A 450512-nucleotide genomic window follows, 5' to 3' on the forward strand; every position below is an offset into this window, starting at 1 on the left:
CGAGCGCCACCACCGCCACGACGATCACGAGGGCGCTGACGACCGCCAGGACGATCGTCGACCGACGCGGGCGCGACCACGTGATCCGGCGGGCGCCCGACGAGTCGGCGTCGGACGGCGCCGCGTCGGCGACGTCGTCGGTCGAGGCGCCCCCGCCCACATCGGTCTCGGCAGAGGAAGGGTCGGCGGGTTCGGCGGCGCGCCGCTCCAGCTCCGCGAGCCGCGCGAGCGCCACCGGGTCGGAGGCGATGTCCGCCGTCGGCGAGTACGCGCGGCGGCGCAGGCGGGCGAGTTCGTCGTCTTCATCGGTCGACATGAGCCGATTCAATCAATCCCGGCGTGCAGCGACGCGCTGCGCATCGCGTCCGGCCGAGAAACGCACCGCGGTCACCGGTCCCCCTCACGATGCGTCCCCCAGCGACAGCCCCTCGCACGGTGACCTCGTCGGTCGCCGCCGGATCAGTGGCCGACGAATTCCGGCGCACGCTTCTCTCGGAACGCCGCGAAACCCTCGCGATAATCGTCCGTTCGAGCGAGGGAGGCCTGCGCACGATTCTCGAGCGCCATGGCCTCCCACAGCCCCCGTCGCTCATCGCGGATCGCGGTCACGATCCGCTTGCTGGCGAGGAACGCCGCCGTCGGCCCCCTCGCCGCGCGACGGGCGGCGAGGGCGACGGCCTCCTGGATCTCGGATGCCGGAACCACCCGCGAGAAGAGTCCCGCGCGTACGGCCTCCTCGCCCGTCAGCAGGCGGCCCGTGTAGATGAGGTCGAGCGTGGCGTGGGTGCCGAGACGCTCGACGAAGAGCGCGTGGCCCCCCGAGTCGAGGGTCGCGCCCAGGGCAGCGAAAGGAGAGCCGATCTTGGCGTCGTCGGCGACGAACACGACGTCGGTCGCGATGAGCAGGCCCAGGCCCACGCCCAGGCACGCCCCGTGGGCGGCGGCGAACGTGGGCGCCGGGAAAGACGCCATGCGCTGCAGCAGCGGTGCGAGCGTGTCGTCGAGGTACCCCGCCACGTCGTCGGTCGCCGGGTCGACGCCGGCGATGTCGCGGCCGGCGCAGAACGCGGGGCCCTCCCCGCGCAGCAGCACGGCGCGCGCACCGTCGGCCTCGGCGCGGTCGTAGGCCGCGGCGAGCGCACGCACGTCGTCGATGCCGAGCGCGTTGCGTCGCGACGGAGCGTTCAGGGTGATGGTGGTCACACCATCGGCGAAGACGTCGTCGATCACGGCATCCCTCTCATCCGTCGTAGTCGACGCGCACGGTGTCGGACGTCGGGTGCGACTGGCACGTCAGCACGTACCCGCGCTCGATCTCGTCGGGTTCGAGCGCGTAGTTCTCGGTCATCGACACGGCTCCCTCGACCACCCGCGCGCGGCACGTGCCGCAGACGCCCCCCGCGCAGGCGAAGGGCACGTCGGGGCGTACGCGCAGGGCTGCCGCGAGGATCGTCTCGTTCGCCGAGACCGGACTGTCGACGTGGGCGGACTGCCCGTCGAGCGTGAAATCGATCGAGCGCACCGGCTCGTCGGCGCGGACGCGCACGGGGCGCGCTCCCCCGGTCTGCGCCGGGGCGTCGCCGTCGCCCGCGGTGAACAGCTCGAAGCGCACGCGCTCGCGCGGCACTCCCACCTCGGCGAGGGTCTCGCGGCAGAGTTCCACGAGCGCGAAGGGTCCGCAGAGGAACCACTCGTCGACCGAGACCGGATCGATGAGGCGCGACAGGATGAGGCGCAGACGCTCTTCGTCGATGCGCCCCGAGAAGACCGGAGCGGCACGCTGCTCGCGCGAGAGCACGTGGTGCAGCGTGAGGCGGGCCGGGTAGCGGTCCTTCAGGTCGGCGAGCTCGTCGACGAACATGACGTCGGTCGAGGAGCGGTTGGCGTAGACGATCGTCATGCGGGCGTCGGCGGAGCGCTCGAGCACATCGGCGGCGAGCGCCATGATCGGCGTGATGCCGGAGCCGGCGGCGATCGCGACGACGTGGCCGGTGGCGACGGAGGCCTTCGAGACGAACGTGCCCTGCGGGCTCATCACCTCGACCTCATCTCCCGGGCGCAGCCCCTCGTGCGCCCAGCTCGAGAAGCGGCCGTCGGGGTCGCGCTTGATGCCCACGCTGACCGCGCCCCGGGTCGGCGGACGGCACAGCGAGTACGAGCGGCGGAGTTCCTCTCCCTCGACCGTGGCGCGCAGCGCCACGTACTGCCCGGGCGCGTAGTCGAAGGCGTCGACGAGATCGTCGGGGACGGCGAAGGTCACCTCGATCGCGGTGGGGGTGAGGGGCCGCACATCGGCGACACGCAGCGTGTGGAACCGGGCGCGCGCACGGGGACCCGTTGCCGGCTCGCGCGTCGCGGCCGGGGTCGTGGCATCCGTCATCGTCATCAGAGCGCCTTGAAGTGGTCGAAGGGTTCGAGGCAGGCGCGGCACTCCCAGAGCGCTTTGCACGAGGTGGAGCCGAATCGCGAGAGTTCGCGCGTGTCGAGCGAGCCGCACTGCGGGCACGCCACGCTCAAGCGCAGACGGATGGGACCCGCGGGCGCCCTTCCCGACGGCGGGGCGATGCCGTAGGCGGTGAGCTTGCGTCGGCCCTCGTCGCTCATCCAGTCGGTCGTCCACGCGGGGCTCAGCGTCGTCTTCACGATCGTGCGGTCGAAACCGGCCGAGGTGAGCGCGAGCACGATATCGTCGCGGATCGCGTCGACCGCGGGGCATCCCGAGTAGGTGGGGGTGATCGTCACGGTGACCGTGTCGCCGTCGACCCGCACGTCGCGGAGCACGCCGAGGTCGTCGATGGTGAGCACGGGCACCTCGGGGTCGACGACGGCGGCGGCCACGGCGCGGGCGTGCTCGACGCTCACCACGTCGCTCCCGGGTGCCGACGGGCGAGCACCTGCATCTCGGCGATCAGCGGTCCGAAGGCGGGGTGATGGATGCCACGGCGCCCACCCGCCGACGAACCCGGAACCGCGGGGACGGGCACGTCTTCGTCGTCGAGCACGGTGGCGAGCACCGCGTCGACACGGCCCCGCAGACTCGAGGGACGCACGGCGACACCGGCGAGCCGGTCGTGCAGCGGCTCGTCGCGGAACAGCTCGTCGAGGTACGGCCAGGTGTCGTCGAGCGCGACCAGGAACCGCCGCCGCGACTCCTGGGTTCCGCCGGCGAGCCGCAGCGTCCACTGCACGGCGTGATCGCGGTGGTAGTCGACTTCTTTCTCGGCCTTGGCGGCGACGGCGGCGAGCACCGGATCGGTGGATGCCGTGAGGTCGCGGTACAGCTCGAGAAGGTACGTCGACGCGAGCAGCTGCCGGGCGATCGTGTGCGCGAAGTCGCCGTTCGGCAGCTCGAACAGCCACATCGAGCGGAACTCCGCCTCGTCGCGCCCGTAGGCGAGATCGTCTTCGCTGCGGCCGTCGTAGCTGCCGGCGTAGCGCAGCAGGGAGCGCGCGTGACCGAGCAGGTCGAGGGCGATGTTGCCGAGCGCGACATCTTCTTCGATCTCGGGGGCGCGCGCGATCCAGCCGCAGAGGTTCTGCGCGAGGATCAGGGCGTCGTCGGCGAGACCGAGCGCGTAGGCGGCGACGTCGGGGTCGGTGGCGCGGTCGTCTCCGCCGGCCAGTTCGGCGGCGAGCTCGCGGGCATCGAGCGAGACGTCGCCGTGCGGGTCATCGCCGTGCGGGTCGGCGCCGTGCGGGTCAACGCCGTGCGGGCCGTCGCCGTGTCCCGCGTCGGTGACGTCGATGAACTCATCCGCCGATGCCCGCGACCCATCCGTCGTCGTACTCACAGGTGCGGCACCCCCTCGGACGCGGTGTAGTACACCGCGTGCCGGTAGTTCTTGCCCGCCGGCGACTCGAAGAACGCGCCCTTGGCTCCCGGATCGCTCGTGGTCACGGCATCCGAGGGCACGACCCAGACCGACACGCCCTCACCGCGACGCGTGTAGAGGTCGCGGGCGTTGCGGACGGCGAGTTCGGCGTCAGGCGCATGCAGCGAACCCACGTGCACGTGGCTGAGGCCGCGGTTGGCGCGCACGAAGACCTCCCACAGGGGCCAGGTCTCGGCGGGGCTCCCCCCGGGAGTCGCCATCAGGCGGCCGCCTTCGCGCTCTTCTTCGCGGCGTACGCGGCGGCGGCTTCGCGCACCCACGCACCCTCTTCGTGCGCGTCGCGACGGTGCTGGCGCCGCGTGGTGTTGAGGGGGCCTCGGCCGGCGAGAACCTCGTGGAACTCACTCCAGTCGATCTCACCCATGTCGTACTGGCCCGTCTCGTCGTTGAAGCGCAGGTCGGGGTCGGGCAGGGTCACCCCGAGCACCGCCGCCTGCGGGACGAGCATCGATACGAACCGCTGACGCAGCACGTCGTTGCTGAAGCGCTTGATGTTCCACGCCGTCGACTGCGCCGAGTTGGGCGAGTCGTCGTCGGGGGGACCGAACATCATCAGGCTCGGCCAGTACCAGCGGTTCACGGCATCTTGCGCCATCTCTCGCTGCGCGTCGGTGCCCTGCATGAGCGTGAGGAGGATCTCGAATCCCTGGCGCTGGTGGAACGACTCCTCTTTGCAGATGCGCACCATCGCGCGACCGTAGGGTCCGTACGAGGCGCGGCACAGCGGCACCTGATTGCAGATCGCGGCGCCGTCGACGAGCCAGCCGATGGCGCCCATGTCGGCCCACGTCGGGGTCGGGTAGTTGAAGATCGACGAGTACCGCGCCTTGCCGTCGACGAGCTGCTGCGTCATCTCGTCGCGGGTGATGCCGAGGGTCTGCGCCGCCGAGTAGAGGTAGAGGCCGTGTCCGGCTTCGTCCTGCACCTTGGCCAGCAGGATCGCCTTGCGCTTCAGGCTCGGCGCCCGCGTGATCCACGCTCCCTCGGGCTGCATGCCGATGATCTCGGAGTGCGCGTGCTGCGAGATCTGACGGATCAGCGTGCGGCGGTAACCCTCCGGCATCCAGTCGCGGGGCTCGATGCGTCCGTCGGCCTCGATGAGGGCGTCGAACATCGCCTCGCCGTCGAGTGCGGCGTCCGTCGTGAGTGCTGTCGTCATCGTCGACTCCCTTTACAGACCGATCGTTCAGTAAAAGTGTAACCGGGGGCGGGTCGCCCCGCAACGGGCGTCCTCCTCCGTCTTGACGACGCCGAGGAACGCCCGACCGGCGCGATCCCACGATGGTCCGCGGTCTCGACGTCGGCCCGGCGCCCGGGCGCCCGTCACCGCAGGTCGTACACCCGCTTGTACTTGCCCTCGCTGCGCGGCAAGGCACCCGGCTCCTCGACGTTCACGTCGACGCTCGTGCCGATGAGCACCTTGATCCGCTGCTGCAGCACGACACCGGCGGCCTCGCAGACCTCTCGCTGCAGGGCGGGGTGCCGTTCGATGCGGACGGTCATGGCATCCATTCGTCCTTCTCGACGCAGCTCGAGCACGAAGTGCGGGGTGAGCGTCTCGATCCCCATCACGATCTCCTCGATCTGGGTCGGGAAGAGATTCACCCCGCGCAGGATGATCATGTCGTCGTTGCGCCCGGTGATCTTCTCGATGCGTCGCATCGACGGGAACGCCGTGCCCGGCTTCAAGCGGGTGAGGTCGCGGGTGCGGTAGCGGATGACCGGGAACGCCTCTTTGGTGAGCGAGGTGAACACCAGTTCGCCGAGTTCTCCGTCGGCCACCGGGGCGCCGCTCTCGCCGTCGATCGTCTCGGGCAGGAAGTGGTCCTCCCACACGTGGGGGCCGTCTTTGGTGAGCGCGCTCTCGCTGGCCACCCCCGGGCCCATCACCTCGCTCAGGCCGTAGATGTCGACGGCGACGACGTCGAGGCGCCGCTCGATCTCCCGGCGCATCTCGTTGGTCCAGGGCTCGGCGCCGAGCACGGCGACGCGCAGCGACGTGGACCGCGGATCGACGCCGGCCGACTCCAGCGCGTCGGCGATGGTGAGCAGGTAGCTCGGCGTGCAGAGGATGGCGTCGGGCGCGAAATCCTGGATGAGCTGCGCCTGGCGCGCGGTCTGCCCACCCGACATCGGGATGACGGTCGCCCCGAGCCGCTCGATTCCCGCGTGGGCACCCAGCCCTCCGGTGAACAGGCCGTACCCGTAGGCGTTGTGCACGCGATCGCCCGCGCGGATGCCCGCGGCGCTCAGCGAGCGCGCGACGAGATCGGCCCAGCGATCCAGGTCACCCGCGGTGTAGCCCACCACGGTGGGGCGCCCGGTCGTGCCCGACGAGGCGTGGATGCGACGGACCTCGGCCATCGGCACGGCGAACATGCCGAAGGGGTAGGTCTCGCGCAGGTCGGCCTTGGTCGTGAACGGCAACAGCCGAATGTCGTCGAGGGTACGGATGTCGTCGGGGCGCACGCCCGCGGCGTCGAATTTGCGGCGGTACATCTCGACGTTGTCGTAGGCGTGCCGCACGGTCCACTGCAGGCGCTCGAGCTGCAGCGCGCGCAGGCTCCCGAGCGGGATGCCGGTGGGATCGACGGATGCCAGGAAGTCGGGGCGCGAGGGAACGGTCATGGTCATCGGGACACCTCCGTGGTGGAGAGCGCGGCGTCGCGCTCGGGATCGGGTGCGGCGGCGGGTCGGGAGTCGGCCGGCGGACGCCGATCCGTCGTGATGCTGCGCCCGCGCACCTCGGCGACGAGGTCGCCGGTCTCGTCGGTCACCCGGATGTCGTACAGGCCCGTCCGCCCGCTCCGGGCGCGGCGGGCGGCGGTCGCCGTCAGCGTCTGCCCCGCGGTGGTGGACTTCAGGAACGTGACGTCGGCGCCGCCGGCGACGGTCACGCGCTCGTCTTCGTTGCACGCGATCGCGAACGCCGTGTCGGCGAGGGTGAAGACGAGCCCGCCGTGGGTGATGGCGAAACCGTTGAGCATGTCGTCGCGCACGGTCATCGACACGCGGGACTCCCCCGGCGCGTCGTGCTCGACGACCATGCCGAGCATCGCCGAGGCCTGATCGCGCTGCATCATCGGTCGGAGCGCGCTCACACCAGCACCTCGGCGGGCTGCCACGTCTTCGCCACGAGCGTCAGCACGTCGTACTGCGCGACGATCTCGTCGTCCTGGTTGTGGATGACGGCATCCCACCGCACCTCGCCGTACTCGTCGGTCTCGCGCGGGGTGATCTGCTTCGCCGTCAGAGCGACGCGGATGCGGTCACCGGGTGAGACGGGGGTGACGAAGCGCAGGTTCTCGAGGCCCGAGTTCGCGAGCACCGGCCCCGGTGCGGGATCGACGAACAACCCGGCCGCCCACGACACGAGCAGGTATCCGTGCGCCACGCGTCCCGGGAAGAAGGGGTTCGCCGCGGCGGATTCCTCGTCCATGTGCGCGTAGAACGTGTCGCCGGTGAAGTTGGCGAACACCTCGATGTCGTCGAGGGTGACTTCCCGCTCGGCCGACTCCACGGCATCGCCGATCCGCAGGTCGGAGAGGGGCTTGCGGAACGGATGCCGCCCCGCGGTGTCGGTCTCGGCTCCCGGATGCCACACCCCCGTCAACGCGGTCAGCATGCGCGGCGAGCCCTGGATCGCGGTGCGCTGCATCGAATGCAGGACCGAGCGGATGCCGCCGAGCTCCTCGCCGCCGCCGGCGCGGCCGGGTCCGCCGTGCACGAGGTGCGGCACGGGGGCGCCGTGCCCGGTGGAGGTGCGGGCGTCGTCACGGTCGAGGAAGAGCACGCGGCCGTTCATCGCGCCCATGCGCGTGAGCAGCTCGGTGGCGACACCGGGGTCGTGGGTCGCGACGCTCGTCACGAGCGAGCCGCCGCCCCGGCCGACGATGGTCGCCGCCTCCGCGACGTCGGTGTACTCGACGATGCTCGCGACCGGTCCGAAGGCCTCGATGTCGTTGACGGCCGGGGTCGCGGCATCGGCGAAGGCCAGGAGCATGGGCTCGAGGAAGGCGCCGTCGGCCGGGCTCGCGCCGTCGGCCACGCGCGCGTCGGGGGCCTCCGCCGACCCGACGACGAAACGCCCGCCCGCGTCCTGCAGCACGGCGACCTGCCGCAGCACCTCGTCGCGCTGCTCGCGCGAGACGAGCGGCCCCATGGTCACGCCCTCGACGCGCGGGTCGCCGACGACGACGCGTTCGGTGATCTTCTCGCGCAGCGCCGCGGCCACGGCATCCGTGGTCCCCGCCGGCACGATCGCGCGGCGGATCGCGGTGCACTTCTGCCCCGCCTTGGTGGTGAGCTCGACCAGCAGCTGCTTCACGTACGCGTCGAACTCGGGGGTGCCGGGCACGGCGTCGGGGCCGAGGATCGAGGCGTTGATCGAATCGGTCTCGCTCGTGAAGCGCACGCCGGGCTTCGCCTGGGTGCGCAGGCGTTCGGCGGTGGAGGCGCTGCCGGTGAAACCGACGGTGTCGCCGAGGTCGAGCAGGTCGAAGAGGCCGGGAACGCTGCCACTGACCAGCTGCAGCGAGCCCTCGGGGAGCAGGCCGGTCTCGACGACCATGCGCACCCAGGCCTCGGCGATGTACGCCGTGGGCGTCGCGGGCTTGACGATCGTGGGGAGGCCGGCGAGGAACGCGGGGGCGAACTTCTCGAGCGACCCCCACATCGGGAAGTTGAAGGCGTTGATCTGCACCGCGACGCCGGGGAGGCGCGTGTACACGTGGCGCCCGAGGAACGATCCGTCCTTCGACAACGGTTCGACCGGCCCGTCGAGCACGACCGTTCCGGCGGGCAGCTCACGGCGGGCCTTCGACGAGAAGGTGAACAGCACGCCGATGCCGCCGTCGATGTCGCTCAGCGAGTCGCGGCGGGTCGACCCCGAGCGCATCGACAGCGCGTACAGCTCTTCGCGGCGCTCGTTCAGCGCGATCGCGAGGTTCTTCAGCACCATCGCGCGCTGGTGGAAGGTGAGGGCGCCGAGGCTCCGCTGGCCCTCCCGGCGCGCGAAGGCGACGGCGCCCGCGAGGTCGAGACCCTTCGTGCTGACGCGGACGACCTCGTCGCCCGTCGACGCGTCGCGGACGACCGCGGCGTCGGGATCCTCGACGGGCGTCCACCAGGCGCCCTTCACGTAGCTCGGGAGAAACGTCATCATTCGCTCCATTCGTAGAATCCGCGGCCGGTCTTGCGGCCCAGGTGCCCCGCGTCGACGAGCTTCTTCAGCAGCGCCGGCGGGGTGAAGCGCGCGCCGAAGGCGCGCTCCAGTTCTTCGGCGATGCCGAGGCGCACGTCGAGTCCGACGATGTCGGTCGTGCGCAGGGGGCCCATCGGATGCCGGTACCCCAGCTCCATGGCCGTGTCGATGTCGTGGGCCGAGGCGACGCCCTCCTCGAGCATCCGGATCGCCTCGAGGCCGAGGGCGACGCCGAGGCGGCTCGACGCGAACCCGGGCGTATCGCGGACGACCACCGCGGTCTTGCCGATCGCGGCGATCCACACCCTCGCGGCCTCGACCACCTCGGGGTCGGTCGCAGCCCCCGTCACCACCTCGACGAGCGCCGAGGCGGGCACCGGGTTGAAGAAGTGCAGCCCGACGAAGCGCGCGGGGCGTGCGAGCGACGCGGCGAGCGCGTCGATCGAGATGGACGAGGTGTTGGATGCCACGACCGCACGATCCGACACGACCGCCTCGAGGCGGGTCAGGGCGTCGATCTTCAGCGCGCGGTCCTCGGGGACGGCCTCGACGACGAGGCCGGCGTCGGCGAACGCGGCGGCGTCGGTCCCGGTGGTCAGGGCCGTGGCATCCGGCGTCTCGATGCCCCGCACGGCCGAGCGCTGCAGGGCCGTCTCGACGCGTTCGCGTGCGGCGTCGGCGGCGTCGGCGTCGCGCTCGACGACGTGCACGCGGGAACCGGCGAGCAGGAACGCGTGGGCGATACCGGCGCCCATCCGGCCCCCGCCGAGCACGCCGATGGTCGAGGGCAGCGAGGCCGCGGGGGCCGAATCGGGAAGGGTCATCTCTTCTTCCTCTCGAGGAACGCGGTCATGCGGGCGCGCTTGTCGTCGCTGTCGAACAGCTCGGCCTGCAGTTCTCCGTCGATCGCGGGGTGCTCGGCGCGGGGGGCGAGCAGCGCGCGCTTGGTCAGCACGGTCGCCCGCACGGAGTTCGCGGCGATGCGGTCGACGATCGCGTGGGCGGCGCCCCGCAGGTCGCCGGGCTCGTGGATGCTCGACAGCAGGCCCCACGCGAGCGCCTCGTCGGCGTCGATCACCCGCGCGGTGAGCAGCAGTTCGCTGGCGCGCGCGTGGCCGACGATCTCGGGCAGGCGCCAGGCGGCGCCGGCGGCGGCGATGATGCCGAGGCCGGGCTCGGGGTTGCCGAAGCGCACGCGGGGTGTGCCGATGCGGATGTCGGCCGCGTAGGCGAGCTCCGCTCCCCCGCCGAGGGCGAAGCCGTCGACGGCCGCGACGACGGGCATCGGCAGGTGGCGGATGCGGTCGAACACCGTGGCGTTGATGCCGCGGCGGGCGTCGTCGCCGGTGCGCTCGCGCAACTGCGCGATGTCGGCCCCCGCGGCGAAGATCCCGCCGGCGCCGGTGAGGATCAGCGTGCGCGGTCGCTGCTCGAGCTCGGCGCACAGCGCGTGCAGCTCGTCGACCATGGCCTGATCGATCGCGTTGCGGCGATCGGGGCGGTCGAGGGTCGCGATGACGCGGTCGTCGAAGGCGTCGACGCGCAGACGGGAGGCGTGGCTCTCGGTCCCGTCGACGACCTCGGGGGTCTGGCTCGCGTCGGTGGCGGCCCCGCGCGTCGGCTCAGCCATCGACCCGCTCCACGATCATCGCGGTCCCCTGTCCGACGCCGACGCACATGGTCGCGAGCCCGTACCGGGCGTTCTCGCGCTCCAGGCGTCCGAGCAGCGTCACGAGCAGGCGGCTGCCGCTCGATCCGAGCGGATGACCGAGGGCGATCGCGCCGCCGTCGGCATTGACGATCTCGGGGTCGAGTCCCAGCCGTCGCATGCACGCCAGCGACTGCGACGCGAACGCCTCGTTGAGTTCGACCGCGCCGAGGTCGGATGCCGAGAGCCCCGCCTTCGCGAGGGCCTTCTCGGTCGCGGGCACGGGACCGAGGCCCATGATCTCGGGCGCGAGAGCGGCCGACGCGTGCGAGACGAGGCGCGCGCGGGGTCGCAGTCCGTAGCGTTCGACCGCTCGGGCACTGGCGACGACGACGGCCGAGGCCCCGTCGTTGAGCGAGCTGGAGTTGCCCGCCGTGACGACCTCACCGCCCTGGACCACCGGGCGGAGTCGGGCCAGCGCCTCGAGCGAGGTGTCACGGCGCGGGCCCTCGTCGGCGTCGACCACCCCTCGGCCCGTGTCCACCGCGACGATCTCGCTCGCGAAGCGCCCGGCATCCTGAGCCGCCACGGCCCGCTCGTGGCTCCGCAGGGCGAAGGCGTCGGCGTCGGCGCGGGTGATCGCGTCGACGCGGGCGACCTCCTCGGCCGTCTCGGGCATCGAGAGAGTGGCTTTGTCGCGCGCGGCGAGGCGCGGGTTGGTGAAGCGCCAGCCGATCGAAGTGTCGAAGGAGGCGCCGGGCTTCGCCCACGCGCGCTCGGGCTTCGCCTGAACCCAGGGCGCGCGGGTCATCGACTCGACGCCGCCGGCGACGACGATGTCGGCATCGCCCGAACGCACCGCCTGCGAAGCGAGGGCGACGGCACTCATCCCCGACGCGCAGAGTCGGTTCACGGTGAGGCCGGGGATGGCATCCGGCAGTCCCGCGAGCAGCACGGCCAAGCGGGCGACGTTGCGGTTGTCTTCGCCGGCCTGGTTCGCGGCCCCGAGGATGACCTCGTCGATCGCGTCGACGGGCACGCCCGCGCGCGTCACGGCTTCAGCCACGACGAGGGCGGCCAGATCGTCAGGACGAACGGAGGCCAGAGCCCCGCCGTACCGCCCGACCGGGGTGCGCGCACCGCCGATGAGAAACGCCTCCGACATCGCCATCCTCTCCCCCGCCGACGTTGGCGAGGTCGTTCATCCTCGACTTCGAGGTTTTCCGACCGATCGTTCAGTAATCATGTCACGGTGGGGGTGCGAGTGGCAACGGGCGTGCGCGGGCTCGGGTTTCACGCGGGCGGGATCTCACGCGCGCGGGGCCTCACGCGCGCGGAATCGCGAGCGCGCCAAACACCCACGTCCCCTCGGAGCCTCCGCGTGAACGCGTGAGCCCGTGACGTCTGTGCGCGCGGCGAACACCCGCCGACTGCCGGCCCGGAGCGGGCGCCTCAGCCGGAACGCGCGACCCCGTGGAGCGTGTGCGCGGGGTCGCAGCCGGCCATGCCGACCGTTCGATGTGCCGACGGCCGCGATCAGAAAGTGGTGCCCCCGACAGGATTCGAACCTGCGACGCCCGCGTTAGGAGTGCGGCGCTCTATCCCCTGAGCTACGAAGGCGGGATGGATCCAGCCTACTGCGGCCTCTCGGCGGTCTCGGCGCGCGGGACCATCGCCGAGGGGATGCCGAGGCGCAAGCGCGCGGCGAGTCCGTCGTCCCAGCGGCCGGGCTCCGGCAGTGCGGCTTCGCGCACGTCGACGCCGCCGGGTCCGATGCTGGCGACGCAGACGAGCAGCGACTCGAGCACGTGCCCGTCATGGTCGTCGCGGCGCAGCACCGCCGCGCCCGGGTCGTGGGTGGACTGCTCGACGACGCCGAGCCACGGCATCCACCACTCCTCGCCCGCGGCGAGGCCCACGCGGCGGAATCCCGCCAACCACCGTGCGATACGCGGCGTGCCCTCGTCGTCGACCGCGTGGTGGGCGATCATGTGCGTGCCCGGTGCGAGGCGCGTGCGGCGGGCGACCAGGCCGTCCCACTCCACGAGGTGGGCGCCCGCGGCATCCACCTCGACGAGATTGAAGCCCCGCGTGAGCGGTCGATCCGGGATGCCGTCCCCCACCGCGTCGAGGGGAACACCGCCGCGCGTGACGACCTCGTCGTCGCCGCGGTCGGACAGGTCTTCGCGGTTGAGGAGCACCGCGAGGCGACCCGCGTCGGGGTCGACGGCGAGCCAGGCACCGCCGGCGCGGTCGTCGCGCACACCCAGCACTCCGCCGCGCTCCGGCCACCAGCGGCCCAGACCGCGCCACGGCCGGTGGCGGTCCTCGTCACGCACGGCGAGCAGCCGCACCGGTTCGCCGGGCATCCCCGGAACGTCGATCACGACCGTGCACATCTGCTCCACGCTACCCGGGCGAGGGTTCGGTCGGGGTGCTGTGCGCTTCTTCGGCGCCTGAGCGGCGCCCGCCACCCGCCAACCCAGCCGACCTGGAAGACTGGGGCGATGTTCGTCGTGGTGGGAGTGACCGGGGGCATCGCCGCCTACAAGAGCGTCAGCCTCGTGCGACTGCTGGTCAAAGCGGGACACGACGTGCACGTGGTGCCGACCGACGACGCACTGCGCTTCGTGGGTCTGCCGACGTGGGAGGCCCTGAGCCGCAACCCCGTCGCGACGTCGGTGCACGATGACGTCGCCCGCGTGCGCCATGTCGCGCTCGGACAAGCGGCCGACCTCGTCATCGTCGCCCCCGCGACCGCGAACACCCTGGCCGCGATGACGGCGGGCTTGGCCTCCGACCTGCTCGGGACGACACTGCTCGCCACGACCGCGCCGGTCGTGGTGGCCCCGGCGATGCACACCGAGATGTGGCGGCACCCGGCGACGACGCACAACATGACCGTGCTCCGCGCGCGCGGGGTGCACGTCGTGGGGCCCGCCGACGGAGTCCTCACCGGCGGCGATTCCGGACCCGGACGCATGTCGGAGCCGGAGGAGATCGCGGCGGCGGCCCTCGCTCTCGTCGAACGCCCGCGCGACCTCGACGGTCTGTCGATCGTCGTGAGCGCCGGAGGCACGCGTGAGCCGATCGATCCCGTGCGCTTCCTGGGCAATCGTTCGAGCGGACGCCAGGGTGTCGCGATCGCCCGCGCCGCCGCCGACCGTGGCGCGCGGGTGACCCTCGTGGCCGCGCACCTCGACGCCGACGTGCGCCCCGATCCACGCGTCGAGGTGATCGCTGCGGGTACCGCCGAGCAACTCGGACGGGCGATGGATGCCGCGGCTCCCGACGCCGACGTGATCGTCATGGCCGCGGCGGTCGCCGACTACTCGGTGGCCGCGGTCGCCGAGCACAAGCTCCGCAAGCAGGACTCCCCCGGCGGTCTGACCCTCGAGCTGGTCGAGAATCGCGACATCGTCGCCGGGCTGGTCGAGCGCCGCCGGCCGGGGCAGACGGTCGTCGCCTTCGCCGCCGAGACGGTGGGCAGCGACGAGGAACTGCTCGAACGCGCCCGCGCGAAGGCCGCGCGCAAGGGCGTCGATCTGCTGGCCGCCAACGCGGTCGGGTGGTCGCGAGGGTTCGAGACCGCCGACAACGCCCTCACGATCGTCGGTCGCGACGGTGGGGTCGTGGCCACGGCATCCGGTTCGAAGGACGACACCGCGCACGCCCTGCTCGATGCGATCGTCGCGACGCGGGCATCGACGCTCGACGCCTGACGCCGGTGGACCGTGTCGCACGGGTGCAGGAGGACGAGCGGCCCGCCGCCCGTCCTCCCCGGGTCATTCGCTGCGAGCGCCGTCGACCGCGTCGATGATCCTGCCCGGCTCCGTACGCGTCGTGTAATCGACGTGGACATCGGCGAAGCGCACCACACCGGCGGCGTCGATCAGGTACACCGAGGGGAACGGGACGCGAGCGGTCTCGTCGGCGTTGCTGTCGGCGACGTCGAAGCCGAGTTCCGTGTGCGCCGCGCGCGCGTCGACGCTCGGCTCGGTGACGATGCCGAAGCGTTCGGCGAGCGTGTTCGCGGGGTCCGAGAGCACGGTGAACTCCAACGACCCGTTCGTCGTACTCTGGGCCGATCCGTCGGGCGTCTGCGGCGAGATCGCGATGAGCTGGACTCCGCGTTCCTGCAGCGCGGGCAGTAGTTGCTCCTGATAGGTGCGCAGAGTGATGTTGCAGTACGGGCACCACGCACCGCGGTAGAACACGACGACCGACGCGGCTCCGGCTCGGGCCTCGGAGAACGTCGTCGCCGCCCCCTCCGCGGTGACGAGCTCGGCATCCGGGGCGTCGTCACCCACGTCGAGCGCTCCCGCCGGGACGCCGGCGCTGCGAAGGGCGGCCTGCTCGTCGGAGAAGACCGCCGACAGTCGGTCTCCGATCTGCGCCTCGAACCCGGCGGTGAAGTCGTCGATCTGCTGCGCGATGGACGGTGTGGACATGCGTCGCCTCCCGGCGGAATCGGCGTCACGCGCCGGCTCCAGAAACCTAGGTCCGCCCGCAGGGGTCAGGGCTGTTCTCGTCATCCAACGAGACGCGACGTCACGAGGCGTCACGAAGGGTGCGCCTCATCCCCGCGCCCCCTCTCGGCCACGGGACTTCTCGAACACGGGCCTTCTCCGACGGGCCCCTCGCCGACGTGGCTTCCCAGACAGGGGCCTCTCAAACACGGGGCCTTCCAGACACTGGGCCCTCCAGAAACGGGGCCTCCCAGACGAGGGCTCTCCGGGGCTCGAGGCGGTTCTCAGGTGGGGGCCCGCTCGGGGCCCCCACCTCGTCACTCAATAACCGAAGTTGTACTGGGCTTCTTCGATGAGGGTGAAGACCTGCGTCAGGATGATCACGAACCAGATCGCGGCGATGACGATCGAGACGACCGTCACGACGATCGACGCCCAGACGGGGGCGAGCCCGCTGCCCGTGCGTCGCCGCAGCACCACGCCACGGCCGATGACGTAGACCAAGCCGCTGCCGATGACGAGCACCAGGAAGCTCCACGCCCAGTGGAACGGCTTCTCGACGCCACGGGCTCGGAGTTGGCGCCAGTCGAGGAACGAGAACAAGACGACGAGGGCGCCCAGGACGACGCTCGCCAGAGTGGCGACCGTCGAGACGATGGCGTCGGTGCCCATCGCACCGGGTTCGCCATACAGGCCGGCGTAGAAGGACTCCCGGATGTACGACGACCAGTCGAAGAGGAACAGCGACAGCACGCCCACCAGCGGCAGGAAGACGACCAACCACACCCAGACGGTGTTCGTGGGGATGTCGCGACGCAGCACGGGCTGGGCGCCGACCGACGGCGCGGCGGGATAACCGCCGTACCCGGCGGGGGCGGGCGTTCCGGGGTACGCCGGCGCCGACGAGTACGCGGGAGCGGCCGAGGGCGGGGTGACGGGGTACGCGGCGGGCGGTGCGGACGCGAACGGCGCACTGGGTGCCGGAGGCGCCGGGATCGCACTGGGTGCCGGAGGCGCGGGGCTCGCGCTGGGTGCCGGAGGCGCCGGGATCGCGCTGGGTGCCGGAGGAGCGGGAACCTCGCTGTGCGCTGCCGGTGCGGAGGCTCCGGCCGGGGACGCCGACGGGGCGTCGGTCTGCGCGGCCGTGGCGGCATGGTCGCTCGTCGATGCAGGCGCGGCGGGGTCGTTCGACGCCTCACCGGAGAGGGCAGGCTCCTCCGCGGCTCCGGCTGACGTCGGGGTCGACTCGGGGGCGAACCCCTGCGCGGCGGCAGGCGCCGGAGTCGACTCGTGGGCGGCGGTGTCGGCGTCGTCGGACACCGGAGCCGACTCGGACGCGGAACCCGAGTCCTGCGCGGCCACCTGCGGAACCCCGTCGCCGTGCACGGGGCGCACCTCATCGGTCCAGGCGGTGCCGTCCCACCGGCGCAGGCCGTCGCCGCCTGCGGGGTCGGGATACCAGCCTTCGGGCGGAGTGGGTGTGTCGGTCATGTCGTTTCCCCTGTCGTGGTGCGGAACCGGGCGAGATTGCCCCGAGTCTAGTGAGGGCGCCCGACATCACCGGAAGTCCCGGGACGCGTGCGCGACGCCGACCTGTAGATCGGTGAAGCCGTCGGCGACCACATTGGTCACTCCCTCGACCGATCGTTCGAGCATGCCCCGCACGATGAGGGCGGGTGATTCCCGCGCGACCCGCCGGTATCTGTTCCACACTCCCACCGAACAGATGATGTTCATCAGTCCGTGCTCGTCTTCGAGGTTGAGGAAGGTGATGCCGGATGCCGTGGCCGGGCGCTGCCGATGGGTGACGAGCCCCGCCACCTCGATGCGACGATCGGTCTCGAAGGTGCGGAGCTCCCGCGAGGTGAGCACCCCGCGCGCGTCGAGCGCCGAGCGGAAGTGGGTGAGCGGGTGGTCGTCGGCCGAGAGCCCGGTCGCCCAGAGATCGGCCGCGAGCACCTCGTAACTTGACGGGTCGGTGAACAGCGGCGGCTGCACGGCCACGAGCGAGTCGGGAAGGAACTCGGCGCGATCGAGCGCCGCCGACCCGGCCAGCCAGATCGCCTCGCGCCGGGTATGGCCCAGGCTCTCGAAGGCCCCCGCCGTGGCGAGCGCCTCGAGTTGCGCCGTGACAAGTCCCGTGCGCCGCACGAGGTCGCGTTGATCCCGATAGGGGCCGCCCCTCTCTCGTTCGGCGACGATGCGCTCGGCGACCTTCTTGCCGATCCCGGTCACTCCGGCGAGCCCCAGACGCACGACGAACCCGCCGTCTCGGCGGTGGGTGAGGGTCTCGTCGGGCTCCGACGCATCGAAGTCCCCGGTGGGGGGCTGCTCCGCGTGCGCGCAGGCGTCGAGACCCGTCGGGGCGCGGGCGCCCGTCTCGTCGACCGGCTCGAGGCCCGCTTCGACGCTCGAGCGCAGCAAGTCGGGCCGCCGTACGGTCACCCCGTGCCGGCGGGCATCGGCGGTGAGGGTGGCGGGTGAGTAGAACCCCATGGGCTGGGCGCGCAGCAGGCCGGCGAGGAACGCCGCCGGGTAATGCAGCTTGATCCACGAGCTCGCGTACACCAGCAGCGCGAACGACAGCGAATGCGATTCGGCGAAACCGAAGTTCGCGAACGCCTGGATCTTGGCGTACAGATCATCGGCGACCTGACCGACCAGACCGTTCTGCGCCATGCCCTCGTACAGCTTCTCGCGCAGGGAGTCGATACGCTCGAGCCCCCGCTTGGACCCCATGGCTCGGCGCAGCAGGTCGGCGTCTTCGGCAGAGCAGTTGCCGATGGCGACGGCCATCTGCATGAGCTGCTCCTGGAACACCGGTACCCCCATCGTCCGCTCCAGCACCGGCTCGAGCTTGGGATGCACGTAGGTGACGGGCTCCTGTCCGAGCTTGCGTCGAACGAACGGATGCACGGCACCGCCCTGGATGGGTCCCGGGCGGATGAGGGCGATCTGCACGACCAGGTCGTAGAACTTCCGCGGCTGCAGACGCGGCAGCAATCCCATCTGCGCGCGGGATTCCACCTGGAACACCCCGATCGAGTCGGCGCGGCACAGCATGTCGTAGACGGCCTTCTCTTCTTTGGGCAGCGTGGACAGCTCCCACGCCTCGCCCGTGGCATCGCGGATCAGGTCGAAGCAGTACTGCAGCGCCGCGAGCATGCCGAGCCCCAGCAGATCGAACTTGACCAGCCCCATCCACGCGGCGTCGTCTTTGTCCCACTGGATGACCGTGCGGTTCTCCATGCGCGCATGCTCGATCGGCACGACCTCACCCACCGGTCGATCGGTGAGCACCATGCCTCCGGAGTGGATGCCGAGGTGGCGAGGCGCTTTCAACAGCTCCGACGCGAACTCGATGACCTGGTCGGGGATGTCGTGATCCGCACCGGTTTCGAGGGTCGCTCCCCACCGTTCGACCTGCTTCGACCAGGCGTCTTGCTGGCCCGGCGAGTGCCCGAGCGCACGCGCCATGTCACGGACGGCGTTCTTGGGACGGTACTGGATGACATTCGCCACCTGCGCCGCACGCTCGCGCCCGTACTCCTTGTAGACCCACTGGATGATCTCTTCGCGGCGATCGGAGTCGAAGTCGACGTCGATGTCGGGCTCTTCGTCGCGCAGGCTCGACAGGAAACGCTCGAAGGGCAGCTTGTAGAAGATCGAGTCGACCGCGGTGATGTCGAGCAGGAAGCACACCGCGCTGTTCGCCGCCGACCCGCGCCCCTGACACAGGATGCCGCGCCGCCGGGCCTCGGCGACGATGCCGTAGACGATGAGGAAGTACCCCGGGAAGTCCTTCATCTCGATCACACCGAGTTCTCGTTCGATGCGGTTGCGATCCTCGTCGGAGAGCCGGGGGTACTTGCGCGGTACGGCCTCCCACACCAGATGCCGCAGCCAGGACATGGGGGTATGCCCCTCGGGGACGTCTTGGCGCGGAAGCGCGGGCTTGGCGCGGCGCAACGGGAAGGCGACCTCGTCGGCGAGCGTGACGGTGCGCGCCACCGCTCCGGGATACCGGGCGAACCGCGCCGCCATCTCGACCCCCGAGCGCAGGTGCGCGCCGGCGTGCGCGGGAAGCCACCCGTCGAGTTCGTCGAGACCACGATTGGCGCGCACGGCGGCCACGGCGGCGGCGAGAAGCTCCTTCTGCGGGGCGGCGTAGTGCACGTTGTTCGTCGCGAGGATCGGCAGCCCCCGCTCGGCGGCGAGCGCCGCCAGCACGTCGTTGCGTCTCGAGTCGAGTGGACTGCCGTGATCCATCAGCTCGACGTACACGGCCTCGGGGCCGAACAGGTCGACGAGGGTGTCGAGTTCGCGCGCGGCCCCCGTGGGCCCTTCGAACGCCAGAGCTTGGCGCACCGTGCCCTTGCGGCATCCGGTGAGCACCGCCCAGTGCGGATCGCCGGCTCCGCCCGCGCGTTCGGCCAGGTCGGCGAGGTCGTAGACGGGACGCCCCTTCTCGGCACCGCTGAGCTGCGCGTGGGTGATCGCGGCGGCGAGGCGGTGATAGCCCTCTTCGCGGCGTGCGAGCACGAGCAGATGCGATCCGCCCGGGTCGGCCTCGCCGTTCTGCGGCCCCGTGAGACCCAGCGACAGTTCTGCGCCGAAGACGGTGTTCACCGTGCGCGCCTCGGCGGCCTCGGCGAAGCGCACGATGCCGTAGAACCCGTCGTGGTCGGTGAGGGCGAGGGCGTGCAGGCCCAGTCGTTCGGCTTCTTCGACGAGTTCTTCGGGCGACGAGGCTCCGTCGAGGAACGAGTACGACGAGTGCGCGTGCAACTCGGCGTACGGCACGGTGTCGGCCGGGCGCGCGATCGTCGGCGGCACGTAGGCGCCGCGCTTGTGCGACCAGGCGGGGCTGTCGCCCCCGTCACCGTTCGGCGGGGCACCGGTCGGGCGTCGGGCGTCACTGAGCACGCGCTCGAGTTCCGACCATTTCACCGGCGGATTGTTCCAGCCCATCGGCGCACCTCCGCCCGGGTTCTGTTCATCGATGGGGAGCCGACGGCGGGCGCGAGGCCCGCACCGCCCGAGGGGGCATCGCCGGTGCTGCTGCCGCCGCGGCCCGATGTTCGTCGAGAGGAGCGGTGGAGCCGAACCTCAGTCATAACGCCCCTCCGCCCGCCACTCCCCTTCTTCGACCACCAGCAACCAGGCGCCCCCCTCGGCGTCGATCACTTGGAACCGATGCGCCCTGCGCCGTCGCAGGGGATCCCATCCGCGTTCGCTGATCGGCCAGGGCCCCGCCCATTCGCTGATGCGTCGCCGCTGTCCCGCCGTCTCGAGCACCGCCGGTGGAGCGCTGAGCGCATCGCGCTCCCCCACCGTCACCGGGGCTCCCGCGATGTCGGTGACCCCGACCGGTCGTGGTTCGGGGTAGACGGTGGCCGGCAGCGGATCGGGCAGGCTGCCGGGCCAGGGGCGCGCGCGTTCCTTCGCCGTCACGGCTCGGTCTCCCCAGGGCACGAGCACCTGCCGTTCGGCCAGCCAGCGTCCCCCGCCGATCACGGGAGTGACTACTTCGCGGTGGCCGAGCATGGCCTGCACGCGCGAGAGGGCATGGTGGACGCGTTCGTCGGGCCCCGCCCCGAACAGCCCCTTGGCGTGGTGGGCGGCGGCGTCGACGGCCTCGGGCTCGATGTGCACGCCCGCCACACCGCTGCCGAAGATGCCCTGGGCGTCTTCGGCGAGCTGCCAGCGCACCCGATCGACCACCGCGGCGGCGTCGAACGATCCGGGATGCAGCCACACGCGTTCGCTGCGCTCGGCCCGCTCACCCGTCAGCACGACACGCAGCTCGGTGCACACCAGGTCGTGGGCCCCCAACCGGGCGATGAACTCCTCGGCCGCCACGCGCATGCCGAAGGCGATCTGGTCGGCGAGTTCGAGGGGAGGCTCGAAGGCCACGTCGCGGTGCAGCTCGGGTGGAGGGGTGCGCGGCTGCACGGGTTGCGAGTCGAGTCCTCCCGCCAGCGCATGCAGGCGCACCCCCCGTTCTCCGAAGCGTTCCCGCACCCGTTCGGCCGCGAGAGTGGCCAGATCACCGAGGGTGTGCACGCCCAACCGGGAGAGCAGACTGCCGAACTCCTCGTCGTCGAGGGTGGCGATCGACAGCGGAGAGAGGAACGCCGCAGCGTCACCGGGCGGCACGATGCGCACGGGCTCCTCGACGGTGGCCGAGCGGGCGGCATGCTCGGCGGTGAAGACACCGTCGGCGACGCTCGCCCGCACCTCGCCGAAGCCGTCGAGGAGGCGGATCAGTAGGCGCGCCGCCTCGGCTTCGCCACCGTAGTAGCGCGCCGGACCCCGCGCCCGCAGTGCGCACAATCCCGGCCGCATGATCTGCACCCCGGGGGCGCGTTCTTCGATGCGGGCCACGACGGGCGCGAACACACGCGCATCGCGCACCGGGTCGGCGGGGACCACCTGGAGGGTCGGACACAGGGCCTGAGCGTCACGGCGTTTCTGACCTCGTCGCACCCCCTGCGCGCGGGCGGCCCACGAGCTGGCGACGACGAGGTTGTGGGAGAACACCGCCACCGGGGCCTCGGGGCGAGGAGGCGTGACGGCCTCGGCGACGAACGCCGTGATCGGCCAATCGGGAAACCAGAGCACGAGGCTGCGCGTGGGAGCCTGCATCAGCCGACCGCTCTCGGACGGTACTCGTCGCGCTCGCGCGGCACGAGGCGTTCGGTGGGCGTACCCAGCAGCTCGACCGACCCGTCGGCCGCGGGCAGCAGCATGCGCGCCCGACGGGCGTGGGGCGAGCGTCGACTGCTCACCGAGACGGTGAGTTCACGCCCCGCCAGGTACCCGTGCCCCTGACCGAGGCCCGTCCATCGCGGGTCGGCGACGTCGATCACCGCTTCGGCCTGTGGCCATGCGCCCTGCACCAGCAGCACGGCTCCACGGTCGCGCAGCCGAGCGGCCAGACGTGTGGTCTCGGCACCCCCGCGGGCCGCCGTGGAACCCGACGGCGGGCGGACGGCCACGACCGGCAGCACCTCGGCGATCGTCGCCGTCACCGCCAGCCATCTCGGCCCCGGGTCGGGGATGAAGACCAGACGATCGAGGTCGAGGCCGTATTTCTCGGCGGCCTCGGCTCCCAGCTCGGGCATGCCGATCACGCCGCACCACGAACCGTCTTGCGAGGGCCGGGCCAGCAGGGCGAGCAGCAGCGACGCGGATCGGGCGAGGGCATAGGCCGACCCCGCCCGCAGACCGCCCCCGGGAAGCAGGGACGAGAACGCCGGATGCGTGGGCAGCACCGGTGCGTCCATGCGCCGACCCTGCATGCGCTCCAAGCGATCGCGCAGCGCGTGGATGTCTGGTACGGCCTGTACCTGGTCTCTCACGATCGCCCTCACTCCCACAGGTTAGAACATTTGTTCTAGTGCCTCAATCCCTGTGGGTCGAAGATACGATCGACCTCCGACATTGCCGTCGTCCCCTCGCAAGACGGCACGACGCCGCGAGCCCGACGCCGCGCGCACCGACCGACACCAGCCCCGACGCGAGGTGCCGACGCCCCCGCGACGCCCCGGGGGGGGGGGGGGGGGGGGCCAGGTCGACGGTCGCCGCGATCCGCGCGAATCCGCCCTGCTGCAGCACGACGGCCGTGTTCGCCATCAGCTCGGCAGCCGTCCGGGTCACCGTTCCGAGCCCCGCGACCTCACCGCTCAGATCGAAGGTGCGCGTGGCATCCAGAACGACCGTCACCTCATAACCGAGGTTGCCGGCCATGCGCGCCGTGGTCTCGACGCACATGTTGGTCTGGATGCCGCAGATCACCAGTTCGCGGATGCCGTTCTCGCCCAACCAGGCGTGCAGGTCGGGGTCGCCGTAGAAGGCCGAATTGACGTTCTTCGTCACTCGCAGGTCGGCTGAGACCTTCGCGACCGCATCGACCAGCGCGTTACCGCCTTCGTCCGGGTGCAGGGGCGATCCAGGCGACGCCGAATCGTGCCGCACGACGACGATCGGCTCGCCCTCACGCTGCCACGCCTCGATCAGCGCGGTGACGTTGCGCTCGCAATCGGGGTTGGCGGTCGGCCCCCAGAAGTCGAGGTCGTCGAATCCGCGCTGCATGTCGATGACGATCAGGGCACGAGGCATGCCCCTATCCCATCACCCGGATGCCGGGGACGCCAGCGCCGCAAAGACGGCGACGACGCTCACGCCGCCAGGGCCAGGTACGGCTCCCACCGCGGATCGCTCTTGTCGACGCCGCGCACGGTCCAGGACGATCCGCGCGGGGGCGCCGGCACCAGACGGAGATCCCAGTGCATCTCCTGGGGGGTGCGATCGCCCTTGACGTTGTTGCAGTGCAGACAGCAGGCCACGAGGTTCTCCCAGGTGTCCTTGCCTCCGCGCGAACGCGGCAGCACGTGGTCGATCGTCGACGCCGCCTTGCCGCAGTACCCGCAGCGGTGCGCGTCGCGACGCAGCACCCCGCGCCGCGTGACCGGCACCTGCCGCGCCCCCGGCACCCGCACGTAGCGGGTCAGGATGATGACCGCCGGGCGATCGTAGGTCCCCGCCGCGGCCCAGACCGGATCCTCGTCGATGCGTTCCACGACCGTGGCCTTGTCGTTCATCACGAGCACGAGGGCCCGCTTGAACGACACGACCGCCAGGGGCTCGTATCCCGCGTTCAATACCAGTGTGCGCATTCACGTCTCCTCTCGAATGGCCGAGACGGCTTCTCGGATGTTCGACTTGCGACGACGGCCCGCGCGCAGGGCATGAAAAAAGGCGCTGTCTAGACAGACAGCGCCTCGGAAGTCGCGGCGACACCGCGGCATCCGAACACACGATGCCGAAGAACGAGCAGGCCGAGCGCATCCATGGTGCGGATGCGAGGCCTGATGCTCATCGGGCTTTCCCTTCGGTTGTTCCGACGTCGGAGACAGGCTAACCCACCCCGACACGCCCGGGGGCGGCGGGATCGGGAAACGAGAGACGGCGTGTCGGAGAACATCGTTCTCCGGCACGCCGTCTCTCGTTCGGTCTGATCAGCCGGCGTTCTGCTGCAGCCAGGCGTAGGGATCGACGACCGATCCGTTGATGTGCACCTCGAAGTGCAGGTGGTTCGCGGTCGAGCTTCCGGTCGAGCCGACGAGGCCGATGAGCTGGCCCGCGGCGACCGTCTGACCGGCCTGCACCTGGCGGCTGCCGTACGTCATGTGGCCGTAGGTGGTCGACACCTTCTGGCCGTTGATGACGTGCTCGATCACGATGCCCACGCCGTAGCCGCCGAAGCTCTCGGACGAGGTGCTCACGACGCCGGCGGCGGCGGCGAAGATGGGCTGCCCACCCGGGGCGAGCAGGTCGACGCCCTGGTGGTAGCCGGAGTCCCACAGGCCACGGCCGAGCACGTAGCTCGACAGGGGCCAGCGCACCTCGCCCGAGCCGGGGGCCGTCATGTTCAAGTCGATCGACGAGACCGAGGCGCCGGCATTGGATGCCAGCTGGCGGGCACGCTCCGCAGCTGCGGCGGCAGCGGCTTCGCGGTCCTTCTTCTGCTGGATCTCGTCGGCGGTGGTCGCCGAGTAGCTGCTGCGGTCGAGCGTCTCGGCGGCGGCGTCGGACGCCACGACCAGCGACTGGTTGTCGGGGGCCGACACCTGCTGCAGGGTCATCGTCTCGGCCGCGGGCATGGTCGCCGCGTAGGCCGGGATGGCGACGGTGGCGACGAGACCGGCGACCATCGTCAGGATCACGGCACTGCGCACGGGCTTGCCGTGGCGACGCGGTCCCGAGGGACGTCGTGCGGGGGCGGTGCGAGATGCCGGCGGAGTCGCCGACGTCGAGACCGCCACCGGTCGCTGCGGGGGTCGAGCGACGGCTGCGCGCGCGCTCTTACGGGTGAGACCCGTCGTCGGAACCTCGGGTAGGTCCCCGACGGGATCGGTGGTTTCAGCCAAAAGTCCTCCGGCGCCTCTGCGTCCAGGACGCTAGCTCGTCAGCACTCGATGGGGCACGATGTGCGGGCTTCACCCTCTGCAGACGACGAGCCGATGAGGCAAACCGCGAGGGGTCCGACGGCGGGCTTCTCGCCTGTGGACTCTCGAAGGCTACCCGAAGATAACGAACAAGTCACGCTCCGATCACCGTGTTCAGGCAATGCTCGGTCGCGGAACGCGGGGGTGTCGGCAGGCTCAGTCCTCGGCGACGAGGAAGATGTGCGACGCCACCTCGACCGGCAACTCGAGACCGTCCTCGATGCCCTCCATCTGCACCAGCACGTATCCCTCGTTGAAGCGGTAGTCGCCGCGCGCCCCCGGGAGCACCCCGGCGGCCTTGAGCTGCTGGAGCAGCTCGGGGTCGACCTGCGCGGGTTCGGCCAGGCGGCGTACCGTGCCGGTGATCGGGTGCCCGGCGTCGGTGAGCTTGCGGACGAGTCCGACGACACCGTCGTCGAACGTGGAGCTGGCCGCATCGCCCAGCTGGTCGAGTCCCGGAATCGGGTTGCCGTACGGCGACTCGGTGGGGTGGCCGAGCAGTTCGACGAGGCGGCGTTCCACCTGCTCGCTCATCACGTGCTCCCAGCGGCAGGCCTCGTCGTGCACGTAGGCCCAGTCGAGGCCGATGACGTCGCTGAGCAGGCGCTCGGCGAGACGGTGCTTGCGCATGACGTCGACGGCCTTCTGGCGGCCGGTGCCGGTCAGCTCGAGACGGCGGTCCTCCGAGACGACCACCAAGCCGTCGCGTTCCATGCGTCCGACCGTCTGCGAGACGGTCGGGCCCGAGTGGCCGAGGCGTTCCGAGATGCGGGCCCGCAGGGGCACGATCTTCTCTTCCTCGAGCTCGAGGATCGTGCGCAGGTACATCTCGGTGGTGTCGATGAGATCTGTCATTCGGGTGTCCTCGGCGTCGCGCGGCTGGAACCTCCAGCCTACCGACCCCCTCCGTCATGAGCGCGGGAAGCCCGCGGAGGGGACCATAGAATCGAGCCATGTCGCACGTGGAACTGCCCACAGGTCTCCTGCCCGCCGACGGTCGCTTCGGGTGCGGCCCCTCGAAAGTGCGCGGTGCGCAGCTCGAGTCGCTCGTCACCCGCGGAGCCTCGATCCTGGGTACCTCGCACCGCCAGGCGCCGGTGAAGAACCTCGTCGCGAGCACGCGCGAGCGTCTCGCCCAGCTCTTCCGCCTTCCCGACGGGTACGAGATCATCCTCGGCAACGGTGGATCGACCGCCTTCTGGGATGCCGCCTCCTTCGGCCTCATCGAGAACCGCAGCCAGAACCTGGTCTTCGGCGAGTTCGGCGGCAAGTTCGCCGCCGCTGCCGCCGCGCCCTGGCTGCAGGCGCCCGACGTCCGTCGCGCCGAGCCCGGCACCCGCACGGTGGCCGAGCCGGTCGACGGCGTCGATGTGTACGCCTGGCCGCACAACGAGACCTCCACGGGCGTCGCCGCCCCGGTCGAGCGTGTGCACGGTGATGCCGGCGCCCTCACCGTCATCGACGCGACCAGCGCCGCCGGCGGCATCGACTTCGACGTCACCCAGGCCGACGTGTACTACTTCGCCCCGCAGAAGAACCTCGGTTCCGACGGCGGCCTCTGGTACGCCGCGGTGTCGCCGGCCGCGATCGAGCGCATCGAGCGGATCGCCGCATCCGGTCGGTACATCCCCGAGTTCCTGAGCCTGAAGAACGCGGTCGACAACTCGCGCCTGCAGCAGACGCTCAACACCCCGGCGTTGGCCACCCTGCTGCTCCTCGACGACCAGCTCGGATGGATCCTCGACAACGGCGGACTGAGCTGGGCGGGCGCACGCACGGCCGAGTCCTCGGCCGCCCTGTACGAGTGGGCGTCCGCGAGCGCCGTCGCGACGCCGTTCGTCTCGTCTCCCGCCGACCGCTCCCCCGTCGTGGTCACGATCGACTTCGACGACTCCATCGACGCCGCGGCGATCGCGAAGAGCCTGCGCGCGAACGGGATCGTCGACACCGAGCCCTACCGCAAGCTGGGCCGCAACCAGCTGCGCGTCGCGACGTTCGTCTCGATCGAGCCCGACGACGTGCGCCGCCTGATCGGGGCCATCGACTACACGATCGAGCACCTGCCGACCGCCTGACATCGGGCGGGCCTGCGGGCCCGCACATGACGAAGGCCGTCCCGCTCGCGCGGGACGGCCTTCGTCATGTGTGCCCGTCAGTAACTGCGGTCGTCGCCGCCGTGCACATCGTCTTCGTCGTCGGAGTCGTCGCCCTCGACGCCGCCGTCCGAGTCGTCGTCTTCATCCGAATCGTCGTCATCGTCGGCGTCGTACGAGTCGTCCTGCGCGTCATCGTCACGCGTCGCGTCCGCGCGTTCGTCACCGTCCGCGTCGAGCTCGTCGATGTCGACACCGTCGAGGTCGCCCGCGTGGAAACGTGCTTTCGGCCCGTCGTCGTCGAGCTCGTCCTCGTCGTCTTCGAGGTCGTCTTCGTCGTCGAGGTCATCGTCTTCGGTGTCGTCGACGTCGGAGTCGTCGGCATCCGCGCCGATGCCCGCCGCGGCCGTCGCCGCCTGGGCTGCCTGGTACTCGGCGAGACGGGTCGCCCACGGCACCCAGTCCGGGGCCAGCAGAGCGCCGTCACCGGGCATGAGTTCGGCTTCGAGCACGGTGGGCTCCGCGTCGTCGACGACGGCCACGCTCACAGTCCAGAACCAGCCGGGGTAGCCGGCGAGACGCGTGTGGAACCGCAACGACACCACACCGTCGTCCTCGATCGCGTAGCCCGCGGCCGGACCGATGCCGTCGGCCGGCGTGATCTCGCGCAGGGCGGCGAGAGCCAGGTCGTGAGCGCCGATCAGGCGCTCGTCGACGGGCTGCTCAGGCTTCGAAGTCATCGGCGACCTTGCGCAGCACCGCGGCGATCTTCTGCGCGTGCGGCCCGTTGGGGTAGCGGCCGCGACGCAGGTCGCCACCGATGCCGTCGAGCAGCTTCACGAGGTCTTCGACGATGATCGCCATGTCGTCGGCGGGCTTGCGCGAGCGCTTCGACAGACTCACCGGCGCATCGAGCACGCGCACCGAGAGCGCCTGCAGACCGCGCTTGCCGTCAGCGACACCGAACTCGAGACGGGTGCCGGCCTTGGGCCCGGGTGTCCCGGCGGGCAGGGCGGTGGCGTGCAGGAACACGTCCTGGCCGTCATCGGTGACGATGAAGCCGAAGCCCTTCTCGTCGTCGTAGAACCTGACCTTGCCGGTGGGCATGGACACCTCGCTGGATGAGTGCGCGGAGCGCACGGCGGAACACGGAACCCGATCGGATGCCGGCCTCTCAGCCTACGCCACCGCCGCCAGGCAGTAGGCTGAGCCCGATGAGCACCCGCACCTCCCGCGACAGCACGCCGGGCGACGACGTCCCGGTCCGCCGCATCGACCGCGTCCTGGCGTTCATGTCGCTGGGGCTGCTGGCCCTCGCGATCGTGTGCTTCTTCTCGGTCATCATCGGATCGAGCTCCGGTGCCGACATGCGCTCCGGCGTGTGGCCGACCGTGGGCCTGCTCACCTACTTCGCACCCCCTGTGGCCTTCGCCTGTCTGTTGGCCGTGCTCATCATGAGCTTCGTGCGAAGGGCCCGGGCGAACAAGGCCCGCTGACGTGCCCGAGACCTCCGCACAACGCGCACTGGCGGTCTCGTTGAGCGCGCGCCCCGACGCCGATCTGGCTCGTCTGTTCGCCGATCGCCAGGTCTCCCCCTCGAGCACCTGGCGCGACATGTTCGACGCCGCCGAGGCCCTGCTCGACCCCGCCTCCGTCACGCGCGGGCTCGTCGCACTCCCGCGCTCCGCAGCGCTCGCCCTCCTCGCCGCCGTCGCGGGCGAACCGGCCCCCGAACCGCAACGCTCCGAGCTGGCATCCCGAGCACTCGTCGACGACGACGGCCACCCGTTCCCCAGCGTGGTCGACGCGGTGCGACAGGTCGCGCCCGACGGCATCGCCGACATGAGTGATCCGCGCTCCACCCACGGGGCTGCGGCGGTCGACGCCGAAGCCGCCGCCGAAGCCGCCTTCACCAGCGCCGCCTCGGTGGCCGACATCCTGCTGCTCACCCTCGACGCTCCCCTCGGACGCATCGGGTCGGGCTCGCTCGGCGCGAGCGAGCGTCGACGCCTGGTCGACGCCGGCGCGGTGTCGACCCCGGCCGAAGCCGACCTCCTCGTCGGTCTCGCGTTCGCCGTCGGCCTGCTCGGCACGAACGAGCGCGCCTGGCTGGTGTCGCCGACCGGGCGCGAGTGGTTGCGTCTGCCGACGCTCGAACGCTGGGAACGCACCGCCGCGGCGCTCCGCGACGCCCTTCCCGCCGCCTTCCGTAGCGCGACCGGCGGATGGATCCCGCGGGGGCAGTGGCCCGGCGCCACCCCCTTCGACCCCGACGGCCCCGAGCGCGCCGCGGTCTGGGCGCAGCGGCTCGAGCGCTGGGGACTCCTCGACGCGGCCGGCGGTGTCCCCGCGTGGGCCCGAGACCTCTCCGACGGCGGTGCCGTCGACGTCTCGGCGCTGCGCGACCTGCTTCCCCCCGAGGTCGACCGCGTCTATCTGCAGAACGACCTCACCGCCATCGCCCCCGGCCCCCTGGCACCGCACCTCGATGTGCGTCTTCGCTCCATGGCCGCGCGCGAGTCGCGCGCACAGGCCTCCAGCTACCGCTTCAGCGCGGCCACGATCGGCGCCGCCATCACGGCCGGCGAGACCGCCGACTCCCTGCGCGAGTTCCTCTCGGGACTGTCGCTGACCGGACTGCCGCAGCCGCTCGCCTACGTCATCGAACGCACGGCGGCCGAGCACGGACGAGTGCGCGTCGCCGCCGATCCGACGTCCCTTCTCACGCGCGTCACGACCGAAGACGAGACGCTGCGGCGCTCGATGGACGTCGACCAGTCGCTGCGGTCGGTCGCCCTGACGCGCACCGGCGACGAGCTCGTCTCGCATGTGTCGGCCGACGTCGTGTTCTGGGCGTTGACCGATGCGCACTACCCCGCCGTGGCCGTCGACGCCGAGGGGCGCCCGCGGGCGCTCGAGCGCGCGAAGCTCGCGGCCGAGACGGCGTCCGACCACGATCCCGCCGACACGTACACGCCGCTGGTCTCGCGCTTGCGCACCGGCGCAGACGATTCGGATGCCGCCTGGCTCGAGCGCGAGCTCGATCAAGCCGTGCGGGCCCGCGCCGTGGTCGACGTGACGGTGCGGCTTCCCGACGGCTCGGCCCGCGTGTTCCGCCTCGAAGCCACGGGCCTCGGTGGCGGACGCCTGCGCGGCCGCGATCGCGCCGCCGACGTCGAGCGCACCCTGCCGCTGTCGCACATCGACGCGGTCTCGCTCGTGGGGTGAGGACGGTCGAGCCTCACCCGGTCGAGCCCTGCCCGGTCGACCGACCAGTCCTGGACCCCGGTAGACTCGAACGCTATGGCTGACGGCCCCCTCATCGTGCAGAGCGACCGCACCGTCCTCCTCGAGGTCGCACACCCCGAGGCAGAGACGGCGCGGCATGAGCTCGCAGTTTTCGCCGAGCTCGAGCGCGCACCCGAGCACATCCACACCTACCGCATCACCCGTCTGGGCCTGTGGAACGCCCGCGCGGCCGGACACGACGCCGAGGCGATGCTGCAGACCCTTGACCGCTGGTCGCGCTTCCCGGTGCCCGCATCGGTGAGCACCGACATCCGCGAGACGGTCAACCGGTACGGTCGCCTGGTCATCGAGCGCAACGACGACAAAGAGCTCGTGCTGCGCTCGACCGACCCCGCGGTCCTCAGCGAGGTGTCGCGCAACAAGCGCATCGCTCCGCTCCTGATCGGTCACCCCACCCCCGACAGCTACCTCGTCGATGCGTGGGCGCGCGGGCACATCAAGCAGGAGCTGCTGAAGATCGGGTGGCCGGCCGAGGACCTCGCCGGGTACACCCCCGGAACCCCGCACGCGATCGACCTCGCCGAAGACGGCTGGAGCCTGCGTCCCTACCAGCGCCAGGCCGTCGACTCCTTCTCCGAGGGAGGATCCGGCGTCGTCGTGCTCCCCTGCGGTGCCGGCAAGACGCTCGTGGGCGCCGCGGCCATGGCCGACACGCGCACGACCACCCTCATCCTCGTGACGAACACCGTGAGTGCTCGTCAGTGGCGCGATGAGTTGCTGCGGCGCACGAGCCTCACCGCCGAGGAGATCGGCGAGTACTCCGGTCAGGTGAAAGAGATCAAGCCCGTCACCATCGCGACTTACCAGATCCTGACCGCCAAGCGGAAGGGCGAGTACGCCCACCTCGCACTGCTCGATGCGCTCGACTGGGGTCTCGTGCTGTACGACGAGGTGCACCTGCTGCCCGCTCCGGTGTTCAAGCTCACGGCCGATCTGCAGGCCCGACGTCGACTCGGCCTCACCGCGACGCTCGTGCGCGAAGACGGTCGTGAGGGCGACGTGTTCAGCCTCATCGGCCCGAAGCGCTTCGACGCGCCGTGGAAAGAGATCGAGGCCCAGGGCTTCATCTCCCCCGCCGCCTGCTACGAGGTGCGCATCGACCTCCCCGCCGACGAACGTCTCGAGTACGCGGCCGCCGCCGACGAGGACCGTTACCGGCTGGCGGCGACCGCCCCCGCCAAGATCGACGTCGCGCGGCGCCTGGTCGAGCGGCATCCGGGCGAGCGAGTACTCGTGATCGGGCAGTACCTCGATCAGATCGACGAGCTCGCGCAGGCTCTGGACGCCCCTCAGATCACCGGGGCGACCCCGATCCCGGAGCGTGAGGAGCTCTTCCAGGGCTTCCGCGACGGCAGCATCCCGCTGCTCGTGGTGTCGAAGGTGGCCAACTTCTCGGTCGATCTGCCCGAGGCCTCCGTCGCGATCCAGGTGTCGGGTTCGTTCGGGTCGCGTCAAGAAGAGGCCCAGCGCCTCGGACGACTGCTGCGACCCAAGCAGTCTCAGCACACGGCGAGCTTCTACACGCTCATCGCGCGCGACACCGTCGACCAGGATTTCGCGCAGAACCGGCAGCGTTTCCTCGCCGAACAGGGCTACGCCTACACGATTCTGGATGCCGACGGGATCGACGCCGCAGCCGCCTGACCCATATCAGCGTGCGGCTTTCCGTTCCATATCCAGCGCATTGCTGGGTGCAGTCACGATAATGAGGGAATGACAGCTCCTCGCATCCTCGTCGTGGACGACGAACCGAACATCCGCGACCTGCTCATCACGAGCCTGCGCTTCGCCGGTTTCCAGGTGCGAGCCGTGGCAAACGGCGCGCAGACCATCTCGGCCGTGCTCGAAGAGGAACCCGACCTCATCGTGCTCGATGTGATGCTGCCCGACATGAACGGGTTCAGCGTCACCAAGCGCCTGCGGGGCGCGGGGTACACGGCCCCCATCCTCTTCCTCACCGCCAAGGACGAGACCGAAGACAAGATCATGGGCTTGAACGCCGGCGGCGACGATTACGTCACCAAACCGTTCAGCCTCGACGAGATCGTCGCGCGCATCCAGGCGATCCTGCGCCGCACCATGCAGGCCGACGAGGAGTCGATCATCCGCACCGGTGAGCTGACGATGGATCAGGACACCCACGACGTCAGCGTCGGCGACGTCTCGATCGACCTGAGCCCCACCGAGTTCAAGTTGCTGCGCTACCTGATGCTCAACCCGAACCGCGTGCTGTCGAAGGCGCAGATCCTCGACCACGTGTGGGAGTACGACTTCAACGGCGACGCGGGCATCGTCGAGAGCTACATCTCGTACCTTCGCCGCAAGATCGATCCGCACTCGTCCGAGCCGCTCATCCAGACCAAGCGCGGCTTCGGCTACATGCTGAAGTCGGGTAAGACCGCCTGAGCGGAGGCTCCCCCTGTCGCACTCCGACGACACCCTCACCCGCTGGTGGCGCGGCCTGAGCCTTCGGGCCAAGGTCACCGGCGTCACGGTCGCGCTGCTCGCGATCGGGTTGTTCGCCGCCGGCATCGGCACGATGGTGTTCCTGCGCACGACGCTGGTCAACAACCTCGACGAGCAGCTCGCGCAGCAGGCGGCCGGGAGCATCGCGAACAGCATCTTCACCACGAGCGACACCGACGGCCGCATCACCTTCACCCAGGTCGACAACGCCCCGCAGATCGGGTCGATGGTGGTCGTGTACGGGCCCGACGGGCGGCGCGAGGCGTTCTACAACGGCACGTCGTCGCGCGCCCTGCCCGATCTGCCCGCGACCTTCACCGTCGAGCAGACCTACAGCCAGATCGACCGGCGGATCGAGCTGGAGAACCCCGAATCCGGTCAGCACTTCCTCGCTCGCGTGGGGGTGCTGCAGGCCCCCGGCAATCCCGGGGTCTACACCCAGATGGTGATCCAGCCCCTGGCCCCCACCGATCGCATCGTCGCGGCGTACGTGGGGATCTACGCGTTCGTCGCGTTGCTCATCCTCATCGCCAGCGCCCTGCTGACCCGCTGGCTCGTGACGCTCACGTTCCGCAACCTGCGGCAGGTCGAGACGACCGCGATGGACATCGCCGCCGGCGACTTCAGCCAGCGCCTGACCGACATCGTCCCCGACACCGAGGTGGGACGCCTCAAGACGGCGATCAACGCCATGCTCGCGCGGATCGACGGGGCGCTCGTGCAGCGTGACGCGACCGTGCGCCAGATGCGACGCTTCATCGGCGACGCCAGCCACGAGCTGCGCACCCCGCTCGTCACGATGCGCGGGTACGCCGAGCTCTATCGCATGGGCGCCATCCGTTCCGACGAAGACGTGGCGCAGTCGATGGAACGCATCGAGAAGGAAGCCATCCGCATGGGGGCCCTCGTCGAAGACCTGTTGGCCCTCGCGCGACTCGACGAGCGTCGCGACGTCACGATCACCTCGCTCGATCTGCGCCCGATCGCTCGGGATGCCGCGATGGATCTGCGCGTGACCTCCCCCCAGCGCGAGGTGACCGTCGACGACACCACCGCGCGCACCGAACGCGTCGTCCCGCTGATGACGCTCGACCCGCTCCTCGACGCCGCAGGAGAGCCTGCGTCGACGCCCGGGCGCCGCAGGGGTGCGCCGCCGACGTCGGCGATGGCGATCGCCGGGGCCACCCTGTCGCGCCTGCGTCGCCGCGCCCGAGAGGCGGGCGAGACGCACACCGCCGCGGGTGACGACGCCGCCCCTCCGACCGCGCCCCTGGGCGTCGTACGCACGCCTCCGCGGCTCGCCCCCGTCGTCCTCGGCGACGAGAACAAGGTGCGCCAGGTCGTCGCCAACCTGCTGGGCAATGCGCGACGGTTCACCGCCGACGGCTCCCCCATCGGCCTGCGTGTGGGGGTCGACGCCGACGCCGACATGGGCTGGATCGAGATCATCGATCACGGCGAGGGCGTTCCCGAGCAGATCCGCGACCAGATCTTCCAGCGCTTCTGGCGTGCCGACACCTCGCGCACGCGCGAGACCGGCGGTTCGGGCCTCGGACTGTCGATCGTGGCATCCATCGTCGATCTGCTGCACGGCACGGTGCAGGTCGTCGACACCCCCGGCGGCGGAGCGACGTTCCGCGTCTCGCTCCCCCTGGCCGACCGGCGCGATGCGCAGGAGCACGCGCTCATCGAGACGCAACCGCTCGAGCGCCTGCCCGACGACTACCGTCCCGACGCGTAGACCCGACGCTTCGCTCCGGCCCCCGCCCCGGCAGCCGTCCCGGCCCCGGCTCCCACCCGCCCCGTCGCACCTCGGCGGAGTTCTCGAACCGTGTCCCAAGAGACGCAGACCGCGTCCCACATCAGGGTGCCTGGCGCCGCCGCAGGCAACCCAAAGTGGGACATGGTCGCCAACCGGCCGGCCAGCAGTCACGCAAGCCAGCAGCCCGCAGCCCGCAGCGCGCAGCCATCTGCCCGCAGCCCGCAACCCGCAGCCCGCAATCCGCAGCCCGCAGCCCGCAGCCCGCAGCCCGCAGCCAGCCAACAGCCAACCAACTCACGAGCAGCCAACCGGCGCCGGATCATCGAGCGGTCACCGCCCCGTCAACACAGAACGCCCCCTCCCGAAGGAGGGGGCGTTCTGTCACTGCCTAGGCGTGGATCAGAAGTCCATGCCACCGGTCGGGTCGCCCGCGGGAGCGGCCGACTTCTCAGGCTTGTCGGCGACGACGACCTCGGTCGTGAGGAACAGACCGGCGATCGACGCCGCGTTCTGCAGAGCCGAACGCGTCACCTTGGCGGGGTCGATGATGCCCTGTGCGAACAGGTCACCGTACTCGCCCGTCGCCGCGTTCAGGCCGTGGCCCACGGGGAGCTCCGCGACCTTGTTCGCCACGACACCGGGCTCGAGACCGGCGTTGAGCGCGATCTGCTTGAGCGGGGCCTCGATGGCGACGCGGACGATGTTCGCACCCGTGGCCTCGTCACCGACGAGGTCGAGGGTTGCGAGCGCGGTCTTGCCGGCCTGGATGAGCGCGACGCCACCACCGGCGACGACACCCTCTTCGACGGCGGCCTTGGCGTTGCGCACGGCGTCTTCGATGCGGTGCTTGCGCTCCTTGAGCTCGACCTCGGTGGCCGCGCCCGCCTTGATGACGGCGACGCCACCCGCGAGCTTGGCGAGGCGCTCCTGGAGCTTCTCACGGTCGTAGTCGCTGTCGGTGTTCTCGATCTCGCGACGGATCTGGGTCACGCGACCCTCGATCAGCTCGGACTCGCCCGCACCCTCGACGATCGTGGTCTCATCCTTGGTGATGATGACCTTGCGCGCACGGCCGAGCAGGTCGACCGTGGCGTTCTCGAGCTTGAGGCCCACCTCTTCGGTGATGACCTGTCCGCCGGTGAGGATCGCGATGTCCTGCAGCTGAGCCTTGCGACGGTCGCCGAAACCGGGAGCCTTGACGGCCACCGACTTGAAGATGCCGCGGATCTTGTTGAGCACCAGCGTCGCGAGAGCTTCGCCCTCGACGTCTTCGGCGATGATGAGGAGCTCTTTGCCCTCCTGGATCACCTTGTCGACGATGGGCAGAAGGTCCTTGATGTTGGAGATCTTCTGGTTGGCGATCAGGATGTACGGGTCTTCGAAGACCGCTTCCTGACGCTCGGGGTCGGTGACGAAGTAGGGGTTGATGTACCCCTTGTCGAAGCGCATGCCCTCGGTGAGCTCGAGCTCGGTGCCGAAGGTGTTGCTCTCCTCGACGGTGACGACGCCTTCCTTGCCCACCTTGTCGATGGCTTCGGCGATGAGTGCTCCGATGGCCGGGTCGGCGGCGGAGATCGATGCGGTCGCCGCGATCTGCTCCTTCGACTCGACCTCTTTGGCCGAGGCCAGGAGCTCGTCGGTGACGGCCTTGACGGCCTTCTCGATGCCCTTCTTGAGCGAGATGGGGTCTGCGCCGGCCGCGACGTTGCGCAGGCCCTCGCGCACGAGCGCCTGGGCGAGAACGGTGGCGGTGGTGGTGCCGTCACCCGCGACGTCGTCGGTCTTCTTGGCGACCTCCTTGACCAGCTCGGCGCCGATCTTCTCGTACGGGTCGTCGAGCTCGATCTCCTTGGCGATCGAGACGCCGTCGTTCGTGATCGTGGGGGCGCCCCACTTCTTCTCGAGCACGACGTTGCGACCGCGGGGGCCCAGGGTCACCTTGACGGCGTCGGCCAGCGTGTTGAGGCCACGCTCGAGACCGCGTCGGGCCTCTTCGTCGAAAGCGATGATCTTTGCCATAAGTGTGTCGTCCCTCCCGGACGGGTGACTGCTGATTTTGGCACTCGACGAAAGCGAGTGCTAACTCATTCTGGCACTCGCCCCTGGGGAGTGCAAGCCGCCCACCCGCGCGGAAACGACGACGCCACGGCATCCGGGATCGGATGCCGTGGCGTCGGGAAACGGTGATCAGGCCAGTCGCACCGACTCCGCCTGGGGGCCCTTCTGCCCGGTGCCGACGGTGAACTCGACCGCCTGGCCCTCCTCGAGAACGCGGAAACCCGACATCTCGATGCTCGAGTAGTGGACGAAGACGTCCTGGCCGTCGGCGACGGTGATGAAGCCGAAGCCCTTCTCGGCGTTGAACCATTTGACAGTGCCCTGCGTCATGCGAATCTCCCGTTGCTGAATGACGAGGTCATCGTAAGCACGCGTGATCCCGCCGCACCGGCCGCTCGGCCCATTGTTGACGCGCAGGCCGCGAACTTGTTACGCCGCGGAAACACGCGGCCGTCGAGGGGTCAGGGAGCGGTCGACGGCGACGCCTGACCGGCGGCGCGATCGAGGCCGATGACGACGACGAGCCGCTTCACGGCGCTCTCGTCGTCGGGGGTGCTGGGGTCGTCGGTCGGCTGCAGGAAGTCGCTCTGCGCGATCTGCGCGCCCCCGATGGTCTGGGCCAGGCCCTGGGCTGCCGCCTCGTCGGTGTCGCGGAGATAGTAGATCGTCGTCTCGGCGAAGTCGGTGCTGTCGGAGTCGCCGGTCTCGACGCCCTCACCCGGCCATCCGGCCGCCACGATCTGGTCGCGCACGGCGGCGGCGAGTCCCTCGTCGGCCGTGCCGTTGAGAACGACCACCGAGTACGACGTGTCGACGACGGCGGGCGTCGTGGGTTCCGCCGAGACGGTGGGCACCGGCGCGGGCCCGGAGCCGAACGAGATGCGGCCCGACACCACCAGCGAGCCGAAGATGCCGGCGATGATCAGGACGAGGGTGGCGATGGCCGCCCACAGGAAGATGATCCACCCGCGCAGCCGGGGATTCTCGGCGCGGTGGGCGCCGACGCGACCCGCATCGGCCGGCAGGTCGTCGAAGCGATCCCGCGGGAAGGTCGATCTGGCCATTGGACGATGCTACCGGTCCGGCCCGCGCGCACCCGTCACCGGGTGGCGGTGCGGCCGAGGCGTGCGCGCTGCTGCGCGGCCGCGTCATCGCGGCGTCGGCGCAGGCGACGCACCAGCATGGGGTCGGACGCGAGGGCTTCGGGGGTGTCGATGAGGCGACCGAGCAGCTGGTAGTACCGGGCCGGCGTCAGCGCGAACTCGGCGCGGATCGCCTCCTCTTTCGCACCCCCATGGCGTCGCCATTCACCCTCGAAGGCGAGGAAGGCGCGATCACGGTCCGACAGGGGCACGCTTCGACGCTACTGCGCACCGCCCGTCGATTCCGGATGCCACGCCACCCACGCCCCGAGCGGATCGACCTCGGCGCGCACGTCGCCGTCGAGCGCGAGCGCGAACCCGCCCCGTCGGATGCGAGGGGGGTGCGTCCAGCCGTCGTGCAGCGGCGCGGCATCGAGCGTGATCCACCGCCCCGCGGCCCGCGCGGCCGCGATGACGGGGGCGCGCCCGGCGCGCGGGATGTGGGCGAGCACGCCGGGCGTCGTGACCACCAGCGTCGCTCCGCGGGGAGCCTGCGCCGCGAGAGCGGGAAGGGCCGTCGCCCCCTCGCCCGCGACGAGAAGGGGCGGATCGGCCGCCGCGATGTCGAGCGCGCCGGCGATGCGCTCACGCCTCCCCTCTTCGCCCGGCCACACCAGGCCCGTGAGCCACGCGCGATCGTCGGCGACTCGGGCGTCGAGGGGGTTCAAATCGATGCCGGCCCGCCACACGACGTCCGGCATACGCAGGTCGGGGTGCCCCTCGAGCTCGCACTCCAGCACGACCGGGCTGCGGCCGCCGGCGGGGTCGAGCGCGATGACCTCCTCGCCGCGGCGGTAGCGATAGGAGTACCGGTCGGGGTACAGGCACAGACCCGCGCTCGCCCCCACCTCGAGCAGCGCGATCGGCCCCTCGATGAGCGAGAGCGCCGGCAGCAACGCGGCGCACCGGAGCGGCTCGTTGGTCTGCACGCTCCGACGCCCGCACTCGACGACCACCTGATCGGCGTGGGCGACGACCCACGCGGCCCACGCGTCGACATCGTCCTCTGGTGCGCCCAGCAGCCGCAGCACCGCGAAGACGAGCGGGGGCTGACGCCGCGTCTCCTCGATGCGGGCGAGAGCCTCGGCCACCGCGGTGTCGTCGACGACGCGCCGCGCCCACCCCTCGTACACCGCCGAACGACCCGGCGCCTCGTCGCGGGCGAAGCGCCCATAGCGATCGACGACGGCTTCCACGGCATCCTGCTGCATTCCGCAGATTATGCCGCGCCGACCTGACCGGCCCCCGGCACGAGAGAATAGGGACCGGAGAGAGGAAGATCCCATGACTTACGCCGTCGACAAGACCGACGACCAGTGGCGCGAAGAGCTTTCGCCCGAGCAGTACGCGGTGCTGCGCCAGGCCGGAACCGAACGCGCGTGGACCGGTGAACTGCTCGATGAGAGCCGCTCCGGTTTCTACACCTGCGCCGCGTGCGGCTCCGAGCTGTTCCAGAGCGGAACGAAGTTCGACTCGCACTGCGGGTGGCCGAGCTTCTACGAGTCGGTGCGTCCCGAGGCCGTCGAGCTCATCGACGACAACAGCCACGGCATGCAGCGCACCGAGGTGCGCTGCGCCAACTGCGGTTCGCACCTCGGGCACGTGTTCCCCGATGGTTTCGGCACTCCCACCGGCGACCGGTACTGCATGAACTCGCTGTCGTTGAACTTCACCCCGGAAGAGACGGCGTGAGCGCACTCGAGGCGATGCGCGACCGCCGGTCGTGGTCGAAGGTCACCGACCTCGCCCCCACCGGCCCCGAGCTCGAGGCGTTCGTCGCGGCCGCGGGTCGCGTCGCCGACCACAAGACGCTGCGTCCCTGGCGGATCATCGAGATCCGCGGGAGCGACCGCGACCTGCTCGCCCGCGCCTTGAACAAGGCCGACGGTAAGAAGGGCTACTCCTCGAAGCCCCGCCGCGCTCCCCTGATCATCGCCGTGGTCGCGAACCTCGAGTCGAAGAAGATCCCCGCGTGGGAGCAGGAGGCTGTGGCCTCGGGCGTCGCCCACATGCTGAGCCTCGCACTCGACGAAGCCGGCTTCGGCGTGTTCTGGCGCACCGACGACAACACGCGCAGCAAGGCGCTCGCCAAGGCGCACGGCCTGTCGAAGGGCGAGGTGCTGCTCGGCTGGCTCTACGTCGGGGGCAAGCCGCCGCGCTCGCGCCCGGTGCGTCGCAAGACCGTGGATGCCGCGAAGCACATCTCGCGTCTGCCCGGAAGCAAGAAGCGTCGCGCCGTCGACGACGCGCACCTCTGATCGATCCGTCTTCGTCGTACGCCGCCGGTGGGGCTCGTCCCCCCGGCGGCGTCGTCGTTCACGGGCGGGCGGCGCGCGTCATCCGCTGACCGGGCTCCGGCTCACGGACGGCGGCGGCGCCACGGGACCGCCGCGACGATGACACCGACGATCGCGACCGCGGACGCGAGCAGGGCGACGGGGGTCGATGGGGCGGCGGGGGCCGGCCAGAGGGCGTCGAGCAGCACCGACGTGCTCAGAAGCCCCACGACCGACCCGAGGCCGAGCAGCAGGACACCCGTGCGGCGAACGACCACGGCCGACAAGAAGATGTAGACGACCCCGACGGCTCCACCCACGTACAGCCAGGGCTCGGTGGGGATGACGCGTGGGGCGCCCACCACCCCCACGTGCACCACCGCGGCCACGACGAGCACCGCCGTTCCTCCGACGAAGTTGACCAGCGTCGCGGTCAGCGGGCTCTCGACGCGCACCCGCAGACGCCCGTTCGTCCCCTGCTGCCACGCCACGCCCGCACCGGCGATGGCGGGGACGACCAGCATCCACAGCGGCACTGCCCCCAGCGCGTCGCCCGACAGGCACACGATCACACCGGCGATGGCGAGGACGGCGCCGACGAGGCGGCGCACGGTGACGGGAACGACCCCCGCCGGTCCGTAGCCGACCCGGTCGAGCACGAGTCCGCCCGTGGTCTGCCCGGCGACGAAGCCGACGGTGAACAACGCCACGCCGACGGTGGCGACCGTCAGGCCCTGGCTGGCGACGGTGAACGCCCCGGCCAGACCCCCCAGCAGCATCCAGGGCGGGATCGAGCGGGATCGGATGCCGGAGACCAAACGTCCGAACCCGCGTCGCCCCTCGGGCACCAGCGCCGACAGCGCGACGAGGATGAGCAGTCCCGAGCTGAACGAGATCGCGGCGGCGACGATGCCGTCACCGATCTCGGCGCCGAGCGTGCCGTTGATTCTCGCCTGCAGGGCCGTGAGCGCGCCGATGAGCACCGCTCCCGCCACGGCGACACCGACCGAACCGCGCTCCGACACCGCACTCCCCTCGCGCCCGAGGGTCGGGCCATCGTCGATCGTACGACGGCGTCGGCGCGCCGGACGGCGGCACCGCCCGGCGCAGAACTCACGCCACGGCGAGCGTGCGCCGCTCCCGCTCGGAGCGCACCGCCGCGCCGACGAAGAGCGCGAGCAGCGCCACGACCGAGAGCACGCTCACCGCGTAGAGCGGCAGGCGCCCCGGCGAGAAATCCCCACCGCTGATCAGGTAGGTGTCGGCCAGGCCCATGCCGGGGCCGAAAGAGGCGACGAAGTAACCCGGCATTCCGGCGAAGAGCAGCCCGAGGTACCCGGCGATCGTGGACCAGACGCCCGCTCCCGTGAGGACGAAGAGCAGAGCGAGGACCAGAGCGAAAAGCGGGCCGATGGCGATGACGCCCACGACGAACGCGCCAGGCGGTCCCTGATTCGCCGCGCCGACCTCTGCCCAGACCTGCGCGGCGGTGAGCCCCGGGCGGGCGGCCTCCGGATTCCAGACCAGGATCTGCAGCAGCGCGACCCCTGCGTAGGCGCACACTGCGACGACGCCCGAGAGGGCCGCGATGAGGGTCGGAAGACGGGTCGTCGATGCGGCGGTCATCTGCCCATGCTGTCTCAGACCGCCGCGCGCGGCCAGCACCGGGCACGTCGCTGCCGACCGGAGGGGCGCCGATGCACCAGGCTTTCCCCGTGACCCAGTTGCGCACCGACCACGACGACGTCTCCGAGATCATCGCCGATCTCCTCGGCGACGGCGTCGACCGCGAATTCCTCCCCCACGTGGAGGCCCACCTGCCGCGACTGCACGATCTCTTCGTGCAGTTGTACGGCGAGCGTCCCGACGGCCGCGAGCGATTGGCATCCGTCGTCGATCTCGCCCGACGTTCGTGGGCGTTGCGTCCGACCGAGCTGAAGGCCATCGACCGCGAGCGCGAGAGCGCGCCCGGATGGTTCGAGAGCGAGCGCATGCTCGGTGGCGTCTGCTACGTCGATCGCTACGCGGGAGGACTCAGCGGCATCCGGGATGCCATCCCCTACTTCCAGGAACTGGGCCTGACCTATCTGCACCTCATGCCGCTGTTCGAGAGCCCGGAGGGGAACAGCGACGGCGGGTATGCGGTGTCGAGCTACCGCCGCGTGAACCCGAAGCTCGGCACGATGCAGGAACTCGCCGAGCTCGCCGCCGACCTCCGCCGCGCCGGAATCTCGCTGGTGGTCGACTTCATCTTCAACCACACCAGCAACGAGCACCGGTGGGCGCGGAAGGCCATCGCCGGTGACCCGGCGTACGAGGATTTCTACCTGATCTTCCCCGACCGCGAGATGCCCGACGCGTACGAGCGGACCACGCGCGAGATCTTCCCCGACGACCACCCGGGGTCCTTCGTGCAGCTCGACGACGGGCGCTGGATCTGGTCGACGTTCTACCACTTCCAGTGGGACCTCAACTACGCCAACCCCGCCGTCTTCGAGGCGATGGCCGGCGAGATGCTGTTCCTCGCGAACCAGGGCGTCGAGATCCTGCGGATGGATGCCGTGGCCTTCATCTGGAAGCGGCTCGGCACGACTTGCGAGTCGCTGCCCGAGGCGCATCTGCTGCTCCAGGCCTTCAACGCGGTGCTGCGCATGGCCGCACCCGGCCTGCTGTTCAAGTCGGAGGCGATCGTGCACCCCGACGAGGTGATCTCGTACATCTCGCCCGACGAGTGCCAGATCTCGTACAACCCGCTGCAGATGGCCCTCACGTGGGAGGCGCTCGCCACCCGCGACGGACGCCTGCTGCAGCAGGCGCTCGAGCGTCGCCACGCCCTGCCCGACGGCACCGCGTGGGTCAATTACGTGCGCAGCCACGACGACATCGGGTGGACCTTCGCCGACGAGGATGCCGCCGAGCTCGGGATCGACGGCTACCCGCACCGCCGCTTCCTCAACGATTTCTACGTCGGGCGCGCCGAGGGAACGTTCGCCCGCGGCGTGCCGTTCCAGGAGAACCCGCGCACGGGCGACGCGCGCGTGACGGGGACCACCGCCTCGCTCGCCGGTATCGAGGCGGGCGACTCCGCGGGTGAGGACCGCGTCGTCCTCGCGCACGCGCTCGCCCTGTCGACCGGCGGCATCCCGCTGCTGTACCTCGGCGACGAGGTCGCGCAGCTCAACGACTACGGCTTCGCCGACCGCCCCGAAGAGGCGGGCGACAGCCGCTGGGTGCACCGCCCGTTCCGCCCCGCACAGAACTACGCGGATCGCGCGGATGCCGGGACCCCGGCCGGACGCGTCTTCTCGCGACTGGCGCGCCTGCTCGCCGTTCGTCGGTCGACCCCCGAGCTCGCGGGCAACGAGCTCATCGCCTTCGACGCGCACGTGGCGTCGGTCGTGGCCTTCGTCCGCCCCGGCGACGCGGGCTTCGACGTTCTCGTCATGGCGAACGTCGCCGACAGCCCGGTGACCATCGACGCGCTCACGCTCTCGGGCCTTCGACCCGAGGCACTGGACCTCGTCTCGGGCGCTCCGACCTGGTTGGGCGCGGGCGTTCCGCTCGCCGCGCACGAGGTGCGCTGGTTGCGCGTGCGCTCGCGCTGACGGAAGACAGCGGGCGATGAGCGAGGCACCGGCGCACCAGACGCGTCACCTGGCCGCGCTGGCGGCGGGGGTGATCGCGCTCGCGACCGCGGTCTGGGCCCCGGCGGGCATGGTGGGCGCCCTGCTCATGGTCACCGTGGCCCTGTGCGCCCTGCTGTTCGCGCTGGAGGCGGGCAGGCGACCCGGGCCCCTGCGCTGGGGCGCGATCGTGGGCGCGCTGCTCGCGGGCTTGTCAGCGATCGTGGCAGCAGCGATCCTCGTCGTCGATCTCGCACGACTGTTCTCGTGATCGCCCGGCGACGAACGAGAACCGCAACGCGGCAGGGTGTCAGGTGGCGGGCACCTCGTGCCGCTGCAGGTAAGTGCCGATCGAGCGTTCGCGGCTGCTCCCCCATCCGCTGCGTATCCGCATGAGGGTGAAGCCGGCGGTGCGCAGCTCGCGCGCATAATCGATGGTGAGTCGATGTCGGGCGAGCTTCTCCCACCCGCCGGGCATTCGGTAGGCATGTGTGACAGTGCGCGGTAGAGCCATTGTTCCCACTCCCTTGGGCGAGCGGACCGGTCGCGTGGCTTCGCCATCGGAGCGGTGCGCGTAGGGTGCGCGGGTAGGTAATGGTGAGGATACCCATTCGACTACTGGTTTGTCTGTCCTCTTTTCGGGCGACGCACCGGCGCGTCTCGGTCTCGTGCCGGTGGGCGCGGGGCATGCACCCCTATCCGCCACCGCGGTCGCGGCGTACAGTCCGCACTATGGGCGAAATGGATCACGACGAGGAGATCGCCGCAGATAACTGGGATGACGAGGGCGGCCACCTGGCGACGCTGCGACGCAATGGCGAGTGGGACAGCTGGAATCAGACCGCGGGCGACCACCGGCACGGCTACGGCCTACCCACGACGACGCAAGCGAAACGCGATAAGGACAGCGCACGGGACACAGAGCCCGGCGCCGACGTCATCGCCCTGGAGCACTGGGATGACGACGGCGGAACGGAGCCGATCGCACGCCCGGCGACGACCGGGTCTCGGTCGCGTTCACCTCACCGGATCGCGCATTTTCCACCTCTGTGAGAGGCGCGCGCTCTTCGCGTGAGCGGGGTGCCGGCTACAGGACTTGAACCTGCAACCCCCGTTTGAGTGGCAACGTGTCAGGTAGTAGCCGCGGACGGGGATTCACCTGGCCGTATAGTCCCGCGAGATTCCAGAGAACCCCGAGCGTTGCGACAGCTTTGCAGAACGGTGCGCGGTGATCGAGGCCGCCAACTTCTCTCGTCGACGTCGACTGAACCGCGTGCTCAGGATGGCCGGCGGAGCGACACCATCGAACGCAACCCGTAGAGGGCGGCCAGAACACAGCCCACCCCACCGATCATGCCGCCAACCGCGCCGACAACCGCGCTTATGAGCCATTCGCCGACAACGGCCATGACCACAATTCCCCCGAGGCTGATCGAGAAGGCAAGTAAACCCAGGATCGAGACAGCGATCCAGAGACGCCGCCTACGCTGGATCGCTTTGCTCATCAGCTTCACCGGCCACTTTGGCGGGCGTAGAACCATCCCAGGCCAACAAAGAACAGCCCACCAGCCCAGATCCCAATGATCACGAACCACAGGGGAATCCCCAACCGAGTGGTTTCCGACGGATCCCCGAGAGCTATCGGGAGCGCGAGCAGGCCGAGGGCCAGGAATGCTAACCCGACGATGATCGTTGCCTTGGGGCTCTTCGGGCGCATTTGCGGCATGCCCAGATGGTACGGGCTGACGGCGGCGCACGGCCACTATCCCGTAACCCTCGAGGGAGGTGAGCCGTGCGATCGGCGACGTCGCCGTGCTGGCAGCCTGGCCGATGCTCGCCCGTCGCCTACGGCGACAGACAATGGCGTGGCCGACAAGCGTCGAAGGCGCGGGAAAGCGTCCGGTTTTCGTCTACTTGGAGCCGATACCTGGTCTCAGCCTGGGCTCAGACCACGGAATCACGTGCCGGCTACAGGACTTGAACCTGCAACCCCCGTATTACAAGTACGGTGCGCTACCAATTGCGCCAAGCCGGCGTGAGGCCCCGAGGAGCCCCGGAGCACGAGTCTAGGGCGTCCCTCAGGACGCGCTGGACCTCGCGTGCGTTCCGCTCTCTCGGTCCCATTCGAGCGACTTCCACTGCAGGAACGAGCAGAGGTTGCCCGCCACGACGAGCTCTGCCGCGAGGCTCGCCATGTCGTGCGGCGAGAGCGTCAGGTCTTCGGGACGTCCCGTCAGGGTCGCCTCCCACAGGGGCTGGTCGTAGCCCTTGGGCTGCATGTAGATCGACGCCTTGGCGTTCATGAGGCTCATGACCACGAGACCGGTGTCCTGGCTGTCGGCGTCTTCTTGTTCGACGACCTTCAACCGGCCGGCGAACAGGTGTCCCTGCTCGCGGAACTCCTGCACCCACTCCTCCAGCTGCGCGCCGGAACGGCGTGGCGGGGAATCCTCGATCTGGTCCATGTCACCTGAATCGTACAGCGATGCGTTCACCTGCGGGATAGCGATTCAGCCCGCGGGCGTCGCCGTCACCGACGGGGTCGGCGTGGCGGTCGAGTAGTAGGCGTTGCTGTCGACCGTGAGCACGAACTGCGCGAACTCCTTCGCGTCATCCATGCGTCCCACGTACGGCGTTCCGTTGACCAGCACCGTCGGGGTGGCCGTCAGTGCCTGACCGTTGGTGTTGGGGAGTCCCTTGATCGCACGATCGGTCGCGGCCTTCGCCCACCCGGTGTACGTCTCATCTTCGATGCAGGAACGCACGGCGGCGATGTCGCCCACTCCCGCGCCCTGCGCCATGTCGGCGAGCTGCTGATCGCTGTAGCCGTCGGAGTCGACCGCGGGCTGGTTCGTGAGCAGCTCGTGGTTGTACGCGAAGAAGCGATCCGACGCGTGGGTGGCCACGCACGCGGCCGCGCCGGCGGCACGCAGGCTGTACTTGGTGCCGTTCGACTTCGAGGTGAGCATCGCGACGGGGTAGTACGTCAGCGAGGCAGCGTCGTCACCTACCCACTTCGACAGCTGGTCGGCGTTGGCCGTCTCGAACTCGCGGGCCTCGGTCGACATGTAGTCGACGTACACGCGGATGTCGACGGGGGACGCCGTCCCCGTGGGGGTCGGCGTGGGCTCCGCCGTCGGCTCCGCACCCGCGGCCATCGTGGCCGCATTGCCGTCGATGGTCTGCTGCGCACCCGGGTCGGCGACGCCGGAGGCGCTCGACACCATGAAGCCGTCGTCGGCCGCAGCTCCCGGCAGGGCCTGGGAACGCGGGTCGTGCGAGCTGAGGGCCGAGGTCACCGCGACGGCACCCACGGCAACGACGGCCACCGCACCGACGCCGATCAACGAGCGACGCGCGATTCGCCAGCGCGTCTGCTTCGCCTTGACCTGCTGCGCCTTCTCGCGGACCGCCCCGCGGCGGTCGCGCTCGGCGGGCGAATTCGGTGACTGGTCGTTGGACATGGAACCTCTCGGGCACGGGCTTTCTGCCGCAGGAATTGGGGGGACGCACGGGTGAGCGAACGAGCACCGATGCTAGCTAGGCAGTCTGGGAAATGACCAGACACGTGGCATACTGACCCTTGCGTCCACTGTCGGGCGCACGGGGTCGCCCCCGTTTTCCATTCACTACGGATCGTCCGGCACGTACCTGCCGGTGAAGGAGAAGAAAAAATGGCGTCCGTCACATTCGACAACGCAACCCGTCTGTACCCCGGCGGAACCCGCGCCGCCGTCGACAAGCTCAGCCTCGACGTCGCCGATGGCGAGTTCCTGGTTCTCGTCGGCCCCTCCGGCTGCGGAAAGTCCACCTCGCTGCGCATGCTCGCGGGCCTCGAAGAGGTCAACTCGGGCCGCATCATGATCGGTGACCGCGACGTCACCGACGTGCCCCCGAAGGACCGCGACATCGCGATGGTCTTCCAGAACTACGCGCTGTACCCCCACATGACCGTCGCCGAGAACATGGGCTTCGCGCTCAAGATCGCCGGCATCGGCAAGGAAGAGCGTGCCGCTCGCGTCCTCGAGGCCGCCAAACTCCTCGACCTCGAGCAGTACCTCACGCGCAAGCCGAAGGCCCTCTCGGGTGGCCAGCGTCAGCGCGTCGCCATGGGTCGCGCCATCGTGCGTCAGCCCCAGGTGTTCCTCATGGACGAGCCGCTGTCGAACCTCGACGCCAAGCTCCGCGTGCAGACGCGTACGCAGATCGCGTCGCTGCAGCGCCGCCTCGGCGTCACCACGGTCTACGTCACGCACGACCAGACCGAGGCGCTCACCATGGGCGACCGCATCGCCGTGCTCAAGGACGGCCTGCTCCAGCAGGTCGGTACCCCGCGCGACCTGTACGAGACGCCCAAGAACGTCTTCGTGGCCGGCTTCATCGGCTCGCCCGCGATGAACCTCTTCACCGTCGACCTCGCCGAAGGCGGCGTGCAGTTCGGTGACATGGTCGTTCCCGTCGAGGCCGACACCATCGGCAAGGCGCACGGCTCCGAGGTCACCATCGGTGTGCGTCCCGAGGACATCCAGGTCGCCCCGGCCGACGGCCGCGGCCTCAAGGTCGTCGTCGACCTCGTCGAGGAGCTCGGCGCCGACGGCTACCTCTACGGCCACACCGACATCAACGGCAAGCGCACCGACCTCGTCGCCCGCGTCGACGGCCGCCGTCACCCCAACGCGGGCGAGACGGTCGTGCTGGCGCCGGTCCCCGGCCACATCCACGTGTTCGACCTCGAGTCGGGCGACCGTCTGACCGACCGGGCCATCGCTTCGGCCTGACCTGACGCACCGTCGCGGCGCGTCCCGGTTCCCGATTCATCGGGGGCAGGGGCGCGCCGCACCGCTTTTTCCGGAGGTACCGTGAGCGATTCGCTCAGCATCACCGCCAGCACCGTCGACCCGGGACTGCTTCAGCTGCCGTGGTCGACCGGGCTCGCCGACTGGTCCAGCAACCACATCGTCGCCCTGCCCAAGGGCATCTCCCGCCACCTGGTGCGCTTCGCCAACCTGTCGGGCCGGGTTGTGGCGATCAAAGAGACCACCGAAGAGATGGCGCGTCGCGAGTACGACATGCTCGGCAACCTCGACCGTCTCGCGTCGCCGTGCGTCGAGCGGGTGGCCGTCATCGCCGGGCGCACCGACGCCTCGGGCCGCCCGTTGCCGGCGGCGCTGGTCACCTCGCACCTGCGCTTCTCACTCCCCTACCGCGCCCTCTTCACGCAGGTGCTGCGCCCGCACACCGCCACGCGTCTCGTCGACGCCCTCGCGGTACTGCTCGTGCGGCTGCACAACGTGGGCTTCTACTGGGGTGACGTGTCACTGTCGAACACCCTCTTCCGCCGCGACGCCGGCGAGTTCGCGGCGTACCTCGTCGACGCCGAGACGGGCGAGCTGCACGGCAACCGCCTGAGTCCCGGCCAGCGCGCCCACGATCTCGACATCGCGCGCACCAACATCGCCGGCGAGATCATGGACCTCGAGGCCGGCGGGCGACTCGAGGGCGGTGTGGATGCCGTGGCGATCGCCGACGGACTGGTGGCGTCGTACCACTCGCTGTGGGCGGCCCTCACCGACAAAGAGACCTTCGCCGTCGACGAGTCCTGGCGTATCACCGAGCGCGTGCACAGCCTGAACGCGCTCGGGTTCGACATCGGCGAGATGTCGATCCGCACCGCGAGCGACGGCACGCAGGTGTCCATCCAGCCCAAGGTCGTCGATGCGGGCCACCACCAGCGGCGTCTCCTGCGCCTCACCGGCCTCGATGTCGAAGAGAACCAGGCGCGACGCCTGCTGAACGACCTCGACGAGTTCCGCGCCCGGGTCTCGCGTCTCGGCGCCGACGAAGAGATGGTCGCGCACGAGTGGCTCACGCGCGTGTTCGAGCCGATCGTGATGGCGATCCCGTGGGATCTGCGCGCCAAGCTCGAACCGGCTGAGGTCTTCCACCAGGTGCTCGAGCACCGCTGGTACATGTCGCAGGCGCGGGGGCGCTCCGTGCCCCTGGCCGAGGTGGTCGCCTCATACATCGACGACGTGCTGCGCCACCGGCGCGACGAGGCGACGGTCATGGGACCGCCGACCGACACGATGTCGCTCGCGACGGTGTCCGACGTCGACGCACCCGAGACCGGCGCGGTGCCCACGACCGACACGGACGCCGTCGACTGGCGCGATCTCGTCTGAAACGGCGAGGCCGTGGCATCCGGGACGAATCCGGGATGCCACGGCCTCGAACCGTGGAGGGCCTCAGTAACCGACGGTGAAGCGTCCCCGGGAGTGGCGCGGGTTCTCGATCTCGTCGAGGACGGCGACCGCGAAATCGGCACCGCCGATGAACGAGTCGCCGTTGTCGTCGACGACGAGCACGTCGCCGCCGTCGCGATAGGTTCCCGTGCGCTCCCCCGGTGCCCACGAGCCGAAGCCCCCGGCCGGGTGCACGTAGAACCAGTCGCGGCCGGTGTCGTCGGCCTGCAGATCTTCAAGTATGCCGATGGCCTCGCGGGCCTCGGGCTTGTACTCCTCGGCGAAGCCGTCGGTGTCGATGAGGCGAGGACCACCGTCGGCGACGAGCGAGCCGCCGGCGCCGCCGATGACTCCCAGACGCACCCCGTCGGGCAGCGCGGTGGCCAGCTGGGCGATGGCGGGGCGGAGCTTGCCCTCCATGTCGCCGCGCGGGGCGGCCGCCGACACGACGACCTCGACGCCTTCGAGTTCGGCGACGAGACCGGGCACGTCGAGGACGGTGCCCTCGATGTACGTCGCACCCTCGACGCGCTCGGCCGGGACCGAGCGCGCGACGGAGACGACGGTGTGGCCGCGGCGGACGGCCTCGGTGACGATGTGGCTCCCGGCGTAGCCGGTGCCTCCGATGACAGCGATGCGGGGCATCATGTTCCTCTCGACGGTCAGTGGGCGGCGCGCAGCGACGACACCTGGTACAGCGCGACGGATGCCGCGATGCCGGCGTTGAGCGACTCGGTGGCGGTCGAGATCGGGATCGACACGACCTGGTCGCAGGTCTCGGTGACGAGGCGCGACAGCCCCTTGCCCTCGGAACCCACGACGATCACGACGGGCCGGTCGGCGAGGGCGAGGGCGGGCAGCGACACGTCGCCGTCACCGTCGAGCCCGAGCACGAACACGCCCTGCTTCTTGAACTCCTTGAGCGTCGCGGTGAGGTTCGCCGCGAGCGCCACGGGGATGCGCGCGGCAGCTCCCGCACTCGTCTTCCACGCCGCGGAGTTGACGCTCGCCGACCGGCGCTGCGGGATGATCAGACCCTGCCCGCCGAAGGCACCGGTGGAGCGGATAATCGCGCCGAGGTTGCGAGGATCGGTGATGCCGTCGAGGGCGACGAGCAGAGGCAGCTCGCCGCGGTCGACGATCTGCTCGAGCAGGTCCTGCGGGTGCGCGTAGGCGTACGGGGGGACCTTGAGGGCCACGCCCTGGTGCACGCCGTCGAAGCCGGCCATGCGGTCGAGCTCGGGGCGCGTGACCTCGAGCACCGGGATGCCGCGGTTGGTCGCGATCGACAGCATCTCTTTGACGCGGTCGTCCATCTCGACGCGCTGCGCGATGTACATCGCGGTCGCGGGGATCTTCGCGCGCAGGGCTTCCAGCACCGAGTTGCGGCCGGTGACCGTCTCGGTGTCGTCGTTCGCCTTGGCGCGGCCACCGCGGTTCTGATTCCCCCCGACCGCGCGCACGCCGGGCTTGGACGTGCCCCCGGCGGCGGCGTAGCGCTCTTGGGCGGCCTTGCGCTTGCCGGCGGGGTGCCAGGCGCGGTCCTCGGCCTTGGGGGTCGGTCCGCGACCCTCGAGCGCCTTGCGGGAGTGCCCGCCGGTGCCCTTCAGGGGACCCTTCTTCTTGCCCGTGTTGCGCGCGCCCGGGCGTCCTGGCTTAGGCATTGATACTCCAATGTGTTCCGGCCGGAGTGTCCTCCAGCGTGATTCCTGCGGCAGCGATGGCGTCGCGGATGCGATCGGCCCCTGCCCAGTCCTTGTCGGCTCGCGCCTGCGATCGCTGGGCGATCATCGTCTGCACGAGGGCGTCGAGAGCCATGTCCGTCGACCCGGTCGCGACCGCGGGCTCCGAGGCATCCAGACCCAGGATGCCGAGCATCGCGACGACGGAGCGGTGAGCCGTGATCGCGGCGTCGAGGTCGTGCCCGTCGATCGCCGCGTTGCCCGCACGCACGGTCTCGTGCAGCACGGCGAGAGCCTGGGGCACTCCGAGGTCGTCGTCCATCGCCGAAGCGAATTCTGCGGGGATCTCGCCCGGCACGGTTGCGAGCGGGTCGGCGCCGGCGGCTCGGAGCACGCGCTGCCCGAAGGTCGAGATGCGCTCGAGCGCCGCGGCGGCCTCGTCGAAGGCCCGATCGGAGATGTCGAGGTTCGAGCGGTAATGCGCGGCAGCGAGCGCGTAGCGCACCACCATCGGGTCGCGCGCATCGAGGACATCGCTCGCGAGGGTGAAGTTTCCGAGCGACTTCGACATCTTCTGTCCGTCGACGGTCACGAGTCCGTTGTGCACCCAGTAGCGCGCGAAGGCGTCACCCGCGGCGGTCGACTGGGCGATCTCGTTCTCGTGGTGGGGGAAGCGCAGGTCGAGGCCGCCGCCGTGGATGTCGAACTCGGGCCCGAGGTAGCGCCGCGACATGGCCGAGCATTCGATGTGCCACCCCGGGCGTCCCGCGCCCCAGGGCGACGCCCAGATCGCCGACTCGGGCTCCCCGTCTTTCGCACCCTTCCACAGAGCGAAATCGCGCGGGTCGCGCTTGCCGCGGGGGTCGGCATCTGCCGCCGATTCCATGGCATCCGGGCTCTGGCGGGTGAGCTCGCCGTAGGCGGCCCAGGAGCGCACGTCGAAGTACACGTCGCCGTCGGCGGCGTAGGCGTGCCCCCGCTCGAGGAGCTCGGTGATGAGCTCCTGCATCTGGGTGATCGATGCGGTCGCCCGCGGCTCGTACGTGGGGGCGAGGATGCCGATGGCGGCGTAGGCCCGCGAGAACTCGAGCTCCATGCGATACGCCAGGGCCCACCACGGCTCGGCATCGGTGGCGTTCGCGAGCACCTTGTCGTCGATGTCGGTGACGTTGCGCACGAACGTCACGCGCCCGAACCGGTGGGCGAGCCAGCGGCGCAGCAGGTCGAAGGCGAGCGCCGCGCGCACGTGCCCGATGTGCGGCCCGGACTGCACCGTCGGTCCGCAGACGTAGACCGTGACGTTCGAGGGGTCGAGAGGGACGAAGTCGCGCAGGACCTGCGCCTTCGTGTCGTACAGCCGAACAGTCACCGCCCTAGCCTACCGGCCGCCCCTCACGACGACATGTGAGGGAAACATGCGCTCGATACGGTGCCGACATGCCCCTCATCATCCGTCCCGACGACCTCTCCTCGGGCGAGACCCGCGACCTGGTCGCCGCGCACCTGGCCGGCATGCTCGAGAACACCCCGGTCGAGAGCGTCCACGCGCTCGACATCGACCTGCTCACCGCCGAGGGGGTGACCGTCTGGTCCGCCTGGGTCGACGACGAACTCGTCGGTATCGGCGCGTGCAAAGACCTCACCGCCGACCGCGCAGAGGTGAAGTCGATGCGCGTGGTCGATCGATTCCTCGGTCAGGGCATCGGCCGAGCGCTGCTGCGCCACATCGTCGACGACGCCCGGGAACGCGGCATCCGGAGCCTGTGGCTCGAAACCGGGAGCACCGACGACTTCCTTGCGGCGCGACGCCTGTACGCGAGCGAGGGATTCGTCGAATGCCCGCCCTTCCCGCCCTACGCGGCCGACCCCCTGTCGACCTTCATGACGAGGCAGCTCTAGATCGGAACGACCAGGGCGGTGGCGAAGGCCGCGACGCCCTCGGTGCGGCCGGTGAAGCCGAGACCGTCGGTCGTCGTCGCACTCACCGCGACGGGTGCGCCGCCGAGCGCGGCCGACAGCACCCGCTCCGCCTCTTCGCGTCGCGCGGCGAAGCGCGGACGATTGGCCTGCACCTGCACGGCGACGTTGCCGACCCGCCACCCCGCCGTGTGCAGCAGCCCGAGGGTGTGGGCCAGGAACGCCTCGGCGTGCGCCCCGGCGAACTCCGGGCGATCGGTGCCGAAGTGGGTTCCGATGTCGCCGAGGCCGGAGGCCGCGAGCAGCGCATCGACGATCGCGTGTGCGACGGCGTCACCGTCGGAGTGCCCCGACAGCGCCGGCTCCCCGGGCCATTCGAGGCCGGCGAGCCAGAGCGTGCCCTCTCCACCGAACCCATGCACATCGGTGCCGAGTCCGACGCGGGGCACGTCGTTCGCGGCCTCGGCGGATGCCGACGATGAAACGAGCGCGCGGGCGCGCTTCAGATCGGGGGCGGTGGTGATCTTGAACGACGACGCGTCTCCCGCGACCGTGACCACCGCATGGCCGGCCGCCGCGACCAGTGCGGCGTCGTCGGTGTGATCTGCGTCAGCCGCGGCCACGGCCGCCTCGAGCTCGGCCCGGCGGAAGCCCTGCGGCGTCTGCGCGGCCGCGAGCTCGGAACGGTCGACGCCCTCGACGACGCGGCCGTCGGTGTCGACGCGCTTGATGGTGTCGACGACCGGGACGGTGGGGATGACAGCGGCCGCCCCCGCGGCGACGGCGGCGACCACACGATCGAACACGGCGGGCGGGGTGAGCGCGCGGGCCGCGTCGTGCACGAGGACGATGTCGACCTCGGCGCCGAGCGCCGCGAGACCGGCGGCGACCGACTGCTGACGCGTCTGCGCCCCCGTGACCACCGTCACGCGGTCGTCGCGCCCGCCCGCGGCGCGCGCCGAGGCGAGGGCCTCGGTCTCGTAGCCGACGGGCACGACGACGATGGTCTGCGCGTCGGGCCCCGAGAACACGCCCCGCAACGCGTGGTGCAGGATCGTGTGCTCGTCGAGCGCGACGAACGCCTTCGGGCCGCCGCCGTTCAGGCGTGTACCGGAACCGGCGGCGACGACGATGATCGCGAGACGAGGAGCGGGTGCAGAAGTCACCCGCCCACGCTAGCGCGCGCCCCGTCGACCGGAGCGGAGGGCGTCAGGACGCGAGGACCTCGTCGAGCACGAGGCCCGCACGGTCTTCGTCGGTCTTCTCGGCCAGAGCGAGCTCGGAGACGAGAATCTGCCGCGCCTTGGCGAGCATGCGCTTCTCGCCGGCCGACAGTCCGCGATCCTGGTCGCGGCGCCACAGGTCGCGGACGACCTCGCTGACCTTGATGACATCGCCGGAGGCGAGCTTCTCGAGGTTCGCCTTGTAGCGACGCGACCAGTTGGTCGGCTCCTCGGTGAAGGGTGCACGCAGCACCTCGAAGACGCGGTCGAGACCCTCTTTGCCGATCACGTCGCGAACGCCGACGAGGTCGACGTTGTCGGCCGGGACCTCGATGACGAGGTCTCCCTGCGTGACGTTGAGCTTCAGGTATTTCTTCGTCTCGCCCTTGATGACGCGTTCCTTGACCTCGATGATCGTGGCCGCGCCATGGTGCGGGTAAACGACGGTCTCGCCAACCTCAAAAAGCATGGAGTTATGTCCTTTCGGCAACACCCAGGATACCACAGGCTCAGATGCGCTATTGTTCCGCCCACCTTTGCCGACCTCCCCCTTCCGTGCGTGCGAGGGCGGGCGGACACCGCGAACCCCGTAGGATGATGACGATGTCGTCTGTCGATCTTGGAGGATCCGTGAAAACGCGCCTGATCGCGTCCATCGCCGTGGGTGCCGCCGTCGTGCTGGGCACGACTGGATGCAACATCCTCGCCCCGCAGGCGACCACCATCGACTACTCCGCCTCCGACGGGATCAACGTCCCCGCGGAGTCCGGCCCGCTGTCGGTACGCAACGTCCTGATCGTCGCGAACGGCGACGGAACGGTGGGCAACTTCGTCGCCGCCGTCGTCAACGACACCACCGACCCGCAGACCCTGCGCATCGAGGTCGGCGAGGGCTCGTCGGCCGTACGTTCCTCGGTGAACGTCCCCGCCCAGCGCACGCTGAGCCTGGGCGACCTCGCGAACGACGTCGAGCCCCTGCGCCTCGACGGCATCGACGCCCAGCCCGGATCCACGGTGTCGGTCTACTTCCAGTCCGGTGACGGCGAAGGGGCGCTCATGCAGGTCCCCGTCCTCGACGGTGCCCTGGAGTACCTCGCGCCGCTGGCGCCGACCGCGACCCCGTCGCCCTCGCTGACGCCGATCCCCGTGCTGCCCACGGTGACCCCGACGCCGAGCCCGACCCCCTCGTCCTGAAACACGCCTTCGTCGTTCCTGGGAGGGTCAGCCCTCGAAGCGGTAGCCGAGTCCACGCACGGTGACGAGCATGCTGGGGTCACTGGGGTTCTCTTCGATGCGCGAGCGGATGCGCTTGATGTGCACGTCGAGCGTCTTGGTGTCGCCGAAGTAGTCGGTGCCCCATACCCGGTCGATGAGCTGGCCGCGGGTTAGCACGCGCCCGGCGTTGCGCATGAGCACCTCGAGGAGCTCGAACTCCTTGAGCGGGATGCTGATCTCCGCACCGTTGACGGCGACCGTGTGCCGGTCGATGTCGAGCACGACCCGTCCGCCGGTGAGGATGCGGTCGTCGAGATCGGCCTCCTCCGGGGCGCGTCGGCGCAGGACCGCCCGCATGCGGGCCAGCAGCTCGCGGGTGGAGTAGGGCTTCGTCACGTAGTCGTCGGCGCCGAGTTCGAGACCCACGACGATGTCGACCTCGGAGTCCTTCGCCGTGAGCATGATGATGGGCACCTGCGTCGTCAGCCGGAGCTGGCGGCACACCTCGGTACCGGGCATGCCCGGGAGCATGAGGTCGAGCAGCAGGATGTCGGCTCCCCGCTCGCGGAAGGCGGCGAGCGCGAGCGTGCCGTCTTCGGCGATCTCGACCTCGTATCCCTCTCGACGCAGCAGATAAGCCAGGGGGTCGGCCAGGTCGGGTTCGTCCTCGACGATCAGAACACGAGTCATGCGGTGTCTCCCTTCGCGGGGACGGTCGGCGCGCCGCCGGCCTTGCGGCCCTTGCGACGCGGTTTGGAACGGGAGGGGTCGATGTCGGGCGCCTCCGACAGGGGGAGGCGGATGGTGAAGGTCGATCCTCGGTCGGGCCGCGACCAGAGTCGCACCTCACCGCCGTGGCGCTGCACCGCGTGCTTGACGATCGAGAGGCCGAGCCCGGTTCCGCCGGTGCGGCGAGAGCGTGCCTGATCGGCACGGTAGAAGCGCTCGAAGACGCGGGCCTGATCGGCCTCGGGAATGCCGATGCCGCGGTCGGTCACGGCGATCTCGACGACGCCGTCGTCGAGTTTGACGCCGAGCCCGACCTTGGACCCCTGCGGCGAGTAGGCGATCGCGTTCGCGACGAGGTTCCCGACCGCCTCGGTCAGGATCTGCGGTTCTCCCCGTACCCACAGCCCCTTCGTGCCGCCGCGCACCACGGTCACCTGCGCCTGATCGGCCTGCACGGTGTGGGCTTCGACGGCCGAGGTGACGACTTCGTCGATCGAGACCGCGCGGACGTCGCGCAGCTCATCGGAGGCCTGCAGCCGCGACAGGCTCAGGATGCGGTTGACCAGCGCCCCCAGACGCGTCGCCTCGGCCTGCAGCCGCGACGAGAAGTGACGGACCTGATCGGGGTCGTCGGCGGCTGATTCGATGGCCTCGGCGAGCAGACTGACAGCCCCCACGGGGGTCTTCAGCTCGTGGCTGGTGTTGGCCACGAAGTCACGGCGCATCTCTTCGACGCGCTCGCGCTCGGTGATGTCGCGCAGCACCAGCAGGGTGAGGCGCCCCGAGATGGGCGTGGCGCGGACGGCGACCAGCCGGGGCTCGGCCGGGGCCGCACCGCGGCGGAGCCGGAGGTTCTCACCGATGCCCGCGCCCGTGTCGCGTGCCACCCGCGCCACGCGGCGTAGGTCGTCGCTCGCGATGACTTCGCCGGATCGCAGCCCGAAGACTTCGGCGGCGGGCGAGAGAGCCAGCACGGTCGACGACATGTCGCACACGATCGCGGGGTCGTCCATGGCCCCCAGCATTGCCTCCACGCCCTCGGGCACTTCGACGGAGGTCTGCGCCATGGCGCGGTCACGGGCCCGCAGCGCGACGACCAGCAGGCCGACCACCGAGCCGCCGACGAGGAGTCCGACGAGGAGCGCGAGCAGCGGGAGCTGCGTGTGTTCCATGGCACCAGCGTAGAGCCGCCGATCGAACGTCACCCGCCGTTCACCCCCGCCGGGCAGTCGGGAGAGGCTACTATTCACTGTCACTGCACCGCTCGTTAACCTTCGCTGGGAAGAATCCCCGAAGGTAGCGGGACGTATGTGTGCCGTGCCGCCGACGGAAGGTACCGCGATGCGCGAAGTATTCCACCAGTCCCTCGAGGACGTCCAGAGCCGCTTGGTCGAGATCGCCGAACTCGTCACGGTCGCCATCGACCGCGCCACCCGTGCTTTCGGATCGAGCGACGTCGCCATGGCCGAAGAGGTCATCGAGGCCGACGCCATCATCGACGAGAAGGCCTTCGAGCTCGACGAGCTCGCCATCGAGATCCTCGCCCGCCAGCAGCCGGTCGCGCGCGACCTGCGCATCGTCGTGACGGCGCTGCGGGTCAGCGCGTCGCTCGAGCGCATGGGCGACATGGCCGAGCACATCGCGCAGCTCGCGCGCTCGCGCTTCCCCGAGCGCGCCATCCCGCGCGGCCTCAAGACGACCTTCACCCGCATGGGTGAGTTCGACGTCGAGGTCGCCCGCAAGCTCACCGAGCTGCTGCGGACGCAGGACCTGCGTATCGCCGACGAGATCCGCAACGCCGACGACGCCATCGACGAGCTGCACATCAGCGTCTTCGAGAAGGTGCTCGGCGACACCTGGAAGGGCGAAGCGACGGCCACGGTCGACGCGACGCTCGCGAGCCGCTACCACGAGCGGTTCGCCGACCACGCCGTCTCGGTGGCCAAGAAGGTCGTCTACCTCGCGACCGGCGATTGGGCCGGCGCCGACGACGAGGTCGAGACCAGCCCGGTCATCTGAGCACCGACGACGAAGGGGTGGATGCCGATCGGCATCCACCCCTTCGTCGTTGCGTCAGTGCTTGTTGCCCTGCGCGGCGACCGCTGCGGCGCCCGCGGCGGCGGCCTCGGGGTCGAGGTACTCCCCCGGTCCGAGGGGCTTCAGGTCGGCGTCGAGGCGGTAGACGAGCGGAATACCCGTCGGGATGTTCAGCTCGGCGATGTCGGCGTCGCTGATGCCCTCGAGGTGCTTCACGAGACCGCGCAGCGAGTTGCCGTGCGCCGTGACCAGGACGGTCTTGCCGGCCTGGAGGTCGGGGACGATGTCGCTGTGCCAGTAGGGCAGCATGCGGTCGATGACGATCGACAGCGACTCGGTCGCGGGGACCTCACCGTCGATGCCGACGTAGCGTGGGTCGCCGACCTGGCTGTACTGGTCGTCGGCGGGCAGGGCCGGCGGCGGAACGTCGAACGAACGGCGCCAGAGCATGAACTGCTCGTTGCCGAACTCCTCGAGCGTCTGGGCCTTGTCCTTGCCCTGCAGGGCGCCGTAGTGACGCTCGTTGAGGCGCCACGAGCGCTTCACCGGGATCCACAGACGGTCGGCGGCGTCGAGCGCGATGTTGGCGGTCTGGATGGCGCGACTGAGGACGGAGGTGTGCAGCACGTCGGGCAGCACGCCCGACTCGGCGAGCATCTCGCCGCCGCGCTGCGCCTCGGCCTTGCCCTGGTCGGTGAGTCGCACGTCGACCCAGCCGGTGAACTGGTTGGTCTTGTTCCACTCGCTCTGCCCGTGGCGGAGGAGGATCAGCGTGTGAGGCGCGGTCATGCCTCCATGTTATCGACGCGCGCGGCTGGCATCATGTTCCGGTGACTCCCTCCCCCGTCGGCCGCCCGACCCGCGGGACGACCGGGGTCAATCGGCTTCGCCGGGTGGACCGGTGGATCGCCCGGCATCCGGTGCTGCGCCGCACCGACGACCCCCTCGTGGTCGACCTCGGCTTCGGCGCGAGCGCGGTCACGCCCCTGGAACTCCTCGCCCGGCTGACGAAGCAGAGAGCGGATGCCACGGTCGTCGGGCTCGAGATCGACGCCGATCGCGTCGCCCGCGCCCGCGCGCAAGCGGAGGGCGTCGCGGGCGTCACCTTCGCCCGTGGGGGGTTCGAGGTGCCGCTGCCGGGCCGGCGACGCCCCGCCGTCATCCGCGCGATGAACGTGCTGCGTCAATACGACGAAGACGACGTCGCCGACGCCTGGGGCCGCATGTGCGCGCGGCTTCAACCCGACGGCATCCTGGTCGAGGGCACCTGCGACGAGATCGGGCGCATCGCCACCTGGGCCGAGATCGGGGCGGATGCCATTCCCCGCAGCCTCACCATCTCGCTGCGCCTGGCAGAGCTCGACTCCCCCGCGATCGCGGCCGAGCGCCTGCCCAAGGCCTTGATCCACCGCAACGTGGACGGCGAGCGGGTGCACGCCTTCGTGGCCTCCCTCGAGCGGGAGTGGACGCGGGCGGCCGTGGTCGCGCCCTTCGGCTCCGTCCACCGGTGGCGCGTCGCCATGATCGCCCTCGCCGACGCCGGCTGGCCGCTGCTGAGACGGGAACGGTGGCGGCTGGGCGAGGTCGGCGTCGCGTGGGAGGCCGTCGCGCCGCTCTGAGCCCGACCCGGCGTGGTCGCACCGACGTCGCGCGGCTCGCGCTCAGATGCGCGGGAGAAGCGCCCGCGCCTCGGCCGACGGCATCCCCGCCGCCACGAGCAGGTCAACGGCGAGCGGACGCAGGGCCGCGACGAGGTTGAGTTCTCCGACACCCCCGCCCGGTAGCAGCGCGGCGGGGTCGAGCCGTCGGATCACCGCGACCACCGCCGCGCGGGCGACGGGCTCGAGCGAGATGTCGTCGAGGCTGTCGCGCACCAGCCCCGCCCCGCGGGCGAGCTCGGCGAGCAGATCGGCCGGGACCGGACGCGCCTCACCGTCGACGCAGAGGTACGCCGCGCGGCGGGCGACGACGCGCAGGTTGCGCGTGGCCAGATCGAGCGCCTCGCGCACGCGGGCATGCCGCTGCAGCTCGGTGCGCTGACGGCGCAGGAACGGCGAGATGCGCGCCACTTCGCGGCCCGACTCCAGCGAGCCGCTCCACGCGTCGACGTAAGTCTGCAGAGACCGCGCGCGTTCCAGGCCCCGCTCGGCCCGCGCGCGGTCCCCTCGGCGCAGCGCCCGCACGATCGTCGCCATGGCCACATCGAGCGCGTCGAACAGCTCGTCGGCGTCGCGGAGCTCGGTGCGGCGCAGCGTGCGCGGGATGAGCGCCGTCACGATCAGAGCGGCGACACCGCCGATGGCCCCGTCGACGAGGCGGAGAAAGGGCGCTCCGGTCACCACCACCAGGGCGATGAGCGACTGCACCACCGCCGCGAGGGCGAACCCCGGCTGCGGCGAGAGGAAGCGCGCGACCACCAGGGTGACCGACATGGCCACGGCGATCTGCCACCAGCCGCTTCCGGCGGTCACCAGCACGATCTCGGCGACCAAAATGCCGACGAGCATGCCGACGACGGTCTCACCGACACGCCAGGGTCGCGCGTCACGCACCAGTCCGAGGCTCGACACCGTGACCGTCGCCGCCAGCAGCGGAACCGGGTGGCCCAGGACGAAGTGCGCGAAGGCGTACGCCGAGGTGGCCGCGACCACGATCTGGACGATCGCGGGCAGCGACTCGCGCACCCGCGCGACACGTCGCCCCAGGGTGGAACGCAGACGGGAGGGAGGAACGACGACGCCGACCGTCGTCGACGAGTCGTCGGCGCTCATTCCGCGGCGCGGCGGCGACCCAGGCGCGGCAGACGCGGTACAGACGCGGTGGCGCCCGCGTCGGCGGGCACGACGGTCTCGGCGGCCGCGGCGATGGGGCCGTCGGCCGTGTCGACCACGAGCGGCACGCCCTCGGGGGCCGTGCGCTTGACGAGGGCCAACGCGATGGGCCCGTCTTCGTGGTGGATCGCAACCGAGGTGATCGTGCCGATCACGCTGTCACCCGCGCGCACGGCATCACCGCGCGCGGGAAGCACACTGTCGCTCCCGTCGAGCTGCAGCGCGACGACACGACGCGGCGGGTGGCCCAGGTTGTGCACCTTCGCCACCGTCTCCTGACCGCGATAGCAGCCCTTCGACAGGTGCACGGCGGTGCGCAGCCAGTCCATCTCGTGCGGAAGCAACCGCTCGTCGGCGTCGACGCTCACGCGCGGGCGCCACGCGGCCACGCGCAGCGCTTCGACAGCGTCACGACCCGCGAACGCCATCTCTCCCGCGACAGCGGCATCGATCAGGCGGTCGAGCTCTTCGGCATCCACGATCGCCTCGGCCCAGTCACGGTCGGCTCCCGGATGCGGATCGACACGGGCGTACGCCCATCCGCCGGGGGTGACGTCGGGCCACGGGTCGACCCAGACCGGAGCCGCCGCGGTGAGGGCTTCGACGGCGGCACGCGTGCCCCCGATCACCGACAGTTCGTCGGAACGATCGCGCACGTCCACTCGCAGGCGGAAGCGCATGCGGGTGAGCCAGGTCAGGAGCGCCTCGGCGTCGGACGCGTCCACGATCAACCAGGTCATCTCACCGTCGTCGACGACCGAGGCCGCGTGCTCGACGCGCCCCTGCGGATCGAGGATGAGGAGTTCCGTCGACACTCCCGGGGCCAAGTGCGTCAGCGCCTGTGACGACAGGGAGTCGAGCCAGCTGCGCCGGTCCTCGCCGCCCACCGAGATGACGCGGCGATCGCCCAGAGGGGCAAGGGCGGTTCCGGATGCCAGACGGCGCTGTTCCGCGACGGGAGAACCGACGTGGCGCAGCCCCGCGTCGTCGACGACCGCGCCGGGAACCTGTGACAGCGAAGCCATGGTCATTCCGCCCGGGCCAGGCGCGCCGACGCGTGCGAGCCCAGTTCGCGGCCGAGGGCGGCGATGTCCCAGGCCCACAGCAGATGGTTGTCGACGAGACCGTAGAGGCGCGTGGCCGCGGCGTACGGCTTCGCGCCGGCGGCGCGCACCACGGCGTCGGTCGCCAGATCGATGCGCGGACCCTTGACCTGGCCGACGTACAGCTCGAGCACGCCGTCGGCGTGGGCGAGGCTGACCTCGAGGTCGAAGCCGCCGTCGGCGTTGCGCAGAGCCTCGACGTCGTCGGCGGTGCGGACCGCCGCCGGGGCGGACGGCGGGAGCAACGCGGGACCCGCGTCGGCGTCTGTCGCCGGTCGCGCGAGGCGCCAGTACCCGGTCTCGGCGACCAGGGGACGACGCGCATCGCCGTCGAGCAGCCAGGCGTCGGCGGAGTAGTTGAGGTACCCCCCACCGTCGTGGCTGAAGCTCACGCGATGCGCGAACTCACCCGAGAACGCGTGCCCGTCGACCTCGTAGTCGATGACGCCGGTGCCTTCCCAGACGCCGACCAGCCACGACAGAGGGACGAGGTCGGCCGGAAGATCGGTCGGGATCTCGATCACGGTGCGCTCAGCGCTGGCCGCGATAGAGGTTCCAGACGACCGTGCCGGAGACGAAAGCGATCGCCAGCGATGCGAGGCCGAGAAGTCCCACGAAGAAGAGTTCGAGCGCGAGGAGGTCCATGAGGCGAGTCTATCCGGGAACCGAGTTCGACGGATCGTCGCGACCCGTCATCCGTTGACGATGGATGCCAGACCGAAACCCGCCGTGACGATGCCGAGCACGAGCAGCGCACCGAGGGCGCTCAGCGCCATGCGCTGGATGAACGCCTGCGACCGCCCGTACCAGAGCTGGATGGCGAAGGCGACGATCAGGCAACCACCGAGCGCGACGGTCACCCACTGCGCACGCCAGCCCTCGGGGGCGAACACCCCGATGGCCACTCCGGCGATCAGCGCGAGTACCCACACGGCGACGATGCCGCCGAAAGTCCGGCGCGGCGCGAGGTCGGGAGTCGACATGGATCCATCATCACCCAGGACGGGCCGAGAGCGCGAGCGCGGGCCGATGACGGCGCGCGGCGGCGCGTCACCCTAAGATGGGCGGGTGCGCGGCAGGTCGCGCGGGAGGTCCCTTTGGCACAGCTTCTGGTTCTGAGCTCCGCACCCGGCGGCGGAGCGGCCTTGCCTGCGCTCGAACTGCTGAGCCACCGCGTGCGCCAGATCCCCGCCGAGCCTGCTCAGTTGGTGAACGCGCCCAGCGCAGACGTCGTCTTCATCGACGCGCGCTTCGACCTCGTCGGCGCCAAGTCGCTGTGCAAGATCATCTCGACGACCGGCATGGAAGCCCCGCTCGTGCTGATCGTCACCGAGGGCGGTCTCACCGCCGTCTCGACCGACTGGGGCATCGACGACGTGGTGCTCGTCGGCGCCGGCCCCGCCGAGATCGACGCCCGCATCCGCCTGGCCATGGGGCGCCGTGCCGCCGACCAGGTGTCCACGCGCATCCAGACCTCGGGCATCTCGATCGACGAGTCCTCGTACTCGGCCAAGGTGCACGGCAAACCCCTCGATCTGACCTACAAGGAGTTCCAGCTCCTGCACTTCTTCGCCACGCACCCCTCGCGGGTGTTCACGCGCGAGCAGCTGCTCAGCGAGGTCTGGGGCTACGACTACTTCGGCGGCACCCGCACGGTCGACGTGCACGTGCGACGACTGCGCGCGAAGCTCGGCGATCTCGAACAGCTGATCGGCACCGTCCGCAACGTCGGATACCGCTTCAACGTATACGAAGACGACCCCGCGCCCGCGGCATCCTCCCCCTCCTGACGACGCACGCACCTCGTGTTCACTCGCGTGTCACCGACCCCTGACATGATGTGGGAATGATGGAACACGACGCGCTGGATGCCGGGCTCGGCGACGCCGACGACGACGACTTCGACGAGGCCGTCGAGGCCGCCGACGACCAGCTCCCCGATCACCGCTACCTCGACCGCGAGATCAGCTGGTTGTCGTTCAACCAGCGCGTCCTCGAACTGGCCGAAGACCCGATGGTCCCGGTACTCGAACGAGCCAACTTCCTCGCCATCTTCGCCAGCAACCTCGACGAGTTCTTCATGGTGCGTGTCGCCGGCCTCAAACGCCGCATCGTCACCGGCCTCGCCGTACCCACCAACGTGGGCCGCGCGCCGCTCGACGTGCTCGCCGACATCTCGGCCGAAGCGCACCGCCTGCAGGAGCGCCACGCCGCCGCCTGGACCGAGAAGGTGCGCCCCGCACTGGCCGAGGCCGGCATCGAGGTCGTGTCGTGGGACTCGCTCGACGAAGACACCGCCGCTCGACTGACCGAGTACTTCCAGCGCAACGTCTTCCCGGTGCTCATGCCGCTCGCCGTCGACCCGGCGCACCCGTTCCCCTACATCTCGGGCCTCTCGCTCAACCTCGCGATCCGCATCCGCAACGCGCGCACCGGCCGACAGGAGTTCGCGCGCCTGAAGGTGCCCCCGATGCTCCCCCGTTTCGTCGAGATCAGCGGCGGCCCCGGCGTGCGCTACCTGCCGCTCGAGGAGCTCATCTCGAACCACCTCGGCGATCTGTTCCCCGGGATGGAGGTGCTCGACCACCACGCGTTCCGTCTGACCCGCAACGAAGACATGACGATCGAAGAGGACGAGACCGAGAACCTCATCCAGGCACTCGAGGCCGAGCTGCTGCGTCGTCGGTTCGGGCCGCCCATCCGCCTCGAGATCACCGAGGACATGGATGACGTGACCCGATCGCTGCTGCTGAGCGAACTCGACATCACCGAGCAGGAGGTCTACCGCCTGCCCGGCGCCCTCGACCTGCGCGGCCTGTTCGACCTGTCGCGCATCGATCGCCCCGACCTGCGCTACCCGCCCCACGTGCCCAAGACCGCCCTGGCCTTCCAGCCGGCGGAGCAGAACGGCCGCGCAGACCTGTTCGGCGCGATCCGCAAGGCCGACGTGCTCGTGCACCACCCCTACGAGTCGTTCGCCACGAGCGTGCAGGCCTTCCTCGAGCAGGCCGCCCGTGACCCGCACGTGCTCGCCATCAAGCAGACGCTGTACCGCACCTCGGGCGACAGCCCCATCGTGCAGGCGCTCATCGACGCCGCCGAAGCCGGCAAGCAGGTGCTCGCCCTCGTCGAGGTCAAGGCGCGCTTCGACGAGGCGAACAACATCGTCTGGGCGCGCAAACTCGAGAAGGCCGGCGTGCATGTCGTCTACGGCCTCGTGGGGCTGAAGACCCACTGCAAGCTCGCCCTCGTCATCCGAGAAGAAGAGGGACGCCTGCGCCACTACAGCCACGTGGGCACGGGCAACTACAACCCGAAGACGAGCCGTATCTACGAAGACTTCGGCCTGTTCACCGTCGACGATCAGGTGGGGCGCGACCTCACCCGTCTGTTCAACGAGCTCAGCGGGTACGCGATCGAGAAGAAGTTCAAGCGCCTGCTCGTCGCCCCCCTGCACCTGCGCAAGGGTCTGCTGCGCCACATCGACAAAGAGCGTCGCAACGCCCTCGAGGGCAAGACCTCGGGCGTGCGGATCAAGGTCAACTCGATGGTCGACGAAGAGATCATCGACGCCCTGTACCGCGCCAGCCAGGCCGGGGTACCCGTGGATGTCTGGGTGCGCGGCATCTGCTCGATCAAGCCCGGGGTCGAGGGGATGAGCGAGAACATCACCGTGCGCTCCATCCTCGGTCGCTACCTGGAGCACTCGCGCATCTTCACGTTCGACAACGACGGCGATCCGCAGGTGTTCATCGGCAGCGCCGACATGATGCACCGCAACCTCGACCGCCGCGTCGAGGCCCTGGTGCGCGTGGTCGATCCCGCGCAGGTCCAGGAACTGATGACGCTGTTCAGCCTCGCGATGGACGACGGCACGAGCTCGTGGCACCTCGGTGCCGAGGGCGAGTGGGTGCGTCACAGTGTCGACGCCGACGGCGCACCGCTGGTCGACCTGCAGGAGCACACGATGGCGCTCGTCCAGCGCAAGCGCCGCGCACGGTCGGCGCGGTGACCGAGACCGCGATCTATGCGGCCGGCGGCGTGGTGTGGCGCGTCGTCGACGGAAAGCTGCGCGTGCTGCTCATCCACCGCACCAAGTACCGCGACCTGACGCTGCCCAAGGGCAAGGTCGATCCCGGCGAGACCCTCGCCGAGACGGCCGTGCGCGAGATCCGCGAAGAGACGGGCATCCGCGTGGCGCTGGGCGTGCCGGTCGGAGTGTCGCGGTACCGGATGCCGAGCTCGCGCACCAAGATCGTGCACTACTGGGCCGCCGAGGCCACCGATGCCGCCGTGCGCACCTCGACGTTCGTGCCGAACAAAGAGGTGGCGGCCGTCGAGTGGGTGAGCCTGAAGAAGGCGCGGAAGAACCTCAGCTACCCCGTCGACATCGAGATCCTCGACGAGTTCACGCGGTTGGTCGACGAGCAGGCGCTTCCCACGTTCCCCGTGATCGCCCTGCGCCATGCCAAGGCCCGCTCGCGCGAGGAATGGGAGGGCGAAGACAGCGATCGCCCCCTCACCACGCGGGGACGCCGACAGGCCGAGGCCATCGTCGGACCGCTGCTCGCCTTCGGCGTGCGCCGGATCGTCTCGAGCCCCGCCGAGCGCTGCGTCCGCACGGTCACTCCCCTGTCGCACGCGCTCGGACAACGCATCCAGGTCAGCGGCGAGATCAGCCAGGACGCCTGGGAAGAGGGCCGTTCCGACGCGCGGACCGTCATCGGCGAGCGGGTGCGGGCGCGCAAGCCCGTCGTCCTCGCCAGCCACGGTCCCGTGCTGCCCGACATCCTGAACGAGATGGCACTGGCCACCGGCACCATGCGCGGGTCGTACCTGGGCAGTTCCTCGGCGCTCGAACCCGGCGGGTTCTCGGTCGTGCACATTCCGGTGGCGCACCCCGGTGCGGGCATCGTCGCCATCGAGACGCACGAGCCGCCGGTGTGACCCTGCCCCTCGACGTCCGCGTCGCGTGGCGCGAGGTCCCGCCGGGCACGGTGCGCCGCGAGGTGTCGCGGTCGTTGCTCGCCGAGCAGCTCCCGGGGTCAGACGTCGTGTCACGGTGCTCCGCGTGCGGCGGTGAACACGGGCGCGTGCGGGTCACGGGGGTCGAGGCCACGGCATCCGTCTCGTACGCGGAGGGGTGGGCCGTGGTGGCGACCTCACGTTCAGCGGGGTCGGTGGGAGTCGACGCGGTCCCCGCCGAGGCGACCGGCCTCGACAACGTCCTGCCGGGAGCGGATGCCCGCACCTGGGCGCGGGTGGAGGCGGTGCTCAAGGCCGACGGTCGCGGGCTCACCGTCGACCCGGCGCGCGTGCGGATCGAGCCCCGGGCGGACGACACCTGGGTCGGTCGGGTCGACGACGGCGCTCCGTACGACGGGTACGACGTGGTGGGCCCGCCGGGCGTCGTTGTCGCCGTCGCGGTGTCACCCGGGGCGTGTGCCGCTCGATAGTGGTGGCCGGGGGCGAGGCGGGCGCGACGTGCGATGAGCGGCGGGGCGGGCGCGGCGGCGGGTGCGGGGCGCGGCGCGAGCGCTCGACGCGAGCGCTCGACGCGTGACGAGCGGAGGGCGAGGGACGAGCGGAGGACGCGGAGCGCTCAGGCCCCCTCCCTCCGCCCCTCGCCCTCCGCTTGCCCCGGCGACCGGGGCCGGAACCTCACACCCGCGACGGCAGAGCGGTGCGGTCGACCCACGCCGACAGCACCGCCGCGGCATCCGCTCCCCCGGCCCGAGCCACCGCGGCGCGGAAGTCGTCGGTCGTGACGAGTGCGTGGCGGTGGTCGGCGGTCCAGGCGCGCAGCAGATCGAAGAACGCGACATCGCCCAGGGTCCGCCGCAGCGCGTGCAGCGTCAGCGCGCCGCGTTTGTACACGCGGTCGTCGAACATGTCGTCGGGTCCGGGGTCGATCAGCAGCAGATCGCGCGGCTTGGCGGCCAGTCGGGCGTAGTGGTCGTCGACGCAGGTCTGCACCGAAGGGCCGCCCGAGGCCTCGGACCACAGCCACTCGGCGTAGCAGGCGAAGCCCTCGTTCAGCCAGATGTCGCTCCACCGCGCGAGACCGACGCTGTTGCCGAACCACTGGTGGGCCAGCTCGTGCGCGATGAGGCGCTGTGCCGCGGGGACGAGGTGATTCATGCCGAAGACGGCGAGGCCCTGCGCCTCGAGCGGGATCTCGAGCTCATCGGCGGTGACGACGAGCGTGCACGCCTGCTGCGGGTACGGCCCGAACAGGCGGTCGAAGAGCCGCAGCATCTCGGGCACGGGGGCGAAGGCGCGGTCGACCGCGGCCGTCAGCGCCGGCGGAGCGCTGACGGTCACCGGCGGCACGACATCGACGCCACTGCCCGCCAGGGGACGCGTGCGATACCGGCCCACGTGCACCGCCGCCAGGTACGTGGCGGTGGGCACATCGGAGGTGAACACCCGGGTGGTGCGACCGCCGCGGCGCATGCTCGCTCCCGCGACGCCGGTCGCGGCGACCTCGTAGCCGTCGTCGACCGTGATCTGCATGCGCATCGAGGCACGGTTGTCGGGGCGGTCGTTGCACGGGAACCACGTCGGAGCCCCCGTGGGCTGGCCGGCGACCAGAGCGCCGTCGGTGAGCTCTTCCCACCCGACGGTCCCCCAGCGCGAGCGACGGGGCGCCGGGGTGCCGGCGTACGCGACCTCGACTTCGAACCGATCCCCCGCGGCGAGAGCGCGCGCAGGCGTCACGCGGATCGCGTGCGGCCCGGCCGTCACCCGCGCGGCGGCTCCGTCGACGCGCACACGCGAGGTGCGGAGCCCGACGAGGTCGAGGGCGAACGAGGTCACCGCAGCGCGGGCCACGGCGACGATGGTCGCGGTTCCCTCGAGACGGTTGGTGCGCACGCGATAACCGAGGACGAGGTCGTACGACTGCACGTCGTACGAGGCGTCACCGCTCTGCGGGGCGTAGGAGTCGGTGGCGCTCACGTGGTCGACTGGTAGGCGCGGACCTTCACGGCACGCCACGGACCGATGGGGTTGCCGCTCCAGCGCGAGCCGACCGGAACGGTCTCACCGCGCATGACCAGCGACGCCGGCCCCACGGTCGCGTGCGCACCGAGGGTGGAGGCGGGAAGGACCACGCTGTGCGGACCGAGGGTCGCCCCCGCTTCCAGCTCGACGGTATCCATACTCATGATTCGATCATGGAACAGATGCGTCTGCACCACGCATCCGCGGTTGACGGTTGACGCGGCCCCCAAAGTGACCAGGTCGGGTTCGGGCAGCCAGTAGCTCTCGCACCAGACACCGGCACCGATCGTGGCGCCGAGGCTCCGCAGCCACACGGCGAGCGCGGGGGTTCCCGTCGCCGCGCGCGCGAACCACGGGGCGGCGACCATCTCGGTGAAGGTGTCCGAGACCTCGGTACGCCACACGAAGCTCGACCAGAGGGGCTGTTCCCCCGCGCGGATGACGCCGACGATGGCCCACTTGGCCGCGGTCGAGACCCCGGCGGCGACCGCCCCCGCGGCCAGCCTCACCAGGCCCGACAGCAGCAGCGTCCACACCGGCCCGACGCTCTGCCAGAGCCCGGCGAGGGCGAAGATCACCCCGAGCCCGATGGCGCAGGTGACGACGACGGGAACGAAGCGCCCCAGTTCCCACAGCGTCCGCGCCAAGCGCAGACCCGACGTGGGGCGGTAGGTGCGCGACTCGTCGCCCGCGGCCGACAGGCGGCGCAGACGCACCGCGGGCGAGCCGAGCCACGACGAACCCGCCTTGGCCTTCATCGGCGCCGCCGACAGCACCGCGACCAATCCGTCGCGCGGCACGCGGTGCCCCGGCGCAGCCATGCCCGAGTTGCCGAGGAACGCGCGCTTGCCGATGCGCACCGGGCCGATCCGCAGCCATCCGGCGCGCAGCTCGTAGGACGCCACCATCGTGTCGTCGGCCAAGAACGCGCCGTCTTCGATGCGGGTCATCGACGGGATCAACAGAACGGTCGACGCCTCGACGTCGCGACCCACCTCGGCGCCGAGCAGGCGCAACCACACGGGGGTGAACAACGACGAGTACAGCGGGAAGAGGATCGTGCGGGCGGCATCCAGAAGTCGTTCGATGGTCCATGCCTGCCACGCGACGCGGCTGCGCACGGGGTGGGTCCCCTCGGTCAGCCCGATCGAGAGCAGCCGCACGAGCAGGACGACGGATGCCGCGAACACGAGGCCCGTGACGGCGACAGCCGGGACGAGCCAGACGAAGGCACCCCCTGCGGCCCCGGCGAGCGAATCCGCGCCGCGCATGCCCTGGGCGACCACGAGCGCGCCCACGGTGAAGGCCGCGAGCGGCAGGAGCGCGAGCACGAGCGCCGACGCGGCGTACGCCCACAGCCAGCGGGTGGGCGCGGGCGGGCGCTCGGTCGGCCATCCCTTCGCCGTCCCGCCGACGCGCACGGCGGGCGAACCCGCCCACGACTGGTCGGCCTTGACGCGGCCGAACACCGCGGATCCGGGGGCGATCTCGGCTCGCCGGCCGATGCGGGTGCCCGGCGCGAGCGTGGAGCGCGCTCCCACCGTCGCCTCGGCACCGATGCGCACCTCGCCGATGCGCACGAGGTCGCCGTCGATCCAGTACCCGGTGAGGTCGACCTCGGGCTCGATCGATGCGCCGTCGCCGACGACGAGCATGCCCGTGACCGGCGGCAGCGCGTGCATGTCAACGTTCCGGCCGATCCGCGCGCCCAGAGCGCGGGCGTAGTACGACACCCAGGGGGCGCCGGCCAGACCCACGGCATCCACCTGGTCGGCGATCTGCTCGGCGAGCCACAGGCGGATGTGCACCCAGCCGCCCCGCGGGTGATCCCCGGGGCGTACCCCCGCCAGCAGCAGACGAGCGGATGCCACGGCGATCGCCATGCGTCCGAACGGCGTCGCGAAGATCAGCAGACCGACCACGAGCAGGGGCCAGGGCACCGACGGCAGCACGTCGAAGCCGGGGAGGAGCCGCAGCACGGCCGACGCGGTGAGCAGGTACAGCAGCCACCGCACGCCGGAGAGCACGAACAGCGGCGCGCCCAGCAGCGTCTGAGCCCACTGGGTCGTGCGCGGGGTGGGCTCGGCGCGGTGGAACTCCGCCGCGCCCTCGTCGACCAGCTGCGGACCGAGGGCTTTCGCCATCGCGCCCAGACGGGGAACGTCGTAGATGTCGGCGACCGAGAACTCCGGCACCCGCGTGCGGATGCGCGAGACCAGCTGCGCGGCCGCGAGCGAACCACCGCCGAGGTCGAAGAAGTCGGTCTTGCGCTCGGTGACGGCGACGCCGAGCACCGCCTGCCACTGCTCGGCGAGCCAGGCCTCGTCGGCCGAGAAGTCGGTGGGCGCGGGGGCGTCGACGCCCGGGAGCGGCCAGGGCAGTGCCGCGCGGTCGACCTTGCCCGAGGTGCGCACCGGCAGCGCGTCGACGACGCCGAGCAGCGGGATGGTCGCCGCCGGCAGCCGCTCGGCGAGCGCGGCGCGCGCGGCGCCCCGGTCGAGGTCGACGCCCTCGTCCATGACCAGGTAGCCGACGAGCACGGGCACGCCGGCCTCGGTCGTGCGCACGGCGACCGTGGCGGCGCTCACGCCCGCCAGATCCTGCAGCGCCGACTCGACCTCGCCCAGCTCGATGCGTCGTCCGCCGACCTTGACCTGGTCGTCGGCGCGGCCCTGGAAGACCAGGCCTTCCGACTCGAATCGCACCAGGTCGCCCGAGCGGTAGGCACGATCCCATCCGAGCGTCGGCATGGGCGCGTACTTCTCGGCGTCCTTCGCGGGGTCGAGGTAGCGTGCGAGACCGACTCCGCCGATGATGAGCTCTCCGGTGCCCCCCTCGGGAACGGGGAGTCCTTCGGCGTCGACGACGGCCAACGCCCATCCGTCGAGCGGCAGACCGATGCGCACCGGCAGCGAGCCGTCGAGCGCGGCCGCGCACGCGACCACGGTGGCCTCGGTCGGCCCGTAGGTGTTCCACACCTCGCGACCGTCGGCGACCAGGCGGGCGGCGAGCTCGGGCGGGCAGGCCTCGCCGCCGAAGATCAACAGGCGCACGTTCTCGATCGAGTCGGCGGGCCACATCGCCGCCAGCGTCGGCACGGTCGACACCACGGTGATGCCCTGGCGCAGCAGCCACGGCGCCAGGTCTTCGCCGGAGCGCACGAGCGAGCGCGGGGCGGGAACCAGGCACGCGCCGTGCCCCCACGCGAGCCACATCTCCTCGCACGAGGCGTCGAAGGCGACCGACAGACCGGCCAGCACCCGGTCGCCCGGTCCCAACGGCTCCTGCTGAAGGAACAGGCGTGCCTCGGCTTCGACGAATGCCGCCGCCGAACGGTGCGAGACGGCGACGCCCTTGGGAACGCCCGTCGAACCCGAGGTGAAGATGATCCACGCGTCGTCGTCGACGCCGGGCGGGGCCACCACCGGCACGGCGTTCGTGCTGGGATGCGGCGCGTCGCCGTCGTACAGGCGCACGAGGTCGGCATCCGCGTCGTGGGAGACGAACTCCCCCGCGCCCACGACGATGCCGCGGACCCCGGCTTCGCCGAACACCAAGCGGGCCCGCTCGTCGGGATCGTCGGCGTCCACGGGCACGTAGGCGGCACCGGCGGCCATGACCGCGAGAATCGAGACGTACAGCTCCTTGGAGCCCGACGGCATCCGCACCCCCACGCGGTCGCCGCGGCGCACACCCGCCGCGTGCAGGGCGCCGGCCGTGCGCCAGACGCGCGCGAGCAGCTCCCGGTAGCTCAGGGCGCCCGAGCCGTCGTCGATCGCCGAGGCCTCCGGATGCCGGGCGGCGACGTCCGAGAGCAGATCGATGAGGGTGCGCGCAGGAGCCGCGGCATCCCGTCGGTCGAGCGGAGCCTGTGCGGCGGAGGCAGAGTTCGTCACGGGGGTGAACAGTACAACCCCCAGGAAAACACCCCGGACGGGCCACACCGGTTCACCTCCCGTTCACCCGCGGGGCGCAGTCTCGTAAGAGTCGCTGTTTACCGTTCACGACGAACCCTGCACCGGGTTCCTGTTCCCGACATGCGAAGGATTCACACAGTGAAGCTCTCCCGAATCGCCCAGCTGGGCACCGTGGCCGCCGTGGCCTCTCTGACCCTCGCCGGCTGCGCCGGCCCCTCGAGCTCCGGCGGCGCCGCGGGCTCCTCGGAATCCCCCTCCTCCTCCGACGTGGCGTTCACCATCGACTCCTCGCTCTCGGGCACCATCACCGCCGGTGGCTCGAGCGCCCAGTCCAACGCGCAGGCCGCGTGGACCAGCGCCTACAACGCCCAGGCCAAGGGCGTCACGATCAACTACGACAAGTCGCAGGGCTCCGGCGGTGGCGTCACCAACTTCCTGAGCGGCGCGTACGACTTCGCCGGCTCCGACTCGCCGCTGAACGCCGACCAGACCTCGCAGTCGGTGGCGCTGTGCACCGAGGGCGGCGTGAACATCCCCGTCTACCTCGACGGCGTCGCGATGATCTTCAACATCCCCGGTGTCACCGAGCTGAAGCTCTCGGGCGAGACGATCGCCAAGATCTTCGCGCTGCAGATCACCGACTGGTCCGACCCGGCCATCACCGCCGACAACGGCACCGAGCTCCCCGCCGGCGCCATCACGACCGTCGCGCGTTCGGACGGCTCGGGCACCACGCAGAACTTCACCAACTACCTCGCCGCGACCCAGTCGTCGGTGTGGACCTACCCCGCGGGCAAGGACTGGCCGGTCGAGGGCAACGTGTCGAAGCAGAAGGGCGGCTCCGGCGTCGTCGAGGCCGTCAAGGCGGGCTCGGGCACCATCGGCTACGCCGACCACTCGGCCGTCGGCGACCTCAACTCGGCTGCCGTCATCCAGGACGGCACCGCCGTCGCCTACAGCCCCGAGGCCGTCACCGCGACGTTCGAGGCTGCGGCCGTCGACGCCAGCAACGGCATCGCGGGTGACCTGTCGAAGAAGTTCGACTACTCGAAGCTCACGGCCGAGACGTACCCCATCCCGCTGGTGTCGTACGCCATCACCTGCAGCACGTTCAAGGACGCGAAGCAGTCCGAGCTGGTCAAGTCGTACCTCGGCTTCGTCACGAGCTCGCTCGGCCAGCAGGTCGCGGCCAAGAACGCCGGCTCCGCACCGCTGCCGGACTCGGTCCTCGAGGCTGCCGCCGAGACCCTCTCGGCCATCAAGTAAACATCTGTCGGACTCGGCCCGGCTCGCACCTCTCGTGCGGGTCGGGCCGGGCTGATCGAAGCGATCGATCATCATCGAGCGTTTCGCTGAGCCGAATCCTCACAGAACACCCGACCGAGGAGCACCCCATGACCCGTGCCGAGCGTGAGGTCCCGCGTGACTGACACCGTCGCTGACACCGAGACCGCCCCGTCGTCCCCTCCGCCGCCTCGAGCGAGCATCGTCGGGAAGCGTCGCGTCGGCGACACGGTCTTCCTCGGTCTGTCGACCACGGCTGCCGTGTCGATCATGATCATCCTCGCGGGCGTCGCGATCTTCCTGATCCTGCGTGGGCTTCCGGCCATCACCGCCAACTGGACCCAGGGCGACCTCGCCGGGTACCAGAACGGCACGTGGACCAACTTCTGGGAGTACGTCGGCCCACTGCTGTTCGGCAGCATCTGGGCGGCGCTCATCGCCATGGTCATCGGCACCCCGGTCGCCATCGGCATCGCGCTGTTCATCTCGCACTACGCGCCCCGCAAGATCGCCGGAGCCCTGGGCTACGTCGTCGACCTGCTCGCCGCGGTGCCCTCGATCGTCTTCGGACTGTGGGGCATCATCGTGATGCGCCCGCTGCTGCTGCCGGTGAGCCAGTTCCTCAACGAGTACCTCGGCTGGATCCCGCTGTTCCAGGGCCCCGTGTCGAGCACCGGCTCGACGATGTTCACCGGTGGAGTGGTGCTCGCGGTCATGATCCTCCCGATCGTCACCTCGATCACCCGTGAGATCTTCCTGCAGACCCCGCGCCTGCACGAAGAGGCCGCCCTCGCCCTCGGCGCGACGCGCTGGGAGATGATCCGCCTCGCGGTGTTCCCCTACGCCCGCAGCGGCATGGTCTCGGCCACCCTGCTCGGCCTCGGCCGCGCGCTGGGTGAGACCATGGCCATCGCGCTCATCATCTCGCCGAGCCTCATCTACTCGGTGCTGCTGCTGACCGACGGCTACAACTCGCAGACCATCGCCGCCAACATCGCCCTGAACTTCCCCATCGCGACCGACCTGCAGCGCTCCGCGCTGATCGGCACGGGCCTGATGCTGTTCGTCGTCTCGCTCGCGGTCAACATGTTCGCGCGCTACATCGTCGCCGCGACGGGCCCGGGGGCCAAGGGTCGCAAGAAGGGAAAGCGCTCGTGACCGCCTCCGTCACCCCCGCGGCCTCGACCCCCCTGGCGCTGACCAGCGGCCGGCTCCCGCGTTACATCGAGCCCGCGCTGCTCGCCGGTGTCGCCGTCGTCGTCGCCGCGATGCAGCTGCTCATGGGCGGCTTCAACATCGCGACCTGGCTGATCCTGACCGCCGTGCTGTACCTGATCGCCATCGGCGTCGGCTCCAGCATCGTCGAGAACCGCCGCAAAGCGGTCGACCGGGTCGTGCGCGGCCTCGTCACCGTGGCCTTCCTTCTCGCCGTGGCGCCGCTCATCTCGACCCTCTACACCGTGGTGTCGAAGGGCCTCGCGGTGGTCAACCTGCAGTTCATCACGCAGGTGGGAGGCACCGCCTTCGACCCGAACACCCTCGAGGTCGTCGCGACCCCCGGTGCCTGGCAGGCCGTCACCGGAACGCTGATCATCACGGGGATCGCGGCCCTCATCTCGGTGCCCATCGGCATCCTGGCCGCGGTCTACCTCGTCGAGTACGCACAGCCGAACAACCCGCTCCGCCGCGCGATCACGTTCCTCGTCGACGTGATGACCGGTATCCCCTCGATCGTCGCCGGTCTGTTCGCGTTCTCGCTGTTCAGCCTCGTCGTCGGTCCGAAGGCCTTCAGCGGCTTCTCGGCATCCATCGCCCTCTGCGTGCTGATGATCCCCATCGTCATCCGCTCCACCGAGGAGATGCTGCGTCTGGTGCCGGCCGATCTGCGCGAGGCGTCGCTCGCCCTGGGCGTGCCGCGCTCGGCCACGATCATCAAGGTCGTGCTGCGCACTGCCGCCAGCGGCATCATCACCGGTGTCGTGCTGGCCGTGGCCCGCGTGGTGGGTGAAACGGCGCCGATCTTCATCGCGGCGAGCTTCACCGACAACTTCAACGCCAACCCGTTCGACGGTCCCATGCAGACCCTCCCCGTCATGGCCTACACCGCGTACAGCTTCCCCGGCCAAGACATCGACGCCTCTCAGGCCCAGGCCTGGGGCGCGGCGTTCCTGCTGGTCGTCCTCGTCGTCATCTTCAACCTGATCGCCCGGATCGTCGCGGCCGTGTTCGCGCCGAAGGCGCGCTGAGCTAGGAAAGGCACTCCCGTGTCCAAGAGCATCGAGGTCCAGGACCTCAACGTCTACTACAGCGACTTCCTCGCGGTCGAGGGCGTCTCGATCGACATCGAGCCGCGTTCGGTCACCGCCTTCATCGGCCCCTCGGGCTGCGGCAAGTCCACGTTCCTGCGCACCCTGAACCGCATGCACGAGGTGATCCCCGGCGGCCACGTCAAGGGCCGCGTGCTCATCGACGGCGACGACCTCTACGGTCCCGGTGTCGATCCCGTGCTCGTGCGTCGTCACGTCGGCATGGTGTTCCAGCGCCCCAACCCGTTCCCGACGATGTCGATCCGTGAGAACGTCCTGGCCGGCGCCAAGCTCAACGACAAGCGCATGTCGAAGAGCGACGCCGACGCCCTCGTCGAGAAGTCCCTGCAGGGCGCCAACCTGTGGAACGAGGTCAAGGACCGCCTCGAGAAGCCCGGCGGCGGACTCTCGGGTGGTCAGCAGCAGCGTCTGTGCATCGCCCGCGCGATCGCGGTCTCGCCCGACGTGCTGCTGATGGACGAGCCCTGCTCGGCGCTCGACCCCATCTCGACCTTCGCGATCGAGGAGCTCATCTCGGAGCTCAAGAACGAGTACACGATCGTCATCGTCACGCACAACATGCAGCAGGCGTCGCGCGTGAGCGACAAGACGGCGTTCTTCAACATCGCCGGAACCGGCAAGCCCGGCAAGCTCATCGAGTACAACGACACGTCGGCGATCTTCACCGCGCCGACCGTGCAGGCCACGGAAGACTACGTCTCCGGCCGCTTCGGGTAAGCGCCAGAACGACGAAGGCCCCGCTTCAGCGGGGCCTTCGTCGTTTCCGAGCCGGGGCGGGCCGGTCGCGCGGGCTGGGCGCGTGAGCTCAGTCGCGCGGGCTCAGCAGGTACGCGTTGAGGTCGGCGGTGAGCTCCCGGTCCACCGTCTTCGGACGACCGTCGACGGCCGACACGGGCGCGGCGAGACGCACGCTCGACAGCAGCCACGCGGCATCCGCATCTTCGAGGTCGTCGAGCAGGACGGTCTCGTACGAGGTCGAGAACCCCCGCGACTCCAGGTGGGAGAACAGGCTCAGCTGCGTCGTCCCGTGCAGGATGCCGGCCTGCGGCTCGGGGGTGACGAACCGGTCGCCCACGCGCAACAGGACGGATGCCGTGGGCGCCTCGAGCACGACCCCGTCGTTCGTGACGAAGACGGCGTCGTCGGCCCCGCGGCGCTGGGCCTCGCGGATCGCGGCCATGTTCACCGCGTACGACAGGGTCTTGGCCCCCAGCAGCAACCACGGGGCACGGGCGGGGACGTCGGCCGGGTAGCCCCGGTCGAGGGTGGCGATGCGTACGCCGTCGCGTCGGGCACGGACGTTGTCGGGGGCCGTGGCGAGGGTGATCCACGCGGTCGGCGACGCGCCGGACTCCACGCCGCGGCTGAGGATGAGCTTGATGACGCTCTCGCCGGCGCCGGCCTCGGCGGCGACGCGCTCGATCGCGGCCCGCCACTGCGCCGGATTCGGCGTGGGAAGGTCGCACAGCCCCGCAGACCGGGCCAGGCGTTCGAGGTGGGGCCCCACCTCTTGCGGGTGACCGTCGACGACGCCGAGCGATTCGAAGACCCCGTCGCCCCGTTGCGCGCTGAGCTCACCGAGCGGCAGCACGGGAGCGTTCGGGTCCACCGTGTGCAGCGTGTCGGAGAAATCCTCCCGCTGATCGTCGGATGCCACGGGGTCGATCACGAGAGCGAAACGCCAAGCCATGCAGCGAGCCTAGGGCCGCCGAGGCAACACGCCCGGGGCTTGTCAACGGGTCGCGCGGAGGGAATGTCTTCGGCCGACCCTTGTTACACTCTTCTAGCCGGGCCGCAGTAACCCCGGGCTCCATCTTTTGCCGCTCTGAGCGGCCATGCGCCGAGAGGCGTTCTGCGGTCCGGCACTTATCTTTTCTGCGGCAGACGTCGCGTCGCAGGCTCGAGAGGCATTGCCCTCGTCTGCGCGGCACTCTTCTCGTCGTCCGGCGCCGGCGGAACGCGGGCGGCACCACGATCCACCGCCGCAGGCCCGACGGGTCGCGTCATCCGCTCCGACTCAGGCGAGCGCGTCGCGGCGCCAGAGCGCGGCGGAGGCCGACAGATCGTCGGCGTACGTCGCCAGGCGCAACGCGCGGGTGGTGAGCGCCGTCGCGCGCTCCGACTCGGTGTTCTCGTAGTCATCGGCCAGGTGACTCGACCCCGAGGCCTGCACACGACAGAAGGCCGCCGCGCGATCGAGCGCCACGGCGAAGTCCCCCTCGAAGAGGCCCCGCAGGATCGTGTCGATCAGCTGCACGAGTTCTTCCGGTCCGGCGGGGGCCGGCGCGCCCGCCACGACGGGGTCGACCGTGGCGATCTCGGTGCGTCCGCGCTCGTAGAGAAGAGCCGCGGTCGCGGCGTCGTCGTGGATCATCAACTGCAACAGGTACAGGCGCCAGAGCGCGCCCGGAAGCGACTTCGCCGGGGAACGCGACCACAGCTCCGCGATGTCGTCGATCCCGTTGTCGTCGGTGAAGGCGACCAGTCGCTCGACGACGTCGACGGTGGGGTCTGCCCGCACTCTCGACAGCAGGGCCTGCGCGGTGCTGTGCGCGACGCGCGACACCTCGGCGGGGTCCTCCGCCGCGAACAGGCGGTCGAACAGCTCAGCGGGCCGTCGCACGGGCTTGTGGAACTCGCGTGAGGAATCGCTCATCGTTCCAGGCTAGGGCGTCGACCCTCACCGTGGGCCGAGAGCGAGACCCGGGCTCAGGCCGTCGCGACGGCGACGACGGCGTCGGTGCTGGGCGTTCCGTCGGGCGAACCGCCCGCCGGCTCGATCGTGACGGCGATGACGTCGCCCTCGTGCATCTGGCCCTCGAGAACCGCGGTCGCCGAGCCATCGGCATCCGGCTCGAAGGTTCCGGCGGCGATCGGGGTGCCCTCGCGCACGAACCACAGCTCGTACGTCTTGTCGGACGGAAGCGCGGGCATGCCGTCGGAGACCAGCACGCTGCGTCCGGTCGACGCCGACCAATGGGCGGTCGCGACGGTGCCGTCGGGCATGGTGGCCGTGGCCGAGCGGGCGTCGGGCGATCCTTCGATCTGCTCCAGGGCGACGACGGCGGCCGGGGGTGCCATCAGCTGACCCACGCTCACGGCGCCGAAGCCGAGAGCGAGAACAGCGGCGAACGACGCAGCCAGGGTGAACCACCGGCGACGGCCCCAGCCGGATGCCGAGGCGACGGAACCAGTCGATACGGGCTCACGCTCCGTCACGACAGGGGTGAGGCCCGCTGCGGCGAAGTCCTCGTCGTCGAGCGGGGCGGGGGTCGCCGCAGCGGGGGAATCGTCTTGGGGAAGATCGGAGATGCGGGCGAACAATGACGCACGCACGGAAGCAGGCGGCTCGACGGGCTCGATGGTTTCGCTGATCGCGGCCACGGCATCGGCGGCAGATCGAACGTGGGAGTCCCAGTGCGGATTACCCGCCAGAGCCTCCTGGTACGCGCGCTCATCTGCTGCCGAGAGCGCGTTCAGCGCGTGCCCGGCAGCGAGGTCGGCGAAGTCCCTCTCGTTCACTTGTCCACCCCCATTTCCATCCTCAAGCGTGACAATCCGTCGCGCATCCTCGTCTTGATCGTTCCGAGCGGCGCCCCGACGAGAGTAGCGATCTCACTCTGGCTGTATCCACCGAAGTAGGCCAGGGTGAGGGCTTCTTTCTGCGCTTCGGGAAGCGCCGCCAGTGCATCGACGACGCGTCGCCCCTCGATCTTCATCTCGACTTTTTCAGAGACGTTGTCATAGGCAACGTCCATATCGCGGAACCCCGCGCGTACGTCACGATCGGCACTGGACTGCGACGACCGCACGCGGTCCACCGCTCTCCGATGGGCGATCGTGAGAACCCACGACCTTCCTTGGCCTCTATTCGGAGTGAACCGCGCGGCGGATTGCCAGATCTCGAGGAACACTTCCTGCAACACCTCTTCGCTCTGCGAGCGGTCGACGAGCACGCGCAGGATGAGGCCGAAGGCACGGGCCGACAGGACGTCGTACAGCTCAGCGAAGGCGAGGCGATCGCCCGTCGCGACGCGCTGCAGCAGCGCCCCGACCTGATCGACAGGCTCCGTCCCGTCGTCGGGAAGGTCGAAACCGTCGATCACCATGGCCTCCATCATTCCTTACGCATACAGAGACCCCCGTACGCGCGCGCGCGAGCCGCGCAGCTCGGCGGGGCCGGCCCGCGATCCTCGGGCCGATCGAACTCGGATCAAAAAGATTCTGAAGAATATTTACGAGCCTCTGACCTGGGATTTTCCCGCCACCGGATGCCGAAATCCGACCTAGATCGCAACAATCCGCAATCCGATCCCCCGGGGGTCCCGAAGACCCTGTGTAAGCCGCTCCACGGTGAACCGCCCCTCGCACCGGGGTGTCCCTGACGGGTCGCAGACGCGATCCGAATGATTCTCGGAGGAATGTCATGCTCATCAACAAGAAGCCCGTCGTTGCTGGTCTCGCCCTCGTTCTGGGCTCGGCCTTCGCACTCACCGCCTGCTCCGGCGGCGCCACCACCTCGGGCGGCACCACTGAGGAGAGCATGGCTCCCTCGATGGCCGCCTCGCCCTCCGCTTCGGCGTCGTCGTCGATGATGGACCCGGCCGCCAACCTCGTCGGTGCCGGCTGTGCCGACTACGCCGCCGCCGTTCCCTCGGGCTCCGGCTCGGTCGCCGGCATGGCTGCTGACCCGGTCGCGGTCGCCGCCTCGAACAACCCGCTGCTCACCACGCTCACCGCGGCGGTCAGCGGCCAGCTGAACCCCGACGTGAACCTGGTCGACACGCTCAACGGCAGCGAGTTCACCGTCTTCGCTCCGGTCGACGACGCGTTCGCCAAGATCGACGCCGCCACCATCGACGGCCTCAAGACCGACTCGGCCACGCTGACCAAGATCCTCACGTACCACGTGGTCCCCGGCCAGATCACCCCCGACGAGATCGACGGCACCCACACCACGGTCGAGGGCCAGGATGTCACGGTCGCCGGTTCGGGCGACGCGATCACGGTCAACGGCTCGGCCAACGTCATCTGCGGTGGCGTCCAGACCGCCAACGCCACGGTGTACCTCATCGACTCGGTGCTGATGCCCCCGATGTAATTCTCGACTGCGCGGTCTCCGCGCACTCGATCGGTCGATCACCGACCGAAGTAGACGGCGAGCGCCGGACCCCAGGCGAGGGGGTCCGGCGCTCGCTTTCGTTCGTGGGTCAGTCGTCGATCGCGCGGACGATCTCGTCCTGCACCAGACGCGCCGCGACCGGACCCGCATTCATGAACCAGGGGTCGAAATCAACGGCCACGGTGTGCCCATCGGCGACCGCTTTCAGGGTCGGCCACAGCGGCGCGTCCTCGATGAAGGCCAGCCCCTGGCCGGTTCCCGCGTAGAACAGGCGATCGGCGTCGGCGAGGTCGATCTGTTCGGCGCTGATCTCTTGCGACGTCTCGTCGAACTGCTGCGACGCCGGCCGCCCCAGCCCCAGATCCTCGGCGATGCCACCCGCGAACGACGGCACCCCCATGATGCGGGTGCGGTCGCCCGTCGACTGCAGGAACGACACGGTCGGCTCCCCCTCCGGGTGCGTCTGCGCGAACGCCGCGCTGTCGGCGTGCAGAGAGTCGAGGATGCCCCGCGCCGCGCCCTCGTCGCCGAGGGCGTCGGCGATGAGCAGGAAGTCGCTCTTCCAGTTGACGCCGTTGCCCTTGGTGACGACGGTCGGAGCGATGGCCGCGAGCGCGTCGTACAGCTCTGCGCCGCGCGTGGAGTTGATGAGGATGAGATCGGGGGCCGCCTGTGCGATGGCCTCGAGGTCGGGCTCGGTGCGCTGGCCGATGTCGGTCATGGCGCTGAGGGCCGCGGCATCCTGAGTGAAGGCGTCGACGAGGTACTGCGGCACGAGCCCGCTGTTCTCGGCGCGCGTCGCGACGGTGGGGACCTCGCCGAGGGCGAGGAGTGCGTCGAGCTGACCGGTCGACACGACGGCGATGCGCGTCGGCGCGGCGGGGATCTCGGTCGCCCCCTCAAAGTGCGTCACCGTGCGCGGGAAGACGCCGTCTGGCTCGGTCGAGCCCATACCGGGTTCGAGGTCGCGCGCCACGACCCATTCGCCGGTGGAACCGGCTTCGGCGTCGACGGTCGACGCGGGGGCGGGCGAGCCCGCGCAGCCGGCGAGGGCGAGCACGGCCGTCACGCCGATGACAGCACCGAGGCGACGAGGACGAAAACGGGTGCGGAAGGACGGGGAACGAAAAACAGTCACGGAGTGAGGGTATCCTTACCTTCGTGCCTGACCTCGCCACCGTCACTCCCCCGACGGCGGTCACCCGACTCGTCACCCGTCACCGGGCCGCGCGAATGAGCCTGGTGATTCTGACCGTCGCGATGGTGGTGGCAGTCATCGTGCTCACCGTCGCCAGTCTCGCCGTCGGGTCGCGCGCGCTCGCCCCCGCCGACGTCATCGCCGCCCTGTTCTCGGACCGGCGAGATGCCGCGGGCGTGATCGTGCACGAGCTCCGTGTTCCGCGCACGCTCACCGCCCTGCTGGCCGGTGCGTGCCTCGGGGTGGCGGGTGTGCTCATGCAGGCGGTCACCCGTAATCCCCTCGCCGATCCGGGTTTGTTGGGCGTCAACGCGGGAGCGGCCGTCGGGGTGGTCGTGGCGATCGCGTTCTTCGGCGTGGGGACGGCGAGCGGATACGTCTGGTTCGCCTTCGCGGGAGCCGCGTCGGCGGCCCTGCTGGTGAACGCCGCCGCCCGTCCCGGTCGCCGCGGCGACACCGTCGGACTGATCCTGGCCGGAGTCGCGCTGAGTGCGTGTCTCGGCGCGGTCGTGCGCATCATCACGCTCGCCGACGACGACACGTTCGAGTCGTTCCGGTTCTGGGCCGTCGGCTCGTTCGAGCGGCGCGATGCGGACGTGGCGGCGCAGGTGCTCCCGTTCGCGATCGCGGGCCTGATCCTGACCCTCGTGATCGCGCGGGGACTCGACCAGCTGCGCCTAGGCACCGACCTGGCCCGCTCGCTCGGAACCTCGCCCGCCCTGACGATCGTCGGCGCGGGCGCGGCCATCACCCTGCTCTGTGCCGCCGCGACCTCGGCCGCGGGGCCGCTGGCCTTCATCGGCCTGATCGTCGCCCACATCGTGCGCCGCACCGTCGGCGGCGACGTGCGCTCGACGATCGTCCTCGCCGCCCTGTCGGGTGCGGCGCTCACCCTCGCGAGCGATGTGATCGGACGCGTCATCGCGATACCGGGCGAGGTCGAAGCCGGGATCGTCGCGGCGTTCGTCGGGGCGCCGCTGCTGCTCTGGCTCGTCGTTCGGAGGGCGTCGTGATCGCCGCATCCCACCCGCCGAGCCGCACACTCCCCCGGCGGCGCCGCCGCGCGACGCTCGTGGTCGGCGTGACGATCGCGATCGCCGTCCTCGCGGCGATCGCCGGCCTGACGACGGGTTCCTTCGACACCTCATTGAGCGACGTGGCATCCGCCCTGATGGGGACGGCCGACGGGCGCACCACCGTCGTCGTCATGGGGATGCGCGTGCCGCGCATGCTCGCCGCCCTCGCGATCGGCGCGGCGCTGGGCCTGGCCGGCGCGGTCTTCCAGACCCTGGCACGCAACCCGCTCGCGAGCCCCGACATCATCGGGTTCAGCGCGGGCTCGGCCACCGGCGCCCTCGTCGGGCTCACACTCATTGCGCCCACCGCAGCGCCCGCGGCGGGCGCGTGGATCGGCGGCATTTTGACGGTCGTCGTCGTCATGGCGATCGCGCGCAGCGTCGGCGTCTCGCGCGAGCGGACCATCCTCGCCGGCATCGCGCTGAGCACCCTGCTGGCGGCCGTGAACGACTACCTGCTCACCCGCGCACCGATCGAGATCGCCCGCAACGCCGACCAGTGGCTGCACGGCAGCCTCGTCGCGACCACGCTCACCGACGTGGCCCTGCTCGTCGGGGCCCTCGGGGTCTTGGGCTTCGTCCTCGTCCTGGTGCACCGCGACTTCCGCACACTGGAGCTCGGCGACGACACCGCCCGCTCGTTGGGCGTTCGCATCGGGCGCCTGCGGCTGCTGCTCGTCGTGGTCGCGGCTCTTCTGACCGGAACCGCCACCGCCGTCGCCGGTCCCATCGGCTTCATCGCCCTCGCCGCCCCGCAGCTCGCGCGCCGCACCATGGGCACGAGCGGGATCCCCCTGGGGGGATCGGCGGTCACGGGCGCCACGGTGCTGCTCGTCGCCGACGTCATCGCCCAGCGGGCGCTGGCACCACTGCAGATCCCCGTCGGATTGCTGACGGCCGTCGTCGGAGGCGCCTACCTGTTCTGGATCGTGGCGCGAACGCGTCGGTGAGCACGAGCTCGTCATCGCGCCCGGTAAGCTGGACGACGAGGGCCTCTAGCTCAGTCGGTAGAGCATCGGACTTTTAATCCGCGGGTCGTGGGTTCGAGCCCCACGGGGCCCACCACTTCGTTGTTACTCGAAAAATCGCCCACAGCGATGTTTACGGAACTCGCTGCCTCGGCCGCTGTTGTATCCCCGCCCCTGTCCCCAGGGGCGGTTTTCGTTGGGTTCTCGTACGACTTCCCCGCCGCCATCAGCATGTCGAACGGCTCGTTGAACTCCACGTCCGTGATCTCGTTTGAGTAGACGTAGATGCGTGAGAAGACCGCCTGATTCAGCATCCGCCGCTAACTTCGCCCAGGGCAAGCTGGCCATCCGGGCGCAGAGTGGAGTGCTTGAACTGACGTACCTCTAGGGAGCTAATGGCTTCGCCGGCGGGCCCGTAGAACTCAAGGAGGTCTATTACCTCAGCACCGTCTGGCTCTTCGTCAGTCGGGAGTTATCCCAGTCCTTCGATCGAAACCAGCCGGAGATTGGACGCGGGGCTCAGTAGTTGTAGGGCACGAGATGCTGCCCAGGTGTAATGGAATCTGTCGCCATCGCGTGATGCGCGCACGCGTCCTGTTGAGCTTGAGCTGCTTCGACCGGGAGCCCCTTTCCCGGGAGCCATTTCTCAGTGCTCCACGTCCACCCGAGGGCGCCAGCTCGGCCCTGACGACGAGGGATGACGTCAAGACTTCGGTGACATCACGTGATGTAACCCTCCTACTGTGACTCGGTCACCTACTGTTCTGGCGCTGCCTATTCTGGCTCGTCAGCCCACCAGCATTCTCAGGCGACACCCCTCCTAGGATCGATGGCTCAGACCTACGCTGTCCGACCCCGGCAGGACATGACCGCTGAGGGATCGCGGTCCAGGGCGGCTACGTGATACGAAATCCGGTCGAGGTTACCTCTACGGTCCTTGGACCTCCCGCAGATATGTAGCGGGAGAGCGCCTCCTTGCCGACTCGAATCACACCTGACCGTTCGTTGGCACCTTCAGTTCTTGGGTCCCACGAGACGTCGAAGGTTTCATTGCCGAGTTCAACCTCGATGCGAGTCTTGGCGGTCGGGAAGATCGACTTCGATTCGCGCGGAACACGGATTTGTCCTCGATCGAGGTCGCCCGACGTGATGTTCTGCGTGCGCCGCGTGGCGCCGTCTGGCGTAGGCAGTCGGGAGTCGCGGAGCGCGGGGAGGGTGGGAAGGGTGGCTGACGTAAGTTTGTCGGGTGTGACGGGTACCCGGTCGTGGGCGCCCCGAGTGCGTGCTTCTTTGACGCCGCGCAGGCCGTGCGCTTTACGGCGCCCGGCGGGAAAGATGAAGTTGGCGAATGGCAGCGGTGCCGACGTATCAATGAGCGTTCTTGCCACGTTTGCAGGCACTCCAGAGACGAATCGACGAATCATGGCCTTCTCTGTGGCGTCGGGATCCTGCGTAGCGCCGTAGTGCACCCACAGTGTGGAAGGGTCCAGCATCTTCACCGGCCATCCTCCGGCATGTGGCGCTCGCGCGCCGATCACGGTGCGGTAGTACTGCTCAACCCGATGCTCAGTGCTTGTCCCGGCGAGGCCGACGTAAACAATGGACTCTCCGCTCGGCCACATGCTCCGCAGTCGACCGGCCAAAAGCTCCGGTGTCGCCGTGCGCTTGTCGACGGTTGCTTCGGGCCTAGCCGCGAGCAGCGCATCGATCGCAGCGAGGTTGAGCGGGGGCTTCTCGGGGCCATTCGACACGTCGGGGTCTCTACTCGTGGATACGACGTATACCCCGGGCAGTGCCAGCGACACCGGGTCGCCCCACGCGACGACGCCTGCGTACGGCACTCCGGCGTGCTCGAACAGCTCATGAACCGTTGTCATCGTGATCCCCCAAGTGGCCCTGAGCAGGGAGCATATCCTTGACCGCCGACACGGGTCGCAGACATGTAGGACCGCAGGTGGGGAGCGCAGCGGCTCAGCCTCCCCGCACTCCATATTCAGGTCGATTGCGCGAAGCGCCGACGCATCTCATGGGCCACTCGCACGCAATGCACCTCAACCGCGCAGCGCCCGCATACGGATCGCGGGTGATCGGACGGGGCGATCCTTCAGTTGCTCGCCGGCAGCATGATTTCGGTGGCGACGCGGGTGAAAGTGGTGGTGTCACCTTCCTGCGACGTGATCCGGAAGACACCCAGGAATCGGTAATAGACCGAACCGAACACGGGGTCACGGAACCTGGCGAACACGATTCGCTCGACGTCTTCGTACGTGCCCGTGGCCCAATCGCCCAGTCGCCGCTCAACGATCGTTCGCCCACCGGCGAGGAGGCGGTTGTCCCAGTCTGTGCGTCGGGGCGAACCTTCCTGCGCGAGGTGTGGCATCCATACTTGCCGCCCGTCCTCGAGGCCGAGGGTAGCTCGCTGCCAGTGCTTATGCTGATGCCCGAACAATCGTGTGACGTGGTGCATGCGCTGCATCTGCGCCTCGTCGTCGATCGTCAACCGACCGCGGGCGATCCAGTGCTCGGGATCGTGGCGGGAGCCGTAAGAGAACGGAGCGAACGTGTCCGTCGACACCGCCGTCTGCTTTCGACGCCGAATATCTTCGATGAAGCCGTCTACACTGCGGCGGAACTCGTCCCGCGTGTGCAGTGACCCGATACCGAGCCTGACGAATTCGAGTGATGTGAGGTCGAGGACGCGTTGCTCGCGCGCCTTGTCCCCATCTTTGCCCTGGGCTGAGAAGTGGTGCAGCTCGTCGACTTCGACGGCGATGCCGAACTGTGGCAGGTACAGGTCCAACAGCGCGAGACCTTCGCTGGTGTGAACGGCCTGCTGTGTGACGAGCTCGATTTCGGGGTCGTCAAGTCGGTGCAGGATGCGACTGATCGCATAGACCTCATGTTTCTTCGTTTGGATCTTCTGAAGCATCCGTGCGTAGTAGTCCAGTTCCGATGGGGCGACGTGGGGCGATCGCTTTCGCTTCGGCTTCTGCATCGCACCCAGATCCGTGTTCACTGCTCTCCCTGCTTCGCCGTGTCGGCCGCCCGCCGACTATCGTCCAAACCTACTCACCGAGCTTCCGTTGCTCGGACTCTGACGGTCAGCGCCGCACCCGACAGCGGGCGGGAGACATGGCATCCGCTCCCCTACCCGAGTACCTCCACGCCGAACCCCGCCACCACGTCGCGCACCTCGGCGAGGTACCGCTGCGCCTGCTCGGTGAGGGGGATCGCGGTGCGGCCGATCCAGCCGATCTCGATGTGCTCGTCGACGTCGAGGGGCACGGCGACGATCTCGGGGTCGAGGTCGTCGCTGATGATGCCGGTCGAGATCGTGTAGCCGTCGAGACCGATCATGAGGTTGAAGATCGTGGCGCGGTCCGAGACGCGGATCTCCTGGGCGCTCGACAGCGTCGAGAGGATCTCCTCGGCGAAGTAGAAGGAGTTGTTCGCCCCCTGGTCGAAGGTCAGGCGCGGCAGGGCGACGAGGTCGTCGAGGGTGGCGCGCGTGCGCCGGGCGAGCGGGTTGCGTCGCGAGACGAAGATGTGCGGCTCGGCGACGAACAGCGGGTGGAACGCGAGCCCCGAGTCGCGCAGCAGCTTGTCGAGCACGTTGCGATTGAAGTCGTTGCGGAACAGGATGCCGAGTTCGCTGCGCAGCGTGCGGACGTCTTCGATGATGTCGAAGGTGCGGGTCTCGCGCAGCGAGAACTCGTACTCCGCCGCGTTCGTGCCCTTCACCATGCGCACGAACGCGTCGACCGCGAACGAGTAGTGCTGGGTCGAGACCCCGAGCAGGCGCCGCGAGGGCGGCCGGCCCAGGTACCGCTGCTCGAGCAGCTCCGCCTGCTCGACGACCTGCCGCGCGTAGCCGAGGAACTCCACGCCGTCGACGGTGAGGGTGACCCCGCGCGCGGAACGCGTGAGCAGATCGCGTCCCACCCGGTGCTCGAGGTCTTTCATCGCGGCCGACATGGTCGGCTGCGCGACGAACAGGATGTCGGCCGCGGCGGTGATCGATCCCTCGGCGGCGACCTCGATGAAGTACTGGAGCTGTTGCAGGGTGATGCCGCTCGTGCGCTTGGCCATAGCCCCAGGCTATAGGCGTGCATAGCTGAGCGGAATTACCCGATGACCGCGGCATCCGAGCACGATGGAATCACCGACATCCCCGAGGCCCGTGCCTCTCGGCCCCGATTGGCTTCTTATGGCGAACGACATCACGTTCAGCATCAGCACCACCCGTTTCGACGAGGACTACGCCCCGGCCGACACCTCGCGCGTCACGACGAACTTCGCCAACCTCGCGCGGGGAGAGCACCGGCAGCAGAACCTGCGCAACGCCCTCTCGATGATCGACCGCCGCTTCAACGACCTCGCGAGCGACGACAACCCCACCGGCGACCGGTACCGCGTCGAGCTCGACATCGTCTCGGTGCAGCTGCAGTTCACCGACGGCGCTGACGACGAGCACATCCCCGTGATCGAGGTGCTCGACGTGCACGTCGTCGACACCGTCACCGGCGAGCGCCATCGAGGGATCGTCGGCAACAACTTCTCGTCGTACCTGCGCGACTACGACTTCAGCGTGGTCCTGCCCGCGGCCAATGCGAGCGGCTACGGGTTCACGGTGCCCGACGATTTCGGCATCCTGCACGGAAAGCTCTTCCAGCACTTCCTCGACTCCGACGCCTATCGCGAGCGCTTCCCCCAGTCGCCCGTGATCTGCATCAGCGTGTCGACGAGCCGTACCTACCGCCGTACGGGCGTGGTGCACCCCGTGCTGGGCATCGAGTACGAGCAGGACTCGTTCTCGATGACCGACGAATACTTCGCCAAGATGGGCCTGCAGGCGCGCTACTTCATGCCGCGGGGCAGCGTGGCGCCGTTCGCGTTCTACTTCCACGGCGACCTGCTGGGCGACTACACCGACCTGCAGCTGATCGGCACCATCAGCACGATGGAGACCTTCCAGAAGATCTACCGCCCCGAGGTCTACAACGCCGTCACCCCCGCCGGCGCGGTCTACCGTCCGACGCTCGACCAGCCCGACTTCGTGCGCACCGGCATCGACTACGACCGCGAAGAGCGCAGCCAGCTCGCCGTCACGCAGGGGCGCTACGCCGAGGAGCACTTCGTGAAGCCCCACCGCCTCGTTCTCGACCAGTGGGCCGCCGCCTACGCCGCCCCCGTCCGATGACCCGCGAAGGATCCACCCCCGTGCCCACCCTTCTTCCCACCTCCACCGTCGGCAGCCTTCCCAAGCCTGCGTGGCTCGCGAAGCCCGAGGTGCTGTGGTCGCCGTGGGAGCTCGAGGGCGAGATCCTCGTCGAGGGCAAGCACGATGCCCTGCGCTCCGCGGTGCAGGAGCAGGAGCGACGCGGGATCGACATCATCAGCGACGGCGAGCAGACGCGTCAGCACTTCGTCACGACGTTCATCGAGAACCTCGACGGCGTCGACTTCGAGAACCGCGAGACGGTCCGCATCCGTAACCGGTACGACGCGAGCGTTCCGACCGTGGTCGGCGCCGTGAGCCGCCGGGGCCCCGTGTTCGTCGACGACGCCGCTTTCCTGCGCACGCAGACCGATCAGCCGATCAAGTGGGCACTGCCGGGGCCCATGACGATGATCGACACGCTCTCGGACCGCTACTACGGCAGCCGCGAGAAGCTGGCGTGGGAGTTCGCGACCATCCTCAACCAGGAGGCGCGCGAGCTCGAAGCGGCGGGGGTCGACATCATCCAGTTCGACGAGCCCGCCTTCAACGTCTTCTTCGACGAGATGAAGGACTGGGGAGTCGCCGCGCTCGAACGCGCAGCCGAAGGCCTGCGCGCCGAGACGGCCGTGCACATCTGCTACGGCTACGGCATCAAGGCCAACACCGACTGGAAGGCCACCCTCGGATCGGAGTGGCGGCAGTACGAGGAGTCGTTCCCGCTGTTGCAGCAGTCGTCGATCGACATCGTGTCGCTGGAGAGCCACCGCTCGAACGTGCCGATCGATCTCATCGAGTTGATCCGCGGCAAGAAGATCATGCTCGGGGCGCTGGACGTCGCCAGCGAGCGGATCGAGACCCCCGAAGAGGTCGCCGACACCCTCCGGCGCGCACTGGAGTTCGTCGACGCCGACAAGCTCATCCCGAGCTCCAACTGCGGCATGGCTCCGCTTCCGCGCGGTGTCGCCTTCGACAAGCTCAGCGCGCTGTCGGCCGGGGCGGCCCTGCTGCGCGACGAGCTGTCCGGCACCGCCGCCTGAGTCCCGGACGGCGGATGCCACGCGGGCGGCGTGGGCGTGGCAGAGTCGGATCACACCGCTTTTCGTTCCGAGGAGAACCATGCCCATCGCCGCCGATGACCCCCGCCTGTCCTCCCCGTTCGAGGCGGCACCCACCCGCTACGACGACGTGCCCTTCGCCCGCGCCGGGGCCAGCGGCATCCCCCTTCCCCGCATCTCGCTCGGACTGTGGCAGAACTTCGGCAGCGGACGCACGCTCGACACGCAGCGCGAGATCCTGCGCCACGCGGTCGACCGCGGCGTCGTGCACATCGATCTCGCCAACAACTACGGCCCGCCCTACGGCGCCGCCGAGACCACCTTCGGCACGGTGCTCGACACCGACCTGCGCCGGTACCGCGACGAGCTCTTCGTCTCGACGAAGGCGGGCTACGACATGTGGCCCGGCCCGTACGGTGACGGCGGCTCGCGCAAGTACCTGATCCGCTCGCTCGAGCAGAGCCTCACGCGCATGCGCACCGACTACGTCGACGTCTTCTACTCGCACCGCGTCGACCCCGAGACCCCGATCGAAGAGACCGTCGGAGCGCTCGCCGACATCGTCCGCAGCGGCAAGGCGCTGTACGCGGGCATCTCGAACTACCCCGCCGACCTCACGCGGCGCGCGCACGAGCTGCTCGCCGCCGAGGGCGTGCGCCTGTTCATCCACCAGCCGCGGTACTCGCTGTTCGACCGCACGCCCGAGGCCGAGCTGTTCCCGGTGCTGCGCGAACTCTCGGTCGGCAGCGCCGTCTTCTCGCCCCTCGCCCAAGGACTGCTGACGGCGAAGTACCTCGACGGCACGGTGCCCGCCGACTCGCGCGCCGCCGACAGCCGCTTCCTCGACCAGTCCGCCCTGACCGACGACTACCTCCGCCGTATCCGCGGGATCGACGGCGTCGCGCGCGAGGCCGGCCTGTCGATCCCCCAGCTCGCCGTGGCGTGGGTGCTGCGCGACCCGGTGGTCACGACGGCGATCATCGGCGCCTCGCGCACGAGCCAGATCGACGACGCGGTCGCCGCGAGCAAGGTCACGCTGACCGACGACGTCATCGCCGCCCTCGAGCCGTTCGCCGCGGCGGCGGGCGGATCGCTGCGCTGACCCTCACCCACATCGGCGGGCGTTGCGCAACCGCCGCGGTATCCGGCATCCGTTCGCGTTGAGTGGGAACCCCACGACGCAGAACGAGGAGTGACCATGGGTGTCGGACGTTGGATCGGAACCGGAGCGGTGGGACTCGCGGGCGCTGTGCTCGCGCGGACGGCGATCGGTCGTGCCGCTGCGGCGGGGACCGTCGCCTACCGGGTCTGGAAGGACCCGAAGGTGCAGAAGATCCGCCGCAAGGTGCAGGCGAAGCTGCTCAAGCAGCGCAACGCGCGCTGAGAGCTCAGCGCCCCGGAAAGACCCCGAGCACGAGGCAGGCCACGCCCGCCACCGCGAGCACGGCCGCGTAGACCCACCGGTGATCCATATCGATCAGGTGCGAGTAGATGCGGTTCACCCGTGCCGCGGTGGTGGGGAAGTGGATCCACGCCGTGGCCAGCAGCACGAACGGCGCGGCGAGCGCCAGGAGGAACACCGCGTAGGCCAGCCACCGCAGCAGAGGGTGGTCGCTGACGCCGTCGGCGACCCGCCCGGTCATGTACATGATCGGCAGCGTCGTGAATCCGATGACCGAGCAGCTGACGCCGAGCACGTAGTAGCTCCACGAGTGCGCGCGGGCCTGGAGCGGTCTGCGAGCGGCGGAACGCACCGGAACGCGGAGCTTCCACCACGCCACCGCGACCGCACCGAGCAGGAACAGCGTCCCGGCGATCAGGTCTACCCGCCGGTCGAGCACCGCCTCGGTCGTGCTGCGCTCGGCCGCCGCGACGAACTCGGTGGGGTCGAAGCTCTGCAGCAGCAGGTACAGGATCGTCGCCCCGGTCGCCAGGCCCCCGACCATCCACCCCATCCGCGCCGGGACGCGGGTGTTCTGGGCGAGCATGTCGGCGGTCGCCCCGTACAGAGCCGGGTTGATCCCGAGGGTGAGCCCCAGTCCGACCATCGTCGTCAGAGCCGCGGCCCAGCGGGCGAGGTCGTCCACGTCGCGGGTTCCTTTCGCACGAACGGATCCCGGATGCCGTGACCACGGGTCATCTCATCGTATCGACGCGCGATCCGTCGGCACCGCCCTGCTCGCCGGGCGATCGGTCGCGGCGAGACGCCATGGTCCCCGCACCCGGCGGAACGGGCTCCGCTCACCGGGCGTCGAGCGGCAACGCCGACACGGGCTTGGTGACCCCGAACGCGAACGTCGTGTCGATCGAGGCCAGTGAGGGGATCGCGCGGAGGTGTTCGCGCAGCAGTCGCTCGTACGCGTCGAAGCTCGACGTGACGATGCGCACGAGGTAGTCCCAGTCTCCGGCGAGCAGGTGCGCCTCGACGATGTGCGGAATGGCGCGCAGGCGCTCCTCGACGGCGTCGACCGTCGCTCCTTCGTGCGAGGCGAGGCGCAGGCGCACGAACGCGGTGATGGGGAGGTCGACGGCGCGGGGCGACACGACGGCGCGATAGCCCTCGATGATGCCCGCCTGCTCCAGCTGGCGCACGCGCCGCAGACAGGGCGAGGGCGACAGCCCGACGCGGTCGGCGAGCTCCTGGTTCGTCAGACGGGCGTCCTGCTGGAGCTCGCGCAGAATGAGGTGATCGATGCGGTCGAGCGAGTGCATGCAGCAGATTCTGCCAATCCACGTCACTGTTCGGCAATATTCGCAATCGGCTGCGGCGCGGTGCTCCCTACCGTCGAGGGGTGACGACGTTCGCCCTCCCCCGCCCTTCCGTGCTGTCGCCCCGCGTCGCCGTCGGCACCGCTGCCCTCGCGGCGGTCGTGGCGCTGTGGTCGGCGTTCGCCCTGTCGACGCGCGCCCTCGACGGCGCCGGGCTGACGATGGCCGACGCCGCGGTCGTGCGTTTCGCCGTTCCCGGCCTGCTGCTCACCCCGTGGATCCCGCGGACCCTCCGCATCCTGCGCACCGAACGTCCCGCCGTCGTCGCGCTCGTGCTGCTGGCCGGCCTTCCGCACTTCCTGATCTTCGCGTGGGGCGCGCACCTCACCTCGGCGGCGCTCACCGGGCTGCTCGTGCCCGGTACCGTGCCGCTCTTCGTCGCCGTCCTGCTCTTCCTCCGTCATCGCGCCGCCGTCTCGCGCCGACGCCTGCTCGCGCTCGGGGCGATCGTCGCGGGCATCGCCGCCGCCGCGGCCCTCACCGGCGACAGCGCGAGCGTCGGCGGCGTCGCCGTGCTCGTGGGCGCGGGCTTCGTCTGGGCCGTCTACACGCTCGGTCTCGCCCGGACGCGGCTCGATCCGCTCGGTGTGATCGTCCTCGTCTCACTCAGCTCCACGCTCGCCGCCGTCGTACTCATCGCAACGGGCGCGATGCCCTCGCACCTGCTGGCCGGCACCGCCGACCTCGCGAGCCTGGGTACCTACGCCCTCGTGCAGGGCATCGGTACCGGACTGCTCTCGACCGCGTGCTACGTCGTCGCGGTGAAGAACCTCGGCAGCAGCATCACCGCGACAGCCGGAGCCCTGAGCCCGGTCCTCACCGCCCTCGTCGCGGTCCCGCTGTTGCACGAGCCGCTGACGGTGGGCCTCGCCGTGGCGCTCGCGCTGATCGTCACGGGAGTCGTCGTCTTCACCTCGGCGCCCCGACGCGCCGCTCGGCCGCTCGACGCGGCATCCGTTTCGCCCGCCGCTCCGAACAGAGTGTGAGGCGTAACCGCGCGTGCGTGGGGAGCAGGAACGAGGGATGCCATGTCGACCGACACCGCGGTGAAGAACTCCACCCCGACGAAGGCCCGGAAGCGGCACGCGTGGCCGTGGGCCGCGTTCGCCGGCATCGTGTCGGCGGCGGTCCTACTCGCCGTCGCCGAGCTGCTCGCCGCCCTCTTCGCGCGGTCGGCGAGCCCGATCCTCGCGGTCGGTTCCGTCATCGTCGACATCGTGCCCCGACCGCTCAAGGAGCTCGCGATCACGCTGTTCGGCGAGACCGACAAGATCGCCCTCCTGGCCGGCGTCGGACTCGGTGCCGCTGTCGCCGCGGCCATCGCCGGCATCCTGCAGTACCGCCTGCGCCCCGCCGGCGCCGTGGTGCTCGCCATCGGCGGCGTCCTCGCCACCGTCGCCATCCTCACCCGCACGGGAGCCGGCGCCCTCGCCTGGCTGCCCCCCGTGATCGGTACCGCCGCCGGCGTGTTCGTGCTGATGTTCTCGACCACCAAGCTGCGCCGCTGGATGACCGCTGCCGCGGCCGACGCCGACACGCGCGGCACCGATCGACGCGGCTTCCTGCTGTTCACCGGCCTCACCGCCGTGGGCGCGGTGGTCGTCGGCGTGGGTGCCCGCGTGCTCAACGCGACCAGCTCGTCGGTGGCCGCCGCGCGCGACGCCCTGCGCCTGCCCACGGCCCGCACCACCGTCACCGTCCCCGAGGGCGCGAACTGGGAGCTCCCGGGCCTCAGCCCGATCATCACGCCCAACGCCGACTTCTACCGCGTCGACACCGCCCTGACCGTTCCGAACGTCGACCCGACCACCTGGCGCCTGTCGATCGAGGGGATGGTGGACACACCGATCGAGCTCAGCTTCGACGACCTGGTCAACATGGGTCTCGATGAGTACGGCGTGACCCTGACCTGCGTGTCGAACGAGGTCGGCGGCGGTCTGGTCGGCAATGCCATCTGGACCGGCGTGCCGATCCGCGACATCCTGCGGATGGCGGGGGTGCAGTCCGGGGCCGACATGGTGCTCTCCGAAAGTGTCGACGGGTACACGGCATCCACTCCCCTGGGCTCGCTGACCGACGACAACCTGGATGCCATCTTCGCCGTCGCCATGAACGGAGAACCCCTCCCGTTCGAACACGGCTTCCCCGTGCGCATGGTCGTCCCGGGTCTCTACGGCTACGTGTCGGCGACGAAGTGGGTCACCAAGCTCACCGTCACCCGTTTCGACCAGGTCGAGGCCTACTGGACCCCCCGCGGTTACTCGGCCGAAGCCCCCATCAAGATGTCGTCGCGGGTGGACACCCCGAAGATCGGTACGCCGGTCACCGCCGGTGCGATCACCGTGGCCGGTATGGCGTGGGCGCAGCCGATCGGCGTGGCCACGGTCGAGGTGAGCATCGACAACGGCGAGTGGCAGCCGACCACCCTGTCGACGCCCATCAACGATCAGTCGTGGGTGCAGTGGAAGTACGACTGGACCGCCGAGAAGGGCACGCACTACATCGCCGTGCGGGCGACGGACAAGCAGGGCAACGTGCAGATCGAGGACGCGGCCCCCATCGCGCCGAACGGCTCCAGCGGATGGCAGCGCACCCTCGTCACCGTGTCGTGACGGTTTCGGAGGCGTAATGATCTTGTCAATCTCTGTCGCGGGGTCGCCGCGTCGGGGATGATCGGAGAATGCCTTCAGCAAGCATCCCGAGCCGCTTCTGCGTGCGCCGATGAGCACCGCAGAGAGCGAGCCTCCGATGACAGACGCCCACCTTCCTTCTTCTGCGCAGCCGACTCCTCTGCCCATCCGACGCTCCATGCCGGCGGACTGGGACGGTCAGGTCGACCTCTTCGCCATCGTCAAGCTCGACAGCGGCGGATTCGTGCGGGGGTGGAACCTCGGGGCCGAACTGATCAAGGGGTACAGCGAAGCCGAGATCGTCGGGTCGCACTTCTCGACCTTCTACCGGGAAGAAGACCGGCGTCGTGGCGTTCCCGACCAATTGCTCGCCGCCGCCCAGCGCGACGGGCACGTCGAAGACACCGGCTGGCGCGTGCGGCAGGACGGCAGTGAGTTCTGGGCCCGCGTGACGATCTCGGCGATCCGCAACGATCAGGGCCAGGTGCTCGGTTTCGTGAAGATCGTGCGCGACCTCACCACCGAGAAGCAGGAGGTCGACCATCGCGACGCGCTGCAGCGCACGTTCGCGCACGACCTGCTCTCGCCCGTGACCGCTCTGCGCGGCTATCTCGATCTCATCGGCGAGGAGCTCGAGCCGGATCATCGACTGCTGCGTCTCGCCGGCGAGGCGAGCGACCACCTCATCGCCATGGCCCAGGCGCTGCTCGTCGACTCGACCACGACGGCGGATCGCGGTCGCCGCCGCGCGACGCTCGACCTCATCACCCGCGGTGCGGTCGCTCTCGTTCTTCCCGGACACGCGCCCACCCGGGTGCAGTTCGGGCATGTCGACGCCGTTCCGGTGCTGGGAGACGTCCTGGGGCTCCGTCGCGCCGTCGCCAACGTGCTCGAGAACGCCGCCAAGTACTCCGACGACGTCATCGAGATCGACCTGTTCGAGACCGACGAGGGCGCCGCCGTCCGCGTGCGCGATCACGGCCGGGGCATCCACCCCGACGACCTGGCGACGATCACGACCGAGGGCCAGCGCGGCCGCTACGCCGACGCGAGCGACGGAGGAAGCGGCATCGGCCTCGCCAGCGTCCGCCAGATCGTGTCGGCGCACGGTGGGACGCTGCGCATCGCGAGCGACCCGGGCGAGGGGACGAGCGTGACCATCACGATCCCCCGCGCCGACGACGTCATCGCCGAGAGCGCGTGAGCTCTGCGCCGGCCGCCTCGATCTCGGCCAGCGCCGCGGCGCTCGAGGTCGGGTGCACGCCGGCGATCAAGTCGGTCAGCACGCGCACCGAACGCCCCGCGGCGATCGCGTCGAGAGCCGACGCCCGCACGCAGTAGTCCGTCGCGATGCCGACGAGATCGATGTGCCGGATGCCGTGCGCCTCGAGGATGCCCGCGGCCGTCTGGCCGTCGTCGGATACGCCCTCGAAGAGCGAGTAGGCGGGCTTTCCCTGCCCCTTCTTGAGGTGGTGGGTCACCCGCGCGGTGTCGAACACCTCGTCGTAGTCCGCCCCGTACGTGCCGCCGACGCAGTGCACCGGCCAGGTGTCGACGAAATCGGGGGTGGCCGAGAAGTGCCCCCCGTTGTCGTCGTCGCCGTGGTGCCAGTCGCGCGAGGCGACGACGACCGCGTAGTCGGCCGCGTGGGCCTCGAGGTGGCGCGAGATGCGTTCCGCGACCGCATCGCCGCCCTCGACGCCCAGCGCTCCGCGCTCGGTGAAATCGTTCTGGACATCGACGATGAACAGGGCCCGGGTCATGCGTCGAGCCTACGCGCGTCGACATCGGCCCGGCCGAGTTTCGACGGCCACCAGATGCGGCGCCCCAGGTCGTAGGCCAGCGCGGGAACGAGCAGGGAACGCACGACGAAGGTGTCGAGCAGCACCCCGAACGCGACGATGAACGCGATCTGCGCGAGGAACAGGATCGGGATGACGCCCAGGGCGGCGAAGGTCGCCGCCAGCACCAGGCCGGCCGAGGTGATCACGCCGCCCGTCGCGACCAGCCCCCGCAGGATGCCGGGACGGGTGCCGTGCACGAGGGACTCCTCGCGCACCCGCGACATCAAGAAGATGTTGTAGTCGACGCCGAGGGCGACGAGGAACACGAATCCGTACAGCGGAACCGACGGGTCGGCACCGGGGAACCCGAACACGCCGTCGAAGACGAGGGCGCTCACGCCGAGCGCCGCGCCGAACGACACGATGACGGTCCCGATCAGGATGAGCGGCGCGACGATCGAGCGCAGCAGCGCCATGAGGATGAGCAGGATGACGACGAGCACGATGGGGATGATCAGGGTGCGGTCGCGGATCGAGGTGTCGACCGAGTCGATGTCGGTCGCCGTCACGCCGCCCACCAGCGCCGTCCCCTCGCCGAGCTCGGCGGTCAGCTCGGCGCGCAATGACCTCACCGTGTCGTCGGCGGCCGGGGAGTCGGCGGTATCGGACAGCGTCGCGGCCAACAGCACGTCACCGTCGGAGACGGTGGGCGCGGGCGCGGGCGTTCCCGGTGCACCGAGAGCGGTGGTCTGCAGGACACCGTCGCTCACCGACACGGGGGCCTGACCGCCGGGGGCGTCGGCGGCGAGGACGCCCACGCTGTCGATGCCGGCGGTGCGTTCGAGCACCGTGACGGCGTCGGCCGCCCGGCCCTCGAGCACGAGCACGTAGGCGGGGCTGCCCGATCCGCCCGGGAAGTGCTCGGCCAGGGCCGCCTGCCCGTCGCGCGCCTCGGAGGCGCCGAGCACGAGGTCGCTGGCGGGAACGCCGTCGGCGCGCAGCTGGGTCACCCCCACGCAGGCGGCGAGGAGCACCAGGGTGCACACGATCCACACGGGGCGTGCGCGGCGTGCGACGAACCGCGCCTGTCGCGGCCACACGCCCTTCGCGGGCGCGGTGAGGTCGGCGGGCAGGGCCGCAGCTCCCGGCTTCGGCAGGAAGGGCCAGAACGCGGCGCGGCCGCAGAGGGCGAGCAGCGCCGGCAAGAAGGTCAGAGCAGACAGCACGGCGAACGCGATGCCGATCGAGGCGATGGGCCCGAGCGCTCGGTTGGTGGCGAGGTCGGAGAGCAGCAGGCACAGAAGGCCCGCGATGACCGTTCCGCCCGAGGCCAGGATGGGCTCGACCGCTCCCTTCCAGGCCCGGATCGTGGCATCCCACCTCTTCTCGCCCTCACCGATCGCCTCTCGGAATCGGGCGACGTACAACAGGGCGTAGTCGGTGGCCGCGCCGATGACCAGGATGAAGAGGATCCCCTGCACCTGCCCGTTCAGCACCACGATCCCCGCGAACGCGAGCCACCACACGGTCAGCAACGCCACGCACAGCGCGAACACCGAGGTGAGCAGCACGAGCAGCGGCAGCAGCGGCGAGCGGTAGACCACCACGAGGATGACGAACACCGCGCCGAGCGCGACGATCAGCAGCAGCCCGTCGATGCCGAGGAAGCCCTTCACCAGGTCGGCGGTGAACCCCGCGGGTCCCGTCACCCACGCCTCGACCCCGGCGGGGACGTCGGCCGAGACGCGCTCCCGCACCTGCTCGACGACCTCGCGCACCTCACCGGAGCTGTCGATCGGCACGAAGATCTGCGCGGCCGTGGCGTCGTCGGACACGAGCGGTACAGACGCCTCGCCCGCGACGCCGTCGATCGAGGCCACCTGGGTAGCGAGGGTCTGGAGTGCACTCAGCTGCGCGTCGGTGAGCGCGCTGCCGTCGTCGGTGGCCGCGACCACGAGCGCCGGGATCGTGTCGCCCCCGGTGAAATCGGTGAGTCGCTCGCTGACCTCGGTCGCGTCCGCCGACTGCGGCAGGAACGACGACTGGTCGTTCGTGGCCACCTGGTCGACCTTGCCGAAGAAGGGTCCGCCGATCGAGCCGCCCACCACCCAGAGCAGCACGAGCAGACTCGGGATGCCGATGCGCAGCCACCGTGACACCGTGGGCGCGGAGCGGCGTCGGCGGTCGCCTCGCGACGAGGCGGGGTCGCCGGAAGCGCGGCGTCGAGACGGGGTGGGCGCAGGAGAACCGGACATATCGCTAGCTTATCTAGCAATACGTCCCTCGCGTCAAGTCCTATCCCTGCACGAAGAGCAGCACGATCGAGGCGACGAACGACACCGCTCCGAGCCCCAGCACTCCGGCCGCGAGCAACGAGACGAATCGCACCGACGGCGACGACCGCGTCAACCGCATGCGGTGCGCCGAGCCCCGCCGGTAGAAGATGTCGGCCATGTCCGCGTCGCCGAGGCGGGCGTCGTCGTGCGGCGTCAGGGGGGCTTCGTTGACACCGCCGCCCTCGTCGAACCAGCGCACCACTCGTCCGCCCTCGGCGTGCTCGACCACGGCACGTGTGGGCACCCAGGTGCCGTCGGCGAGTACCAGGACGACCGCGACGAACGCGAGCAGAATGCCCCCACCGAGCCCCACCCACGTGAAGATCTCGATGAGGGCGTCGAGCGCGTTCGACACGGGGGCTCCTGCGGTCAGCGGGCGGATGATCGCCGCCGCACGGCACGGGACGACACGGCTCCCAGCCTATCGGGCGGGCTCCCCCGCCCCCGCAGCTCCGCGCTCGCGACGCCGCGTACCCGACAGCTTCAGCCCGAGAGGCACGGGCACACCGCGGGTCGCTCCGCGGTTCCGTCTCGCGGACGAACCAAAAGACCCCCACCCGATATGCGGGTGAGGGTCTGGTGGAGCCGCCTAAGGGAATCGAACCCTTGACCTATTCATTACGAGTGAATCGCTCTGCCGTCTGAGCTAAGGCGGCATGTGCGCGCTGTCGCGTGCACGATCATCGATTCTACATGCTCCGGCGGGGTCTGAGGTACGCGCGCCGGGGTGGGATCAGTAGTCTCCGGTCGCCGAACGGTCGGCGAGGATGTCGCGGCTCGACGACAGGCCCAGGCGGGTCGCGCCCGCGGCGATCATCTCTTCGGCCGCCGCACGGGTGCGGACGCCTCCGGATGCCTTGACCTCGGCGCGATCGCCGACGGTGCGCTTCATCAGCTCGACGGCGTGCACGCTGGCCCCGCCGGCGGGGTGGAAACCGGTGGAGGTCTTCACGAAGTCGGCGTCGGCGGCGACGGCGACCTCGCACACCGCGACGATGGCCTCGTCGGAAAGTGCGGCCGACTCGATGATGACCTTCAGCACGGTCGGGGCCGGAGCGGCCAGTCGTACCGCGCGGATCTCGGCCTCGACGACGTCGTAGCGCCCCTCGATCGCTGCGCCCACGTCGATGACCATGTCGATCTCGTCGGCGCCCTGCGCCACCGACAGGGCGGCCTCGGCGGCCTTGACCTCGGCGTGGTGCTTGCCGCTGGGGAAACCGCAGACGACGGCGACCTTGAGTCCCGCGGGCACCTCGACGGGCAGGAACGACGGCGACAGGCAGACGCTGTAGGTGCCGAGCTCGGCGGCCTCGGCGATGATGCGCTCGACGTCGGCGCGCGTGGCCTCGGGCTTGAGCAGGGTGTGGTCGATGTACGACGCCAGGTCGGCGGTGGGCGCGGTCATGGGGGTCTCCTCGGGGTGTGACGGATCCAGCCTAGGCGCGGGCGCCGGCGGTGGGTTCGGGGGTCATTCGCAGCGCAGGCCCTCGGCCGGCACCGTGCCGTCGACCAGGTAGTCGTCGACGGCGCCGTTCACGCAATTGTTGCCCTTGTTGTAGGCGAGGTGTCCCTCGCCGACGTAGGTCACCAGCACGCCCTGCGACAGCTGGTCGGCCAGGCTCTGCGCCTCGGCGTACGGGGTCGCGGGATCACCGGTCGTTCCGAGCACCACGATGGGCGGCGAGCCGGGCGCGGTGATGGCCGCACGCGTTCCCGTCGGCGGGGCGGTCCACGCGTCGCAGGGATCGGGTCCGACCCAGTACGGCGCCACGACCGGGGCCTTCTGCTCGAGCTCGGCCAGCAGCGCGTCGCTGTCGGCCTCGCTCTCGGCGGGGTAGTCGACGCAGTTGTACGCGCGCAGCGCCTGCATCGTGTTGTCGGTGTAGACGCCGTCGGTGCGACCGTTGTAGAAGTCGGCGAGCTGGAACGCCACCGACGCGTCGCCGTTCTGCGCCCCGCTCAGAGCGGCACGCAGGTAGGGCCAGTTCTGGTCGCTGTACAGCGCGGCGATGATCGCGGTCATGAGCGAATCCGCTCCGAGCTGACGACCGTCACCCGCCGTGATCGGTCGCGCGTCCACCCGCTCGAGCAGCGATGACAGATCGGCCATCGCGTCGTCGATTGAGCCCGTGAACGGGCAGTCCGACTTCGTCACGCAGTCGGCCATGAACGCCCGCAGCGCGTTCTCGAAACCCACTGCCTGCGCGATCCCGCTCGCGCTGGCCGGGAGGCTCGGGTCGATGCCCCCGTCGAGCACCATGCGCCCGACGCGTTCGGGGAACAGGCCGGCGTACGTCGTGCCCAGCAGCGAGCCGTACGAGAATCCCAGGTAGTTCAGCTTCGCGTCGCCGAGCACGCCACGCAGAAGATCCATGTCGCGCGCGGCGTTCTCGGTCGAGACGTAGGGCAGGATGCCGGCGCTGTTGCTCTCGCACGCCTGGGCGAAGTCGACCTGCCGCTGCTCGAGGGCGGCGTTGCGCTCGTCGCTGCCGCGCGCTCCGGGCGGGATGTCGTACAGGTAGGCGTCCATGCCCGCGGCGTCGTAGCACGTCACCGGCGACGACTGACCCACCCCGCGCGGGTCGAACCCGATGACGTCGTACGCGCTCGTGAGCGTCTCGTCGGCGACGAGCGAGAGCGAGTCACGCACCGTGTCGACGCCGCTGACCCCCGGCCCACCGGGGTTGGTCAACAGGGAGCCCAGGGGCTCGCCCGACGTCGCCCGGTGGCGGATGACGGCCAGCTGCAGGTCACCGGCCGAGGGGTCGGCGTAGTCGCGGGGGGCGGTGACGGTCGTGCAGTCGAACCCGGCGCTTCCGCAGGCTTCCCACGCGAGCGTCTGGCCGTAGTACGGCAGGAGTGCCGCGTCGACGCCCTCGGTCTGCGGAGCGAGCGAGCGCCCCCCGTCGGGCGCCATCGGCGGGATCTGGGCGTAGAGGCACCCGGACAGGGCCAGGGCGACCCCGGCCACGCCGGCGATCACGGCGGCCAGACGACGGCGCGCGCTCACGGGGCGGAACCATTCGCGACGGTGATCATTAGACTCTCCAATGCCAAGAGGGGCGCCGCGTTCTGCTCGAGGTGCGAGCGGGTGTCGGAAATGCGGTCGAGCACGCCGAGCGTACGGGCCGGCGTCCACTCCGCCGCGAGGGAGCGCAGGTCGTCGAGGCGCTCGCTGTTGACCAGGTCGCCCTCGCGGCCGTACTGGATCATCACGACGTCACGGAACAGGGACTGCAGGTCGGTGAGCACGCGGTCGATGCCATCGCGCAGGCTGCGGGTGGCGCGCCGCTTCTGGTCGTCTTCGAGGGCGTTGACCTGGCCGCGGACCGACGGCGGCACCGCGGCCCCCTCGGCGACACCGAAGGTGCGCAGCAGCGCACGCCGTTCTTCTTCGTCGCGGGTGGCGGTGAGGGCCTTCGCGTCGTCGGTGGCCAGGCGCACGATGCGTCCCGCCACCTCGACGGCGTCGCCGATGCCGCGCACCGCGAGGACCGCAGCCAGGGTCTCGGCACGACGGGCGCGGGCGTCGTCGTCGGTGGCGAGGCGCTGGGCCATGCCGATGTGGCGCTGCGCGTGGCGCGCGGACTCCTCGGCGATGTCTGGGGCGACACCCGTGCGTTCGACGATGAGGGCGGCGACGTCGGTGACCGAGGGCTCTCGCAGGCGCAGGAGTCGGACGCGGGAGCGGATGGTCGGCAGAAGGTCGGCATCGCTCGGGGCGCACAGCACCCACACGGTCTTCTCGGGGGGCTCCTCAAGGGCCTTCAGCAGCACGTTGGACGTGCGTTCGGCCATGCGATCGGCGTCTTCGACGACGATCACCCGGTGCCGCCCGAGCGACGGTGCGAACGACGACCGCTCCACCAGACGGCGGGCCTCGTCGATGCGGATGACGACCTGCTCGGTGCGCAGTGCGGTGAGGTCGGGGTGGGTGCGGGCCAGCACCTGCTGCTGCGCCCGCTCGTCGCCCGGCTCGGCGATGAGCGCCGCCGCGAACGCGTACGCGAGGGTCGAGCGCCCCGACCCGGGAGGGCCCGTGATCAACCAGGCGTGGGCCAGCGCGGCGGGGTCGGATGCCGCGGCGCGCAGGGTGTCGACGGCGTCGTCTTGCCCCCACACGGCGTCCCACGGGAACGGCGCCGCCGCGGCGGGCGTGGACGGCGAGTCGAGGGCGACGGACATGGGCTCCAGCCTAACCGTGGGCTCCGACAGCGTTCCCTGGCTCGTACCGGCGAGCTCGAGGACGAGCTCGCCGACGGGCGACGGACGTCGATACCGCCGGGGTACCGCGGTCGAGGACGCGTCAGCGCAGCCGCGTCGTCACGGCGTCGCGCACGCGCGCGGCCAGAACCTCGGGCGCCTCGGTCGCGTCGAGCACGAGGAAACGCTCCGGCTCACGTCGTGCGAGAGCCAGGAAGCCGTCACGCACGCGGGCATGGAACTCGTTCTTCTCGGCTTCGAGGCGGTCGAAGGGCTTGTCGTCGGCGTCGAGGCGCGCTCGCGCGGCGGTCGGGTCGAGGTCGAGCAGCACCGTGAGGTCGGGCAGCAGCCCGTCGGTTGCCCAGAGGGACAGCGCCCGCACGTCGTCGGCGTCGAGGACGCGGCCCGCTCCCTGATACGCCACGGAGGAGTCGAGGTACCGATCCTGGATGACGACGTCGCCGCGTGCGATGGCCGGCTGCACGACCGTCTCGACGTGGTGCGCGCGGTCGGCGGCGTACAGCAGAGCCTCTGCGCGGGCGTTGATGTGCCCCCGGTGGTGCAGCACGATGTCGCGAATTCTCACGCCCACCTCGGTGCCGCCCGGTTCGCGCGTGCGCACCACGTCGCGACCGTCGGAGCGCACCCACTGCTCGAGCAGCGACGCCTGGGTGGTCTTTCCCGCCCCGTCGCCGCCCTCGAAGGTGACGAAGAGGCCGGGGCCCCCGGCCGCCGCCGCGCGCGGGGCGTGCAGCGGCCGGGTGTCCTCGATGGTCACGACTGCGTCGCCGGCGCCTTGCGCGTGGTCGTGGCCTTCGGCGCGGCCGTCTTGCTGGCTGCCGCCGTCTTGCTGGCGGTCGTCTTGCTGGCCGCCGTCTTGGCCGCGGTCGTCTTGGCCGCCGCGGTCTTGGCTGCCGTGGTCTTGGCCGCCGCCGTCTTGGCCGCCGTCGTCTTGGCCGCCGCGGTCTTGGCAGCGGTCGTCTTGCTGGCCGCCGTCTTCGTCGCCGTCGTCTTGCGTGCCGGAGCCTTCTTGGGCGCGGGACCCTTGGCGCGCTTGTCGGCGATGAGCTCGACGGCGCGCTCGAAGGTGACGGCCATGACGTCCTCACCGCGCGGGACCGTGGCGTTGGTCTCGCCATCGGTCACGTACGGTCCGAAGCGGCCGTCCTTGAGCTTGATCGCCTTGCCGCTGACCGGATCGGCGTCGAACTCCTTCAGGGCGCTCGACGCACGGCGTGCGCCGTACTTCGGCTCGGCGTACTTGGCGATCGCCTCGTCGAGCGTGATCTCGAAGATCTGCTTCTCATCGTCGAGCGACCGCGAGTCGGTGCCCTTCTTGAGGTACGGCCCGAACCGCCCGTTCTGCGCGGTGATCTCGGCACCGGTCTCGGGGTCGGCGCCGACGACGCGCGGAAGCGACAGCAGCTGCAGCGCGGTGTCGAGGTCGATCGTGTCGACCGACATCGAGCGGAAGAGCGAGGCCGTGCGGGGCTTGGGCGCGACCTCTTTCTTCACGCCGCGCTTCTTCGGCTGCTCGACGACCTCGCCGGTGGCCTGGTCGACCTCGTCGGGCTCTTCGGCATCCACTTCTTGCACGTACGGACCGAAGCGGCCGTCTTTCACGACGACGAGCTTGCCGTTCTCGGCGTTCTCGCCGAGCACGCGGTCGCCCGCGACGGGGGCGTCGATGAGCTCCTGGGCCTTCTCGGGCGTGAGCTCGTCGGGCGCGAGGTCTTCGGGGATGTTGACGATGCGGGGCTTCTCCTCGGCGTCGGCTCCGGGCTCGGTGATCTCGAGGTACGGACCGTACTTGCCGAAGCGCAGGGTGGCCGTGTCGGTGATGCGGGTCGAGTTGAGCTCGCGGGCATCGATCTCGCCGAGGTTGTCGACGATGTGCCGCAGGCCCACCTGCTTCTCCGAACCGAAGTAGAACGACTTCAGCCACTCCGTGCGACGCTGCTCCCCGCGGGCGATCGCGTCGAGGTCGTCTTCGAGGGCGGCCGTGAAGTCGTAGTCGACGAGATCGGCGAAGTGCTCTTCGAGCAGGCGCACGACGCTGAAGGCCAGCCAGCTGGGCACCAGGGCCTGTCCGCGCTTGGAGACGTAGCCGCGATCGAGGATGACGCCGATGATGCTGGCGAACGTCGACGGGCGGCCGATGCCCTTCTCTTCGAGCGCTTTCACGAGGCTGGCCTCGGTGTAGCGCGGCTTGGGCGAGGTGCTGTGCCCCTTGGGCTCCACGTCGCTGACGGTGAGTTCGTCGCCCGCCGCGACCGCGGGCAGGGACTGGTCCTCGTCGTCGTCGCGCCCGTTGCGCTTCTCGTCGTTGCCCTCTTCATAGGCCTCGAGGAAGCCCTTGAAGGTGTAGACGGTTCCGGATGCCGTGAACTCCGCGACCTGCTCGCCCGCGGCGACGGTGAGGGTGACCGTGGTGGTCTCGTACTTGGCATCGGCCATCTGGCTGGCGACCGTGCGCTTCCAGATGAGGTCGTACAGCTTCTGCTCGTCGCGGTCGAGCGACGACGCGAGCGACGCGGGCGTGCGGAAGGTCTCGCCCGAGGGGCGGACGGCCTCGTGCGCCTCTTGCGCGTTCTTGGACTTGCTCTTGTAGACGCGCGGGTTGGCGGGGACGGCCTTGTCGCCGTACAGCGAGACGGCCTGTGCGCGCGCCGCCGAGATGGCCTGCCCCGAGAGGGCGACCGAGTCGGTGCGCATATAAGTAATGAAGCCCTTCTCGTACAGACGCTGCGCGACCCCCATGGCGTGCTTGGCGCTCATCGAGAGCTTGCGACCGGCCTCCTGCTGCAGGGTGGAGGTCGTGAAGGGGGCGCGGGGGCTGCGCGTGCCGGGCTTGGCCTCGACCTTGGCCACCGTCGCGCGGCCGGCGGCGGTGATGGCCGCGGCGAGTGTGCGGGCCTTCGCCTCGTCGAGCACCACGACGGCCTTCTTGAGATTTCCGTTGTCGTCGTAGTCGCTTCCGCGGGCGATGGGAGCACCGTCGAGACGGGCGAGGCGAGTGGTGAACGAAGAACCGGTCTGCGACGCGAGCGCTTCGACGTCCCAGTACGACGCCGACACGAACGCCATGCGCTCGCGCTCGCGTTCGACGACCATGCGGGTCGCGGCGGACTGCACGCGGCCGGCGCTGAGCGCCGTGCCCTCGCGGCCGGATCCCACCTTGCGCCAGAGCACGGGCGAGACGTCCCAGCCGTACAGGCGGTCGAGCACGCGACGGGTCTCCTGCGCGTCGACCAGCGACACGTCGAGTTCGCGAGTGTTCTCGGCGGCTTCGCGGATGGCGTCCTTCGTGATCTCGTGGAAGATCATGCGACGCACGGGGACCTTGGGCTTGAGAACCTCGAGCAGGTGCCACGCGATGGCTTCGCCTTCGCGGTCACCATCAGTGGCCAGCAGGACTTCGTCGGCCGTCTTCAGCGCGCGCTTGAGCTCGGCCACCGTCTTGGTCTTGCGGTCGTTGACCACGTAGAACGGGTCGAAGTCGTTCTCGACGTCGATGGAGTACTTGCCGTACGCCGCCTTCTTGTCGGCCGGGATCTCTTTCTTCGACGCGAGATCGCGGATGTGACCGACCGAGCTGAGCACCTCGTAGTCGTCGCCGAGGTATCCCTGGATCGACTTCATCTTCGTCGGGGACTCGACGATGACGAGCTTCTTGCCGTTTGCCACTGGGGTCCTTTCGTCGATGCACACCATACACACGCCTGCCTGGCGGGGTTCCGGGAGGACTCATGGGCTCGGGACATCGGGTGGTCCGGCCCGCGCGCGCACATCGAATGGAATCCCACCGTACGCCCCAGCGACGGTGACGGTGGCGACCAGGCCGTCGACATCGCACTCCTGCAGGCTCGCACCCCCCTGCTCGGCGACGACCGTCGCCGCCTCACAGGGCACCCCCGTCACCGCCCCGCTCACCGTGTCGGCCGCGGCGAGGGCGGCGGCATCCGCGATCCCCGACAGCCGTTGCACCTGCACCACGGCGCCGAGAGCGAGTCCGAGAGCGACGGTGGCGCCCGCCACGACCGCGGTGACGCCGACCACCGCGACCGTTCCCGCCATCAGCGCCCTCCGTCGAGGGCGCAGGCCCGTGTGGTCACGGGCGCGAGCGGGAGCGTCGACGCGATCGGGGCGGAAGCCGTGACGCAGACGAGGCCGTCGACGCGTTCGACCGACGCGCTGCCCCCGACGCCGTCGACGACGGCGAGCCCGCCGCCGTCTCCCCGCCCGAGTAGTCGCGCGGCCTCGGTGGCGCTGTGCTGCAGCCGGACGGCCGTGGCGACCGAGCCGAGCGCCCCCACCCCCAGCGCCAGCACGACGATGAGCGCGGGCAGCGCGACGGCGAACTCCGCGGTCACGGCACCGCGCTCGTCGAGCCGCGGCCATCGACGCTCGGCCCGGCGAACCGCGGACATCACTGCACCGTCAGCGCACGACGAACGAGATCGGTGAGGATCCCGCGCACTTCGTCGCTGCGCATGATGACGACGAGCAGCCCGGCGAAGGCGACGGCGGCCATGGTCGCGATGGCGTATTCGGCGGTCGCGGCTCCTCTCTCATCGAGGAAGAGGGCACCCGCGCGCCCCGAGGTCAGCGCGGGGACGCACGTCTCGTGACGAGCGTCGGCGGCGGTGGGAAGGAAGGGAATGGTCATGGCGACTCCTTTTCGGTGAGAGACCCGGGCGAAGAGGCATCTCCGCCCATCGGATCGAGGGGAGGTGAGCGGGTGGGGGCGAGAGTGACCCCTCGCTAGGGGAACCCGCTGGAACGCAGCAGGCCGAGCATCATCGGCACGACGGCGAGCAGGAGGAACGCGGGCAGGGTGCAGGCGCCGAGCGGCACGAGAAGGTGCGTCGACAGGCGCGCGGCCGCCGCGCGCCCCTCGGTGCGGGCGCGATGACGTGCCATCCACGCGTCGCCGCGCAGCAGCTCGCTCGCCGGCACACCGGCGCGCACGGCAAGATCGAGGGTCGCCTCGATGGCCTGGTCCCCCGAGGCCTCGGAGAGCGGCGGCTCGACGCGGCCGGCTGCGGTGGCGAGCTGACGCGCCCGATCGACCGAGATCCCCGCCGAGAGGGCGACCGCCCACAGCTCGGCGTTCAGACCCGGCACACCTCGGGGTGGCCTCGCTCGGCGCACGAGATGGCGGGCCCAGAGGCGTGAGGCCACGACAAGGAGCGCGCCCCCGACGAGACAGGCCGTGCCGAGCGGATCGGTCACCAGGATGCCGACTGTATCGAAGCCCAGGGCGAGCCCCAGCGGAACCCCCAGAACCGGGAGCCACGCGAGCAGCCGCGCGGTCGCCGCGGGTTCGGCGAGTGCCACGCGCACGTCGGCCGAGATCTCGGCGGCGTCCCGCAGGGCTCCCCCGATCGTGCGCAGCGTATCGGCCAACGGCGCACCGGCATCGACGGCGACCGCATAGACCGCGGCGACATCGCTCCAGGTCTCACCCGCCGAGCGCAGGACCTCGGCGACATCGTCGCCGCGCGCCGCCGCCCGTGCCGCGCCCACCGCCGTCGCATCCCCCTGCTCGGCGACGACGGCCCACGCGCGCGCCGGGGTCAGCCCCGCGCCCAGCAGCACGGCGAGACGCATCGTGGTCTCGAGGGCGTCGGCGCGACCGATCGCGGCGCGTCCCGCTTTCACCACGGCTCCGCATCGATGCGCAGACGCCCGTCGCTCAGTACCGGGCGCCCCCATCCCGTGACCCGGCGGCGTCCGTCACGACGTTCGACGTGCACCACGGCACCGATGGCGCTCGCGGCCTGCCGGCCGGTGGTGGTGGCATCCATTCCCGCCAGCGACCCCAGAGCCTCCAGTCGCGTCGCCACGTCGCGCAGGCTGCTCGCATGCAGCGTGCCGGCGCCTCCGTCGTGGCCGGTGTTGAGCGCCATGAGCAGGTCGCGTACCTCTTCGCCGCGGCACTCCCCCAGAACGAGGCGGTCGGGTCGCATGCGCAGCGCCTCGCGTACGAGACGGGCCACGGTGAGAGCCCCGGCGCCCTCGAGGTTCGCCTGGCGGGCCTCGAGCGCGACGTGATGGGGGTGATCCGGCCGGAGCTCGGCCACCTCTTCGACGGTGATGAGACGTTCCCCGGCGGGGACTCGCCCCAGCAGGGCGGCGAGCAACGTCGTCTTGCCGGCCCCGGTGGCGCCGCTGATGAGGATGTTCCACCGCCGATCGACCATGTCTTCCAGACGCGCGCGCTGCGTCGCGGTGAACATGCCCCCGCGTTCGAGCCCGACGAGATCGGGGGCGTCCCACCGCGGCACCCGCACAGAGATGCTCGTTCCGCCCACGGCGACCGGTGCGAGCACGGCATGTACGCGGACCCCGCGTTCGAGCCGCACGTCGACGCAGGGCGACGCGTCGTCGAGGTGGCGACCGCCGAGCGCGATGAGACGCACCGCGAGCCGACGGACCTCGAGCTCGCCCGCGCGCCATGACGCCACGCATTCGATGCCGCGCCCTCGATCGATGAAGAGTCCCCGGTCTCCGTTGACGAAGAGATCGGTCACCGACCCGTCGTCGAGGAACGGCCGCAGGAACGCCAACGCCGGATCGTCCCAGACGGGGGGCGCTTCAGCGGGATCGGGCCGGTGCAGGGGAATGACGGAAGACACGACGACGAACGTAGGGAGGACGCCCCCGCGCGCGTCGAGCGAAAACAGCGATCGGTGGATGCTCCGACGCATCGACACCGTGGGGAGGAACGGTCGTTCTCGCCGCGTCAGCGGGTGTGCGCCCCGGCGAGGGATGGCCCCTCGGGGCCGGCATCGCAGGCCACCGGCCGCGGAAAGAGGAGGGGGCGGCATCCCTACAGTGGGGGGCGAGGGATGCCGCCAGGCGCCGGAGGAAAATTGGGGGGCTCCCCCCGACGCGAGTGCCGAAACAATGTTCCGGCATGACTAGGTTACGCGTGGGAGAACGGCCTGGCCAACTCCCAGACCCATTCACCCCGATATATCACCTGTTTTGATCCCGAGCCGATGCCAACTATCGGAGGTGGCCGGTGTCGGAGGGGGTCGATAGCGTGACCCGGGTGATGACGTCGCGCACCGACGCGGCGTCGCGTGAACGCGAAGGAGCGCCGCGATGAGCAGCCAGATCGACCATCTCCTCAACGAGACCCGCCGGTTCGCCCCGGCGGCGTCGTTCGCAGCGCAAGCCGTCGCGGATCGTAGCCTGTACGAGCGCGCCGCCGCGGATCGCGAGGGCTTCTGGGCGGACCAGGCTCGCGAGCTGCACTGGCACACTCCCTTCACCCGCGTGCTCGACTGGTCGAACCCGCCGTTCGCCGAGTGGTTCGGCGACGGCGAGCTGAACGTGGCCTACAACTGCCTCGACCGCCACGTCGAGGCCGGGCACGGCGACCGCATCGCTCTGCGCTGGGAGGGCGAGCCCGGCGACCAGCGCAACGTCAGCTACGCCGAGCTCACCGACGAGGTCAAACGCCTCGCCAACGTCCTCACCGAGCTCGGCGTGGAGCAGGGTGACCGCGTCGCGCTGTACCTGCCCATGATCCCCGAGGCGATTGCGTCGATGCTCGCCGTCGCCCGCATCGGCGCGGTGCACTCCGTCGTCTTCGGCGGATTCTCGGCCGACAGCCTGCGCGCCCGCATCGACGATGCCGGGGCGAAGGTCGTCATCACCGCCGACGGCGGGTGGCGCAAGGGCAAGGTGTCGCCCCTGAAGCCCGCGGTCGATCAGGCTCTCGCCGACCGCAACGGATCCGGCATCCAAGAGACCGTCGAACACGTGATCGTCGTGAAGCGCGGCGCGAACGAGGTCGATTGGACCGACGACCGCGACCTCTGGTGGCACGATGTCGTGCCGTCGGCATCGGCCGAGCACGAGGCGCAGGCATTCCCGGCAGAGACGCCCCTGTTCATCCTCTACACGTCGGGGACGACCGGTAAGCCGAAGGGCATCCTGCACACCTCCGGCGGGTATCTGACGCAGGCGGCCTTCACGAACCGCGTCGTGCACGACGTGCACCCCGAGACCGACGTGTACTGGTGCACCGCCGACATCGGGTGGATCACCGGCCACACGTACGTCACCTACGGTCCGCTCGCCAACGGCGCCACCCAGCTGCTGTACGAGGGCACCCCCGACACTCCGCACCCGGGCCGCTGGTGGGAGCTCATCGAGAAGCACGGTGTGAGCGTGTTCTACACCGCTCCGACCGCGATCCGTTCGTTCATGAAGATCGGGCGCGACGTCCCGCAGAAGTTCGACCTGTCGTCGATCCGGCTACTCGGCTCGGTGGGCGAGCCCATCAACCCCGAGGCGTGGATCTGGTACCGCGACATCATCGGCGCCGGCGAGGCTCCGATCGTCGACACCTGGTGGCAGACCGAGACGGGCGCCATCATGATCTCGGCCCTGCCCGGCGTCACCGAAACCAAGCCCGGATCGGCCCAGGTGCCGATACCCGGCATCTCGATCGCGGTCGTCGACGAGCAGGGCGAGAAGGTGGGCAATGGCGGCGGCGGTCTGCTCGTGGTCACCGAGCCCTGGCCGAGCATGCTGCGCGGCATCTGGGGCGACCCCGACCGCTACCGCGAGACCTACTGGGACAAGTTCGCCGACAAGGGGTACTACTTCGCGGGCGATGGCGCTCGGCTCGACGACGACGGCGACGTCTGGCTGCTCGGGCGCGTCGACGACGTCATGAACGTCTCGGGCCACCGCCTGTCGACCGCCGAGATCGAGTCGGCCCTGGTCGGCCACGAGGGCGTCGCCGAGGCGGCGGTGGTCGGCGCGTCCGACGAGACGACCGGGCAGGCGGTGGTGGCGTTCGTCATCATCAAGAGCCGCTTCCTCAAGCAGAACCCGGTGGAGGGCCTCGGAGACGAGCTGCGCAGATGGGTGGGCGAGCAGATCGGTCCGATCGCGCGTCCCCGCGACGTGTACATCGTGGGCGAGCTGCCGAAGACGCGCTCGGGCAAGATCATGCGCCGGCTGCTCCGCGACGTCGCCGAGGGGCGCGAGGTGGGCGACACCACGACGCTCGCCGACACCGCCGTCATGAGCGTGATCAGCGCCCAGGTGAAGTGATCACCGGTCGTGGATGCCGTGTTCGACGGCGTCCACGACCGACGGTCTCACTCCGTGCGGGCGCGTGGCGCCATCGCAGAGACCATCGTTCGCGACGCCATCCCCGTCGCGGACGAGAAACGACGAAGGGGACGCGCGGTACGACCGCACGTCCCCTTCGTCTCGCCGGGTGCCCGGCATCCGGAATCGATCCTCACACGACGGTGAAGACCACCTCGACCTCGACGGGGCTGTCGAGCGGCAGCACGGGAACGCCCACGGCGGAGCGGGCGTGCGCGCCGGCCTCGCCGAACACCTCGCCCAAGAACTCGCTCGCCCCGTTGATGACTCCCGGCTGACCGGTGAACTCGGGAACGGATGCCACGAACCCGGTGAGCTTGAGCACACCGGTGAGATTGTCGACACCGCCGGCCACGGCGGCGGCCGCGGCGATCGCGTTCAACGCGCACTGGCGGGCGAAGGAACGAGCGTCGGCGGGGCTCACCAGTCCGGCGGACTCCCCCACCTTGCCGGTCGCCGGCAACGATCCCTGCACCATCGGCAACTGGCCCGAAGTGTAGACGAGGTCGCCGTACCGTTTGGCCGGAATGTAGGACGCCACGGGCGGGACGACGGCGGGCACCTCGACGCCCAGCTCCGCCAGGCGCTGCGAGACGCTCACTGCTGGCCCTCGAACTGGCGGGCCGCCTGTTCGGCCGCGCCGAGACCGGCGTTGGCCGTCCCGCCGCCCGTGGGCCGCTTGAGGTAGGCGACGAGCCCACCCTCGGGACCGGGCACGACCTGCACGAGCTCCCAGCCCTGCTTGCCCCAGTTGTTGAGGATCGCGGCGGTGTTGTGGATCAACAGCGGCGTGGTGACGTACTCCCACGTGATCATTCGGGCTCCCGGCGGTGACTCGGCGCGCGCAGACTCGTGCGCGCGGGATGAACGCGTACGCGTGCGGGCGCACGCCTTCGAGGCATCGCCCAGCAACGTCGCTTAGCATCAACCCTATGCCCGAGAACAAACGTACGGCTAGCGGTGCCCTCGGCGGCATCGTCGGCCTCGTCGGCCTGAGCGCGGTCGCCGGACTCCTGGTCACCGCCGCCGTGACGCCGGCCATCGCCGTGTCCGGCGCCGCCGCCTCCAGCGCCATCACCATCTTCGACAAGATGCCGAGCTACCTGCAGCCCGACGAGCTCATGGAGCCGACGACGCTCATGGCCGGCGACCGGGTGCTGGCGAAGTTCTACGACCAGAACCGCTCCCCCGTCACGTTCGACCAGGTCAACCCGGTGATGTACGACGCGATCCTGTCGTCGGAAGACCCGCGGTACTACCAGCACGGCGGCGTCGACCTCATCGGCACCACCCGCGCGCTGCTGAGCAACGCCTCGGGCGGCGAGACGCAGGGTGGCTCGTCGATCAGCCAGCAGTACGTCAAGAACGTGCTCGTGCAGCGCTGCGAGCTCGAAGCCCGCGCCGTCGAGCCCACCGACAGCGACCCCGGCATGACGCGCGACGAGGCACTTCAGAAGTGCGCCCTCGAGGCCGTGCAGTCCGAGGGCACCGAGGGCTACCAGCGCAAGCTGCAGGAGATGCGCTACGCCATCCAGCTCGAGAAGGAGTACACGAAGGATCAGATCCTTCTGGGCTACCTGAACATCGCGAACTTCGGTGGCACCACGTACGGCATCGACGCCGCCGCGCGGTACTACTTCAACACCCCGGCCTCGCAGCTGAGCGTCAGCCAGTCGGCGATCCTCGCGGGCATGGTGCAGAACCCCAACCGCTTCCGCATCGACCGCGCCGAGGGGTCGATCTTCGACAACGACGGCACGGCGTACAACAAGCAGCCCGACGGCTCGATCGACGACGTCGATCAGGGCACGATCCAGGCGTTGTACACGCTGCGCGACAACGGCGAGATCACGCAGGAGCAGTTGCTCAACGCCGCCGACGGCTACAGCGAGACCAAGGGCCGACAGCTCTACGTGCTCAGCCGCATGGAGGTCGACGGCAAGATCACGCACGAGCAGTACGTGGCGGCCGCCCTCGAGCCGATCAGCCCGGTGATCACGCCCACCAGCCAGGGCTGCGCCTCGTCGGCCGCTCCGTACTTCTGCCAGTACGTCGTCTCGACGATCCTGAGCGACCCGGCCTTCGGCACCGACACCGACGAGCGCGTCCGCGCGCTGCGTCAGGACGGCCTCACGATCCAGACGACGCTCGACTGGCGGGTTCAGGATGCCGCGCAGAACGCGATGAACGCCTACGCGCCGCAGAGCTTCGACGGCATGAAGTTCGGTTCGACGGTCGTGAACACGGAGTCGAAGACCGGTCGCATCCTCGCGATCGCGCAGAACACGAAGTTCACGCAGGACCCGGGTCAGGCCGAGGCCGATCCGTCGTTCAACTCGGTCGTGTTCGCCGGTGACAGCACGAACGGCGGCTCGATCGGCTTCAGCGCGGGGTCGACGTTCAAGCTCTTCACGCTCGTGGACTGGCTCGAGAAGGGCCACTCGCTCAACGAGACGCTGAACGGCCGCATGGGTCCGGTGCCGAACATGACGAACTCCTGCACCGGCAACTACGTCAACATGAACAACGACCGCATCAACAACTTCGCCAACAACGGCGGCTACGTGGGAACCCCCATGATGTTCACGCGCGACTCGCTGAACACCGGCTACCTGCAGATGGCCGCTCAGCTGGATCTCTGCGACATTGCCAAGACCGCGAAGAAGCTGGGCGTCACCCGGGGCGACGGCACCGACATCACGATGCAGTACGCCAACAACGTCATCGGAAACGACAACGTCTCGCCCATCGCCATGGCCGGCGCGTATGCGACCGTGGCGAACGGCGGCACGCTGTGCCAGCCCAAGGTCATCGACAAGATCACCGACAACAAGGGCGCCGACCGCGCGATCCCCGAGCGCACGTGCTCGCCCGCGCTGACCCCCGAGATCGCGGCGACCGCGGCCTACGCCCTGCAGGGCGTCATGGCCGGCGGCGGCACCGGCTCGCAGGGCAACCCGCGCGACGGCACCCCGGTGCTCGGCAAGACGGGTACCCACGAGGGATGGCAGACCTGGATGATCGAGTCGTCGACCAACACGACGACCGCGGCCTGGGTCGGCAACTACGAGGGCAGCGAAGACCTGTTCCGCAAGTACTGGGGCGGGCGCGCACTTTCCGACATCCGCTACCCGCTCGCCGCCGACGTCCAGCGCTCGTCCGACGACTTCTACGGCGGCGACCGGTTCCCCGACCCCGCCTCCAACCTGCTGCGCACCATCCAGCGCGACCTCCCGAACGTCGTCGGTCAGAGCATCGACAGCGCCCGGTCCACCCTCGAAGGCGCCGGTTTCCGCGTCTCGATCGGCGACCCGGTCGACTCCGAGTTCGGCGGCGACCGCGTGGCCGCGATGAACCCCGGCGCGGGTTCGGCGGCCGCGGGTTCGGTCATCACGCTCAGCCCCGGCAACGGGCAGGGCGGCACCGTTCCCGATGTGTCCGGGCAGCCGGTCAGCTCCGCGCGTGCGGCGATGCTGTCGGCCGGGTTCGGAACCGTATCGATCGGGTCCTGTCAGCGGGACGGCAATGCGCCCGCAGAGGGACGCGTCGCCTCGACGAGCCCCTCCGGCGGTACCTCGGCGAACAAGAGCACGCCCATCACGCTGGCCATCGTCGCCAAGGACTGCCCGTGACGCGCCCCCTCGCGACGGCCGCCCTCGCACCCCTCGGGGTCGCGGGGGCGGCCGCTGTCGGGGCAGCGGTGTGGGGAGTGGGCATCGAGCGGTATCTCTTCACCGTGCGCTATCACGCTGTCCGCGTGCTGCCGCCGGGTGCGGAGCCCCTCCGGGTGCTTCATGTGTCCGACGCGCACATGGCTCCCTGGCAGCACCGCAAGCAGGAGTGGATGTCGAGGCTCGTCGAGCTGGCCCCCGACCTCGTCGTCAACACCGGCGACAACATGGGCCACCGCGACGGTCTCGTCGGGGTGCGCACCGCCTTCTCGTCGCTCCGCGGCGTTCCGGGTCTGGTCGTCCACGGATCCAACGACTTCCAGGAGCCCGCGCCCCGCAACCCGCTGCGGTACTTCCTCGGCCCCTCGGGTCACCTTCCCGCGCACAAGCACCTCGACATCGACGCGCTCGATCGCTTCTTCGCCGTGGATCTGGGGTGGAGCATCCTCGACGACACGGCCGTCTCGCTCGAGGTGAAGGGCACGCGCATCACGGCGTTCGGCGTGAACGACGCCCACCGCAACTGGGATCGCCCCGAGCTCATCCCGCCCGTGCTCGACACCTTGGATGCCGCCGACCTCCGGATCGGCGTGATGCACGCGCCCTACCGGCGGACGCTCGACACGTTCACGGGTCTCGGCGCCGACGTCCTGCTCGCGGGCCACACGCACGGTGGTCAGGTGCGCGTGCCATTCAGCCGCAAGGCGCTCGTCTCCAACTGCGACCTGCCGCTCGACCAGGCGCGCGGTCTGAGCGAGTGGACGTACGACGGGCGCACGGTGCCCCTCAACGTCAGCGCCGGCCTGGGGCACTCGATCTACGCCCCGGTGCGTTTCGCGTGCCGGCCCGAGGCGACGCTGCTCACGCTGCTCCCCCGCTGACCCGTTCTCCCCATCCTCGAAAGGGGCCGTTCCTTCCACGGAACGGCCCCTTTCGCCGTCCGGGGCATCCCTTCAGCGAGCACGATCGAGTCTCCTCGACCGAAGGGACTCCGCATGAACCATGCTCCCCCGCCCACCCGCCGTCGCCTCCCGGCCTTCCTGGCCGTCCTGGCCGTGCTGCTCAGCAGCCTGACCATCGCTCCGGTCGCCCACGCGGCCGATCAGGGCACCGGCTTCGGCACCTGGGCTCCCCTCTCGCGCACCGGTTGGCACGGCTCCATGCGAGTGGGCGACGTGCACACCTATTGCATCCACCCGGGTCTGCCCGTCGCCACCGGGCCCACGACGGACCACGGCGTCACCTCCGACGTGAACGGCCTCAGCCCGCAGCAGCTCGTCTCGATCAACCACCTCGTCAGCACGTACGGCCAGACCGACGACGCCGTGCAGGCGGCTAGCGTGGGCTGGGCCGTGAAGGCGATCGTCGACCGCGACACGACGCTCCACTCGTGGGGGTATTCCGGCGACCAGTTGCCGGAGGCCATCGACTTCATCATGCGTCGCGCGAGCCCCGAGAACAGCGCGGCGATCCAGGAACGCACCCTGCAGTACCTCGCCGAAGCGGAGGCGATCCGGGTGCCCCGCACCGGCGGCTCGCTGACGCTCTCGGCGGCGCAGGACCACCCCACGCGCGGCACACTCTCCGTCGACGTCGACCCGGATGCCACGGGCACACTGCATCTGCAGAACGCGGTGTTCGCCGACACGGGGTCCGCCGATCGACACGACGTGCGCGGGGGTGCGACCTACGCGATCATCGCCCCCGCCTCGGCCTCGGACGACGGGCGGCCCTACACGGTGCGCGCAACGGGCTCCTTCTCGGTGCGCGCCGCCGCCATCCGGTACTACTCGACACCCGATCAGCAGGAGTCCGCCGGTCCCGCCGGCCCCCAGACGTTCGAACTCTCGACCCAGGATGCCGCGCCCCGGCCCGTGCAGTTCTCGCCGCGCGTGCAGACGATCGCCCGTCTCGAGGGGCGCCGCTTCGTCGACGACGTCACTGTGTCGACACAGGACGGCGTGTGGCCGCGCCGGGCGGACGGGTCGTTCGTCATCCTCTCGGCCACCGCCGACATCTACCGGACGGGCGCTTTCCCCGCCGAGGCCGACGAGGTCCCGGCGTCGCTGAAGCCCGTGGCCCAGCTCACGCTGCGCACCGATCCGCTCGAGGGGGCGGGAACGTACACCGTGCAGACCGAGGCGGATCTGCCGGGCGCCGGTGTGTACACGGCCGTCTGGCGCATCGAGCGCTCCGCGCAAGATGCGGATGTCGTGCCGCACCTGCCGCCGTCCTTCCTGTGGGTGGAGCGGTTCGCCTCGCCCACGCAGACCGAGCAGCTCGTTCCGACGCCCCCGGCAGACCCGACACCCGCGTTGACACCCGCGGCCACGGTGGTTCCCGTGCCGGCTGCCCTCCCGACGGCGCCACCCGCAGCGCTGCCCGCGGTACCCGTGCTGGCGGCCACGGGGGTCACGACGGCCTCGCTCGGCGCCACTGGCGGCCTCGCGGCGGTGCTGCTCGGTGCGGGGCTGGTCGCGGCCCACGCAGCCCGGCGACGTCGCACTCCGCAGCCCTGAACGGAGGGAGGCCGCCGCGTCACGCGCGCGGCCTCCCTCCTCGGGGTGCGAGTTGACTAACCCGGACGGATGAACCCGCGTAGACGAACGCGCCCGTCCGAGCGCGCCCGAATCCCGCAATGGTTCGAAGCATGCCGCCCGACGGGGTAGACTTTCCTAGTTGCAACGGGGTGTGGCGCAGCTTGGTAGCGCGCGTCGTTCGGGACGACGAGGCCGCAGGTTCAAATCCTGTCACCCCGACCAATTCAAGAATGTTCCAACCTTTGGACGAAGAAGCAGTTTCAAAGGTGCTAGCGAGGAAGCCTTCCGTAGATATGCGGGAGGCTTCCTCGCTTTTTGCTGGGGTGACGTGATTCCCGCAGCGGCCGTTCAATTCTTGGACGGCCGCGTTGATCACCGTGCGTTCTGCAGCAAGGACGACCTCGCCGAGCTCGTCGCGATGGACAGTAAATTTGTTGAAAAGTCCCGCGAGGACATCTCGCCGGACGTGGTGAGGTGAACCGCGGTAGAGCTTGCCGGGGTTGTCGAGAAGATCAAGCTGCGCATCGGCAGTCTCGACGCCGACATTGAGGCTGGCCAGCGTGTGACTGAGCTTGTTGGCGACTGCGCCCTTCTTCAGGGTGATCTGGTTGAGCTTGTCGCGGAGCTTGGGTGTCGAGACTGATCCGTCGGCCGCTAGCTCAATGAGACGTACCTCGTGGTCTTCGAGCTTGCGGAGTTCGGCGGTGAGAGAAGCCTTCATCTGGCGGTCCTTCTCGCCCATGTGGTCACGGGTTAGATGGAGCCGCGAGCGAAGCGCCTCGATGTCGTCGGAGGTGAACCCTTCGCGCGTGACCTCGAGAGCGACCTGCTCCTCAAGGTCTTCCATCCGAAGGGTGCCAAGGGTGCAGTGGTCACGTTGCTTGCCCGAGCGGACCCAGTATTCGTACGTGCCGCCGTTACCAGTGCTCTGTGAATACACAAGACGGCGGGTGCGTCCTTGATCGGCGCACAGACCGCAGTAGAGCATTCCTTTGAGATAGTGGAAGTGGACGAAGTCTCGGTCCCCCTTGCGGTTCCTGCGATCCAGGATGGATTGACACGCGACGAAGGTCTCCTGGGTGATCACCGCAGAGTGCCGACCCGGATATAACTCCCCCTTGAACGGCAACATCCCGGTGTAGTACGGGTCCCGAAGAATCTTCGCTAGAGCGCTCGACGACACTGGCCGCTCGGGACGTTTCGCAGAGGCGCGGGTCGTGAGACCCATGTCGCCCAGGATCGACGCAAGCTGCCAGACGGAGTATTCGTCGGTCGCGTACTGCGCCGCTGTACCGGCGACAGGCCGAAACAGCCGCGGTGGAGTCCACCGACATGTGGATACTGGATGGACGCGAGCGAGCGGTGGAGGATTCTCCGGCTGCATGTCAAGGGCGGGACACGCTCGCGGCGCCCGTGCGCGAGACGGGGATCAGTGTGCGAACCCTGGATCGCCGGCTTTAGCGCTGGAAGAGCGACAGCACTGTCTCGCTGCCCGCATCAGTGGCAAGTGCCACCCGGCCGCCGCCTCCGTCGTCACCGCTGTTGAACGTTTCGCTTCACTCGCCCCAGGCTCGACAGAACGAATGCGCGGGGCGGCCCCGGCTCCGAAAAGGAGCCGGGCGTACGTCGTTCTCGGCCAGGGTCAATTCAGGCGTTCGCCCCAAGAAACGAAGGGTTTCGATGGTCCAGTTGATCGCGCACCGTCGATGTGCACCGACCGCGAGAGTGAATATGTTGCCTCCGTAAAACGAAAGCGATGGGGCCGGCGGTCCATGCAGACCACGGGCCCCATCCGAATATTGGGTCAGACCTTTTCTTCTTTCGCGGTCGCGGCGCGTTCCGCCAGGACGGGGTCCGCGCCGGCGGCCAGATCTTCTCCCCGCCTCTCGTCGGAGTAGACCATCAGGGTGGAGCCAAGAAGGGCGAGGATGATCGCAATAGTGCCGTAGATGGACGGCAGCGTCTGGTAGGCGATGAGCGCGATCACCACGGTCAACACCGGGGCCAGGGCATTGGTGACCGGCGCGACGACGGATGCTTTCCCTCGACTCAAGGCCATCACCAGGAAGAGCGCGCCGATCGCGTTCAGCACCTGGGTGCCTGCGGTCAGCGCTGGCGCCTGCCAGGGCGCGTCCAGCGGTAGCCCCCCCATCATCAAAATCGCGAACGGGATCAGGATGATGCCGCTGATGGTCATCCAGGAAAAGGTGGTCGCGTCGTTCACGCCGACCGTCGCCGCCTTGCGCATGAAGAATGCCTGCACGCCCCACGCGATGCAGACGCCGATGGCGATGAGCAGCCATGGGCCCGAGCTCGTCCCGTCGGCGCTGCCGGACACGCTGAACAGCACCAACGCGGCGAGCACGGCGACCAGGCCGCCGACGGCGAGCTTCGACAGCCGTTCGCGCAGGAACGCGACCGCCATGAGCACTGTGATGGCAGGCGAGATAGACACGATGGGGAAAATCAGGTAAGCGGGTCCGATGACGAGTGCCTGGAACAGGAGCAGCTGCCCCCCGGCGCCGGTCAGGCCGATGATAAGGCCGTAGAAGGCGGCGATTCCGCGTCGGTCAAACTTCCTCTGACGGGCGACGATGAACACCGTTGGGATGATCATCGTGATCGCCCAGATGACGTAGATCATCTCTTGCGGGTACCCGTAGAGGTTGGTGGGCGCTGCGGAAAATGCCCCCCACACTCCCCAAAAGAGGACGAGGAGTCCAGCGTAGACGAGCCATGAGTTGGTCTTTTTCATCATGTCTTCCTTGACTTGTGCCGCCGTGACGGTCACGGCGGGGGGGCGGCCACACGGTCGCCGGGAGAGGGCTAAGCAGTTGCGGGCAGGAGGGGGAGGTTGGCGCCGGAGAGCTTCAGTGCGTAGAGCGCGCTTCCCAGATCCGGGGTGTGGTGAGGTGTCACCAGCTGGTATCCCTGCCCGGTCCGGCTCAGCCCAGCGGCGAACGTGGCGAGGAAGGACGGCGCGGAGAACATCCCGCCGGAATATGACACCTTGGCGATCTCGTCGGGCTGGAATCCCAGAGCGCCGCGCAGCGTCACTACGAGCTCGACCAGTTCTTCGGTTGCCTCGAGGAGGATGCGGGAAGCGTGCGGGTCGCCCAGGTCGGCGGCGGTCATGACCACCTTCGCCAGGTCGGCAATGCTGGTGCGCTTCGCGCCCCACTCGCTGACCACTACGCCGATGAGATCGAGGTCGTGGGTGACTCCGACCCGCTCCCGCATCAGGTCGTAGAGGGGGCCCTTCGTCATCCGACCGTCGGCCATCCGGCTGAAGGCGTTGAGGCCAGCGATGCCGATCCAGTGGGCCGATCCTTCGTCGGCGAATACTTCGCTCCAGCCTCCGACGCGCTGCCCAATGCCGCCGCGCTCCCCGTACGCCATCGACCCGGTACCGGCGATGACGTTGATGCCGTCCTCGCCGCCAAGCGAGCCTGCCCAGCCGCCGATCATGTCGTTCCCGCACTGGTAACGACCGTGTCCCAGCGCCTTGCGGGCGATGTCATCAATGCGTTCCACGTCGCCGCTGGCCTCCCCAAAGCCGGGGACACCGAAGAACGCGAAGTCGATCTCGGCGGGGGTGATGCTGGCCACCTGGGTGACCTCGGCGAGGCCGGCGCGCAGCACCCGTTCGAGCAGCTCGATACCTTCGTCGAAGTAGTAGGAACTGGACTGCTTGGACGAAGCAATCGGGGTTCCAGACCCGTCGATCAGGAGGAACGCGGTTTTTGTTCCGCCCCCGTCCATTCCGAGGTAGTAGCTCACCGTCCCTCCTCCTCAGCGGTGAAGGGGTGGATTCGGACGCCCTGAACAACACGGTTCACCGATCCGTTAGGGAAGGGGTTGTCCGGTGTGCAGCCCAGGTTCATCGAGGTGTCGAGGGCAAGGAGTTGAGCGAATACGATGAGGGACACGGCACGGAGTGCATCGGGTGCGGTCGGTGCTCCCAGCATAAAGTCCTGGTCGATGGGCGCTTCGTGGACACCCACCCGAACCACGTGCGTCGGGTGGGCTGCCCGCAGCTCGGCGACGATGTCGTCGTCGTACTGGGCGGTGTATTCCTCTGCGGACTGGAAGACGACCACGAGGGTTTCGTCGTCGACGAGGGCCTTGGGGCCGTGTCGGAACCCCAGCGGAGAGTCGAAGAAGGCGACCACTTGCCCCGCGGTGAGTTCGAGCATCTTGAGGGCCGACTCTCGTGCGAGACCCGTCAGCGGGCCGCTGCCGAGGTAGACGACGCGGCGAAACGGGAAGTCGAGCAAAGAATTGATGCGTTCTTCTTCCCGGCTGATGAAGCGGGCCACGTCATCGGCCAGCCCGTCCACGTGCTCAAGCAGTTCTTCGATGAAACTGCCCAGTACGGTCAGCAGCATTGAGCTAAAGCTTGAGGTCATCGCGAAACCGGTGTCGTTCGTGGTCGGCGGAAGGACCAGGACCAGCGACTGCGTGCCGATGTGGGCCCGAGCGAGCTCCCCATCCTCATCGCAAGTAATCACCAGGTGGTGTGCGGAGGTGAGCACCCGGGTGGCCAGGTTCGTGGCGGCGACGCTTTCGGGGCTGTTGCCTGATCGTGCGAACGAGACGACCAGGGTGGGCAGGTCCTGGGCGAATACCGCAGCCGGGTTGGACACGATGTCCGTGGTCGCGATGGCCTCGACACGGCGGTCAAGGGCCTTCGACAGGGTGGTGGCGGCAATCTCGCCGACGAAGGCGGAGGTACCGGCCCCGGTGAGTACGATGCGCAGATCACGCTGAGCGAGCAGCGGCGCAAGGAACGCAGTGATCTCGGGGCGCCGGTTGCGCAGCAGGTCGGCGCTCTGCCGCCATGTCTCGGGCTGGCGCACGATCTCTCGATACGTCGCGGTGGGAGTTCTCGTGGTATCGACGCGAGGGTCGGTGATGGTCATCAGTTCGCTCTCTTTCAGATTCCAGTGGGCGTGCATGCGGCCGCGTAGTCACGGAGGACATCGCGCACCTTGTCGATGACGAGTTCTTCCGGGTCGGCCGTCAGGTGACCGGCGCGCACACGCAGGTACTGGGCCGGCAAGTACTGGCTGAGGAGCGGCTCGGGGATTCCCGCCGACCGGAGGTTTTTGATCAGGGTGGTGACGGCTGCGTTGATGATCGGATTGGGCCAGTAATAGCGCAGACGGTCGCTGTAGCTGAAGCCGCGAGCCATGCGCTGCTCGTGCGGGTCGCCTTCGTAGTAGTTGGCCCACCATTTCGGGTCTGCGGCCATCTGCTCTTCGATGACGGCACGCAGCCGGGACGCCGTGTCTGCCGGGACAATCTCTTGCTCGATGGCGGCGAGGGCGAACAGTGCCTCCCGGAGCGCGAAGGTCAGGCCGGGACCAACCTTCAGGATGATCCAGTTGCCCTCGACGAGGGCGCGGAGGTTTTCGGGACGCTGGTAGTCGGTGGAGTGTGCCTCGAATACCAGGGTCGGTTCGTCATCGAGAATCGCGCGCAGCTGCTGCGTCGCCTCGGGGAGATAGTCGACCACTTGTAGGTGGTCAAATTCGACAGCCGGTTGGACGACCAGCGCGATTACTCGCGTCCACGCGTCAGCGAGATCGGCTTTCTGCACTGCTGAGCGGTGCACCTCCAGCGTTTGCCGGGCGCTGTCAGGCGAGGTGGGTCGGAGATGCTCGAGGGTTTCGGTGGCACCACCGGGGGTGGGGACCTCGGTGCCGATGACGTAGACCAGGTTCGAGCGGTCAATCCCGGTCTTGATCGCCTCATCTTCGGCCGCCCACATCAGACGGACGGCGCGGTCGGCGACGGTGTCGTCGGCGAGCGGAACGGTGTCCCCCGCGCAGGCCATGCTGCAGTCGAGGTGGATCTTCTGGTAACCGGCGCGAACGTAGCTGCGCACGAGCTCCTCCGCGAGTTCCATCGCGGCGGCGGGACCCTGATCACGCCACCGGTTCGGACCGAGGTGGTCACCGCCGAGGATGATTTGCTCTCGAGGCACTTGCTCCTCGTCTGCGAGGGTGAACAGGTCGTCGCGGAACTGCTCGGGCGTTCGGCCGGTGTAGCCGCCGAACTGATCGACCTGGTTCGATGTGGCCTCCACCAGTAGAGGGGTACGGTCCTCTCGGACCTGGCGCAGAGACGCTCGCAGAACTGTTGGGTGCGCGGAGCAGACGGCGTAAATTCCCCGGGATGGGCCGGACTTGTGAGCCTGAATCAGGGTCTGGAGGGGGCTGGTCATGAGCGCTCCTAGTGGTGGCAACATTGGCTGAGTTGAGGCGGCAAAGCTCGTGTATGCAGTGTGCGAACGAAATGACCATTCGTGCAAGATGCGTCCCGATATGATCAATAAAACTGCATGTATGAGCACCTGGAGCTAGTCCAATGGAGTACCGACCCACTGAAAACGATGCACCGATTGGAAGCCGACGTCAGGAACGGATGCGAATTATTTTGGAGCTGCTGGTCGGGCGTGATGACATGGAGATCAGCGATTTGGCCCACCGTTTGCAGATCTCTGCCACGTCGTTGCGGCGGGACCTTTCCCTCCTCACTTCACAAGGTCTTGTGGCCCGCACTCATGGACGAGTGCGAGTGGTCACCCAGACGATGGAGATCCCGGTGCGGTTGCGTTCATCGCAGGCGACCGTCGCAAAACGCCGGATCGCTCGCTACGCCACCGGCCTGCTCGAGCTAGGCCCTCAGGCCGTCGCGGTCAGCGGAGGGACGACCACCAGCGAAGTCGTAAGAGCCCTTCGCAACCGGCGTGACACCACAGTCCTGACGAACGCACTCTCCATCGCTGTCGAGGCGGTCACGGCTCCGCGACTAAAAGTGATCGTGACAGGGGGATCGTTGCGCGCGAACTCTCTCGAGGCCGTCGGACCACTGACCGAGGCGGCGTTCCGGGCGTTCAACGTGGGGACCGCATTTCTCGGCGCTGACGGTGTCACAGCCCAGTCGGGGGTCACGACGCACGACGAGACAGAAGCACGCGCCAACCGGGCGATGGTGGAGCACGCGCAGCGGGTGATCGTTGTATGCGACGGATCGAAGATTGGACGGATCACTATGACGACAATGGCGGGCCTGGAGCTCATCCAAGACGTGGTCACCGACGACACCGCACCCTCCGACGAGCTCGCACTGATTCGAGAATCGGGGGTGCAAGTGCATGTGGTCAGCTCCTCGTGATCACTCCCATTGAGCATTTGAGGCGACAAGTGAGGGCTAGACAGCCCTGGACTTTAGAGTCGAAGATCGCGGCCGTCCGTTACACGAAAGCCCGGCAGGCATGACCCAGGGTGCCGCACATCTGTGATCCCGGCTCAACGGAAGAGGCTTCAAGGACATGACGACGTTCCGGTCACTCCTCGACAATGCCCGTGCGCATCAATCGGCAATCGGGTCGTTCAATGTCGTCCTGCTGGAGCACGCCGAGGCGATCGCCGGGGGCGCAGCCGCCGCCGGAACTCCGGTCATTTTTCAGATCAGCGAGAACTGTATTGGGTATCACGGCGGCCTGAAGCCGATCCTCGCAGCCACGCAGGCGATCGGTCGAGATCTTCCCGTGCAAGCTCTCGTGCACTTGGACCACATCACGGACGTCGACATGATTCGGCAAGGTGTGGACCTTGGCGTTGATTCCGTGATGTTTGACGGGGCGCATCTTTCGTTTGTCGACAATGTCTCAACAACCGCTCAGGTGGTCGAAATATGCCATCGCGCCGGTGTCGGGGTGGAAGCAGAGCTAGGGGTGATCGGCGGGAAGAACGGCGTTCACGCCCCGGGGGTGCGCACGAACCCGTTCGAGGCCGCAGCCTTTGTCGGCGACACCGGGGTGGACGCTCTCGCGGTCGCGGTCGGAAGCTCCCATGCGATGCAGCAACGTACGGCCCAGCTGGACATCGACCTAATCAACGACATTGCCCGCGCCGTCCCCGTCCCTCTGGTGCTCCACGGTTCTTCAGGAGTGAGCGACGATGACCTCTCCGCCGCCGTGGCATCGGGGATGGCCAAGATCAACATCTCCACCCACCTCAACGGGCTGTTCACCCGGGCGATCCGTGAGGTTCTGCAGGCTGATTCCGAGCTCACCGACCCGCGAAAATACATAGCCCCCGCCCGAGCCGCCGTTGTCACCGAGACGGCGCGACTGCTAACGATCCTGAGAAGTGGGCCACTGCCCCCAAGAGGGTGACGCAGACACCTGAATCAATTACGCTGATTCGGTCCGGACGCAGTTCAACCAAATCGCGCATGGCGGCGACACGCTGGTGCCATACCACGTCACTTTCACGCAGGCCGCATCGAGCGCGCTCGAGGACCAGTCGGACGTGTCGTTCGACGCGCAGCCAGAATCATTACCGCTGACGAACGTCCACGTACTCACGCGTGTTCACGTGCTGGCTGCAGCGGGGATGTCAGCGGGCCGCGAGACACTCTCCGTATGGATCTCTCTTCCGAGGCACCCGGTAACGAGCAGCACGCTGTCGCGCCTCTCTCGCGCCTCGGTGAGAGATGGAGCGCCGCCAAGTACGCACAGTTGGTCGAAGAGATCCGATCCGGCCTGGCCGTCGACAAGATCGCCCAAGCGCATGGGAGGCCGCCCGGGGCATCACTGCTGCCTGCAACCGCCTCTTGCCAACGGAGCAGCGGCCGTCCAGTCGCCAGCACGCCCCCGCCGCGACAAGACGTTACCTCCATGAACATCCCGACGAGCCCCTCGCGATCCGGCCCACGACACCGACAAGAGCCCGCAAGCGCCACCGGGAGGAGTTAACGCCCCTGCCGGAGCCCATCAGTCACGGCCTGGACTCCGACGCGAAGATCGATCTTGGAGATGTGGCCGCTCTCATGTCCGAAGCAATCGCCTGGATTGGGGGACGACCACGTGAGCAGCAGATTCTGCGCGTGCTCGTCGTCTTCGAGGACGCACCTCATACGCTCGCGGAGATCGCTCAAAAGTTTGATCTGAGCACAGAACGCATTCGCCAGATCGAGTCCAGAGGGCTCGCCATCCTCGTGCGCCAGGCGCGCAAGCCCGACACCCCTGGTGCAGTCCTCGCTGCACTCCTTCATCTGCCCGGCCCAGACGCGCCCGACGAAGCGTTTGCTGACCGCGTCGCCACGATCGCCACCTCTGAGTCCGAAGCCCCAGCCCGCGTCGCGATCCCATTTCTACTATGTGCCGCCGTCGGGTATGCGTTCGGTCTTCTTTATGTCGATGTGCACCATGTGGCCGGGCCTCTTGGTGATAATCTTCTGCGGCTCACGGTTGGTGCCACCGTTCGGGTCGATGAACTTCCGCCGGTTCAAGCCGAGTTGCGCCAGCAGTCGGGTGATCGTGCGGCGGCTAACCGGGGTGCCGTCCTGGTGAAGCTCGAACGCGATTCGGGAAGCCGACCACTTGTGTTCCCGGCGCATCGCCTCGACCCGCGTCACCAGTCGGCCTGGTGTGGCGTTGGGCTGGTGCGCGGGGGGAGGGGGGAGGAGTGATCAACCAGCCCGAGCTTGCCGTATTTCTTGTAGCGATTCACCCACTTTGACGCGGTCGCGCGGGAGACGCCCATCTCAACTGCCACGTGCGCGATCGGGCGGGTTCGGCAACGTTCACCGAGTCTTTTGCGCCCCTCGGGATTCAGCGGCGCGTTCCGGTGAGTCACTCGGCAACAGAGGTATAGGTCACCGGGACGCCACCCGATCGAGCAGTTCCCGAGCCGTGGTCCACTCCCTAACACCACTCGCGGAATTGAGATGTCCAAGTTCGCCGGCCACCTTCAGATCGCTTCCCCAGCTACTCGCGAACTCCTCTGCCACTCGGAGATCGCAGTATGGGTCGTTCGTGCTGGCCACGACGACGCTTGGGCAGGTCAGGGGACGAGCTGCAACGTTTACGAAGGTAGGGGCGGCGTCGACGGGGAATGCCTCACTCGTCGGATCCGGCGGTGCAACGAGGAGCGCTCCTCGCGGGTATCGGGAGTTTGTCTGCTGCAACCACTCCGATGTCGCCCAGCATCCGAGGCTGTGCGCGATCAGCACGACATCGCGATCGCGCGACTCGATGACCTCCGCAGCTCGCGCAATCGCTTCGACCCAATCCTGAAGGTCCGGCTGGGACCACGACCCCGGCTCGATACGGATCGCAGTCTCACTGCCCCATTGCCGCTCCCACAGCGTTTGCCAATGCGCGTCATCCGACCCGCCGATCCCGGGGACGATCACGTAACCGACCACGTTCCACCTCTGCTTTCTCGCTGTCCGGGGCCTCCGGTCGTGCCTCGTGATTGAGCATGATGGGATCATCACGAACGTGCACGCTCAGCAAGCGATTTTTAAGCAGTCCGCTTGCGCACGACGCACGCGCAGCTCGGCCCCGCCCTGCAACTCGCATCGCAGACGAACGAGATCACATCGACGCTCCGCGTGACCGGAGAGGACTGCCTCATCTTCGACGTCCACTGCGCTGACGCGGCTCGACTGGAGAGGATCGTCGACTCACTCGCGCGCTACGGCCCCGTCACCACCGCACTCGTGTTGCGCGAATACCCTCCCAAGCCCCTCGCGCCGGGAGACGTCAACAACCTCATGGCCAGCAACATCTAGGTGCCAACGTGCTGCGCCTCAGCCGGCATGGCCGACCTTCCGTGACGACGCACGGGAACTCCCTGCAACACAATCTGCGTGGTGTGTCCTCGCCGCACCGACGGCTGCCTCTATGGTCGACCGCTCTGCCCGAATGGTTAGCTCGAAAAGTGGAACTCCAGTTGGAACCGGCTGTATAGAGCTACCGCTACGGTTGCCTCATGCTGAGTGATTCGGTGCGGGCTTCGGCATCCATCGCGGCGGAGTCGGGCACCGTGTGGCGGTTCTTGACGGTCAACCGCGCCACATGGTGGCGGGACGAGAGCTTCGAGGCGACTGTCGGTTTGCCCCTCAATGAGACGTGGATGGAGGACGGCCAGGCGAGCCACGCCACCGGAATAGTCAAGCACTGCCTGGAGCTGCAGCTACTCGCCTTCAGTTAAAGCGAGCCGGACTGGGACAACCCGCTCGATGTAGTGATCCGCCTCGCACCCGCAGACGGCGCCACAGAAGTCACTATCACCGAGACCGGTTTCGTCCAGGCTCGAACTCCCAATTCTCTCGCCGAGGAACACGGAGACGGCTGGCGTCACCACCTGACCCGGATGAAGCGAGCCTGCGAGCGGAGCTATGAAGGTGACCTTTCCTAGCACATACCCCAACCTTTCTCCGTAACCGCGTGCTCACGAGTTCTCACAGCGACGTGGACGCCGGCAGCTGCGAAGCCCGCATTCTCGGGTCAGCCGGCGAAGCCGAAGCGCGAGGAATGATCCCCGTGCTCTCGCATTCTTCTGCGCCCCTTCGATCAACCGGAATGAACGTGCCCTCCGGGGGACCTTCGAGGACACGACGTCCGCGCGGCGACGGGAACGGCCCACGCGACAAAAAGCACCCCCGGTACCTCCCGAAACGGGGAGGCACCGGGGGTGCTCTTCAGACGCGCTTAGCGGGTTGCGCGGCGCAGACGACGGTAACCGAAGGCACCGAAGCCACCGAGCAGGAGCGCGACAGCACCCCAGGCCAGCGGAGTCGGGTCACCCATACCGGTCACGGCGAGGCCGCCGCCACCGTTGCCGTTGCCGTTACCGGGGTTGCCACCGGGGGCAGGGGTACCGGAGGGCGAGGGCGCCGGGGCGGGAGCCGCGGCGACCGAGAAGCTGACCGAAGCCGAGCTGGAGACGCTGTTGACCGTCTGGGTGGCGACGACCGCGTAGGCGCCTTCACCGAGAGCGTTCTTCAGCACGATCGACCACTTGCCGTCCTTGACGGTGGTCTCGCCGACCTTCGCGTCGTTGATCGTGACCGAGATCGCCGCACCGTTGACACCGGTGCCCGAGACCGAGGTGGGGATCGCCGCACCCGAGTACGAGGCACCGTCCTGGATGCCCGTGATGGTCGGAGCCGACGGGGCGACCGTGAACGACGAGGTGGCTTCGGCCGAGGTCTGACCGTCGCGCGCCTGCGTGGCGGTGACGGAGTAGGTGCCGATGGCGAGGTCGGTGGTGACCGACCAGGTGCCGTCGGCGGCGACCTTGGCGCTGCCCTTCGCGTCACCCGCGAGGGTCACGGTGGCGCCGGCGAGGCCGGTGCCCGAGATCGAGGTGACCTCGTTCTCGACGGTCGAACCGTTGGCCGGGCTCGTGATGACCGGGGCCTCCGCCTTGACCTCGACCGACGCGTCGACCGAAGCCGACTTGTTGAAGCCGTTGACCGCGCGCAGCGAGAAGGAGAAGGTGCCGAGCTTGTCGGGAGCGGTGAAGCTCCAGTTGCCCGAACCGTCGACGGCCACGTCGAAGGTGTCGCCACCCTCGGGGGTGACCTTCAGGGTGGTGCCCGCGGGGGCGGTGCCCGAGATGGCGCCGCCGACGCCGACCGTGCCGCCATCGGCGGGGGTCGTCAGTGCGGGAGCGTCGACCTTCACGGCGACCGAGTAGCCGTCGGTGCGAGCCAGGCCGGCCTGCAGGTCGGCGGCCCAGAGGAAGGTACCGGTCTCGTTACCACCGGAGACCACGCCGACAGCGGTCGTGCCCTGGAAGACGGCTCCACCGGAGTCGCCACCCTGAACGGTGTCGATGTCGCCTTCGACGGCGAATCCGTAGACCCAACGCACGTCGTTCTCTTCGGCGACGCGCATCCAGCCCTCGACGCCGGTGACGTTACCGGTGGTGAGACCGGTCGTGCGGCCCGACTTGGAAGCCGGCTGGTTGACCTGCGCCGAGCCGATGGCGCGGACGTCGGTCGTCGACGCCGACAGGTCCTCGGACGAGGCCGTGGTCCAGTCGGTGATCTCGGGGAGGAGGTCGAGGTCGGTGTTGGTCACATCGATGGTGGCGATGTCGACCGACGAGGTGTCGCCCTCGGCGCCCGGGGTGTTGCCCGGTCCGCCGAACTGCGAGAACGCCAGGGTGCCGAGCGGCGCCTTGACGGCGATGTCGGCGTTGTTCTTGTCGCCGCCGCCGGCCGGGTCGCCCGAGGGGAGCGAGAGCAGGCTCTCGGTGAGGGAGCCGTCGGCGTTGCAGTGACCGGCGGTGATGACCGCGGGGTCACCCTGCGGCGTCCAGCCGGTGAAACCGACCGAGCAGAGGGCGACGGAGTTGCCACCGGCGGGGGAAAGGTATCCGGCGCCGCCGACGAGGTCGTTGGTCGCGGCAGCCTTGATGGGGTCGATCTTCTTGACGACGACGTTCGACTTCGTGTCGACGAACGACTTGGCCTCACCCTGGAGGTCGGCTTCGTCGGCCGTGGTGTACACCACGACGTTGCCCGAGCCGTCCTTGGCGACGCCCTGCACCTGGTCGCTGCTCGTCATGAGCCGCTGCGCGGTGGCATCGAATTCGGGGCCCGTGGTGGGGGCGGTCGACTGGTCTTCACCGGCGAAGGCCACAGCAGGGGCCAGCAGACCGGACGCGGTGAGCGCGACGGCGGCCGATGCTCCGGCCCACCCCAAACGCTTCATGTTTCGTGTCATCGTCTCATCTCATGTGTTTGATGGAAAAACGCACAACGAGAAGGACGGGGATCGCCATTCGGGTCCCCACCCACCTCTCAGCGTCGCGGCCTACCCTACGACAACCTGATAGTTCTTTATGACTTTTTTTCCGCATTCGTTCGTAAATGAGGAGACTCTCATGTTCCCCCGCATTCTCGCCCTCGCCGCAACTGCATTCGTCGGAATCGGAATGGTGTCCGGCGGCGGGCGGATCAATGGGTCCTCCCCCGCCGAAGAAGAGGGTCGCTGGAACGGGCACGGTTCCGAATTCCTCGAGTTCACCGATGGCGATCTGCGCGGCAGCGACGGCTGCAACGGGGTCGCCGGCTCCTACGTGCGCGACGGCGATGCGCTCGAGTTCCGGCGGGGGATGTCGACGATGAAGGCCTGCCTCGGTGTCGACACCTGGCTGCGGACCGCCGCCCGCGCGCGCGTCGACGGCGACACCATGACGGTGTTCGACCGTGACGACACGCGCATCGGCACCCTGACCCGCGCGGCGTGAGACGCCGCAGCTCACCGGGTCACCCACCTCGGCCGTCTCCGCGGTCGACGGGGCGAGCACACCCTCGCCCGTAGAATCGACGAGGCAGCGCACTCCGCCGGCCCGCGCCCCGCACGTCCGCGTGGCGACGACCACCGACCTCCTCAGGAGAACCGTGTCCGACGCCTCGCCCCGCCTCGTCGCCTTCGACCTCGACGACACCCTCGCCCCGTCGAAGTCCGCGATCGATCCGCGCATCGGCGACCTGCTCCTGGCTCTCGCCGAGCGCGTCGAGGTCGCGATCATCTCGGGTGGGCAGCTGCAGCAGTTCCGCAGCCAGGTCGTCGAGCGTCTGCCGCAGGCCGACCCGGCCCTTCTGGCACACCTGCACCTCATGCCCACGTGCGGCACCCAGTACTACCGCCTGTCGACCGACGGCATCGAGACCGTCTACGCCCACTCGCTCACCGACGACGAGAAGCAGCGCGCCCTGGCCGCCGTGAAGGAAGAGGCCGAGCGCCTGGGGCTGTGGGAGGCCGAGCCCTGGGGCGACATCCTCGAGGACCGGGGCTCGCAGATCACCTTCTCGGCGCTCGGACAGTCGGCTCCCCTCGACGCGAAGATGGCGTGGGACCCGACGGGCGAGAAGAAGAACGCCCTGCGCGAAGCCGTCGCCGCCCGCATCCCCGATCTCGAGGTGCGCTCGGGCGGGTCGACGTCCGTCGACATCACCCACCGCGGCATCGACAAGGCCTACGGCATGAACAAGCTCGCCGAGGCCACCGGCATCCCCCTCGACGACATGCTTTTCGTCGGCGACCGCCTCGACCCCGACGGCAACGACTACCCCGTGCTGGCGATGGGCGTGGAGTGCCAGGCCGTGCACGGGTGGGAGGACACCGCCGCGTTCCTCGAGACGCTCGTGCCCACACTGCCGGAGCGCACCGGCGCCTGACGTCGCGCCCGGCTCGGTGAGCCGGGCCGAGGCCGCGGCGATGCCCGTGTCAGAGGATCTGACCGATCGGCTCGCGCTTCTCGGCCTGGAACCGGTCCTCGGTCCGGCCGTAGGCCCAATAGCCCGACAGCGAGACCTGATCGCGGGCGAGACCCCACCGGGTGAAGACGATGTCGCGCAGGGCTTTCATCGCCTCGCGCTCCCCGTGGGCGAACACCTGGCCCCGCCCCGGAAGCGGATGCCACGAGCCCACCGCGTCGGCCAGCACCGCTGACGCACCCGCCTGCGCTGCGCCGCGGTACACCCAGTGCACCTCGACGCCGGCCGGGGCGACCAGCTCGACCTGCTCGTCGGCGTTCTGCACCTCGAGGAAGGCCATGCCCACGGCATCCGGGGCTAGCGCCTCGAGACCGGCGGCGATCGCGGGGATGGCGGACTCGTCTCCGACGAACAGGTGCCAGGCGGCCGCCGGGTCGGGCGCATAGCCTCCCCCGGGTGACGACACCACCAGGCGGTCGCCGGGACGCGCAGACGCCGCCCAGGGGCCCGCGAGGCCCTCGTCACCGTGCACGACGAAGTCGATGGTGAGCTCGTCACCGTCGACCCGACGCACCGTGTAGGTGCGGGTGACCGGAAGATCCTCGGGACTCAGCGTCTCGCGCAGCGCCGCCAGGTCGTACGGCGGCTCCAATCCCAGTTCCGCCTTGGCGAACGTGATCTTGACGTACTTGTCGGTGTGCGGGCTCTCTCGGAACGCGGCGAGGTCGTCGCCCCGTGCCCGCACGCGCACGAGGTGCGGCGTGAGCCGCTCCGTCGCGACGACGTGCAGAACGTGCTGGGGGCGCGGCGGGCGCGCGGGACGGTCGGTCATGAGGGGTCCTCTCTCGCGGGCATCGAGGCCCGGTCCACGGTCGCGGCGTCTCGCGCCGCACCGGCGACGGCGGCGTCGCCGCGGTCGTCGGGACTCAGCGCGACAGCCACCTGGGCGTAGTAGTCGGCGATGTGCGCTCGCACGCTCTCGCGCGCCTGCGCGGCCTCGCCCGCCGCGACGGCGGCGACGATGCGGCGATGTTCGCCGCGCAACCGGGCGGCGGTGGCGGGCCAGTCGCTCAGTCGCGCGGCCCCCGCCTGCGTGTACGACTCGATGGAGCTCCGGAGCCCCGCCATCATCGCCGACACGACCGCGTTGCCGGACACCTCGGCGAGCGCCTGGTGGAAGCGCGCGTCGAGGGCGAGGAACTCGACGGGGTCGAGGTCGGCGGCATCCATGGCATCCAAGATGCCGGTGACCTCGGTGAGGTCGGCGTCGCCTCGGGCGAGGCGCTCGGCGACGTCGCACTCGAGCACCACGCGGGTGCGCACGACGTCGGCCAGTGGGAAGCCGTTGGCGGCCACCTGCAGGCGCAGGAACGCCCCCAGTCCCCCACGCGGTGTGGTGACGATCATCGCCCCCGCGTTCGGTCCCGAGCCGGTGGCCGTGCGGACGACGCCCAGCACCTCGAGCACGCGGATGGCCTCGCGCACGCTGGAGCGTCCCACCCCGAGCTGGGCGGCGAGTTCGCGCTCGGGCGTCAGCCGATCACCGGCGGTGAGGCGTCCATCGCGCAGGTCGGCCTCGATGCGCTCCAGGACGACCTGCCAGGCGCGCGGTGCGGTGTCCGGCATGGCATCCCCCGTTCGACCGACCGAGGCGGCGTGGCCGGACCACACCACCTTACGTGTGCCCTCTTCAGGAGGCGTCGGCGCTCGCGTAGCCCGCCGGATTGGTCGTCTGCCAGTTCCAGTAGTCGCGGCAGGCGTCGTCGATCGAGAAGCGCGTGCGCCACCCCAGGACGTCGGCGGCCTTCGTCGGGTCGCAGTACGTCGCGGCGACGTCGCCGGGACGACGGTCGAGCATCTTCTTCGGCAGATCGTGGCCGACCGCCTTCTCGAACGACGCGACGAGTTCGAGCACGCTCACGGGGCGACCGGTACCGAGGTTGAACACCTGGTGACCGGGCTGCGCCTGCTCGAGGGCGGCGACGTGCCCCTCGGCCAGGTCGACGACGTGGATGTAGTCGCGCAGGCCCGTGCCGTCGGGGGTGTCGTAGTCGGAGCCGAAGACGCCGATCTCGTCGAGCGTTCCGATCGCGACGCGCGACACGAACGGCATGAGATTGTTCGGGATGCCGGCGGGGTCTTCGCCGATCAGGCCCGACGGGTGCGCCCCCACGGGGTTGAAGTAGCGCAGCACCGTGACGTTGAGCTCGGGGTTCACGCGCGCCACGTCGGCGAGCACGACCTCGTTCATGCGCTTGGACTTGCTGTACGCGTTCGACAGGTCGACGCTCGTGGTGGACTCCTCGGTGAACGGCAGGTCGGCCGGGTCGGAGTACACCGTGCCGGTGCTCGAGAACACGAACGAGCGGATGCCGTGGGCGATACCGGCGCGCAGCAGGGCGAAGGTCGTGTCGAGGTTGTTGGAGTAGTACTCCAGGGGCTTCTGCGTGGATTCCCCCACCGCCTTGAACGCCGCCAGGTGGATGATCGCGTCGATCGGGCCGTGCTCGTCGAAGACGGTCGACACGACGGCGTCGTCGGCGGCGTCGCCCACCACGAGCGGCGCCGGCTTGCCGGTGATGCGCTCGACGCGCTCAGCGGCGACGGCGTGCGTGCCCGACAGATCGTCGAGGAGGACGACGTCGTGCCCGGCTTCGAGAAGGGCTACGGCCGTGTGGGTTCCGATATAACCGGCACCGCCGGCCAGGAGTACGCGCATGACCCCAGGCTATCGCCCGGCGCCCGCGGCCCTCGCAGCGGGGCGCCCGGTCAGCGACCGTCGAGCCGCCCGCCCGACTCGCGCAGGTAGCACACGGCGCACATCGACTCGTAGGTGACCTCGCCCGCGATCTGGCCCTCGTCGATCGCGACCTGATCGCCGTCGAACACGAACCGCCCGCCGACCAGCCGCGCGTTGAAGATCGCCTTGCGCCCGCATCGGCAGATGGTCTTGAGCTCTTCGAGGCTGTGGGCGATCTCCATGAGCCGCGCAGACCCCGGGAACGCCTCGGTGCGGAAGTCGGTGCGGATGCCGTAGGCGAGCACCGGGATGCCGTCGAGCACCGCGATGCGCAACAGGTCGTCGACCTGCGCGGGGGTGAAGAACTGCGCCTCGTCGACCAGCAGGCACGCCACCGGGGCGTGCCCCGCCGCGCTCTGGAACACGGCGCGGAGATCATCGTCGGGAGCGACCAGGAAGTCGACCGGGCGATTCACACCGAGCCGGCTGTCGATCTGGTCGGCACCCTTGGTGTCGATCTCGGGTTTGGCCAGAAGCACGCGCTGGCCGCGCTCCTCGTAGTTGTACGCCGCCTGCAGCAGGGCCGTCGACTTGCCCGAATTCATCGCCCCGTAGCGGAAGTACAGCTTCGCCACGACGACCTCAGGCGTTGATCTTGAGCGCCTGGGCCGTGGCATCCAGCTCTGTGCGGGCGGCCTCGGGACGCGTGTTGAGCGTCTCGCCGTAGCTGGGGATCAGCGTGCGCAGACGCGGCTCCCACTCGGCCATGCGCTCGGGGAAGCACGTCTTGATGAGTCCCAGCATGATCGACACGGCGGTCGAGGCTCCCGGCGAGGCGCCGAGCAGTCCCGCGATCGAGCGGTCTTCGGCGGTGATGACCTCGGTGCCGAACTGCAGCACGCCACCCTTGTCCTTGTCGCGCTTCATGACCTGGGCGCGCTGACCGGCGTCGAGGAGCTCCCAGTCCTCGTCCTTCGCGGTGGGCATGAACTCGCGGAGGCTGTCGACCTTCTTCGCGTGCGTTTTCACCAGCTCGCTCACGAGGTACTTGATGAGACCGGGGTTGTCGACGGCCACCTTGAGCATCGGCAGCAGGTTGTGCGGACGCACCTGCGTGACGATGTCGAGCATCGAGCCGTTCTTGAGGAACTTGGGGCTGAAGGTCGCGAACGGGCCGAACAGCAGAGCCGATTCCCCGTCGACGACGCGGGTGTCGAGGTGGGGCACCGACATGGGCGGCGCGCCGACCGACGCCTGCGAGTAGACCTTGGCCTGGTGCTGGGCGACGATGCCGGGGTCGGAGGTCTTCAGCCACTGTCCGCCGATCGGGAAGACGCCGTAGCCCTTGATCTCGGGGATGCCCGAACGCTGCAACAGCTTGAGCGCCCAGCCACCGGCCCCCACGAAGACGAACTTCGCGTTGATCGATCCGGGCGTACCGCCGATGACGTGGCGGTACGAAACCTGCCACGACCCGTCCTTCTGCTTCTTGAGCTTCTTGACGTCGTGGTTCGTGGCGACGTCGACACCCTTCTCGCGCAGGTTCGTGAACAGCTGGCGCGTGAGCGAGCCGAAGTCGACGTCGGTTCCGGCGGGGACGCGCGTGGCGGCGAAGGGCTCACCCTTGCGACGCTTCTGCATGAGCAACGGAGCCCACTGGTTGATGACGCGGGAGTCCTCGCTGTACTCGATGCCCGCGAACAGGGGCTGCAGCTTGAGCACCTCGTAGCGCTTGCGCAGGAACGCGACGTCTTTCTCGCCGCGGACGAACGTCATGTGCGGGGTGGCGTTGATGAACGTCGACGGCTCGTCGAGCACGCCTTCGGCGACGAGCGAGGCCCACAGCTGGCGGCTCTGCTGGAACTGCTCGTTGATGGCGACGGCCTTGGCCGGGTCCATCGAGCCGTCCTTGCCCTCGGGCATGTAGTTCAGCTCGCAGAGCGCCGCGTGTCCGGTGCCCGCGTTGTTCCAGGCGTTGGAGCTCTCCTGCGCGACGTCGCTCAAGCGCTCCAGCACAGCGATCTTCAGATCGGGCTGGAGGTCTTTCAGCAGCGTGCCGAGAGTGGCGGACATGATGCCGCCACCGATGAGGAGAACATCGACGTTTTCAGTCACCCGACGATTCTAGGTGCGCGCCGAGAGGTGTCTCGACATCGAGAGATCGGTCGGTTCGATGTCGAGACAACCCCGGGTAACGGCATCCGGATGCCGAGGCTCAGACCGTGGCGGAGAGCTTCTGCGCGACGATCTCGGCGATCTGCACCGCGTTCAGCGCCGCGCCCTTGCGCAGGTTGTCGTTGCTGATGAACAGCACGAGCCCCTTGCCCTCGGGGGCGGACTGGTCGGCGCGGATGCGTCCGACGTAGCTGGGGTCGGTGCCGGCGGCCTGCAGCGGCGTGGGGACCTCTTCGAGGCGCACGCCGGGGGCCTCGGCGAGCAGTTCGCGCGCGCGCTCAGGGGTGAGATCGCGGGCGAATTCGACGTTGATGCTGAGCGAGTGACCGGTGAACACGGGAACGCGCACGCACGTGCCGGCGACGCGGAGGTCGGGGAGCTCGAGGATCTTGCGGCTCTCGTTGCGGAGCTTCTTCTCTTCGTCGGTCTCGTTCTGGCCGTCGTCGACGAGGTTGCCGGCGAAGGGGATGACGTCGAAGGCGATGGGCGCGACGTACTTCTCGGGCGCCGGGAAGTCGAGAGCCGAACCGTCGCGGACGAGGCGCTCGACGCCGCCCTGGGCGAGCACGCCCTCGACCTGACCGAGCAGCTCCTGCGCTCCGGCGAGACCGGAGCCGCTGACGGCCTGGTAGGTGCTGACGATGAGACGCTCGAGGCCGGCCTCGGTGTCGAGCACCTTCAGCACGGGCATCGCGGCCATCGTCGTGCAGTTCGGGTTGGCGACGATGCCCTTGACGGCCTGGTCGATGGCGTGGGGGTTGACCTCGCTCACGACGAGGGGCACCTCGGCATCCATGCGCCAGGCGCTGGAGTTGTCGATGACCAGGGCGCCCGCCTCGGCGAAACGCGGGGCGTGCGCGCGGCTGCCGGTGGCACCGGCCGAGAACAGCGCGACCTCGACACCGGCGGGGTCGGCCGTGGCGACGTCTTCGACGATCACGGAGTGACCGGCGAACTCGATGGACGAGCCGGCGGAGCGGGCCGTCGCGAAGAGACGGAGCTCGCGGATCGGGAACGCACGCTCGGCGAGGATCTCGAGCATGACGGTGCCGACCTGGCCGGTGGCGCCGACGACGGCGAGGGAGATTCCGGAATCGGAGATGCGGGTCATGCGAGGTCCTCGGGTGTTCGGGAGTGGATGCCGCGAACGCGGCGTTCGGGTCAGGCTAGCGCGCGGGCCGGGACAGGTCGCTGCCGGAGGCCGAACTCCGGAGAAGTCGACCTGGATGCGCCGGTGGATGGCGGTATTGCGCGGATGCGCGCGAGCGGCGCAGCGGAACTCAGGAGTTTCGCACCCGCGACGCAAGGACGGGAGTGTCAGCGACCGGTGCCGGCGTGGATGGTGGCCTCGGCCTCGCCGTCCAAGCCGTAGGCGGTGTGCACGAGGCGCGCGGCCTCGGCGAGGTCGACGCCGCGCACGACCACCGAGATGCGGATCTCGGAGGTCGAGATCATCTCGATGTTCACGCCCGCGAGGCTGAGCGCCTCGAACAGGGTCGCCGAGACGCCCGAGTGGGTGCGCATGCCGGCGCCCACGACCGAGAGCTTGCCGATCTGGTCGTCGTGCACCAGGCTCTCGAACCCGACCTCGGACTGCTCGCCGGCGAGGGCGCGCAGGGCGGTCGCGGCGTCGGTCTTGGGAAGCGTGAACGAGATGTCGGTGCGAGCGGTCGCGGCGGCCGACACGTTCTGCACGATCATGTCGACGTTGGCGCCGGACTTCGCGACGATCTTGAAGATGTCGGCGGCCTTGCCGGGGACGTCGGGAACACCGATCACGGTGATCTTGGCCTGGCTGAGGTCGGTGGCGACGCCGGCGACGATGGGCTCTTCCATGGTGGCTCCCTCGGGGACGAGCGGGGACTTCTTGGAGGCGTCGAGCACCCAGGTGCCCTCGCCCGCGCTGAACGTGGACCTCGCGTGGATCAGCACGCCGTGACGGCGGGCGTACTCGACGGCGCGGATGTAGAGCACCTTCGCGCCGTTGGCGGCGAGCTCGAGCATCTCTTCGCTGCCCACGCGGTCGAGCTTGCGGGCCAGCGGCACGACGCGCGGGTCGGCGGTGAAGATGCCGTCGACGTCGCTGTAGATCTCGCACACGTCGGCCTTCAGGGCGGCGGCGAGCGCGACGGCGGTCGTGTCGGAGCCGCCACGGCCGAGGGTGGTGATGTCGCGGGTGTCGCGGTTGAAGCCCTGGAAACCGGCGACGATGACGATCGCCCCCTCGTCGAGGGCTTCGCGCAAGCGCACGGGGGTGACGTCGACGATGCGGGCGGCGCCGTGCGTGGCATCCGTGATCATGCCCGCCTGGCTGCCGGTGAAGGAGCGCGCTTCGAAGCCCATCGAGTGGATCGCCATCGCCAGCAGCGCCATCGAGATGCGCTCACCGCTGGAGAGCAGCATGTCGAGCTCGCGGGGGGCGGGGATCGGCGCGACCTGGTTCGCCAGATCGAGCAGTTCGTCGGTCGTGTCGCCCATGGCGCTGACGGCGACGACGACCTCGTGACCGGCGCGACGCGTGTCGACGATGCGTTTCGCGACCCGCTTGATGCTCTCGGCATCGGCGACGGAGGAACCGCCGTACTTCTGGACGATCAGCGCCATAAGAGGAACTCCCGGATGGGTCGGGCGTCGGGATGCCACGACGGGGCGCTCGGATGCCGCGCCCGAGGACCCATCCTAGGGGCGGCCGCATGCCGCCCCCGTCATGCGTGCACCCAGCCCCGCGCGGATAGGATCGAGCCCTCCCGCCCGGTTCGTGTTCCTGGAGGCCCGCGGTTGTCCCCCACCTCGCGTCGACTGCTGTCGTCGCTTCGCCGTCTCGTGCACACCGACGACGAGGCGAGCCCCGACACGCAGCTGCTGCCCGTCATCGACGAGGCGCTGTCGACGCGCATCCTCGACCTCGCGATCCGCATCGGCGAGACCATGCTCGTCGTCGGGGCGCCCGCCAGCGAGGTGACGCTGACGATCGTGCGGGTCTGCGGCGCGTACGGACTCGACCCGGTGCACGTCGACGTCACCTACAACTCGATCACGATCGCGCACAGTCGGCCGGGGGCGAGCCGCCCGACGACGCTGCTGCGCGTGGTGCGCGGATCGGTGCCCGACCACGCCAAGCTCCAGCGCCTGCAGGCACTCATCACCGAGATCACGGGCGGGCTGGCGCTCGATGATGCCATCAGCCGGTGCCGCGCCATCCGGCGTCTGCCGTTCCGGTACCGCCCCGCGATCGTCATCGCCTCGCAGGCGTCGCTCGCGGCCGGCGTCGCCATCATGTTCGGGGCGAACTGGCTCGCCCTCGTGCTGTCGTTCATCGCGGCCGCGCTGGCGGCCACGACCCAGCACCTGATGGCCCGCGCGCGCGTGCCCTACTTCTTCGCGCAGATCGCCGGGGGTTTCGTGCTCACCGTCGTCGCCGCGCTGTCACCGCTGCTGCAGTACACCGGGCTCGACGCCGCCGCGGCGATCCGCCCGTCGGTGATCGTGGCATCCGGGATCGTGCTCATGCTCGCCGGGCTCACCGTGGTCGGCGCGGCCCAGGATGCCATCGACGGATTCGCGCTGACCGCGACCGGGCGCATCCTCGAACTCACCACGCAGACGCTCGGCGTGGTGCTCGGCATCCTCGCGGGCCTCGAGACCGTGCGGGTGATCGGACTCGGGATGTCGCCGCCGTCGAACGCCCTGCCGCTGGGCCCCGTCACCGTGCAGTTCATCGGCGCCGCGGTCATCGCCATCGCCGTGGCCGTCTTCAACGGCGCCGGCGCGCGCATCATCGTCGTCAGCGCAGCTCTCAGCCTGGTGGCCTGGGCCGGGTACGTGGGCGCCTCGACCCTCGGGTTCGAGGTGGCGGCGGCCAGCGGGCTGGGCGCTTTTATCGGAAGCTTCATCGGGATCGTGGTCGCCTATCGCCTGCACGTGCCCTCGGTGGCGATCACGACGGCGGCGATCCTGCCCCTCGTCCCCGGTGCCGCGGTCTTTCGCGGACTGCTCGGCATCGTCGAGTCGGGCGACGACCCGGCCGTGCTCATGACGGGCGTCACCACCCTGGCCGGGGCGGCCACGATCGGTATCGCCCTGGCCGTGGGGGCCTCGCTGGGCATCTACCTGGGGCAGCCGTTGCGGGCGACGTTGTCGAGTGTCGTGCGGGCGCGTTCGCGGACGCGGCGGTAGGCGCCGCCGCGTCGCGCGGGTCGGGCGGCAGCAGTCAGAGCGTGCGGCGGCCCTCGGTCAGAGCGTGCGGCTGGCCGCGGTCAGAGCGTGCGGCGGCCCTCGAAGGCGCGACCGAGGGTGACCTCGTCGGCGTACTCGAGGTCGCCGCCGACGGGCAGGCCGGAGGCGAGACGCGTGACGCGGATTTCGAGGGTGTGCAGCAGCCGACTGAGGTACGTGGCGGTGGCTTCGCCCTCGAGGTTGGGGTTGGTGGCGAGGATGACCTCTTGCACCGTTCCGTCGGCGAGACGCTGCATGAGCTGCGTGACGCGCAGGTCGTCGGGACCGATGCCGGCGATCGGGCTGATCGCGCCCCCGAGCACATGGTACAAACCACGGAACTCACGGGTGCGCTCGATCGCGGAGACGTCCTTGGCGTCTTCGACGACGCAGATCAGCGCCGGGTTGCGCCGCGGGTCGCGACAGATTGAGCAGCGGTCCTGTTCGGAGACGTTGCCGCAGATCTCGCAGAACTTGACCTTGTCACGGATTTCACCGAGCAGCGTCGACAGTCGCGACACGTCGAACGAGGGCGACTGCAGGATGTGGAACGCGATGCGCTGGGCCGACTTGGGCCCGATGCCGGGCAGGCGTCCGAACTCGTCGATCAGGTCTTGAACGATTCCGTCGTACATCAGTTGAACCTCGTCGGGGGCTCGTAGGGCTCGTCGCGCACGTAGGTGGCGCTGAGCATCTGGCGGACGACCGCCTCGCCGTAGCGCTGGACGCCACCACCGAGCGGTGCCATGCGCGGCACGACGACGGGCGGCAGTGGCGCCTCGACCTCGTCGGCGGGCGGGATGACGTCGTCGTCGTCGACCTCGTCGGGGGCCGGAACGGAGGCCACGACATCGCGCGGGGGAAGGACGGCACCCTCGCGAACGACGACCGCCTCAGCCGAGCCCGCCGCGTCGGCCGGTTCGTCGTCGACGGCGAGAGCCGTGGTCGGGGCGATCGGCGCACGCCGCGCCTCGGGGGCGGCACCACCGGACGTGGGGATGGGAGCGACGGCCCACTCGGTGACCGATGACGCGTACGGCGCCGACGACCGCGCGCCCGACGGGCTCGCCGACGGGGGCGGAGGGCTCGCAGGGCCAAGGGAGGGTCCTCCGGGGCGTCCCGGACCCGTACCACCGGCTCCGGGCGCGTCGCCCTCGAGACGGGCGAGGTACTTCACCCGCACGCCCAGCACGGCCTGGATGGCCTGGCGGAGGTCTTCGCTCGGGCCTCCCTCGGGGGTTCGCGTCTTGAAGGCGCCCAGGTCGCTCGCCGTGCGGAACGACAGCGTGAGCACATCGTCGTCGAAGGCGGCGACGGTCGACGTCGAGACCACCAGCCACGACGAGCGGCTCGCCACCTCGAGCTGGCCGAGCACTTCGGGCCACGCGTCACGCACGTGGCCCAGCTCGATCGGCCCGACGGGCGTGGCCGGCAGGGTGGGGGCCGACGGTTCGAGCGGCGATGCCTCGGGGGCCGCCGAGGCGTCCGGGGCGTCCGCCGTGAGGGCATCCGTTGCAGGTTCCGTCTGCGCGGGAGGTTCCGCCGTAGGGGCTTCGGTCGCGGGAGCATCCGTCGCGGGGGCTTCCGTCGCGGGAGCATCCGCCGCAGGAGCATCCGCCGCGAGAGCATCCACCGCGGGAGCATCCGCCGCGTCGGCCGAACCGGTGTCGGTGGGGGCGGCCGGGAACGCGTCGACGTCGGACGCGTCATCGGCGGCAGTCGGCGCCGTGTCGAACGGGTGCGCCTCTTCGGCCGGCGCGGGGCGCGACCCGGCGGACGAAGGTGACATGGTGTCGGACGCCGCCGCGGGCGGCGAGCTGGCGGCCGCCGTCGGACGGGACGTCACCGGCTCCTCGGTTTCGGCCGCGGGGGCCGTGCTCGAAGCCGAAGCCGTCGGGCGACCTGCTCCCGAACGAGCACCGGACCGGAACGACCCGGTGTCGACCGGCGCACCGTCGTCGTCGCCGTAGGGCGGAGGAGCATCGTCGTCGGTGAACGGCGGCGGCGCGTCATCGTCGGACGTGTTCGACGCGGGCGCCGGGGTCGGGGTGGAACGCGGCGGCTGCGCGGCCCCCGGCGACGCGACGGCGGGTGCCGCGGATCCGGGCGCGGCGACCGTCGGCGATGCGACTCCCGACGACGCGACGCTGGGTGAGGCGATGCCCGGCGACGCGATGCCCGGCGACGCGACGTTCGGCGAGGCGATGCCGGGTGACGCGATGCCCGGTGCGGCCACCGGCGCGGTGACGCGCGTGGGAGCTGCGACGGCTCCCGACGAGGCGGTGCCGGGGTTCGCGACCCCCGGCGCGGATGCGCCCGGAGAAGCGACGCGGGGCGACGCCGCACCCGGCGACGCAACGCGCGGAGCGGCAGGCGATTGAGCGGCAGGCGACTGGGAAGCAGCCGGCGCGGCGATCTCGCCCGCCGGCGAGGCGGGACGCCCCGTCGCCGGTGCGGAGGTGCGCGAGGCTTCGACGTCGTGCGCGGTGGCGGGAGACGTCCCCTGCGACACCCCGGCGTGGGTGAGCACGCGCGCGACCAACAGCTCGAGCTGCAGACGCGGTGACGTGGCCCCCGTCATCTCGTCGAGGGCGGCGACGACGAGGTCGGCCGTGCGCGACAGACGCGCGGTACCGAAAGCGGTGGCCTGACGCGACATGCGCTCGAGCTCGTCATCGGGGACGCCGCGCAGGACGGCCGCGGCTCCGGCCCCGGTGGCGGCGACGATGATCAGATCGCGAAGGCGCTCGAGCAGATCGTCGACGAAGCGCCGGGGGTCTTGGCCGGTCTGCACGACGCGGTCGATGGAGGCGAAGGCGCCGGCGCCGTCGTTCGCGGCGAACGCGTCGACGACCTCGTCGAGCAGCTCTGAGTGGGTGTACCCCAGCAGGGCGACGGCGCGTTCGTACCGCACGAGCACTTGTCCGGCCTGCGCGGTCTCGGACCCCGTCGAGGGGTCGGACCCCGCGATGAGCTGATCGAGCAGCGAGAGCGTGTCACGCGGGGATCCCCCGCCGGCTCGGACGACGAGAGGCAGGACTCCGGCCTCGACGGCGACGCCCTCGGTCTCGCAGAGTTCTTGGACGTACTCGAGCATGGCCGCCGGCGGAACGAGCCGGAACGGGTAGTGGTGCGTGCGCGAGCGGATGGTCCCGAGGACCTTCTCGGGCTCGGTGGTGGCGAAGATGAACTTCACGTGCGCGGGGGGTTCTTCGACGAGCTTGAGCAGAGCGTTGAAGCCCTGCTGCGTGACCATGTGGGCCTCGTCGAGGATGAAGATCTTGAAGCGATCGCGGGCCGGCGCGAAGATGGCGCGTTCGCGCAGGTCGCGCGCGTCGTCGACACCGTTGTGGCTGGCCGCGTCGATCTCGACGACGTCGAGCGACCCTCCCCCGCCGCGACCGAGCTCGACGCAGCTGTCGCAGACGCCGCACGGGGTGTCGGTGGGACCGGCCGCGCAGTTGAGGCAGCGGGCGAGAATGCGGGCCGAGGTGGTCTTTCCGCACCCGCGCGGACCCGAGAACAGGTAGGCGTGGCCGACCCGGTCGCTGCGCAGGGCGGTCATGAGCGGGTCGGTCACCTGGGACTGCCCGATCATCTCGCCGAACGCCTGCGGGCGGTATCGGCGGTACAGGGCTGTCGTCACCCGAACAGCCTACGGCGTACCTCCGACATCGCCTCCGCGGCCTCGTCCGTCGGGGTTCGAAACCTCGACAGCGCGCCGCGAGCGCAGGCACAGCGACCGCGCGGGGCGCGAAGGAGCAGCGACGCGGGGCGAGGGGAGGACGAGGGACGAGCGGAGGATGCCACGGGCACCCAGGTCCTCCCCCGGTCCCCGACCCTCCGCCCCTCACGGGCGCGGGCATGTTCCCGCTCATCCGCGGCCACCCGCACCTCGCGGCCCGACCACCCGCCCCTCACGGCCGGAGACCCGGCACGCCGGAAACGCCGCACGCGGCGACCCCCGCATAGGGAGCCGCCGCGTGCGCGCGGGTCAGAAACCTCCGTCGAGGCCGACCGCGATGGGGGCGTCGTCGTCGTTCAGGACCGGGATCGTCGCCGTGACGATCGGCACCGAGGCCGACAGCAGCGTGCCGTCCTCGCGCACCGAACCCTCGAGCTGACGGATCGAGGGGCGTCCCGGGCGCACCGGGCCCTGTCCGTGCAGGGTCACCCGCACGGTGGCGCCGGGCGCGACGGTGTAGTCGACGCCGCGAACGGCGAAGGTGACGGGGTCGCCCTCGTGCCCGGCGCGCAACGTGAGCGCATCGGCGGTGACGGTGACGTTGAGTCGAGTGCCGTGCCAGTGCAGCACGTACGACAGCTCGGGCCAGTCGGCGGGCAGGCGCGGGTCGAACGTCAGCAGTCCGAAGTGGTCGCGCATGCCGCCGAAGCCGCTGACGAGCGCCGTCCACACGCCACCGGCCGACGCCACATGCACACCGTCGGAGGCGTTGTGGTGCAGGTCGCCGAGGTCGACGAACGCGGCCTGACGGAAGTACTCCAGCGCCAGGTCCTGGTACCCCACCTCGGCGGCGAGGATCGACTGCACGACCGCCGACAGCGTGGAGTCACCGGTGGTCAGCGGGTCGTAGTACTCGAAGTCGGCGAGCTTCTCGGCATCCGTGAAGTGATTGCCCTGCAGGAACAGCGCCAGCACCACATCGGCCTGCTTGAGCACCTGGTAGCGGTAGATGACCAGCGGGTGGAAGTGCAGCAGCAGGGGACGCTGGTCGGGCGGGGTGTTCTCGAGGTCCCAGATCTCGCGCTCGAGGAACACGGCGTCTTGCGGATGGATGCCGAGGGCCGGGCTGAAGGGGATGTGCATCGCCTCGGCGGCGCGCTCCCACCGCTCGGGCTCGGAGGGGTCGAGGTTCATGCGGTCGGCCATGTGGGCGTACGCGTCGGGGTTGTTGTCGGCGAGGTCGCGCACCGTCCGCGCGGCGAAGCGCAGGTTGAAGCGGGCCATGACGTTGGTGAAGAGGTTGTCGTTGACGACGGTGGTGTACTCGTCGGGACCCGTCACACCGTGGATGTGGAACGAGTCCTGCTCACCGTCTTCGGCGGAGTCGCTGGAGCGCCAGAAGCCCAGCGTCGACCACAGCCGCGCCGTGTCGACGGCGATGTCCACGCCCTCGCGGGCGAGGAACTCCTCGTCACCCGTCGCGCGCACGTACTTCGCCAGCGCGAAGGCGACGTCGGCGTTGATGTGGTACTGCGCGGTGCCGGCGGCGTAGTACGCCGAGGCCTCCTCGCCGTTGATCGTGCGCCACGGGAACAGCGCCCCGGCCTCGTTCAGCTGGTGCGCGCGCTTGCGCGCAGCCGGAAGCATCAGGTATCGCATGCGCAGGGCGTTGCGGGCCCACTGCGGCGACGTGTACGCCAGGAACGGCAGCACGTAGACCTCGGTGTCCCAGAAGTAGTGGCCGCTGTAGCCCGACCCGGTCACGCCCTTGGCGGGGACTCCCTGGCCGTCGGCGCGCGCCGCCGCCTGGGCGAGCTGGAACAGGCACCAGCGGGTGGCCTGCTGCAGGTCGCCGTGACCGCCGATCCGCACGTCGGAGCGCTCCCAGAAGTCGGCGTACCAGGCGATCTGCTTCTCGATGAGCTTGTCGATGCCGGTCTCTACCGCGCGGTCGAGGGTGCGGCGGCACCGGTCGAGCAGCTCCCCCGTGGGCACGCCGCGTGAGGAGTGGTAGCTCACCAGCTTGGTGATCGTGGTGGGCACCCCCGCGCGCGCGTGCACCCGGAAGACGTTCTTGGCGATGTCGGGCTCGATGAGCTGACGCGCGGTGTAGTCGTTCTCGGTGTCGACCAGGTGGTCGGCGATGACGGCCAGCGTCATGTTCGACTCGGTGACCTCGTAGCTGAGCGCGGAACGGTTGCCGTCCTGCCAGTACTCGCGCGGCTGCAGCACACGGTCGCTGAGCTTCTCGGTCTTACGCGGGTCGAAACCGGACTGCTTGGATGCCATCGGCGAGCCGCCGTAGATGCCCTCGCCGTCCTGACGGTTCAGCAGCTGGCTGCTGACGGTGACGGGTGCGTCGGCGTCGAGCACGGTCACCGTGAGACGCAGCACCGCGAGGTGCTTCTCGTCGAACGACACGAAACGGTCGTCTTCGATGCGCACGTGCTTGCCCGAGGGGGTGACCCAGAGCAGGGTTCGACGCAGGATCCCCTGGCGCATGTCGAGCACGCGCTCGTACTCGCGCACGTCGGCGACGTCGAGCGACAGCGGCTCGTCGTCGACGTAGACGCGCATGACCTTGGCATCCGGCGCGTTGATGATCGTCTGCCCGACCTCGGCGAAGCCGTAGGCCTGCTCGGCGTGACGGATCGGGAACGTCTCGTGGAACCCGTTGATGAAGGTCCCCTGCTCGAGGGCGAAGCGGCCCTCGATGGAGTTGCCGCGCAGGCCCAGGTAGCCGTTGCCGAGGGCGAAGAGGGTCTCGGTGACGCCGACGTCGTCGAGCGAGAACTCGGTTTCGACGAGGCGCCATTCGTCGATGGGGAAGCGATCGCGATCGATCATCGGGGCATGCCTTCCGGTGGCGGGTTCGGGTCTCCGCGTGAGGGCGGCATGCCGTTCGCGCGGGTGGAGCTCGGGTTCGTCGTGGGGACGACGGTGGGGGCGTCGCGGGTGGCGACGGCTCAGTCTACGAACGCGGCGAGGTCGTCGACGACCACCGTGGCGCCTGCTGCGGCGAGGTCCTCGGCTCCGACGCCGCGATCGACGCCCACGACGACGGTGTATCCGGCCGCGACGGCGGAGCGCACGCCGCTGAGCGCGTCTTCGACGGCGACCGACCGGGCCGGGTCGACGCCGAGCATGCGCGCGGCCTCGGCGAACACGTCGGGGGCCGGCTTGGACGCCAGGTGGTCGCGCTCGGCGACCATGCCGTCCATGACGACGGGGAACCTCTCGCGCAGGCCCGCGGCCTCGAGCACCTCGACCGCGTTCTTCGAACTCGACACGACGGCAACGGGGATGCCCGCGGTCTCGAGCACGTCGAGCAGCGCGACCGAGCCGGGGTAGGGAGCAATGCCCTCCGCGCGGAGGATGCGTGAGAACACGGCGTTCTTGCGGTTGCCGACGCCGCACACGGTGTCTTCGGACGGGTCGTCCGACGGATCGCCCCACGGCACCTCGACGTCACGGCTGCGCAGCAGACTGGCGACGCCGTCGTAGCGCTTCTTGCCGTCTACGTACTCGAAGTAGTCGCGATCGGTGTACGCCGGCTCGATCTTCCACACGGCGAACAGCTCGTCGAACATCTCTTTCCACGCGCGCATGTGCACTTCGGCCGTGGGCGTGAGCACTCCGTCGAGGTCGAACAGCACCGCGTCGTAGGCGGTGAGATCGGGCAACGTGGAGGTGTCGGTCATGGCGGGCTCCGAATCGGCGAAGAGGGCGAACGGCCGCCCCTGGCGCCGCGGTGATCAGCGTAGCGGCGAGGGGTGACTCAGGAGGTGACCGACAGGGTCTGGCGGGCGATCTCGAGCTCTTCGTCGGTGGGAACCACGAGCACCTCGACGCGCGAGGCGTCGGAGGAGATTCGACGGATGCCGCGCTCGCGCCGCGCGTTGCGCTCGGGGTCGATCTCGACGCCGGCGAAGCCCAGGGTGGCCATCGCCTCTTCGCGCACGCGGAAGGAGTTCTCGCCCACCCCGGCGGTGAACGAGATGACGTCGACGCCGTCGAGCTGCGCCAGGTAGGCACCGGCGTACGCGCGGAGCCGGTGGATGTAGACGTCGAAGGCCAGCTGGGCGGCCGGGTCACCGGCATCCCGTCGCTCGCCGATGTCGCGCATGTCGCTGACGCCGGCGAGCCCCTTGAGCCCCGACTGCTTGTTGAGCAGGGTGTCGAGATCGGCGATCGACATGTCGGCACGGCGGGCCAGCTGGAACAGCACCGCGGGATCGAGATCGCCCGACCGCGTGCCCATCACCAGACCCTCGAGGGGGGTCAGGCCCATCGAGGTGTCGACCGAGCGACCGCCTTCGATCGCGGCGGCCGACGCACCGTTGCCGAGGTGGAAGACGATCTGCTTGAGCTCACCGAGCGGGCGGCCGAGGAAGGCCGCCGCCGACTCGCTGACGAACTTGTGGCTCGTGCCGTGGAACCCGTAGCGGCGGATGCGGTGGGCCTCGGCGACCTCGCGGTCGATGGCGTAGGTGTACGCCTCGGGCGCCAGCGACTGGTGGAACGCGGTGTCGAAGACGGCGACGTGCGGCACATCGGGGAAGGCCTTCTTGGCCGCCACGATGCCCGCGAGATTGGCGGGGTTGTGCAGGGGCGCGAGCACCGAGAGCTCATCGATGTTGATCTCGACGAGGGGCGTGATGACCGTCGGCTCGAAGAAGCGCGCGCCCCCGTGCACCACCCGGTGGCCGACGGCGACGGGCGGGCGCTGCGTGAGCGAGGGTCCGTGCGCCGCGAACGCCTCGAGCATGACGGCGAAGCCCGCCGTGTGGTCGGGGATCTCGCGCTCGATGGTGAAGGTGGCGTCGGTCACCGCGGGGGCGGGGCCGTCGACGGCGGCCAGGGCCGCCGCCTTCACGGTGTGCTGGGCGACTCCGCCGGTCCCCGGACCCGTCGGAGGCTCGCCGATGCGCTCCACCAGTCCCGAGGCGAGCACCTGCTCGTGCTCCATGTCGAGCAACTGGTACTTGAACGACGACGAACCGCTGTTGACGACCAGTACGACACTCACGCGGGGCTCCCCTGGGCCTGGATCGCGGTGATGGCGATCGTGTTGACGATGTCGTCGACGAGGGCGCCGCGCGACAGGTCGTTGATGGGCTTGTTGAGACCCTGCAGCACGGGGCCGATCGCAACGGCTCCGGCCGAGCGCTGCACGGCCTTGTAGGTGTTGTTGCCGGTGTTCAGATCGGGGAAGACGAACACGGTCGCGCGGCCCGCGACCTCGGATCCGGGCATCTTGGCCTGGGCGACGGCGGCGTCGGCGGCGGCGTCGTACTGGATCGGGCCCTCGACGAGAAGCTCGGGGGCTCGCTCGCGCACGAGGGCCGTGGCGGTGCGCACCTTCTCGACGTCGGCGCCGGTGCCCGACTCGCCGGTCGAGTACGACAGCATCGCCACGCGCGGCTCGATGCCGAACTGCTCGGCGGTCGCGGCCGACGACACGGCGATGTCGGCGAGCTGCTCGCTGGTGGGATCGGGGATGACGGCGCAGTCGCCGTAGACGAGCACGCGGTCGGCGAGCGCCATGAGGAACACGCTCGAGACGACCGAGACGCCGGGGGCGGTCTTGATGATCTCGAACGCGGGGCGGATCGTGTGAGCGGTCGTGTGCGCGGCACCCGAGACCATGCCGTCGGCCAGGCCCAGGTGCACCATCAGCGTGCCGAAGTACGACACGTCGGTGACGGTGTCGGCGGCCTGCGCGTGGGTGACGCCCTTGTGCGCGCGGAGCCGTGCGTACTCGGTGGCGAATTTCTCGACGTGCACCGCGTCGAAGGGGCTGAGCACCTCGGCGTCGCGGATGTCGATGCCGAGCTCGATGGCCCGCCCGCGCACCTCGATGGGTTCACCGAGGATGGTGAGATCGGCGATGCCGCGCGCGAGCACGGTGGCGGCGGCGCGGAGCACGCGATCGTCGGTGCCCTCGGGCAGCACGATGCGGCGGCGGTCGGTGCGCGCGCGGTCGACCAGGCCGTACTCGAACATGAGCGGGGTGACGACGCTCGGGCGCGCGACGCCGAGCTCGCTCGTGAGCAGCTCGGTGTCGACGTGACGCTCGAACAGCGCCAGCGCCGTGTCGTACCGGTGCTGCGAGTCGGCGGCCAGGCGCCCGCGGGTGTTCATGATGCGCACGGCCGTGTCGTACGTACCGAGGTCGGTGGCGATGATCGGCAGCGGCGAGCCGAGACCGTCGATGAGACGAACGATCGCGTCGGGCAGCTCGAACCCGCCGTTGAGCACGATGCCGGCGAGGGAGGGGAAGGTGCCCGACGCGTTGGCGAGCAGGGCGGCGAGCAGCACTTCGGAGCGGTCGGCGGGGATCACGACGACCGCGGACTCTTTCAGCCGGGGCAGCACGTTGACCATCGACATGCCGGCGACGACGACACCCAGCACCTCGCGGGTGAGCAGGGCCGGATCGCCCTTGATCAGCTCGCCCTCGACCGAGCGCAGCACGCCCCGCACCGACGGGGCGATGAGGAAGCGGTCTTCGGGCAGGGCCCAGACCGGCACGCGGCGCCGCTCGGCGGTGTCTGCCACGTGCGCTGCGTCGACGACCTGGCGGACGGATGCCACGACCTCGTCGAGCCGGTCGGCGTCGGCGCGATTCGCGATGACCGCGAACAGGGCGGCGCGCTCGTGCTGCAGTTCGGAGATCGCCAGCGAGGCGATCTGCCCGACCTCTTGAGGGGTGCGCGCGACCGACAGGCCCAGGGTCTCGCTGTGGCCCTGCTGCGCGCGACCGCCGAGAACCAGCAGCACCGGTGCGCCGAGGTTGGCGGCGATACGCGCGTTGTAGGCGAGCTCGGCGGGGCTGCCGACGTCGGTGTAGTCGCTGCCGATGATGACGACGGCGTCGCACTGGGCCTCGACGGCCTTGTAGCGCTCGACGATGCGGGCGAGCGCGGCGTCGGCGTCGTCGCGCACGTCGTCGTAGGTGACGCCGACGCAGTCGTCGTACGCCAGGTCGACGCTGTCGTGGTCGAGCAGCATCTCGAGCACGTAGTCGCGCTCGGCGGTGGATCGCGCGATGGGCCGGAACACCCCCGCGCGCGGAGTGACGCGGCTGAGTGCGTCGAGCACTCCGAGCGCGACGGAGGATTTGCCCGAGTGCCCCTCGGCGGACGTGATGTAGATGCTCTGCGTCACGCAGCCAGCCTATTGCGGCCCGGGGACATCGCACCGGGGTTGCTTCGGCGTCGAGTGATCGGGATTCGCCCGCTCAGGTCTCGCGGCGCGCCCCCGTGCCGATCAGCCGCGCGCCCGCCCGGGTCAGCTCGTCGGCGAGGACCGCGTCGCCATCGAGATCGGCGACCACTCCCGCCACCGCGTCGAGGGGGAGGATGCCGAATCGCGAGGCCGCGCCGAGCTTCTCTTCGCTCGCGAGCACGAACGTCTCGGCGGCCCGCTCGGCGAGCACGCGTTTCATCGCCGCCTCGTCGGCGTCGCCGGTGGTGAATCCCGCCGAGGGGTGGACGCCCGTGACGCCGAGGAAGAACACGTCGGCGCTGATCCCCCGGGCGGACTCCGCGGCCGCAGCCCCGCACGCCACGGCGGAATGTTTGAAGAGGCGCCCGCCGAGCATGACGACCTCGGCGTCGTGGTGCAGCAGCGCCGCCGCGATCGTGGGCGAGTGCGTGATGAGCGTGCCAGCGAACGTGCGGGGCAGCGCGTCGACGAGCGCGAGCGTCGTCGTGCCGCCGTCGAGCAGCACGGTGGCGCCGGGTTCGATCAGGGCCACCGCGGCCTCGGCCACGCGCGTCTTGCTGTCTCGGGCGACACGGGCGCGGGTGTCGTAGTCGGCGACTGCCGGCGAAGCCGGAAGGGCACCGCCGTAGACGCGCACGGCGAGGCCCGCGGCATCCAGTTCGCGGAGGTCGCGACGGATGCTGTCCTCGGAGAGGCCGAGGTCGAGCGCGACGTCTTTCACGACGAGGCGACCGTCCCGGCGCAGGCGGTCGAGCAGGGCGTCTCTGCGAGCGGCGGGGAGCAACACGCTTCGCATTCTTTCACGTTTCTGCATTATCGTTCCGAATCATGGCTGATCTCTCCCCCGCACACCCCGGCACCACCGCCCCCGACCACCGCGGCCGCACGGGCCTGCACCTCACCGGACGCGACCTCGACCGCAACCCCCGCGTGCAGGTCACCGACGTGGAGCTCCTCGCCGCCGGGTGGCACGTGCTGCGCGCGACGACCTTCCGCTACCGCGACGACCGCGGCGAGTGGTCCACCCAGACGCGAGAGACCTACGACCGCGGAAACGGGGCGACGATCCTGCTGTTCGACCCCTCACGGCGCACGGTGCTGCTCACCCGGCAGTTCCGCTACCCCGTGTACGTCAACGACCACCCCGACGGGATGCTGATCGAGACCGCGGCGGGGCTCCTCGACGACGACGACCCCGTCACCGCGATCCGGCGCGAGGCTGAGGAAGAGACCGGGGTGCGGGTCGCCGAGGTGCAGCACGTGTTCGACGTCTACATGAGCCCCGGCTCCGTCACCGAGCGCCTGCACTTCTTCGCCGCCCCCTACGACGGCGCGAGCGGAGTCGGCGCACACGGGGGTCTGATCGAGGAGGGCGAAGAGATCGAGATTTTCGAGTACGACATCGATCACGCCCTGTCGATGATCCGCGACGGTGCGATCCAGGATGCCAAGACCATCCTGCTGCTGCAGTGGGCGGTGCTCGACGGGCCCTTCGCCCGGGCTTGAGACGAGACGTCACGCGGACGTCGGGGCAAAAGAAAAGACCCTCCGCGCACCCGGTAGAGCCTGGTTACCCTTGCTACGTTTCCGTCCTGGGGGAGTTGGCCGGGATACCGCCACGCGGAGAGCCGTGTACAGCTTACCCGACCGGAACGGGCGCTCGTGGTCACCCCCACCGCCCCGGCAGGGCACCCGCGAAACGAACGATGCGGCCGGGGGCATCTCGCACCCCGGCCGCACCGCGTCTCTCTCGCGCCCGACGGCGCCCGTCGTCAGCGCTTCAGCCGCAGCGTCACCAGCTGGAAGGGGCGCAGGTCGAGCTCGACCGCGCCGCCCGCGACGTTCGCCACCGCGACGGCGTCGGTCTCGCGTTCGAGCAGATCGGTCTCGATGACGCCGTCGACCTCGAACCCCGCCTCGAGCCGCGCGTGCGAGCGCTGCCCGAGGGCCTCGTACAGGCGGACGATCACGTCTCCCGAGCCGTCCTGCGCGAGCTTGACCGCCTCGACGACCACGCCGGGCTCGTCGATCGCGACGAGCGGGGCGACCGACTCCTCGGCCGCGTCGGCCACGACGCGGGCCGGCAGGTTGGTGCGGTAGCCCTCGGCCACCGCGTCGACCACGTCGGCGCCGATGACGATACCCACCTCGAGGTGATGCGCGCCCTGGTCCTGACCCGGGTCGGGGAAGACCGCCGAGCGGATGATCGACAGGCGCACCAGCGAGTACGTGCCGCCCGCCGCCCGCTCGTGCCGCGTGATGTCGTGGCCGTACGTGGAGTCGTTCGTCACCGCGACGCCGAAGCCGGGCTCGGCGACACGCACCCAGCGGTGCGCGGCGGTCTCGAAACGCGCGGCATCCCACGACGTGTTCGTGTGGGTCGGGCGCACGATGTGCCCGAACTGGATCTCGGATGCCGCGCGGTCGGTGTGCACGTCGACGGGGACGCCGAGCTTGAGCAGCTTCTGCTGCTCGTGCCAGTCGACGTCGAGCGACAGACGCACGGTGCGCGCCCCCTCGCCGAGCGCGATGCGCGTGACGAGAGTCGATTCGCCGAAGGATCGCTCGACGACGAGGGCGTCGCCCTCGATGCGTACGCTGTCGGCCGCGTCGAGGGGCGTGACGTGTCGGCGGTACGTCTCGTCGATGTCCCACGCGTCCCACTGGGTGGGCGTGTCACGGAACACCTCGAACAGTCCCGCCACCTGCCCCGCCGGGACGACCTCACGGCCGGATGCCAGATCCACGAGCGAGACGATCAGGCCCCGGCCGTCGATCTCGGCGCGCACGATGCCGTTGTCGAGCACGAACGCCTCGCCCGCGGCGCGCGGGGCGACGTCGCCCGCGGGCGTGACGGGGGCGATCGCGAGCGCGGGGGCGCCGGCGCGACGGTGCGGGGCGGCGTTGGCCACGACCGCGCGGTCGCCGGTGCCCACGAGGGCGCGGAGGCTGTCGGCGATGACCTGTTCGAGCTCGGCGGCGATCGCGTCGTAGTTGCGCTCGGCGTCGCGGTGCACCCAGGCGATCGAGGTGCCGGGCAGGATGTCGTGGAACTGCTGCAGCAGCACCAGACGCCACAGCCGCTGGAACGTCTCGGCCGGGTAGGCGGCTCCCGTGCGCACGGTCGCGGTCGCCGCCCACAGCTCCGCCTCGCGCAGCAGGTGCTCGCTGCGACGGTTGCCCTGCTTGGTGCGGAGCTGGCTGGTGTAGGTGCCGCGGTGGAACTCGAGGTACAGCTCCCCCGCCCAGACGGCCGGGTCGGCGTACTCGGCCTCGGCCGTCTCGAAGAACTCCCGCGGGGTGGAGTGCTTCACGATCGGCGCACCCTCGAGCGAGTGCGTGCGGGCGATCGTCGCGGTCATCTCGCGGGTGGGTCCGCCGCCGCCGTCGCCGAAGCCGTAAGGAAGCAGCGAGGTGCGGGCGCGGCCCTTGTCGGCGAAGTTGCGCTCGGCGTGCGCGAGGTCGGCGGCGGTCACCTCGGAGTTGTACTTGTCGACCGGCGGGAAGTGGGTGAAGATGCGCGAGCCGTCGATGCCCTCCCAGCGGAAGGTGTGGTGCGGGATGCGGTTGGTCTCGTTCCACGAGATCTTCTGCGTGAGGAACCAGCGGGCCCCCGCGGCCTTCATGATCTGCGGCAGCGCGCCGCTGTAACCGAACGAGTCGGGGAGCCACACCTCTTCGGTGTCGATGCCGAACTCGTCGAGGAAGAACGTCTTGCCCTCGACGAACTGACGGGCCATGGCCTCGCCACCCACCATGTTGGTGTCGGACTCGACCCACATGCCGCCCACGGGCACGAAGCGCCCCTCGGCGACGCGGGCCTTCAGCCGCTCCCAGAGGGCCGGGTAGTGCTCCTTCATCCAGGCGAACTGCTGAGCCGACGAGCTCGCGAACACGAACTCGGGGTCCTCGTCCATGAGCGAGAGCACGTTGCTGAACGTGCGCGAGACCTTGCGGGCGGTCTCGCGCACCGGCCAGAGCCAGGCCGAGTCGATGTGGGCGTGGCCGACGGCGTGCAGCACGTGCGCACTGGATGCCGCGGGCGCGGCCATCAGCGGAGCGAGCACCTCGCGGGCGGCCGGGGCCGTGCCCGCGACGTCGTCGGGATCGACCGCGTCGATCGCGGCATCCATGCCCTGCAGCAGGGTCGCGCGGCGCGCGGAAGTCGCGTCGAGCTCGGCGAGCAGGCCCTGCAGCAGACGGAAGTCCTGCAGCAGCTCCCACACGGCGAGGTCGCGCAGACCGATCGACATGTCGCGGAGCGTATAGAGAGGAGCGTCGCCCGCGGTGGCGAGGTCGCCCAGGTGCGTGGGCTCGAAGGTGAAGAGGCTCCCCACGTCGGGGTTCGACGCGGCCTCGACGAGCACGTCGACGCGGCCGTCGGCGTCGAGGGCCGCCGGGGTGGCGTTGTTGAACGGCGAGACGCCCTTGATCGGCGCCCCGTCACGGTTCCAGACGAGGGCCTCGCACTGGAAGCCGCTCTGGCCGGCGGTGAAGCCGAGGTCGATGACCAGCTCGGCCACCGTGCCCTCGGGCAGGTCGCCCGCGGCGTCGCGCCAGTCGGTCGGGATCCGACCCGAGACGGCGAACCAGGTGGTCCCCCACGCCCGGCCCCACGGCGTGCCGACGGCGAAGGGACGGTATTCGGCATCCCGGGCCTCGGCGAAGGTCACGGGCTCGCCCGGGGCCTCCCAGGCCGAGACGTCGAGGGGTTCGCGGGTGCGGTAGACGGCGGGGGCGAGCCGCTCGCGGATGAAGCGGTCGATGCGCATCTCGATGAGCGCGGTGCGGTCGTGCATGAAGTGTTCCTTGTCTGGGGGGACGGGTCAGCCCTTGACCGCGCCGGCGAGGGCCGACGGACCACCGAGGCCGCGCTGCACGAGGACGTACAGGCCGAGGACGGGAAGGGAGTAGACGATCGAGTACGCGGCGAGCTGGCCGTACGCCACGGCTCCGAACGACCCGAAGAAGTTGAAGATGCTGACGGCGGCCGGCTGGTAGTCGGGGCTGAGCAGCAGCACGAAGGGCACGAAGAAGTTCCCCCACGCCTGGATGAACGTGAAGATGAACACCACCGCGATGCCGGGGCGCATGAGCGGGAGCACGATCTGCACGAGCGTGCGCATCGAACCCGCGCCGTCCATCCACGCGGCGTGCTCGAGCTCGACGGGCACGCCGTCCATGAAGTTCTTCATCATCCAGATCGCGATGGGCAGCGCGCTGGCGGTGAGGAACAGGATCGTCCCGCCGACCGAGTCGATGAGGTTCAGCTGCACGAACAGGCTGTAGACGGGCACCATGATCGCCGTGATCGGCAGGCACGTGCCGAACAGCACCGCGTAGAGGAAGGGCTTTCCGACGCGCATCTTGTAGCGCGACAGCGGGTACGCCGCCAGCGACGCGAGCACGACCGTCGCGATCGCGGTGCCACCGGCGAGCATCACGCTGTTCCACAGCGGCAGGAACAGCAGGTCGGGCTTCATCACGGCGGCGAAGTTGTCGAGGGTGACGACCTCGGGCATCTTGATCGCCAGCGTCGGCTGCGCGTCGAGCGAGGCGGTGACCAGCCAGATGAGCGGCACCACGAACAGGATGGCGACGACGATCAGCAGCGTGTTCGAGATCCAGCTCAGCACGCGGGTGCGGGGCGACGACAGGGACGCCTTCGTGCGCTTCGGGGCTCGGGCGGCGGCCCGGCTGCGGCCCGACACCTCGGGGAGTGTGGCGGTGGTCATGACGAGACCTCCTCGCGCAGGGCGCGGACGTAGAAGAAGGAGAAGACCGCACCGATGAGCAGCATGATCGTCGCGATCGCCGTGCCGTAGCCCAGCTCGCCGAACTTCAGACCCTGCTGGTAAGCGAGGATCGGCAGCGTCGTGCTCTTGTTGCCCGGACCACCGCCGGTCATGACGAAGATCAGGGTGAAGACCGAGAGGGTCTGCAGGGTGACGATCATCGAGTTGGTGCCGATGGTCGAACGGATCATCGGGATCGTGATGAAGAAGAGGCGCTTGATGCCGCTGGCACCGTCGACCTCGGCGGCCTCGGTGATCTCGGGCGGGACGTCGGCGAGGGCGGCCGAGTAGACCATCATCGAGAACGCCGTACCGCGCCAGATGTTGGCGAAGATGATCATGAGCACCGGCATCGTGAACAGCCAGCTCACCGGCTCCGCACCGAAGATCGCGAGGATGCCGTTGAGCGTGCCGTTGTCACGGAAGAACGCGTACGCGGCGAACGCGGCGACGATCTCGGGCAGCACCCACGCCGTCACGACGATCGTGCCGACCACGGCGGTGACGACCCGGTTCGCCGAGCGCATCATGAGCGCCAGAGCGAGGCCGAGCACGTTCTGACCGATCACGGCGGAGAAGAACACGAACACGATCGTGTTGATCACCGAGACCGGGAAGTCGGGGGCCTGGAAGAGCTGGGTGTAGTTGTCGAATCCGATGAACTGCGAGTCCACCGCCGTCGAGCCCGAGAGGGTGGCGTTGGTGAGGGAGCCCCACAGCGACACCAGGATGGGGCCGAGCAGGAACACCGCGAGCAGCAGGGCTGCCGGCAGAAGGGGGAGCGCCCGGGCCGACGACCGGAGGCCGCGCGTCTTCACGCGCGACCCCCGGCCGGTTCCGGTCGCCCCGGGGGAAGCCAGGGCGGTCACGATCAGCCCTGCTGGGTGTTCTCTTCGCCGACGATGCCGATGACGGCCTGGTCGTAGGCGGCGGCGGCGTCATCGACGCTGGACTGGCCCGTCATGACGGCCTCCATGGCGACCTGGATCTGGTTGGAGATCTTGTCGTAGTCCTCGGTGGCGGGGCGGAAGTGGGTGGTGTCGACGAAGCTCGAGAAGGTCTTGAAGCTCGGGTTCGCGTCGAGGTACTCGCTCGACTCGGCGACGTCGGCACGCACGGCGATCTGGCTGTTGTCGATGCCGTACGCGGTGGCGTTGTCCTTGTTCACCGCGGTCGAGAGGAAGTCCCACGCGGCGTCGGCGTTCTTGGTGTTCTTGCCGATCGCGAGGGTCCAGCCGCCCGACATGCTCGTGGAGCCGGGAGCCTGACCGTCCTGGGTCGGCATGGCGGCGATGCCGAGGGCGTCGCTCCACTCCGGCCACGCGGCCGAGCCGCCCTCGACCCACGCGGCCGACTGCCACGAGCCGTCGAGCGCCATGGCGAGCTTGCCCGACGGCAGCCAATCGGCCGTCACGCTGGTGAAGATGTTGGGGTCGAGCGCCTGCTGCAGCGACGGGCCGAGGCCGCCCTGGTAGACGTCGGAGACGAACTGCAGCGAGTCCTTGAAGCCCTGGCTGCCGACGACCCACTTCTTGGCGTCGGTGTCGTAGAGGGTGTCCTCGGTGCCGTAGAGCAGCATCTCGAGGCCCTGCATGGACGCGGCCTCACCGGCGGTCTTGCCGGAGTAGACGTTGAGGGGGATGACGTCGGGGTTCGACGACTTGACCTTCTCGGCGGCCGAGAGCACGTCGTCCCAGGTCTTCGGCTGCCACGGTACGGGGATACCGGCGGCGGTGAAGACGGCCTTGTTGTACCAGAGGCCGCGGGTGTCGGTGCCGAGCGAGACGCCGTAGGTCTTGCCGTCGGGGCCGAGGCCGGCCTGCTTGGCGCCCTCGGCGAACTGCGACCAGTCCTCCCACTTCGCGAGGTAGTCGTCAAGGGGCAGCAGGTAGCCGGCGGCCGCGTCGGACTGGATCTTGAACGTGTCTTCGTACTGCACGTCGGGGGCGGTGCTGGCCGACTTGTTCATCAGCGCGAGCTTCGTGTAGTAGTCGGCGCCCTCGGCCTGGATCGGAACGAGCTCGACCGTCATGCCCTCGTGCGCGGCCTCGTACTGCGTCTTGGCGTTCTCCATCAACGTCTGCATCGAGTTGAAGGTCGCCGTGGTCTGGTACGCCACGCGGATGGTGTTCGCGTCGCCCGCGTCGCCGCTGCCGCCGGAGCAGCCGGCCAGGGCCACGGTCAGGGCGGTCGCGGTCAGAAGACCGCCCGCCATCGTCAGTTTCTTCATGGAAGCTCCCTTGCTCGGGTGGAGACACCGCGTCGCCAGAACCTTTTATAAATCAAATGGACTAACTCGGCAAGTCGCGCGGCCACCGGCGACGTAACGATCAGGACACGGCGCGCTATGACCCGCCGGATTACGGGTCAGATCGCGATCATCATGCGCGCCGGGCGAGCCGCGAAGGCCCCGTCGAGCATGAGGCAGGCGGCGCCGACGGCCGCGACGTCGAGGCCCACGCTCGAGGCGCGGACGACGATCGCCCGCGTCGACGTCGACACCGGGTCGGTCGCCACGCGGGTCGCGACCGTGTCGTGCAGCACCTCGGCCAGACGCTCCCAGACGGGACCCCCCAGCACCACCTCGTCGACGTCGAGCAGGTTGTTCGTCACGACCAGCGCGCGCGCGATCCGCTCCCCCGTGCGCTGCAGCACCGCGACGGCGGGAGCGTGCCCGTCGCGTGCTTCGCGCACGAGACGGTCGAGATCGGGGCGCGTGTCGTCGGCGGAGACCGCGTCGTAGCCCGCCTCGGCCAACAGCACGCGCGGCTCGATCGACACCCCGAGGCACCCGCGCGACCCGCACGCGCAGGGCGGTCCGTCGGGATCGACGACCACGTGCGCGATGCCGCCGGCGTTGCCGGTGCGTCCGCGCACCGGAGCGCCCGAGATGGCGACTCCCAGGCCGACTCCGGCGCCGTAGTACAGGAACATCGCGTCGCTCAGCACGTCGGAGCGGTCGAACCACATCTCGCCGATCATGGCCGCGGTGACGTCCTTCTCGACGACGACGGGAAGCCCGGTCACCGCCCCGAGATCCTCGCGGACGTGGACGTTGTGCCACTGCGGAAGCAGGGGCGGGTCGAGCAGCCGGCCCCCGCGCGCGTCGAAGGGGCCCGGGGCCGCGACGCCGACGCCGAGCACGCGTTCCCGCGGGATGCCGGCGCGCTCGACGATCGCGTCGACGGCGGCGCCCACGGCCTCCACGAGCTCAGCGGCATCGGCGTGCGGCAGACGCGGGATCTCGTCGTGCGCGATCACCTCGCCGGCCATGTCGACGACCACGATCGTGTCGACGACGGGGTCGAGGTGCACCCCGACCGCGAAACGCGAGCGCGGCTGCAGCTTGAGCAGGGTGCGGGGCTTTCCCGGTCCCGAGATGACCTTGCCGGCCTCGACGATGAGTCCCTCGTCGGCGAGACGGCGCGTCACGTTGCTGAGCGTCTGGGCGCTCAGCCCCGTGCGTGCCGAGAGCTCCACGCGACTGAGCCCCTCGGGCGAGCGGCGGATGAGGTCGAGCACCAGCGTCTGGTTGTACTCGCCCACGGCGGGCAGGTTGGATCCCGTACGCATGGCCCCCGCCTCCGCTCGTCGGTCCGCGGCGCGGGCCCTGCGCCTCAGATTACGCCCGAGCGGGGATCGACCCCACGCGGCGCAGCGACACCGTGGGAGGTCAGGACTGCAGCGCCAGCGCCGCCGCGCCGAGCAGCGGACCGTCACCGTCGAGACCCGAACCCACCACGCGGCACCGGCGGGCGTAGGCGTGCAACGACGCCGCGTGGGCTGCGGCGCGCACCTGATCGACGTAGTCGGGGGCGACCTGGGAGAACCCGCCGGCGATGGCCACCGCCTCGAAGTCGCAGAGCGTCGCCGCCGCCGCGATCGCCTGCCCGACCGCGGTCGCCGAGCGGCTCACGGCCGCGATCGCGATCGCGTCTCCCGCGGCGTGCGAGGCCGCCAGATCGAGACCCGTCTCGCCCGTCCAGCCCTGGGTGCGCGCCCACGCGACGGTGCCGGGCCCGGCGGCGACGGCCTCGAGCGTGGAGGCCACGACCTCATCGCCCTCGATCGTGCGCACGAAGGTCTGACCGAGGTGCCCCGCGTTGCCGCTCGCACCCGTGACGGGGTGGCCTCCCAGCACGAAGCCCCCGCCGACCCCGGTCGACACGACGATGGCCATCGCGTCGTCGCACCCGACCAGGGCGCCGCGCCAGTGCTCGGCGAGCGCGATGCACGTGCCGTCGAGGGCGAGGTGCAGGGGGCCGTCGACGAGGCCCGCCAGGACGTCGTCGATCGGAAGGCCCGCCGCCAGCGGCAGATTCAGCGGCGAGACCGAGCGCGACGGCAGGTCGACGGGACCGGCGCTGCCCACCCCGATCGCCCCGACGGTGGCCCCGGGGACCGCGGCGAGCGCTTCTTCGGCGGCTGCGCGCACGTTGCTCGCGATGGTCGCGCGATCGTTCTCGCGGCCGGTCGGACGGCGGGTCACGCTCTCGCGCACCACCTCGCCCGAGACCGACACGAGGGCCGCATCGACCTTGGTCCCGCCGATGTCGACGGCGAGCACGTGGGTGAAAGCGGGCAGGGACGGGGTGGCATCGGACATGCGCGGCTCCTCGGGTGGATCAACGCTCCCCGATCCTAGGGGCCGGTGCATCGGCCGAGTGACGCCTGGGCACCCGCTGGTTTCGGGCCCCGGTGTCCGCGGCCCGGGTTACGATCAGGTCACGGTGGCCACGACGCGCCTCCGCTCGCGACCCAAGGGATGCCATGGACGAGACGGTCATGCCCGATGCGGCCTCACGGATGCGCCGCTCCGACACCGCCCCCGCACGCCCCGGGATCGACGAGCCGCTCACCGCGGCGACGTTCGCCCGTCTGACCGGGGAGATCGTCGCATCCATCTCGCGCGTCATCGACGGCAAGCCGGATGCCGTGCGGAGTGCCCTGATCGCGCTGCTGGCCGAGGGCCACCTGCTCATCGAAGACGTGCCGGGCGTGGGCAAGACCATGCTCGCGCGGGCGCTGGCCGCGACCGTCGACGCCGACGTCCGTCGCATCCAGTTCACCCCCGACCTGCTGCCCGGCGACATCACGGGCGTGTCGGTGTTCAACCCGGTCCAGCGGCAGTTCGAATTCACCCCCGGCGCGGTGTTCGCCCACATCGTCATCGCCGACGAGATCAACCGCTCCTCCCCCAAGACGCAGTCGTCGCTGCTCGAGGCGATGGAGGAGCGCCAGGTGACCGTCGACGGGCGCACGCACGTGCTCCCCTCGCCGTTCCTGGTCGTCGCGACCCAGAACCCCCTCGAGATGGAGGGCACGTACGCCCTTCCCGAGGCGCAGCGCGACCGCTTCCTGCTGCGCATCTCGATGGGCTACCCCGATGCCGCGGCCGAGGCGCTCATGCTGCGCCAGCGCGACACGGTCAATCCGCTCGACGCCCTGACGCCCGCCGTCACGGCCAAACAGGTGACCGCGATGATCGCGTGGGCACGCGGTGTTCACCTCGCCCCCGCGCTCGAGGAGTACGTCGTGGCGCTCGCGCAGGCCACCCGCAGCCACCCCGACATCCGTCTGGGCGCCAGCCCGCGCGCGACCCTGCAGCTCGTGCGCGCGGCGAAGGTGCGCGCGGCCCTCGACGGGCGCTCGTACGTCATTCCCGACGACCTCACCGCGCTGCTGTCGCCCGTCTTCGCCCACCGCCTCATCGCCAATCGCTCAGCGGCCGGTGGGCGTGCCGGAGCCGCGGTGGTCGCCGAGGCGCTCGATCGGATAGCCGCCAGCGTGCGCGTGCCGCTCGCCCCGCGACCGTGAGCCCCGCGTGAGTCGACTCTGGCCCTTCACCCTGCGAGGCACGGGGGCGCTGGTGCTGGCGGTGACGTCGTTCGTGGTGGCGCGGCAAGCCGGCATCCCCGAACTGATGTACTTCGGCACGCTGCTCGTCGCGCTGCTCGCGGGTTCGGCCGTCGTGCTGCTGCTGACCCGCGGCGCGGGCGAGGTGACCCGCGCGGTCTCACCCGATGTGCCCGAGGTCGGCGCTCGGGCCGAGGTGGTCGTGCGCGCGGGTCTGCGCAGCGCCCTCCCCGCGTCGGCCGGGCGATGGAGCGACGTCGTTCCCGCCGGCCTCGCGGGACGCGCCCGGGGCAGCTTCCCCGCCGCCGCCGCGGTGGAGCTGCGTTACGACGTCGTCGGCGCGGCGCGCGGCATCCATTCGCTCGGACCGCTCGAGGTGACCACGACCGATCCGTTCGGGGTGCTCCGGCGACGCCTGCGCCTGGGCCGACCGACCCCCGTCACCGTCGCCCCGGCCGTGATCGACCTCGCGGCCCTGCCGTCAGCGTCGGGAGAGGCCGGGGGAACACGGCAGACCGCCGCGCTGCAGCTGGGACAGGGGGCCGACAACCTCGTCGCCCGTCCCTACGCGCCCGGCGATTCGATGCGCCGCATCCATTGGCGCGCCACCGCGCACCGCGACATGCTCATGGTGCGCCAGGAGGAGCAGGAGTCCAGCCCCGCGGCGACCGTCGTCCTCGACCGCGCCGTCTCGCGCTGGTCGCCGGCCGCCGCGCTCGCCCCCGCGAGCGACCCCGCGTTCGAGACGGCGGTGAGCGCCTGCGTCTCGGTTCTCGCGCGTCTCGTGCACGAGGGGTACACGGTCGACGTCGTCGACAGCGACGGCACCCTGCTGGTCGACCCCGTCGAGGGCGGCGACGACTTCGAGGCGCGCGCCGCCGCGGCGATGTTCGCCACGCTCACGGCGCGGCCCGACGACGAGTCGCGGCGCGTGCTGCCCGCCTCGGCCGCCGCCCTGCTCGGACCGCTCGTGGTCGTCACGGGCTCGTTGACCCCCGACGACCGCGCGGGCCTCGGATCGACCGCTCCGCGATCGTCTCTCGCGGTGCTGCTCGCGGTGGCCGAGCACACCGAGCTCGACGCCCTATGGCACGCCGGCTGGCGCGCGAGCACCCTGCGACCCCGCGGCGACATCGCCGAGAGCTGGGACGCAGCGATGGAACAGGGGTACGCCCGTGTCGACCGGTGATGTGACGGTGCTGCGCTCCCCGCGGCGCCGACGCGATGCGACACTGCTCAGCATCGGATTGTTCGTCGCCCTCGCCGCGGCGATGCTGCCGGCGTTCTCGGTCATCGCGCCGGGCTCGTGGGTGGCGGGCGCCGCCGGCCTTTCAGCGGCGGTCCTCGCGGCGGGTCTCGGCGTGCGGCTCGCGCGTCTGCCGGCCCTCGCGGCCAGCCTCGTCGAGGTCGTCGTCTGGGTGGTGCTGCTGACGGCGATGTTCGGGCGTCCGACCGCGCTGCTCGGGCTGATCCCGACGCCGGCCACCGTGGCATCCGTTCCCGGACTGCTCGACGCCGCGGCGGAGGAGATCCGCGTCGGCGTGGCCCCGGTGTCGGCCGCCACCGGGCTGAGCTTCCTCTTGGTCGCCGCCTTCGGGGCCCTGGCGATCGTGCTCGATCACGTCGTCCTCACGGCGCGCATGCCCCTGCTCGCGGGCGTGGGACTGGTCGCCGTGTCGCTCATCCCGACGATCGCGATCCCCTCCGACGTCGACGTCTGGAGCTTCGTCGTGCTGGCCGCGGCTCTGCTCTTCCTGCTGCGCATCGACACCCGCGCGCGGGTGCAGGCCGATCCCGTCGCGCGTCGCCCGAGGACTCCGCGCCGTGTCGGCGCGTCGGCGACGGCCCTCGGCGTCGCCGCCGTCGCGGTCATCGTGGCCGTCGTCGCCACCCCCCTGCTGCCCCAGCCCGGCCTGCGCTTCGCCTCGGGCGGCACGGGCGGGGTGGGAACGACCATCAACCCCAACCTCGAACTCGGCAACGACCTGCGTCAGCCGCGCGACGTCGACGTGCTGAGCGTGCGCACGACCGCGCCGTCGGCGCCCTACCTGCGCGCGGTGACCCTGTCGAGCTTCGACGGCTCGGTGTGGCAGCCCGACAGCTCCGACACCGTGCCCGTGCGCGACGACGCACCCGTGTTCGACCCGCTCGTCGTCGACGGCGAGATCGCGGTGGCCGACTGGACCACCGACATCGACGTCGACCAGCTCGACAGCCCCTGGTTGCCGGTGCCCTACCCGGCCTCCACGGTGACGGGCCTGCAGGGCGACTGGCTCGGGATGCCGCAGAACCGCACCGTCGTCTCACGCTCCGGCTCCACACGCGATCAGGTGTACGAGGTGCAGTCGACCGTCGCGCGTCCCACCCTCGAGCAGATCCGCGCGCGGCCGGTCGGCGGCGGCAACCTCGGCGACGCGGTGCGCACGCTCCCGGCGAATGTGCCCGCCATCATCGGCGACACCGCGCGAGAGGTCACGGCGGGCACGCAGAACCCGTACGACGCGCTGATCGCCCTGCAGACCTGGTTCCGCAGCAGCGAGTTCCGCTATTCGCTCGACGCCCCGGTCGACTCGGGCTTCGACGGAGCGGGGCTCGACGCCGTGGCCGATTTCCTGCAGGTGCGCGCGGGGTACTGCGTGCACTACGCCTCGGCGTTCGCCGTGATGGCGCGCACGCTCGACATGCCGTCGCGCATCGTGGTGGGCTACCTCCCGGGTTCGGCGACCGGGACCCCCTCGGACGGACGGACGACCTTCGTCGTCAGCTCCAGCCAGCTGCACGCGTGGCCCGAGGTGTACTTCGAGGGCATCGGATGGGTGCCGTTCGAACCGACGAACAGCCTCGGCGTGCCGACGAACTTCGCCTCGTCGTCGCCCAACGGGGCGTCCAACGCCCCCGCCACGCCGCAGCAGGATGCCGCCACCCCCGGCGCCCAGCCGTCGACCGCGCCCTCGCAGGACGGACGCGTCGACGTCGGCGACCAGGACGGCGTCGGCACCGGCGCCGGCGCGGGCCGGGGTGCCGCCTGGGTGCCGGCGGCGCTCGCCGGTCTGCTGGTCGTGCTGCTCGCGGCCACTCCCGCCGTGGTGCGCCTCGTCGTGCGTCGCCGACGTCTGCACGCCGCGCGCGCGGGCGACGCCGTCGCCGCGTGGACCGCCCTGCGCGAAGACGCCGTCGACCTCGGCATCCCCTCGCCCGCCGCCGAGTCGCCCCGCGCGTTCGCGGCGCGGCTGATCGCCGACCACGGCGCTGATGCCGACGCCCTCGATCTGCTGCGCGCGGCGCTGGAGCAGGTCAGCTACGCCGGAGACGCGATAGACCCCTCCGCCGGAGCGGGCCTCGCCGACGCCGTCGACCGGACGCGCGTCACGCTCGCCGCCGCGGCCTCTCGTCCCCGGCGCCTCGGCGCGCGACTCGCGCCGCGTTCGCTGCTCGTGCGCCCGGGTGCGGCGTCCGCGGAGCGCGAACCCGTCGGACGGTAGGGGGCGGGACCGGTCGCGCGTCGAGTCCGAGCTCTGCTCGGAGTCGGCGTCGCGGTCCGCCGGGGAAAGCGAAGAGCGCCGCCCCGGTGAGGGACGACGCTCTTCGTTCGGCGGAAGTGACAGGATTTGAACCTGCGAGGCGAGTTACCCCGCCTACATGGATTCCAGCCATGCTCCTTAGGCCGCTCGGACACACTTCCAACGGGAAAGCTTACACGGCGAGCGCCGCCGACCCCGCCATCGCTCCGTGAGTGCGCGTCAGATCCAGGTGGCGAAGTCGGCCTTGCGGATCATGCAATGCACGCCCTTCACGGCGTCGACGACCTGGGAGATCTCGAAGTCGGCGGCCGCCGAGAGGTACGCCATGGCGATGGAGCGGGGCACGTCGAATCTGGTGTTCAGGAACGCGATGGCGTTGCGGACCGCCCGCTGCGTCGCCACGTCGAGGTCGGGGTCCATTCCGGTGGGGATCCAGTGCGTCGGCGTCTCGAGGAACGGCACGTCGACGCCGCCGACGGTGCTCGCCCGCAGATTCGCCGGCAGGACGGTGAGCCGGAGAGTGGCGCGCAACGACGCTTCGAGCGCGGTGAGGGCCACCTCGCCGTTGCCCTGGGCGAAGTGCGGATCCCCGGTGTAGAAGCCCGCACCGTCGACCTGCACCGGGAGGTACAGCGTGGTGCCGACGACGGCGTGCTTCACGTCGATGTTCCCGCCGTGCCGTCCGGGTGGGACCGAGGGAACGGGGTCGTCGGTGTCGACGGCCACCCCCATGAGTCCCAGGAAGGGCGCCAGGCCGAAGGGGAGGGTGCGCCCCTTCCCGGCGTCCAGCACGCCCTGGGCGGGTGACCCGTCGGCCCCGCGGACCCGACAGAAGTGCGAGATGGTCCCCGGGGCGGTGATCTTGTCGTCGTCGTGGCGCCACCCGTCGGGTTCGGGGTACTCGTCCACGAGGGATCCGTAGCCGTGTCGACTGCTCACGAAGCCGTAGGGCACGCGCGGTGCCAGATCGAGGATGTCGATCTTCAAGAGATCGCCGGGTCTCGCGCCATCCACGTGGATGGGCCCGGTGACCACATGGGGACCGTCGTCGGGGCCGTTCGCGATGGAGCTGCCGGCGATGGCGACGACGTCGTCGAGAACGGCTGCGCGGTCGACGCCGAACTGAGCGAGATAACGCAGGGGGTCGCGGCCCTGGTCGTCGAGGATCCCCTCGTGGCTGACGGTGTCGATGGTGATCGACTGCCCGGATCCGAGGGAGGCGACCGGTGCGGTGGCCCGATTGGCGAGCCACCCCCAGCTGACCGTGTCGGGGTCGGATGCGAGATAGCGGTCGCCCCGGATCGCGCCGGTGTGCGGCTGCAGGATGTGAGCGTTCATCTGCCCTCCGTGCGGTGTGCGGCATCGTCGGGGAGTCCGACGATGAGGTCGATCTCGACGAGGGCGTCGACGGCGAGTCCGGTGACGCCGACGCAGGTACGGCTCGGCCTGGGGGCGGAGAACCATCGTTCGTACTCTTCGTTCATGGCGGCGAAGTCCCCGAAATCGGTGAGGTAGACCCGCACCATCAGGGCGTCGTCGAGCGAGGCGCCGAAGGGCTGGAGCACCGCCTGCAGGTTGCGCATCACCTGGCGGGTCTGCTCGACGACCCCGCCGGAGATCAGCGCACCGGTGGCGGGATCGGTGGGCATCTGCCCCGTGACGAAGAGCTGGTCGCCCCACCGGGTGGCGTGCGAGAACGGTCCGACGGGCGGCGGTGCGCCGGTGCCGGGGTCGAAGGTGAATCTCTGGAGCTGGGTCATACTTCTGCCTCTGTCATCGTGCGCACGAAGCGCTTGGTGGCCTCTTCTCGAGGCGCGGTCAGGAGGGTGCGGGCGGGGCCTTCTTCCACGACCACTCCCCCGGCCATGAACACGGCGCGATCGGCGACCTCGCGGGCGAAGCCGAGCTGATGGGTGGCGATGATCATGGTCAGCCCGTGGTGGTGTGCGAGGCCACGGATCACCGCGAGCACCTCGATCACCAGTTCCGGATCCAGGGCGCTGGTGGGCTCGTCCAGCAGCAGAACGCGCGGGTCCATCGCGATCGCGCGCGCGATGCCCACGCGCTGCTGCTGTCCTCCCGACAGTCGGCGGGGAAGGTCGTCGGCGCGCCCCAACATCCCCACCCGGCGGAGCAGTTCCTCCGCCCTCTCGGCGGAGTCCGTTTTCGACGTTCCTCGCACCCACTGCAGCGGTCGGGCGATGTTGGCCCGAGCGGTGAGGTGGGCGAAGAGGTTGAACTGCTGGAACACCATTCCGATGCCGACCGTCCGGCGCTGCGCGGCGAGCGCGCGCTCCCCGAGCCGCTTGCCGGCGGCGTCGAAGCCGATCCGCGCGTCGCCGATCTGGATGAGCCCGCCGTCGTACGGTTCCAGAGCGCTGATCGCCCGTAGCAGCGTGCTCTTGCCGGAACCGCTCGGGCCCAGCAGAGCCACGACCTCTCCCTCTCGCACCTCGAGCGAGACCGAGCGCAGCACCGTATTGTCTCCGTACGACTTCTCCACGCCCTCGAGGCGCACGAGCACCTCACCGGCTGAGCGGGGTTCGGTCGTCAACGCATCGGCGACCTCCGCTTGCAGCTCACGGGCCTTCTGCTCGGAGAGCGGCTCGATCGGAGTCGGCGCGGCCTTTCGGCCGCGCCGACCACCGAACATGCGCCCGAGCAGCGACCGACGGTGCGTGCGATCGAGGTCGAGCACGTCTTCCAGCAGCAGCTGCACTCCCGTGAGCACCCCCGTCAACAGCAGGTACATCACGCCGGTGGCGAAGTAGATCGAGAAGTAGTCGAACGTCGCCGAGGCGAGCTGCTGCGTGCGCAACGTCAGCTCCGGCACGGCGATCACCGAGGCCAGGGCCGAGTTCTTCATCGTCGCGACGGCCTCGTTCCCCAGCGCGGGCACCATCGAGCGCACGGCCTGCGGCCAGACGACCGATCGCAGGACCCGGGTCGGGGCGAGCCCCAGGGAGCGACCCGCGGCCGTCTGCCCCGGGTCCACACCACGGATGGCGCTGCGGATGATCTCCGCGATGAACGTGGCCTCGTTCAAAGCCAGTGCGACACCGCCCGCCAGGATCGGCGGGAGCGAGATCCCCGCGTGCGGCAGCGCCGTGAAGACGAACACCAGCTGAAGGATCAGCGGGGTGCCGCGGAAGATCACGACGTAGGCCCGGGCGATGCCGCGGACCGCCCGGAAGGGTGTCAGCTGCATGGCAGCCAAGACCCCTCCGAGCAGCAGACCACCGACGAATCCCAGAGCGGTCAGCTGGGCGGTGAAGGAGATGCCCTGCCAGAGGTACGGCAAGGTCAGATATCGCAGGAACTCGTCCATGGTTCTCGATCTCTGCTCGGGGAAGGCGTCGTGCTCAGTCGGCGCTCAGGATGGTCGGCTCCGCGACCGCGTTGGCATCCAGCTGCCACTTCGTCGCGAACTCCGCCTGCAGACCCGACGTCTGGATCTCGGTCAGCGCTCCCACCACGGCGTCGCGGAAGTCGGTGTTGCCCGCGGGCACACCGATGCCGATGGTGTAGTCGAGCATCAGGGTGTCGGCCGACGCGAGCTCGTCGGGGTGCTCGGCGATGTACCGGTTCACCGTGTTCACGTCGTTCATGTAGGCGTCGGCCCGACCGGCGAGGATCGCCTGGACACAGTCCGCGCTGCTGTCGAACAGGCTCAGGGTCGGGGCGTCCAGCCCCGCGGCCTCGCAGTCGGGACCGACCGCCTCGACCAGCGGCACCTCGACGTAGCCCTTGTTCAAGGCCACGGTCAGGCCGCACAGCGAGGTGTCGATGCCCGTGATGCTCTTGGGGTTGCCCGAGGCCACGAGGACGCCGTCGTACACCTTGGAGTAGTTCACGAAGTCGACACCCCCCGCGGCGCGCTCCTTCGTGGCGTACAGGTTGGAGATGATCCAGTCCGCGCGACCGCTCGCCACCGTCGGGACCAGCTCGGCGAAGCCCACCGGAACGTAATCGACGGTGAAGCCGAGGCACGCGGCGATCGCGTTGCCCAGGTCGATGTCGAAACCCTGGTACTCGTCGGGGTTCTCGGGATTGACGGTCTCGTAGCCGGGCGTGAACGGGTTGATGGCGTTCGTCTGGGTGGTGCCGACCAGATCCGGGTGCGCGTCACGCAGGCTCGCGCATGCCGCCGAATCGGCGACGGCGCTGAAGTCGGTCGCGTTCGCGGGAGCCGCGGAGTCTCCGGAGGAAGAGGAGGCGGCACCGGAACAGCCGGTGAGGGCGAGGAGCGCGACGGCGGTGAACACGAGGGCGGGACGACGCAAGGACATGGCGAGCCTTTCGGGAGGTCGGCGGCAGGATGCAATTGGTTGGATGGTTGGACCACTGACGTTAGGGGCAACCTTGACGCCGTCCCCTCGCCGTAACAGGAACTTCACGAGTGGTGATCGTCCTGAAATATCTCGACGATTACGGCGGGCCCCTAGGATGAATCACCAGGAAAGGCGAAGTGTGGACCCCGTCGTAGTACCCCCCGCTCCGCAACGCGTGGAGTCCGTCGCCGTGAATCTGGCCGCGCACCTCGAGCACCTCATCGTCACCGGTCATCTCGAGGCAGGCTCGCGCCTCCCCGCGGAAAGAGCACTCGCCACCACTTTGTCGGTGTCTCGAACGACACTGCGAGAAGCGATGTACGAGCTCGAGGCAAAGGGCCTCATCGAGCGCACGCGCGGACGCGGCACCATTGTCCTCGACACCGACCACCGCCCCCAGTTCGGTGCATTGATTTCGGCGCGCAGCACCCAGCAATCGCACGCCGCCGAGTTGCGGGCCACCATCGAGCCGCCGATCGCCGCCCTCGCCGCACAACGGGCGACCCGGGCGAACCTGGTACAACTGCGGGACGCCCTGGAGCGAAGCCACAGCGGACTGACGCCTTCGGAATCGTTGAGACTCGACATCGAGTTCCATCAGCTCGTCGCCCACGCCGCCCGCAATCCACTGCTCTCCACGCTGCAAGAGCTGGCCGCAGAATGGGTGTCCGGCGTGCGCCAGCAATCGCACATCACGAGCGAATCACGGCGCACATCGCACGAGGGGCACGAGGCTATTTATGCGGCCATCGCCGCGCGCGATCCCGAACTCGCCAAAGCCGCCATGGAAAAGCACCTGCGAATGGTCGAGCACATGATCGCGACGGCCGATCCGACCGACGTCGCGCAGCCCGGCGACGTGCGGCGCAGCCGCACCGACGCACCGACCCCCACCGACTGACGCCGGTACACTGTCCCCGCGAGGGCATGACCGGTACGGCATCCACCGCTACCGCGGCACGGGCACGACACCCCGGAACTCAGAGCCCGAGGCGCTCATCCAGCCCCGCACGCACCGCCGGCCACTCCGCACGGAGGATCGAGAAGTACAGCGTGTCGCCGACGGAGCCGTCGGGCGCGATGCGGTGGTGACGGAGCAGACCCTCCCGAGTGGCGCCGAGCCTCTCGATCGCTCGCGCGCTGCGTTCATTGCGTGCATCGCAGCGGAGCGCGACACGGTTCACGCCCCACCCGTCGAAGGCGTGCGCGAGCAGCAACCGCTTCGCGGCGGGGTTGGTGGCACCGCCCTGAAACGCCCGGCCGTACCAGGTCGTGCCGATCTCGACCCGGGACTGAGACGGCGCGTAGTCGTAGAGCGTCGTGGAGCCGCGGACCTCGCCGGTCGCTGCATCCCGAACCGTGAAGGCGAAGAGTCCCGGTGCCGCCCGCTGCTCCTCGACGCGCGCGGCATAGGCCGGCACGGACTCGGGCCATGGCGTGGTCATCCGGGCCCAGAGGTCGGCGTCGGTGAGGGGCCAGGCCGCGGCGGCGTCGTCGGGGTGAGCCGGGGTGAGCCGCACGCCGAACCCCGTCAACTCGATGTCGTGGACGGTCATCGCGCGGCCAGTTGGGCGACGAACTCGTCGGCCGCGTCGAGTTGGCGGCGGAGTGTCTCGCGCCTCTCCATGGCCTCGGTCCGGATGGCCTCGAGACGCTCGCCGAGGGCGTCGTCGTCCGGCCGGTCGGCGAGGCCGTCGACCACCGAGAGCAACTCCCCCATTTGCTCGAGCGAATAGCCCAGCGGCTTCATCCGGCGGATCAGCAGCAGGCGCGACTCGTCGTCGGGCGTGTAGAGGCGGAAGCCGCCGTCGCTGCGGGCGGAGGGCACGAGGAGCCCGATCTCGTCGTAGTGGCGCAGCGTGCGGATCGACAGGCCCGTCCGCTCCGCGAGCTCGCCGATCTGCATCGGTCGCGCGTCGCTCATGGCATCCCCGATCCCGCAACCCTCTCGTTACGGTAGAGTGTGTTCGGTCGCGATCGCGACCCCCTCATTCTCCCCGCTCATCGGCGGGATCCCTCCGCCGCGTCCCCCGGGAGCATCTCCATGACCGACGTCTTCGCGCGCCCGCGCCCCGAGCCGACCGTGCTGCAGGCACTCCGCTCGCCCCGCCTGCTCACCCGCGAGGTGCTGGCCGGCCTCGTGGTGGCGATCGCCCTCATCCCCGAGGCGATCGCCTTCTCGATCATCGCCGGGGTCGATCCGCGCCTCGGACTGTTCTCTTCGTTCGTGATGGCCGTGGCCATCGCGTTCCTGGGCGGTCGCCCGGCCATGATCTCGGCCGCGACCGGCGCGATCGCCCTCGTCATCGCCCCCGTCGCCCGCGAGCACGGCGTCGACTACCTGCTCGCCACGGTGATTCTCGGCGGCATCCTGCAGGTGATCCTCGGCCTCCTCGGCGTCGCCAAACTCATGCGCTACATCCCCCGCAGCGTCATGGTGGGCTTCGTCAACGCGCTCGCGATCCTCATCTTCACGGCGCAGGTGCCGCAGCTGATCGGCGTGCCCTGGGCGGTGTATCCGATCGCCGTGGCGGGGCTGCTGATCATGTACCTGCTGCCGCGACTGACCAAGGCCGTGCCCGCGCCGCTCGTGGCCATCGTGCTGCTCACCGGCGCTGCCGTGGTGTTCGGCATCTCGGTGCCGACCGTCGGCGACCAGGGCGCGCTGCCCGACAGCCTGCCGTCGCTGCTGCTGCCGAACGTGCCGCTGAACGGCGAGACGCTCGCGATCATCCTGCCGTTCGCCGTGGCCATGGCGATCGTCGGGCTGCTCGAATCGCTGATGACCGCCGCCCTCGTAGACGACATCACCGACACCCCCTCGTCGAAGACGCGCGAGTCACTCGGTCAGGGCGCGGCCAACGTGCTGTCGGGCCTGTTCGGGGGCATGGGCGGCTGCGCGATGATCGGCCAGACGATGATCAACGTCAAGGCGTCGGGCGCGCGCACGCGCATCTCGACCTTCCTGGCCGGCGTCTTCCTGCTGCTGCTGGTGCTCGTGTTCGGCGACGTCGTCGCGATCATTCCGATGGCGGTGCTCGTGGCCGTGATGATCGTCGTCTCGGTCGCCACGTTCGACTGGCACAGCATCCGCCCCTCGACCCTGCGCCGGATGCCGGTGAGCGAAACGGTCGTGATGGTGTCGACCGTCGCGATCACGGTGTGGACGCACAACCTCGCCATCGGTGTGGGCGTGGGCGTGATCGCCGCGGCCGTGCTCTTCGCCCGCCGGGTCGCGAGCCTGACGACGGTGACCCGCGAGGTCGACGGCGAGGTGGCGCGCTACACCGTCGAGGGTGAGCTGTTCTTCGCCTCGAGCAACGACCTGACGACGAAGTTCGCCTACCACCACGACCCGGCGCACGTGGTCATCGACCTGTCGCGCTCGCACGTGTGGGACGCCTCGACGGTGGCAGCCCTCGACGCCGTTCAGACCAAGTACGCGCACCTGGGCACGACCGTCGAACTCCAGGGCATGAACACCGCCGCCGCCCGATTCCACGGGCGCCTCACCGGTGGGCTCGGCGCCGGGCACTGACACCGGCTGCGCTCCGGGGCGGCGCTACGCGGCCTGCGGCCCGGGCCGCCGACAGCGTGACACGACGCCGGAGCCCGGATCGCCGGCGACCTGCCGCAGGCCGGGGACCGGACCGCCGACGGCGTGCGGAACGGAGGAGATGCAGCGACGGGAGGATGCCAGGACGAGAAACATCCTCCCCTCGTCCCACGCGCTCCGCTGGGCACCGCGACGCGCCGACGCGGGCGCGGCTCAGCTGCGCAGCGTCGTCGACGGCGTCTCGCCGAACTCGCCGCGGTACATCGCCGCGAAACGGCCGAGGTTCGAAAAACCCCATCGGGCGGCGACCGCGGCGACGGTGTCGACCGACGGATCGGCGCTGCGCAGCTCCGCGCGCGCGGCGTCGAGCCGCACGCGACGCAGGTACTGCATGGGCGTACGCCCGGTCGCGGCACGGAAGGCGTACTGCAGACCCCGCGGCGACAGTCGCGCCGCCGTGGCGATGTCGGCCAGCACCACGGGCTCTGCGGCGTGGGCTTCGACGTAGGCCTTCGCCCGGCGGACGGGAGCGGGGAGCGGGCGGGCCGGACGCCCGGCGGCGAGGACCTCGGTCAACGTGGTCGGAAAGGTCAGCAGCGACGCCTCGAGCATGAGCGTGCGCGCCTGCTGCTCGACGAGCGGCGAGCGTTCCTGCGAGCGCAGCAGCACGTCGCGGGCGTACTCCCAGGTGCGCGACCAGTAGCGCAGACGCTGCTCGCTGACGGGGGCGTAGCCGGTCGGACGCACGCGCAGCGTGTCGTCGCCCGACAGGCGGCGGGCTGCCTCGTCGAACTCCGACCGCGCGAACGACACGCCTGCCCCGGCGATGCGCCCGGTGAAGGCAATCTCGAGCGGGCGGTCGACGACCATGAACGGCACCGCGGTGTCGATGCGCTCCCGGCGATACGTTCCCGCCACCCGGGGGCCGGCGATACGGCCGACGACCACGTGATCGAGCGGGTCGGACTCGACCAGCATGGTCGACCCGATCGTGTAGTCGAAGAAACCGAACCCCGGCTCCGTCGCGGCGTGCCAGGACAGACCGGGCTGGATCACCTCGGCGCGCGAAATACGCGCCCCCGGGACGACCGACTGCCACAGCTGCTCCACCGTCTCGGCGTCGCGGGTCTCGATGTTCGTATGCTCCACGAGGTCTTCCTAAATCGTCCCAATTCGTGCGGCAAGACCATTGCGCTCCATGGCAAGGATCGATATGGGACCGCTCTCACGGCGCCGTAAGCGGGCGTCCGTGCACGAACGTGGATGCCCCCCATCCGTCTCCCAGCGTACTGGGGCAATTCATAGCGAGCGGCCACCGCGCCGTCGGCCGCCGCGCGCGCGCCTCCGGCCGGGGAGCGCAACCCGCCTCACGCCGCATTGACCGCCACCGCCGCGCTCGCGAGGATTCCGAGAGCAGCTCCTTCGGGGTGCGGCATCCGGCGTCCTCCGTTCCCCGGCGCGACGGTCGGATCGTCTCGGTGCGGGGCTCGTGACCCCGCACCGAGACGGCCCACCCCGCGCGGGAGCCCCGGCACGGACATAATGGAGGCAGCCGCCGCCGGGTGTGCCGATACCCGAGGGGATGCCGATGCCTTTTCGCACGATGAGCACGCTCCAGGAGTGGGTCGACGACTTCCGGGCGCTCGGGTTCGACGACGCGGAGATCCTGCGCGTCATCCCGCAGGACGGCGAAGACGGCGCCGACGCCGGCCTCGTCGCCGCGCAGCTGCGCAGCGTCTCGACGACCTTCTACGTGGCGCCGAGCAGCGAGGTCGGATCGACCGACTGGGCCGTGACTTTCGAACCGCGCGAAGATGCGGCTCCGCTGCCCGCCGGGCAGGTCATGGCGTTGTCCGGCGAGCTGGCCACCCTGGCGGCTCTGTGCTCGTTCCTGCAGGCCCGGTCCGAGGCGTTCCTCGCGCGAGCCTGACGCTCTCGGCTCCACCGCGGTGTGGAGGTCGGGAGGTCACGCCTCAGCGTGGCGACTCAGTGCTCGGCCGCGCTCGCCACCGTCGCGATGAGGTGCTGCAGCAGCGACGCCGCCGCATCCGCGCGCTCCGCATCGATGCCGGCGATCGCCGCCTCGATGCCGTTGTCGAAGGCGCGCAGCGCGTTCCACGGGGGGCTGTCGAGGTCGACCGTCGCCGTGATGTGGTTGACCCGCCGATCGTCTTCGTCGAGATCGCGGCGCACGGCGCCGCGCTGGACGAGACGGTCGATGAGGGTCGTCACACCGGCCGAGGTGATACCCAGGTGATCGCGCACGTGGGAGGGACGTGCGCCGGGGTTGTCGGCGACGAACACGAGCGCACGCGCGTCGAGCTCGTTGAGCGCGAGTTCGCGGCGGGCTTCGGCGGCGGCGGCGCGCCGAGCCTCGCCGTATGCGAGCAGGGCGCGCCCCAGGTCGGACCCCGCCGAGGGGGACGACGAAGAATCGGAAGACGTCTGCACGACCCCCGATCGTAGCGACTCCATCCCAGAGGCCGTCTCGTCACGAGGCGGAGGAGCCGGATGATGCCCTCGTCTCCTCCGCCTCGAGCCGAGCCCGTCATCTGGACCCGCGGCGTTGCCCCGCATGCGCAGCAGGGCGGTGCTGTCAAGGGCGGGCCCCGCCGCTCGCCGCCGGTCTATGACGGAACAAGGACAGTTCCGTCGGGAGACGGGAGCGAGGAGAAGACCATGATCTACGGACAACACGGCGCACAGGACGACGCCCAGCACGCGGGCTCGGTGTGGAGCATCGCGATGTCGACCGCGATGGGCAACGGCATCGTGCCGAGGGCGGCCGAGGACCGACGGGGGACGCGTGCGGCCCCGCGCTGGCCCTGGTCGCGCACCCGCACGATCGTCGAGCCGATGGTGGTCGCGCCCCGAGCCTGAACCACCGCTCTTCCTACCGACGCGTCGGCTCCCACCCCCGGGAGCCGGCGCGTCGGCCTGTGTCCGGGCGTTCATACGATGGTTTCCACGGCGTAACCCGCCGCACCGGGCCGACCCTTCAGCATGGGACGACCGCATCCGCGGTGATCGGCGACAGCACCCCCACGAGCGGTGCTCCTCCCCCGGAAGGCCCCGCGATGATTCGACCCCTGCGCGTGCTGTCGTTGTACGAGGGCTTCTTCGCCGGGGGCGCACGGATCCTGCATTCCGACGTCATCGCGGGTCTCGCCGCCGGCGGTGCGCAGCAGCACCGGGTGCTCTCGCTCACCTCCGCCGCCCGTCGAGACGCGTCGCTGCAGCTCGCCCGCGACGACACGCGCTATCGCCGTCTGCGCCGCGCCGGGGTGCGCATCGACGCCCTCGACCGCATCGCGGGCGATCACCCGGTGCACCCCGAAGACTTCACCCGGCCCGAACTCGAGCGGGCGGCCCATCTCTTCGCCGACGCCGACGTCGTGCTCTCGCTGAAAGAGCAGCCGCTCAGCCTCGTGGTGGCCCTCGATCGCGCCGGGCTCCTGCCCGCACGGCCGGTGGCGGCGTGCCTGCACCGCTCCGATCCCACGCATTCGGGGCCGGCGCTGGGGTGGTTGCGCGATGCCGGGGCCTCCGGCGCCGTGTCGGCCACGATCGCCTGCGCCTCGTCGACGTCGACCGCCTACGCCCGCGCCGGCGTCATCACCGAGCAGGCGTGGGTCATCGACAACGGCATCGACACCCGTCGTTTCCGCCCAGGCACCCGGGCCGAGCGTCACCGCATCCGCGAGGGTCTCGGCATCCCGGAGTCCGCCCCCGTCGTGCTGCTGGCGGCACGCTTCGACGCCATGAAAGACCCGGGGCTGTTCCTCGCGGCGGTGGCGCGCCATGCGGCGCACTCCCCCGGCGCCCACTACGTCATGTGCGGTTCGGGCATGACCCGCGACAATCCCCTGTTCACCGCCCTGCTCGCCGAGAACGGCATCGACGTCACGGTAGCGCTGCACGCCCTGGGACTGCGCGAAGACATGCCGCAGCTGTATCGCGCGGCCGACATCGTGGCCCTCACCAGCGCCTTCGGCGAAGCCTCGCCCCTCTGCCTGGCCGAGGGAGCGGCATCCGGAGCCGTCCCCGTGACCACCGACGTCGGCGACGCCGCCCGGATGGTCGCGGGCTTCGGCCTGGTCACGCCCCGCGACGCCGCCGCGATCGCCGCCGCCTGGGACGACGCGCTGGGTCGCCGCAGCGAGCTGCGCCGCGCCGCCCTCGCCGCACGGACGCGCATCGACCGCAGGCGCATGGTCGACGATTACCGTGGTGCGATCTCGAGCCTGCTGCTGCCGAGCGTCCTGGCCGCCTGACCCTCGGCGCGCGGTGAGAGCACCGTCCCCCTGTGGCACGGGACCGACGGATTCCGCCCCACGCGCGGGTGGCGAGAAACAGACCGGGCGCGCACGAGATGGACGTCCTCCGCGACACCCGGATACGGTGGCGAGTCATGGGGCGACTGAGCATCGACGATGCTTCGGTGCCGAGGCGACCCCTCGGCGGCGGTTGGGGCGTCGTGGCGGCGCTGATCGTGCAGGCGGTGTGTGTTTCTCTGGCCTTCGCGCTCGGGGCGGTCGGGGGTTGGGCGTGGTCCTGGATGCTTTTTCTCGCCGTCCCCGCCGTCAACGTCGTCGTCTACGGGATGGGAAGTCGGCGCACTCCGTAACGTCTCGGCTCACGCGAGGCCGCGCGTCACCATAGACGCCGCACCGACACCGCGCTATCCCCGCCGCCGGTGCTCCGATCCGTGTCTACAGTGAGGCATGACCGCGCGCATCCTCTCGATCGGCACGGCCCTGCCCGAGACCCGCGTCGAGCAATCGGCCCTGCGCGACCTCTTCGCCGCGCAGCCCGGGTTCGACCGCAAGGGCCAACGCCTGGTGGGTGCGGCCTTCGATGCCGCCGCCATCGACACCCGCCACGTCGTGCTGCCGCAGCTCGCCGGCGGCACCGGGGGCGGGCTCGGCGTCCGCGACGGCGACACGCTGCTCATGCCGTCCACGGGAGCCCGCAACGCGGAGTACCGCCGCACCGCACCCGCCCTGTTCGCCGAGGCGTCGCGCGCCGCGATCGAGGGTTCGGGGCGGACGCCGGATGCCATCACGCACGTCGTGACCGTCTCGTGCACCGGCATGTTCGCGCCGGGTCCCGACTACCACCTCGTGCGCGACCTCGGCCTGCCGACCTCGGCCGAGCGGTACCACCTCGGTTTCATCGGATGCGCGGCCGCGATCCCCGCGCTGCGGCTCGCGGCGCGGATCGTGACCGCCGACCCCGACGCCGTCGTACTCGTGGCGTGCGCCGAGCTGTGCTCGCTGCACTGGCAGACCTCGTCGCACCCCGACCAGATCGTCGCCGCCTCGGTGTTCGCCGACGGCGCGGCGGCCGCGGTCGTGGCATCCGGAGACTCATCGCACCCCGGTCTCGACCTCGACGACTTCGCCACCCACGTCACCGACGAGGGCGAGAAGGACATGGCCTGGACGGTGGGCGACTCCGGATTCGAGATGACCCTCACCCCCGAGGTGCCGCGCATCATCGGGCGCGAGATCGCCGGCATCGCCGCCGACGTGCTGGGCGACCTGAGCGACGTCGACGCGTGGGCCGTGCATCCCGGCGGCCGCAGCATCCTCGACCGCGTCGAGAGCGTTCTCGCCCTGGATGCCGCCGCCCTGGCGCCCTCGCGGGAGGTGCTGCGCGCCCACGGCAACATGTCGAGTGCGACCCTGCTGTTCATCCTGCGCGACCTGCTGGCCGACGTCGCGCACCCCGACGGGGAGCGGATCGCCGCGCTGGCCTTCGGCCCCGGCCTGACGGTCGAGGCGGCGCGTCTGACGCTGCGCCGCCCGTGAGCGCCGCGCGAGGCCCCGCAACCAGCGACGGAGCCACCGGCCTCTGGCGCAGCCTCGCCCGACGCGATGCGGCGCTCACCGAGCTGATGGACGACCCCGACTGCGACCCGCGCGTCCTGGCGGCGACGTATCGGCGGTTCGACGTCTTGAACCGCCTGGTCTCGGCCTGGGGGCACGTGTACCGCACGCGCGTCCGCCCGCAGTTGCAGGCGCTCGGCCGCCCCGCCCGCGCGCTCGACCTGGGGTGCGGCGGCGGCGACGTCGCCGTCCGTCTGGCGGGCCTGGCCGCGCGCGACGGGTTCGACGTCGAGTGGACCGGCGCCGATCCCGACCCCCGCGCCATCGCCTCGGCCCGCGCGCGCGAACGACCGGGCGTGCGGTTCGTGGCCCAGGACTCGGGCGCCCTGCGCGCCGCGGGCGAACGCTACGACCTGGTCGTGTCGAACCACGTGCTGCACCACCTCGACGCCGCGGCCCTGGCGACGTTCGCCGAGGACTCGCTCGCCCTCTCGAGCGGTCGGGTGCTGCACGCCGACATCGCCCGCGGTCGACTGGCCTACGCCCTGTACGCCGCGGGGATCGCTCCGCTGTCGGCCGGCACGTTCCTGCGCGTCGACGGACTGCGCTCGATCCGCCGCAGCTATCGCGCCCCCGAGCTGGCCGCCGCGCTCGGCGGGCCCTGGCGGGTCGAGACGCCGGCGCCCTTCCGTGTTCTCGCCGTGGCCGAGGGGCGGGCGGAGCGTGCCTGAGGTGCTGGTGGTCGGAGCCGGACCCGTCGGCCTCGCCCTGGCGGCCGACCTGCGGGTGCGCGGGGTCGACGTCGAGATCGTCGAGAAGCGCGCCGGCACCGGATCCGGGTCGCGGGCCATCGGCATCCACTCCCCCGCGCTCGCCCTCCTCGAGGCGTCGGGCGCGACCGAGGCCCTGCTGGCGCGGGCGGAGACGATCGTCCGCGGCGAGGCGCGGGCCGACGGCCGACTGCTCGCGGCGATTCGGTTCGACCGCCTGCGTGCGCGTCATCCGTACGTCGCCGCCCTCCCCCAGGCCGACACGATGGAGGTGCTGACCGGCCTCGCGCCGCGCGTGCGTCGGGGGGTCGCGATCACCGCCGTGCACGACGACGGCCGGGGTGTACGCGTGCGCGCCACCGGTCCGCGCGGTGACGAGGAGATCCGCGCCCGCGTCGTCGTCGTGGCCTCGGGATGGGCGGGCCGAGACCTCGTGTACCGCCCCGGCGCCGTTCGGACGCACCACTACCCCGACCGTTACGTCATGGCCGACGTCGTCGCTCCCGGTGGCCCCGTCGCCCGGGTGCACCTGGAACGCCAGGGCGTGCTGGAGTCGTTCCCGCTGCCCGGCGGACGCCGCCGGCTGGTGGCGTGGGCGGGCACCGACGAGGTGGCGGATGCCGTCGGGACCCTCGAGCGGGCCGTCGCCGAGCGCGCCGGGCTCGAGGTCGACATCGCCGAGGCGACGACGTTCCGCGTGCGGCGCGCCGTGGCTCCGGCGCTGCGGCGCGGCCGCGTCGTGGTGATCGGCGACGCCGCCCACGAGGTGAGCCCCATCGGCGGTCAGGGGATGAATCTCGGGCTGCTCGACGCCCTCACGCTGGCCCCGCTGCTGCCCGGGTGGGTGCGGACGGGCGAGGCGGTCGGCCTCGGACGATGGGAGACCGACCGTCTGGCCTCGGCGCGGCACGCGGCGCACCTGGCCTGGCTCAACACGATGCTCGGGCGAGCCACGGGCCCGCTCGCCCACCCCCTGCGCACCGGGGCGCTGCGCACCATGCTGCGGGGGGCGGGGGGCGCGCTGTTCACGCGCGCGTACGCCATGCGGCTGGATCGCGCCGCCCGCGACTGACGAGCCGCCCGGGCGGGAGGAGTCAGGTCACGACGAGTTGAGCGGCGAGCAGCAGAGCCGCCAGCATCGTGAGCTGGAACACCGCGCGTCCGGGCGCGCGCACGAGCACGAGCACCACGGCCGTGGCCGCCACCGCGACGACGGCGGTGAAGAAGATCGCGCCGAGCACCGTGGCATCCGTGCCGATCAGCACCGCCACCGCTCCGGCGACGACGCCGACCGCCGCGAGCACCACCGAGACCCGCGCACCGAGGCGGTGCGGAAGGCCCCGTACGCCCGTGCGCCGATCTTCGTCGAGGTCTCGTACGACATTGGTCAGATGCACGGCCGCGCCGAGGGCGGCTCCCGCGAGCGACGCCCACGGGGCAGCCAGCGCGGGAGAGGCGAGGGACAGCGTCGCGAACGACGGGAAGAGCCCGAAACTCAGCACGAACGGCACGATCGACGCCAGCGTCGACTTCAGCCCGGCGTTGTATGCCCACGCCGAGGCCAGGGCCACCGCGTGCGCGGCGACGAGTCCGGGGCCGAGCGGCACCGACAGGAGCACGGCGAGGAGCGCGGACGCCACGGCCACCCCGAGCGCACGTTCCGGAGTGATCGCTCCCCCGGCGATGGGCTTGTCCGAGCGGCCGACGGCGGCGTCGCGCGCGCCGTCGATCGCGTCGTTCGACAGGCCCACCGACACCTGCCCCGCGAACACGGCGATCACCAGCAGCGCGAGTCGCCCGGGCTCGACCCCGGCGGCGAGGCCGAGGGCCAGCGACAGAACGGTCACGACCAGGGTCGGCCCCGGGTGGGTCGCGCCCCACAGCGCCCGCACGAGGGGCGGCTTCGCCGCGGCATCCATCACCCGATGACGCTACCGCGGCTGCGCACTCGGGCGGCCGACCCGCCCGGGCGCCGCGCCACCACCACGTTGAGTGTCCAGGACACGCCGCCGAGACCGGCCCCGGCACGGCGCGTCTTGGACACTCAACAGCCTTGGCACTCTCCTATCGAGAGTGCTAATCTGCTGCCACGTTGAGCGCACAAGGCTCAACTTCATCGAACTCCGGATGCCGATATCCGGACCGACCGAAAAGGAGAACCGACCATGGCCACTTACGACCCCTTCCGCGACCTCGACCGCCTCGCGTCGACCCTTCTCGACGCCCGTCGCGGGGGCGGACCGCGCCGGATGCCGATGGACCTCTACCGCGACGGCGACCACTACGTGCTCTCGGCCGACCTTCCCGGGGTCGACCCGGGCTCGGTCGACATCGACGTCGACGGTCAGCTGCTGACCATCCGCGCCGAACGCACCCTCGCCACCGGCGACGACGTCAAGTGGATCACCCGCGAGCGCGAGACGGCCACCTTCGTCCGCCAGCTCAACCTCGGCCAGGGCATCGACACCGACGGCATCAGCGCCGCCTACCGCAACGGGGTGCTGTCGGTCACGATCCCGGTGAGCGAGAAGGCGAAGCCGCGCCGCATCGCGGTGTCCACCGACGACCACGACGGCGTCATCCGCGCGCACGAGAGCGAACCGCAGCTCATCGAGCAGTAATCCACCGCGAAGAGAGGGGTCGGCCCGAACGGACCGACCCCTCTCTCGCGCGTCGCTCAGAGGTCTTCGGGCGCCAGGTCTCCCTGGCCCTCTTCGCCGAGCTCGACGACGCCCGGGTCCTGACCCTGCGAGTCGGTGCCGGTGGACCCGGGGTGGATGTCGTCGAACGGGATGTCGGTGTCGTCGGCGGCGATCTCGGCCGGGTCTGCGCCCGTCGCGGTCGCGGGGGCGATGTCCTGCGGGTCGACGCCCTCGTCGAGGGCCGTCGTGGCATCCCACTCCGCCTGGGCGGGGTCGAGCGCGGGGTCGGGCTCGATCGAGGTGTCGCCGTCGCGCAGGGGCTGCACGCCCGCGATGCCGACGTCGGCGGCGGGGGTCGACGAGTCGGCGGGGGACGGGTCGATCGAGGCGTCGCTCATGAGGATCCTTTCGTCGAACGCACCGGGGTGCGTCACCGCTGATCGGCGGTACCTCCATCCAACGATGCCGACGCGGCCGCGCCCCGCCCCTTGACAGGCCCGGCCCGCGCACGGACTACGCGAAGCAACGGGCGCGCTCCCGCTGCAGCGGCACAGCAGAAGGGCGCCTGTCGACCGCGGACCCTCCCCAGCGCCCGAGTCGTCCGCCCGACCGATGCTGTCAACCGGGTGGTGCCCGGATGCCGATGACGACACCGTGAGGGAGACGAGAGGATCCCCCATGAACGACTCGAGCCGCACCGTCGCTCGCGCCGACACCCCCCGCATCGTGATCATCGGCGGGGGCAACGCCGGACTGTCGGTGGCCGGACGCCTCCACCGGGCCCGCGCCGGAGACATCACCGTGATCGAGCCGCGGACGCAGCACGTCTTCGCGCCCCTCCAGTCGCACATCGCGGGAGGCGCGGCACGGGCCAGCGAGGCCGTCCGCGCGCAGGCCGACGTGATCCCCCCGGGCACCCGCTGGCTGCGCGACGAGGTCTTCACGGTGGATGCCGCGGCCCGCCGCGTGCATCTCGTGTCGGGCGGTCATCTCGACTACGACCAGCTCGTGGTGTGCGCCGGCCTGCGCATGGCATGGGAGCAGATCCCGGGCCTGCCCGAGGCCATGGCGGCACCGAACGGCATCTCGAACTACGACTACGACCTCGCCGCGAAAGCCTCACCGGTGCTGCGCGACCTGCGCTCCGGCACGGTCGTGTTCACCCAGCCGCCCGAGCCCGCGTCCTGCGGCGCGGCCGCGCAGAAGCCGATGTACCTCGCGTGCGACTGGTGGCGCGCGATCGGTGTGCGCGACGACCTGCGCGTGGTCTTCGTCGCCCCCGACCCCGTGCCCTTCGGCATCCCGGCCATCGACCGCGAGCTGCAGCGCAAACTCGACGAGTACGGCATCGAGGTGCACTACAGCCGCGAGGTGCGGTCGGTGGATGCCGAGGCGCAGACGATCACGATCGGTCACGGCGAGGCCGAAGAGACCCTGGCGTACGACGTGCTGCACGCGGTCCCTCCGCAGCGGGCGCCGGAGTGGATCGCCGGCAGCGGGCTGGCGGCATCCGACGATCCGCACGGGTTCGTCGACGTCGATCCCGAGACGCTGCAGCACACGCGGTATCCAGAGATCTGGTCGGTCGGCGATGCCGCCGCGGTGGCGACCCGCCGTTCCGGGGGCGCGATCCGGCAGCAGGCGAAAGCCCTCGTGAAGAACATGACGGCGGTGAGAGCCGGGCGCTCCCCCTCCGCGAAGTACGACGGCTACAGCGTCGTGCCGTTCACGGTGTCGCGCGGCACCGTCGTCTTCGCCGAGTTCGATCGTCAGGGGCGCCTGCAGCCCACGATCCCCTTCTGGCGTTCGCTGTATCGAGAGCGCGCCCTGTCGTGGATCGCCGACCGTCGGGTGCTGCCCTGGGTCTACTGGCACCTGATCCTGCGCGGTCGCGCCTAAGCCGCGGGGCGAATCCCCGAACGACCCCGGCGCGCCGCGCACGCCCATAGGGCACGCGAGCCGATCCCTCAACCCCGGGGGCAGCTCGCCCGTGACGAGCGAAGACTGGGACCAGCCCCGGAAACCACACGAAAGAGGACACCATGGCACAGGTCATCGAAACCATCGACGTCAACGTTCCCGTCCGCGTCGCCTACAACCAGTGGACGCAGTTCGAGGAGTTCCCGCACTTCATGAGCTTCGTCGAGTCGATCACGCAGAAGAGCGACACCCTCACGCACTGGAAGGTGAAGATCGCCGGTGCCGAGCGCGAGTTCGACGCCGAGATCACCGAGCAGCACCCCGACGAGCGCGTCGCCTGGAACAGCGTCGGCGGCGACGAGAACCACGCGGGTGTCGTGACGTTCCACCGTCTCTCCGACGACGAGACGCGCGTCACCGTGCAGATCGACTGGGAGCCCACCGGAGTCCTCGAGAAGCTCGGTGCCGTCTTCGGCGCCGACGACCACTCGGTGAAGAAGGACCTCGACAACTTCAAGAAGTACATCGAGTCGCGCGGTGCCGAGTCCGGCGCCTGGCGCGGCGACGTCAGCTGACGTCATAGACAGGAAAGCCGGGTCCACCCTTCGGGGCGGACCCGGCTTTCGCGTGTCAGACGCTCACCACTGCGGGTGGATCTCCGCCCGCAGACGGCGGTCGTAGACGTCACGCACCAACGCGTCGAAGGCGTCGAGGTCGAAGCCCTCGTCGAGGAGCTGTGCGGCCCCGGCGTTCGATGTGGCCTGCGCCACCGAACGGGCGCCCGGGATCACCGAGGTGATGCCCTCGCGCGAGGCGATCCACGCCAGCGTAGCGGCGGGCAGGGTGACTCCCTCGGGAAGCGAGGCCTTGAGCTCGTCGGCCGCGGCCACTCCCTCGGCGAACGGGACGCCCGAGAACGTCTCCCCCTTGTCGAACGCCTCGCCGTTGCGGTTGTACGTGCGGTGGTCGTCCTTGTCGAACGTCGTGTCGGCGGTGTATTTGCCCGAGAGCAGACCGCTCGCCAACGGCACGCGGGCCAACACGGCGACGTTCTTCTCGGCCGCCATCGGCAGCACCTCGTCGAGGGGCTTGAGCCGGAACGGGTTGAAGATGATCTGCAGGTTGCTGAGGTTCGGCCGGCGGAGCGCCGAGAGGGCCTGCTCCATCGTCTCGACCGACGCACCGTAGGCGGCGATGACGCCCTCGGCGACGAGCTGGTCGAGCGCGTCGTAGGTGGCGTCGTCGTCGATCACGGCTGACGGCGGGCAGTGCAACTGCACGAGGTCGAGGGTGTCGGTGCCGAGCAGCCGCCGCGAGCGGTCGATCCACCCACGGAAGTTCTCCATCGTGTAGTTCTCGGGCACCTGGTCTTCGCGACGGCCCATCTTGGTCGCCACGGTGATGCCCGTGGCGGCGGTGTCGTTCAGGAACTTTCCGATGATCTCTTCGGACCGGCCGTCGCCGTACACGTCGGCGGTGTCGAAGAGCGTGACGCCGGCGTCGGCCGAGGCGGCCAGCACGGCGAGGGCCTCGTCTTCGCTGACACCGCCCCAGTCGGGGCCGAGCTGCCAAGTACCGAGGCCGATCACCGAGACGTCACGGCCGGTGCGGGAGAGGGGACGCTGCTGCATTGCGGTTCCTTTCGAAGCTGGTTCCGAGCCTATCCAGCGCGTCCGGCACCGGGGCCGCGGCCCACCGGACGCCCCCTGCGCACCCCGTGGCGGTCGTCAAGCCCGTTCGCCCGGTCGGCGGTCGCCTCTAGCGTGGCGGCACACCCCACGGAAGGAACGCCATGAACACTCCCGCCGACCGGCTCCCCGGAGCCGACGAAGAGAACATCGTCCCCGAGTCCGAGGGCCTGGCCGCCGATGTGCCCGCCGGCGCCGCCGGCGCCGACACCGGTGCCGTCGGAGCGGCGCAGATCGACGCCGACGACGAAGCCCGCATCCAGGGCATCTCGAGCCAGAACGACCTGCCCGGAGTCGGCACCCGCGCCGCCGACGGCCTCACCGAGCGGGGCACCGACGACGCCCGCGGCGAGGGCGGCTCGACCTCGCGGCACACCGAGGACACCGGCGGCGGCTCGGCCACCGCGCACGCGGCTTCGGACGCTCCCGCCGAGGGCGAACCGCACGTCGACGCCGACGACCCCATCGCGAAGTTCCAGCCCGGTGTCGGCCGTGATTCGGCGGCATCCAGCAAGATCGCCCAGAGCCTGCCCGACCCCGACGACGCGTGATCCCGCCGGGGGCGGCCCTCCGGTCGCCCCCGCGCACGGTCCCAGCCCCCTCGACGGGCTCCCGGCCTCCCGCGGCGGCGAGGCTCAGCGTGCGAGGCGCAGGGCGTCCTCGGCGAGGTGGAAGAAGTCGCCCATCGCCGCGGTCACGGCCTGCGCGTCGTCGGCCGAGAGAAGCAGCACCACCGTCGCCTCGCCCTCGTCGTCGCGCACGAACCAGCTGCCGGTCAGCACGCCCAGGCTCGAACCGCCCTTGAAGCCGACGTAGGGCCACGTGCCGACGTCGAGTCCCGCACCGGGGTTCTCGCTCAGGATGGCGAGCACCTCGGCATCCTGGGTCTGCTGCAGCGCCCGATGCACGGCGGCGATGTCGGTGGCCGAGGCGAACCAGTCGAATCCGTCCTGCCATACCGGGGTCGTCACGTCGGTGACGCCGACGGCCAGCGGGGCGGCGTCGATGCGGTCGAGCAGCGCGCGCTTCGCGGCGTCGTCGGCACGCGCCCACTCCTCGCGCAGAGCCGGGTCGCCCCAACCCAGGGTGAACAGCTCCTTGGTCGAGAGGAAGGGCGTCAACGCGGCGGGGTCCGCGTGGCCGCTGCGCGCGACCGCCGCTTCGACGCGCTCACGCCCGAGCCGCTCGATGAGCAGGTCGGTGGCGGTGTTGTCGCTGATGCGGATCATGGCCGAGGCGGCCTCGCGCACCGACACCTCGGTGCCGGTGGGGGCGTTCTGCAGCTCGCCCGAGGGCAGGCTGCGATCGGCGTCGTCGAGCACGAGCGTCTCGTCCCAGGCGAGATCCCCGGATGCCACGGCATCGGCCGCCGCGAGCAGCACGTACAGCTTGAAGATCGAGGCGAGGGGAGCTGCCCGTTCGGTGTCCATCGCCACGACGTCGTCGTCTCCGCGCCGGATCAGCGCGCTGACCTCGCCGGGAAGATCGCCCAGGCGCTGCTCCACCTCGTCGAGCGAGGTGGAGGTCTCCCACGGCTCGGCGACCGGGGCGAACACCATGCCGGTGATGCGGTCGTTGCCGTCGATCGCGAGCGAGAGGTCGAACGGATCGCCGAGCGTGCCGGCGAGGGTCGCGACCGCCTGCGTCTCGGTGCCCTGGTACGCGGTCACGGTGAAGGGCGCCGCCGGGCGGATCTGCCGATTGAGCAGCTCGGCGATGTCATCGGCCGACACCTGCTGCTGGAAGTCCTCGTGCAGCACGCGCGACCAGTCGCCGGCGGTCGTGTCGGCCTCGGCCTCGAGCACGTCGATCACCCAGGTCAGCCGCTCCCCCACGGGGGTGGCCGGCACCTCGACCGAGGCCGCGGGAGTCGCGGGAGTGTCGGGCGCGGAGCTGGTGCACGCGGTGAGGGCGGCGATCGTGGCGATCGAGAGGGCGGCGGCGAGGCGACGGGCGAAAGTCACGGGAGTCCTTCCGAGGGGGGCTTTCCACGCTACGGACCCGCTTCGCACGCCGCCTCCCTCGCGAGACGGAGATACGCGAAGGTGGAGGCATGCACGACCTCCGCCTCGAACCCCTCGCCCCCTCTCTCGACGACTACCTCGAGCTGCGCCGTGCCTCGGGCCTGACCCCCAAGCGTTCCGATCAGGGCGCGCCCGCGCTCGCGAACAGCTGGGCCTGGCGTCGGATCGTGGATGCCACGGGTCGATCGATCGCGATGGGCCGGGTCGTCGGCGACGGCGGGTGGTACTTCCTCATCGCCGACATGGCCACGCTGCCCGAGTACCAGCGACGCGGTCTCGGCCGCCGCATCCTCGAGGACCTTCTCGCGGAGATCCGCGCGAAGGCCCCCGAGGGTGCCTACGTGACCCTGCTGGCCGACCCTCCGGGTCAGGCGCTGTACCGCAGCCTGGGCTTCACCGAGCCGACGACGGGTTCGGTGACGATGCACCTGCTGCTCGAGCACTGAGCGGGCCGCCTCGCGGGGGCCGGGCGCCGCGCCGTCACACCGTGGGCCGTCACGCCGCGGGTCGCCTTGCCCCGGTCCGCCGCCGCGCCCGGAGACCGAGCAGCACGTCGAGCACCACGAACGCCGCGAGCGTGTAGCCGACGAGCGGCAGGAACAGCCCGATCGCCACCGCGACCACGAGCACCGCCCCGATCCCCCACCAGGGCGCCCCGCGCAGCACGCCGCGCGCCGGCGCCGACGCGAGGCCGCGGGTCGGGCGACGGTTCCACCACATCGCGTAGCCCCAGACGACGAGCGCGGCGATGCCGATCGCCAGGGCGAACAGCACGAGCTGGTTGACGAGACCGAACAGGGTGCCCATGTGCAGGTCGACGCCCCAGCGCGACAGCTTGGCGAGCAGCGGATAGTCGGCGAAGTCGACCCGATCGGTCACGCGCAGGGTCGATGCGTCGATGGCCACGGCATCCACTTCGGTCGGGAAGCTGCGGTGCACCTCCTGCACGACCCACGCGTCGCCGACGGCGGCCGGCGGGCGGATCTCGACGTCGCCGGTGTTGACGTTGACGCGCTTCGCGACGGCGAGGACGGCGTCGAACGTGGCCGGGTCCGCCGCCCCCGGGGTGTCGGCGTGCGCCCCGCCGCCGTGTCCGGCGTGCTCGCCGCCGGCCTCCGCCTCCGCACCGAGCGAGGTCGTCAACGCGGGAGTCCCCTCACCGATCGCGGCACGCAGGTCGGAGACGTGCGCGCCCGCCGAGGCCGACCAGGTGATGCCCGTCGCCGCGAGGAAGACCGCGCCCAGCACGACCCAGATCCCGACGGCCGAGTGCCAGCCCGACAGCTTGCGGTACCCCCGGTGCGCGCGGTTCGGCCGCAGCAGGTCGCGGCGCCCGCGGCGGCTGCGCACGAAGCGGCCGATCCACAGCCCGAGGCCCGCGAGCGAGACGATCCCGAGCCAGGATGCCGCGAGCTCGCTGTACAGCCGGCCCGGCTCGCCCAGGTGCAGCGAGCGGTGCAGGTCGCTGATCCAGTGCCGCAGGGGCAGCGCGCCGCTCGTGCCGTACGCGGGCAGGTCGCCGCGGATCTCGGCCGTCGCGGGGTCGACGAAGATCGCCCGCGTCGTGCTTTCGGGTAGCGCCTCGTCGGCGAACAGGACGCGCGTGGTGTCACCGGGCGCGGGGGCGGGCCGTACGGCGACCGGTGAGGCCCCGCCGCCCACGTAGGCCTCGGCCGCCTCGACCTGGTCGGCCAGCGGCATCCCGACCAGAGTGGAGGTGGCGGTCACCTCGTGCGCGTACATGACCCTCTCGAGCGACGGCGTGAGGGCGTACAGCGCGCCGCTCAGCGCCGCGACCAGGATGAACGGCCCCACGAGCAGCCCCGCGAAGAAGTGCAGCCGGCGCAGCAGCGCGGTGAACCAGCCTCGTCGCGGAGCACCCGGCCCGCTCCCCGACCGTCGAGTGTCCGGAACATGCCGCACCGCGTCGTCTTCCGACGGCGTGTTGTGGACACTCGACGGGGTGGATGCCGTCATGACGGCGCCCCGGGCTCGACGGGGCGGCCGGGGGCGGGCGCGGGCGGCGGGGGCGACGGGGAGGGCGGGGCGGACTCGTCGGGAGCGGATGCCGCGACGACCGACGCCGGCAGGGTGAGGGGAGGGGAACGGAACATGGAGGATCTCTTCTCCGGGCACCGGGTGGCGCCCGTCGGTCGGCGCCGCCGCGCGCGTGCACGACGGGCCGGGGTCCCGCGCGCGGTCGACGTCGCCGCGTGGCGGTGCGCCACGGGATACGACATCGCCGCTCGACGATGACCGAGGAAGGGGGGCGTCCCGAGGGGACGTGGAAGGGAGTCGCGCCGGCGCGAGAGCACTCGGCGTGCGCGACCGCCCGCCCGGTCCGTCAGACGGCCGGGACGCACCGCTCACGGCGCGGCGTGACGCGGAGCAGGGTCAGGATGCCGAGGCCGGCGGCCCGCGGCGCCTCGCGCTCGCGGCGAGCAGCACCGAGATCGGGCGCACGACGGCGACCACGACCGCAACGCGATGGCGCGGCGACACGGGCCCGAACGTCGCCGCCATCACGCGCACGCGCGCACGCAGTCCCTTGACCGCGCGGCCCGCGAGCGCACGCAGCACCCCCAGGGTGCGTTCCGCGCGGTGCAACGCCAGCGAGGTGACGGCGGCGGCGAGCGCGTGCCAGAGCCACATCGTGGCATCCGGCGTCAGGGCGGCGCCCACCGGATCCGCGGCGACCGCCGGGAAGACGGCCCCGTGCACGTGGCCGGCCGCGCCGAGGTCGTAGCTGCCGAGCACGAACAGCGCGTGGAACAGCAGCTGGCTGACGACGACGGCCGCGCTCAGACGCCAGGCCGAGAGCCGTCGGCCGGCCAGGACCGTGCAGGCGACGAACGACAGCGCGAGCGGAACGACGATGCCGATCCAGCCGGGCACGGCTCCCCCGCCGGTCACGTGCGACAGCAACGCGACGAAGGTGGCGATCGATGCGGCGACGCCACCGCGCGCGACGCGTGCGCCCCGTGCCCGTCGTCGCATGGCCTCCATTGTGGCAGGGGTTCCCCGCGCGTTCCGCGCACTGCATCGGCGTCGAGCAACAGGAGGGCGATCAGCACGCCTCCGCCCCTAGGCTGAGGCCACCCGACCCAGGAGGATGCCGTGCCCCGACCCCGCGCCGTGATCGCCGGAGCGAGCGGATTCGTCGGCGGAGCGCTGGTCGCCGCGTTCCGAGACGACGGCTACGACGTCGACACGATCGGCCGCACCGGCACCGCGACCTGGGCCGATCCGGCCGCCGTGGCGCGGGTCGTCGACGGCGCCGACGTCCTGGTGAACCTGGCGGGCAAGATCGTGTCGTGCCGGTACACCGACGCGAACCGTGACGAGATCCTGCGCTCTCGCGTCGACACCACCCGTGCCCTGCGCTCCGCCGTCGCGCACGCGGCCCACCCGCCCGCGGTGTGGATGAACGCCTCGACCGCGACGATCTACCGCCACGCCACCGAGCACGGCAACGACGAAGTCGACGGCGAGATCGGCGAGGGGTTCTCGGTCGATGTGGCCACGAGCTGGGAACGCGCGTTCTTCGAGGGAGAGCTGCCCCGCACGCGCCGGGTGGCGTTGCGCATGGCGATCGTGCTCGGAGACGGTCCCGCGACCCGCATGCTGTTCGCCCTCGCCCGACTCGGGCTGGGCGGCCCGCAGATCGATAGCTGGTGGTTCCCCCACCGCCGATACCGCGGGATCGGCGCGCGCCCCACGGGGCGCCCGTGGTCGAGCTGGCACCGCACCTCGGGCCACCAGCGCTTCAGCTGGATCCACATCGATGACGTCGTGGCATCCGTGCGATTCCTGCGCGACCGCGACGACATCGTCGGTCCGGTCAACCTGGCCGCGCCCGCCGTGAGCGACAACCGCACCCTCATGCGAGAGCTCCGGCGCATCGCGCGGGCGCCGATCGGCCTGCCCGCGTTCCGGTGGATGCTCGATCCGGCGATGGCGCTGCTGCGCAACGAGCCCGAACTCGTGCTGAAGAGCCGGTGGGCGGTGCCCCGCGTGCTGACCGAGGCGGGCTACGTCTTCCGCTATCCCGAGCTGGCCCCGGCACTCGAGGCGGTGGCGGCCCTGCGCCCCCCGCGCGGTCGCGACCTGTTCTCGGTCTGAGCCGGCCTCACGCGAAAGGCCGCCCCGGCCGCGTGACGCACGTCGGTGCGGCACACGGGGGACGGCCTCTGATCGCTCCGACCTCGGTCGGATCCGGGGGTGGGGACGAACGGTCAGACCTGGCGACGGATGAACCGCATGAGCGCGGCGATCACACCGATGATCAGGATGATCACGCCGATCCAGAGCAGGAACTTCACGGCCTCGACGAAGATGCCGAGGAAGAGGAGCACGAGACCGACGATGACGAGGATGATGGCGAGAGCGGGCATGGTCCCACTCTGCCGGGTCGACGCCCCCTCGTCTGCGCCCTTGACACCGTGCGGGCGGCACCGCACGGGTGGCGCCGTGCGGGTGGCGCCGTGCGGGTGGCGCCGTGCGGGCTGGGCGGCGGAAGCCGTGTCAAGACCGCTGCGCCCCCGGCATCCGCGGACTAGCGTCGCTGTCATCACGACCCCCAGGAGGCGGACATGACTGAGCGCGACGTCAACGGACACGGCACCGGACCCGAAGAAGGCGAGTACACCGACGTGCAGCTGCCCGGCGGAGACGACGACCGCGGGAGCGCCGATGTGCCCGGCGAGTACGTCGACCGCGAGAACGCCGACGGGAGCGAGTCGCGCCCCCGCACCGACGAGGCCGGCGCCTACACCGACGTCGAGCTGCCGAGCGGCGACGAGGCGCACGAAGACCTCGACAACCCCGGCGAGTACACCGACCGCGACCGCTGAGCGATCAGAGTCCCTCGGTCAGCACCCGGCGATCACCGCTCGAGCGTGCGCTGCGGTGCGACGCGATACACCTCGACGTACGACCGCACGAAGGCGTCCGGATCGGCGAAACCCCATCGGGCGGCGACCTCCGCGACCGACGCATATCCCGCGTCGGCGTCGAGGAGGTCGGCGTGAGCCGCGCTCAGCCGCGCCGCGGACAGGTACTCCTCGGGAGAGGACGCAAGTTGCCCGTTGGCCGCGAATGCGCGACGCAGACCGGTGGCAGACGTGCCGACGGCACGCGCCGCGTCGTCGACCGTCACCGGCAACGACGCGTGATCGTCGATCCACGACGTCGCGGCGGTGTAGATCGTCGCCTGCTCGAGGGCCGACGCCCGCCGCTCGCGTGCGTCGCCCACGAGCGGGAACGCCTCGAGCGTCGCCGCGGCGAGGGCGCGTCGCACGTGCGCCCGCACGAGAGGCTCCGCCAGCAGGGGGACCTGCGTCAGCGACCACCGCAGCGTCGCGAGCCAGTACTCGCCCAGGCGCCGCGACACCGGTCCCGTGCCGGCGAACCGGGCCACGAGCGTCTCGTCGCCGTAGATCGTGCGGGCCGTCTCGCTCAGCCACTCGGCGTCGAAGGCCACGAGCTGCACCGTCGTGTCGATCGGTCGCCCGATGAGTTCGCGACCGGGCTGCACGATGCCGGGCTCCACGCTGTAGTCGCCGGATTCGGAGCCGATGGTCCACGAGAACCCGGGGTTCGAGGTGGCGAAGTAGAACCGATCCGCCTCGTAGACGATCTCGGCCCGGCAGTCCCAGGTCAGGTGTCGCAGAGCGAACGCCGCATCACCGACCGCGTGCTCCGCGATCGAGGCCCTCTCGGCGAGCACGTCGACCCGCCCGTACTGCTCTTGCAGCCAGGCCTGCGTGTCGGCCACGTCATCGGTGCGGACGCGCGAGTCGAAGAAATCGTTCATAGGCGAGGACGGCGAACCGCTGGAAAACGGACCGCTCATGCCCATGATAGTTAACCCCCCTCACCCCGACTCACCAGGAGAGACACCCGTGGCCGACTCGCCCGCCGTGCGCCCCATCCATCCCGACGACGCCGGAGAGGTGCTCACGATCCAGCGCGCCGCCTTCGCGAGCGAAGCGCTCATCTACGGCGATCCCGACATGCCTCCGCTCACGCAGACCCTGCCCGAGCTCGAAGCCGAGCTGGTCGAGAACCTCGGCTGCGTCGCCGTCGACGGACACCGGATCGTCGGCGCCGTCCGCGCGCGCCGCGACGGGGAACTGCTGCTCATCGGGCGCCTCGCGATCGCCCCCGATCAGCAGGGCGCCGGTCTCGGAACGTTGCTGCTGGCAGCGGTCGAGCAGCGCGGACGCGAAGCCGGCGCCACCGAGGCGGAGCTCTTCACCGGCGGCCTGAGCGAAGCCAACCAGCGTCTGTACGAGCGCGAGGGGTATCACCGCACCGAGACCACCGCCGACGGCGAGATCTTCTACCGCAAGCCGCTCACCGCCTGAGCAGGACGCCACCCCACTGTTGAGTGTCCACGACACGCCGCAGTGCCGCCCCCGGGCACGGCGTGTATCGGACACTCAACAAGGGGGGCGGCGCACCGCAGACGAAGGGGCCGCCGCCCGGTCCCGGACGACGGCCCCTTCTGCGCGTCACGCTTACGGCGTCGGCATACCGCCGTTGACGTTGAGCGTCTCGCCGATGACGTAGCTCGACTCCGCCGAGGCGAGGTACACGTACGCGGGGGCGAGCTCGGCGGGCTGGCCCATGCGCCCGAGCGGGGTCTCCTCGCCGAACTCGTCGACCTTCTCGTTCGGCTGACCGTCGGTCACCTGCAGCGGCGTCCAGATCGGGCCGGGCGCCACGGCGTTCACGCGGATGCCCTTGGGGGCGAGCTGCTGACCGAGGGCCTTGGTGAAGGTGTTGATGGTCGACTTGGTCGAGGCGTAGTCGACGAGGATCGGCGCGGGCGAGTACGCCTGGATCGACGTGGTGTTGATGATGGCCGAACCCGCGGGCAGGTGCGGGATGGCCTCCTTGCAGATCCAGAACATCGCGTAGACGTTGGTCTTGAACGTGTCGTCGAACTGCTCGTCGTCCAGCGTCGTCAGGTCTTCGTTGAAGATCTGCTTGCCGCCGTTGTTGACGACGATGTCGAGGCCGCCGAGGCCCTCGACCGCTTCCTTCACCAGCGTGCGGGCGTACTCGCGCTCGCGCAGGTCGCCGGGGATCTGAACGACGGTCGCGCCGGCCTCACGAAGGATCCCGGCGATGCGGTCGGCATCCACCTTCTCCTCCGGCAGGTACGACATCGCCACCGAGGCGCCCTCGCGGGCGAACGCGATCGCGGTGGCCGCGCCGATCCCCGAGTCGGCTCCGGTGATCAGCGCCTTGCGGCCCTTCAGCCGCTCGCTGCCGACGTAGGTGTCCTCGCCGAGCGCGGCCTTCGGGGTCAGCTCGGCGTCGAGGCCGGGCTCGGGCTGGTCCTGCGCCTGGGGCTCGATGTCGGCGTAGAGCTTGGTGGGATCGGTGAACGTGTACTGCGTGCTCATGGCGAGTCCTTTCATGGGGGATGGATGCCGAGACGAGACGTCGCGGCAGAGGATCAGCGGCCGGAGAGCTCGGCGGCATCCACGAGTTCGCGGATGACGAGCGCGGCGTTGATGAGGGCCAGGTGACTGAGCGCCTGCGGGAGGTTGCCCCAGAACGCCCCGTCCGATTCGGCGATCATCTCGGAGTAGATGCCGACGTCGTTCGCCTGGGCGACGAGAGCGTCCATCGCCTCGACCGCCTCGTCGTGGCGGCCGACGCAGGCGAGCGCCGTGGCCCGCCAGAAGGCGCAGGCGACGAACGTCTGCTCCTCCTGGTCCATGCCGGTGTACCGGTAGACGAGGTGGTTCTCCGTCGTGAGACGTTCGGTGATGGCATCCAGGGTCTTCGACATGCGCTCGCCCCGGTCGAAGCCGGTGGGGGCGTGCAGCAGCACCGACGCGTCGAGGTCGGAGCTTCCGGGGGCGAGCGTGTAGGCCTCGAGCTCGTCCGACCAGCAGTGCTCTTCGACCCAGCGATGGATGCGGTCGCGCTCCGCGCGCCACCGATCGGCGTTGTCGGGGATGTGTCCGCCGGCCGCGAGCCACTGGGCGTCGTCGAGGGCCTTCCAGCAGCCCATCTTCGACGAGGTGTAGTGACGCAGCTCCGGGAGCTCCCACATGCCCGAGTCCTCGCGGCGCCACAGGTCGCACGTGCGGTCGGCGACGTCGGCGAGCAGGCGTCCGGTCTGGATGTCGAGACGGTTCCCCGCCTCGACGTAGGTGCGGCACAGGGCGATCAGGTCGCCGTAGACGCCGAGCTGCAGCTGCCCCTGCGCGGGGTTCCCGGTCACGACCGGTTGGTTGCCGTTCCAGCCCGGCACGTCGTGCTTCTCGAGCCCGATCTCGGCCTCGCCGTCGAGCGTGTACATCACCTGCACCTCGGGACCGTTCTTGCGGATCGTACGCAGCAGCCACGAGATGGCCGCGTGCGTCTCCTCGCGCAGGCCGAAACCCACCCACGCGTGCGCCGTGTAGGCGAGATCGCGCACCCAGGCGTAGCGGTAGTCCCAGTTCTTGCCCCCGCGGGGGTTCTCGGGGAGCGACGTCGTCGCCGCCGCCGCGATCGCCCCGGTGGGGCTGAACAACAGCAGCTTCAGCGCGAGGGCGCTGCGCTGGACGTCTTCGGCCCAGGGGCCCTCGTACGAGAACTCGTCGGACCACATCGTCCACCCGTCGACGGTGCGGTCGATGCCGCGGTCGACGTTCTTCGCGTCGGGAATGCGCAGCGGCTCCCCCTCGGTCGCGGCGATCACGAGCAGATGGCGCGAGCCCTTCGACGTCGTGAACGCGCCGTCGATGCTCTCGTTGCCGGCATCCGGATCGCCGTGCAGACCGTGCTCATGGCCGACCACGGCGAGCGAGACGTGCCCGATGCGCATGATCGAGAAGCCGTCGATGCGTTCGGTCCACGGGGCGGCGGAGCGCAACATGGTCCCGGGCTGTACGCACCAGGCGAACTCGACCTCACCCTTCACCCCGTCGACGCGCCGCGCGAGCTCGGCCCACGGGAGGCGTCCGGCGATGCCCGTGACCATGGCGTCGGTCACGGTGGCCACCCCCGACGCGGTCGTGAAGGTCGTCTCGAGCACGTTCGTGTGCGGCAGGTAACGCCGGGTGACCTCGTACTCCTCCATCGGAGCGAGTTCGATGCACCCGCCGGCCGATTCGTCGACGAGTCGCGCGAACACGGGGCGCGAGTGGATGTTCGGAAGCGGCAGCCAGTCCACCGATCCGTCGAGACCGATCAGAGCGACCGTCCGACCGTCACCGATCGCGGCGTAGTCGCGGAGGGGGCGAGACGGAGCAGGGGGTGTGTGGGGCACGTCTCCACGCTAAGAACGGCGCGGTGAGGCGAGGCCGGGGTTGTCCATTCCGAGGGGAGCGGCTACGGCGCCGACCCACGCGTCGGCGGCTACCCCGCTGTGCGAAGGCTCGCAACCCCCGCCGCGCCCGCCGACGAAGCGCCTAACGTCGCTACCGACCGCGAGTGAAAGGAAGGCGCATGTCCGCCACCCAGGAGACCACCAAGAACCGCCGTCGCCCCGCCCGCGGCGGCAACGGCCCCGAAACCACCGAAGAGCAGAACGCCGAGAGCGGCTTCCAGGCCTCGGAGAAGCTCACCGACAACCTCCAGCGCGTGCTCATCGACCTGATCGAGCTGTCTATCCAGGGCAAGCAGGCTCACTGGAACGTCGTCGGCAAGAACTTCCGCGACACCCACCTGCAGCTCGACGAGATCATCGACGCGGCACGCGAGTTCAGCGACACCGTCGCCGAGCGCATGCGTGCCCTGCACGCTCTTCCCGACGGCCGCAGCGACACCATCGCCGAGACCACGACCCTCCCCGAGTTCCCCCAGGGCGAGGTCGACACCTCGGAGGTCGTCGACCTGATCACGGAGCGCCTCGACGCCACCGTCGGCACCGTCCGCGAGGTGCACGACGACGTCGACGACGAAGACCCCACGAGCGCCGACATCCTGCACTCGATCCTCGAGCGCCTCGAGCAGCTGTCGTGGATGGTCAGCGCGGAGAACCGCGTCGCCCGGAGCTGAACGACGACGTACACACCGGATGCCGAGGCCTCGTCGGGGCCTCGGCATCCGGCGTTTTCGCGTGCGGGCGTTCAGCCGCGGGCGATCAGGAACGGCGAGTGCGGCCCCTCGAGACGCGACACGGAGGCCTTGATCTCGGCGATGTTGCCGTCGATCGTGAGCAGACGCGCGTCGATCCGGCGTTCTCGCGCGTCGATCTGCACCATGCGTTCGTCGAAGCGGGCGTCAGCCCTCTCCATCCGTGTCTCGGCGCGCTCCATGCGCGATTCGATGCGGCCCAAGCGCTGGTCCACCTGAGCGAAATTCTGTTCGGTGCGCCGCTCGACGCGGTCCAGCATCCACTTCATCCCGCTGAGGATCGCGGCGGCGAAGGTCAGGAAGAAGGCCCCGAGGGCGATGAGGGCTTGAGCCGCGTCGAGGTTCACGGTGGTCCTTCCGGGGTGTGCGTGTCGACAGGGTACCCGCGTGCGCGCGACCGTCGGCAGCCTCGATTGGTGATCGGTGGAGAAGTTCACCCGCCCCTGGCCGGGGGAGAAGCCGTGGGAGCTGCAACGACTCGATGACGCGCCCGACAGAGGTCCCCGCCCCCTCTCCGATAGCGTCGGAGCGTCCGGCGGATCGCCGGGGGACGGGGACCCTGATGACGACCGATCCGATGCTCGACGTTCCCCCGCGACGGAGGGTCGCGTGGTTCCTGCTCTTCGGGGCGCTCGGCGCGGTCGTGGGGCTGCTCCCCTGGCTGACGAGCGGACCGTTCCTGCCGCTGCAGAACCTGGAGGACACCGACGACGTGTCGCGGCTGGGGCCGTTCGTGCTGCTCCCGTACAGCCAGTACGAGATCACGACGATCATCGTGCTGCTGGTGGTCGGCGGAGCCGCTGCCGGCATCATCGCCCGCGCGCAACGCTCGCGTCCGGGGATTCTGCGCGGGCTCGCGACGGTCGGTGGACTCGCGCTCGTCCAGCTCGTCGCGATCGTCCAGACCGCGCTCGCGACGTGGAATGTGCTCCAGGAGCGCTTCGAATCGATCGTGTACCTGGTGCTGCTCACCGCGGTGGCCGTACTCGCGTTCGTGGTCTCGCTGTTCGTGGCGTCATCGGTGTCGACGGCTCCCCGCGCGGGTGCGGGGGTCGCCCTCTCGATCGGCGCGCTGGCGACGGGCATGTGGGTCGGCGCGTGGATGACGTTGCCCTTCGGCGCCGAGGCGCCCTTCTCGGCCGTCCTGCCCCTGACCTTCTTCCTCGGCCCGGTGCTCGTGGGGGCGGCGATCGCGTGGACGGGCGTCGACACGGTGGGGCGGGTGGTGGCCGGGGTGGTCGGGCTCGCGCTCGTCTGGGTGGTCCCACCCCTCGCGACGGCTCTCGCCTCCGCCGCCGGCACCCGGGTGCTCGCCTCCGACCTCCCCGAAATGGCCGACTACGGCGTGAACGTCTTCGTCTCGGCCCTCACCCAACCCGAACTGGGCCTGCGCGCGATCGGGGTGACGATCGCCGTCGCGGTCGTCGGCCTCGTCCTGCGCCGGATGATGGCGCGCCGACGCACCGCCGCTACAGCCTGAGAACCTCGGTGACCCGCACGATCGCCGTGCCCTCTTCCTCCGAGGCCGCGAGGTCGACCTCGGCACGGATGCGCCAGTCGTGGTCGCCCGCGGGGTCGTCGATCGTCTGCTCGACGCGCCACACGCCGTCGGCGGCCGCCGACTCGTCGATCTCGACGAGCGCCGAGGAGCGCGCCGCTCCCCCGGTGCCGATCGTGTCGTGCTCGTCGAAGTAGCGGTCGAGCACGGTGGGCCAGTCGATGTCGGGGTCGAGTTCGACGAGCTCGTCGTCGCGTTGGAGCGCGGCGAGCTGCACGCGACGGAACATCTCGTTGCGCACCAGCACGACGAACGCCCGCCGGTTGGTGAGGATCGACGGCGGCGCCGGCGGCACGACCGGCGCATCGGGGTCGTCGGCGGGGTTGATGAGCTGCTCCCACTCGTCGACCAGGCTCGAGTCGACCTGACGTACGAGCTCGCCGAGCCAGGCGATCAGATCGAGCAGGTCCGGCGTCTGCGCGTCGACCGGCACGGTCTGACGGATCGCTCGATAGGCGTCGCTGAGGTAGCGCAGCACCAGCCCCTCGCTGCGGGCCAGCTGGTACAGCGAGACGTACTCGCCGAACGAGCACGCCCGCTCGAACATGTCGCGCACGACCGACTTCGGCGACAGCTCGAAGTCACGGATCCAGGGCTGGCTCGACGCGAACACCTCGTACGCCTGCGCGAGCAGCTCGTCGAGCGGCTTGGGCCAGGTGATCTCCTCGAGCAGCTCCATGCGCTCGTCGTACTCGATGCCCTCGCGCTTCATCGCGGCCACCGCTTCGCCGCGCGCGCGGAACTGCTGCTGCGACAGGATCGGACGCGGGTCGTCGAGGGTCGCCTCGATGACGCTGACGACGTCGAGCGCGTAGTGGCCGGTGCCCACGCTGTCGCTGGCAGCCGTGGCATCCGGTCCCCGTCCGAGCTCGACCTCGGGGTCGAGCATCTCGATCGCGGCGAGCGCGAAGGGCGACAGAGGCTGGTTGAGCGCGAAGTTCGCCTGCAGCTCGACCGTGAGCCGGATGCGCGAGTCGCCGAGAATCGTCGCTTCGGAGCCGTCTGAAGCGACGAAATCCGGCGACTCGCGCGGGATGACCTCGGCCACACCCGCTTGCACCAGCGTGCGGAAGATCGCCAGGGCCCGGCGGGCGAGCTCGTACTGGCGGGCGCGGGGCTCGTGGTTGTCGAACACCAGCGAGCGCACGTTGGCGAACACGTCGCCGCCGCGCGCGATGACGTTGATGAGCATCGCGGCGCTCAGCTTCATCTGCGGCTGAAGCGGCTCGGGCTCGGCGACCACCAGGCGGTCGTAGCTCTGCTCGGTCCAGTTCACGAAGCCCTGCGGCGCCTTCTTGCGCACGATCTTCTTCTGCTTCTTCAGGTCGTCGCCGGCCTTGAGGATCTGCGCGGCGTTCTCGATCTCGTGGTCGGGCGCCATGATCACGACCGTGCCCGCGGTGTCGTACCCGGCGCGGCCCGCGCGGCCCGAGATCTGGTGGAACTCCCGCGCGGTCAGCTGGCGCATGCGCTGACCGTCGTACTTGGTGAGCGCCGTCATCATGACGGTGCGGATCGGCACGTTGATGCCGACGCCGAGGGTGTCGGTGCCGCAGATGACGCGCAGCAGCCCCCGCTGCGCGAGCGTCTCGACCAGGCGGCGATAGCGCGGCAGCATGCCGGCGTGGTGCACGCCGATGCCGGCGCGGACGTAGCGCGACAGGGTCTTGCCGAAGCCGGTCGTGAAGCGGAACCCGCCGATCGCCTCGGCGATCTCGTCGCGCTGCTCGCGCCCGATGATGCGGATCGACGACAGCGCCTGCGCCCGCTCCATCGCGGCCGCCTGCGAGAAGTGCACGATGTAGATGGGCGCCCGCTTCGTGTCGAGCAGCTCCTGCACCGTCTCGTGCACGGGTGTGCGCGCGTACTCGAAGTGCAGCGGCACCGGACGCTCGACGCCGGTCACCCGGGCGGTGGGCCGGCCGGTACGTCGTGAGAGGTCTTCGGCGATCTCGGTGACGTCGCCGAGGGTCGCCGACATGAGGATGAACTGCGCACGCGGAAGCAGCAGCAGCGGCACCTGCCAGGCCCAGCCGCGATCGGCCTCGCCGTAGTAGTGGAACTCGTCCATCACGACCTGGTCGACGTTTGCGTCGGCGCCCTGGCGCAGCGCCAGGTTCGCGAGGATCTCGGCCGTGCAGCAGATGATCGGCGCATCGGCATTGACCGACGAGTCGCCCGTGACCATGCCGACGTTCTCGGCCCCGAAGATGTCGACCAGCGCGAAGAACTTCTCGCTCACGAGCGCCTTGATCGGCGCCGTGTAATAGGTGCGGCCGCCCCGGGCGAGGGATGCCGCGTGGGCGGCGACCGCGACCAGGGATTTGCCCGTGCCGGTCGGGGTCGACAGGATCACGTTCGCCCCCGACACGATCTCCATGACCGCTTCGTCTTGCGCGGGGTACAGCGTCAGGCCGCGCGCGACCGCCCAGTCGACGAAGCCCAGGTAGACGGCATCCGGGTCGGCACCGACGGGCACGAGTTCGAGGAGGGGGGTCACTCCCCCACCCTCTCATCCGTGGGGCGTCAGCCCGCGTCGGAGAAGACTCCGACGTCGTCGCCGTCGAGCACGAACTGCACCGCCGTGCCCACCGGATAACGGGCGCGGAACTGCTCGGGGAACGTGGAGTTCACGATGAACTCCGCCGTCGCCGGGAAGAGCCCCGCCGCACAGCCCCCGAATCGCACGCCCGCGTTCGAGCGGAGAGCGCCGCCGGAGTCTGCCACATCGGCGGTGTCGGAGATGAGCAGACAGTCGGCCCGATTGCCCTCGGAGTCGATCTGCGTCGGCCCCGCGAACGCCGTCAGCCCGTAGTAGTCCTCGAAGCCCCGCGACTGCTCGGGATCGAACCCGAGGTAGCCGACCGCCGCGGGATCGAGGTCGGGGGCGGGCGTCAGCGCGTCGGTCTGCGCGATGCCCGGCGTGCGCTCGACGGTCGTGAACGACATGCCGACGGCGGTGAGCGCGCTGGCCGCCACCACGACGGCCGCGACGCCGACGGCGGCCACCCACACCCGCCGCCGCGTACGAAGGAGCGGGGGCCGAGGTGTCTGGTCGATGTCGGCAGAGTCGAGGTCGTCGAGCCCTGCGGATGCCGCGACGCCCGTCCGTTCCGCCTCGGCGCCGCCGTCGACGAAGGCGTCGGACGGGAGCGCCGTGTGCTGTCGCGTCCGGTCGAGCTCCTCGAGTTCGCGCAGACGCGCGACGGCCACGGGATCGTCGGCGATGTCGGCCTCCGGACCGTACGCCCGCGCCCGCAGACGTCGCAGCTCGTCCTGCACCTCGTCGTCCATGCCTGAATGCTTCCACACCCTCAGCGCACCGAGGCCACCCCTTGATACATGCGAGGGAATAGATCAGGCGCCGGTGCGTTCTCTCACGCATGCGTTCTTTCGGCACCCTCTCCTTCGGCCATTACGGCCCCCTCGGCGGCGGGCAGCACCTGTCGGCGGGCGACTCGATGCTCCAGGCGATCGACCTCGCCCAGGGCATGGACGACCTCGGCGTCAACGGCATCTCGTTCCGCGTGCACCATTTCGCCCGTCAGCAGGCGGCCCCCATGCCCCTGCTCGCCGCGATCGCCGCCCGCACCTCACGGATCGAGGTGGGTACCGGCGTCATCGACATGCGCTACGAGAACCCGCTCATGCTCGCCGAGGAGGCGGCATCCGTCGACCTGATCAGCGCGAACCGGCTCGCGCTGGGTGTGAGCCGCGGCTCACCCGAGACGGTCGTGCGCGGCTACGAGGCCTTCGGCTACACGGGGTCGGACGACCCCCGTGGCGGCGACATCGCCCGCGAGCACTTCGACCTGTTCCTGCGCGCGATCGACGGCGAGGGTCTCGCCGAGCGCGACCCGCACAGCCCCTTCGGTGGCGGCACGGGCCTGCAGCGGATCGAGCCGCACTCCCCCGGGCTGCGCAAGCGCATCTGGTGGGGTGCCGGCACGACGGCGACGGCCGAGTGGGCCGGGCGCATCGGGGTGAACCTGATGTCGTCGACCCTGCTCACCGAGGCCGACGGCACGCCCTTCGACATCCTGCAGGCTCAGCAGCTCGACGCGTTCCGCGCCGCCTGGCGCGAGGCCGGCCACGCCGGTGAGCCCCGCACCTCGGTCAGCCGCAGCATCTTCCCGATCGTCACCGCCGAAGACGAGATGTACTTCGGCGGCTCGGCGGGCTCCGATCAGATCGGCGTCATCGACGGCATGCGCTCGACCTTCGGCAAGACCTACGCCGCGCCTCCCGAGAAGCTCATCGAGCAGCTGCAGAACGACGCCGCCGTCATGAGCGCCGACACCCTCATGCTGACGATCCCGTCGCAGTTGGGGGTTGCTTTTTGTATACGCATTATCGAGTCGTTCGCGAAGTATGTAGCGCCCTCGCTCGGCTGGAAGCCGAACACGGAGGGCCCGGTCGAGGGATACGCGATCTGAGCGCGTCTCCTCGTCGACACGCACACACTGTCGAGGATTGGCTAGGACAGGCTGAGATCGCAGTCCAGGCGCGCTGGGGGCACGGCGAAGGCCGGGGGCATATGCCCCCAGCCTTCGCCGTTGGATCGAACCTTCAACAGCAGATCAGATGATCCGCCTGAGTGCTCGTATCAATCAGACGAAGAGCCCCGCTACCCACTCGACCGCGTAGAGGATCGCCACGAGCACCGCAACGGGAACCAGGATCTTCCCGTACCAGGGCAGCTTCCGGTAGAACCATCCGCCGACCTTCTTGGGCTGTGCTTTCGGGTTGCCTGCCATTGCCATCAGCCCCTCAGAAGAGCGCACTAGCGACGACCGCGAGGCCGATGCCGATGGAGAGCCAGACCCACCAGCGAGCCGGAAGCACGATGTGCCGCACCGGTCGCTGGCTGGGATCGTAGGTTGGACAATGGTTTTGAGGCTGAGCCTCGGGGAGAGTCCCGCTGTAGCGAGGGATCTCCCGGCTTGGGCACTTGCCTGGAGTGGTGTCACGCATCAGCGGCCTCCCTGGACTTACGCTCAGCACCGATCCAGCGGGCAACGGTGGGAATACTCACCTCCATAGCGCGAGCGATCTCGGCGTAGGTCTCGCCACCCCTCTGGCGCAGCCACGCTTCCTCCTGCGATGCAAGGGTCGTGGGCCGTGTGCCTCTGAAGACAGGTGTGCGGTATTGATACCGGACACCCGTTCCCCGTAGCCACCTGTAGATCGTGGCCTTGTCCACGCCGAGCTGTCTCGCGAGTCCTGTGACGCTTGCCCTCTCTATGGTGATCCGCGCCGACAGCTCCTGGATGATCAGCTCATCCCGGATCGCCTTAAGCCCTCCAAACTCATCTCCGAAGGCAAACTCATACAGAGCCGCCAGATCAAGCTCTTCCCGGAGATTCGCGAGCAAGACTGCTTCCAGCAGCTGCTCCAGTTCCTCTCGTGTGATCTCTGGTGTCGTTGTCTCAGTCATCGGTGTGCTCCTCTCTCTTGAGCTGGTTGACCCGGCGCACGGCGTCGGCTGTCTTGTACATCTCTTCGCGAGCGCGGTCGTTGGTGGCTTGCCACTCTTCGACCGTCATGCCGTACTCGCCGCTGAGCACCTTCGCAACGGTGGTCGGGCTGATGGGCATCTCCTTGCCGTGCTTCTTGCTGTAGACCTTCACAGCGCCAGCGATGTACTGCAGTCCGTGGCCCTCCTCGCGGAGGGTATGGATGTATGCGATGTGGCTCCGGGAGAGCTTCTTCTTCTGCCCGAGCTTGAACCCGGCCTTAGTCCGAGTCTTGAGTCCGGTCTTGGTTCGACTGGAGATCTCCACCCGCTCCTTGTCGCCGAAGGCGCTGTTCATATTCAGGTTGAGGATCTGCTCGAAGTTGTCGAGATCGTCATAGACCTTGTTGGCCTTAAGATCCCAGACGCTGATTCCCCGCTCGATGAGATTGCCAACCGCGTAGATGATCTCGTGGTTCTTGCGACCGAGCCGAGTGTGGGAGTGGACTACGAGCCGATCTCCCTTCTGGAGCTTGCCTTGCAGTTCCTCCCAGGCGGTGCCGTGCTTAGTCATGTTCGTCTTGCCCGTGGTCGCGTCATCCACAAGGATGTGCTCTGGCTTCACACCGGCCGCGAGCATGGCATCTCGCTGGCTGATCAGCGTGCTCTTCTGCTTCTCTGTCGAGCCTCGGACATAGCCCCAGTCGATGGGATCTCGTTCTACTTTGTCTCTCATTTCTTCGCTCCTTCGGCGGTACTAAATGGCGACCGTTAAGTGGCACCGGACGGACATATCAACTAACGGTTCACAACTAACGCTCGTTAGTTGACGCGAGGACGAGAGCCCGCCCCGCCCCTGATGCCGTCGACGCTCAGAGATAGGGTCTGCGGTCTGTGGGATCATCGATCCATGAGCATGAGCCCGGAAGCCTCCGAGGAAACTGTCAGCATCGGGGAGGCCGAGCGGCAGCCGCGAGTCCACAAGACTCCCCATGGCGATAAGCTCCGGGAGCTCCTGACGAACGCAAAGCTTCCCTCCGAGGACCGCCCGCGAGTAGAGCGGCAGATCGCGGTGTACGAGAGCTGGATCAACGCGATGATCCAGCTCTCAAGCACAGGCGAGTCAAAGGTTGAGGATCTCGTCAGACTGCTGAACGAGTACAAGCGCTCAGTGGAGCTGGATCTCATCTGGGACAGTGCTGGTGAGTTCCTGTACAGGCAGAAGGGTCAGCTCAAGCTCGACAACTCAATCCTCGAGGAGTGGTTCCCCTGGCTGATCGACCCCGACATCATGCCGGAGCTGCAGGACACCGCGCTTTCCGTGGGCCCGGCCAAGGCGTATGCCGCGACCCACTTCCAGTCGGTGCTTTTCGATGAGTCTGGCCGCCCTGGTCTCGCCATCCGAAGTAAGGACCAAGACTTCGCGATTGGGCGTCCGGCCTACCTCCGAGCTTCTTTCACTGAGACCTTCACGCCAGACAGTACGGACATCAAAGACACCTTCATCGCCTACATCGCTGCTGAGCTCAAGACGAACCTGGACAAGACGATGTTCCAGGAAGCATCCGCCACGAGCCACGATTTGACGATCGCTGTCCCCGGTAGCCACTACTTTCTGATCTGCGAGTTCCTCGACATGACACCGATCAGTTCAGCCGGCACCGACATAACCGAGGTTCTCGTGCTGCGTGGTAAGCGAACCGGTTCACAGGTGCGGAAGAGTTACAGCAACCCGGCATTTCGTCAGTCCAATCGAGCAGCTTACGAAGCGCAACTCGACGCGAGCCCTGTCAGGCTCAAGGTTGTCCAGAGATTCGTCGAACGAGTCAGGCAGATCCTCCAGAATCAGGTAGCCGATCTCTCGAACGCGGTCGAGCGGGGCTTTTTCTAGTGCCTGCCTCCTTCGCATGGTCTGACTACCATCTGCACGCTTTCGATAGGAAGGAGATCTCGCAGCGTCGCCTCGACATCGCCGGGTCACGCCGAGTGAGTTCTCTGCCGTGGCGTGGTCAGTTCAGCCCTGAACTCGCCGAGTACCTGATCAGCGAGTTCCTTCCGGCAGGTGCAGTGCTAGATCCCTTCTGCGGGAGCGGCACGACCTTGATCGAAGCATCGAGGCTGGGCCGGTCAAGCCTTGGCAGCGAGATCAATCCCGCGGCCTATCTGCTTTCGCGGGTCTATGAGCTGATCGGTATGGATCGGCTCGAGCGCCAAAGGTTGATGTTCGCGCTGAAGCGCGAGACCGTCGCTCTCGAAGAGGCTGAGGCGGCGTTCGATCGCGTTGCCGATTGGGCTCGTCACGCGAGTTCGTTCGAAGAGCAGCACCTTCGGAACGCCACCTTCCTCCTCGCCGCGGGAAATGATTCCTCGGTCAAGCCAGGACGGCTTCGGAAGGCTGTAAGACAGGTTAGCGAGCTGATCGCCAGCCTTCCAGACAGTGATGTGAGCGTCTCTGTCGCTCTCGGGGACGCCCGAAGGATCGAGGCGGCTGACCAATCCATGTCCGGATTGCTCACTTCCCCGCCCTACATCAATGTCTTCAACTACCACCAGAACTACAGGAATGCTGTCGAAGCACTGGGCTGGGGTGTGCTGTCGTCAGCGCGAGCTGAGTTCGGTTCCAACCGAAAGCACCGCCAGAACCGCTTCTTGACAGTGATTCAATACGCGCAAGACATCGCCGAAGCGGCGCGTGAGTCCGCCAGGCTGCTGAAGCCTGGTGCAACTGCTGTGTGGGTCGTTGGGCGGGAATCGCGCGTAAGGGGGGTGGCCATGCCCAACCCGCTCATTGTCTTTGAGGTGGCGACCAGAGGTAGTGGCTTGAAGCTGGTCTCCAAGCACGAGCGGAGCTTCACAAGCCGCTATGGTCAGCGTGTCTTCGAGGACATCATGGTTTTCCGTCACCCAGACGATCCCCGCTCTGACCAGCACGGCAATCTCGCTTCTCTTGGGCGCGAGGTCGGTGTCAAGGTGCTCACTTCGGTCTTGGAGGACTCAGGGGAGGCGACCTCAGAGGTGGAGGCAGCCATCGAAGACGCTGAGCGCGTTTGGCCCTCGGTTAGACCGGAGTTCTCGGGTCCAGACACACACTCCGTGCGCGATTCCCCTCTAGCGCTTGTGCCTTAGTTCAGATCGAGCCGGCTACATAGTTTTCGGGTTCGACGAGAGCCGCGATCCGAACCGATCGCGGCCCTCAGCCGTTGCGTCACTCGCAGGCTCTAGCGGCTTCCTAGCTCAAGACTCATCAGCCCTGAAGGCGTCGCAGCATGTTGGCGAGAAGAATGACAGCGTCTGCCGCTATCCCGGCCTCGGTTCGAGTTGCCGTTTCGCGCCGATGCTTGACGGCTTGTGCCAGTTCAACTGAAGCCCGAGCAACCTTCCGCAGGTGTGCATTCTCCGGCCCCACCAGCTCCACCTCGATGTAGCGGTCAAACCGGGCCTTGGTGCTCGCCACAGGGGGCTCCTCTGTTCCTGCGCTCCCATGTCTGGCATGGTCGTAGACGACTGCCGACAGCGCCTCCAGCACAGCGATGCAGTCGTTGCCAATGTTGGAATAGTCCTGCTGCGTCGACGCCATGTTGAAGTGCCGCCGCATCTCAGAGATCTCCTCGTCGACCCGAGGCCAACCTACGACCGGATGAGGAGATATCCCTGATGCGAGAGTCCACTCGAGGGTGGCTGCTTCCCGGCGTTCGAGCTGCTCATGGAGCGGGTTGAAGAGGTCGTTGAGGATGTCGCGCCTGGCCTGCCAGCTACCGTGGCCGTCGTTTCTGAGCCAGTAGCTGCGGAAGCCGTCGAAGTCTCGGAATGGCAAGGAGAAATCTGCAATGCCGAGTCGCTGAAGCACCCGCGTCAGAGCCGTGGCCATGAGAGCCGAGTTGTCCCGCGTCAGTGACGAACCTGAAGTTCCGTATAGCTCGAACTCGCTGTGAACGAAGTGCGCCAACGCCGCCGCAAGCTCGATGTCCGGCGTCTCGCCGAGGGGGCCGGTCGCCACCTGTCGAAGGAGCGCCTCGTTGAGCTCTGGTGCCCCAACAAAATCCCACGCGTCAGTTGCAGAACTACGGTCGTAAAAGTCATCTGCCCTCACACCAGTCGAGCGTATCGATACAGACCGACATCCGAGCCGCCACTCCGATGGAAGCCACATAAAGACTGTGCCTCGAAGCGTAGGAAGCACACGCAAAAGGGCCGCGATCCGAAAGAACAGATCGCGGCTCTCAGCCGTGGTGTCACACACCCAGTCAGCAACTGCCTCCATCGAGCCAGGCTTGCCACTCGAAGAACTCATCCGGCGTGAGCGTGAGCCGGGGCACAAGACTTCTGTCCACAGCTCCCCGGTACTTGTTCCATATGGCGTAGGTCACCCGGTACTGATCCGGCAGCGCAGTCAGCTCGAAGCGAAGGCGGTAGCCGGGGACAAAGCACCTGAGCCACCAGGGCAAGACCTTCCGAGCCTTCATGATCGCGGCGGGCTCTGAGCGAGGCTGGGCGAACATGGCAAGCCGTGGTGTCGCACACTCATCGGGGAGCCGGAAGGCTGTAGCGCGTAGTCCAGCCACCACCGAGCTTGCGAATGAGCCCTGCCTCAAGGAGGGCATCGAGAGCACTCCACTCGGCGGTCGAAGGCTTGGTGTCAGCCGAGCCAGAGATTGCCTCAAGGATCTTCGCGAAGCTCAGCGGCCCGCTTGCGCTCAACTGATTGAGAATCTGAGCAGCGGTAGTGATCGAGGAGCGCTGCCGCGGAGAGAGTCCACCATGCTCGATCAGGGCTCGGTACTGCTCTCGGGTTAGCTCCGTCGCGCCTCCCTGGAGTGTTGGGAGAACGAACTTCGAGGTTTCTAGCATTGTCTTGCTCCTTCCTAGGGTCAGCCGTCCATCGGCTCGGGAGCTATATCAAAACGGTGAAGATGAACCTCGGGACACAGGGAGGGGCCGCGATCCAGTACGGATCGCGGCCCCTCGCCGTTGTGTCGCGTCACCGGTAGCCGAGTACCAGCGTCCACTCATCGAGATCTTCGTAGTAGTAGCGGATGAGCTTCCTGAACTTCGAGCCGTCGGGATCGGGGATGTTATGCCTGATGATCAGCTCCTCGGCGTAGCGCTCGAACGCGGCTTGGAAGCCCGCCATCTGATCAGGTGTGTAGCGGACCACGGTCACCGCCCCCTTCTCGGTGCTCGGAGCCCGGCACCCTCATAGAGCCGCCGCAGGTTCCACAGCATCTCTAGGTCATAGAACAGTTGCTCGTGGTGCTCCTTGAACCGGGGATCGCGAAGCAGGTTCTTCGCGAGCCGCTTCTTGCTCAGGAACTGGCGGAGGGACTTACCCCTGGCCTTGCCGTCCAGGTACTCGCTCGTTTCGGGGACCGTCCGGTCCAGGATCTCTCTCATTTTTCATGGTTTCCTTTCCGGGGCGCAGTGCCCGGGGTTGGGGGTAGTGGTAGGTCTTAGTCCTCATCGAAGAAGAAGTCGTCATCCTCGAAATCGTCGGGATCATCAGCAGCTTCCGCCTCGCTGACAACAGATCCACGGGCTAAAGCCGGCGCCTGAGCCGGAAGCACGATCTCCACAGGCTTGCCCGTCAGGTAATGGTCGAGCTGAGGAGGCGTGCCCTTGTGAACTCGGAGCTTGCCGCGAGCATCATCGCCCTCGCCCTCGATGACCAGCTCAGAGACGGAGGTCAACCGAGCCCCGAGAGCTGCCCATTGCTTCGGGTGCTCATGCTGGATCGTCTGATGCTGCTCGGACAGCTCCAGGTTGGAGACGATGAAGACCGTCGTGAACTTCGCAATCTTGTCGGAGTACCGCGCGGAGACTTCGAGCGGATAACCCTCGAGGAGCTTCAGCAGGTCCACCATCGGAACGCTCGTGTTGTACTCGTCCAGCAGAAGGATGTCCTGGCCCCGGTAGCCGTCGAAAGGATTCTTCCAGTTGGGAACACGGTAGATCGCCTCATAGCCGTAGGTCTCGAAGAGCGCCGAAGTCTTACCGGTCCGAGTGCCACCGTGGATGTAGTGAACCTCGAGCTCCCGGAACTTCTTGCCCCAGGTTTCCCGATCACGGATCAGCTCAAGCTGCCACAGGTGGCTGGCATAGATCACGGCGCGGGGATCATCGTGGATAACCTCGTCGGCGGATTTTCCCTCCAGCATGATCTGCTCGCTGTAGGAATCAAGATCCGTGCGCTTGCCCTGCTTCAGTGTGAGATCGAGCTGCCCCAAGTTGATGACAGCGCCCGATGCAGCCCGCTTGTCCTCGCGAGTGCAGTAGCGAACGCACTGGATACGCGTGTCACGGGCGGGCTTGTAGTGACCTTTGGGGAAGAGCTTCCGCAGGGTAGAGAATCGGAGTGCCGATTTCGTCTCAAGATAGAGCTGCCAGTGCAGATAGCCCGTCGTCGGAGCCGCTTCGAGCTGGCCCACGACAGCCTTGTACTTGCCGAGCCGCTTCTCAATCTCTGCCTGGTCATACTCACTCTCGGGGAGCGTCAGCATCCAGCGACGAGCCTCTGGATCCTTCGGATTCTTCGAGGGAACAGAGAACGGAGCGGAACTGGAGCCCTCCTCGGGCTCCCTGGCCTTCTCGATGCTCCCAGGGTTCCCCGCAGCCGGGGCGGCGGACGCGGCGGCTTCTTCCTGCCGCAGCTTCTCCATCTCGTCTTTCATCCACAGAGCAACATCCATAGCTCGTGCCTCCAATGATTTGAATGTCACCCGCTGGTAACGGGATGAGAGCTATATCAAAACGACGAGAATCGAAGGCAACGGCCGAAAATGAAGAACGGCCCGGATGTGAGAGAGGTCACTCGGGCCATTGGAGGAGCCCAACTCAATCTCACACCCGAGCCGTAAGCTTTTGGGTACCACTCCGAAAGCCCCACCCGCAAGGTGCAGAACTGTTATATCAAAACAGTGAAGATCCGCAGCCCGACAGACTTCCGACACAAGTGGGATTCTGCCACACAAGTGGAGAGGGCCGGAGGGCGTAAAAGCGGCACTCTGGGCTGACTTTGCGAAACATGAAAGCAGAAAAGTGTCGCAACATCAGCCTAGAGGCCCGAAACTATCGGGTTTGCGACAACTGCGACATAAGTCTCTTGAAGGGTAATACTAGGGAGCCGCTGTCACAGAGGTGAGCCAGCTTTCGCGCTTTCCGCTCTTTTCGCGCTCGCCACACAGCGCTGCCCGCCTAAGCGTCGATGGTGCTCAGGCGGGCAGGTTGTGTGATCACGGGCTGAAAGCGTCTCAGATCACAGGCTCTGACGAGTGGACGGTGCTCAACAGTCCGCCCCAGGAGGATTCATGATCTCCTCGAAGGCCGCGAGCTGTAGCTTCCACTCATCCCCGAACTCTGCCGCCAGGGCTTCCACTTCCTCAGCGAAGCCCTCAGCCGTAGCCTCCAGGGCCCGAGCAATCCCTATGAGCATCGCGGAGGAGCTATCCTGCACCGCCCACTTTGCCCGGAGCTTCGCTCGCGTCATGGTGCGCTTGAGTTGTCGCTTCGCCGCCCGCTTCGATGCTCCACCCGCTGCCCGGAGTAGCCGCCTGATTCGGCTCTTCCGCTGTCGCGCTTCCTGGGGCGAGAGCTTCGACCCATCCTCCCGGTAGAACTGAGTTCGCTTGCCCGTGCCGACGCTGTAGACACCGGCGAGCAGAGGCGAGACAGTCTGGTTCTGCCCGTGGCCGCTGGGCTCGATCTCCGCGCCGCCAGCTCGGGCGAGATCGGGGACGGCCCTGTGCTCTCCGTAGGGACAGGAGCGGACAGCGACACAGCGCTGCCAGCGCCCGGTTCGTGCCGATTGGTGCAGGGTACTCATGGGGATGCCTCCTTTGACTGAAGGCCATATCGGCGCACTTGCGACGAGGCGCTGCGGTGTCACACCCGAGCCGGAATGCGGATTTGAGCGGCTGGTAGAATAGGAGCTCAACACCCCACAAATGGCCGAGCACGCTATTCGTGGGGCTCACTTCCCGAGCAAGGAGATGAACATGACATCAGGCGACCGCACCGAACTGATCCGAACTGCTTTCGAGGCGATGGTGCCGGAGTTTGGAACTCCCAAGCGAAGCAGCGTCCGCTACCGCGACGAGTTGGACAGCACCGTCGTAGTCCCGCTCGACGATGATGATGAGAACACTGAGATCCATCCCGTCTTCCGGCTCTCGCATCACTTCCGCAGCCGCGATGACTATGAGAAGGGTTACACCTCGAACCCGTACCGGGGCGATCACATCAGCGTCCCGGCCTACATCGGGATTGATGAGGAAGTCGTAGTCTTCGAGACTTCATTCCATAAGGGCTTCACCTTCGTCGAGGTTGTCACCTTCCCCGAGGCAGATAAGGACTCGAGCCTTTACCAGGCCGCGCTCAGTCTGCTCCGGGCAGAGGAAACTCGATAACCGCCGATGCCCGTGGCTGAGTGTGAGCCACGGGCATCCGGCCTGTCGGACGCTCCCAGTAGCATGAGCCCATGACCGAACCCCAACAGATCGAGAACCCTGGCTCGAAGTTCTCACAGGTGCTGGATGCAGCGGCGAAGCTGCCCGGGGTGAGGATCAACCGGGCGTCCTACCTACGCACTGCACTCAAGCGCCACTGCACCGAAGAGCAGATCAAACGGGCAGTCGCGGAGAGCCCAGCAGCGGCCGGCATTCCGCTGAAGCTCCTCAACGAGATCGCCAACACTTCGATCAGCTACGAGACGAGCAAGGTCACCGGCCTCTCCGCGCTCGCAGGGATTCCCGGCGGTTTCGCCATGATCGGCACGGTGCCCGCTGACCTCGCTCAGTACATGGGCCACATGCTGCGGATCTCCCAGAAGCTTGCCTATATCTACGGCTGGCCGGACCTCTTCGCAGAGGACGGCGACGAGCTGGACGAAGCCACAGAGAGCATGCTCATTCTCTTCGTGGGCGTCATGTTCGGCGTGCAGATCGCGCAGAGCGGTGTGACGAAGGTGGCCGCCATGATCGCCGCCAATGTCGCGAAGAAGCTGCCTCAGCAGGCTCTCACCAAGGGCGTGCTCTATCCGGTGGTCAAGAAGGTCGCGGGTTATCTCGGGGTCAACATGACCAAGAAGCTCTTCGCTGGCGGACTCGCGAAGGCGATTCCGGTGCTCGGTGCGGTGCTCTCGGGTGGTCTCACTCTCGGCACTTTCCTCCCCATGTCGAAGCGGCTGCAGAAGCACCTGGCGAGCCTTGACCTCACGAAGCCGGGACACCGTGCTGCGGAGGACGAGGATGTCGTCGACCTCGTAGTGATCGACGACGAGCCAGCCGAGAAGGTCGAAGCCGCGGAGCGTTGATCAGCACCCTCGCTTCGAGGCAGGTGTCCATGTATCGTCGTGCGCGCCGACGAGAAACAGCCCGAGGTCGCAGGCTAAGGGCTGAGATGCAGGCCACAGCGTCGAGGGGATCGATGCTCCAGGCTGCGCGCTGAGACTGCGATCCCACGCACTTACGACCAGTCAGGGTTGCGTCACACCACGGGGCGTTGGATCAGCCGTTGATGTCGAGAACGGCCTCGACTACCTCGCTCGCCCACTGCTTCGCGGTGTGCTGGGTGGCCGCGTTCACTGCTCGATCCCAGTCGCCGCCGGCCTGCGGAAGGATTCCCTCAGCCGTCTCGCGGATGTAGTCCTCGTGGCCCTCGATTTTGAACTGAGTCTGAGCCCACTCGTAGACCCAGTTCCAGCGGAAGAAAGCTCCGCCATCTTTCTCCAGCGGGTTCCCGTAGACGGAGAGCGATTCGATGACCTGCTGCTCGGGCTGCTGAACTGCCTGACTGATCGCGAGTGCCGGAAGCCACCCCGACGCTCGGCGCTCAGCGAGGAGCTGCTGTCGATCGATGGTCCTGACTCCGTCTTCGGTGCTCATGGGCTCAACCCTACCGATGCCGTGATGCGACACCACTGCTGCTGATGGTCCCTCTGCTGTGGTGCGACGCCACCACCGCTGCTGCCGATGCTGCTGACTGAGCCGAAGCCGCTGGCTGAGGCTGGCTGCTGACTACTGCTGATCTGCTGGGGCTGAGTTCTGCTGCTGGGGCTGAGGAGGAGGAGTGCCGAGACTGAGGCTGGCTAGAGGTGGCGACAACCTGTTGGAACTGTTGGAAGCCTGGGGTCTAACGCTGCGCGCACTAATCCACTTGGTAGAAGGAGGAGTGTTTCTCTCTAGTGAAGAGAGTAAACATCGGGATAAGACGAAGATCGCGGCTCAACACGAATGAAGTGCGGGGCTGAGGTCACGGCTCCTGAGAATCGCACCCCAGCACGCACCCGAGCGCAAGATCATGCCTCGACCGACTTCCTGCGGCTCAAATTCTCACCGCTTTGATATGGCGCTGCGGCTCAGCACTGGTGTTGAGCATCGGAGTTCAGCACGCAGCTGGGCGCGCAGATCAAAGGAGTCCAGATCATGGATACAGTTCCCAACTTCCTCGAAGATGAAGAGTTCGACGAGGTTCCCACCCGCTCGGCTCAGTCATCCGCAGACACAGCTCCCGTCTTCGGTGAGCCGGGTTTCGGAAAGGGCAGAAGCAACCCCCGGAAGGGTAGCCCGAGAGCACGAGTGACCGAGCGAGACATTCCCATTGTCTACTTCCTCGGTCATTTCGTGGGCGCTGATGTGGAGGCTTGCTCGCTGCTCAACACAGCCAAGACCACCAGCTTCGGCAACACCCAGATCGGTGGCGGGCTGACATCGATCTCCACCACTCAGAACAGGCTCGACAAGCTTCGAACGCTCGCAGTCGTTGACCGCTACCGGCACCCCGTGAGCGGCACATACTCCTATGGCCTCACCGCTGCCGGCTTCGCCGCCGCCCGGGAGTATGGCCTTGACATGGAGCACGGTCGCAGCCTCAACGGCATCGCTGTCTCCCGGCTACCTCACTACCGGGCAATCGCATTGGTCGCTGCCAAGTTCGCATCACCCGCTGGCTACTTCCGCAAGGCGGGCATCGAACCAGTGCCCCTCGAGAAGCTGGTCAGTGAGAACCGGATGCGAGCCGCGTACGAGCCGGTGCGCGAGGAGATGAAGCAGCGCAAGACAGAGGGTAAGACCCACAGCTTCGGGGAGTGGCGTGACACCACGCTCACCAAGGCTCTCGATGAGGTCAGGGCCGGGACGCTCCCAGCCTCCGAGCTGATCGATGCGTATCCATCGCTGCTCACTCTCGGAGTCAAGCAGGGCGACGGAGTCAGGGCCAAGCCCGTCCACCAGCCCGACCTTGTGGTCAACCTTGACGCTGCGAGACAAAGCCAGGGGGACAAGATCGGGTGGGCCAACAGCGTGCTCGTGGAGGTCGAGCGGTCGATCAAGGATCGCGCCGAATACACCCGCATCCTCGCCACATTCGCCTACGAGCTGAAGCAGCCCAATGTAGTCCGTCGAGTGTTCTACTTCACCACGAGCAGCCAGGTAGAGAAGATCCTGCGGGACATCGACGCCGCCGAAGGTTTCGGCCTCTTCGAGAAGGGAAAGCTCACCATCATCCGGCTTACCGGGCGGGATAACCAGCCGGTCGCTAACAAGCGGCGCGTCATCACAGGAGGCAACTAATCATGGGCGAGCTACTTACCCCCATCATCGAGTTGATCCAGCCAGTCATCGATACTTTCATCGAGCACTGGGCCCTGATCGCTCTCGCCTTCCTAACCTTCTGGCTTCTCGGCTGGTACGGATGGAGCGCTCTTCTCAATCGGGCCGAGCGCTGGCGGAACTACGACGGGCGGCGTCGATTCCTGCAGCCAGCTACCTGGTTCAAGATTCAGCCCAAGTCCCACCACAAGATCAAGGAGGACATCCTTGCCAATGAGAACATCCGCGGAGTATATGCTCCTGCTTCTCGCTTTACGCGTGATCTGAGGGAGCGAGAGCAGGGGTGGAAGCTCGCGTGGCTCTCGCCCTATCCCAAGGCAGTGAAGGCGTCAGTCAAGGATGCCCCGAAGGCCAAGGGGAAGAAGCTCGACGCTCGCAAGCAGATCAGACAGGCAGCGCGATCGATCGAGATAGCTCATCTCCCCGAGGATCGAGCTGTCGCCAACGGACTACGCAAGAAGGATGCCCCGGAGGGTGGGGAGACGGAGAAGCAGAAGCGGCGCAGACTGAGGAGACAGGCTCTCATCAACGAGGCCAACCACTTCAGGATCAATCTCGCCACGATGGGAAAGGATCCCGCCGTCATCGAGCGGATCGAGAACAACCTACGGACCCAGCTCAGTCTCAAGGGTGGCCTGGTCAAGCTCGACATCGATGATCCGACGATCCTGGGCTACCTCGCCTACAAGGTCGCTCCCGTCGATCCGCTCACCGAGGGGATTACTGCGGAGTATCTGGACGAGCACCGGGCCACCATCGTGTACAAGCTCGTACTCGGCATCGACCAGGCTGGCCGACCGCTCGTCTACGAGGTCCACCACACACTGATCCTCGGAACCAGTGGCTCTGGCAAGGGTTCGCCGATCCAGGCCACGATCTACCAGCTCGCTCCCTTCGTCAAGCAGGGACTTGCCCAGATTTACGCCGTCGATCCGAAGCGGGCGGAGTTCGCGCTCTACAACCGCTTCCCGTCAAGCCTCATCAAGCGCGTGACTCTCGGCTCGAAGGATGATGACATGCGCGCCCACGCTGACACCATCTCCGAGCTGCTGGACATCATCGATCAGCGGACGCTAAACGCGGAGCTGAGCATCACCGAAGGCGAGGTCGAGGACGGTCGAGACTATGCGATCACGAAGAATAACCCGCTCATCATGTTGATCATTGACGAGTTCCCGAGCCTCTTCCAGGGGTTCAAGAAGCTCGGCAAGGATGGGGCGAAGCCGCTGGCCGAGCTGGAGCAGGTTATCTCAATGGGCCGCTTTGTCGGCGTCTATGTGATGCTCGCCACCCAGCGGAGTGAGAAGGACATCATCGATGCGGTGGCGCCCAACATCACGCGATACTTCCTGCTTCGGCAGCCAAGCCCATACTTCAATCAGAAGTTCCTCGGTGATGATGCTGCGGCAAACGGCTTCGACTCCACGAGGATCCCAGCGAGTAGCGCGCCGAGCTACGAGACCGCAGGAATGGGGTTCACCCTGGACAAGCTAGGCCGACCCTTCAAGTACCGCTTCGCCTACATGAGCAAGGACGACATGGCCCGGATGATCCGAGAGTTCCGCGCCATCGATGAGGGCGAGCTTGAGGAGTTCAAGCGCGAGGATGAAGAGCGCAGGAGAGCAGCGGGTGAGTTCGATGAGATCGAGGAGGATGACGGCGGCTTCGGTTTCTCGGCCAACGACGAGGAAGAAGTTCCCGAGCTGGAAGTTCTCAGCATCGATGACTTCGACGAGCCACTGCCCGGCATGACCTGACAGTGGTGACACGCCACCCCAAGAGCGGCGATCTGACTTCTGTCGGGTCGCCGCTCTCTTATTGGTCATGTTTGCCAGGAATCGATGCCTCTCGCGTCATCATCCAGGAATGCACTATCTCGAACGAGGTTGCGCCTGGGACGCAGAAGTACAGCTCAGAGGCTCGGTCCCATCGCGGCTCTAGCCTGCGCGCTCAGAACAGCCTCTCTGCATCCTCGGAACACTGAGGAAAACCGACCTCCCGACCCTAGAAAAACCCAGTTCAGAACTATTTTCGCCTAGCGGTTGCGGCCTACTAGTTTCTCAATATTGTTGGCCATGTTCAACACTCCGAAAACCCAGATCAGAAGAAAGAATCATCATGGCAAACGCAACCGCTCCCCAGGCCACCGCTCCCCAGTCCGAGAGCTTCGACCGGAAGGATCTCAGCCGCGTCTTCTCCCGGCTTCGTCACGAGGTCGGCGGCCTCGTGGATGACGCCAACCGCTCGCGTCCCTTCTACGCCAAGAGCAAGGAAGAGGCCGTGGCCAAGCGCGATGCCGCACTCAAGGTCATCAGCGAGCTGGCCGACCGGATCGACGCTCTCAAGAAGCAGGACTGATCGAACTAGACAGGGCCGGGGATGATCCCCGGCCCTTCTTCATTTCTCCAGCGAAAGGAACCGCCCGTGGCTACCTACTATGCGGCTGAAGCCCACACCCACATCAAGGCCGAGCTACTGCCCGAGTTCAAGAAGGCCCTGGCCGATGCTGAGGCCGAGGGCAAGGAGGTCTACTCGGTCATCGTCGGCAACGGCGTGCCGTTGCTCTACTCAATCCGGGACAAGGGCTGATGACTTCCTTCGAGTTAATGGAGCTGCTTCGCCATGCGGTCGACATCATGCTCCAGGCGATTCAGGACGGCTGGGACATCAGCCGGCCATGGCTCCACGATGGAGCGCAGTGGATCGCTGACCGCCTCGAATAACAGCCCGCACCAACGCAAAGAGCCCCGGCCATTGGCCGGGGCTCTTTCTTGTTCCTCTTAGATTGCATGCTTGGTCAGGCGTAGATCTTGGATCAGCCCGTCGAGCTTGCCCGTATCCTCGATTTTCGCTCGGGCGGGTATCGCTCCGTTAACCTGCCACTCCTCGATTGGGGCAAAGACGGTCATCCAGCGCTGTCCTTTGCTGCGAGGATCGGAGCACAATGCCAGGGCATCCTCCTCGGACATGCCGAAGAGCGCTCTGGGGCGGCTGAGCTTGCGAGCAAGCACGATCATCTTCATGCGGCGGCTCGATCTACGCGACCCGCCAGGTAGTAGAACCCCTCGAGCAAACCCATCTCCTGAACCCGATAGAGCGCGGCGTACCGCAGAATCGCGCCCCGGGCGCTGAACAGTAACGCCCGCTCCTCGGCGTCAGCCAACGAAAGATCCGTCAGGTACGGCATGATCTGTTTCGCTGCATCCTCACGGGATACCGGGCCCGCCAGAGCGAAACCGGGTGAAACCTTGCTCGACACCAGGATTTCGTCCGCGACAAGCAGTGAGACATGCGCGAAGACCCACGCTCCGAGATCATCTGAGGAGATCTTTCGCGACCACTCAACCGCCTCGGGGAAGTCCCGCGCAAAGGCGAGCACTCGTTCTCTTCCACGGTCGTGCTGGCTCATCCAAAGAGCGAATCCGCTAGCGACGGCATCGAGCTGTGTGTTCGTCATGCGGCCAGCCCCTGAGCGATCTGCCAAGAGCGGTAATCGACGGCCACGCAGTCCAGAGACTCGACATGTTCGACGGCCATATCTGAGATCTTCTTGAGGTCTTCCTCGTCGAGGCCGAAGAGGGACGCGTAGAGATGAACCTTGTGGAGCATCGGCACATCGACTGGGCATTCCAGGGCGTGCGCTCGATCCCAGAATCCATCCGCATAGTCCCGCATTAGGTCGTACTCGACCCCATCTTCGGAGTAGCGCATGCCGAGGTGAGCGTACTCATGGAGGGTGTGTGCCGCGAGCATCCAGAGGAGAACCAGCGGCTGAGCTTCCGGCGGGCATTCGTACAGATCCCAGATGGTGCGCATCAGTTTCTTTGGCGCAAGGAAACGCAGACCGTCATCATCGGGGAAGTCGGGGTCATTCACGAGGAGCTGGATCTTCTCAGCCAGCGGCCGATCGATCGCTGCGTTCATCTGCTTTTTGTTCATGGTCATTCCAATCTCTTGTGTTTGCAGGGGCCGCTACCCAGAGCGGGTAGCGGCCCCGATTACTGCTCGGGGTTAGGCGGCTGCCTGGTCGGACATTTCCAGCTCGGCGAGTTCCCTCGCCTCACGCTTCGCACGCTTCTTGGCCTCCTTGGCCCGGCGCTTACGCTCCAGCTCGACGGCCTTCACATCCTCGACAGCATCCATGTAGCGGGCGAAGACCTTGCCCTTGTAGGAGTAACTGGGGATGCCGCTCGGAGTGTTCCGGTTCTCCTTGCGATCTTCGAGAACGAAGTGCAGCTCCAGGCGGGGATCGATCTTGGCTGCCTGGCCCTCCAGCGTGCCGAAGTAGGCCTTATCCATCAGGTGGCCGTCTCCGAGCAGGATGAACTTGCCAGGGCTCTTCTTGGCCTTCTTGACGGAGGCATCGTTGAGGTAGGTCCGGCCCTTCTCCTTGAGGGTGTAGCCGGGGGTAGGGAGAGTGTCGAAAACGATCTCGGACATGGTGAACTACTTTCTGCCCTTGTGGGCGGGTTTGATTGTTGGCTCTCTTGAGCCGGTTTTCTATGGGTCGGACGGATCGCGCGCTCCGCCGATGATTGGGGCCTACCTGCAAAACTTTCCGTTGATCAAAAGCTCTTTTCCGGCTGTTTATTTCTCCGGGGCGGCTTGTGTTTACAACCATATGAGCCCTAAAAATGGCGCACAAGCGACCCGCTCCCCACCCCTAATGAGGACTGGAAAATGCCCCATATAAGCCCGGAATCACGGAGGCACTTTCGCGAATCCGCAAAAACTTTGAAAAAGTCGTGCATCTCCCAAATGCATCCCGGGCGTGTCGCGCTCGGACCAGGCCATAGAAGGGGATCTCAGCGCCCGAGCACGGCAGGTCGGTGTGCTCGCTCGCACTCAGCGCGGTGGGCGCAGGAGCGGGCAGCCACGACAAAGCCCGGAGCATCATTGCCCCGGGCTCATGTTTTCAGTGTGCTCGCTGTCAGGCCCGCCAGTGGAAGGTGGTGCGGTCCTCCATGGTGCGGTAGCCCGCTGCCGCCTTCGCTATCTCAATGCGGTCAATGACCAGCTTGAAGAGCTGATTGAGCGAGTCAATAGTCCCCTGGCTGAGGGGTATGGGCTGTTCCATGCCATCGCCACTCTCGGGATTTGCTGGAGGGCGTGCATAGTCCGCCTGGTGTTCGGCGATGCGCTCCTCAAGCGGCATCTCTGTGCTCAAGGAGATCCGCGCTGGGGGCGGCGTTGCGCTGGCGGCTTCGAGCCGCTCCTGTAGCTCGTCCCTTTCGGCATAGAGCCGATCGACCTCCGCGAAGGCTACGGCGGCGGGCAGGGTCTTAGTCCGGTAGCCCTCCATGAGCTCTGCGATCTGCTCGCTGATCTCGTCCACGCGTTGAAGGTCTTCGGGGTTGGGCTCGGAGATCGTGGGCTGAATGTAGCTCCCGTGCTCTTCTCTCCAGTAGAGGTACTCGAAAAAGCGTCCGATGGTGTACTCCTCTAGGAGCCCTGCGGAGATACTCAGGTGGCCGGCCTTGCAGCCGTAGGTTGCGCGGCCTCGGGTGCCGCTGGGAGTGGCGCCATAGAGAGGCTTCGAGCAGATCCCACAGCGAAGGATCCCAGCCAGGGGCCAGGTGCCCTGGCGGACCTTGATCCGGGAGTGCGCCTGGAGCGCTCGCAGCGCTTCCCGTCGCTCCTTGAGGGTGATGATGGGTTCCCAGGTACCCATGATGGGTTCGCCGGTCTCGTCGTAGAGCGGTTCCCGGTGATAAGTGCGAACTCCAGCGGTGCGCCAGCCGAGGAGGACTTTCTTGAGCACCGAGTGCTCCCACTTCTCTCCTCCAGCCGCGGTAAGCACTCCCTCTTCTTCCCACCGCCGGGCTATTGAGGTAATGCTCGCGCCTGCCAGGATCTCCTCGACCGCTCTACGGATACGCTCGGCCTCCGCGGGCTCGATGGTGACGCCGTCCCCCTTCCAGCCGAAGGGCCGTTGCCGCTGGAGCTTGGGCTTTCCCTGGAGAGCCCTGTGATGGAAGGAGGCGGTTTGGCGCTCGGAGATTCGATCCGCTTCGGCGGCGTCCCAGGCTGCAACTGTGAGGGCAACCGCTCTGCCGTCTGCCGTGGTGAGGTCATGGCTGCCCGAGACTACGGTCTTGATCTCCAGGGCGCCCGACTCTGCGAGGCCGATGAGCTCGATCCATTCGAGGGGGCGTCTAGTGAGCCGACTGTTGCTGTAGGCAATGATCGTGCCGATGAGTCCTTCTCGGACCGCCTCGAGGAGAGCCTGGTACTCGGGCCGGGGCTTGTTCCCGGTTCTATTGCTCGCTCCGATGTCGTTGTCGGTGTAGACGGCGACGACTGGAAGGCCGAGACGGTCCGCGAGTTCCCGGCAGTCTTTCTCCTGGCGCGTTACGCCGATCTTGTCGCCTTCGAGATCTCGGCTGATCCTTGTGTAGATCGCTGAGCCCGGGGCTCGTGCCTTGCGTTTCGCGGCCATGAACTTCTACAATACACCATAAGCAATCCCGAACCAGATGGGCGTCGAGTTCAACCTGCGCCTGGTCGAGAACTTCGCGAAGTACGTCGCGCCCTCGCTCGGCTGGGTACCGAACTGGGAAGGGCCCATTGCTGAGCACGCGAACGTAATCAGCTGAGCTCAGAGGGCCCCCGCGACAGGACCGTCGGCTAACCAGTCCCGGACTGGGTGGGCGTCTAGAATCAGACAACGGTTCCGAGCGGGGGGTGTTTCGCGTGGGCACATCTGCCACTGGTGAGCTCGCCGCTCTCTCGCGACTATTCTCCCCCGCCGCCATACGCGAACTCAGCCAGAGCGGTTGTTCGCCCCTTGTCGCTCGGTTACTACGAGACACTTCGATCCCGGCAGACCTTCCCGAAGGAGCAACGCTTCGGGATGCACTTGATCTCAGCTACTCCAAGCTGACGAAGTCCGGCAACAGGGACGACTACGTCTATCGGAGTTCGGTTGTTGAGAAGATTGCTCTTGGCCGACACAACCTTCGCACTGCGACTGTCTTGAGCGAGGTGCGTGCGCGCGGGTCCAAGGCAGACCTCGTAGTTCTTAACGGCACCGCCACGGCCTACGAGATCAAGTCAGAACGAGACTCGCTCAGTCGCCTACCTTCCCAGCTCAGCGACTACAGGTCTGTTTTCGCAAGCGTCACGGTGGTAACGAGCCTTCGTCAGATGGATGCTGTCCTTCGGCTAGCTCCGGATGACGTCGGCGTACTTGTGCTCTCTTCTCGTCTGCGACTGCAGGTCGTGCGCGAGACTCAGGACCTCCCCGGACGCATCGACCCAACGGCGCTCCTGGAGACTCTCCGCGCTAGCGAGGCAACACAAGTACTTGAACGCATCGGAATCAAAACGCCGGACGTTCCCAACACCCGCCTTTGGGCGGAGCTGAGGAACCTGTACGCGACGCTCGACCCAGTAGAGGTGCATAGGCACGCTGTGCAGGTGCTGAAGCAGAGCCGATCTCGCGCAGCCCAGGAAACGCACATGCGGACGCTTCCGCCTTCCATCAGGACTGCGGCACTCTTCGGCGACCTGAACGAAAGCGCGCGCGCGAACCTTTCCTCTGCTACCGGTACGTTGATGACGTCAGTGATGACCTGGAGTTAGGAACGACGATGTACTTTCCGTACTTTCGCGGCAAGCAGTTCGAGTTGATTGCGATCCGCGAGTGCGCGGCGGTCATCGCAGACGCCGGGTTCAATCCGATCATTGAGCCAGTTCGGGAGACCTTCAAGGGACTCCAGCGCACACTTGACGAGCTAATGCTCAAGGGTGCTAGCGCTGCGGTGATCGTGAACCCTCGACATGGCGATCACAGAGACAGCAGCGAGATTCTGGCGCAGTACATGGCCGACAGCCACGGGGACAACGATGCAATCTCCCCGGCACTGCTCCTCACGAGCGACATGACTGTGAACGATGTGCTCAGACTCGTCGAACCCTACGCTGAACGGCCACTCACCCTTGTGCATGGCGGATTCACCGACGGTAAAGCTCTCGCAAGCAATCTCCCGTCGGGTTCTGTGACACATGTCTTCCTCGATGCGCGCAACACCCTTTACCGCCGTCCATTCAAGGGCGCACAGCGCATCCTGATCGAAGACGGCTTCGAACGCAAGAAGAACGCCGACTACGACTTCATCAACCGGTTCTCAGATCTCCACGTTACCTACGAAGAACTTGGCGGTGACGGTTACGGTGATTTCCTGACTGTGGGTGATCACTACAGCGAGGGCGGCGGACCTGCGTACGCTGTCGCCATCCATTTGACATTCATCGACCCATCAAACGACGACGCAATGTTCGTTTATCACTTCAAATCCGACTCGAACGACACCCCCGTCGACCCGGCCGGCAAGTTCGCACAGGCGCTTGCCAAACTCATTTCGGCGGTCGACGACCCAGCCTCAAAGATTCTCGCAACAACCGCTGTCGAAGAGTTCCGTGACCTGCACGAGCGCAAACACTTCCCAGGTCTCGGATACGTCAAAAAGTTGTCCATCAAGCATCACATCGAGACCCTTGCCGACTACCACGCGAATGCCTGAGCGACGCTGCTGCGCAACATGCTTCAGTGATCGGCACATCCGTGCTCAGCTGATCGATCAATGCGAACCGCTTACGCAGGACTGCGACTACTGCGGCTCGGCAGGCGTGCTATGCGTTATCCCATCCAGACTGAGTCAATGGTTTGCCCCGCTCATCGCAACCTACAGCGAAGACCCTGACGGAGATTTCCTGGTCCGACACCTCATCGACGAGTGGCGGATGTTCTCAAACGGACGACTAAGTGAAGCACAGGCGAAGGAGCTCCTCGCCGATGTGCTGGACGATGGGGAGATAGTCCGCAAAAAGTTCACGCCCATCGCTCACCCGAGTGGTGGCAATCTTCGCCGCTGGGAAGAGTTGCGCGACGAACTCATGCACAGCAACCGGTGGTTCCTCGAGGAACCCATGGACATGGATCGCTTAGCGGTCCTACTGGACCAACTCATCACTACACCTACCGCGCTTGAATTCAGCAACTGGTATCGCGCCCGCTTGATGACGGGCGATGACGCCTTCCCGCTGACGGACATGGGGGCACCTCCTCGTCACAAAGCGGGTCACGGTCGAGCCAACCCCGCAGGCATCCCCTACCTTTACCTGGGATCAACTCAGGCAACCGCTGTCGCGGAGCTTCGCCCCCATACAGGCGAAAGGGCGTGCGTCGCTCAGTTCGACCTCTCAGACGCAGACAACCTCAAGCTGGCTGATCTTCGAGACCTACGATCCCTCATCTCGCCGCTGAGCGATGGCGATGAGACCCTGATAATCGAACTTCGAGCTGACTTGCCGCTTCTGGAGCGCTTAGGTGAAGAGCTAACGCGCCCCGTCCAGCCGAGTGGCGTCGCTTACGAGTACGTACCAACGCAATACCTATGCGAATACATCAAGAAGAAGGGATTCGACGGGGTGTTGTACAAGAGTTCGGTCAGCAGCGATGACGGTGTGAACATCGCGCTCTTCCATCCAACCATCGCAACCGCGATCAAGCTGGACGTAGTGTCCGTTACACAGGTGACGGTCTCCATCGCAACCTAATTGACCGATTTTCAGCCGTGTGTGAGTGACTTCGTACAACAGCGGATATATGTAAAGCCCATACGTATCCGTGTACCAGATCAGCTCGTCGGCAGCGTGCCTTATGGCGGTGCCCACGAACTGCGCGACCCTCCCCCTCAGAGCAGAAACCGCCGTTACCCGCTTTCCCCAGGCCGGGAGCACGCCGCTCGGGGCGAACCTATGCCATGCGGTTGGTCACTGATGCCGCCTAGACGGTCGTCTCGGCACCTTGGTCGTCGAGGAGGATATGCAGCGCGAGGTGCGCTGCCTCGGCTAGGTTGCTCCAGCTATCCGCGATGGACCTCAGCACTTCAATGGAGTATGGATGGCTCGTGAGCTGCTTTCCGCCTCGTCGTAGATGCCATGCGACGATGTGGTCCTCAAACACCTGGTAAGTCCCATGGATTAGGTGGTTGCGGTCCGGCAGCATGCGCTCGTAACCATCGACCACGTCTGCGACCGCGGGGTGGTGGATTTTCCGTGCTGCTTCGACGAGCCGCACTCCACTCTCGCCAGTCGCTCCTCCCGGAAGCATTCGCCCGATCAGAAACTCAACTTGCCCCGCACCGTAGACGATACGGCCGATGCTCTGTGAGAACTGCTCAGGCATCTGGGTCGTTCCTGCGTGGTTCTGGATCACCTGGCTAAAGCCTCACGTCGTGGGTGCGCGGGGGCCGTCCCGCCTTGAGGTGGTCAGCGATGTCGTGGGCGACCTCGCGAGAGGCGTCTCGCACCTGCGCAAATGACGCTTGCCAACCTTTGTTGTCGTCGTCAAAGAGATAAACGACTTGAAAGTTTGGCCCCTCGATCACCACCTCACCCTCACCTCGGGGAATCGTGACGACGGGGGCGACCTTCGGGAACCCCACGGCTGAGAACTGCTCGAAGGTCGGATCAATGAGGACGAACGGGCGCTCAAGGGTTGCTACGAGATGACCAGCCCGCTGGAGCTCCGACCCATCGGGTGTCGCCCCCGCGTACCCGGCCACCCCGGAGAGGCCGCCATGTTCGCGTATGAAGTCGCGAGCCATAGACCCAGTCGCGACGGTTTTCCCAGTCGCCATTGACTGCCCAGGGAGCGATACCGCACGGGGCGTGAGCAGGTACCCGCAGTGCTGAGCGACCTCGCATAAGAGTGCCACTCCCATGATGCATTGAGCCTGCCCGTCAATTGCTACCGCCACGGCGTCGGCGATTTGCTGCAGCCGCTCCTCGGCACTCAAGCCGAATGCTCCCACCATGCCCATCATCTTGCCGGACGCTCCTAGCCAGCCACGCCGCCACGCGCCGGCAACTATGCACTCCCCCAGGCACCTGCCCTCACCTGTTGCTGGCCGTTACTATCCCGAGGCAGATGGGCGTCGAGTTCAACCTGCGCCTGGTCGAGAACTTCGCTCGTCACGTCGCTCCGGCCCTGGGCTGGCAGCCGACGCTGGTGAGCGCCGCAATCCCGGCGCAATAGGCGCCACTCGACATGCCGTGCACTCTTCACCCCCGCAGCGTGAGGCTGCAGCCTGCAGCGGTGGGCGACGCCAACCGTGCGGCGCTTCCCTCCGCAGAATGAAAAAGACGCGCGACTCGAAGGCGCGCCCCTTTTCGGCGGGGAGTCGAGCAGAGGGGGTGTGGTTAACGCAGTATTCACTTCTCCTAGAACAACACGGACGAGACGAACATCCGGCTTGTCACGGAATCGCTCGGACGTCGACCCCGCGCGTGAGCCATGATGCCGCGAGACGGCTGCCCGCGGTGCGAGTCCATACGAAAGCCCCGCCTCGGGTGGTCAAGACGGGGACAAGTGCACATCGGTAGATGTCTCGAATCTGACTGTGCGCAGACGGTGACGCGAGTTGGTGTTAGCTCTGTTAGCCAGAGGCTCCGGTCTACTCACTGCCACGAGGTCGCGTGTCACACTCCGGCTTTGGCCCGGAACTCGCCGGTATCGTGCCCGTCCGGAACTTCGGCCTCCGGATTCTATAGGACAAGCATCGCGGTTCCGGTGGAGTACACGTCTTCGATCGTCCAATCTTGATCCCACGTAATCGTTATGGGGATATCAAGGTACTCATGGGAAAGGTCGACTTCAAACTGTGAGGCCCCCAGGGCTCCGGACGGGTCTTGATCCAGAATGGTGCCCTGCATCTTCCCGAGCAGCCTCAGCTGCCCCACCCCCATCCGTTTGCCATCACCTTCTTCGATCTCAAGCCTTAGGACATCAGCTTCTGTCACGTGTGACACATCGATGGACGACAGTATGGCGCTTGGGTGCCAGTGGGAGCGACCGGTTCCGAAATGGACACCCACTCCGCACTCCTCCGACACCAAGGATGCAAGATGTTGATTGAGAAAGCTCACGAGATGACCGTCGATTTGGCTTAGCAACTCGTCAGTGGCGGGTACACCCGGTCTGCACCCACCTGGGCTTGATGCGCCACGAAATCGCCACGCTTGGTGAGCGTTTTCGTGAAGCTGATCTGCTTCTCAGTGACTTGAGGTTCAGCGACACTTTCAGAGGCGTCGAAAAGCGCCGCGCGCCTTCTTCCCACTGTCGAAGTGCTCTGCATCGCTACCGAGCGGGCATCCGAAGACTTCGGCTTTGCAGACACTTGCGTCGCCTTTCGCCGCTAGATGAAGACGAGCCACGTTTACCTTTCAAATCTCCATCGGGTATCTTGTGGCTCCTGTTTGTGGGTCGCAACCAACATCACAATGGATGGCAAGCAACGGGGTGGCAGTGAAGACCCATCTTTGGGCCGTCGCCTCCTTGAAAGAACCGCGGGAATACCGCTTCTCGGCCGCCCTACCAGATGAGGGGTCGAACACGGCAACCGGCGCGCAGACTGTCGCGGTGCGCAGAGGAGGGGGCTTCGATACAGTTGAGGTCAATTTGGGGGTCAACGATGAACACGAAGCCGCGTGATAGAGCACAACTAGCGAACGACTACACAGACACCGTCTGGAGGCGGAAGCTCCTCGAGCTGCTTGCCCTTGTCGATGCCCTTGGGCACTGCGTCATAGACGCTGACTTCAAGGTCACAGATGACCTCAACCGGGCTATCGCGCTCACCACGGTGGGCAAGAAGGTGCGGGATCAACTCATCACCAAAGAGGAAGTCGATCCCAAGGTTGCGAACCTGCTTTGCCTACTCGGTTTGGTGCACACCGAACCACTGGTGGACATCGAGAAAATTGACGTTGACCGACTCATCGAACCCTTGTCGGAGTACGTCAAGTCCGGGAAGCTCAAGTTCCCTCTTGTCTTCGGCAGACACCTTTACGACGCAGCCTCCGATCTAATCCCCGAAGAACGAGGCGTTCTCAAGCACGAAGACACCCTGCGACTACTCGCCGACAAGCCTCAGGGCGTGTACCACACTGGACCCTTCCTAATCGGCCCCTACGGCATAGTCCGCACGGAGCACGCACGAAACATCACCCCGCGCCTTTCGGTGCCAATACAGCACTGTTCCGACCTTTCGTGCCCGTCAGTACACAACGTGCGTCTCACCTCCAGCCTTGAGGCGAACGTAAACAAGCAGCGATCGCTGCTTTATAAGGTACTGGCGACTATATCGGAAGATCCCGCCGACTGGAACGGCTTTGTCCTTGACATTACCGAGGATGACTGGAACCCCTATGAGGTGGATGACGGCTCAACCTTGCCGTACTTGCTTGGCGACGCTTTCGATGACGATGAACTTCGCAAACTCGTCGAGCTTGCTGTCCCCTCAACTGCGGGTCGAATAGCTCGCGTAACCGAAGGCTTCGGGCTCCGGGGAAACCCAGTTGACTGGTCACAGAAGCTTGATAGAGCGCAGCTATTGCAGATACTCCTAACGGAGACGGATGATGCTCTAACAGACCTAATTGACGGCGCCATCCTTAGCAAGGATGTTCACATCCCGGAAGGCGAGGTTCGCAGGCCCGTAGTCAATCACCGAATGCGTTCCGGAGCATGGCGGTTACGGCCGGAGGCCAGCCGTTTGGGAGCGCGGTACAACCCTGGCGAAGTCACTACTACACTGCTTCGCCTGTTCTCTTTGGCTCGCAGCATGTTCGATAAGGACTCCGCCACGGACATGGATGAGCTTGCTTGGATTCTTCGCGACGTGCCGGGGGCGACTCCCACCGAGCGCCTCGAGACCTTCTTCAAGCTACGCACGCCGCGCGAGATTGTGGAGAAGCTGCTCCTGGGAAGACGGTCCAACGCTGAGCGGGCGACCAAGCTATTGGGGTTAGATCTCGCGGACGCGGAGACGCCCCTCCTCGATGCAATCATGTGGAAGTTGGGCTTTCCGTTGGAGCGCCGCCTGGACGTGCGCGACAACTACTGGCGGCATCATCAGCTGCTAGAAACTTTTGCGACGACCGCGTCCGCTAGTGCTGACTCGACCGAGGAGGATTTGCGCTCGATCGCTTCGAACTATTTTGTGGCACTTGAAGCATTTCTTTTCGACTCACTCACCTTCGCCACGTGGGCCCTGCTTGAAGATCACGTCAAAGCGAACAGACCGTACGAGTACCGGGTCCATGCGGCCCGCGCATTTACCATCGAAACCCTCAATGCATCTGTCGCGCGTAAGCCCGGCGTTGAAGCAAACGATCTACGCGACGACCCAGATCTCAGCAGCGTCCTTCAGGGCTTTCAGCGTCTAGCAGATCATCTGGAGACGCTCATCGAACAGGCGGGACAGCACGTACGCGAACCCGGAGATGTCCCCCGCTTCGCTGAGCAGACCGATCTGCAGCAATTTCCCTTCCGTCATACGGTTCCGTTCCTAGATCTATTGCCACCCTCACAGCACGCTCTGCCGAGAGCGATCAAAGAGGCAGCCTCGAAGCTGAATGACAGCGGGATCATGACGGCGAGGAACGGCCTTCTTCACGCAAAATCGAAACGCACACCAACGATCGCAGAGGTGAACGCAGCGCTGAATCAGGCCCGCAGCGCATTGCGCTTGCTGGAGGAGATTGGCTGCGTTCGCAACACCTTCGAGGCCGTCTCCGTTGCTATCGACACCTGGGGGCGCTCAACAACACTGCTCCGCTCGAACGGAGCAGACATCAAGTTCGCCGGCCCGAGCAGCTATGCAATGCTCGGACTCCCCTCGCTCAGCGCTCCCGTTTACCTCATGCAGGGTGCCGTGTTCGCTGAGCCGAACGAGATGCTTCGGTTCAAAGAGGGTTTCGACTCTGCTTACGCTGATTACTGGTCGAACTTCCCGCATCGACCCGAAAGGGGGAGCGGGACTTCCCCGGGGCAGCCCGATCAGACCGTCGGCGAGCTGGCTTCACCAGCCTCGGTCGATTAATGTCTCGCACCGCCGTGCGTGACGGCTCGGGGGAACGCGCGGCACTTCGGGGTGCGCTGTGACACTATTGCACTCCCACTCTTGGCCCGTCACCATGCCGCCATGAGAGCCTGTTGGGACCTTCACGACCGCGCGTTGAGGCGCGTTGCGGACGAGAAGCCGCAACCAGTTCATCGCATCAGAGGGATCTTGGATGACTTTGAGCTGCCGAGCGGTGACATCGCATTCTTCCCCGGCGGTACTGAAGAACCGCTCGCAGAGGCCATGTACGCAGCCTAATGGAGCGTGGACTATCGCTGACCTCCTTGGTCGTGAGGAGTCCTTGACGACGGCGGTCGTGTCTTTCATCGGAGTGCCTTTCGCGGTGCGTGCGGGTTAGACGGCAACACAATGAAGGGTTGCTAGAGCTTGTCCGATGGCTTCTTGCGACTGTCCCCTCTCACTGTGGAAGCGCGGTTGCCGCAGCCCCCTTAGAGTGAGCCGAGCCGGAAGGAACGATGTCCAAATTCGTGGTCGCAGAGGCCAACATCGAGGGCGACTATCGTTATTCACTTACCCGTGTATGGGAGAGCGCTCTTTCCACGGTGACCTTCGTACTGCTGAACCCGAGCACTGCGGATGCGATGCAGCTGGACCCAACCTCGCGCCGCTGCGTCGCCTTTGCGCAACGCGAAAGGTTCGGCGGCATGGTCATCAAGAATCTTTATGCCTACCGGTCTACTAGCCCTGCCGTCGTGCGGGCCACCTCCGCCCCGGCCGGTCCTCAGAACGACCGTGCCCTCGCACAGATCACCGGTCCGGTCATCGCGGGCTGGGGAACGAATGCTGAGCCAGCACGTGTCGCTCGAGCGGTGACCCTGCTTCCACCGCTACGAGCACTGAGCATCACAAAGGCAGGCCGCCAGGAGCACCCGCTGTACGTTCCTGCAACCTCCCCGTTAGGCGTTTGGCCCAGCACCGCGACCTGATGACTGTGAAGAGGCGGTGCCGTGATGACACCGCCCCCATTGTCTGAACGCGCCTGCGACCACGCGGGCGCACAGGACAGCGCACCAGCGGCAGTGCACGTTGGGCTGCGGCACCCATCGGATACCGCACGCCACGGGAAAGGCGCCGTCGATCGCAGCGCTTCGCCCGACTAATCGCGTTGGGAGCGCACCTAATCGGGCGCGACTCAGAAGCGAGCCTCCATGCGGCGGCGGCCGCATCTTGTACAGCCTTCGCACGGGCTTCTGCGGGTGTAAATGATCGCGCGTAAGTGTGGTTGCCCATGGGTCCATTACGCGATATGTAATCCCCAGTCGGATGGGCGTCGAGTTCAACCTGCGCCTGGTCGAGAACTTCGCTCGTCACGTCGCTCCGGCCCTGGGCTGGCAGCCGACCACTGCCGCAGCCCGCGTCTGACCTCAGCGACGCCGAAGGGCCCGGTTGCCACGATCACGGCATCCGGGCCCTTCGACGTTTCTGCGCACGCGGGACGGGCCGCTCAGCGTGCGGTCACGCCGCGGGAGCGCGCGATGGTCTGCGACACGAGGTACTCGCCCCAGGCGACGGCGTAGGCGCCGAGCGCCGCCCACATCCACGCCGACGGCAGCGCACCGGTGAGCGCGAGCAGGCCCGCCGCGGTCAGGGCGACGACGACGATGAGCACGGGCACGACGGCTCGCGATCCCACCAGGGCGCCGTCGGTGCGCCAGATCACCAGCAGCGCCCCGGCGGTGGCGATGAGCAGGATCACCGGTGTCCACCACGATCCGAGCGATCCCATCGAGATCGACGCCCCGATGCCGGCGATCGCCAGCGACGCGGTGCGGAGGGAACGGACGGTCGTGGTGCGGGAAGACATCGGAGCTCTTTCTGCCGCACCGTTGTCGGCGCGGGTCGCCCCAGCGTATCCACCGGGCCGGTGCGAGCCGAACTCCTGATGATCGCGACGGCGGCGCAGCGCGCGGCGCGTCGATTCGCGGCGGAGTCGGCCTCGGCCTCCCATTCTCAGGAGTTCGGCCCGCCGCGGCCGGGGTGGGTGCGTCTTCGACGCGGAGTCCTCCCCGCAGAATCCACGTGAGTCGGCCCGGAACTCGTCGAGGGGAGGGGGTCGCGACCGCGCGGCCCCGTACCCTGGAAGCCGGGGAGTCGCGCGAGCCGAACCGCGCGCACGCACCACCCCTTCATCGGTCGACGACGCCATCGCATCGAGAGGGGAGCCCGCGTGGAGCTGACACGACGCAGCGTGCTCTTCGGGGCGCTCGGCATCATCGGACTCGGCGCCGGATCGGTCGCCGCGGCGAAGGTGATGACGCACGGGGCACCCGATGCCCCGACGCCCTCCGCCTCGGGCGCCACGCACTCCCCGAGCCCGACGGCGAACGCGACGACCCCGTCGACGAAGGACCTCGAACTTCACGTCTGGGATACGGTGCGACGCTCGCTGTCGCCCGCCGACGACGCGACGATCACGGTGACCCGGGGCGTTCTGCCGGTTGGTCTCGCCATCGCGGGATCGAGCCTGGCGGGCATGCTCACCGACACCGGACCGTACGCCTTCGAGGTCGAGGTGCGCCACGGCGACAACCGCCGCCGACAGGCATTCGCGGGCGCGGTCGGCGAGATCAAGCGCGATCTGAGCATCTCGCTCAGCCTCGATGCGACGACACCGCTCAGGGTCACCGCGCGGGAACTCGACCGCATCGCCGCGCTCGGCGCCAACGCGACGCTCGTCATCCTCTGCTACATCTCCGACCCCGACTCGACCACCTTCACCCGCGTCTCCGACGACCGCATCGACGCCGTCTTCGCGCTGGCCAAGGACCGCGGTGTGCGCATCACCCTCGTCAAGCCGCACATCGCCACGGTGAAGGACGGCGACAGCTTCTACCGAGCGAACTACACCCCGGCCTCGGTCGACGCCTTCTTCGACAGCTGGGCCGACCAGCTGTCGCACTTCGCGCAGCTGTGCACCGACAACGACGTGGAGTACCTGTCGGTGGCGTGCGAACAGCCGGCGCAGACCACCGCCGAAGAGTACGGGCGGTGGGTGCCGATGCTGGCGAAGGTGCGCGCCGCTCACCCCGCCATCAAGCTCACCGCGGCGTTCACGACCCTCGAGCTGTTCCTTCTGTACACCTACTGGCTGCCCCAGAAGACCCCGCACATGGCGCAGCTGCTCGACGTGTTCGGCATCAACTCGTGGATCCGCCTGACCGATAAGGTCTACACCCCCGACGCCCCCAACATCACCGTCGACGAGCTCGTCGCCGGGTGGCGCGGAGCGGGCGGACGAACCGACGACCATCTCGGCAAGCTCGAAGCCGTCTGCGACCAGCTGCGCATGCCCTTCCTCATCACCGAGGTCGGGGTGCAGCCCAGGGTCGACGGGCTCGCGCAGCAAGAGGGCAGCACCCCTCCCACGGGGGCCGCGAACCACGACGTCCAAGCTCTGCTGTACGCCTCGGTGCTGCGGGCACCGCTGCGATCACGGTGGTGCACGGGTGCCTCGATCTGGCACATGCGCGCGCCCTTCGCCTTCGGCGACCTGTCCGGCGACACCCTCTTCGCGGGCGAGAAGGTGCTCAAGACCCAGATCGCCAAGGATCCGTCGCTGGCCGCGAAGTCGTTCTGACGGCAGCCCGCCCGGGCACGCCCGTGCCCTGACCCGCGCCCCGGCGCCGCGCCCGGCGGGAGTGCGGCGTCAGCGCCCGTTGCGATCGGCCGCCGAGCGGGGCGGGGCCGATGAGACTTCGAGGCGGTCGAGGCCGCGCAACGACGTCCAGACGAGCTCCTCGCCCTTCGCGGCGTGCTGCGACGCGCGCACCGCGCGCTCGTCGGCCCAGGAGTTGAGCACGTGCCCGCTGTGACCGCGGACGTGCTCGAGGACGACGTCGGGCATGCCCGCCTCGCGTCGGGCGTCACGCGCGACGATGAGGGCCTCGAGGATCGAGCGGTTGGCCACCGGCTTCTTCGCGCTCGTGACCCAGCCGCGTCGCCGGTGGCCGTCCATCCACGACGAGTACGTGTCGATCGCGTACTTCGAGTCGGCCTGCACGACGAGCTCCCGCACGTCGGTGTGGTCGGTGATCGCGTGCAGCAGGCCCAGCAGCTCGCCGATGTTGTTGGTCCCCTCGGGGATGGATCCGGCCGCCCAATGGCCGTCTTCGCCGACCCACGCCCAGCCGGCCGGGCCGGGATTGCCCTTGCACGCGCCGTCGGTGGCGACGACGTAACGGTCGGAGGACGAGGACGACGCGGAACTGCTCATCCCTCTAGTCTCCCCCGCGCCGGCGACGCGTCTGTCCCTCGCCCGGTGAACGGATGAACCGGCAGGTGAACCCGCGGGCGATACCGCGCGCGATGGCGCATCCGTCGCGAGGGTCGATCGTGCCCGCGTGGCAACCTACACCGGTCGTTCCTCCCCCGCTCGGCGCTGCGGCGTCCCTCGAGAAAGTCCGCTCCATGTCGACGCCCACGAAGTCCCCTGCCCGCCTTCACCCCGCTGCCGTCACCGCGCTGGCCGTCGGAGGAGTCCTCGTCGTCGGCGCACTCGCCTTTCTGGCGTGGTTCCTGTCGGCGCAGCAGTCCGATCCGAACGCCGAGGCCACGGGGCGCCTCGTGCAGTGGCAGGAGGTCTTCGAGAAGTACCGCACCGAGAACGGCTCCCTCCCCGACATGCCGGTCGGCGGCTACTGCCTCGGCACGGGGTTCCCCGTCGGCGCCGACGACACGGCCAACTGCCGCGACTACGACGCGGCGTCGCACTACACCGAGACCGCGAGCGTGCCGCTCATGGACGCCCTCGCGACGACCGGGACGCTCCCCTCGGGGATCTCCACCCCGGTCCGCGGAACCGTGGGTCCGTACGCGCTGTACGAAGAGGGCGCGGTGCAGTTGCTCACCGCCGAGAGCGGGCCGTGCGTCGCCCCCGCCGTCGAGGTCTGGACCGACGGCGAGGGCCTGCACATCTGTCAGATCACGCTGACCCGCTGACCCGGCGGAGCGGGTCAGTTCGTTCCGCTCTCGGCCTTCTTCTGGCCCGCCTCGAGCACGTCACCGGCGGGGAGCTCCTGGTGCCCGCCGAACTGCAGACGCATCGCCGAGAGCACCTGGTTGGCGAAGTGGTCCTCGCCCCGCGAGGCGAAACGCTCGAACAACGACGCGGCGAGCACCGGCACGGGAACGCCGGTGTCGACGGCCGCCTTGACCGTCCAGCGACCCTCACCCGAATCCGAGACGCGACCGGCCAGGCCGTCGAGCGTGGGGTTCTGCGTGAGAGCGGCCGAGGTGAGGTCAAGCAACCACGACGAGATGACCGAGCCTCGACGCCACAGCTCGGTGACGCGGGCGGTGTCGATGTCGAACTGGTAGAACTCGGGCTCCTCCAGCGGCGCCACCTCGGCGGAGTGCTCCCCCTGGTGCAACCCGGCGTCGGCGTTGTTCAGCACGTTCAGGCCCTCGGCGAGCGCGGCCATGATGCCGTACTCGATGCCGTTGTGGACCATCTTCACGAAGTGCCCGGCGCCCGAGGGCCCGCAGTGGAGGTAGCCGCGCTCCTCGGTCGAGAAATCGCCGGTGCGGCCGGGCGTGCGCTCGACCTCGCCCGGTCCCGGGGCGATGGTGCGCAGCACCGGCTCGAGGTGCGCGACGGCCTCGTCGTGGCCGCCCACCATGAGGCAATAGCCGCGCTCGAGCCCGAAGACGCCGCCGCTGGTGCCGACGTCGACGTAGTGGATGCCGGAGTCGTTCAGCTTGGCGGCGCGACGCACGTCGTCGCGGTAGTTCGAGTTGCCGCCGTCGATGATGATGTCGCCGGGTTCGAAGACCTCGGCGACCTGGTCGACGACCGAGCCGGTGAGGCCGGCGGGGATCATCAGCCAGACGGCACGGGGCTTGGTCAGCTTCGAGGCGAGGTCGGCGATGCTGGTGGCGCCGGTCGCCCCCTCGGCCACGAGGGCGGCCACGGCATCCTGATTCACGTCGAACACGACGCAGTCGTGACCGTCTTTCATGAGCCTGCGGACGATGTTGGCGCCCATTCGTCCGAGCCCGACCATGGCGAGTTGCATTGGTTCCCCGTTCCTCGTGGATCACGGCCGCGCGGGCGGCCCCTCCGCGAGTCTAGGAGCGCCCGGCGCCGCTCGGTCGATGTGTCAGCCCTGGAAATCGTCGGGGTCGACGTCGTCGAGGAATCGGCGGAACTCCTCCACCCGGTCGTCCTCGGCGGACGGCTCGATCTCGACCGCGTCGTCGGGCACGCCGGCCTCGGCGAGCACGTCGGCGGCCACCCAGATCGACCCGCCGGAACGGGCGGCGAGCGCGATGGCATCCGACGGGCGGGCGTCGAAGGTGCGCGGTCCCGCGGGCGTGGTCAGCAGCACGCGGGCGTGGAACGTGCCCGCGTCGAGATGCGTGACCTCGACGCGCTCGACCGAGGCCGACAGCTCGCCGAGCATGGCCGTGGTCAGGTCGTGCGCGAGGGGGCGGGGACTCCCGGTGCCCTCGATCGCGACGAGGATCGACATCGCCTCCTGCGCGCCGATCCACACCGGCAGCACCAGGTCGCCGTCGGTGGCGGTGTCGACCGGCTTCAACAGGATGACGTGCTGCTGGGCCGGGTCGAGGGCCACACCGACCACGCGCACCCGGATCATGTCGCCCATCGTACGTGCCGCGACGCGGCGAACCCGGTCAGCGCACGATGCCGAGGGCCCGCGCGCTCGACACCGCGGCGGTGCGCGACGAGACGCCCAGCTTCGAGAACACGTGCGCGAGGTGGGACTTCACCGTGGCGTCGGTGATGTGCAGGTGCGCGGCCACGTCGGCGTTGGAGGCACCGCGCGCGACGAGGCGGAGCACCTCGATCTCACGCACCGACAGCGTCACGCGGGGTTCGCGCAGCCGCGCCAGCAGGCGCCCGGCGATCGCGGGGGCCACGGCGCTCTGGCCGGCGGCCGCGGCTCGCACTCCGGCGAGCAGTTCGTGGGGAGGGGCGTCTTTGAGCAGGTAACCGCTAGCGCCCGCTTCGACGGCGCCGAGGATGTCGCCGTCGGTGTCGTAGTTGGTCAGCACGAGCACGTACGGGGGTGCGGCGAGCGCGCGGATCCGGCGTGTGGCGTCGGCACCGGCCGCGCGGTCTCCGAACTGCAGGTCCATCAGCACGAGTTCGGGAGCGAGCGTGTCGGCCAGGGCGACGGACTCGTCGGCGGTGGCGGCCTCGCCCACCACGGCGATGTCGCTCTCGGCATCGAGCAGCGCCCGCACGCCCGCCCGCACCACGGGGTGGTCGTCGGCGATGAGCACGCGGATCACGGCGTCGCCCCCGGCAGCGTCACGGTGATCGTCGTTCCGGAGCCCGCCACGCTGTCGACGTCGAGGCGCCCGTCGAGCTGGTCGACCCGCTCCCCCATGGCGCGCAGGCCGAAGGAGTCGGTACTGGATGCCGCGTCCTCGGCGCCGCGCGGATCGAACCCCTCCCCGTCGTCGGTGATCGTCAGACGCGCGGTCCCCCGGTCGCCGCTCAGCCGGATGCCGACCCGGTGGGCGCGGGCGTGCTGGGCGACGTTGGCGAGAGCGCCCTGGGCGATGCGCAGGAGCGCCGTCTGCGCATCCATCGGCAGGGACACCGCGGCATCCACATCGACATCGACGGAGATGTCCTCGCGGGCGCCCCAGCCGGCGGCGAGACGCTCGAGGGCGGAGCCGAGTCCCCGGTCGAGGCTCGGCGGCGCGAGCTCGCGGATGAAACGCCGCGTCTCGGCCAGGCCGTCGGCCGCGGTCTGGCGCGCGAGGCGCACGTGCGCGATGCCCGGGCCCTCGGCATCGGCTCGCTCGGCGGCGTGCAGCAGCATCTGGATGCTCGAGAGCCCCTGGGCGACCGTGTCGTGCAGTTCGCGCGCCAGGCGGGCGCGCTCGGCGAGGGTGCCCTGCTCGCGCTCGGCGGCAGCGAGCCGGTCGCGGGTCGCCAGCAGCTCGGCCATGAGGGCCTCGCGCTCGGCCGCGCGCCGCTCGAGTGCCGAGTAGCCGAGGCCGATCAGCAGAGCGACTCCGGCTCCCACGACGGGTCCGACCACGCCGCCGACGGTGAGGCCGCCGTGCACGGCGAAGGCCGCGATCGTCAGCGCCGTGGTGCCGATGACGGAGAGGGGTCCCACGACACCCGGCAGAAGGTGCAGGTAGAGGAAGAACAGCGGGAAGACGAGGTAGGCCGCCTCGGGGACGAGCCAGACCAGCGCCGCCCAGACGACGGTGAGGGCCGCCAGCCACACGACGGCGGCGCGGGAGCGCCCACCCCGTGCGAGCCAGAGCCCCGAGAGGTACACCGCGCCGAGCAGCCCGGCCAGGACCAGGGCGAGCACCGGCCCGTTCGTCAGCAGCACGCGCACGACGACCAGCGCCAGCAGGCCGCCGAAGAGGGCGTGGAGTCCGGCGCGCAGGCCCGCGAAGACGGGAGCGAGGGTGCGGTGGGGCATGTCGGTCTCCAGGCTACGGATGCCGCGCCGCGGGCGGATCATCCGAAAGGTGGAGAGGGAGTTCGCCCGGGCCGCCGATGACCCGCCGCCGCGCCACGGCGACAGTGGAAGAAGCCGGGGAGATCCGCCGGCGGAAGGAGGCGACGTGTACGTCGCATGGCGCGATCTTCGGTTCGCCCGCGGGCGATTCGCCCTCATCGGGGCGGTCGTCGCCCTCATCACCCTGCTCGTGGGATTCCTCTCGGGGCTCACCGGCGGCCTCGCCGCGCAGAACGTCTCGGCGGTGCTGGCCCTGCCGGGCGACCGGCTCGTGCTGCAGCCGGTCGGAGGCGCCGCGGCGACCTTCGCCGACTCGAGCCTCGGCGACGCCACCGTCGCCGCGTGGACCGCGACGCCGGGCGTGCGGGCGGTCACGCCCGTCGGCATCGTGCAGACCCGCGCCGCGGGGCCGGGTGGCAGCGGCGGCGTCGCCCTGTTCGGGCTCGACGCGGCCCGGATCTCGCCGACCGCCGACGGCGACGTCGTGCTGTCGGCGGGGGCGGCGAAAGCGCTCGGCGCCACCGCGGGCGACGACGTGACGATCTCGGGCTCCGCGTACCGCGTCGACGGGGTCACCGGCGATTCCTGGTACAGCCACTCCCCCGTCGTCGCGATGACCCCCGCCGCGTGGGCCGACATCGACCGCCGGCTGGGCGGGCAGGGCGACGCGACCGTGCTCGCGGTGTCGGGGACGCTCGACTGGGCGGCCGCCTCGGCCGCCACCGGCACCATGGCATCCACTCCCCTCGCCAGCCTCACCGCGCTGCCGACCTTCCGCTCCGAGATCGGCTCGCTCGCCCTCATGATCGCCATGCTGTTCGCGGTCTCGGCGCTGGTGGTCGGCGCGTTCTTCACCGTCTGGACGATGCAGCGGGCCGCCGACGTCGCCGTGCTGAAGGCGCTGGGGGCGAGCACCCCGATGCTCCTCCGCGATGCGCTCGGACAGGCGCTGATCGTGCTGGTCGCGGGCGTCGGAGTCGGCATCGGCCTCACCGCGGCACTCGGTGCGCTCGCGGGCGGTGCGCTGCCCTTCGTCCTCAATCCGCTGACCACCCTCGCCCCGGCGCTCGTCATGATCGCGCTCGGCGTGCTCGGCGCAGCCGTGTCGCTGCGCATCGTCACGGCATCCGACCCCCTCACCGCTCTCGGGAGCACTCGATGATCCTTCTCGACGACGTCACCCTCACCTACCCCGACGGCGACTCCCGCGTCACCGCGATCGACCACGTCTCGCTCGAGGGGCGCCCCGGGCTCGTGACCGGGATCACCGGCCCCTCGGGGTCGGGCAAATCGAGCCTGCTCGCCCTCGCCGCGACCCTCGCGCGCCCCGACACCGGACGCGTGGTCGTCGACGGGGTGGATGCCACCGGGCTCAGCGCCGCGGGCCGCACGGCGCTGCGACGCGAGCGCATCGGCATCGTGTTCCAGCAGCCGCAACTGCTCCCCGCCCTCACCGCGCGCGAGCAGCTCTGCGTGATGGCCGAGCTCGGCGGGCGAGGGCGGCGCGCGCGGCGGGCCGCCGTGCGCGGCCGCGTCGATGAGCTGCTCGATGCCGTCGGCCTCGGCGACCACGCCGATCGCCGCCCCGCGCAGCTCTCGGGTGGCCAGCGTCAGCGCGTCGCGATCGCGCGTGCCCTCGTGCACGAGCCGCGGGTGCTGCTCGTCGACGAGCCGACGAGCGCCCTCGACAGCACTCGAGGCGCCGAGATCATGGCGCTCCTCTCGCGTCTCACCCGCGAACGCGACACGGCCACGCTGCTCGTCACGCACGACCTCGTGCACGCGGGTGCGCTGGATGCGACGGTCGAGGTGGTCGACGGGCGCGCGTCGCTCGTGGCGTCGCCGGTGTGAGCGTGGGCGCACGACGCCGGGGATGAGGAGGCACGGGGGTCACCACCCGACGGTGTTGAACCACTCCCGCCGCCGGTCGGCCTCGCCGCGGCTCTCGTCTCCGCGCCAGGAATCGTGCGGGGCGAGGCGCCCGTCCTCGAGATCGACGAACGCCCAGCACACCGGGCAGAGCGCCCGACCGCCGGGGTAGCCGTCGGGCAACGGAGGGGCGGCCTCGGCCGGGGTTCCCGCGCCCGCGCACTCGGGCGGATCGGCCTGCAGGTCGCTCCACAGCAGGCGCCCACCACGGCGGTGGTGGAGGCCTCGGTGGTCGGCCTCACGGGTGCAGATCTCGCCGTTTCTTCGGCTGAGACACAGCTTCCGTGCCGCGCCGGGGAGCGCCGCCAGGGTTCTCGTCATCTTCCGATTCTCGCCGCTGCGAGCGCAACGGGGGCAGGTGCGGGATGCGCACGGGACGGTGGGGGCCGGTGGGGAAGGGATCGGCGGTCATCGCTGACCACCACCGGTGCGACGAGAGAACATGTCGACCTCCTGGACTTTCCACGATCCGTCACCCCTGCCTCGCTGCCGAGGGGGTTGACAGTGGGGGACGCCGTGCTAGGCATACCCCACGGGGGTATCATCGACACATGCACGGATACGAGGGGCACAAAGACGATCTCCTGAAGCGCCTGCGCCGCGCGGAGGGACAGGTGCGCGGCATCGCCCGCATGGTCGACGACGACCAGTACTGCATCGACATCCTCACGCAGGTGTCGGCGGTCACCAAGGCCCTCGAGAACGTCGCCCTCTCGTTGCTCGACGACCACCTGTCGCACTGCGTCGCCGAGGCGGCCCAACAGGGCGGCCCCGTCGCCGAAGAGAAGCTCAAAGAGGCGAACCAGGCCATCGCGCGTCTGGTCCGCTCGTGAGCGACGCGGGCGGAGCGCACCTCTCCGATCGTGCCGAGCGCCGACTCCGCGGCCCCGTCGGCGCGACCGCGACCGCGATCGCGACCACGACCTCTGCCCCGTCCTCCGCAACGACCCTCGCGCCGTGAGCGCCCCATCGAAGGAGACCCCCATGACCGAACGACGCCTCGACCTCGGCCTGTCCTCGACGAACGTGGGCGGCTGCGGCTCGGGCTGCGGCTGCGGACACGCGTCGGCGCCCGCCGCCTCCGCTGCTTCCGTGGCGGCCGCCGACACCCTGCGCGTCGAGGGGATGACGTGCGACCACTGCGTGCGCGCGGTCACCGAGGAGCTCTCCGCCCTCGACGGCGTCGAGGTGGTCGACGTCGAACTGCACGTCGGAGGGGAATCGCTCGTGCGCATCGCCTCGACCGGTGCCACCGACGAAGCTCAGCTCGCCGCGGCGATCGACGAGGCGGGTTACACGCTCGCCCGCTGAGACCGCTCTCTCGAGGGCGAGGTCAGAGCACGCGCCGCAGCAGCGCGTCGACGGCGGCATGGAACGTGACGTTCTGCGACACCTCGACCGCGCGGTCGTAGCGCGTGCCGCCCAGGGCCACGAAGACCGCTCCGACGACCTCGACGTAGCCGACGATGTACCCGTCGCGAGCGACCTCGTACAGGTCGAGGTCGATGCGCGTCCACGGGATCTCGGTGAAGGCGGGGGACGTGACGGGCGAGGAGGCGTTCGCGGCGACCTTCTTCGTCGACCCTCGGCTGGTGAGAGGTGCTTCCATGACCATGCGAGTGCTCCTTGGGTCGTCCGCGTCCCTCCAGACTGCGACGCGACCCGGTGACGCACCGCGGGCTTGACGAAAGGCCCGGACGGGGATACTCGCGGGTCAGAGCGCGGAGCGCGCGGGCCGACCGCGTCGCGGCCGATCGGCCGACAGCGCGAACGGGGCGCTCCCGCGCGTGAGCTCTTCGACGTCGTCGAGCCAGCGCAGGTCGGCGTCGAGCCGGGCGCGTCGTGCGGCGCGCACGATGGCCGCCGAGACGGCATCCGTCGTCTCGCTCGGCGCTTCGGGGTCGGCGAGCGCCTGCCGCACAGCCGCGCGCTGAGCCGAGAGGATGCCGTCGACGTCGGCGCCGGGAAGAGTGACGGCCAGCGCGATCTTGAGGGCGACCTCGTCGCGCTTCTCGATCTGCGACGCGGTGGACAGCCAGGTACGCGCTTCGAGGCGTCCGGCCTCGGTGGGCTCCCACAGCATGCGCCCCTCGTCGTCGAGGCCGCGGCCGACCACGAGACCGTCGCGTTCGAGGCGTTCGAGGGTCGTGTAGACCTGCCCGACGTTGACCGTGGCGCCCGTGCGCCGGTGGTATTCCGCGCGCAGCTGCGAGCCGTAGCAGGCACCGCGATCGAGGATCGCGAGCAGGCTCTGACGTACCGACACGGCGGCCTCCCGGCGGACTCGAAAATGACTTGCTCAGTATATGGTTCGACGCCGAGGCAACCCCGAACGGCGCTCCGAAGCCCGGCGTAGCATGTGGTCTGACCACACAATCCGGTTCGATCGGAGGCTCCTGATGGAGTGGCTCGACCCCCTGGCTCTCGCCCGCTGGCAGTTCGGGTTGACGACCCTGTACCACTTCCTCTTCGTGCCGCTCACGCTCGGGATGTCGCTGGTCGTGGCCATCTTCCAAACGGTCTGGTACCGCACCGGAGACGTGCGCTGGCTGCACATCACGCGCTTCTTCGGCAAGATCTTCCTCATCAACTTCGCCATGGGCGTCGTCACGGGGATCGTGCAGGAGTTCCAGTTCGGCATGAACTGGTCGGCGTACTCACGCTTCGTCGGCGACGTGTTCGGCGCCCCCCTCGCGTTCGAGGGGCTGCTCGCCTTCTTCCTCGAGGCGACGTTCATCGGCCTCTGGATCTTCGGGTGGGACAAGCTCCCCCGCCTCGCCCACCTCGCCAGCATCTGGATGGCGACGATCGGCGCCACCCTCTCGGCGTACTTCATCATCGCCGCCAATGCCTTCATGCAGAACCCGGTCGGGTATCAGATGTCCGCCGAGGGGCATCGCGCCGAACTCGTGGACTTCTGGGCCCTGCTGACCAACCCCGTCGCCCTCGCCGCCTTCCCGCACACGATCTTCGCGGGCTGGATGTTCGCCGCCATGATCGTCGTCGCCATCTCGGCCTGGCACATGGCCCGCGGCCAGAACACCGACATGATGCGCAAGACCCTGCGTTTCGGCCTGTGGTCGACGCTCGTGTCGTTCGTCCTCGTCGCCGTCGTCGGCGACCAGCTCAGCCTGGTCATGGTCGCGACGCAGCCGATGAAGATGGCCGCCGCCGAGGCGACGTTCCACACCGTCTGCGGTCAGGATGCCTCGTTCTCGATCTTCACGCTCGGCACCCCCGACGGCACGAGCGAGCTGTTCTCGATCCGGGTGCCGTTCCTGCTCAGCATCCTGTCGACGCACTCGCTCGACGGCTGCGTCGAGGGCATCAACGACTTGAACACGCTGTACAGCCAGCAGATGTTCCCGCAGTTCGCCGACCAGGTCGACGGCAACTTCGCGCCCGTGCTGTGGGTCACCTACTGGGCGTTCCGCTGGATGATCGCCCTCGGCGGTATCGCCGCGCTGGTCAGCGTCGTGGGCCTCTGGGTCACGCGCAAGAAGGCCACCCGCCCGGTCGCACCCTGGATGTGGCGCGTCGCGATCTGGGCCGCTCCCCTGCCGATGCTCGCGAGCCTCGTCGGGTGGGTGTTCACCGAGATGGGCCGTCAGCCCTGGATCGTGTTCGGTCTCATGCTCACGCAGGACGGCGTCTCGCCCAGCGTGCCGGGCTGGAGCGTGCTCATCTCGCTCGTCGCCTTCACCCTCGTGTACGCCAGCCTCGCCGTCGTCGAGTTCGGACTCATCAAGAAGTACGCGCAGAAGGGTCCCGACCCCCTGCCCGACCCGGACGCCGTGCACGACGACTCCGTCGAGAACACCCCGACCACGGTCTACTAGGAGCCCCTCATGGACCTCGCATACCTCTGGTTCTGGATCGTCGCCTTCCTCTTCGTCGGCTACTTCGTGCTCGACGGTTTCGACTTCGGCGTGGGCATGTCGATCCCCTTCCTCGGCAAGGACGACATCGCCCGCCGGCAGATCATCAACACGATCGGTCCCGTATGGGACCTCAACGAGACGTGGGTCATCGTCGCCGGCGCCGCCCTGTTCGCGTCGTTCCCCGAGTGGTACGCGACGCTGTTCAGCGGCTTCTACTTGCCTCTCCTGGCGATCCTGCTCGCCCTCATCGCCCGGGGCGTCTCGTTCGAGTACCGCCACCAGCGCGACTCCCTGCGGTGGAAGCGCTCGTTCGACCGCATGATCGTGATCGGCTCGGCGCTACCCGCCTTCCTCTGGGGCGTGGCGTTCGCGAACATCGTGCAGGGCGTGCCCCTCGACGCCGACCACGAGTACGTCGGCACCGTGCTGACCCTGCTGAACCCCTACGGCATCCTGGGCGGACTCACGACGCTGAGCCTGTTCTTCCTGCACGGGTTGTTCTTCGTCGCGCTGAAGACCGACGGGCAGGTGCGCGCCGACGCCCGGTCGCTCGCGAAGAAGGCGGGGCTCGCGACCATCGCCCTCGCCGCGCTGTTCCTCGGGTGGACGATCGTGAACGCCGCGAACGCCCAGGCACCCCTGCTGCTCGGGGTCGTCGCCCTCGCGGGCATCGCCGCTCTGACGCTCATCGGCGCGTGGGTCGCGAACCTCCGCGACCGCGAGGGGACGGCGTTCACCCTCGGCGCGGTCACGATCGTCGCCGCGGTCGCGGCCCTGTTCTTCGCGCTCTTCCCCAACGTGATGCCCTCGACCCTGGGGGCCGGATCGAGCCTCACGATCGACAACGCCTCGAGCACCGACTACACCCTGACGATCATGAGCTGGGCGGCACTGATCTTCCTGCCGCTGATCCTCGCCTACCAGGGCTGGACGTATTGGGTGTTCCGCAAGCGCGTGACCCGCGCGCGCATCGAGAAGGCCGCGCTGGTGGCGCATTGAAACCCGTCGATCCCCGGCTGCTGCGCCACGCCACCGCCTCGCGCCGCTTCTTCGCGGTCACGGCGGCGATCGTCCTCGCCCAGACGGGGGTGATCGTCGGTTTCGCGGGGGCGCTCACCGCCGCCCTCGTCGGCGCGATCGAGGGCCGACCGCTCGCGGAGCTCTGGGGCTACGTGGGGATCGCCGCCTCGCTCGCCCTGCTGCGCGGGCTCTTGATCGCCGCCTCCGAGCGGGTGTCGGCGCGCGGAGCCGCGGCGGCCTCGTTGCAGCTGCGGCGAGCGCTGGTCACGGCGGTCGCGCGCCTCGGCCCGGCATGGCTCTCGCAGCGCAACTCGGCGAGCCTCGCCCTGACGGCGGGGCACGGCCTGGAGGCCCTCGACGCGTACTTCGGGCGCTACCTGCCCCAGCTGGTCGCGACGGTGATCACCCTGCCGATCCTCATCGGCGCGATGACCCTGGCCGACCCGCTGTCGGGCCTCACGGTCGTGCTGACCATTCCCCTGATCCCGCTGTTCATGGTGCTCATCGGCCTCGCGACCCGCGGTGTGCAGCAGAAGCAGTACCGCACTCTCGGTCGCCTCGCCGCGCGCTTCGCCGACACCGTCGAGGGGCTCGGCACCCTGAAGGTGTTCGGCCGCCAGCACCGGGCCGCCGACACGATCGAGACGGTCACGCGCGACTACAAGCGCGAGACGATGACGGTGCTGCGCGTGTCGTTCCTCTCGGGCTTCGCGTTGGAGTTCCTGGCATCCATCTCGGTCGCCATCATCGCCGTCACCATCGGCTTCCGCCTGCTCGCGGGCGACCTCAGCCTGCTCGTCGGGCTCTTCGTGCTGCTGCTGGCCCCCGAGGCGTACCTGCCGCTGCGGCAGGTGGGCGTGCAGTTCCACGCCGCGAGCGAGGGGGTCGCGGCGACCGAGCAGATCTTCGACGCCCTCGACGCCGCGCACGCCGCCGTTGTTCCGGATGCCGTCACCCCGGCGCGCGGGACGACGCTCGCGCTCGTGGGGGTGCGCGTGCACCGCGAGGGGCACCGCTCGCCGCGGGTGTCGCTGTCGGTGGGGCCGCGCGAGGTGGTGGTCGTGTCAGGGCCGAGCGGTGTCGGCAAGTCCAGCCTGGTCGCGGCCCTGCTCGGTTTCGCCGAGCACGACGGTGAGGTGCGCCTGGACGGGACCGCCGTACCGCACGCCCGCGACAGCGTCTCGTGGGCCGGGCAGCAGCCGGGGCTCGTGACGGGCACCGTCGGCGAGAACGTGGCCCTGGGCTCGACCCCCGATGCCGCGGCGATCCGTCTCGCCCTCGACGACGCGGGGGCCACCGACATCGACCCGGCCACCCCGCTCGGCGCGAACGGCGCGGGACTCTCGGGCGGGCAGGCGCAGCGCGTCGCCGTCGCCCGGGCGCTGTACCGGGCACGGGTCGTGGGGACGCCGTTCATCGTGCTCGACGAGCCCTCGAGCGCCCTGGACGCCACGACCGAGGCGCACCTGTGGGCGACGCTGCGCCGCGAGGCCGACGCCGGCCGCGGGGTGCTGCTCGTCTCGCACCGCCGGTCGGCGCGCGCGATCGCCGACCGCGTGGTCGAGGTGGACCCCCCGCGTGAGTGGCCAGGATTCGTCGCTCCCGCGCTCGTCGCGGCGACGAATTCTGGCAACTCACGCGCCAGTCGGGCGGTGCAGTCGTGAACGACCGGGTGCAGAAGGTCCTGCGATCCGCCCTGCCGTCGCCGAGGCGCTTCGCTCCGGCCGTGCTGTCGGGCTTCGGGTCGGCGGCGAGCGCGATCGCGCTGCTGGCGGCGAGCGCGTGGCTGATCGCGCGGGCGGCCGAGCAGCCCCTCGTGATGTACCTGTCGCTGGCGGTCGTGGGCGTGCGGGCCTTCGCGCTGTCGCGCGGGGTGTTCCGCTACCTCGAACGGCTGAGCGGGCACGACGCCGCTCTTCACCAGCTGGCCGGGGTGCGCGCCGAGCTCGTGCGCGACCTCGTGCCCCTCGCTCCCGACGGCCTCGGTCGCGCCCGCCGCGGCGGACTGCTCTCCAGCGTCGTCGACGACGTCGAGGAGCTGCAGAACCTGCCGCTGCGCGTCGTGCTGCCGCTGGCGACCGCGGTGCTGACGGCCCTGGCCGCCGTGGTGTTCGTGGCTCTCGTGTCGTGGCCGGCCGCCCTGGTGCTGCTCACGTGCCTCGTCGCGGCGTTCGTCGTGGCCGTCGCCGTGGGGTGGGCCGCGGGAGCCCGCGCCGAGCGGTCGATCGCGCCGCTCCGCGCCGATGTGGCCGACGCCCTGCACGACCTGCTGACGAACCTCGACGTGCTGACGGCCTACGGGGCAGCGGATGCCGCCCGCGAGCGCATCAGCCGGGCAGACCGGGCACTGCGCCGTGCCGTCGTACGCCGGGGCGGGGCGCAGGGACTCACCGCGGGGGCCGTCTCGGTGCTCGCGGGACTCGCCTCGGTGGCTGCCCTGCTGGTGGCTGCCCCCGCGGTAACCGGCGGCACCCTGTCAGGACCGGGCCTCGCCGTGGTCGTCCTGCTGCCGATGGCGGTGTTCGAAGTGTTCGGTCCCGTGCCGCTGGCACTGGCCTCGTGGCGGCAGGTCCGGCGCGCCGCGGAGCGCATCGCCGAGGCCGTCCCCGACGGCGTGCCCGAGGGCCTTCCCCGCGACGAGCCGGCCGCCACCGGCTCCGCGCCGGCGCTGGGTTCGGGCCTCTCCCTCGTCGGCGTCTCGGCGCACTGGCCCGCCCGGGGCGACACCGATGCCGAAGCCGGGCGGCTGCACGACGTCTCGCTGCACGTCGCCCCGGGCGAGCGCGTGCTCGTGAGCGGGCCGAGCGGCGCCGGCAAGACGACGCTCGCGCACGTGCTCGTCCGCTTCCTCGACGTCGCGGGGACATACGAGATCGGCGGAGTCGACGTGCGCACCCTGTCGGGCGACGACCTGCGCCGCACGGTGGGTCTCGTCGAGCAGTCCCCCCATCTGTTCGACGAATCCGTCCGCCAGAACCTGCTCTTCGCCCGCGACACCGCCACCGACGACGACCTCCGGGCCACCCTGGCCCGCGTCGGCCTCGACGACTGGGTCGCCGAGCGGGGCGGGCTCGACGCGCGTGTCGGCGATCGCGGGGCGCTGGTCTCGGGCGGGCAGGCGCAGCGCCTGGCGCTGGCGCGGGCGCTGCTGCGCGGCTTCCCCGTGCTCGTGCTCGACGAGCCGACCGCGGGCGTGGACCCCGCGGCATCCGATGCCCTGCTGCACGATCTGCTCGGCGCGGTGGGACGCGACCGCGCCGTGGTGCTCGTGTCGCACGTCGAAGTGCCCGCCGGGCTGGTCGACCGCGAGGTGCGCCTGGAGGGCGGGCGGGTGGTCGCGGGTGTCAGGGAGCGCGCACTTCAGCGACCGCCCCGGTTCTCGTGAGCGCCCTCTGACGCAGCCGGTACGAACCGCACCCGCTCGGAGGCGACACTCATCGACACCACGTCGCCCGGGCCCAGCCGGCCCGCGGCCTCCGGCGTGACCTCGACGGCTCCCGCATCGGTGACGACCCGCACGCCCGTCGGCGTCGCCTCCAGGTAGGCGACGGTCGCCCGGAACCCCTCACCGAGACGCGCGTCGACCGCGCGGAAGACCGCCGCAAGAGGGGTGCCGTCGACGCCCGCGAGCGCGCGAGACGCGGCATCCGATGCGGTCAATCGCACCCCGCCTCGCACGAACGCTCCCCCCTGGGCCACCCCGACGAGCCGTTCCAGGCCCGCGATCCGTGCCGCGACGTCGGTCGCCGGAGCCGTCAGCACCTCGCGCACGGGCCCGGCCTGCGTCACGCGTCCGCGCTCGACGATCACGAGCCGGTCGGCCAGGGCCGCGGCATCGACGGCGTCGTGGGTCACCGCGACGGCCGTCACTCCGGCGAGGTGCTCACGCAGCATCGCGCGGATCTCCGAGGCCGTCACCGCGTCGAGCGCCACGAGCGGCTCATCGAGCAGCACGACCCGCGGTTCGGCGGCGAGCGCCCGAGCCACCGCGACGCGCTGCTGTTCACCGCCCGACAATTCCACCGGGCGCCGGTCCCCCGCCCCCGGGAGCCCCACGCGAGCCAACCATTCGTCGGCGCCGGAGCGGGCGACGGATGCCGAGACCCCGGCCGCGCGCGGGCCGAAGGCGACGTTCTCGCGCGCGGTCAGATGCGGGAACAGCCGCGCGTCCTGCCCCAGCAGCACGATGCCTCGGTGCATCGGCGCCGTGCGGAGCCCCGGGGCTCGGTCGAGCACGCGCCCGTCCACCGCGATCTCGCCGCCGTCGAGCGGGGTGAGACCCGCGAGCGCACCCAGCAGCGTCGACTTGCCCGCGCCGCTCCGGCCCATCACGGCCACCGTCTCACCCGCGGCGACGTCGAGCGCGATGTCGACGTCGAAATCACGGCGGCGCACGCGTACCTCGGCGCGGATCACCGCGGCATCCCGAGCCGTCATCGTCCCACCCCCGGCCGCCACCCGCGCACGAGCAGCAGCACCGCGACCGCCGTGATCAGCAGCAGGAGCGACAGCGCGACCGCGGTGCCCTGCGAGACGCCCGCACCGTTGAACGCCGTGTAGATCGCCAACGGCATCGTCTGCGTGACCCCGGGGCGGTTCCCGGCGAACAACGCGGTCGCACCGAACTCGCCGATCGCGCGAGCGAAGCACAGCACGATCCCCGCGACGATGCCGGGGGCGGCCAGCGGCAGCGTGATCCGGCGCAGGATCGTCGCGCGGCTCGCCCCGAGAGACGCCGCCGCCCGCTCGAACTCGACACCGGTGCTGCGCAGAGACCCCTCGACCGCGAGCACGAGGAACGGCAGGGCCACGAACACCTGAGCGAGCACGACGGCGGGGGTGGTGAACGGCAGTCCGAGCGCGCCGAACCACCCGTTCCGCCCGAACAGGTACAGCAGGGCGACGCCGCCGACCATGGGCGGCAGCACGAGCGGAACGGTGACCAGCGCTCGCAGCAGCGCCGCCGTGCGCGCGGGGCTCCGCGCGATCACGAGCGCCAGGGGGATGCCGACGATCGCGCACAGGATGGTGGCCACCGCCCCCGTGCCCAGCGACAGACCGAGCGCCGAGAGCGCGGCCTCCGAGGTCACGTCGCTCCAGAGCGTCGCCCACTGCACCCGGGCGATGAGCGCGGTCAGGGGCACGAGCAGGAACAGCAGCCCGACGACCGCCGGAACGATCAGCCAGCGCGGAACGTAGCCCGCCGCTCTCACGGGGCGCGGAACCCGGCGTCGGCGAGGATCCGCTGACCGTCGTTCGAGAGCACGAAGGCGACGAACGCCGCGGCCGCGTCGGGGTTCGGGGCGTCGGCGAGGGCGGCGATCGGGTAGCGGTTCACCACGGCGTCGGCGCCCTCGGGCACGATGGCCTCGACGTCATCCCGGCCGACCACGTCGGTGGCGTAGACGAGTCCGGCATCGGCTTCGCCGGCGGCGATCTTGGTGAGCACGGCGGTGACGTTCTGCTCGGCGCTGGCGGGCGTCACCGTGACGCCGGCGTTCGTCAGCAGCGTCGCCGACGCCGCGCCGCACGGCACCTCGGGGGCGCACAGCACCATGGTCACGCGCGCGAGGTCGGCGAGGGTCGACACCGCGCCGGGGTTGCCGGTGGGCACCGCGATGACGAGCGTGTTGCCCGCGAACAGCCGCGGGTCGGGAGCCTGGTCCGCCACCTTCGCCATGTTCTTCTCGTCGGCCGAGGCGAAGACGTCGGCGGGCGCACCCTCGCCGATCTGCGTGGCGAGTGTGCTCGAGCCGTCGTAGACGGCGCTCACGGCGACCCCGGGGTGGGCGGCCTCGAAGGCCGTGGCGATCTCGTCGAACGACCGCTGCAGCGAGGCGGCGGCGTACACCTCGACGGTTCCATCGAGCGTGGCTGCGGACGCGGCGGACCCGGATGCCGCGGGGGCGGGGGATGCCGTCGGGCTCGCGCAGCCGGCGAGCAGGGCGGCAGCGGCGAGGACGACGAGAAGACGGAGGGGGCGGCGCACGGTGTTCCTTTCGGCGGCGCCGGCGGCCCGCGACCTCCATTGTGCCCTCATCTGCGGACAATATGGCCGCAATTCTCCGCACTCGCCCTTCCGGCGCTCCACGTCACCACCGTCGTACCGAGCCGAACTCCTGAGAAATACGGCGTCCAGGCCACCCTCGGGCAGCATCCGGCGCGCCGCGCCCCGAAACTCAGGAGTTCGGCCCGCGTCGACCGCCCGTCGAGGCCGGCGAGTCACGCCCGCTCGGCCGCCCGTCGACCCCGGCCAGCCACGCCCGCGTCGGGCACTCAGCGAGGCCGCCGCCTCACGCCCGCGGAGCCTCCACGGTCACGACCGTCGCCTTCACCGAAGCCACCGCGAGCGACCCCGGGGCGAGCGCCAGCTCTTCCGCCGCCTCGGCCGACATCAGCGACACCACGCGGTGCGGCCCGCACTGCAGGTCGACCTGCGCCATGACGCCGTCGATCCGCACGCGCGTGACGATGCCGACGAAGCGGTTGCGCGCGCTCGAGGCGACCCCGGTCGGGTCGTCGGGCTCGTCGGCGAGCGCCACGGCCCGCTCCGCGAGGGCCGCCCCCGGGATCTCGACGGGCGAGGCACCCGTCGTCGGCAGCACGCCCTGGTCGATCCAGCGGCGGACGGTGTCGTCGCTGACGCCGAGCAGGCGCGCGGCCGTGGCGATGCGGAAGGTGTTCGGCATGCGACGACCGTATCGCCCGCGCGGTTCGCGGAGCTGTCACACCAGGAGATTCCCCGTAGCTCCCCACCGCCCTCCCCCGCCCCCGCGCGCTTAGGCTCGACTCATGGATGCCGAGCACACCACCACGAGGCCGGGCCCGGTCGTCGTACCGCTCGGCGCCACCGTGACCGCGGGCGCCCCGGCGGGCCAGCTGGGCGCGATCCGCGCCACCGGCGCACCGCGCACGGGCGAACCGCGCACGGGATCATCGCGCACGGCAGAACCGCAACGCGAACCCGGCGCCGTCCGCGCGACCGGCGCCCCGCAAGAGGGCGGACTGCTCGACCGCTTCGGTCGCACCGCCCGCGACCTGCGCGTCTCGGTCATCGACAAGTGCAACCTTCGCTGCACGTACTGCATGCCCGCCGACGGACTGCCCTGGCTCCCCCAGTCGCAGCTCATGACGACCGACGAGATCCGCCGGATCGTCCGCGTGGCCGTGCAGTCGCTGGGCGCCGAAGAGCTGCGCATCACCGGCGGCGAGCCGCTGGTGCGCAAGGATCTCGAGTTCATCATCGCGGGCATCCGCGAAGACAATCCCGACCTGCCGATCGCGCTGACCACGAACGCGGTCGGTCTCGATCGCCGCGCCCAGGCGTTGAAAGACGCGGGCCTCACCCGCCTGAACGTGTCGCTCGACACCCTGCACGCCGAGACCTTCGCCTCTCTCACCCGCCGCCCCCACCTCGACAAGGTGCTCGCGGGCCTGCAGGCCGCCCGCGCCGCGGGCCTCGGCCCGATCAAGATCAACGCCGTGCTGCTGCGCGGCATCAACGACACCGAGGTCGTGCCGCTGGTCGAGTGGGCGGTGTCGAACGGCTTCGAGATGCGTTTCATCGAGGACATGCCCCTCGACGGCGACCGCTCGTGGACCGCGACGAACGTCATTCCCGCCCGCGACATCCGGGCCGCGATCGGCGAGGCCTTCGAGCTGTCGGCCGATCCCCGCGGCCGCGGTGCCGCGCCCGCCGAGCGCTGGGAGGTGCGCCGCCACGGTGAGACCGCCCTGGCCGGTCACGTCGGCATCATCTCGTCGGTCACCGAGCCGTTCTGCAACGCCTGCTCGCGCACGCGCGTCACCGCCGACGGCCGCATCCGCTCGTGCCTGTTCTCGCACGAAGAGACCGACCTGCTGAGCGTGCTGCGCGACGGCGCCGACGACGAGGGCCTCGCGCAGGTGTGGCGCGACGCGATGTGGGCCAAGCCCCGCGCCCACGGTTCCGACACGGTCGGTCTGGCACGAGCCGACTTCGTGCAGCCCGAGCGCACGATGAGCGCGATCGGCGGATGAAGCCGCTCGTCGAGCCGGTGGCATCCCTCGCCCCCGAAGAGCTGATCCGCACCGCCCGCCACGCCGTGCTGCTCGGCATCGGCGAGGAGGGACAGCGGCGTCTGGCGGCCGCCCGCATCGCCGTCGTCGGCGCCGGCGGTCTCGGCTCTCCCGTGCTGCTGTCGCTCGCGGCCGCCGGTGTCGGCGAACTCATCGTCATCGACGACGACGTCGTGGAGCGCACCAACCTGCAGCGTCAGCTGATGCACCGCGTCGAGGACATCGGCACCGCCAAGACGGCATCCGCCGCCCGCGCCGTTCGCGACCTCTCCCCCCTCACCGTCGTGCGCGAGCACACCGTACGACTGACCCCCGACAATGCCCGCGAGCTGTTCGAGGGCGCCGATCTCGTCATCGACGGCAGCGACACCTTCGACACGCGCGAGGCCGTCGCCGCCGCGACCGAATCCCTCGGCATCCCGCTCGTGTGGGGAGCCGTGCAGGAGTGGGCGGCGCAGGTGACCGTGTTCTGGTCGGCCCCGCCCGAGGGCCACGCGCCCGTGGTGCTCGGCGATCTGTTCCCTCCCGGCTCGGCCGGAGAACCGCCCACGTGCGCGCAGGTCGGCGTGCTCGGCTCCCTCTGCGTACAGGTCGGCGGGCTGCTCGCGACCGAGGCGATCAAGCTGATCACCGGCGCCGGAGAACCGCTCCTCGGCCGACTCGTCGTGATCGACGCGCTCCGCGCGCGTCACGACGTCCTCCCGCTCGTGCCCGCGCGGCACCCGTGACCCGTCTCACCCAGATCCCGGAGGCCCCGATGACCCCGCTGCTCACCGTCGAACAGCACCGCGACCGCGTGCTCGCCGCCGTCGCGCCGCTTCCCGCCGAAGAGGTGACGCTGGCTGCCGCGGCCGGACGCACCCTCGCCGAGCCCGTGCTCGCCGCCCACGACCTGCCCGGTTTCGACAATTCGTCGATGGACGGCTTCGCCGTGCGCTTCGCCGACGTCGAGGGGGCGGATGCCGAGACCCCGGTGACCCTGAGGGTCGTGGCCGATCTGCCGGCCGGCACCGCCGACGACCCGACGCTCGCGACGGGTGAGGCCGCGCGCATCATGACGGGCGCGGCCGTTCCCGCCGACGCCGACGCCATCGTGCCGTTCGAGGACACGGCCGGGGGCCTCGCCGACTCGCTCGGCTCGGTCGAGGTGCGCCGGGGTCCCGCCGCTGCGGGAGCCTTCATCCGTCGCCGCGGTGGCGACACGCGCGCGGGTGACATCGTGCTCTCGCCCGGCGAGCGCCTCGGCGCCTTCGCCCTGGCCGCGGCGGCCGCCGCCGGCGTCGACACCGTGTCGGTCACGCGCCGCCCCCGCGTGGCGATCGTGTCGACCGGCAGCGAACTCGTCGCGCCCGGTGCAGCGCCAGAACGCGGCCAGACCCCCGATTCCAATGCGACGCTGCTGACCGCGCTCGTCACCGAGGCCGACGCCGAGATCGACCTCGTCGACCGCATCGGCGACGACCCCGCCGGCATCGACGCCGTGCTCGCCCGCGCGGCGCGCGCCGACGTCGTCGTGTTCACCGGCGGAGTGAGCGCGGGCGCCTACGAGCCCGTACGGCTGGCACTCGCCGACCGCATCGCCTTCGACAGGATCGCCATGCAGCCCGGCAAGCCGCAGGCCTTCGGCGTCCTCCCCGACGGTCGACTCGTCTTCGGTCTGCCCGGCAATCCCGTCAGCGTCGCGGTGTCGTTCGAGGTGTTCGTGCGCCCCGCCCTGCTGGCGCTGCAGGGGCGCGTCGAGGTCGACCGACGCCTCGCCCGCCTCACGGCATCCGAGAGCTGGACGACTCCGCCCGGACGCCGCCAGTACCTCCCCGCCGCGGTCGATCTGGTCGCCGGAACCGTGCGCCCGGCCACGGCCGGAGGGTCGGGTTCGCACCTCGCGGCCTCGCTCGCACGCGCCGAGGCCTTCGCGATCGTCCCCGCCGACGTGTCGACCGTCGCCGTGGGCAACCCGCTCGATGTCATGCTGATTCCATGACCTTCACCCACCTGGATGCCACGGGCCACGCCCGCATGGTCGACGTCACGCTCAAGCAGCCCACCGTGCGCTCGGCGACCGCGCGGGGCTTCGTGCGGTGCGCGCCCGAGGTGGTCGCGGCCCTCCGCGACGGCACCACCCCCAAGGGCGATGTGCTGGCCGTGGCGCGGATCTCCGGCATCCAGGCCGCCAAGTCGACTCCGGCTCTGCTGCCGCTGGCCCACGTCATCGGCGTGCACCGCGCCTCGGTGGAGCTCGAGATCACCGACGACGGCGTCGAGATCGAGGCCACCGTCGGCACCGCCGACCGCACCGGCGTCGAGATGGAGGCGCTCACGAGCGTCTCGGTCGCCGCCCTCGCCATCGTCGACATGGTGAAGGGCATGGACAAGGGCACCTTCATCGAGAACGTGCGCATCGTGTCGAAGACCGGCGGCAAGTCGGGCGACTGGCGGCGTCCGGGCGAGTCGGATGCCGCGGACGGGACGCCCGCATGAGCGTCCGCGTCCGCTACTTCGCCGCCGCCGCCGAGGCGGCCGGCACGGATGCCGAGGACCGCGCCGAGACGACCCTCGTCGCGCTGCGCACGGCGATCGCCGCCGCCCACCCCGCCCTCGTCGGCATCCTGGATCGCTGCGCCGTGCTCGTCGACGGGACGCGCCACGACGATGACGTGGCGCTCACCGGCGCGACCCACGTCGACGTGCTGCCGCCCTTCGCGGGCGGCTGAGCGCGCCTCACGAAGCGACGCGCGGCGACGTCCAGGTAGTCGCGCATCTGACTGCGCTTGACGATCAGGAAACCCTTGATGCGGGCGATCTCGGCGACGGTCGGGACCGTGACCCCTCCCCCGGAGGGGAGCGTCACTCGCTGCACCTCCAACGGCCGACGCCCGGAGGGCATCAGATCTGATACCTACCCGCCCAGGCCCTTCCACTCCGTGGTGCCGTCGGCCTCGACCTGACGCTTCCACACGGGGAGGTCGGTCTTGATCGTCTCGATCACCGTGCGGCACACCTCGAACGCCGCGGCGCGGTGACCGGATGCCACGGCGATGATCACGGCCGCATCGCCCACGCCCAGTCGCCCGACGCGGTGACTGACGGCGACGATCGCGTCGGTGCCGGCAGCGGCGTCCTCGGCGATGCGGTGAAGCGCCTGCTCGGCGTCGGGGTGCGCGCTGTACTCCAGGGCGACCACCGCGTCGGAGGCATCGGGGTCGGTGTCGCGGACGCGCCCGACGAAGGTGGTCACGGCCCCCGACGAAGGGTCCTCGACGGCATCGAGGTGCACGTCGAGGTCGAGCGGCTGCTCCGACAGGCGGGCGATGCGGACGGCACTCATGCGTGGTCTCCTCCGGCGAGCTGGTCAAGCACGTGCGGGGCGATCTCGGCGATCACCGTGATTCCGGATGCCACGGCGCGCGTGGATCCGGGAAGGTTGACGACGAGCACCCCGGGGTCGACGATCCCCGCCAGCCCGCGCGAGATGACCGACAGGGGGGTGTCGGCGAGGCCCCGGCGACGAAGCTCTTCGGCGATGCCGGGCAGCTCACGATCGAGCACCCGGGCGGTGCCCTCGGGCGTGCGGTCGCGGGGGGCGATGCCCGTGCCGCCCGTGGTGACGATGAGTCCCGGCCCCTCGGCGACGGCGGCGCGCAGCGCGGCCTCGACCCTGTCGGCCCCGTCGGGCACGACGACCGCGTCGGCGCAGGTGAACCCGGCCTCGCGCAGCAGCGACACGGCGAGCGGGCCGCCGCGGTCTTCGCGCAGGCCCGCGGCGGAGCGGTCGGAAACGGTGATCACCCGGGCGACGTGCGGCACGGGATCAGCCTAGGTCAGACGCCCGAGGGGCGGACCCCGACGAGCGCGACGAGACGCGAGGCGCGCACGAGAGCATCGTCAGACCGTCTCGACCTCGGGGACCTCGGGCGCGAGGCGACCCGCCTCGGCCTTCGGCTCCGGATTGTCGCGCTGCACGTGCTCGGCAGCAGCGGTGATGCGCTGGGCCATACCGCTGAAGATGAGGCCGTGGAAGGGCAGCACGGCCAGCCAGTACAGGCGCCCGGCGAGACCGGTGGGAAAGAAGAGCGCGCGCTGGTCGAAGCGTGCTCCGTCGCCCTCGGGGGTCGCGCGCAGTTCGAGCCAGGCTCCCCCGGGCACCTTCATCTCGGCGCGCAGGCGCAGCAGGTGGCCGGGCTCGATGGCCTCGACGCGCCAGAAGTCGAGCGCGTCGCCGACGGTCACGACCGAGCGGCTGCGGCGACCGCGGGCGAGGCCCACCCCACCGACCAGGCGGTCCATCCACCCGCGGATCGCCCACAGCAGGGGCGAGGAGTACCAGCCGTTCTCGCCGCCGATGCCCTCGATGACCGACCACAGCTGCGCGGAGTTCGCCGTCGTCGTCATGGTGCGCTCGTCGGTGTACACCAGGCGTCCGGCCCAGTCGGGGTCGCTCGGCAGCGGGTCGCTCGGAACGCCCGAGACCTCGGCATCCTGCCAGCTGGTCTCGATGGCATCGTCGTTCACGCGTCCGAGAGCACGGCGGACGGCGTCGCGGTACGGCAGCAGACCCCCCTCGGGACGCGGCACCAGGTCGTCGATCGCCCGGTCCTTCACCACGCAGTCGTTCTGCAACGACTCGACCAGGGGCCGTGCGATCGCCTTCGGGATGGGGGTGACGAGATTGACCCAGTGCGACGCGAGTCGAGGGGTGAGAACGGGCAACGAGGCGATCGCGCGCTGGTGCAAGCCGGCCTCGAGCGCGTAGCCGTTCATCATCTGGCCGTATCGCAGCACGTCGGGGCCGCCGATGTCGACGGCGCGGTTGACGTTCGGCGCGACCCGAGCGGCTCCGAGAAGATAGTGCAGCACGTCGCGCACGGCGATCGGCTGGATGTGGTTGCGCACCCACTTGGGTGCCGGCATGTACGGCAGCACGTCGGTGAGGTGGCGCACCATCTCGAACGAGGCGGAGCCCGAGCCGATGACGACGCCCGCCTGCAGCACGAGCGTGGGCACACCGCTGGCCAGCAGGATGTCGCCCACCTCGACGCGCGAGCGCAGATGCGCCGACAGCGTGGCGTCGTCGGGGTGCAGTCCGCCGAGGTAGACGATGCGCGACACCGAGGCCGCCGCCGCCGCGTCGGCGACCGTCTGCGACGCGCGCCGGTCGGTGGCCTCGAAGTCGCGGCCGCTGCCCATCGAATGGATCAGGTAGTAGAGCACGTCGACGCCCTCGACGGCGCTGCGGACCGCATCGGCGTCGGTCGCGTCGCCGGCGACCGTCTCGACCTCGTCACCCCAGGGGAACGCCTCGACGCGGCGCGGATCGCGCGCCATCACGCGCACGCGGTAGCCGGCCGAGAGCAGTCGGGGAACGAGTCGACCGCCCAGATATCCGGTGGCACCCAACACCAGGGCGCGAGGGGCCGAGCCGTCGGGCCGGGGCTGGGCGACGAGCGCGGTTTCGCGGCCGGTGGGGGCGGAGAGCTCGGTCATGCCCGCCACGGTACGCGCGGCATCCGACATCGCCGGGGGCTTGACGGACGCGAGGGTGAGCGCGTGCCGCCGGTTCGTTGCGGTCCGCTCGACGCACGCCCCGCCGCGGGTGGGGCGATCGGGTGCTGACCTTCCGCTAACACACGCTCTCGCGCAGCGCCCGGACTGGAAACGAAAGCCGATCCGAGTGAAGCTGGACCGATGAACGAGAAACCCCCCTCGGCATCCGGAGCCGCACGGCTCGAGGTCGACGACGTGATCGTCATCGACAAGAAGCGCGTCCGCACCGCCATCGGCGGCACCGTCGTCGGCAACTTCATGGAGTGGTTCGACTTCGGTATCTACGGCTACCTCGCCGTCACGCTCACCGTCGTCTTCGCCTCCGACGTCCCCGCCCCCTGGAACCTGCTGGTCACGCTCCTCGGCTTCGCCATCTCCTTCCTCGTCCGCCCCTTCGGCGGTTTCGTGCTCGGCCCGCTGGGCGATCGCATCGGCCGCCAGAAGGTGCTGTTCCTCACGATGGCGATGATGGCCGCGGCCACCGCGCTCATCGGCATCCTCCCCACCTCCGCGCAGATCGGGCTGTGGGCGATCGTCCCCCTGTACCTGCTCAAGATGGTGCAGGGCTTCTCGACCGGCGGCGAGTACGCCGGGGCGACCACCTATGTCTCCGAGTTCTCGCCCGACCGCCGGCGCGGATTCTGGTCGTCGTGGCTCGATGTCGGGTCGTACGTCGGCTTCGCCGCCGGCGCCTCGGCCGTGGCGATCACCACCGCGATCACCACCTCGATCTCGGGTGAGAACGCCATGGTCGACTACGGGTGGCGCATCCCGTTCCTGTTGGCGATCCCGCTCGGGATCGTCGCGATCTACTTCCGTCTGCGCATTCCCGAGACGCCCGCCTTCGAGCACACCGGCTCGGCCGAGATCGATGCGGACGACCCGATGGCCCGCCAGGGTCTGATCGGCATCGTGCGGCACCACTGGAGGGCGCTCCTGATCGGTATCGCCCTCGTCGCCGCCACCAACACCGCCGGATACGCCCTCACCAGCTACATGCCGACCTACCTCGAGAAAGAGGTGGGTGTATCCAACCTGTCGGCCGCGGTGGCGACCGTACCGGTTCTGCTGGTCATGTCGGCAGCCCTCCCCTTGATCGGTCGCCTCAGTGATCGGATCGGCCGCAAGCCCGTGTACGCCATCGCCGCGGTGTCCGCCCTGGTGCTGCTGGTTCCGGCGTTCCTCATCATGCAGATCGGTGAGCTGTGGGCGGTGATGATCGCCCTGTGCATGGCGGCGGTGCCGGTGGCGTTCTACGTCGCCATCTCGGCATCCGCTCTGCCGGCCCTGTTCCCCACCGCGTCGCGGTTCGGGGCGATGGCCGTCGCCTACAACATCGCCGTGTCGCTGTTCGGCGGCACCACCCCGCTGTTCAGTCAGGCGCTCATCGACCTGACCGGCAACACCCTCATGCCGGCGTTCTACATCATGTTCTTCGCCGCTCTGGGGCTGGTCGCCCTTCTCTCCATGCGCGAGACGGCCCGCCGACCGCTGCTCGGATCGATGCCCACCGTCGAGACCACGGCCGAGGCCGAGGCCCTCGTCGAGCGTCAGGACGACGACCCGCTCATCGACACCTCGACCATGCCGCTGCAGATCCGCCGCTCGTAGCCGCACCGGAACGGGGAGGGATGCCGGAGGTCACGGCATCCCTCCCCGTTCCGCTCTTCCCGGGTCGGTGGCACGACGCCGCTCGACCGGGCACACGCTCAGCGCCGACGCCCGTTGCCGAACAGTCCGCGGATGACCCCCGACACGATGCTCTTCGTCGCCCCGCGCCCCAGCAGATCGTCGAGAGGCGCCGTCGGTGTGCTCGCCCGACGGCGCGGGGCCGCGGTGGTCTTGAGGATCCGGTCGTACTCGCGCTGCGCCTTCTTCTGCGCGTCGGCGCGGGCCTTGTCGATAGCTGCCTTCTGTTTCTCGAACTCGGCCTCGTCGGCGGCGGCCTTCTTCGCCCGCTCGATGGCCTCCTGCGCGTCGGTCGCGGCCTGCAGGCGCGCGCCGAGGATCTCGCGCGCCGACTCGGGGTCGACGGGAGTGCCGTAGGTCGGGAAGAGGGGCGATGCCGAGACCGCTGCGGCCATCGCGTCGGCGCTGATCGGCGCCATCGACGCCCTCGGGGCGAACAGGCGTGTCCAGGCGACCGGGGTGGGAGCCCCGCGCTCGCTCATGACGGTGACGATCGCTTCGCCCGTGCCGAGCTCCTGCAGCACCCGTTCGAGGTCGTAGCCCGAGTCGGGGTACGTGCGCACCGAGGCCCGCAGCGCCGTCGCGTCGTCGGGGGTGAAGGCCCGCAGGGCGTGCTGCACGCGCGAGCCGAGCTGGGCGAGCACGTCACCGGGAACGTCCTTCGGCGTCTGGGTCACGAAGAAGACCCCGACGCCCTTCGAGCGGATCAGCCGCACCGTCTGGGTGATCGCGGCGAGGAACGCCTTCGACGCGTCGCGGAACAGCAGGTGCGCCTCGTCGAAGAAGAACACGAGTTTGGGCTTGTCGAGATCGCCGACCTCGGGGAGCGTCTCGTACAGCTCCGCGAGCAGGTACATGAGGAACGTCGAGTACAGCTCGGGTCGCGCGGCCACGTTGGGCACTTCGAGCAGGCTCACGATGCCGGCACCCGTGGCATCGGTGCGCAGGAACACGCTCACGTCGAGCTCGGGCTCGCCGAAGAAGGTCTCGGCGCCCGCCGCGGCGAACGCGATGAGCTCGCGCAGGATCACTCCCGCCGTCGCGGCCGACAACCCGCCGATGCCCTTCAGCTCGGCCTTGCCCTCGTCTGCGGTCAGATGGAGCAGCACCGCCCGCAGATCGGACAGGTCGACGAGGGCGAGCCCCTTCTCGTCGGCGTAGTGGAACACCAGTCCCAGGCTCGACTCCTGCGTCGCGTTCAGGCCCAGCACCCGGCTGAGCAGCAACGGTCCGAAGCCCGAGACCGTCGCCCGCACGGGGATGCCCGCGCCCACGTCGTCGCCGAGCGCGAAGAACTCGGTCGGAAACGCCCGCGCCGTCCAGTCCTGGCCGAGGGCGGCGGTCCGCGCGGCGAGCTTCTCGCTCGGCGTCCCGGGGGCGGCCAGACCCGAGAGGTCGCCCTTGATGTCGGCGGCGAACACGGGCACCCCGTTCTCGGACAGCTGCTCGGCGAGCACCTGCAGGGTGCGCGTCTTACCCGTGCCGGTGGCGCCGGCGACCAGGCCGTGGCGGTTCGTCATCGCCAGCGGAATGCGCACGGGAACGGATGCCACCGGCCCGCCGTTGATCAGCACGCCGAGGTCGAGGGTCGCGCCGTCGGCGGTGTAGCCCGCGGCGACGGCGGCGACCTGGGCATCGGACAGCGGCCCCGACGCGGCGGACGCGACCGAGGTGTTTACGGGCGGGGCGGCGTGGGGCGACGCGGAGGGGTCGGACCGCCCGGGCGCCGCAGCCCCGGCCGGAGCGGGTGCCGTCGTCGTCGGCACGACCTCGGGCGCCGCCGCGGGCTCCCCCACCGGCCGCGCCGCCGCCGCGCGCGCACGGGCAGCCGTCGCCTCGGCCGCGGCCAGGTCGGCGCGCGCACGGGCGAGTCGCAGCTCGGCCTCGGCGGCATCGGCCTCGGCCCGCAGGCGGGCGACCTCGGCGTCGGCGTCGGCGTCGGAGATAGCAGGGGTCTCGTCAGCGGCGGCGCTCATGCGCGTCAGCCTACGACGCGCCCCGGGTCCCGGCATCCGCCCGGCGCGCGCGTCTCATCACGAGCCGGTCGGCGTCGCGGTACCGCAACCGCGAGAACGCGGCGGCCAGGATGAGCGCCGCCCCCGCTCCCACCAGCGCGCCGCCCAGGGTGTCCGACAGCCAGTGCGCGTGCAGGTAGGTGCGGCTGAACGCCATCAGCACGATCCAGGCCACGCCCACCACGCGCACCCACGCGTGGGGGAAGATCACCGCGGCGACGACCGCGATCGTCGCGGCGTTCGCAGTATGACCCGAGGGGAAGGAGCCGTAGTCGCTGAGGATGAGGATGTCTTCGGGACGGGCGCGACCGAAGGTCTGTTTGAGCACCTGGACGAACAAGGCGCTGCCCGCGGACGCGGTCAGGAAGTACAGCGCCGACCATCGCCGCCGCGACAGGAAGAGCGCGAGCGCCCCTCCGAGCGGAATGATCAGCACCGCGGTGAGGTGACCGCCCACCTGGTCCATCGCGAGCGCGAAGACGAACAGCGGCTGCGACGGCGCCGCCGCGAACAACTGGTTCCACCAGACGTCCACCGCGAACGGGCTCGGGCCGCGGAAGTACACCCACGCCCCCAGGCCGCACGCCACAGCCACCAGCACCACTCCGACGACGGCGCGGAACCGCTGCGGGCGCGCATCGAGAACGGGGTCGTCGGTCGCAGCGGCATCCATTGACCCATGATGCCGCTCGCCGAGGCCCCGCGGAACACCGACGCCCGCTCTGCTACTGTTCGCGGCCGCCGGTGTCGGCGGGATGTCGCCGGGAGGTCAGGGGGCGAGGCGCTCGACCGTGCGCGGGCGCACGAGCACCCAGAGCGAGATCACGCCGATGACCGCGCACCCGAGCATCACGGATGCCATGGTCGTGGCGGTGATGCCCGATCCGGTGGCCAGCAGCCCGACGAGGGGCGAGATGATGCCGGCGATGCCGAAGTTGGCCGCGCCGATGATCGACTGCGCCGTCCCCGCGGCCTTGCCGTGCCGGTCGAGGGCGAGCACCTGCGCGCACGGGAAGGTGAAGCCGCACGCGGTCATGAAGAAGAACAGGGGCACGATGGTCCCCCACAGTCCCAGTCCCAACTGGTCGGTCACCACGATGGCACCCCCGGCGAGCACGAGCACCGCGGTCGAGAAGGCCATCACCCACTGGGGGCCGAAGCGGGCCGCGAGACGTGACGCGACCTGCACGCCGACGACCACGCCGACCGAGTTGGCCGCGAACAGCACGCCGTACAGCTGGGCGTTGAAGCCGTAGGTCACCTGGAACAGGAACGACGACGCCGAGAGGTACGAGAACAGACCGCTGAAGGTCATCGCCCCGATGATCAGCACGCCGATGAAGACGCGGTCGCGGAAGACGCTCGCGTACCGCTGCCACACCGTGGTGGCTCCCGGGCCGCCGCGACGGGCCGCCGGAAGGGTCTCGGGCACGAACAGGATGGCCGACACGAGCATGACCGCGCCGTACACGGCGAGCACGACGAAGATGCCCCGCCAGTTCATCACCAGCAGCAGCGCGGAACCCGCGAGCGGAGCCAGCACGGGTGCGACGCCCGACACCATCGCCATGCGCGAGAGCATGACCACCAGGCGGCGCCCCCCGAAGAGGTCGCGGATGATCGCCGCGGCGACGACACCGCCGGCGGCGGCTCCCGCGCCCATCAGCACGCGCGCGATCGAGAGCGTCTCGAGCGTCGGCGCGAGGGCGGCGAAGATGCTCGCGGCCACGTGCAGGGCGGTCACCGACAGCAGGGGAAGACGGCGCCCGACCTTGTCGCTGAGGGGCCCGACGATCAGCTGGCCGAGGGCGAAGCCGATCATCGTGCCCGTGAGGGTCAGCTGGATCGCCGCCGCCGAGGTCTGGAAGTCGGCCTCGAGAACCGGGAACGCCGGCAGGTAGAGGTCGATGGTGAACGGGCCGAGGGCCGTCAGTGCGCCGAGCACGATGATGTACAGCACGCGGCGCGACGCGGGGATCGCGTCGCCCGGGTGCAGCACGATCGGTGCGGTGGCGGGGTTCTTGCCCAGCGCGCGGATGGCGCCGGTGGGGGTCTGCGCGGCGGCAGCCGCTGCGGGGATCACGGGGTGGGAAGCAGTATCGAGCACGCGTCAGTTTCGTTTCGCAACACGGACAGCCCGAACGAGTCGGGCTGAGAAAAAAAGGGGGGATCGTCGAACCTCGAATCGATTCGACGTCGTTAATACTAGCGTCCCACCCCGTGCGCCACCATCCCGGCTCGCGGGTTCCTCCCAGGCCACCGGCCCATTCACCCGAATAGGCTGGGATCGTCGGCGCATGCCGATGTGTCCCGCCCCGAAGAGAGACAGAACACAGCGCATGACTTCCCCCTCCGACAAGCGCGCGAGCGGCAACCCCGCGAAGCAGGCCGACATCGACCTCACCGTCAAGCAGCAGCGCGAGCAGAAACGGCAGCAGAAGCTCGCCGAATACCAGAAGCAGATGGCGCGCCGAAAGCGCGGAAAGCTGGTCTGGTGGGTCGTCGGTTCCACGGCGGCCCTCGCGGTGATCGGCCTGGTCGTGGCATCCTTCGCCTTCGCCCCCGAGCCCCCCACGAGCTACCAGGCCGGCAACAGCACCGGGCGCGAGATCGACGGGGTGCAGACCTTCGAGAACCGCTCCGATCACGTGCAAGATGCGGTCACCTACGACCAGACCCCTCCCGCCGGCGGCCCGCACAACCCGATCTGGCTCAACTGCGGCGTCTACACCGAGCCCCAGCAGAACGAGAACGCCGTGCACTCCATGGAGCACGGCGCCATCTGGGTGACCTACGACCCCGCCCGCGTAGACGAGGCCGGCATCGACGCCCTGAAGGCGGTTCTGCCCTCGAGCTACGCGATCCTCTCGCCGTACCCCGACATGGACACCCCCGTCGCCGTCAGCGCCTGGAACCACCAGCTGAAGCTCGACGATCCGAGCGACCCGCGCATCGGGGAGTTCTTCACCGAGTTCTGGCGCAGCCAGAACGCCCCCGAGCCGAACGCCGCGTGCTCGGGTGGCGTGGAAGGTCCGGGCAAGGCCTGATGACCGACGACGCCCCGGTCGCACGCCCCGCGGTCCGGTGGGCCGTCGTCGCCCTCATCGCCGTGGCGGTCGTCGCCGTGGCCTTCGCGATCGGACGCTTCACGGCGTTCGGCGCGACGGCCGCGCCGGCGCACCCCTCGACGACCTCCGCCGACGCCGGCTTCGCCCGCGACATGCAGGTGCACCACACCCAGGCGGTCCTCATGGCCATGGAGATCTACCGCAAGACCGCCGACGACGAGTTGCGCGCCCTCTCGTACGACATCGCGACCACGCAGTCCGGTCAGCGGGGCGAGATGTACGGCTGGCTCGTCGAGTGGGGTCTGCCCCAAGCCTCGGATCAGCCGCTGATGACGTGGATGGAGAAGTCGGGCGAGCACAGCCACGGCGACACCTCCGCCCTCACGCAGGAGCAGCTGCTCGGCGAGATGGGCATGGCCACCGACGCGCAGCTCGACCGACTCCGCACCCTCGACGGGCAACCCGCCGACTGCCTGTTCCTCGAGCTGATGATCCGCCACCACCAGGGCGCGATCCCCATGGCCGAGGCCATCATCGAGCTCGGCGACGAGGCCCGCGTGGCCGAGGTCGCCGGCACGATCGTGAGCGGTCAGTCCGCCGAGATCGACGCGATGCGCGACATCCAGTCACGCCTCGGCTGCGGCGCCTGACGCACGGCCGTCCGTCGGCCTGAGCCGCGCCGCGATCGGCTGCGGACACGGGGTGCGCTCGGTGTTCCCGCCGCTTCCGGTCGGCGCCGTTTGCGTCCGCCGCCGCGCCGCCGCGCCGGGCGACTGCCCCGCGCAGCCGCGCCGGGCAGCCGCGCCTCGGGCGTACCCGGCCCATCGCCATAAACGCTGTTCCTGCGCGGAAACGCTCCGTCGCCGCGTTTATGCGCAGGAACAGCGTTTATGCGGCGGGTGGCGGACGGCGCACGGCGGGCGGCGGGCGGCGGGCGGCGGGCGGCGGACGGCACGGCATCCGCTCGAAATGCCGAAGGGGCGCGACACCCGAGTGGATGCCGCGCCCCTTCGCTGGAGTCGGGCTCAGCCCTTCGTCGCACCCGCCAGCAGGCCGCGCACGAAGAAGCGCTGCAGCAGGAAGAACACCAGCAGCGGCACGAGGATCGAGATGAACGTTCCGGCCGACTGCAGGAACCACTGGTCGCCCCAGGTGCCCGACAACGAGTTCAGCGATTGCGTCAGAGGTAGAGAGGACGATGGCGCGAAGATCGTCGCCACCAGCAGGTCGTTCCACACCCAGATGAACTCGAGCACCGCGAACGACGCCAGCGCGGGAGCAGCCAGCGGCAGGATCAGGCGGAAGAAGATCTGCCCGTGTCCGGCACCGTCGACGCGAGCCGCCTCGATGACCTCACCCGGGATCTCGGCGATGAAGTTGTGCAGCAGGAAGATCGCCAGGGGCATCGCGAAGATCACGTGCGCGATCCACACGGTGGCGAAGCTGTGCTCCACCCCGCGAAGGTCGAAGCCCGGGAAGATCGTGACCTCGTTGATCGTCAGTCCGCGCGAGAACAGTGTCAGCAGCGGCACGAGAGCCATCTGCAGCGGCACGATCTGCAACGCGAAGATGAAGATGAAGAAGAAGTTGCGGCCCTTGAAGTCGATCCACGCGAAGGCGTACGCGATGAGCGAGGCGATCGCGAGGGCGAACAGCACCACCGGGATCGTGATCGCCAGCGAGTTGAGGAACGACGACGCCAGCGTCAGGGCGGTACCGCCCGAGGTCAGCGCGAGCCGGTAGTTCTCGAGCGTGAAGCTGGGGTCGGTGAACACCGTCCACCAACCGGTCGACTGCGTGTCGGAGCCGGGGCGGAACGACGTGACGAACAGGCCGAACGTCGGGATCGTCCAGAAGAACGCGATGACGACGGCCGCGATCGTCGCGCCCTTGGACGTGAGGCGCTTCTGCGCCGTCTTCTCGTGCCGGCGCGTGTCGCGCTCGACCTGGCGGGCCGAACGTGAATCGACGATCGGCTCGACGACATCTACTCCGATGGTCATCGCACTTCCCTCTGCTTCCGGATCTGGCGCACGTTGAAGATGATCAGCGGCAGCACGAAGAGGAACAGCACCACGGCCAGCGCCGCGGAGTGGCCGTAGCTCTGGAACCGCTGCTGCTGGTTGACCATCTCGAAGGCGAGGACGGTCGAGTCGTTGCGTCCACCGGTCATGACCGCGACGATGTCGTAGATCTTGAGCGCACCGATGGCGATCGTGGTCAGCACCACGATCAGCGACGAACGGATGCCGGGGACGGTGACGTTGATGAACCGCTCCCAGGCGCTCGCGCCGTCGAGCTCTGCCGCTTCCATCTGCTCCGTCGGCACGGCCTTGATGGCCGCCGAGAGGATGACCATGGCCAGGCCCGTCTGGCTCCAGATGAAGACCACGACCAGGAGCAGGGTGTTGATCAGCGGCGCCGCCGACAGCCACGACACCGGCTGCCCGCCGAACGCCGTGACGATGGCGTTCAAGATGCCGATCTGGTTGTCCTGGCGGAAGTCGTAGACGAACTTCCAGATGATGCCGGCGCCGACGAACGAGATGGCGAACGGCATGAAGATGAGGACCTTGAGGTACTTCTCACCGGCCGCTCGGTCGATGAAGACCGCGTATGCGAGGCCGATGGCCGTCGCGATGGTCGGCGCCAGCAGCACCCAGATGAGGGTGTTGATGACCGACCAGAAGCCCTCGGGGTTCGTGAAGGTCCAGATGTAGTTCTCGAACCCGACGAAGTTGTCACCGGTCTTGTCGAAGAACGACTGGAAGAACGTGGTGATCGCGGGGTAGACGAGCCCCAGCAGCAGCAGGATCGACGCCGGGGCGGCGAACAGGATGAGCTGGAACAGGTACCCGGCCCCCTGACGCGACCGGTAGTCCGCGTAGAAGAGCACGGCGCCGAGGAGCACCGCGATGCCGAGCACGTAGATCACGGCGTTCTGGTACGGACGCAGCAGCATGAAGGCGATCACCGGGATGGCGAAGCACGCCACCAGGCGGAGCCAGAAGTAACCCTTGCCCGCGCGTGGCGCGTACTCGATGAGCAGCAGCAGCAGTCCGACGACGACGCCGAAGGCGAGGAGGACCAGCGGGATCTGCGCGAGCGGGTTGAGTCCGCCCAGCCAGGTGAAGAAGCTGTTGAGCGAGAAGCCCAGGGTGGTGGGTCGCGTCTCTGCCGCGGGCCGCGTCACCATGAAGAGGAAGAGCGCCACCGCCAGGATGAGGGCGACGGAGACCACGATGACCGTGGTCCGGTGATTGTGCGCGGAGCCGCGCGACGGTGTCGCTTTCGTCCGGCCCGCCGGCGAGGCCGCCGGCGCCTTCTCCGCGTTTTTGATATCGGTCATGACTTCCCTCCCGAACACGCCTTCGTGCTCATCGATTGACGCCCGAGCGAGAGGGCGATGATGAAGGACGGGACCGGATGGGCCGCCCGCATCGCGGACGGCCCATCGGTCTCGTCAGGAACGGCTAGTTGTCGTAGCCGGCCTGGATGTTGCTGAGCACCTCGTCGGTGGGCGTGCCGTCGATCCAGCTGACCATGCCCTTCCAGAACGAACCCGAACCGACGGTGGCCGGCATGAGGTCGGACGCGTCGAAACGCAGCGTGGTGTTCGGGTCCTGCAGCGTCTTCATCGCCTCGGTGAGGAACTCGCTGGAGGCGAGCGACGGGTCGGCGCCCTTGTTGGCCGAGATGACGCCGCCGAGCTTGACGCGGGCATCCGCGAACTCGGGGGTCGACATGAACTCGGCGACCTTCTGAACGCTCTCGTCGTCGGAGAAGGCCGCGACGAACTCGCCGCCACCCTCGACGGCCAGCTCGCCTTCCTTCACGCCCGGAAGCAGGAACGCGTACACGTCGCCGTCGGGGGCGATCGTGGGGGTCTCGCCCGCCGCGTTCGTGACCGTGAGGAAGTTCGCCGAGAGGAACGACGCCTGGTGGGTCATCGCGCAGCTGCCGTCGGCCACCTTGGCGGCGACGTCGGCGAACGCGGTCGAGTTGATGCTCTTGACGTCACCGAAACCGGCGTTGACGTACGACGGGTTGAGCAGGATCGAGCCGACGGCGTCGAAGGCGTCCTTGATCTGCGGGTCGGTGAACTTGACCTCGTTCGCCACCCACTGGTCGTACACGTCGGGGCCGGACTGACGCAGGACCATGTCCTCGATCCAGTCCGTTCCGGGCCAGCCCGATGCGGCGTCCGAGGCGAAGCCCGCGCACCAGGGTGCGGAGCCCGACTTCTGCTGGATGGTCTGCGTGAGCGTGAGAAGCTCGTCGAACGTCTTGGGAACCTCGACGCCCCACTCCTTGAACTTCGCCGGCGAGTACCAGACGTAGCCCTTGAGGTTGGCGAGCATGGGAGCGGCGTAGAACGTGCCGTCCTCGGTGCCGTAGGACTTCCAGTCCTCGCCCCAGTACTCGTCGACGTTGCTCGAGACGGCGTCGGACGCCTTCTGGACCTCGCCGGTGCCGATCAGGGTCTTGAGCAGACCCGGCTGCGGAACGATCGCGATGTCGGGGGCGTCGCCACCCGAGACCTTGGTCACGACGTTGCCTTCGAAGCTCTTGTCGCCGGTGTAGACGACCTTGATGCCCGTGTCCGCGGTGAACTGGTCGAAGCTCTGGTTCAGCGCGTCGGCCTCGGTGCCGGTGATGCCGCCGGAGATGCGGACGGTCGTCTCGCCCCCGGATCCGCTCCCGCCGCCGCTGCTGTCGCCTTCGGCGCAGCCCGCGAGAGCAATCGCACCGACCGCCAGCAGCCCGACGGGCGCCAGCAGGCGATACCGCTGTGACATACCCATGTGGTCTCTCCTCTTCGAGTTCAAATGGTGCATCGGAACCTGTCAGGAACCGATTCCAGATCACCGTAGGCGAGAACCCGACGAGACGCAACGCCGAAAGATCACGAACGCATAACTGGCGGAAAAACGCGAAGAACCGGGGGGAAGCATCGCGGGGAACCGGTTCCACAAAAGCGCGTTGTCGGATACTCTTCTTCGACGTCGACACCGATGTCGATCGGACCCCGAGGAACACACGATGAGCGGAATCGCCGATGTGGCACGCCTGGCCGGCGTGTCCAAGTCGACCGCCAGCCGAGCACTGACCGGCGGCGGCTACGTCTCCGACGACACGCGTCGGCGCGTCGCCGACGCCGCGGAGTCGCTCGGCTACGTCCCTTCCACGAGCGCCGTGAGTCTGGCGACCGGCCGCACGAGCACCATCGCCCTGATCGTGCCGAAGGTCAACCGCTGGTACTTCGGCGCGATCGTCGAGGGCGTCGAGCGCACCCTCATCCCCCGCGGGTACGACGTGACCCTGTACGTCGCCGAACCCGGATCGAACGACCGCGAGAGCCTGTACTCCACCTACCTCGCCCGAAAGCGCTTCGACGGCATCATCGCCGTCGCCCTCGAACCCGACGACGCCGATCTGGAACGCCTCGCGAACATCGGCAAACCCGTCGTGAGCATCGGCAACGCCCTCGCCGGGGTTCCCACCCTCGGCCTCGACAACATCGCCATCACGCGCATCATCACGCAGCACCTCATCGCCCTGGGACACACCGACATCGCGTTCGTCGGCAGCACGCCGCCCAGCGATGCCCCCGCAAAAGACGTCGACGAGCGTTCCATCGGCTACCGCAAGGCCATGAACGACCACGGACTCGCCGTTCGCATCCGCAACGTCCCGTCCACGCTGACCATCACCGATGCGTACGCGGCCGCCGCCTCGTTCCTCGCCGACGCCGCCTCCCGCCCCACGGGCGTCGTCGCCGCGTGCGACGAGGTCGCCATCGGCGTCATCATCGCCGCGCGTCGCATGGGCATCTCCGTTCCGACGCAGCTCAGTGTCGTCGGCATCGACGGCCACGACTACGCCGAGATGTTCGCCCTCACCACCGTCGAGCAGTTCCCGCTCGACCAGGGCGTCGAGGCGACGCGCATGCTGCTGGCGATGATCGAGGGCACCAGCGAGCCCCCGCGACGCACCGAGGCGGCGACCCGCCTGGTGGTGCGCTCCTCCACCGCTCCCCCGCGCCCCGCCTGACAGCACGAGACCCCGGATGCCGTGGCATCCGGGGTCCCGTGCTTCTTCGGCTCAGTCGGCCCGGCGCACTCCGCGACGACGCAGCACCACACCGATGCCCAGGAGCGCGAGGGCCGCCAGCACGCCGCCGCCCATCCACGCCGTGTCCGCACCGGTGCGCGGAAGCGATCCGGGAGCGCCGGGGCCGGCCTCGCCGCCGCCGGAGTCCCCCGGACCCGACGGCGCGTCATCGGCGCCGTCCACGACCCGCACGGGCACCGTGGCCGTCGAGCCCGAGGCCGTGACGAGGCGGATGCCGATCTCGGCGGGGGCGTCCACGGGCACCGTGAGGGTGACCTCAGCGACGCCGTCGCGGACGGGCACCGTCTGGGGTTCTCCCGCACCGACCGTCACCGTGGCCTCGGTGGCGGCGGGGCTGCCGAGCGAGGTCAGGTCGAGCCCCGAGACCGTGAACGACGTCTCGGCGCCGCGGACGACCTCGGTCGGCGCACCCGTCACCTCGACCGCGCGGGCACCGAAGTCGGGCGCGAGGCCCGGATGGGCCGACAGGTACGAGATCCAGCCGTCGCGGTCGATGAGACCCGAGTCGCGCGGCTCCGTGCCCTCGTCGAACACGGTGAACGCGTCACCGCCCTGCAGCAGGAAGCTGAACGAGCCGACGCGATACGACGCCGCGGGATCCACCGCGACATCGTCGACCCAGAGGCCCGAGATGCGCTGCCCCGGCGCCCGAGTGGCGTCGTAGGTGTAGCGCAGGTTCTCGGACACGCTCAGCGCCAGCGTCGCGGCACGGCCCGCTTCGTCGCCCCACTGCTGCTCGAGCAGGCGGCGCAGCTGGTCGCCGGTGAGGGTGGTCGTGCCCAGGTTGTTCACGAACGGGAGCACCGCGTTCGCCTCGGCGAACGTGATCACGCCGTCGTCGCCGCGCAGCAACTCGGCGCGCAGGCCGCCCGGGTTGACCACGGTGATGTCGGCCCCGCCGCGGGCGGGGTCGTCGAGCGTGTCGAGCAGCGCGTCGGCGACGAGGTTGCCGAGCGTGGACTGCTTCGACCGGTCGTCGCGCTGGCCGCCCGTGTACACGCCGTCGACGTACGCCCCGCCGAGGAAGGCGGTGGTGATGTCGGCCGTGACCGATCCCACCGGGCGCGAACCGACGAGGTCGGCCTCGGCCAGGGCGCGGTCGACGATGTCGTCCACCTCGGCCACCCGCGGGTACGTCGCGATGAGGTCGGCGTCGAGCGCGGCGCTGTTCTCGGCGGTCTGCTCGGGGTCGTCCTCGACGATCTCGGCCGCCAGGCGCGGAACGTTGCGAGCCTCGTGGTCGACCACGTCGCCGCTCTCGCGATCGATCGTCAGCACGACCTGGCCGATGTTCTCGCCGTAGTTGCCGGTCTGCAGCACGGGACGCGTCCCGTCACCGCCGGGAACCGGGGCCTCCCACGCGTACTCCTCGTGCGTGTGGCCGGTGAAGATGGCATCCACGTCGGCATCGGTCTCGGTCACGATGCGGGCGAACGCCCCGCCCGCGGCGATCGCGTCGTCGAGGGTGGTGCCCGCCGCGTCGCCCTGGGCCGCGCCCTCGTGGAACTCGGCGACGAGCACGTCGACCTGATCGCGGATCTCGGCGACCACGCGGTTCACCTCGGCCACGGGCTCGCGGAACTCCAGGCCCTCGATCCCTCCGGGGCTGACGAGCGAGGCCGTCTCCTCGGTCACCGCGCCGACGACGCCGACGCGCAGTCCGTTCACCTCGACGATCTCGTAGCCGGGCAGCAGCGGTCGACCGTCCCGGTAGACGTTCGCCCCCAGGTACGGGAACGCGGAACGCTCGGTGACCCGGCCGGTCAGGTCGTCGATGCCCTTGTCGAACTCGTGGTTGCCGACGGCGGATGCCGCGAGCCCGAGCGCGTTGAGCACGTCGATCGTGGGCGCGTCGTCGGCGTTGGCCGAGGCGAACAGCGACGCGCCGATGTTGTCACCGTTGGAGAGGAACAGCGACCGCTGCTCGCCCTTCTCGGCCCGCAGCTGCTCGATCGTGCCGGCGAACTTCACGGTGTTGGTGTCGATGCGCCCGTGGAAGTCGTTGATGTTGAGCAGGTTCAGCTCGGTCGTCCCCGACAGGTCGAGCCCGACGACCACGGGATCGTGGTCGCTGGAGCGGTAGGGGGACGCGTCGTAGAAGTTGCGCACATTGGCGTTGTACCGGCTGTACTCCAGCGCGAGAGCCTCACCGGCGTTGATGTTCCAGACGTCGGTGCCCGTGACGAGCTCCTGCGCGGCCGGAGACGCCAGCACGTGGTCGAGCGAGCCGGACTGACCGCTGAACGAGTACGTGTACTCACCGGTCGTGGACCCCAGATCGGCGTACCCCGCGTCGCGGAGCACCTGCATCGGGTCCTCCTGCGTGTACGCGTTGAAGTCGCCGAGCAGGAACACCTCGTCGACGCCGGTGTCGGCGGTGCGCGCGGCGGCGAAGTCGACGAGCGCCTGCGCCTGACGCACGCGGTCGCCGTTGAAGGCGCCCTGGTCGCCGTCGGCGTTGTCGCCCGAGGCTGCGGGATCGCTGTCGCTCTTCGACTTGAAGTGGTTCACGATTGCGAGGAACGACGCGTCGTCATCGCCGGCGGCCGCGAAGGCCTGGGCCAGCGGCTGTCGCGCGTTGGCGAACGCGGGGTCGTCGAGGATGACGCTGTCGCCGACCGGCGCGACCGCCGCACGCTTGTAGATGAAGGCGGTGCGGATGACGTCCTCCGACGCCGGCAGCGCGGTCGGCGACGCGACGAACGCCCAGGCGTCCTCGCCCAGGTCGGCGTTGAGCGCCCCGACGAGGGTCGAGAGCGCCTCGTCACGGTCCTTCCCGAGAGCGGCGGAGTTCTCGATCTCTTCGAGCGAGACCACCTCCGCGTCGAGGGCGTTCAGGGCGGCGACGATCTTCGCCTGCTGGCGCTGGAGGTTCTCGTCGTTGGCCGCTCCGCGCGGGCCCGGCTCGGCGCAGCGGTTGGCCGTGATGGGGTTGCCCTCGCGGTCGGTGTAGACCGAGTCGCAGCCGACGTCCTCGGCGGTGGTGGTGAAGTAGTTCAGAACGTTGAAGCTGGCCACCTGTACGGTGCCGCCGACGTCGGCGGGCCGTGCGGTGCGCGTGTTCTCGAAGGTCGCCGGCTGCACGTCGGCGGCGTTGTCGACCGTGAGCTGCCCGGTGGGCTGGAACTTCCACGCGTCGTTACGGAAGTCGAGCACGACCGGCCGGGTGAACGACGCCGGAGCGCCGACGCGCACCGGGTCGGTGAGCGACAGGTACGGCAGCGGCACATCGGTGGCCGAGCGCTGGAAGTTCAGCGACGCTCCGTCGTCGAGGACCACGGCGCGGGCGGCGTTGTCGGCCACGACGTCGTCGAACTCCGCGGTGCCCGGGCGCGCGACCTCGGTGGGGGCGAGGAGCGGAGTGGTGCCCGCGGCCAGGCCCACTTCGGCGTACTGGCCCGTGCTGTAGGTGTTGGTGACGGTGAAGTCGCCTTGGGGTGCCAACAGCATCCCCTCGAGGCGCTCGCGCTCCTCGTCGGTCCGCGGCCACGCGACGGTTGCCGGGGTGACGGGCTCGGCCGCGTCGGTCAGCACCGTGACGAGGTCGGAGTCCGAGACGATCTGGGTGAGGCCGTTGTACTCGCTCGCGGTTCCGCTGACCTCGACGTGGTCGCCGACCTCGACCTCGGCCACCGCGCGGGAGCCGTAGACGAAGATCGCATCGGATGCCGTGTGATCGGCGCCCAGGTCGCCACCGGTGCCCGCGGTCTGCAGGAAGAACCCGTCGTACCCGCCGGTCGGGTACGCGGCGGTCACGACGCCGCGCGTGGTGACGGACTGCCCGCCCCGCGGGGTGGTGTCGCCCTCGCCCTGGATGTCGCGGATGGCGGTGACCTCCGCCGCCGCGGCCGCTTCGGCGGCGGGGGTCTCGGCGGCGGGGGTCTCGGCAGCGGGGGGCTCGGCCGCGGCCGTCTCTTGCGTCGTCGGATCCGCCTGCGTGGGGGCGGGTGAGGCGGTCTGCGCGGTGTCGGGCTGCGGCATGACGTCGCCGGGGGCGGCGGTGTCCGGTGCGTCGGGGGCCGACGTCTCGACGACCGGCAGCGAAGGTGCCCCGGAGTCGATGGGGGCCGCCGAAGCAGCCGGGGCGACCAGGGCGGAACCCAGGAGGGCGGCGGCCACCGCCGCGCTCAGCGCGGTCGAGGTGCGGCCCGAGGGGCGCCGAGAAGGCATGGGGGACATGGGTCTCCTGCGAATCCGACGGTCATCGTCGGGTGGGGGGATCGACGGGGGGTCTCTTCGACCGTAGACGACCTCATCAGGAATTCCCAGGCTTCATTCGTTGCCATCGTGTGAACGGTGAAGCCGTCGGCGCGGCGCGTTTCCGACCGATCGCGACTCCCCCGCCGAGACGACGCGCGGGTGAGACGACGAGAGCCCGGATGCCATGGCATCCGGGCTCTCGTGTGGTCGCGTTGCCGCGACAGTGAAGCGTTATTACTTGAGGGTCACCGAAGCGCCGGCAGCCTCGAGGGCCTCCTTGGCCTTCTCGGCGGTCTCCTTGTTCGCGCCCTCGAGCACGGCCTTGGGAGCACCATCGACGACGGCCTTGGCCTCGCCGAGGCCGAGCGAGGTGAGCTCGCGGACGACCTTGATGACCTGGATCTTCTTGTCGCCGGCGGCCTCGAGAACGACGTCGAACGAGTCCTTCTCCTCGACCTCTTCGGCGGGGGCAGCGCCACCGGCGGCGGGGCCGGCAGCCGCGACGGGGGCGGCAGCGGTGACGTCGAAGGTCTCCTCGAACGCCTTGACGAACTCGGACAGCTCGATGAGCGTGAGCTCCTTGAACGCCGCGAGAAGCTCTTCGGTGCTGAGCTTAGCCATGTTGTATCTCCTTGATCGGGTTAATCAGCCGGGCCGGGTCAGGCCGCGGTGTCCTGCTTCTCGCGCAGCGCGTCGACCGTGCGAACGGCCTTCGACGGAAGCGCCTGGAAGACGTATGCCGCCTTGGTCATCGTCGCCTTCATCGCACCGGCGAGCTTCGCCAGCAGGACTTCACGGCTTTCGAGATCGGCGAGCTTGTTGACCTCATCCGCGGTCAGAGCGGCGCCATCGAAGTAGCCGCCCTTCACCACGAGCTGAGGGTTAGCCTTGGCGAAGGCACGCAGGCCCTTCGCGACGGCGACGGGGTCGCCGTGCACGAACGCGATGGCAGACGGGCCCTTGAGCTCGTCATCCAGTCCCGTGACCCCCGCGTTTGCCGCGGCGATCTTGGTCAGCGTGTTCTTCACCACGGCGTAATCCGCGTCCTGACGGATGTCGTTGCGCAGCTGCTTGAGCTGGGCAACCGTCAGACCGCGGTACTCGGTCAGCAGAACGGCGGTCGAGTTCTCGAAATGCTTCGTGAGCTCGGCGACCGATGCATCCTTCTGCGCCATGGCCACTCCTTGTGTATACGAGGCGCTCCGCGATGACGGGGCGCCGGCCGAAGACACCGGGTCTGGGCAAAAAAGAAGAGCTCCGGCGCAGGCGCACGGAGCTCGGATTCCCGATCGGGAGGAGTTCAAGTGACCTGCGTAGGTTCTCTGCTTTTCAGCAGACGCTTCGATCAGAATGCGAGCACTCCGATAACCGACGGTCTTTGGCTTGCCTCCACTGTACCCGACGCCTGCTCCCTTCGCCAATCCGCCCGCCCGCCGCCCGCCCCGCCGCGCCTGCCCGCCTCCGCGATACCCGAGCGCCGAGGACGCATTGCTTCGTCGAGGACGCCTCCGATCGATGCCGAACCGATGCGTCCTCGACGAGCGAGTACGCCCTCGCCGATCATCGCGGCGGCCTCACCCCGAAAGCCGCCAGGCGGGCGGCGAGCGCCTCCGGCGAGGCGATGTCGGCGAAGCCGCCGCGACACAATCGCCATTGCGTGACACCGCGGATCCAGTCTTCGCGTCGCTTCTCGTCCAGGACGACGTCTTCGACGGAACGACCTCTGCGGAGGGAGGGGTCCCGATACTTCACCTCACCGTCGAACTCCCAGAACGTCCGCACGTCACGCAGCGCGATGTCGACGAAATACGCGGACCCCCGCGGGCCCCCCACCGCCACCTGCAGGTCGATGTCGCGGAAACCGAGCCGGTGCAGCTGCAGTCGGCTCACGCTCTCACCCGGCAACTCCGCCCTTCCATCCGCGAACTCGATGACCCAGGCGGCCTCGCGCACCCCGCGTCGACCCCGAGCGCTCACGACGCGCTCGCGCATGGCGTCACGCCAGAGGGTCTGCGCGTCGGAGTCGAACCGCCGGCCGTGCACAGCGACGCGACGAAGAGCCCCGTCGGCGCAGCTCAACGCCACCTCCCGCGGCTCGGTGCAGGCGATGTCGAAGACCGTCCGCCCGAGCGAGGTGCAGCGGACCCCGTCGACGACGACGACATCCTGGGGGTCGAGGGCGCCTGTGTGCCGGCGCAGTGCGCGACCACTCGGTGGATGGGCGGAGCGCGGAACCATCGCGTGCACGGGTCCGCCGCGGAAGCGGTAGAGCGGCAGACCGTGCAGAACGGCCGCCGAGAGGTGGGAGACCACACCGCCGGCATCGCGCGCCCTGCGGACGGCGGCGAGGATCGCGAAGCGGTGGCGGTCGACCGGCCGCGCCGCCGCCCATTCGTCGCGGGCGATGTACACCCCGGGCTCGATTCGCGACCACGCGCCGCCGGCGCCGGCCTTCCTCAGCTCCGATTCGGAAACACCGCGCTCGCGCAAGTCCGATCTGGAGAAGAGCGACCGTCGAGCGAGTTCGATCGGTGATTCCGCCTGCATGCGTCCACACTGCCGACTCCGGCATCCGGGCGTCGGCGTCTTTCCACAGGCGCGCGCGGGAGGAGGCCCACCGACCTCACGAGGACGCACTCGATCGACGATGACGCATCGCATGAGCAACGATCGAGTGCGTCCTCGGCGATCGTGTGCGTCCCCACCGAACCACCACCCGCGCGCCCGTTCCCCCGCGGCCGCGGCAGGCCGGACTCCCCCGCGTCAGGACACGCGCGGTTCGGGCAGCAGGGCCCGGGTCATGCGCACGATGCGCGCGGGCGTGCGGGCGCCGAGCCAGACCGTGCACACCGGGTCGTCTCCGCACGCCCACTCGGCGCACCAGGCGTGGATCGCCTGCGCGAGACGCTCGCCGCGCGGCCGCAGCCCACCCTCGAGCGAGCGGTCGAGCCAACTCACCCGCCCGTCGCGGGCGTCGATGACGCCCACCTGATCCGACCCGCACACCTCGACCAGCACCGTCAGGTGCGCGGCGGGAGAGAGGGCGGCGGCGATACGCCGCATCTCGGGGAGGTTCCGCGCGTCACCGCCGAGCAGCACAGCACCCTCGAGATCACACCAGCGGCCCCCGTCGGGGCGGCGCAGCGAAACGGCATCCGAGCTCATGACGATCAACTTAGGTCACCCTTACTTCGAGGACAAGACCCCGGATGCCGACGCGCCGGGGTTCGCATCCGATCCACGGGCGCACGGGGTTAGGGTCGAACGCATGTCCCCCGAGCTCGTCGCCTCTCGCAGCGCCGACCTCGACGCCCGCATCGTCGCCGATTCGCGGGATCGGGTCGCCTGGATCCGGGCCCGCTCGCGCGGGATCACAGCCACCGACGTCGCCACGTTGACGAGCCACAACGCCATCTCGCGTGCCGCGGATGCCAAGCTCATGGGCTCGAACTTCTCGGGCAACGCCTTCACCGCGCACGGCCGTCGGCGCGAACCCGAGATCGCCGCGTGGGTCGCGGCGACCCACGGCATCCGCCCCTCGTCGGCGCTGTATCACGCGGTCGTCGAGAAGCGTCACCTGGCCACCCCCGACGGCGTCGTCGTCGACGGCGAGGGACGCATCGTGCTCGCCGAGATCAAGACGACGAACAAGGCGTGGCGCTCGATCCCCCGCACGTACATGCGTCAGATCTGGTGGCAGCAGCACGTGCTCGGCGCGGAACGCACGCTCGTCGCCTGGGAGCAGCACGACGCCTTCGTCCCCGTCGGCGACGAACCGCGCTGCCAGTGGATCGACCGTGACGAACGCGAGATCGCGAAGCTCGTGGGCCTGGCGACCTCGCTCATCGACGAGCTCTACCACCGCACCATGCAGACGCGTCAGCCGCGCCCCGAACCCGTGCGGACGGAACCGACCGAGAGGTACCGCGCCCTGGCGCTCCTCGATTAATAGTTGACGCAAGTCAAGCATCAGGCGTATCGTTGACGTTAGTCAACTAACGCGCCATCGTCGTCGCGGCATCCGTCCCCTCCGTGGAGTTCCGCATGACCACCTCCCCCACCACAGACACGCCCGCCCAGCGGCGCGTGCTCCCCGCCCTCATCGGGCTGCTGCTCGGCACCTTCGTGTCGATGCTCGCCTCGACCGTCGTCTCGACGTCGCTGCCGGTCATCGTGCACGACCTGTCGGGCGACCAGAACGCCTACACCTGGGTCATCACCGCGACCCTGCTCACCACCGCGATCTCGACCCCCATCTGGGGCAAGCTCGCCGACCTGTTCAACCGCAAACTGCTCATCCAGATCGCCATCGCGATCTTCGTGCTCGCCACGGCCGCCGCCGGCTTCGCGCAGGACACGAACATGCTGATCGCCTTCCGCGCCGTGCAGGGCCTGGGTGCCGGCGGTCTCGCCGCCCTCAGCCAGGTCATCATGGCCGACATCATCAGCCCGCGCGAGCGCGGCCGGTACATGGGCCTGTTCGGGGCGGTCATGGCCGTGGCCACGGTCGGCGGGCCGCTGCTCGGCGGCGTCATCACCGACGCCTTCGGCTGGCGCTGGAACTTCTTCGTCGCCCTGCCCTTCGCCGTCGTGGCCCTGCTCATCCAGCAGCGCACCCTGCACCTGCCGGCTCGAGCGAAGCGCAAGGTGAAGATCGACTACCTGGGCATCGTGCTGCTGTCGACCGCGGTCTCGCTCATCCTCATCTGGGTGACCAACGCCGGAAAGACCTTCGACTGGGCCAGCGTCGAGACCGCCGTCATGGTCGGTGGAGCCGTGCTCGCCGCCGTTCTGTTCGTCGTCGTCGAGCTGCGTTCCTCCGAGCCCCTCGTGCCGCTCACCCTGTTCCGCGACGCCACCTTCACCCTGGCGACGATCGCGTCGATCGCGACGGGACTGGCGATGTTCGGCACCTCCGTCTTCCTGAGCCAGTACATGCAGATGGCGCGGGGAGCCACGCCCACCGAGGCCGGCGTCATGACCATCCCGATGATCGCGGGCCTGCTGATCTCGTCGATCGTCGTGGGCGCGCTCATCTCGCGTCACGGGCACTGGAAGCCGTTCCTCATCGCCGGTGGTGTGCTGCTGATCGCCGGGTCGTTCCTGCTGTCGACGATCCACTACGACACGAACTTCGCGCTGGTCTCGGTCTACATGGCCCTGCTCGGCGCCGGTGTCGGCATGACGATGCAGAACCTCGTGCTCATCGTGCAGAACACGGCCAACCCCACCCAGATGGGCGCGGCGAGCTCGGGCGTGACGTTCTTCCGCAGCCTCGGCGGCACTATCGGTGTGTCGGTCATGGGAGCCGCCCTCGCGAGCATGGCGGCGAGCCTGTTCACCGACCGAGCCGACGAGCTGAAGACCGCGATCATGGGTCTCGGCGCCGACGGCGCCGCGGTGGCCCAGTCCCTGCAGTCGGGCACCATCCCGCAGGTGTCGGCCCTCCCCGACACCGTCCGCGTCATCGTCGAGGACATCTACGCGCAGTCGATCGCGCACTCGTTCCTCATCGCCGTTCCGGTGGCGGTGGTCAGCCTCATCGCCATCCTGTTCCTCCCCAACCGCCCCCTCACCCGCATGACGACGACCGAGCGCGTCGCCGCGAGCGAGGCCGACTTCGCCACCGTCTCGGTTCCCGCCGGCATGGCGACGCTCGCCGCGACGGGATCCATCACGACCCCGGATGCCGCTGCCTCGCGCCGCGCACGCCGTGGCGCCGAGATGGGAGAGGATGACTGACGTGATGAGCGAATCGAACGATGACCGCCGCGAGGCCGTCCAGGCCCTGGAGTCGTCGTTCTCGGAGCTCATGACCGTGTTCCGCCGCTTCGTCTCCGAAGCGGCGGAACGCGTGAGTCCCGGGATGCTCCCGGCCACCTTCAAGGCCCTCTCGGTGGTCAGCCGGTTCGGCCCGCTCACGCTCTCGGCTCTCGCCGAGCGTCTCTCGGCCGACAAGGGCTTCCTCAGCCGCTCGATCAGCGAGCTGGAGGAGCTGGGCCTGGTGACCCGCACGCCCGATCCGAACGATCGCCGCTCGCGCCTCATCGCGGTGACCGAGGTCGGGCACACGCGGCTCGCCGACGCCCGCGCTCCGCACGAGAGTCGCCTGTTCGAGGCGATGGCCGATTGGTCGGTGGCCGACATCCGCCACCTGTCGACGCTTCTGCACGCGCTCGCGGTCGGCGAATCCCCCGCACAGGATCGCTAGCCTTCGCGACACGGTGACCCGGGTGTAACACCGCGGAGACAATGGCGCGCTTGACTGGTCGCGTCACGGCGGAGTCGCCGTGCATGCGACCGCACGCGAGAGAGAGCGCCCGATGAGATCCCGATCGACGCGTCCCGAGACCGCCATCGAACCCGCGCCGGCGGTCCCCGAGACGATGCGGGCGGCGGTGTTCGACGCTCCGGGCCCGGCAGACGTGCTGCACCTCGCCGACGTCGCCGTGCCCTCTCCCGTGCTGAGCGAGGTGCTGGTGCGGGTCGTGGCCGCCGGCATCAACCCGATCGACGCCAAGACCCGCGCCGGACGCGGCCTGTCGGGCGCGATCGACTCCTGGCCGGCCGTGCTGGGTCTCGACGTCAGCGGGGTGGTGGTACGCGCGCCGTTCGACGCGCACCCGTTCCCCGTCGGCACCGAGGTCTACGGCATGGCCGCCGCCCCCCGCACCCCGGGGGCGTACGCCGAGTACGTCGTCGTGCCCACCCTGTCGCTGGCGCGCAAGCCCGCCGACCTCTCGCACGTCGAGGCCGCGGGCGTGCCCGTCGCCGCCCTGACCGCGTGGGGCCTGGTCGTCGAGACCGCGCTCGCCCACCAGGGCCAGCGCATCCTCGTGCACGCCGGCAGCGGAGGGGTGGGGCACTTCGCGGTGCAGTTCGCCGCGTACTTCGGCGCGCACGTCATCGCGACGGGCTCCGGCCGCAACCTCGAGTGGCTCCGCGAGCTCGGCGCCGCCGAGGTGGTCGATTACACCTCGACCCGCTTCGAAGACGTCGTCTCGCCGGTCGATGTCGTGATCGACCTCATCGGCAACGTCGCCGACGACACCGGCACGCGCTCACTCGAGGTGCTGCGCCCCGGTGGACTGCTGATCGAGGTGCCCACCGGAGCCTGGCCGGGCTTCCGCGAGGCGGCCTCGGCCCGCGGCATCCGATCGACCGACTACAAGACCATCCCCGACGGCGCCGCCCTCGCCACCATCGGCCGCCTGCTCGACTCGGGCGCCGTCCGCGTGTTCATCGACCGGGTCTTCGACCTCGACGATGTCGCCGCCGCGCACACGGAGCTCGAACGCGGGCACACCCGCGGCAAGATCGTGCTGCACGTCAGCGACGACTGAGCTCACCCCGCCGCCAGCACGCGCCGTCCCTCGGCCACGACCTCGTCGGCCACGTCGTCGAGCAGGTCGGAGGTGAGGTTCCACTGCTGCCAGTACAGCGGCACGTCGAGGGGGTCGTCGCCGAGGGGCACGAGCGATCCGTCGGCCAGCCCCGCCGCCGACTGGAAGCTCGGCAGCAACCCCCACCCGAGCCCCAGCTCGACCGCGGTGGCGAAGTCCTGCGATGCCGGAACCCGATGCCGCGGGGGCGCTGCCGCCGCCACGCCCCGGCGCGCCAGCCACTGCGTCTGCAGGTCGTCGCGACGGTCGAAGTCGACGACGGGCGCCGCGGCGAGAGCCCCGGCATCCACACCCTCGGGGAACCAGCGGCGCGAGAACCCCGCCGTCGCCACCGCCTCGTACCGCAGCACACCGAGAGGTCGTACCCGACACCCGGCGAGCGGGGTCTCACGCGACGTGACCGCCGCCATGACCGTGCCCGACTCGAGCAGGCCCACCGTGAAGTCCTGGTCGTCGCGGTGCAGGTCGAACACCACCGCGCGTCGCTCGGCCACCCGGGCCAGCGGCGGCAGGAACCACGTGCCCATCGAGTCGGCGTTCACCGCCAGGGGAAGGGATGCCACGACACCGCCCTCCGCGCCGATCGCCGCCAGAGCGTCGTGCTCGAGCAGCGCGAGTTGGCGTGCGAGGCGCACGACGGCGTCGCCCGCCTCGGTCGTGCGCACCGGCTTGGATCGCACCAGGACGACGCGTCCGAGCTGGTCTTCGAGGGCCCGCACGCGCTGACTCACCGCGGAGGGGGTCACGTGCAGACGCCGTGCCGCGGCATCGAGGGTCCCCTCCTCGACGACGACGGCGAGGGTGCGAGCGAGATCGAGTGGAATTGACATGAAGCGATGCTAATGGTCCAACAGAATCTTGAGCTGGTCTTCTCGAGAACGTCGCCTTAGCGTCGAGACGTGCTCACCCCCCTCCTCGCCGGCCTCGGCCTCGGCTTCTCACTCATCGTCGCCATCGGCGCGCAGAACCTCTTCGTGCTGCGCCAGGGCGTCCGGCGCGAACATCTGCTCGCGGTGGTCGCGGTGTGCGCGGTATCGGATGCCGTGCTGATCCTGCTCGGCGTCTCCGGCGTCGGCCTCGTGCTGCAGGCGGTTCCCTGGCTCATCGTCGTGGTGCGGTGGGCGGGCGCGGCGTTCCTCGTCGGATACGGCCTGCTGGCAGCCCGACGGGCGCTGCGTCCGAGCGGCGAGACCCTGCGCGTCGACGCCGCCCCTGCGGCATCCGCCTCGCCCGCCGAGACCGGGCGCACGGCCGTGAAGGCCCGTCCCGCACGCACGACGCTCGCCGCGACCGTGCTCACCTGCCTCGCCCTCACCTGGCTCAATCCGCACGTCTACCTCGACACGGTGTTCTTGCTCGGCTCGGTCGCGACCACGCACGGCGACGGGCGGTGGGCGTTCGCGATCGGCGCGTGCCTCGCCAGCCTCGCGTGGTTCTCGCTCCTCGGCTTCGGGGCGCGGTACCTCGGCCGGTGGCTCGACACGCCCCGCGCCTGGCGCATCCTCGACGCGATCATCGCGGTCGTGATGTTCGCCATCGCGGTCTCGCTCGTGCTGCCGCACTGAGCCGGCGCGCGCGGACCGACGGGCACCGCGTGCACGAGAATGGCCCGATGCGAACGGTGACGATCAGGGTGCACGGCCGCGTGCAGGGTGTCGGCTTCCGCTATGCGCTCCAGGCCGAGGCCGAGCGGCTCGGTGCCCGCGGGTGGGTGCGCAACCGCCGCGACGGCTCGGTCGAAGCCCTCGTCGAGGGTGACGACGCGACGGTCGACGCCGTCCTCGCGTGGGCCCAGGCGGGTCCCCCGTCGGCCCGGGTCGACCGGGTCGACGTGCACGAGGGCGGCGGCGCGGCTCCGCGCGGGTTCGAGATCCGCGCGACGGCTTAGACCGGCACGCCCGCCCGCAGCTCCGCCAGCACGTCGGCGGCGTCGTCGAGACGCGCGAGGCCCGCGGCCTGTCCCGCCCACAGCGACACCAGGTCGGCGTCTCCCGACGCCGTGGCCGCCGCGCGGAACGCACCGGTGAGCCAGTTCTGCGCGGGGAACGGGGCGATCATGCCGCCGGCCTCGAGCTCGCGCATCGCCCGGTTCGGGATGCCGCGCGCCAGTCGCCCGCTCATCGCCCGCGTCAGCACCGTGTCGGTGTCGGCCGCGGCGGCGATCGCCGCGCGGTGCCCCGCGGTCGCGGCGGACTGCCTCGTGCGCAGGAACGCCGTGCCGACCTGCACGCCGTCGGCCCCCAGCGCGAACGCCGCGGCGACTCCGCGGCGATCGGCCACACCGCCGGCCGCGATGACGGGGACACTCACCGCGTCGACGACCTGCGGCACCAGCGCGAACGTGCCCACGAGCGAGTGGGCCGGGTCGGCGAGGAACGACACACGGTGCCCCGCGGCCTCGGCCCCCGTCGCGACGACGGCATCGACCCCCGCATCCCCGAGCGCCACCGCCTCGGCGACCGAGGTGGCGGTGCCGATCACGCGGATGCCGAGAGCTCGCGCGCGGGCGAGGGTCTCGGCATCCGGGACCCCGTACACGACGCTCAGCACATCGGGGCGCGCATCGAAGACGGCCTCGAGCTGGTCGGCGATCGGCGTGAGGTACGCGGCGGGAACGACGGGCGGGGCGATGCCCGCGGCGGCGAAGAGCTGCTCGGCGGCCCGCAGGAACGGTGCGACGTCGACGTCGGTCGGAGTCACCTCGTCGCCGCGCGGCAGCCACAGGTTCACCGCCACGGGACGCGGCGTGGCAGCCCGAAGGGCGGCGATCGTGTCGCGGATACGTTCCGGCGTGTAGCCGTAGAGGCCGAACGAGCCGAGGCCTCCCCCATCGCTGACCGCCGCCGTCAACGCGATCGACGACAGCCCGCCGAAGGGGCCGAGAACGACGGGCGAATCGATGCCGAGCAGGTTCTCGAGGCGGCGCATGGATCCACGCTACTCCGGGAGTTCCGACGTCCCAGTCGGATCGGGGCCGTCGAGGGGGTGCAGCAGGCGGTTCAGGAAGCGACGCGTGCGCTCCTTCTTCGGCGCGCGGAGCAGATCCGCGGGGGCGCCCCGCTCCACGATCACGCCCTCGTCGAAGAACAGGACCTCGTCGGCGACCTCGCGGGCGAAACCGAGCTCGTGCGTGACGATGACCATCGTCCAGCCCTCGTTCGCGAGTTCCCGCAGCACCGTCAGCACCTCGCCGACGAGTTCGGGGTCGAGAGCGCTCGTCGGCTCGTCGAAGAGCAGCAGCTGCGGTTGCAGCGCCAGGGCTCGGACGATGCCGACGCGCTGCTGCTGGCCGCCCGAGAGTTCCGACGGGTAGGCGTCGCGCTTCTCGGCGAGGCCGACACGGGCCAAGAGCGTCTCGGCGCGGGCGATCGCGTCGGCCTTCGGCACGCCGTGCGCCTGGATGGGCCCCTCGGTGACGTTCTGCAGCACCGTGAGGTGCGGAAAGAGGTTGTGGTGTTGGAACACCATCGCCGATCGGTCGCGCAGAGCCGTGCGATCGGCCTTCGACACCTTGGGCGCCGAGAAATCGACGACCGGACCGCCGTCGAACGCCACCACTCCGGCATCCGGGGTCTCGAGACCGTTCAGGCAGCGCAGTACCGTCGTCTTGCCCGACCCCGAGGGACCGATCAGCACCAGCACGTCACCGCGCCGCACCGACAGGTCGACGCCTTCGAGAACGCGGTTGTCGCCGAAGCTCTTCTCGAGACCCGTGACCTGCAACAACGGGGCGTCAGTGGGCGACATGGCGGTCCAATCTCTTCTCGAGAGCGTTCTGCCCGAACGACAGCACCAGGCAGAACAGCCAGTAGATGAGCGCGGCCTCGAGGTACACCGCCATGAACTCGTACGAGAACGCGGCGATGTTCTGGGCCTGGCGGAACAGCTCCGACACGAGGATGAGCGACGCCAGCGAGCTGTCCTTCACGAGCGAGATGAACGTGTTCGACAGCGGAGGGACCGACACCCGCGCGGCCTGCGGGAGGATGATGCGGGTCAGCGTCTTTCGGTGCGAGAGGCCGACGGTGTGCGCCGCCTCCCACTGCCCGCGCGGGACCGACAGGATCGCGGCGCGGATCACCTCGGCCGCGTAGCCGCCGACGTTCAGCGAGAAGGCGATGACGGCCGCGGGGAACGGATCGATGACGACACCGATCGCGGGAAGGCCGTAGAAGATCACGAACAGCTGCACCAGCAGCGGCGTGCCGCGGATGACCGAGATGTAGAACCGCGCGAAGCCCGAGAACACGACGTTGCGCGACAGACGCAGCAACGCCATCGCGAGCGCCAGAGCGAGCCCGATCGCGAACGAGGCCAGGGACAGGGGGATGGTGCCCGTGAGGCCCGCCAGCAGCATGGGCCAGAACGAGTCGAGCATCAGCGTCCAGATGTCGTTCATGGGCCTCCTTTCTCCGGTGGGCTCGGGGCCCGACTCCTCGTGCGCGCGTTCGCACACGCCGACGCGGACCGTCCGCCTCCCACGCTAGAGGGGGAAGTCGGACGATCCGCGGGGGTTTACAGCCGGGTGTTACTGGGTGACGTCGGCGCCGAAGTACTTCTGGCTGATCTCGGCGAGCGTGCCGTCGGCGCGCAGCTCCTCGAGGGCGCCGTCGACGGCCTCGGCGAGCTTGTCCTGACCCTTCTTGAACGCGAAGGCGCTCTCGGAGGTGTCGTCGGTCTCGGCGGCGATCTTCAGGCCCGTCGGGCTGTTGGTCTTCTCGTAGTCGAGGTAGGTCAGCTGGTCGTTGATCGTGGCCTCGACGCGACCCTGCTTCAGCAGCGCGACGGCCTGCGCCCAACCCTCGACGGCCTCGACCTGCGCGCCGCTGTCGGTGGCGAGCTCGTACCAGTTGCTCGTGAGCGACTGGGCGGTGGTCTTGCCCGAGAGGTCGGCGAAGCTCGAGATCGCGCTGTCGTCCTCGTTCGTGACGATCACGCCACGCGACACCGTATACGGCGCGCTGAAGGTGTACTTCTCCTGGCGCTCGGGGTTGATCGACACCTGGTTGGCGATGACGTCGAAACGACCGGCATCCAGGCCCGCGAAGATCGCGTCCCACTGGGTCTCTTGGAACTTGACCTGCAGACCCAGCTTGTCGGCGACGGCCTTCGCGATCTCGACGTCGAAACCGGTCAGATCGCCCGCGCCCTCGTGGAACGAGAACGGGCGGTAGGTGCCCTCGGTGGCGACGGTGAGGGTGCCGTCCGAGATGAGGCCGAGATCGGCTCCCGCTCCGGGCGTCGCCTCGGACGACGCACCGCCGCTGCAGGCGGTCAGCGCGAGGGCGCTGAGGCCCAGGGTGGCGGCGAGGACGGTCAAACGACGACGGGGCATAGCTGTTCCTGACATGGGTGATGTGGGGACAAGTGATGGGGGGAGGGCGCACGGAGCGCCCCTCAGCGCAACACGTTCACCCGCCGGACTCTTCCCGGATGACGCCGTGTTGCACGTCCGTGCACGCGAAAGCCCCGCCGGCACGAGGCGCAGCGGGGCTTTCGGTGACGGATGTCAGGCGAGGACGTTGACGTCCAGCGGGATGCCGGGGCCGAACGTGGTCGACACCGCACCCTTCTGGATGTAACGGCCCTTCGAGCTCGACGGCTTGAGGCGGACGATCTCCTCGAGCGCGGCGGCGATGTTCTCGTCGAGCTGCTCGGCCGAGAACGACGCCTTGCCGACGACGAAGTGCACGTTGGCGTGCTTGTCGACGCGGAACTCGATCTTTCCGCCCTTGATCTCCTCGACGGCCTTGGCCGGGTTGGGGGTCACGGTGCCGGTCTTGGGGTTCGGCATGAGGCCGCGGGGTCCGAGGACCTTACCGAGGCGTCCGACCTGGCCCATGAGCTCGGGCGTGGCGACGGCCGCGTCGAACGACGTGTAGCCGGCGGCGACCTTCTCGATGAGCTCGGTGCCACCGACCTCGTCGGCACCGGCGGCGAGAGCCGCTTCGGCCGCGGGGCCGTTGGCGAAGACGATGACGCGCGCGGTCTTACCCGTGCCGTGGGGCAGGATGACCGTGCCGCGGACCATCTGGTCTGCCTTACGGGGGTCGACCGAGAGCTTCAGCGCGACCTCGACGGTCGAGTCGAACTTCTTCGAGCCGGTCTCCTTCGCGAGGGCGACGGCCTCGGTCGGGGTGTAGAACGTGTCGGCCGCGATCTTCTCAGCAGCGGCGCGGAATGCCTTGGACTTGGTAGCCATTGTTATCTCCCTCAGTCCTCGACCGTGATGCCCATGGAACGGGCGGTGCCGGCGATGATCTTCGAGGCGGCCTCGATGTCGTTCGCGTTCAGGTCGGGCTGCTTCGTGGTGGCGATCTCGCGAACCTGGTCCTTGGTGAGCTTGCCCACCTTGACCGTGTGAGGCGTCGACGAGCCCTTGGCCAGGCCGGCCGCCTTCTTGATGAGCTCCGCCGCGGGCGGGGTCTTCAGGACGAACGTGAAGCTGCGGTCTTCGTAGACCGTGATCTCAACGGGGATGACGTTGCCGCGCTGGGCTTCGGTCGCCGCGTTGTAGGCCTTGCAGAACTCCATGATGTTGACGCCGTGCTGACCGAGCGCCGGACCGATGGGCGGCGCGGGGTTGGCCGCGCCCGCCTTGATCTGGAGCTTGATCAGGCCGGTCACCTTTTTCTTGGGTGCCATATCCTTTTCCTCTCTCGAGCGGGGGCCTCGCGGCTCCCTCTCTCCCGCGCATCCGGCGGTTCCGGACAGCGGTCATCGTCGTGCTGACGCACGAGCAACCTCCTCATCATACGCCATGGCGCCGGCATCCTGCGTCTTCTCCTCGCCCGCGCGGTCGCCCGCGCGGTCGCCCTCCAGCGGCGTCTCGCGGGTCGCCGCTCGCCGCGGTTTCGGTCGCCCCGCCGGCGCGATTGCGCCGTCCGCTCGGCGCCCCGCCCCGCCTCGCCTCGCCCCGCCCCGCCCCACCGCACCGCACCGCACCGCACCGCACCGCACCGCATAAACGCTCATCCTGCGCATAAACGCGAAGGCAGCGTGTTTACGCGCAGGATCGGCGTTTATGCATCGGGAGGGGCGGCAGTTGTCCACAGGCCGCACACGACCTGCCGGCCGACCTGCCACCCTCGCCGAATGGATGCCATCCCCCGATCGCTGCGTGAATCGCCGGTGCACCTCTTCCGTGCGTCGAGCCTGCTGGGCACCGCCCCGTATCCGTGGCGTGGTGCGAGCCTCTACAAAGTACGGCCCGGCGTCTACGCCGCCCGGGACGCGTGGAACGCGCTCGAACCCTGGGACCGCTACCTCGCCCGCGTGCACGCCTTCGCGCTGGTTCGCGCCGATGCCGTGTTCTCGCACGAGTCGGCCGCATCGCTGCTCGGGCTGCCGACGTTCGGCCACCCTCGCAACATCCACATCTTCGACACGCGGCGTTCACGCTCGGTGGCGTACGGCGATGTCACGGCGCACACGAGCGCCGACGCGCGATCGGTGCAGCGGGTCGGCGGCATCCATCTCACGACCGCCGAAGACCTGGTCGTCGATCTCGCGCGCGTTCTGCCGCCGGCGTTCGGCCTCGCCGTCGCGGATGCGGCCCTCCGCGACTCCTCCCTCTCGCGCGAAGAGTTGATCGATCACGCCGCGGCGCAACGGAACACGTTCCGGGTGAGGCGCCTGGAATGGGTGCTGACTCGGGCCACCCCGCTCGCGGAGTCGGCGGGAGAATCCCTCAGCCGAGCGGTCATCGAGTGGTGCGGATTCCCCGCGCCGACGCTCCAGATGACGCATCGTCTCGAGGGGCGGGCGTATCGCTCGGACTTCAGTTGGCCGGAGCAGAAGGTCATCGGCGAATCAGATGGGTGGCTCAAGTACGGCGGCGATGATCCCGTCGCGGCCGCCGAGGCCGTTCGCGCCGAGAAGCGCCGCGAAGACAGCTTTCGGCGTGCCGGTTGGCGTGTCGCCCGGTGGGATTACGCGGGGGCGCTCGGCGCAGACGGACTACGCGCGGCTCTCGCCGCTGCCGGGCTCGCGCCGTCGCGCCGCGCCGACCCCGCTGCCCTGGCGTCGGTGGGGCGAAACCCGCGCTCGCGGTGATCCTCCGCCGGGCATAAACGCCGATCCTGCGCACAAACGGTCGGGCAGCGCGTTTAGGCGCAGGATCAGCGTTTATGCAAGAGGTGCGACGGTGCGCGGAACGACGAACGCCCCGCCGGCCGGAGCCGAGCGGGGCGTTCGTGCGACGCCGGAGGCGTCAGAGCATCTTGGTGACCTGGTCGAACGACAGCTCGACCGGGGTCTCGCGCTCGAAGAGCGACACGAGCACGGTGAGCTTGCCGCTCTCGGGCTTGATCTCGCTGATCGTACCGGGCAGACCCGCGAACGAGCCTTCCTTGATCGTGATGGTCTCGCCGGTCTCGAAGTCGACCTCGGCGGGGATGACGCGCGCCGTGGTGGGCGAACCCTTGGCGGCACCCGACTTCGAGGGAGCGGCTTCCTTGACCTCGACGAGGCTCTTCAGCATGTTGAAGGCCTCTTCGAAACGCAGCGGGGTCGGGTTGTGGGCGTTGCCCACGAAGCCGGTGACACCGGGCGTGTGACGCACGACCGACCAGGTGTCTTCGTTGAGGTCCATGCGCACCAGCACGTAGCCGGGGATGCGCACGCGCGTGACCATCTTGCGCTGGCCGTTCTTGATCTCGACGACGTCCTCCATGGGGACCTCGACCTGGTAGATGTCGTCCTCGACCTCGAGCGTCGACTTGCGCTGCTCGATGTTGGCCTTCACCTTGCGCTCGAACCCGGCGTAGGAGTGGATGACGAACCACTTGCCGGGGAGCGAGCGGAGCTCGGCGCGGAAGGCGTCGTAGGGGTCGACATCGTCGTCTTCGGCATCGGCGTCATCGAGATCGATGGGGGCCTCGGCGGCGTCGGCGGGCGACTCGGAGGCCTCGACCTCGTCGACCACACCGGCGGCGGTGGCGACCTCGTCGACGAAGTCCTCGTCGAGCACGGGGGCGTCGGGCTCGCCGTTGACGTCGGGACCGTCGTAGGGGGTGACCTCGTCGGCCGCCTCGGCGGCCTCTTCGGCCTGCTCCTCGGCGAGAGCGTCGTTGAGCACCTCGGCGGCGGCCTCGGCCTCGCTGGTCTCGTCGATCTCGAGAGCGTCGTTCACGATCGCGTCCGCCTCCGGGTCGGTGATGTCGATGTCGCCGAGGTCGGCGTCATCGGTGTCGGTCTCGTCGTCGACGATGTGGATGGCAGCGTGCTCGGCCGAGTCGGAGGCGTGCTCCTGCGAGGCCAGCACGTTGCCCTCCTGGGCTTCGTCATCCTCGCTCGACTGCTCGGCCGCGGTGGCCCAATCGGCGTCGTCGACATATCTTTCAGACACTGTGATCTCTTCCGTTCAGAGGCGGCCGCTCTTGGCGCCGCGCGTCCGCCCAGACGCCGGTCAGGCGCCGGCGGTACCGGGGACGCCGAAGACGGCGGTGGTGATCCACACGAACAGCACGTCGAGGCCGTAGACGATCGCCATCATGACGACGACGAACCCGAGGACGACGGCGGTGAACTTGAGCAGTTCCTGCCGCGTCGGGGTGACGACCTTGCGGAGTTCCGCGAAGACCTGACGGATGAAGAGAGCGATCCGCGCGAAGAAGTTGAGCTTCTTCTCGCGGGGCGCGCCGCGATCAGCGACGACTTCGCCCTTCGTCTCGTCCTGCGTCATCGAACCACCTAGGTCTCTGTCTGTGCCAGCGTGCGCTGTGCGCAGGGCGGACAGGAATCGAACCTGCAACCTGCGGTTTTGGAGACCGCTGCTCTGCCAATTGAGCTACCGCCCTAAGATCCCGAGGGATCCAGGATTCGAAACCGACATGCGAACGCCTGGAATCTCTCGGGGAGGATGCCGAGTGCCCGGGGGCACGGCGAAAGAATGCAGATTTCGACTGCACTCCCCAGTCTATGTCATGTCCCCCGACGAGGCGAACCGGGCCGGGGGACGCGACATCGGTCAGGCCGTGCGGATCAGCTTCTTGTTCACGAACTCGTCGGCCGCGAGAAGGCCCATCTCGCGGGAGGTGCCGCTGCGCTTCACGCCGCCGAACGGCAGCTCCGGCGAGTCGGCGAGCACGACGTTGACGTAGACCATTCCGGCCTCGATCTGATCGGCGATGCGCTGGGCCTGCTCGGCATCCGTGGTGAACACGTACGAGCCCAGGCCGTATCCGGTGTCGTTGGCGATCGCCACGGCCTCGTCTTCGCCCGAGACCCGGTAGACGGTGCCGACGGGTCCGAAGAACTCCTCGCCGTAGGCGTCCATCTCGGGCGTCACACCGGTGAGGACGGTGCCCGGGTAGAAGGCACCGTCGCGGGTGCCGCCGACCTCGACGGTCGCGCCCTGGGCGATCGCTCGCTGCACCTGCTCGTCGAGGCGTTCCGCCGCGGCCAGCGACGACAGCGGACCGAGCACGGTGTCGTCGGCGAACGGGTCGCCGACCTTGGCCTCGCCGAGCGCGGCCGAGAACTTCTCGACGAACGCGTCGTACAGGTCGTCGACGACGAGGAACCGCTTCGCTCCGTTGCACGACTGCCCGTTGTTGTCGAGGCGCGCGTCGACCGCGGCCTGCACGGCGGCGTCGAGGTCGTCGGTGGAGAGCAGGATGAACGGGTCGGAGCCACCGAGCTCGAGCGCGACCTTCTTGAGGTGGCGGCCGGCCAGCTCGGCCACGGCCGAGCCCGCGCGCTCGGAGCCCGTCACCGACACTCCCTGCACGCGACGGTCGGCGATGATCGTCGCCGCCTGGTCGTTGGTCGCGCGGATGTTGACGTAGGCGCCCTCGGGGAAGCCCGCGTCGCTGTAGATCGACTGCAGGGATTCGGCCGACTCGGGGCACTGGGGAGCGTGCTTGAGCAGGATGGTGTTCCCGACCGCGAGGTTCGGGGCGGCGAAACGGGCGACCTGGTAGTACGGGAAGTTCCACGGCATGATGCCTAGCAGCACGCCGAGACCGGAGCGCCGGATGACCGCGGAGCCCTCGCCGAGGATGTCGATGGGGGTGTCGCCGGTGATCTTGTCGATGTTGTCGGCGTAGTACTCGGTGATGTCGGCCGCGAAGTCGACCTCGCCGAGCGCCGCCTCGAGGGGCTTGCCCATCTCGCGCACGATGATCGCGGCGAGGTCGTCGCGGCGGTCGCGGTGCAGCTGCGCCGCGCGGCGGAGGGCCTCGGCGCGCTGGGCCGGGGCCGTGCGCGACCACGCGCGGTAGCCGTCGTGAGCGGAGGCGATCGCGCTCTGCACTCCTTCGTCGGACAGCGTGTCGTACTCGGCGAGGGTCTCACCGGTGGCGGGATTGACGACGGCGTAGTCGCTCATGGTGCTCCTTTTCGTTTCGTTGTCAGGACGTGCGGCGACGGCGGGCGCTGGCGGGCGCCTCGCGTCCCAGGGTCTCACCGCGGAAGAAGGCGGGGCTGGCGATGCGCTGGGCGATCATCAGAACCACGCCGACCACGATGATCACGACGGTGATGACGAAGACCAGTCCGACGCCGGCGATCTGCGAGCCCGAGCCGTAGTCGGGGCTCGCACTGTCGATGAGGGTGGTGACGAACAGCACCGCGAGGATTCCCCCGCCGACGAGCGGGGCCAGCAGCGTCAGCAGGACGTTGCGCACCGAGTCGAACCACTGCTTGCGGAAGTACCAGACGCACGCGAAGGCGGTGAGCCCGTAATAGAAGCAGATCATCGCGCCGAGGGCCGTGATGGTGTCGGTCAGCACGTTCTCGCTGAGCACGCGCATGATCGCGTAGAACGCCGAGGCGACGACCGCCGAGACGATCGTGGCGTAGCCCGGGGTGAAGAACCGCGGGCTCACCTTCGCGAACTTCTTCGGCAGGGCGTCGTAGTGCGCCATGGCCAGCAGGGTCCGCGCGGGCCCCACGAAGGTGGCCTGGAGCGAGGATGCCGAGCTGGTGAGGACCGCGAGGGACACGAGGAACGCGAGGGGCCCGAGGATGGGTCCCGACAGGTGGAAGAAGACGTTCTCCTGGATGTCGGGGTTGCCCAGGCCCAACTCCCCCGTGCCGTTTCCCGCGAACATCAGCAGGGCGACGGCGATGACCAGGTACAGCGCCACGATGAGGAAGACCGTGACGGTGGCGGCGCGGCCCGGGGTCCGGTCGGGGTCCTTCGTCTCTTCGTTCATGGTGAGGATGACGTCCCATCCCCAGAAGATGAAGATCGACAGCGACAGACCGGCAGCGAAGGCGCTGAACGAGGGAACCTCGAAGGGGTTGAACCACGACAGCTGCACGGGGCTGGGGTCGACGGCGTTGCCGTTCATCGTCTCCACGACCGCCGCACCCGCGAAGACGAGCAGCACGAGGATCTGGAAGCCGACGAGGCCGTACTGCAGGCGCTGGGTGGTCTGCAGGTCGCGGTACGACACCACCGTGGCCAGGAACATGAACACCAGGCACACCGCGATGTTGATCGGGACGACGCGGGTGAGCTCCGCGATCTCGGCGTTGCCGCTGAGCTGGGCGATCAGCAGGAAGAGGAAGTCCACCGCGATGCCGGCGAGGTTGGAGAGCACGATGACGGTGGCGGCCACCAGACCCCACCCGGCCATCCAGCCCACCCAGGGGCCGAAGGCCCGCGCCGCCCAGGTGAACGAGGTGCCGGCATCCGGCATCCGGGAGTTCAGTTCGCGGTAGCCGAGGGCCACCAGCAGCATCGGGATGAAGCCGACGAGGATGATCGCGGGAACCTGGAACCCGACCGCCGAGACCGTCGGACCGAGTGCCCCGGTGAGCGTGTACGCCGGGGCGATGGTGGAGATGCCGATGACGACGGCGCCGATCATCCCGATCGAGCCGACGCGCAGGCCCTTGTTGGAGATGCCGGTGGTGACGGGGCTGTCGGGTGCAGGGCTCGCGCCGTTGCGAGAGGTGGTCATGAGGCCTCCGAGGTGCGGGGCACCACGATCATGGGAACGGGAAGGGCCCGCAGGATGCGTCCTGCGGTGGAGCCGAGGAACAGGCGCCGGGGCTGGGCGAGCCGGCTGGAACCGACCAGGGCGATCTCGCCCGGCATCCACTCGATGCGCCCGACGGCGTCTTCGATGTCGGAGCCGGCGCCCACCACCGCGTGGGCCTCGATCTCGGGCGGGAGCGCGGCGCGGACGGTCTCGAGCACCTCCTCGGCGTGGGCCTGTCCGGTCAGACGGGTCAGCCCGGCGTCGACGCGGGCGGGGAGGTCGACGCCCGCGAGCGAGAGCAGCCGGAGCGGTGCCTGCGCGCGGGCCGACAGGGATGCCGAGGACTCGAGCAGCACGTCGGCACCCGGCCGCGTGCCGATCGCCGCGGTGATGCGCGGAAGACCCGCGTCGACGGCGATGTCGCGCGCGCCCTCGGGGGCCAGTGCCACCGGGACGGGAGCGGCGTGCACGAGCTCTTCGGCGGTGGTGCCGAGGCGGTGCCGACCGCGTGGTCCCCCACCTCCGGTGCCGACGACGATGAGGCCCGCGTCGAACTCCTCGGCGGCGGCGACGAGTCCGGCTGCCACCCCGTGCGCGGGACGCACGTGGCCCCGGATGCCGGATCCCCCGACCCGCGCGAGACCGTCGCGCAGCCAGCCGCGTGCCGTGTCGGCGACGAGCCGGTCGTAACCGGCGTCGGCGGGGATCGAGACGTTGTTCTCGGCCGCGGGCAGCACGATCACCGCGTGGACGGGCGCGTCGAGGGCGTTCCCGAGCCGCGCCGCGAGGGCGAGGGCGTCGGCACCCGCCTCGGTGGCGGTGTAGCCGACGACGATCGCGGAACTCATCCGCGCGTCCGCTCGAGGATCTCCTGCGCCGCGCGGTGACCCTGGCGGATCGCGCCGTCGACGTGCTGGTAGCCCGCGCCGGCCATGTCGCTGCACGCGACGTGGATCGCGCCGACGGGCTCCCGCAGGTCGGCGCCGTAGCGGTGGAGACCGCCGAGGTCGAAGCTCGCGGCGTAGGCGCCGCGCGTCCACTCCTCGGTGCCCCAGTCGCTCTCGTAGTAGACGACCGTGTTCTTCGCCTCGGGCCCGTAGTAGTGCGAGAGCGACTCGAGGATGCGCTCCTTGCGCTCCTCGGCGCTCAGACGGAACAGGTCGTCGGCGTTCTGGTCGGACACGAAGCCCACCAGCGTGCCGCGCTCGTCACCGTGGTTGGTGTTGTCGTAGGCCTCGTGCACCAGCTCGTAGGGGCTGAACGCGGTGCCCGACTGACCCTGCGCGCGCCAGAACGGCGTCTCGTAGACGGCGTGCACCTTGATGACGAAGCCCATCGAGATGTGCTGGTGCATCTGGTGCTGGAGCCGGGGCAGGGGCGGCTCGAACGAGATGCGGGGGTAGAGCACGGGCGCGAGCGCCAGGATGGCGAAGCGGGCGCGCACGGTCAGGCCGTCGGCGATGACGGTGACTCCCGCGGCGGAGGCTTTCGCGGCCTCGACGCGAGCGGTCAGAGCGCGCAGCTCGTCGACCCGCTGCCCCGTCGCCGAGTCCGCAGCGCGGTCGGGCGCGGCCGAATCGGCACCCCAGATGATGCGGCGCACCGGCTGGTTGAGGAAGACGTCGTCGCCGAGACGCTCGGCGAGCAGTTCGGGCACCGCCTGCAGGCCACCGGCGACGCGCTTGTCGAGGATGAAGTCGGCGTCGACGAGGTTCGAGTACGAGCCCGCCGATGCCGCCATGAGCAGCGACTGCAGCAGCGAGAAGGTGTGCGTCGGCTTGGTGAGCATCGCCGAGCCGGTGGCGAAGGCGAGGTTGCGGACGGCCTCGTCGTCGTCGGTCTGCTGACGAAGCCAGGCGTCCCACGAGACCGTGTCCCACTCGGCGGCGTTCGGGTGCTCCCAGGGACGGTCGGGGTCGATCTCGGCGACCATGGCGTCCAGGCGCGCGCTGATCTCGTCGATGATCTTCTCGGTCGAGGCGGCCACCGGGAACATCTCGCCGGTGAAGCGCTTCGCTTCGCCGTCGGCTCCGACGTACACGCTGTCGCCCTCGCGGTAGCGGCTGTAGGTCGTGAGTCCCAGCTCCTCGACGGTGTCGATGAGCGCCTGCTGGTCGGGCGAGACCCACTGACCGCCGAGCTCGAGCATCGCGCCCTCGACCACGTCGGTCCACAGTCGCCCGCCCACGCGGTCGCGCGCCTCGAGGACGGCGACCGAGAGGCCGGCCTTGCGCAGGTCGTTGGCGGCGGTGAGACCGGCGGCGCCGGCTCCGATGACGACGACGTCTCGGGTGATCTCGTCCATGGAAGCTTCCTTACTTGTCGTTCGCTCGGGAATGTCGTGGGTGGTCCCGACGGCGGCGGGTGTGCGCATGCTCCTCCGCCACCGCCGGGACGAGTGTCAGTTGCGCGACAGGGCGGCCGCGACGACGTCGAGACCTTCGTGCAGCAGCTCGTCGCCGATCGACAGCGGCGGCAGGAACCGGATGACGTTGCCGTAGGTGCCGCACGTGAGCACGATCACTCCCTCGGCGATCGCGGCCTTCGCCACGGCCGAGGTGAGGGCGGCGTCGGGCGCTCCGGTGGTGGGGTCGACGAACTCGGCCGCGATCATCGCACCGTGACCGCGCACGTCGCCGACGCGCGGGTCGTTCGCCTGCAGCTCGTGCAGACGGCGCGTGAGCAGCTCGCCGATCTGCTGCGCGCGCTCGAGGAACCCCTCGTTCTCGAAGGCGTCGATGGAGGCCAGGGCCGCGGCGCAGGCGATCGGGTTGCCGCCGTAGGTGCCTCCGAGACCGCCCGTGTGGGTGGCATCCATGATCTCGGCGCGACCGGTGACGGCCGCCAGCGGCAGCCCGCCGGCGATGCCCTTGGCGGTGGTGACGAGGTCGGGGACGATGCCGAACAGCTCGCTCGCGAACATCGCGCCGGTGCGGGCGAAGCCCGACTGCACCTCGTCGGCGATGAAGACGACGCCGTTGTCGCGGCACCAGTCGACGATCGCGTTGAGGAATCCGTCGGCGGGGACGATGAAGCCGCCCTCGCCCTGGATGGGCTCGATGATGACGGCGGCGAGATTCTCGGCGCCGACCTGCTTCTCGATGAGCGAGATGGCCTTGGCCGCGGCCTCGGGGCCCGTCAGTCCGTCGCGGAAGGGGTACGACAGGGGCGCGCGGTAGACCTCGGCGGCGAAGGGGCCGAAGCCGCTCTTGTACGGCAGGTTCTTGGCCGTGAGCGCCATCGTGAGGTTGGTGCGGCCGTGGTACGCGTGGTCGAAGGCGACGACGGCCTGGCGGCCGGTGTGCTTGCGCGCGATCTTGACCGCGTTCTCGACGGCCTCGGCGCCGGAGTTGAACAGCGCGCTCTTCTTCTCGTGGTCGCCGGGGGTGAGACGGTTGAGCGCCTCGGCGACGGCGACGTACGAGTCGTACGGCGACACCATGAAGCACGTGTGGGTGAAGGCGGCGACCTGGTCCTGGACGGCCTTGACGACGGCGGGGTGGGCGTTGCCGACGCTGGTGACCGCGATGCCCGCACCGAGGTCGATCAGCGAGTTGCCGTCGGCGTCGACGACGACTCCGCCGCCCGCGGCGACCGCGTGGATGGGGACGGTGTGGCCGACACCGGAGGCCACGGCCGCGGCCTTGCGGTCGAGGAGCTCCTGCGAGCGGGGGCCGGGGATGGCGGTGACGAGGCGGCGCTCCTGGACGAGGGACGGACCGCCGACGGTGGGGAGGGTGTCGAGGCTCATGGCGGCGATGCTACGGACGCGGCGTCTCGGCCCGCACTCTCCCCCCTGTACAGTCGCAGGCACTGTCGTATACGTCTTGTACAGGAGGACTCATGGTCGACACCGCCGTCGCCCCACCGAGCCTGCGCGCCCTCTTGGCTCGAGCCGACCTCGGCCTGGGCCTGATCGTCGAGGAGGCCGCCCTTCCCGCCGGCAGCGTGGACCGCCCCGTGCGATGGGTGCACTCCAGCGACCTCGCCGATCCCACTCCGTTCCTCAGCGAGGGGCTGGTGCTGCTGACCACCGGCACCCAGTTCGCCGACGCGACCCCCGCCGACTACGAGGCCTACGTCGGGCGGCTGCTCGCCCGCGGGGTGCGGGCGCTGGGATTCGGCACCGAGGTCGTGCGCGACGGCATCCCCGCGGGGCTGACCGCCGCGTGCCTGGCCGCGGGGATGCCCCTGTTCGAGGTGCCCTACCGCACGCCGTTCATCGCCGTGGCCCGCGCCGGAGCCGAGGCGATCGCCGCCGACGCCTACGCCCGCCGCAGCTGGTCGCTCGCCGCCCAGCGGGCCGTCTCGCTGGCGGCGCTGCGCCCCGACGGTCTGGCCGCCACCCTCGCCGAGCTCTCGCGACAGCTCGACTGCTGGGTCGGCCTCTTCGACGCGGCCGGGGCCGTGCGCACCGAGTACCCCGTCGACGCCCTCGCCCCTGCGGCGCTCGACGCCGTGACGGCGGAGGTGACGACGATGCTGCACCGCGGCACGCGCGCCGCGTCGACCCTGCGGATCGACGGGACCGCGGTGAGCCTGCAGACCCTCGGCCGGGGCGGGCATCTGCGCGGCGCTCTCGCGATCGCCGCCGACGACCTCGACCACGAGGCCCGCAGCGTGGTGACGGCCGTGGTGGCGATGGCCGCCCTCGTCCTCGAGCAGCAGGATGGGCTGGGACGCGCGATCGGCACCTTCCGCGCGGGACTCGTGCAGTCGCTGTGCACCGACGACCCCGCTCTCGCCCGCCGCGCGTCGCGGGATCTGTTCGGCCCCCTTCCCGCGGCCCCCGTGGTGGTGGCGCTCACCCCCGCCACGGCCGCGCGCTCCGGTGCGCTGGCCGAGTGGCTCGAGATGCGTGCGTCGGAACGTCGGGGGGAGCTGTTCTTCGGCCGGGGCGACGACGGGTTCGTCGTGGTCGTGCCCGCCGCGGTTCGAGGACTACTCGACGAGATCGCGGACCGCTTCGAGATCGTCGTCGGATGCTCCGCCCCGACCGGGTACGAGGCGTTCTCGAGCGCTCTCGCGCAGGCTCGGACCGCGCGCGAGCGGCTCTCGACCCCCGGGGTCGCCGACTTCGCCGACACGGCGCGGGCGGGACTTCTCGCCGCGCTCGGCTCCGAAGCCGCCCGGAGCGTCGCCGCGGGGGTGCTGACGCCCCTGCGTGCGCACGACGAGGCGCAGGGCTCGGCGCTGCTCGAGACCGTCGACGCCTGGCTCACCCACGACTGCTCGCACGAGGCGACCGCCCAGGCTCTCGGCATCCATCGCCACACCGTGCGCGCGCGCATCGCTCAGGCCGAACGGGTGCTCGGGCGCAACCTGTCGTCGTTCGCGGCGCGGGCGGAGACCTGGACGGCGTTGCGTCTGGCCGAGTAGCGGCGCCGACGGCCGGTACACCGGCGCCCGGATCGCGGGGTCACGTCGGCCGGACGAATGCCCCGCACCGGCGGTCAGCCGGCGTCGCCGAGGTTGTCGGAGAGGATCTCGAGCACGCGCTCGCGCGAGAGATCGGCCTCCCCCGCCCGCGCGCGCGCCACGGCGTCGACGAAGGCCTCGGCGAAGACCGCGTGCGCGATGCGCGAGGTGTGTTCGAGCTCGTCGCGGAAGGTTCCGCCCGAGGCGAGCACCAGCGAGAGATCGGCGCGCTCCGTGAGGGGCGACGCCATGAACGAGGTCACCGCGATCACTCGAGCGCCCGCGGCGCGCGCCGCCTGCGCCGCGCGGAGGCTCGCCTCGTTTGCCCCCGACCCGCTGATCACGACGCACACGTCGTCGGCCGAGAGGTGCCGCGCGGCGATCTGCTGACCGATCGGGTCGCCGAGGGTCTCGGCCGGGCGACCCACCGCGGTCAGGCGCATCGCGAGATCGGTCGCGACCGGAGCCGACAGGCCGCTCGCCACCACGAGCAGCCGTCGCGCACCCACGACCGCCTCGACGGCGGCGTCGACCCCGTCGGCATCCAGCAGGCTCGTGGCCGCGCGCAGATCGTCGGCGATGCGATCGATGGCCGAGCGGATGCCGCCCAGGGCGCCGTCGCCCGCGTCGGACGTCGGCGCCGGTCGACGCCCGCGCTCGGCGGCGAGGGCCACGCGCAGCTGCGGATACCCGCGGTACCCGAACGTCTGGCAGGCGCGCACGACCGTGGACCGTCCCACCCCGACGCGGTCGGCGAGCTGCTGCGCGGTCAGCTCGATCACGGCATCCGGGTCGTCGACGATGAGGTCGGCGACGCGGCGTTCGCTGGGCTGCAGGGAGTTGCGCACCGCGGCGATCCGCGCGGTCGTGGGCACCTCAGCTGCGGACACGAGGACCCTCCATGATGCGGCGGCGGATGCGGGCCGAGACCGCGTCGATCGCGACGGTGACGATGACCACGACGACCAGGAGCATGCCGACCGTCGACCACTCACGGTACTGGGTGTAGGAGGTGAGCATGTCGCCGATGCCGCCCACGCCGATGAGCCCGAGCACGGCCGAGGCGCGCACGTTGATCTCGAAGCGGTAGAGCCAGAAGGACAGGAAGGTGGGAGCCGCCTGCGGCCACACACCCCACCGCAGCACCTGCGCGGTGGATCCCCCCGCCGCGCGGGCGGCCTCGATCGGCCCCGGGGCGACGTTCTCGACGGCTTCGTAGCCCCACTTGCCCAGGGTTCCGACCCCGCCGATCGCGAGGGCGAGAGCGCCGGTGAGAGGGGTGAGACCCGTGACCGAGAGGATGATGATCGCGAAGACGAGCTCGGGGACGGCCCGCACGAGCGAGAAGACGAAGCGCAGCACGGCGCGCACCGGCGCCGGACCGAAACCGCGCGCCGAGATCAGCGACAGGGGCGTCGCGATCAGGATGCCGAGGACGGTGCCGATCCACGCCATCTCGACGCTGCGCCAGGTCTGCCAGAGGGCCTCGGGGAGCTTGGCCCAGTTCGGCGAGACGAACATGAGGCCGAGGTAGCGCGCGATCTCGGCGGGCAGTTCACCGAGCCGCGACCAGGTGATGTCGGCGGACCAGAACGCGGCGACGACGATGACGCCGACCACCAGCCACGACAGGGTGCGCAGGGGCCGCTGACGGCGGGGCGGCAGGGCGAGGGCCGCGGGGCGGGCGGGGGCGAGGGCGGTCATACGAGTCTCCGGCGGATCGCGTCACTGACGGCGTCGAGCACGACGACGATCACGAGGATCTCCACGATGACGAGCGACAGCTGGTCGTAGCGGTAGAAGGTGCGCACGGCGTCGATGAGCAGGCCGATGCCGCCCGCGCCGACCAGGCCCAGCACGGTGGAGGCGCGGACGTTGAGCTCGAAGACGTAGAGCGTCTGCGACACGAACGCGGGCCAGGTGTCGGCCAGGGCGATCGCGCGGTTGATCTGCGTCTGCGTCGCCCCCGCGGCCCGTCCCGCCTCGAGCGGGCCGATGTCGCTCGCGTCGATCGACTCCGACACGAGCTTGACGATGATGCCGACGTTGAACAGCACCAGCGCCAGGATGCCGGGAAGAGCCCCGACCCCGACCATCGCGACCAGCACGGCGGCGTACACGAGCTCCGGCACGGCGCGGATGACGTTCAGGATGCCGCGCACCAGCGACCGCGTCCACCCCGTGGGGTTGGTGGGTCGAGCGGCCCAGAAGCTCAGGGGCAGCGACACCGCGGCCCCGACCGCCGTGCCGATGACGGCCATCTGCAGCGTCTCGAGGATGGGGCCGACCGTCCGCGGGAAGAACGACCAGTCGGGCGTGAGCAGTTCGCCCACCCGCAGAGCACCCTGTTGCCAGTTGCGGGCGATGGCCCCGACGTCGAGGCCCACCCCGACCACCGGCAGGCACATGAAGACGGTCACCGCGACGACGACGCCCGCGGCGGTCCACGGCATCCATCGGCCCTTCGGGCGGGTGGGGACGCTCAACGCCGTCATCGCTCGAGCCTGTCGGCGGCGGTCACCGAGCGACCGTAGATCTGGGCGAAATCGGCGTCGGTGGCGGATGCCGCCGGCCCGTCGTAGACGATCTCCCCGGCGCGCATGCCGATCATGCGCGTGCCGTACTCGCGGGCGAGGTCGAGCAGGTGCAGGTTGACCAGCACCGTGATGCCGAGGTCGACGTTGATGCGACGCAGGTCGTCCATGACGCCGCGGGCCGTGGGCGGGTCGAGGCTCGCGACCGGTTCGTCGGCGAGCACGATGCGGGGCTGCTGGGTGAGCGCGCGGGCGATAGCGACGCGCTGCTGCTGGCCGCCCGACAGTGCCGAGGCGCGGTCCCACACCTTGGGCAGCAGGCCGACCCGGTCGAGGGCCTCGAAGGCGAGGCGTCGGTCGTCCTCGCGGTACGCGCCGAGGAGCGTGCGCCACAGCGGGGTGTGCGCGAGGCGCCCGACCAGCACGTTGTTGAGCACGCTCGTGCGCCCGGCGAGGTTGAAGCTCTGGAACACCATGCCGATGTGCCCACGGAGTTCGCGCAGGCGCCGACCGGAGGCCCCGTCGACGCGGCGACCGCCGACCTCGACGACGCCGGAGGTCGCGGGCACCAGACCGTTGATCGTGCGGATGAGCGTGGACTTGCCCGAGCCCGAGAGACCCACGACGGCGATGAGCTCACCGGGCGCGATGTCGACGCTCACGTCGCGCAGTCCCATGGTGCCGTTGGGGTAGCGCACCGAGACGCCGTCGAGACGGATGCCCCAGGGCGCCGAGGCCTGCGCCTCGACGCCCGGGGTGAGCGAACCGGTCGTCACTGGAGTCCGAGCTGCTGAGCGGCGCGGGCGACGACGTCGAGCGAGGCGGGGTCTGCCGGAGCGAGCTTGGTGATCGAGTAGACGGCCTTCAGGGCCGCCGAGCCCTCGTCGGTGGTGGAGTACTCGGCGAGCGCCGACGAGATCTTCTGCTGCAGCTCGGGCGACAGGTCCTTCGAGACGGCGACGCCGTCGTTGGGGATCTCGGCGGTGAGGCCGAAGACGACGACCTTCTGGCCCACGTCGGGCTTGTCCTTCTTCACCAGGGTGCGGGCGTCCCAGAAGCTGAACCCGACCTCGGCGTCGCCGTTGTAGACCGCGAGCACCGAGGCGTCGTTGGCCGTGACGGGCACCTGCTGGAAGCCGCTGTCGATGTCGACGCCGGCCTCTTTCAGCGCGAGCATCGGGTAGATGTAGCCGGCGGGTGATCCCGGGCCGAGGACGGCGACCTTGGCTCCGGCGATCTTGGTGATGCTGTCGAGACCGGCGGGTCCCTTCAGCGCGTCGGCGCCGTTGCAGAACGACATGCCGTCGCGCTCGACCACGGGGGTGTCGCAGTACTTGTCGGGGTCGTTCGTCATGAACTGGCCCGGGTAGGTGATGTTGCCGTTGCGCTCGGTCTGCAGCACGACCGAGGCGCCGTATCGGTCGTTCGCCTGCCACAGCTGCAGCGAGGGCAGGAAGCCGATCTGGGCCTGACCCGCTCCCATCGCCTCGACGGCGGCCTGGTAGTCCTTCGACACGACGCCGCTGACCGGGATGCCGAGCTTCTCGGTGAGCATGTCGGTGAGGGGCTTCGCGGTGTCGACGAGGTTGGCCTGGTCCTGAGAGGGGACGAGGGCGAGCACCAACGAGCTGGGGTCGGCGGCGGGTTCGGAGGCGGCGCCCGCGGTACCGGAGCAGCCGGCCAGGGCGATCGAGGCGAGAGCGGCGGTGGCGAAGGCCGCGGCGAGACGGATGCGACGAGTGTTCATGATTCCTCTGCGATTCGGGTGGGGTTCAGGCGTGGGAGGGGAGGTGATCGGCGGGGGGAGCGTCGACGTGGGCGGCGCCGACCCACTCGGCGAGCGCGGGCAGCAGCTCATCGAGGGTGTCGGCACGGAAGGTGGGGTCCGCGGCCGGATCGGCGTAGCCGCCGACCAGGGCGGTGGCGAGACCGCGGGCGTGGGCGGGGGCGAGGTCGTTGCGCCAGACGTCACCGATGGCGAGGACTGGGGTGCCGGCGGCGAGCTGATCGAGAAGCAGTTCGAGACCGGCGGGCTTCGCGGCGTCCGTGACGACGCGGTCGAACAGGCCGTTCAGGCCCATGACGGCCAGCGCCTCATCGAGTCGCGTCGCCGGGGCGTTCGTGACGAGCAGGCGCTCGGCATCCACCTCGGCGAGGAACCCGGCCAGATCGGCGGCGGTCGACACGGGCGCGTCGGGGCCCGCCAGCTGCGCGCGGCTCGTCGAGTACGCGGAGGCCAGCGCGGCGTCGTCGACCCCGGCGTCGAGTGCGAGGCGTCGGACCGCGTCGTATCCGTCGATGACGTCGGCCGAGGGCGCGGCGAGGTGGGCCGAGACGGTGGAGACGAATTCGGCGGCGGATGCCGTGTGCACGGCGACCGCGCGGGCGTAGGCCAACAGGGGGCCGTCGCCGAGGGCGACGGTACCGTCGAAGTCGAAGATGAGGACGGGGCGGGGCACGGGGGAACTCCTGTCGTGGACGTTGCGTCCATGGTGCACGTCAAATGTGGACGCTATGTCCACGTCGTGTAAACGCTGGATGAACGGCGCCTGTGCGCCCCGGCTCACGGCTTAGCGTGAAGCGGTGACCTCCTCCCCCGCTCTCGACACCGCCGCGGCGCTCGGCGCCCTCGACCCCTCGTCGGCGATCTCGTCTCTGCCGTGGCTCGCGGCATCCCTCGCCGAGGACGCCGCCGCGGGCAGGTTCGCCGCGTGGGGCCGCTCGACGGTGGTCGACGAGAACGTCGGGGAGGCGGTGCTCTCCCGGGCGCTGTTCGACGAGCTGCACGGGCGGGCAGGGCTCGAGGCCTCGTGGCCCGTCGGTAACGCCGGCCTGCTGCACGTCTACGGCTACCTGCTGTCGACCACGCCCACCCCCTACGGCCTCAAGCGCGAACGGTGGCTCACCGACGACCTGGCTCTCGCCTGCGGCCTCGAGGGCGGGGCGTTCTCGCCCTGGGACCCGTCGGGCACGTTGCTCTCACGCGTCACCGCCGCCGCGGCATCCCTTCTCTCCCGCGCCGACGCGATCGACGAGGCCGTCGAGGGCCGCTCGACCCGCATCGCCCTCGGCGACCCGCTCCCCGACGGCGCCGCCGCCCTGGCCTACGCGGTCGACGGTCTCATCGTCACGATGTTCCCCGTCGCCGACCCCGCCGCCCTGCGGTCGGGACTCGGCGCCCCGCGGCTGCGGTGGAACGCTGCCTGAGGGGCGCGGCCGGGCACAACGGCGGGGGGATCTTCGACACGCCGGGGTTCCGCCATCCGTCGACGGCGCGTCGAGAAGGCGCCCCGCCGTTGTGCACGGGATGCCGGTGCACAGCCGTCCGGATGTCGGCCGACCGGCGCCCGGACCGAGCCCACGGCCGCGGGGGCACAACGGCGGGGGAAATTCCGACACGCCGGGGACTCGGCATCCGTCGACGGCGCGTCGCGGAGACGACCCGCCGTTGTGCACGGGATGTCGAGGGGCGATGCCCCGGTGACGGCGGGGTGGCGGCTCCTCCCCAAGAGAGGACTGTCCACAGGTTCCGGATTCGGGGCGGGCCCGGGTGCACGCCGGCGGCATCCTGTCGTGATGTGCGCACCGGGTCAGGGAATCGAGACGTTCTCCGGCCTGCGCGCACGGGGACGATCACGCCGAAGCATCGCCTCGGCCGTCGAGGCGGGAGAACTACGGCATCTGCGCCGCGGGGTCTATGCGGAGCGCGGGGCCTGCGCGCCCGTCGTGACCGCGGCACTCCACGGAGGGCGAGCGGCGTGCGTCACCGCGGCGAGGCACCTCGGGCTGTGGACTCTCGCCGCGGAACAACCGATCCACGTCTGGATGCGCGGAGGAGGCCACGCGTACGCCCACGACGAGTGCACCTGTCGTCTGCACTGGGACGATGCCGCCCCCGGACACGCCTTCGCTCTGCCGTCGGTCCCGCGCATCCTGCGCCAGATCCTGCGGTGCCGGGGAGTCGAGGAGTTCTTCGTCTCCGTGGAGTCCGCCCTCCGCCTCGGCATGCTGACGTCGTCGGGGAAGACGTGGCTGCGGAGCCATACGAGCGACCTCGCGCGCGACGCGCTCGACTTCGCGCGGTCCGACGCCGACAGCGGCCTCGAGTCGATCGTCCGGTGGCGACTGAGGCACAGAAACCTCCCGGTGCGAACCCAGATGCACATCATCTCGGTCGGCCGCGTCGACCTGCTCATCGGCGACGCCCTCATCGTCGAGATCGACGGAGCGGGCAACCACGAGGGCACCGCGAACAGGCACCGCGACCTGCGGCGCGACGCTCATGCGGCCGCGTGGGGCTTCGTCTCCCTGCGGTTCGACTACGCCCTCGTGGTCCACGACTGGCCCACGGTGGAACGGGCGATCATGGCCTACGTGGAACGCGGCCTCCACCTGGCCCGCTGACGTCCCGGTCCTTCCGGGCACTGGGCTTGTCCGCGCCCCGGCGCCCCGACCCCGAGCACAACGGCGGGACAATCACCGACACGCCGACCCACCGGCATCCCACCCTGGCGTCTCACCGAGAAGCCCCGCCGTTGCGCACACGGCACACGGCACACGGCACACGGCACCGAGCACAACGGCGGGACAATCACCGACACGCCGACCCACCGGCATCCCACCCCGGCGTGACACCGAGAAGCCCCGCCGTTGCGCACACGGGCACACGGCACGGGCACACCGCACCAGCGCCGCGAACCCCACCTCACCCCCGCGGCGCGTGCGCCTCCAGGAACTCGTACAACTCCGTCGTGTCGACGCCGGGGAACGCTCCGATCGGCAGGGTCGCCAGCAGCGTCCGCGGGGTGCGCACGTTCGGCCAGGCCTTGTCGCGCCACGCAGCCTCGAGGTCGGCCGGGGCGCGGCGGCAGCACGTCTCGACCGCGTGCCGCGAGACCCCGCGGTTGGGGGTGTCTCGTCCGCGGAACCATTTCGTGTCGTCGAAGCGCACGCCCACGCTGACCGAGTGCGCCCCCTCGCTCGACTGCTCCACGCGCGCGGTGCACCAGTACGTGCCGTTGCCGGTGTCGGTGTACTGGTAGTACGGATTGAAGAGGTCGTCTTCGTCGAAAACCACGCGGCTCGTCCAGCGTCGGCAGCACATCTGCCCCTCGATCGAGCCCAGCCGGTCGGTGGGGAAGTTCACGTCGTCGTTCTCGTACGCCTTCGTGATGGTGCCCGACTCGTGCACCTTGAGGAAGTGCACCCGGATGCCGAGGTGCACCGTCGCGAGGTTGGTGAAGCGATGCGCGGCGGTCTCGTATGACACCGAGTAGGCGTCGCGCAGGTCTTCGATGCTGATCGTGCGCCGCTCCTTCGCTTCGCGCAGCGCCGGCACGACGTGCGCCTCGGGCATGAGCAGCGCCCCGGTCAGGTAGTTCGTCTCTACCCGCTGGCGGAGGAACTCGTCGTAGCTCGTCGGCTCGCCGTGGCCGAGCATGCGGCTCGACAGAGCCTGCAGCACCGCCGCGCGCGGGTCGCCCTTCGCGACCGTGGTCGAGAGGTAGAGCCGCCCGTTCTTGGCATCCGCGATGCTCCGCGTCGACGAGGGCAGGTCGGGCACGTAGTGCAGCGAGAAGCCGAGGTGCGCGGCGATGTCGCTTGCGCCGCGCTGCGTGAGGGGACCGCCGGGGTGCTCGATCGCCTCGAGCATCTCGGATGCCACCCGCTCCAGCTCGGGGAAATGGTTGTCCTGCGTGCGCATGAGACGACGAAGAGCGACGTTCGCCCGACGCGCCTCCTCGGGCGTCGCCGACCGCTCCTCGCGGAGGCGTTCGATCTCGCCCTGAAGCGTCAGCATCGCCGCGAGCACCTCGTCGGGGACCGCGCGTGCGACGCGGAAGGGGGCGATGCCCAGCGCCTGGAAGGTGGGCCCGCGCATCGCGCGCTCCACCGACAGCTCCAGCGTCGCGCGCGGGTCGAGCGGCTCGGCATCCAGGATCTGGTCGAGCGTGCATCCCACCGCCCGGGCGATCGCCTGCAGCAGGGTGAGCTTGGCCTCGCGGCGGCCGTTCTCGATCATCGACATCTGGCTCGGCGCGCGACCGACCGCGGCGGCCAGGTCGTCGAGCGTCATGCCGCGAGCGGTGCGCAGCTGGCGGATGCGTCGGCCGATGGTGAGGGTGTCCACCTCGTCATCGTCGAACGGGAGGGGTGTTGAAGAAGCGGAGACGCCGGTGTCCATGCGCCATGTTCTCACTGGAACAGAAGATCGCGCGATCTTCACACGAGAAACTTCGATTGGCGGGGTTGTTCTTCGCGGACAGTGGTCTCCACGGGGCACCGCAGCCCCGGCATCCGAAGGAGAACGCTCATGACGATCCAGGCCACCCCCGCCCCGCAGCCCCTGCGCCCCGGCGACCAGACCGAGACCGCCGACGAGATCCGCACCGCGTGGGAGAACGATCCCCGCTGGGACGGCATCGAGCGCACGTTCTCGGCGGACGACGTCGTCCGCCTCCGCGGAAGCGTCCGCGAGGAGTCCACCCTCGCCCGCCGCGGAGCCGAGAACCTCTGGAACCTCATCCACACCGAGGAGTACGTTCGCGCCCTCGGCGCCTACACCGGCGGGCAGGCCGTGCAGCAGGTGCGCGCCGGCCTCAAGGCCATCTACCTGTCGGGCTGGCAGGTCGCCGCCGATGGCAACCTCGCGGGCCAGACCTACCCCGACCAGAGCCTCTACCCCGCCAACAGCGTGCCCGCGGTCGTGCGGCGCATCAACAACGCGCTGCTGCGACAGGACCAGATCGAGCGCGCCGAGGGGCAGATCACCCGGGACTGGCTCGCGCCGATCGTCGCCGACGCCGAGGCCGGCTTCGGCGGCCCGCTGAACGCCTACGAGCTCGCGCAGTCGCTGATCCAGGCGGGGGCCGCCGGCATCCACTGGGAGGACCAGCTCGCCAGCGAGAAGAAGTGCGGCCACCTCGGCGGCAAGGTGCTCGTGCCGATCCAGCAGCACATCCGCACCCTGAACGCCGCGCGTCTCGCCGCCGACGTCGCGGGCGTGCCGACCGTGATCATCGCACGCACCGACGCGTTGGCCGCCGACCTGCTCACCAGCGACGTCGACCCGCGCGACGCGGATTTCCTCACCGGCGAACGCACGAGCGAGGGCTTCTACCAGGTGCGACCGGGGCTCGAGTCGGTCATCGCGCGCGGCCTCGCCTTCGCGCCCTACGCCGACCTGCTCTGGGTCGAAACGGGCGAGCCCGACATCGAGCTCGCGCGTCGCTTCGCCGAGGCGATCCACGCCCGCTACCCGGGCAAGAAGCTCGCCTACAACTGCTCGCCGAGCTTCAACTGGAAGCGCCACCTCGACGACGAGCAGATCGCCACGTTCCAGGCCGACCTGGCCGCTCTCGGCTACGCCTTCCAGTTCATCACGCTGGCCGGCTTCCACGCCGTGAACCACTCGATGTTCGACCTCGCCCGCGGCTACGCCGAACGCGCCATGAGCGCGTACGTCGAGCTGCAGGAGGCCGAGTTCGCCGCCGAAGCCCACGGGTACACGGCCACGCGCCACCAGCGCGAGGCCGGGACCGGCTACTTCGACGTCGTCTCCACCGCGCTCAACCCCGACAGCGCCACCCTCGCCCTCGCGGGCTCCACCGAGACCGCCCAGTTCCACTGACCCCCACCCCTTCGCCTCCCGTCCCCATCCCCGTCCCCGCATCCCCGTTGAGTGTCCAAGACCCGCCGTAACGGCCGCGTCCTTTGCGGCGTGTTCTGGACACTCAACGGCTTCACCGACCCGAGAGGGACGGTGGAGAAGGACAGCGGAGAGGGACGACGGGGGAACGCACAGAAAGCCAGGACCATGACCCTCCTCACCTCTCCCCCGCCGACCACGCACACCGAGGGATCCCGGATGCCGGCACCTCCGGCATCCGCCCCGCACCTGCGCCTCGAGCGGCCCCTCGACGGACGCGACGGCGAGATCCTCACCCCCGCCGCTCTCGCTTTCCTCACCGAGCTGCACGACCGCTTCGCCCGCCGTCGTCACGACCGGCTCGCCGCGCGCCTGCGTCGCCGCTTCGAGATCGGCACGGGCGACGACCCCCACTTCCGCGCCGACACCGCGCACATCCGCGACGACCCGTCGTGGCGCGTGGCCGGGGCGGGACCGGGGCTCGAAGACCGCCGCGTCGAGATCACCGGACCCACCGACCCGAAGATGACGATCAACGCGTTGAACTCCGGCGCCCGCGTCTGGCTCGCCGACCAGGAGGACGCCACGAGCCCCACCTGGCGGAACGTCCTCGGCGGGCAGCTTTCGCTGTTCGACGCGATCCGCGGACAGCTGTCGTTCACCAGTGCCGAGGGCAAGCGCTACGAGGTCACCGCCGCGCGCACGCCGACGATCGTGATGCGCCCGCGCGGGTGGCACCTGCCCGAGAAGCACGTGACGTTCATCGACCGCTCCGGCCGCGAGCTGCCGGCATCCGGTTCTCTCGTCGATTACGGCCTGTACGTGTTCCACAACGCCCACGCGCTGATCGCCGCGGGCCGGGGACCGTACTTCTACCTGCCGAAGATCGAGTCGGCCGAGGAGGCCCGGCTCTGGGACGACGTGTTCACGTTCACCGAGCAGCGACTGGGCCTCGCGCACGGCACCATCCGCGCCACGGTGCTCATCGAGACCCTGCCCGCGGCGTTCGAGATGGAGGAGATCCTGTTCGCGCTCCGCGACCACTGCGCGGGCCTGAACGCCGGGCGATGGGACTACATCTTCTCGATCATCAAGACCTACCGCGGCCGCGGGGCGCGCTTCGTGCTCCCGGGGCGGAGCGACGTGACCATGACGGTGCCGTTCATGCGCGCCTACACCGAGCTGCTCGTGCAGACCTGCCACAAGCGAGGCGCGTATGCGATCGGCGGCATGAGCGCGTTCATCCCCAACCGGCGTCGCCCCGAGGTGACCGAGGCCGCGTTCGAGAAGGTCGCCGCCGACAAGCGTCGCGAAGCCGCAGACGGCTTCGACGGCACCTGGGTGGCGCACCCCGACCTCATCCCGGTGGCGCGCGCCGAGTTCGACGCCGCGTTCGGCGACGGATCGAATCAGCTCCACCGCCTGCGCGAAGAGGTGCAGGTCGAGCCCGCCGACCTGCTGGATCTGCGCATCGGCCTGCCGATCACCACGGCGGGGGTGCGGGGCAACGTCTCGGTGGCCATCCGCTACATCGAGGCGTGGCTGCGGGGCCTCGGGGCCGTCGCGATCGACGACCTCATGGAAGACGCCGCCACCGCCGAGATCTCGCGCTCGCAGATCTGGCAGTGGATCCACCAGGACCGCGTGACCGACGACGGCACGGCGATCACCCGGTCGTTCGTCGAGCAGTTGGTGACCGAGGTGCTCGACGACGCGCACCGCGTCGACGGCGACCGCTTCGACGACGCCGCCGAGGTGTTCCGCGAGGTGGCGCTGCGCGCGGAGTTCCCGGCGTTCCTCACCCTGCCGGCGTACGCGAAGTACCTCGACTGACGCCCGGGTTCATGCGCCCCTTCCGCCCACGCGGGAGGGGCGCATCGCCGTACACCGGTGGAGACGGACGCGGCGCGACGCGCGGGTTCAGGGACGCGCCGGGTCGATCGGCGCGAAGCGGCGCAGCCCCGCACGCGACGACAGGCGCGACGCGGCGAGCGACCCCGCGACCGCGAGGAAGATCGGCAGCAGCAGGGTGAAACCGGTGTCGGTGAACTCGATGACCAGCGCGATCGCGGTGAAGGGGGCACGCATGTTGGATGCCAGGAACGCCGCCGCCGCGACGATCGCCAGCGCCGTGCCGTCGGCTCCGGGCCAGACGAATGCCCACCCGGCCGCGGCCGCGGCCCCCAGCGCCGCCCCGATCGCCACGGAGGGCTGAAGGGTGCCGCCGATCGCGCCCGAGCCGAGCGACACGGTCGTGGCGACGTACTTGAGCAGGGCGAGCAGCAACAGGATCAGCGCGGGCTGCGACAGGTCGAACCCCGCCGTGGCGAGCGCTCGACCGTTGCCGAGGATCAACGGGAAGAACGCCCCCACCGCGCCGACCGCGGCGAAGGTCAGGGGCAGGACGACCAGCAGCTTCCAGCCGGTGGGACGGAAGCGCGCGAGCTTCTTCGTGACCGTCGCGAAGCTCGTCGCCCCCCACCCCATCAGCGGACCGATGAGCAGGGCCGCGACCACGAGCGAGGGGTTCACCTCGACGGATGCCACGTGGTACAGCGACGCGTCGCCCACGAGCGGACGAGCCACGAAGGTCGCGATCGCGCTCACCGAGAGGGCGACGACCGCCGCCCCGACGCTGAACTGCGCGAGCAGGATCTCGAGCGTGAACAGCGCCCCCGCCAGCGGCACGTTGTAGACGGCAGCGAGGCCCGCACCGGCGGCGGCGGCGATGAGGATGCGGGCCCACCGGGCATCGAGACCGAACCAGCGGACCACCTTCGAGCCCGCCATCGCCGAGAGCTCGCGGGGGGCGACTTCTTTGCCGATCGAGGCGCCCAGGGCCACCGAGGTCACCTGGATGACCGTGTCGGCGAGTGTCTCCCACCACGGCATGTGCGCGCCGTCGACGCCCTGCTCGACGGTGGCGAGCTTGCGTCCGAAGCGACGGAGCAGGTACCACCCGAGCGCCGCCACGACCCCGGCCCCGCCGACCGTGACGATCGGCAGCCACCACACGGCGGGCATCGCCAGACCGTCGAGGAACGGTCCCTCTCCGTGGCCCCAGACGAGGTGCTCGATCGTGTGCACGATCCACACGAGAAGGAGCACGGCGAGACCGGTGGCGACACCGACGATGAGGCTGGCCAGGCCCAGCTTCAGCAGGGCCCCGATCGCGCGACGGTGGATACGCGGGGGCGCCAGGGGTTCTGCTGTCACGCCCGCCACGCTAGCCCACGCGCGCGCCCGCGCCTGACCGCGCGCGGGTGTGGTCTGTGCGCGGGCGTCGGGGGCTCGGCATCCGGAGTCCGACGAGGCGGCCCCGCTCCCGGCGGAGGCGACCATCGCGGGCCGTCACACCTCTCGTCGGGCGCGGGCGCGAACAGTAGGCTCGGACCGTGACTTCCCGCGCCCCGCTCTCCCGCAAGCTGTCCGCCATCGCCGAGTCCGCGACCCTCAAGGTCGACGCGAAGGCCAAGGCCCTCCAGGCCGCCGGCCGACCGGTCATCTCGTATGCCGCGGGCGAGCCCGACTTCGCCACCCCCTCGTTCATCGTCGATGCCGCGGCCGAGGCGCTCCAGAACCCCGCGAACTACCGCTACACCCCCGCCGCCGGACTCCCGGTGCTGCGCGAGGCCATCGCGGCCAAGACCCTGCGCGACTCGGGGCTGCAGGTCGCCCCCACGCAGGTCGTCGTGACCAACGGCGGCAAGCAGGCCGTGTACCAGGCGTTCCAGACCGTGGTGAACCCCGGCGACGAGGTGCTGCTGCCCGCGCCGTACTGGACCACGTACCCCGAGGCGATCGCGCTGGCCGACGGCACGCCCGTCGAGGTGTTCGCCGGCGCCGACCAGGACTACAAGGTCACGGTCGCCCAGCTCGAGGCCGCCCGCACCGACAAGACCACGGTGCTGGTGTTCGTGTCGCCGTCGAACCCGACCGGTTCGGTCTACACGCCCGAAGAGACCGCCGAGATCGGCCGCTGGGCTCTCGAGCACGGCATCTGGGTGATCACCGACGAGATCTACCAGAACCTCACGTACGAGGGCGTCCGCGCGGTCTCGATCGTCGAGGCCGTGCCCGAGCTCGCCGAGCAGACGATCCTGCTCAACGGTGTCGCCAAGACCTACGCCATGACCGGGTGGCGCGTGGGCTGGATGGTCGGACCGGCCGATGCCATCAAGCTCGCCGCCAACCTGCAGTCGCACCTCTCGAGCAACGTCAACAACGTCGCCCAGCGCGCGGCCGCCGCGGCCCTCAACGGTCCGCAGGACGAGGTCGAGCAGTTCCGCGCGGCGTTCGACCGTCGTCGTCGGCTGATCGTGTCGGAGCTGTCGAAGATCGACGGCGTCGAGGTGCCCAACCCGCTCGGCGCGTTCTACGTCTACCCCGACGTGCAGGGGCTGCTGAACCGCGAGTGGGGCGGGGTCACTCCGACCACCTCGCTCGAGCTCGCCGACCTCATCCTCGAGCAGGCCGAGGTGGCCGTGGTGCCCGGCGAGGCCTTCGGCCCCAGCGGCTACCTGCGCCTGTCGTATGCGCTCGGCGACGAGCAGCTTCTCGAGGGCGTCCAGCGCCTCCAGCGCCTGTTCTCCTGACGTCGGGGCGCCGTCGGGCGTGACGAGCGGAGGAGCAGGGACCGGCGGAGGATCGCAATGCGCGATCCGTCCTCCCCTTGTCCCCGCTCCTCCCTCCGTCACGCGCCCCGGGGGCCGGCCGATACCGACCTCGCGCCGCCGAGCCGGCTACAGCTCGACGTTGACCAGCACCGGCTCGGGCTGCAGCAGCAGTCCGAACTCGGACTGCACGCGGCCCTGCACGAAACGGGCGAGCTCCGCGATCTCGGCGGCCGTCGCCTCGCCGCGGTTCGTGAGCGCCAGGGTGTGCTTGGTCGACAGGCCGGCCCGCGAGCGGGGGAAACGGAACCCGCGGCCGAGACCTGCGTTCTCGATCAGCCACGCGGCGCTCACCTTGACCTCGTGCCGCTCCACGGGCGGCGGGGGCAGGATGCCGTCGAACGCGGCGAGCGGGATCACGGTCACCGGGTCGAGCACCGGGGTCATCGGCCACCGGGGACACCCCGCGGGGAGGGTCCGCGCGAAGGACTGCGACACGATCGCGTTCTGGAAGAACGAGCCCGCGCTCCAGGTGTCGGGGTCTTCGGCGTCGAGCACCATGCCCTTGCGGGCACGGGTCGCGAGCACGTGATCGCGGATCCAGCGCAACGACACCGCGTCGCGCTCCTCGAGCCCCAGGGCGTTGCGCAGCTGCTCACCGGTGATCGGTCGCTCGCCGTCGCCGACGCGCTCGAGTTCGAGGGTGACCGACAGGATCACCGCGGAACGATCCGGCACCGAGCCGTAGTGCTGCTTCAGCACCGAGGTGCGAAATCCGAGCCCCAGCTCGGACGCGGGAACGACCGACACCTCACCGGTGGACTCGTCGATCAGCTCGACCTCGACGAGGGTCTGCACGATCTCCTGACCGTAGGCCCCGATGTTCTGCACGGGGGCGGCACCGACCGTGCCGGGGATGCCCGACATGGCCTCGATGCCCGCGAGGCCCCGCTCGACGGTCTCGGCGACCAGGGCGTCCCAGTCATGGCCCGCCTGCACGCGCACGCGCACCGTGTCGGGGCCCGAACCGGGGAGCTCCTCGACGCCGGTGGTGCGCACGCGGATGACGGTGCCTTCGAACGCGTCGTCGCCGACGAACAGGTTCGACCCGCCGCCGATCACGAACCACGCCTCACGGTCGGCCCACACCGCGCGCAGGCTGGCGATCAGCTCTTCTGCGGTGGTCGCCTCGATCATGCGGGCGGGGGCACCGCCGGTCCGCAGCGTCGTGAGCTGCGACAGGGGGATCGGAACGACGTCGGGCATCAGGACACCCGCACCCGCACCTGCGCCTTGCCGAGCACGGTGGTCTCGGCGAACGTCACAGTGAGGTCGATGCGGGCGATCTCGTCGTCGACGGCGCCCACCTTGGCGCTGATGTGCAGGTCGGCGCCGGTCTCGGGGTCGACGACGACGGGACGCGTGAAGCGCACGCCGTACTCGGCGATGCGTCCGCTGTCGCCGAGAGCCTCGGCGAGCGTGCCGACGGCGATCCCCATCGTGAGCATGCCGTGCGCGAGCACGCCCGGGAGCCCGACGGCGGTGGCGATGTCGTCGCGGTAGTGGATGGGGTTGAAGTCGCCCGACGCTCCCGCGTACCGCACGAGCGACTCGCGCGTGAGGTGGACCGAGCGTTCGGCGATGACCTCGCCGACGGTGAAGCCGCTCATGCTCCGGCCTCCCCGGCGAGAAGGATGCTGGTCGTGGTCACCACGTGAGCGCCTGCGGCATCCACGATCTCGGCCTCGCTGGTGATCATGGCGTTGCCCCCCATCGAACGGATGCCGGTGACCGACAGCGTCGCGACGAGCTCGTCGCCCGCCACGATCGGGCGCGTGTAGCGGAATCGCTGTTCCGCGTGCACGAGGCGCGACAGCTCGATGCCGGAGTCGGGGTCGCCGAGCAGCTGCTGGAGAGTGAGGTCCTGCACGACCATCGCGAACGTCGGCGGCGCGACCACGTCGGCGTAGCCGAGCGCGCGCGCGGCGTCGGGGTCGGAATGCTGCGGGGCGTCGGCGAAAACGGCACGCGCGAACTCGCGCACCTTTTCACGGCCGACCAGATAGGGAGCGGTCGGCGCGAAGGCTCGACCGACGAGTTCGGGGTTCACGGGCACGGGGCAAGTCTACGGCGGGGCGTCGGCCGCGCTCGGCGAACGTCCCGCTCGGAGCGGTCGATCGAGCTCAGCGCTGGTGACGCCCGCGCACGGCCTTGACCGCGATCTGCGAGGCGATGAAGACGAGGAAGATCGAGAACAGCACGTTGGCGACGAAGGGGTCGACGGCCTTCGCGATCTGCGCCCCCACGGCGGTCGTCGCGCACGCGGCGGCACCGACGCACACGGCGGCGACGAGATCGACGTTGCGACGGCGCAGGTTGCCGACGGTGCCCGAGATCGCGGTCGGGATCATCATGAGCAGCGAGGTGCCCTTCGCGATCAGGTCGCTCGTGCCGAACAGCAGCAACAGCGCGGGGACGACGATGATGCCGCCCCCCACCCCGAGCAGTCCGGCCAGGATGCCGGTGACCACACCCAGGACGACGAGCCCGGGCCCGGTGACCCAGGTGAGCACCAGCTCGGCGTCGCGCGAGGGGATGACGAAGTACAGGCTGACGATCACGGCGAGGAGGAACACCACGAACGACCATCGCAGAGCCGTCTGCGACAGCTTCGGCAGGAGCCACGTGCCGATCTGCGCACCGACCACGGCGCCCGCGGCGAGGATCAGCGCCGGCAGCCACGCGACGTGCCCGTCGACCGCGTAGGTGATCACGCCGACCGAGGCGGTCGGCACGATGGCCGCGAGAGAAGTGCCGGCGGCGAGGCGTTGGTCGAAGCCGAGCAGCAGCACGAGCAGGGGCACGATGACCGTGCCGCCGCCGACACCGAACAGGCCCGACATGAGGCCCGCGAGAAGACCGACCCCGATGCACACGGCGAAGAAACGGGCGGTGTGCGGTGGGCGCGTGGCGGTGGTCACGGATGCGGCTCCTCGAACGGGACGGGAGGGAGGGGACCCTCGCCGACGCACCAGTCTTCCACCTCGTGGTCAGGACTCCGACGACCGTCACCGGGAAAGAAAGCGGCCCCCGGTGGTCCGAAGCCGCGTCCACCGGGGGCCGTCGCCCTCGCAGGTCCAGCAGGACGGTGACCCGAACACCGGCCGGCGACCTCATTCGCGAGGGTGCGACAAGAAGGACGTTATTGGGCCTGATGTCGGCACGCGGACCCGTTGACACGGATATCTAGAGCTGCTAATTATTTAGTCCGCTGATGGTCAGGCGACCCCCGCCCGGGAATGCGTGCGGCGCTCGAGCAGTTGCCGGTCAGCATGACAACAGTAGGAATCATCGGAGCAGGACACATCGGCTCGGCCCTCGCGAAGGGGTTCGCGAAGAACGGCTACGACGTCGTCATCGCCAACTCACGCGGTCCCGAGACCCTCACCGACCTCGTCGCCGCCGTCGGCGACCGCGCGCGCGCCGCGACCGCCCAGGAAGCGGCCGAAGCCGGCGACATCGTCGTGGTGACCGTTCCCCTGAAGGCGTACACCGACGTGCCCGTCGCACCCCTGGCCGGCAAGACCGTGCTCGACACCAACAACTACTACTTCGAGCGCGACGGCCACATCGCGGCTCTCGACGAGAAGCAGACGACGACCTCGCAGATGCTTCAGGAGCACCTTCCCCAGTCGACCGTCGTGAAGGCGTTCAACCACATTCCCGCGGCCGACATCCTCACCGACGGCTCCCCCGCCGGCACCGAGGGGCGCCGCGCCCTCGCCACCTCGGGTGACTCCGACGAGGCGGTCGCGCTCGTGACCCGCATCTACGACGAGTTCGGCTTCGACACCGTCAACGTCGGACCGCTCAGCGAGAGCTGGCGCGTCGAGCGCGACCAGCCGGCGTACGTCGTGCGCCAGACCGCCGAGAAGCTGACGCAGAACCTCGCCCGCGCCGAGCGCTGACCCCGCCACCCACGCGCGTGAGGTGCCCATGTTCGTCGCTTCGACGATGCACATGGGCACCTCACGCACCGCACGGGGGTCAGAGCGCGGCGAGCGCCCGATCCACGTCGGCCACGAGGTCCTCGACCGACTCGATGCCGACCGACAACCGCACGATCGTGTCGGGCACGGCGAGTTCGGTTCCGCGCACCGAGGCGTGGGTCATGGCATCCGGGTAGTTCACCAGCGACTCGACCCCGCCCAGCGACTCCGCGAGCGTGAACAGACGCGTGGACTCGGCGAAGCGGCGAGCAGCCGCACCGTCGGCCAGGGCCAGTGACACGATGCCCCCGAAGCCGCTCATCTGCCGCGCCGCGAGCTCGTGCCCGGGGTGCGACGGGAGTCCGGGGTAGTACACCTTCGCGACGCGGTCGTGGCCGGCGAGGTGCTCGGCCACCGCCTGCGCGTTGGAGCTGTGACGCTGCATGCGCACGGCGAGGGTCTTGATGCCGCGGGTGGTCAGGTACGCGTCGAACGGGCCCGAGACCGCGCCGGCGGCGAACTGCAGGAACTGCACCTTCTCGGCCAGGGCGGCATCGGCGAAGGCGAGGGCCCCGCCCACGACGTCGCTGTGCCCGCCGAGGTACTTGGTCGCGGAGTGCACCACGACGTCGGCGCCCAGCGAGAGCGGGCGCTGCAGCGCGGGCGAGGCGAAGGTGTTGTCGACGACGACGATCGCGCCGGCCGCGTGGCCGAGGCGGGCGAGACCCGCGATGTCGGTGATGCGCAGCATCGGGTTGCTGGGAGTCTCGACCCAGACCATGCGGGGCGCGCGTTCCTCGATCGCCGCCGCCACGGCATCCAGGTCGCTCATGTCGACCACGCGCAGCTTCACGCCCCACGGCCCGAGCACGCGGGCGAGCAGACGGTACGTGCCGCCGTAGACGTCGTTGCCGAGCAGCACCTCGTCGCCGGGCACGAGGGCCGCGCGCAGCAGGGCGTCTTCGCCGGCGAGGCCCGAAGCGAACGACAGCGCGCGGGTCGCGCCCTCGAGGGCGGCGATCTGCGTCTCGAGCGCCGTTCGCGTGGGGTTGCCGCTGCGGCCGTACTCGTAGCCGCCGCGGAGTCCGCCGATGCCGTCCTGGGCGAAGGTGGTCGAGACGTGAAGGGGCGGGATGACCGCTCCCGTGGTCTCGTCGGGCGCCTGGCCCGCGTGGACGGCGAGACTGTCGAAGCCGCGGGCGGCGTCGTGGGTGCTCATGCGGAGTGCTCCTCGGTGGGGGTCGGAAGAAGGGATGCCACGGGTGCAACGTCGTAGCCGCGCTGGATCATCCAGTCGTCGTCGAAGATCTTGCTGAGATACCCGCGTCCGTGGTCGGGGAGGATCACGACGACAACGGCATCGGCGGGGAGATCGCGCGCGACGCGGAGGGCGCCGACCACGGCCATGCCGCTGGAGCCGCCCACGAGGAGGCCTTCTTCTCGGGCGAGGCGCCGCGTCATGGCGAACGACTCGGCGTCGGAGACGCGCTCGTACGCGTCGACCACGGTGGGGTCGAAGGCCGTCGGCCAGAAATCTTCGCCGACCCCCTCGACGTCGTAGCCGTGGATGTCGCCGCCCGAGTAGATCGAGCCCACCGGGTCGACCCCGACGATCCGCACGCCGTCGCCGGCGACCTCGCGCAGGTACCGACCCGACCCGCTGATCGTGCCGCCGGTGCCGACTCCGGCGACGAAGTGGGTCAGCTGCCCGTCGGTGTCGCGCCAGATCTCGGGACCGGTGGTCTCGTAGTGGCTGCGCGGGCCGTTCGGGTTGCCGTACTGGTTGGGCTTGAAGGCGCCCGGGATCTCGCGGACCAGACGGTCGGAGACGCTGTAGTACGAGCGGGGGTCCTCCGGCTCGACGTTCGTGGGAGTGACCACGACCTCGGCGCCGTACGCCCGCAGCACGGCGCGCTTGTCTTCGGCGACCTTGTCGGGAACCACGAACACGCAGCGATACCCGCGCTGCTGGGCGACCAGTGCCAGGCCGACGCCGGTGTTGCCGCTGGTCGGTTCGACGATCACCCCGCCCGGGCGGAGCGAGCCGTCGCGCTCGGCGGCGTCGACGATGTTCGCGGCGATGCGGTCTTTCGCCGAACCGCCGGGATTGAAGTACTCGATCTTCGCCAGCACGGTGGCGGCGATGCCGCCGGTGACGCGGGTCAGACGGACGAGGGGGGTGTTGCCGACGAGGTCGGCGACGCTCTGGGCGTAACGCACGGTGGGATCCTGGTGGGTCGATGCGCCCGGGGGCGCGGCTGACGGGGTCGTCGAAAAGAGAACGCGAGGGCGTTCAGCGACAACAGCGACAGGTCAGCACGCGGCCAGCATAGCCGACCCGCACGTCGTCAGGAGACGGCGCCGAGGAACTCCTCGAAACTCTGCGCCGGCCGGCCGGTGACCCGCTCGACGTCGCCGGACACCCCGGCCTGGTCGCCGCCGGCGATCGAGGTGTACGTGCTCACCCAGGCATCGACCTGCCATCGGGGCGCGCCGAACGCGGCTCGCGAGGCGTACGCCTCGTCGATCGTCTCGTCGACGAAGCGCACCGGGTGCCCGCGGACCGCCGAGATCTTCTCGGCCACCTCGGCCATCGTCAGCGACTCGGGGCCGGTCAGGTCGTACGAGACATCAGCGTGGGCGGCGGGATCGAGCAGCACCGACACCGCGGTGGCCGCGACGTCGGCGCGCGAGACGAGCGAGCATCGCCCCTCGCCCGCGGGACCCCGGATGACCCCGTCGTCGCCGGCGAAGAGCTCCATCATGTCCATGTAGAAGTTGTCGCGCAGGAACGTCCACCGCATGCCGGAGGCGCGGATGATCTCCTCGGTCGCCGCGTGGTCCCGCCCGAGGGTGAACACGGCGTCGGGAGCGGCGGCGAAGAACGAGGTGTAGACGATCGAGCCGACCCCCGCGGCCGTGGCGGCCTCGACGAAGGTGCGGTGGTGCTCGACCCGGTCGGCGGTCTCGGAGGCCGAGACCATGAAGAGCGTGTCGACGCCCTGCAGCGCCGCGAGGGCGGCATCCGCATCGGAATACCGGGCCACGTGCACCTCGGCGCCCGCCAGGGCGGGGGCGCGCGACGCGTCGCGCACCAGCAGACGTTGCGGGATGCCGCGGGCGGCGAGGTCGCGGGCGACGCGACCTCCCACGGCTCCGGTGGATCCGGTGACGGCGATGAGGGGCGGCGTGGACATACGGCCTCCGGGAGGTGTGAGCGGTCCCCCCAGCGTAGGCCGCTCCGCCGACACGCGGCCGCGAACGTCCTACGAAGCGGGCGCCACGAGTCGCGCGACGCGCACGCGGACGGTCGAGGGCACCTCGTCGCGCGCGGCCCCCCGCGCCGCGATCGCGACGGCGGATGCCACGGCTCCGGCGTCGTCGTCGGCGGAGACGCCGACGCAGACGGTGATGGCCCGGGCCCCACCGGCCTGTTCGACCTCGGCGAGAGACCCCTCGACGTCGGCGACGTGTTCGTAGGCCCGCGTCACCACGGGACGTGCGGAATAGCTCTCTCGCACGCCCTCGACGGCCGTGACGGCGAGGTCGATGCGCGGCGCGAGTTCCGCGGCGGAGATCCCGGTCATTCGTCTTCTCCCTCGTCGAGGTGCACGTCGCCGACGGTGACGTCCACACGACCGACCCGCAGGTCGCCGTGCCGTTCGATGGCCGAGCGGATGCCGTCGCGCATCTCGTCGACGGCCTCGGTCATCGCGCGTCCGAACCGCACGCTGACGGTGACCCGCACGTCGAGAGGCGCCCCGGGCTCGACGTGCTCGAGACGGACGCGGCCCACCAGGAGCCCCTCGATGCCGTCGCCCACCGAGCGGATGAGCTCGTAGATCGCGCCCTCGGTGACGACCAGCTCGACGCCCTCGTCGGACTGCGCCAGGGGGATGTCGCGGCCAGCGCGGAACTCCCGCATCACCTCGCGCATGATGCCGTCGTACCAGGACTCCGCGAGCGGTTCCGCGGCCTGCTCGTCGACGATCGCGCGCGAGAGCTGCCCCATGCGCTGCATGGAGGCCAGGATGGCCTGGCACTCCGCGTTCCGTTCGATGGCGTTGATCCGCGGCACTCGGCCGCGATCCAGATACGCGGAGAGGTCCTCGAGCGAATAGCCCGAACCCCCGATGTCGTCGCTGTGCTCGTTCATCCGGTCACCTCCACTCCTGCATGCGGTCCAACACGGTCTTGCGCGCCCGGGCGAGTCGGCCGCGTACGGTTGCCGCGGGCTCCCCCACCTCGATGGCGATCTCGTCGTAACTGTGGCCGCCGATCTCGCGCAGCACCCACACGACGCGCAGTTCTTCGGGTAGATCCGCCAGCACCTTCTTCAGCGCGTCCATCTGCGACGATGCCACAACTGCGCGCTCCGGGTCGTCTGCCGCCGACACCATCTCTTCGTCGATCTGCTCTGAGATCTTGCGCGACCGCATGCGGTCGGTCACCTTGCGCGACACGATCGTGGTCAGCCAGCTGCGCACCTTCTCGGGCTCGGTGAGGTCGGGCAGGCGCCGCCATGCGGTGATCAGCGCTTCCTGCACGCAATCGTCGGCGTCGGCCCTGGAGCGCGTCAGGCGCGTCGCGAACGCGACGAGGAAGGGCGCATGGCGACGCACGAGAACCCCGAAGGCGAGCTGGTCGCCGTCGGCCGCGCGTGACGCGAGGAACGCGTCGGAGGCGGAAGACAAAGAGGGCATCGCGGTTCCTGTCAGCAGACTTTCAGCCTCGTGTTCGTGACGTTTCACGAACCGAGCGCGTCCCCATAGCGAAACACCCCGGACCCGATTCGGTCCGTGATCTTGACGAAAGGATGTTCCTCATGGCAAGCACCGACACCCCCACGCCCGCCACCCGCACCGACGCCCGCCGCGACGGCGGTACCACCGTCATCGTCGACCCCGTCGTCGCCAAAGTCGCCGGCATCGCCGCGGCGCAGGTTCCGGGCGTCCACGCCCTCGGCGGTGGCGCTGCCCGTGTCATCGGCAACATCCGCCAGGCCGTCGGCGCGAAGGACTACGCGCAGGGCGTGAGCGTCGAGGTGGGCGAGACCGAGGTCGCCGCCGACATCTCCATCCAGGTCGACTACCCCGAGCGCATCCAGCGCGTGGCCGCGAACGTGCGTTCTGCCGTGCAGCAGGCCATCACCGAGATCGTCGGCATGAAGGCGGTCGAGGTCAACGTGACCGTCGTCGACGTGTTCATCCCCGGCGACGACGAGGACGAGCAGGAAGAGGCGCGCGTCAACTGACGCCATCACGGGCCCGCGAGCGCATCGCTCGCGGGCCCTACGCATCCTCGCGCGTCACGGCCACCCCCGTGTCGATGTCGGCGGATGCCGTTACCTTGGGCGACACCGTCTCCCGATACGAAGGATCCCCATGCGCATCGCCCTCACCGGTTCGTCCGGAAAACTCGGTACCGTCGTCGCCCGTGAACTGCGTGCCGCCGGCCACGAGGTCATCGGTCTCGACGTGCGCGGCGAGCGCGGTCCCGGTTTCGTGCAGGTCGAGCTGACCGACTACGGCCAGGTCATCGACGCCCTCGCGGGGGTGAACGACCAGCACGACGGCTTCGATGCGCTCGTGCACCTCGGCGCGATCCCCGCCCCCGGCATCCGCTCCGACATCGCGACGTTCCACAACAACATGACGAGCACGTTCAACGTGTTCTGGGCGGCCGTGCGGCTCGGCATCCAGAGGATCGTCTACGCCTCCAGCGAGACCGTGCTGGGACTCCCCTTCGATGTTCCGCCGCCCTACATCCCCGTCGACGAGCAGTACCCGGCCCGTCCCGAATCGGTGTACTCGCTGGTCAAGACGCTCGAAGAGCACCTGGCGACCGAGCTCGTGCGGTGGCACCCCGAGCTCTCGATCACCGCGCTGCGTTTCTCGAACGTCATGGTCCCCGACGACTACGCCGAGTTCCCCTTCGACGCCGACGCCCGCACCCGCAAGTGGAATCTGTGGGGATACATCGACGCCCGCGACGGCGCACAGGCCGTGCAGCGCGCGCTCGAGAACGCGCCCGCCGGCTTCGACACGTTCATCATCGCCGCGGCCGACACCGTCATGACCCGCCCCAACGGCGAACTCGTCGACGAGGTCTTCCCCGGCGTCGAGATGCGCGGCGACCTGGGCGAGAACACGACGCTGCTGTCGATCGACAAGGCCCGCCGGCTGCTCGGCTACGACCCGCAGCACTCCTGGCGCGACCACCGCTGAGGCGGGTCGCCCGCCGCGCGGCGCCTCGAGCGGGCGTCGCCGGCGGCGGCTCAGCGCCCCGGAGGGCCGGACGCCGCCGCCCGACATCGGCCACGTGAGCACGACGGCGTGCGAGTGCGCGAGTCTGGCCCCCGCCCGGCGGGCGCGTGTCAGACTCGCACCATGGACGCCGACGAGCCGATCATCCCCCTTCCGACGGCGCACGAGAAAGAAGTGAGCTTCCTCGCCCGGAGCGGCGCGGTGGTCACCCTGCGGCTCATGGACACCGGTCGTTTCGAGGTCAAGCTCGACACCCGTGGCGACTACACCGCGGTCCTGCTGCACGACGGTGAGACGTTCGAACTGCACCCGGCCCCGGGCGTGCGCGCGATCGGCGGAACGGGTCTGACCGCCACCGATCTGTACGAAAGGTTCTGAGCCCGCGCGCAACCCCCACCGTCGTCCGGGTCGATCGCACTTGACTGGTGCTCTCACTCACCGACGGGGGATGCCGTGGACCACGAGCCCGACTCTTACGACATCGCCGTGATCGGCGCCGGCCCCGCGGGAACCGCGGCGGCGCTGCGTGCGGCCGAACTGGGCGCCTCGGTCGTCGTTCTCGAGGCCGGGCGCGTGGGCGGCACGTGCGTCAACACCGGGTGCGTCCCCACCCGCGTGCTCGCCAAGGCCGCGCGGCTCATGCGCGAGACGCGCGCGGCCGACGACTACGGCATCGTCATCGACGAGCCGCGCGTGGATTGGCCCGCCGTGGTGGCGCGCGTGCACGAGCGGGTGGATGCCGTGCGCTCCATCAAACGCGAGGCCGAACGCTTCGCCGCCGCCGGTGTCGACCTCGTGCACGAGGGGCGCGCGCGCTTCGCCGACGAGCACACGCTCGTGCTCGACAGCGGTCGCCGCATCCGCGCCGAGAACATCCTCGTGTGCGTCGGCGGGCACTCCCGTCGACTGCCGATCCCCGGGGCGGAGCTGGCTACGGTGCCGGAGGACGTGCTCTCGCTCGCCGAGCTCCCCCGTCGGGTCGCCGTCATCGGCGCCGGCAACACAGGGGCGCAGCTGGTGACGGTGTTCCGATCCTTCGGCTCGGACGTCACGCTGCTCGACGTCGCTCCGCGCGTGCTGGTCGCCTCGGATGCGCGCATCTCCGAGGCCATCGCCGCTTCTCTCACCGACCACGGGGTCGACGTGCGCACGGGGATCGACACGGTCGAGCGGATCGACCGCACCGACGAGGGGTCCCTCGCGCTCACCTGGCGCGAAGGCGACGGATCGCACTCGCTGGAGGTCGACGTCGTCATCATGGCCACCGGGTGGCCGGCCGACGTGGAAGACCTCGGGCTCGAGAACGCCGGCGTCGACATCGAGCGCTCGGCGATCCCGGTGGACCGGTACTTCCGCACGATCGTGCCGCACATCCTCGCCGTCGGCGACGCCAACGGCCGCGACATGCTCGTGCAGGCGGCGCAGTTCGAGGGCGAGGCCGCGGCCGAGAACGCCGTGCTCGGCGCCAACCGGCGTACCCCCCACCACCTCTTGCCCGCGGGCGGGTTCACCGACCCCGACTACGCCGGCGTCGGCCTCACCGAGGAGCAGGCGCGCGACCGCGACCCCTCGTGCGTCGTGGCGACGGTGGACTTCGCCGACCTCGACCGAGCGGTGATCGACGACCGCGAGCGCGGCTTCCTCATGCTGATCGCCGACCGTCGTCGCGAGCTGATCCTGGGGGCGCACGCGGTCGGCGAGAACGCCGTCGAGGTCATCCAGTCGGTCACGACCGCGATGGCGGCGGGGATCGACGTCGCCACCCTCGCGGGCGTGCGTTTCGCCTACCCCACCTATAGCGCCGTGATCGGAAACGCCGCTCGCGCCCTGTTGCACGCGGACTCCCCCGCCCTGCTGGAGTGACACACTGAAACCGTGACCGCGCCCGAGCCCGTGACGACCCCCGCGTCCACCGACGCCCCCGCGCGTCGCGGCCGCCCGGGTTACGACCGTGAGGGTCTTCTCGCCGTCGCGGTGCAGCTGTTCAACGAGCAGGGGTATGACGCCACGAGCGTCGCCGACATCGCGCGCCGCCTCGGCCTGACGAAATCGGCGCTGTACCACCACTTCTCGTCGAAGCAGGAGCTTCTGGCGGTCGCCCTCGACGCCGCTCTCGGTGCGTTGGAGGCCGTGCTCGAGCAGCCCGGCGCCCGCGAGGGCGCGGCATCCGATCGCCTGCGCTTCGTTCTGACGGGGGCCACCGACGTGCTGGTCGCGCAGTTGCCCGCGGTCACCCTGCTGCTGCGGGTGCGCGGCAACGGCGACGTCGAGCGGGCCGCCCTCGAGCGCCGCCGCGTCTTCGACCACCGCGTCACCGATCTCGTCGCCGCCGCGCAAGCCGAAGGCGGGGTGCGCGACGACGTCGATGCCGCGGTCGCCGCCCGACTGCTGTTCGGCATGATCAACTCGGTCGTCGAGTGGTACCGACCCGGCGGGAGCGTCGACGGCGACCGTCTCGGCGCCGACATCGTGCGCATCGCGCTCGACGGCCTGCGCACGGACTGAACCCGCACGCCGAAGGGGCCCCGCGCCGCGCGCGAGGCCCCTCTGTCGGCATCCGGGGTCAGGCCCGCAGGTCGACGCCCTTGGTCTCTTTGATGAGCGAGACCGCGGCGAGCGAGACGAGGGCCGCCACCGCGATGTAGAGGCCGATGGTCCACGATGCTCCGGTGGAGCGCAACAGCGCCTCGGCGATCATCGGGGCGAAGGCACCGCCCATGATCGCCCCCAGGGCGTACCCGATCGAGACGCCCGAGTACCGCACGTTCGCGGGGAACATCTCGGCGTACAGCGCCGCCTGGGGACCGTACGACAGGCCGAGGCCGAGCGTCATGACGAACAGGGCGACGAAGTACCAGACGATGTTCCCGGTGTCGATGAGGAACCACATCGGCACGGCCCAGACCGCCAGGATCAGGTAGCCGAGCTGGAAGGTGCGCACGCGCCCGAGTCGGTCCGACAGCCGACCGCCCCACAGGGTGAAGACGAGCCAGCCGAAGGATGCCAGGGTCGTCGCCAGCAGGACGGTGGGACGTTCGAGTCCGAGCGCCGTGACCGCGTACGTCGCGAAGAAGGCGATCAGCAGGTAGCCGGCGGCGTTGTTGCCGATGAAGACGAAAGCGGTCAGGGCTACCTCGCGCCAGTTCTTGCGGAACAGCTGGCCGAGCGGGGCCGACGATTCCTTGCGGCGGCGCACGAGGTCTTCGAAGACGGGGCTTTCTTCGACCGAGCGGCGGATGACGTAGCCCACGACGATCAGCACGATCGAGAAGAGGAACGGCACGCGCCAGCCCCAGGCGAGGAAGGCTTCGGCCGACATCGACGAGGTGAGGATCCACAGGGTGGCCGTGGCGAGGATCATGCCGATCGGGACGCCGATCTGCGGATAGGCGCCGAAGTAGCCGCGACGGTTCACCGGCGCGTGCTCGACCGAGAGCAGAGCCGCACCGCCCCACTCGCCACCGGCCGAGAAGCCCTGCAGCACACGCAGCAGGATGAGCAGGATGGGGGCGCCGATGCCGATGGCCGCATATGTGGGCAGCACGCCGATGAGGGCCGTCGACACACCCATCATGATGAGGGTCAGCACGAGCATCTTCTTGCGCCCCAGGCGGTCGCCGAGGTAGCCCGCGACGACGGCGCCGAGGGGGCGGAAGAGGAACGAGATGCCGATCGTCGCCCACGACAGCACCTGCGCGAGTCCGGGATCGGACTGCGCGAGGGGCGCCAGGAACAGGGGCGCGAGCACGAGGCCCGCCGCCTGGGCGTAGATGAAGAAGTCGTACCACTCGATCGAGGTGCCCACGAGGGTGCCGGCGAGGACGCGCCGTTCCTCGCGTTTCAACCCGGTGGCGGGGACGGTTGCGGCGGTCTGCGAGGCCATGAGAACTCCATCGTTCTGTGGGGCAGGGGCGGGAAGACTCGATCGACACTATTACCAACCGAGCGTTCAGTAATAGTGTCAGAGGTGCGCGACCCGAGCAAGGGCGACGCGGAAGGAGACAACGATGACCCCCTGGACCATCGTCCCCGGCGCGCTCGACGAGCGCCTCGGCATCACGGTCACCGCGCAGTCGGCGGAACGGGTGGCGGCCGACATGCCCGTCCACGGCAACACCCAATCACTCGGACGCCTGCACGGGGGCGCCACCGCCGCCCTGGCCGAGGCCGTCGGCTCGTGGGCCGCGATGATCCACGCGAGCACCCTGGGCAAGGTGTGCGTCGGCGTCGACCTGAACATCACGCATCACCGCGGGGTGCGGTCCGGTTCCCTCCACGCGGTCGCCACGCCCGCGCACCGGGGTCGTCGGGTCGCGACGTACGACATCCGCGTGACCGACGACGACGATCGGCTCGTCGCCACGGCCCGCATCACCAACCTGATCGCCGACGCCGACTGAGCCCGGCTCTCCGCCGCGCACGACCCGCGCGGTGTGCCCTTCGCCGCCAGATATCCCGGGGAGCAAACGGGACGCACGGTGATCAGCGCCAGGGGCGCTCCGATCGGCGTCGCCAGTACTCGTCGGGCTCGACCGCCCATCGTCGGCGCGTGGCCTCGTCGATCACGACCGGGCGCGCGTCGACTCCGCGGCGGAGCTGCTCCGGCGTGCTCGCCCCGCTCAGCACGATGTCGGCCCACGGCTGTGCCCGTGCCACGCCGAGCGCGAAGGCATCGGGAGAGACTCCGGATGCCGCCGCCACGCGGTCGGGGTCGGCGGGAGTCGCCGCGAGCTCGCCGTTGGCCAGGGCCTCCTTCACCACCACGGTCCATCCCGCATCGTGGGCGCGCGCGAGGCCGGGAGCCGCCGACGGCTCGAACAGGTTCCACGTGGCCTGCACGGCCGAGAACGGCGAATCGGGCAGATCCCTGGCCGCATCGACGACGCGTGACTGATGCGGACCGCTCGTCGACAGCCCCACGCGCACGCCGCTGCCCGCCAGTCCGCGCAGTCGGCCGAGCAGGAGGGCGTCGCTCAGCGCCGGGCTCTCGGGCGTCACGGAGTGGACGAGGTACAGATCGGGGGCCGAGCCCAGCGCCTCGAGGGTCTCGGGCCACTGCCGGTCGAACATCGCGACCGAGTGCTCTTTGCGCTCGTGCACGGCGGCATCCATTCGCCACCCGCCGACGTAGGCGTAGCCCCACTTCGATCCGAGGGTGAGCTCGGCACGCCGCTCGGGATGCCGCGCGAGCCACGCGCCGAGGAACCGCTCGGCGTAGCCGTACGACCGCGCCGCATCGACGACGCGGATGCCGAGGGACCACGCCTCGTCGAGCAGCGCGTGCGCGCGCTGCTGCAGGGCCTCGACGGAGCGGTCGGCCGGGTCGCCCAGGTCGTCGTCGCGCCCGGTGGTGATGTAGGCCGGGCGGCCGACGGCGGCGAGACCGAGGCCGAGTCGCGCGGCGGGGAGGTCGTCCATGAGACGACCGTAGCGGCGACCACCGACACCCCGGTGGACGAGGAACAAGCCGAGGGGCAACGGGGTTGCGATCCTCAATGCCGGGCGATGCCCGCGACCCACGGTGACGAGCGGAATGGTCATGACCTACAGAGACCACTACGACGAGGGCGCGCAGCCGATCTGCCCCTCGTGCGGCGTGACGATGCATCCGCTGCTCGAAGAGGGCGGCGGGGCCGACGAATGCCGGGAGTGCGGTTTTCAGCTGGAGTGGTCCGAGCCCGGTTCCCCGCGCGGTGACGACGACGATCGCCCGCGGGATCGCTGGGCCGACGAGTCGTGACGGACTGAACCGCCCTCGACCCCGCGCGAGGCGCGGAGCCCTACCGCTCCAGTACCACCGCGAGCCCCTGACCCACGCCGATGCAGATCGCCGTCACCGCGACACCGCCGCCGCGGCGCTTCAGCTCGTGCGCGGCGCGGGCGATGAGGCGTCCGCCCGAGGCGCCGAGCGGGTGCCCGATGGCGATCGCGCCGCCGGTCTCGTTCAGCAGCTCCGGGTCGAGCTCGGTCCAGAGCTTCGCGCACGCGAGCGACTGCGACGCGAACGCCTCGTTCAACTCGACGAAGGTCACGTCGGCCCACGTGCGGCCCGCGCGGGCGAGCGCGCGGTTGGCCGCTTCGACGGGCGCGATGCCGAACACGTCGGGATCGTTGCCGAACGCGGCGCGGCCCGCGATGCGCGCCAGGGGCTCGGCATCCAGTGCCCCTTCCGCGCCCAACAGCACGGCCGAGGCACCGTCGTTGATGGGCGAGGAGTTGCCCGCCGTCACCGTGCCGTCCTTCTGGAACGCCGGACGGAGCCCGGCGAGCACGTCGGCGGTGGAGTCGTCGCGAATGCCCTCGTCGCGGGCGAGCGCGTGACCCTCGACCTGCACGATCTCGTCGTCGAAGCGCCCCTCGGCCCACGCTGCCGCCGCGAGGCGGTGGCTGCGGGCGGCGAAGGCGTCTTGCTGCTGGCGCGAGATGTCGTAGATCTCGGCGAGCTTCTCGGCGCTCTCGCCGTTCGAGATCGTCCACTCCGCGCGCAGGCGCGGGTTGGTCATGCGCCAGCCGATCGAGGTGTTCCACATCGTCTGATTCGCGGCGGGGAAGGGGCGCGGGCTCTTCTCGACCACGAAGGGCGCGCGGGTCATCGACTCGACGCCGCCCGCGAGGATCACCTCGGCATCACCGGCCTCGATCGCTCGTGAGCCCTGGATCACGGCATCCAGAGACGAACCGCACAGCCGGTTGATGGTCGTGCCGGGCACCGACGAGGGGAAGCCCGCGAGCAGCGCGCCGAAGCGCGCCACGTTGCGGTTGTCTTCGCCCGCTTGATTCGCGTCGCCGAAGACGATGTCTTCGATGCGGGCCGGGTCGATCCCCGTGCGCTCGACGACGGATGCCATGACGGTCGCCGCGAGATCGTCGGGGCGCACGTCGGCGAAGGCCTTGCCGTGGCGCGCGAAGGGGGTGCGGACGGCGTCGTAGACGAACGAAGCGGGCATGTCAGGCGTCCTGTTCGATGAGGGTGAGACCGAGCAGGGTCTCGATCTCGGCGTGCGTGTTGTCGCCGAAGAGCTCGCGTACGCGCAAGCCCTCGGCGGTGACGTCGAAGACGCCGTGGTCGGTGTAGACGCGCGAGACGCAGCCCACGCCGGTGAGCGGGTAGGTGCACGCGGCGACGAGCTTGGGCTCGCCGGCCTTCGTGAGCAGGTCGGTCATGACGTACACGTCCTTCGCGCCGATGGCGAGGTCCATCGCACCGCCGACCGCGGGGATCGCCCCGGGCTCACCCGTCGACCAGTTGGCGAGGTCTCCCCCCGCCGACACCTGGAAGGCACCGAGCACGCAGACGTCGAGGTGGCCGCCGCGCATCATCGCGAACGAGTCGGCGTGGTGGAAGTACGCCGCCCCCGCGAGGGCGGTCACGGGCTGCTTGCCCGCGTTGATGAGGTCGGGGTCGATGCGTCCACGCTCGGGCGCGGGGCCCATTCCGAGCATGCCGTTCTCGGTGTGCAGCACGATCTCGAGACCCGCGGGCAGGTAGTCGGCCACGAGGGTGGGCGCCCCGATGCCGAGGTTCACCACGGCGCCTTCGGGGATGTCGGATGCCACGCGCGCGGCGAGATCCGTGCGGGAGATGCGGGTGGTCACTGTGCTGCCCCTTCTTCGGCCAGAGCCCGGCCCTCGATGTCGACGCCGCCGACGAAAGCTCCCTCGCGGAGCCACCGACGCTCACCCACCGAGACCACGCGGTCGACGTAGAGGCCCGGGGTGACGACGGTCTCGGGGTCGAGGGTGCCGAGTTCGACGACCTCGTCGACCTGGACGATGGTCGTGGTGGCGGCCGCCGCCATGATCGGTCCGAAGTTGCGCGCCGTCTCGCGGTAGACGAGGTTGCCCCACCGGTCTGCGGCGCGGGCGCTGATCAGCGCGGCATCCGCGTGGATGGGGTACTCGAGCACGTAATCGCGGTCGCCGATGCGCCGCGTCTCTTTGCCCTCGGCCAGCTGCGTGCCGAAGCCGGTGGGGGTGAAGAATCCGCCGATGCCGGCGCCCGCGGCGCGGATGCGCTCGGCGAGGTTGCCCTGCGGCACGAGCTCCAGCTCGACCTCGCCCTCACGGTAGAGCCGGTCGAACACCCACGAATCGCTCTGGCGGGGGAACGAGCAGATCAGCTTGCGCACCTGCCCCGCGGCGAGCAGAGCGGCCAGGCCCGTGTCGCCGTTGCCGGCGTTGTTGTTGACGACGGTGAGGTCGCTCGCGCCGTGCGCGATGAGCGCGTCGATCAGTTCGACGGGTTGACCTGCGCGACCGAAGCCGCCGATCATCACGGTCGCACCGTCGGAGATGCCGGCCACGGCGGTTGCGAGGTCGGGAACGGTCTTGTCGATCATGCGGAGAACCTTCCGGTTGTTCGCCTGGCGCACACTCGTACGTCTTGCGAACACTGTACTCCCGACGTGCGCGGGCGACAAGGGTCGATCGAGCGCACCGTCTCGCACGAGTCCCTGGCATCCCGATCCGGCATCCGTCGCCGCCACGGGACAGCGGGGTACCGGTCAGACGAGCCGGATGTCGGCGTCGATCTCGGCGGCGGCGACGCGCAAGGCTGGGAGGCAGGCGTCGCGCCACGCGTCGGCGTCGCCGCGGGCGCTCGCAGAGATGTTCACCGCCGCCACCACCGCTCCCGAGCGGTCGTGCAGCGGAGCGGCCAGCGACCGCAAGCCCTCCTCGAGCTCGCCGTCGACGAGCGCCCACCCCTGGGTGCGCACCGCGTCGAGTTCGGCGACGATCGCGTCGACGTCGGTGCGGGTGCGCGGGGTGAGGCGCTCGGGATGCGACGCCGCGACGACCTCGCGCGCACGCTCGGCGGGGATCGCCGCCAGCAGCACGCGCCCCATGCTGGTGGCGTACGCGGGGAACCGCGTGCCGATCGTGATGCCGACGCTCATGATCCGACGGGTGGGGACGCGGGCGACATAGACGATCTCGGCGCCGTCGAGCACGGCCGCCGAGACGCTCTCACCGACCTCGCGAGACAGGTGTTCCAGGTGGGGCTGGGCGAGAGCGGGCAGCGACAGGGCCGAGAGGTAGCTGAAACCCAGCTCCAGCACGCGCGGGGTGAGCGAGAAGACGCGACCGTCGGCGCGCACGTACCCGAGGGTCTCGAGCGTCTGCAGGAAACGTCGGGCCGCCGCACGGGTGAGCTCCGCCCGACGGGCCACCTCGCTGAGGGTCAGGGCCGGGTGCTCGGCATCGAAGGTGCGGATCACCTCGAGGCCGCGGGCCAGCGACTGGACGAACTCGCCCGTCGCACCCTCGCCGTCGCCCGTCGCGCTCACGCGGCTCACTTTATCGGGGCGCCGGCCTCGCGCCCGCCGGACGCACGCGCGAGGGGCGGTTGCGTTCGCCCGTTCAGGGGGCCGTCGCCTCCGACGACCCGAGGCGCACCGCCAGTTCCATGCAGCGGAGGCGGGCCGGAGAGAAGTCGTAGGGCATCGCCCAGATGATGTCGGCCGCGTTCCGCGCGCGCGCCTGCCTCGCGGGGTGAGGGCCGGGCACCGTGTCGACGCCCTCGGATGGGTGCGACTCGTCCCAGGCATCGAAGATCGCGTCGTCTTCCTCGAGCTGGCCGGACTCCTCGACGACGCGCATCAGCGCGGTCTCGAAAGCGTGCCGCTCGGCGGCGATCTGCGCCACCCGGGGGTCATCGACGGCGACCAGGTCGTCGAGCGCCTCCTCGGCGGCAGAGACGCGGTCGGACTCGGCGCGCAGATCGGGGTGCGAGGCCAGGGCGACGAAGCGGCCCGCCTGGACGGCGGCACCGAGCGGACCGAAGATCCGCTCGGTGACCAGCAGCGCGTCGAGGTCGTCTTGGCGCAGCGAGCCCTCGGGAGCGACCTCGAGGCGGCGCGAGACGATGTCGTCGAGCAGTCCACGCCGGCTGCCGTGCGTGCGCATCCGCTGCACCGCAGCGCGCTTGCGCCGCAACTCGGCTTCTTGCGCGGCAAGGGCATCGTCCAGGCGCGCGAGGACGCTCTCGACCGCCTCGGCACCGCCGTCACCGCCCGGCGCCGCGTCGGCGAAGGCCTCGCGGATGTCGTCGAGGGCGATTCCGGCGTCGGTCATCCGCCGGATCCAGAGCAGACGGATGACGTCTTCGTACCCGTAGCGGCGGCGACCGTCGGCGCCCCGCTCACGCTCCGGCAGCAGATCGACCTGGTGGTAATGCCGGATCGCCCGGGGAGTGATGCCGACGAACGCCGCGGCGTCGCCGATCAGGACCTCACGGGGCGGGGCGGGGAACGGGCGCATGGCGGACCTCTCGGAGTGAGCTGCGATGGACATGCTTCGAGCAGATCACATGACGTTGCGAGAGGTGCAAACGGACCACAGGGCGGATCCCGACCCCGCCCGCACGCGGCGCGCCGTCTTGCCGGAACGTCTCCCGTCGGCGGATGCCGGGGTCGAAGTGCGTCGACAGGGTCGGCCTGCGGCGTTAGATGAGGTCCACGTAGCCGCTGGCGTACGGATCGATGTCGCCCACGTGCGCAGTCGGACGGGTCGCGTCGATGATGTCGGCATCCACCCGCACCGTCTTCGCCGAGATCGTCACCGGGGTCGTGGAGCTGAAAAAGATGCTGAGCCGCTGGCCTCCGTCGACGGACACGTCGACGAACCCTCCCCCGGCTCGAACGACTTCGGTGATATCCCGTTTCAGGTTGCCGACCGTCTCGAGGGGCGCAAGCGCGTGCGTGACACCCTCAACGCTGATGTGCAGCCGTTCGATGGTGTGGGACATACCCCGAAACCTAGGCCCGCCGTCGGTGTTCGGGACCGGGGTTGCGCTATCGCGAAACGGCGCGGCTCGCGCGAGCGCGCTGCCCTCCGGGCGGATTCACTGAGCACAGAACGTCATCGCAGGAAGACCATGCCGGTGAGGGCGAGAAGCACCAGCAGAGACGAACCCCCGACGGCGAAGAGATTGCGGGAGAACGTCGCCGGGGAGCTGCGACGTGCGCCGCTCGCCTCGACCGTGCGCGCCTGGGCGCCGGCGAGCGTGTGTCGCACGTTCACCACATCGATATGGATGCCGCCTTCCACCAGCTGCGTGAACGCGCTCGAAGCAGTCAACTTTCCTCACCCTGCACCTCGATCGACCGGGCGAGACGGGGATTCGCGCTTTCGCGCGCGGCGGCGGTTACTGCCACCGGCTCATCGCTGCGCTTCTTCCTGAGAAGAAGCCTTGTCCCCCATTTGGGGGACAAAGACGTGTAGCGTCTGCACTGTCCCCGCCGTCAGGCACACAACCGCCCCCCTTACTGGCGGCGGGGAATGACCTTCCGAGACAGCTCGATCTCGTCGCCGAGAATGACCTCCGCGTCGCGGGGTGACCGCACCTGCGAACACGACGAAGCCCCCGAGAATCGCACGATTCCGGGGGCTGACGTAGCGGGAGCGGGGCTTGAACCCGCGACCTCACGATTATGAGTCGTGCGCTCTCACCAACTGAGCTACCCCGCCGCACAGCATTCCGATGACGATGAGAATGCCTTGAGCCCCGAGTCAGGATTGAACTGACGACCCCTTCCTTACCATGGAAGTGCTCTGCCACTGAGCTATCGGGGCGTACCCGGATCACTCCGGGCAACTAGAAGAGAATATCAGACCGCGACACTCTCACACGAATCGATTGATCACCCTCCGGCGTGCTGACGCAGCCAGACGATCGGGTCGATCGGCGTGGTGCCGTTCTGCAGGATCTCGACGTGGGTGTGCGCACCGAACGACCGACCCGTGTTGCCGGTGCGTCCGAGGAACTGGCCGACCTTCACGTGCTGACCCTGCGTGACCTGGAGCGAGCCGTACTGCATGTGTCCGTAGCGGCTCGAGACCAGTTGTCCGTCGATCTCGTGATCGATGAGCACGGTGACGCCGAAGGCGCCGCCCTGCTCGGTCGCGATGCGCACGGTGCCGTCGGCGATCGCCTGCACGGGCGAGCCCTCACCGGGAACGAAGTCGGCGCCCTCGTGCATGGTCCCGTCGCGCATGCCGAAGCCGTACGTGATCGGCACACCGACGGCGAAGGGCCACTGGATGGGCGCCGTCGGGTCGTTGACGTAGAAGTTCGAGGGGTTCGTGATGCCCGAGTCGGCCGCCATCTTGGCGTACGTCGTCGCGCTGTATCCATCGGCACGGTCGACCACGGCGGCCTGCGCCTGCGCGGGAGCGACGTACGCCTGGATCGCGTCCGTGGCGTCGCCGCCCTGCACGTCGCCACCGAGCGCGAGGCGCGTCGTGGCGGTCGCGGGGGCGGTGACACTGTCGGTGCCGTTCGCCGAGGCGAGCGCGCTGACCGGCATGGTCATGCCCACGGTCAGCAGGCCAACGACGCCCATGACGCCCACCGAGAACGATGCGGTCGCGATGCGGCGCACGTTCCGACGCGTGCGGGGAGCGGCGGCCGCGGCGGGCAGCCCCTCGACGACGGGCTCGGATGCCGTGGCGACGGGCGCGGGCCGCTGAACGGCGGTCTCACCGGTGAACGCGAAGAGACGGGCGGCCGAGGCGAACTCGTCGGCGGAGTCGTCATCGGTGGCCGTCGGGGTCGCGGGCACGCCATGGCCCTCGGGCGACGCGGCATCCGGGATCTCGACGGCGGGCGATGCGTCATCGGCCTGCGTGCTGTCGATGATGACCGCGGCCTGCGGACGACGCCGCGCGCGGCGCGTCACGGGCAGGGTGATCGGAGAGGTGGGCAGTGCCACCGGGGTGGTGGCGACGTCGGTGTCGGCGCTCTGCAGGATGACGGCGACATCGGCGTCGGCGGTGCGGCGCTCGTCGACGACGGTGACCTCGAGGGCGTCGGCGTCGGCAGCGGAAGCGGCACCGGGCGCCGAGACCTCGGGGAGCGTGGGCTCGATCGTCGCGGCGATGACCGTCTCGATGACGGCGGCGGCGACGGTCTCGAGCATCTCGGACTGCGCGGCGACCTCGGCGTCGACCGGGGCGGGCTCCGACGACATCTGTGCGGCGAGGGCCGCGTCGTCGATCGCCGTCGCGGCGGCGAGCTCGCTGCGCGAGTCGTCGCTCTGAGCGGTGTCGCTCTGCGCGGTGTCACCCACCGCGAGGCGGCGCATCTCGGCGCGGGTCAGCCGGGGAGCGGCTTCGGAGGCGGGAACAGCGAGGGGGCGACGAGACCGCCGAGTATGGGCAGGCTCAGTCGAAAAGGCTTCTGACGGCAACGCGCGGTGGCTCTCGTGTCGTGTCGCAAGCGCGACGGCTTCGGGCTGTGGGGCTTGGCCGTTTCCGCGGGTTCGGGTCGCGGAAAGTAACGAACAGGTAACCACACTACCTCGGGCGGTCTGGGAAAGCCATGAGCGCCCCCGGGCCTCACCCCTCGATGTCGAGCAGCGGTTCGAGGCGCGCGTAGAACGCCGCGCCCGCGGCGATGACCATTCCGTTCCCCGGACGACCACCCGGCGCGCCACCCACGACCCCGCCTGCTTCCTCGACGAGGAGGGCTCCCGCCGCGTGATCCCAGGGCTGCGTCCCGCGCTCGTAGTAGGCGTCCATGCGGCCCGCGGCGACCGAGGCCAGGTCGAGCGAGGCCGCGCCGATACGGCGCACATCGCGCGCGATGGGCATGACGCGCGACAGCTGCGCCAGCGCCGGACCGTGCGTCGCGGGGTTGTATCCGAAGCCGGTCGCCACCAGACCGCCCGCCTCTCCCACGTGGGCCGAGACCGAGAGGCGCTGATCGCCGAGCCAGGCTCCCCCGCCGCGCGAGGCGCGGAAAAGCTCACCCGTCACCGGGTTGAAGACGACGCCGGCGATCGCCGTCCACGTCGCGGTGTCGGCGGTACCCTCGACCGCGGCGATGCTCACGGCCCAGGCGGGAATGCCGTAGGCGTAGTTGACGGTGCCGTCGATCGGATCGACCACCCAGGTGATGCCGCTCGTCCCCACGTCGGCGCCGGACTCCTCGCCGAAGAAGCCGTCATCGGGACGCACCCGCGCGAGCTCGGCGCGGATGAAGGCTTCGACCTCGCGATCGGCGGCGGTGACGATGTCGGCGGCGGCCGACTTGGTGGCGGCCACCGTCACCCCCTCGATGCGGCGACGGTGCGCGAGTTCGCCCGCCTCCCGAACGATCCGCGTGGCGATGTCGAGCAGTTCCGCAGCGAGAGTCATGGCATCCACGCTACTGCGCCACCCCCTCCGCAGAAGTCGTCGCCGTCGTTAGCGTGGAGGCATGACCGCTTCGGATACTCGCCGGTACGACGTCGTCATCGTGGGAGGAGGGCACAACGCCCTCGTCGCCGCGGCCTATCTCGCCCGCGCCGGGCGCCGCGTGGTGGTGATCGAGCGATCGGATGCCGTGGGCGGTGCCGCCGTGTCGGAGCGCCCGTGGGCCGGGGTCGATGCCCGCCTCTCGCGCTACTCGTACCTCGTGAGCCTGCTGCCGCAGAAGATCATCGACGATCTGGGGCTGCGCATCGACCTGCGTCGGCGTCGCTACTCGTCGTACACACCCGACCCGCACGACCCGACCCGTGGCATCCTCGTCGACACCCAGGATGCCGCGGCGACCGCCGCCTCGTTCGCGCGGACCCTCGGCGAGACCGGGGAGGCCGAGCGGTTCGCCGCGTTCGGCGAGCGCCTGGCCCCGCTGGGTCGCGCGATCTTCCCCACCATGACCGGTCCCCTGCCGACGGCCGACGAGGTGCGCGAGAGCGTGGGCGACGATGAGCTGTGGACGGCGCTGACCGAGCGTCCGCTCGGCGACCTGCTGCGCGGTTCGCTCGACAGCGATCTCGCCCGCGGCATCGCCCTCACCGACGGCCTCATCGGAACCTTCGCCTCGTCGGACGACCCCTCGCTGGCGCAGAACCGCTGCTTCCTGTACCACGTCATCGGCGGCGAGACCGGGCACTGGGACGTGCCGGTGGGCGGCATGGGCGCCGTCGCCGCCGAGCTCGAACGCGCGGCGCTCGAGGCCGGCGCCGAGATCGTCACGGGCACCGACGTCATCTCGATCTCGCCCGACGGCGACGTGCACACGATGACCGACCGCTCCGAGGTGTACCACGGCACGCTCGTGCTGAGCGGAGTCGGTCGCGCCGTGCTCGACGACCTGCTCACCGCGGGGGGATCCCCGGCCAGCGCAACCGAGGCGCCCGAGGGCGCGCAGGTCAAGGTCAACATGCTCCTGTCGCGGCTGCCGCGGCTGCGCGACTCCTCGGTGACCCCCGAGGCCGCGTTCTCGGGCACCTTCCACGTCAACGAGACGATGACCCAGCTGGATGCCGCGTACGTCGCGGCATCCGGGGGGCTCATCCCCGAGCCGCTTCCCGTCGAGATCTACTGCCACTCGCTGACCGACCCGTCGATCCTCGGCGACGACCTGCGGGCCAGCGGGGCACAGACCCTGACGATGTTCGGCCTGCAGGTGCCGCACCGCCTGATCGACGACACCGATCCCGTCGCCGCGGGAGCGCGCCTGTTGGCTGCGGCGCAGCAGTCGCTCGACTCGGTGCTGGCCGAACCGCTGCGCGACTGCATCTTTCGGGCGCCCGACGGGCGGCTCTGCATCGAGGCGCGCACCACGAGCGACCTCGAGCGGTCGCTGAACATGGTGGGCGGCGACATCTTCCACGGCGGGCTGTCGTGGCCCTGGCTCGCGGCGCCGGCCACGACGCCGGCGGCGCGGTGGGGCGTGTCGACCCCGCACTCTCGCGTGCTGCTGTGCGGCTCGAGTGCGCAGCGCGGCGGCGCCGTCAGCGGGATCGCCGGGCAGAACGCGGCCATGGCGGCGCTTGAGATCCTCGAGCGGTGAGGAACACGGGGGCGCTCGGCGACGGTTTGCCCCTCCGGTCGACGACGCGCCGCGGTGAGCGCCCTAGGGTGTGGAGCCCTCAGCTCGGCTGAGGCCGGGCGTCCGGGTCGGCGCCTCGCCCCCGCGCGCGTGTGTCCGTAGAACGGTGAGCATCACGCCGACCGCCTCGACGAGGGCGACCGTCGAGGGCTCGGCGTATCCGAAGACGATCCCCGCCGGCGCCTCGGAGCGCGCGGGGACGACGGCGGGATCGCTCGCCGCTGAACCGGCGGACCCGGCGGAGTCATGGCCCACCGCGTAGCCCGCGAGCGGCGCCACGCGGATGCCGCGCGCGCTCAGCTCCGAGACGACGTCGTTCTCGGCGCCTTCGCCGCCGCCCGTCAGCAGCGCCACGGCGTGCAGTCCGCCGTCGGTGGCGGCCAGCTCGACGCCGGGCACACCCGCGAAGGCCTCGAGCAGCAGGCGGCGCCGATGGCGGTACTCGCGCCGCCGCCGCGCGGTGTGGCGGGCGAGGGCTCCTTCGGCCAGGTACAGCGCGAGCGCGTGCTGTTGCACGAGCGAAACGGGAGAGTCGAGGTCGTCGCGCGCCGCGCGGATGCGTTCCCCCACCGCGCCGGTCGCGACGATCCAGCCGCACCGCACGGCCGGGGTGAGCACCTTCGACAGGCTTCCGATCAGCACGACCCGCGCCGGATCGAGCAGGTGCAGCGGCGGGAGCGGTGCGCGCCCGTGGGGGAACTCGCTGTCGTAGTCGTCTTCGACGACGACCACGTCGTCCCGCGCGGCCCAGGCGAGCAGGCGGGCGCGGTCCTCGGCATCCAGACGACTCCCGAGGGGGTAGTGGTGGTTCGGGGTCACGATGACGGCGTCGAGATCGCGCTGCCGCTCGAGCGCGTCGAGGTCGAGCCCCGAGCCGAGACGGACAGGCACGGGGACGGCCTCGATCCCCAGACGGCGCAGGATCATGCGCACGCGGGGGTACCCCGGGTCTTCGATACCGACGCGCAGGCGCTGCCGGTCACCGCGCGGCGCGAGCGCGAGCAGCGTCAGCAGCATCGCGTCGCTGGTGCCCGCCGTGATCAGCACGTCGCCGGCCGAGACGTCGACGCCGCGCGTGCGCCCGAGGTGCCGCGCGATCTCGGCCCGCAGCGCCATGGCGCCCGCGGGGTCGGCGACGTCGGCGTCGGGATCGGTGGTGCTCGCCCGCCGCCAGGCGGAGCGCCACGCGGCATCGGCGAGACCGGTCGTGCCCGGGCGCCCGGGCCGCAGGTCGAGTACCGCGGGCTCCACGACGGGGCGGTCCGGCGCATCGGCGACCGCGACGGGCGTGCGCACGGCGATGTCGGCGACGACCGTTCCGCCCCCGGGCCGCGTGAGCAGGTACCCCTCGCCGGCGAGGATCTCGTAGGCCGCGACCACCGTCCCCCGCGCGACCCCCAGATCGGCCGACAGCGCCCGCGTCGAGGGGACCGCCTCGCCCCCGTCGACGCGCCCCGCGAGCACCGCCGCGCGCAGGCCGTGCGCGAGTTGCTCGTGCAGGGGCACGGCGGAGGATCGATCGAGGATGCCGAGGGAGATCACGGCGACAGTCTCGCACTGGTCCAGACGAAAGTGCGAGAAGCGGACTATGTGATGGACCACGCGAGCGAATGGAATCGGACCATGACCGATCTTCCCCTCACCGCGCGCACGCGGGTGCGCCGCCTTCCGCACCACCAGGTCACCGACCGCACCGCGCTCTACGACGTGATCGACGGCGCCCTGGCCGCCACCATCGCCCTCGTGCGCGACGACCGCCCGGTCGCGCTGCCGATCGGCATCGCCCGAGACGGCGACGACCTCCTGCTGCATGGATCCACCGGCAGCGACTTCTTCCGACGCATCGCCGCCGGCACCCCGGTCTGCATCACCGTGACCCACCTGATGGGCCTGAAGTACGCGCGGTCGCTCTTCGACAGCTCGATGCGGTACCGGTGCGCGGTCGTGCACGGGGTCGCATCCGTCGTGCCGCCCGAAGAGAAAGAGGCGGCGCTGCTCGTACTGTCGGAGCACCTCATGCCCGGCCGGAGCGAAGACGTCCGCCCCATGACGGCCCGTGAGCTCGCTGCCACGATGGTGCTGCGCATCCCCCTCGTCGAGGCCAGCGTCAAGGACAACGCGGGCTCGGTCGTCGAGGAGGACGACGACGGAGAGGACCGCGCCGTCTGGGCCGGTACCCTCCCCCTGCGCTGGGTCGCCGACGAGCCGAGGACGTCTGCGCAGACGCACCCCGGAACGCGCGTTCCGGACTCGGTGCGCCGCGCCGCCGCGCGGGTGGCCACCACCGGAACCGCGTGATGAGCACCCACGCGGGCCCCGCGACAGCCGCGGGGCCCGCGTGCGCTCAGCGCGTGACGAGCGGCGGCAAGACGTACCGGCGCGGCGTTCCGAAGCGGTGCGCCGTGATCGACACGGCCTGCTCCCGCAGGAACGGCAGCAGCTCGACGCGCCCGGCGCGGGTGACCTCGCCCGCGTAGACGGCGACCGACGGCGACCCGCCCACGGCGTCGGCCATCGCGACGGTCGAGCCGCCGAGCAGGCGCACCCGCCCGCCGGTGCGCGCCAGACGCGCGGCGCGGCGCTGCCACTCGGCGGGGTCCTCGACGCTTGCGCGCACTCCCACGCCCTCGAGCCACGCGCGCACGGCGGGCGACAGCGCGCGGGCCGTGCTCACCGTCACCGGGGCGCCGGCGCGCACGCCGGCGGCGACGACACGGACCAGCGCCGTCTCGGTCGCGTCGTCGAGCCGCACGGTGACCGGCACCGTGCCGTAGCGCAGCACGTTCTGCTCCGACTCCAGGCCGGTCACGTCGCGGGCCAGCGAGAACTCGGCGGCCCAGGCGGCGGCGTCGCTCGCGAGAGCGGATGCCAGCCAGTCGCGGTCGGCAGCGGGAACCGCCGCGAGCGCCGGGGCGGTCAGCGCATCGCCCGAGCGGGACGCCGAGGTCTCGGCATCCGCCCACGAACCGAATCCGAACAGGTACGACGGCCCACCGGCCTTGGTGCCCGCGCCGACGGCCGACTTCTTCCATCCGCCGAACGGCTGGCGCTGCACGATCGCGCCGGTGGTGCCGCGGTTGACGTAGACGTTGCCGGCCTCGATGCGCGAGAGCCACCGCTGGATCTCGGCCTCGTCCAGCGCGTGCAGGCCCGAGGTGAGCCCGTACTCGATGGCGTTGACGATCTCGATGGCCTCATCGAGGGTCTCGGCGGTCATGATGCCCAGCACCGGTCCGAAGTACTCGGTGCGGTGGAACTCGCTGCCCGCCTGCACGCCCTCGCGAATGCCGGGGCGCCACAGCGACCCCTCGTCGTCGAGACGTTGCGGTTCGACGACCCAGCGTTGGCCGGGCTCGAGCGTGGTGAGTGCCCGCAGCAGCTTGCCGTTGGCCGGCTCGATGAGCGGTCCCACGCGCGAGGCCTCATCCCACGGCATCCCGACCTCGAGCGAGGTCACCGCGTCGACGAGCTGGTCGCGGAAGCGCCGCGAGCGGGCGACCGACCCGACGAGCACGACGAGCGAGGCCGCCGAGCACTTCTGCCCCGCGTGGCCGAAGGCCGACATCGCGACGTCTTTCGCGGCGAGGTCGAGGTCGGCGCTGGGCGTCACGATCACGGCGTTCTTGCCGCTCGTCTCGGCGAGGAGCGCAAGGTCGGGACGGAACGAGCGGAACAGCTCGGCCGTCTCGTACGCGCCGGTCAGCACGACCCGCTCGACGGCGGAGTGCGTGAGCAGCTGCGTGCCGAGATCGCGTTCCGACAGCTGCACGAGCTTGAGCACCTCGCGGGGCACGCCGGCCTCCCACAGCGCCTCGACCATCACCGCGCCGGAGCGCTGGGCGAGGGCAGCGGGTTTGATGACCACGGCGGACCCTGCGGCGAGCGCGGCGAGGGTCGATCCCGCGGGGATCGCGACGGGGAAATTCCACGGAGGGGTGACGACGGTGACGCCCACGGGCGTGAAGCGGGCGCCGTCGACGTCGTCGAGGGTGCGGGCCTGCTCGGCGTAGTAGTGCGCGAAGTCGATGGCCTCCGACACCTCGGGGTCGCTCTGCTCCAACACCTTGCCGCACTCCACGCCCATGACCTCGAGCAGGTCGGCGCGACGCTTCTCGAGCGCGTCGCCCGCCCGGTGCAGGATCGCGGCGCGCGCCCCCGCGCCGAGCTCGCGCCACGCGGTGGCGGCGATCGCGGCCTCGCGGATCAGGGCGTCGAGGGCGTCGGCGTCGGTGACGGTGTGCGCGGCGATCGTGTCGCTGCCCAGGGTCGAGTCCTGCATCCGCGCGACGATCCCGGCGCCCCAGCCGCGGTTGGCCTCGATCGCGGGGTCGGAGTCGGGGGTGTTGTGGAAGCCCGTGGCGGGAGCCGCGGGCGCCGGCGCGGTGCGGTCCTGCACGCGGTTCGACGCCGGTACGCCCTCGGGCATGTCGGCGAGCGAGGCCAGGAAGCGGTCGCGCTCGCGATCGAACAGCGCCGCGTGGGTGTCGAGGTCGAAGACGGCCGACATGAAATTCTCGCTCGACGCGCCCTCTTCGAGGCGGCGGATCAGGTATGCGATCGCGACGTCGAACTCCTGCGGGTGCACGACGGGCGTGTAGAGCAGGATCGAGCCGACCGTGCGGCGCACGACGGCCTGCTGCGCGGTGGCCATGCCGAGCAGCATCTCGACGTCGATCCCGCCGGTGACCCCGCGCCGCTCCGCGAGCAGCCAGGCGAGGGCGACGTCGAAGAGGTTGTGTCCGGCCACGCCGATGCGCACGTGCTGCGCGTGCTCGGGACGCAGCGCGTAGTCGAGCACCGCCTTATAAGAGGCATCCGTCGCCTGCTTCGACGGCCAGGTGGCCAGCGGCCAGTCGTGCACGTCGGCGTCGACGCGTTCCATGGGGAGGTTCGCGCCCTTCACGACGCGCACCTTGATCGTCGCACCCCCGGATGCCACGCGCCGGGCGGTCCATTCCTGCAGGCGGATCATCGCGGCGAGGGCATCGGGCAGGTACGCCTGCAGCACGATGCCGGCCTCGACGTCGTGGAACTCGGGCTCGGCGAGCAGGGTCTCGAAGACCGCGAGGGTGAGGTCGAGGTCTTTGAACTCCTCCATGTCGAGGTTGACGAACGTGCCGGTCTCTTTCGCGACCCGGTAGAGGGGGCGAAGCGCCGCCACCGCGTCGGCGACGGCGGCGTCGAACGCCCACGGCGTGTGCGGGGCGACGGTCGACGACACCTTGATCGAGACGTAGTCGACGTCGTCACGGGCGAGGAGCTTGCGCGTGCCGGCCAGGCGGCGCGCGGCCTCTTTCTTGCCGAGGATGGCCTCGCCGAGCAGATTCACGTTGAGACGGATGCCGTCGCCCCGGCCGCGGATCGAGGTGATGGCGTCGCCGAGCTTGCGGTCGCTGGCATCGACGATGAGGTGACGCACCATCGAGCGGAGCGCCGTGCGCGCCGCCGGCACGACGACGCGGGGAAGGATCGGCGCGGTCAACGCGCCGAGCCGGATCGCGGCCTTGAGGTGCAGGGGGAGGAACCCGGGGATCAGCGGGGTCAGGGCGGCGAGGTTGCGCGCCGCGACGCTCAGGTCTTCGGGGCGCACGACTCCGTCGACGAAGCCGACCGTGAAGTCGAGTCCGTGCGGATCGCGCAGCACGCCGGCCAGGCGCTCGGCGGCGGCGTCGACGGGCTCGTCGCGACTCTCGGCGAGCCAGCGGCGCACGAGGGCGATCGCGTCGTCGGCGAGCTCGGCGGGTGAGACGAGACTCTGGGGCGTGGTGCCGGACGTGGTGCGGGGGGCATCGGTGAGCGACATGGCGGTCCTTCCTCGGATGTGATCAGCATGGGACTCGCATCCATTCGAGAAAAGCGATGATTAACGATGAGTTATGTTCGATGTCATCGAAGGGATGCCATGTTCGATCTCCGCCGTCTGCGCCTGCTGCACGAGCTGTCACTCCGGGGCACGCTCGCGGCCGTCGCCGAGGCCCTGTCGTACAGTCCGTCGACGATCTCGCAGCAACTGGCTCTGCTCGAACGCGAGGCCGGCGTCGCCCTGCTCGAACCCGACGGTCGACGCCTGCGCCTCACCGCGCAGGGTGCGGCCCTCGCCGCACACGCGGCCCGCATGCTCGCCGCCGACGAAGCGGCCCGCGCCGAGCTCGAACACCTGCGCCCCTCGCTCGCTCCCGTGCGCGTGGCCGTCATGCAGTCCGCCGCCCACGGACTCCTCCCCCGCGCTCTCGACGCCCTGGCCGAGGCCGAACCGCAGCTGCGCGTCGAAGTCGCCGAGCTCGCCCCCGAAGAAGGGTTGTTCGAGGTGGCCGCCCGCGGCTTCGACCTCGCCGTCGCCGAGCAGTACCCGGGGCACACGCGTGAGCACCGCGACGGCATCGAGCGGAGCCTGCTGGGACGGGATGCCATCCGCCTCGCCGTGGCGCGCACCGATCCCACCGAGCGGCTCGACGACCTCCGCGACCGCGCCTGGGTGATGGAGCCCGAGGGCACGGCCGCGCGTCAATGGGCGACGCAGCAGTGCCGCGCGGCGGGGTTCGAGCCCGACGTGCGCTTCGAGATGGCCGATCTGACCGCGCACGCGCGGCTCGTGGCATCCGGTCACGCGGTGGGGATGATCCCCGACCTCGTCTTCGCCGGCGAGGATCCGCCCGTGCGCCTGGTCGGCCTACCCGGCGAACCCCGGCGCGAGGTGTTCACCGCCGTCCGCCGCGGAACGGCCGACCGCCCCGGCGTACGCGCGGTGCGGGGAGCACTGCAGGTGGCGTACGACCGGAGCGGCCGGTGATGCTCAGCGCGTGAGCGCCATCTCGTTGGGCGTGACGTCGAGGGTCGCGGTGGCGGTGATCTCACCGGTGGTGAGGTCGACCGCGTGCACGGCGTTCTTCGCCGGCTCGGTGACGTAGGCGATGTCGCCCGACACCTTGATGGCGGGGTGGGCGTCCTGCCACTCGGCCGGCCCCTCCCACGCGTCGATCACGGGGAAGGCCTCGGTGAAGGCCCCCTTCTCGAGGTCGAGGACGTGGATCGCGCCGTCCGACGCCAGGATGTAGCCCCGATCCTCGGGGCCGCGGGCCAGGTCGCGGAACGTGTACTCGGCGCCGGCGGGCATGTCGACGACGCTCTGCGTCTTGGCGGCGGTGTCGATCAGCGAGACGCGCTGCAGCAGGTAGCCCTCGGCGTCGCGGTCGTCCTTGTAGTCACCGAGCACCAGCGGGCTGGTCTCGCTGACGAAGAGGTTGCCCGTGCGACCGTAGGGCTGGTCGGGGGCGTCGACCTTCGTGATCTCGCCGTCGTCGTAGATCAGGGCGCCGTTCTCGCAGCCGAAGACGACGACCTCGTCCTTCGCGGTGCCCTCGCCGTGCACGCCGGGGCAGGTCGCATCCTGGGCGATCGTCGCACCCGATGCGTCGGTCACGGCGATGCCCGTGCGGCCGTTCGCGTTGCCGACCGTGGTGACGAACGACCCGTCTTCGAGCATGATCGACACCCCGTGGTGCGCCTCGACGCCCGGGACGGTCTCGACGGCGGGGAGCGCATCGGTCGAGGCGAGCAGGGCATCGGTGTCGAAGATCGTCGAGTCGCTCGTGCCGTCGGCGTAGAGCACGGTCTTGCCGCCGTGCGTCACGACGTGACCGGGCTTGGACGCCGGGAACACGAGGTCGGTGAGCTCCGGCTGCTCCGACGCGGTGCCGGCATCGAGCACCTGGAAGCCCTCGCTCGTGGTCACCATGACGTGACGGCCGTCACCGGCGGAGTTGAGCCGCGTGAACTCCTCGGACGAGAAGTCGCCGATCGTCTCGAGGCTCTCGCCGTCGAGCACGACGATGCCGCCGGGGTACGACAGGGCGACGCGGGTGCCCGTGTCGCTCGTCGACGACGGGGCCGAGCTCGTGGCGGGGGCAGCCGAACCGGTGCCGGCGCCGCCGGCGCACGCCGACAGGGCGACGGTCGCGCCGACCGCGAGCGTGAGCAGGCCCGCACGACGGAGGGCGTCCCCGCGGCGGTGGGAAGAGGTGCGCATGTGATTCTCTTTCTGGGTGGGTGGCCGGTCGCTCACGGCGACAGGCCGGTGGCGATGCGCTCCGTGTTGACGCGCATCATGGTCAGGTAGTCGGGGGCGCCGCCGTCGGCGTCGGTGAGCGATTCGGTGAACAGCTCGGTCACCTCGACGTGGCGGTCGGCCTCGTCGGCGAGCGCGCGGACGAGACGGTCGGGCGACGACGACTCGGCGAAGATCGTGGGCACCCCGGCCTCGTCGATCGCCGACACCAGGTCGGCGAGGTCGCTCGTGCTCGGCGCCGCCAGCGTGGTGCCACCGGGGATCACGGCCCCCACCAGGCGGAACCCGAAGCGCTCGGCGAGGTAGCCGAAGACGTGGTGGTTGGTCACGAGCGCCCGACGCTCGGCGGGGATCGCGGCGAACGCGGCCGTCATCTCGGCATCCAGGGCCTCGATCTCGGCGCGGTACGCCGTCGAACGCTCGGCGACCGCGGCGGCGTCGATCCCGTCGATACGCGAGAGCACCGGGGTCAGCGCGTCGACGACCGCGGCCATCTGGGCGGGATCGGTCCAGAAGTGCGGATCGTCGGCACCACCCGCATCGGTCGAGGTGTACGGCAGCACGGTGACCGCGTCGCCGGCGACGAAAGTGGTCACCCCGTCGGCGGAGGCCGCGTCGAGATGCTGCTGCAGCCCCTCTTCGAGGCCGATGCCGTTGGCCACCAGCAGGTCGGCCGAGCGCAGGCGCGCGGCTTCCGCCGCCGAGATCTCGAACGAGTGCGGATCGGCGCCCGGCCGCATCAGGGTGAGCACCTCGACGTCGTGGCCGACCAGATGCGACACGACGTCGCCGAGGATGTTCGTCGTCACCACCACGAGCGGGCGATCGGATGCCGCTCCCCCGGCGCACCCGGTGAGGGCGAGCAGAGCGGCGGTCAGGGCGACGGCCAGAGCTCTCTTCATGTCAGCGTCCCGTCTCGGCGAAGAACAGCGGCGCGCGCTCAGGCGTGAACTCCCGGGCGACGCGGGCGGCGTCGGCGAAGTCGATCTCCCACATGCGGCTCTCGGTGGGGCCGTTCAGATACGCCCGCTGCTGGTCGGCGACCAGGCTGACGGTCTGCCCCGCGGCGAGGCTCGCTCCCACCAGGGCGGGGGATGCCGCGCGCTGCGCGCCCGTCTCACCATCGAGCACGAGCACCCGCCCGTCCGGGGTGAGGGCGAGGAGGTTCGCGTCTTTGTCGTCGACCGCCGTGACCTGCACGACCGGCTCGGGGGTGGGCAGCAGGGTCCACGTGCGCTCGCGGGTGTCGAGGATCCACACCCCGGCGTCCCCGGCGACCGCGGCGACCTTCGGGCGTCCCTCGCGGTTGGCGAAGGCCGTCGCCCGCGGCGCGGTCGTTCCCGCGGGGTAGGCGATGCGTTCGACGACGGGTGCGTCGTCGTCGACGCTGATGAGGAGGGCGCCGTCCTGGCATCCGATCACCGCTCCGACGCGGGTGGTGATCGTCCCCGCGGGTTGGATGCACACGGCCGGTTCGCCGACCTCGGCGCCGTCGGCGTCGTGCAGGGTCACCTCATCGCCCGCGGCCACCGCGGCGAACGATCCGGCGGGCACGACGAGGCCGCCACCGGGAGACGTCGACAGGCGGAACCGCTCGACGACCTCGCCTCTCGACAACGCCTCGGTGTCGACCAGCACCGCCTCACCCGATCCGGGGAAGAACAGGCCCGTCCCGCCCGTGGTCGACGAGTTCGAGGTCGCCACGACAGCGGTTCCCTCACCCTCGACGTCGCCCAGCAGGCGGGCGTCGGCGCGGTAGTAGTGGAAGTGATCGACGTGGTCCCAGGTCCACACGCCGCTGTCGACGATCGAGACGCCCGTGTCGTCGGCGGCGAAGAGGTACCGGCCGTCCGAGTGCACCGCCGAGGGCGGGCGCACGGTGCCGAGCGTGGTCGTGGTCTCGTCGAGCAGGTCGAGGTGCGAGACGCGGCCGTCGCCGTCGATCGAGGTGAGACCCACCGCGGGTTCGGCGAGTTCGGCGGCACCCGCGATCTCGCCGTGCGTGTCGGTCGAGGGTGCGGTGTCGGGGGCGGCGGTGGGCGCGGCGCAGCTGGCGAGCGAGAGGAGCAGCACCACGCTGAGGGGCGCGAGGCGACGGGGGAAGTCGGGGTGGGGCATGGGGGCCTTCCGGTCAGGCGGGAACGAGAACAGGCGATGCCACGCGACGGCGCGCGGCGTCACGGCAGGCGCGCAGGGCCCACGAGACGCCGGCCGCGGCGATGGCGGTGGCGGCGATGGTCGCGCCGGCGGCGGTCGCGGCGTGCCACGACACGAGCAGGCCGACGGCGACGGCGACCGCCCCGATCACGGCGGCGAGCGCCATGGTCGTGGCGATGCGGTGGGTCCACTGGCGCGCGGCGACCGCGGGCGCGATGAGCAGGCCCACCACCAGCAGCGAGCCGACGGCCTGGTACGACGCGACGACGGCGAGGGTGACGAGCCCGACGAGAACGGTCTGCGCGACGCGCGGGCCGAGGCCGAGCACCCGGGCGACCCGCTCGTCGATGGCGAGGGCGACGAGGCCACGATGGGCGACCGCGGCCGCCGCGATGCCCAGGCCTGCCGCCACCGCGAGCACGACGAGGTCACCGGCGCCGATGGCGAGGATGTCGCCGAACAGGATCGCCGTGGCATCGGTGGCGAAGCTGCCAGCGTGCGAGATGACGATGACGCCGAGGGCGAGCATTCCGACGAAGAGCAGGCCGATGCTCGTGTCGTACGAGAGCCGGGCGCGCCGCTGCAGCACACCGATGCCGAGGCTCATCACGACGGCGCTGGCGGCCGCCCCCAGCAGAACCGGAAGGCCGAGCACGGTGGCGAGAGCGACGCCGGGCAGCATGCCGTGGGCGAGTGCCTCGCCCAGGAATGCCATGCCACGCACAATGACCCACGTACCGGCGACGCCGCACAGCACGGCGACGAGCACTCCCCCGAGCAGCGCGCGCTGCACGAATTCGAGAGAGAAGGGATCGAGGAGCCAGGTCACGATGCCCGACCGTATCGAGAATGAGAACGATTCTCAAACTCATACAATGGATGCCATGCCCCTCACCGCCGTCCTCGCACGCGCCCTGCGCGTGGACTACTCCGGCACCCTCGCCCTCGACGGCGTCGACGTCGATCTGCACGCCGGAGCGCTCACCGTCATCGTGGGCCCGAACGGTGCGGGCAAGTCGACGCTGCTCGAGGTGCTCGCCGGCGCACGGGAGCCGTCAACCGGCACGGTCGAGGTCGCGCAGCGCACGCGCGCCTTCGTGCCGCAGCGCGCAGCCGTCTCGCCCCACCTCCCGCTCACCGTCCGTGACGTCGTGTCGGTCGGGGCGTGGGGACGCACGGGGCCGCTCCGGCGACTCACCGCCGCGCACCGGGCCGCCATCGACGGCGCGATGCAGCGACTCGATATCGCGCCGCTGGCACGGCATCCGTTCTCGTCACTCTCGGGGGGACAACGACAGCGGGCGCTGCTCGCCCAGGGCCTCGCCCGCGAAGCCGACATCCTGCTGCTCGACGAACCGACCACCGGACTCGACGCGGCGAGCGCGCAACTCAACCGTGCTGCCATCGCGCACGAGGTCGGCCGTGGGGCGACGGTCGTGTGCGTGAGCCACGACGACCGGCTCATCGCCGACGCCGATCACCTCATCCGGCTCGAAGGAGGCCGCGTGAGGCCCGACGGCGCAGAGTCCGCGATGACGGCGCCGAGGCACCCGCTCAGCTGAAGGTGCGCACGCGATCCGTGATGCGACGCAGCAGCTCGGCGGCCACCTCGACGACATCGCGCGACTCGGCGCGCACGGCGGCGTCCACCTCGACGGGGAAACGCCGGAGCGCCGCCCAGGGCTCCTGCTCCATGTCGATCTCCAGGTGGATGTGGTTGACCCGACGGTCTTCGGCATCGAGCTCGCGGCGCACGAGGCCTCGTCCGATCAGACGATCGACCATCGTGGTGACCCCGGCTGCGGTCACACCCAGATGCGAGCGCAGGATCGAGGGGCGGATGCCGGGCTCGTCGGCAATGCAGCACAGAGCCGTCGCCTCGAGTTCGCTGACCGACAGATCCGCTCTCGCCTTCGCGACGGCATCATCACGTGCGGACACGTAGTCATCGAGCGCTGCGGTCAACACCGAGGGATTCGTCAACGCCGCACCTCCTCAGTCCTGGGCAATCCGGCCGACTGCAAGGCCTACCTTACTCAAGGTCGTGAACATTTTAGATAATTAATTAAGTTTGTGAAATACGTGCTACTTTAGTGATTAGCCCGCCGACCCCGACTCTAGGAGATCGCAATGGCCACTCTTTACTACGGTTCCGACACCGCCCCCATTTTTCTTCCCGATCGCCTGATGGGTTACATCAAGGTCATCGCCTCGACGAAGCTGCGCCGCGGCGAGTCGTTCACGTTCACCTGGACCGGCACGGAGCAGGATCCCGGACGCTCCACCATCTGGCTGCAGCCTTCGATCCCCCTGCGGTTCGTGTTCGAATCCGTCGAGCCCGAGCAGCTGGTGGGCGAGTACCTGCGCACGCTGGCCGACCAGTCCAACGCCGCATCGGGTCTCGTCATCGACGTGCGCGAGTGGGAGGTCGCCGAGAAGGCGACCCGCACCCCCGCCCGCACGCCCGTGCGATCGATGCGCGCCGCCTGAACGCACGAAGCCGAACCTCTCCGCACCCGACATAATGTGGTGACGCGCGATCTCGCGCGAAGAAATCGGAGAGAGCCGTGCCGGTACGCCGCCTGCTGAACAAGGACCTGCTCGAGGAGTGGCTCGCGGAATTCCGCGCCCTCGGCTACCTGACGGGAAGCGACATCCGCCTCCTGGAGCAGGATGACGAAACCGATCCCGACTCGGGTCTGATCGTCGTCGACCTCAGCGAGGCGAAGACCGTGACCTACCTGCAGCCCGTGACCGGCGGTGACGGGATCTGGACGGCGACGATGGAAGCGCGAGACGCCACCATCGAGCTGGACGCCGTCGCGCTGGTCAACCTCGGCAACGAGGTGAACGTGCTCGGCGCGCTCGTCAACTTCTTGAACGGCAAGTCCAAGACCCTGCTCGCCGCCTCGGTCTGACGCGCGCCGAGCTCCCGGCATCACAAGTCTGGGAACTGTGCCCGCAGATCGGCGAACGCTTCGCGGTACCCGTCGCGCCCGTGCACGTAGGCCAGGCAGACGACGATGTTCCGCACCGCCAGTACTCTTTCGGCATGCCTACAGTCGATGTGCTGGTGCGCACGGCGGTGGCGATTGTGGTTCTCGCCGGCATCGCGGTGAGCATCCTACTCGCTTCGGGAGTGCCGCGGTGGCACGGTCCGGCCTTTGCTCTCGTGCGGGCGACCGTGCAGCTCACCCTTCTCAGCGTCATCTTGACGGGGGTCATCCAGGATGCCGTCTGGGTGGGCGTCGCGCTCGTGGTGATGTTCCTGGTGGCGGTGTCGGTGTCGACGAGTCGCATCGGAGATCCGCCCTCTCAGGCATGGCGGACGGCGCTTGCTCTCTTCGCCGGGGTGGGTGTGGCCGGAAGCGTGGTGTTCCTCACCGGCGCCGTCGAATACTCCCCTCGGTTCGTGCTCGCGGTCGGGGCGATGGTGATCGGCAACGCCATGACCGTCGCCTCGGTGACCGGTCGCACCTACGCGCAGCTGCGCGCTGACCGCTGGCCCGAAGTGGAAGCCTGGTTGGCGCTGGGAGCGACACCTCGCCGCGCCACCCGCGACCTCGGGCGGCGCGCGGTACACGACGCCCTCCTCCCCGGGATCGACCAGGTCAAGACGACCGGCGTGGTCGTTCTGCCCGGAGCGTTCGTGGGAGCGATCTTCGGCGGACTCTCACCCGTCGAGGCAGGACGCTTTCAGCTGGTCGTCCTCGCGGCGGTCCTGGCCGCGGGCGCCATCACGTCGGTCACCGCGATTCGGCTCACGGGCGGGGCAATCAACCGCATACCGAGGGTGCCGGTGTGACGACTGGGAGAGTGGGGCCGAGCGCTGCGAGAGCGAGCGCACACCGCTGAGGGGCGCTCCGGACGCAGTCTCCTGAAACAGGAAACGTCCGTCTCGAGAGACGGACGTTTTGTGGCGAGTGAGGGATTCGAACCCCCGAATGCAATGCAGTCTGATTTACAGTCAGATCCCTTTGGCCGCTTGGGTAACTCGCCATGCGCGCCCGCCCGGCTTGTTCAGTCGACCAGAGGCGCGAGAAACCACTCTACTATCTCGCAGAGGGTGCCTCCAACCACGGTGGGGTCACTCCGGCGTGCGCAGCAGGGCGCCCTCGTGGCGGCAAGTGGCGGCCGCGACATCCATGGCGCGGGTGAGCACGGCATCCCACTCCTCGGCGTCGACCGGAAGGCGGTCGCGCACGAGCGCGACGGTGGTCGCCAGCACGGCGTCGCCGCCACCCATCGTGTCGACGATGCGGCCGGGAAGCTCCGAGATCCCCCGCGCGACCGAGGTTCCGGCGGCGTCGATCGCGGCGCCGCCCGCGCCGTAGGTCGCCAGCACGGCACGCACGCCGAGGCCGACGAGCCGCACGCGCAGGTCGTCGAGCGAGCCACCGTAGAGAAGCTGCGCGTCGTCGTCGCCCACCTTCACTAAGAGGGCTCCGGATGCCGCCCGCTCGAAGCCCTGCACGAACGCGGCGCGGTCGTGCAGCATGCCGCTGCGCGGGTTCGGGTCGATGGCCAGGGGCGTCGACGGTGAGGCCGTGGCATCCATCAGCAGGCGGGTCTGCTCCGCGTCGTCGAAGGGGAAGCAGCTGACCACGACCATGGGGGCGTCGGCGATCGCCGCGCGCTCCGCGTCGCCGTAGCGCACCCGCCGGTTCTGGGCCGCGTCGTTGAAGACGTACTCGGGCTCTCCGCCCGTCGAGCGGGTGCTCACGGCGCGCGACGAACCGTGCTCCGACGGGCTCGCCAGCAGCTCGACGCCGTGCTCGGCGAGGAAATCGCGGATCTGCTCGCCCGCCGCATCGTCGCCCACCATCGCGATGAGCGATGCCGGAACGCCCAGGCGCGAGAGCCCCACCGCGACGTTGAGGCCCGCGCCGCCGACGAACTCGCGCACACCCGTCTCGTCGCGCAGCTCGTCGATGAGGGCGTCACCGATGACGACGACCCGCCCGCTCATCGCGTCACCTCGGCGGTCTCGAGCACGCGCGCGACGAACTCCTCGGTGCGGCGCCGCGTGCCGTCGATCTTTCGGTCGACGCTCGCGCGGATCTCGCTCGGGGCGAGGGGTGCCGCCAGGCGCACCGTCTCGTGGCACGACAGGTCGGCGCACATGTAGGTGCCCACCGTGTCGCCGTGCTCACCGGCCGCGCCGGCCTTGCGTGCGGTGAACAACGTCACCTGATCTCCGGGCTGCATCGTGTGGCAGAGGTTGCACATCGACGACCGGGCGCGCGACTGCCCGTCGGCGGCGCGCAGCAGCACTCCGATCGGCTCCGCGTCGCGCTCGATCACGAGGTATCCGCGGCCCCGCGTGCTCGGATCGCGCCAGGCGAGGAAGTCGAGGTGATCCCAGTCGGTCAGCACGAAGTCGTGAGGAAGCGCCAGAACGCGCACCTCGTCCGGGGCGGCGTTGACGAACGCGGCGCGGAGCTCGTTCTCGGTGAGTGCTCGCATGGCATCCGAGTCTACGAGCGCGCATACCGAGACGGGGCGGGCGATGTCGAGGGGGTGTGGATCGGGGGCCCGCGAATAGAATCGGACCATGGCTGATTCTTCCTTCGACATCGTTTCCAAGATCGACCGACAGGAAGCCGACAACGCGCTGAACCAGGCTCACAAAGAGGTCGAGCAGCGTTACGACTTCAAGGGCACCGACGCGTCGATCGCGTGGAGCGGCGACTCCATCGTCATCAAGGCGAACTCCGAGGAGCGCGCCAACGCCGTTCTCGACGTCTTCCAGACGAAGCTCATCAAGCGCGGCATCTCGCTCAAGAGCCTGGATGCCGGTGAGCCCGTCGCCAGCGGCAAGGAGTACCGCATCACCTCCACGCTGAAGGAGGGCATCTCGCAGGACGACGCGAAGAAGGTCAACAAGATCATCCGCGACGAGGGTCCCAAGGGCGTCAAGTCGCAGATCCAGGGCGACGAACTGCGCGTGCAGTCGAAGTCGCGCGACGACCTGCAGGAAGTGCAGCGCCTGCTCAAGGCCGCCGACCTCGATGTCGACCTGCAGTTCACCAACTACCGCTGACCCTCCCCCGAGCACCTCGTGGCCGTCCGCGTCGAGCCGAGCTTCTCGCTCGCCGGCGCGGCAATTCCGCTCGTCGGGGTCTGACATGACCTCCGTGCGATGACCAGCCGGCCGAGCCCGCTCCCCTGCCCCACCTGCGGCGACCCGCTCTCGTTCGAGATCCTCGACGACGAGCGGTTTCTCGTGGCGTGGTCGTGTGTGAGCTGCGGCCTCATCCGCACGACCGAACCGGTGTGACGCGCGGCGCTCCCGGCTCGCGCGCGGCTCAGTAGGTGAGGGCCTTCAGCACACCGTCGGCGATCGCGCGATGCCCGGTGTCGTTCGGGTGGAAGTAGTCGCCGGTGCCGGCGAACGAGTCTCGCCCTTCGGGACCGTGGTACGCGGAAGTCGAGAAGGCGTCGGCGAGCCCGACGTACACCCCGCCCCGCGCGGCGCAGGTGCGGGCGATCGCTTCGTCGTACGCGGCGCCGTCGCTCGTCCAGGTACCGAGGCAGACGAGCGCGGCCTTCGGCGACGAGGCGCGGATGCGATCGAGCAGTCCGACGTACTGCTGCTCGAAGTCGGCCACCGGAGTGGGCAGGCCGACGTCGTTCGTCCCGAGCTCGATCACCGCGAGATCGAGGTCGTCGGGCACGTCGGTGATGGCGGCGACGGTGGTGAGCGTCTGGTGCGCCTGGGCCGCGGTGGTCATCTCGACCGGGCCGACGGCATCCGCCACGAGAGAGGTGAAGCCCCGAACCTTCTGCGACGCGAAGAAGCCCGCGGCCAGTGAGTCGCCGGCGACGAGCATGCGCACCGTGCCGCCCTCGCCGCGCGTCACGAGAGCCGTTCCCGGCCGCGCCGTGGGGGTCGGCGTGGCTGTCGGGGTGGGGGTTCGCGTGGGAGTCGCCGACCGCGTGGGGGTGGCAGATCGCGTGGGGGTGACGGATGCCGAGGGCGTCGCCGTCGCCGGAGAGCTCGGCTCCGCGCGCGAACCGGCGGTCATGACCAGCAGCACGGCGACACCGATCGCGACGAGCACGATGCCCGCGCCGATCAGCCACGCCACTCGCTGTCGCACGGCGGACTCAGCCCCGCCCGCCGCGCGCGCCGCACCGCAGGACGGCGTGTCTGGTCACCGCGGCAGGGGTCGCCGCGACAGAGTGCGCGGTCGGCCGGTCGTCGAGCAGGTGCATGAGTCGATGTTCACACGCCGACGAGGCCGGCGCGAACCGTTGCGGCGCGCGGATCAGCCCCGCAGGGTGGCATCCGTCCATTCCACGCACACGACCTCACCGCGCGCGGCGGCCTCTTCGCGCTGGCGAAGCTCGACGCGGCGGATCTTGCCCGAGATCGTCTTCGGCAGGTCGTGGAACTCGATGCGGCGCACGCGCTGGTACGGAGCGAGCTTCTCGCGGGCGTAGCGCAGGATGTCGAGGGCCACCTCGTCGCCGGGCTCGTATCCCGCGGCCAGCACCACGTACGCCTTCGGCACCGCGAGGCGCACCGCATCGGGAGCGGGGACCACGGCCGCCTCGACGACCGCCGGATGCTCGATGAGCACGCTCTCGAGCTCGAACGGACTGATCTTGTAGTCCGAGGCCTTGAACACGTCGTCGGTGCGCCCGATGTACGTGATGCTGCCGGTCTCGTCGCGCCGGGCCACGTCGCCGGTGTGGAAGAGGCCACCGGCGAAGGCTTCGGCGTTGCGCTCGGCGTCGCCCACGTATCCCGTCATCAGGTTGAGCGGACGCTCGGTCAGATCGAGGCAGATCTCGCCCTCGTCGGCGTGCGCGCCGGTGAGCGGATCGACGAGCACCACCGGGCACCCGGGCAGCGGGCGCCCCATCGATCCCGGTACGAGCGGCGCCCCGGGAGTGTTGGCGACGACGGCCGTCATCTCGGTCTGCCCGTACCCGTCGCGGATGTCGAGGCCCCAGGCGCGTTGCACCGCGGCGATGACCTCGGGGTTCAGCGGCTCGCCCGCCGAGACGACCTCGCGTAGTCTCCCGCGACGCCCCGACAGGTCGGTCTGGATGAGCATGCGCCAGACCGTCGGCGGCGCACAGAAGGTGGTGACCGCCTCGCTCTCCAGCTCCTCCAGCAACCGCTCGGCCGAGAATCGCGCGAAGTTCAGCGCCAGCACCGTCGCCCCGGCGATCCACGGCGCGAAGAAGCAACTCCACGCGTGCTTCGCCCACCCCGGCGAGCTGATGGCGAGGTGCACGTCGCCGGGTTCGAGCCCGAGCCAGTACATCGTCGTCAGGTGTCCCACCGGGTACGAGGCGTGCGTGTGCTCGACGAGCTTCGGCTTCGAGGTGGTACCCGAGGTGAAGTAGAGCAGCAGGCGGTCGTCGGCGGTGGTTCCCGGATGCCGGGTCGGCGGGGCCCCCGTGAGGAACGCGTCGTCGTACGCGGCCCAGCCCGCGTGGGTGCCGCCCACGACGATGCGGCCGAGTCCCTCGGGCAGGTCGTCGAACTTCGCGGCGTCCGCCGCCCCGACGACCACGTGCCGGATCTCGGCGCGCTCGATGCGGTCGGCGAGATCGGCGGTGCCGAGCGCGGTCGTGGTGGGAGCGATCACCCCGCCGAGCTTCATGAGGGCGAGCATCGCCTCCCACAGTTCCACCTGGTTGCCGAGCATGAGCAGCACGGCGTCGCCGCGGGCCACCCCGCGCGACGCCAGCCAGGCGGCGACCTGGTCGGACCGCCGCGCGAGTTCGTCGAACGTGCGCTGGTGCCGCGTGCCGTCGTCGTCGACGACGATCAGCGCGGGTGCCTCGTTGCCCCGCGCCATCGGGTCGAACCAGTCGATCGCCCAGTTGAAGGCACCGTCGAGCACCGGCCAGGTGAACCCCGCCGCCCGGGCCGGATCGGTGCGCGCGGCCAGAAGCTCGTCTCGTGCGGCACGGTAGCGCTCGGTTGCGGACGCGGCAGTGGGGATCATGGGGCTCCTTCGATCGCGTTCTACGCTAGCTGCGTCATCCAGGTCTCGAGCGCGGTGAACGCGGCGTCCTTCGCCTCGGGCGCCGACAGGAACACGTCGTGCAGCGCCCCGTCGATGCGCGCGATCGTCACCGTGCGGGCGATACGGGTGGCCGCGCGCGCGATGTCGTCGACGACGAGCACCGAGTCGCTCGAGAGCATCGTGTCGTTCCAGCCGAGCGCCGAGGTCGAGCGCTGCGACAACAGCACGAGGGTGGGGCATCCCACGTCGACGCCGGATGCCACCCGCGCGTGCCCCGCGATGACGGCGGCCAACCAGCCCGGGTGGGTGGGGAACCCCTGCGCCGGGCGCCAGCCCTCGGGACTGTCGGGCAGGGTCCCCAGCTCACGCTGCGCGCGCGTGTAGAAGCCGAGGTCGACGACCGGGTGCGTGCCGAGCGGGTCGAATCGCGCGCGGGCGTTCACCAGCGGGGCGAGCGCTTGGCGTCCGAGCGGGCCGAGCTGCAGCTCCAGCCACGGACTGTTGAGAACGAGGGCGTCGGCGACCCCCGGATGCCGCGCCGCCCAGAGCGTCAGGGTGAGTCCTCCCGTGCTGTGTCCGAGCAGCACGAGCCGTCGCCCCTCGCGCGCGGTGCCCAGTGCTTCCAGGGCCGCCGCGATGTCGGCGTCGTACACGTCGAGGGACGCGACGTAGCCCGGCGCCTGCCCGGGCCGCAGACTCCGGCCGTAGTTGCGCAGGTCGAGCGCCGAGAATCGGGCACCGCGATCGGTGAAGAACCGGGCGAGCTCGACCTGGAAGAAGTAGTCCGACCACCCGTGCACGTACAGCACGTCGATGTCGCGGAACTCACCGAACAGACGGGCGCCGGCGCGCGGCTGCGCGCGCACGAGCGTCGCGACGACCTCCCCCTCGGCATCGTCGCCGAGCGGCAGGGTCTGCTGTTCGAAGCCGTCGCCGAGGACGTCCGGATGCCACTCCCCCATCGCCCCAGCCTAGGCATGCGGGGCGGGGGCCGGCATACCCCCACGGCGGGCCGAACTCCTGAGAAGTCGGGCCGTGCGGGCTCGCCGGCGCGCCGAGGGGGCTGTGGCGCGCGATGACTCAGGAGTTCGGCCCGGCCCGTCGGCGCCTCAAAGACAGCGAGCCGCCCACGTCCGTGCGGACGGGGCGGCTCGCTGTGCAAACGTGAGGGTTACTCGCCGCGCGAGATCGAGATCATCTCGTCGCGGGGCACGACCTTGACGCGGGCGCGCTCGTGCGGGGCGCCGAGGGCGACTTCGTGCTCGTCGAGGCGGTGCCAGCCGTCGAGGTCGGTCCAGCGCACGCCGCGCTCCTCGAGAAGGGCCGGAATGGCCTCTTCTTCGGGGTGGGCCGGCTGCCACCATTCGCCCTGGTCGTTGATGACGTGGCGCACCGTCTCCATGGCATCCGACTTGGTGTGTCCGATGAGGCCGACGGGGCCGCGCTTGATCCACCCGGTGGCGTACACGCCCGGCAGGCGGTCGTTCGAGTCGGCGGCGAGCACCTGGCCCTCGTGGTTGGGGATGACGCCGTGACGCTCGTCGAAGGGCACGCCGGTCAGCGGCGAGCCGAAGTAGCCGACCGCGCGGTAGATGGCCTGGATCGGCACCTCGCGGATCTCGCCCGTTCCGACGACGCCACCCTCGGCGTCGGGCTTCGTGCGCTCGTACCGGAACGCGGCCACCCGGCCCTCGGCGTCTTTCACGACCTCGACGGGCTTGGCCCAGAAGTGCAGGTGCAGGCGTCGCGACGCTTCTCCGCCGGAGTTGTTCACGCCCGGGCGGGTGCGCCATTGCTGCAGGACGCGGTCGATGACCTTGACCTGCTTGTTGGTCTGGATGGCGGCCAGCGACGCGTCGTCGTAGTCGAAGTCCTCGTCGTAGACGACCATGTCGACGTCGCGCAGCTCGCCCAGCTCGCGCAGTTCGAGAGGCGTGAACTTCACCTGCGCGGGACCGCGGCGGCCGAAGACGTGCACGTCGGTGACGGGCGAGGCCTTGAGCCCCTGGTACACGTTGTCGGGAACTTCGGTGGGCAGCAGGTCGTCGGCATGCTTGGCGAGCATGCGCGTGACGTCGAGCGCCACGTTGCCGTTGCCGATGACCGCGAGCGACTCCGCCTCGAGCGGCCACTCGCGCGGCACGTCGGGGTGGCCGTCGAACCAGCTCACGAAGTCGGCGGCGCCGTACGAGCCCTCGGCGTCGATGCCGGGGATGTCGAGGTCGGCGTCGCGGATCGCGCCGGTCGAGAAGATCACCGCGTTGTAGTGCTGCTTGAGGTCGTCGAGGGTGATGTCCTCGCCGAAGCGCACGTTGCCGAACAGGCGGATGTCGCCGCGGTCGAGCACCTCGCGCAGCGCCGTGACGACACCCTTGATGCGCGGGTGGTCGGGGGCGACGCCGTAGCGCACGAGACCGTAGGGTGCGGGCAGTTGCTCGAACAGGTCGATCGACACGTCGAACTGCCGCTCGGATTTCAGCAGGATGTCGGCCGCGTAGATGCCGGCGGGGCCGGCTCCGACGATGGCGAGGCGCAGCTTCGTCATGGGGTCCTCTCGATCGGGATCGGGGGGGGGTGGGAAAAGTTCAGGCCGAGCGGTCGGCGACCGCGCGGGCGAAGCGCGTCAGCGCCTCACGCACGGCGCCGTCGGGCAGCGGTGCGAGGGCGTCGATGGCCTCTTGCGACCACTGGTGCGCGAGCTTCAGCGTCTCGTGCGTGGTCTCGTGATCGCGCAGCTCCGCGAGTGCGGCGTCGAGGATCGAGGGGTCTGCCCCGGCGGCGATGCGCTCCTGGCCCTCGTCGATGCGCGAACGCAGGTCGGCCGAGGCCGCGTCGGAGCGGTGACCGAGCAGCAGGTACGGCATGGTCGGCACGCCCGCGCGCAGGTCGGTGCCGGGCACCTTGCCGGTCTCGGAGGGATCCGGAGACAGATCGATCACGTCGTCGAGCAGCTGGAAGGCCACACCGGCCTTCTCGCCGAACACGACCATGGGCTTCTCGAACTCCTCGGGGGCGCCCGAGTAGATGACGCCGGACTGGGCGGCCGCGGCGATCAGCGAACCGGTCTTGTCGGCGAGCACTCTGAGGTAGAAGTCGACGGGCTCGTCGCCCTCTTGCGGGCCGACGGTCTCGTGCATCTGGCCCAGCACGAGACGCTCGAACGTGTCGGCCTGCAGCTGGATCGCGCGCTCACCGCGACGCGCCATGAGCTGGCTGGCGCGGGCGAACAGCAGGTCACCGGTGAGGATCGCGATGTTGTTGCCGAACACCGTCTGGGCGCTGGGCACCCCGCGGCGCTTGTCGGCGCCGTCCATGACGTCGTCGTGGTAGAGCGAGCCCAGGTGCGTCAGTTCGAGCGCCGTGGCGACCTCGATGACCTCGGGCGTCGTTCCGCGACCGAGCTGAGCGGTGAGGATGGCGAGCATCGGGCGAACGCGCTTGCCGCCGGCCTCGTACAGGTACCGGGCGGTGACGTCGGCCAGACGGTCGGCGCTTCGGACTTCGCCCTCGAGGGTGCCCTCGACCTGGGCGAGACCGGCCTCGACGGTGGAGAGCAGGGTGCGCGAACGCAGGCCTGCGAAGATGCGGTCACTCAGGCCCAGCTTGCCCGACAGGCGGGTGCCGGCCGCGGGCGGTCTCGGGGTCACGCTTTCACCCTATCCTGGCGCCGTTGCGCCCCGCCGCGAGTATCTCGACGGGGTGACACCCCGGGCCGGGGCCTCCGGCGCGTCACGCGCTCTGCGCGACGACGCCGCGGTGCAGCGCCACGATGCCGAACGTCAGGTTGCGGTAGGCCACGTCGTCCCAGCCGGAGTCGCGCATCCACCGCGCGAGCGTCGGCTGATCGGGCCAGTCGCGGATCGATTCGTTGAGGTAGTCGTAGGCCTCGGCGTTCGAGCTGACCGAGCGCGCGACGATCGGCAGCACCCGGTCGTTGTAGAAGCGGTAGAGCCCGTTGAAGACGGGGGACGGCGGATGCGAGAACTCGCACACCACGATGCGTCCTCCGGGACGCGTGACCCGGCGCAGTTCCCGCAGCGCCCGGCGCGGGTCGTTGACGTTGCGCAGACCGAACGACATCGTCACCGCGTCGAACTCCGCGTCGGCGAAGGGGAGGTCGGTGGCGTCGGCCTGCACGAATTCGAGGTTGGGCACGTCGCCGTGGCGGCGGCGCCCCTCGGCGATCATGCCGCGCGAGAAGTCGGCGGCGACGACGTGCGCACCGCTCGGGACGAACGCCATCGACGAGGTGCCGGTGCCGGCGGCCAGATCGAGGATGCGCTCCCCCCGCTGCGGGGCCACGGCGCGCAGCGTCGCGGCGCGCCACAGACGGTCGTTGCCGAGACTCAGCACGGTGTTGGTGCGGTCGTAGGCCGCTGCCACCTGGTCGAACATGCCGCTGACGCGCTGCGGGTCTTTACCGAGGTCGGCGCGGTTGGGGTCGCTGCTCACCCGTCGAGTCTAGGCCGGGTCACCCTGGCGGTCGCCGGGGGTTGCCAGCGCCGCGAGCCGATCGAGCCAGGGCCGGGTGACGGCATCCGAGAACGGGGCGACCCCCTCGCGCACGCGGTGCTCGAGATCGAGCGCCGTCGCCTCGAGGTGCGTCACGATCTCGGCCGGGTAGCCGTAGCGCACGCGGTGCTCGTCCCACTCGTCGCGATCGTCGACCCAGGTGCCGCGGCCGTCGGTACGGCGCACGACGTCGAGGTCCATGTCGATGCCGCGCGGCACGCCGTCGTCGCCCCAGCGCACATCCCACGCCAGGTCGATGTACACCGCGACCGGATGCGGTGCGGCGTTGTGGGTGAAGGCCCAGTCGGCGCTCGCCGGCACCAGGGTCACGTTGGGCTCGCGGCAGACGAAGGCCGCGCCCGGCCGTTCGCTGCGCCACCCCACCTGCTGGCCGAACCACTCGCCCCACTCGTCGGAACCGAGGTAGACGCTGTCCTGCACCCAGTGCGGCGAGCCGTCCCACTTGCGCCACTCGAACAGCAGGCGGGTGCCGGGAGCGGGGCGATTATCCATGCTCGGAGTCTAAAACGCCGTCCGGCGTCGGTCTCCGCGCCCGGCGTCCGCGGCCTCGGCCGGCGCCGCGGGTCTACGCTGAAAGACGTGCTGGAACCCGCGGATGACGTCGTGCCGCGCCTGCGCGTGGTCACGCGCGAGCTGCCCCCCATGGACGACGTGCTCGCCTATACGACCCCCTACGATCCCCTGTTCTGGACGCGGCGGGGAGAATCGCTGGCGGCCTTCGGCGACCTGCTGACGCTGCGCTACACGGGGCACCAGCCGGGCGATGCCACGATCTCGGCGCGCTGGCGGGCGATCGCCGCCGCCGCCGAGGTCGACGACCCCGTGCAGCTGCCGGGCACCGGACTCGTCGCCTTCGGTTCGTTCGTGTTCGACCCCCGCTCGGAGCGCGAGAACGTTCTGCGCGTTCCCGGCATGATCGTCGGGCGCCACGGCGGACGCGCCTGGGTCACCCGCCTCGCCTTCGACGACACCCCCGACGAACCCGAACCCGAGCTGCCCCCGCGCTCGCCCTTCGGCCCCCACTGGTCGGCGACCCTGGGTCCCGGTCGCCAGAGTGCCGAGGGGTATCAGGATGCCGTCCGCACGGCCATCGAGGCCATCGGCGCCCGCGAGGTGGGCAAGGTCGTGCTCGCACGCGACATCGTGGGCACCGTTCCGGCCGGGTCAGACCTGCGCCGGCTCGTCCGGTCGCTGCTCGAGGGGTATCCGGATTGCTGGGTGTTCGCGGTCGACGGTCTGATCGGCGCGAGCCCCGAGACACTCGTCACCGTGTCGAAGGGCACGGTGACCGCCCGCGTTCTGGCGGGCACCACCGCGCGCGGCGGCGACGCCGACGCCGACGTCGCGGCATCCCTTGCCCTCACGCGCAGCTCGAAAGATCAAGAGGAGCACCGTTTCGCGGTGCAGAGCGTGCTCACCTCGCTGCGCCCGCACACCTCGGCGCTCGCGGCGGCCGAGCAGCCCTTCACCCTCAAGTTGCCCAACGTCTGGCATCTCGCGACCGATGTCGAGGGCACCCTCAGCGAAGACGCGTCGTCGTTGGACCTGATCTCGGTGCTGCACCCCACCGCCGCCGTCGCCGGCACCCCCACCGCCGCGGCGATGGATGTCATCCGCCGCCTCGAGCCCTTCGATCGCGGCCGCTACGCCGGCGCCGTCGGGTGGACGGGAGCGTCGGGCGACGGCGAGTGGGCCATCGCCCTGCGGTGCGCGCAGGTCGACCGCGCGGCGCCGTCCTCTCCCACCGCCCCGATCACGGCCTATGCCGGTGCGGGGATCGTCGCCGACAGCGTTCCCGAGTCGGAGCTGCTCGAGACCCGCGTCAAGTTCCGCCCCATCGTCGAGGCCCTCGCCTGATCCGACTGAGCGTCACGATGCCGCGAGTCGTGCCTTCTCGGCCTCGACGTCGTAGTCGGCCGCGGGCCACCGCGGGTCGATGTCGGTGAGCGCGTCGATGAGCAGCTGCTGCACGGCCAGGCGGGCGTACCACTTGCGGTCGGCCGGAATCACGTGCCACGGGGCGACGGGTGTCGAGGTGCGATCGATCGCCACCTGGTAGGCCTGCATGTAGTCGTCCCACAGCGCCCGCTCGTCGACGTCGGACGGGTTGTACTTCCAGTGCTTGTCGGGGCGGTCGAGGCGCTCGGCGAGACGCGCGCGCTGTTCGTCCTTCGAGATGTGCAGCATGACCTTGACCACTCGGATGCCGAGGTCGGCCGCCTCCGCCTCGAAGTTCACGATCGCGCCGTAGCGTCGTTCGATCTCGTCGGCGGGGGCGAGTTCGCGCACCCGACCGATCAGCACGTCTTCGTAGTGCGAGCGGTCGAAGACACCGAGGTGGCCCGCGTCGGGCAGGCGCTTCTCGATGCGCCACAGGAAATCGTGCGCGAGCTCCTCGGCGGTGGGCTTCTTGAACGACGCGAGCTCCACGCCCTGGGGGTCGACCGTGCCGACGACGTGGCGCACGATCCCGCCCTTGCCCGCGGTGTCCATGGCCTGCAGCACCAGCAGCACCGAGCCGGTCGCGGTGCCCGCCACGCTCTGAGCAAAGAGGCGTTCCTGCAGGGCTTCGAGGGGTTCGCGGCCCGCGTCGAGGTCGGCTTTGCCGTCGGTCTTGTCGCCGTCGTAGCCGGGCGTCGATCGCGGGTCGATGTCGGTGAGGCGGAATCCGGGCTCGACGCGCAGCGCGTCGGAGGCGGGCGTGGACCATCTGCGGCGTGTGCTCATGTCCCCATCGTGTGGGGCGTCGGCGGCACGCGCCAGTGGTTGACGCGTCGACGTCCCGCCCGTCAACGCGGCAGCGGAACCTCGATCAGCTGGCGACCGCCGGTCGGCGAGGTCAGCACCTGGTCGAGTGCGACGCGGGTGGTGCAGCGGTGGTACTCCCAGCCGAAGGCGAGGGCCAGCTGCTCGAGGCGCGCGGTGTGCGGGGTGTACTGCACGCGCGCCATCGCGTCGGAGCCGGCGATGCCGGCCACCTCGAGGCCGTCGAAGATCGTGCCGCCGCCGTCGTTGCCGACCACGACCTGCAGGCGCGGTTCGTCTTCGCCCGGGGGCAGCAGCAACGCGCCCACGTCGTGCAGGAAGGCCAGGTCGCCCAGCAGCACGCGGGTCACGCCCGGGCGCTCCTCGATCTGGCTGGCGAGGGCGACGCCGGTCGCCGTGGCGATGGTGCCGTCGATGCCGGCGAGGCCGCGGTTGGAGTGCACGGCCACCTTCTTGCCGCCGAGCACCTGGTCGGCCACGCGCACCAGACGCGAGGAACCGAACATGAGGCGATCGTGGGGCCAGGTGGCCCGCCAGACCGCGTCGACGAGGGTCGCCCGGTCGAGGGGGGCACGGATGACCTGCACCTCGGCGTTCAGGGCGCCCAGCCGCTCGTGCGGAACGGCCGAGGCCAGGCCGTCGGCGTCGGGAGCGGGGGGCGACAGGTCGACGGCAGCGTCGCGCGAGGCGCGCATCCACTCCCCCAGCCAGACGCGGTCCCCCGACGAGGGGTGAGGGCGGACCAGGTCGACGGCGATCGTGGCGCCGTTGAGGTTGACGGGTTCTCCGGGGCCGCGGGCGGCGATCACCTCGACGTCGTCTCGCGACAGCAGGCGCGTCACCTCGCGGCTCAGGGTGGGACGCCCGAAGACGACCACGCGCTCGATGCGTCCCCCGAGGGCCGGGTCGTTCAGCAGCGCCCGGTAGCCGTGCACGATCTGCCGGCCGAAACGAGCCCCGCTGACGATCTCGGCCACCAGCGGAAAGCCCCCGTCGTGCGCGAACTGCTCGGCCGCCGCTCCGGCATCCGCTCCGGCGACGACCACGGTGCGCGGTCCCGGCGCGAGCGTGTGGGCGTCCTCGATCTCGGGGGCCACGTCGGCGACACCGATGCCGCCGCCGCCCTGGTACAGCGCTCCCGACGCCTCCGCATCACCGAGCGCGTCGCTCTGCGCGTCGGACGAGGGGGCGATCCCGGATGCCGCTCGCGCGGCGAGCCACGCGGGAACGGCGCCGGCGAGGGGCTCCCGGAACGGCACGTTCAGGTGCACGGGTCCGGGCACCCGGGCGCCTTCACCGAGTGCGGCCGCGAGCGTCGCAGCCGCCAGGGCGTCGGCGTCAGCGGTCTGGGCGGACGACCCGTCGTCGTCGACGGTCTCGGGAACGGGGAGGTCTGCTTCGAACCGCACCGCCGAGCGGAACAGCCCCGGCTGGCGCGTGGTCTGGTTGGCGCCGACGCCGCGCAGCTCGGGCGGCCGGTCGGCGGTGAGCAGCACCAGCGGCACCCCGGCGTGATGGGCTTCGAGGGCGGCGGGCAGCAGGTTGGCGACGGCGGTACCCGAGGTGCAGACGAGGACCGCCGGCATCCCGGTCTCACGTCCGATCCCGAGGGCGGTGAAGCCGGCGACGCGCTCGTCGATGCGCACGTGCAGGTGCACCAGACCCGCGCGTTCCAGGTCGGCGGCCACGAGCGCGAGCGCCTGCGAGCGCGACCCCGGGCTGACGACGATGTGCCGCACCCCGCGCGACACGAGGCCCGCGAGCAGAGCGGCGGCGGCGTCGGTCGCGGGCGCGGCGGAGCGGTTGTTCGACGAGGTCATGGCTCAGCCGACGGAGCCGCGCTGGCCGAGCGTGTCGTCGTCGCCCTTGCCCGGGATGTCGCCCGGGTCTTCGGTGGGCTTCGGGGCGCGAGGGTCGTCGGCTTCGGAGTCGAGCTGCGCCAACTCTTCTTCGAGCCGCCGGATGCGCTCGTCTTGATCGGCGCGAGCGGTGTCGGACATGCGGCCCAGGAACTCGGGGTCGTCGTCGGGAGCGCGTCTCACCACGGGCTGACTCGCACGACCGCGACCGATGACGAACCACAGGATGCCGCCGAGCACCGGCAGCAGGATGACGATGGCCATCCATGCGCCCTTGTTGACGCCGCGGTGACGTCCCGCCGGCTGCACGGCGCAGTCCACGATCGTGTACACCCAGAAGACGGTCGCCACGAGCGCGAGGATGAGGAGCAACCGTGCCATGACCTGAGTCTACGTGTGCCCGCTGGACGCGGGCCGGGCGCCGGCGGTTTCCGAGGCCGCCGTAGGATGGGTGCATGCGTGCTCGCTCGGCCCTCGTCTACACCGTGCTGCGACTGCTCGCGTTCCTCGTACCGCTGGTCGTGCTGCTGTTCTTCCCCGTGTTCCAGGAGTTGCCCTGGCTCGCGGCGATCTTCGCGGCCCTCATCGGCCTGAGCCTGTCGCTGTTGTTCCTGCGTCGCCCGCTCGACAGCGTCACCGGCGGTCTGGCCGAGCGTCGCGCGCAGCGCACCGCCACCGGGCGCCGTACGGGCGCCGAGACCGACGCCGACACCGAAGACGCGGTGGTCGATGCCACGCGGCACGATGACGCCCCCGCGACCGGCACCCCCGAGGGCGACGCTCCGCTTCGCTGACCGCCGGCGCGTACTTTGAATCCGCCGGGGCTCAGAACGCGAAGGCCCAGAAGAGCAGGGCGCCGTAGGCGACCGACGTGAAACTCGTCACCTGCAGCGCCGTGATGAGCTCGCGCGGGGTGCGGTAGGTCCAGACGATGAGGATCGCCGCGAGTCCGCCGAGCAGGGCGACCAGGGTCAGCCACGCCACCGGGTACACGAACGCGAGGAACACCGCGATCCCGAACGGCGCGAGGACGAACAGGGTGAACAGCACCTGCGTCGCGCGGCGGCCGATGAGCACCGACAGGGTGCGCTTTCCCGCGAGGCGGTCCTGCTCGATGTCGCGCAGGTTGTTGGCCAGCAGCACCGCGCAGGCGAGCAGGCCCGCGGCGACCGCGCCCAGCCAGGCCTCCTGCGGCAACGACTGCACCTGCAGCCACGTCGTGCCCAGGGTCGCGACGAGACCGAAGAAGACGAAGACGAACAGCTCGCCCATCGCGTTGTAGCCGTACGGGCGCTTGCCGCCGGTGTAGAACCACGCGGCGACGATGCAGACGGCGCCGACCAGCAGCAACCACCACTGCCCCGTGCGGATGATCAGGGCCAGCCCGATCACCGCGGCGAGCGCGAAGAACGCCAGGGCGACGATCAGCACCGTCCGCGGCTTCGCCTTCTTGCCGCCGGTGAGACGGCCGGGCCCGACGCGCACGTCGTCGGTGCCGCGAATGCCGTCGCTGTAGTCGTTGGCGTAGTTCACGCCGATCTGCAGAGCGAACGCCACGGCGAGACAGGCCAGGGCGATAACCCCGTGCAGCCGGTCGTCGACGAGGGTGGCCGCACCGGTGCCGATGAGCACCGGGGTGATGGCCAGCGGCAGCGTGCGAATGCGGGCCGCCGCGATCCAGTCGCGGGCCGTGGCCGGCGCGACGGCCTGCGGTGCACCGCCCTTCGGCTTCTGGGGGTTGCCGCCGGGGCGACGCTTCGAGGACGACGTCGAACGCTTACGAGACTGTGCTGCCACGGTGGCTCATCCTAAGCCCGTGGTCACCGTCCCCCTTCGCGGACCGGTCGACCCGCGAGCCGGGCGACGCCACCGCTCCCGGGTGTCAGCCCCGCGGATCCTGCGCGAGGCGCGCGCGCACGGCGGCCCGGTCGGGCTTGCCCGACGACAGCGTCGGCAGCTCGTCGACGACGACGAGACGCGACGGACGCGCGGGCGCCCCGACCGCGTCGGCGACCACCGCGCGCACCCGTTCGAGTAGCTCGGCGTCGGCGGCGGGCGTCGGCCGCGGCACGACCACCGCCGACCCCTGGCCCCAGGTGGCATCCGCGACGGGCACCACGACGGCGCTCTCGAGTCCCGCGATGCCGCGCACCGCGGCTTCCACGCGATCGAGCGAGACGTTCACCCCGCCCGAGACGATGACGTTGTCGAGGCGTCCGGTCACGCTCAGCACGCCGTCCACGACCTCTCCCCCGTCGCCCGTGCGGTACCAGCGGGTGCCGGCGTCGTCGGAGGGGAAGACGGATGCCGTCCGCGCGGGGTCGCCGAGATATCCGTCGGCGAGCATCGACCCCGTCAGGCGCACCTCGCCGTCGACGAGGGCCACCTCGACGCCGTCGAGCGGAACCCCGTCGTACACGCAGCCGCCGCTGGTCTCGGTCGAACCGTAGGTGCGCACGATCCGCACCCCCGCGGTCTCGGCGCGCTCGCGCACCGTGGGCGCCAGGGCCTGACCGCCGATGAGGACGGCCTCGAACGAGCGCAGCGCCTTCGCCACCGTCGGATCGGTGTCGGCGGCATCCAGCAGTCGTTGCAACTGGGCCGGGACCAGCGAGGTGTACGTCGGCACCCGGGCGCCGTTCTCGTGCGACGCCATGCCGAGCGCCGCGGCGGCGAACGGTTCGGGGCGGAAGGGACCCGCGACGACCGCCGGCTCGCGATCGGCGAGCAGAGCCCGCACGAGCACCTGCGCCCCCGCGACGTAGGTGGCGGGAACGGCCAGCAGCCAGGCGCCCTCACCGATGCGCGCCGCCGTCGCATACGCACTGCTGATCAGGGCGTTGCGGCTGAGCAGCACCGACTTCGGCACGCCGGTCGATCCCGACGTGGTGACCACGGCGGCCGTTCCCGGGGGGACGTCCGCGGGCAGGTCCGCCCCCGCCCCCAGCGACACCGCGGGACCGGCGCCGAGCACCGCGGTACGCAGGGCGCGCAGCACGTCGCGGGGATCGCCGGATGCCGGAGCCTCGAGCCTCATGAGCGCTCGGCTCGACGGCATCCGGGGCTCAGTAGTGCCACGGGACGTCGGACCAGTCGGGGTCGCGCTTCTCGAGGAAGGAGTCACGGCCTTCGGCGGCCTCGTCGGTGCCGTACGCGAGACGCGTGGCCTCACCGGCGAAGACCTGCTGGCCGACGAGCCCGTCGTCGACCGCGTTGAAGGCGAACTTGAGCATGCGGATGGCCGTCGGCGACTTGGTGAGGATCGTGCGGGCCATGGCGAGAGCTTCGCGCTCGAGTTCGGCGTGCGCGACGACGCGGTTGACCGCGCCCATCTCGTACGCGCGCTGGGCGGAGTACTCCTCGGCCAGGAAGAAGACCTCGCGGGCCAGCTTCTGCCCGATCTGGCGGGCGAAGTACGCGGACCCGTACCCGGCGTCGAACGACCCGACGTCGGCATCGGTCTGCTTGAAACGGCCGTGCTCGGCGCTGGCGATCGACAGGTCGCACACCACGTTGAGCGAGTGGCCGCCGCCCGCCGCCCACCCGGGAACGACCGCGATGACGACCTTCGGCATGAAGCGGATCAGCCGCTGCACCTCGAGGATGTGCAGACGCCCCGCGCGACCCGGGTCGTGCACGGTGTGCTCCTCGTGCGAGTACTTGTACCCGTCGCGACCGCGGATGCGCTGATCGCCGCCGGAGCAGAACGCCCAGCCGCCGTCCTTCGCGCTCGGACCGTTGCCGGTGAGCAGCACCACGCCGATGCGGTGATCCTGTCGCGCGATGTCGAGCGCCGAGTACAGCTCGTCGACCGTGTGCGGCCGGAAGGCGTTGCGCACCTCGGGCCGGTCGAACGCGATGCGCGCCACCCGCCCGTCGTGGGTGACGTGCGCGGTGATGTCGGTGTATCGCTCGGCGCCCGGCGCCAGCGTCCACTCGGCGGGGTCGAACAGCTCGGAGACGGTCACCGTTCCACCCTACGACCCGACGCGGCGGGCGGATCCGGCGGTCGTCGCCCGGAACCCCCGCCTCGCCGCGCAGGTGCCCGACCGGAATCAGGCGTTCTTGCCGTCGCGCCAGGTGAGCCACCGCTCGATGAGCGAGTAGTCCCACTCGGGCCCCGAGAAGCCGAGGGTGAACAGTCGCGTGCCCGCCTCGAACAGGGCGTCGGCGTCGGACTCGTCGCGATCCTTCAGCTCGTTCGAGACGACGAGGGTCGACAGGTCGCGTCCCTCGGTCTCGGCCCACTTCTCGATGACCCCGAGCTTGTGGGGCAGTTCGTCGGGGGTGACGAAGCTGTGCCAGATGTCGGCGTGACGCGCGACGATGCGCAGGGTCTTCTGCTCGCCCTTGCCGCCGATCATGACGGGGACCTTGCGGGTGGGGGCGGGGTTGAGCTTGCCCCAGCGGTCGACGATGCGGTCGAGGTCGGTGGCGAGCGCGTTCAGCCGCGAACCCGCGGTTCCGAACTCGTAGCCGTACTCGTCGTAGTCGCGCTCGAACCAGCCCGAGCCGGTTCCGAAGATGAAGCGGCCGGTGTCGCCGCCCTTCTTGCTGATGTGGTCGATGGTGCGGGCCATGTCGGCCTGCAGGTCGGCGTTGCGGTAGCTGTTGCAGTTGACCAGCGCGCCGAACTCGACCCGTTCGGTCTGCTCGGCCCACGCCGCGAGCATCGTCCACGCTTCGAAGTGCTCGCCGTCGGGGTCGCCGTACAGCGGGAAGAAGTGGTCCCAGTTGAAGAGGACGTCGACGCCCATCTCCTCGAGACGCAGGACGGCGTCGCGGATGTCGGAGTACTGCACGTGCTGCGGCTGGATCTGGACGCCGAGCCGGACCGGGGTATCGAAGAGCATGCGGTCAGCCTATTCCCGGGCACCGGCCCCGAGGCCAGGATGGGGGGATGAGCTCCACGTCTCTTCCCCCCCTCGCCGACGTCCTCTCCACCGCGCGGGTGGTCGCCCTCCCCCTGGCAGCCCGGTTCCGCGGCATCGAGACGCGCGAGGCCGTCGTGTTCGAGGGCCCCGAGGGATGGACGGAGTTCTCGCCGTTCCCCGAATACGACGACGCCGAGGCGGCGACCTGGTTGGCCGGTGCCCTCGACTTCGGCTGGCGCGCCGCCCCGGTCGCGGTGCGGGACGCCATCCCCGTCAACGCCACGATGCCCGCCGTCGCAGCCTCCGAGGTGGCGCGGATCCTCGCCCGGTACGACGGATGCCGGACGGTCAAGGTGAAGGTCGCCGAGGCGGGGCAGGTGCTCGCCGACGACGTCGCGCGCGTCGGGGCCGTGCGCGAGGCGATGGGTCCGGAGGGACGCGTGCGGATCGACGCGAACGGCGCGTGGAACGTCGACGAAGCCGAGCGGGCCGTGCACGCCCTGGCCGAGTTCGACCTCGAGTACGTCGAACAGCCGTGCGCCGCCGTCGAGGAGCTCGCCGAACTGCGCGAGCGCATCGCCTACCTCGACATTCCGATCGCGGCCGACGAGAGCGTGCGGAAGGCCGCCGATCCCCTTCTGGTCGCACGTGCCGGGGCCGCCGACCTGCTCGTCGTCAAGGCACAGCCGCTGGGCGGGGTGCACGCGGCGCTCGACATCGTGGCGCAGGCGGGCCTGCCGGCGGTGGTGTCCAGCGCGCTCGACACCTCGATCGGCCTGGCGATGGGCGCCGCCCTCGCCGCGGCTCTTCCGCAGCTGGACTACGACTGCGGGCTCGGCACCGCCGCCCTCTTCACCGCCGACGTCGTGGCATCCCCGCTGGTACCCCGGGCGGGCATGCTGCGCGTCGAGCGTCCCCGCCCCTCGGCCGTCGATCTCGATCGCGTGGCCGCTCCCGACGAGCGACGCGACTGGTGGCTCGCGCGACTGCGGCGCTGCTATCGCACCCTCGAACTCACTCGAGGATGAGGCGCACGATCTGCGCGAGGCGCTCGCCGAGCTGAGCGTGCGACGCCGCGGGCGAGACCCGCATCATGAGGGCGGTCTCGGCGGTCGACACCCACGCCGACAGCAGCAGCTCGGTCGCCGCTTCCGCCGGCACCCGCAGCACCAGTCCTCGCGCCTCGGCGATGTCGCGCACGAGCTGGGTGACGCTCTCGCCCAGGGCCTGGTTCGACGAGAGGTAGGCCGCGGCGAACTCGGCGTTGCGCAGCGCCTGCAGACGGATCTCGGCGCCGAGCAGTACGTCGAGGCGATCGTCGCCGGTGACTTCGAGCACTCCCTGCACCAGCTGCAGCACCTCGCCCGTGGCATCCAGTCCCCGGTCCTCGATCGAGGTGACGCGCTCGCGGACGGCCGAGATCGTCTGCTCCGCCGAGCGGGCGCACAGAGCGAGGAACAGCTCCTCCTTCGAGGCGAAGTTCGAGTAGAAGGCGCCGCGGGTGAAGCCGGCGCGCTCGCAGACGGCTTCGACCGAGGCGGAGTCGATGCCGACCTCGGCGAACATCTCGGCGGCGGCGTCCATCAGGCGGGTGCGGGTGTTCTCGCGCCGGCGCGACGGTGCGGGGGCGGTGTCGGTCATCCGCATCCTCCTGTTCACGGGGGAGATCCAGGTACGACCACCCCCTCGGCGACTACGATACATTGATGTATCCGATACGGTGATGTATCGACTCGTTCACCGATCGTGGGAGCCACCGTGTCGACATTCCTGTACACCCTGGGCCGTTGGTCGTTCCGCCACCCGTGGCGCGTTCTGACCGCCTGGCTCCTGGTGCTCGTGCTGGCCGGCGGCGGGGTGGCACTGCTCGCCAAGGGCACCGACAACACCTTCACCATCCCGGGCACCGAGTCGCAGGCCGGTCTCGAGATGCTCGAGCGCACCTTCCCCCAGGTGAGCGGGGCGAGCGCCGAGATCATCGTGGTGGCTGCCGACGGCGCGAGCGTGCGTGACCAGGCGTACCAGGATGCCATCACCACCACCACCGGCGACATCGGCAAGCTCGACTTCGTCGAGGCCGTCACCGACCCCTACGACGCCCGCATCTCGGGCGGCATCGCCGACGACGACCGCGCGGCGATCGTGCGCATCCAATTCGCCGGAGAAGCCACCGCCGTCCCCGCCTCCACCGAAGACGGGCTGCGCGAGGCGGCCACGGCCCTGGGCTCCGCCCTGCCGAGCGGATCGCAGGCCGTGCTCGGCGGCCAGCTGTTCGCCAGCGAGGTCCCCGGCGCCACCCTCACCGAGGCCCTCGGCGTGCTCATCGCCGCCCTCGTGCTGATGGTGACGTTCCGCTCATTCCTCGTGGCCGGTATGCCGCTGGCCACCGCCATCCTCGGCGTCGCCCTGTCGGTGGCCCTGATCTTCATCGCCACCGGCTTCGCGACCGTCTCGTCGACCACGCCGCTGCTGGCGGTGATGCTGGGTCTCGCGGTCGGCATCGACTACGCCCTCTTCATCGTCTCGCGACATCAAGACCAGACGAGAGCGGGAATGGACCCCGAGGAGTCCACCGCTCGCGCCGTCGGCACCGCCGGTTCCGCCGTCGTCTTCGCCGGCATCACCGTGCTCATCGCCCTCATCGGCCTGAGCTTCGCCGGCATCCCGTTCCTCACCACCATGGGGATCGCCGCATCGGTCGCCGTCGCGATCGCGGTGTGCGTCGGACTCACCCTGACCCCGGCCTTCCTCGGCTTCGCCGGGCACCGCGTGGTCGGGTGGGGGTACAAGCGGCCCGAGAAGCGTTCCCGCCGCGCCCGCGGCACCTCGGACGACGATGCCGCGGCGGCCGCCGAGGCCGCCGTCGAGCGCGACGAGAAGATCGCGGCCGCAGCCTCGCGCGCCGAACGCAACGGCCCGGCCAAGCGCTGGGTGGGGCTGGTCACCCGGCATCCCGTCGTCACCACCGTCGCGATCGTCGGCCTGCTGGGGGTCACCGCGATCCCCGCCGCCAGCCTCGCGCTCACCCTGCCCAACGCCGGCCAGCTCCCCGAGGGCGACGAAGCCCGCGTCGCGTACGAGCTCACCGACGAGTACTTCGGCCCCGGCGCCAACGGCCCGCTCATCATGACCGGCACGATCGTCACCTCGGACGACCCCCTGACGCTCATGACCGACATCGGCGACGAGATCGCGAAGATCCCCGGGGTCGCCGAGGTCGCTCTGGCGACCCCGAACGAGACCGCCGACACCGGCATCGTGCAGATCGTGCCCGAGACCGCCCCCGACGACCCCCGCACCGCCGACCTCGTGCGGGAGCTCCGCGCGCAAGAGGACCGCCTGTACGACCAGTTCGGCGTCCATCTGCTCGTCACCGGCTACACCGCCGTGACCATCGACATCTCCGACCAGCTGGGAGCGGCCCTGCTGCCCTTCGGCCTCTTCGTCGTCGGCCTGTCGCTCGTGCTGCTGATGATCGTGTTCCGCTCGATCTGGGTGCCGCTGACCGCCGCCGGCGGCTACCTGCTGTCGGTGGCCGCCTCGTTCGGGGTCGTGGCCGCGGTGTTCGAGTGGGGCTGGTTCGCCGACGCCCTGCACGTGGCCAAGGTCGGCCCCATCATCAGCTTCATGCCCATCGTCGTGATGGGCGTGCTGTTCGGCCTCGCGATGGACTACCAGGTCTTCCTGGTCTCGCGGATGCGCGAGGACTACGTGCACGCGGATCGCGAGGGGCGCACGCCCCGCGAGGTGGCGCTCGGCGCCGTGCGCAGCGGCTTCGCGGCCTCGGCCCGCGTCGTAGTCGCGGCCGCCGTCATCATGTTCGCTGTCTTCGTGGCATTCGTGCCCGAGGGCGACTCGAGCCTCAAGCCCATCGCCCTGGGCCTGGCCGTCGGCGTGGCCGTCGACGCCTTCCTCGTGCGCATGACCCTCGTGCCCGCGGTCCTCGCCCTGCTGGGCGACAAGGCCTGGTGGATGCCGCGCTGGCTCGACCGCCTGCTGCCGAAGCTCGACGTCGAGGGCGAAGCCGTCGAGCGCGAGGTGCGCCTCGCCGACTGGCCGGCGGAGCCCGCCATGGCCGTCGCCGCCGACGACCTTCGCACGGTCGGAGCTTCGGATGCCGAGGAGCCCGTGTTCCGCGACGTCTCGCTGCGTCTCGGATTCGGCGGCACCCTGCTGGTCACCGGTGAGAGCCGCACCACCCGCACGCTGCTCCTCGCCCTGTCGGGGCGCCTCGCCGGCATCGACGGGCGTCTGCGCGTCGATGGACTGCTCGTTCCCGAGCGCGCGGGAGCCGTGCGCTCCCGCGTCGGCGTCGCCCTGCTCGACGACCCCGCCGAGGCCGCGCGCACCGTCGCCGACGCGGTCGCGGGTCGCGCGCGCATCATCGTCGTGTCCGACGTCGACCGCCTCGACGACGACACCCGCGACGACGTCGCCCACGTGCTCCGCCGCGCCGCCACCGAGGCGCGCGAACGTTCGGGAGAGGACTCCTCCCCGTTCACGCTCATCGTGTCGGCCCGCGACGAACGCCGGGCCCTCGCCCTGCTGGCCGAGGCGCACCGCCCGGACGTGGCCTCGCTCGCCCTTCCGACACCGCGGCGCCACCGCGCGCCGGATTCCCCGCAGCCCGAAACCTACGCCGATCTCTCCGAGGTGTTCGCATGACTCTCCCCGTCGAGCGCTCCCGTTCGCGCCGCCCCGTGACCTGGCTCACCCTCGTCGGCGTGCTGCTGCTGCCGGCCGTCATCGGCGGCATCCTCGTGGGCGCGCTGTACAACCCCACCGACCGGCTCGAGAACATCACCGCCGCCATCGTCAACGACGACAAGGCCGTCGAGCTGAACGGTCAGCTCGTGCCGCTCGGTCGTCAGCTCACCGGCGGTCTGGTCAAGGGCGCCGACGACCAGTCGAGCAACATCGACTGGGTCATCTCGAACGACGCGGATGCCGCGGCGGGCCTCGCCGACGGCACCTACACCGCCGTCGTGACCATCCCCGAGAACTTCACGGCCGCCTCGCTGTCGACCCGCCCCGGAGAGAGCCCCGAGAAGGCCACGATCGGCGTCGCCACGGCCCCCAACGCCCGGGTCGTCGACGGTGCGATCACCACGACCCTGGCCTCCACCGCCTCGAGCGTCTACGGCAGTGAGCTGTCGTCGCAGTACCTCAAGAACGTCTTCCTCGGCTTCACGACCCTCGGCGACCAGCTGGGCACCGCCGCCAGCGGGGCGCACCAGCTCGCCGACGGTGCCGGGCAGGCCGCCTCCGGCGCGACCGGACTGCGCGACGGTCTGGGTCAGCTCGCCGACGGTGCCTCGCAGTTGTCGAGCGGAGCGGGACAGCTCGCGAGCGGCGCGGGACCCCTGGCCGACGGCGCCACCCAGCTCTCGAGCGGCGCGGGCGCCCTCGCGCAGGGAACGCGCGATGCCGCCACCGGCGTCGGCAAGCTGGCCAGTGGAGCCGACGGCATCGCCGCCGGAAATCAGCAGCTCGCCACGCAGATCAACGGTCTCGCAGACCAGATCCCGCCCGGCTTCGAAGACGCCGCCACCCGCCTGGCGCAGGCCGCCCCGCAGGTGAACACCGCCCTGGTCGATGCGGCCGCCGCCCTGCAGAAGGCGGCCGACGAGTGCACCGGCACCCCCGAGCAGTGCACGGCGTTGCGCAACGCCTCCGACGAAGCCAACAAGGCGCTCCCGGAGGCCACCGAGACGGTGGCCAAGATCGGCGAGCTGGCCGGGCAGGCCTCGCAGCTCCCCGCCGGGATCCGCACCATCGCCGACGCCAACCAGCAGCTCGCCGACGGCGCAGCCGGCCTCGCCGGCGGGGCGCGCGAGGCCGAGACGGGGATCAACACGATCGCCGGCGGCATCGACGCCCTCTCCGGCGGCGCGAACCAGCTCGCCGACGGCGCGCGGCAGTTCGGCACCGGCGCGTCGGCCCTCAGCTCCGGCGCCGCACAACTGGCATCCGGCACCCTGGGCGCCCAGGACGGCGCCGGTCAACTCGCCGACGGCGTGAGCCAGGTGGCATCCGGCACCACGTCTCTCGCCGACGGCCTCGACACCGCCGTGTCGCAGCTGCCGAAGTACTCCGACGCCCAGGCGACCACCCTCGCCGACGTCGTCGCCGACCCGGTGTCGGCCACCGGCGCGAGCGACTCGCTCTTCGGCCTGGCCGCCGTTCCGCTGCTCGCCATGGCCGTGCTGTGGTTCGGCGGGCTCGCCTCGTTCGTGGCCTTCCAGGCGGTGTCGGCGCGCGCGCTGACGAGCCGACGCCCCTCGGCGCTCGTCGCCCTGCGCGGCTTCGCCCCCGCAGCTGCCGTCGGCGCCGTGCAGGGTCTGCTGGTCGCGGGCGTGGTGCAGGTGGCATCCCAGTACGACTGGGACGACTGGGCCCTGTTCGCCGTCATCTGCATCGCCGCGGGCGTGGCCTTCGCCGCCGTGCACCAGGCCCTCGTCGCCGTGTTCGGCGGAGCGGGACGCTGGGTCGCCGCGGTGATCGGCGCCCTCGCCCTGGGGGCGACGATCGTCTCGACGGTGCCACCGGCCCTCGCCGCCGCCGCATCGCTCATGCCCACCGCCCCGGTGTACGACGCGATGCTCGGCGCCCTGTCGTCGTCGAGCGGGGTCGCCGCCGGCATCGCCGGGCTGGTGGTGTGGGCCGTGCTGTCGCTGGTGGTGACGACGCTGATCGTGACGCGTCGCCGTACGACGTCGGCGCGCGCCGCAGCGGTCTCCGTCGCCTAGCCCGCTCCCCCTCCCCCCCTGTTGAGTGTCCAAGACACGCCGCTGAGCCGCCCCCGGCCGCGGCGTGTTCTGGACACTCAACGGAGGGCGGGCCGCGCGTGAGGGTCCTCCACAGGGAGGGTTGTCCACACGCGGGGCGGGGGCGCGCAGCGCGGGGCACCGTGCCCGGTGTCTGCTGTCGGGCATGCGCCCTCGACCTCTCCCCGCCGAGCTCGGCACCGCGTTCCACGTTCGCGACGCGGACCGTCTCGGCATCCCGCCCAGAAGGCTCCGCGCTCGCGACCTGCGGTCGCCGTTCCACGGCGTCCGGTACGCCGGCGACGACCCCGGACTCGGATCCGTCGCGGAGCGATGCCACGCGTACCTCCCGCGGATGTCGGGTGGCCAGTTCTTCAGCCACGTCACGGCCGCCTCACTGTGGGGGATGCCGCTGCCTTTTCCGCACGGCGAAGAGCTGCACGTCTCGGCGGTACCGCCCGCTCGAGAGCCCCGCACTCCGAGGGTCACCGGACACCGCCTGGTGATGCCGCCCGACGGAATCACCCTCCTCGACGATCTGCCCGTCACCGCTCGAACGGAGACGTGGGCGCAACTCGGCGCCGTGCTGCGCGTGGACGACCTCGTCGCGGTCGGCGACTGGCTCGTGGCCCAGGGCGATCCGGTGCCGGGCCTCGAGGAGGTGGCGATGCGCGCCCGACGGCGCGGAGCGGTGGCGCTCCGTGAGGCGGCCGGTCTCGTTCGCCCGGGTGCGGAATCACCGCGCGAAAGCGCCGTGCGTCTCGTCCTCGTGGATGCCGGTCTGCCCGAGCCCCAGCTCAACTGGACGCTCCGGACAGCCTCGGGGCTCTTCGTCGCCAGGCTCGACATGGCCTACCCCGAGCAGCGCGTCGCCGTGGAATACGACGGGCGCCATCACGCTGAAGCCGCGCAGTTCCGCCGCGACGCCGACCGGTGGCGGGCGATCAGCGACGCGGGATGGACCCTGGTCCGCGTCCTCGCGCATCATCTCGACGCGCCGAACCAGCTCATCGTCGCGCCGGTCCGCAGTGCCCTGCTGGCCGCAGATTCCCGTTGAGTGTCCACAACACGCCGCCACGCACAGCGAGGACGCGGCGTGTCTCGGACAGTCAACGGGCAAGCCCCGGCCGCGGCGCGAGTCACGGCAGAGGCCCCGCAAGAGCGCCCGCCCGCGTTCGGCGCGTGCGCGACGGAGCCCCGCCCGCGCTCGGCGCGCGCCCCTCAGCGGCCACAACACGGTTGAGTGTCCAAGACACGCCGCCAGGCACGACGGGCACGCGGCGCGTCCTGGACACTCAACGGGCAAGCCCCGGCCGCGGCGCGAGCCACGGCAGAGGCCCGGCAAGAGCGCCCGCCCGCGTTCGGCGCGTGCGCGACCGACCGTCCGCCCGCTCTCTGCGTGTTCGCGACGGAGCCCCGCCCGCGCTCGGCGCGCGCCCCTCAGCGGCCACAACACGGTTGAGTGTCCAAGACACGCCGCCACGCACAGCGGGCACGCGGCGTGTCCTGGACACTCAACGGGCAGACCGACGCCCGCGTCAGGTCGTCAGACCGCTGTACGCGTGCAGGCCCTTGAAGAACACGTTCACGATCGTGAAGTTGAACAGCACGGCGGTGAAGCCGATGATCGACAGCCACGCCGAGCGGGTGCCGCGCCAGCCGCGGGTCGCGCGGGCGTGGATGTATCCGGCGTAGAGCACCCAGATCACGAAGGTCCAGACTTCCTTGGTGTCGAAGCCCCAGAAGCGGCCCCACGCGTCGTTCGCCCAGATGGACCCGGCGATGAGGGTGAACGTCCAGAAGATGAAGCCGACGATCGCGAAGCGGTAGGCGAGCGACTCCAGCGCGTCGGCCTTGGGGACCGTCCGCAGGAAGCTGCGCTTGGGCGCGTCGTCCGACGGCGCCGCCTCGGCGAGCTTGCGTTCGCGGCGCGTCTGGATGAGCTGCACCACCGACAGCCCGAACGCCAGGGCGAACAGGGCCGTGGCCAGGCTGGCGACGAACACGTGGACCACGAGCCACACCGACTTCAGCGGGTCGGCCAGCGGCACGACGTCGACGTGGAACGCGAGCGTCGCCCCGCCGAGCAGCAGCACGGTGAGGCCCGTCATCAGCGCGCCCAGGAAGCGCAGGTCGTAGCGGGTGAGCACGGCGAGGTACACCGCGATGATGAGCAGCAGACCGGTCATCGCGAACTCGTACATGTTCGACCACGGCACGCGCTCGGCGGCGATGCCGCGCAGCACGGTCGCGGTGAGGTGGAACACGAACCCGAGGGCCGTCAACACCGTTCCCAGCCGCGCCCAGAGGTAGCGGGGCTTTGCTGCGGCAGGGGATGCCGACGACCCGGTGGATCCGCCGATCACTCCCCCGCCCCCCGCGGTGACGAGCTCGCGGGCGACGACGTCGTCCTTCGCCTTCAGCGCGAGGTCGGAGCGTCGTGCGAGGTCGATCGCGTAGGCGATGAACGCCAGCACGTAGATGGTGACCGCCGTCCACACCAGGAGGAGGGAGATCTCGTCGAGGAGAAGCGGGTCGGTTCCGGGCATGGTGTCAGTCTACTTTTCCGGTGTCGGGGTGGCGCGGGGACGGAAGGGACGAGGCGTGCTTCTCGGCGAGCTGGGCGACGGCGGCGCCGAGGGTGGGGTCTTCACCGCGAGCCAGGCCCGCGTACTCGACGATCACGGCGTCGCCCTGCGGCGTCGCCTTGACCCACATGCGCCGACGCGGGACGAACAGCGCGGTCATGAGCCCGAACAGCGCGAGCAGCGCGAAGGCGAGCACCCAGGGACCGGCGAGGTCACGGTGGATCGACAGCGAGGCGAAGCGCTTCACCGAACCGTCGTACCCGGAGGCGCCGGCGGGGGCCTCGTTCTCGAACGTGATGGTGCCGAGACCGTTCGGCAGGTCCTGGGTCTCGCCCGGCATGAGCTGCAGGGCGGGGGTGCCGCTGTCACCGCCGGCGATCTGCGTCATCCCCGAGGGGTCGAGCGTGTAGACCGATCGGGGCGTGCCGTCGTCGATGCCGAGGTCGCCCTCGTAGACGCGCAGCGTGAGCACGGGGTACTCCAGCGCGCCGTAGGTCGAGGTGAGCGCGCCCGAAGGCAGCACGTCCATCGTCGGGTAGAAGAAGCCGAGCAGGCCGAGCTGCTGCGGCAGTCCGTCGGCGACCTTGATGACGCCGAGCGAGGTCATGTTGGCATCCTGGGGAAGGAAGGCCACGGAGTCGTGGAAGACCTCCCGCCCCTCGGCGTCGCGGATCGTGACGGTGGGCGCGTAGCCGTTGCCCAGCAGGTAGACACGGTCGCCCTGCACGTCGAGCGGGTGATTGACGCGCACCTCGCCGTCCTCGGGCTCGCCGCCCGGGGCTCGCGTGGTCATGTGCGCCACGAAGTCGCCCGCCTGACCCGAGCCGGGCTGGCCGGGTGGCACGTAGGCGACGTCGAAGGCGTCGAGCGTCATGGAGTACGGCGTGAGCGTGTCGCCGCCGACGAAGCGGCCGGGGTTGAACGAGGAGTAGTCGAGCAGGCTGTTCGCGAACGCCTGGCCCTCCACGAGCACCCGTTGCCCCGTGTAGGTGAAGCCGCCTCCGACGCCGACGGCGATGAGCACGCCCACCAGGGCTGCGTGGAAGACCAGGTTGCCCGTCTCGCGCAGGTAGCCGCGCTCGGCCGACACCGAGTACGTGCCGCGCCCGTCGTACCGGGCGACGCGGTATCCGCTCTTGCGCAGCTGAGCGGAGGCGCTGTCGACGGCGGCCGCGGCGACGGCATCCGCGTCTCCGGCGACCGTGAGGCGGCGGGTGCGGTGGTCGTCCAAACGCGACAGCCGCGCGGGCGTGCGCGGGGGCTGCGAGCGCAGGGCCTTCCAGTGGTGTTTGGTGCGCGGCAGCACGCAGCCGATCAGCGAGATGAACAGCAGCAGGTAGATCGCCGAGAACCACGGCGAGCTGTACACGTCGAACAGGCTGAGCTTGTCGAGCACCGGCGCCAGGTCGGGGTTGTCGGTGAAGTACTGGGTGACGCCGTTGGGGTCGGCGGTGCGCTGCGGCACGAGCGAGCCGGGAACGGCGGCGATCGCGAGCAGGAGCAGCAGCACGAGGGCGGTGCGCATGCTGGTGAGCTGACGCCACCCCCAGCGCGCCCATCCCACGACGCCGAGGCGCGGCTGCACGATGTCGTCGCCGGAGCCGTCCGCGACGACGGAGTCGGCGTGGTCGGACGGGCGCAGCACGCCGTCGGCGGGTTCGGTCACTGTCTTTCCTCGATCAGAGCGGGAGTTGGACATTGCCGATCACTCCCTGCAGGGTCGACATCCACTGGCCCCAGACGCCCGTGACCATGAGCAGGCCGAGCGCGATGAGAAGGCCGCCGCCGATGAGGTTGACGACGCGGATGTGCTTGCGCACGAACGACACCGAGCGCGTCGCCCATCCGAAGCCGAGGGCGAGCAGTACGAACGGGATGCCGAGCCCCAGCGAGTACGCCAGTCCCAGCAGTGCCGCCCGGCCCGGGTCGCCGAGGTTGTACGACACCGAGAGGATCGCCGCCAGCGTCGGGCCGATGCAGGGGGTCCAGCCGATGCCCAGCGCGATGCCGAGCAGGGGGGCACCGATCAGGCCCAGGTTGCCGCGCGACTGCAGCCGCACCGAGCGCTGCGCCACCCCGAAGAGGCCGATGAACACGAGTCCCATGAGGATGATGACGACACCCATGACGCGCGTGATGACGTCGCCGTAGCGGGTGAAGAACATGCCGGCGGCTCCGCCGAGCACGTTGATCGCCATGAACACCACGGTGAATCCCGCGATGAACAGGAGGGTCCCACCGAGCAGGCGCCCCCGGCCGGCTCCGGATGCCGAGCCCCCGCGCGGGGCGACGGCACCGCCGATGTACCCCAGGTACCCCGGCACGAGCGGCAGCACGCACGGCGACAGGAACGAGATGAGACCGGCGGCGAGCGCGAGGGGAAGAGCCACCCAGAGTGCGCCGTCGAAGACGAGAGCGCCCGGGTTCACGCGGGCTCCGCGACCAGCGTGCGCACCATGGACTCGAGGATCGAGGCCTCGGGGAGCTCGCCGATGACGCGGGCGGCGACGCGGCCCTGCTTGTCGAGCACGAGGGTGGTGGGCGTCGCGTTGATGGGGGTCTTGTCGGCGAAGGCGAGCTTGAGCTCGCCGTCGTTGACGGCCATCGCGCTCGAGTACGACACCCCGTGATCGCGGGCGAACGACAGCGCCGTGGCGGGCTGGTCGTAGGTGTTGATGCCGAGGAAGGCCACGTCCTGGCCCTGGAAGCTCTGATAGGCCTGCTCGAGGCGCGGGGCCTCGATGATGCACGGGCCGCACGTGGCGTACCAGAAGTTCACGACGAGCACCTTGCCGGCGTAGTCGGCGCTCGACACCGGTGAGCCGTTGTCGAGGCTGCCCGAGAACTCCACGGCCTCGCCGCGGTCGGATTCGGGGATCTCCTGCCACTGCAGCCCGTTGGCGGCGATGTAGCCCTTGTTGTCACCCGCCCGGTACTGCTCGGCGAGGGGGTCGGGCGTGCAGGCCGCGAGGCCCATCACGAGGGCCGCGGCGGCGGCCATCGCTCCGGCGGCGGTGAGGATTCGGCGCATCAGACGGCTCCTACGTCGACGGCTCCGGCGGTGGTGGCCGGCTCGGCGTACGCCACCTCGACCCAGCGCGTCGAGCCGTCGGCGCCGTCTCGCCGTTCGAAGCTCGTCACGCTCGACAGCGCGCAGCGGCGCTTGCGGGGGTCGTGGCGGGTGGGTTGGTGGGAGAGGGCGAGGTGGGTCACCCAGATCGGCAGCTGGTGCGAGACGACGACGACGTCGCCCGAGGGGACGCGTTCCCACGCGTCGCCCATGGCCTCGGTCACCCGCGCCACGACGCGGTCGTAGGGCTCACCCCAGCTGGGAACGGCGGGCTGACGCAGGTGCCGCCAGTTCAGCGGGTTGGCGAGCGCCCGCTTCATCCGCCGTCCCTCGAAGACGTTGGTCGGCTCGATCACCCGCTCATCGATCACGGGCTCGATGCCGAACAGCGTCACGAACGGCTCCGCCGACTCGCGGGTGCGCTGCAGCGGTGAGGCGATGAGGGCCGAGACGGGCCGCTCGAGGCCGTGGACGTACTCGGCGGCCTGGCGCGCCATCTGCCGCCCGTCGACGCTGAGGCCGAATCCGGGGAGCCGACCGTAGAGCACGCGACGGGGGTTGTGGACCTCTCCGTGGCGCACGAGATGAAGGCGATCGGCGGGCACGACGCCAGTCTACGGGCGGGTTCTGTGGTCTGACTGAGCGAGGGGGCGGGTTGCTTCGACGTGGAGATACCCGCGGATACCGGGCCCGCAGGAGGTGTGCGCGCGCGTCGACGGGGACTCGACCCGGCGATGTCCTCCGACGCTCAGGCGTCGGTGCGCGACGCCGGGGCGTCGTTGCGGGAAGCCAGAAGCGAACGGATGCGCGCGTACAGGAACCACGCGACTCCGATCACGACCGCGGCGATCACGACGTACTGCAGGATCGAGGCGTACTCCTCGACGATGTGCCAGTTCTCGCCCAGCAGGAAGCCCGACAGCACGAAGATCGTGTTCCAGATCAGGCTGCCGGCGCCCGTGAGCAGACCGAACCGCCACATCGGCATCTTGGCGACGCCGGCGGGGATCGAGATGAGACTGCGGAAGATCGGGATCATGCGCCCGAAGAACACGGCCTTGCCGCCGTGGCGCTCGAACCACGCGACCGTGCGGTCGACGTCTTCGGGGTGCAGCAGCGGCATCTTCGCGGCGAACGAGCGCAGACGCGCGGCTCCGAGCCACCGCCCGAGGCCGTAGAGCATGAAGGCGCCGACGATCGAGCCGACGGTCGTCCACAGCAGCGCCTCGAACAGCGTGAACGAGCCGCGGCTGGCGGTGAGGCCCGCCATCGGCAGGACGACCTCGCTCGGCAGCGGCGGGAAGAGGTTCTCGAGGGCGATGGCGACGCCCGCGCCCACCGGTCCGATGATCTCCATGAGCGACACGGTCCAGTCGGCCAGCGACGTGAGCCACGACTGCCCGTCCTCGGAGCCGGAGCTCGCGCGCAGGGGGGAGAGAGTGAGGGTGGTGTCGGTCATCGGGTGCCTTCGCGCTCGGTGATCGGCCGCCCGACCGGACGCCCGTTCCAGGCTACGGTCCGGTCATGCGCGGTTCCTGGGGGTTGCCCCCGAGCGGTTCAGGATGCCGAGACCCCGGCGCCGACGAACGCGGCCGCGATGAACCACACCGCCGCCATCCCGACGATGGTGGCCAGCGGCACCCAGAACGCCAGGCGATGGCGCACGAGGCGCACGATCGCGGCGACCACGCCGATCAGCAGGATGACCCAGGGCGAGATGACGGCCGTCCAGAAGCCGATGTTCATCAGCCCCGTGTCGCAGTTCGACGGCCCGCACTGGTCGGCGGCGAACGCCAGCAGCACTCCCGCGTACGAGGCCCCCAGCGCCAGCAGGGGAAGGAGCACGAGCAGGATGATCGTGAGCGCGACGTCCCAGCCACGCGCCTTGCGCACTGTCGGTTCGGGACGCATCGTCCGGAAAGATTCCGGCGGCAACGAGTAGGTCACGCCCCCATCGTAGATTCGCGCCCGGGTGCGCGCGCACGGCGCACGTAGACTGGTCGATCGTGAGCGAACGCGTCCTGGTCAACCAGCTGAAATCCCTTCCCGCCGGCCCCGTCGAGGTGTCGGGATGGGTCGAAACCGTCCGCGACCAGAAGAAGGTGCAGTTCGTCGTCCTCCGCGACGAGACCGGCGCGGTGCAGCTGGTGAACCCGGCGACGCGTCCCTCCGAAGAGGCGACGGATCAGGATGCCGCCGCCCTCGCCCTCACCGAGACGATCGGCGCCCTGTCGACCGGCACCTTCCTGACCGTGCGCGGCGAGCTCAAGCACGACGAGCGCGTCAAGCTCGGCGGCGTCGAGATCAAGGTCGGCGAGCTCGTCATCGCGGCGGCAGCCAACCCCGAGACCCCGATCGCGGCCGACAGCAGCCCCGACAAGCGCATGGACTGGCGCTTCATCGACCTGCGCCAGCGCCGCAACAACCTCATCTTCCGCGTGCAGACCACTCTCGAGCACGCGATGCGTACCTACTGGGTCGAGCGCGACTACATCGAGGTGCACTCCCCCAAGCTCATGGCGTCGCCCTCGGAGTCCAACGCCGAACTGTTCGAGGTGCCCTACTTCGAAGACAAGACGGCCTACCTCGCGCAGAGCCCCCAGTTCTTCAAGCAGATGGCCCAGGTCGCCGGCTTCGGCAAGATCTTCGAGATCGCCCCCGCGTTCCGCGCCGACCCCTCGTTCACGAGCCGTCACGCGACCGAGTTCACCTCGATCGACGCCGAGATCAGCTGGATCGACTCGCACGAAGACGTCGCCCGTATGCAGGAGGAACTGCTGCAGAGCGCTTTCCAGGCCGTCGCCGACAAGCACGGTGCCGAGATCCAGGAGCTCTTCGGCATCGAGGTGCAGGTTCCGACGCTCCCCTTCCCGCGCATCCCCCTCGCCGAGGCGCGTGAAATCGTCGCCGCGCGCGGGTACGACATCCCGCGCACCGATGGCGACCTCGACCCCGAGGGCGAGCGTCAGATCGCGGCGCACGTGGCCGAGACGTTCGGTCACCAGTTCGTCTTCATCACCGACTACCACCCCGAGATCCGCGCTTTCTACCACATGCGCGACGAAGAGACCGGGCTGACGAAGTCGTACGACCTGCTCTTCAACGGCGTCGAGATCACGACCGGCGCGCAGCGCGAGCACCGCGTCGACGTGCTGATCGAGCAGGCGAAAGAGAAGGGTCTCGACCCCGAGCACCTCGACTTCTACCTCGACTTCTTCCGCTTCGGCGCCCCGCCGCACGGTGGTTTCGGCATGGGCCTGGCGCGCGTCCTGATGCTCATGCTGGGCGAGTCGTCGATCCGCGAGGTGACGTACCTCTTCCGCGGCCCGACCCGCCTCGCTCCGTAAGGTTCGAGCGACCGACGCCCGGGGTTCACTCCCCGGGCGTCGTCGCGTTCATCGGCCGCCCTACCGTGGGGCCATGAACGCCCTCACCTCGGCCGCCCCGTCTCCGGCGGGACGATCGCGCACGGGGTGGGCGATCGCGCTCCGCGATGTCGGCCGCGCGCGCGCCGGAGTCCCGGTGCTCGAGAACATCGACCTCGAGATCGAGCCGGGCGGCATCGTCGCCGTCGTCGGGCCGTCGGGCTGCGGCGCGTCGACCCTGCTGCGCGTGATCACGGGAGCCGAGCGGCCGGATGCCGGCACCGTGACGATCGACGGGCGCACCGGGGCCGCCGCGCCCCGCGTCGTCGAGGTGCGCGACCGCACCCCGGTCGCCCGTTTCGGGCGGGTGCGCGCCGCGATCGTGGCCGCCGCCCGTCGCGCGGGCACCGCCGACCCCGACGCCGAAGCCGAACGCCTGGGCGCGCTCGTCGGGCTCGGCGCCGGTGACCGGCTGGTGCACCGCCTCTCGCACGGCGACCGGCAGCGGTGGGCCGTCGCCCGGGCTCTCGCGTCGCGGCCGCGGGCCCTCGTGCTCGATGACGCGCTGGCCGCGCTGCACACCTCGGCGCGCGCCGAGACCCGCGATCGCGTCGTGCGGGAACTGCGTGCGACCGGGGTCACCACCCTGTGGGTCACGCGCGACACCGCCGAGGCCGCCGCCGTCGCCGACCATCTCGTCGTGATGGACCAGGGCCGTATCGCCGCGCAGGGGCGACCCGACGAGGTCTTCGCGCGCGTCGGCGACCTCGCGGTGGCCGACCTGCTGGGTCCGGTCAGCGCGGTGCCGGGAATCGTGGAGGGAGCCGTCGTCGAGGTGTGGGGGCAGGAACTCCCTCTCGCCGCCGCGGCGAGCGACGGTCACTGCGAGGTCGTCGTACGCCCGGAACAGGTCGTGCTCGTGGGCGACGGCGCCCCGGGAGTCGACGCGGTGGTCGAGGAGACCATCTTCCTCGGCAGCGTGCGTCGCTCGACCGTTCTCACCGCCGACGGCGATCGCGTCGTCGTCGAGCACACGCCCGACCAGCGCCTCGACGATCGGGCGCACGTCCGGATCGCTCTCGCATCCGGGCCGATGAGCGTTCGCCCCATCGGCTGAACGGGCGTCAGAACGGGTAGTCGACCGACGACCGCTCGGCGACGACCGAGCGCACGAAGGCCGCGGCCTCTTGGTGGGCGGGGTGCACCTGGTAGCGCTCCAACGCCTCGACGTCGGCGAACTCGCTCACCAGGGCGACGTCCCAGTTGTTCTGCGGGTACGCGACGTTGCGACCGATCTCGAGATGCACGATCTCGTCGATCACGCCCCGAAGAGCCAGCAGGCGCTCCGCGATCTGCTCGGCGTGCAGAGCCCGGGTGTCGGCGTCGTCGGCCGCGAGCTTCCACAGGACGATGTGTCGGATGCTCACGCGGAGGCTCCTTCGGGCTCGGACGCCAGCAACGCGGCGCGGAGGCGGTCGGCCGACACGCGCCAGTGCGCGTGCAGCTCGCCGTCGATCAGGATGACGGGGATCTTCTCCCACCACTTCTCGTACAACGCCGTGTCATCGGCGATCGAGGCGTGCGCGATGTCGACACGGTCGGCGACGTCGGCGGGAAGATCGGCCACGACGGCCTCGACGATCTGCTCGGCCACATCGCAGAGATGGCAGCCGGGCTTTCCGATCAGCGTGAGGGTCGTCACGCCTTCATCCTAGGAGGGCCGTGGATCGCGGCGCTCGGGACGCGCGGGATGACGCGGGTCCGGGCACCGGATCAGGATGCGACGTCGTACCCCGCGGCGATCCAGTCGCCCGTGCCGCCCTCGACGTTCGTGGCGTCGTGACCGCGCGCGGAGAGCGCCTCGACCACACGCGCCGAGCGGCCGCCGGCCTGGCAGATCACGTCGAACGGCTCGGCGGGGAGCTCGTCGAGATGTTCGCCCAGGGTCGACATGGGAAGGTTCACGGCCCCGGGAACGTGCCCGGCGGCGAACTCGTGTTCCTCGCGCACGTCGATGAGCGGACGCTCGCGTCCCGCGTGCAGGTCGTGGATCGAGATGGACTGCATGCTTACCTCCGAGAGGGCGAACGGCGCGGGCGGATACACGAAGCGCCCGTCGCAGAGGACAGGCGCTCGGTGTCGTGCCGCGTTACTTCTTGTTGCGGCGCTGGTGACGAGTCTTGCGAAGCAGCTTGCGGTGCTTCTTCTTCGCCATGCGCTTACGGCGCTTCTTGATGACAGAACCCACGGAAAACCTCACTAAGTCGGGGTCTGGGTGCCGTGGTCGGCCCCCGGGAACAGCAGGCGATGAAAAAATGCCTCGGATCAGTCTAGCCGACGTCGGACACCGGCCGCTGCACGACCTCGGCGACGGCCGATTCGGGCACGCGGTAGCTGCGTCCGAAACGCACCGCGGGGAGTTCGCCGGCGTGCACGAGACGATAGACGGTCATCTTCGACACGCGCATGAGCTCGGCGACCTCGGCGACGGTCAGGAATCGCACGTCGGGCAGCTCGGCCATGGTTCACCCCTCGTTACGGGTGAACTCACCCTCTGATGCTGTGCACACTCTAGGGTCTGGCTGTGAAGGCTGTAAACCTCTGGGCGTGCTGTGACGAATGTGTTTCCCGGATGCCGCTCTTCCGCGGCATCCGTGCACCTCACCGTCCCGGAAGCTTGCGGAAGGCCGTCGAGAAGGAATGCTTGACCGACGCCGCGGCACGACCCACCACTTCGGCGGCGTGGACGGCGGACTCGGGAAGTGCGGGCTCGTTCTCTTCGTCGACCGAGAAGAACGGCACGAGCCAGTCGTCGACCTCGTCGAGAGGCGCGACCGCGAGGCTGTAATAGCGGTGCTGACCCTCTTCGCGCACCGACACCAGCTCGGCCTCGCGCAGCACCTTCAGGTGCTTGGAGACGGTCGGTTGACTCACCCCCAGAGACGCCACGATCTGCGACACGCTCGTTCCGCGTTCGCCACCGGTGGCCCGGTCCAGAAGGAGCTGAAGGATGTCGCGACGCGTTCCGTCAGCGATCACGTCGAAGATGTCCGCCATGGCATCAGATTAGCGGCGCCCCGGCCCGAGTACCATGATTCGGGTTCGGGCACCGAAGGGAGCGGCGCATGGCGGCGACGCCGAACGAGGTGCGATTGGCCGTGCGCGTGAGACGCATCGCGTTCACGGCATGGGATCGACTGCGCAATCTGACCACCGCATCACCCGCGCGTTTCGCGGTGCTGGTGTTCGTGACGCTCATCCTTCTCTTCACCGCGCTGTTCTCGCTGCCCGCGGCGTCGGCCGACGGGCGAGCGACGCCCCTGGCCGACGCGCTGTTCACAGCGGTGTCGACCATCTGCGTGACCGGTCTGTCGACGGTCAACATGTACACGCACTGGTCGCCGCTCGGGCACGTGATCACCTACGTCGGCGTGAACGTGGGTGCGCTCGGCGTGCTCACCCTCGCCTCGATCCTGGGCCTGGTCATCTCGAAGCGCCTGGGGCTCCGCGCGAAGCTCATCGCCGCCGGAGACAGCAACCCCCTGCGGGCGCACGGCGGACCGGTGAACGAGGGGCAGACCGTCCGTCTGGGCGAGGTCGGCCAGCTGCTGCGCACGGTCGCGCTGTCGACGCTGGTGATCGAGGCCGGGCTCACCGTGCTCATCTACCCCTCGCTCATCATCGGGGGCATCGACCCGATCGTCGCCTTGTGGGAGGCCCCGTACTACGCCGCCATGGCCTTCACCAACACCGGGTTCGTCCCCAACGCCGACGGGCTGACGCCCTTCGCCCAGGACTACTTCCTGCTGTCGGTGCTGATGATCGGCGTCTTCCTCGGCTCGATCGGCTTCCCGGTGATCTTCACCCTGTGGCGGCACCACTGGCGATTCCGTCTGTGGTCGCTCCACACGAAGCTCACCCTGATCACCACGGTCATCCTGTTCTTCTTCGGCGCGGGCGTCATTCTGCTGCTGGAATACGACAACCCCCTCACATTCGGAAGCATGGATGCGTGGGACACGACCTTCCAGGCGTTCTTCCTCTCCGCCATGACCAGGTCGGGCGGATTCTCGGTCATCGACATCGGCGATCTCAACGGCGCGACCCTCATCGTGGGCTCGATGCTGATGTTCGTGGGTGGCGGCTCGGCATCCACCGCCGGCGGCATCAAGGTGACGACCCTCGCCGTGCTCGCCCTCGCGGTCTTCTCCGAGGCCAAGGGGCGGCCGTCGGTACAGGCGTTCGGGCGCCGGATCCCCAGCGACGTGCAGCGCGTGGCCCTCTCGGTCGTCGCGTGGGGCGCCACGATCGTCGCGATCTCGACCGTGACGATCAGCCGCATCACCGACGCCCCCATCGAGCACGTCCTGTTCGACGTGATCTCGGGATTCGCGACGGTCGGCCTGTCGACCGGTCTCACGGCGGAGCTTCCCGACCCCGCCGTCTACGTCATGGCCGCCACGATGTTCATGGGCCGCATTGGTACAGTGACACTCGCCGCGGCCGTGGCTGCGTCGTCTCGATCGCAGTTGTACGCGCTGCCCGTCGAAAGGCCCATCGTTGGTTGAACGCATCCGCAGCGACGCGCCCGTGCTGGTCATCGGCCTCGGGCGCTTCGGCGCGGCGTGCGCCGGCGAACTCGACCGCCTCGACCGCGAGGTCCTGGCCGTCGACGGCAACCTCGAACTCGTGCAGAAGTGGTCGGAGCGTGTCACGCACGCCGTTCAGGCCGACGCGCGCAACATCGACGCCCTGCGCCAGATCGGCGCGCAGGACTTCCAGGTGGCCGTCGTCGCCGTCGGCTCGCTCATCGAGGCGTCGGTGCTCATCACCGCCAACCTCGTCGACCTGAAGGTCCCGCAGATCTGGGCCAAGGCCGTCTCGCAGTCGCACGGCAAGATCCTGGCCCGAGTCGGCGCCAACCACGTGATCTACCCCGAGGCCGAAGCCGGCGAGCGCGTCGCGCACCTCGTGAGCGGACGCATGCTCGACTTCATCCGCTTCGACGACGATTTCGTGCTCGCCAAGATGTACCCGCCGAAGCTCGTACGCGGCGTGGGCCTGAACGAGTCGGGTGTCCGCTCGAAGTACAACGTGACCGTGGTCGGGGTGAAGAGCCCCGGGCGGGCGTTCCGCTACGCCGAAGCCAACACCGTGGTCACGAACCACGACCTCATCATCGTGTCGGGGACGAACTCCGACATCGAACGCTTCGCGTCGCTCGACCGCTGAGCAGTGGCTCGGAGTCTCTCGCCCTGGAGCCTTCGCCCGTAACGGGCCCCGTGCTCGGCCGGCACGTCACCGCCCCTCGGCGAGCTCTTTCGCGCGCGCGAGTGCGGCCTCGGCGGCCTCGGTGAAGGTGTCGTCGAATCGGGCCTCCTGCAGCACCGCGACGGCCCGCTCGGTCGTGCCCTTGGGGCTGGTGACGCGGCGACGCAGCTCCGCCGGGTCGACGTCGGAGGCGGCCAGGAGCGTCGTGGCCCCGATGAAGGTCTGCTCGGCGAGCAGACGCGCCTGCGCGTCGTCGAAGCCCATGCGGACGGCCGATTTGGTGAACTCCTCGACCAGCAGGAAGACGTAGGCCGGGCCCGATCCCGAGATCGTCGAGAGCGCGTCGATCTGTTCCTCGGGCACCTCGAGCACCGCACCCACGGTCTCGAACAGAGCGCGGACGACGGCCACATCGTCGGCCGAAGCAGCCGGCCCCGCGGCCAGACCGGTCACCCCCTTGCCGACGAGCGACGGCGTGTTCGGCATGGAGCGCAGCGTTGCGACACCCTCGCCGAGGTGACGGGCGAAGGTGTCGAGGGTGACCCCCGCGGCCAGGCTGACCACGACCGCGCCGTCGCGCAGGTGCGGAGCGATCTCGTCGAGCAGGTCGGGCACCATCGCGGGTTTGACGCCGATCAACACCACCTCGGCGGATGCCGCGGCCTCGATGTTGCCGTTCGGGTTGACCTCGAGCGCGACACTCGTCACTCCCTCGAGATCGGCGAGCTCGGCGGCCTTCGCGATCGAGCGGTTGGTCGCGGTGACGCCGCCCGCGCTCAGGCCCGCGGCGACGAGGCCGTGCAGGATGGCCCCTCCCATCGAGCCGGCTCCGAGGATCGCGATCGGGGGCAGCGAGGTGATGGCATCCGTCATGCCTCCAGTCTACGAAGCGCCCCGACGCCGCGACAGGCAACCCTGAGTGCGACCGATAAGGGCGGGCGTTAGAGTCGGACGACGGTGTACCGGGGCACCCGCGATCGACACGGAGGACCTTCCATGACTCTCTTCGACGGCATCACCGCGCGCCTGCTCGAGACCGACCGGCTGGGTGTCAATGTGCTCGAGCGCTCCGGCGACGACCCTTCGACGCCCCCGGAGCACACGGTCGTGCTGGTGCACGGGAACGTCGCGTCGTCGCTGTTCTGGCAAGAGATCATGCAGGACCTCCCCAGCGATCTGCGCGTCGTCGCGGTCGACCTCCGCGGCTTCGGTCGCACCGAGCACACCCCCATCGACGCCACCCGCGGCGTGCGCGACTTCAGCGACGACCTGCACGCGACCCTCGAAGCCCTCGGCATCGCCTCCGCCCACCTCGTGGGATGGTCGCTCGGCGGAGGTGTCGTGCTGCAGTACGCCCTCGATCACCCGGTGCTCTCGCTGACCCTCCAGTCGCCGGTCTCGCCCTACGGGTTCGGCGGCACCCGACGCGACGGCTCGCGGCTCGACGACGAGGGTGCGGGCACCGGCGCCGGCGCCGCCAACCCCGACTTCGTCCAGCGACTCACCGACGGCGACACCAGCGCCGACGCCCCCACGTCGCCGCGCTCGGTCTTCCGCTCGACCTACGTCGCGCCCGGGTACACGAGCGAGCACGAGGACGTCTGGGTCGAGGCGATGCTCTCGACGTCGACGGCCGTGGGCAACTACCCGGGCGAGTCGGTCACGACCGCCACCTGGCCCGGCTTCGCCCCCGGACGCACGGGGGCGCTCAACACGCTGTCGCCCCTCTTCTTCGACGTCTCGGGCATCGTCGACCTGGCCGACAAGCCCCCGGTGCTGTGGATCTACGGAACGGCGGATGCCATCGTCTCCGACGCCTCGTTCTCGGACGTGAACCACCTGGGCGCCCTGGGCGTCGTTCCCGGGTGGCCCGGCGACGAGATCGCCCCCGCGCAGCCCATGGTGTCGCAGACGCGCGACGTGCTCTCCGCCTACGCCGCCCGTGGCGGAGAGGTCACCGAGGTGCCCGTCGAGGGAGCAGGCCACTCGGTTCATCTCGAGCGTCCCTCCGCGTTCCGCCGGGCCCTGCTCACGCACATCGGCTACGTCGGCCGTCCGGCCGATCCCGCCCCGCCCACCGAGGCGATCATCCTGCGCTCCGCCGACTGAGCGCGGCCTCGACGCGGCCCATCCCGCACTCTCCGTCCCGCACTCTCCGTCTCGCACCGCCCGACCATCCCGGAGGCTCCCGTGGAGTACTGCCTGTTCACCGAGCCCCAGCAGGGCTTCTCGTACGACGACCAGCTCGCCTTCGCGCAGTCGGCCGAGCGGCACGGCCTCGACGGGTTCTTCCGCTCCGACCACTACCTGCGGATGGGCGAGGGCGACCCGCTGCCCGGGCCGACCGACGCGTGGACCACGCTCGCCGGTCTCGCCCGCGAGACGTCGCGCATCCGCCTCGGGACCCTGGTGTCGTCGGTGACCTACCGCGTGCCCGCGATCCTGGCCATCCAGGTCGCGCAGATCGACGCGATGTCGGGCGGGCGTGTCGAGCTCGGCCTCGGAACCGGCTGGTTCGAGCGCGAACATGCCGCTTACGGAATCCCCTTCCCCGCCAAGCGCTTCGACCTGCTCGAAGAGCAGTTGCAGGTGGTGACGGGCCTGTGGCAGACCCCGGATGCCGAGACCTTCTCGTTCGACGGTGAGCACTACCGTCTCGACGCCGCCCCCGCCCTCCCCCGTCCCGTGCAGTCACCGGTGCCCGTGATCGTGGGCGGCGGCGGGCCGAAGCGCACGCCGGCGCTGGCCGCGCGGTACGCGACCGAGTTCAACATCGGCTTCGTCGCCGAGGAGCAGATCTCGGCTGCCTTCGCGCGCGTGCGCGCCGCGTGCGAGACCGCCGAGCGCGACCCGGCGACGCTGAAGCTCTCGGTCGCTCTGCCGACCATCGTGGGCACGGACGACGCCGAGATCGAGCGACGGGTCGCCGCGATCGGGCAGACCCGTGCGCAGTTCGACAACGGCGCCAACCTCATCGGCACTCCGGCGCAGATCGCCGACAAGGTCGAGCGCCTGCGGGCGCTGGGCGCCGAGCGGGTGTACTTCCAGCTGTTGGATCTGCGCGACGTCGCACACGCCGATCTCGTCGGCGCCGAGCTGCTCCCCCTGCTGCCCCGCTGACGCACGCTGGCCGCGGGGCGGAGGGCGGGTGCCCGATCACGCGTCGTAATCGTGCGGGTGTTCGCGCCGAACCTCGAAGAACGCCGTCAACTGCGCGGCGGCTTCGTCCTCGTCCACCCCGCCGACGACCTCGACGCGGTGCGGCAGGCGCCGATCGCGCAGAAGGTCGTACATCGAACCCGCGGCGCCGGCTTTGGCATCCCACGCCCCGAACACCACCCGCGGCACGCGCGCCTGCAGGATCGCACCGGCGCACATGACGCACGGCTCGAGGGTCACCACGAGCGTGCAGTCGGCGAGATGCCACGAGCCGAGGGTCTCGGCCGCGGCACGCAACGCCAGCACCTCGGCGTGCGCCGTGGGGTCCGCCGTGACCTCGCGCAGATTGCGGCCCTCGCCGAGGATCCGCCCCTCGGCGTCGACGACGACGGCGCCGACGGGCACATCACCGTCGACGGCGGCCTCGGCGGCCAGCGCGAACGCGCGACGCATCGCGGAGCGGTCGGCGGCGGTGGGGGTCACGGGGGCTCCGAAAAAACGGACGAGGGAGATCAGGGGAAGCGGCTAGCCTTGAGCCTATGCGTGTCCACGTCGCCGACCACCCGCTCATCACCCACAAGCTCACGGTGCTGCGTGACGTGCAGACATCCTCGCCGGTGTTCCGCCAGCTCACCGAGGAGCTGGTGACCCTTCTGGCCTACGAGGCGACCCGCAACGTGCGTGTCGAGCCGATCGAGATCCAGACCCCGGTGACCCTCACCCAGGGCGTCAAGATCAGCGAGCCCCGCCCCATCGTCGTGCCGATCCTGCGCGCCGGTCTGGGCATGCTCGAGGGCATGGTGAAGCTTCTGCCCACCGCCGAGGTCGGCTTCCTCGGCATGGTGCGCGACGAAGAGACCTTCGAGCCCACGACGTACGCCGAACGCCTGCCCGACGACCTGAGCGACCGCCAGTGCTTCGTGCTCGACCCCATGCTCGCCACCGGCGGCTCGCTGGGTGCGGCCATCAACTTCCTCTTCGCCCGCGGCGCGCAGGACGTCACCGCGATCTGCCTGCTCGGCGCCCCCGAGGGCGTCGCCGCCATCGAGAAGCAGGTCGAGGGACACGACGTCACCCTCGTGCTCGGCGCCGTCGATGAGCGACTCAACGAGAAGGGCTACATCGTGCCCGGTCTCGGTGACGCCGGCGACCGGTTGTACGGCACGGCCTGACGCGTTCGTTCGGCCCGATTCGGTGCGGCGAGCGGCGGGGCGTGAGAACCGAACCCCGGCCGCACGATCCCGCCCCGCACCCGGTTTCCGGCGTGCGGCGAGCGGGCCGGGCTCGGCGCCATGGTCGACGGCGATCGGGCAGCCCGGCCCCTCACTCGACTCCGTCGACCAACCGCGCGAAGGCGCTGAGGCGTGCCACCCCCTCGGGAGTACGCGGAAGGTCGTCTAGCAGCGCGGGTGAATACACGACGTACGCCGCCTGCATCGCACGCGAGATCGCGACGTTGATGCGGTTGCGCAGCAGGAGGAACTCCAAGCCCCGCGGTGCCTCGCGCCCCGAGGACGCCGCGAGGGTGAGGATGGCGACCGCCGCCTCTTTGCCCTGGAAGCGGTCGACGGTGCCCACGGGGACGTCCGAGAAGCCCGCCGCGGCCAGGGCCTCTTCGACGGCCACCTGCTGAGCGTTGTAGGGCGTGATCACGATGATGTCGTCGGCGCGCAGGGGCCGCGGCTCGTGCACGACGGCCGAATCACCGGCCCCTCCTTCGGCCCCCGTCCACTCGCGGCCGACGAGGTCGGACACGAGGCGTGTGACCTCGGCCGCTTCTTCGGCCGACCAGGTCGAGTTGCCCTGGTGGCGCACGGGAACGATGTGCACCCCGGGTTCGACGCCGTCGAGTCGGCGCAGGGCCGTCGACGGGTGGGCGGCGAGGCGGCCCTCGTACGACAGCCGCGACACGGGACCCGCGACCGCGGGGTGCAGACGCCGGGTGCGCGCGAGGAAGTAGCCGAGCTCGGCGGGCACCACCTCGGCGCCGTCGATGATCCACCCCAGCGCCGACGTGTCGACGGGTTCGGGGTGCGTGCCCTGGCTCACCTGCGGCAACTGCTGCGGGTCTCCGAGCAGCAGCAGTCGCTGCGCGGCCAGCGAGACGGCGATCGTCGAGGCCAGCGAGAATTGTCCGGCTTCGTCGATGACGAGCAGGTCGAGGCTGCCGCGGGGGATGCGCGTCTCGTGGCTGAAGTCCCACGCGGTGCCGCCCACGACGAAACCCTGCGCCGCGTTCTCGGCGGTGAAGGCGGCGACGCCGTTCTTCGGGAGCACCGTGAAGGCATGCGGGGCGCTCGGGTCTTTCGGCGCCTTGCCGACCCGGGATGCCGGGACCCCGGCCGCGATGACCTGATCGAGCATGTGCTCGATCGTCGCGTGCGATTGCGCGACGACGCCGATGCGATACCCCCGCTCGGCGACCAGGCGGGCGATGACGTGCGACCCGACGTAGGTCTTGCCGGTGCCGGGCGGGCCCTGCACGGCGAGATAGCTGTGGTCGAGATCGGCCACGCTGCGGGCGATGGCGGTGACCTCGTCGTCGCCCGGGGCGCCGTCGACGGCGGTGACAGGTGCCAAGGCGCCGGAACGGGTGCGCGGCGGCACTCGACGCAGGACATCGGCAGCGGCGCCGTCGGGCATCGCCGGGGCGACCGTCAGCACCGCGTCGGCCCACGCGTCGATCGCCTTCTGCTGGTTGCCCGCGCGCGGCGGGGCCGGCGGGGTCAGGGCGAGCGGCAGGTCGTCCCAGGTGACGCCGTCGGCGGCGATCTCTTCGACGATCGCGCCGTCATCGAGCACCTCGCGCACCGTCACCCGGCGGGCACCGTGGATCCAACGCGGGCGGGTGTCGAGCGGGAACGGCGCCGGCAGGTCGTAGACGGCGAAGGGCTCGGCATCCGGGCTCAGGCGCGTTCCGGGGGCGAGTTCTCCGCGCAGCTCCACCAGGCGGCGCTCGGAGCCCCGCCCCGACTCGGCGATGTGCCAGTCCGTGACGACCCGCGAGCGGGCGGCGTCGACGACCACGACGTCGCGCGTCTCTTCCCAGACCGAGATCGGCTCGCGCAACCGCAGGAAGTGCGTCGCCCAGTAGCTCTTCTCTTCGCGGGGGTAGTAGTCGATCGCGGCGGCGGCGAGGCGCAGCGCCGTCGCATCGCGTGAATCGGCGCCGGACTCGACGGCGGCGGCCCACCGCTGCAGGGCGGTCGCCCGGGGCGAAGGCTCGTAGGCCTGCTCGTCGGGATCGGCGCCGTGGGCCGGCACCGCACCGGCCTCGCGCGCCCGGTCGACGAGCCAGTCGCGCAGGCGGCGGGTCGACACGCAGTCGTAGCGGTTGTAGTCGGCGAGGTCGTCGAGCACGCGCTGCGCACCCACCGCGTCGCCGTCGGCCGCGAGCGCCCGGGCCTCGACGTACTTCACGATCGAGTCGTCGCCGCGCTGCACATCGCTCGTGCGCACCTCGTCGCCCATGTAGAGAGGTTCGAGCTTCTTGATCGAGTACGAGCGGGATCCCACGCGCAGGGCGCGACGGACCACGGGATAGAGGTCGACGAAGATCCCGTCGCGCAGCAGTCGATCGACGTCGGCTTCGCGCACCCCGTAGGTGGCCGCCATCGTGAGCAGATGGGTGGGCTCGTAGGGGGCGTAGTGGTAGATGTGCATTCCGGGGTACTGCTGACGACGCAGCGCCACCATGTCGAGGAAGCGCTCGAGCGCGACGCGCTCTTCGTCGAATGTGTGGGCCCAGAGCGACCCGTAGGTCTCGCGCGTGTCGACCCAACCGAACAGGTAGTCGATGCCCCAGTGCGCGCCGACGCCCTCGGTGTAGAGCGGATCGCCCTCGAAGTCGAAGAACAGGTCACCGTGGTCGGGGCGCGGCAGCACTCCCAGCGACTTGGGTGCGACGACCTCGTAGGTGGGCACGGCGTGCGCCGGCGTCGCCTCGGTGGGGACGCCCGCCGGGCTGTCGAGCTGCAGTCGCGCCTGGGTGCGAAGCGAGACGAAGGTGTCGGATCCCATGGCGGCCGGGGGCTCGGTCGCGCTGGCGAGCGCGTCGATGGTGGGGATGCCGCCCGCGCGCAGCCGATCGCGCTGCACCGGACGCATGCCGGCGACCAGCAGCAGATCACGGTGCGCGACGACCTCGAGCTCGCAGGTGGCGCAGCGGCCGCAGGCCACGACGCCCAGGTCACCTCGTGCGTCGCCCCATTCGATGACCGGGCCGGCGACACCGAGCCCGACACGGCGGTCGGCGATGAGAGCGCGCAGACGCGTTCGCCGCAGCCCGAAGACCGGCAGCAGGTCGTCGACACGGTGCGTGCTCGTCGAGCCGTCGCCCAGCAGCAGCTCCACGCGGTCGGAGCGCGCGACGCCCAGGCGATCGAGCTGGTCGACGTAGGCGGCGAGCTGCATGAGGGCGGTGACGCGGGCGCGGCGGGCGAGCTTCGTGTCTTGCACGACCCAGGGCCGCGTGCCGTCGGGGCGGGGGTGGGTCTCGCGCACGAGGAAGTCGGCGAAGCCGACGAACTCGTCGGTGGCGAAGGCGGCCTGGTAGACGACCTCGGCGGTGGGGTCGGCGAGGGCCGCGTCGGTGAGGCGCACGGCCTCGGCGAGCGCGACCGCGTCGGAGGAACGGGCGGCGGGGATCTCGCGGACCGCGCCGCCGAGACGGGCCCGGTAGTCGTCGAGCACCCGCAGTTCGTGCGCGGTGCCCAGCTGTGCGGCGCGTTCGAGCGTGGCGTCTGCGGGGTCGTCGACGGGGGCGATGCGGCCGATCTTGGCGTCGATGGCGCGCAGCCACGCGAATTCGCACTCGGCCGCCGCCTTGAGATCGCTGGCGCTCCAGACGATCCGCCCGTCTTGTTCGATGTACCGCATGGGAACCCACGCTAACGGGGACCACCGACATCACGATCCGTGCCTCCACAGGCCGGACCGGGCCGCGAAGGGACTGCCACCGTGTCGGAGGCACCTGACAGACTGGACGGGTGATCACCGACCTGCCGTTCGAGAGCGTCTACCGGCACGGCTTCGCTCGGGTCGCCGCGTGCACGATCCCCGTCGCCCTGGCCGACCCAGCGACGAACGCCGACGCCGTGCTCGACTCCGCCCGCGCGTGCGACGCCGAGGGCGTGGCCGTCGCGGTGTTCCCCGAGCTGTGCCTCACGGGCTACTCGATCGACGACCTCGTCATGCAGGACCCCCTGCTCGACGCGGTCGCGGCGGCGCTCGGGCGTCTCGTCGTGGCATCCGCAGACCTGCTCCCGGTGCTGATGGTAGGCGCTCCCCTGCGGCACGGCAATCGGCTGTTCAACTGCGCCGTGGTCATCCACCGCGGCCGGCTGCTCGGCGTCGTCCCCAAGGCCTACCTGCCCACCTATCGCGAGTTCTACGAGCAGCGCTGGTACGCCCGCGGCGACGACCAGGCGGGCCAGCACATCACCGTCGCCGGCGCCACCGTGCCGTTCGGCCCCGATCTGCTGTTCGACGCCGTCGACGTGCCGGGGCTGACGCTGCACGCCGAGGTGTGCGAAGACGTCTGGGTTCCGATCCCGCCGTCGTCGGGTGCGGCTCTGGCCGGAGCCACGGTGCTCGCGAACCTCTCGGGCAGTCCCATCACGATCGGCCGTGCCGACGACCGCACCCTGCTGTCGCAGTCGCAGTCGCTGCGGTGCCTCGCGGCGTACGTCTACGCCGCCGCGGGCCAGGGCGAGTCGACCAACGACGTCTCGTGGGACGGCCAGACGATGATCTACGAGGGCGGACAGCTGCTCGCGACGACCGAGCGCTTCCCCGATGGTCCACGCCGGAGCGTCGCCGACGTCGATCTCGATCGACTGCGTCAGGACCGCCTGCGTCAGGGCACCTTCGACGACAACCGTCGCACGGTCGGCCCGCAGTTCCGCACCGTGTCGTTCGAGCTCGCGCCGCCCGCGACCGACATCGGCCTGCGCCGCACCCTCGACCGCTTCCCGTTCGTGCCCGACGACCCCGCTCGTCTCGCTCAGGACTGCTATGAGGCCTTCAACATCCAGGTGTCGGGGCTGGTGCAGCGTCTGCGGGCGATCGGGGATCCCAAGCCCGTGCTCGGTGTGAGCGGTGGCCTCGACTCCACCCACGCCCTGCTCGTCATCGCTCAGGCGATGGATCGCATGGGGCGTCCCCGCAGCGACATCCTCACGTACACGCTCCCGGGCTTCGCGACGAGCGAGAAGACCAAGCGCAATGCCATCGCCCTCGCCGAAGCCGTCGGCGCCTCGATCGAAGAGATCGACATCCGACCCGCGGCATCCGAGATGCTCGCCCGCATGGGGCATCCCTTCGCCTCGGGTCAGCCGGTGCACGACGTCACCTTCGAGAACGTGCAGGCGGGGCTCCGCACCGACTACCTCTTCCGTCTGGCCAATCAGAACGGCGGCATCGTCGTGGGCACGGGCGACCTGTCCGAGATCGCCCTCGGCTGGTCGACCTACGGCGTGGGCGACCAGATGAGCCACTACTCGGTCAATCCCGGCATACCGAAGACCCTCATCCAGCACGTCATCCGCTGGGTGATCTCGGCCGGCGAGCTGAGCGCGGACACCGTCGAGGTGTTGCAGGCCGTGCTCGACACCGAGATCAGCCCCGAGCTCGTCCCGGCCGGTCAGGACGGGCGCATGCAGTCCACCGAAGACCGCATCGGTCCGTACAACCTCCACGACTTCACGCTGTACCACGTGCTGCGATTCGGGTTCCGTCCGTCGAAGGTCGCGTTCCTCGCCGCGCACGCCTGGAACGATCCGGATGCCGGGACCTGGCCCGCGGGTTATCCCGAGGGCGAGCGGCCGGCGTACGACCTGGTGACGGTCGCGCGGTGGCTCGAGGTGTTCCTGCAACGGTTCTTCGGATTCGCGCAGTTCAAGCGCACGGCCATCCCGAACGGCCCCAAGGTCTCTCCCGCCGGTTCACTGTCACCGCGCGGCGATTGGAGGGCGCCGTCCGACGGCAACGCGCGGGCCTGGCTCGCCGACCTGCACACCGCCGTTCCGCAGGCGTTCGACAGTTGACGCGGTCTCTCCGCTCAACGAAGCCGGTCACTCCGTCATCGGTATAGCGGAACGCGGGCGAGGGCGACCCCGGGTCACCAGCCCATCGACCCCGGAACACCCTTGAACGGGCCCGCGAGGTCCTTCGTCACCCACCCGCCGTAGAAGCCTCCGGGTTGCGGCTGCACCGTCTCTCCGCCCAGCACCACGCGGTCCAGCGGGCCGGCGTAGACGGCCACGCGGTCAGCCAGCATCTCGTACCCCGGCATGGGGTTCGGATAGTTCCACGCCGCGCGCGCGGCCACCGCTCCCCCACCGCCGTGCACGTCGAAGTAGCGCGCTCCGCCCTTGTACTCGCAGAACGACGCGCCCTCGCCCAGCGTCAATGCCTCACCGAACGCGGCGATCGGCAGATAGTAGACGGGCGGGTGGCTCGTCTCGAGCACGCGGACGACGTCATCGGTGTCGACGATGCGCACCCCGCCGAAGTCGATCTGCACGCGCTTTCGCACGGTCTCGACGCGAGGCGGGCGGGGGTAGTCCCACACGGACTCCTGGCCGGGGCGGACGGGATCGGGAACGGGGCGCGCCATATCGCTACGCTACGCCTCGGGGCGGGATGCGGATCGAGATCTGATCGTGCGTTCGCCGTCACGGGAGACATCCGGCTTTTCGATAGCCTGGGAGCAGGGGGTCGACGTGAGCGAACAGAAAGTCACAGACGGCGGGGGCAGGTTCCGCGTCTACCAGGTGAGCGGCATCGTGCTCGCCGTCCTCTTCCTCGCGCTCGGCGTCGCCGCGTTCCTCGCCGGCGGCGGCCCCATCATCGCCGCCATCGCCGTCATCGGAGGTCTCACCGTGCTTGTCGTATCGATCGTGACGATGGTGCGCTCGTGAGCGTCCCCGACGGCTCCGACCGCCCCGACGGCAAGAAGAAGTACCCGACCGGCACGGTCGTCATCTGGATCGCCGGTGCGGGTATCGGCCTCTGGCTGCTCATCAGCGGCCTCATCGGCATCCTGTCGGGCGGTTCGTGAGTCGGCGGGGCTGAGCCCGCTCCGCTGAGCCCCGGGCCGGCCGCCCCTGCCGCGCGGCGGGTCACGGCGCGTCGAGGGAATGCCCGCTGCCGAGCATCGTTGTCCCTGAGGTCAACGAACCTCGACAGGAAGGGCATCATGACGCGCCTTGGACGCAGCGACCTCGACATCCTCCCCCTCTCGCTCGGCGGGAACGTCTTCGGTTGGACCGCCGACCACGACACCTCGTTCGCCGTACTGGACGCCTTCCATGCCGGGGGCGGGAACTTCATCGACACGGCCGACGGCTACAGCGCGTGGGTACCGGGCAACTCCGGCGGAGAGAGCGAGACGTTGATCGGCGAGTGGCTCGCGTCACGCAAGCCGTCGAACGTCGTCGTCGCGACGAAGGTGAGCACCCACCCCGACTTCCGCGGCCTGTCGGCGGCGAACGTGCGCGCGGCGGCCGAAGCCTCGCTGCAGCGCCTGGGTGTCGACACCATCGATCTGTACTACGCCCACTTCGACGACGCCGAGACCCCGCTCGAAGAGACCGTGGCCGCCTTCGGCGACCTCGTGTCCGACGGTCTCGTGCGCCACGTGGCCGTGTCGAACTACACCGCCGAGCGCATCCGCGAATGGGTCTCGCTGGCCGAGGCCTCGGGCGTCGCCCTGCCCGTCGCCATCCAGCCGCACTACAATCTCGTGCACCGCACCGACGTCGAGCGCGACATCGTGCCCGTCGCCGAGCGGTACGGCATGTCACTCGTGCCGTATTTCGCCCTGGCCAGTGGCTTCCTGACCGGCAAGTACCGGACGGCGGATGCCACGGGCGACTCGCCCCGTGCCGAGGGCGCCGCGAAACTCGCCACCCCCGCCGGCCTCGCGCTGATCGACGCGCTCGAGGAAGTCGGACACGCCCACGGCGCTTCCATCGCGACGACCGCGCTGGCGTGGCTGCGCGCGCAGCCCGCGGTGGCCGCCCCGATCGCCAGCGCGTCGAAGGTCGAGCAGGTCGCCGATCTGCTCGCGAGCGCGCGCCTCGAGCTCAGCGCCGACGAGCTCGCCCACCTGTCGCGGGCGTCGGACGCCGCGCAGGACTGACGTCGATCGCAGTGAGGCCCCGGCACACACCGTGTCGGGGCCTCGCCGCGTCTTCGGGCCCCGGCGGTCGGGCGACGCCCGAGCGCGTCATCCTCGTGACGTCATCGACGACAATGGAGGGGTGAAGCTCCTCGTCGCCGCCCATGTGTCCGAACTCGTCGCCTTCGAGGAGGACATCCCCGGCTTCACCCGTCTGCTGACGGGCGTGGGGAAGATCCCCGCGGCCTACGCCCTCACACGCGCCCTTTGCGAGGGCGACTACGACGAGATCGTCGTCGTCGGCACGGCGGGGGCGATCGACGACGACGTCGAGGGAGGCATCTACGAGATCGCCGGAGCCATCCAGCACGACGTGAAGGGACTCGACGGCACGTTCGGCGAGCACGTGTCACTGCCGACGCGGGTGGACACCGGCGCCGACGGGCTCGTCATCGCCACCGGCGACCACTTCGTCGACGACGCCGAGGCGGTTCGGCTCATCCGGAGCCTCGGAGCGCGGCTGGTCGACATGGAGTCGTACGCCCTCATCTGGGTCGCGCAGCAGTTCGACGTGCCGATCCGCATCCTGCGGGCCGTCTCGGACCGCGCGCAAGACGGCGCGACCGAACTGTGGGACGTCGTCGTCGAGCGCTGCAGCCACGAGCTGCGCGCGAAGATCGGCGAGCTCTACGGGGTCTGAGACCCCGAGCGAGCCCGACCCGCCAGGTCGCCGACGCCCACGATCAGCGCGATACCCAGGAAGACGCCCACGGTGATCATGCCGGACGCGTAGGCGTCGTGGTAGACCACCGTCATGTCGGCGGTGTCCTGCTCGCGATAGACCGTCGCGTAGAAAAGTGCGAGCGCGATGGCCGTGCCCACGGCGGTGCCGATGCGTTGTCCCAACTGACCCACCGAGCCCGCGACACCCCCGCTGGTGACGGGAATGTCGGCGAGCGTGAGGGTCTGATTGGGCGAGATCACCAGACCGCCGGCGAACCCGCCGACGACCATCACCCCGGCCATCGCCCACGGCGTCCACTCGGGTGCGGTGAACAACGCGACCAGCACGAGACCGGCGGCCGTGGCGACCATGCCCAGGATGCCCCACACCACCAGCGGGCGCCCCAGACGCGTGACCAGATTGCCGCCGATCCACGAGCTCCACGCCGATGCGACCGCGAACCCGATCGTCACCATGCCCGCGAACACGGGTTCGAGTCCCAGCCCGCCCTGCAGGAAAAGGGTGCCGAGCAGGAACATCGCGGGGATCGCAGCGAAGTACGCGGTCGAGATCAGCACACCGTTCCGATACGACGACAGACCGAAGATCGAGAACGGCATGAGCGGCATCCCGCCCCGATCCGCGTACCGGCGCTCCCAGAACACGAAGCCGGCGGCGAAGACGACCGACACCACGAGCAGCCACCAGCGGCGGGGATCGTCGCCGGGCGCACCCGTGGTGAAGAGGAACGGCCACATGAGGGCCAGGATCGTGAGAGCGAAGAGCAGCACGCCGACGGGGTCGAGGTCGAGCTTGCGACGCGACTTGGTGCGGGTGTCGGGCAGCAGCCACGCGGCCAGGGCGATGACGATCGCGACCAGCGGGATGTTGATCCAGAAGATCAGACGCCAGCCGTCGGTCTCGCCTCCCAGGGCGATGAGCAGACCACCGAGCGTGGGACCGAACGCGGTGGCGATGCCGATCGTGGCACCGAACAGCCCGAAGGCGCGACCGCGTTCTTTGCCCTGGAACAGCTGCTGCACCAGCCCGAGGACCTGCGGCATCTGGATGCCGGCGGCCACACCCTGCAGAAGACGCGCGACCAGCAGCACTCCGGTGTTGGGTGCGAGGGCGCACGCCAGGCTCGTGACGAGGAACAGCGACAGACCGACGAGGAACAGCACGCGCCGGGAGCGCAGGTCTCCGAGACGACCGGCGGGCACCAGCACGAGACCGAAGGTGAGGATGTAGCCCGACACCACGAGCTGCAACTCGGTCGGCCCGGCGTTCAACGCCGCCTCGATCGAGGGCAGGGCGACGTTCACCTTGGTGAGGTCGAGGATCGTGAGCGCGGCGACCGCCACGGCGACCCAATAGGCACGCCAGCGATGCTTCGACGACAGGACGATATCGCGCGTGGGGGGATGGGCGGAGCCCGAGGGGGCAGGCGGCTGATCAGACATCGCGTGCCACGCTACTCCGGGGGTCGGACACGACGGTCGGGCTTGCGTGGACCGTCCCGCCGGCACCGTGATCGCGGACGATCTCGCTCGGCGGGCCGCCGGCGCCCGAGGACCGGGGCTCCGAGCGTTCCGCGCGCTCAGTCGATGTCGCGACGAGCGAAGACCGCGCGCAGGATGAAGAACACGATCACCGCGACGATCGCCACGGCGACCACCCGGAACGCGAACGCGAGGATCGACAGGAGGATGTTCACGACGACCCAGGCGATGACCACGGCGACGATGACGCCGAGGATGGTCCAGAGGGTGCTCTTGCGCATGCGACCAGCCTAGGCGGGGAGCAGGGCGGCATCCTGGGAGATGACGCTCGGTCCCCTCGGTGTCGCGGTCACCTGCAGCTGCGCGGGCAGCTGGTCTCTCATCGACGCCACGTGACTGATGACGCCCACGGTGCGGCCGCCTTGCCGCAGCTCGTCGAGGGTGCGCATGGCGAGATCGAGGGTGTCGTCGTCGAGCGAGCCGAAGCCTTCGTCGATGAAGAGGGTGTCGAGCCGGATGCCCCCCGCCCGGGCCGTGACCACCTCCGCGAGTCCGAGGGCCAGGGCGAGCGACGTCAGGAAGGTCTCACCGCCCGAGAGCGAGTGCGGCGGACGGCACTGGCCGGTGAAGGCGTCCATGATCTCGAGCCCGAGCCCGCTGGCGGCCCCGCGGGCCGCGAGCGCGTCGGTGTGCTGGAGTCGGTAGCGGCCCGACGACATCTGCTCGAGACGCAGGTTGGCGGCCACGACGATCTCTTCGAGCTCGGCGGCCAGCACGAAGGTCTCGAGCGTCATGCGGCGGGTGTTGGGCGCGCGTCCGGCGAGGGTGTCCGCCAGACGGGCGACGACCGCGTGCTCTTCGGCCAGCTCCGCGATGGCGGAGTGGCCGGCATCGGCCCGCTGGGCGAGGCCTCGCAGACGGTCAGCGAGAGTCCGCGCCTCGGCGTGCGCGGCGGCGGCCTGCTGCACGGTCTCGCGCGCCTGCCGCACGGCGGCCGTGAACGGCGCGAGATCGAGCGGCTCGTCGCTCGCGTCGACGAGCGCCAGCTCCAGGTCGAGCAGGCGCTGCCGGGCGGAGGCGATCGCCGTCGCGTGCTCCGTGACGATCGCGTCGAGACGTCGGCGCTCGGCCGCCGGCCGCAGGGCGACGACGACCGCGTCGACGTCGTCGAACGAGGTGTCGGCCACGAGGTCGTCGAGGGTCGTCCGGGCGTCGAGGTGCGCGGCCCGCGCGGCGGCCACGTCGGCGCGCGTGGTCAGCAGGTCGCGCACCGCCGTCCGATGCGACTGCAGGTCGTTCTGTCGCGCGGTGACGGTCGCGAAGTCGCCGCGCGCCCGACGCACGTCGTCGCGCAGCGCGTCGCCCCGCTGCTGCGCGAGGGCGGCATCCTGCCGCGCCGTGGCGAGGTCGGCCGTCAGGCTCTCGATCCGCGCCGCGATGGCGACGTCGATCTCGACGGCACGCGCACGCTCCGCTTGAAGCTGCTCGAGGTCGGCGACGTCGGCGAGAGCGCTCGCGAGCGCGGTCTCGGCCGCGGCGAGGCGGTCGGTCAGGGTCGCGACGCTGTCTCCTCCCGCCCGAGCGGCAGCGAGAGCGTGGTCGTCGCGGGCGATCCGGGCGGCGTCGGAGGCGAGCCGGTCGGCGTCGACCGCGGCGTTCTTGCGATCTTCGGCGGCGGCGATCTGCTCGTCGGTCACCGAGGCGTCGCCACCCACGGCGGGGGCCGGGTGCTCTCGGGAGCCGCAGACGGAGCACGGTTCTCCGTCGACGAGCTCGTGGGCGAGTTCTGCGGCGGCGCCCGCCAGGCGACGCCGCAGCAGCGTCGTCCACGCGTCGACCGCACGCTGCAGATCGTCGGCGCGGACGAGAGAGGAGAGGTCGGCCTGGTCGCGCTGCTCGAGCAGTCGCGCCGCCTGGTGGGCGGCATCCAGCCGACGTCGAGCCTCGTCGCGAGCTGCCAGCGCGGCCTGTCGCCGGTCGGGGGCGCCCTGGAGGGCGGTGAGGCGCTCGTCGAGCGTCTGGAGCAGATCGGGCACCTCGCGGCGACCGTCGACGAGGGCGTCGCGCTCCCGCTCGAGCGTCTGCACGCGCGCGGTGGCCTGCGCGACCGCGGCGTCGGCGTCGACCAGTTGCTGCTCGGCGACACGCGCGGCCTCGGCCTGGGCGAGCAGTGCGGTCAGCTCATCGTCTCGTGCGGCGAGGGCGTCGTCGGTTCCGGCGTCGCCTTCCCCCACGGCGCGCGCACGGTCGAGGGCTGTCCCGTGACGCTTCTCTGCGGCGGTCACCGCGGTCGCGGCCCGCTCCGCAGCGTCGACCGTCGCCCGGAGCGCCTCGGCCGCGGCCGCCGCGGCCGCTTCGTCGCGCGCGCGCTCGACCGCGTCATTCTGCGCCTCGAGGGTGGCGAGCTCCCGGCGCACGCGCACGCGGTCGCGCTGACGCTCGTGCAGCGTCGCGGCCTCGCGTTCCGCCGTGAGAGCCGCATCGAAACCCGCATCGGCCGACTCTCGATCTCGGGCGAGGGTATCGACGAGGTAGGCGGCCCTCTCGACGGCGCGGACGACGAACGCCAGCCTGTCGGCGACGGCGCGGGGGGCGTCGTCGGACGCCGGGGAATCGCCGGACGACGACGTGACCTCGGAGTCGGGGGCACCGCCGTCGAGTTCCGCCGTCAGACGCTCGGCCTCGTCGAGGAGGGTCGAGACCTCGATCCCCTCGGCGGCGAGGCGCACCTGGGCGCGCTTGCGACGTTCGTCGAGATCTGCGGTGTATTGCTCGAACGAACGCGTACCGAACAGGGTGCGTAGCAGCGTCAGTCGCTCGTCGTTCTTGGCCAGGAGGAACCGCGCGAAGCGGTTCTGCGCCAGCAGGATGACCTGGAGGAACTGCTGCTGACTCAGCCCCACGATCTCGTCGAGGCGGGTCGCCACGTCGACGGGGCGCGCCGCGACCCCGGTCCACCCCTGCGGGGTCTGCACCTCGAGGAGGGCGCGGTGCGGCTCTTTCGTGGTGCCGCCGCCACGGCGCTTGGGCCGCTCGAACTCGGGCGAGCGGGTGATGCGCCATCTCCCGCCGTCGGCGCTGAACTCGAGCGTGACGCGGGTCGGGTCGTCGGGGGTGCAGTGGTCGCTGCGCAGGCGCCGTTCCGCTCCGTCGTAGCGGGGCACTCCCCCGTACAGGGCGTAGCAGACGCCGTCGAGCACGCTCGACTTGCCCGCCCCCGTGCGCCCCGTGATGAGGAAGATGCCGTCGTCGGCGAAGGCGTCGAAGTCGACCGCCTGCGTGTCGAGGAACGGGCCGAAACCCTCGAGTTCGAGCCGGTGGAGCTTCATGCGCGTGCCTCGGAGACCGCCCGGGTGTCGAGGACCTCGCGGATGAGGGATCGCTCGGCCTCGGTGGCGCCCTCGCCCTCGCGCACGTGAGCGAGGAACGCGTCGATGACCTCGGCGTCGTCGCGGGCCGCCCGCACGCGTCTCGCGTAACCGACGCCGTCGTCGGCCCGGGTCTCGGCCGGAACGTGCGCGACGGTGGCGCACCACGGGAATCGTGCCTGCAGCCGTCGCATGGGATCGGGCTGAGGAGTCGCGTCGGTGTACTCGGCGCGCACCCAGTGCTCGTCGTGGCCGTTGAAACGTTCGTCGGAGAGGAGGTCGTCGAGGGAGGCACGCAGGGTGACGAGGGGGCGCGGAACGGGCAGGTCGAGCCACCGCACGTCGGCGAGACCGTCGCCGTCGAGCTCGACCAGCCACGAACCACGCGGTTTGCCCGCCTCGCCGAAGCTGTAGTGCACCGGTGCTCCCGCGTACCGCACGCGATCGGAAAGCTGCTGCCGGCCGTGGATGTGCCCGAGCGCGACATAGTCGGGCCCGTCGAAGGCCGAGAGGGGAACGACGTCGAGGCCGCCCTGACGGATCTCGCGCTCGACGCCGGGGGTGGCCTCCACTCCCGCGGCGAAGCAGTGCGCCGCGACGACGGAGCGGCCGCCGCGTTCGGCCAGATCGTCGCGCACGAGGTCGAGGGCGTGCGCCATCGTCTGCGCCTGGCTTCGCAGCTCGACGCCCTCCCACAGGTGACGCACGATGGCGGGTTCGAGGTAGGGGATGCCGTAGATGTGGACCGGCCCGTGCTCGTCGTGCACGGTGACCGGCGTTCCCACCGACAGCGGATCGGTGACGACGGTGATGTCGTCGCGCAACAGCGCCGATTGGAAGCCGAGACGGGCGGCGGAATCGTGGTTGCCGCTGGTGACCACGACGCGGGCACCCGCGTCGACCACCGCCGCCAGGGTGTGGGACAGGAGCGGGTAGCACGCGGCTGCGGGCGTGGCCGAGTCGAACACGTCGCCGGCGACGATGACCACGTCGACGTCGTTCTCGCGGACCTGGACGACGAGGGCATCGAGCACGCCGCGCAGGGCGTCGAGCGTCGAGTGCCCGTGGAACGATCGCCCGATGTGCCAGTCCGAGGTGTGCAGGATGCGCATGCAGACACGGTACGTCGCACCTCCGACATCGGCTCGCAGCAAACGCCTGCCTGCGGTGACGACTCACCAGAACCAGGACGCCGCGAAGACGGCGCCCCACCCCGGGGTCACCGGGGCGGGGCGCCGTCGATCGGTTCTCAGGCCCCGTTGACCTCGGCGACGAGGGCGCGGATGCGGTCGTCTCCGAGATCGAGACCGATGTCGGAGAAACGCTGACGAAGGACGTCGGCGACGCGCTCGTCGCTCTTCCCGCCGACGTCGGCGCGGGTCTGGACCACGACACCGGCGATGCGGGCCTCGTCGTCGGTGGGGTGGGTGTCCATCATCGGCTCCGACTGCTCGTCGGGGCGCGCGGGACGCTTGCTCTCCTCGTGCACGGCACCGCCCACGGAGTCGGCGGGCGACGCGCCACCGTCGGGACCGGCGGAAGGTTGCGGGGCTCGGGTCTCGTCCGACATGTCAGTCCTCCGTGCTCAAGTCGGGGTCGATGCCCTGGCTGGCGGCATCCCCCTCGATCGGGTCCGAGGGCTCGGCGTCGTTGAGGCGCGGCGAACCCTTCGCGTTCTCGTTCTGCTGAGCGGTCTCGCCGTCGGCGACGGCACCACTCTCCCAGCCACCGGGCGGGTCGGCGTTGATGACACCCTCGGGCAGGTCGCGGTCGTCTGTCATGACTTCCCCTTTCGACCCCTCCAGCATCGTGGCGCCACCATCCCCCGCAGCGGGGGTTGACGGCATTGCGGCTCCTGCGTAGGCGTCGCCTCAGGCGGACGGCCGGGTATGCAGGAGGCCGGCGCGTTCCGGATGGGCCTCGAACCACTCCCCCACGTACCAGCACACCGGCAGGATCCGGCGGCCACCGGCCGCCTCGATCGCGTCGACGGCGCGTTCGGTCACCACACCGGCGTACCCATGCCCCCGGAAGGTGGGAATGGTGAACGCGCGCGTGAGGGCGATGGTGCGCCCGTCGTCGCGATAGTCGAGCACCGACACGAGGTCGTCGCCGTCGTGAAGGGTGAATCGCGAGGCGGTCTTGTCGTCGGCGAAGTGCAGGTCGGCCATTCCGTGAGGGTACGCCGCTTCGCGACTCCGGGCGCCGATGCAGCAGAATGCTCGAATTGCGCGCGCGTGGGCGACGAACACCGCGCATGATGCGCAACGGGACACGCGATCGCTCGATTTGACGCGATCCGACTCGGTGCGTCATAATCCCCCCATGACTGTCAACGCGCGTTCTCTGTCCGCCCGGGAGGCGAACAGGACTGCCGGCATGATGATGCCCGGCCGCGTTGTCATGTGTTGTCGAATGTGCCGCTAACCGCGACCCCTCGTACGGACGACCTCGGTTTCTGAACGCCGACCTCGTCCCCCGGTCGTCTGGCATCCGCGTCGATCACGCGTACCCCGACACCGCACCCCGGCCCTCTCGGCCCTCACCTCCCGCTGAACCCCGCATCGTGACGCACGGGTTCACCACCCAAGGACTTCATCGCTCATGTCGATCTCCGCCGTTCTCGACCGCACCCAGCCTTCCGCCGTCCGTACGCAGGCTTCCGTCCCCGCCGAAGCACCCGCCGCCCCGCGCCCCGTCGCCGGGACCGCCCCCCGCGGCTTCGCCCTCTACGTCGGCATCGACGAAGAGAAGGCCGCCGCCGCCGGTGTCAGCCTCGGCACCCTCGTCGAGGCCCTCCGCCGCACGCTGAGCGAGCTCGCCCCCGCCGCCGAGACCTACGCCACGGTGGCCCTCGCCCCGGCCGGCGCCGGTGGCCGCGACGTCGACGTCGTCCGTCTCGCGCTGCACGAGCCGTCGGCCGTCGCCCGCACCAAGGACGAACCCGTCGACGAGGACCGCGCCCCCGGCGGCGTGGTCGTCGACATCTCGCGCAAGCGCGTGCTCATCGACGGCGAGTCGGCCGCCTTCACCTTCAAGGAGTTCGAGCTGCTGCAGTACCTCGTGCTGCGCGAGGGGCGCACGATCGAACGCACCGAACTGGTGGCTTCGCTGTGGGAGGGCTCGACCGACGACGACGCCCCGGGCGAACGCACCATCGACGTGCACGTGCGGCGCCTGCGTGCGAAGCTCGGCGCCTACGAAGACATCGTGCGCACGGTCCGCGGCGTCGGGTACCGCTTCGACCGGCACGCCGACGTCTCGATCCGTTACGGCCACGGCACCCCCTCGCCCGACCGCTTCTGATCGCTCGCCGCCGCATCCGGTGTTCTGTGCGCACTGGTCGCGGTCAGTCTGCATGATCGGTGGGGCTGGAGTGCACGGGAGGGAGTGTAAGGACGCGAGCGGATGGATCGGTCATGCAGATGAGCCGAACACCAGCCGCGACCGGCGCCGCGAACCCCACGGCCCCGCACAGCCCGGATGCCGCGATGTCGGAGGGCCGACGTAGGGTGTCGGCATGAGATCGACCGGGGTGCGCGCGCGGCAGTCACCGCGTGAATCGCCGGTCGTCGCGGATCGCCCGATCGAGTCGGAGTACCGTCCCGCGCGCCCCGTCGACATCGGTCGCGCGGTCTCGGCGCAGCGGCACGGTCGTAACGACCCCACGTTCTTCGCCACGGCGCCCTTGCGCGACGGAGGCATCGTGTGGAGGGCCAGCCGCACCCCCCTCGGTGTCGCGACCCTCGCTCTGCGACAGAGTGTCGGCGGTTCCGTGCGTGCCGCAGCCTGGGGACCGGGCGCAGAATGGGCGATCGACCAGCTGCCGGCGCTGTGCGGAAAGCTCGACGAAGCCGACGGGTTCGACGCCTCCCGGCATCCCCTGGTCGCCGAATGGCACCGACGGCACCCCGACCTGCGCATCGGCCGCACCGACCTGGTGTTCGACGCCCTGGTCAGCGCCATCATGGAGCAGAAGGTCACGAGCATGCAGGCCTTCTCGGCCTGGCGCAGCATCGTCACCTGGTACGGCGAGCGCGCACCGGGTCCCCCTCCGCGGCCCCTGTTCGCTCCCCCCGACATCGAGGGATGGCGCCACGTTCCGTCGTGGGCCTGGCACCGGGCCGGCCTCGAGCCGCCGCAATCGCGGACCATCGTCGAGACCGCGCGTCGAGGCCCGACGATCGTGCGCGCGGCGAGCGCCGCGGTCGACGGCGAGGCCCGCGACCGCGTCTTCATCAGCCTGCGCGGCGTCGGCATCTGGACGAGCGCCGAAACGCGCATCCGCGCGTTCGGAGATCCGGATGCCGTGAGCGTGGGCGACTACCATCTCGCCCACCAGGTGGGTTTCGCCCTGACCGGCCATCGCACCGACGACGACGGCATGCTCGAGTTGCTCGAACCGTTCGCCGGTCACCGTCAGCGTGTCATCCGGTTGATCTACGCCGGGTCGGGCCTCGAACCGCGTCGCGGCCCGCGGCTGCACCCCGAGGATCACCGCGATCGCTGAGGGCGCACCCGCGGCGTCCGCCCGCGCGCGGCGCAGGGAGGTGGCGGTCGCCGTCGATCCCCCGGGTCAGTGTCCGCGCGGAGCACGCCAGTAGCCGGTGAACGAGATCGCCCGTTTGTCGACGCCCGCCCGCACCCAGTGCCGACGCATCGCGCTGACCAGCGACTGCTCGCCCGCCACCCACGCGTAGGCCGGGAGTCCATCACCCGGCGCCGCCTCGGTCGCCGCGTCGCGCGCGGCCGCTCCCGGCGTCGCGTGCGGATCGGCGCGCACGACCCACCGCACGTCGACGCCGTCCGGGGCGGCGAGTGTTCGCACATCGCCGGCATCCGGAACCTCCACGACGGCCGTCCCCGTCGCGGCGGGATCGAGCGACGCCAGAATGCCGGCGAGCGCCGGCAGCGCGGTCTCGTCGCCGACGAGGGCGATCGGGCCGGCGAGATCGGCGGGCGGGGTGAACAGCACCCCCTCGTCGAGGATGGCGACGGCGTCTCCCGGGGCGCACGTCTCGGCCCACGTTGCTGCCGGACCCGCCGTCCCCTCGGCGGCGGATCCGTGCAGGACGAAGTCGACGTCGAGCTGCGCCGGCTGCTCCCCCGCCGGGCGGAAGTCGGCGACGGTGTAGTTGCGCAGAACCGGGCGTTCCGTTTTCGCGATCGCGAGGTACCGCAGGTACGCGAACGAGTCGAGGCGCTGCGGGAGGCGGGTCAGGGTGCCTTCGGCGACCGGGAGGAAGAGGCGGAACCACTGGTCGCGACCGAGGGGCACGAAGCGCGCGAGATCGTCGCCGCCCAGGGTGACGCGGGCGAACGACGGCGACAGCCGCTGCCGGCGCAGGACGTGCAGGGTGAGCAGCTCGCTCTTCTCGGGCTTCACGCGTGTGGTCATCGGGCTTCCTCGTTCTCTCGGGGACGGGTGGGCGACGACCGGCGCGGACGCGCGCGGCCGCCTAGGCTGGGCGCATGATGCAGACAGGGACCGGCTGGCCGCGCGGACGCACGTACTGGATCCTCGGCACCCTGCTGCTGCTGGGTCTCGGCATCCTGTTCGGACTCGTGTGGCAGAACGTGTGGCTCGGTGTCGTCATCGCCGCGGCGGTGTCGGTGGGGTGGCTCATCGCCTACGAATCCAGCCGAGGGCGCAACGTCGGCGTCAACGATCCCGACAACGGCATCCAGCTGTAAGACGCCCCCGCGCGGGGATTCCCGTCTCCGCATGCCGGAGCGGCGGCGGTGCGTGCAGGTCATCGGTAGTAGACCGCCAGCGGATAGGGTCCGTCTCGGCGCACGTCGACGGGGGTGCCGAACACCTGCTCGAGCGTCGTCGGGGTCATGAGTTCGTCGGGGGTCCCGACGTGCACGACCTGCCCGTCGGCGAGCGCGACGATGCGATCGGCGTAGGCCGCGGCGAAGTTGATGTCGTGGACGACGATGACGATGGTCTTGCCCAGTTCGTCGACCGCGCGGCGGAGCTGACCCATCATCGCCACGGCGTGCTTCATGTCGAGGTTGTTGAGCGGCTCGTCGAGCAGGATGTAGTCGGTGTCCTGGGCGAGCACCATCGCGACGTAGGCGCGTTGCCGTTGCCCGCCCGAGAGCTGGTCGAGGTAGCGGCCCGACAGCTCGGTGAGATCGAGGAACGCGATGGCCTCGTCGATCTTCACGTGGTCCTCGGCGGTGAGGCGCCCCTGCGAGTGCGGGAAGCGGCCGAAACCCACGAGCTCGCGCACGGTCAGGCGGGTGACGAAGTGATTCTCCTGCCGCAGGATCGACACGATCTTCGCCAGGGCACGACCCGGCGTGGTGGTGACGTCGTTGCCCGCGATGGTGGCGCGGCCGCTCGTGGCGGTCGCCAGGCGCCCCACGATCGTCAGCAGGGTCGATTTGCCCGCACCGTTCGGGCCGACGAGGGCCGTGATTCCCCCGGCGGGGATGTCGAGGGTCACCGGACCCAGGACGGTCAGGTCGCCGTAGGTCATGGTGACGTCGGTGAGGGAGATCACGAGACGTACCGCCCCGGTGAGCAGGAGAGCATCAGAGACTGCCCTTTCGCAGCAGGTAGACCAGGAAGAACACGCCACCGACGAACTCGATGATGATCGAGAGCATGCCCGCGGCGTAGAACACGTGGCGCAGCACGAAGTACCCGCCGAGCAGCGCCGCCATGCCGAGGAGCACGGCGAAGGGCAGCACGACCCGGTGCTGCGAGCTGCCGGCGAGTTGGTACGCCAGGGTGGCGACGATGAAGCCGAAGAACGTCATGGGTCCCACCATCGTCGTCGAGACCGAGATGAGCACCGCGACCAGGACCAGCATCCCGATCACCTCGCGACGGTAGGCCAGTCCGAGATTGAGCGAGGTGTCGCGTCCCAGCGCCAGCACATCGAGTCGGTGACGGGCCCGCCAGACGAGAGCGAGCACCACGGCGACGACCAGGGCTCCCCACGGGAGGTACTCGGCATCCGAGTTCGAGAGGTTGCCGAAGAGTCGGGCCGAGAGGATGTCGAAATCGCTGGGGGTGAGCAGTCGTTGCATGACGGTCGAGAGCGAGCCGAAGCCGACCCCCAGCACGACGCCGACGAGCAGCATGATGTGCAGGTTGCCGCGGCGCCCCGCGAACAACCAGCCGTACAGGAGCGTCGCGAAGCCCACCATGAGCACGCTCTGCACGACGACCTTGAGCAGCCCGTCGGTCGCCGACAGGGCGGCACTGCCGAAGAAGAACACCAACGCCGTCTGCATCACGACGTACAGGGCGTCGAAACCCATGATCGACGGCGTCAGGATGCGGTTGGCGGTGGCGGTGTGGAACAGCACGGTCGCCACCGCCTGGCAACAGGCGACGAGGGCGATCGTGGCGACGCTCACCACGCGCAGGTTCACCGCGATCCAGAACCCCCGCGAGCCGGGCACGCCCGGCACGTTCCACGTGAGCACGCCGACGGCGGCCACGATCACGATGAGGGCCAGGATGCCGAAACGCAGGCCGATCCGCCGACGGCGGGCCGCACGGGCGGGCGCGGGGCGGGTCAGGATCTCAGCCACGGGCACGCATCCTCAACAGCAGGGTGATGAACACCGCAGAGCCGACCACGCCGAGGATCATCGAGACGGGCACCTCGAACGGCATCCGTACGACGCGGCCGACGATGTCGCAGACGACGACGACCGCGACTCCCCCGAGGCACACCCAGGGAAGGTTCGCGCGGGCGTTGTCGCCGCGCCACATCGACACGAGGTTGGGAACGACGAGCCCGAGGAAGGGGAGGAAGCCCACGACCACGGTCGTCACTCCCGTGGCGACGGCGACGAGGGCGGTGCCGACGAGCAGGACGCGGGTGTGGTCGAGGCCCACCGAGGTCGCGAGGTCGCGGCCGAGACCGGCGACGGTGATGCGGTCGGCGTAGAGAAACACGAGCACGACGATGAGCGCGACGATCCACAGCACTTCGTAGCGTCCGCGGACGATCGAGGTGAAGCTGCCCATGAACCACGTGCCGAGCATCTGCAGCGAGTTCGTCGAGACGGCGAGGTAGGTGGTGAACGCCGAGACGACGGCGCCGAGCATGATCCCGATGAGCGGCACCACGAGCGAGGAGCGCAGCGAGATGCGCTGCAGGATGCCGATGAAGACCATCGTCCCGACGAAGGCGGCGAGGGATGCCACGACCATGCGCACCGGAAGGGGCGCGGCCGGGGCGACGAGCACCGTGACCAGCAGCCCCAGCGCGGCCCACTCGGAGGTGCCCGTGGTCGACGGTTCGACGAAGCGGTTCTGCGTGAGCAGCTGCATGATGAGGCCGGACACGGCCATCGCGCAGCCGGCGAGCACGAGCGCGAGGGTGCGGGGCACGCGCGAGATGAGGAACATCTCGGCGCCGAAGCCGTCGCCGGCGATGTCGTAGACGCCGACGAACAGCGAGAGCACGACGAGGGCGGCGACGCCTGCGAAAGCGGCGGGCAACGCGAGCCGCGTACGAGGGCGGAGGGCGGTGGCGGTCATGGCATCCCTCCCTCCCCACTCGCGCGAGGGGTCGGATTCTCGACCCGTCGCGCGAGCGGGGGTGGGGTCGGGCTTCAGGAGGCGAAGGCCTCGGCGGCCGAACGGTAGAGCTTCGTGTACGCCTGGATGCCCTCGTCGAGGTAGAAGCTGCCGTCGAGGTAGACGACCTGGTCCTTCTGGACGGCGGGGACGTTCTTCAGCGCTTCGGCGTTCTCGATGAGGTCCTTCGCCGAGACGTAGCCGTCTTCGCCGAACATCGCGTCGCGGTCGAGCACGAAGAGCCACTCCGGGTTCGCCGCGGCGATGGCCTCGACGCTGATGTCGTCGCCGTGCGACGCATCCTCGGCGGAGCGCTCGAGCGCGGGGGTCAGGCCGAGCGTCGGGAACAGCGTGCCGACGCCCCGACCCTCGCCGGGCGCGGCGTAGGCGATCTTGCCGCCCGAGGTGATGAGGCCCATGACGCTCTGCGACGGGTCGTAGGCCGCACGGGCGTCGGCGATCGCGGCATCCAGATCGGCGGAGAGCCGGGTGGCCTCGTCGTTCTTGTCGAACACCTGGCCGAGGATGGCCGTCTGACGCTTCAGCTCGGTCATGTGATCCTGACCGTCGCGCGGGCTCGTCTCGATCGTCGCGGGCTGGATGTCCTTCAGCTGCGCGTAGATCTCACGGAAGCGGTAGCCCCCGACGATGAGGTCGGGCTCGGCCGACAGGACGGCTTCGATGTCGGGCTCGCGGTGCAGACCCACATCGAGCACCTCGTCGCCGCCCGACAGCGAGGGCCACAGGTCGTACATGAGCGGCTTGGGCGCAGCGACGAGCGTGACACCCCAGTCGCTGAGCGTCTGGAACGTCGTGTTGTCGAGCGCGACCACGCGCTCGGGAGCGACGGGCACCTCGATCGAGCCGTGGTTGTCCTCGACCGTGACGGTGGTCGCGGCGGCCGGGGTGTCGCCGGGGGCGGCAGCACCCGCGGCGCAGCCGGTGAGCGCGAGGGTGGCCACCAGGGAGGCGGCGGCGAGGGGACGGAACAGGCGGGTACTCATGCGAATCTCTCCAGTGCTGTGTCGGTTCGAGCCGCGACGGGAATGCCGAGACGGGTCGAGAAGTTAGGTTAGCCTTAGCTTTGTGAAGATGTCGAACCCGACCCTTGGAGCCCGTCTGGAGCCCCGCCGTCACGAGCTGGTTTTCCGCAGGGCGACCCTCGCGCGCCGCACCTTCCTGACCCCGGCGTACGTGCGCCTGCGCCTGGAAGGCGCCGAGCTGCGCGGATTCGACTCCCCGGGGGCCGACGATCACATCCGCGTGTTCTTCCCGGCCACGCCCACCGACGACCTGCGCGACTCCCCCAACCGCGAGTACACGCCGGTGAGCTGGGATGCCGCGGCGGGCTGGCTCGACATCGACGTCGCCCTGCACGCGAACGGCGTCGGCAGCCGGTGGGCCGAGCACGCTCCCCTCGGCGCCCCGGCGGGCGTCGGCGGACCCCGCGGATCCCTGGTGCTGGTCGGGCGACCGGATGCGTGGTTGCTCGCCGGCGACGAGACGGCCGTTCCGGCGATCCGTCGCTTCGCGGCGGCGATGGACGACGACGCCGTGGGCCGTATCGCGATCGAGGTGCCCGACGCCGCGCACGACCTCCCGGTCGCCGCTCCCGCGGGAGTGGAGGTCGTGCAGGTGCACCGCGGCGATCGCGCACCCGGCGCGGAGCTCGCCGACTGGCTCGACGCGCTCGACATCGAGGAGCAGCCCGACGGGTGCGTGTTCGGCTTCGTCGCGGCGGAGCAGGCGATCGTCCGCGCGGGGCGCGCCCTGCTTCTCGACCGGTGGTCGGGCGACCCCGCCGCCACCGTCGTGAAGGGCTACTGGAAGCGCGGCACCGCCGAGTACCACGCTCCGCACTGACGTGGGACTCGGCCGATCACGCGGCCGGTCATCGACTCAGTCGCGCTCCACCCCGGCGGCGAACGCCAGCACGCGGGCCCGCAGGAACGGGGTGGCGTAGACCGTCGAGGCGCCCGGCGTGGGCGACGCGACGGCGGTGGCGGTCGCGTCCGCGAGCGCTCCACGCACGAGAGGCACCGCGGCGCCGGCGTCGGCGAGCGCCTCGACCGCGCGCACGGCGTACTCGTCGCCCACCGCGATCCGCTGCTGCACGGCGACGGCCGGGTCGACCCCGTCGGGGACGCGGACGCGGGATTGCGCCAGCAGCGGTGGGGTACTGCGCGCGAACGACGTCGTCGCGATCGCCACGGCGAGCCAGCTGCCGTCGTCGCCGGCGAGCGCCGCGAGGTCGTCGCGCGACGCCGCGAGCGCTCGGGAACGGAGGGCGGCCAGATCATCGGCGGCGACGGGACCGTCTCCGGCTCGCGCGTCGTAGGCGTCGGAGGCCGCGATCGCCGCGCGACGCAGGAGCGACGCGAGACCGTCGAGGTCGGCGTCACGGTCGAGCGCTCCCGCACCGTCGTCGGCGACGTCGCGACGGTCGATGTTCGCCTGCGCCGTCGCCAGCGACGACAATGCCAGCGCCGAGGCGGTGCGTCCCCCCTCGAGGCCGCCGGCGTCGGTGTCGTCGGACGCAGGCTGCTCCGCCAGGGCGCTGCCGGCGTACCCGGCCAGCGCGTACGCCTCGGCCGCGGCGCCGATGCCCTCGAGGGCGAGGTCGGCCGCGTCGAGGGTGTCGGGCGGGTTCTGGGCCCACGTCGCGAGGAGCTCGACGGCCGCCGCGCGCGTCGCCGCGGCGGATGCCATCGCGTCCTCGACCGAGACCGCGGAGGCCGCCGCGACCGCGGCGAGGTCGGCCGCCGCCACCGCGGCCGACAGCGCGCCGGCCTCGTCGCCCGCCTCGCGCAGAGTCTGCGCGCGGGCGAGGGCCGCTCGCGCGGGTACCGCCCGGGCGTCGTCGACCGTTGCAGCGAGGGCGGTGTCGGCCCGCGCTCGCGCGTCGTCGACGGCGGCGGCGATGGCCTCCGACCCGGGTGCGTCGGCGAGCGACTCGGAGCCCTCCGTCGCGCTGGGCAGCGGCGTCGGCGAGGCAGCCGGGGTGGGGAACGCCGCCTCGGGAAGGTCTTCGCCGGTCATGACCGCGTAGGCGCTCGCGACGTCGGCGACCTCGGCGATCGTCATTCCGCCCGTCGCCGCGAGCTGGTCGAGGTCGACGGCCGCCCCGTCGGCGTCGACCGCGATGCGCTGCCCCGCGGGCACGAGGATCGTGTCGATTCCGCCGGCCTCGATCGCCGCCGACACCTGCTCCGGCAGTCCGGCGACGGGGCTCACCGTTCCGAAGGGGGTGACCCCACCGGCGAGCGCGACCCCGGGCTGCACCTCGGTGCCGTAGTACAGCGCCAGCACCCCGACCGCGGTGACGGCGCCGGCCCCGGGAGTGTCGATGCGCGCGTCGAGGCCGAAGGTGTAGGCGGTGTCGGGACGGGCGCCCGTGAGCAGCGTCGCCGCGGCGACGGCGGTCCAGGTCGCGGACTGGGTGACGGGGGCGACCCCCGAGACGTCGTTCTCGGTGATGTCGATGCTCAAATCGCCGCCGTCGGCCGAGGCCGCGGTGATGCGCTGGGAGGTGACGCCGCCCTTTGCGCCGTGGGCGTGCAGCACCGGGACCGTCAGCTCGTCCCCATCGAACGAGCCGTCGGATCCCGTACCGAAACCGAGCGAGAACCGCAGGTCGCACCCCGCGAGCACGACCACGCAGACGAGGGCGAGTGCGGTGGTGACGAGCGGACGGAACCTCACGCGTCGCCGCCGAGCCCGACGTACAGGGCGCAGGCGGCGTTGTAGTAGTCGCGCGTCTCGCCCGCCGGGCGCAGGCCGATGCGTTCGGCGACCGCACCCGACGCGGTGTTCGCCGGGTTCGTCACCGCGACGAGACCACGGATCCCCTGGCGTTCGGCGAGCGCGCGCACGGCCGAGGCCGCTTCGGTGGCGTAGCCGGCCCCCCACGCGTCGGGGTGGAAGTGCCAACCGATCTCGATGTCTTCGGGCCGACCGTCGCCCGCCCCGGACGACCACGGGATGCGCTTCAGCAGCACCGAGCCGAGGCGTCGACCGTCGGTCGTCTCGACGGCACGCACCCCCAGGATGCCGTCGGCCAGACCGACCCAACGATCGAGCAGGGCGTCGACCTCGGCAGTGTCGGTCATCACGTCTCCGGTGCCGAGGTACCGCCGCACCTCGGGCCGGCGGTACATGTCGAACAGGAACGCGCGGTCCTCGTCGGAGCGGGTCCAGTCGCGCAGCACCAGGCGATCGGTGGCGAGGCGGGTGCGCCGCATGGGCAGGTGCGGAATACCGTCTTCGGCGAACGGCGGCCCCGACACGACGAAGCCGAAGCGGGCGTACCAGGGGGCGAGGTGCGCCTGCGCGTCGAGCAGGATCGGGATGCCGGGAGCCTCGGCGTCGAGCACGTCGACGGCGGCGCGCATGAGGTCGGCCGCGATACCGCGTCCGCGCGCGGCGTTCGCGGTGGCGACGCGACCGATGCGCGTGTTGGCGGGCTCACGGAGCAGGCGGAGGGTCGCCAGGACGTCGTCGCCCTCGGTCGCCCAGAGCAGCTCCGCCCCCTCTTCGATGTCTCGGCCGTCGATCTCGGGGTACGCGGCCTCTTGCTCGACGACGAACACCGCCACGCGCAGCCAGAGGATGCGGTAGAGGGTGCGGGGGTCGATCTCGGCGACGGGCGCCCGGTGCAGGATGACGGCCATCGTCCGACCGTATCGCGGGCGCCCGACATCGTCGCGCCGGGCCCCCGGGGCGGGCGCACCGCGGCGTCGTCCCGGGGCGGCTCGACGGGCCTGGACCGATGTCGGAGGCGGACGCTAACCTCCGGTCATGTCCTTCCAGTCGTACCTCGACAACATCGAGACCAAGACGGGCCTCACCCCGCGACAGTTCGTCGCCCTCGCCGAGCAACGAGGCTTCGGCGCCGGCACGAAGGCGACGCCCATCCTGCAGTGGCTCAAAGACGATTACGACCTCGGTCGCGGTCACGGGATGGCGCTCGTGCACGTCATCACGAAGGGGCCGAGAATCTCCGACGCCCACGTCGGTCGGGCCGGCGCCCACGGCGATGCGAGCGACACGCTCTGGCTCGACGGCGCGGCGACGAATCCGAACGGCTGACGCGCGGGCGCGACGACCCGGCCGCCGCACGCGCGGTACGAGTCAGCCGGTGCCGAACCGTCGCGAGGCGGCGATCTGCTCCGCCACCCGCCGAAGGGCCAGCACGAGCGGTTCGACCAGCGCCGTTCCCAGCACGACATAGCGCACCGCGTCCTCGATGGAGGCGTCGGGCGTCGCGGCGAGCTCGGCCTCGCCGATCGCCGACAGATGTTCGACGTACGCCGACATCACCGATTCCGGCACCGTGAACCCGGCGCGATCCAGAGCGGCCAAGGCATGGGCCACGGCCGCGATCTGGTCGGGGAAGCATTTCTCAGGGCTTCCTCCCATGCGCACGAGCAGCGCGGTGGCCTCGGTGAGGTCGACATCCGCGGTGATCTCGGGGGTCACCGCGGCGTTGGCGGCGCCGAGCAGGTCGTAAGGGTTCTGCGGCGGATCCTCGAGCACCGTGACGACGCGGCGCACGCCCGCGATCCCGACTCCCGCGTCGACGAGGGCACGGATCACCCCGAGGCGCTGCAGGTGGGCCTCGCCGTACGAGGCCTGCGTGGGCGAGGTGCGCTCCCCCTCGGGCAGGAGCTTCTCGCGGAGGTAGTACTTGATCGTCGGGACGGAGACCCCACTCGTCATCGCCAATTCCGAGATGCGCATCACTTCCCCCTTGACTCGATAGCAAGACTATCCAACACTAGATAGCACCACTATCCAGTAAGGACGAGCCATGGCATCCCTTCTCCGCGGTCGCATGACCCACCACCACGAGGGCGAACTCGTCGTCTTCCACATCGGCATGACGATCAACCGCTGGTACCGCCCCGACAAATGGATGCCGATCCTCGGCGAGATGGGCCCGATGCTGCGCGAGCTGAGCACCGACCCCGAATCGGGACTGAAGGGCTTCACCGTCCTGCTGGGTGCGCGGGGCCCGTACCTCGTGCAGTACTGGTCGTCGCTCGAGAAGCTCTACTCGTACGCGTCGGCGCCGGGGCAGGCCCACCGCGCCGCGTGGTCGCGGTTCAACAAGCGGGCACGCACGGCCGAGGGCGCCGTGGGCATCTGGCACGAGACGTACGTGGTCGAACGGGCGGAGTCGATCTACGTCGACACCCCCGCGATGGGGTTGCCCCGGGCGACCTCGATCATCCCCGTCGGCGCGCGACACGACGGCGCCCGCGCGCGCGTCGCCGATGGCGCCACCCCGCGTACGGCGGGGACCGAATGACACGGGCCCGGCACTCGCATACTGGAGGAATGAGCCGCATCCTCGTCACCGCGTCCGACCTGCAGGCCGCCCTCTCGGCCGGCGCGTTCCCCGACGGCGGTCCCGTGCGCGTCCTCGACGTACGCTGGCGCCTCGATCGTCCGGACGGACGGCCGGATTACCGCGCCGGCCACATCCCGGGGGCGCAGTACGTCGACCTCGACCACGATCTCGCCGCGCACGGAGCGGCGACCGAGGGCCGGCATCCGCTCCCTCCCGTCGAGGCGTTGCAGAACGCCGCCCGACGGTGGGGCATCGACGCCGGCGACACGGTCGTCGTCTACGACGACCTGAAGAACATGTCCAGTGCCCGCGCGTGGTGGCTGCTGCGGTTCGCGGGCGTCGCCGACGTGCGCCTGCTCGACGGGGCGTGGCGGGCCTGGACCGAGGCCGGATTCGACCGCGAGACCGGGGATGCCGTCATCCCGACGCCGGGCGACATCGACCTCGCCTACGGCGCGCTGCCGTCGCTCGAGCTGGGCGAGGTGGGCGCGTTCGCCGACGATTCCCTGCTGCTCGACGCGCGCGCCGCGGAGCGCTACCGCGGCGAGGTGGAGCCGATCGACCCGCGGGCGGGACACATTCCCGGGGCGATCAGTGCGCCGACGACCGAGAACGTCGACGCCGACGGGCGTTTCCACACTCCCGACGCGTTGCGGTCGCGGTTCCGCATGCTCGGCGCCGAGGACGGCATGTCGGTGGGCGTGTACTGCGGCTCCGGCGTGACGGCGGCCCACCAGGCGGTGGCGCTGACCCTGGCCGGGTTCGAGTCGCGCGTGTTCCCGGGGTCGTGGAGCCAGTGGTCGAACCACCCGGAGCTGCCGGTGCAGACGGGACCCGCACCGCGCTGAGACCGGCGCCGCCGACGGGCTAAGCCCAGAGATCACTCACCGGGATGTCGTGACCGAGCACGTTCTGCGCGGCGCGATGGCCCGACAGCATCGCGCCGGGGACGGTGGCCGGATCGTCGCCCCAGGTCGCCTCCCCCGCGAGGTGCAGCACCCCGCCGACGGGCTCGGCGAGATCGTCGTGGTCGGCACCGACCGATCCCGGCAGCATGTACGCGTAGGAACCCCGCGAGAACGGGTCGTCCTGCCAGCGCGTCACGATGGCGCTGGTCGGTTCCGCGACGACATCGCCGTACAGGCGCCGCAGCTGCGCCACGGTCGAGGCGACGATCTCGGCATCGGTCCACTCCCGCGTCGCGACGGCGGCCGGGCCCGCCGCGAAGGTGAGCAGCGCGTGCTCGTCGTGGAGTCGCCCGATGTCGTACCAGGAGTGCCACCACTCCCCCTCGTCGCCGAGTTGACGGATGCCGTAGACCCCGGCATCCCAGAATCTTTCGTCGAAACGCAGCACGACCTTCTCGAAGGCGTTCATGCGCACGAGGTCCAGGGCGCGGCGATGAGGAGCGGGAAGCTCGGGCTCGAACACGACGTCGCCGGCGTGCAGCACCCCGACCGGAACGGTGACGACGGCCCGGGCGGCGGCGAAGGTGCCGTGGTCGGTGTCGACCCGCACGCCCTCGGGCGACCAATGCACCCGCGAGACGAGGTGTCCGAGGCGCACGTCGAGGCCGTCGGCGAAGTTCCGGGCGAGTTCGTCGTACCCGTGCGGGAACACGACCTCGTCACCGTTGACGGTGTCGTCGTCGAGGCCGTGGGCGCCGAGGGCGTCCATGCCGATGCCGTACTGCTCCTGGGCGCGGCGGTCGTTGTACTCGCGCACGCGTTCCGTCCGTTCGGCATCCCAATCCTGTGCGGCGAGCGCCGTCTCGACGACGTCGGCGTAGGTGGCATCCGGATCGGCGTCGGCGATGATCTCGACGAGGGCGGCGTTCAGCGTGCGGATGTCGTCGGCGTACCGCCGCACCGCGTCGTCGTCGAGTCGCTCGCCGTCGGCGTCGAAGTAGGCCAGCGGGCGGCTGTCGGGCTGGTATCCCCCGACGGTGAACTCCCTCATCGGCATGCCGAACGCGCGGGCGGCCTCGGCGACCGGGCTGTCGTCGATGCCGTGGATCCACGAGGCCCCGCGGTCGGTGACGTGCCCGTGCGAGCGGTCCGAGAAGACGCGCCCACCGATCCGATCGCGTGCCTCGAGCACGACGACCCGGCGGCCGGCGCGGGCCAGCAGACGCGCCGCGGCGAGGCCCGAGATCCCCGCGCCGACGACGATCGTGTCGACAGTGTCCATGCGTCCTCCCCCGTTCCAGGCCGATCGCTCGACCCGACTTCCCGCGACCGTACTGCGGGCGGAGAGCCGCTGGCATCCGCCTCGCCGGAGCGTACCTGGCATGCGGGTGGACACCGTGTACAGGAGTGCGCGTCCGCGCGAAGCACGACGACCCCTCCACCGAGCAGAGGGCGCCCGCACGCCGTCACGGGCCGCCGAGCGGGGTCAGGACGCGGGCGCCTCTTCGTCGAGCGCCGCGGGCTTGACGCCCCGACGACCGTAACGCCACCAGAAGAACAGGTAGCAGAGCCCCACGAACGGGAGGCCGAAGTACAGCGCCGCGACCTGCTGCGGGTCGAAGGCGATCGCCACGATCGACGCGGTGAGCAGCACGAAGGCGAGGATCGGCACCAGCGGATACAGCGGTGTGCGGTAGGCCAGGCTCGACAGGTCTCCGCCCGCGCGCAGGAACGCCCGGCGGTGGAAGAACTGCGCGGCCACGATCGACATCCACACCGCGACCGCCGCGAAACCGGCGATCGACACGAGCACGAGGTACACCGTCTCGGCGGCGATCACGCTGGAGATCAGCGAGACCAGGCCGATGGCCAAGCTCACGATCAGCGCGACCAACGGGATGCCGCGGCGGGTGAGGCGCGTGAACGAGCGGGGCGCGTAGCCCTCTTCGGCGAGCGAGAACAGCATGCGCGCACATGAATACAGACCGCTGTTGCCCACCGAGAGCAGCGCGGTGATGACGACGAAGTTCATGATGTCGGCTGCGTAGGGCACACCGACGTACTCGAAGACGTCGACGAACGGACTCGAACTGAGCCCGGCCTTCTCGGAGGGCAGCAGGGCCGCGATGACGGTGATCGAGCAGACGAACAGCACGAGCAGGCGCAGCACGGTCGAGCGGAGCGCCCGGGGGATGTTGCGACCCGGGTCTTTGGTCTCGCCCGCGGCGACGCCGACGAGCTCGGCACCGCTGAAGGCGTAGAACACCGCGAGAGAGGTGATGAGCACGCCGCCGAGACCCGCGGGGAGCAGCCCCTCGGGGGTCACGAAGTTGCTCAGGAGCACGGCCTCGTGAGGGGTGGTCGACAGGGGCGTGAAGCCGAAGATCGCCATCGTGCCGAGCACGATCAGCGCCAGGATCGCGACCACCTTGATGAGTGCGAACCAGAACTCGGTCTCACCGAACACGCGCGCCGAGATCGCGTTGAGCGTGAACAGGATGCCGGCGAACACCAGGCACCACACCCAGACGTCGACCGTGGGGAACCAGCGCTGCATGAGGATTCCGGATGCCGTGAACTCCGACCCGAGGGCGACCACCCAGCACAGCCAGTACAGCCACGCCGTCACGAAGCCGGTCGCCGGCCCCATGGTGCGTGCCGCGTAGATGTGGATGGACCCCGAGACGGGATAGACGACCGCGAGCTCGCCCAGGCACACCATGACCAGCCAGACGACGAAGGCACCGAGCAGGTACGCGAGCACGGCGCCCAGCGGACCGGCCTGGTGGATCGTGTAGCCCGAGCTGAGGAAGAGTCCCGACCCGATGACGCCGCCGAGGGCGATCATCACCAGGTGGCGCGCATCCATCGCCCGCCGCAGGTGGCGTTCGGGCGTGCCCGCACCGGACCGCTCGAGGGGCTGACCCGTGGGTCGGTTCATGGGTGTTCTCGCATTCGTGCTCGAGCCGGTGGCAGACGGGACTCGCGGGCGCCGCAGGTCAGAGTAATGGATGCCGCCGACACGACCGCGCTCACTACGCTGAGGCGGTGCCGCTCCCTCGTCGGCGCGGACGGGAAGGACTCCGAGATGACCACGCGCCCCGATCGCACCGACGCCCACTCACTGGGAGAGGCGAGCCTGGCCGTCCACGGCGGGAAGATGCTCGACAGCACTCGCGCGCTGAGGACGCCGCTGGTCATGTCGAACTCGTTCGCCCTGCCCGACGATCCGAGCGAGATCAGCTGGTCGGCGTACGAGCCGGGCCTGTACACCCGCAACACCGGGGTGAACCAGGCCGCGCTCGAGGCGAAGCTCGCCGCTCTCGACGGGGGCGAGGCGGCGGTGGTCCTCGCTTCGGGCGTCGCCGCTCTGCACGCCGTGTTCTTCACCCACGTGAGGGTGGGCAATCACGTCGTCGTCAGCGACGTCGTCTACGAGGCGACCTGGCGACTCTGGACCGAACTGCTTCCCGAGCGGTACGGCATCCACGCGACCTTCGTCGATGTGACGGATCCGGATGCCGTTCGCGCCGCCCTGCGCCCCGAGACGCGTCTCGTGTGCGTCGAGGCCATCGCCAACCCGACCACGAAGGTCGCCGACATCGCGATGCTCGCCGAGATCACGCACGCGGCCGGGGCGATCCTGATGGTCGATTCGACCTTCACGCCGCCGCCGTTCTACCGCCCGCTGGCCGACGGCGCCGATCTGGTCGTGCACTCGTTGACGAAGTACATCAACGGACACGGCGATGCCATGGGCGGGGCCGTGATCGGACGCACCGATCTCATCGACCCGATCAAGGGCGACGCGATGGTCGACGTGGGCGGCGTCATCTCACCCTTCAACGCCTGGATGATCCAACGCGGGTCGGTGACGCTGCCGCTTCGACTGCGTCAGCACTTCGCGTCGGCGCAGCGGGTGGCCGAGATGCTCGAGGCCGATCCGCGGGTGGCGTTCGTCGCGTACCCCGGGTTGGCGTCGCATCCGCAGCACGAGGTGGCCGCTCGGCAGTTCGGCGGTCGAGAGTTCGGCGGCATGATGGCGTTCGCCGTCGAGGGCGACCCCGCCGCGCAGAACCGGTTCGTGTCGCACCTGCGTCTGATCACGTCGGGATTCTCGCTCGGACACGAGGACAGCCTGATCGTGCACACCGCGGCCGGGGGACCCCGGACCGCGACCTACCCCGAGGAGTTCCGGCGTTACGGTCACCTGCGCCTGTCGGTCGGCCTGGAAGACGCCGACGACCTGATGGCGGATCTCTCCGCCGCGCTGGACGCGACCGCGCGCTGAGTCGATCAGCCCCGTCGATCAGCCGGCGAGCAGATCCTCGATCGTCGTGATCACGCCGTGGTCGACGTTCGACGGAGCCCGGTGACGCGCGCGGGCGACGACGTCGGGGTGGGCGTTGTGCATGGCGAACGACCAGTCGGCGGCATCCAGCATCTCGAGGTCGTTGAGGTAGTCGCCGAACGCGACGGTCTGCGCGGGGGTGACGTCGAGGGCCGCCTGCAGACGGCGCAGGGCGACGCCCTTGTCGACGCCGGGATTCATGATGTCGACCCAGTGCTGTCCCGATACGACGACGCGATGGGTCTCGGCGATCTCGTCGAGCGCGCGTCCGACGCTGTCCTCGGCGAGCGCGAAGTCGTACACGGCGATCTTCAGGACGTCGTCGTCGATCGCCAGCACGTCGTCGACGATCTCGAGGGCGGCGTAATAGATCGCGGCCTGGGAGCGGAACGCCTCGTCGGTGCGCTCGATGTAGGCGGAGCGCTTGCCGCACACCACGACGCCGAGATCGTATCCCTCGGCGGAGAGGCGGCGCAGGCGCTGGACGGCCCGCGCCACGACGGCGGGTTCCAGGGCGTCGGATGCCACTTCCACCCCGGCTCGTACGACGTAGGCGCCGTTCTCGGCGATGAAGGTCATGGCATCCGCCGCGTCGCCGAAGGTGGCGCGCAGGGTGGCGAGTTGGCGTCCCGACGCGGGCACGAACGTCACGTCACGTTCTTCGAGCCTGGGGAGCAGACCCCAGAGGGTCTCGGGCACGTTCCCGGACGCGTCGAGAAGGGTGCCGTCCATGTCGACGGCGATGAGGCGGATGTCGTGGGGCACGCGGCCATCTTCGCAGGCTCCGGAGCGGGGCACGCGGCGGCCGACCCGGCATCCCGAACCTGGGAAAACTATGAATAACAGAATCATCACGGCCGACTCTTCCGTTCCGTTACCCCACCGTTATAGAGTGCTCGCACGGTAGTTGTTTTGCTGTGGCAGCTACCGACATGTGATTGCAGGACACTCTGGTGCAGGAAAGGGCCGGTCGGGTTTTCTCGACCGGCCCTTCGTCCTTTCCCGGGTCGTGGCGTTCCCGCGACCGCTCCGCACGCGCGAGGATGGTTCCGTGAAGGACGACGACCTGACCGAACCCGACGGACGCCTCGTTCTGGTGCGCCACGGCGAGACCGAGTGGAGCCGCACCGGTCGCCACACCGGGCTCACCGACATCCCGCTCACCGAGACCGGCGCATACAAGGCCGAGCTCGCGGGCACCCTGCTGGCGACCCGCCGGTACGACCTCGTGCTGACGAGCCCCCTCGAGCGCGCCGTCGAAACCGCGCGGCGGGCGGGCTTCCCGCGGGCGCAGCACGAACCCCGCCTGGTCGAGTGGGATTACGGCGCTTACGAGGGCCTCACCACGCCCGAGATCATCGAGCAGCTCGGCCGTCCCTGGACCATCTGGCAGTCGGGGGCGCCGGCCGGCGCGACCCCCGGCGAGAGCATCGAGCAGGTGACCGCACGCGCGGCGTCGCTTCTCGACGAGCTCCGCCCCCGCGTGCGCGCCGGCGAACAGGTTCTCCTCTTCTCGCACTCGCACTTCCTGCGCGCGCTGGCCGGCGTCTGGCTCGGGCTCACCGCCGCCGGCGGTCGCTACTTCGTGCTCGGCACCTCCGCGGTCAGCGAACTCGGCTTCGAGCACGGCTCCGAGGTCATCACGCAGTGGAACCACGTGCGCGGACGCTGACCCCGGCCTCCCGGCATCCGGTCTCGACGATGCCGCGCATCTCAGCGATCCGACGAGTGCAACCGGAGTCCTCGGTCCGGCGTGGTTCCGGATGCCGAAGCCTCGGCGTCGCGCGACCGCGCACCCCGGACGGAGCGACCGCGGACGCGTGAGCAGTCGCCCGCCCGTTCGCTAGTCGCGGGTCGGTCCGGCGCGCAGGACGACGCCGGGTGCGCGCGAGCCCGCCCACGCAAGGGCACCCGCAACGACGAGCGCGAGGAGGATCCCGATCGAATACCCGGCGAGAGACACGACGCCCCGCTCCGGCAGCAGGAACCCATACGGCACCCAGCCGTCCGTGACTCCGCGGATGAGGACGACAGTCAGCCAGGCAAGCGGGTAGGGGAGCACGATCCACAACGTGCCCCACGGCACAGGGCGACGGTCTCCGACGATCAGCCAGTCGACCAGGACGAAGAGAGGGAAGAACACGTGCAGGATCGCGCTCACCCAGGCGGGCGCCGATCCCGTCCCCGGCACGAGCACGTTGTACACCGCGGCGACCACGATGAGGCACGCCACGGCGACGGCTCGTGCGCTCGTCAGCCAGCGCGGCGCGGGACGGCCGGAAACCATGAGAGCCCCCGTCGCGATGAGCACGCCGCTCGTGAGCAGGCTGGTCTGGTTCGTGAAGTAGCCGAAGTAGTCGAAGGGATTGTCGTCTCCGACGGCGACGCGTCCCGCGAAGGTGAGGAGGAGGACTCCCACGACCGCGACGGCAACCAGGATGCGCGTCCACCCGATGACGAGCATCACGCGACGATCGGCAACGGACGAAGACACGTCGACCAGCCTAGGGAGGCTCCGGTCGAACGACGAAAAGCAGCCGATGCGGATCCGGCTGCGACCCGGAGTCCCCCCGGCGAACGCGATCACGAAAAGATAACGGCGAACTCTTCCCTTCCGTTATCTCGTCGTTATAGAGTGCTCGCACGGTAGTTGTTTTGCTGTGGCAGCTACCGACATGTGATTGCAGGACACTCTTGGTGCAGGGACAAGGGCCGGTCGGAAGCCTCTCCGACCGGCCCTTACTCTTTGTCCACAGGACGGACCCGAGAGCGCGTCCTCCCGAGGCGTCCTCCCTCTACGCTGAATGCATGACCGATCGACGTCTCGCCGTGCAGGCGTGGGAGAGCCTCTTCCGCGCACAGCACGAGGTGTTCGAAGACATCCGGTCCGACTTCGACAGCACCGAGCTGACGCAGGCCGAGTACGACGTGCTCCTCACCGTCACGCGGTCGCCGCACATGACGGCACGCCTGCGCGACGTCACGGGCAACATGCTCATCAGCCAGCCGAGCGTGTCGCGCCTGGTCGAGCGCATGGTCACGCGGGGTCTGCTCACCAAGTGCGCCGACCCCGAAGACGGTCGAGGCTCGCTCGTGACCGCCACCGAAGCCGGCGCCGTCACGTTCCGGGGCATCGCCGCCGCGCACGGCCGCTCGATCGCCGCGCGCATGGCGCGCCTCGACAACGACGAGCTCGCCCAGCTGCAGGCACTCACCGCGAAACTGCGCGCCCCCGCCTGACGGCGGCCTCCTGGCCGGTCCGTGGGCGCGCTGCGACCAGCCGAGCCACGGGCGTCAGCACTCGATGACGTTGACCGCCAGGCCGCCCTCGCTGGTCTCTTTGTACTTCGTCGACATGTCGATGCCGGTCTGGCGCATGGTCTCGACCACGGCGTCGAGCGAGACGTAGTGCGAGCCGTCGCCGCGCAGGGCGAGCCGCGCCGCGGTGACCGCCGTCGACGCGGCGATGGCGTTGCGCTCGATGCAGGGGATCTGCACGAGCCCACCCACCGGATCGCACGTCAGGCCCAGATGGTGCTCCATCGCGATCTCGGCCGCGTTCTCGATCTGCCGGTTCGTCCCACCCATGACGGCGGTGAGACCACCCGCGGCCATCGCGCACGCGGAGCCGACCTCGGCCTGGCATCCGCCCTCGGCGCCCGAGATCGACGCGTTGGCTTTGAAGAGCGAGCCGAGGGCCGTCGCGGTGAGCAGGAAGCGGCGGATGCCACGACGACGGTTCGCCTCGGCCACGTCACCGTCGTCCCACGCGGCGACCTCGCCGCGGGTGACGGCGTGGCCGTCGTACCCGAGAAGAGCGCTGCCCACCAGCTCGCCGTAGGGGGTCACGGCGTTGCCCGCCCCCAGTCCCGAGTCGGCGAGGAAACGCCACCAGTACATCGCCACCGCCGGAAGGATTCCAGCCGCGCCGTTCGTGGGCGCCGTCACGACTCGACCACCGGCCGCGTTCTCTTCGTTCACGGCGAGCGCGAACGCCCCGAGCCACTCCCCCGGCAACTCTCGATGGCCCTCGGCCTCGATGGCATCCAACTGTCCTCGGATGACGGCGGCTCGGCGCTTGACCTTCAGGATGCCGGGGAGCACCCCGTCGTTGCGCAGGCCGGCGTCGACGCAGGTGGCCATGGCGTCCCAGATGCGGTCGAGGCCCGCGGCGATCTCGTCGTCGGAGCGCAGGGCCGCTTCGTTGAGGCGCGCGGCTTCGGCGATGGTGATGCCGCGCTCGTCGCACAGCTCGATCAGGGTGGCCGCGTCGTCGAAGGCGAGCGGCATGGGCGCAGCCGCGACACCCGACAGTTCTCCCTCGCGGCGGATGAAGCCCCCGCCGATCGAGTAGAACGTCTCCTCAACGAGGACGACCCCGTCGGCGTCGCGCGCGACGAGGGTGAGGGCGTTGGGATGCCCGGGAAGGCGCGTCCGGGGCACGAGGGCGACATCGCTCTTCGCGAACGGGATCTCGTGCTCGCCGGCGAGGCGGAGGGAACGCCCGTCGGGCCAGTCCGACCACGCGCGGCGAACGGCATCCGGGTCCACGGTCTCGGGCTCGAGGCCCTGCAGGCCCGCCACGACGGCGTCGGGGGTGCCGTGGCCGATGCCGGTCGCACCGAGCGATCCGTAAAGCGCGCACGAGACGGATGCCACCCGCTCGAGGATGCCGTGAGCGCGCAGCCGGGCGGCAAAATCGACGGCCGCGCGCATGGGGCCGACGGTGTGGGAGCTCGAGGGTCCGATCCCGATGGAGAACAGCTCGAACGCGGAGACGTAGGCGCTCATGTCGCCAGCGTACGTGTCCCGTCCGACACCGTGTGGTCACCGGTGCGCCACGCCCGGGATGCACGCCGTTCGGGGCCGATTAGACGTGCCCCGGGGTCGCGGCTATGCTTGACCACGGCCTGCGCGCCGTTTCGCGCGGAGGCCCTGCGCCCGTAGCTCAATGGATAGAGCATCTGACTACGGATCAGAAGGTTAGGGGTTCGAGTCCCTTCGGGCGCACACTGTGTTGAGACAGTAGAGGTCCGGTCCGGAAGAAATTCCGACCGGGCCTTGTCTCGTTTTCGGGCGGAGACGATCCGCCGCCGCGATTCGGTGCTGCTCTCCCTGCCTCGCGGAGAGAGCAGCACCGGATCTCAGCTCGTCGTCCGACGCCTCCGCGCGGCCAGCAGAACGCCGGCGGCGATGATCGCTCCCGCGACGGGAAGAAGCCCGAGCCACACCACGGTGCCACTCTGGGCGAGCCCGCTCGGACGGCCGGGGGCGGCCGACGCGGTCGGGTCCGCGGAGGCCGTCGGCTCAGGCGAGACGCTCGGCTCCGGCGACGCGGTCGGATCCGGCGACGCGGTCGGCTGCGGAGACACCGTCGGCCGCGGCGCGGGGTCGTTCATCGCGGCGGTCATCATCGCGAACCACTGCCACGGTGCCGACGCACCGCCCGGAAGGGCCCCCGCGTATTCGTCCCCCCGGACTCCGCCGAACCGCGGCTCGGCAGCGACGATGTCCTGGAGCGATCGAGCGAGCTCGTCGGGCGAGGTGAACGCGCTTCCCGCGGGGCAGAGAGCGGGCGAGGTGCTGGCCGACAGGACGACCTTCTCGGGCGGCATCTCCAGTTGGGCGACCAGCCGGCGGTAGTCGTCGCCGGTCACCACGGCGTCGCAGGCGAGGCGAAGGGCGAACCACGCCACGTCGTCGCCGCGCGCCGCCGCGACGGCGGGATAGTCGGGAGCCGAGTCGCTTGCTCCCGCGAACGCCGCCTCGTCACCGACGAGCGACACTGTGGACAGCGGGCCGAGATCACGGCGCAGAGCGTCGACCAATCGCACGATCATGCCCGTGTCGAGGTCCGTGCGGATGTCGAGCTCCACGGCGTCGAACGAGTTCATCTGCAGATACCCGCGGAGGTTCCCGTAGTAGCGGTCGAAGTCCTGGCTCAGCACCGACCAGATCGACGCGGACTCGCCGCCGAGGGTCACGACGACGGGGATCCCGGCAGCACGGACCTCGGCGAGCTCGGCCCGTGCGTCCGGGTCGGTGTCGGCGAAGAAGGGCTCTCCATTCCTGAGGAACGCGCCGTCGTCTCTCAGATCGAACGCGCCGAAGGCGACGGCATCCACTCCCGTGTCGCGGGTGACGAGGTCATGGAGCGGGATGATCTTCGCGCCGTCGTTCGTGGTCCGGTACGTGGCGATCGTCTTCGTGGCGGTCACGGGCCGCGGAGTGATCGACGATGCGTCCACCCGCACGACATCGACGTCTGCGCCCGTGCCGTCCAGGTGGATCGAGACGCCCGTCGCGGCATCCGTGTACGTCTCGCCGACGCGCAGCGGGGCGTCCAGCAGCGTCGCCTCATTCCGGACGTCGGGATGCCGGCCATCGGCGAACTCGACCTGGATCGGGCCGTCGCCCGTCGTGCGAGACACGTCGACGGTGGACACGAGGACGCCCTCGTGGGGAATGCCGATGTCCCACTTCTCGGCGCGCCGGGACTCGACGGTCAGCACGCGCGAGGCGTCGAGACGCACCGCGGCGAGCAGGGTCGGGCCGTCGGACTGCACCGGCGAGAGAGACACGGTGCGCGTCTCACCGGGCAGCACGCAGGCGACCTGTGCGTCGCTCGCCCAGCCGAGCATCCATCGGTGCCAGGCGAAGTACGCATGCCCCGGACCGATTGTCGAGCCCATCAGGTCCCATGGCCCGGTCCATCGCGTGGACGGTGCCCCGTCATTGGACGTGTCGTACAGGTCGGGCAGACCGAGGACGTGACCCATCTCGTGCGTGGGCACCCAATGGCCGCCCCCGTTGAGATCGACCTGCCGCAGCAGCGCCCCGTGCGTCAGAGTGCGTCCGTCGGCCACGACCTGGTAGTCGTTGCCCGCGTGAGAGCGGAAGGCATCGCGCGGGGTCTTCGTCGTCCAGACCACCCAGACCACGTCGACGTTCGAGAAGTCGACGACGTCGTCGGTGGCGGCGACGGCACTCGCGAGATCCTGCTGACCCTCTTCCCACTCGGCAGAGGATCCGGCCAGGCGCGTCCACACGGGATGCGACCGTCGCTGAAGGGTCAACGCGCCGCGCGAAGCATCGTCGAGCGCCGTCACCGAGACGTCGAGGGTCTCCTCGATCCCGGGGATCTCCCGAGGGTCTCCGGGCGCATCGTCGAAGTCGACGTACAGCGTCGCGACCACCGGGGAACCCGAGGGGGGAAGCGCGTTCGCCGGCAGGGGGAATCCCTCCCGAAGCGGGCTGTCCCCCGCCGGCGCACGGCACGCGGCGGCCCCGGGTGCCGGCGGCGCATCGACCGCCGACGCGGCCGTGGCCACGCCGCTGGGCACGAGGGCGCTCGCCGTGAACGCGAGCGTCGCGAGGATGGTCAGGAATCGAGAGGGGCGACGCGGATGTCCCAGCGGTTTCACGGGCGAAGCTTATCGACTCGAGAAAGCGCGTTCTTCGAGCGAGATCGCGTCTCAGGAGAGCGGGCCGGACTCGTCGCCGGGCGCGGCATCGTCCCGCGCTGATGTGCGCTGCAGGACCGCGATGGCCTCGCGCAGGGAATCGAGCGATGCCTCGATGTCGTCGTAGTGGTGCACGAAGCCGTTCGCGTCGCGCGCGCTCACCGACACCATCGCGTACCCCGGCCGGGCGACCCGTGCCGCGCGTCCGGACCGTCGCTTCGCCATGGCATCCGCCTTCCGTGTGCCATCGACC

Annotated in this window: 434 protein-coding genes, 11 tRNA genes, 1 other RNA gene and 5 pseudogenes (1 of these 451 only partly in view); 166 read left to right on the plus strand and 285 right to left on the minus strand. The window is 70.1% G+C overall.

Annotated elements, in window-relative coordinates; translation table 11 throughout:
- The 15 genes from ASG45_RS12540 to ASG45_RS12610 form a co-directional block, all read right to left on the minus strand.
- Positions 1-316 carry the start of a hypothetical protein gene (locus ASG45_RS12540; protein WP_055838143.1) on the minus strand. It extends 428 nt beyond the left edge of the window, so 316 of the gene's 744 nt are visible here — the first part of the coding sequence; its start codon is at positions 314-316; its stop codon lies beyond the left edge, outside the window.
- Between the two features lie 143 nt (positions 317-459).
- The gene (locus ASG45_RS12545; RefSeq protein WP_055838146.1) at positions 460-1230 is read right to left on the minus strand and encodes an enoyl-CoA hydratase/isomerase family protein; all 771 of its coding nucleotides are present in this window, start codon (positions 1228-1230) and stop codon (positions 460-462) included.
- A gap of 10 nt (positions 1231-1240) precedes the next feature.
- Positions 1241-2386: a 1,2-phenylacetyl-CoA epoxidase subunit PaaE gene (gene paaE / locus ASG45_RS12550; protein WP_055838150.1), complete on the minus strand. Its 1146-nt coding sequence runs from the start codon at positions 2384-2386 to the stop codon at positions 1241-1243.
- Positions 2386-2865: a 1,2-phenylacetyl-CoA epoxidase subunit PaaD gene (gene paaD / locus ASG45_RS12555; RefSeq protein ID WP_055838153.1), complete on the minus strand. Its 480-nt coding sequence runs from the start codon at positions 2863-2865 to the stop codon at positions 2386-2388. The genes paaE and paaD overlap by 1 nt, the downstream gene beginning before the upstream one ends.
- Positions 2859-3791, minus strand: coding sequence for a 1,2-phenylacetyl-CoA epoxidase subunit PaaC (gene paaC, locus ASG45_RS12560; protein WP_442922822.1), 933 nt, complete (start codon positions 3789-3791; stop codon positions 2859-2861). Before paaC ends, paaD begins: the two co-directional genes overlap by 7 nt.
- Positions 3788-4093, minus strand: a complete 306-nt coding sequence (gene paaB, locus ASG45_RS12565; protein WP_055838158.1) for a 1,2-phenylacetyl-CoA epoxidase subunit PaaB — start codon at positions 4091-4093, stop codon at positions 3788-3790. The genes paaC and paaB overlap by 4 nt, the downstream gene beginning before the upstream one ends.
- Positions 4093-5052, minus strand: coding sequence for a 1,2-phenylacetyl-CoA epoxidase subunit PaaA (gene paaA / locus ASG45_RS12570; RefSeq protein ID WP_055838161.1), 960 nt, complete (start codon positions 5050-5052; stop codon positions 4093-4095). Before paaA ends, paaB begins: the two co-directional genes overlap by 1 nt.
- Before the next feature lie 164 nt (positions 5053-5216).
- On the minus strand, positions 5217-6527 hold the full coding sequence (gene paaK, locus ASG45_RS12575) for a phenylacetate--CoA ligase PaaK (protein WP_055838164.1): 1311 nt from the start codon (positions 6525-6527) through the stop codon (positions 5217-5219).
- A complete protein-coding gene (gene paaI, locus ASG45_RS12580; RefSeq protein ID WP_235561616.1) occupies positions 6524-6994 on the minus strand; it encodes a hydroxyphenylacetyl-CoA thioesterase PaaI in 471 nt (156 codons plus the stop codon). Before paaI ends, paaK begins: the two co-directional genes overlap by 4 nt.
- Positions 6991-9057: a phenylacetic acid degradation bifunctional protein PaaZ gene (gene paaZ / locus ASG45_RS12585; protein ID WP_055838170.1), complete on the minus strand. Its 2067-nt coding sequence runs from the start codon at positions 9055-9057 to the stop codon at positions 6991-6993. Before paaZ ends, paaI begins: the two co-directional genes overlap by 4 nt.
- A complete protein-coding gene (locus ASG45_RS12590) occupies positions 9054-9920 on the minus strand; it encodes a 3-hydroxyacyl-CoA dehydrogenase family protein (protein WP_055838173.1) in 867 nt (288 codons plus the stop codon). Before ASG45_RS12590 ends, paaZ begins: the two co-directional genes overlap by 4 nt.
- Positions 9917-10726 carry an enoyl-CoA hydratase/isomerase family protein gene (locus tag ASG45_RS12595; protein WP_082516598.1) on the minus strand — a complete coding sequence of 270 codons (810 nt, stop codon included), beginning with the start codon at positions 10724-10726 and terminating at the stop codon, positions 9917-9919. Before ASG45_RS12595 ends, ASG45_RS12590 begins: the two co-directional genes overlap by 4 nt.
- Entirely contained in the window at positions 10719-11909 is a 1191-nt protein-coding gene (locus ASG45_RS12600) for a thiolase family protein (protein ID WP_055839448.1), read from the minus strand. Before ASG45_RS12600 ends, ASG45_RS12595 begins: the two co-directional genes overlap by 8 nt.
- Before the next feature lie 379 nt (positions 11910-12288).
- Positions 12289-12364, minus strand: a tRNA-Arg gene (locus ASG45_RS12605).
- Between the two features lie 14 nt (positions 12365-12378).
- Positions 12379-13143 (minus strand): NRDE family protein, encoded by a 765-nt coding sequence (locus tag ASG45_RS12610; RefSeq protein ID WP_082516633.1) that lies wholly within the window; start codon positions 13141-13143, stop codon positions 12379-12381.
- A 108-nt stretch (positions 13144-13251) separates the two neighbouring features.
- Here ASG45_RS12610 and coaBC point away from each other — a divergent pair, with 108 nt between their 5' ends.
- Positions 13252-14466: a bifunctional phosphopantothenoylcysteine decarboxylase/phosphopantothenate--cysteine ligase CoaBC gene (gene coaBC / locus ASG45_RS12615; RefSeq protein ID WP_055838179.1), complete on the plus strand. Its 1215-nt coding sequence runs from the start codon at positions 13252-13254 to the stop codon at positions 14464-14466.
- Between the two features lie 63 nt (positions 14467-14529).
- On the opposite strand, the gene ASG45_RS12620 is transcribed toward coaBC, so the two are convergent.
- The 9 genes from ASG45_RS12620 to ASG45_RS12660 form a co-directional block, all read right to left on the minus strand.
- A complete protein-coding gene (locus tag ASG45_RS12620; protein ID WP_055838182.1) occupies positions 14530-15195 on the minus strand; it encodes a peroxiredoxin-like family protein in 666 nt (221 codons plus the stop codon).
- Positions 15196-15534: 339 nt separating this feature from the next.
- A complete protein-coding gene (locus ASG45_RS16500; RefSeq protein WP_055838185.1) occupies positions 15535-16704 on the minus strand; it encodes a DUF2510 domain-containing protein in 1170 nt (389 codons plus the stop codon).
- 66 nt (positions 16705-16770) lie between these two features.
- Positions 16771-20184 carry an error-prone DNA polymerase gene (locus ASG45_RS12630; RefSeq protein ID WP_055838188.1) on the minus strand — a complete coding sequence of 1138 codons (3414 nt, stop codon included), beginning with the start codon at positions 20182-20184 and terminating at the stop codon, positions 16771-16773.
- A 138-nt stretch (positions 20185-20322) separates the two neighbouring features.
- The gene (locus tag ASG45_RS12635; RefSeq protein ID WP_055838191.1) at positions 20323-21861 is read right to left on the minus strand and encodes a DNA polymerase Y family protein; all 1539 of its coding nucleotides are present in this window, start codon (positions 21859-21861) and stop codon (positions 20323-20325) included.
- On the minus strand, positions 21861-22589 hold the full coding sequence (locus ASG45_RS12640) for a hypothetical protein (RefSeq protein ID WP_441004774.1): 729 nt from the start codon (positions 22587-22589) through the stop codon (positions 21861-21863). The genes ASG45_RS12635 and ASG45_RS12640 overlap by 1 nt, the downstream gene beginning before the upstream one ends.
- A 31-nt stretch (positions 22590-22620) precedes the next feature.
- Complete coding sequence (locus tag ASG45_RS12645; RefSeq protein WP_082516599.1) at positions 22621-23337, minus strand: cysteine hydrolase family protein; 717 nt, start codon at positions 23335-23337, stop codon at positions 22621-22623.
- 59 nt (positions 23338-23396) lie between these two features.
- A complete protein-coding gene (locus ASG45_RS12650; RefSeq protein ID WP_055838194.1) occupies positions 23397-23894 on the minus strand; it encodes an HNH endonuclease in 498 nt (165 codons plus the stop codon).
- A gap of 342 nt (positions 23895-24236) precedes the next feature.
- Entirely contained in the window at positions 24237-24956 is a 720-nt protein-coding gene (locus tag ASG45_RS12655; RefSeq protein WP_235560563.1) for a M23 family metallopeptidase, read from the minus strand.
- A 426-nt stretch (positions 24957-25382) separates the two neighbouring features.
- Positions 25383-26081, minus strand: a complete 699-nt coding sequence (locus ASG45_RS12660) for a metal-dependent transcriptional regulator (protein WP_055838197.1) — start codon at positions 26079-26081, stop codon at positions 25383-25385.
- Between the two features lie 98 nt (positions 26082-26179).
- Here ASG45_RS12660 and serC point away from each other — a divergent pair, with 98 nt between their 5' ends.
- A complete protein-coding gene (gene serC, locus ASG45_RS12665) occupies positions 26180-27301 on the plus strand; it encodes a phosphoserine transaminase (RefSeq protein ID WP_055838200.1) in 1122 nt (373 codons plus the stop codon).
- A 77-nt stretch (positions 27302-27378) separates the two neighbouring features.
- Here the strand turns inward: serC and ASG45_RS12670 are convergent, their stop codons facing one another.
- The gene (locus ASG45_RS12670; RefSeq protein ID WP_055838203.1) at positions 27379-28059 is read right to left on the minus strand and encodes a DUF3027 domain-containing protein; all 681 of its coding nucleotides are present in this window, start codon (positions 28057-28059) and stop codon (positions 27379-27381) included.
- The gene (locus ASG45_RS12675) at positions 28043-28426 is read right to left on the minus strand and encodes a cold-shock protein (protein ID WP_055838206.1); all 384 of its coding nucleotides are present in this window, start codon (positions 28424-28426) and stop codon (positions 28043-28045) included. Before ASG45_RS12675 ends, ASG45_RS12670 begins: the two co-directional genes overlap by 17 nt.
- Before the next feature lie 107 nt (positions 28427-28533).
- On the opposite strand from ASG45_RS12675, the gene ASG45_RS12680 reads away from it, so the two are divergent.
- The 5 genes from ASG45_RS12680 (at position 28534) to ASG45_RS12700 (ending at position 34835) form a co-directional block, all read left to right on the plus strand.
- The gene (locus tag ASG45_RS12680; RefSeq protein ID WP_055838209.1) at positions 28534-28815 is read left to right on the plus strand and encodes a hypothetical protein; all 282 of its coding nucleotides are present in this window, start codon (positions 28534-28536) and stop codon (positions 28813-28815) included.
- Between the two features lies 1 nt (position 28816).
- The gene (locus tag ASG45_RS12685) at positions 28817-30547 is read left to right on the plus strand and encodes a helicase-associated domain-containing protein (RefSeq protein ID WP_055838212.1); all 1731 of its coding nucleotides are present in this window, start codon (positions 28817-28819) and stop codon (positions 30545-30547) included.
- 75 nt (positions 30548-30622) lie between these two features.
- Complete coding sequence (locus tag ASG45_RS12690) at positions 30623-32272, plus strand: DNA repair helicase XPB (RefSeq protein WP_055838215.1); 1650 nt, start codon at positions 30623-30625, stop codon at positions 32270-32272.
- 69 nt (positions 32273-32341) lie between these two features.
- Positions 32342-33034 carry a response regulator transcription factor gene (locus ASG45_RS12695; RefSeq protein WP_055838218.1) on the plus strand — a complete coding sequence of 231 codons (693 nt, stop codon included), beginning with the start codon at positions 32342-32344 and terminating at the stop codon, positions 33032-33034.
- A gap of 133 nt (positions 33035-33167) precedes the next feature.
- The gene (locus ASG45_RS12700) at positions 33168-34835 is read left to right on the plus strand and encodes a sensor histidine kinase (protein ID WP_055839456.1); all 1668 of its coding nucleotides are present in this window, start codon (positions 33168-33170) and stop codon (positions 34833-34835) included.
- Positions 34836-35255: 420 nt separating this feature from the next.
- On the opposite strand, the gene groL is transcribed toward ASG45_RS12700, so the two are convergent.
- The 5 genes from groL to ASG45_RS12725 all read right to left on the minus strand — a co-directional run bounded on the left by groL (position 35256) and on the right by ASG45_RS12725 (position 39267).
- Positions 35256-36875, minus strand: coding sequence for a chaperonin GroEL (groL, locus tag ASG45_RS12705; protein ID WP_055838221.1), 1620 nt, complete (start codon positions 36873-36875; stop codon positions 35256-35258).
- Between the two features lie 168 nt (positions 36876-37043).
- The gene (locus tag ASG45_RS12710) at positions 37044-37244 is read right to left on the minus strand and encodes a cold-shock protein (protein WP_055838224.1); all 201 of its coding nucleotides are present in this window, start codon (positions 37242-37244) and stop codon (positions 37044-37046) included.
- 131 nt (positions 37245-37375) lie between these two features.
- A complete protein-coding gene (locus ASG45_RS12715; RefSeq protein WP_055838227.1) occupies positions 37376-37978 on the minus strand; it encodes a LytR C-terminal domain-containing protein in 603 nt (200 codons plus the stop codon).
- A gap of 35 nt (positions 37979-38013) precedes the next feature.
- A complete protein-coding gene (locus ASG45_RS12720; RefSeq protein WP_055838229.1) occupies positions 38014-38268 on the minus strand; it encodes a DUF3263 domain-containing protein in 255 nt (84 codons plus the stop codon).
- Between the two features lie 9 nt (positions 38269-38277).
- Complete coding sequence (locus ASG45_RS12725; protein ID WP_055838231.1) at positions 38278-39267, minus strand: DUF2332 domain-containing protein; 990 nt, start codon at positions 39265-39267, stop codon at positions 38278-38280.
- A 73-nt stretch (positions 39268-39340) separates the two neighbouring features.
- Here ASG45_RS12725 and msrB point away from each other — a divergent pair, with 73 nt between their 5' ends.
- Together msrB and ASG45_RS12735 are read left to right on the plus strand one after the other, a co-directional pair.
- A complete protein-coding gene (gene msrB, locus ASG45_RS12730; RefSeq protein ID WP_055838235.1) occupies positions 39341-39748 on the plus strand; it encodes a peptide-methionine (R)-S-oxide reductase MsrB in 408 nt (135 codons plus the stop codon).
- Positions 39749-39762: 14 nt separating this feature from the next.
- Positions 39763-40314, plus strand: coding sequence for a nitroreductase family protein (locus ASG45_RS12735; protein WP_055839459.1), 552 nt, complete (start codon positions 39763-39765; stop codon positions 40312-40314).
- A 101-nt stretch (positions 40315-40415) separates the two neighbouring features.
- On the opposite strand, the gene ASG45_RS12740 is transcribed toward ASG45_RS12735, so the two are convergent.
- Entirely contained in the window at positions 40416-41357 is a 942-nt protein-coding gene (locus tag ASG45_RS12740) for a DMT family transporter (RefSeq protein WP_055838238.1), read from the minus strand.
- A gap of 88 nt (positions 41358-41445) precedes the next feature.
- On the minus strand, positions 41446-41958 hold the full coding sequence (locus ASG45_RS12745) for a hypothetical protein (protein ID WP_055838241.1): 513 nt from the start codon (positions 41956-41958) through the stop codon (positions 41446-41448).
- Between the two features lie 89 nt (positions 41959-42047).
- Here ASG45_RS12745 and ASG45_RS12750 point away from each other — a divergent pair, with 89 nt between their 5' ends.
- Both ASG45_RS12750 and ASG45_RS12755 read left to right on the plus strand, forming a co-directional pair.
- Positions 42048-43937 carry an amylosucrase gene (locus ASG45_RS12750; protein ID WP_055839462.1) on the plus strand — a complete coding sequence of 630 codons (1890 nt, stop codon included), beginning with the start codon at positions 42048-42050 and terminating at the stop codon, positions 43935-43937.
- Between the two features lie 16 nt (positions 43938-43953).
- The gene (locus tag ASG45_RS12755; RefSeq protein WP_055838245.1) at positions 43954-44226 is read left to right on the plus strand and encodes a hypothetical protein; all 273 of its coding nucleotides are present in this window, start codon (positions 43954-43956) and stop codon (positions 44224-44226) included.
- A 39-nt stretch (positions 44227-44265) separates the two neighbouring features.
- Here ASG45_RS12755 and ASG45_RS15960 read toward each other — a convergent pair whose 3' ends face one another.
- Positions 44266-44433, minus strand: a complete 168-nt coding sequence (locus ASG45_RS15960) for an alternative tryptophan synthase beta-subunit (RefSeq protein WP_235561617.1) — start codon at positions 44431-44433, stop codon at positions 44266-44268.
- 254 nt (positions 44434-44687) lie between these two features.
- Between ASG45_RS15960 and ASG45_RS16245 the strand changes: the two genes are divergently transcribed.
- Positions 44688-45008: a hypothetical protein gene (locus ASG45_RS16245; protein WP_156459444.1), complete on the plus strand. Its 321-nt coding sequence runs from the start codon at positions 44688-44690 to the stop codon at positions 45006-45008.
- A gap of 224 nt (positions 45009-45232) precedes the next feature.
- Here ASG45_RS16245 and ASG45_RS12760 read toward each other — a convergent pair whose 3' ends face one another.
- The 5 genes from ASG45_RS12760 to ASG45_RS12780 form a co-directional block, all read right to left on the minus strand.
- Positions 45233-45469, minus strand: a complete 237-nt coding sequence (locus ASG45_RS12760; protein WP_055838248.1) for a hypothetical protein — start codon at positions 45467-45469, stop codon at positions 45233-45235.
- On the minus strand, positions 45466-45681 hold the full coding sequence (locus ASG45_RS12765) for a hypothetical protein (protein ID WP_055838251.1): 216 nt from the start codon (positions 45679-45681) through the stop codon (positions 45466-45468). The genes ASG45_RS12760 and ASG45_RS12765 overlap by 4 nt, the downstream gene beginning before the upstream one ends.
- Positions 45682-45917: 236 nt before the next feature.
- Positions 45918-45990, minus strand: a tRNA-Thr gene (locus tag ASG45_RS12770).
- A 43-nt stretch (positions 45991-46033) separates the two neighbouring features.
- On the minus strand, positions 46034-46420 hold the full coding sequence (locus ASG45_RS12775) for a hypothetical protein (RefSeq protein ID WP_055838253.1): 387 nt from the start codon (positions 46418-46420) through the stop codon (positions 46034-46036).
- 45 nt (positions 46421-46465) lie between these two features.
- Complete coding sequence (locus ASG45_RS12780) at positions 46466-47419, minus strand: DsbA family protein (RefSeq protein ID WP_055838256.1); 954 nt, start codon at positions 47417-47419, stop codon at positions 46466-46468.
- A 210-nt stretch (positions 47420-47629) separates the two neighbouring features.
- On the opposite strand from ASG45_RS12780, the gene ASG45_RS12785 reads away from it, so the two are divergent.
- The gene (locus tag ASG45_RS12785; RefSeq protein WP_055838259.1) at positions 47630-48733 is read left to right on the plus strand and encodes an ABC transporter ATP-binding protein; all 1104 of its coding nucleotides are present in this window, start codon (positions 47630-47632) and stop codon (positions 48731-48733) included.
- A gap of 81 nt (positions 48734-48814) precedes the next feature.
- Positions 48815-50137 carry a DUF4032 domain-containing protein gene (locus ASG45_RS12790; RefSeq protein ID WP_055838263.1) on the plus strand — a complete coding sequence of 441 codons (1323 nt, stop codon included), beginning with the start codon at positions 48815-48817 and terminating at the stop codon, positions 50135-50137.
- 63 nt (positions 50138-50200) lie between these two features.
- Here the strand turns inward: ASG45_RS12790 and ASG45_RS12795 are convergent, their stop codons facing one another.
- Genes ASG45_RS12795 through cysS form a run of 3 tightly spaced genes read right to left on the minus strand, consistent with a single transcriptional unit; the run spans position 50201 to position 53248 of the window.
- Entirely contained in the window at positions 50201-50842 is a 642-nt protein-coding gene (locus ASG45_RS12795) for an NAD(P)-dependent oxidoreductase (RefSeq protein WP_055839465.1), read from the minus strand.
- A gap of 17 nt (positions 50843-50859) precedes the next feature.
- Entirely contained in the window at positions 50860-51861 is a 1002-nt protein-coding gene (gene rlmB / locus ASG45_RS12800) for a 23S rRNA (guanosine(2251)-2'-O)-methyltransferase RlmB (protein WP_055838266.1), read from the minus strand.
- A complete protein-coding gene (gene cysS / locus ASG45_RS12805) occupies positions 51854-53248 on the minus strand; it encodes a cysteine--tRNA ligase (RefSeq protein ID WP_055838269.1) in 1395 nt (464 codons plus the stop codon). Before cysS ends, rlmB begins: the two co-directional genes overlap by 8 nt.
- 68 nt (positions 53249-53316) lie before the next feature.
- Here cysS and ASG45_RS12810 point away from each other — a divergent pair, with 68 nt between their 5' ends.
- A complete protein-coding gene (locus tag ASG45_RS12810) occupies positions 53317-53778 on the plus strand; it encodes a GNAT family N-acetyltransferase (protein ID WP_055838273.1) in 462 nt (153 codons plus the stop codon).
- On the opposite strand, the gene ASG45_RS12815 is transcribed toward ASG45_RS12810, so the two are convergent.
- Positions 53775-54962 (minus strand): bifunctional 2-C-methyl-D-erythritol 4-phosphate cytidylyltransferase/2-C-methyl-D-erythritol 2,4-cyclodiphosphate synthase, encoded by a 1188-nt coding sequence (locus tag ASG45_RS12815; RefSeq protein WP_055838276.1) that lies wholly within the window; start codon positions 54960-54962, stop codon positions 53775-53777. The genes ASG45_RS12810 and ASG45_RS12815 overlap by 4 nt on opposite strands.
- 43 nt (positions 54963-55005) lie before the next feature.
- Entirely contained in the window at positions 55006-55488 is a 483-nt protein-coding gene (locus ASG45_RS12820) for a CarD family transcriptional regulator (RefSeq protein WP_055838280.1), read from the minus strand.
- A gap of 134 nt (positions 55489-55622) precedes the next feature.
- On the opposite strand from ASG45_RS12820, the gene ASG45_RS12825 reads away from it, so the two are divergent.
- Positions 55623-56213 carry a DNA modification methylase gene (locus tag ASG45_RS12825; RefSeq protein ID WP_197978914.1) on the plus strand — a complete coding sequence of 197 codons (591 nt, stop codon included), beginning with the start codon at positions 55623-55625 and terminating at the stop codon, positions 56211-56213.
- Between the two features lie 27 nt (positions 56214-56240).
- On the opposite strand, the gene ASG45_RS12830 is transcribed toward ASG45_RS12825, so the two are convergent.
- Positions 56241-56924 carry a response regulator transcription factor gene (locus ASG45_RS12830; RefSeq protein WP_055838286.1) on the minus strand — a complete coding sequence of 228 codons (684 nt, stop codon included), beginning with the start codon at positions 56922-56924 and terminating at the stop codon, positions 56241-56243.
- A complete protein-coding gene (locus tag ASG45_RS12835) occupies positions 56921-58135 on the minus strand; it encodes a sensor histidine kinase (protein ID WP_055838290.1) in 1215 nt (404 codons plus the stop codon). The genes ASG45_RS12830 and ASG45_RS12835 overlap by 4 nt, the downstream gene beginning before the upstream one ends.
- Before the next feature lie 169 nt (positions 58136-58304).
- Here ASG45_RS12835 and phoU point away from each other — a divergent pair, with 169 nt between their 5' ends.
- The gene (phoU, locus tag ASG45_RS12840; RefSeq protein ID WP_055838293.1) at positions 58305-58982 is read left to right on the plus strand and encodes a phosphate signaling complex protein PhoU; all 678 of its coding nucleotides are present in this window, start codon (positions 58305-58307) and stop codon (positions 58980-58982) included.
- Positions 58983-59036: 54 nt separating this feature from the next.
- Here the strand turns inward: phoU and ASG45_RS12845 are convergent, their stop codons facing one another.
- Positions 59037-59789 (minus strand): phosphoglyceromutase, encoded by a 753-nt coding sequence (locus ASG45_RS12845; RefSeq protein WP_055838296.1) that lies wholly within the window; start codon positions 59787-59789, stop codon positions 59037-59039.
- A gap of 41 nt (positions 59790-59830) precedes the next feature.
- On the opposite strand from ASG45_RS12845, the gene ASG45_RS12850 reads away from it, so the two are divergent.
- Complete coding sequence (locus tag ASG45_RS12850; protein WP_055838299.1) at positions 59831-60619, plus strand: class I SAM-dependent methyltransferase; 789 nt, start codon at positions 59831-59833, stop codon at positions 60617-60619.
- 42 nt (positions 60620-60661) lie between these two features.
- Here ASG45_RS12850 and ASG45_RS12855 read toward each other — a convergent pair whose 3' ends face one another.
- From ASG45_RS12855 to ASG45_RS12870, 4 genes are all read right to left on the minus strand, one after another.
- Entirely contained in the window at positions 60662-61771 is a 1110-nt protein-coding gene (locus ASG45_RS12855) for an FUSC family protein (protein ID WP_162242848.1), read from the minus strand.
- Complete coding sequence (gene ygfZ / locus ASG45_RS12860) at positions 61768-62856, minus strand: CAF17-like 4Fe-4S cluster assembly/insertion protein YgfZ (protein WP_082516602.1); 1089 nt, start codon at positions 62854-62856, stop codon at positions 61768-61770. The genes ASG45_RS12855 and ygfZ overlap by 4 nt, the downstream gene beginning before the upstream one ends.
- 2 nt (positions 62857-62858) lie before the next feature.
- Positions 62859-63458: an FABP family protein gene (locus tag ASG45_RS12865; protein ID WP_055838305.1), complete on the minus strand. Its 600-nt coding sequence runs from the start codon at positions 63456-63458 to the stop codon at positions 62859-62861.
- 168 nt (positions 63459-63626) lie between these two features.
- Positions 63627-63917, minus strand: coding sequence for a hypothetical protein (locus ASG45_RS12870; RefSeq protein ID WP_055838308.1), 291 nt, complete (start codon positions 63915-63917; stop codon positions 63627-63629).
- 114 nt (positions 63918-64031) lie between these two features.
- Here ASG45_RS12870 and ASG45_RS12875 point away from each other — a divergent pair, with 114 nt between their 5' ends.
- The 4 genes from ASG45_RS12875 to ASG45_RS12890 are packed head-to-tail and all read left to right on the plus strand — an operon-like array spanning position 64032 to position 68390.
- Entirely contained in the window at positions 64032-64724 is a 693-nt protein-coding gene (locus ASG45_RS12875; protein WP_055838310.1) for a winged helix-turn-helix domain-containing protein, read from the plus strand.
- 56 nt (positions 64725-64780) lie between these two features.
- Positions 64781-66946: an RNA degradosome polyphosphate kinase gene (locus ASG45_RS12880; protein ID WP_055838313.1), complete on the plus strand. Its 2166-nt coding sequence runs from the start codon at positions 64781-64783 to the stop codon at positions 66944-66946.
- Complete coding sequence (locus tag ASG45_RS12885; RefSeq protein WP_055838315.1) at positions 66943-67881, plus strand: NUDIX hydrolase; 939 nt, start codon at positions 66943-66945, stop codon at positions 67879-67881. The genes ASG45_RS12880 and ASG45_RS12885 overlap by 4 nt, the downstream gene beginning before the upstream one ends.
- Positions 67878-68390, plus strand: coding sequence for a hypothetical protein (locus tag ASG45_RS12890; RefSeq protein WP_055838318.1), 513 nt, complete (start codon positions 67878-67880; stop codon positions 68388-68390). The genes ASG45_RS12885 and ASG45_RS12890 overlap by 4 nt, the downstream gene beginning before the upstream one ends.
- A gap of 205 nt (positions 68391-68595) precedes the next feature.
- Here ASG45_RS12890 and ASG45_RS12895 read toward each other — a convergent pair whose 3' ends face one another.
- On the minus strand, positions 68596-69894 hold the full coding sequence (locus ASG45_RS12895; RefSeq protein ID WP_055838322.1) for a M1 family metallopeptidase: 1299 nt from the start codon (positions 69892-69894) through the stop codon (positions 68596-68598).
- Positions 69891-73835, minus strand: a complete 3945-nt coding sequence (locus ASG45_RS12900; protein WP_055838326.1) for a Pls/PosA family non-ribosomal peptide synthetase — start codon at positions 73833-73835, stop codon at positions 69891-69893. The genes ASG45_RS12895 and ASG45_RS12900 overlap by 4 nt, the downstream gene beginning before the upstream one ends.
- A gap of 159 nt (positions 73836-73994) precedes the next feature.
- Here ASG45_RS12900 and ASG45_RS12905 point away from each other — a divergent pair, with 159 nt between their 5' ends.
- The 4 genes from ASG45_RS12905 (at position 73995) to pstB (ending at position 78184) form a co-directional block, all read left to right on the plus strand.
- Complete coding sequence (locus tag ASG45_RS12905; RefSeq protein ID WP_055838330.1) at positions 73995-75122, plus strand: phosphate ABC transporter substrate-binding protein PstS; 1128 nt, start codon at positions 73995-73997, stop codon at positions 75120-75122.
- 156 nt (positions 75123-75278) lie between these two features.
- On the plus strand, positions 75279-76298 hold the full coding sequence (pstC, locus tag ASG45_RS12910; protein ID WP_055838334.1) for a phosphate ABC transporter permease subunit PstC: 1020 nt from the start codon (positions 75279-75281) through the stop codon (positions 76296-76298).
- The gene (gene pstA / locus ASG45_RS12915) at positions 76295-77386 is read left to right on the plus strand and encodes a phosphate ABC transporter permease PstA (RefSeq protein WP_055838335.1); all 1092 of its coding nucleotides are present in this window, start codon (positions 76295-76297) and stop codon (positions 77384-77386) included. The genes pstC and pstA overlap by 4 nt, the downstream gene beginning before the upstream one ends.
- An 18-nt stretch (positions 77387-77404) precedes the next feature.
- The gene (gene pstB, locus ASG45_RS12920; protein WP_055838337.1) at positions 77405-78184 is read left to right on the plus strand and encodes a phosphate ABC transporter ATP-binding protein PstB; all 780 of its coding nucleotides are present in this window, start codon (positions 77405-77407) and stop codon (positions 78182-78184) included.
- Positions 78185-78272: 88 nt separating this feature from the next.
- Here the strand turns inward: pstB and ASG45_RS12925 are convergent, their stop codons facing one another.
- The 4 genes from ASG45_RS12925 to sigK form a co-directional block, all read right to left on the minus strand.
- On the minus strand, positions 78273-79157 hold the full coding sequence (locus tag ASG45_RS12925) for an aminodeoxychorismate lyase (protein ID WP_055838340.1): 885 nt from the start codon (positions 79155-79157) through the stop codon (positions 78273-78275).
- Between the two features lie 327 nt (positions 79158-79484).
- Positions 79485-80123 carry a hypothetical protein gene (locus ASG45_RS12930; protein WP_055838342.1) on the minus strand — a complete coding sequence of 213 codons (639 nt, stop codon included), beginning with the start codon at positions 80121-80123 and terminating at the stop codon, positions 79485-79487.
- Positions 80124-80176: 53 nt separating this feature from the next.
- Positions 80177-80989 carry an anti-sigma factor gene (locus ASG45_RS12935; RefSeq protein WP_055838345.1) on the minus strand — a complete coding sequence of 271 codons (813 nt, stop codon included), beginning with the start codon at positions 80987-80989 and terminating at the stop codon, positions 80177-80179.
- Positions 80986-81576 carry an ECF RNA polymerase sigma factor SigK gene (gene sigK / locus ASG45_RS12940; protein WP_055839471.1) on the minus strand — a complete coding sequence of 197 codons (591 nt, stop codon included), beginning with the start codon at positions 81574-81576 and terminating at the stop codon, positions 80986-80988. The genes ASG45_RS12935 and sigK overlap by 4 nt, the downstream gene beginning before the upstream one ends.
- Positions 81577-81893: 317 nt before the next feature.
- Between sigK and ASG45_RS12945 the strand changes: the two genes are divergently transcribed.
- Positions 81894-82568: a fasciclin domain-containing protein gene (locus tag ASG45_RS12945; protein WP_055838347.1), complete on the plus strand. Its 675-nt coding sequence runs from the start codon at positions 81894-81896 to the stop codon at positions 82566-82568.
- 109 nt (positions 82569-82677) lie between these two features.
- Here ASG45_RS12945 and ASG45_RS12950 read toward each other — a convergent pair whose 3' ends face one another.
- Positions 82678-83727, minus strand: coding sequence for an ABC transporter substrate-binding protein (locus ASG45_RS12950; RefSeq protein ID WP_235561618.1), 1050 nt, complete (start codon positions 83725-83727; stop codon positions 82678-82680).
- Between the two features lie 23 nt (positions 83728-83750).
- On the opposite strand from ASG45_RS12950, the gene ASG45_RS12955 reads away from it, so the two are divergent.
- The 3 genes from ASG45_RS12955 to ASG45_RS12965 all read left to right on the plus strand — a co-directional run bounded on the left by ASG45_RS12955 (position 83751) and on the right by ASG45_RS12965 (position 85928).
- Positions 83751-84800 (plus strand): FecCD family ABC transporter permease, encoded by a 1050-nt coding sequence (locus ASG45_RS12955; RefSeq protein WP_200943418.1) that lies wholly within the window; start codon positions 83751-83753, stop codon positions 84798-84800.
- A complete protein-coding gene (locus ASG45_RS12960; protein ID WP_162242849.1) occupies positions 84797-85813 on the plus strand; it encodes a FecCD family ABC transporter permease in 1017 nt (338 codons plus the stop codon). Before ASG45_RS12955 ends, ASG45_RS12960 begins: the two co-directional genes overlap by 4 nt.
- Positions 85814-85852: 39 nt before the next feature.
- Positions 85853-85928 (plus strand) — tRNA-Lys (locus tag ASG45_RS12965).
- 799 nt (positions 85929-86727) lie between these two features.
- Here the strand turns inward: ASG45_RS12965 and ASG45_RS16250 are convergent.
- From ASG45_RS16250 to ASG45_RS12975, 3 genes are all read right to left on the minus strand, one after another.
- Positions 86728-87582, minus strand: coding sequence for a hypothetical protein (locus ASG45_RS16250; RefSeq protein ID WP_156459446.1), 855 nt, complete (start codon positions 87580-87582; stop codon positions 86728-86730).
- Between the two features lie 353 nt (positions 87583-87935).
- On the minus strand, positions 87936-88847 hold the full coding sequence (locus tag ASG45_RS12970) for an AbaSI family restriction endonuclease (RefSeq protein WP_156459447.1): 912 nt from the start codon (positions 88845-88847) through the stop codon (positions 87936-87938).
- Positions 88848-88978: 131 nt separating this feature from the next.
- Positions 88979-89920, minus strand: a complete 942-nt coding sequence (locus ASG45_RS12975) for a LysR family transcriptional regulator (protein ID WP_055838351.1) — start codon at positions 89918-89920, stop codon at positions 88979-88981.
- Positions 89921-90038: 118 nt separating this feature from the next.
- Here ASG45_RS12975 and ASG45_RS12980 point away from each other — a divergent pair, with 118 nt between their 5' ends.
- The 4 genes from ASG45_RS12980 (at position 90039) to ASG45_RS12995 (ending at position 93491) form a co-directional block, all read left to right on the plus strand.
- A complete protein-coding gene (locus ASG45_RS12980) occupies positions 90039-91031 on the plus strand; it encodes a putative oxygenase MesX (protein ID WP_055838354.1) in 993 nt (330 codons plus the stop codon).
- Between the two features lie 20 nt (positions 91032-91051).
- Positions 91052-92089 carry a methionine synthase gene (locus ASG45_RS12985; RefSeq protein ID WP_055838357.1) on the plus strand — a complete coding sequence of 346 codons (1038 nt, stop codon included), beginning with the start codon at positions 91052-91054 and terminating at the stop codon, positions 92087-92089.
- A 79-nt stretch (positions 92090-92168) separates the two neighbouring features.
- Complete coding sequence (locus ASG45_RS12990) at positions 92169-93209, plus strand: aldo/keto reductase (protein WP_055838360.1); 1041 nt, start codon at positions 92169-92171, stop codon at positions 93207-93209.
- Between the two features lie 96 nt (positions 93210-93305).
- Positions 93306-93491 (plus strand): hypothetical protein, encoded by a 186-nt coding sequence (locus ASG45_RS12995; RefSeq protein ID WP_070409513.1) that lies wholly within the window; start codon positions 93306-93308, stop codon positions 93489-93491.
- Positions 93492-93495: 4 nt separating this feature from the next.
- Here ASG45_RS12995 and ASG45_RS13000 read toward each other — a convergent pair whose 3' ends face one another.
- Both ASG45_RS13000 and ASG45_RS13005 read right to left on the minus strand, forming a co-directional pair.
- On the minus strand, positions 93496-94194 hold the full coding sequence (locus ASG45_RS13000) for a hypothetical protein (protein WP_055838367.1): 699 nt from the start codon (positions 94192-94194) through the stop codon (positions 93496-93498).
- 154 nt (positions 94195-94348) lie between these two features.
- On the minus strand, positions 94349-94819 hold the full coding sequence (locus tag ASG45_RS13005) for an Lrp/AsnC family transcriptional regulator (RefSeq protein ID WP_055838369.1): 471 nt from the start codon (positions 94817-94819) through the stop codon (positions 94349-94351).
- A gap of 80 nt (positions 94820-94899) precedes the next feature.
- On the opposite strand from ASG45_RS13005, the gene ASG45_RS13010 reads away from it, so the two are divergent.
- The 3 genes from ASG45_RS13010 to ASG45_RS13020 all read left to right on the plus strand — a co-directional run bounded on the left by ASG45_RS13010 (position 94900) and on the right by ASG45_RS13020 (position 98710).
- Positions 94900-95862 (plus strand): DMT family transporter, encoded by a 963-nt coding sequence (locus ASG45_RS13010; RefSeq protein ID WP_055838372.1) that lies wholly within the window; start codon positions 94900-94902, stop codon positions 95860-95862.
- A gap of 42 nt (positions 95863-95904) precedes the next feature.
- Complete coding sequence (locus tag ASG45_RS13015; RefSeq protein WP_055838375.1) at positions 95905-97488, plus strand: molybdopterin-dependent oxidoreductase; 1584 nt, start codon at positions 95905-95907, stop codon at positions 97486-97488.
- A 136-nt stretch (positions 97489-97624) separates the two neighbouring features.
- Positions 97625-98710 (plus strand): PAS domain-containing sensor histidine kinase, encoded by a 1086-nt coding sequence (locus ASG45_RS13020; protein ID WP_191926622.1) that lies wholly within the window; start codon positions 97625-97627, stop codon positions 98708-98710.
- Here the strand turns inward: ASG45_RS13020 and ASG45_RS13025 are convergent.
- The 14 genes from ASG45_RS13025 to ASG45_RS13090 all read right to left on the minus strand — a co-directional run bounded on the left by ASG45_RS13025 (position 98691) and on the right by ASG45_RS13090 (position 112470).
- Positions 98691-99269, minus strand: a complete 579-nt coding sequence (locus ASG45_RS13025) for an isochorismatase family protein (RefSeq protein ID WP_055838382.1) — start codon at positions 99267-99269, stop codon at positions 98691-98693. The genes ASG45_RS13020 and ASG45_RS13025 overlap by 20 nt on opposite strands.
- Positions 99266-101545 carry an MMPL family transporter gene (locus ASG45_RS13030; RefSeq protein WP_082516604.1) on the minus strand — a complete coding sequence of 760 codons (2280 nt, stop codon included), beginning with the start codon at positions 101543-101545 and terminating at the stop codon, positions 99266-99268. The genes ASG45_RS13025 and ASG45_RS13030 overlap by 4 nt, the downstream gene beginning before the upstream one ends.
- 40 nt (positions 101546-101585) lie before the next feature.
- A complete protein-coding gene (locus tag ASG45_RS13035) occupies positions 101586-101981 on the minus strand; it encodes a hypothetical protein (RefSeq protein ID WP_055838389.1) in 396 nt (131 codons plus the stop codon).
- A gap of 225 nt (positions 101982-102206) precedes the next feature.
- Positions 102207-102282, minus strand: a tRNA-Thr gene (locus ASG45_RS13040).
- Positions 102283-102359: 77 nt separating this feature from the next.
- The gene (deoC, locus tag ASG45_RS13045) at positions 102360-103031 is read right to left on the minus strand and encodes a deoxyribose-phosphate aldolase (protein WP_055838391.1); all 672 of its coding nucleotides are present in this window, start codon (positions 103029-103031) and stop codon (positions 102360-102362) included.
- A gap of 63 nt (positions 103032-103094) precedes the next feature.
- Positions 103095-104636, minus strand: coding sequence for an alpha/beta hydrolase (locus tag ASG45_RS13050; RefSeq protein WP_055838394.1), 1542 nt, complete (start codon positions 104634-104636; stop codon positions 103095-103097).
- Positions 104633-105811: a DNA polymerase III subunit delta' gene (locus ASG45_RS13055; protein WP_055838397.1), complete on the minus strand. Its 1179-nt coding sequence runs from the start codon at positions 105809-105811 to the stop codon at positions 104633-104635. The genes ASG45_RS13050 and ASG45_RS13055 overlap by 4 nt, the downstream gene beginning before the upstream one ends.
- Positions 105812-105932: 121 nt before the next feature.
- On the minus strand, positions 105933-106607 hold the full coding sequence (gene tmk, locus ASG45_RS13060) for a dTMP kinase (RefSeq protein ID WP_082516605.1): 675 nt from the start codon (positions 106605-106607) through the stop codon (positions 105933-105935).
- The gene (gene topA / locus ASG45_RS13065) at positions 106604-109516 is read right to left on the minus strand and encodes a type I DNA topoisomerase (protein ID WP_055838401.1); all 2913 of its coding nucleotides are present in this window, start codon (positions 109514-109516) and stop codon (positions 106604-106606) included. The genes tmk and topA overlap by 4 nt, the downstream gene beginning before the upstream one ends.
- Positions 109517-109576: 60 nt before the next feature.
- Entirely contained in the window at positions 109577-109906 is a 330-nt protein-coding gene (locus tag ASG45_RS13070; RefSeq protein WP_055838404.1) for an Rv3654c family TadE-like protein, read from the minus strand.
- Positions 109906-110259: a TadE family type IV pilus minor pilin gene (locus ASG45_RS13075; protein ID WP_055838407.1), complete on the minus strand. Its 354-nt coding sequence runs from the start codon at positions 110257-110259 to the stop codon at positions 109906-109908. The genes ASG45_RS13070 and ASG45_RS13075 overlap by 1 nt, the downstream gene beginning before the upstream one ends.
- Positions 110259-110498: a DUF4244 domain-containing protein gene (locus tag ASG45_RS13080; protein WP_055838410.1), complete on the minus strand. Its 240-nt coding sequence runs from the start codon at positions 110496-110498 to the stop codon at positions 110259-110261. Before ASG45_RS13080 ends, ASG45_RS13075 begins: the two co-directional genes overlap by 1 nt.
- Before the next feature lie 95 nt (positions 110499-110593).
- Positions 110594-111496: a type II secretion system F family protein gene (locus ASG45_RS13085; RefSeq protein WP_235561619.1), complete on the minus strand. Its 903-nt coding sequence runs from the start codon at positions 111494-111496 to the stop codon at positions 110594-110596.
- Positions 111490-112470, minus strand: a complete 981-nt coding sequence (locus ASG45_RS13090) for a TadA family conjugal transfer-associated ATPase (RefSeq protein ID WP_442922823.1) — start codon at positions 112468-112470, stop codon at positions 111490-111492. Before ASG45_RS13090 ends, ASG45_RS13085 begins: the two co-directional genes overlap by 7 nt.
- 472 nt (positions 112471-112942) lie before the next feature.
- On the opposite strand from ASG45_RS13090, the gene acs reads away from it, so the two are divergent.
- On the plus strand, positions 112943-114910 hold the full coding sequence (acs, locus tag ASG45_RS13095; RefSeq protein WP_055838412.1) for an acetate--CoA ligase: 1968 nt from the start codon (positions 112943-112945) through the stop codon (positions 114908-114910).
- A gap of 193 nt (positions 114911-115103) precedes the next feature.
- Here the strand turns inward: acs and ASG45_RS13105 are convergent, their stop codons facing one another.
- Together ASG45_RS13105 and ASG45_RS13110 are read right to left on the minus strand one after the other, a co-directional pair.
- Positions 115104-115571: a RidA family protein gene (locus ASG45_RS13105; protein WP_055838418.1), complete on the minus strand. Its 468-nt coding sequence runs from the start codon at positions 115569-115571 to the stop codon at positions 115104-115106.
- Positions 115568-115786 (minus strand): DUF4177 domain-containing protein, encoded by a 219-nt coding sequence (locus tag ASG45_RS13110; protein ID WP_055838421.1) that lies wholly within the window; start codon positions 115784-115786, stop codon positions 115568-115570. Before ASG45_RS13110 ends, ASG45_RS13105 begins: the two co-directional genes overlap by 4 nt.
- A 116-nt stretch (positions 115787-115902) precedes the next feature.
- Here ASG45_RS13110 and ASG45_RS13115 point away from each other — a divergent pair, with 116 nt between their 5' ends.
- The 4 genes from ASG45_RS13115 (at position 115903) to ASG45_RS13130 (ending at position 121403) form a co-directional block, all read left to right on the plus strand.
- Positions 115903-118602 carry a transglycosylase domain-containing protein gene (locus ASG45_RS13115; protein WP_055838423.1) on the plus strand — a complete coding sequence of 900 codons (2700 nt, stop codon included), beginning with the start codon at positions 115903-115905 and terminating at the stop codon, positions 118600-118602.
- The gene (locus tag ASG45_RS13120) at positions 118599-119522 is read left to right on the plus strand and encodes a metallophosphoesterase (RefSeq protein WP_055838427.1); all 924 of its coding nucleotides are present in this window, start codon (positions 118599-118601) and stop codon (positions 119520-119522) included. The genes ASG45_RS13115 and ASG45_RS13120 overlap by 4 nt, the downstream gene beginning before the upstream one ends.
- Positions 119523-119636: 114 nt before the next feature.
- On the plus strand, positions 119637-121160 hold the full coding sequence (locus tag ASG45_RS13125) for a hypothetical protein (RefSeq protein WP_055838430.1): 1524 nt from the start codon (positions 119637-119639) through the stop codon (positions 121158-121160).
- 166 nt (positions 121161-121326) lie between these two features.
- Positions 121327-121403, plus strand: a tRNA-Pro gene (locus ASG45_RS13130).
- Between the two features lie 610 nt (positions 121404-122013).
- Here ASG45_RS13130 and ASG45_RS16775 read toward each other — a convergent pair.
- The 5 genes and pseudogenes from ASG45_RS16775 to ASG45_RS13150 all read right to left on the minus strand — a co-directional run.
- A pseudogene (locus ASG45_RS16775) lies at positions 122014-122565 on the minus strand (recombinase family protein); the annotation flags it as partial.
- Positions 122566-122985: 420 nt separating this feature from the next.
- Complete coding sequence (locus ASG45_RS13135; RefSeq protein ID WP_055838434.1) at positions 122986-123939, minus strand: DMT family transporter; 954 nt, start codon at positions 123937-123939, stop codon at positions 122986-122988.
- Positions 123940-124007: 68 nt separating this feature from the next.
- A complete protein-coding gene (locus ASG45_RS13140) occupies positions 124008-124961 on the minus strand; it encodes an N-acetylglucosamine kinase (protein WP_156459448.1) in 954 nt (317 codons plus the stop codon).
- Entirely contained in the window at positions 124958-126103 is a 1146-nt protein-coding gene (locus ASG45_RS13145) for an SIS domain-containing protein (protein WP_055838437.1), read from the minus strand. The genes ASG45_RS13140 and ASG45_RS13145 overlap by 4 nt, the downstream gene beginning before the upstream one ends.
- 14 nt (positions 126104-126117) lie before the next feature.
- Complete coding sequence (locus ASG45_RS13150; RefSeq protein ID WP_055838440.1) at positions 126118-127410, minus strand: D-tagatose-bisphosphate aldolase, class II, non-catalytic subunit; 1293 nt, start codon at positions 127408-127410, stop codon at positions 126118-126120.
- Between the two features lie 143 nt (positions 127411-127553).
- Between ASG45_RS13150 and ASG45_RS13155 the strand changes: the two genes are divergently transcribed.
- From ASG45_RS13155 to ASG45_RS16625, 3 genes and pseudogenes are all read left to right on the plus strand, one after another.
- Positions 127554-128363: a DeoR/GlpR family DNA-binding transcription regulator gene (locus ASG45_RS13155; RefSeq protein WP_055838443.1), complete on the plus strand. Its 810-nt coding sequence runs from the start codon at positions 127554-127556 to the stop codon at positions 128361-128363.
- A 157-nt stretch (positions 128364-128520) separates the two neighbouring features.
- The gene (locus tag ASG45_RS13160) at positions 128521-129369 is read left to right on the plus strand and encodes a class II fructose-bisphosphate aldolase (RefSeq protein ID WP_055838448.1); all 849 of its coding nucleotides are present in this window, start codon (positions 128521-128523) and stop codon (positions 129367-129369) included.
- Positions 129370-130025: 656 nt separating this feature from the next.
- Positions 130026-130175 (plus strand): annotated as a pseudogene (locus ASG45_RS16625) (sigma factor-like helix-turn-helix DNA-binding protein); the annotation flags it as partial.
- Positions 130176-130358: 183 nt separating this feature from the next.
- Here the strand turns inward: ASG45_RS16625 and ASG45_RS16630 are convergent.
- Positions 130359-130834 (minus strand): annotated as a pseudogene (locus tag ASG45_RS16630) (helix-turn-helix domain-containing protein); the annotation flags it as partial.
- A 19-nt stretch (positions 130835-130853) separates the two neighbouring features.
- Positions 130854-131474, minus strand: a complete 621-nt coding sequence (locus tag ASG45_RS15980; protein WP_082516608.1) for an RBBP9/YdeN family alpha/beta hydrolase — start codon at positions 131472-131474, stop codon at positions 130854-130856.
- A gap of 42 nt (positions 131475-131516) precedes the next feature.
- Between ASG45_RS15980 and ASG45_RS13175 the strand changes: the two genes are divergently transcribed.
- The 3 genes and pseudogenes from ASG45_RS13175 to ASG45_RS16640 all read left to right on the plus strand — a co-directional run.
- Positions 131517-131774 (plus strand): Lrp/AsnC ligand binding domain-containing protein, encoded by a 258-nt coding sequence (locus ASG45_RS13175; protein ID WP_200943420.1) that lies wholly within the window; start codon positions 131517-131519, stop codon positions 131772-131774.
- 200 nt (positions 131775-131974) lie between these two features.
- Positions 131975-132196 carry a hypothetical protein gene (locus tag ASG45_RS16635; protein ID WP_235561620.1) on the plus strand — a complete coding sequence of 74 codons (222 nt, stop codon included), beginning with the start codon at positions 131975-131977 and terminating at the stop codon, positions 132194-132196.
- Positions 132197-132217: 21 nt separating this feature from the next.
- Positions 132218-132403, plus strand: a pseudogene (locus tag ASG45_RS16640) (SRPBCC domain-containing protein); the annotation flags it as partial.
- A 293-nt stretch (positions 132404-132696) separates the two neighbouring features.
- Here ASG45_RS16640 and ASG45_RS13185 read toward each other — a convergent pair.
- Positions 132697-134709, minus strand: a complete 2013-nt coding sequence (locus ASG45_RS13185; RefSeq protein WP_055838454.1) for a S1 family peptidase — start codon at positions 134707-134709, stop codon at positions 132697-132699.
- Positions 134710-134881: 172 nt separating this feature from the next.
- On the opposite strand from ASG45_RS13185, the gene ASG45_RS13190 reads away from it, so the two are divergent.
- Together ASG45_RS13190 and ASG45_RS13195 are read left to right on the plus strand one after the other, a co-directional pair.
- Entirely contained in the window at positions 134882-135247 is a 366-nt protein-coding gene (locus tag ASG45_RS13190) for an META domain-containing protein (RefSeq protein WP_055838457.1), read from the plus strand.
- A 154-nt stretch (positions 135248-135401) separates the two neighbouring features.
- Positions 135402-136181, plus strand: coding sequence for an HAD-IIB family hydrolase (locus tag ASG45_RS13195; protein ID WP_055838461.1), 780 nt, complete (start codon positions 135402-135404; stop codon positions 136179-136181).
- Positions 136182-136230: 49 nt separating this feature from the next.
- Here the strand turns inward: ASG45_RS13195 and ASG45_RS13200 are convergent, their stop codons facing one another.
- The 7 genes from ASG45_RS13200 to ASG45_RS13230 form a co-directional block, all read right to left on the minus strand.
- Positions 136231-137052, minus strand: coding sequence for a siderophore-interacting protein (locus ASG45_RS13200; protein ID WP_055838464.1), 822 nt, complete (start codon positions 137050-137052; stop codon positions 136231-136233).
- Positions 137049-137846: a FadR/GntR family transcriptional regulator gene (locus ASG45_RS13205; RefSeq protein WP_082516610.1), complete on the minus strand. Its 798-nt coding sequence runs from the start codon at positions 137844-137846 to the stop codon at positions 137049-137051. The genes ASG45_RS13200 and ASG45_RS13205 overlap by 4 nt, the downstream gene beginning before the upstream one ends.
- Before the next feature lie 64 nt (positions 137847-137910).
- On the minus strand, positions 137911-138939 hold the full coding sequence (gene galE / locus ASG45_RS13210) for a UDP-glucose 4-epimerase GalE (RefSeq protein ID WP_055838467.1): 1029 nt from the start codon (positions 138937-138939) through the stop codon (positions 137911-137913).
- Positions 138940-138989: 50 nt separating this feature from the next.
- Entirely contained in the window at positions 138990-139595 is a 606-nt protein-coding gene (locus tag ASG45_RS13215; RefSeq protein WP_055838470.1) for a thymidine kinase, read from the minus strand.
- A 7-nt stretch (positions 139596-139602) separates the two neighbouring features.
- Positions 139603-141075: a malate:quinone oxidoreductase gene (locus tag ASG45_RS13220; protein WP_055838473.1), complete on the minus strand. Its 1473-nt coding sequence runs from the start codon at positions 141073-141075 to the stop codon at positions 139603-139605.
- A gap of 100 nt (positions 141076-141175) precedes the next feature.
- On the minus strand, positions 141176-142246 hold the full coding sequence (locus tag ASG45_RS13225; protein WP_055838477.1) for an aspartate-semialdehyde dehydrogenase: 1071 nt from the start codon (positions 142244-142246) through the stop codon (positions 141176-141178).
- A 206-nt stretch (positions 142247-142452) separates the two neighbouring features.
- Complete coding sequence (locus tag ASG45_RS13230) at positions 142453-143739, minus strand: aspartate kinase (RefSeq protein WP_055838480.1); 1287 nt, start codon at positions 143737-143739, stop codon at positions 142453-142455.
- A gap of 174 nt (positions 143740-143913) precedes the next feature.
- Between ASG45_RS13230 and ASG45_RS13235 the strand changes: the two genes are divergently transcribed.
- A complete protein-coding gene (locus tag ASG45_RS13235) occupies positions 143914-145311 on the plus strand; it encodes a threonine/serine ThrE exporter family protein (RefSeq protein WP_055838483.1) in 1398 nt (465 codons plus the stop codon).
- 80 nt (positions 145312-145391) lie between these two features.
- Here ASG45_RS13235 and recR read toward each other — a convergent pair whose 3' ends face one another.
- The 7 genes from recR to ASG45_RS13270 form a co-directional block, all read right to left on the minus strand.
- Entirely contained in the window at positions 145392-145985 is a 594-nt protein-coding gene (gene recR, locus ASG45_RS13240) for a recombination mediator RecR (protein ID WP_055838486.1), read from the minus strand.
- Positions 145985-148996: a DNA polymerase III subunit gamma and tau gene (locus tag ASG45_RS16750; protein WP_055838489.1), complete on the minus strand. Its 3012-nt coding sequence runs from the start codon at positions 148994-148996 to the stop codon at positions 145985-145987. The genes recR and ASG45_RS16750 overlap by 1 nt, the downstream gene beginning before the upstream one ends.
- Positions 148997-149344: 348 nt before the next feature.
- Positions 149345-151882, minus strand: a complete 2538-nt coding sequence (locus ASG45_RS13250; RefSeq protein WP_055838492.1) for a glycoside hydrolase family 65 protein — start codon at positions 151880-151882, stop codon at positions 149345-149347.
- A 119-nt stretch (positions 151883-152001) separates the two neighbouring features.
- Entirely contained in the window at positions 152002-152736 is a 735-nt protein-coding gene (locus ASG45_RS13255; RefSeq protein ID WP_055838494.1) for an HAD family hydrolase, read from the minus strand.
- Between the two features lie 77 nt (positions 152737-152813).
- Positions 152814-154064, minus strand: a complete 1251-nt coding sequence (locus ASG45_RS13260) for an acetate/propionate family kinase (protein WP_055838497.1) — start codon at positions 154062-154064, stop codon at positions 152814-152816.
- Positions 154061-156205: a phosphate acetyltransferase gene (gene pta / locus ASG45_RS13265; RefSeq protein ID WP_055838501.1), complete on the minus strand. Its 2145-nt coding sequence runs from the start codon at positions 156203-156205 to the stop codon at positions 154061-154063. The genes ASG45_RS13260 and pta overlap by 4 nt, the downstream gene beginning before the upstream one ends.
- Before the next feature lie 73 nt (positions 156206-156278).
- On the minus strand, positions 156279-157052 hold the full coding sequence (locus tag ASG45_RS13270; RefSeq protein ID WP_235561622.1) for a DeoR/GlpR family DNA-binding transcription regulator: 774 nt from the start codon (positions 157050-157052) through the stop codon (positions 156279-156281).
- Positions 157053-157093: 41 nt separating this feature from the next.
- On the opposite strand from ASG45_RS13270, the gene ASG45_RS13275 reads away from it, so the two are divergent.
- Entirely contained in the window at positions 157094-157771 is a 678-nt protein-coding gene (locus ASG45_RS13275) for an NUDIX domain-containing protein (protein WP_055838504.1), read from the plus strand.
- A gap of 30 nt (positions 157772-157801) precedes the next feature.
- Here ASG45_RS13275 and ffs read toward each other — a convergent pair.
- The 7 genes from ffs to ASG45_RS13305 form a co-directional block, all read right to left on the minus strand.
- Positions 157802-157898: signal recognition particle sRNA small type (gene ffs / locus ASG45_RS15985), an RNA gene on the minus strand.
- A gap of 139 nt (positions 157899-158037) precedes the next feature.
- Positions 158038-161064 carry an alpha-mannosidase gene (locus ASG45_RS13280; protein ID WP_055838509.1) on the minus strand — a complete coding sequence of 1009 codons (3027 nt, stop codon included), beginning with the start codon at positions 161062-161064 and terminating at the stop codon, positions 158038-158040.
- A 27-nt stretch (positions 161065-161091) separates the two neighbouring features.
- Positions 161092-162000, minus strand: a complete 909-nt coding sequence (locus ASG45_RS13285) for a carbohydrate ABC transporter permease (RefSeq protein WP_235561623.1) — start codon at positions 161998-162000, stop codon at positions 161092-161094.
- On the minus strand, positions 161997-162929 hold the full coding sequence (locus ASG45_RS13290; protein WP_055838512.1) for a carbohydrate ABC transporter permease: 933 nt from the start codon (positions 162927-162929) through the stop codon (positions 161997-161999). The genes ASG45_RS13285 and ASG45_RS13290 overlap by 4 nt, the downstream gene beginning before the upstream one ends.
- A 2-nt stretch (positions 162930-162931) precedes the next feature.
- Positions 162932-164290, minus strand: a complete 1359-nt coding sequence (locus ASG45_RS13295; RefSeq protein ID WP_055838514.1) for an extracellular solute-binding protein — start codon at positions 164288-164290, stop codon at positions 162932-162934.
- 137 nt (positions 164291-164427) lie between these two features.
- Positions 164428-165633 (minus strand): ROK family transcriptional regulator, encoded by a 1206-nt coding sequence (locus tag ASG45_RS13300; RefSeq protein WP_055838518.1) that lies wholly within the window; start codon positions 165631-165633, stop codon positions 164428-164430.
- A 100-nt stretch (positions 165634-165733) separates the two neighbouring features.
- On the minus strand, positions 165734-166666 hold the full coding sequence (locus ASG45_RS13305) for an ROK family protein (RefSeq protein ID WP_055838521.1): 933 nt from the start codon (positions 166664-166666) through the stop codon (positions 165734-165736).
- A 200-nt stretch (positions 166667-166866) separates the two neighbouring features.
- Here ASG45_RS13305 and ASG45_RS13310 point away from each other — a divergent pair, with 200 nt between their 5' ends.
- The 3 genes from ASG45_RS13310 to ASG45_RS13320 are packed head-to-tail and all read left to right on the plus strand — an operon-like array spanning position 166867 to position 171398.
- A complete protein-coding gene (locus ASG45_RS13310; RefSeq protein ID WP_055839498.1) occupies positions 166867-167877 on the plus strand; it encodes an AAA family ATPase in 1011 nt (336 codons plus the stop codon).
- A 7-nt stretch (positions 167878-167884) separates the two neighbouring features.
- Positions 167885-169105 carry a DUF58 domain-containing protein gene (locus tag ASG45_RS13315; protein WP_055838525.1) on the plus strand — a complete coding sequence of 407 codons (1221 nt, stop codon included), beginning with the start codon at positions 167885-167887 and terminating at the stop codon, positions 169103-169105.
- Positions 169092-171398, plus strand: coding sequence for a transglutaminase TgpA family protein (locus tag ASG45_RS13320; protein WP_235561624.1), 2307 nt, complete (start codon positions 169092-169094; stop codon positions 171396-171398). Before ASG45_RS13315 ends, ASG45_RS13320 begins: the two co-directional genes overlap by 14 nt.
- Positions 171399-171509: 111 nt before the next feature.
- On the opposite strand, the gene ASG45_RS13325 is transcribed toward ASG45_RS13320, so the two are convergent.
- From ASG45_RS13325 to ASG45_RS13345, 5 genes are all read right to left on the minus strand, one after another.
- Positions 171510-171598, minus strand: a tRNA-Ser gene (locus tag ASG45_RS13325).
- A gap of 58 nt (positions 171599-171656) precedes the next feature.
- Positions 171657-172775, minus strand: a complete 1119-nt coding sequence (locus ASG45_RS13330; protein WP_055838528.1) for an acetamidase/formamidase family protein — start codon at positions 172773-172775, stop codon at positions 171657-171659.
- Positions 172772-173197 carry a RidA family protein gene (locus tag ASG45_RS13335; RefSeq protein WP_055838530.1) on the minus strand — a complete coding sequence of 142 codons (426 nt, stop codon included), beginning with the start codon at positions 173195-173197 and terminating at the stop codon, positions 172772-172774. Before ASG45_RS13335 ends, ASG45_RS13330 begins: the two co-directional genes overlap by 4 nt.
- Positions 173194-174765 carry an amino acid ABC transporter permease/ATP-binding protein gene (locus ASG45_RS13340; protein WP_055838533.1) on the minus strand — a complete coding sequence of 524 codons (1572 nt, stop codon included), beginning with the start codon at positions 174763-174765 and terminating at the stop codon, positions 173194-173196. Before ASG45_RS13340 ends, ASG45_RS13335 begins: the two co-directional genes overlap by 4 nt.
- Before the next feature lie 34 nt (positions 174766-174799).
- Positions 174800-175726 (minus strand): ABC transporter substrate-binding protein, encoded by a 927-nt coding sequence (locus ASG45_RS13345; RefSeq protein WP_055838536.1) that lies wholly within the window; start codon positions 175724-175726, stop codon positions 174800-174802.
- A gap of 217 nt (positions 175727-175943) precedes the next feature.
- On the opposite strand from ASG45_RS13345, the gene ASG45_RS13350 reads away from it, so the two are divergent.
- Positions 175944-176669 carry a FadR/GntR family transcriptional regulator gene (locus ASG45_RS13350; protein ID WP_235561625.1) on the plus strand — a complete coding sequence of 242 codons (726 nt, stop codon included), beginning with the start codon at positions 175944-175946 and terminating at the stop codon, positions 176667-176669.
- Positions 176670-176748: 79 nt separating this feature from the next.
- On the opposite strand, the gene ASG45_RS13355 is transcribed toward ASG45_RS13350, so the two are convergent.
- Both ASG45_RS13355 and ASG45_RS13360 read right to left on the minus strand, forming a co-directional pair.
- Positions 176749-177324: a GNAT family N-acetyltransferase gene (locus ASG45_RS13355; protein ID WP_055838540.1), complete on the minus strand. Its 576-nt coding sequence runs from the start codon at positions 177322-177324 to the stop codon at positions 176749-176751.
- Entirely contained in the window at positions 177321-177692 is a 372-nt protein-coding gene (locus ASG45_RS13360; RefSeq protein WP_055838543.1) for a MerR family transcriptional regulator, read from the minus strand. The genes ASG45_RS13355 and ASG45_RS13360 overlap by 4 nt, the downstream gene beginning before the upstream one ends.
- Positions 177693-177812: 120 nt before the next feature.
- Between ASG45_RS13360 and ASG45_RS13365 the strand changes: the two genes are divergently transcribed.
- Positions 177813-179306, plus strand: coding sequence for a SulP family inorganic anion transporter (locus tag ASG45_RS13365; RefSeq protein ID WP_055838546.1), 1494 nt, complete (start codon positions 177813-177815; stop codon positions 179304-179306).
- A 231-nt stretch (positions 179307-179537) separates the two neighbouring features.
- Here ASG45_RS13365 and ASG45_RS13370 read toward each other — a convergent pair whose 3' ends face one another.
- The gene (locus tag ASG45_RS13370) at positions 179538-180473 is read right to left on the minus strand and encodes an AraC family transcriptional regulator (protein ID WP_055838548.1); all 936 of its coding nucleotides are present in this window, start codon (positions 180471-180473) and stop codon (positions 179538-179540) included.
- 439 nt (positions 180474-180912) lie between these two features.
- Here ASG45_RS13370 and ASG45_RS13375 point away from each other — a divergent pair, with 439 nt between their 5' ends.
- The gene (locus ASG45_RS13375) at positions 180913-181254 is read left to right on the plus strand and encodes a hypothetical protein (protein ID WP_156459450.1); all 342 of its coding nucleotides are present in this window, start codon (positions 180913-180915) and stop codon (positions 181252-181254) included.
- A 56-nt stretch (positions 181255-181310) separates the two neighbouring features.
- On the opposite strand, the gene ASG45_RS13380 is transcribed toward ASG45_RS13375, so the two are convergent.
- Positions 181311-181775: a MarR family transcriptional regulator gene (locus ASG45_RS13380; protein WP_055839504.1), complete on the minus strand. Its 465-nt coding sequence runs from the start codon at positions 181773-181775 to the stop codon at positions 181311-181313.
- Between the two features lie 228 nt (positions 181776-182003).
- On the opposite strand from ASG45_RS13380, the gene ASG45_RS13385 reads away from it, so the two are divergent.
- From ASG45_RS13385 to ASG45_RS13410, 5 genes are all read left to right on the plus strand, one after another.
- Positions 182004-182204, plus strand: coding sequence for a hypothetical protein (locus ASG45_RS13385; RefSeq protein WP_055838552.1), 201 nt, complete (start codon positions 182004-182006; stop codon positions 182202-182204).
- Positions 182205-182401: 197 nt separating this feature from the next.
- Positions 182402-183598 (plus strand): glycosyltransferase, encoded by a 1197-nt coding sequence (locus tag ASG45_RS13390; protein ID WP_055838555.1) that lies wholly within the window; start codon positions 182402-182404, stop codon positions 183596-183598.
- 450 nt (positions 183599-184048) lie between these two features.
- Complete coding sequence (locus ASG45_RS13400) at positions 184049-185137, plus strand: type III polyketide synthase (RefSeq protein WP_055838561.1); 1089 nt, start codon at positions 184049-184051, stop codon at positions 185135-185137.
- Between the two features lie 86 nt (positions 185138-185223).
- Positions 185224-185886, plus strand: a complete 663-nt coding sequence (locus ASG45_RS13405) for a methyltransferase domain-containing protein (RefSeq protein WP_055839508.1) — start codon at positions 185224-185226, stop codon at positions 185884-185886.
- A complete protein-coding gene (locus tag ASG45_RS13410) occupies positions 185879-186997 on the plus strand; it encodes an FAD-dependent oxidoreductase (protein ID WP_055838565.1) in 1119 nt (372 codons plus the stop codon). The genes ASG45_RS13405 and ASG45_RS13410 overlap by 8 nt, the downstream gene beginning before the upstream one ends.
- Before the next feature lie 22 nt (positions 186998-187019).
- Here the strand turns inward: ASG45_RS13410 and ASG45_RS13415 are convergent, their stop codons facing one another.
- On the minus strand, positions 187020-187844 hold the full coding sequence (locus tag ASG45_RS13415) for a UbiA family prenyltransferase (protein WP_055838568.1): 825 nt from the start codon (positions 187842-187844) through the stop codon (positions 187020-187022).
- A gap of 246 nt (positions 187845-188090) precedes the next feature.
- Between ASG45_RS13415 and ASG45_RS13420 the strand changes: the two genes are divergently transcribed.
- On the plus strand, positions 188091-188546 hold the full coding sequence (locus tag ASG45_RS13420; protein WP_055838571.1) for an Hsp20/alpha crystallin family protein: 456 nt from the start codon (positions 188091-188093) through the stop codon (positions 188544-188546).
- 56 nt (positions 188547-188602) lie between these two features.
- On the opposite strand, the gene ASG45_RS13425 is transcribed toward ASG45_RS13420, so the two are convergent.
- The gene (locus ASG45_RS13425) at positions 188603-188965 is read right to left on the minus strand and encodes a hypothetical protein (RefSeq protein WP_055838574.1); all 363 of its coding nucleotides are present in this window, start codon (positions 188963-188965) and stop codon (positions 188603-188605) included.
- Positions 188966-189245: 280 nt separating this feature from the next.
- Here ASG45_RS13425 and ASG45_RS13430 point away from each other — a divergent pair, with 280 nt between their 5' ends.
- Both ASG45_RS13430 and ASG45_RS13435 read left to right on the plus strand, forming a co-directional pair.
- A complete protein-coding gene (locus ASG45_RS13430) occupies positions 189246-190466 on the plus strand; it encodes an NAD(P)/FAD-dependent oxidoreductase (protein ID WP_055838577.1) in 1221 nt (406 codons plus the stop codon).
- A gap of 143 nt (positions 190467-190609) precedes the next feature.
- Entirely contained in the window at positions 190610-191062 is a 453-nt protein-coding gene (locus ASG45_RS13435; RefSeq protein ID WP_055838580.1) for an SRPBCC family protein, read from the plus strand.
- A gap of 63 nt (positions 191063-191125) precedes the next feature.
- On the opposite strand, the gene ASG45_RS13440 is transcribed toward ASG45_RS13435, so the two are convergent.
- Positions 191126-192118 carry an aldo/keto reductase gene (locus ASG45_RS13440; protein ID WP_055838582.1) on the minus strand — a complete coding sequence of 331 codons (993 nt, stop codon included), beginning with the start codon at positions 192116-192118 and terminating at the stop codon, positions 191126-191128.
- Between the two features lie 161 nt (positions 192119-192279).
- Here ASG45_RS13440 and ASG45_RS13445 point away from each other — a divergent pair, with 161 nt between their 5' ends.
- Positions 192280-192726, plus strand: a complete 447-nt coding sequence (locus ASG45_RS13445) for a hypothetical protein (RefSeq protein WP_055838585.1) — start codon at positions 192280-192282, stop codon at positions 192724-192726.
- Between the two features lie 84 nt (positions 192727-192810).
- On the opposite strand, the gene ASG45_RS13450 is transcribed toward ASG45_RS13445, so the two are convergent.
- On the minus strand, positions 192811-194139 hold the full coding sequence (locus ASG45_RS13450; protein WP_055838588.1) for a Cpe/LpqF family protein: 1329 nt from the start codon (positions 194137-194139) through the stop codon (positions 192811-192813).
- 89 nt (positions 194140-194228) lie between these two features.
- Here ASG45_RS13450 and ASG45_RS13455 point away from each other — a divergent pair, with 89 nt between their 5' ends.
- Entirely contained in the window at positions 194229-194645 is a 417-nt protein-coding gene (locus tag ASG45_RS13455; protein WP_055838592.1) for a GNAT family N-acetyltransferase, read from the plus strand.
- Between the two features lie 49 nt (positions 194646-194694).
- Here ASG45_RS13455 and ASG45_RS13460 read toward each other — a convergent pair whose 3' ends face one another.
- From ASG45_RS13460 to ASG45_RS13465, 3 genes are all read right to left on the minus strand, one after another.
- Positions 194695-196176 (minus strand): PepSY-associated TM helix domain-containing protein, encoded by a 1482-nt coding sequence (locus tag ASG45_RS13460; protein ID WP_082516612.1) that lies wholly within the window; start codon positions 196174-196176, stop codon positions 194695-194697.
- Positions 196173-196313, minus strand: coding sequence for a hypothetical protein (locus tag ASG45_RS16255; RefSeq protein ID WP_156459452.1), 141 nt, complete (start codon positions 196311-196313; stop codon positions 196173-196175). Before ASG45_RS16255 ends, ASG45_RS13460 begins: the two co-directional genes overlap by 4 nt.
- A gap of 280 nt (positions 196314-196593) precedes the next feature.
- The gene (locus ASG45_RS13465; RefSeq protein ID WP_055839514.1) at positions 196594-197196 is read right to left on the minus strand and encodes a hypothetical protein; all 603 of its coding nucleotides are present in this window, start codon (positions 197194-197196) and stop codon (positions 196594-196596) included.
- 120 nt (positions 197197-197316) lie between these two features.
- On the opposite strand from ASG45_RS13465, the gene ASG45_RS13470 reads away from it, so the two are divergent.
- Positions 197317-198321 carry an epimerase gene (locus ASG45_RS13470; RefSeq protein ID WP_055838595.1) on the plus strand — a complete coding sequence of 335 codons (1005 nt, stop codon included), beginning with the start codon at positions 197317-197319 and terminating at the stop codon, positions 198319-198321.
- A 113-nt stretch (positions 198322-198434) separates the two neighbouring features.
- On the opposite strand, the gene ASG45_RS16505 is transcribed toward ASG45_RS13470, so the two are convergent.
- Entirely contained in the window at positions 198435-198593 is a 159-nt protein-coding gene (locus ASG45_RS16505; RefSeq protein ID WP_181015936.1) for a hypothetical protein, read from the minus strand.
- Between the two features lie 198 nt (positions 198594-198791).
- Here ASG45_RS16505 and ASG45_RS13475 point away from each other — a divergent pair, with 198 nt between their 5' ends.
- A complete protein-coding gene (locus ASG45_RS13475) occupies positions 198792-199052 on the plus strand; it encodes a hypothetical protein (RefSeq protein WP_055838597.1) in 261 nt (86 codons plus the stop codon).
- Positions 199053-199084: 32 nt separating this feature from the next.
- On the opposite strand, the gene ASG45_RS13480 is transcribed toward ASG45_RS13475, so the two are convergent.
- Positions 199085-200014 carry a helix-turn-helix transcriptional regulator gene (locus ASG45_RS13480; RefSeq protein WP_055838600.1) on the minus strand — a complete coding sequence of 310 codons (930 nt, stop codon included), beginning with the start codon at positions 200012-200014 and terminating at the stop codon, positions 199085-199087.
- Between the two features lie 43 nt (positions 200015-200057).
- On the opposite strand from ASG45_RS13480, the gene ASG45_RS13485 reads away from it, so the two are divergent.
- Complete coding sequence (locus ASG45_RS13485; RefSeq protein WP_055839517.1) at positions 200058-200567, plus strand: GNAT family N-acetyltransferase; 510 nt, start codon at positions 200058-200060, stop codon at positions 200565-200567.
- 153 nt (positions 200568-200720) lie between these two features.
- Here ASG45_RS13485 and ASG45_RS13490 read toward each other — a convergent pair whose 3' ends face one another.
- A complete protein-coding gene (locus ASG45_RS13490; protein WP_055838603.1) occupies positions 200721-201614 on the minus strand; it encodes an SDR family oxidoreductase in 894 nt (297 codons plus the stop codon).
- Positions 201615-201667: 53 nt separating this feature from the next.
- On the minus strand, positions 201668-203476 hold the full coding sequence (locus tag ASG45_RS13495) for a glycoside hydrolase family 15 protein (RefSeq protein ID WP_055838606.1): 1809 nt from the start codon (positions 203474-203476) through the stop codon (positions 201668-201670).
- A gap of 179 nt (positions 203477-203655) precedes the next feature.
- Here ASG45_RS13495 and ASG45_RS13500 point away from each other — a divergent pair, with 179 nt between their 5' ends.
- Positions 203656-204207: a Dps family protein gene (locus ASG45_RS13500; protein ID WP_055838609.1), complete on the plus strand. Its 552-nt coding sequence runs from the start codon at positions 203656-203658 to the stop codon at positions 204205-204207.
- 71 nt (positions 204208-204278) lie between these two features.
- On the opposite strand, the gene ASG45_RS13505 is transcribed toward ASG45_RS13500, so the two are convergent.
- Positions 204279-204632, minus strand: coding sequence for a hypothetical protein (locus ASG45_RS13505; protein ID WP_055838612.1), 354 nt, complete (start codon positions 204630-204632; stop codon positions 204279-204281).
- 215 nt (positions 204633-204847) lie between these two features.
- Here ASG45_RS13505 and ASG45_RS13510 point away from each other — a divergent pair, with 215 nt between their 5' ends.
- Positions 204848-205765: a hypothetical protein gene (locus ASG45_RS13510; protein ID WP_055838615.1), complete on the plus strand. Its 918-nt coding sequence runs from the start codon at positions 204848-204850 to the stop codon at positions 205763-205765.
- Here ASG45_RS13510 and ASG45_RS13515 read toward each other — a convergent pair.
- Together ASG45_RS13515 and ASG45_RS13520 are read right to left on the minus strand one after the other, a co-directional pair.
- Positions 205755-208343, minus strand: a complete 2589-nt coding sequence (locus ASG45_RS13515) for a DEAD/DEAH box helicase (RefSeq protein ID WP_055838618.1) — start codon at positions 208341-208343, stop codon at positions 205755-205757. The genes ASG45_RS13510 and ASG45_RS13515 overlap by 11 nt on opposite strands.
- 26 nt (positions 208344-208369) lie before the next feature.
- Complete coding sequence (locus ASG45_RS13520) at positions 208370-209137, minus strand: hypothetical protein (RefSeq protein WP_055838621.1); 768 nt, start codon at positions 209135-209137, stop codon at positions 208370-208372.
- 89 nt (positions 209138-209226) lie between these two features.
- Between ASG45_RS13520 and ASG45_RS13525 the strand changes: the two genes are divergently transcribed.
- Positions 209227-210279 (plus strand): LLM class flavin-dependent oxidoreductase, encoded by a 1053-nt coding sequence (locus ASG45_RS13525; protein ID WP_055838624.1) that lies wholly within the window; start codon positions 209227-209229, stop codon positions 210277-210279.
- Positions 210280-210453: 174 nt separating this feature from the next.
- Here ASG45_RS13525 and ASG45_RS16260 read toward each other — a convergent pair whose 3' ends face one another.
- The 3 genes from ASG45_RS16260 to ASG45_RS13535 all read right to left on the minus strand — a co-directional run bounded on the left by ASG45_RS16260 (position 210454) and on the right by ASG45_RS13535 (position 212034).
- Positions 210454-210606 carry a hypothetical protein gene (locus ASG45_RS16260; protein WP_235561626.1) on the minus strand — a complete coding sequence of 51 codons (153 nt, stop codon included), beginning with the start codon at positions 210604-210606 and terminating at the stop codon, positions 210454-210456.
- Between the two features lie 203 nt (positions 210607-210809).
- Positions 210810-211280, minus strand: coding sequence for a hypothetical protein (locus ASG45_RS13530; RefSeq protein ID WP_055838627.1), 471 nt, complete (start codon positions 211278-211280; stop codon positions 210810-210812).
- Entirely contained in the window at positions 211273-212034 is a 762-nt protein-coding gene (locus ASG45_RS13535; RefSeq protein WP_055838629.1) for a recombinase family protein, read from the minus strand. The genes ASG45_RS13530 and ASG45_RS13535 overlap by 8 nt, the downstream gene beginning before the upstream one ends.
- A gap of 174 nt (positions 212035-212208) precedes the next feature.
- On the opposite strand from ASG45_RS13535, the gene ASG45_RS13540 reads away from it, so the two are divergent.
- Together ASG45_RS13540 and ASG45_RS13545 are read left to right on the plus strand one after the other, a co-directional pair.
- Positions 212209-213189, plus strand: coding sequence for a Bpu10I family restriction endonuclease (locus ASG45_RS13540; protein WP_055838632.1), 981 nt, complete (start codon positions 212209-212211; stop codon positions 213187-213189).
- Positions 213189-214424, plus strand: a complete 1236-nt coding sequence (locus ASG45_RS13545; protein WP_055838635.1) for a DNA methyltransferase — start codon at positions 213189-213191, stop codon at positions 214422-214424. Before ASG45_RS13540 ends, ASG45_RS13545 begins: the two co-directional genes overlap by 1 nt.
- Positions 214425-214542: 118 nt before the next feature.
- On the opposite strand, the gene ASG45_RS13550 is transcribed toward ASG45_RS13545, so the two are convergent.
- The 5 genes from ASG45_RS13550 to ASG45_RS16265 form a co-directional block, all read right to left on the minus strand.
- A complete protein-coding gene (locus ASG45_RS13550; protein WP_156459454.1) occupies positions 214543-215388 on the minus strand; it encodes a hypothetical protein in 846 nt (281 codons plus the stop codon).
- Positions 215389-216276: 888 nt separating this feature from the next.
- Entirely contained in the window at positions 216277-216459 is a 183-nt protein-coding gene (locus ASG45_RS13560) for a hypothetical protein (RefSeq protein WP_055838644.1), read from the minus strand.
- Entirely contained in the window at positions 216456-216689 is a 234-nt protein-coding gene (locus ASG45_RS13565; RefSeq protein WP_055838647.1) for a hypothetical protein, read from the minus strand. Before ASG45_RS13565 ends, ASG45_RS13560 begins: the two co-directional genes overlap by 4 nt.
- A gap of 56 nt (positions 216690-216745) precedes the next feature.
- The gene (locus ASG45_RS13570; RefSeq protein ID WP_055838650.1) at positions 216746-217981 is read right to left on the minus strand and encodes a hypothetical protein; all 1236 of its coding nucleotides are present in this window, start codon (positions 217979-217981) and stop codon (positions 216746-216748) included.
- Between the two features lie 593 nt (positions 217982-218574).
- Positions 218575-219114 (minus strand): hypothetical protein, encoded by a 540-nt coding sequence (locus tag ASG45_RS16265; protein ID WP_156459455.1) that lies wholly within the window; start codon positions 219112-219114, stop codon positions 218575-218577.
- A gap of 172 nt (positions 219115-219286) precedes the next feature.
- Here ASG45_RS16265 and ASG45_RS13580 point away from each other — a divergent pair, with 172 nt between their 5' ends.
- On the plus strand, positions 219287-219697 hold the full coding sequence (locus ASG45_RS13580) for a hypothetical protein (RefSeq protein ID WP_235561627.1): 411 nt from the start codon (positions 219287-219289) through the stop codon (positions 219695-219697).
- A gap of 71 nt (positions 219698-219768) precedes the next feature.
- Complete coding sequence (locus ASG45_RS13585; protein ID WP_055838659.1) at positions 219769-220602, plus strand: hypothetical protein; 834 nt, start codon at positions 219769-219771, stop codon at positions 220600-220602.
- Positions 220603-220795: 193 nt separating this feature from the next.
- On the opposite strand, the gene ASG45_RS13590 is transcribed toward ASG45_RS13585, so the two are convergent.
- Positions 220796-221173, minus strand: a complete 378-nt coding sequence (locus ASG45_RS13590) for a hypothetical protein (protein ID WP_055838662.1) — start codon at positions 221171-221173, stop codon at positions 220796-220798.
- Between the two features lie 540 nt (positions 221174-221713).
- Between ASG45_RS13590 and ASG45_RS13595 the strand changes: the two genes are divergently transcribed.
- From ASG45_RS13595 to ASG45_RS16730, 5 genes are all read left to right on the plus strand, one after another.
- Positions 221714-222859 carry a hypothetical protein gene (locus ASG45_RS13595; RefSeq protein ID WP_156459456.1) on the plus strand — a complete coding sequence of 382 codons (1146 nt, stop codon included), beginning with the start codon at positions 221714-221716 and terminating at the stop codon, positions 222857-222859.
- A gap of 2 nt (positions 222860-222861) precedes the next feature.
- Positions 222862-224655, plus strand: coding sequence for an FtsK/SpoIIIE domain-containing protein (locus ASG45_RS13600; protein ID WP_055838668.1), 1794 nt, complete (start codon positions 222862-222864; stop codon positions 224653-224655).
- 361 nt (positions 224656-225016) lie between these two features.
- Positions 225017-225256 (plus strand): hypothetical protein, encoded by a 240-nt coding sequence (locus tag ASG45_RS13605; protein ID WP_055838672.1) that lies wholly within the window; start codon positions 225017-225019, stop codon positions 225254-225256.
- A gap of 66 nt (positions 225257-225322) precedes the next feature.
- Complete coding sequence (locus ASG45_RS16270; protein ID WP_156459457.1) at positions 225323-225487, plus strand: hypothetical protein; 165 nt, start codon at positions 225323-225325, stop codon at positions 225485-225487.
- Positions 225487-225621, plus strand: a complete 135-nt coding sequence (locus ASG45_RS16730; RefSeq protein WP_268773527.1) for a hypothetical protein — start codon at positions 225487-225489, stop codon at positions 225619-225621. Before ASG45_RS16270 ends, ASG45_RS16730 begins: the two co-directional genes overlap by 1 nt.
- 57 nt (positions 225622-225678) lie before the next feature.
- Here ASG45_RS16730 and ASG45_RS13610 read toward each other — a convergent pair whose 3' ends face one another.
- The 5 genes from ASG45_RS13610 to ASG45_RS13630 all read right to left on the minus strand — a co-directional run bounded on the left by ASG45_RS13610 (position 225679) and on the right by ASG45_RS13630 (position 229337).
- The gene (locus tag ASG45_RS13610; RefSeq protein WP_055838675.1) at positions 225679-225921 is read right to left on the minus strand and encodes a hypothetical protein; all 243 of its coding nucleotides are present in this window, start codon (positions 225919-225921) and stop codon (positions 225679-225681) included.
- Positions 225918-226355 (minus strand): hypothetical protein, encoded by a 438-nt coding sequence (locus ASG45_RS13615; protein WP_156459458.1) that lies wholly within the window; start codon positions 226353-226355, stop codon positions 225918-225920. The genes ASG45_RS13610 and ASG45_RS13615 overlap by 4 nt, the downstream gene beginning before the upstream one ends.
- A complete protein-coding gene (locus ASG45_RS13620) occupies positions 226352-226843 on the minus strand; it encodes a hypothetical protein (protein WP_055838681.1) in 492 nt (163 codons plus the stop codon). The genes ASG45_RS13615 and ASG45_RS13620 overlap by 4 nt, the downstream gene beginning before the upstream one ends.
- Before the next feature lie 66 nt (positions 226844-226909).
- Positions 226910-227338 carry a hypothetical protein gene (locus tag ASG45_RS13625; RefSeq protein ID WP_055838684.1) on the minus strand — a complete coding sequence of 143 codons (429 nt, stop codon included), beginning with the start codon at positions 227336-227338 and terminating at the stop codon, positions 226910-226912.
- A gap of 490 nt (positions 227339-227828) precedes the next feature.
- Positions 227829-229337, minus strand: a complete 1509-nt coding sequence (locus ASG45_RS13630; protein WP_055838687.1) for a recombinase family protein — start codon at positions 229335-229337, stop codon at positions 227829-227831.
- A gap of 254 nt (positions 229338-229591) precedes the next feature.
- On the opposite strand from ASG45_RS13630, the gene ASG45_RS16780 reads away from it, so the two are divergent.
- The 3 genes from ASG45_RS16780 to ASG45_RS13645 are packed head-to-tail and all read left to right on the plus strand — an operon-like array spanning position 229592 to position 232459.
- Positions 229592-230482 carry a sce7726 family protein gene (locus tag ASG45_RS16780; protein WP_162242853.1) on the plus strand — a complete coding sequence of 297 codons (891 nt, stop codon included), beginning with the start codon at positions 229592-229594 and terminating at the stop codon, positions 230480-230482.
- Positions 230483-230490: 8 nt separating this feature from the next.
- A complete protein-coding gene (locus tag ASG45_RS13640; RefSeq protein WP_055838693.1) occupies positions 230491-231423 on the plus strand; it encodes a sce7725 family protein in 933 nt (310 codons plus the stop codon).
- The gene (locus tag ASG45_RS13645; protein WP_055838696.1) at positions 231416-232459 is read left to right on the plus strand and encodes an RES family NAD+ phosphorylase; all 1044 of its coding nucleotides are present in this window, start codon (positions 231416-231418) and stop codon (positions 232457-232459) included. Before ASG45_RS13640 ends, ASG45_RS13645 begins: the two co-directional genes overlap by 8 nt.
- 229 nt (positions 232460-232688) lie before the next feature.
- Here the strand turns inward: ASG45_RS13645 and ASG45_RS13650 are convergent, their stop codons facing one another.
- Both ASG45_RS13650 and ASG45_RS13655 read right to left on the minus strand, forming a co-directional pair.
- Positions 232689-233090: a hypothetical protein gene (locus tag ASG45_RS13650; protein WP_055838699.1), complete on the minus strand. Its 402-nt coding sequence runs from the start codon at positions 233088-233090 to the stop codon at positions 232689-232691.
- A 34-nt stretch (positions 233091-233124) separates the two neighbouring features.
- Positions 233125-233721, minus strand: a complete 597-nt coding sequence (locus ASG45_RS13655) for a hypothetical protein (RefSeq protein WP_156459459.1) — start codon at positions 233719-233721, stop codon at positions 233125-233127.
- A gap of 89 nt (positions 233722-233810) precedes the next feature.
- On the opposite strand from ASG45_RS13655, the pseudogene ASG45_RS16785 reads away from it, so the two are divergent.
- Positions 233811-233942, plus strand: a pseudogene (locus ASG45_RS16785) (LLM class flavin-dependent oxidoreductase); the annotation flags it as partial.
- Positions 233943-234451: 509 nt separating this feature from the next.
- On the opposite strand, the gene ASG45_RS16290 reads toward ASG45_RS16785, so the two are convergent.
- Positions 234452-234832, minus strand: coding sequence for a hypothetical protein (locus ASG45_RS16290; protein ID WP_156459460.1), 381 nt, complete (start codon positions 234830-234832; stop codon positions 234452-234454).
- Between the two features lie 545 nt (positions 234833-235377).
- On the opposite strand from ASG45_RS16290, the gene ASG45_RS16295 reads away from it, so the two are divergent.
- The gene (locus ASG45_RS16295; RefSeq protein WP_156459461.1) at positions 235378-237789 is read left to right on the plus strand and encodes a hypothetical protein; all 2412 of its coding nucleotides are present in this window, start codon (positions 235378-235380) and stop codon (positions 237787-237789) included.
- A 497-nt stretch (positions 237790-238286) separates the two neighbouring features.
- Positions 238287-238757: a DUF1643 domain-containing protein gene (locus tag ASG45_RS15990; RefSeq protein ID WP_082516618.1), complete on the plus strand. Its 471-nt coding sequence runs from the start codon at positions 238287-238289 to the stop codon at positions 238755-238757.
- A gap of 518 nt (positions 238758-239275) precedes the next feature.
- On the opposite strand, the gene ASG45_RS13670 is transcribed toward ASG45_RS15990, so the two are convergent.
- On the minus strand, positions 239276-239635 hold the full coding sequence (locus ASG45_RS13670) for a hypothetical protein (protein WP_055838711.1): 360 nt from the start codon (positions 239633-239635) through the stop codon (positions 239276-239278).
- A gap of 363 nt (positions 239636-239998) precedes the next feature.
- On the opposite strand from ASG45_RS13670, the gene ASG45_RS13675 reads away from it, so the two are divergent.
- Positions 239999-241408: a hypothetical protein gene (locus tag ASG45_RS13675; protein ID WP_055838714.1), complete on the plus strand. Its 1410-nt coding sequence runs from the start codon at positions 239999-240001 to the stop codon at positions 241406-241408.
- Between the two features lie 69 nt (positions 241409-241477).
- Here ASG45_RS13675 and ASG45_RS13680 read toward each other — a convergent pair whose 3' ends face one another.
- Positions 241478-242044: a ribonuclease H family protein gene (locus tag ASG45_RS13680; RefSeq protein ID WP_055838717.1), complete on the minus strand. Its 567-nt coding sequence runs from the start codon at positions 242042-242044 to the stop codon at positions 241478-241480.
- Between the two features lie 194 nt (positions 242045-242238).
- Between ASG45_RS13680 and ASG45_RS13685 the strand changes: the two genes are divergently transcribed.
- Positions 242239-242769, plus strand: a complete 531-nt coding sequence (locus ASG45_RS13685) for a hypothetical protein (protein WP_055838720.1) — start codon at positions 242239-242241, stop codon at positions 242767-242769.
- A 14-nt stretch (positions 242770-242783) separates the two neighbouring features.
- Here ASG45_RS13685 and gnd read toward each other — a convergent pair whose 3' ends face one another.
- The 4 genes from gnd to ASG45_RS13705 form a co-directional block, all read right to left on the minus strand.
- Complete coding sequence (gene gnd / locus ASG45_RS13690; RefSeq protein ID WP_055838724.1) at positions 242784-243845, minus strand: phosphogluconate dehydrogenase (NAD(+)-dependent, decarboxylating); 1062 nt, start codon at positions 243843-243845, stop codon at positions 242784-242786.
- An 84-nt stretch (positions 243846-243929) separates the two neighbouring features.
- On the minus strand, positions 243930-244430 hold the full coding sequence (locus ASG45_RS13695) for a bifunctional nuclease family protein (protein WP_055838728.1): 501 nt from the start codon (positions 244428-244430) through the stop codon (positions 243930-243932).
- A 37-nt stretch (positions 244431-244467) separates the two neighbouring features.
- The gene (locus ASG45_RS13700; protein WP_055838730.1) at positions 244468-245088 is read right to left on the minus strand and encodes a response regulator; all 621 of its coding nucleotides are present in this window, start codon (positions 245086-245088) and stop codon (positions 244468-244470) included.
- Positions 245085-246248 (minus strand): sensor histidine kinase, encoded by a 1164-nt coding sequence (locus ASG45_RS13705; protein ID WP_055838734.1) that lies wholly within the window; start codon positions 246246-246248, stop codon positions 245085-245087. Before ASG45_RS13705 ends, ASG45_RS13700 begins: the two co-directional genes overlap by 4 nt.
- Positions 246249-246393: 145 nt before the next feature.
- On the opposite strand from ASG45_RS13705, the gene ASG45_RS13710 reads away from it, so the two are divergent.
- Positions 246394-247449, plus strand: coding sequence for an ABC transporter permease (locus ASG45_RS13710; RefSeq protein WP_055838737.1), 1056 nt, complete (start codon positions 246394-246396; stop codon positions 247447-247449).
- Positions 247446-248138, plus strand: a complete 693-nt coding sequence (locus ASG45_RS13715; protein ID WP_055838740.1) for an ABC transporter ATP-binding protein — start codon at positions 247446-247448, stop codon at positions 248136-248138. Before ASG45_RS13710 ends, ASG45_RS13715 begins: the two co-directional genes overlap by 4 nt.
- Before the next feature lie 39 nt (positions 248139-248177).
- Here ASG45_RS13715 and ASG45_RS13720 read toward each other — a convergent pair whose 3' ends face one another.
- Positions 248178-248537 (minus strand): hypothetical protein, encoded by a 360-nt coding sequence (locus tag ASG45_RS13720; RefSeq protein ID WP_235561628.1) that lies wholly within the window; start codon positions 248535-248537, stop codon positions 248178-248180.
- A 230-nt stretch (positions 248538-248767) separates the two neighbouring features.
- Here ASG45_RS13720 and ASG45_RS13725 point away from each other — a divergent pair, with 230 nt between their 5' ends.
- Positions 248768-249049: a metal-sensitive transcriptional regulator gene (locus tag ASG45_RS13725; protein WP_055838744.1), complete on the plus strand. Its 282-nt coding sequence runs from the start codon at positions 248768-248770 to the stop codon at positions 249047-249049.
- 151 nt (positions 249050-249200) lie between these two features.
- Complete coding sequence (locus ASG45_RS15995; protein ID WP_082516619.1) at positions 249201-249527, plus strand: heavy-metal-associated domain-containing protein; 327 nt, start codon at positions 249201-249203, stop codon at positions 249525-249527.
- 22 nt (positions 249528-249549) lie between these two features.
- Here ASG45_RS15995 and ASG45_RS13735 read toward each other — a convergent pair whose 3' ends face one another.
- Positions 249550-249831 (minus strand): hypothetical protein, encoded by a 282-nt coding sequence (locus ASG45_RS13735; protein ID WP_055838747.1) that lies wholly within the window; start codon positions 249829-249831, stop codon positions 249550-249552.
- A 99-nt stretch (positions 249832-249930) separates the two neighbouring features.
- On the minus strand, positions 249931-250482 hold the full coding sequence (locus ASG45_RS13740; RefSeq protein WP_055838750.1) for a PadR family transcriptional regulator: 552 nt from the start codon (positions 250480-250482) through the stop codon (positions 249931-249933).
- Positions 250483-250615: 133 nt separating this feature from the next.
- Here ASG45_RS13740 and ASG45_RS13745 point away from each other — a divergent pair, with 133 nt between their 5' ends.
- The 4 genes from ASG45_RS13745 to cydC are packed head-to-tail and all read left to right on the plus strand — an operon-like array spanning position 250616 to position 256502.
- Entirely contained in the window at positions 250616-252055 is a 1440-nt protein-coding gene (locus ASG45_RS13745; RefSeq protein ID WP_055838752.1) for a cytochrome ubiquinol oxidase subunit I, read from the plus strand.
- 9 nt (positions 252056-252064) lie between these two features.
- Positions 252065-253096, plus strand: coding sequence for a cytochrome d ubiquinol oxidase subunit II (gene cydB / locus ASG45_RS13750; RefSeq protein ID WP_055838764.1), 1032 nt, complete (start codon positions 252065-252067; stop codon positions 253094-253096).
- Positions 253093-254781, plus strand: a complete 1689-nt coding sequence (cydD, locus tag ASG45_RS13755; protein WP_082516620.1) for a thiol reductant ABC exporter subunit CydD — start codon at positions 253093-253095, stop codon at positions 254779-254781. The genes cydB and cydD overlap by 4 nt, the downstream gene beginning before the upstream one ends.
- A complete protein-coding gene (gene cydC, locus ASG45_RS13760) occupies positions 254778-256502 on the plus strand; it encodes a thiol reductant ABC exporter subunit CydC (RefSeq protein ID WP_082516621.1) in 1725 nt (574 codons plus the stop codon). The genes cydD and cydC overlap by 4 nt, the downstream gene beginning before the upstream one ends.
- Here the strand turns inward: cydC and ASG45_RS13765 are convergent.
- The 4 genes from ASG45_RS13765 to ASG45_RS13780 all read right to left on the minus strand — a co-directional run bounded on the left by ASG45_RS13765 (position 256478) and on the right by ASG45_RS13780 (position 259806).
- Entirely contained in the window at positions 256478-257554 is a 1077-nt protein-coding gene (locus ASG45_RS13765; protein ID WP_055839525.1) for a sulfate/molybdate ABC transporter ATP-binding protein, read from the minus strand. The genes cydC and ASG45_RS13765 overlap by 25 nt on opposite strands.
- On the minus strand, positions 257551-258330 hold the full coding sequence (gene modB / locus ASG45_RS13770; protein WP_055838767.1) for a molybdate ABC transporter permease subunit: 780 nt from the start codon (positions 258328-258330) through the stop codon (positions 257551-257553). Before modB ends, ASG45_RS13765 begins: the two co-directional genes overlap by 4 nt.
- Positions 258327-259106, minus strand: a complete 780-nt coding sequence (modA, locus tag ASG45_RS13775; RefSeq protein WP_055838768.1) for a molybdate ABC transporter substrate-binding protein — start codon at positions 259104-259106, stop codon at positions 258327-258329. Before modA ends, modB begins: the two co-directional genes overlap by 4 nt.
- Before the next feature lie 304 nt (positions 259107-259410).
- Entirely contained in the window at positions 259411-259806 is a 396-nt protein-coding gene (locus tag ASG45_RS13780) for a TOBE domain-containing protein (protein WP_055838769.1), read from the minus strand.
- A 103-nt stretch (positions 259807-259909) separates the two neighbouring features.
- Here ASG45_RS13780 and moaA point away from each other — a divergent pair, with 103 nt between their 5' ends.
- The 5 genes from moaA to ASG45_RS13805 are packed head-to-tail and all read left to right on the plus strand — an operon-like array spanning position 259910 to position 263886.
- Positions 259910-261136, plus strand: a complete 1227-nt coding sequence (gene moaA, locus ASG45_RS13785) for a GTP 3',8-cyclase MoaA (RefSeq protein WP_082509537.1) — start codon at positions 259910-259912, stop codon at positions 261134-261136.
- On the plus strand, positions 261133-261903 hold the full coding sequence (locus ASG45_RS13790) for a HesA/MoeB/ThiF family protein (protein ID WP_055838770.1): 771 nt from the start codon (positions 261133-261135) through the stop codon (positions 261901-261903). The genes moaA and ASG45_RS13790 overlap by 4 nt, the downstream gene beginning before the upstream one ends.
- A 29-nt stretch (positions 261904-261932) precedes the next feature.
- Complete coding sequence (locus ASG45_RS13795) at positions 261933-263156, plus strand: molybdopterin molybdotransferase MoeA (protein WP_055839531.1); 1224 nt, start codon at positions 261933-261935, stop codon at positions 263154-263156.
- The gene (moaC, locus tag ASG45_RS13800; RefSeq protein WP_055838771.1) at positions 263153-263653 is read left to right on the plus strand and encodes a cyclic pyranopterin monophosphate synthase MoaC; all 501 of its coding nucleotides are present in this window, start codon (positions 263153-263155) and stop codon (positions 263651-263653) included. The genes ASG45_RS13795 and moaC overlap by 4 nt, the downstream gene beginning before the upstream one ends.
- Positions 263650-263886: a MoaD/ThiS family protein gene (locus ASG45_RS13805; protein ID WP_055838773.1), complete on the plus strand. Its 237-nt coding sequence runs from the start codon at positions 263650-263652 to the stop codon at positions 263884-263886. Before moaC ends, ASG45_RS13805 begins: the two co-directional genes overlap by 4 nt.
- Before the next feature lie 185 nt (positions 263887-264071).
- Here ASG45_RS13805 and ASG45_RS13810 read toward each other — a convergent pair whose 3' ends face one another.
- The 3 genes from ASG45_RS13810 to ASG45_RS13820 all read right to left on the minus strand — a co-directional run bounded on the left by ASG45_RS13810 (position 264072) and on the right by ASG45_RS13820 (position 266656).
- The gene (locus ASG45_RS13810) at positions 264072-264500 is read right to left on the minus strand and encodes a molybdenum cofactor biosynthesis protein MoaE (RefSeq protein WP_055838775.1); all 429 of its coding nucleotides are present in this window, start codon (positions 264498-264500) and stop codon (positions 264072-264074) included.
- Positions 264497-264979, minus strand: a complete 483-nt coding sequence (locus ASG45_RS13815; RefSeq protein ID WP_055838778.1) for a MogA/MoaB family molybdenum cofactor biosynthesis protein — start codon at positions 264977-264979, stop codon at positions 264497-264499. The genes ASG45_RS13810 and ASG45_RS13815 overlap by 4 nt, the downstream gene beginning before the upstream one ends.
- Before the next feature lie 78 nt (positions 264980-265057).
- Entirely contained in the window at positions 265058-266656 is a 1599-nt protein-coding gene (locus ASG45_RS13820; RefSeq protein ID WP_055838780.1) for an SDR family oxidoreductase, read from the minus strand.
- 201 nt (positions 266657-266857) lie between these two features.
- Between ASG45_RS13820 and ASG45_RS13825 the strand changes: the two genes are divergently transcribed.
- On the plus strand, positions 266858-268327 hold the full coding sequence (locus ASG45_RS13825) for an MFS transporter (RefSeq protein WP_055838784.1): 1470 nt from the start codon (positions 266858-266860) through the stop codon (positions 268325-268327).
- Between the two features lie 98 nt (positions 268328-268425).
- Here the strand turns inward: ASG45_RS13825 and ASG45_RS13830 are convergent, their stop codons facing one another.
- From ASG45_RS13830 to ASG45_RS13840, 3 genes are all read right to left on the minus strand, one after another.
- Positions 268426-270381 (minus strand): helicase HerA-like domain-containing protein, encoded by a 1956-nt coding sequence (locus ASG45_RS13830; RefSeq protein WP_200943422.1) that lies wholly within the window; start codon positions 270379-270381, stop codon positions 268426-268428.
- Between the two features lie 10 nt (positions 270382-270391).
- Positions 270392-271093: a phosphatase PAP2 family protein gene (locus ASG45_RS13835; RefSeq protein WP_055838786.1), complete on the minus strand. Its 702-nt coding sequence runs from the start codon at positions 271091-271093 to the stop codon at positions 270392-270394.
- Positions 271094-271189: 96 nt separating this feature from the next.
- Entirely contained in the window at positions 271190-272527 is a 1338-nt protein-coding gene (locus ASG45_RS13840; RefSeq protein ID WP_191915955.1) for a multidrug effflux MFS transporter, read from the minus strand.
- 232 nt (positions 272528-272759) lie between these two features.
- On the opposite strand from ASG45_RS13840, the gene ASG45_RS13845 reads away from it, so the two are divergent.
- Both ASG45_RS13845 and ASG45_RS13850 read left to right on the plus strand, forming a co-directional pair.
- Positions 272760-273467, plus strand: coding sequence for a DUF3105 domain-containing protein (locus ASG45_RS13845; protein WP_055838789.1), 708 nt, complete (start codon positions 272760-272762; stop codon positions 273465-273467).
- Complete coding sequence (locus ASG45_RS13850) at positions 273467-274138, plus strand: DUF305 domain-containing protein (RefSeq protein ID WP_055838792.1); 672 nt, start codon at positions 273467-273469, stop codon at positions 274136-274138. The genes ASG45_RS13845 and ASG45_RS13850 overlap by 1 nt, the downstream gene beginning before the upstream one ends.
- 375 nt (positions 274139-274513) lie before the next feature.
- On the opposite strand, the gene ASG45_RS13855 is transcribed toward ASG45_RS13850, so the two are convergent.
- The 3 genes from ASG45_RS13855 to ASG45_RS13865 form a co-directional block, all read right to left on the minus strand.
- On the minus strand, positions 274514-275491 hold the full coding sequence (locus tag ASG45_RS13855) for a carbohydrate ABC transporter permease (RefSeq protein WP_055838795.1): 978 nt from the start codon (positions 275489-275491) through the stop codon (positions 274514-274516).
- Positions 275488-276684 (minus strand): carbohydrate ABC transporter permease, encoded by a 1197-nt coding sequence (locus ASG45_RS13860; RefSeq protein ID WP_055839543.1) that lies wholly within the window; start codon positions 276682-276684, stop codon positions 275488-275490. The genes ASG45_RS13855 and ASG45_RS13860 overlap by 4 nt, the downstream gene beginning before the upstream one ends.
- 277 nt (positions 276685-276961) lie before the next feature.
- Positions 276962-278293, minus strand: a complete 1332-nt coding sequence (locus ASG45_RS13865; protein ID WP_055838797.1) for an ABC transporter substrate-binding protein — start codon at positions 278291-278293, stop codon at positions 276962-276964.
- A gap of 238 nt (positions 278294-278531) precedes the next feature.
- Between ASG45_RS13865 and ASG45_RS13870 the strand changes: the two genes are divergently transcribed.
- Positions 278532-279542: a LacI family DNA-binding transcriptional regulator gene (locus ASG45_RS13870; protein ID WP_055838800.1), complete on the plus strand. Its 1011-nt coding sequence runs from the start codon at positions 278532-278534 to the stop codon at positions 279540-279542.
- 51 nt (positions 279543-279593) lie between these two features.
- Here ASG45_RS13870 and ASG45_RS13875 read toward each other — a convergent pair whose 3' ends face one another.
- The 5 genes from ASG45_RS13875 to ASG45_RS13895 all read right to left on the minus strand — a co-directional run bounded on the left by ASG45_RS13875 (position 279594) and on the right by ASG45_RS13895 (position 286988).
- Positions 279594-283802: an ExeM/NucH family extracellular endonuclease gene (locus tag ASG45_RS13875; RefSeq protein WP_235561629.1), complete on the minus strand. Its 4209-nt coding sequence runs from the start codon at positions 283800-283802 to the stop codon at positions 279594-279596.
- A gap of 255 nt (positions 283803-284057) precedes the next feature.
- Positions 284058-284444 carry a 50S ribosomal protein L7/L12 gene (gene rplL / locus ASG45_RS13880; protein ID WP_055838803.1) on the minus strand — a complete coding sequence of 129 codons (387 nt, stop codon included), beginning with the start codon at positions 284442-284444 and terminating at the stop codon, positions 284058-284060.
- A 38-nt stretch (positions 284445-284482) separates the two neighbouring features.
- Positions 284483-284998 (minus strand): 50S ribosomal protein L10, encoded by a 516-nt coding sequence (gene rplJ, locus ASG45_RS13885; RefSeq protein ID WP_055838805.1) that lies wholly within the window; start codon positions 284996-284998, stop codon positions 284483-284485.
- A 385-nt stretch (positions 284999-285383) separates the two neighbouring features.
- On the minus strand, positions 285384-286235 hold the full coding sequence (locus tag ASG45_RS13890) for a hypothetical protein (protein ID WP_156459463.1): 852 nt from the start codon (positions 286233-286235) through the stop codon (positions 285384-285386).
- A gap of 351 nt (positions 286236-286586) precedes the next feature.
- The gene (locus ASG45_RS13895; protein ID WP_055838811.1) at positions 286587-286988 is read right to left on the minus strand and encodes a hypothetical protein; all 402 of its coding nucleotides are present in this window, start codon (positions 286986-286988) and stop codon (positions 286587-286589) included.
- 103 nt (positions 286989-287091) lie between these two features.
- Between ASG45_RS13895 and ASG45_RS13900 the strand changes: the two genes are divergently transcribed.
- The 4 genes from ASG45_RS13900 (at position 287092) to ASG45_RS13915 (ending at position 291166) form a co-directional block, all read left to right on the plus strand.
- Complete coding sequence (locus ASG45_RS13900) at positions 287092-287772, plus strand: YqaJ viral recombinase family protein (RefSeq protein WP_055838814.1); 681 nt, start codon at positions 287092-287094, stop codon at positions 287770-287772.
- A 95-nt stretch (positions 287773-287867) separates the two neighbouring features.
- A complete protein-coding gene (locus tag ASG45_RS13905) occupies positions 287868-289565 on the plus strand; it encodes an MDR family MFS transporter (protein ID WP_055838817.1) in 1698 nt (565 codons plus the stop codon).
- Positions 289566-289569: 4 nt separating this feature from the next.
- Positions 289570-290034, plus strand: a complete 465-nt coding sequence (locus ASG45_RS13910) for a MarR family winged helix-turn-helix transcriptional regulator (protein ID WP_055839550.1) — start codon at positions 289570-289572, stop codon at positions 290032-290034.
- Between the two features lie 112 nt (positions 290035-290146).
- Positions 290147-291166, plus strand: coding sequence for an NADP-dependent oxidoreductase (locus ASG45_RS13915; RefSeq protein ID WP_055838820.1), 1020 nt, complete (start codon positions 290147-290149; stop codon positions 291164-291166).
- A gap of 2 nt (positions 291167-291168) precedes the next feature.
- On the opposite strand, the gene ASG45_RS13920 is transcribed toward ASG45_RS13915, so the two are convergent.
- Entirely contained in the window at positions 291169-292056 is an 888-nt protein-coding gene (locus tag ASG45_RS13920) for a LysR family transcriptional regulator ArgP (protein WP_055838823.1), read from the minus strand.
- A 69-nt stretch (positions 292057-292125) separates the two neighbouring features.
- On the opposite strand from ASG45_RS13920, the gene ASG45_RS13925 reads away from it, so the two are divergent.
- Both ASG45_RS13925 and ASG45_RS13930 read left to right on the plus strand, forming a co-directional pair.
- On the plus strand, positions 292126-292791 hold the full coding sequence (locus ASG45_RS13925) for a LysE/ArgO family amino acid transporter (protein ID WP_055838826.1): 666 nt from the start codon (positions 292126-292128) through the stop codon (positions 292789-292791).
- A 47-nt stretch (positions 292792-292838) separates the two neighbouring features.
- Positions 292839-293114, plus strand: coding sequence for an acylphosphatase (locus tag ASG45_RS13930; protein ID WP_055838829.1), 276 nt, complete (start codon positions 292839-292841; stop codon positions 293112-293114).
- Here ASG45_RS13930 and ASG45_RS13935 read toward each other — a convergent pair.
- From ASG45_RS13935 to rplK, 6 genes are all read right to left on the minus strand, one after another.
- Positions 293111-294154: an NAD(P)H-dependent flavin oxidoreductase gene (locus tag ASG45_RS13935; protein WP_055838831.1), complete on the minus strand. Its 1044-nt coding sequence runs from the start codon at positions 294152-294154 to the stop codon at positions 293111-293113. The two genes, ASG45_RS13930 and ASG45_RS13935, sit on opposite strands and share 4 nt — an antisense overlap.
- Positions 294155-294163: 9 nt before the next feature.
- Positions 294164-294973 carry an amino acid ABC transporter ATP-binding protein gene (locus ASG45_RS13940; protein ID WP_055838834.1) on the minus strand — a complete coding sequence of 270 codons (810 nt, stop codon included), beginning with the start codon at positions 294971-294973 and terminating at the stop codon, positions 294164-294166.
- Positions 294960-295625 carry an amino acid ABC transporter permease gene (locus ASG45_RS13945; protein ID WP_055838837.1) on the minus strand — a complete coding sequence of 222 codons (666 nt, stop codon included), beginning with the start codon at positions 295623-295625 and terminating at the stop codon, positions 294960-294962. Before ASG45_RS13945 ends, ASG45_RS13940 begins: the two co-directional genes overlap by 14 nt.
- Before the next feature lie 129 nt (positions 295626-295754).
- Entirely contained in the window at positions 295755-296561 is an 807-nt protein-coding gene (locus ASG45_RS13950) for an amino acid ABC transporter substrate-binding protein (protein WP_055838840.1), read from the minus strand.
- 174 nt (positions 296562-296735) lie between these two features.
- Positions 296736-297428: a 50S ribosomal protein L1 gene (gene rplA, locus ASG45_RS13955; RefSeq protein ID WP_055838843.1), complete on the minus strand. Its 693-nt coding sequence runs from the start codon at positions 297426-297428 to the stop codon at positions 296736-296738.
- An 11-nt stretch (positions 297429-297439) separates the two neighbouring features.
- Complete coding sequence (gene rplK / locus ASG45_RS13960; RefSeq protein WP_055838847.1) at positions 297440-297871, minus strand: 50S ribosomal protein L11; 432 nt, start codon at positions 297869-297871, stop codon at positions 297440-297442.
- A gap of 450 nt (positions 297872-298321) precedes the next feature.
- On the opposite strand from rplK, the gene ASG45_RS13965 reads away from it, so the two are divergent.
- Entirely contained in the window at positions 298322-299281 is a 960-nt protein-coding gene (locus ASG45_RS13965) for a type IV toxin-antitoxin system AbiEi family antitoxin domain-containing protein (RefSeq protein ID WP_055838850.1), read from the plus strand.
- A gap of 157 nt (positions 299282-299438) precedes the next feature.
- Here ASG45_RS13965 and nusG read toward each other — a convergent pair whose 3' ends face one another.
- The 8 genes from nusG to gabT all read right to left on the minus strand — a co-directional run bounded on the left by nusG (position 299439) and on the right by gabT (position 307912).
- Positions 299439-300575, minus strand: a complete 1137-nt coding sequence (nusG, locus tag ASG45_RS13970; protein WP_055838853.1) for a transcription termination/antitermination protein NusG — start codon at positions 300573-300575, stop codon at positions 299439-299441.
- A gap of 60 nt (positions 300576-300635) precedes the next feature.
- A complete protein-coding gene (gene secE, locus ASG45_RS13975) occupies positions 300636-300911 on the minus strand; it encodes a preprotein translocase subunit SecE (RefSeq protein WP_055838856.1) in 276 nt (91 codons plus the stop codon).
- A gap of 42 nt (positions 300912-300953) precedes the next feature.
- Positions 300954-301026: transfer RNA gene (locus tag ASG45_RS13980), tRNA-Trp, on the minus strand.
- 170 nt (positions 301027-301196) lie between these two features.
- The gene (locus ASG45_RS13985; protein WP_055838859.1) at positions 301197-302558 is read right to left on the minus strand and encodes an NAD-dependent succinate-semialdehyde dehydrogenase; all 1362 of its coding nucleotides are present in this window, start codon (positions 302556-302558) and stop codon (positions 301197-301199) included.
- Between the two features lie 22 nt (positions 302559-302580).
- On the minus strand, positions 302581-304140 hold the full coding sequence (locus ASG45_RS13990; protein WP_055838862.1) for an APC family permease: 1560 nt from the start codon (positions 304138-304140) through the stop codon (positions 302581-302583).
- On the minus strand, positions 304137-305009 hold the full coding sequence (locus ASG45_RS13995) for a universal stress protein (RefSeq protein WP_055838865.1): 873 nt from the start codon (positions 305007-305009) through the stop codon (positions 304137-304139). The genes ASG45_RS13990 and ASG45_RS13995 overlap by 4 nt, the downstream gene beginning before the upstream one ends.
- Positions 305006-306466 (minus strand): flavin monoamine oxidase family protein, encoded by a 1461-nt coding sequence (locus ASG45_RS14000; RefSeq protein ID WP_055838868.1) that lies wholly within the window; start codon positions 306464-306466, stop codon positions 305006-305008. Before ASG45_RS14000 ends, ASG45_RS13995 begins: the two co-directional genes overlap by 4 nt.
- Positions 306467-306562: 96 nt before the next feature.
- A complete protein-coding gene (gene gabT, locus ASG45_RS14005; RefSeq protein ID WP_156459465.1) occupies positions 306563-307912 on the minus strand; it encodes a 4-aminobutyrate--2-oxoglutarate transaminase in 1350 nt (449 codons plus the stop codon).
- A 92-nt stretch (positions 307913-308004) separates the two neighbouring features.
- Here gabT and ASG45_RS14010 point away from each other — a divergent pair, with 92 nt between their 5' ends.
- Positions 308005-309540, plus strand: coding sequence for a PucR family transcriptional regulator (locus tag ASG45_RS14010; RefSeq protein WP_055838872.1), 1536 nt, complete (start codon positions 308005-308007; stop codon positions 309538-309540).
- Between the two features lie 74 nt (positions 309541-309614).
- Here the strand turns inward: ASG45_RS14010 and ASG45_RS14015 are convergent, their stop codons facing one another.
- The 6 genes from ASG45_RS14015 to ASG45_RS14040 are packed head-to-tail and all read right to left on the minus strand — an operon-like array spanning position 309615 to position 314572.
- Positions 309615-310469, minus strand: a complete 855-nt coding sequence (locus ASG45_RS14015) for a MurR/RpiR family transcriptional regulator (protein WP_055838875.1) — start codon at positions 310467-310469, stop codon at positions 309615-309617.
- Positions 310456-311283 carry a phosphonate ABC transporter, permease protein PhnE gene (gene phnE, locus ASG45_RS14020; protein WP_055838878.1) on the minus strand — a complete coding sequence of 276 codons (828 nt, stop codon included), beginning with the start codon at positions 311281-311283 and terminating at the stop codon, positions 310456-310458. The genes ASG45_RS14015 and phnE (ASG45_RS14020) overlap by 14 nt, the downstream gene beginning before the upstream one ends.
- Positions 311280-312074, minus strand: coding sequence for a phosphonate ABC transporter, permease protein PhnE (gene phnE, locus ASG45_RS14025; RefSeq protein ID WP_055838880.1), 795 nt, complete (start codon positions 312072-312074; stop codon positions 311280-311282). The genes phnE (ASG45_RS14020) and phnE (ASG45_RS14025) overlap by 4 nt, the downstream gene beginning before the upstream one ends.
- Positions 312071-312889, minus strand: a complete 819-nt coding sequence (gene phnC, locus ASG45_RS14030; protein ID WP_055838883.1) for a phosphonate ABC transporter ATP-binding protein — start codon at positions 312887-312889, stop codon at positions 312071-312073. The genes phnE (ASG45_RS14025) and phnC overlap by 4 nt, the downstream gene beginning before the upstream one ends.
- Positions 312886-313860: a phosphate/phosphite/phosphonate ABC transporter substrate-binding protein gene (gene phnD, locus ASG45_RS14035; RefSeq protein ID WP_055838885.1), complete on the minus strand. Its 975-nt coding sequence runs from the start codon at positions 313858-313860 to the stop codon at positions 312886-312888. Before phnD ends, phnC begins: the two co-directional genes overlap by 4 nt.
- A gap of 25 nt (positions 313861-313885) precedes the next feature.
- On the minus strand, positions 313886-314572 hold the full coding sequence (locus tag ASG45_RS14040) for an HAD family hydrolase (RefSeq protein ID WP_055838888.1): 687 nt from the start codon (positions 314570-314572) through the stop codon (positions 313886-313888).
- A 124-nt stretch (positions 314573-314696) separates the two neighbouring features.
- Between ASG45_RS14040 and ASG45_RS14045 the strand changes: the two genes are divergently transcribed.
- Both ASG45_RS14045 and ASG45_RS14050 read left to right on the plus strand, forming a co-directional pair.
- Positions 314697-315320: a hypothetical protein gene (locus tag ASG45_RS14045; protein WP_055838891.1), complete on the plus strand. Its 624-nt coding sequence runs from the start codon at positions 314697-314699 to the stop codon at positions 315318-315320.
- A 618-nt stretch (positions 315321-315938) separates the two neighbouring features.
- On the plus strand, positions 315939-316517 hold the full coding sequence (locus ASG45_RS14050; RefSeq protein ID WP_235561630.1) for an endonuclease domain-containing protein: 579 nt from the start codon (positions 315939-315941) through the stop codon (positions 316515-316517).
- A 301-nt stretch (positions 316518-316818) separates the two neighbouring features.
- On the opposite strand, the gene ASG45_RS14055 is transcribed toward ASG45_RS14050, so the two are convergent.
- Positions 316819-318297 carry a helix-turn-helix transcriptional regulator gene (locus ASG45_RS14055; RefSeq protein WP_055838897.1) on the minus strand — a complete coding sequence of 493 codons (1479 nt, stop codon included), beginning with the start codon at positions 318295-318297 and terminating at the stop codon, positions 316819-316821.
- A 129-nt stretch (positions 318298-318426) separates the two neighbouring features.
- On the opposite strand from ASG45_RS14055, the gene aceA reads away from it, so the two are divergent.
- Positions 318427-319743 (plus strand): isocitrate lyase, encoded by a 1317-nt coding sequence (gene aceA / locus ASG45_RS14060; RefSeq protein ID WP_055838899.1) that lies wholly within the window; start codon positions 318427-318429, stop codon positions 319741-319743.
- A 237-nt stretch (positions 319744-319980) separates the two neighbouring features.
- A complete protein-coding gene (gene aceB / locus ASG45_RS14065) occupies positions 319981-321594 on the plus strand; it encodes a malate synthase A (RefSeq protein ID WP_055838903.1) in 1614 nt (537 codons plus the stop codon).
- Positions 321595-321681: 87 nt separating this feature from the next.
- On the opposite strand, the gene ASG45_RS14070 is transcribed toward aceB, so the two are convergent.
- Positions 321682-322977: a chloride channel protein gene (locus tag ASG45_RS14070; RefSeq protein WP_055838907.1), complete on the minus strand. Its 1296-nt coding sequence runs from the start codon at positions 322975-322977 to the stop codon at positions 321682-321684.
- Between the two features lie 179 nt (positions 322978-323156).
- Between ASG45_RS14070 and ASG45_RS14075 the strand changes: the two genes are divergently transcribed.
- Positions 323157-324356 carry a pyridoxal phosphate-dependent aminotransferase gene (locus ASG45_RS14075; protein ID WP_055838909.1) on the plus strand — a complete coding sequence of 400 codons (1200 nt, stop codon included), beginning with the start codon at positions 323157-323159 and terminating at the stop codon, positions 324354-324356.
- 147 nt (positions 324357-324503) lie between these two features.
- On the opposite strand, the gene ASG45_RS14080 is transcribed toward ASG45_RS14075, so the two are convergent.
- The 4 genes from ASG45_RS14080 to ASG45_RS14095 form a co-directional block, all read right to left on the minus strand.
- Complete coding sequence (locus tag ASG45_RS14080) at positions 324504-325640, minus strand: UDP-N-acetylmuramate dehydrogenase (RefSeq protein ID WP_055838913.1); 1137 nt, start codon at positions 325638-325640, stop codon at positions 324504-324506.
- Positions 325640-326044, minus strand: a complete 405-nt coding sequence (locus tag ASG45_RS14085) for a MaoC/PaaZ C-terminal domain-containing protein (RefSeq protein WP_055838916.1) — start codon at positions 326042-326044, stop codon at positions 325640-325642. The genes ASG45_RS14080 and ASG45_RS14085 overlap by 1 nt, the downstream gene beginning before the upstream one ends.
- The gene (locus tag ASG45_RS14090; RefSeq protein WP_055838919.1) at positions 326041-326490 is read right to left on the minus strand and encodes an FAS1-like dehydratase domain-containing protein; all 450 of its coding nucleotides are present in this window, start codon (positions 326488-326490) and stop codon (positions 326041-326043) included. The genes ASG45_RS14085 and ASG45_RS14090 overlap by 4 nt, the downstream gene beginning before the upstream one ends.
- A 67-nt stretch (positions 326491-326557) precedes the next feature.
- Positions 326558-327355 (minus strand): sulfite exporter TauE/SafE family protein, encoded by a 798-nt coding sequence (locus ASG45_RS14095; RefSeq protein ID WP_055838922.1) that lies wholly within the window; start codon positions 327353-327355, stop codon positions 326558-326560.
- Between the two features lie 318 nt (positions 327356-327673).
- Here ASG45_RS14095 and ASG45_RS14100 point away from each other — a divergent pair, with 318 nt between their 5' ends.
- The gene (locus tag ASG45_RS14100; protein ID WP_268773564.1) at positions 327674-328342 is read left to right on the plus strand and encodes an NADPH-dependent F420 reductase; all 669 of its coding nucleotides are present in this window, start codon (positions 327674-327676) and stop codon (positions 328340-328342) included.
- A 79-nt stretch (positions 328343-328421) separates the two neighbouring features.
- On the opposite strand, the gene ASG45_RS14105 is transcribed toward ASG45_RS14100, so the two are convergent.
- The 6 genes from ASG45_RS14105 to ASG45_RS14130 form a co-directional block, all read right to left on the minus strand.
- On the minus strand, positions 328422-329582 hold the full coding sequence (locus ASG45_RS14105; RefSeq protein WP_055838927.1) for a cystathionine gamma-synthase: 1161 nt from the start codon (positions 329580-329582) through the stop codon (positions 328422-328424).
- On the minus strand, positions 329579-330583 hold the full coding sequence (locus ASG45_RS14110) for a pyridoxal-phosphate dependent enzyme (protein WP_055838931.1): 1005 nt from the start codon (positions 330581-330583) through the stop codon (positions 329579-329581). Before ASG45_RS14110 ends, ASG45_RS14105 begins: the two co-directional genes overlap by 4 nt.
- A 128-nt stretch (positions 330584-330711) precedes the next feature.
- On the minus strand, positions 330712-331560 hold the full coding sequence (locus ASG45_RS14115; protein ID WP_055838933.1) for an SDR family oxidoreductase: 849 nt from the start codon (positions 331558-331560) through the stop codon (positions 330712-330714).
- 69 nt (positions 331561-331629) lie between these two features.
- Positions 331630-331950, minus strand: coding sequence for a hypothetical protein (locus ASG45_RS14120; protein ID WP_055838936.1), 321 nt, complete (start codon positions 331948-331950; stop codon positions 331630-331632).
- A complete protein-coding gene (locus tag ASG45_RS14125) occupies positions 331947-332519 on the minus strand; it encodes a hypothetical protein (RefSeq protein ID WP_055838940.1) in 573 nt (190 codons plus the stop codon). The genes ASG45_RS14120 and ASG45_RS14125 overlap by 4 nt, the downstream gene beginning before the upstream one ends.
- Positions 332520-332523: 4 nt before the next feature.
- Positions 332524-333066 carry an RNA polymerase sigma factor gene (locus ASG45_RS14130; RefSeq protein ID WP_055838943.1) on the minus strand — a complete coding sequence of 181 codons (543 nt, stop codon included), beginning with the start codon at positions 333064-333066 and terminating at the stop codon, positions 332524-332526.
- 122 nt (positions 333067-333188) lie between these two features.
- On the opposite strand from ASG45_RS14130, the gene ASG45_RS14135 reads away from it, so the two are divergent.
- The 5 genes from ASG45_RS14135 to ASG45_RS14155 all read left to right on the plus strand — a co-directional run bounded on the left by ASG45_RS14135 (position 333189) and on the right by ASG45_RS14155 (position 337134).
- Positions 333189-333617: an Asp23/Gls24 family envelope stress response protein gene (locus ASG45_RS14135; protein ID WP_055838946.1), complete on the plus strand. Its 429-nt coding sequence runs from the start codon at positions 333189-333191 to the stop codon at positions 333615-333617.
- A gap of 130 nt (positions 333618-333747) precedes the next feature.
- Positions 333748-334590 carry an NAD-dependent epimerase/dehydratase family protein gene (locus ASG45_RS14140; RefSeq protein WP_055838949.1) on the plus strand — a complete coding sequence of 281 codons (843 nt, stop codon included), beginning with the start codon at positions 333748-333750 and terminating at the stop codon, positions 334588-334590.
- Positions 334591-334752: 162 nt separating this feature from the next.
- Positions 334753-335007 carry a hypothetical protein gene (locus ASG45_RS14145; RefSeq protein ID WP_055838952.1) on the plus strand — a complete coding sequence of 85 codons (255 nt, stop codon included), beginning with the start codon at positions 334753-334755 and terminating at the stop codon, positions 335005-335007.
- Between the two features lie 75 nt (positions 335008-335082).
- On the plus strand, positions 335083-336492 hold the full coding sequence (locus ASG45_RS14150; protein ID WP_235561631.1) for a dihydrolipoyl dehydrogenase family protein: 1410 nt from the start codon (positions 335083-335085) through the stop codon (positions 336490-336492).
- Between the two features lie 12 nt (positions 336493-336504).
- Positions 336505-337134, plus strand: coding sequence for a TetR/AcrR family transcriptional regulator (locus tag ASG45_RS14155; RefSeq protein WP_055838958.1), 630 nt, complete (start codon positions 336505-336507; stop codon positions 337132-337134).
- 58 nt (positions 337135-337192) lie between these two features.
- Here ASG45_RS14155 and ASG45_RS14160 read toward each other — a convergent pair whose 3' ends face one another.
- On the minus strand, positions 337193-338512 hold the full coding sequence (locus ASG45_RS14160) for an MFS transporter (RefSeq protein ID WP_055838960.1): 1320 nt from the start codon (positions 338510-338512) through the stop codon (positions 337193-337195).
- A 124-nt stretch (positions 338513-338636) separates the two neighbouring features.
- On the opposite strand from ASG45_RS14160, the gene ASG45_RS14165 reads away from it, so the two are divergent.
- Positions 338637-339029: a PaaI family thioesterase gene (locus tag ASG45_RS14165; RefSeq protein WP_055838963.1), complete on the plus strand. Its 393-nt coding sequence runs from the start codon at positions 338637-338639 to the stop codon at positions 339027-339029.
- Positions 339030-339111: 82 nt separating this feature from the next.
- On the opposite strand, the gene ASG45_RS14170 is transcribed toward ASG45_RS14165, so the two are convergent.
- Entirely contained in the window at positions 339112-340047 is a 936-nt protein-coding gene (locus ASG45_RS14170; protein WP_055839561.1) for an aldo/keto reductase, read from the minus strand.
- A gap of 121 nt (positions 340048-340168) precedes the next feature.
- Here ASG45_RS14170 and ASG45_RS14175 point away from each other — a divergent pair, with 121 nt between their 5' ends.
- Entirely contained in the window at positions 340169-340369 is a 201-nt protein-coding gene (locus ASG45_RS14175; protein ID WP_156459467.1) for a zf-TFIIB domain-containing protein, read from the plus strand.
- 40 nt (positions 340370-340409) lie between these two features.
- Here the strand turns inward: ASG45_RS14175 and ASG45_RS14180 are convergent, their stop codons facing one another.
- From ASG45_RS14180 to ASG45_RS14230, 11 genes are all read right to left on the minus strand, one after another.
- Positions 340410-341576, minus strand: a complete 1167-nt coding sequence (locus ASG45_RS14180; protein ID WP_055838970.1) for a thiolase family protein — start codon at positions 341574-341576, stop codon at positions 340410-340412.
- Position 341577: 1 nt separating this feature from the next.
- Positions 341578-342225: a 3-oxoacid CoA-transferase subunit B gene (locus ASG45_RS14185; protein WP_055838973.1), complete on the minus strand. Its 648-nt coding sequence runs from the start codon at positions 342223-342225 to the stop codon at positions 341578-341580.
- Positions 342222-342968 carry a 3-oxoacid CoA-transferase subunit A gene (locus tag ASG45_RS14190; RefSeq protein ID WP_055839563.1) on the minus strand — a complete coding sequence of 249 codons (747 nt, stop codon included), beginning with the start codon at positions 342966-342968 and terminating at the stop codon, positions 342222-342224. The genes ASG45_RS14185 and ASG45_RS14190 overlap by 4 nt, the downstream gene beginning before the upstream one ends.
- A gap of 165 nt (positions 342969-343133) precedes the next feature.
- Complete coding sequence (locus ASG45_RS14195; RefSeq protein WP_055839566.1) at positions 343134-343916, minus strand: IclR family transcriptional regulator domain-containing protein; 783 nt, start codon at positions 343914-343916, stop codon at positions 343134-343136.
- Between the two features lie 73 nt (positions 343917-343989).
- Positions 343990-344922 carry a helix-turn-helix domain-containing protein gene (locus tag ASG45_RS14200; protein WP_235561632.1) on the minus strand — a complete coding sequence of 311 codons (933 nt, stop codon included), beginning with the start codon at positions 344920-344922 and terminating at the stop codon, positions 343990-343992.
- Positions 344923-345073: 151 nt separating this feature from the next.
- A complete protein-coding gene (locus ASG45_RS14205) occupies positions 345074-345376 on the minus strand; it encodes a hypothetical protein (RefSeq protein ID WP_055838980.1) in 303 nt (100 codons plus the stop codon).
- Positions 345377-345489: 113 nt separating this feature from the next.
- On the minus strand, positions 345490-345708 hold the full coding sequence (locus ASG45_RS14210) for a hypothetical protein (protein ID WP_156459468.1): 219 nt from the start codon (positions 345706-345708) through the stop codon (positions 345490-345492).
- Between the two features lie 316 nt (positions 345709-346024).
- Positions 346025-346098, minus strand: a tRNA-Met gene (locus tag ASG45_RS14215).
- A gap of 33 nt (positions 346099-346131) precedes the next feature.
- Positions 346132-346203, minus strand: a tRNA-Thr gene (locus tag ASG45_RS14220).
- 68 nt (positions 346204-346271) lie between these two features.
- Positions 346272-347714: a M23 family metallopeptidase gene (locus tag ASG45_RS14225; RefSeq protein WP_055838985.1), complete on the minus strand. Its 1443-nt coding sequence runs from the start codon at positions 347712-347714 to the stop codon at positions 346272-346274.
- A 253-nt stretch (positions 347715-347967) separates the two neighbouring features.
- Positions 347968-348768, minus strand: coding sequence for an inositol monophosphatase family protein (locus tag ASG45_RS14230; RefSeq protein WP_055838988.1), 801 nt, complete (start codon positions 348766-348768; stop codon positions 347968-347970).
- A 61-nt stretch (positions 348769-348829) separates the two neighbouring features.
- Here ASG45_RS14230 and ASG45_RS14235 point away from each other — a divergent pair, with 61 nt between their 5' ends.
- A complete protein-coding gene (locus ASG45_RS14235) occupies positions 348830-350413 on the plus strand; it encodes a phytoene desaturase family protein (RefSeq protein WP_055838991.1) in 1584 nt (527 codons plus the stop codon).
- A gap of 63 nt (positions 350414-350476) precedes the next feature.
- Here ASG45_RS14235 and pdxR read toward each other — a convergent pair whose 3' ends face one another.
- Positions 350477-351994, minus strand: coding sequence for a MocR-like pyridoxine biosynthesis transcription factor PdxR (gene pdxR / locus ASG45_RS14240; protein WP_162242854.1), 1518 nt, complete (start codon positions 351992-351994; stop codon positions 350477-350479).
- Positions 351995-352075: 81 nt separating this feature from the next.
- On the opposite strand from pdxR, the gene ASG45_RS14245 reads away from it, so the two are divergent.
- Positions 352076-352750: a pyridoxamine 5'-phosphate oxidase family protein gene (locus ASG45_RS14245; protein ID WP_055839569.1), complete on the plus strand. Its 675-nt coding sequence runs from the start codon at positions 352076-352078 to the stop codon at positions 352748-352750.
- Positions 352751-352796: 46 nt separating this feature from the next.
- Here ASG45_RS14245 and ASG45_RS14250 read toward each other — a convergent pair whose 3' ends face one another.
- Positions 352797-356255 carry a bifunctional proline dehydrogenase/L-glutamate gamma-semialdehyde dehydrogenase gene (locus ASG45_RS14250; protein ID WP_055838997.1) on the minus strand — a complete coding sequence of 1153 codons (3459 nt, stop codon included), beginning with the start codon at positions 356253-356255 and terminating at the stop codon, positions 352797-352799.
- Between the two features lie 99 nt (positions 356256-356354).
- On the opposite strand from ASG45_RS14250, the gene ASG45_RS14255 reads away from it, so the two are divergent.
- Positions 356355-357242 (plus strand): LysR family transcriptional regulator, encoded by an 888-nt coding sequence (locus tag ASG45_RS14255; RefSeq protein WP_055838999.1) that lies wholly within the window; start codon positions 356355-356357, stop codon positions 357240-357242.
- A gap of 3 nt (positions 357243-357245) precedes the next feature.
- On the opposite strand, the gene aztD is transcribed toward ASG45_RS14255, so the two are convergent.
- Genes aztD through aztB form a run of 4 tightly spaced genes read right to left on the minus strand, consistent with a single transcriptional unit; the run spans position 357246 to position 361503 of the window.
- Positions 357246-358478: a zinc metallochaperone AztD gene (gene aztD, locus ASG45_RS14260; RefSeq protein WP_055839002.1), complete on the minus strand. Its 1233-nt coding sequence runs from the start codon at positions 358476-358478 to the stop codon at positions 357246-357248.
- A 32-nt stretch (positions 358479-358510) separates the two neighbouring features.
- Entirely contained in the window at positions 358511-359419 is a 909-nt protein-coding gene (gene aztC / locus ASG45_RS14265) for a zinc ABC transporter substrate-binding protein AztC (RefSeq protein WP_055839005.1), read from the minus strand.
- 1 nt (position 359420) lies between these two features.
- A complete protein-coding gene (locus ASG45_RS14270) occupies positions 359421-360635 on the minus strand; it encodes a hypothetical protein (protein ID WP_055839007.1) in 1215 nt (404 codons plus the stop codon).
- A 13-nt stretch (positions 360636-360648) separates the two neighbouring features.
- The gene (aztB, locus tag ASG45_RS14275; RefSeq protein WP_055839010.1) at positions 360649-361503 is read right to left on the minus strand and encodes a zinc ABC transporter permease AztB; all 855 of its coding nucleotides are present in this window, start codon (positions 361501-361503) and stop codon (positions 360649-360651) included.
- Between the two features lie 55 nt (positions 361504-361558).
- Here aztB and aztA point away from each other — a divergent pair, with 55 nt between their 5' ends.
- Positions 361559-362236: a zinc ABC transporter ATP-binding protein AztA gene (aztA, locus tag ASG45_RS14280; RefSeq protein ID WP_082516640.1), complete on the plus strand. Its 678-nt coding sequence runs from the start codon at positions 361559-361561 to the stop codon at positions 362234-362236.
- Here aztA and ASG45_RS14285 read toward each other — a convergent pair.
- The gene (locus ASG45_RS14285; protein ID WP_235561633.1) at positions 362229-362615 is read right to left on the minus strand and encodes a MarR family winged helix-turn-helix transcriptional regulator; all 387 of its coding nucleotides are present in this window, start codon (positions 362613-362615) and stop codon (positions 362229-362231) included. The two genes, aztA and ASG45_RS14285, sit on opposite strands and share 8 nt — an antisense overlap.
- Positions 362616-362804: 189 nt before the next feature.
- Here ASG45_RS14285 and ASG45_RS14290 point away from each other — a divergent pair, with 189 nt between their 5' ends.
- The 3 genes from ASG45_RS14290 (at position 362805) to ASG45_RS14300 (ending at position 364479) form a co-directional block, all read left to right on the plus strand.
- Complete coding sequence (locus ASG45_RS14290; RefSeq protein WP_055839018.1) at positions 362805-363164, plus strand: DUF7882 family protein; 360 nt, start codon at positions 362805-362807, stop codon at positions 363162-363164.
- A 77-nt stretch (positions 363165-363241) separates the two neighbouring features.
- The gene (locus ASG45_RS14295; protein WP_055839021.1) at positions 363242-363592 is read left to right on the plus strand and encodes a hypothetical protein; all 351 of its coding nucleotides are present in this window, start codon (positions 363242-363244) and stop codon (positions 363590-363592) included.
- A 134-nt stretch (positions 363593-363726) separates the two neighbouring features.
- Positions 363727-364479 carry an ABC transporter permease gene (locus tag ASG45_RS14300; protein ID WP_055839024.1) on the plus strand — a complete coding sequence of 251 codons (753 nt, stop codon included), beginning with the start codon at positions 363727-363729 and terminating at the stop codon, positions 364477-364479.
- 112 nt (positions 364480-364591) lie between these two features.
- Here ASG45_RS14300 and ASG45_RS14305 read toward each other — a convergent pair.
- The 3 genes from ASG45_RS14305 to ASG45_RS14315 all read right to left on the minus strand — a co-directional run bounded on the left by ASG45_RS14305 (position 364592) and on the right by ASG45_RS14315 (position 366140).
- Positions 364592-364673: transfer RNA gene (locus ASG45_RS14305), tRNA-Tyr, on the minus strand.
- An 88-nt stretch (positions 364674-364761) separates the two neighbouring features.
- Entirely contained in the window at positions 364762-365643 is an 882-nt protein-coding gene (locus ASG45_RS14310) for a PfkB family carbohydrate kinase (RefSeq protein WP_055839027.1), read from the minus strand.
- Positions 365640-366140: an FBP domain-containing protein gene (locus ASG45_RS14315; protein WP_055839572.1), complete on the minus strand. Its 501-nt coding sequence runs from the start codon at positions 366138-366140 to the stop codon at positions 365640-365642. Before ASG45_RS14315 ends, ASG45_RS14310 begins: the two co-directional genes overlap by 4 nt.
- 88 nt (positions 366141-366228) lie before the next feature.
- Between ASG45_RS14315 and ASG45_RS14320 the strand changes: the two genes are divergently transcribed.
- The gene (locus tag ASG45_RS14320; RefSeq protein ID WP_055839030.1) at positions 366229-366717 is read left to right on the plus strand and encodes a YajQ family cyclic di-GMP-binding protein; all 489 of its coding nucleotides are present in this window, start codon (positions 366229-366231) and stop codon (positions 366715-366717) included.
- A gap of 265 nt (positions 366718-366982) precedes the next feature.
- Here ASG45_RS14320 and ASG45_RS14325 read toward each other — a convergent pair whose 3' ends face one another.
- The 7 genes from ASG45_RS14325 to ASG45_RS14355 form a co-directional block, all read right to left on the minus strand.
- Entirely contained in the window at positions 366983-367777 is a 795-nt protein-coding gene (locus ASG45_RS14325; protein WP_235561634.1) for an SGNH/GDSL hydrolase family protein, read from the minus strand.
- Positions 367778-367945: 168 nt separating this feature from the next.
- Complete coding sequence (locus tag ASG45_RS14330) at positions 367946-369643, minus strand: AMP-binding protein (protein WP_055839036.1); 1698 nt, start codon at positions 369641-369643, stop codon at positions 367946-367948.
- Between the two features lie 20 nt (positions 369644-369663).
- Positions 369664-370626, minus strand: a complete 963-nt coding sequence (locus tag ASG45_RS14335; protein WP_055839039.1) for an alpha/beta hydrolase — start codon at positions 370624-370626, stop codon at positions 369664-369666.
- Positions 370627-370835: 209 nt separating this feature from the next.
- Positions 370836-372209 carry an FAD-dependent oxidoreductase gene (locus ASG45_RS14340; RefSeq protein ID WP_055839042.1) on the minus strand — a complete coding sequence of 458 codons (1374 nt, stop codon included), beginning with the start codon at positions 372207-372209 and terminating at the stop codon, positions 370836-370838.
- Positions 372210-372249: 40 nt separating this feature from the next.
- Positions 372250-373311, minus strand: coding sequence for a polyprenyl synthetase family protein (locus tag ASG45_RS14345; RefSeq protein WP_055839045.1), 1062 nt, complete (start codon positions 373309-373311; stop codon positions 372250-372252).
- Positions 373312-373393: 82 nt separating this feature from the next.
- Positions 373394-374116 (minus strand): demethylmenaquinone methyltransferase, encoded by a 723-nt coding sequence (locus ASG45_RS14350; protein WP_055839048.1) that lies wholly within the window; start codon positions 374114-374116, stop codon positions 373394-373396.
- 9 nt (positions 374117-374125) lie between these two features.
- Positions 374126-374689: a DUF402 domain-containing protein gene (locus ASG45_RS14355; RefSeq protein WP_055839051.1), complete on the minus strand. Its 564-nt coding sequence runs from the start codon at positions 374687-374689 to the stop codon at positions 374126-374128.
- Positions 374690-374839: 150 nt separating this feature from the next.
- On the opposite strand from ASG45_RS14355, the gene ASG45_RS14360 reads away from it, so the two are divergent.
- Positions 374840-376054 carry an isochorismate synthase gene (locus tag ASG45_RS14360; protein ID WP_055839576.1) on the plus strand — a complete coding sequence of 405 codons (1215 nt, stop codon included), beginning with the start codon at positions 374840-374842 and terminating at the stop codon, positions 376052-376054.
- A gap of 12 nt (positions 376055-376066) precedes the next feature.
- On the opposite strand, the gene ASG45_RS14365 is transcribed toward ASG45_RS14360, so the two are convergent.
- From ASG45_RS14365 to ASG45_RS14375, 3 genes are all read right to left on the minus strand, one after another.
- Positions 376067-376924 carry a polyphosphate kinase 2 family protein gene (locus tag ASG45_RS14365; RefSeq protein WP_055839054.1) on the minus strand — a complete coding sequence of 286 codons (858 nt, stop codon included), beginning with the start codon at positions 376922-376924 and terminating at the stop codon, positions 376067-376069.
- Between the two features lie 62 nt (positions 376925-376986).
- Positions 376987-378783, minus strand: coding sequence for a 2-succinyl-5-enolpyruvyl-6-hydroxy-3-cyclohexene-1-carboxylic-acid synthase (gene menD, locus ASG45_RS14370; protein ID WP_055839057.1), 1797 nt, complete (start codon positions 378781-378783; stop codon positions 376987-376989).
- Between the two features lie 3 nt (positions 378784-378786).
- Positions 378787-379203, minus strand: a complete 417-nt coding sequence (locus tag ASG45_RS14375) for a PLDc N-terminal domain-containing protein (RefSeq protein WP_055839060.1) — start codon at positions 379201-379203, stop codon at positions 378787-378789.
- Between the two features lie 74 nt (positions 379204-379277).
- Between ASG45_RS14375 and ASG45_RS14380 the strand changes: the two genes are divergently transcribed.
- The gene (locus ASG45_RS14380) at positions 379278-379616 is read left to right on the plus strand and encodes a DUF4229 domain-containing protein (RefSeq protein WP_055839063.1); all 339 of its coding nucleotides are present in this window, start codon (positions 379278-379280) and stop codon (positions 379614-379616) included.
- A 31-nt stretch (positions 379617-379647) separates the two neighbouring features.
- Here ASG45_RS14380 and ASG45_RS14385 read toward each other — a convergent pair whose 3' ends face one another.
- From ASG45_RS14385 to ASG45_RS14400, 4 genes are all read right to left on the minus strand, one after another.
- Positions 379648-380619 (minus strand): 1,4-dihydroxy-2-naphthoate polyprenyltransferase, encoded by a 972-nt coding sequence (locus ASG45_RS14385; RefSeq protein ID WP_055839066.1) that lies wholly within the window; start codon positions 380617-380619, stop codon positions 379648-379650.
- Between the two features lie 85 nt (positions 380620-380704).
- Positions 380705-381859, minus strand: coding sequence for an AMP-binding protein (locus ASG45_RS14390; protein ID WP_055839070.1), 1155 nt, complete (start codon positions 381857-381859; stop codon positions 380705-380707).
- A 28-nt stretch (positions 381860-381887) separates the two neighbouring features.
- The gene (locus ASG45_RS14395) at positions 381888-382790 is read right to left on the minus strand and encodes a 1,4-dihydroxy-2-naphthoyl-CoA synthase (protein ID WP_055839072.1); all 903 of its coding nucleotides are present in this window, start codon (positions 382788-382790) and stop codon (positions 381888-381890) included.
- An 87-nt stretch (positions 382791-382877) separates the two neighbouring features.
- Positions 382878-383675 carry an LLM class F420-dependent oxidoreductase gene (locus ASG45_RS14400; RefSeq protein ID WP_055839076.1) on the minus strand — a complete coding sequence of 266 codons (798 nt, stop codon included), beginning with the start codon at positions 383673-383675 and terminating at the stop codon, positions 382878-382880.
- Between the two features lie 47 nt (positions 383676-383722).
- Here ASG45_RS14400 and ASG45_RS14405 point away from each other — a divergent pair, with 47 nt between their 5' ends.
- On the plus strand, positions 383723-384724 hold the full coding sequence (locus ASG45_RS14405) for an o-succinylbenzoate synthase (protein ID WP_055839078.1): 1002 nt from the start codon (positions 383723-383725) through the stop codon (positions 384722-384724).
- On the opposite strand, the gene ASG45_RS14410 is transcribed toward ASG45_RS14405, so the two are convergent.
- On the minus strand, positions 384711-385337 hold the full coding sequence (locus ASG45_RS14410; protein WP_055839081.1) for a TetR/AcrR family transcriptional regulator: 627 nt from the start codon (positions 385335-385337) through the stop codon (positions 384711-384713). The two genes, ASG45_RS14405 and ASG45_RS14410, sit on opposite strands and share 14 nt — an antisense overlap.
- Positions 385338-385454: 117 nt before the next feature.
- Here ASG45_RS14410 and ASG45_RS14415 point away from each other — a divergent pair, with 117 nt between their 5' ends.
- The 3 genes from ASG45_RS14415 to ASG45_RS14425 all read left to right on the plus strand — a co-directional run bounded on the left by ASG45_RS14415 (position 385455) and on the right by ASG45_RS14425 (position 391520).
- Positions 385455-388361, plus strand: a complete 2907-nt coding sequence (locus ASG45_RS14415; protein ID WP_055839579.1) for an MMPL family transporter — start codon at positions 385455-385457, stop codon at positions 388359-388361.
- Positions 388358-390445 (plus strand): YhgE/Pip domain-containing protein, encoded by a 2088-nt coding sequence (locus ASG45_RS14420; protein ID WP_055839084.1) that lies wholly within the window; start codon positions 388358-388360, stop codon positions 390443-390445. The genes ASG45_RS14415 and ASG45_RS14420 overlap by 4 nt, the downstream gene beginning before the upstream one ends.
- Positions 390446-390629: 184 nt before the next feature.
- Positions 390630-391520 carry an endonuclease domain-containing protein gene (locus tag ASG45_RS14425; protein WP_055839087.1) on the plus strand — a complete coding sequence of 297 codons (891 nt, stop codon included), beginning with the start codon at positions 390630-390632 and terminating at the stop codon, positions 391518-391520.
- Positions 391521-392001: 481 nt separating this feature from the next.
- Here ASG45_RS14425 and ccsB read toward each other — a convergent pair whose 3' ends face one another.
- From ccsB to ASG45_RS14460, 7 genes are all read right to left on the minus strand, one after another.
- Positions 392002-393012 carry a c-type cytochrome biogenesis protein CcsB gene (ccsB, locus tag ASG45_RS14430; RefSeq protein WP_055839090.1) on the minus strand — a complete coding sequence of 337 codons (1011 nt, stop codon included), beginning with the start codon at positions 393010-393012 and terminating at the stop codon, positions 392002-392004.
- 4 nt (positions 393013-393016) lie between these two features.
- Positions 393017-394750, minus strand: a complete 1734-nt coding sequence (gene resB / locus ASG45_RS14435; protein WP_055839092.1) for a cytochrome c biogenesis protein ResB — start codon at positions 394748-394750, stop codon at positions 393017-393019.
- The gene (locus ASG45_RS14440; RefSeq protein WP_055839095.1) at positions 394731-395480 is read right to left on the minus strand and encodes a cytochrome c biogenesis CcdA family protein; all 750 of its coding nucleotides are present in this window, start codon (positions 395478-395480) and stop codon (positions 394731-394733) included. The genes resB and ASG45_RS14440 overlap by 20 nt, the downstream gene beginning before the upstream one ends.
- Positions 395477-396082 (minus strand): TlpA family protein disulfide reductase, encoded by a 606-nt coding sequence (locus tag ASG45_RS14445; protein WP_055839098.1) that lies wholly within the window; start codon positions 396080-396082, stop codon positions 395477-395479. The genes ASG45_RS14440 and ASG45_RS14445 overlap by 4 nt, the downstream gene beginning before the upstream one ends.
- Entirely contained in the window at positions 396082-396726 is a 645-nt protein-coding gene (locus ASG45_RS14450; protein ID WP_055839100.1) for a histidine phosphatase family protein, read from the minus strand. Before ASG45_RS14450 ends, ASG45_RS14445 begins: the two co-directional genes overlap by 1 nt.
- A 143-nt stretch (positions 396727-396869) precedes the next feature.
- Entirely contained in the window at positions 396870-397580 is a 711-nt protein-coding gene (locus ASG45_RS14455) for a DedA family protein (protein ID WP_055839102.1), read from the minus strand.
- Between the two features lie 98 nt (positions 397581-397678).
- Positions 397679-398068: a hypothetical protein gene (locus tag ASG45_RS14460; protein WP_156458825.1), complete on the minus strand. Its 390-nt coding sequence runs from the start codon at positions 398066-398068 to the stop codon at positions 397679-397681.
- Between the two features lie 59 nt (positions 398069-398127).
- Here ASG45_RS14460 and aspS point away from each other — a divergent pair, with 59 nt between their 5' ends.
- Both aspS and ASG45_RS14470 read left to right on the plus strand, forming a co-directional pair.
- Complete coding sequence (aspS, locus tag ASG45_RS14465) at positions 398128-399468, plus strand: aspartate--tRNA(Asn) ligase (RefSeq protein WP_055839110.1); 1341 nt, start codon at positions 398128-398130, stop codon at positions 399466-399468.
- A gap of 73 nt (positions 399469-399541) precedes the next feature.
- Positions 399542-400603, plus strand: coding sequence for an ABC transporter ATP-binding protein (locus ASG45_RS14470; protein ID WP_055839112.1), 1062 nt, complete (start codon positions 399542-399544; stop codon positions 400601-400603).
- Between the two features lie 7 nt (positions 400604-400610).
- On the opposite strand, the gene ASG45_RS14475 is transcribed toward ASG45_RS14470, so the two are convergent.
- The 6 genes from ASG45_RS14475 to ASG45_RS14495 form a co-directional block, all read right to left on the minus strand.
- Positions 400611-400913, minus strand: coding sequence for a Dabb family protein (locus tag ASG45_RS14475; RefSeq protein WP_055839115.1), 303 nt, complete (start codon positions 400911-400913; stop codon positions 400611-400613).
- Positions 400910-401188, minus strand: coding sequence for a glutaredoxin family protein (locus tag ASG45_RS14480; RefSeq protein ID WP_055839118.1), 279 nt, complete (start codon positions 401186-401188; stop codon positions 400910-400912). The genes ASG45_RS14475 and ASG45_RS14480 overlap by 4 nt, the downstream gene beginning before the upstream one ends.
- Positions 401189-401259: 71 nt before the next feature.
- Positions 401260-401553 carry a rhodanese-like domain-containing protein gene (locus ASG45_RS14485; protein ID WP_055839123.1) on the minus strand — a complete coding sequence of 98 codons (294 nt, stop codon included), beginning with the start codon at positions 401551-401553 and terminating at the stop codon, positions 401260-401262.
- A gap of 82 nt (positions 401554-401635) precedes the next feature.
- Positions 401636-401734, minus strand: a complete 99-nt coding sequence (locus ASG45_RS16000; RefSeq protein ID WP_003792170.1) for a 30S ribosomal protein bS22 — start codon at positions 401732-401734, stop codon at positions 401636-401638.
- Positions 401735-401816: 82 nt separating this feature from the next.
- The gene (locus ASG45_RS14490; RefSeq protein ID WP_055839125.1) at positions 401817-402008 is read right to left on the minus strand and encodes a helix-turn-helix domain-containing protein; all 192 of its coding nucleotides are present in this window, start codon (positions 402006-402008) and stop codon (positions 401817-401819) included.
- 139 nt (positions 402009-402147) lie between these two features.
- Positions 402148-402543 (minus strand): ArsR/SmtB family transcription factor, encoded by a 396-nt coding sequence (locus ASG45_RS14495; RefSeq protein WP_055839127.1) that lies wholly within the window; start codon positions 402541-402543, stop codon positions 402148-402150.
- 68 nt (positions 402544-402611) lie between these two features.
- Between ASG45_RS14495 and ASG45_RS14500 the strand changes: the two genes are divergently transcribed.
- On the plus strand, positions 402612-404054 hold the full coding sequence (locus tag ASG45_RS14500; RefSeq protein WP_156459471.1) for a TrkH family potassium uptake protein: 1443 nt from the start codon (positions 402612-402614) through the stop codon (positions 404052-404054).
- Complete coding sequence (locus tag ASG45_RS14505; protein ID WP_055839130.1) at positions 404047-404718, plus strand: potassium channel family protein; 672 nt, start codon at positions 404047-404049, stop codon at positions 404716-404718. The genes ASG45_RS14500 and ASG45_RS14505 overlap by 8 nt, the downstream gene beginning before the upstream one ends.
- 66 nt (positions 404719-404784) lie before the next feature.
- Here the strand turns inward: ASG45_RS14505 and proC are convergent, their stop codons facing one another.
- Positions 404785-405630, minus strand: coding sequence for a pyrroline-5-carboxylate reductase (gene proC / locus ASG45_RS14510; protein WP_055839133.1), 846 nt, complete (start codon positions 405628-405630; stop codon positions 404785-404787).
- A gap of 123 nt (positions 405631-405753) precedes the next feature.
- Between proC and ASG45_RS14515 the strand changes: the two genes are divergently transcribed.
- On the plus strand, positions 405754-406866 hold the full coding sequence (locus ASG45_RS14515) for an alpha/beta hydrolase (protein WP_055839137.1): 1113 nt from the start codon (positions 405754-405756) through the stop codon (positions 406864-406866).
- 81 nt (positions 406867-406947) lie between these two features.
- Positions 406948-407877 (plus strand): LLM class F420-dependent oxidoreductase, encoded by a 930-nt coding sequence (locus ASG45_RS14520; protein WP_055839140.1) that lies wholly within the window; start codon positions 406948-406950, stop codon positions 407875-407877.
- 36 nt (positions 407878-407913) lie between these two features.
- Here ASG45_RS14520 and tadA read toward each other — a convergent pair whose 3' ends face one another.
- On the minus strand, positions 407914-408369 hold the full coding sequence (tadA, locus tag ASG45_RS14525; protein WP_055839587.1) for a tRNA adenosine(34) deaminase TadA: 456 nt from the start codon (positions 408367-408369) through the stop codon (positions 407914-407916).
- An 86-nt stretch (positions 408370-408455) separates the two neighbouring features.
- Between tadA and upp the strand changes: the two genes are divergently transcribed.
- Positions 408456-409088 carry a uracil phosphoribosyltransferase gene (gene upp, locus ASG45_RS14530; RefSeq protein ID WP_055839143.1) on the plus strand — a complete coding sequence of 211 codons (633 nt, stop codon included), beginning with the start codon at positions 408456-408458 and terminating at the stop codon, positions 409086-409088.
- Positions 409089-409239: 151 nt separating this feature from the next.
- Here upp and ASG45_RS14535 read toward each other — a convergent pair whose 3' ends face one another.
- Complete coding sequence (locus ASG45_RS14535) at positions 409240-412794, minus strand: TM0106 family RecB-like putative nuclease (protein ID WP_055839147.1); 3555 nt, start codon at positions 412792-412794, stop codon at positions 409240-409242.
- A gap of 110 nt (positions 412795-412904) precedes the next feature.
- On the opposite strand from ASG45_RS14535, the gene ASG45_RS14540 reads away from it, so the two are divergent.
- Positions 412905-414962, plus strand: coding sequence for an NAD(+) synthase (locus ASG45_RS14540; RefSeq protein WP_055839149.1), 2058 nt, complete (start codon positions 412905-412907; stop codon positions 414960-414962).
- Positions 414963-415036: 74 nt separating this feature from the next.
- On the opposite strand, the gene ASG45_RS14545 is transcribed toward ASG45_RS14540, so the two are convergent.
- Positions 415037-415534, minus strand: coding sequence for a DUF427 domain-containing protein (locus tag ASG45_RS14545; protein WP_055839151.1), 498 nt, complete (start codon positions 415532-415534; stop codon positions 415037-415039).
- A 106-nt stretch (positions 415535-415640) separates the two neighbouring features.
- On the opposite strand from ASG45_RS14545, the gene ASG45_RS14550 reads away from it, so the two are divergent.
- The 4 genes from ASG45_RS14550 to ASG45_RS14560 all read left to right on the plus strand — a co-directional run bounded on the left by ASG45_RS14550 (position 415641) and on the right by ASG45_RS14560 (position 417740).
- Positions 415641-415838: a hypothetical protein gene (locus tag ASG45_RS14550; protein ID WP_055839154.1), complete on the plus strand. Its 198-nt coding sequence runs from the start codon at positions 415641-415643 to the stop codon at positions 415836-415838.
- Positions 415835-415978, plus strand: coding sequence for a hypothetical protein (locus ASG45_RS16305; RefSeq protein WP_156458827.1), 144 nt, complete (start codon positions 415835-415837; stop codon positions 415976-415978). The genes ASG45_RS14550 and ASG45_RS16305 overlap by 4 nt, the downstream gene beginning before the upstream one ends.
- 138 nt (positions 415979-416116) lie before the next feature.
- The gene (locus tag ASG45_RS14555; protein WP_055839157.1) at positions 416117-417061 is read left to right on the plus strand and encodes an aldo/keto reductase; all 945 of its coding nucleotides are present in this window, start codon (positions 416117-416119) and stop codon (positions 417059-417061) included.
- 121 nt (positions 417062-417182) lie between these two features.
- Positions 417183-417740, plus strand: a complete 558-nt coding sequence (locus tag ASG45_RS14560; protein ID WP_055839160.1) for a phosphorylase family protein — start codon at positions 417183-417185, stop codon at positions 417738-417740.
- Here the strand turns inward: ASG45_RS14560 and ASG45_RS14565 are convergent.
- The 7 genes from ASG45_RS14565 to ASG45_RS14595 form a co-directional block, all read right to left on the minus strand.
- Positions 417728-419227, minus strand: coding sequence for an MFS transporter (locus ASG45_RS14565; RefSeq protein WP_235561635.1), 1500 nt, complete (start codon positions 419225-419227; stop codon positions 417728-417730). The genes ASG45_RS14560 and ASG45_RS14565 overlap by 13 nt on opposite strands.
- A gap of 137 nt (positions 419228-419364) precedes the next feature.
- Positions 419365-419547 carry a hypothetical protein gene (locus tag ASG45_RS14570; RefSeq protein ID WP_055839166.1) on the minus strand — a complete coding sequence of 61 codons (183 nt, stop codon included), beginning with the start codon at positions 419545-419547 and terminating at the stop codon, positions 419365-419367.
- A gap of 9 nt (positions 419548-419556) precedes the next feature.
- Positions 419557-422595: an AAA family ATPase gene (locus ASG45_RS14575; RefSeq protein ID WP_055839169.1), complete on the minus strand. Its 3039-nt coding sequence runs from the start codon at positions 422593-422595 to the stop codon at positions 419557-419559.
- Positions 422592-423746 (minus strand): exonuclease SbcCD subunit D, encoded by a 1155-nt coding sequence (locus ASG45_RS14580; protein WP_055839171.1) that lies wholly within the window; start codon positions 423744-423746, stop codon positions 422592-422594. Before ASG45_RS14580 ends, ASG45_RS14575 begins: the two co-directional genes overlap by 4 nt.
- A 137-nt stretch (positions 423747-423883) precedes the next feature.
- Positions 423884-424204 carry a hypothetical protein gene (locus ASG45_RS14585; protein ID WP_055839174.1) on the minus strand — a complete coding sequence of 107 codons (321 nt, stop codon included), beginning with the start codon at positions 424202-424204 and terminating at the stop codon, positions 423884-423886.
- Position 424205: 1 nt separating this feature from the next.
- On the minus strand, positions 424206-424415 hold the full coding sequence (locus ASG45_RS14590) for a hypothetical protein (RefSeq protein WP_055839177.1): 210 nt from the start codon (positions 424413-424415) through the stop codon (positions 424206-424208).
- A gap of 90 nt (positions 424416-424505) precedes the next feature.
- Positions 424506-424805, minus strand: coding sequence for a GNAT family N-acetyltransferase (locus tag ASG45_RS14595; protein WP_055839180.1), 300 nt, complete (start codon positions 424803-424805; stop codon positions 424506-424508).
- 433 nt (positions 424806-425238) lie between these two features.
- Here ASG45_RS14595 and ASG45_RS14600 point away from each other — a divergent pair, with 433 nt between their 5' ends.
- Both ASG45_RS14600 and ASG45_RS14605 read left to right on the plus strand, forming a co-directional pair.
- Entirely contained in the window at positions 425239-425940 is a 702-nt protein-coding gene (locus ASG45_RS14600) for a winged helix-turn-helix domain-containing protein (protein WP_055839183.1), read from the plus strand.
- Positions 425941-426154: 214 nt separating this feature from the next.
- Entirely contained in the window at positions 426155-427144 is a 990-nt protein-coding gene (locus tag ASG45_RS14605) for a DNA-3-methyladenine glycosylase family protein (RefSeq protein WP_055839185.1), read from the plus strand.
- A gap of 66 nt (positions 427145-427210) precedes the next feature.
- Here the strand turns inward: ASG45_RS14605 and ASG45_RS14610 are convergent, their stop codons facing one another.
- Complete coding sequence (locus tag ASG45_RS14610; RefSeq protein ID WP_055839187.1) at positions 427211-428032, minus strand: siderophore-interacting protein; 822 nt, start codon at positions 428030-428032, stop codon at positions 427211-427213.
- Between the two features lie 74 nt (positions 428033-428106).
- Between ASG45_RS14610 and ASG45_RS14615 the strand changes: the two genes are divergently transcribed.
- On the plus strand, positions 428107-428328 hold the full coding sequence (locus tag ASG45_RS14615) for a hypothetical protein (protein ID WP_055839190.1): 222 nt from the start codon (positions 428107-428109) through the stop codon (positions 428326-428328).
- A gap of 59 nt (positions 428329-428387) precedes the next feature.
- Here ASG45_RS14615 and ASG45_RS14620 read toward each other — a convergent pair whose 3' ends face one another.
- The 4 genes from ASG45_RS14620 to ASG45_RS14635 form a co-directional block, all read right to left on the minus strand.
- Complete coding sequence (locus ASG45_RS14620) at positions 428388-429146, minus strand: iron ABC transporter ATP-binding protein (RefSeq protein ID WP_055839192.1); 759 nt, start codon at positions 429144-429146, stop codon at positions 428388-428390.
- A gap of 31 nt (positions 429147-429177) precedes the next feature.
- Complete coding sequence (locus tag ASG45_RS14625) at positions 429178-430188, minus strand: iron chelate uptake ABC transporter family permease subunit (protein WP_055839591.1); 1011 nt, start codon at positions 430186-430188, stop codon at positions 429178-429180.
- Positions 430181-431146, minus strand: a complete 966-nt coding sequence (locus ASG45_RS14630) for an ABC transporter permease (RefSeq protein WP_055839195.1) — start codon at positions 431144-431146, stop codon at positions 430181-430183. The genes ASG45_RS14625 and ASG45_RS14630 overlap by 8 nt, the downstream gene beginning before the upstream one ends.
- Before the next feature lie 74 nt (positions 431147-431220).
- Positions 431221-432189 (minus strand): siderophore ABC transporter substrate-binding protein, encoded by a 969-nt coding sequence (locus ASG45_RS14635; protein WP_055839198.1) that lies wholly within the window; start codon positions 432187-432189, stop codon positions 431221-431223.
- Positions 432190-432277: 88 nt separating this feature from the next.
- Between ASG45_RS14635 and ASG45_RS14640 the strand changes: the two genes are divergently transcribed.
- A complete protein-coding gene (locus ASG45_RS14640; RefSeq protein WP_055839594.1) occupies positions 432278-433048 on the plus strand; it encodes a siderophore-interacting protein in 771 nt (256 codons plus the stop codon).
- A 36-nt stretch (positions 433049-433084) separates the two neighbouring features.
- Here the strand turns inward: ASG45_RS14640 and ASG45_RS14645 are convergent, their stop codons facing one another.
- Together ASG45_RS14645 and ASG45_RS16755 are read right to left on the minus strand one after the other, a co-directional pair.
- A complete protein-coding gene (locus ASG45_RS14645) occupies positions 433085-434887 on the minus strand; it encodes a S16 family serine protease (RefSeq protein ID WP_055839202.1) in 1803 nt (600 codons plus the stop codon).
- Positions 434884-435855, minus strand: coding sequence for a GNAT family N-acetyltransferase (locus ASG45_RS16755; RefSeq protein ID WP_156459473.1), 972 nt, complete (start codon positions 435853-435855; stop codon positions 434884-434886). Before ASG45_RS16755 ends, ASG45_RS14645 begins: the two co-directional genes overlap by 4 nt.
- Before the next feature lie 127 nt (positions 435856-435982).
- On the opposite strand from ASG45_RS16755, the gene ASG45_RS14655 reads away from it, so the two are divergent.
- Complete coding sequence (locus ASG45_RS14655) at positions 435983-436273, plus strand: DUF4287 domain-containing protein (RefSeq protein ID WP_055839205.1); 291 nt, start codon at positions 435983-435985, stop codon at positions 436271-436273.
- Positions 436274-436315: 42 nt separating this feature from the next.
- Here ASG45_RS14655 and ASG45_RS14660 read toward each other — a convergent pair whose 3' ends face one another.
- Complete coding sequence (locus ASG45_RS14660; protein ID WP_055839598.1) at positions 436316-436924, minus strand: MerR family transcriptional regulator; 609 nt, start codon at positions 436922-436924, stop codon at positions 436316-436318.
- Positions 436925-436994: 70 nt separating this feature from the next.
- Between ASG45_RS14660 and ASG45_RS14665 the strand changes: the two genes are divergently transcribed.
- Both ASG45_RS14665 and ASG45_RS14670 read left to right on the plus strand, forming a co-directional pair.
- The gene (locus tag ASG45_RS14665) at positions 436995-437495 is read left to right on the plus strand and encodes a DUF4188 domain-containing protein (protein WP_055839208.1); all 501 of its coding nucleotides are present in this window, start codon (positions 436995-436997) and stop codon (positions 437493-437495) included.
- Positions 437496-437524: 29 nt separating this feature from the next.
- A complete protein-coding gene (locus tag ASG45_RS14670) occupies positions 437525-438385 on the plus strand; it encodes a sulfurtransferase (protein ID WP_055839210.1) in 861 nt (286 codons plus the stop codon).
- Positions 438386-438404: 19 nt separating this feature from the next.
- On the opposite strand, the gene ASG45_RS14675 is transcribed toward ASG45_RS14670, so the two are convergent.
- On the minus strand, positions 438405-439727 hold the full coding sequence (locus tag ASG45_RS14675) for a flavin monoamine oxidase family protein (RefSeq protein ID WP_055839213.1): 1323 nt from the start codon (positions 439725-439727) through the stop codon (positions 438405-438407).
- Between the two features lie 204 nt (positions 439728-439931).
- On the minus strand, positions 439932-441386 hold the full coding sequence (locus tag ASG45_RS14680; protein WP_055839216.1) for an amino acid permease: 1455 nt from the start codon (positions 441384-441386) through the stop codon (positions 439932-439934).
- Between the two features lie 147 nt (positions 441387-441533).
- Here ASG45_RS14680 and ASG45_RS14685 point away from each other — a divergent pair, with 147 nt between their 5' ends.
- Positions 441534-442736, plus strand: coding sequence for a trans-sulfuration enzyme family protein (locus ASG45_RS14685; protein ID WP_055839219.1), 1203 nt, complete (start codon positions 441534-441536; stop codon positions 442734-442736).
- Positions 442737-442754: 18 nt separating this feature from the next.
- Here the strand turns inward: ASG45_RS14685 and ASG45_RS14690 are convergent, their stop codons facing one another.
- Positions 442755-443561 carry a Cof-type HAD-IIB family hydrolase gene (locus ASG45_RS14690; RefSeq protein ID WP_268773581.1) on the minus strand — a complete coding sequence of 269 codons (807 nt, stop codon included), beginning with the start codon at positions 443559-443561 and terminating at the stop codon, positions 442755-442757.
- Positions 443562-443847: 286 nt separating this feature from the next.
- Here ASG45_RS14690 and ASG45_RS14695 point away from each other — a divergent pair, with 286 nt between their 5' ends.
- Positions 443848-444468 (plus strand): histidine phosphatase family protein, encoded by a 621-nt coding sequence (locus tag ASG45_RS14695; RefSeq protein ID WP_055839222.1) that lies wholly within the window; start codon positions 443848-443850, stop codon positions 444466-444468.
- Positions 444469-444639: 171 nt separating this feature from the next.
- On the opposite strand, the gene ASG45_RS14700 is transcribed toward ASG45_RS14695, so the two are convergent.
- The gene (locus ASG45_RS14700; RefSeq protein WP_235561636.1) at positions 444640-445290 is read right to left on the minus strand and encodes a Pr6Pr family membrane protein; all 651 of its coding nucleotides are present in this window, start codon (positions 445288-445290) and stop codon (positions 444640-444642) included.
- A 314-nt stretch (positions 445291-445604) separates the two neighbouring features.
- Between ASG45_RS14700 and ASG45_RS14705 the strand changes: the two genes are divergently transcribed.
- On the plus strand, positions 445605-446036 hold the full coding sequence (locus tag ASG45_RS14705) for a MarR family winged helix-turn-helix transcriptional regulator (protein ID WP_055839225.1): 432 nt from the start codon (positions 445605-445607) through the stop codon (positions 446034-446036).
- A gap of 54 nt (positions 446037-446090) precedes the next feature.
- Here the strand turns inward: ASG45_RS14705 and ASG45_RS14710 are convergent, their stop codons facing one another.
- Positions 446091-447587: an L-serine ammonia-lyase, iron-sulfur-dependent, subunit alpha gene (locus ASG45_RS14710; protein WP_055839228.1), complete on the minus strand. Its 1497-nt coding sequence runs from the start codon at positions 447585-447587 to the stop codon at positions 446091-446093.
- Positions 447588-447733: 146 nt separating this feature from the next.
- Here ASG45_RS14710 and ASG45_RS14715 point away from each other — a divergent pair.
- Positions 447734-447806, plus strand: a tRNA-Arg gene (locus ASG45_RS14715).
- A gap of 134 nt (positions 447807-447940) precedes the next feature.
- Here the strand turns inward: ASG45_RS14715 and ASG45_RS14720 are convergent.
- Positions 447941-450220 (minus strand): hypothetical protein, encoded by a 2280-nt coding sequence (locus ASG45_RS14720; protein ID WP_055839231.1) that lies wholly within the window; start codon positions 450218-450220, stop codon positions 447941-447943.
- 51 nt (positions 450221-450271) lie between these two features.
- A complete protein-coding gene (locus ASG45_RS14725) occupies positions 450272-450484 on the minus strand; it encodes a hypothetical protein (RefSeq protein ID WP_055839234.1) in 213 nt (70 codons plus the stop codon).
- Between the last annotated feature and the right edge of the window lie 28 nt (positions 450485-450512).

Origin of the sequence: Microbacterium sp. Leaf436 (genome assembly GCF_001424715.1) — a bacterium.
Lineage (GTDB): Bacteria > Actinomycetota > Actinomycetes > Actinomycetales > Microbacteriaceae > Microbacterium.

What these genes read in the sequence shown, in the direction of transcription:
- paaE (WP_055838150.1), bottom strand. Translation starts at nt 2,386, where the DNA reads ATGACGATGACGGATGCCACGACCCCGGCCGCGACGCGCGAGCCGGCA.
- paaB (WP_055838158.1), bottom strand. Translation starts at nt 4,093, where the DNA reads ATGGCGACTCCCGGGGGGAGCCCCGCCGAGACCTGGCCCCTGTGGGAG.
- paaA (WP_055838161.1), bottom strand. Translation starts at nt 5,052, where the DNA reads ATGACGACAGCACTCACGACGGACGCCGCACTCGACGGCGAGGCGATG.
- paaK (WP_055838164.1), bottom strand. Translation starts at nt 6,527, where the DNA reads ATGACCATGACCGTTCCCTCGCGCCCCGACTTCCTGGCATCCGTCGAT.
- paaZ (WP_055838170.1), bottom strand. Translation starts at nt 9,057, where the DNA reads ATGATGACGTTTCTCCCGAGCTACGTGAAGGGCGCCTGGTGGACGCCC.
- ASG45_RS12590 (WP_055838173.1), bottom strand. Translation starts at nt 9,920, where the DNA reads ATGACCCTTCCCGATTCGGCCCCCGCGGCCTCGCTGCCCTCGACCATC.
- ASG45_RS12595 (WP_082516598.1), bottom strand. Translation starts at nt 10,726, where the DNA reads ATGGCTGAGCCGACGCGCGGGGCCGCCACCGACGCGAGCCAGACCCCC.
- ASG45_RS12600 (WP_055839448.1), bottom strand. Translation starts at nt 11,909, where the DNA reads ATGTCGGAGGCGTTTCTCATCGGCGGTGCGCGCACCCCGGTCGGGCGG.
- ASG45_RS12610 (WP_082516633.1), bottom strand. Translation starts at nt 13,143, where the DNA reads ATGTGCACGGTCGTGATCGACGTTCCGGGGATGCCCGGCGAACCGGTG.
- coaBC (WP_055838179.1), top strand. Translation starts at nt 13,252, where the DNA reads ATGTTCGTCGTGGTGGGAGTGACCGGGGGCATCGCCGCCTACAAGAGC.
- ASG45_RS12620 (WP_055838182.1), bottom strand. Translation starts at nt 15,195, where the DNA reads ATGTCCACACCGTCCATCGCGCAGCAGATCGACGACTTCACCGCCGGG.
- ASG45_RS16500 (WP_055838185.1), bottom strand. Translation starts at nt 16,704, where the DNA reads ATGACCGACACACCCACTCCGCCCGAAGGCTGGTATCCCGACCCCGCA.
- ASG45_RS12630 (WP_055838188.1), bottom strand. Translation starts at nt 20,184, where the DNA reads ATGGGCTGGAACAATCCGCCGGTGAAATGGTCGGAACTCGAGCGCGTG.
- ASG45_RS12635 (WP_055838191.1), bottom strand. Translation starts at nt 21,861, where the DNA reads ATGCAGGCTCCCACGCGCAGCCTCGTGCTCTGGTTTCCCGATTGGCCG.
- ASG45_RS12645 (WP_082516599.1), bottom strand. Translation starts at nt 23,337, where the DNA reads ATGCCTCGTGCCCTGATCGTCATCGACATGCAGCGCGGATTCGACGAC.
- ASG45_RS12650 (WP_055838194.1), bottom strand. Translation starts at nt 23,894, where the DNA reads ATGCGCACACTGGTATTGAACGCGGGATACGAGCCCCTGGCGGTCGTG.
- ASG45_RS12660 (WP_055838197.1), bottom strand. Translation starts at nt 26,081, where the DNA reads ATGACAGATCTCATCGACACCACCGAGATGTACCTGCGCACGATCCTC.
- serC (WP_055838200.1), top strand. Translation starts at nt 26,180, where the DNA reads ATGTCGCACGTGGAACTGCCCACAGGTCTCCTGCCCGCCGACGGTCGC.
- ASG45_RS12670 (WP_055838203.1), bottom strand. Translation starts at nt 28,059, where the DNA reads ATGACTTCGAAGCCTGAGCAGCCCGTCGACGAGCGCCTGATCGGCGCT.
- ASG45_RS12675 (WP_055838206.1), bottom strand. Translation starts at nt 28,426, where the DNA reads ATGCCCACCGGCAAGGTCAGGTTCTACGACGACGAGAAGGGCTTCGGC.
- ASG45_RS12680 (WP_055838209.1), top strand. Translation starts at nt 28,534, where the DNA reads ATGAGCACCCGCACCTCCCGCGACAGCACGCCGGGCGACGACGTCCCG.
- ASG45_RS12690 (WP_055838215.1), top strand. Translation starts at nt 30,623, where the DNA reads ATGGCTGACGGCCCCCTCATCGTGCAGAGCGACCGCACCGTCCTCCTC.
- ASG45_RS12695 (WP_055838218.1), top strand. Translation starts at nt 32,342, where the DNA reads ATGACAGCTCCTCGCATCCTCGTCGTGGACGACGAACCGAACATCCGC.
- ASG45_RS12700 (WP_055839456.1), top strand. Translation starts at nt 33,168, where the DNA reads ATGGTGTTCCTGCGCACGACGCTGGTCAACAACCTCGACGAGCAGCTC.
- groL (WP_055838221.1), bottom strand. Translation starts at nt 36,875, where the DNA reads ATGGCAAAGATCATCGCTTTCGACGAAGAGGCCCGACGCGGTCTCGAG.
- ASG45_RS12710 (WP_055838224.1), bottom strand. Translation starts at nt 37,244, where the DNA reads ATGACGCAGGGCACTGTCAAATGGTTCAACGCCGAGAAGGGCTTCGGC.
- ASG45_RS12715 (WP_055838227.1), bottom strand. Translation starts at nt 37,978, where the DNA reads ATGGCCAGATCGACCTTCCCGCGGGATCGCTTCGACGACCTGCCGGCC.
- ASG45_RS12725 (WP_055838231.1), bottom strand. Translation starts at nt 39,267, where the DNA reads ATGCAGCAGGATGCCGTGGAAGCCGTCGTCGATCGCTATGGGCGCTTC.
- msrB (WP_055838235.1), top strand. Translation starts at nt 39,341, where the DNA reads ATGACTTACGCCGTCGACAAGACCGACGACCAGTGGCGCGAAGAGCTT.
- ASG45_RS12735 (WP_055839459.1), top strand. Translation starts at nt 39,763, where the DNA reads ATGCGCGACCGCCGGTCGTGGTCGAAGGTCACCGACCTCGCCCCCACC.
- ASG45_RS12745 (WP_055838241.1), bottom strand. Translation starts at nt 41,958, where the DNA reads ATGACCGCCGCATCGACGACCCGTCTTCCGACCCTCATCGCGGCCCTC.
- ASG45_RS12755 (WP_055838245.1), top strand. Translation starts at nt 43,954, where the DNA reads ATGAGCGAGGCACCGGCGCACCAGACGCGTCACCTGGCCGCGCTGGCG.
- ASG45_RS15960 (WP_235561617.1), bottom strand. Translation starts at nt 44,433, where the DNA reads ATGCCCGGCGGGTGGGAGAAGCTCGCCCGACATCGACTCACCATCGAT.
- ASG45_RS16245 (WP_156459444.1), top strand. Translation starts at nt 44,688, where the DNA reads ATGGGCGAAATGGATCACGACGAGGAGATCGCCGCAGATAACTGGGAT.
- ASG45_RS12765 (WP_055838251.1), bottom strand. Translation starts at nt 45,681, where the DNA reads ATGCCGCAAATGCGCCCGAAGAGCCCCAAGGCAACGATCATCGTCGGG.
- ASG45_RS12775 (WP_055838253.1), bottom strand. Translation starts at nt 46,420, where the DNA reads ATGGACCAGATCGAGGATTCCCCGCCACGCCGTTCCGGCGCGCAGCTG.
- ASG45_RS12780 (WP_055838256.1), bottom strand. Translation starts at nt 47,419, where the DNA reads ATGTCCAACGACCAGTCACCGAATTCGCCCGCCGAGCGCGACCGCCGC.
- ASG45_RS12785 (WP_055838259.1), top strand. Translation starts at nt 47,630, where the DNA reads ATGGCGTCCGTCACATTCGACAACGCAACCCGTCTGTACCCCGGCGGA.
- ASG45_RS12795 (WP_055839465.1), bottom strand. Translation starts at nt 50,842, where the DNA reads ATGCCCCGCATCGCTGTCATCGGAGGCACCGGCTACGCCGGGAGCCAC.
- rlmB (WP_055838266.1), bottom strand. Translation starts at nt 51,861, where the DNA reads ATGCCTAAGCCAGGACGCCCGGGCGCGCGCAACACGGGCAAGAAGAAG.
- ASG45_RS12810 (WP_055838273.1), top strand. Translation starts at nt 53,317, where the DNA reads ATGCCCCTCATCATCCGTCCCGACGACCTCTCCTCGGGCGAGACCCGC.
- ASG45_RS12820 (WP_055838280.1), bottom strand. Translation starts at nt 55,488, where the DNA reads ATGCTTTTTGAGGTTGGCGAGACCGTCGTTTACCCGCACCATGGCGCG.
- ASG45_RS12825 (WP_197978914.1), top strand. Translation starts at nt 55,623, where the DNA reads ATGTCGTCTGTCGATCTTGGAGGATCCGTGAAAACGCGCCTGATCGCG.
- ASG45_RS12830 (WP_055838286.1), bottom strand. Translation starts at nt 56,924, where the DNA reads ATGACTCGTGTTCTGATCGTCGAGGACGAACCCGACCTGGCCGACCCC.
- ASG45_RS12835 (WP_055838290.1), bottom strand. Translation starts at nt 58,135, where the DNA reads ATGGAACACACGCAGCTCCCGCTGCTCGCGCTCCTCGTCGGACTCCTC.
- phoU (WP_055838293.1), top strand. Translation starts at nt 58,305, where the DNA reads ATGCGCGAAGTATTCCACCAGTCCCTCGAGGACGTCCAGAGCCGCTTG.
- ASG45_RS12845 (WP_055838296.1), bottom strand. Translation starts at nt 59,789, where the DNA reads ATGACCGCGCCTCACACGCTGATCCTCCTCCGCCACGGGCAGAGCGAG.
- ASG45_RS12855 (WP_162242848.1), bottom strand. Translation starts at nt 61,771, where the DNA reads ATGAGCGCCGACGACTCGTCGACGACGGTCGGCGTCGTCGTTCCTCCC.
- ygfZ (WP_082516602.1), bottom strand. Translation starts at nt 62,856, where the DNA reads ATGGCTTCGCTGTCACAGGTTCCCGGCGCGGTCGTCGACGACGCGGGG.
- ASG45_RS12870 (WP_055838308.1), bottom strand. Translation starts at nt 63,917, where the DNA reads ATGTCGACTCCCGACCTCGCGCCGCGCCGGACTTTCGGCGGCATCGTC.
- ASG45_RS12880 (WP_055838313.1), top strand. Translation starts at nt 64,781, where the DNA reads ATGATGGAACACGACGCGCTGGATGCCGGGCTCGGCGACGCCGACGAC.
- ASG45_RS12925 (WP_055838340.1), bottom strand. Translation starts at nt 79,157, where the DNA reads ATGGCTTGGCGTTTCGCTCTCGTGATCGACCCCGTGGCATCCGACGAT.
- ASG45_RS12930 (WP_055838342.1), bottom strand. Translation starts at nt 80,123, where the DNA reads ATGAGCGATTCCTCACGCGAGTTCCACAAGCCCGTGCGACGGCCCGCT.
- sigK (WP_055839471.1), bottom strand. Translation starts at nt 81,576, where the DNA reads ATGGTGATCGACGGTTTCGACCTTCCCGACGACGGGACGGAGCCTGTC.
- ASG45_RS12945 (WP_055838347.1), top strand. Translation starts at nt 81,894, where the DNA reads ATGCTCATCAACAAGAAGCCCGTCGTTGCTGGTCTCGCCCTCGTTCTG.
- ASG45_RS12975 (WP_055838351.1), bottom strand. Translation starts at nt 89,920, where the DNA reads ATGGCCAAGCGCACGAGCGGCATCACCCTGCAACAGCTCCAGTACTTC.
- ASG45_RS12980 (WP_055838354.1), top strand. Translation starts at nt 90,039, where the DNA reads ATGGCGAACGACATCACGTTCAGCATCAGCACCACCCGTTTCGACGAG.
- ASG45_RS12990 (WP_055838360.1), top strand. Translation starts at nt 92,169, where the DNA reads ATGCCCATCGCCGCCGATGACCCCCGCCTGTCCTCCCCGTTCGAGGCG.
- ASG45_RS12995 (WP_070409513.1), top strand. Translation starts at nt 93,306, where the DNA reads ATGGGTGTCGGACGTTGGATCGGAACCGGAGCGGTGGGACTCGCGGGC.
- ASG45_RS13005 (WP_055838369.1), bottom strand. Translation starts at nt 94,819, where the DNA reads ATGCACTCGCTCGACCGCATCGATCACCTCATTCTGCGCGAGCTCCAG.
- ASG45_RS13015 (WP_055838375.1), top strand. Translation starts at nt 95,905, where the DNA reads ATGTCGACCGACACCGCGGTGAAGAACTCCACCCCGACGAAGGCCCGG.
- ASG45_RS13020 (WP_191926622.1), top strand. Translation starts at nt 97,625, where the DNA reads ATGACAGACGCCCACCTTCCTTCTTCTGCGCAGCCGACTCCTCTGCCC.
- ASG45_RS13025 (WP_055838382.1), bottom strand. Translation starts at nt 99,269, where the DNA reads ATGACCCGGGCCCTGTTCATCGTCGATGTCCAGAACGATTTCACCGAG.
- ASG45_RS13030 (WP_082516604.1), bottom strand. Translation starts at nt 101,545, where the DNA reads ATGTCCGGTTCTCCTGCGCCCACCCCGTCTCGACGCCGCGCTTCCGGC.
- deoC (WP_055838391.1), bottom strand. Translation starts at nt 103,031, where the DNA reads ATGACCGCGCCCACCGCCGACCTGGCGTCGTACATCGACCACACCCTG.
- ASG45_RS13055 (WP_055838397.1), bottom strand. Translation starts at nt 105,811, where the DNA reads ATGTCCGTCGCCCTCGACTCGCCGTCCACGCCCGCCGCGGCGGCGCCG.
- ASG45_RS13070 (WP_055838404.1), bottom strand. Translation starts at nt 109,906, where the DNA reads ATGGCGGGAACGGTCGCGGTGGTCGGCGTCACCGCGGTCGTGGCGGGC.
- ASG45_RS13075 (WP_055838407.1), bottom strand. Translation starts at nt 110,259, where the DNA reads ATGTCCGCGGTTCGCCGGGCCGAGCGTCGATGGCCGCGGCTCGACGAG.
- ASG45_RS13080 (WP_055838410.1), bottom strand. Translation starts at nt 110,498, where the DNA reads ATGACCATTCCCTTCCTTCCCACCGCCGCCGACGCTCGTCACGAGACG.
- acs (WP_055838412.1), top strand. Translation starts at nt 112,943, where the DNA reads ATGAGCAGCCAGATCGACCATCTCCTCAACGAGACCCGCCGGTTCGCC.
- ASG45_RS13110 (WP_055838421.1), bottom strand. Translation starts at nt 115,786, where the DNA reads ATGATCACGTGGGAGTACGTCACCACGCCGCTGTTGATCCACAACACC.
- ASG45_RS13115 (WP_055838423.1), top strand. Translation starts at nt 115,903, where the DNA reads ATGCCCGAGAACAAACGTACGGCTAGCGGTGCCCTCGGCGGCATCGTC.
- ASG45_RS13125 (WP_055838430.1), top strand. Translation starts at nt 119,637, where the DNA reads ATGAACCATGCTCCCCCGCCCACCCGCCGTCGCCTCCCGGCCTTCCTG.
- ASG45_RS13135 (WP_055838434.1), bottom strand. Translation starts at nt 123,939, where the DNA reads ATGATGAAAAAGACCAACTCATGGCTCGTCTACGCTGGACTCCTCGTC.
- ASG45_RS13145 (WP_055838437.1), bottom strand. Translation starts at nt 126,103, where the DNA reads ATGACCATCACCGACCCTCGCGTCGATACCACGAGAACTCCCACCGCG.
- ASG45_RS13150 (WP_055838440.1), bottom strand. Translation starts at nt 127,410, where the DNA reads ATGACCAGCCCCCTCCAGACCCTGATTCAGGCTCACAAGTCCGGCCCA.
- ASG45_RS13155 (WP_055838443.1), top strand. Translation starts at nt 127,554, where the DNA reads ATGGAGTACCGACCCACTGAAAACGATGCACCGATTGGAAGCCGACGT.
- ASG45_RS13160 (WP_055838448.1), top strand. Translation starts at nt 128,521, where the DNA reads ATGACGACGTTCCGGTCACTCCTCGACAATGCCCGTGCGCATCAATCG.
- ASG45_RS15980 (WP_082516608.1), bottom strand. Translation starts at nt 131,474, where the DNA reads ATGATCCCATCATGCTCAATCACGAGGCACGACCGGAGGCCCCGGACA.
- ASG45_RS16635 (WP_235561620.1), top strand. Translation starts at nt 131,975, where the DNA reads ATGCTGAGTGATTCGGTGCGGGCTTCGGCATCCATCGCGGCGGAGTCG.
- ASG45_RS13185 (WP_055838454.1), bottom strand. Translation starts at nt 134,709, where the DNA reads ATGAAGCGTTTGGGGTGGGCCGGAGCATCGGCCGCCGTCGCGCTCACC.
- ASG45_RS13190 (WP_055838457.1), top strand. Translation starts at nt 134,882, where the DNA reads ATGTTCCCCCGCATTCTCGCCCTCGCCGCAACTGCATTCGTCGGAATC.
- ASG45_RS13200 (WP_055838464.1), bottom strand. Translation starts at nt 137,052, where the DNA reads ATGACCGACCGTCCCGCGCGCCCGCCGCGCCCCCAGCACGTTCTGCAC.
- ASG45_RS13205 (WP_082516610.1), bottom strand. Translation starts at nt 137,846, where the DNA reads ATGCCGGACACCGCACCGCGCGCCTGGCAGGTCGTCCTGGAGCGCATC.
- galE (WP_055838467.1), bottom strand. Translation starts at nt 138,939, where the DNA reads ATGCGCGTACTCCTGGCCGGCGGTGCCGGTTATATCGGAACCCACACG.
- ASG45_RS13225 (WP_055838477.1), bottom strand. Translation starts at nt 142,246, where the DNA reads ATGACCCGCATCTCCGATTCCGGAATCTCCCTCGCCGTCGTCGGCGCC.
- ASG45_RS13230 (WP_055838480.1), bottom strand. Translation starts at nt 143,739, where the DNA reads ATGGCGCTGATCGTCCAGAAGTACGGCGGTTCCTCCGTCGCCGATGCC.
- recR (WP_055838486.1), bottom strand. Translation starts at nt 145,985, where the DNA reads ATGTACGACGGAATCGTTCAAGACCTGATCGACGAGTTCGGACGCCTG.
- ASG45_RS13250 (WP_055838492.1), bottom strand. Translation starts at nt 151,882, where the DNA reads ATGATCGATCGCGATCGCTTCCCCATCGACGAATGGCGCCTCGTCGAA.
- ASG45_RS13255 (WP_055838494.1), bottom strand. Translation starts at nt 152,736, where the DNA reads ATGACCGACACCTCCACGTTGCCCGATCTCACCGCCTACGACGCGGTG.
- ASG45_RS13275 (WP_055838504.1), top strand. Translation starts at nt 157,094, where the DNA reads ATGGCTGATCTCTCCCCCGCACACCCCGGCACCACCGCCCCCGACCAC.
- ASG45_RS13280 (WP_055838509.1), bottom strand. Translation starts at nt 161,064, where the DNA reads ATGCACGACCGCACCGCGCTCATCGAGATGCGCATCGACCGCTTCATC.
- ASG45_RS13285 (WP_235561623.1), bottom strand. Translation starts at nt 162,000, where the DNA reads ATGACCACCGCCACACTCCCCGAGGTGTCGGGCCGCAGCCGGGCCGCC.
- ASG45_RS13295 (WP_055838514.1), bottom strand. Translation starts at nt 164,290, where the DNA reads ATGAAGAAACTGACGATGGCGGGCGGTCTTCTGACCGCGACCGCCCTG.
- ASG45_RS13300 (WP_055838518.1), bottom strand. Translation starts at nt 165,633, where the DNA reads ATGCGTACGGGATCCAACCTGCCCGCCGTGGGCGAGTACAACCAGACG.
- ASG45_RS13305 (WP_055838521.1), bottom strand. Translation starts at nt 166,666, where the DNA reads ATGTCCGATGCCACCCCGTCCCTGCCCGCTTTCACCCACGTGCTCGCC.
- ASG45_RS13310 (WP_055839498.1), top strand. Translation starts at nt 166,867, where the DNA reads ATGCGCCGCTCCGACACCGCCCCCGCACGCCCCGGGATCGACGAGCCG.
- ASG45_RS13330 (WP_055838528.1), bottom strand. Translation starts at nt 172,775, where the DNA reads ATGAACGCTCACATCCTGCAGCCGCACACCGGCGCGATCCGGGGCGAC.
- ASG45_RS13335 (WP_055838530.1), bottom strand. Translation starts at nt 173,197, where the DNA reads ATGACCCAGCTCCAGAGATTCACCTTCGACCCCGGCACCGGCGCACCG.
- ASG45_RS13340 (WP_055838533.1), bottom strand. Translation starts at nt 174,765, where the DNA reads ATGGACGAGTTCCTGCGATATCTGACCTTGCCGTACCTCTGGCAGGGC.
- ASG45_RS13345 (WP_055838536.1), bottom strand. Translation starts at nt 175,726, where the DNA reads ATGTCCTTGCGTCGTCCCGCCCTCGTGTTCACCGCCGTCGCGCTCCTC.
- ASG45_RS13355 (WP_055838540.1), bottom strand. Translation starts at nt 177,324, where the DNA reads ATGACCGTCCACGACATCGAGTTGACGGGGTTCGGCGTGCGGCTCACC.
- ASG45_RS13360 (WP_055838543.1), bottom strand. Translation starts at nt 177,692, where the DNA reads ATGAGCGACGCGCGACCGATGCAGATCGGCGAGCTCGCGGAGCGGACG.
- ASG45_RS13365 (WP_055838546.1), top strand. Translation starts at nt 177,813, where the DNA reads ATGACCGACGTCTTCGCGCGCCCGCGCCCCGAGCCGACCGTGCTGCAG.
- ASG45_RS13375 (WP_156459450.1), top strand. Translation starts at nt 180,913, where the DNA reads ATGCCTTTTCGCACGATGAGCACGCTCCAGGAGTGGGTCGACGACTTC.
- ASG45_RS13385 (WP_055838552.1), top strand. Translation starts at nt 182,004, where the DNA reads ATGATCTACGGACAACACGGCGCACAGGACGACGCCCAGCACGCGGGC.
- ASG45_RS13390 (WP_055838555.1), top strand. Translation starts at nt 182,402, where the DNA reads ATGATTCGACCCCTGCGCGTGCTGTCGTTGTACGAGGGCTTCTTCGCC.
- ASG45_RS13400 (WP_055838561.1), top strand. Translation starts at nt 184,049, where the DNA reads ATGACCGCGCGCATCCTCTCGATCGGCACGGCCCTGCCCGAGACCCGC.
- ASG45_RS13405 (WP_055839508.1), top strand. Translation starts at nt 185,224, where the DNA reads ATGGACGACCCCGACTGCGACCCGCGCGTCCTGGCGGCGACGTATCGG.
- ASG45_RS13415 (WP_055838568.1), bottom strand. Translation starts at nt 187,844, where the DNA reads ATGGATGCCGCGGCGAAGCCGCCCCTCGTGCGGGCGCTGTGGGGCGCG.
- ASG45_RS13420 (WP_055838571.1), top strand. Translation starts at nt 188,091, where the DNA reads ATGGCCACTTACGACCCCTTCCGCGACCTCGACCGCCTCGCGTCGACC.
- ASG45_RS13425 (WP_055838574.1), bottom strand. Translation starts at nt 188,965, where the DNA reads ATGAGCGACGCCTCGATCGACCCGTCCCCCGCCGACTCGTCGACCCCC.
- ASG45_RS13430 (WP_055838577.1), top strand. Translation starts at nt 189,246, where the DNA reads ATGAACGACTCGAGCCGCACCGTCGCTCGCGCCGACACCCCCCGCATC.
- ASG45_RS13435 (WP_055838580.1), top strand. Translation starts at nt 190,610, where the DNA reads ATGGCACAGGTCATCGAAACCATCGACGTCAACGTTCCCGTCCGCGTC.
- ASG45_RS13440 (WP_055838582.1), bottom strand. Translation starts at nt 192,118, where the DNA reads ATGCAGCAGCGTCCCCTCTCCCGCACCGGCCGTGACGTCTCGGTGATC.
- ASG45_RS13445 (WP_055838585.1), top strand. Translation starts at nt 192,280, where the DNA reads ATGAACACTCCCGCCGACCGGCTCCCCGGAGCCGACGAAGAGAACATC.
- ASG45_RS13455 (WP_055838592.1), top strand. Translation starts at nt 194,229, where the DNA reads ATGCACGACCTCCGCCTCGAACCCCTCGCCCCCTCTCTCGACGACTAC.
- ASG45_RS13460 (WP_082516612.1), bottom strand. Translation starts at nt 196,176, where the DNA reads ATGACGGCATCCACCCCGTCGAGTGTCCACAACACGCCGTCGGAAGAC.
- ASG45_RS16255 (WP_156459452.1), bottom strand. Translation starts at nt 196,313, where the DNA reads ATGTTCCGTTCCCCTCCCCTCACCCTGCCGGCGTCGGTCGTCGCGGCA.
- ASG45_RS13465 (WP_055839514.1), bottom strand. Translation starts at nt 197,196, where the DNA reads ATGCGACGACGGGCACGGGGCGCACGCGTCGCGCGCGGTGGCGTCGCC.
- ASG45_RS16505 (WP_181015936.1), bottom strand. Translation starts at nt 198,593, where the DNA reads ATGCCCGCTCTCGCCATCATCCTCGTCATCGTCGGTCTCGTGCTCCTC.
- ASG45_RS13475 (WP_055838597.1), top strand. Translation starts at nt 198,792, where the DNA reads ATGACTGAGCGCGACGTCAACGGACACGGCACCGGACCCGAAGAAGGC.
- ASG45_RS13480 (WP_055838600.1), bottom strand. Translation starts at nt 200,014, where the DNA reads ATGAACGATTTCTTCGACTCGCGCGTCCGCACCGATGACGTGGCCGAC.
- ASG45_RS13485 (WP_055839517.1), top strand. Translation starts at nt 200,058, where the DNA reads ATGATAGTTAACCCCCCTCACCCCGACTCACCAGGAGAGACACCCGTG.
- ASG45_RS13490 (WP_055838603.1), bottom strand. Translation starts at nt 201,614, where the DNA reads ATGAGCACGCAGTACACGTTCACCGATCCCACCAAGCTCTACGCCGAC.
- ASG45_RS13500 (WP_055838609.1), top strand. Translation starts at nt 203,656, where the DNA reads ATGTCCGCCACCCAGGAGACCACCAAGAACCGCCGTCGCCCCGCCCGC.
- ASG45_RS13510 (WP_055838615.1), top strand. Translation starts at nt 204,848, where the DNA reads ATGACGACCGATCCGATGCTCGACGTTCCCCCGCGACGGAGGGTCGCG.
- ASG45_RS13520 (WP_055838621.1), bottom strand. Translation starts at nt 209,137, where the DNA reads ATGGACGACGAGGTGCAGGACGAGCTGCGACGTCTGCGGGCGCGGGCG.
- ASG45_RS13525 (WP_055838624.1), top strand. Translation starts at nt 209,227, where the DNA reads ATGCGTTCTTTCGGCACCCTCTCCTTCGGCCATTACGGCCCCCTCGGC.
- ASG45_RS16260 (WP_235561626.1), bottom strand. Translation starts at nt 210,606, where the DNA reads ATGGCAATGGCAGGCAACCCGAAAGCACAGCCCAAGAAGGTCGGCGGA.
- ASG45_RS13530 (WP_055838627.1), bottom strand. Translation starts at nt 211,280, where the DNA reads ATGACTGAGACAACGACACCAGAGATCACACGAGAGGAACTGGAGCAG.
- ASG45_RS13535 (WP_055838629.1), bottom strand. Translation starts at nt 212,034, where the DNA reads ATGAGAGACAAAGTAGAACGAGATCCCATCGACTGGGGCTATGTCCGA.
- ASG45_RS13540 (WP_055838632.1), top strand. Translation starts at nt 212,209, where the DNA reads ATGAGCATGAGCCCGGAAGCCTCCGAGGAAACTGTCAGCATCGGGGAG.
- ASG45_RS13565 (WP_055838647.1), bottom strand. Translation starts at nt 216,689, where the DNA reads ATGAGAGAGATCCTGGACCGGACGGTCCCCGAAACGAGCGAGTACCTG.
- ASG45_RS13570 (WP_055838650.1), bottom strand. Translation starts at nt 217,981, where the DNA reads ATGGATGTTGCTCTGTGGATGAAAGACGAGATGGAGAAGCTGCGGCAG.
- ASG45_RS16265 (WP_156459455.1), bottom strand. Translation starts at nt 219,114, where the DNA reads ATGAGTACCCTGCACCAATCGGCACGAACCGGGCGCTGGCAGCGCTGT.
- ASG45_RS13580 (WP_235561627.1), top strand. Translation starts at nt 219,287, where the DNA reads ATGACATCAGGCGACCGCACCGAACTGATCCGAACTGCTTTCGAGGCG.
- ASG45_RS13585 (WP_055838659.1), top strand. Translation starts at nt 219,769, where the DNA reads ATGACCGAACCCCAACAGATCGAGAACCCTGGCTCGAAGTTCTCACAG.
- ASG45_RS13590 (WP_055838662.1), bottom strand. Translation starts at nt 221,173, where the DNA reads ATGAGCACCGAAGACGGAGTCAGGACCATCGATCGACAGCAGCTCCTC.
- ASG45_RS13595 (WP_156459456.1), top strand. Translation starts at nt 221,714, where the DNA reads ATGGATACAGTTCCCAACTTCCTCGAAGATGAAGAGTTCGACGAGGTT.
- ASG45_RS13600 (WP_055838668.1), top strand. Translation starts at nt 222,862, where the DNA reads ATGGGCGAGCTACTTACCCCCATCATCGAGTTGATCCAGCCAGTCATC.
- ASG45_RS13605 (WP_055838672.1), top strand. Translation starts at nt 225,017, where the DNA reads ATGGCAAACGCAACCGCTCCCCAGGCCACCGCTCCCCAGTCCGAGAGC.
- ASG45_RS16730 (WP_268773527.1), top strand. Translation starts at nt 225,487, where the DNA reads ATGACTTCCTTCGAGTTAATGGAGCTGCTTCGCCATGCGGTCGACATC.
- ASG45_RS13610 (WP_055838675.1), bottom strand. Translation starts at nt 225,921, where the DNA reads ATGAAGATGATCGTGCTTGCTCGCAAGCTCAGCCGCCCCAGAGCGCTC.
- ASG45_RS13615 (WP_156459458.1), bottom strand. Translation starts at nt 226,355, where the DNA reads ATGACGAACACACAGCTCGATGCCGTCGCTAGCGGATTCGCTCTTTGG.
- ASG45_RS13620 (WP_055838681.1), bottom strand. Translation starts at nt 226,843, where the DNA reads ATGACCATGAACAAAAAGCAGATGAACGCAGCGATCGATCGGCCGCTG.
- ASG45_RS13625 (WP_055838684.1), bottom strand. Translation starts at nt 227,338, where the DNA reads ATGTCCGAGATCGTTTTCGACACTCTCCCTACCCCCGGCTACACCCTC.
- ASG45_RS13630 (WP_055838687.1), bottom strand. Translation starts at nt 229,337, where the DNA reads ATGGCCGCGAAACGCAAGGCACGAGCCCCGGGCTCAGCGATCTACACA.
- ASG45_RS13640 (WP_055838693.1), top strand. Translation starts at nt 230,491, where the DNA reads ATGTACTTTCCGTACTTTCGCGGCAAGCAGTTCGAGTTGATTGCGATC.
- ASG45_RS13645 (WP_055838696.1), top strand. Translation starts at nt 231,416, where the DNA reads ATGCCTGAGCGACGCTGCTGCGCAACATGCTTCAGTGATCGGCACATC.
- ASG45_RS13650 (WP_055838699.1), bottom strand. Translation starts at nt 233,090, where the DNA reads ATGCCTGAGCAGTTCTCACAGAGCATCGGCCGTATCGTCTACGGTGCG.
- ASG45_RS13655 (WP_156459459.1), bottom strand. Translation starts at nt 233,721, where the DNA reads ATGGTGGGAGCATTCGGCTTGAGTGCCGAGGAGCGGCTGCAGCAAATC.
- ASG45_RS16295 (WP_156459461.1), top strand. Translation starts at nt 235,378, where the DNA reads ATGAACACGAAGCCGCGTGATAGAGCACAACTAGCGAACGACTACACA.
- ASG45_RS15990 (WP_082516618.1), top strand. Translation starts at nt 238,287, where the DNA reads ATGTCCAAATTCGTGGTCGCAGAGGCCAACATCGAGGGCGACTATCGT.
- ASG45_RS13670 (WP_055838711.1), bottom strand. Translation starts at nt 239,635, where the DNA reads ATGTCTTCCCGCACCACGACCGTCCGTTCCCTCCGCACCGCGTCGCTG.
- ASG45_RS13680 (WP_055838717.1), bottom strand. Translation starts at nt 242,044, where the DNA reads ATGAGCAGTTCCGCGTCGTCCTCGTCCTCCGACCGTTACGTCGTCGCC.
- ASG45_RS13685 (WP_055838720.1), top strand. Translation starts at nt 242,239, where the DNA reads ATGTCGACGCCCACGAAGTCCCCTGCCCGCCTTCACCCCGCTGCCGTC.
- gnd (WP_055838724.1), bottom strand. Translation starts at nt 243,845, where the DNA reads ATGCAACTCGCCATGGTCGGGCTCGGACGAATGGGCGCCAACATCGTC.
- ASG45_RS13695 (WP_055838728.1), bottom strand. Translation starts at nt 244,430, where the DNA reads ATGATCCGGGTGCGCGTGGTCGGTGTGGCCCTCGACCCGGCCCAGCAG.
- ASG45_RS13705 (WP_055838734.1), bottom strand. Translation starts at nt 246,248, where the DNA reads ATGCCCCACCGCACCCTCGCTCCCGTCTTCGCGGGCCTGCGCGCCGGA.
- ASG45_RS13715 (WP_055838740.1), top strand. Translation starts at nt 247,446, where the DNA reads ATGATCCTTCTCGACGACGTCACCCTCACCTACCCCGACGGCGACTCC.
- ASG45_RS13720 (WP_235561628.1), bottom strand. Translation starts at nt 248,537, where the DNA reads ATGACGAGAACCCTGGCGGCGCTCCCCGGCGCGGCACGGAAGCTGTGT.
- ASG45_RS13725 (WP_055838744.1), top strand. Translation starts at nt 248,768, where the DNA reads ATGCACGGATACGAGGGGCACAAAGACGATCTCCTGAAGCGCCTGCGC.
- ASG45_RS15995 (WP_082516619.1), top strand. Translation starts at nt 249,201, where the DNA reads ATGACCGAACGACGCCTCGACCTCGGCCTGTCCTCGACGAACGTGGGC.
- ASG45_RS13735 (WP_055838747.1), bottom strand. Translation starts at nt 249,831, where the DNA reads ATGGTCATGGAAGCACCTCTCACCAGCCGAGGGTCGACGAAGAAGGTC.
- ASG45_RS13745 (WP_055838752.1), top strand. Translation starts at nt 250,616, where the DNA reads ATGGAGTGGCTCGACCCCCTGGCTCTCGCCCGCTGGCAGTTCGGGTTG.
- cydB (WP_055838764.1), top strand. Translation starts at nt 252,065, where the DNA reads ATGGACCTCGCATACCTCTGGTTCTGGATCGTCGCCTTCCTCTTCGTC.
- ASG45_RS13765 (WP_055839525.1), bottom strand. Translation starts at nt 257,554, where the DNA reads ATGACGGCTCGGGATGCCGCGGTGATCCGCGCCGAGGTACGCGTGCGC.
- ASG45_RS13780 (WP_055838769.1), bottom strand. Translation starts at nt 259,806, where the DNA reads ATGCCGAACACCTTCCGCATCGCCACGGCCGCGCGCCTGCTCGGCGTC.
- moaA (WP_082509537.1), top strand. Translation starts at nt 259,910, where the DNA reads ATGGATGCCGAGCACACCACCACGAGGCCGGGCCCGGTCGTCGTACCG.
- ASG45_RS13790 (WP_055838770.1), top strand. Translation starts at nt 261,133, where the DNA reads ATGAAGCCGCTCGTCGAGCCGGTGGCATCCCTCGCCCCCGAAGAGCTG.
- ASG45_RS13795 (WP_055839531.1), top strand. Translation starts at nt 261,933, where the DNA reads ATGACCCCGCTGCTCACCGTCGAACAGCACCGCGACCGCGTGCTCGCC.
- moaC (WP_055838771.1), top strand. Translation starts at nt 263,153, where the DNA reads ATGACCTTCACCCACCTGGATGCCACGGGCCACGCCCGCATGGTCGAC.
- ASG45_RS13805 (WP_055838773.1), top strand. Translation starts at nt 263,650, where the DNA reads ATGAGCGTCCGCGTCCGCTACTTCGCCGCCGCCGCCGAGGCGGCCGGC.
- ASG45_RS13810 (WP_055838775.1), bottom strand. Translation starts at nt 264,500, where the DNA reads ATGAGTGCCGTCCGCATCGCCCGCCTGTCGGAGCAGCCGCTCGACCTC.
- ASG45_RS13820 (WP_055838780.1), bottom strand. Translation starts at nt 266,656, where the DNA reads ATGACCGAGCTCTCCGCCCCCACCGGCCGCGAAACCGCGCTCGTCGCC.
- ASG45_RS13825 (WP_055838784.1), top strand. Translation starts at nt 266,858, where the DNA reads ATGAACGAGAAACCCCCCTCGGCATCCGGAGCCGCACGGCTCGAGGTC.
- ASG45_RS13830 (WP_200943422.1), bottom strand. Translation starts at nt 270,381, where the DNA reads ATGAGCGCCGCCGCTGACGAGACCCCTGCTATCTCCGACGCCGACGCC.
- ASG45_RS13835 (WP_055838786.1), bottom strand. Translation starts at nt 271,093, where the DNA reads ATGGATGCCGCTGCGACCGACGACCCCGTTCTCGATGCGCGCCCGCAG.
- ASG45_RS13845 (WP_055838789.1), top strand. Translation starts at nt 272,760, where the DNA reads ATGACTTCCCCCTCCGACAAGCGCGCGAGCGGCAACCCCGCGAAGCAG.
- ASG45_RS13850 (WP_055838792.1), top strand. Translation starts at nt 273,467, where the DNA reads ATGACCGACGACGCCCCGGTCGCACGCCCCGCGGTCCGGTGGGCCGTC.
- ASG45_RS13855 (WP_055838795.1), bottom strand. Translation starts at nt 275,491, where the DNA reads ATGACCATCGGAGTAGATGTCGTCGAGCCGATCGTCGATTCACGTTCG.
- ASG45_RS13860 (WP_055839543.1), bottom strand. Translation starts at nt 276,684, where the DNA reads ATGGTGACGCGGCCCGCGGCAGAGACGCGACCCACCACCCTGGGCTTC.
- ASG45_RS13865 (WP_055838797.1), bottom strand. Translation starts at nt 278,293, where the DNA reads ATGGGTATGTCACAGCGGTATCGCCTGCTGGCGCCCGTCGGGCTGCTG.
- ASG45_RS13870 (WP_055838800.1), top strand. Translation starts at nt 278,532, where the DNA reads ATGAGCGGAATCGCCGATGTGGCACGCCTGGCCGGCGTGTCCAAGTCG.
- ASG45_RS13875 (WP_235561629.1), bottom strand. Translation starts at nt 283,802, where the DNA reads ATGTCCCCCATGCCTTCTCGGCGCCCCTCGGGCCGCACCTCGACCGCG.
- rplL (WP_055838803.1), bottom strand. Translation starts at nt 284,444, where the DNA reads ATGGCTAAGCTCAGCACCGAAGAGCTTCTCGCGGCGTTCAAGGAGCTC.
- rplJ (WP_055838805.1), bottom strand. Translation starts at nt 284,998, where the DNA reads ATGGCGCAGAAGGATGCATCGGTCGCCGAGCTCACGAAGCATTTCGAG.
- ASG45_RS13895 (WP_055838811.1), bottom strand. Translation starts at nt 286,988, where the DNA reads ATGAGCTCGGATGCCGTTTCGCTGCGCCGCCCCGACGGGGGCCGCTGG.
- ASG45_RS13900 (WP_055838814.1), top strand. Translation starts at nt 287,092, where the DNA reads ATGTCCCCCGAGCTCGTCGCCTCTCGCAGCGCCGACCTCGACGCCCGC.
- ASG45_RS13905 (WP_055838817.1), top strand. Translation starts at nt 287,868, where the DNA reads ATGACCACCTCCCCCACCACAGACACGCCCGCCCAGCGGCGCGTGCTC.
- ASG45_RS13910 (WP_055839550.1), top strand. Translation starts at nt 289,570, where the DNA reads ATGAGCGAATCGAACGATGACCGCCGCGAGGCCGTCCAGGCCCTGGAG.
- ASG45_RS13915 (WP_055838820.1), top strand. Translation starts at nt 290,147, where the DNA reads ATGAGATCCCGATCGACGCGTCCCGAGACCGCCATCGAACCCGCGCCG.
- ASG45_RS13920 (WP_055838823.1), bottom strand. Translation starts at nt 292,056, where the DNA reads ATGTCAATTCCACTCGATCTCGCTCGCACCCTCGCCGTCGTCGTCGAG.
- ASG45_RS13930 (WP_055838829.1), top strand. Translation starts at nt 292,839, where the DNA reads ATGCGAACGGTGACGATCAGGGTGCACGGCCGCGTGCAGGGTGTCGGC.
- ASG45_RS13935 (WP_055838831.1), bottom strand. Translation starts at nt 294,154, where the DNA reads ATGCGCCGCCTCGAGAACCTGCTCGGCATCGATTCGCCCGTCGTTCTC.
- ASG45_RS13940 (WP_055838834.1), bottom strand. Translation starts at nt 294,973, where the DNA reads ATGTCGCCCACTGACGCCCCGTTGTTGCAGGTCACGGGTCTCGAGAAG.
- ASG45_RS13945 (WP_055838837.1), bottom strand. Translation starts at nt 295,625, where the DNA reads ATGAACGACATCTGGACGCTGATGCTCGACTCGTTCTGGCCCATGCTG.
- ASG45_RS13950 (WP_055838840.1), bottom strand. Translation starts at nt 296,561, where the DNA reads ATGCCCCGTCGTCGTTTGACCGTCCTCGCCGCCACCCTGGGCCTCAGC.
- rplA (WP_055838843.1), bottom strand. Translation starts at nt 297,428, where the DNA reads ATGGCTACCAAGTCCAAGGCATTCCGCGCCGCTGCTGAGAAGATCGCG.
- rplK (WP_055838847.1), bottom strand. Translation starts at nt 297,871, where the DNA reads ATGGCACCCAAGAAAAAGGTGACCGGCCTGATCAAGCTCCAGATCAAG.
- ASG45_RS13965 (WP_055838850.1), top strand. Translation starts at nt 298,322, where the DNA reads ATGGATGCCATCCCCCGATCGCTGCGTGAATCGCCGGTGCACCTCTTC.
- secE (WP_055838856.1), bottom strand. Translation starts at nt 300,911, where the DNA reads ATGACGCAGGACGAGACGAAGGGCGAAGTCGTCGCTGATCGCGGCGCG.
- ASG45_RS13985 (WP_055838859.1), bottom strand. Translation starts at nt 302,558, where the DNA reads ATGAGCGACTACGCCGTCGTCAATCCCGCCACCGGTGAGACCCTCGCC.
- ASG45_RS13990 (WP_055838862.1), bottom strand. Translation starts at nt 304,140, where the DNA reads ATGACCACCTCTCGCAACGGCGCGAGCCCTGCACCCGACAGCCCCGTC.
- ASG45_RS13995 (WP_055838865.1), bottom strand. Translation starts at nt 305,009, where the DNA reads ATGAGTTCCGCGATCGTCGTCGGCTACACCGCCACCGAGGCGGGTGCC.
- ASG45_RS14000 (WP_055838868.1), bottom strand. Translation starts at nt 306,466, where the DNA reads ATGGACGAGATCACCCGAGACGTCGTCGTCATCGGAGCCGGCGCCGCC.
- gabT (WP_156459465.1), bottom strand. Translation starts at nt 307,912, where the DNA reads ATGAGCCTCGACACCCTCCCCACCGTCGGCGGTCCGTCCCTCGTCCAG.
- ASG45_RS14010 (WP_055838872.1), top strand. Translation starts at nt 308,005, where the DNA reads ATGGTCGACACCGCCGTCGCCCCACCGAGCCTGCGCGCCCTCTTGGCT.
- phnE (WP_055838878.1), bottom strand. Translation starts at nt 311,283, where the DNA reads ATGACCGCCCTCGCCCCCGCCCGCCCCGCGGCCCTCGCCCTGCCGCCC.
- phnE (WP_055838880.1), bottom strand. Translation starts at nt 312,074, where the DNA reads ATGACGGCGTTGAGCGTCCCCACCCGCCCGAAGGGCCGATGGATGCCG.
- phnD (WP_055838885.1), bottom strand. Translation starts at nt 313,860, where the DNA reads ATGAACACTCGTCGCATCCGTCTCGCCGCGGCCTTCGCCACCGCCGCT.
- ASG45_RS14050 (WP_235561630.1), top strand. Translation starts at nt 315,939, where the DNA reads ATGCGCGGAGGAGGCCACGCGTACGCCCACGACGAGTGCACCTGTCGT.
- ASG45_RS14055 (WP_055838897.1), bottom strand. Translation starts at nt 318,297, where the DNA reads ATGGACACCGGCGTCTCCGCTTCTTCAACACCCCTCCCGTTCGACGAT.
- aceA (WP_055838899.1), top strand. Translation starts at nt 318,427, where the DNA reads ATGACGATCCAGGCCACCCCCGCCCCGCAGCCCCTGCGCCCCGGCGAC.
- aceB (WP_055838903.1), top strand. Translation starts at nt 319,981, where the DNA reads ATGCCGGCACCTCCGGCATCCGCCCCGCACCTGCGCCTCGAGCGGCCC.
- ASG45_RS14080 (WP_055838913.1), bottom strand. Translation starts at nt 325,640, where the DNA reads ATGCCCGACGTCGTTCCGATCCCCCTGTCGCAGCTCACGACGCTGCGG.
- ASG45_RS14085 (WP_055838916.1), bottom strand. Translation starts at nt 326,044, where the DNA reads ATGAGCGGCTTCACCGTCGGCGAGGTCATCGCCGAACGCTCGGTCCAC.
- ASG45_RS14100 (WP_268773564.1), top strand. Translation starts at nt 327,674, where the DNA reads ATGCGTGCGGCGCTCGAGCAGTTGCCGGTCAGCATGACAACAGTAGGA.
- ASG45_RS14105 (WP_055838927.1), bottom strand. Translation starts at nt 329,582, where the DNA reads ATGAGCACCCACGACGCCGCCCGCGGCTTCGACAGTCTCGCCGTCCAC.
- ASG45_RS14115 (WP_055838933.1), bottom strand. Translation starts at nt 331,560, where the DNA reads ATGTCCACGCCGCCCCTCATCGCCGTCACCGGATCCACCGGAGCCGTG.
- ASG45_RS14120 (WP_055838936.1), bottom strand. Translation starts at nt 331,950, where the DNA reads ATGACCGGGATCTCCGCCGCGGAACTCGCGCCGCGCATCGACCTCGCC.
- ASG45_RS14125 (WP_055838940.1), bottom strand. Translation starts at nt 332,519, where the DNA reads ATGAACGAGCACAGCGACGACATCGGGGGTTCGGGCTATTCGCTCGAG.
- ASG45_RS14130 (WP_055838943.1), bottom strand. Translation starts at nt 333,066, where the DNA reads ATGCCCTCTTTGTCTTCCGCCTCCGACGCGTTCCTCGCGTCACGCGCG.
- ASG45_RS14135 (WP_055838946.1), top strand. Translation starts at nt 333,189, where the DNA reads ATGGCAAGCACCGACACCCCCACGCCCGCCACCCGCACCGACGCCCGC.
- ASG45_RS14140 (WP_055838949.1), top strand. Translation starts at nt 333,748, where the DNA reads ATGCGCATCGCCCTCACCGGTTCGTCCGGAAAACTCGGTACCGTCGTC.
- ASG45_RS14145 (WP_055838952.1), top strand. Translation starts at nt 334,753, where the DNA reads ATGGACGCCGACGAGCCGATCATCCCCCTTCCGACGGCGCACGAGAAA.
- ASG45_RS14160 (WP_055838960.1), bottom strand. Translation starts at nt 338,512, where the DNA reads ATGGCCTCGCAGACCGCCGCAACCGTCCCCGCCACCGGGTTGAAACGC.
- ASG45_RS14165 (WP_055838963.1), top strand. Translation starts at nt 338,637, where the DNA reads ATGACCCCCTGGACCATCGTCCCCGGCGCGCTCGACGAGCGCCTCGGC.
- ASG45_RS14170 (WP_055839561.1), bottom strand. Translation starts at nt 340,047, where the DNA reads ATGGACGACCTCCCCGCCGCGCGACTCGGCCTCGGTCTCGCCGCCGTC.
- ASG45_RS14175 (WP_156459467.1), top strand. Translation starts at nt 340,169, where the DNA reads ATGACCTACAGAGACCACTACGACGAGGGCGCGCAGCCGATCTGCCCC.
- ASG45_RS14180 (WP_055838970.1), bottom strand. Translation starts at nt 341,576, where the DNA reads ATGCCCGCTTCGTTCGTCTACGACGCCGTCCGCACCCCCTTCGCGCGC.
- ASG45_RS14190 (WP_055839563.1), bottom strand. Translation starts at nt 342,968, where the DNA reads ATGATCGACAAGACCGTTCCCGACCTCGCAACCGCCGTGGCCGGCATC.
- ASG45_RS14200 (WP_235561632.1), bottom strand. Translation starts at nt 344,922, where the DNA reads ATGTCCATCGCAGCTCACTCCGAGAGGTCCGCCATGCGCCCGTTCCCC.
- ASG45_RS14205 (WP_055838980.1), bottom strand. Translation starts at nt 345,376, where the DNA reads ATGTCCCACACCATCGAACGGCTGCACATCAGCGTTGAGGGTGTCACG.
- ASG45_RS14225 (WP_055838985.1), bottom strand. Translation starts at nt 347,714, where the DNA reads ATGCGCCGCCTCGCGGTGGGTGACACCGCGCAGAGCGACACCGCTCAG.
- ASG45_RS14230 (WP_055838988.1), bottom strand. Translation starts at nt 348,768, where the DNA reads ATGACTCTCGCTGCGGAACTGCTCGACATCGCCACGCGGATCGTTCGG.
- ASG45_RS14235 (WP_055838991.1), top strand. Translation starts at nt 348,830, where the DNA reads ATGACCGCTTCGGATACTCGCCGGTACGACGTCGTCATCGTGGGAGGA.
- ASG45_RS14245 (WP_055839569.1), top strand. Translation starts at nt 352,076, where the DNA reads ATGACCGATCTTCCCCTCACCGCGCGCACGCGGGTGCGCCGCCTTCCG.
- ASG45_RS14250 (WP_055838997.1), bottom strand. Translation starts at nt 356,255, where the DNA reads ATGTCGCTCACCGATGCCCCCCGCACCACGTCCGGCACCACGCCCCAG.
- ASG45_RS14255 (WP_055838999.1), top strand. Translation starts at nt 356,355, where the DNA reads ATGTTCGATCTCCGCCGTCTGCGCCTGCTGCACGAGCTGTCACTCCGG.
- aztD (WP_055839002.1), bottom strand. Translation starts at nt 358,478, where the DNA reads ATGCGCACCTCTTCCCACCGCCGCGGGGACGCCCTCCGTCGTGCGGGC.
- aztC (WP_055839005.1), bottom strand. Translation starts at nt 359,419, where the DNA reads ATGAAGAGAGCTCTGGCCGTCGCCCTGACCGCCGCTCTGCTCGCCCTC.
- ASG45_RS14270 (WP_055839007.1), bottom strand. Translation starts at nt 360,635, where the DNA reads ATGCCCCACCCCGACTTCCCCCGTCGCCTCGCGCCCCTCAGCGTGGTG.
- aztA (WP_082516640.1), top strand. Translation starts at nt 361,559, where the DNA reads ATGCCCCTCACCGCCGTCCTCGCACGCGCCCTGCGCGTGGACTACTCC.
- ASG45_RS14290 (WP_055839018.1), top strand. Translation starts at nt 362,805, where the DNA reads ATGGCCACTCTTTACTACGGTTCCGACACCGCCCCCATTTTTCTTCCC.
- ASG45_RS14300 (WP_055839024.1), top strand. Translation starts at nt 363,727, where the DNA reads ATGCCTACAGTCGATGTGCTGGTGCGCACGGCGGTGGCGATTGTGGTT.
- ASG45_RS14310 (WP_055839027.1), bottom strand. Translation starts at nt 365,643, where the DNA reads ATGAGCGGGCGGGTCGTCGTCATCGGTGACGCCCTCATCGACGAGCTG.
- ASG45_RS14315 (WP_055839572.1), bottom strand. Translation starts at nt 366,140, where the DNA reads ATGCGAGCACTCACCGAGAACGAGCTCCGCGCCGCGTTCGTCAACGCC.
- ASG45_RS14320 (WP_055839030.1), top strand. Translation starts at nt 366,229, where the DNA reads ATGGCTGATTCTTCCTTCGACATCGTTTCCAAGATCGACCGACAGGAA.
- ASG45_RS14330 (WP_055839036.1), bottom strand. Translation starts at nt 369,643, where the DNA reads ATGATCCCCACTGCCGCGTCCGCAACCGAGCGCTACCGTGCCGCACGA.
- ASG45_RS14335 (WP_055839039.1), bottom strand. Translation starts at nt 370,626, where the DNA reads ATGGGGGAGTGGCATCCGGACGTCCTCGGCGACGGCTTCGAACAGCAG.
- ASG45_RS14340 (WP_055839042.1), bottom strand. Translation starts at nt 372,209, where the DNA reads ATGACGAAGCTGCGCCTCGCCATCGTCGGAGCCGGCCCCGCCGGCATC.
- ASG45_RS14355 (WP_055839051.1), bottom strand. Translation starts at nt 374,689, where the DNA reads ATGGATAATCGCCCCGCTCCCGGCACCCGCCTGCTGTTCGAGTGGCGC.
- ASG45_RS14360 (WP_055839576.1), top strand. Translation starts at nt 374,840, where the DNA reads ATGGACGACGTGCTCGCCTATACGACCCCCTACGATCCCCTGTTCTGG.
- ASG45_RS14365 (WP_055839054.1), bottom strand. Translation starts at nt 376,924, where the DNA reads ATGAGCACACGCCGCAGATGGTCCACGCCCGCCTCCGACGCGCTGCGC.
- menD (WP_055839057.1), bottom strand. Translation starts at nt 378,783, where the DNA reads ATGACCTCGTCGAACAACCGCTCCGCCGCGCCCGCGACCGACGCCGCC.
- ASG45_RS14375 (WP_055839060.1), bottom strand. Translation starts at nt 379,203, where the DNA reads ATGGCACGGTTGCTCCTCATCCTCGCGCTCGTGGCGACCGTCTTCTGG.
- ASG45_RS14380 (WP_055839063.1), top strand. Translation starts at nt 379,278, where the DNA reads ATGCGTGCTCGCTCGGCCCTCGTCTACACCGTGCTGCGACTGCTCGCG.
- ASG45_RS14390 (WP_055839070.1), bottom strand. Translation starts at nt 381,859, where the DNA reads ATGAGGCTCGAGGCTCCGGCATCCGGCGATCCCCGCGACGTGCTGCGC.
- ASG45_RS14400 (WP_055839076.1), bottom strand. Translation starts at nt 383,675, where the DNA reads ATGCTCTTCGATACCCCGGTCCGGCTCGGCGTCCAGATCCAGCCGCAG.
- ASG45_RS14405 (WP_055839078.1), top strand. Translation starts at nt 383,723, where the DNA reads ATGAGCTCCACGTCTCTTCCCCCCCTCGCCGACGTCCTCTCCACCGCG.
- ASG45_RS14410 (WP_055839081.1), bottom strand. Translation starts at nt 385,337, where the DNA reads ATGACCGACACCGCCCCCGCACCGTCGCGCCGGCGCGAGAACACCCGC.
- ASG45_RS14420 (WP_055839084.1), top strand. Translation starts at nt 388,358, where the DNA reads ATGACTCTCCCCGTCGAGCGCTCCCGTTCGCGCCGCCCCGTGACCTGG.
- ASG45_RS14425 (WP_055839087.1), top strand. Translation starts at nt 390,630, where the DNA reads ATGCGCCCTCGACCTCTCCCCGCCGAGCTCGGCACCGCGTTCCACGTT.
- ccsB (WP_055839090.1), bottom strand. Translation starts at nt 393,012, where the DNA reads ATGCCCGGAACCGACCCGCTTCTCCTCGACGAGATCTCCCTCCTCCTG.
- resB (WP_055839092.1), bottom strand. Translation starts at nt 394,750, where the DNA reads ATGTCCAACTCCCGCTCTGATCGAGGAAAGACAGTGACCGAACCCGCC.
- ASG45_RS14445 (WP_055839098.1), bottom strand. Translation starts at nt 396,082, where the DNA reads ATGCGCCGAATCCTCACCGCCGCCGGAGCGATGGCCGCCGCCGCGGCC.
- ASG45_RS14455 (WP_055839102.1), bottom strand. Translation starts at nt 397,580, where the DNA reads ATGACCGACACCACCCTCACTCTCTCCCCCCTGCGCGCGAGCTCCGGC.
- ASG45_RS14470 (WP_055839112.1), top strand. Translation starts at nt 399,542, where the DNA reads ATGAACGCCCTCACCTCGGCCGCCCCGTCTCCGGCGGGACGATCGCGC.
- ASG45_RS14485 (WP_055839123.1), bottom strand. Translation starts at nt 401,553, where the DNA reads ATGCAGTCCATCTCGATCCACGACCTGCACGCGGGACGCGAGCGTCCG.
- ASG45_RS14490 (WP_055839125.1), bottom strand. Translation starts at nt 402,008, where the DNA reads ATGGCCGAGCTGCCCGACGTGCGATTCCTGACCGTCGCCGAGGTCGCC.
- ASG45_RS14495 (WP_055839127.1), bottom strand. Translation starts at nt 402,543, where the DNA reads ATGGCGGACATCTTCGACGTGATCGCTGACGGAACGCGTCGCGACATC.
- ASG45_RS14500 (WP_156459471.1), top strand. Translation starts at nt 402,612, where the DNA reads ATGGCGGCGACGCCGAACGAGGTGCGATTGGCCGTGCGCGTGAGACGC.
- proC (WP_055839133.1), bottom strand. Translation starts at nt 405,630, where the DNA reads ATGACGGATGCCATCACCTCGCTGCCCCCGATCGCGATCCTCGGAGCC.
- ASG45_RS14515 (WP_055839137.1), top strand. Translation starts at nt 405,754, where the DNA reads ATGACTCTCTTCGACGGCATCACCGCGCGCCTGCTCGAGACCGACCGG.
- tadA (WP_055839587.1), bottom strand. Translation starts at nt 408,369, where the DNA reads ATGCGTCGCGCGTTCGCGCTGGCCGCCGAGGCCGCCGTCGACGGTGAT.
- upp (WP_055839143.1), top strand. Translation starts at nt 408,456, where the DNA reads ATGCGTGTCCACGTCGCCGACCACCCGCTCATCACCCACAAGCTCACG.
- ASG45_RS14535 (WP_055839147.1), bottom strand. Translation starts at nt 412,794, where the DNA reads ATGCGGTACATCGAACAAGACGGGCGGATCGTCTGGAGCGCCAGCGAT.
- ASG45_RS14545 (WP_055839151.1), bottom strand. Translation starts at nt 415,534, where the DNA reads ATGGCGCGCCCCGTTCCCGATCCCGTCCGCCCCGGCCAGGAGTCCGTG.
- ASG45_RS14555 (WP_055839157.1), top strand. Translation starts at nt 416,117, where the DNA reads ATGACGCGCCTTGGACGCAGCGACCTCGACATCCTCCCCCTCTCGCTC.
- ASG45_RS14565 (WP_235561635.1), bottom strand. Translation starts at nt 419,227, where the DNA reads ATGTCTGATCAGCCGCCTGCCCCCTCGGGCTCCGCCCATCCCCCCACG.
- ASG45_RS14570 (WP_055839166.1), bottom strand. Translation starts at nt 419,547, where the DNA reads ATGCGCAAGAGCACCCTCTGGACCATCCTCGGCGTCATCGTCGCCGTG.
- ASG45_RS14575 (WP_055839169.1), bottom strand. Translation starts at nt 422,595, where the DNA reads ATGAAGCTCCACCGGCTCGAACTCGAGGGTTTCGGCCCGTTCCTCGAC.
- ASG45_RS14580 (WP_055839171.1), bottom strand. Translation starts at nt 423,746, where the DNA reads ATGCGCATCCTGCACACCTCGGACTGGCACATCGGGCGATCGTTCCAC.
- ASG45_RS14585 (WP_055839174.1), bottom strand. Translation starts at nt 424,204, where the DNA reads ATGTCGGACGAGACCCGAGCCCCGCAACCTTCCGCCGGTCCCGACGGT.
- ASG45_RS14590 (WP_055839177.1), bottom strand. Translation starts at nt 424,415, where the DNA reads ATGACAGACGACCGCGACCTGCCCGAGGGTGTCATCAACGCCGACCCG.
- ASG45_RS14595 (WP_055839180.1), bottom strand. Translation starts at nt 424,805, where the DNA reads ATGGCCGACCTGCACTTCGCCGACGACAAGACCGCCTCGCGATTCACC.
- ASG45_RS14600 (WP_055839183.1), top strand. Translation starts at nt 425,239, where the DNA reads ATGTCGATCTCCGCCGTTCTCGACCGCACCCAGCCTTCCGCCGTCCGT.
- ASG45_RS14605 (WP_055839185.1), top strand. Translation starts at nt 426,155, where the DNA reads ATGAGATCGACCGGGGTGCGCGCGCGGCAGTCACCGCGTGAATCGCCG.
- ASG45_RS14610 (WP_055839187.1), bottom strand. Translation starts at nt 428,032, where the DNA reads ATGACCACACGCGTGAAGCCCGAGAAGAGCGAGCTGCTCACCCTGCAC.
- ASG45_RS14615 (WP_055839190.1), top strand. Translation starts at nt 428,107, where the DNA reads ATGATGCAGACAGGGACCGGCTGGCCGCGCGGACGCACGTACTGGATC.
- ASG45_RS14630 (WP_055839195.1), bottom strand. Translation starts at nt 431,146, where the DNA reads ATGACCGCCACCGCCCTCCGCCCTCGTACGCGGCTCGCGTTGCCCGCC.
- ASG45_RS14635 (WP_055839198.1), bottom strand. Translation starts at nt 432,189, where the DNA reads ATGAGTACCCGCCTGTTCCGTCCCCTCGCCGCCGCCTCCCTGGTGGCC.
- ASG45_RS14640 (WP_055839594.1), top strand. Translation starts at nt 432,278, where the DNA reads ATGTCGAACCCGACCCTTGGAGCCCGTCTGGAGCCCCGCCGTCACGAG.
- ASG45_RS16755 (WP_156459473.1), bottom strand. Translation starts at nt 435,855, where the DNA reads ATGGCCGTCATCCTGCACCGGGCGCCCGTCGCCGAGATCGACCCCCGC.
- ASG45_RS14655 (WP_055839205.1), top strand. Translation starts at nt 435,983, where the DNA reads ATGTCCTTCCAGTCGTACCTCGACAACATCGAGACCAAGACGGGCCTC.
- ASG45_RS14660 (WP_055839598.1), bottom strand. Translation starts at nt 436,924, where the DNA reads ATGCGCATCTCGGAATTGGCGATGACGAGTGGGGTCTCCGTCCCGACG.
- ASG45_RS14665 (WP_055839208.1), top strand. Translation starts at nt 436,995, where the DNA reads ATGGCATCCCTTCTCCGCGGTCGCATGACCCACCACCACGAGGGCGAA.
- ASG45_RS14670 (WP_055839210.1), top strand. Translation starts at nt 437,525, where the DNA reads ATGAGCCGCATCCTCGTCACCGCGTCCGACCTGCAGGCCGCCCTCTCG.
- ASG45_RS14675 (WP_055839213.1), bottom strand. Translation starts at nt 439,727, where the DNA reads ATGGACACTGTCGACACGATCGTCGTCGGCGCGGGGATCTCGGGCCTC.
- ASG45_RS14680 (WP_055839216.1), bottom strand. Translation starts at nt 441,386, where the DNA reads ATGAACCGACCCACGGGTCAGCCCCTCGAGCGGTCCGGTGCGGGCACG.
- ASG45_RS14685 (WP_055839219.1), top strand. Translation starts at nt 441,534, where the DNA reads ATGACCACGCGCCCCGATCGCACCGACGCCCACTCACTGGGAGAGGCG.
- ASG45_RS14705 (WP_055839225.1), top strand. Translation starts at nt 445,605, where the DNA reads ATGACCGATCGACGTCTCGCCGTGCAGGCGTGGGAGAGCCTCTTCCGC.
- ASG45_RS14710 (WP_055839228.1), bottom strand. Translation starts at nt 447,587, where the DNA reads ATGAGCGCCTACGTCTCCGCGTTCGAGCTGTTCTCCATCGGGATCGGA.
- ASG45_RS14725 (WP_055839234.1), bottom strand. Translation starts at nt 450,484, where the DNA reads ATGGCGAAGCGACGGTCCGGACGCGCGGCACGGGTCGCCCGGCCGGGG.